Origin of the sequence: Photorhabdus laumondii subsp. laumondii (assembly GCF_003343245.1) — a bacterium.
Taxonomy (GTDB): domain Bacteria; phylum Pseudomonadota; class Gammaproteobacteria; order Enterobacterales; family Enterobacteriaceae; genus Photorhabdus; species Photorhabdus laumondii.
The window spans coordinates 1,038,085-1,499,457 of sequence record NZ_CP024901.1; the positions used below are offsets into that span (position 1 = coordinate 1,038,085).

General features: G+C 44.8%; 360 protein-coding genes, 8 tRNA genes, 3 rRNA genes and 17 pseudogenes (1 of these 388 only partly in view). 214 read left to right on the forward strand and 174 right to left on the reverse strand.

The features are described from left to right. Together hemL and PluTT01m_RS04660 are read right to left on the reverse strand one after the other, a co-directional pair. A protein-coding gene (hemL, locus tag PluTT01m_RS04655; protein ID WP_011145267.1) for a glutamate-1-semialdehyde 2,1-aminomutase crosses the window boundary here: on the reverse strand, positions 1-127 show its 5' end (the start). It extends 1,157 nt beyond the left edge of the window; 127 of the gene's 1,284 nt are visible here — the first part of the coding sequence; the start codon lies at positions 125-127; its stop codon lies off the left edge, out of view. A gap of 50 nt (positions 128-177) precedes the next feature. After that, positions 178-963, reverse strand: a complete 786-nt coding sequence (locus PluTT01m_RS04660) for a DUF1460 domain-containing protein (protein ID WP_011145268.1) — start codon at positions 961-963, stop codon at positions 178-180. A 308-nt stretch (positions 964-1,271) separates the two neighbouring features. On the opposite strand from PluTT01m_RS04660, the gene erpA reads away from it, so the two are divergent. Further along, positions 1,272-1,616: an iron-sulfur cluster insertion protein ErpA gene (gene erpA, locus PluTT01m_RS04665; RefSeq protein WP_041380619.1), complete on the forward strand. Its 345-nt coding sequence runs from the start codon at positions 1,272-1,274 to the stop codon at positions 1,614-1,616. Positions 1,617-1,704: 88 nt separating this feature from the next. Here erpA and btuF read toward each other — a convergent pair whose 3' ends face one another. Further along, complete coding sequence (gene btuF / locus PluTT01m_RS04670) at positions 1,705-2,532, reverse strand: vitamin B12 ABC transporter substrate-binding protein BtuF (RefSeq protein WP_011145270.1); 828 nt, start codon at positions 2,530-2,532, stop codon at positions 1,705-1,707. 205 nt (positions 2,533-2,737) lie between these two features. Next, a complete protein-coding gene (gene mtnN / locus PluTT01m_RS04675; RefSeq protein ID WP_011145271.1) occupies positions 2,738-3,439 on the reverse strand; it encodes a 5'-methylthioadenosine/S-adenosylhomocysteine nucleosidase in 702 nt (233 codons plus the stop codon). Between the two features lie 127 nt (positions 3,440-3,566). Between mtnN and dgt the strand changes: the two genes are divergently transcribed. Continuing rightward, on the forward strand, positions 3,567-5,093 hold the full coding sequence (gene dgt, locus PluTT01m_RS04680; RefSeq protein ID WP_011145272.1) for a dGTPase: 1,527 nt from the start codon (positions 3,567-3,569) through the stop codon (positions 5,091-5,093). A 14-nt stretch (positions 5,094-5,107) separates the two neighbouring features. Here dgt and PluTT01m_RS04685 read toward each other — a convergent pair whose 3' ends face one another. After that, a complete protein-coding gene (locus PluTT01m_RS04685) occupies positions 5,108-7,435 on the reverse strand; it encodes an ATP-binding protein (protein ID WP_011145273.1) in 2,328 nt (775 codons plus the stop codon). A 53-nt stretch (positions 7,436-7,488) separates the two neighbouring features. Here PluTT01m_RS04685 and rlmD point away from each other — a divergent pair, with 53 nt between their 5' ends. The 9 genes from rlmD to PluTT01m_RS04735 all read left to right on the forward strand — a co-directional run bounded on the left by rlmD (position 7,489) and on the right by PluTT01m_RS04735 (position 19,909). Further along, complete coding sequence (rlmD, locus tag PluTT01m_RS04690) at positions 7,489-8,805, forward strand: 23S rRNA (uracil(1939)-C(5))-methyltransferase RlmD (RefSeq protein ID WP_011145274.1); 1,317 nt, start codon at positions 7,489-7,491, stop codon at positions 8,803-8,805. 41 nt (positions 8,806-8,846) lie between these two features. Next, positions 8,847-11,078: a GTP diphosphokinase gene (gene relA, locus PluTT01m_RS04695; RefSeq protein WP_011145275.1), complete on the forward strand. Its 2,232-nt coding sequence runs from the start codon at positions 8,847-8,849 to the stop codon at positions 11,076-11,078. Between the two features lie 67 nt (positions 11,079-11,145). Continuing rightward, a complete protein-coding gene (gene mazG / locus PluTT01m_RS04700) occupies positions 11,146-11,925 on the forward strand; it encodes a nucleoside triphosphate pyrophosphohydrolase (RefSeq protein WP_011145276.1) in 780 nt (259 codons plus the stop codon). 221 nt (positions 11,926-12,146) lie between these two features. After that, positions 12,147-13,784, forward strand: a complete 1,638-nt coding sequence (gene pyrG / locus PluTT01m_RS04705; RefSeq protein ID WP_011145277.1) for a glutamine hydrolyzing CTP synthase — start codon at positions 12,147-12,149, stop codon at positions 13,782-13,784. A 73-nt stretch (positions 13,785-13,857) separates the two neighbouring features. Continuing rightward, positions 13,858-15,159, forward strand: a complete 1,302-nt coding sequence (eno, locus tag PluTT01m_RS04710; RefSeq protein WP_011145278.1) for a phosphopyruvate hydratase — start codon at positions 13,858-13,860, stop codon at positions 15,157-15,159. 682 nt (positions 15,160-15,841) lie between these two features. Beyond that, positions 15,842-16,549, forward strand: coding sequence for a hypothetical protein (locus PluTT01m_RS04720; protein WP_041380620.1), 708 nt, complete (start codon positions 15,842-15,844; stop codon positions 16,547-16,549). A gap of 190 nt (positions 16,550-16,739) precedes the next feature. Next, the gene (locus PluTT01m_RS04725; protein ID WP_011145280.1) at positions 16,740-17,921 is read left to right on the forward strand and encodes a cysteine desulfurase family protein; all 1,182 of its coding nucleotides are present in this window, start codon (positions 16,740-16,742) and stop codon (positions 17,919-17,921) included. 22 nt (positions 17,922-17,943) lie between these two features. After that, positions 17,944-19,137: an MFS transporter gene (locus PluTT01m_RS04730; RefSeq protein WP_011145281.1), complete on the forward strand. Its 1,194-nt coding sequence runs from the start codon at positions 17,944-17,946 to the stop codon at positions 19,135-19,137. 562 nt (positions 19,138-19,699) lie between these two features. Next, a complete protein-coding gene (locus PluTT01m_RS04735; protein WP_125026268.1) occupies positions 19,700-19,909 on the forward strand; it encodes a helix-turn-helix domain-containing protein in 210 nt (69 codons plus the stop codon). 320 nt (positions 19,910-20,229) lie between these two features. Here PluTT01m_RS04735 and PluTT01m_RS04740 read toward each other — a convergent pair whose 3' ends face one another. The 8 genes from PluTT01m_RS04740 to PluTT01m_RS04775 all read right to left on the reverse strand — a co-directional run bounded on the left by PluTT01m_RS04740 (position 20,230) and on the right by PluTT01m_RS04775 (position 27,717). Next, on the reverse strand, positions 20,230-20,952 hold the full coding sequence (locus PluTT01m_RS04740) for a helix-turn-helix transcriptional regulator (protein ID WP_011145283.1): 723 nt from the start codon (positions 20,950-20,952) through the stop codon (positions 20,230-20,232). 160 nt (positions 20,953-21,112) lie between these two features. Beyond that, the gene (locus tag PluTT01m_RS04745) at positions 21,113-21,835 is read right to left on the reverse strand and encodes a helix-turn-helix transcriptional regulator (protein ID WP_011145284.1); all 723 of its coding nucleotides are present in this window, start codon (positions 21,833-21,835) and stop codon (positions 21,113-21,115) included. A 321-nt stretch (positions 21,836-22,156) separates the two neighbouring features. Continuing rightward, on the reverse strand, positions 22,157-22,879 hold the full coding sequence (locus PluTT01m_RS04750; RefSeq protein ID WP_011145285.1) for a helix-turn-helix transcriptional regulator: 723 nt from the start codon (positions 22,877-22,879) through the stop codon (positions 22,157-22,159). Positions 22,880-23,179: 300 nt separating this feature from the next. Next, positions 23,180-23,902, reverse strand: a complete 723-nt coding sequence (locus PluTT01m_RS04755) for a helix-turn-helix transcriptional regulator (RefSeq protein ID WP_011145286.1) — start codon at positions 23,900-23,902, stop codon at positions 23,180-23,182. Between the two features lie 317 nt (positions 23,903-24,219). Further along, a complete protein-coding gene (locus PluTT01m_RS04760; RefSeq protein ID WP_011145287.1) occupies positions 24,220-24,942 on the reverse strand; it encodes a helix-turn-helix transcriptional regulator in 723 nt (240 codons plus the stop codon). A gap of 285 nt (positions 24,943-25,227) precedes the next feature. Next, a complete protein-coding gene (locus PluTT01m_RS04765) occupies positions 25,228-25,950 on the reverse strand; it encodes a helix-turn-helix transcriptional regulator (RefSeq protein WP_011145288.1) in 723 nt (240 codons plus the stop codon). A 161-nt stretch (positions 25,951-26,111) separates the two neighbouring features. Continuing rightward, the gene (locus PluTT01m_RS04770; protein ID WP_011145289.1) at positions 26,112-26,834 is read right to left on the reverse strand and encodes a helix-turn-helix transcriptional regulator; all 723 of its coding nucleotides are present in this window, start codon (positions 26,832-26,834) and stop codon (positions 26,112-26,114) included. A gap of 160 nt (positions 26,835-26,994) precedes the next feature. Then, positions 26,995-27,717: a helix-turn-helix transcriptional regulator gene (locus tag PluTT01m_RS04775; protein WP_011145290.1), complete on the reverse strand. Its 723-nt coding sequence runs from the start codon at positions 27,715-27,717 to the stop codon at positions 26,995-26,997. Between the two features lie 1,155 nt (positions 27,718-28,872). Between PluTT01m_RS04775 and PluTT01m_RS04780 the strand changes: the two genes are divergently transcribed. Next, entirely contained in the window at positions 28,873-30,258 is a 1,386-nt protein-coding gene (locus tag PluTT01m_RS04780; RefSeq protein WP_011145291.1) for an SLC13 family permease, read from the forward strand. A gap of 121 nt (positions 30,259-30,379) precedes the next feature. Here the strand turns inward: PluTT01m_RS04780 and PluTT01m_RS04785 are convergent, their stop codons facing one another. Further along, the gene (locus PluTT01m_RS04785) at positions 30,380-31,552 is read right to left on the reverse strand and encodes an MFS transporter (protein WP_011145292.1); all 1,173 of its coding nucleotides are present in this window, start codon (positions 31,550-31,552) and stop codon (positions 30,380-30,382) included. Between the two features lie 506 nt (positions 31,553-32,058). Here PluTT01m_RS04785 and PluTT01m_RS04790 point away from each other — a divergent pair. Then, complete coding sequence (locus tag PluTT01m_RS04790) at positions 32,059-32,292, forward strand: AbrB/MazE/SpoVT family DNA-binding domain-containing protein (protein ID WP_011145293.1); 234 nt, start codon at positions 32,059-32,061, stop codon at positions 32,290-32,292. Next, a complete protein-coding gene (locus PluTT01m_RS04795; RefSeq protein WP_198408804.1) occupies positions 32,270-32,614 on the forward strand; it encodes a PIN domain-containing protein in 345 nt (114 codons plus the stop codon). Before PluTT01m_RS04790 ends, PluTT01m_RS04795 begins: the two co-directional genes overlap by 23 nt. Positions 32,615-32,736: 122 nt before the next feature. On the opposite strand, the gene PluTT01m_RS04800 is transcribed toward PluTT01m_RS04795, so the two are convergent. Continuing rightward, positions 32,737-33,651, reverse strand: coding sequence for a 2OG-Fe(II) oxygenase family protein (locus PluTT01m_RS04800; protein WP_232507899.1), 915 nt, complete (start codon positions 33,649-33,651; stop codon positions 32,737-32,739). Positions 33,652-35,409: 1,758 nt separating this feature from the next. On the opposite strand from PluTT01m_RS04800, the gene PluTT01m_RS04805 reads away from it, so the two are divergent. The 6 genes from PluTT01m_RS04805 to PluTT01m_RS04830 are packed head-to-tail and all read left to right on the forward strand — an operon-like array spanning position 35,410 to position 41,366. After that, complete coding sequence (locus PluTT01m_RS04805; RefSeq protein WP_011145297.1) at positions 35,410-36,453, forward strand: hypothetical protein; 1,044 nt, start codon at positions 35,410-35,412, stop codon at positions 36,451-36,453. A 17-nt stretch (positions 36,454-36,470) separates the two neighbouring features. Further along, positions 36,471-37,493, forward strand: coding sequence for a hypothetical protein (locus tag PluTT01m_RS04810; RefSeq protein WP_049789740.1), 1,023 nt, complete (start codon positions 36,471-36,473; stop codon positions 37,491-37,493). Continuing rightward, positions 37,490-38,335, forward strand: coding sequence for an inositol monophosphatase family protein (locus PluTT01m_RS04815; RefSeq protein ID WP_011145299.1), 846 nt, complete (start codon positions 37,490-37,492; stop codon positions 38,333-38,335). The genes PluTT01m_RS04810 and PluTT01m_RS04815 overlap by 4 nt, the downstream gene beginning before the upstream one ends. Positions 38,336-38,337: 2 nt before the next feature. Then, the gene (locus PluTT01m_RS04820) at positions 38,338-39,471 is read left to right on the forward strand and encodes a radical SAM protein (protein WP_011145300.1); all 1,134 of its coding nucleotides are present in this window, start codon (positions 38,338-38,340) and stop codon (positions 39,469-39,471) included. Next, on the forward strand, positions 39,464-40,135 hold the full coding sequence (locus PluTT01m_RS04825) for a dTMP kinase (protein WP_041379942.1): 672 nt from the start codon (positions 39,464-39,466) through the stop codon (positions 40,133-40,135). Before PluTT01m_RS04820 ends, PluTT01m_RS04825 begins: the two co-directional genes overlap by 8 nt. Before the next feature lie 49 nt (positions 40,136-40,184). Beyond that, positions 40,185-41,366 carry an MFS transporter gene (locus tag PluTT01m_RS04830; protein WP_011145302.1) on the forward strand — a complete coding sequence of 394 codons (1,182 nt, stop codon included), beginning with the start codon at positions 40,185-40,187 and terminating at the stop codon, positions 41,364-41,366. 207 nt (positions 41,367-41,573) lie between these two features. On the opposite strand, the gene PluTT01m_RS04835 is transcribed toward PluTT01m_RS04830, so the two are convergent. The 3 genes from PluTT01m_RS04835 to gloB form a co-directional block, all read right to left on the reverse strand. Continuing rightward, a complete protein-coding gene (locus tag PluTT01m_RS04835) occupies positions 41,574-42,509 on the reverse strand; it encodes a 2OG-Fe(II) oxygenase family protein (RefSeq protein WP_011145303.1) in 936 nt (311 codons plus the stop codon). A 648-nt stretch (positions 42,510-43,157) separates the two neighbouring features. After that, positions 43,158-44,519, reverse strand: a complete 1,362-nt coding sequence (mltD, locus tag PluTT01m_RS04840) for a murein transglycosylase D (protein WP_011145304.1) — start codon at positions 44,517-44,519, stop codon at positions 43,158-43,160. A 71-nt stretch (positions 44,520-44,590) separates the two neighbouring features. Then, on the reverse strand, positions 44,591-45,343 hold the full coding sequence (gene gloB, locus PluTT01m_RS04845; RefSeq protein WP_011145305.1) for a hydroxyacylglutathione hydrolase: 753 nt from the start codon (positions 45,341-45,343) through the stop codon (positions 44,591-44,593). A gap of 44 nt (positions 45,344-45,387) precedes the next feature. On the opposite strand from gloB, the gene PluTT01m_RS04850 reads away from it, so the two are divergent. Next, positions 45,388-46,101 carry a class I SAM-dependent methyltransferase gene (locus tag PluTT01m_RS04850; RefSeq protein ID WP_011145306.1) on the forward strand — a complete coding sequence of 238 codons (714 nt, stop codon included), beginning with the start codon at positions 45,388-45,390 and terminating at the stop codon, positions 46,099-46,101. Here PluTT01m_RS04850 and rnhA read toward each other — a convergent pair whose 3' ends face one another. Continuing rightward, positions 46,102-46,572, reverse strand: a complete 471-nt coding sequence (gene rnhA / locus PluTT01m_RS04855) for a ribonuclease HI (RefSeq protein WP_011145307.1) — start codon at positions 46,570-46,572, stop codon at positions 46,102-46,104. A 57-nt stretch (positions 46,573-46,629) separates the two neighbouring features. Here rnhA and dnaQ point away from each other — a divergent pair, with 57 nt between their 5' ends. Beyond that, on the forward strand, positions 46,630-47,376 hold the full coding sequence (gene dnaQ, locus PluTT01m_RS04860; RefSeq protein WP_011145308.1) for a DNA polymerase III subunit epsilon: 747 nt from the start codon (positions 46,630-46,632) through the stop codon (positions 47,374-47,376). 129 nt (positions 47,377-47,505) lie between these two features. Continuing rightward, a tRNA-Asp gene (locus PluTT01m_RS04865) sits at positions 47,506-47,582 on the forward strand. 240 nt (positions 47,583-47,822) lie between these two features. Here the strand turns inward: PluTT01m_RS04865 and PluTT01m_RS04870 are convergent. Together PluTT01m_RS04870 and PluTT01m_RS04880 are read right to left on the reverse strand one after the other, a co-directional pair. Next, positions 47,823-48,089, reverse strand: coding sequence for a helix-turn-helix domain-containing protein (locus tag PluTT01m_RS04870; RefSeq protein WP_011145309.1), 267 nt, complete (start codon positions 48,087-48,089; stop codon positions 47,823-47,825). A 572-nt stretch (positions 48,090-48,661) separates the two neighbouring features. Further along, positions 48,662-49,351: a PAS domain-containing protein gene (locus tag PluTT01m_RS04880; protein ID WP_011145310.1), complete on the reverse strand. Its 690-nt coding sequence runs from the start codon at positions 49,349-49,351 to the stop codon at positions 48,662-48,664. A gap of 707 nt (positions 49,352-50,058) precedes the next feature. Between PluTT01m_RS04880 and tkt the strand changes: the two genes are divergently transcribed. Continuing rightward, complete coding sequence (gene tkt, locus PluTT01m_RS04885; protein WP_011145311.1) at positions 50,059-52,053, forward strand: transketolase; 1,995 nt, start codon at positions 50,059-50,061, stop codon at positions 52,051-52,053. 105 nt (positions 52,054-52,158) lie between these two features. Here the strand turns inward: tkt and PluTT01m_RS04890 are convergent, their stop codons facing one another. The 4 genes and pseudogenes from PluTT01m_RS04890 to PluTT01m_RS28035 all read right to left on the reverse strand — a co-directional run. After that, positions 52,159-52,530, reverse strand: coding sequence for an antibiotic biosynthesis monooxygenase family protein (locus PluTT01m_RS04890; RefSeq protein ID WP_011145312.1), 372 nt, complete (start codon positions 52,528-52,530; stop codon positions 52,159-52,161). Between the two features lie 380 nt (positions 52,531-52,910). After that, the gene (locus tag PluTT01m_RS04895; protein ID WP_011145313.1) at positions 52,911-53,384 is read right to left on the reverse strand and encodes a MarR family winged helix-turn-helix transcriptional regulator; all 474 of its coding nucleotides are present in this window, start codon (positions 53,382-53,384) and stop codon (positions 52,911-52,913) included. A gap of 297 nt (positions 53,385-53,681) precedes the next feature. Continuing rightward, entirely contained in the window at positions 53,682-54,056 is a 375-nt protein-coding gene (locus PluTT01m_RS27385; RefSeq protein ID WP_228956747.1) for a TetR family transcriptional regulator C-terminal domain-containing protein, read from the reverse strand. A 66-nt stretch (positions 54,057-54,122) separates the two neighbouring features. Further along, positions 54,123-54,275 (reverse strand): annotated as a pseudogene (locus PluTT01m_RS28035) (TetR family transcriptional regulator); the annotation flags it as partial. A 201-nt stretch (positions 54,276-54,476) separates the two neighbouring features. Here PluTT01m_RS28035 and PluTT01m_RS04905 point away from each other — a divergent pair. The 7 genes from PluTT01m_RS04905 (at position 54,477) to fbaA (ending at position 60,299) form a co-directional block, all read left to right on the forward strand. Then, positions 54,477-55,244, forward strand: coding sequence for an FAD-binding oxidoreductase (locus PluTT01m_RS04905; protein WP_011145315.1), 768 nt, complete (start codon positions 54,477-54,479; stop codon positions 55,242-55,244). Beyond that, complete coding sequence (locus PluTT01m_RS04910) at positions 55,189-55,647, forward strand: DNA-3-methyladenine glycosylase (RefSeq protein ID WP_082303109.1); 459 nt, start codon at positions 55,189-55,191, stop codon at positions 55,645-55,647. Before PluTT01m_RS04905 ends, PluTT01m_RS04910 begins: the two co-directional genes overlap by 56 nt. 14 nt (positions 55,648-55,661) lie before the next feature. Further along, a complete protein-coding gene (locus PluTT01m_RS04915; protein WP_049789741.1) occupies positions 55,662-56,018 on the forward strand; it encodes a cupin domain-containing protein in 357 nt (118 codons plus the stop codon). A 123-nt stretch (positions 56,019-56,141) separates the two neighbouring features. Beyond that, positions 56,142-56,399 (forward strand): SDR family oxidoreductase, encoded by a 258-nt coding sequence (locus PluTT01m_RS04925; protein ID WP_049789742.1) that lies wholly within the window; start codon positions 56,142-56,144, stop codon positions 56,397-56,399. A 494-nt stretch (positions 56,400-56,893) separates the two neighbouring features. Further along, positions 56,894-57,913, forward strand: coding sequence for an erythrose-4-phosphate dehydrogenase (gene epd / locus PluTT01m_RS04930; protein WP_011145318.1), 1,020 nt, complete (start codon positions 56,894-56,896; stop codon positions 57,911-57,913). 83 nt (positions 57,914-57,996) lie between these two features. Next, a complete protein-coding gene (gene pgk, locus PluTT01m_RS04935) occupies positions 57,997-59,160 on the forward strand; it encodes a phosphoglycerate kinase (RefSeq protein WP_011145319.1) in 1,164 nt (387 codons plus the stop codon). Between the two features lie 62 nt (positions 59,161-59,222). After that, complete coding sequence (gene fbaA / locus PluTT01m_RS04940; RefSeq protein ID WP_011145320.1) at positions 59,223-60,299, forward strand: class II fructose-bisphosphate aldolase; 1,077 nt, start codon at positions 59,223-59,225, stop codon at positions 60,297-60,299. A 67-nt stretch (positions 60,300-60,366) separates the two neighbouring features. On the opposite strand, the gene PluTT01m_RS04945 is transcribed toward fbaA, so the two are convergent. From PluTT01m_RS04945 to PluTT01m_RS04965, 5 genes are all read right to left on the reverse strand, one after another. Continuing rightward, entirely contained in the window at positions 60,367-60,879 is a 513-nt protein-coding gene (locus tag PluTT01m_RS04945) for a GNAT family N-acetyltransferase (protein WP_041379944.1), read from the reverse strand. After that, positions 60,857-61,153 (reverse strand): type II toxin-antitoxin system TacA family antitoxin, encoded by a 297-nt coding sequence (locus PluTT01m_RS04950; protein ID WP_011145322.1) that lies wholly within the window; start codon positions 61,151-61,153, stop codon positions 60,857-60,859. Before PluTT01m_RS04950 ends, PluTT01m_RS04945 begins: the two co-directional genes overlap by 23 nt. Before the next feature lie 462 nt (positions 61,154-61,615). Then, on the reverse strand, positions 61,616-64,363 hold the full coding sequence (locus tag PluTT01m_RS04955) for an RHS repeat protein (RefSeq protein WP_011145323.1): 2,748 nt from the start codon (positions 64,361-64,363) through the stop codon (positions 61,616-61,618). Between the two features lie 580 nt (positions 64,364-64,943). Then, on the reverse strand, positions 64,944-69,374 hold the full coding sequence (locus tag PluTT01m_RS04960) for a SpvB/TcaC N-terminal domain-containing protein (protein WP_011145324.1): 4,431 nt from the start codon (positions 69,372-69,374) through the stop codon (positions 64,944-64,946). A gap of 52 nt (positions 69,375-69,426) precedes the next feature. Next, positions 69,427-77,004, reverse strand: coding sequence for a Tc toxin subunit A-related protein (locus PluTT01m_RS04965; protein ID WP_011145325.1), 7,578 nt, complete (start codon positions 77,002-77,004; stop codon positions 69,427-69,429). A gap of 696 nt (positions 77,005-77,700) precedes the next feature. Here PluTT01m_RS04965 and PluTT01m_RS04975 point away from each other — a divergent pair. After that, a complete protein-coding gene (locus PluTT01m_RS04975) occupies positions 77,701-78,612 on the forward strand; it encodes a LysR family transcriptional regulator (protein ID WP_071824086.1) in 912 nt (303 codons plus the stop codon). A gap of 162 nt (positions 78,613-78,774) precedes the next feature. Here the strand turns inward: PluTT01m_RS04975 and PluTT01m_RS04980 are convergent, their stop codons facing one another. Together PluTT01m_RS04980 and PluTT01m_RS04985 are read right to left on the reverse strand one after the other, a co-directional pair. Next, positions 78,775-81,591, reverse strand: a complete 2,817-nt coding sequence (locus tag PluTT01m_RS04980; protein ID WP_011145327.1) for an RHS repeat domain-containing protein — start codon at positions 81,589-81,591, stop codon at positions 78,775-78,777. A 192-nt stretch (positions 81,592-81,783) separates the two neighbouring features. Beyond that, positions 81,784-88,920, reverse strand: coding sequence for a Tc toxin subunit A-related protein (locus PluTT01m_RS04985; protein ID WP_011145328.1), 7,137 nt, complete (start codon positions 88,918-88,920; stop codon positions 81,784-81,786). A 613-nt stretch (positions 88,921-89,533) separates the two neighbouring features. Between PluTT01m_RS04985 and PluTT01m_RS04990 the strand changes: the two genes are divergently transcribed. After that, a complete protein-coding gene (locus PluTT01m_RS04990; protein ID WP_011145329.1) occupies positions 89,534-90,445 on the forward strand; it encodes a LysR family transcriptional regulator in 912 nt (303 codons plus the stop codon). Between the two features lie 109 nt (positions 90,446-90,554). On the opposite strand, the gene PluTT01m_RS04995 is transcribed toward PluTT01m_RS04990, so the two are convergent. From PluTT01m_RS04995 to PluTT01m_RS05015, 5 genes are all read right to left on the reverse strand, one after another. Continuing rightward, a complete protein-coding gene (locus PluTT01m_RS04995) occupies positions 90,555-93,467 on the reverse strand; it encodes an RHS repeat protein (RefSeq protein ID WP_011145330.1) in 2,913 nt (970 codons plus the stop codon). Between the two features lie 148 nt (positions 93,468-93,615). Beyond that, positions 93,616-93,936, reverse strand: coding sequence for a phage holin family protein (locus PluTT01m_RS05000; protein ID WP_011145331.1), 321 nt, complete (start codon positions 93,934-93,936; stop codon positions 93,616-93,618). A 52-nt stretch (positions 93,937-93,988) separates the two neighbouring features. After that, positions 93,989-98,416: a SpvB/TcaC N-terminal domain-containing protein gene (locus tag PluTT01m_RS05005; protein ID WP_011145332.1), complete on the reverse strand. Its 4,428-nt coding sequence runs from the start codon at positions 98,414-98,416 to the stop codon at positions 93,989-93,991. A gap of 56 nt (positions 98,417-98,472) precedes the next feature. Further along, positions 98,473-105,807 (reverse strand): Tc toxin subunit A-related protein, encoded by a 7,335-nt coding sequence (locus PluTT01m_RS05010; protein WP_011145333.1) that lies wholly within the window; start codon positions 105,805-105,807, stop codon positions 98,473-98,475. 472 nt (positions 105,808-106,279) lie between these two features. Continuing rightward, positions 106,280-112,927: a Tc toxin subunit A-related protein gene (locus PluTT01m_RS05015; RefSeq protein WP_011145334.1), complete on the reverse strand. Its 6,648-nt coding sequence runs from the start codon at positions 112,925-112,927 to the stop codon at positions 106,280-106,282. A gap of 807 nt (positions 112,928-113,734) precedes the next feature. On the opposite strand from PluTT01m_RS05015, the gene PluTT01m_RS05020 reads away from it, so the two are divergent. Then, positions 113,735-114,454, forward strand: a complete 720-nt coding sequence (locus tag PluTT01m_RS05020; protein WP_011145335.1) for a class I SAM-dependent methyltransferase — start codon at positions 113,735-113,737, stop codon at positions 114,452-114,454. Between the two features lie 135 nt (positions 114,455-114,589). Here PluTT01m_RS05020 and dtpB read toward each other — a convergent pair whose 3' ends face one another. From dtpB to PluTT01m_RS05115, 20 genes and pseudogenes are all read right to left on the reverse strand, one after another. After that, the gene (gene dtpB, locus PluTT01m_RS05025; RefSeq protein WP_011145336.1) at positions 114,590-116,059 is read right to left on the reverse strand and encodes a dipeptide/tripeptide permease DtpB; all 1,470 of its coding nucleotides are present in this window, start codon (positions 116,057-116,059) and stop codon (positions 114,590-114,592) included. A gap of 469 nt (positions 116,060-116,528) precedes the next feature. After that, positions 116,529-117,047, reverse strand: coding sequence for a 4-hydroxyphenylacetate 3-monooxygenase, reductase component (hpaC, locus tag PluTT01m_RS05030; RefSeq protein ID WP_011145337.1), 519 nt, complete (start codon positions 117,045-117,047; stop codon positions 116,529-116,531). A gap of 19 nt (positions 117,048-117,066) precedes the next feature. Continuing rightward, a complete protein-coding gene (hpaB, locus tag PluTT01m_RS05035; RefSeq protein WP_011145338.1) occupies positions 117,067-118,629 on the reverse strand; it encodes a 4-hydroxyphenylacetate 3-monooxygenase, oxygenase component in 1,563 nt (520 codons plus the stop codon). A gap of 321 nt (positions 118,630-118,950) precedes the next feature. After that, complete coding sequence (locus PluTT01m_RS05040; protein WP_011145339.1) at positions 118,951-121,830, reverse strand: RHS repeat protein; 2,880 nt, start codon at positions 121,828-121,830, stop codon at positions 118,951-118,953. 267 nt (positions 121,831-122,097) lie between these two features. Continuing rightward, the gene (locus PluTT01m_RS05045) at positions 122,098-122,844 is read right to left on the reverse strand and encodes an SDR family oxidoreductase (protein ID WP_011145340.1); all 747 of its coding nucleotides are present in this window, start codon (positions 122,842-122,844) and stop codon (positions 122,098-122,100) included. 724 nt (positions 122,845-123,568) lie between these two features. Beyond that, positions 123,569-123,889 (reverse strand): contact-dependent growth inhibition system immunity protein, encoded by a 321-nt coding sequence (locus PluTT01m_RS05050; RefSeq protein WP_011145341.1) that lies wholly within the window; start codon positions 123,887-123,889, stop codon positions 123,569-123,571. Between the two features lie 4 nt (positions 123,890-123,893). After that, positions 123,894-124,076, reverse strand: coding sequence for an RNase A-like domain-containing protein (locus PluTT01m_RS26820; RefSeq protein ID WP_157852125.1), 183 nt, complete (start codon positions 124,074-124,076; stop codon positions 123,894-123,896). Beyond that, a pseudogene (gene tssD, locus PluTT01m_RS05055) lies at positions 124,064-124,237 on the reverse strand (type VI secretion system tube protein TssD); the annotation flags it as partial. The gene PluTT01m_RS26820 and the pseudogene tssD, both read right to left, overlap by 13 nt. Before the next feature lie 263 nt (positions 124,238-124,500). After that, positions 124,501-124,812 (reverse strand): YjeO family protein, encoded by a 312-nt coding sequence (locus tag PluTT01m_RS05060; RefSeq protein WP_011145342.1) that lies wholly within the window; start codon positions 124,810-124,812, stop codon positions 124,501-124,503. A 437-nt stretch (positions 124,813-125,249) separates the two neighbouring features. Beyond that, positions 125,250-126,140, reverse strand: coding sequence for a 4-hydroxyphenylacetate catabolism regulatory protein HpaA (gene hpaA / locus PluTT01m_RS05065; protein ID WP_011145343.1), 891 nt, complete (start codon positions 126,138-126,140; stop codon positions 125,250-125,252). 25 nt (positions 126,141-126,165) lie between these two features. Further along, the gene (gene hpaX / locus PluTT01m_RS05070) at positions 126,166-127,542 is read right to left on the reverse strand and encodes a 4-hydroxyphenylacetate permease (protein WP_011145344.1); all 1,377 of its coding nucleotides are present in this window, start codon (positions 127,540-127,542) and stop codon (positions 126,166-126,168) included. A gap of 96 nt (positions 127,543-127,638) precedes the next feature. After that, positions 127,639-128,445 (reverse strand): 4-hydroxy-2-oxoheptanedioate aldolase, encoded by an 807-nt coding sequence (gene hpaI / locus PluTT01m_RS05075; protein WP_011145345.1) that lies wholly within the window; start codon positions 128,443-128,445, stop codon positions 127,639-127,641. 11 nt (positions 128,446-128,456) lie between these two features. Further along, positions 128,457-129,260 (reverse strand): 2-oxo-hept-4-ene-1,7-dioate hydratase, encoded by an 804-nt coding sequence (gene hpaH / locus PluTT01m_RS05080; protein ID WP_011145346.1) that lies wholly within the window; start codon positions 129,258-129,260, stop codon positions 128,457-128,459. A 4-nt stretch (positions 129,261-129,264) separates the two neighbouring features. Beyond that, a complete protein-coding gene (locus PluTT01m_RS05085) occupies positions 129,265-130,737 on the reverse strand; it encodes an NAD-dependent succinate-semialdehyde dehydrogenase (RefSeq protein WP_011145347.1) in 1,473 nt (490 codons plus the stop codon). Further along, positions 130,727-131,956, reverse strand: a complete 1,230-nt coding sequence (locus tag PluTT01m_RS05090; protein WP_011145348.1) for a Bcr/CflA family multidrug efflux MFS transporter — start codon at positions 131,954-131,956, stop codon at positions 130,727-130,729. Before PluTT01m_RS05090 ends, PluTT01m_RS05085 begins: the two co-directional genes overlap by 11 nt. 2 nt (positions 131,957-131,958) lie before the next feature. Further along, positions 131,959-132,345: a 5-carboxymethyl-2-hydroxymuconate Delta-isomerase gene (locus PluTT01m_RS05095; protein ID WP_011145349.1), complete on the reverse strand. Its 387-nt coding sequence runs from the start codon at positions 132,343-132,345 to the stop codon at positions 131,959-131,961. 13 nt (positions 132,346-132,358) lie between these two features. Next, positions 132,359-133,237, reverse strand: coding sequence for a 3,4-dihydroxyphenylacetate 2,3-dioxygenase (hpaD, locus tag PluTT01m_RS05100; RefSeq protein ID WP_011145350.1), 879 nt, complete (start codon positions 133,235-133,237; stop codon positions 132,359-132,361). A 64-nt stretch (positions 133,238-133,301) separates the two neighbouring features. Further along, positions 133,302-134,768, reverse strand: coding sequence for a 5-carboxymethyl-2-hydroxymuconate semialdehyde dehydrogenase (gene hpaE / locus PluTT01m_RS05105; RefSeq protein ID WP_011145351.1), 1,467 nt, complete (start codon positions 134,766-134,768; stop codon positions 133,302-133,304). Next, a complete protein-coding gene (locus PluTT01m_RS05110) occupies positions 134,768-135,529 on the reverse strand; it encodes a fumarylacetoacetate hydrolase family protein (RefSeq protein WP_011145352.1) in 762 nt (253 codons plus the stop codon). The genes hpaE and PluTT01m_RS05110 overlap by 1 nt, the downstream gene beginning before the upstream one ends. Continuing rightward, a complete protein-coding gene (locus PluTT01m_RS05115; RefSeq protein WP_011145353.1) occupies positions 135,526-136,158 on the reverse strand; it encodes a fumarylacetoacetate hydrolase family protein in 633 nt (210 codons plus the stop codon). Before PluTT01m_RS05115 ends, PluTT01m_RS05110 begins: the two co-directional genes overlap by 4 nt. Before the next feature lie 386 nt (positions 136,159-136,544). Here PluTT01m_RS05115 and hpaR point away from each other — a divergent pair, with 386 nt between their 5' ends. After that, a complete protein-coding gene (gene hpaR, locus PluTT01m_RS05120) occupies positions 136,545-136,991 on the forward strand; it encodes a homoprotocatechuate degradation operon regulator HpaR (protein ID WP_011145354.1) in 447 nt (148 codons plus the stop codon). 76 nt (positions 136,992-137,067) lie between these two features. On the opposite strand, the gene PluTT01m_RS05125 is transcribed toward hpaR, so the two are convergent. The 6 genes from PluTT01m_RS05125 to PluTT01m_RS05150 all read right to left on the reverse strand — a co-directional run bounded on the left by PluTT01m_RS05125 (position 137,068) and on the right by PluTT01m_RS05150 (position 144,036). Next, positions 137,068-137,811, reverse strand: a complete 744-nt coding sequence (locus PluTT01m_RS05125; protein ID WP_011145355.1) for a 4'-phosphopantetheinyl transferase family protein — start codon at positions 137,809-137,811, stop codon at positions 137,068-137,070. A 45-nt stretch (positions 137,812-137,856) separates the two neighbouring features. Next, a complete protein-coding gene (locus PluTT01m_RS05130) occupies positions 137,857-138,867 on the reverse strand; it encodes a fimbrial protein (protein ID WP_011145356.1) in 1,011 nt (336 codons plus the stop codon). 407 nt (positions 138,868-139,274) lie between these two features. Next, complete coding sequence (locus PluTT01m_RS05135; protein ID WP_011145357.1) at positions 139,275-140,255, reverse strand: fimbrial protein; 981 nt, start codon at positions 140,253-140,255, stop codon at positions 139,275-139,277. Positions 140,256-140,282: 27 nt separating this feature from the next. After that, positions 140,283-142,778 carry a fimbria/pilus outer membrane usher protein gene (locus tag PluTT01m_RS05140; protein ID WP_041379947.1) on the reverse strand — a complete coding sequence of 832 codons (2,496 nt, stop codon included), beginning with the start codon at positions 142,776-142,778 and terminating at the stop codon, positions 140,283-140,285. Between the two features lie 23 nt (positions 142,779-142,801). Further along, complete coding sequence (locus PluTT01m_RS05145) at positions 142,802-143,470, reverse strand: fimbrial biogenesis chaperone (protein ID WP_011145359.1); 669 nt, start codon at positions 143,468-143,470, stop codon at positions 142,802-142,804. A 56-nt stretch (positions 143,471-143,526) separates the two neighbouring features. Continuing rightward, entirely contained in the window at positions 143,527-144,036 is a 510-nt protein-coding gene (locus tag PluTT01m_RS05150) for a fimbrial protein (RefSeq protein WP_011145360.1), read from the reverse strand. Positions 144,037-146,320: 2,284 nt separating this feature from the next. Between PluTT01m_RS05150 and PluTT01m_RS05160 the strand changes: the two genes are divergently transcribed. The 8 genes from PluTT01m_RS05160 (at position 146,321) to PluTT01m_RS27215 (ending at position 154,767) form a co-directional block, all read left to right on the forward strand. Next, positions 146,321-147,415, forward strand: coding sequence for a cupin domain-containing protein (locus PluTT01m_RS05160; protein WP_011145362.1), 1,095 nt, complete (start codon positions 146,321-146,323; stop codon positions 147,413-147,415). A 10-nt stretch (positions 147,416-147,425) separates the two neighbouring features. After that, complete coding sequence (locus tag PluTT01m_RS05165) at positions 147,426-148,634, forward strand: aromatic ring-hydroxylating dioxygenase subunit alpha (protein WP_011145363.1); 1,209 nt, start codon at positions 147,426-147,428, stop codon at positions 148,632-148,634. Further along, the gene (locus tag PluTT01m_RS05170) at positions 148,627-149,112 is read left to right on the forward strand and encodes a nuclear transport factor 2 family protein (protein ID WP_041379948.1); all 486 of its coding nucleotides are present in this window, start codon (positions 148,627-148,629) and stop codon (positions 149,110-149,112) included. The genes PluTT01m_RS05165 and PluTT01m_RS05170 overlap by 8 nt, the downstream gene beginning before the upstream one ends. Before the next feature lie 316 nt (positions 149,113-149,428). Further along, positions 149,429-150,613, forward strand: a complete 1,185-nt coding sequence (locus PluTT01m_RS05175) for a CaiB/BaiF CoA transferase family protein (RefSeq protein ID WP_011145365.1) — start codon at positions 149,429-149,431, stop codon at positions 150,611-150,613. 124 nt (positions 150,614-150,737) lie between these two features. Next, positions 150,738-151,949 (forward strand): MFS transporter, encoded by a 1,212-nt coding sequence (locus PluTT01m_RS05180; protein ID WP_011145366.1) that lies wholly within the window; start codon positions 150,738-150,740, stop codon positions 151,947-151,949. Between the two features lie 34 nt (positions 151,950-151,983). Then, positions 151,984-152,931: a TauD/TfdA dioxygenase family protein gene (locus PluTT01m_RS05185; RefSeq protein ID WP_011145367.1), complete on the forward strand. Its 948-nt coding sequence runs from the start codon at positions 151,984-151,986 to the stop codon at positions 152,929-152,931. Between the two features lie 66 nt (positions 152,932-152,997). Beyond that, on the forward strand, positions 152,998-154,338 hold the full coding sequence (locus tag PluTT01m_RS05190; RefSeq protein ID WP_041379949.1) for an MFS transporter: 1,341 nt from the start codon (positions 152,998-153,000) through the stop codon (positions 154,336-154,338). 333 nt (positions 154,339-154,671) lie between these two features. Further along, a complete protein-coding gene (locus tag PluTT01m_RS27215) occupies positions 154,672-154,767 on the forward strand; it encodes a hypothetical protein (RefSeq protein ID WP_198408806.1) in 96 nt (31 codons plus the stop codon). Positions 154,768-154,929: 162 nt separating this feature from the next. On the opposite strand, the pseudogene PluTT01m_RS27395 reads toward PluTT01m_RS27215, so the two are convergent. Beyond that, a pseudogene (locus tag PluTT01m_RS27395) lies at positions 154,930-155,100 on the reverse strand (ribbon-helix-helix domain-containing protein); the annotation flags it as partial. Between the two features lie 135 nt (positions 155,101-155,235). Between PluTT01m_RS27395 and PluTT01m_RS05205 the strand changes: the two are divergent. The 3 genes from PluTT01m_RS05205 (at position 155,236) to PluTT01m_RS05215 (ending at position 157,146) form a co-directional block, all read left to right on the forward strand. After that, complete coding sequence (locus PluTT01m_RS05205; protein WP_011145370.1) at positions 155,236-155,763, forward strand: hypothetical protein; 528 nt, start codon at positions 155,236-155,238, stop codon at positions 155,761-155,763. Between the two features lie 584 nt (positions 155,764-156,347). After that, on the forward strand, positions 156,348-156,578 hold the full coding sequence (locus PluTT01m_RS05210) for a helix-turn-helix domain-containing protein (protein ID WP_071824087.1): 231 nt from the start codon (positions 156,348-156,350) through the stop codon (positions 156,576-156,578). Positions 156,579-156,831: 253 nt separating this feature from the next. After that, a complete protein-coding gene (locus PluTT01m_RS05215; RefSeq protein WP_192880118.1) occupies positions 156,832-157,146 on the forward strand; it encodes a hypothetical protein in 315 nt (104 codons plus the stop codon). 157 nt (positions 157,147-157,303) lie between these two features. On the opposite strand, the gene PluTT01m_RS25515 is transcribed toward PluTT01m_RS05215, so the two are convergent. From PluTT01m_RS25515 to PluTT01m_RS05225, 3 genes are all read right to left on the reverse strand, one after another. Then, entirely contained in the window at positions 157,304-157,492 is a 189-nt protein-coding gene (locus PluTT01m_RS25515) for a hypothetical protein (RefSeq protein ID WP_125026216.1), read from the reverse strand. 110 nt (positions 157,493-157,602) lie between these two features. Then, positions 157,603-158,433, reverse strand: a complete 831-nt coding sequence (locus tag PluTT01m_RS05220; RefSeq protein ID WP_011145374.1) for a phosphoenolpyruvate hydrolase family protein — start codon at positions 158,431-158,433, stop codon at positions 157,603-157,605. Continuing rightward, complete coding sequence (locus PluTT01m_RS05225) at positions 158,417-159,661, reverse strand: Tm-1-like ATP-binding domain-containing protein (RefSeq protein WP_011145375.1); 1,245 nt, start codon at positions 159,659-159,661, stop codon at positions 158,417-158,419. The genes PluTT01m_RS05220 and PluTT01m_RS05225 overlap by 17 nt, the downstream gene beginning before the upstream one ends. 140 nt (positions 159,662-159,801) lie before the next feature. On the opposite strand from PluTT01m_RS05225, the gene PluTT01m_RS05230 reads away from it, so the two are divergent. Beyond that, on the forward strand, positions 159,802-160,422 hold the full coding sequence (locus tag PluTT01m_RS05230; protein ID WP_011145376.1) for a TetR/AcrR family transcriptional regulator: 621 nt from the start codon (positions 159,802-159,804) through the stop codon (positions 160,420-160,422). 195 nt (positions 160,423-160,617) lie between these two features. Beyond that, positions 160,618-160,802 (forward strand): annotated as a pseudogene (locus PluTT01m_RS27400) (transposase domain-containing protein); the annotation flags it as partial. Positions 160,803-161,253: 451 nt separating this feature from the next. On the opposite strand, the gene PluTT01m_RS05240 reads toward PluTT01m_RS27400, so the two are convergent. After that, entirely contained in the window at positions 161,254-161,553 is a 300-nt protein-coding gene (locus tag PluTT01m_RS05240; protein ID WP_011145377.1) for a helix-turn-helix domain-containing protein, read from the reverse strand. A gap of 598 nt (positions 161,554-162,151) precedes the next feature. Beyond that, complete coding sequence (locus tag PluTT01m_RS05250) at positions 162,152-162,877, reverse strand: Tm-1-like ATP-binding domain-containing protein (RefSeq protein WP_228957032.1); 726 nt, start codon at positions 162,875-162,877, stop codon at positions 162,152-162,154. Positions 162,878-163,017: 140 nt separating this feature from the next. Here PluTT01m_RS05250 and PluTT01m_RS05255 point away from each other — a divergent pair, with 140 nt between their 5' ends. After that, positions 163,018-163,638 carry a TetR/AcrR family transcriptional regulator gene (locus PluTT01m_RS05255; protein WP_011145379.1) on the forward strand — a complete coding sequence of 207 codons (621 nt, stop codon included), beginning with the start codon at positions 163,018-163,020 and terminating at the stop codon, positions 163,636-163,638. Positions 163,639-163,810: 172 nt separating this feature from the next. Here PluTT01m_RS05255 and ltrA (PluTT01m_RS28195) read toward each other — a convergent pair. Then, positions 163,811-165,313, reverse strand: a pseudogene (ltrA, locus tag PluTT01m_RS28195) (group II intron reverse transcriptase/maturase). Between the two features lie 416 nt (positions 165,314-165,729). Between ltrA (PluTT01m_RS28195) and tnpA (PluTT01m_RS05265) the strand changes: the two are divergent. From tnpA (PluTT01m_RS05265) to PluTT01m_RS05290, 5 genes are all read left to right on the forward strand, one after another. Continuing rightward, positions 165,730-165,918, forward strand: a complete 189-nt coding sequence (gene tnpA, locus PluTT01m_RS05265; protein WP_011145380.1) for an IS66 family insertion sequence element accessory protein TnpA — start codon at positions 165,730-165,732, stop codon at positions 165,916-165,918. 54 nt (positions 165,919-165,972) lie between these two features. Continuing rightward, positions 165,973-167,129 (forward strand): IS3 family transposase gene (locus PluTT01m_RS05275; protein WP_369931762.1). Its coding sequence is split into 2 segments (ribosomal slippage): positions 165,973-166,237 and positions 166,237-167,129, totalling 1,158 coding nucleotides; the frame shifts between segments, so codons are not numbered across the junction. Beyond that, on the forward strand, positions 167,065-167,976 hold the full coding sequence (locus PluTT01m_RS05280) for a hypothetical protein (RefSeq protein WP_011145383.1): 912 nt from the start codon (positions 167,065-167,067) through the stop codon (positions 167,974-167,976). Before PluTT01m_RS05275 ends, PluTT01m_RS05280 begins: the two co-directional genes overlap by 65 nt. A gap of 109 nt (positions 167,977-168,085) precedes the next feature. Continuing rightward, on the forward strand, positions 168,086-168,274 hold the full coding sequence (locus PluTT01m_RS05285) for a hypothetical protein (protein ID WP_041379950.1): 189 nt from the start codon (positions 168,086-168,088) through the stop codon (positions 168,272-168,274). Positions 168,275-168,403: 129 nt separating this feature from the next. Then, positions 168,404-169,327 carry a DUF1281 domain-containing protein gene (locus PluTT01m_RS05290; RefSeq protein ID WP_011145385.1) on the forward strand — a complete coding sequence of 308 codons (924 nt, stop codon included), beginning with the start codon at positions 168,404-168,406 and terminating at the stop codon, positions 169,325-169,327. Here the strand turns inward: PluTT01m_RS05290 and PluTT01m_RS26825 are convergent. Then, positions 169,313-169,453 (reverse strand): hypothetical protein, encoded by a 141-nt coding sequence (locus tag PluTT01m_RS26825; RefSeq protein WP_157866896.1) that lies wholly within the window; start codon positions 169,451-169,453, stop codon positions 169,313-169,315. The genes PluTT01m_RS05290 and PluTT01m_RS26825 overlap by 15 nt on opposite strands. Positions 169,454-170,050: 597 nt before the next feature. On the opposite strand from PluTT01m_RS26825, the gene PluTT01m_RS05300 reads away from it, so the two are divergent. The 13 genes from PluTT01m_RS05300 to ssb all read left to right on the forward strand — a co-directional run bounded on the left by PluTT01m_RS05300 (position 170,051) and on the right by ssb (position 184,232). After that, positions 170,051-171,568, forward strand: coding sequence for a conjugal transfer nickase/helicase domain-containing protein (locus PluTT01m_RS05300; RefSeq protein ID WP_041379951.1), 1,518 nt, complete (start codon positions 170,051-170,053; stop codon positions 171,566-171,568). A gap of 77 nt (positions 171,569-171,645) precedes the next feature. Next, positions 171,646-172,647, forward strand: coding sequence for a tyrosine-type recombinase/integrase (locus PluTT01m_RS05305; protein ID WP_011145387.1), 1,002 nt, complete (start codon positions 171,646-171,648; stop codon positions 172,645-172,647). Positions 172,648-173,181: 534 nt separating this feature from the next. Continuing rightward, on the forward strand, positions 173,182-174,066 hold the full coding sequence (locus tag PluTT01m_RS05310) for a ParA family protein (protein WP_011145388.1): 885 nt from the start codon (positions 173,182-173,184) through the stop codon (positions 174,064-174,066). Further along, entirely contained in the window at positions 174,059-175,438 is a 1,380-nt protein-coding gene (gene dnaB-PI, locus PluTT01m_RS05315) for an SPI-7-type island replicative DNA helicase (protein WP_011145389.1), read from the forward strand. The genes PluTT01m_RS05310 and dnaB-PI overlap by 8 nt, the downstream gene beginning before the upstream one ends. Further along, the gene (locus PluTT01m_RS05320) at positions 175,435-177,165 is read left to right on the forward strand and encodes a ParB family protein (protein WP_011145390.1); all 1,731 of its coding nucleotides are present in this window, start codon (positions 175,435-175,437) and stop codon (positions 177,163-177,165) included. Before dnaB-PI ends, PluTT01m_RS05320 begins: the two co-directional genes overlap by 4 nt. Further along, complete coding sequence (locus tag PluTT01m_RS05325; protein WP_011145391.1) at positions 177,158-177,409, forward strand: TraR/DksA C4-type zinc finger protein; 252 nt, start codon at positions 177,158-177,160, stop codon at positions 177,407-177,409. The genes PluTT01m_RS05320 and PluTT01m_RS05325 overlap by 8 nt, the downstream gene beginning before the upstream one ends. 63 nt (positions 177,410-177,472) lie before the next feature. Next, a complete protein-coding gene (locus PluTT01m_RS05330) occupies positions 177,473-178,063 on the forward strand; it encodes a DUF2857 domain-containing protein (protein ID WP_011145392.1) in 591 nt (196 codons plus the stop codon). After that, a complete protein-coding gene (locus tag PluTT01m_RS05335; protein WP_041379952.1) occupies positions 178,060-178,323 on the forward strand; it encodes a ParE family toxin-like protein in 264 nt (87 codons plus the stop codon). Before PluTT01m_RS05330 ends, PluTT01m_RS05335 begins: the two co-directional genes overlap by 4 nt. Continuing rightward, entirely contained in the window at positions 178,292-179,575 is a 1,284-nt protein-coding gene (locus PluTT01m_RS05340; protein WP_011145393.1) for an STY4528 family pathogenicity island replication protein, read from the forward strand. The genes PluTT01m_RS05335 and PluTT01m_RS05340 overlap by 32 nt, the downstream gene beginning before the upstream one ends. Positions 179,576-179,843: 268 nt before the next feature. Further along, a complete protein-coding gene (locus tag PluTT01m_RS05345; RefSeq protein ID WP_011145394.1) occupies positions 179,844-180,542 on the forward strand; it encodes a PFL_4669 family integrating conjugative element protein in 699 nt (232 codons plus the stop codon). Between the two features lie 3 nt (positions 180,543-180,545). Continuing rightward, positions 180,546-182,576, forward strand: coding sequence for a DNA topoisomerase III (locus PluTT01m_RS05350; protein ID WP_011145395.1), 2,031 nt, complete (start codon positions 180,546-180,548; stop codon positions 182,574-182,576). Between the two features lie 659 nt (positions 182,577-183,235). Next, positions 183,236-183,694, forward strand: coding sequence for an STY4534 family ICE replication protein (locus tag PluTT01m_RS05355; protein ID WP_011145396.1), 459 nt, complete (start codon positions 183,236-183,238; stop codon positions 183,692-183,694). 73 nt (positions 183,695-183,767) lie between these two features. After that, a complete protein-coding gene (gene ssb, locus PluTT01m_RS05360; RefSeq protein ID WP_011145397.1) occupies positions 183,768-184,232 on the forward strand; it encodes a single-stranded DNA-binding protein in 465 nt (154 codons plus the stop codon). Between the two features lie 525 nt (positions 184,233-184,757). On the opposite strand, the gene PluTT01m_RS05365 is transcribed toward ssb, so the two are convergent. The 5 genes from PluTT01m_RS05365 to PluTT01m_RS28045 form a co-directional block, all read right to left on the reverse strand. Next, positions 184,758-184,964, reverse strand: a complete 207-nt coding sequence (locus PluTT01m_RS05365; RefSeq protein WP_109791951.1) for an integrase core domain-containing protein — start codon at positions 184,962-184,964, stop codon at positions 184,758-184,760. After that, entirely contained in the window at positions 184,957-185,625 is a 669-nt protein-coding gene (locus tag PluTT01m_RS05370) for a PP2C family protein-serine/threonine phosphatase (protein WP_011145399.1), read from the reverse strand. Before PluTT01m_RS05370 ends, PluTT01m_RS05365 begins: the two co-directional genes overlap by 8 nt. After that, a complete protein-coding gene (locus PluTT01m_RS05375) occupies positions 185,612-186,499 on the reverse strand; it encodes a nucleotidyl transferase AbiEii/AbiGii toxin family protein (RefSeq protein WP_011145400.1) in 888 nt (295 codons plus the stop codon). The genes PluTT01m_RS05370 and PluTT01m_RS05375 overlap by 14 nt, the downstream gene beginning before the upstream one ends. A 12-nt stretch (positions 186,500-186,511) precedes the next feature. Further along, positions 186,512-187,405 carry a type IV toxin-antitoxin system AbiEi family antitoxin domain-containing protein gene (locus tag PluTT01m_RS05380; RefSeq protein WP_011145401.1) on the reverse strand — a complete coding sequence of 298 codons (894 nt, stop codon included), beginning with the start codon at positions 187,403-187,405 and terminating at the stop codon, positions 186,512-186,514. Positions 187,406-188,637: 1,232 nt separating this feature from the next. Continuing rightward, positions 188,638-188,826: an addiction module antidote protein gene (locus PluTT01m_RS28045; protein ID WP_011145404.1), complete on the reverse strand. Its 189-nt coding sequence runs from the start codon at positions 188,824-188,826 to the stop codon at positions 188,638-188,640. A gap of 303 nt (positions 188,827-189,129) precedes the next feature. Here PluTT01m_RS28045 and PluTT01m_RS27420 point away from each other — a divergent pair, with 303 nt between their 5' ends. From PluTT01m_RS27420 to PluTT01m_RS05470, 17 genes are all read left to right on the forward strand, one after another. Beyond that, a complete protein-coding gene (locus PluTT01m_RS27420; RefSeq protein ID WP_011145405.1) occupies positions 189,130-189,459 on the forward strand; it encodes an Abi family protein in 330 nt (109 codons plus the stop codon). A 23-nt stretch (positions 189,460-189,482) separates the two neighbouring features. Then, a complete protein-coding gene (locus PluTT01m_RS27425; protein ID WP_011145406.1) occupies positions 189,483-189,692 on the forward strand; it encodes a hypothetical protein in 210 nt (69 codons plus the stop codon). Between the two features lie 147 nt (positions 189,693-189,839). Next, complete coding sequence (gene pilL2 / locus PluTT01m_RS05400; protein WP_011145407.1) at positions 189,840-190,889, forward strand: PFGI-1 class ICE element type IV pilus protein PilL2; 1,050 nt, start codon at positions 189,840-189,842, stop codon at positions 190,887-190,889. A 6-nt stretch (positions 190,890-190,895) separates the two neighbouring features. Beyond that, entirely contained in the window at positions 190,896-191,333 is a 438-nt protein-coding gene (pilM, locus tag PluTT01m_RS05405; protein WP_011145408.1) for a type IV pilus biogenesis protein PilM, read from the forward strand. Positions 191,334-191,351: 18 nt separating this feature from the next. After that, positions 191,352-193,055 carry a PilN family type IVB pilus formation outer membrane protein gene (gene pilN / locus PluTT01m_RS05410; RefSeq protein WP_011145409.1) on the forward strand — a complete coding sequence of 568 codons (1,704 nt, stop codon included), beginning with the start codon at positions 191,352-191,354 and terminating at the stop codon, positions 193,053-193,055. A 23-nt stretch (positions 193,056-193,078) separates the two neighbouring features. Then, positions 193,079-194,395 (forward strand): type IV pilus inner membrane component PilO, encoded by a 1,317-nt coding sequence (pilO2, locus tag PluTT01m_RS05415; RefSeq protein WP_011145410.1) that lies wholly within the window; start codon positions 193,079-193,081, stop codon positions 194,393-194,395. Continuing rightward, positions 194,382-194,867: a type IV pilus biogenesis protein PilP gene (gene pilP / locus PluTT01m_RS05420; RefSeq protein WP_049789746.1), complete on the forward strand. Its 486-nt coding sequence runs from the start codon at positions 194,382-194,384 to the stop codon at positions 194,865-194,867. Before pilO2 ends, pilP begins: the two co-directional genes overlap by 14 nt. A gap of 13 nt (positions 194,868-194,880) precedes the next feature. Then, the gene (locus PluTT01m_RS05425) at positions 194,881-196,434 is read left to right on the forward strand and encodes a GspE/PulE family protein (RefSeq protein WP_011145412.1); all 1,554 of its coding nucleotides are present in this window, start codon (positions 194,881-194,883) and stop codon (positions 196,432-196,434) included. After that, on the forward strand, positions 196,427-197,512 hold the full coding sequence (locus PluTT01m_RS05430; protein WP_011145413.1) for a type II secretion system F family protein: 1,086 nt from the start codon (positions 196,427-196,429) through the stop codon (positions 197,510-197,512). Before PluTT01m_RS05425 ends, PluTT01m_RS05430 begins: the two co-directional genes overlap by 8 nt. Positions 197,513-197,580: 68 nt before the next feature. Then, positions 197,581-198,183: a type 4 pilus major pilin gene (locus PluTT01m_RS05435; RefSeq protein ID WP_011145414.1), complete on the forward strand. Its 603-nt coding sequence runs from the start codon at positions 197,581-197,583 to the stop codon at positions 198,181-198,183. Beyond that, on the forward strand, positions 198,184-198,849 hold the full coding sequence (locus tag PluTT01m_RS05440; RefSeq protein WP_011145415.1) for a prepilin peptidase: 666 nt from the start codon (positions 198,184-198,186) through the stop codon (positions 198,847-198,849). It abuts the gene before it with no gap. A gap of 62 nt (positions 198,850-198,911) precedes the next feature. Next, positions 198,912-200,093, forward strand: a complete 1,182-nt coding sequence (gene pilV / locus PluTT01m_RS05445; RefSeq protein ID WP_157866897.1) for a shufflon system plasmid conjugative transfer pilus tip adhesin PilV — start codon at positions 198,912-198,914, stop codon at positions 200,091-200,093. A 356-nt stretch (positions 200,094-200,449) separates the two neighbouring features. Beyond that, on the forward strand, positions 200,450-200,752 hold the full coding sequence (gene tnpA / locus PluTT01m_RS05450; protein WP_011144474.1) for an IS66 family insertion sequence element accessory protein TnpA: 303 nt from the start codon (positions 200,450-200,452) through the stop codon (positions 200,750-200,752). Further along, positions 200,746-201,081, forward strand: coding sequence for an IS66 family insertion sequence element accessory protein TnpB (gene tnpB, locus PluTT01m_RS05455; RefSeq protein WP_011144475.1), 336 nt, complete (start codon positions 200,746-200,748; stop codon positions 201,079-201,081). The genes tnpA (PluTT01m_RS05450) and tnpB overlap by 7 nt, the downstream gene beginning before the upstream one ends. Positions 201,082-201,144: 63 nt before the next feature. Further along, entirely contained in the window at positions 201,145-202,650 is a 1,506-nt protein-coding gene (locus tag PluTT01m_RS05460) for an IS66-like element ISPlu20 family transposase (RefSeq protein WP_011145417.1), read from the forward strand. A 32-nt stretch (positions 202,651-202,682) separates the two neighbouring features. After that, entirely contained in the window at positions 202,683-202,910 is a 228-nt protein-coding gene (locus PluTT01m_RS05465) for a hypothetical protein (protein ID WP_011145418.1), read from the forward strand. Between the two features lie 220 nt (positions 202,911-203,130). Next, positions 203,131-203,376, forward strand: coding sequence for a hypothetical protein (locus PluTT01m_RS05470; protein WP_011145419.1), 246 nt, complete (start codon positions 203,131-203,133; stop codon positions 203,374-203,376). Positions 203,377-203,518: 142 nt separating this feature from the next. Here PluTT01m_RS05470 and PluTT01m_RS05475 read toward each other — a convergent pair whose 3' ends face one another. After that, entirely contained in the window at positions 203,519-203,830 is a 312-nt protein-coding gene (locus PluTT01m_RS05475) for an addiction module antidote protein (protein WP_011145420.1), read from the reverse strand. A 2-nt stretch (positions 203,831-203,832) separates the two neighbouring features. After that, complete coding sequence (locus PluTT01m_RS05480) at positions 203,833-204,150, reverse strand: type II toxin-antitoxin system RelE/ParE family toxin (RefSeq protein WP_011145421.1); 318 nt, start codon at positions 204,148-204,150, stop codon at positions 203,833-203,835. An 82-nt stretch (positions 204,151-204,232) separates the two neighbouring features. Here PluTT01m_RS05480 and PluTT01m_RS05485 point away from each other — a divergent pair, with 82 nt between their 5' ends. The 6 genes and pseudogenes from PluTT01m_RS05485 to traD form a co-directional block, all read left to right on the forward strand. Beyond that, a complete protein-coding gene (locus tag PluTT01m_RS05485) occupies positions 204,233-204,418 on the forward strand; it encodes a hypothetical protein (RefSeq protein ID WP_011145422.1) in 186 nt (61 codons plus the stop codon). A gap of 383 nt (positions 204,419-204,801) precedes the next feature. Next, the gene (locus PluTT01m_RS05490) at positions 204,802-205,602 is read left to right on the forward strand and encodes a hypothetical protein (RefSeq protein WP_011145423.1); all 801 of its coding nucleotides are present in this window, start codon (positions 204,802-204,804) and stop codon (positions 205,600-205,602) included. Between the two features lie 2 nt (positions 205,603-205,604). Then, positions 205,605-206,342, forward strand: coding sequence for a TIGR03759 family integrating conjugative element protein (locus PluTT01m_RS05495; RefSeq protein WP_011145424.1), 738 nt, complete (start codon positions 205,605-205,607; stop codon positions 206,340-206,342). Continuing rightward, on the forward strand, positions 206,321-206,944 hold the full coding sequence (locus PluTT01m_RS05500) for a transglycosylase SLT domain-containing protein (RefSeq protein ID WP_082303110.1): 624 nt from the start codon (positions 206,321-206,323) through the stop codon (positions 206,942-206,944). The genes PluTT01m_RS05495 and PluTT01m_RS05500 overlap by 22 nt, the downstream gene beginning before the upstream one ends. Positions 206,945-206,949: 5 nt before the next feature. Further along, positions 206,950-207,486 (forward strand): integrating conjugative element protein, encoded by a 537-nt coding sequence (locus PluTT01m_RS05505; RefSeq protein WP_011145426.1) that lies wholly within the window; start codon positions 206,950-206,952, stop codon positions 207,484-207,486. A 103-nt stretch (positions 207,487-207,589) separates the two neighbouring features. Next, positions 207,590-209,512, forward strand: a pseudogene (traD, locus tag PluTT01m_RS05510) (type IV conjugative transfer system coupling protein TraD); the annotation flags it as partial. Positions 209,513-209,522: 10 nt separating this feature from the next. Here traD and PluTT01m_RS05515 read toward each other — a convergent pair. After that, positions 209,523-210,905, reverse strand: a complete 1,383-nt coding sequence (locus tag PluTT01m_RS05515) for an IS4-like element ISPlu9 family transposase (protein WP_011144727.1) — start codon at positions 210,903-210,905, stop codon at positions 209,523-209,525. Positions 210,906-211,004: 99 nt separating this feature from the next. On the opposite strand from PluTT01m_RS05515, the pseudogene PluTT01m_RS27220 reads away from it, so the two are divergent. Together PluTT01m_RS27220 and PluTT01m_RS05525 are read left to right on the forward strand one after the other, a co-directional pair. Then, positions 211,005-211,244: pseudogene (locus PluTT01m_RS27220) on the forward strand (type IV conjugative transfer system coupling protein TraD); the annotation flags it as partial. Next, on the forward strand, positions 211,225-211,977 hold the full coding sequence (locus PluTT01m_RS05525; RefSeq protein ID WP_011145427.1) for a TIGR03747 family integrating conjugative element membrane protein: 753 nt from the start codon (positions 211,225-211,227) through the stop codon (positions 211,975-211,977). The pseudogene PluTT01m_RS27220 and the gene PluTT01m_RS05525, both read left to right, overlap by 20 nt. A gap of 209 nt (positions 211,978-212,186) precedes the next feature. Here the strand turns inward: PluTT01m_RS05525 and PluTT01m_RS05530 are convergent, their stop codons facing one another. Both PluTT01m_RS05530 and PluTT01m_RS27430 read right to left on the reverse strand, forming a co-directional pair. After that, a complete protein-coding gene (locus PluTT01m_RS05530; protein WP_011145428.1) occupies positions 212,187-213,257 on the reverse strand; it encodes a PDDEXK nuclease domain-containing protein in 1,071 nt (356 codons plus the stop codon). A 2-nt stretch (positions 213,258-213,259) separates the two neighbouring features. Next, positions 213,260-213,352, reverse strand: a complete 93-nt coding sequence (locus PluTT01m_RS27430) for an IclR family transcriptional regulator (RefSeq protein ID WP_071824090.1) — start codon at positions 213,350-213,352, stop codon at positions 213,260-213,262. A gap of 371 nt (positions 213,353-213,723) precedes the next feature. On the opposite strand from PluTT01m_RS27430, the gene PluTT01m_RS05540 reads away from it, so the two are divergent. From PluTT01m_RS05540 to PluTT01m_RS05605, 14 genes are read left to right on the forward strand one after another with little or no spacing between them, the layout of a single operon-like run. Beyond that, entirely contained in the window at positions 213,724-214,050 is a 327-nt protein-coding gene (locus PluTT01m_RS05540) for an integrative conjugative element protein, RAQPRD family (protein ID WP_041379956.1), read from the forward strand. Continuing rightward, complete coding sequence (locus PluTT01m_RS05545) at positions 214,047-214,283, forward strand: TIGR03758 family integrating conjugative element protein (protein WP_011145430.1); 237 nt, start codon at positions 214,047-214,049, stop codon at positions 214,281-214,283. The genes PluTT01m_RS05540 and PluTT01m_RS05545 overlap by 4 nt, the downstream gene beginning before the upstream one ends. Positions 214,284-214,322: 39 nt before the next feature. After that, on the forward strand, positions 214,323-214,709 hold the full coding sequence (locus tag PluTT01m_RS05550; RefSeq protein WP_011145431.1) for a TIGR03745 family integrating conjugative element membrane protein: 387 nt from the start codon (positions 214,323-214,325) through the stop codon (positions 214,707-214,709). An 18-nt stretch (positions 214,710-214,727) separates the two neighbouring features. Further along, complete coding sequence (locus PluTT01m_RS05555; RefSeq protein WP_011145432.1) at positions 214,728-215,105, forward strand: TIGR03750 family conjugal transfer protein; 378 nt, start codon at positions 214,728-214,730, stop codon at positions 215,103-215,105. Continuing rightward, positions 215,102-215,758, forward strand: coding sequence for a PFL_4703 family integrating conjugative element protein (locus PluTT01m_RS05560; RefSeq protein WP_041379957.1), 657 nt, complete (start codon positions 215,102-215,104; stop codon positions 215,756-215,758). Before PluTT01m_RS05555 ends, PluTT01m_RS05560 begins: the two co-directional genes overlap by 4 nt. A gap of 59 nt (positions 215,759-215,817) precedes the next feature. Next, complete coding sequence (locus PluTT01m_RS05565; protein WP_049789822.1) at positions 215,818-216,678, forward strand: TIGR03749 family integrating conjugative element protein; 861 nt, start codon at positions 215,818-215,820, stop codon at positions 216,676-216,678. Beyond that, complete coding sequence (locus PluTT01m_RS05570) at positions 216,668-218,146, forward strand: TIGR03752 family integrating conjugative element protein (RefSeq protein ID WP_011145434.1); 1,479 nt, start codon at positions 216,668-216,670, stop codon at positions 218,144-218,146. Before PluTT01m_RS05565 ends, PluTT01m_RS05570 begins: the two co-directional genes overlap by 11 nt. 10 nt (positions 218,147-218,156) lie before the next feature. Continuing rightward, entirely contained in the window at positions 218,157-218,561 is a 405-nt protein-coding gene (locus PluTT01m_RS05575; protein WP_041380679.1) for a TIGR03751 family conjugal transfer lipoprotein, read from the forward strand. Then, entirely contained in the window at positions 218,561-221,440 is a 2,880-nt protein-coding gene (locus PluTT01m_RS05580; protein ID WP_173362506.1) for a conjugative transfer ATPase, read from the forward strand. Before PluTT01m_RS05575 ends, PluTT01m_RS05580 begins: the two co-directional genes overlap by 1 nt. After that, positions 221,437-221,847 carry a TIGR03757 family integrating conjugative element protein gene (locus PluTT01m_RS05585; RefSeq protein WP_011145437.1) on the forward strand — a complete coding sequence of 137 codons (411 nt, stop codon included), beginning with the start codon at positions 221,437-221,439 and terminating at the stop codon, positions 221,845-221,847. The genes PluTT01m_RS05580 and PluTT01m_RS05585 overlap by 4 nt, the downstream gene beginning before the upstream one ends. 53 nt (positions 221,848-221,900) lie before the next feature. Next, on the forward strand, positions 221,901-222,842 hold the full coding sequence (locus PluTT01m_RS05590) for a TIGR03756 family integrating conjugative element protein (RefSeq protein WP_228956942.1): 942 nt from the start codon (positions 221,901-221,903) through the stop codon (positions 222,840-222,842). Between the two features lie 60 nt (positions 222,843-222,902). Continuing rightward, a complete protein-coding gene (locus PluTT01m_RS05595; RefSeq protein ID WP_228956945.1) occupies positions 222,903-224,285 on the forward strand; it encodes an integrating conjugative element protein in 1,383 nt (460 codons plus the stop codon). Between the two features lie 2 nt (positions 224,286-224,287). Continuing rightward, a complete protein-coding gene (locus tag PluTT01m_RS05600; RefSeq protein WP_049789748.1) occupies positions 224,288-224,659 on the forward strand; it encodes a hypothetical protein in 372 nt (123 codons plus the stop codon). Next, on the forward strand, positions 224,656-226,170 hold the full coding sequence (locus PluTT01m_RS05605; protein ID WP_011145441.1) for a conjugal transfer protein TraG N-terminal domain-containing protein: 1,515 nt from the start codon (positions 224,656-224,658) through the stop codon (positions 226,168-226,170). The genes PluTT01m_RS05600 and PluTT01m_RS05605 overlap by 4 nt, the downstream gene beginning before the upstream one ends. A gap of 49 nt (positions 226,171-226,219) precedes the next feature. Here the strand turns inward: PluTT01m_RS05605 and PluTT01m_RS05610 are convergent, their stop codons facing one another. Continuing rightward, positions 226,220-226,600, reverse strand: coding sequence for a hypothetical protein (locus tag PluTT01m_RS05610; protein ID WP_011145442.1), 381 nt, complete (start codon positions 226,598-226,600; stop codon positions 226,220-226,222). A gap of 385 nt (positions 226,601-226,985) precedes the next feature. On the opposite strand from PluTT01m_RS05610, the gene PluTT01m_RS05615 reads away from it, so the two are divergent. Further along, positions 226,986-227,480, forward strand: coding sequence for a hypothetical protein (locus PluTT01m_RS05615; protein ID WP_011145443.1), 495 nt, complete (start codon positions 226,986-226,988; stop codon positions 227,478-227,480). Continuing rightward, positions 227,455-227,601 (forward strand): hypothetical protein, encoded by a 147-nt coding sequence (locus PluTT01m_RS26830; RefSeq protein WP_157866898.1) that lies wholly within the window; start codon positions 227,455-227,457, stop codon positions 227,599-227,601. Before PluTT01m_RS05615 ends, PluTT01m_RS26830 begins: the two co-directional genes overlap by 26 nt. Before the next feature lie 157 nt (positions 227,602-227,758). Here the strand turns inward: PluTT01m_RS26830 and PluTT01m_RS05620 are convergent, their stop codons facing one another. Next, positions 227,759-228,310: a helix-turn-helix domain-containing protein gene (locus tag PluTT01m_RS05620; RefSeq protein WP_125043740.1), complete on the reverse strand. Its 552-nt coding sequence runs from the start codon at positions 228,308-228,310 to the stop codon at positions 227,759-227,761. Positions 228,311-228,592: 282 nt separating this feature from the next. Between PluTT01m_RS05620 and PluTT01m_RS05625 the strand changes: the two genes are divergently transcribed. Together PluTT01m_RS05625 and PluTT01m_RS05630 are read left to right on the forward strand one after the other, a co-directional pair. Beyond that, positions 228,593-228,847 (forward strand): helix-turn-helix domain-containing protein, encoded by a 255-nt coding sequence (locus PluTT01m_RS05625; protein ID WP_041379958.1) that lies wholly within the window; start codon positions 228,593-228,595, stop codon positions 228,845-228,847. Between the two features lie 231 nt (positions 228,848-229,078). Continuing rightward, positions 229,079-229,441 (forward strand): hypothetical protein, encoded by a 363-nt coding sequence (locus PluTT01m_RS05630; RefSeq protein ID WP_011145448.1) that lies wholly within the window; start codon positions 229,079-229,081, stop codon positions 229,439-229,441. Between the two features lie 456 nt (positions 229,442-229,897). Here the strand turns inward: PluTT01m_RS05630 and PluTT01m_RS05635 are convergent. Together PluTT01m_RS05635 and PluTT01m_RS05640 are read right to left on the reverse strand one after the other, a co-directional pair. Then, a pseudogene (locus PluTT01m_RS05635) lies at positions 229,898-230,017 on the reverse strand (phosphoenolpyruvate hydrolase family protein); the annotation flags it as partial. Further along, positions 230,018-230,379 (reverse strand): annotated as a pseudogene (locus PluTT01m_RS05640) (IS21 family transposase); the annotation flags it as partial. A gap of 561 nt (positions 230,380-230,940) precedes the next feature. On the opposite strand from PluTT01m_RS05640, the gene PluTT01m_RS05650 reads away from it, so the two are divergent. From PluTT01m_RS05650 to PluTT01m_RS05660, 3 genes are all read left to right on the forward strand, one after another. Then, the gene (locus PluTT01m_RS05650; RefSeq protein ID WP_071824160.1) at positions 230,941-231,447 is read left to right on the forward strand and encodes a VOC family protein; all 507 of its coding nucleotides are present in this window, start codon (positions 230,941-230,943) and stop codon (positions 231,445-231,447) included. Positions 231,448-231,468: 21 nt separating this feature from the next. Continuing rightward, positions 231,469-232,761, forward strand: coding sequence for an aminotransferase-like domain-containing protein (locus tag PluTT01m_RS05655; RefSeq protein ID WP_011145451.1), 1,293 nt, complete (start codon positions 231,469-231,471; stop codon positions 232,759-232,761). A 243-nt stretch (positions 232,762-233,004) separates the two neighbouring features. Further along, a complete protein-coding gene (locus PluTT01m_RS05660) occupies positions 233,005-234,153 on the forward strand; it encodes an alpha-hydroxy-acid oxidizing protein (protein WP_011145452.1) in 1,149 nt (382 codons plus the stop codon). 153 nt (positions 234,154-234,306) lie between these two features. Here PluTT01m_RS05660 and PluTT01m_RS05665 read toward each other — a convergent pair. Beyond that, positions 234,307-234,921, reverse strand: a pseudogene (locus tag PluTT01m_RS05665) (transposase); the annotation flags it as partial. A gap of 476 nt (positions 234,922-235,397) precedes the next feature. On the opposite strand from PluTT01m_RS05665, the gene PluTT01m_RS05670 reads away from it, so the two are divergent. The 3 genes from PluTT01m_RS05670 (at position 235,398) to ltrA (PluTT01m_RS05685) (ending at position 238,074) form a co-directional block, all read left to right on the forward strand. Continuing rightward, positions 235,398-235,667: a hypothetical protein gene (locus PluTT01m_RS05670; RefSeq protein ID WP_049789751.1), complete on the forward strand. Its 270-nt coding sequence runs from the start codon at positions 235,398-235,400 to the stop codon at positions 235,665-235,667. 116 nt (positions 235,668-235,783) lie between these two features. After that, positions 235,784-236,287 (forward strand): reverse transcriptase domain-containing protein, encoded by a 504-nt coding sequence (locus PluTT01m_RS05675; protein WP_202926618.1) that lies wholly within the window; start codon positions 235,784-235,786, stop codon positions 236,285-236,287. A 377-nt stretch (positions 236,288-236,664) separates the two neighbouring features. Next, positions 236,665-238,074, forward strand: coding sequence for a group II intron reverse transcriptase/maturase (ltrA, locus tag PluTT01m_RS05685; RefSeq protein WP_011145454.1), 1,410 nt, complete (start codon positions 236,665-236,667; stop codon positions 238,072-238,074). 374 nt (positions 238,075-238,448) lie between these two features. On the opposite strand, the pseudogene PluTT01m_RS05690 reads toward ltrA (PluTT01m_RS05685), so the two are convergent. After that, a pseudogene (locus tag PluTT01m_RS05690) lies at positions 238,449-238,649 on the reverse strand (helix-turn-helix domain-containing protein); the annotation flags it as partial. Positions 238,650-239,196: 547 nt separating this feature from the next. On the opposite strand from PluTT01m_RS05690, the gene PluTT01m_RS05695 reads away from it, so the two are divergent. From PluTT01m_RS05695 to PluTT01m_RS05705, 3 genes and pseudogenes are all read left to right on the forward strand, one after another. Next, the gene (locus PluTT01m_RS05695) at positions 239,197-254,148 is read left to right on the forward strand and encodes a non-ribosomal peptide synthetase (protein WP_049789753.1); all 14,952 of its coding nucleotides are present in this window, start codon (positions 239,197-239,199) and stop codon (positions 254,146-254,148) included. A 10-nt stretch (positions 254,149-254,158) separates the two neighbouring features. Further along, positions 254,159-255,541 carry an IS4-like element ISPlu9 family transposase gene (locus PluTT01m_RS05700; protein ID WP_011144727.1) on the forward strand — a complete coding sequence of 461 codons (1,383 nt, stop codon included), beginning with the start codon at positions 254,159-254,161 and terminating at the stop codon, positions 255,539-255,541. Between the two features lie 12 nt (positions 255,542-255,553). Beyond that, positions 255,554-260,917: pseudogene (locus tag PluTT01m_RS05705) on the forward strand (amino acid adenylation domain-containing protein); the annotation flags it as partial. Between the two features lie 12 nt (positions 260,918-260,929). Here the strand turns inward: PluTT01m_RS05705 and PluTT01m_RS05710 are convergent. Beyond that, positions 260,930-261,814, reverse strand: a complete 885-nt coding sequence (locus tag PluTT01m_RS05710; RefSeq protein WP_011144786.1) for an IS982-like element ISPlu6 family transposase — start codon at positions 261,812-261,814, stop codon at positions 260,930-260,932. 192 nt (positions 261,815-262,006) lie between these two features. On the opposite strand from PluTT01m_RS05710, the gene PluTT01m_RS25520 reads away from it, so the two are divergent. Continuing rightward, positions 262,007-262,195: a hypothetical protein gene (locus tag PluTT01m_RS25520; RefSeq protein WP_125043742.1), complete on the forward strand. Its 189-nt coding sequence runs from the start codon at positions 262,007-262,009 to the stop codon at positions 262,193-262,195. Here the strand turns inward: PluTT01m_RS25520 and PluTT01m_RS28200 are convergent. The 9 genes and pseudogenes from PluTT01m_RS28200 to PluTT01m_RS05765 form a co-directional block, all read right to left on the reverse strand. After that, positions 262,157-262,276, reverse strand: a pseudogene (locus PluTT01m_RS28200) (IS982 family transposase); the annotation flags it as partial. The gene PluTT01m_RS25520 and the pseudogene PluTT01m_RS28200 overlap by 39 nt on opposite strands. Before the next feature lie 26 nt (positions 262,277-262,302). Continuing rightward, positions 262,303-262,506 (reverse strand): annotated as a pseudogene (locus PluTT01m_RS05720) (transposase domain-containing protein); the annotation flags it as partial. A gap of 149 nt (positions 262,507-262,655) precedes the next feature. Then, on the reverse strand, positions 262,656-263,453 hold the full coding sequence (locus PluTT01m_RS05725) for a hypothetical protein (protein ID WP_011145455.1): 798 nt from the start codon (positions 263,451-263,453) through the stop codon (positions 262,656-262,658). Between the two features lie 11 nt (positions 263,454-263,464). Next, positions 263,465-263,809, reverse strand: a complete 345-nt coding sequence (locus PluTT01m_RS05730) for a DUF7957 family protein (RefSeq protein ID WP_011145456.1) — start codon at positions 263,807-263,809, stop codon at positions 263,465-263,467. Positions 263,810-263,817: 8 nt separating this feature from the next. Beyond that, positions 263,818-264,774: a VENN motif pre-toxin domain-containing protein gene (locus PluTT01m_RS05735; protein ID WP_082303113.1), complete on the reverse strand. Its 957-nt coding sequence runs from the start codon at positions 264,772-264,774 to the stop codon at positions 263,818-263,820. A gap of 60 nt (positions 264,775-264,834) precedes the next feature. Continuing rightward, positions 264,835-265,140: a hypothetical protein gene (locus PluTT01m_RS05740; RefSeq protein ID WP_011145458.1), complete on the reverse strand. Its 306-nt coding sequence runs from the start codon at positions 265,138-265,140 to the stop codon at positions 264,835-264,837. Then, positions 265,137-265,991 carry a hypothetical protein gene (locus PluTT01m_RS27225; RefSeq protein ID WP_011145459.1) on the reverse strand — a complete coding sequence of 285 codons (855 nt, stop codon included), beginning with the start codon at positions 265,989-265,991 and terminating at the stop codon, positions 265,137-265,139. Before PluTT01m_RS27225 ends, PluTT01m_RS05740 begins: the two co-directional genes overlap by 4 nt. Positions 265,992-266,843: 852 nt before the next feature. After that, entirely contained in the window at positions 266,844-267,956 is a 1,113-nt protein-coding gene (gene xerC, locus PluTT01m_RS05760; RefSeq protein WP_011145461.1) for a site-specific tyrosine recombinase XerC, read from the reverse strand. Beyond that, positions 267,943-271,257, reverse strand: a complete 3,315-nt coding sequence (locus tag PluTT01m_RS05765) for a CHC2 zinc finger domain-containing protein (RefSeq protein WP_011145462.1) — start codon at positions 271,255-271,257, stop codon at positions 267,943-267,945. Before PluTT01m_RS05765 ends, xerC (PluTT01m_RS05760) begins: the two co-directional genes overlap by 14 nt. A 132-nt stretch (positions 271,258-271,389) precedes the next feature. Here PluTT01m_RS05765 and PluTT01m_RS05770 point away from each other — a divergent pair, with 132 nt between their 5' ends. Next, positions 271,390-271,728, forward strand: coding sequence for a helix-turn-helix domain-containing protein (locus tag PluTT01m_RS05770; protein ID WP_011145463.1), 339 nt, complete (start codon positions 271,390-271,392; stop codon positions 271,726-271,728). A 92-nt stretch (positions 271,729-271,820) separates the two neighbouring features. Further along, entirely contained in the window at positions 271,821-272,063 is a 243-nt protein-coding gene (locus PluTT01m_RS05775) for a SymE family type I addiction module toxin (protein WP_011145464.1), read from the forward strand. Between the two features lie 44 nt (positions 272,064-272,107). Here PluTT01m_RS05775 and PluTT01m_RS05780 read toward each other — a convergent pair whose 3' ends face one another. The 6 genes and pseudogenes from PluTT01m_RS05780 to PluTT01m_RS05810 all read right to left on the reverse strand — a co-directional run bounded on the left by PluTT01m_RS05780 (position 272,108) and on the right by PluTT01m_RS05810 (position 275,432). Next, positions 272,108-272,425 (reverse strand): hypothetical protein, encoded by a 318-nt coding sequence (locus tag PluTT01m_RS05780; protein ID WP_011145465.1) that lies wholly within the window; start codon positions 272,423-272,425, stop codon positions 272,108-272,110. Continuing rightward, positions 272,422-273,333 carry a hypothetical protein gene (locus PluTT01m_RS26570; protein WP_011145466.1) on the reverse strand — a complete coding sequence of 304 codons (912 nt, stop codon included), beginning with the start codon at positions 273,331-273,333 and terminating at the stop codon, positions 272,422-272,424. The genes PluTT01m_RS05780 and PluTT01m_RS26570 overlap by 4 nt, the downstream gene beginning before the upstream one ends. A gap of 223 nt (positions 273,334-273,556) precedes the next feature. Next, positions 273,557-273,793, reverse strand: a complete 237-nt coding sequence (locus PluTT01m_RS05795) for a hypothetical protein (protein WP_040150625.1) — start codon at positions 273,791-273,793, stop codon at positions 273,557-273,559. A gap of 178 nt (positions 273,794-273,971) precedes the next feature. After that, positions 273,972-274,082 (reverse strand): annotated as a pseudogene (locus PluTT01m_RS28205) (Contact-dependent inhibition of growth factor CdiA); the annotation flags it as partial. Between the two features lie 410 nt (positions 274,083-274,492). Further along, positions 274,493-274,756 carry a hypothetical protein gene (locus tag PluTT01m_RS05805; RefSeq protein ID WP_011145468.1) on the reverse strand — a complete coding sequence of 88 codons (264 nt, stop codon included), beginning with the start codon at positions 274,754-274,756 and terminating at the stop codon, positions 274,493-274,495. Continuing rightward, positions 274,746-275,432, reverse strand: a complete 687-nt coding sequence (locus PluTT01m_RS05810) for a hypothetical protein (RefSeq protein WP_011145469.1) — start codon at positions 275,430-275,432, stop codon at positions 274,746-274,748. The genes PluTT01m_RS05805 and PluTT01m_RS05810 overlap by 11 nt, the downstream gene beginning before the upstream one ends. A gap of 352 nt (positions 275,433-275,784) precedes the next feature. Between PluTT01m_RS05810 and PluTT01m_RS26835 the strand changes: the two genes are divergently transcribed. Beyond that, complete coding sequence (locus PluTT01m_RS26835; protein ID WP_157866891.1) at positions 275,785-276,042, forward strand: hypothetical protein; 258 nt, start codon at positions 275,785-275,787, stop codon at positions 276,040-276,042. Between the two features lie 229 nt (positions 276,043-276,271). Here PluTT01m_RS26835 and xerC (PluTT01m_RS05825) read toward each other — a convergent pair whose 3' ends face one another. Together xerC (PluTT01m_RS05825) and PluTT01m_RS05830 are read right to left on the reverse strand one after the other, a co-directional pair. Continuing rightward, the gene (xerC, locus tag PluTT01m_RS05825; protein ID WP_011144925.1) at positions 276,272-277,402 is read right to left on the reverse strand and encodes a site-specific tyrosine recombinase XerC; all 1,131 of its coding nucleotides are present in this window, start codon (positions 277,400-277,402) and stop codon (positions 276,272-276,274) included. Then, the gene (locus PluTT01m_RS05830; protein WP_011144926.1) at positions 277,389-280,703 is read right to left on the reverse strand and encodes a CHC2 zinc finger domain-containing protein; all 3,315 of its coding nucleotides are present in this window, start codon (positions 280,701-280,703) and stop codon (positions 277,389-277,391) included. Before PluTT01m_RS05830 ends, xerC (PluTT01m_RS05825) begins: the two co-directional genes overlap by 14 nt. Positions 280,704-280,854: 151 nt before the next feature. Here PluTT01m_RS05830 and PluTT01m_RS05835 point away from each other — a divergent pair, with 151 nt between their 5' ends. Both PluTT01m_RS05835 and PluTT01m_RS05840 read left to right on the forward strand, forming a co-directional pair. Then, entirely contained in the window at positions 280,855-281,226 is a 372-nt protein-coding gene (locus PluTT01m_RS05835; protein ID WP_041379902.1) for a helix-turn-helix domain-containing protein, read from the forward strand. A 98-nt stretch (positions 281,227-281,324) separates the two neighbouring features. Beyond that, positions 281,325-281,567, forward strand: a complete 243-nt coding sequence (locus tag PluTT01m_RS05840) for a SymE family type I addiction module toxin (RefSeq protein ID WP_011144928.1) — start codon at positions 281,325-281,327, stop codon at positions 281,565-281,567. Between the two features lie 45 nt (positions 281,568-281,612). On the opposite strand, the gene PluTT01m_RS05845 is transcribed toward PluTT01m_RS05840, so the two are convergent. Both PluTT01m_RS05845 and PluTT01m_RS05850 read right to left on the reverse strand, forming a co-directional pair. Then, a complete protein-coding gene (locus PluTT01m_RS05845; RefSeq protein ID WP_011144929.1) occupies positions 281,613-282,032 on the reverse strand; it encodes an SMI1/KNR4 family protein in 420 nt (139 codons plus the stop codon). 8 nt (positions 282,033-282,040) lie between these two features. Continuing rightward, on the reverse strand, positions 282,041-283,096 hold the full coding sequence (locus tag PluTT01m_RS05850) for an HNH/ENDO VII family nuclease (RefSeq protein ID WP_011145471.1): 1,056 nt from the start codon (positions 283,094-283,096) through the stop codon (positions 282,041-282,043). A gap of 352 nt (positions 283,097-283,448) precedes the next feature. Between PluTT01m_RS05850 and PluTT01m_RS26840 the strand changes: the two genes are divergently transcribed. Next, complete coding sequence (locus tag PluTT01m_RS26840; protein WP_157866891.1) at positions 283,449-283,706, forward strand: hypothetical protein; 258 nt, start codon at positions 283,449-283,451, stop codon at positions 283,704-283,706. A 229-nt stretch (positions 283,707-283,935) separates the two neighbouring features. Here the strand turns inward: PluTT01m_RS26840 and xerC (PluTT01m_RS05865) are convergent, their stop codons facing one another. Together xerC (PluTT01m_RS05865) and PluTT01m_RS05870 are read right to left on the reverse strand one after the other, a co-directional pair. Next, entirely contained in the window at positions 283,936-285,066 is a 1,131-nt protein-coding gene (gene xerC, locus PluTT01m_RS05865; protein WP_011144925.1) for a site-specific tyrosine recombinase XerC, read from the reverse strand. Continuing rightward, positions 285,053-288,367, reverse strand: a complete 3,315-nt coding sequence (locus PluTT01m_RS05870; RefSeq protein WP_011144926.1) for a CHC2 zinc finger domain-containing protein — start codon at positions 288,365-288,367, stop codon at positions 285,053-285,055. Before PluTT01m_RS05870 ends, xerC (PluTT01m_RS05865) begins: the two co-directional genes overlap by 14 nt. A gap of 151 nt (positions 288,368-288,518) precedes the next feature. Between PluTT01m_RS05870 and PluTT01m_RS05875 the strand changes: the two genes are divergently transcribed. Both PluTT01m_RS05875 and PluTT01m_RS05880 read left to right on the forward strand, forming a co-directional pair. Then, complete coding sequence (locus PluTT01m_RS05875; protein WP_041379902.1) at positions 288,519-288,890, forward strand: helix-turn-helix domain-containing protein; 372 nt, start codon at positions 288,519-288,521, stop codon at positions 288,888-288,890. A gap of 98 nt (positions 288,891-288,988) precedes the next feature. Further along, positions 288,989-289,231, forward strand: coding sequence for a SymE family type I addiction module toxin (locus PluTT01m_RS05880; protein WP_011144928.1), 243 nt, complete (start codon positions 288,989-288,991; stop codon positions 289,229-289,231). A gap of 45 nt (positions 289,232-289,276) precedes the next feature. Here the strand turns inward: PluTT01m_RS05880 and PluTT01m_RS05885 are convergent, their stop codons facing one another. From PluTT01m_RS05885 to PluTT01m_RS05900, 3 genes are read right to left on the reverse strand one after another with little or no spacing between them, the layout of a single operon-like run. Further along, entirely contained in the window at positions 289,277-289,696 is a 420-nt protein-coding gene (locus PluTT01m_RS05885; protein ID WP_011144929.1) for an SMI1/KNR4 family protein, read from the reverse strand. A gap of 8 nt (positions 289,697-289,704) precedes the next feature. Beyond that, complete coding sequence (locus PluTT01m_RS05895; RefSeq protein WP_011145476.1) at positions 289,705-298,518, reverse strand: hemagglutinin repeat-containing protein; 8,814 nt, start codon at positions 298,516-298,518, stop codon at positions 289,705-289,707. A gap of 48 nt (positions 298,519-298,566) precedes the next feature. Continuing rightward, positions 298,567-300,231 (reverse strand): ShlB/FhaC/HecB family hemolysin secretion/activation protein, encoded by a 1,665-nt coding sequence (locus PluTT01m_RS05900; RefSeq protein WP_011145477.1) that lies wholly within the window; start codon positions 300,229-300,231, stop codon positions 298,567-298,569. 831 nt (positions 300,232-301,062) lie between these two features. Between PluTT01m_RS05900 and PluTT01m_RS25525 the strand changes: the two genes are divergently transcribed. The 15 genes from PluTT01m_RS25525 to PluTT01m_RS05970 all read left to right on the forward strand — a co-directional run bounded on the left by PluTT01m_RS25525 (position 301,063) and on the right by PluTT01m_RS05970 (position 313,346). Then, positions 301,063-301,320, forward strand: coding sequence for a hypothetical protein (locus PluTT01m_RS25525; protein WP_125026217.1), 258 nt, complete (start codon positions 301,063-301,065; stop codon positions 301,318-301,320). Between the two features lie 389 nt (positions 301,321-301,709). Further along, the gene (locus tag PluTT01m_RS05910) at positions 301,710-302,600 is read left to right on the forward strand and encodes an integrase domain-containing protein (RefSeq protein WP_011145479.1); all 891 of its coding nucleotides are present in this window, start codon (positions 301,710-301,712) and stop codon (positions 302,598-302,600) included. A 619-nt stretch (positions 302,601-303,219) separates the two neighbouring features. After that, on the forward strand, positions 303,220-303,441 hold the full coding sequence (locus tag PluTT01m_RS05915) for a hypothetical protein (protein WP_011145481.1): 222 nt from the start codon (positions 303,220-303,222) through the stop codon (positions 303,439-303,441). 12 nt (positions 303,442-303,453) lie between these two features. After that, entirely contained in the window at positions 303,454-303,840 is a 387-nt protein-coding gene (locus PluTT01m_RS05920) for a hypothetical protein (protein ID WP_011145482.1), read from the forward strand. Then, entirely contained in the window at positions 303,840-304,136 is a 297-nt protein-coding gene (locus PluTT01m_RS05925; RefSeq protein WP_011145483.1) for a hypothetical protein, read from the forward strand. Before PluTT01m_RS05920 ends, PluTT01m_RS05925 begins: the two co-directional genes overlap by 1 nt. A 77-nt stretch (positions 304,137-304,213) precedes the next feature. Beyond that, positions 304,214-304,687, forward strand: coding sequence for a hypothetical protein (locus PluTT01m_RS05930; protein WP_011145484.1), 474 nt, complete (start codon positions 304,214-304,216; stop codon positions 304,685-304,687). Positions 304,688-304,757: 70 nt separating this feature from the next. Then, on the forward strand, positions 304,758-306,728 hold the full coding sequence (locus PluTT01m_RS05935; protein ID WP_041379968.1) for a TA system toxin CbtA family protein: 1,971 nt from the start codon (positions 304,758-304,760) through the stop codon (positions 306,726-306,728). A gap of 99 nt (positions 306,729-306,827) precedes the next feature. After that, complete coding sequence (locus PluTT01m_RS05940) at positions 306,828-307,739, forward strand: hypothetical protein (RefSeq protein WP_011145486.1); 912 nt, start codon at positions 306,828-306,830, stop codon at positions 307,737-307,739. A gap of 65 nt (positions 307,740-307,804) precedes the next feature. Continuing rightward, positions 307,805-308,137 (forward strand): DUF3085 domain-containing protein, encoded by a 333-nt coding sequence (locus tag PluTT01m_RS05945; protein WP_011145487.1) that lies wholly within the window; start codon positions 307,805-307,807, stop codon positions 308,135-308,137. Positions 308,138-308,225: 88 nt separating this feature from the next. After that, a complete protein-coding gene (locus PluTT01m_RS05950) occupies positions 308,226-308,414 on the forward strand; it encodes a hypothetical protein (protein WP_011145488.1) in 189 nt (62 codons plus the stop codon). Between the two features lie 129 nt (positions 308,415-308,543). Beyond that, positions 308,544-309,464: a DUF1281 domain-containing protein gene (locus PluTT01m_RS05955; RefSeq protein WP_011145489.1), complete on the forward strand. Its 921-nt coding sequence runs from the start codon at positions 308,544-308,546 to the stop codon at positions 309,462-309,464. A 147-nt stretch (positions 309,465-309,611) separates the two neighbouring features. Beyond that, positions 309,612-310,334, forward strand: a complete 723-nt coding sequence (locus PluTT01m_RS05960) for an N-6 DNA methylase (protein ID WP_011145490.1) — start codon at positions 309,612-309,614, stop codon at positions 310,332-310,334. Positions 310,335-310,467: 133 nt separating this feature from the next. Then, the gene (locus PluTT01m_RS25530; protein WP_011145491.1) at positions 310,468-310,647 is read left to right on the forward strand and encodes a hypothetical protein; all 180 of its coding nucleotides are present in this window, start codon (positions 310,468-310,470) and stop codon (positions 310,645-310,647) included. An 82-nt stretch (positions 310,648-310,729) separates the two neighbouring features. After that, positions 310,730-312,250 carry a conjugal transfer nickase/helicase domain-containing protein gene (locus PluTT01m_RS05965; protein WP_011145492.1) on the forward strand — a complete coding sequence of 507 codons (1,521 nt, stop codon included), beginning with the start codon at positions 310,730-310,732 and terminating at the stop codon, positions 312,248-312,250. 94 nt (positions 312,251-312,344) lie between these two features. Continuing rightward, positions 312,345-313,346, forward strand: a complete 1,002-nt coding sequence (locus PluTT01m_RS05970) for a tyrosine-type recombinase/integrase (RefSeq protein ID WP_011145493.1) — start codon at positions 312,345-312,347, stop codon at positions 313,344-313,346. 386 nt (positions 313,347-313,732) lie between these two features. Here the strand turns inward: PluTT01m_RS05970 and PluTT01m_RS05975 are convergent. The 4 genes from PluTT01m_RS05975 to mutY form a co-directional block, all read right to left on the reverse strand. Beyond that, positions 313,733-313,808: transfer RNA gene (locus tag PluTT01m_RS05975), tRNA-Phe, on the reverse strand. 160 nt (positions 313,809-313,968) lie between these two features. Beyond that, positions 313,969-315,042, reverse strand: a complete 1,074-nt coding sequence (gene mltC, locus PluTT01m_RS05980; RefSeq protein ID WP_011145494.1) for a membrane-bound lytic murein transglycosylase MltC — start codon at positions 315,040-315,042, stop codon at positions 313,969-313,971. Between the two features lie 63 nt (positions 315,043-315,105). Then, the gene (locus PluTT01m_RS05985) at positions 315,106-315,378 is read right to left on the reverse strand and encodes an oxidative damage protection protein (RefSeq protein WP_011145495.1); all 273 of its coding nucleotides are present in this window, start codon (positions 315,376-315,378) and stop codon (positions 315,106-315,108) included. Between the two features lie 30 nt (positions 315,379-315,408). Continuing rightward, positions 315,409-316,449: an A/G-specific adenine glycosylase gene (gene mutY / locus PluTT01m_RS05990; RefSeq protein WP_041379970.1), complete on the reverse strand. Its 1,041-nt coding sequence runs from the start codon at positions 316,447-316,449 to the stop codon at positions 315,409-315,411. Between the two features lie 369 nt (positions 316,450-316,818). Between mutY and trmB the strand changes: the two genes are divergently transcribed. The 5 genes from trmB (at position 316,819) to PluTT01m_RS06015 (ending at position 320,708) form a co-directional block, all read left to right on the forward strand. Next, on the forward strand, positions 316,819-317,538 hold the full coding sequence (trmB, locus tag PluTT01m_RS05995; RefSeq protein WP_011145497.1) for a tRNA (guanosine(46)-N7)-methyltransferase TrmB: 720 nt from the start codon (positions 316,819-316,821) through the stop codon (positions 317,536-317,538). Next, positions 317,538-317,864: a YggL family protein gene (locus tag PluTT01m_RS06000; protein ID WP_011145498.1), complete on the forward strand. Its 327-nt coding sequence runs from the start codon at positions 317,538-317,540 to the stop codon at positions 317,862-317,864. The genes trmB and PluTT01m_RS06000 overlap by 1 nt, the downstream gene beginning before the upstream one ends. 79 nt (positions 317,865-317,943) lie before the next feature. Further along, positions 317,944-318,870, forward strand: a complete 927-nt coding sequence (gene glsB / locus PluTT01m_RS06005) for a glutaminase B (RefSeq protein ID WP_011145499.1) — start codon at positions 317,944-317,946, stop codon at positions 318,868-318,870. A gap of 47 nt (positions 318,871-318,917) precedes the next feature. Beyond that, the gene (locus tag PluTT01m_RS06010; protein ID WP_011145500.1) at positions 318,918-319,640 is read left to right on the forward strand and encodes a YggN family protein; all 723 of its coding nucleotides are present in this window, start codon (positions 318,918-318,920) and stop codon (positions 319,638-319,640) included. A 117-nt stretch (positions 319,641-319,757) separates the two neighbouring features. Further along, positions 319,758-320,708 (forward strand): siderophore ABC transporter substrate-binding protein, encoded by a 951-nt coding sequence (locus tag PluTT01m_RS06015; RefSeq protein ID WP_011145501.1) that lies wholly within the window; start codon positions 319,758-319,760, stop codon positions 320,706-320,708. Between the two features lie 684 nt (positions 320,709-321,392). On the opposite strand, the gene PluTT01m_RS06020 is transcribed toward PluTT01m_RS06015, so the two are convergent. The 6 genes from PluTT01m_RS06020 to PluTT01m_RS06045 form a co-directional block, all read right to left on the reverse strand. Next, positions 321,393-322,055: a hypothetical protein gene (locus PluTT01m_RS06020; RefSeq protein WP_011145502.1), complete on the reverse strand. Its 663-nt coding sequence runs from the start codon at positions 322,053-322,055 to the stop codon at positions 321,393-321,395. A 620-nt stretch (positions 322,056-322,675) separates the two neighbouring features. Further along, entirely contained in the window at positions 322,676-323,806 is a 1,131-nt protein-coding gene (gene hemW / locus PluTT01m_RS06025; RefSeq protein WP_011145503.1) for a radical SAM family heme chaperone HemW, read from the reverse strand. Further along, positions 323,799-324,392 (reverse strand): XTP/dITP diphosphatase, encoded by a 594-nt coding sequence (locus PluTT01m_RS06030; RefSeq protein WP_011145504.1) that lies wholly within the window; start codon positions 324,390-324,392, stop codon positions 323,799-323,801. Before PluTT01m_RS06030 ends, hemW begins: the two co-directional genes overlap by 8 nt. Before the next feature lie 26 nt (positions 324,393-324,418). Next, the gene (locus PluTT01m_RS06035; RefSeq protein ID WP_011145505.1) at positions 324,419-324,967 is read right to left on the reverse strand and encodes a YggT family protein; all 549 of its coding nucleotides are present in this window, start codon (positions 324,965-324,967) and stop codon (positions 324,419-324,421) included. 18 nt (positions 324,968-324,985) lie between these two features. Continuing rightward, the gene (gene proC, locus PluTT01m_RS06040; protein WP_011145506.1) at positions 324,986-325,807 is read right to left on the reverse strand and encodes a pyrroline-5-carboxylate reductase; all 822 of its coding nucleotides are present in this window, start codon (positions 325,805-325,807) and stop codon (positions 324,986-324,988) included. A 25-nt stretch (positions 325,808-325,832) separates the two neighbouring features. Continuing rightward, positions 325,833-326,528, reverse strand: coding sequence for a YggS family pyridoxal phosphate-dependent enzyme (locus tag PluTT01m_RS06045; protein WP_011145507.1), 696 nt, complete (start codon positions 326,526-326,528; stop codon positions 325,833-325,835). A gap of 21 nt (positions 326,529-326,549) precedes the next feature. Here PluTT01m_RS06045 and PluTT01m_RS06050 point away from each other — a divergent pair, with 21 nt between their 5' ends. Next, a complete protein-coding gene (locus tag PluTT01m_RS06050; protein ID WP_011145508.1) occupies positions 326,550-327,587 on the forward strand; it encodes a type IV pilus twitching motility protein PilT in 1,038 nt (345 codons plus the stop codon). A 54-nt stretch (positions 327,588-327,641) separates the two neighbouring features. Here the strand turns inward: PluTT01m_RS06050 and ruvX are convergent, their stop codons facing one another. The 4 genes from ruvX to rsmE all read right to left on the reverse strand — a co-directional run bounded on the left by ruvX (position 327,642) and on the right by rsmE (position 330,426). Next, a complete protein-coding gene (gene ruvX, locus PluTT01m_RS06055) occupies positions 327,642-328,061 on the reverse strand; it encodes a Holliday junction resolvase RuvX (protein ID WP_011145509.1) in 420 nt (139 codons plus the stop codon). Then, a complete protein-coding gene (locus PluTT01m_RS06060) occupies positions 328,062-328,625 on the reverse strand; it encodes a YqgE/AlgH family protein (RefSeq protein WP_011145510.1) in 564 nt (187 codons plus the stop codon). It lies immediately after the preceding gene. Between the two features lie 109 nt (positions 328,626-328,734). Next, positions 328,735-329,685 carry a glutathione synthase gene (gene gshB / locus PluTT01m_RS06065; RefSeq protein WP_011145511.1) on the reverse strand — a complete coding sequence of 317 codons (951 nt, stop codon included), beginning with the start codon at positions 329,683-329,685 and terminating at the stop codon, positions 328,735-328,737. 9 nt (positions 329,686-329,694) lie between these two features. Further along, a complete protein-coding gene (gene rsmE, locus PluTT01m_RS06070) occupies positions 329,695-330,426 on the reverse strand; it encodes a 16S rRNA (uracil(1498)-N(3))-methyltransferase (RefSeq protein ID WP_011145512.1) in 732 nt (243 codons plus the stop codon). Positions 330,427-330,688: 262 nt separating this feature from the next. Here rsmE and PluTT01m_RS06075 point away from each other — a divergent pair, with 262 nt between their 5' ends. Further along, positions 330,689-331,363: a prepilin peptidase gene (locus PluTT01m_RS06075; RefSeq protein ID WP_082302879.1), complete on the forward strand. Its 675-nt coding sequence runs from the start codon at positions 330,689-330,691 to the stop codon at positions 331,361-331,363. Positions 331,364-331,411: 48 nt separating this feature from the next. Here the strand turns inward: PluTT01m_RS06075 and PluTT01m_RS06080 are convergent, their stop codons facing one another. Together PluTT01m_RS06080 and PluTT01m_RS06085 are read right to left on the reverse strand one after the other, a co-directional pair. Next, complete coding sequence (locus PluTT01m_RS06080) at positions 331,412-332,053, reverse strand: DsbA family protein (RefSeq protein ID WP_011145514.1); 642 nt, start codon at positions 332,051-332,053, stop codon at positions 331,412-331,414. A gap of 31 nt (positions 332,054-332,084) precedes the next feature. Beyond that, positions 332,085-332,969 (reverse strand): MBL fold metallo-hydrolase, encoded by an 885-nt coding sequence (locus PluTT01m_RS06085; RefSeq protein ID WP_011145515.1) that lies wholly within the window; start codon positions 332,967-332,969, stop codon positions 332,085-332,087. Between the two features lie 105 nt (positions 332,970-333,074). On the opposite strand from PluTT01m_RS06085, the gene PluTT01m_RS06090 reads away from it, so the two are divergent. Next, on the forward strand, positions 333,075-333,989 hold the full coding sequence (locus tag PluTT01m_RS06090) for a LysR family transcriptional regulator (protein WP_011145516.1): 915 nt from the start codon (positions 333,075-333,077) through the stop codon (positions 333,987-333,989). On the opposite strand, the gene PluTT01m_RS06095 is transcribed toward PluTT01m_RS06090, so the two are convergent. Further along, positions 333,972-334,907 carry a LysR family transcriptional regulator gene (locus tag PluTT01m_RS06095; RefSeq protein ID WP_011145517.1) on the reverse strand — a complete coding sequence of 312 codons (936 nt, stop codon included), beginning with the start codon at positions 334,905-334,907 and terminating at the stop codon, positions 333,972-333,974. The two genes, PluTT01m_RS06090 and PluTT01m_RS06095, sit on opposite strands and share 18 nt — an antisense overlap. Before the next feature lie 128 nt (positions 334,908-335,035). Between PluTT01m_RS06095 and lysA the strand changes: the two genes are divergently transcribed. Then, a complete protein-coding gene (gene lysA / locus PluTT01m_RS06100; RefSeq protein WP_049789755.1) occupies positions 335,036-336,331 on the forward strand; it encodes a diaminopimelate decarboxylase in 1,296 nt (431 codons plus the stop codon). Positions 336,332-336,403: 72 nt separating this feature from the next. Here lysA and fadE read toward each other — a convergent pair whose 3' ends face one another. After that, a complete protein-coding gene (gene fadE, locus PluTT01m_RS06105) occupies positions 336,404-338,839 on the reverse strand; it encodes an acyl-CoA dehydrogenase FadE (RefSeq protein ID WP_011145519.1) in 2,436 nt (811 codons plus the stop codon). 259 nt (positions 338,840-339,098) lie between these two features. On the opposite strand from fadE, the gene lpcA reads away from it, so the two are divergent. Further along, entirely contained in the window at positions 339,099-339,680 is a 582-nt protein-coding gene (gene lpcA, locus PluTT01m_RS06110; protein ID WP_011145520.1) for a D-sedoheptulose 7-phosphate isomerase, read from the forward strand. Positions 339,681-339,829: 149 nt separating this feature from the next. Continuing rightward, entirely contained in the window at positions 339,830-340,597 is a 768-nt protein-coding gene (locus tag PluTT01m_RS06115) for a class II glutamine amidotransferase (RefSeq protein ID WP_011145521.1), read from the forward strand. Here PluTT01m_RS06115 and PluTT01m_RS06120 read toward each other — a convergent pair. Continuing rightward, positions 340,568-341,311 carry a L,D-transpeptidase family protein gene (locus tag PluTT01m_RS06120; RefSeq protein WP_011145522.1) on the reverse strand — a complete coding sequence of 248 codons (744 nt, stop codon included), beginning with the start codon at positions 341,309-341,311 and terminating at the stop codon, positions 340,568-340,570. The two genes, PluTT01m_RS06115 and PluTT01m_RS06120, sit on opposite strands and share 30 nt — an antisense overlap. A 419-nt stretch (positions 341,312-341,730) precedes the next feature. Between PluTT01m_RS06120 and PluTT01m_RS06125 the strand changes: the two genes are divergently transcribed. The 8 genes from PluTT01m_RS06125 (at position 341,731) to nqrM (ending at position 348,925) form a co-directional block, all read left to right on the forward strand. Then, a complete protein-coding gene (locus PluTT01m_RS06125; RefSeq protein ID WP_011145523.1) occupies positions 341,731-343,074 on the forward strand; it encodes a Na(+)-translocating NADH-quinone reductase subunit A in 1,344 nt (447 codons plus the stop codon). 4 nt (positions 343,075-343,078) lie between these two features. Continuing rightward, complete coding sequence (locus PluTT01m_RS06130) at positions 343,079-344,317, forward strand: NADH:ubiquinone reductase (Na(+)-transporting) subunit B (protein WP_011145524.1); 1,239 nt, start codon at positions 343,079-343,081, stop codon at positions 344,315-344,317. After that, a complete protein-coding gene (locus PluTT01m_RS06135; protein ID WP_011145525.1) occupies positions 344,310-345,107 on the forward strand; it encodes a Na(+)-translocating NADH-quinone reductase subunit C in 798 nt (265 codons plus the stop codon). Before PluTT01m_RS06130 ends, PluTT01m_RS06135 begins: the two co-directional genes overlap by 8 nt. Next, the gene (locus PluTT01m_RS06140; RefSeq protein ID WP_011145526.1) at positions 345,100-345,729 is read left to right on the forward strand and encodes an NADH:ubiquinone reductase (Na(+)-transporting) subunit D; all 630 of its coding nucleotides are present in this window, start codon (positions 345,100-345,102) and stop codon (positions 345,727-345,729) included. The genes PluTT01m_RS06135 and PluTT01m_RS06140 overlap by 8 nt, the downstream gene beginning before the upstream one ends. An 8-nt stretch (positions 345,730-345,737) precedes the next feature. Next, positions 345,738-346,334 (forward strand): NADH:ubiquinone reductase (Na(+)-transporting) subunit E, encoded by a 597-nt coding sequence (gene nqrE, locus PluTT01m_RS06145; protein WP_011145527.1) that lies wholly within the window; start codon positions 345,738-345,740, stop codon positions 346,332-346,334. Positions 346,335-346,349: 15 nt separating this feature from the next. Further along, positions 346,350-347,576 (forward strand): NADH:ubiquinone reductase (Na(+)-transporting) subunit F, encoded by a 1,227-nt coding sequence (gene nqrF, locus PluTT01m_RS06150; RefSeq protein ID WP_011145528.1) that lies wholly within the window; start codon positions 346,350-346,352, stop codon positions 347,574-347,576. Positions 347,577-347,655: 79 nt separating this feature from the next. Next, complete coding sequence (locus PluTT01m_RS06155) at positions 347,656-348,684, forward strand: FAD:protein FMN transferase (protein ID WP_011145529.1); 1,029 nt, start codon at positions 347,656-347,658, stop codon at positions 348,682-348,684. Between the two features lie 13 nt (positions 348,685-348,697). Then, complete coding sequence (gene nqrM, locus PluTT01m_RS06160) at positions 348,698-348,925, forward strand: (Na+)-NQR maturation NqrM (protein ID WP_041379971.1); 228 nt, start codon at positions 348,698-348,700, stop codon at positions 348,923-348,925. Between the two features lie 128 nt (positions 348,926-349,053). On the opposite strand, the gene PluTT01m_RS06165 is transcribed toward nqrM, so the two are convergent. The 6 genes from PluTT01m_RS06165 to PluTT01m_RS06190 form a co-directional block, all read right to left on the reverse strand. Further along, on the reverse strand, positions 349,054-349,398 hold the full coding sequence (locus PluTT01m_RS06165; RefSeq protein WP_011145531.1) for a DUF1240 domain-containing protein: 345 nt from the start codon (positions 349,396-349,398) through the stop codon (positions 349,054-349,056). Positions 349,399-349,567: 169 nt separating this feature from the next. Continuing rightward, the gene (locus tag PluTT01m_RS06170; protein ID WP_011145532.1) at positions 349,568-350,422 is read right to left on the reverse strand and encodes a KilA-N domain-containing protein; all 855 of its coding nucleotides are present in this window, start codon (positions 350,420-350,422) and stop codon (positions 349,568-349,570) included. 186 nt (positions 350,423-350,608) lie between these two features. Further along, a complete protein-coding gene (locus PluTT01m_RS06175) occupies positions 350,609-350,989 on the reverse strand; it encodes a DUF1240 domain-containing protein (protein ID WP_011145533.1) in 381 nt (126 codons plus the stop codon). A 57-nt stretch (positions 350,990-351,046) separates the two neighbouring features. Further along, positions 351,047-351,448 (reverse strand): DUF1240 domain-containing protein, encoded by a 402-nt coding sequence (locus PluTT01m_RS06180; RefSeq protein WP_011145534.1) that lies wholly within the window; start codon positions 351,446-351,448, stop codon positions 351,047-351,049. Between the two features lie 37 nt (positions 351,449-351,485). After that, positions 351,486-351,887 carry a DUF1240 domain-containing protein gene (locus PluTT01m_RS06185; protein ID WP_011145535.1) on the reverse strand — a complete coding sequence of 134 codons (402 nt, stop codon included), beginning with the start codon at positions 351,885-351,887 and terminating at the stop codon, positions 351,486-351,488. Continuing rightward, the gene (locus PluTT01m_RS06190) at positions 351,877-352,746 is read right to left on the reverse strand and encodes a hypothetical protein (protein WP_075508939.1); all 870 of its coding nucleotides are present in this window, start codon (positions 352,744-352,746) and stop codon (positions 351,877-351,879) included. Before PluTT01m_RS06190 ends, PluTT01m_RS06185 begins: the two co-directional genes overlap by 11 nt. Positions 352,747-353,969: 1,223 nt before the next feature. Here PluTT01m_RS06190 and PluTT01m_RS06195 point away from each other — a divergent pair. The 13 genes and pseudogenes from PluTT01m_RS06195 to PluTT01m_RS06255 all read left to right on the forward strand — a co-directional run bounded on the left by PluTT01m_RS06195 (position 353,970) and on the right by PluTT01m_RS06255 (position 377,633). Next, complete coding sequence (locus PluTT01m_RS06195) at positions 353,970-354,941, forward strand: TauD/TfdA family dioxygenase (RefSeq protein ID WP_011145537.1); 972 nt, start codon at positions 353,970-353,972, stop codon at positions 354,939-354,941. Continuing rightward, complete coding sequence (locus PluTT01m_RS06200; protein WP_011145538.1) at positions 354,920-356,704, forward strand: non-ribosomal peptide synthetase; 1,785 nt, start codon at positions 354,920-354,922, stop codon at positions 356,702-356,704. Before PluTT01m_RS06195 ends, PluTT01m_RS06200 begins: the two co-directional genes overlap by 22 nt. Further along, entirely contained in the window at positions 356,701-360,504 is a 3,804-nt protein-coding gene (locus tag PluTT01m_RS06205) for a beta-ketoacyl synthase N-terminal-like domain-containing protein (RefSeq protein ID WP_011145539.1), read from the forward strand. Before PluTT01m_RS06200 ends, PluTT01m_RS06205 begins: the two co-directional genes overlap by 4 nt. A 14-nt stretch (positions 360,505-360,518) precedes the next feature. Next, positions 360,519-365,516, forward strand: coding sequence for a non-ribosomal peptide synthetase (locus PluTT01m_RS06210; protein WP_049789756.1), 4,998 nt, complete (start codon positions 360,519-360,521; stop codon positions 365,514-365,516). A gap of 1 nt (position 365,517) precedes the next feature. Continuing rightward, complete coding sequence (locus PluTT01m_RS06215) at positions 365,518-367,272, forward strand: ABC transporter ATP-binding protein (protein ID WP_011145541.1); 1,755 nt, start codon at positions 365,518-365,520, stop codon at positions 367,270-367,272. After that, on the forward strand, positions 367,269-368,915 hold the full coding sequence (locus tag PluTT01m_RS06220) for an ATP-binding cassette domain-containing protein (RefSeq protein ID WP_011145542.1): 1,647 nt from the start codon (positions 367,269-367,271) through the stop codon (positions 368,913-368,915). Before PluTT01m_RS06215 ends, PluTT01m_RS06220 begins: the two co-directional genes overlap by 4 nt. Continuing rightward, on the forward strand, positions 368,912-369,091 hold the full coding sequence (locus PluTT01m_RS06225) for an MbtH family NRPS accessory protein (protein ID WP_011145543.1): 180 nt from the start codon (positions 368,912-368,914) through the stop codon (positions 369,089-369,091). The genes PluTT01m_RS06220 and PluTT01m_RS06225 overlap by 4 nt, the downstream gene beginning before the upstream one ends. Next, positions 369,088-369,852: a thioesterase II family protein gene (locus PluTT01m_RS06230; RefSeq protein ID WP_011145544.1), complete on the forward strand. Its 765-nt coding sequence runs from the start codon at positions 369,088-369,090 to the stop codon at positions 369,850-369,852. The genes PluTT01m_RS06225 and PluTT01m_RS06230 overlap by 4 nt, the downstream gene beginning before the upstream one ends. Next, positions 369,852-371,375, forward strand: coding sequence for an MbtH family NRPS accessory protein (locus PluTT01m_RS06235; RefSeq protein ID WP_011145545.1), 1,524 nt, complete (start codon positions 369,852-369,854; stop codon positions 371,373-371,375). The genes PluTT01m_RS06230 and PluTT01m_RS06235 overlap by 1 nt, the downstream gene beginning before the upstream one ends. Continuing rightward, positions 371,372-372,607 carry a cytochrome P450 gene (locus PluTT01m_RS06240; RefSeq protein WP_011145546.1) on the forward strand — a complete coding sequence of 412 codons (1,236 nt, stop codon included), beginning with the start codon at positions 371,372-371,374 and terminating at the stop codon, positions 372,605-372,607. Before PluTT01m_RS06235 ends, PluTT01m_RS06240 begins: the two co-directional genes overlap by 4 nt. 9 nt (positions 372,608-372,616) lie before the next feature. Then, positions 372,617-375,799 carry a non-ribosomal peptide synthetase gene (locus PluTT01m_RS06245; protein WP_011145547.1) on the forward strand — a complete coding sequence of 1,061 codons (3,183 nt, stop codon included), beginning with the start codon at positions 372,617-372,619 and terminating at the stop codon, positions 375,797-375,799. 142 nt (positions 375,800-375,941) lie between these two features. After that, positions 375,942-376,322: pseudogene (locus PluTT01m_RS06250) on the forward strand (aminotransferase class III-fold pyridoxal phosphate-dependent enzyme); the annotation flags it as partial. A gap of 306 nt (positions 376,323-376,628) precedes the next feature. Beyond that, on the forward strand, positions 376,629-377,633 hold the full coding sequence (locus PluTT01m_RS06255; protein WP_011145548.1) for an IS110-like element ISPlu13 family transposase: 1,005 nt from the start codon (positions 376,629-376,631) through the stop codon (positions 377,631-377,633). 328 nt (positions 377,634-377,961) lie between these two features. On the opposite strand, the gene PluTT01m_RS06260 is transcribed toward PluTT01m_RS06255, so the two are convergent. Both PluTT01m_RS06260 and PluTT01m_RS06265 read right to left on the reverse strand, forming a co-directional pair. Beyond that, positions 377,962-378,300: a helix-turn-helix domain-containing protein gene (locus PluTT01m_RS06260; RefSeq protein ID WP_011145549.1), complete on the reverse strand. Its 339-nt coding sequence runs from the start codon at positions 378,298-378,300 to the stop codon at positions 377,962-377,964. Next, positions 378,281-378,661: a type II toxin-antitoxin system RelE/ParE family toxin gene (locus PluTT01m_RS06265; protein ID WP_011145550.1), complete on the reverse strand. Its 381-nt coding sequence runs from the start codon at positions 378,659-378,661 to the stop codon at positions 378,281-378,283. The genes PluTT01m_RS06260 and PluTT01m_RS06265 overlap by 20 nt, the downstream gene beginning before the upstream one ends. A 284-nt stretch (positions 378,662-378,945) precedes the next feature. On the opposite strand from PluTT01m_RS06265, the gene PluTT01m_RS06270 reads away from it, so the two are divergent. Then, positions 378,946-379,950, forward strand: coding sequence for an IS110-like element ISPlu13 family transposase (locus tag PluTT01m_RS06270; RefSeq protein WP_011145548.1), 1,005 nt, complete (start codon positions 378,946-378,948; stop codon positions 379,948-379,950). A gap of 267 nt (positions 379,951-380,217) precedes the next feature. Here PluTT01m_RS06270 and PluTT01m_RS06275 read toward each other — a convergent pair whose 3' ends face one another. Genes PluTT01m_RS06275 through PluTT01m_RS06305 form a run of 7 tightly spaced genes read right to left on the reverse strand, consistent with a single transcriptional unit; the run spans position 380,218 to position 386,114 of the window. Further along, positions 380,218-381,555: an MSMEG_0569 family flavin-dependent oxidoreductase gene (locus PluTT01m_RS06275; protein ID WP_011145551.1), complete on the reverse strand. Its 1,338-nt coding sequence runs from the start codon at positions 381,553-381,555 to the stop codon at positions 380,218-380,220. Between the two features lie 12 nt (positions 381,556-381,567). Next, a complete protein-coding gene (locus PluTT01m_RS06280; RefSeq protein ID WP_011145552.1) occupies positions 381,568-381,858 on the reverse strand; it encodes an MSMEG_0570 family nitrogen starvation response protein in 291 nt (96 codons plus the stop codon). Next, the gene (locus tag PluTT01m_RS06285) at positions 381,846-382,898 is read right to left on the reverse strand and encodes a sll0787 family AIR synthase-like protein (RefSeq protein ID WP_011145553.1); all 1,053 of its coding nucleotides are present in this window, start codon (positions 382,896-382,898) and stop codon (positions 381,846-381,848) included. Before PluTT01m_RS06285 ends, PluTT01m_RS06280 begins: the two co-directional genes overlap by 13 nt. Further along, positions 382,898-383,461, reverse strand: coding sequence for an MSMEG_0567/Sll0786 family nitrogen starvation N-acetyltransferase (locus PluTT01m_RS06290; RefSeq protein WP_011145554.1), 564 nt, complete (start codon positions 383,459-383,461; stop codon positions 382,898-382,900). The genes PluTT01m_RS06285 and PluTT01m_RS06290 overlap by 1 nt, the downstream gene beginning before the upstream one ends. Positions 383,462-383,473: 12 nt before the next feature. Then, complete coding sequence (locus PluTT01m_RS06295; RefSeq protein WP_011145555.1) at positions 383,474-384,571, reverse strand: MSMEG_0568 family radical SAM protein; 1,098 nt, start codon at positions 384,569-384,571, stop codon at positions 383,474-383,476. 23 nt (positions 384,572-384,594) lie between these two features. Next, entirely contained in the window at positions 384,595-385,602 is a 1,008-nt protein-coding gene (locus PluTT01m_RS06300) for a Nit6803 family nitrilase (protein ID WP_011145556.1), read from the reverse strand. 29 nt (positions 385,603-385,631) lie between these two features. Continuing rightward, positions 385,632-386,114 carry an MSMEG_0572/Sll0783 family nitrogen starvation response protein gene (locus PluTT01m_RS06305; RefSeq protein ID WP_011145557.1) on the reverse strand — a complete coding sequence of 161 codons (483 nt, stop codon included), beginning with the start codon at positions 386,112-386,114 and terminating at the stop codon, positions 385,632-385,634. Positions 386,115-386,391: 277 nt separating this feature from the next. On the opposite strand from PluTT01m_RS06305, the gene PluTT01m_RS06310 reads away from it, so the two are divergent. Then, positions 386,392-388,323 (forward strand): sigma 54-interacting transcriptional regulator, encoded by a 1,932-nt coding sequence (locus PluTT01m_RS06310; RefSeq protein ID WP_011145558.1) that lies wholly within the window; start codon positions 386,392-386,394, stop codon positions 388,321-388,323. A gap of 166 nt (positions 388,324-388,489) precedes the next feature. On the opposite strand, the gene PluTT01m_RS06315 is transcribed toward PluTT01m_RS06310, so the two are convergent. The 5 genes from PluTT01m_RS06315 to PluTT01m_RS06335 form a co-directional block, all read right to left on the reverse strand. Beyond that, on the reverse strand, positions 388,490-389,365 hold the full coding sequence (locus PluTT01m_RS06315) for a glycerophosphodiester phosphodiesterase family protein (protein ID WP_041379974.1): 876 nt from the start codon (positions 389,363-389,365) through the stop codon (positions 388,490-388,492). Positions 389,366-389,467: 102 nt separating this feature from the next. Further along, positions 389,468-389,968, reverse strand: coding sequence for a sigma-70 family RNA polymerase sigma factor (locus PluTT01m_RS06320; protein WP_011145560.1), 501 nt, complete (start codon positions 389,966-389,968; stop codon positions 389,468-389,470). Between the two features lie 568 nt (positions 389,969-390,536). Continuing rightward, entirely contained in the window at positions 390,537-391,175 is a 639-nt protein-coding gene (locus PluTT01m_RS06325; protein ID WP_041379975.1) for a LysE family translocator, read from the reverse strand. Between the two features lies 1 nt (position 391,176). Next, entirely contained in the window at positions 391,177-391,299 is a 123-nt protein-coding gene (locus tag PluTT01m_RS27865; protein WP_257791351.1) for a hypothetical protein, read from the reverse strand. Positions 391,300-391,746: 447 nt separating this feature from the next. After that, entirely contained in the window at positions 391,747-394,047 is a 2,301-nt protein-coding gene (locus PluTT01m_RS06335; protein WP_011145563.1) for a TonB-dependent hemoglobin/transferrin/lactoferrin family receptor, read from the reverse strand. Positions 394,048-394,307: 260 nt separating this feature from the next. Here PluTT01m_RS06335 and dinB point away from each other — a divergent pair, with 260 nt between their 5' ends. Next, positions 394,308-395,363 (forward strand): DNA polymerase IV, encoded by a 1,056-nt coding sequence (gene dinB, locus PluTT01m_RS06340; protein WP_011145564.1) that lies wholly within the window; start codon positions 394,308-394,310, stop codon positions 395,361-395,363. 35 nt (positions 395,364-395,398) lie between these two features. On the opposite strand, the gene pepD is transcribed toward dinB, so the two are convergent. Then, a complete protein-coding gene (pepD, locus tag PluTT01m_RS06345; RefSeq protein ID WP_011145565.1) occupies positions 395,399-396,859 on the reverse strand; it encodes a beta-Ala-His dipeptidase in 1,461 nt (486 codons plus the stop codon). A 224-nt stretch (positions 396,860-397,083) separates the two neighbouring features. Between pepD and gpt the strand changes: the two genes are divergently transcribed. The 17 genes and pseudogenes from gpt (at position 397,084) to luxS (ending at position 414,078) form a co-directional block, all read left to right on the forward strand. Next, a complete protein-coding gene (gene gpt, locus PluTT01m_RS06350) occupies positions 397,084-397,545 on the forward strand; it encodes a xanthine phosphoribosyltransferase (RefSeq protein ID WP_011145566.1) in 462 nt (153 codons plus the stop codon). Between the two features lie 14 nt (positions 397,546-397,559). Then, on the forward strand, positions 397,560-398,807 hold the full coding sequence (gene frsA / locus PluTT01m_RS06355) for an esterase FrsA (RefSeq protein ID WP_011145567.1): 1,248 nt from the start codon (positions 397,560-397,562) through the stop codon (positions 398,805-398,807). A gap of 200 nt (positions 398,808-399,007) precedes the next feature. Beyond that, complete coding sequence (gene proB / locus PluTT01m_RS06360) at positions 399,008-400,111, forward strand: glutamate 5-kinase (RefSeq protein ID WP_041380721.1); 1,104 nt, start codon at positions 399,008-399,010, stop codon at positions 400,109-400,111. Positions 400,112-400,120: 9 nt separating this feature from the next. Beyond that, on the forward strand, positions 400,121-401,374 hold the full coding sequence (gene proA / locus PluTT01m_RS06365) for a glutamate-5-semialdehyde dehydrogenase (protein ID WP_011145569.1): 1,254 nt from the start codon (positions 400,121-400,123) through the stop codon (positions 401,372-401,374). A 300-nt stretch (positions 401,375-401,674) separates the two neighbouring features. Next, positions 401,675-402,199, forward strand: a complete 525-nt coding sequence (gene aroL, locus PluTT01m_RS06370; protein ID WP_011145570.1) for a shikimate kinase AroL — start codon at positions 401,675-401,677, stop codon at positions 402,197-402,199. 99 nt (positions 402,200-402,298) lie between these two features. After that, positions 402,299-404,152 (forward strand): annotated as a pseudogene (gene aas / locus PluTT01m_RS06375) (bifunctional acyl-ACP--phospholipid O-acyltransferase/long-chain-fatty-acid--ACP ligase); the annotation flags it as partial. A 120-nt stretch (positions 404,153-404,272) separates the two neighbouring features. Beyond that, a complete protein-coding gene (gene lplT, locus PluTT01m_RS06380) occupies positions 404,273-405,427 on the forward strand; it encodes a lysophospholipid transporter LplT (protein WP_109791958.1) in 1,155 nt (384 codons plus the stop codon). 25 nt (positions 405,428-405,452) lie between these two features. Then, entirely contained in the window at positions 405,453-405,995 is a 543-nt protein-coding gene (gene pncC, locus PluTT01m_RS06385) for a nicotinamide-nucleotide amidase (RefSeq protein WP_011145573.1), read from the forward strand. Between the two features lie 122 nt (positions 405,996-406,117). Then, positions 406,118-407,185 carry a recombinase RecA gene (recA, locus tag PluTT01m_RS06390; RefSeq protein ID WP_011145574.1) on the forward strand — a complete coding sequence of 356 codons (1,068 nt, stop codon included), beginning with the start codon at positions 406,118-406,120 and terminating at the stop codon, positions 407,183-407,185. A 390-nt stretch (positions 407,186-407,575) separates the two neighbouring features. After that, positions 407,576-410,206: an alanine--tRNA ligase gene (gene alaS, locus PluTT01m_RS06395; protein WP_011145575.1), complete on the forward strand. Its 2,631-nt coding sequence runs from the start codon at positions 407,576-407,578 to the stop codon at positions 410,204-410,206. Between the two features lie 246 nt (positions 410,207-410,452). Continuing rightward, positions 410,453-410,638 carry a carbon storage regulator CsrA gene (gene csrA / locus PluTT01m_RS06400; protein ID WP_002209449.1) on the forward strand — a complete coding sequence of 62 codons (186 nt, stop codon included), beginning with the start codon at positions 410,453-410,455 and terminating at the stop codon, positions 410,636-410,638. Between the two features lie 390 nt (positions 410,639-411,028). Further along, positions 411,029-411,121: transfer RNA gene (locus PluTT01m_RS06405), tRNA-Ser, on the forward strand. Between the two features lie 10 nt (positions 411,122-411,131). After that, a tRNA-Arg gene (locus tag PluTT01m_RS06410) sits at positions 411,132-411,208 on the forward strand. Positions 411,209-411,295: 87 nt separating this feature from the next. Then, positions 411,296-411,372, forward strand: a tRNA-Arg gene (locus PluTT01m_RS06415). Between the two features lie 86 nt (positions 411,373-411,458). Beyond that, positions 411,459-411,535, forward strand: a tRNA-Arg gene (locus PluTT01m_RS06420). Between the two features lie 315 nt (positions 411,536-411,850). After that, positions 411,851-413,410 (forward strand): glutamate--cysteine ligase, encoded by a 1,560-nt coding sequence (gene gshA / locus PluTT01m_RS06425; RefSeq protein ID WP_011145576.1) that lies wholly within the window; start codon positions 411,851-411,853, stop codon positions 413,408-413,410. A gap of 152 nt (positions 413,411-413,562) precedes the next feature. Continuing rightward, positions 413,563-414,078, forward strand: a complete 516-nt coding sequence (luxS, locus tag PluTT01m_RS06430; protein WP_011145577.1) for an S-ribosylhomocysteine lyase — start codon at positions 413,563-413,565, stop codon at positions 414,076-414,078. Between the two features lie 98 nt (positions 414,079-414,176). Here luxS and PluTT01m_RS06435 read toward each other — a convergent pair whose 3' ends face one another. Together PluTT01m_RS06435 and PluTT01m_RS06440 are read right to left on the reverse strand one after the other, a co-directional pair. Beyond that, positions 414,177-415,469, reverse strand: a complete 1,293-nt coding sequence (locus PluTT01m_RS06435; protein ID WP_041379976.1) for an HlyC/CorC family transporter — start codon at positions 415,467-415,469, stop codon at positions 414,177-414,179. Between the two features lie 39 nt (positions 415,470-415,508). Then, the gene (locus PluTT01m_RS06440) at positions 415,509-416,300 is read right to left on the reverse strand and encodes a cytochrome C assembly family protein (protein WP_011145579.1); all 792 of its coding nucleotides are present in this window, start codon (positions 416,298-416,300) and stop codon (positions 415,509-415,511) included. 184 nt (positions 416,301-416,484) lie between these two features. Here PluTT01m_RS06440 and ffh point away from each other — a divergent pair, with 184 nt between their 5' ends. The 8 genes from ffh to tyrA all read left to right on the forward strand — a co-directional run bounded on the left by ffh (position 416,485) and on the right by tyrA (position 424,080). Then, positions 416,485-417,846, forward strand: coding sequence for a signal recognition particle protein (gene ffh, locus PluTT01m_RS06445; RefSeq protein WP_011145580.1), 1,362 nt, complete (start codon positions 416,485-416,487; stop codon positions 417,844-417,846). 136 nt (positions 417,847-417,982) lie between these two features. Beyond that, positions 417,983-418,231: a 30S ribosomal protein S16 gene (rpsP, locus tag PluTT01m_RS06450; RefSeq protein WP_011145581.1), complete on the forward strand. Its 249-nt coding sequence runs from the start codon at positions 417,983-417,985 to the stop codon at positions 418,229-418,231. Between the two features lie 18 nt (positions 418,232-418,249). Then, the gene (gene rimM, locus PluTT01m_RS06455) at positions 418,250-418,798 is read left to right on the forward strand and encodes a ribosome maturation factor RimM (RefSeq protein WP_011145582.1); all 549 of its coding nucleotides are present in this window, start codon (positions 418,250-418,252) and stop codon (positions 418,796-418,798) included. Between the two features lie 39 nt (positions 418,799-418,837). After that, positions 418,838-419,590 (forward strand): tRNA (guanosine(37)-N1)-methyltransferase TrmD, encoded by a 753-nt coding sequence (gene trmD, locus PluTT01m_RS06460; protein ID WP_011145583.1) that lies wholly within the window; start codon positions 418,838-418,840, stop codon positions 419,588-419,590. Between the two features lie 64 nt (positions 419,591-419,654). Next, positions 419,655-420,008: a 50S ribosomal protein L19 gene (gene rplS / locus PluTT01m_RS06465; protein WP_011145584.1), complete on the forward strand. Its 354-nt coding sequence runs from the start codon at positions 419,655-419,657 to the stop codon at positions 420,006-420,008. 503 nt (positions 420,009-420,511) lie between these two features. Next, positions 420,512-421,318, forward strand: a complete 807-nt coding sequence (locus PluTT01m_RS06470; protein WP_011145585.1) for an alpha/beta fold hydrolase — start codon at positions 420,512-420,514, stop codon at positions 421,316-421,318. 540 nt (positions 421,319-421,858) lie between these two features. Continuing rightward, on the forward strand, positions 421,859-422,953 hold the full coding sequence (locus tag PluTT01m_RS06475) for a 3-deoxy-7-phosphoheptulonate synthase (RefSeq protein ID WP_041379978.1): 1,095 nt from the start codon (positions 421,859-421,861) through the stop codon (positions 422,951-422,953). A 5-nt stretch (positions 422,954-422,958) separates the two neighbouring features. Beyond that, the gene (gene tyrA / locus PluTT01m_RS06480) at positions 422,959-424,080 is read left to right on the forward strand and encodes a bifunctional chorismate mutase/prephenate dehydrogenase (protein ID WP_011145587.1); all 1,122 of its coding nucleotides are present in this window, start codon (positions 422,959-422,961) and stop codon (positions 424,078-424,080) included. A gap of 1,900 nt (positions 424,081-425,980) precedes the next feature. Here tyrA and PluTT01m_RS06485 read toward each other — a convergent pair. From PluTT01m_RS06485 to bamD, 4 genes are all read right to left on the reverse strand, one after another. Beyond that, positions 425,981-426,427: an H-NS histone family protein gene (locus tag PluTT01m_RS06485; RefSeq protein WP_011145588.1), complete on the reverse strand. Its 447-nt coding sequence runs from the start codon at positions 426,425-426,427 to the stop codon at positions 425,981-425,983. A 468-nt stretch (positions 426,428-426,895) separates the two neighbouring features. Beyond that, the gene (pheA, locus tag PluTT01m_RS06490) at positions 426,896-428,053 is read right to left on the reverse strand and encodes a bifunctional chorismate mutase/prephenate dehydratase (RefSeq protein ID WP_011145589.1); all 1,158 of its coding nucleotides are present in this window, start codon (positions 428,051-428,053) and stop codon (positions 426,896-426,898) included. A gap of 269 nt (positions 428,054-428,322) precedes the next feature. After that, positions 428,323-428,685, reverse strand: a complete 363-nt coding sequence (gene raiA, locus PluTT01m_RS06495; protein WP_011145590.1) for a ribosome-associated translation inhibitor RaiA — start codon at positions 428,683-428,685, stop codon at positions 428,323-428,325. 287 nt (positions 428,686-428,972) lie between these two features. Then, a complete protein-coding gene (bamD, locus tag PluTT01m_RS06500) occupies positions 428,973-429,704 on the reverse strand; it encodes an outer membrane protein assembly factor BamD (protein ID WP_041380725.1) in 732 nt (243 codons plus the stop codon). A 138-nt stretch (positions 429,705-429,842) separates the two neighbouring features. Here bamD and rluD point away from each other — a divergent pair, with 138 nt between their 5' ends. From rluD to rrf, 8 genes are all read left to right on the forward strand, one after another. After that, a complete protein-coding gene (rluD, locus tag PluTT01m_RS06505) occupies positions 429,843-430,820 on the forward strand; it encodes a 23S rRNA pseudouridine(1911/1915/1917) synthase RluD (RefSeq protein WP_011145592.1) in 978 nt (325 codons plus the stop codon). After that, positions 430,821-431,552, forward strand: a complete 732-nt coding sequence (gene yfiH / locus PluTT01m_RS06510) for a purine nucleoside phosphorylase YfiH (RefSeq protein ID WP_011145593.1) — start codon at positions 430,821-430,823, stop codon at positions 431,550-431,552. It begins immediately after the preceding gene. Positions 431,553-431,685: 133 nt separating this feature from the next. Continuing rightward, entirely contained in the window at positions 431,686-434,259 is a 2,574-nt protein-coding gene (clpB, locus tag PluTT01m_RS06515) for an ATP-dependent chaperone ClpB (RefSeq protein WP_011145594.1), read from the forward strand. A 438-nt stretch (positions 434,260-434,697) separates the two neighbouring features. Next, positions 434,698-436,242: ribosomal RNA gene (locus tag PluTT01m_RS06520) — 16S ribosomal RNA — on the forward strand. Between the two features lie 68 nt (positions 436,243-436,310). Beyond that, a tRNA-Ile gene (locus tag PluTT01m_RS06525) sits at positions 436,311-436,387 on the forward strand. 129 nt (positions 436,388-436,516) lie between these two features. Beyond that, positions 436,517-436,592 (forward strand) — tRNA-Ala (locus PluTT01m_RS06530). A 162-nt stretch (positions 436,593-436,754) separates the two neighbouring features. Further along, a 23S ribosomal RNA gene (locus tag PluTT01m_RS06535) occupies positions 436,755-439,663 on the forward strand. A gap of 119 nt (positions 439,664-439,782) precedes the next feature. Then, a 5S ribosomal RNA gene (gene rrf, locus PluTT01m_RS06540) occupies positions 439,783-439,898 on the forward strand. Together the 16S, 23S and 5S rRNA genes with 2 tRNA genes alongside form the textbook arrangement of a ribosomal RNA operon. 503 nt (positions 439,899-440,401) lie before the next feature. On the opposite strand, the gene pssA is transcribed toward rrf, so the two are convergent. The 3 genes from pssA to PluTT01m_RS26845 all read right to left on the reverse strand — a co-directional run bounded on the left by pssA (position 440,402) and on the right by PluTT01m_RS26845 (position 444,756). Continuing rightward, the gene (gene pssA, locus PluTT01m_RS06545; protein WP_041379979.1) at positions 440,402-441,757 is read right to left on the reverse strand and encodes a CDP-diacylglycerol--serine O-phosphatidyltransferase; all 1,356 of its coding nucleotides are present in this window, start codon (positions 441,755-441,757) and stop codon (positions 440,402-440,404) included. Between the two features lie 163 nt (positions 441,758-441,920). Then, on the reverse strand, positions 441,921-444,563 hold the full coding sequence (locus PluTT01m_RS06550; protein ID WP_011145596.1) for a bifunctional acetate--CoA ligase family protein/GNAT family N-acetyltransferase: 2,643 nt from the start codon (positions 444,561-444,563) through the stop codon (positions 441,921-441,923). Then, on the reverse strand, positions 444,544-444,756 hold the full coding sequence (locus PluTT01m_RS26845) for a hypothetical protein (RefSeq protein ID WP_125043743.1): 213 nt from the start codon (positions 444,754-444,756) through the stop codon (positions 444,544-444,546). The genes PluTT01m_RS06550 and PluTT01m_RS26845 overlap by 20 nt, the downstream gene beginning before the upstream one ends. A gap of 129 nt (positions 444,757-444,885) precedes the next feature. On the opposite strand from PluTT01m_RS26845, the gene PluTT01m_RS06555 reads away from it, so the two are divergent. After that, the gene (locus tag PluTT01m_RS06555) at positions 444,886-445,902 is read left to right on the forward strand and encodes a tRNA/rRNA methyltransferase (RefSeq protein ID WP_011145598.1); all 1,017 of its coding nucleotides are present in this window, start codon (positions 444,886-444,888) and stop codon (positions 445,900-445,902) included. Positions 445,903-445,951: 49 nt separating this feature from the next. On the opposite strand, the gene emrB is transcribed toward PluTT01m_RS06555, so the two are convergent. The 13 genes from emrB to nrdH all read right to left on the reverse strand — a co-directional run bounded on the left by emrB (position 445,952) and on the right by nrdH (position 460,083). Continuing rightward, positions 445,952-447,490, reverse strand: coding sequence for a multidrug efflux MFS transporter permease subunit EmrB (emrB, locus tag PluTT01m_RS06560; RefSeq protein WP_202926142.1), 1,539 nt, complete (start codon positions 447,488-447,490; stop codon positions 445,952-445,954). Positions 447,491-447,507: 17 nt separating this feature from the next. Further along, positions 447,508-448,692 (reverse strand): multidrug efflux MFS transporter periplasmic adaptor subunit EmrA, encoded by a 1,185-nt coding sequence (emrA, locus tag PluTT01m_RS06565; protein ID WP_011145600.1) that lies wholly within the window; start codon positions 448,690-448,692, stop codon positions 447,508-447,510. 233 nt (positions 448,693-448,925) lie between these two features. Continuing rightward, positions 448,926-449,453 (reverse strand): transcriptional repressor MprA, encoded by a 528-nt coding sequence (mprA, locus tag PluTT01m_RS06570; RefSeq protein ID WP_011145601.1) that lies wholly within the window; start codon positions 449,451-449,453, stop codon positions 448,926-448,928. 129 nt (positions 449,454-449,582) lie between these two features. After that, positions 449,583-449,921 (reverse strand): L-valine transporter subunit YgaH, encoded by a 339-nt coding sequence (gene ygaH, locus PluTT01m_RS06575; RefSeq protein ID WP_011145602.1) that lies wholly within the window; start codon positions 449,919-449,921, stop codon positions 449,583-449,585. Further along, on the reverse strand, positions 449,918-450,676 hold the full coding sequence (locus PluTT01m_RS06580; RefSeq protein WP_011145603.1) for an AzlC family ABC transporter permease: 759 nt from the start codon (positions 450,674-450,676) through the stop codon (positions 449,918-449,920). Before PluTT01m_RS06580 ends, ygaH begins: the two co-directional genes overlap by 4 nt. Before the next feature lie 125 nt (positions 450,677-450,801). After that, positions 450,802-451,992, reverse strand: coding sequence for an MFS transporter (locus PluTT01m_RS06585; protein WP_011145604.1), 1,191 nt, complete (start codon positions 451,990-451,992; stop codon positions 450,802-450,804). 375 nt (positions 451,993-452,367) lie between these two features. Then, on the reverse strand, positions 452,368-453,366 hold the full coding sequence (gene proX / locus PluTT01m_RS06590) for a glycine betaine/L-proline ABC transporter substrate-binding protein ProX (protein ID WP_011145605.1): 999 nt from the start codon (positions 453,364-453,366) through the stop codon (positions 452,368-452,370). Positions 453,367-453,435: 69 nt separating this feature from the next. Then, positions 453,436-454,521, reverse strand: a complete 1,086-nt coding sequence (gene proW / locus PluTT01m_RS06595) for a glycine betaine/L-proline ABC transporter permease ProW (protein WP_011145606.1) — start codon at positions 454,519-454,521, stop codon at positions 453,436-453,438. Next, on the reverse strand, positions 454,514-455,713 hold the full coding sequence (gene proV / locus PluTT01m_RS06600; RefSeq protein WP_011145607.1) for a glycine betaine/L-proline ABC transporter ATP-binding protein ProV: 1,200 nt from the start codon (positions 455,711-455,713) through the stop codon (positions 454,514-454,516). Before proV ends, proW begins: the two co-directional genes overlap by 8 nt. Positions 455,714-456,310: 597 nt before the next feature. Further along, positions 456,311-457,270, reverse strand: a complete 960-nt coding sequence (nrdF, locus tag PluTT01m_RS06605; RefSeq protein ID WP_011145608.1) for a class 1b ribonucleoside-diphosphate reductase subunit beta — start codon at positions 457,268-457,270, stop codon at positions 456,311-456,313. A 20-nt stretch (positions 457,271-457,290) separates the two neighbouring features. Beyond that, complete coding sequence (gene nrdE, locus PluTT01m_RS06610) at positions 457,291-459,420, reverse strand: class 1b ribonucleoside-diphosphate reductase subunit alpha (RefSeq protein WP_011145609.1); 2,130 nt, start codon at positions 459,418-459,420, stop codon at positions 457,291-457,293. A gap of 2 nt (positions 459,421-459,422) precedes the next feature. Then, on the reverse strand, positions 459,423-459,839 hold the full coding sequence (gene nrdI / locus PluTT01m_RS06615; RefSeq protein ID WP_041380729.1) for a class Ib ribonucleoside-diphosphate reductase assembly flavoprotein NrdI: 417 nt from the start codon (positions 459,837-459,839) through the stop codon (positions 459,423-459,425). A 13-nt stretch (positions 459,840-459,852) separates the two neighbouring features. Then, entirely contained in the window at positions 459,853-460,083 is a 231-nt protein-coding gene (gene nrdH / locus PluTT01m_RS06620; protein ID WP_011145611.1) for a glutaredoxin-like protein NrdH, read from the reverse strand. A gap of 331 nt (positions 460,084-460,414) precedes the next feature. Here nrdH and PluTT01m_RS06625 point away from each other — a divergent pair, with 331 nt between their 5' ends. After that, a complete protein-coding gene (locus tag PluTT01m_RS06625; RefSeq protein WP_011145612.1) occupies positions 460,415-460,876 on the forward strand; it encodes a methylated-DNA--[protein]-cysteine S-methyltransferase in 462 nt (153 codons plus the stop codon). Positions 460,877-461,094: 218 nt separating this feature from the next. Next, positions 461,095-461,304 carry a transcription antiterminator/RNA stability regulator CspE gene (gene cspE / locus PluTT01m_RS06630; protein WP_041379980.1) on the forward strand — a complete coding sequence of 70 codons (210 nt, stop codon included), beginning with the start codon at positions 461,095-461,097 and terminating at the stop codon, positions 461,302-461,304. Positions 461,305-461,373: the final 69 nt, after the last annotated feature.

A 461,373-nucleotide genomic window follows, 5' to 3' on the forward strand; every position in this document is an offset into this window, starting at 1 on the left:
AAGCGCCATCAGCATGTTTGATAAACAGCGGAGTACCGCCAACACCATTAAATGCACGTACCGGAGAGTTGACGCCGCCGGGAATAAGTTGTTTTGCCTGAGAATAGAGGATGTCGGATTGGCTCATGAAAGGCTCCTGAATCTATTTTTAAGAGGGTTTGTCGTTTGCCCCTCGGATTATAATGCTCTTAGAACGATAATTCCGGGTTTATTCTTTACGTAATCAAGAAATGGTGAATCGACAACTTTTTTATTCGCAGCAAGTGAAGATGCATTCCTTAGCATTGGGCCGTGATCTGTCATAATAAAAATCCCGGTATGTGTGACATCCAATCCGGCAAGATGGGTATATATTCCTATATAATCGCCCGTTTTTAGGTTCTTAATAACCGCATCATTGATCTTATCACCCGGAATATATTTGATATCTCTTTTGGTAACACCTAGTCCGGGGATGTATTCGCTACCATCAGCCTTTTTATTCAGGCTTTTTGTGATTGCAATGTAAGAAGAACTTATTTCATCCGTTACATCTTTGGCATTTAATTTTTCTCTGGTTGACCAGTCTGTAAGGAAATGTTTTCTTTGCAAAAAGCGAATCTTTCCGTCGATATATCTTGTCTGGATGAGATTTTTTACAAAATCACTTTGGTCGTTGGATTTCCTTAGCGATTCGACATAATCAAGGAAAGTAAAGCAGTCTAGTCCGTTGAAGTCGATAACTAATTTTTCAGGTTCAGTAGGGGAGCCAATAAGTTTGTTTGCGGCATAAGGTGTGCCCAGGAATTGATAAGAGACGTCTTTTATTATTTCACCGGGATTCTCTTTGTTTCCCGGTTTTACCTGGTTTTCTATAATTTCATTAATTTTTTTCGAGGTATAGCTGTCAATATCGGCTTGTTTGCTATGAGCGGTACAACCTGTCAAGGTGACAGCAAGCATCAGTGGCAACATTTTTCGCATAGGAACTCCATAATGGTTACTTTGAAAAACATTCAATAAAGTAACTAATCATGATGATAAATCAATATTTTTTCTTTCTTAATTGTTAATTGATTAATGGAGGGTTTAACTACAAGACCCACGTTTGTCACTCAAGGTAGCCGCTATGGTAAACAAATGCGCGATAACTTTTTGGCGGTTCGTGTGTTATTGAAATGACAAAACTTGAACGAACTAATCAGGTATTGGATAATTCGAGTTATTAATGATCGGCAAATTTTTGTTCTCTTCTGAATATTTTTGTCGAGTTCCAGTCTGGAGTAAAAATGATGAGCGATGATATCGTATTACCTTTGCAGTTTACGGATGCCGCGGCTAACAAAGTGAAAATCTTGGTTTCGGATGAAGAAAACCCAAACTTGCGTTTACGGGTTTATATCACCGGTGGCGGATGCAGTGGCTTTCAGTATGGTTTTACCTTTGATGATCAAATAAATGAAGGTGATATGACCATTGAGAAACAGGGTGTGGAGTTGGTTGTTGATCCGATGAGCCTACAATATTTAGTTGGCGGTTGTGTTGATTATACCGAAGGTCTGGAAGGTTCACGTTTTATCGTCACCAACCCTAATGCGAAGACAACCTGTGGTTGTGGTTCTTCTTTCAGTATCTGATTTCAGGCGATTTCCCGCGATAGGTCTGTGAATATCATATGACCTGTTTGCGGGATATTTTTGTCATCCTTTAAATGTTTCTGATTGATCAGGAACCATTATCGTTCAATTGCTGGCATAGCTGTTCGGCTGCCAGAATGATGCGCGGTCCCGCGCGGTGAAACCAATCTTCATGTAATGTAATGACTTTGGCACGCAATTGTGGATGCCAGAAATTTTCAATTAATTTGACCTGTTCTTGCCCACCACTGATAACAATTATTTCAGGTTTCCTGATGAGTACTTGTTCACGACTGACTTGAGGCCAGGGAACAGGGCTGTTGGCAAAAATATTTCTGCCGCCACAGATTGAAAGCACTTCACTTTGCAGTGTCTGTCCTGAAGTAGTGAACAGAGGGTAAGTACCGAATTGTAAAAAGGCCGGTTTGGGGGTTGTAGTGGCATATTGTTGTTGCAAATTGGCAAATCGTTGGCGAAGTTCAGTCGCGGATTTTTTTGCTTGTTCTGGATGAGGACTATATTCAGCGAGTCGTTCTAAATCCTGCGCTATCTGTTCGGTGGTTGTGGGGTCGGAATAAAAGATTTTAATGCCGAAAGCAGCAAGTTGTTCCAGTGGACGTTGGGGATTACCACCACGCCATGCCAGAATCAGCTCAGGTTTAAGGGTAATAATGCGTTCCAGATTGATGCCTTGCCAGTTAGCGACTTGCTCAAGTTTACGGGCTTGAGGGGGATAATCAGAGTAGGCGCTGGCGGCAATCAGATTGTCACCTAGCCCGGCGGCATAGGCTAATTCTGTCGTTGACGGAGATAAACTGATTACCCGTAAGGGAGCAGCATACAGAGAATGGCTGAAACTGCTGAGAAACAGTAAAAGCGATAATCCAATTGAACCCGTGCTTTTTATCCATTTCATAGATGTACGCTCTTTAAAACATGAAATATATCGCCCGTAAACACGCCCGAAAATATTAATTAGGGCGTGTCGGTAATATATACCCTATGGATTTCAAGATGCATCGCGGCGGCAAGGGAGCGAATCCCCGGGAGCATAGAGAACTATGTGACCGGGGTGAGCGAGTGCAGCCAACAAAGAGGCAACTTGAAGGATAACGGGTATATTATTTATCTTTACTCAGCGTTGCCAGCATGGCGTTGACCATTAATGTAGATTGGCGAGCTGCCACGGCAAGAAATTCATCAAAACTGATATGAGATTCTTTATCTGCCACATCAGAGATAGCACGTACCACCACAAATGGCGTGTTATATTGATGGCAGACATGCCCTATTGCTGCGGCTTCCATTTCTACCGCCGTCACTTGTGGGAACGTCGCCCGGATACGCGCCAGAGGTTCTGCGCCGTTAATAAATGCATCACCACTGCAAATCAGCCCACGCACTGCGTTCAGATTCAGTGAATGAATACATTTTTCTGCCAGATCAATTAGCTGGTCATCCGCCACAAAAGCCGCAGGGCATTGCGCCATTTGACCGGGTTCATAACCGAAAGCGGTAACATCAGTGTCGTGATAGCGAACTTCACGGGATACCACGATATCACCGATTTGTAATTTCGGATCAAGGCCACCGGCAGATCCGGTATTAATAATCACATCAGGCTGACAATGTTCAAGCAGTAAAGTTGTACCAATTGCAGCAGAAACTTTACCAATACCAGATTTTAACAGTGCGATCTCCACGCCGTTGAGTTTACCGGTATAGATTTCGCAGCCACCTCGTGACAGTGTTTGGCGATCTTCAATTTGATTGCGCAGTAACGTCACTTCTTGTTCCATAGCACCTATCACGCCTACTTTCATGATGTCATACTCGCTGTTGATTAATTAATCATATAAAATCATTCCATGTTTGAGTTTAACATCTAATACGGAACAATCAGATAATCTGTGGTGTAAAACAGTGCTATCTCACAAGTTGGAGGGATAAATGTCCGGGATAGACTTTAGTCAGAAGCTTAACTATCAGCGTAAATACCGTCAGTATCATGTTGATCCTAATGATGAAGAGCAGGTTATTCGCCAATTTGAAAGCGATCGTGGGCGGATTATGAATTCAGCGGCTATTCGTCGTTTACAGCAAAAAACACAGGTTTTTCCGCTGGAAAATAATGCCGCTGTCCGCAGTCGCTTGACACATTCATTAGAAGTGCAACAGGTTGGGCGCTATATTTCGAAAACGATTATTAATGAATTGAAAACGCGTAATTTGCTGGCCGATTACGGGTTGGATAAACGGCTATTATCATTTGAAAGTTTGATTGAAATGGCTTGTTTAATGCACGATATTGGTAATCCACCATTTGGTCATTTTGGTGAAGCGGCAATTAAAGATTGGTTTGCCAAAAAGCTCGATCTTAATTTTTCCCTGGAAAATATTAAGCGGGAAGATCGATGTGAAATCTCCGCATTGCGTTTATGTGGTGATGTGAAAAAAGATCGCTTTCGTCGCCAGTTGCGTAAAGATTTATGTCAGTTTGAAGGGAATGCTCAGGCTATCCGTATGGTGCATAGCTTATTAAAACTCAATCTGACTTATGCCCAGCTTGGTTGTATTCTAAAATATACTTGCCCTGCTTTTCGTCTTGAAGAAATACCAAATCAATTTAATTATTTGATGAAAAAGCCAGGTTTTTATTGGTCGGAGGAGCATTTTGTTTGCGAATTACGTCGTGAGCTTAAAATGGGTGAGTTCTGTCGCTTCCCACTGACTTATATTATGGAAGCAGCAGATGATATCTCTTATTGCATTGCCGATTTGGATGATGCTGTTGAAAAAGCGATTTTCAGCGTCGATACACTGATGGGATATTTGGAACAGGAGTGGCAAGAAAATGGCGGTCATCGGGCCGGGGATCTATTCGACTTAACGGTCAGGAAGGCGTACAAGGGAACTCACGGTAACGAATTACGTCGAAGCCAGCAGGATCAGTTTTTTATGTATCTGCGGGTTTATATTACCGGCAAACTTGTTCCTTATACGGCTCGTCGTTTTATTGATCATTTGCCGGCTGTTTTTGAGGGCTCATTTAATCAAGCGCTACTTGAAGATAAGAGCGAGGAGCATCGGTTACTTAGGACATTGAAAAACATTGCTTGTAAGAGAGTGTTTAATCATCCAGAGATTGAAAAATTAGAGTTACAGGGGTACAGAATCATCAATGGACTATTGGATTTTTACTACCCATTATTGAAAATGCCCCGTCAGGATTTTGTGGAACTGAATCAGAACAATTTCCACAAAGATTATTTTATGGAAACCCGGCTGCTACACAAACTTTCCACCAAGCATCGTCTGGCTTATGGTGAAGCAGTAGAGAAAATTGTTGCCACTGATCAAGCTGAAAAAGACTTGCTCGAATTCTATTATCGCGCTCGTCTTATTCAGGATTACATCAGTGGCATGACAGATAATTATGTTTATGAGGAGTATCGCAAATTTATTGTGTGCACTTAATGTTCTAGAATGTTCTAGCCGCGACTCAATATCTTTTGGGCGGCGGTAAGGACATGATCAATTTCATCTGTCAGTTCCAACAATTCAGGTTCTATATCGGTTAATTGGACACCTTGTTGTAATTGTTGTTCAATTAATTGGCAGAGAGCTTTAAGTTGTGGCACGCCGCTATAACAGCAGCTACCGTGTAGTTTATGGATCTGCTGCTGGTAATTTTCCACCGTTTCCCCTGACAAAACTTTTTCTGTGATTGTTTTAATGGTTGGCAGTAAATCTACCAACATTTGCAACATATCTATAGCCAACGGTTCTTTTCCGGTGGCCTGTTGTAGTGCTAATGGCCAGTTAATATGTTGTGATTTTGGTGTTTTAACGTAGCGATCTAACACGACTCTCAGACGATGTTCATCGAGAGGTTTGGTCAGGAAATCCTCAAATGGAGAGTGTGTATCGCTCTTTGGTCGGCAGGTATAAGCTGTAACTGCAATGATCGGTGTACTGTAGTGTTGCGGTAGCTGGTGGATGTGGTTGGAAGTACAGATGCCATCCATACCTGGCATATGAATATCCATCAGAATAAGATCAAAATGGTGAGAGGCTGCTGACTGTAAAGCTTCTTCTCCACTGTTACATAGCACGGTTTTTTCCACGATTTCGTCTAGTAATGAACCTATTAGTTTGAGGTTAGCTGGATTATCGTCAACGGCCATGACTGTCATCGGTAAACGTGGGGGATGGATAAGCGTCTTTTGTGGTACAACTGAGCCGGTTAGAATGAAATCGTCTTTTCCTAGCCATAAATCAAAACGGAAAACAGAACCTTTTTTCGGCTCACTGGTAAAGCTGATATTTCCGCCCATTTCTTGGATTAGTTTCCGTGTAATGACCAGACCGAGGCCGGTACCGCCATAATGGCGGGAAATACTGGCATTTGCTTGATGAAAAGCCTGAAATAGATGAGGTTGCTGTTCAGGACTGATACCAATACCTGTATCGCTGACCGTAATCTCTAAATTGATTTTATGGTGTTTCTGTTGTAGCAGATTGATCTTTATCTCCACAGAACCTTGGTCGGTGAATTTAATCGCGTTACCGATAATATTGGTGAATATTTGCTGTAGGCGTGTAGGGTCGCCTACGACCAGATTCGGTATTTGGGGATCAACATGGTGAGTTAGCTGAATATTCTTACTTTTGGCGCTGAGTGTCAGTAATACCATGACCTCATCAATCGTATCTTGTAGAAGGAATGGAACGTTTTCCAATACCAATTTATCCGCTTCAAGCCGCGAAAAATCCAATATATCATTGATAATGTTCAGTAGATGATTAGCAGAGCGCTCGATAATATACAGATATTCAGTTTGCTGTATTGTTAAAGGTGTTTTCAGTGTTTGGCGGGTAAAGCCAATGACGCCATTAAGTGGTGTGCGTAATTCATGAGACATATTTGCCAGAAATTCCGTTTTTATTCTGGCCGCATCCTGCGCACGTTTTTTCGCTATTGCCAGTTCAACGTTCTGAATTTCGAATTGTTCCATTGTTTCCCGCAGATCTGACGTTGCTTGATCAATATCATTTTGCATCTCTTCTTTATAGCTGGAGAGCGATTTTGCCATTGCATTAATGCCATTTTTCAGCATATCTAATTCACCAAAATATTTCCCACTGACACGGCTGTTTAATTGCCCTTGGCGAATTCTATCGACAGTACTGACGATATCGCTGATAGGTTTTGTGATTTTACGAACCAAATGGTAGGCGAACAGCGATGCCCAGCCAAGGCAAATGAGTAAGAGTAATATAAAAATAACGATCTCTTTATATTGCTGTAAGTGAGCTGACCGTAAATCAAGATCAATGGCAATATAGCCAATCGGACGTAAAGATGGGGTGTCAGAATGCGGCTGATTTTGGGACAGATGGTGTTCTGAAATAATGGGCATACGTAAAATAATACTGTTTTTAACCTCCGTTTTTGTCAGGGTGGTTGGCAGAGGCATATCTGGCGAGATCTGTAGTTGCGCTGAATTGTATTTATAGTTTGAGATATCAAATAGCTGATTATCATCGTTAAAAATGGCAATCGCCCGAACTATCTCAGAATTTCTGCGATGAAGCCGGGTGATCAATGAATTGACGCTTTCACGGTTATGCAGGTTGATGCCAATTTCACTGGCGATCGACAGGGGTTCAATAATACTGATCCCGGATCGAACAATTTGGTTCTCCAGTTCACGATAGTGATAACAGAGAAATGAGATACTGAAAAACATGCCAACCAGTAAAATTGGCACTAGGATCAGGCTCATCATGCGGATGCGTAAGCTATATTTGGTCATAATCGTCCATTATGGGAAAATAAGAACTTAATAATTCATAGTCCGTAAGAATCATGGTGCAATTTTATTCCCCCAATCGTCGAACGGTAAATCGACATATCATCACAGTTACCGCTGATAATCTGGATGCCCAGGGGCAGGGCGTAGCTCGCCATCAGGGTAAAACTATTTTTGTCGCCGGGTTATTGCCCGGTGAACAGGCACAGGTACAACTAACGGAAGAGAAGCGACAGTTTGCAAAAGCAAAGTTGGTTAAGCGTTTATCTGACAGTCCATATCGTGTGAATCCCCGTTGTCCTCATTTTGGAGTATGTGGCGGTTGTCAGCAACAACATGTTGCACCGGATTTACAACGTGAAAGTAAAGCCAGCGTTCTCGAACACCTGATTAGGCGAGAAACTGGTGTAACGGTTTCTGCCAAACCGGTGATTCTTGGCCCTGAATATGGTTATCGGCGCCGGGCAAGGCTTGGTTTACATTATCAAATAAAACAGCGCCAACTGGTGATAGGATTTCGTCAAAATCAATCCAATGAATTAGTTGCTATAAAAGAGTGCCCGGTTTTGCGACCTGAATTGGAACAGTTATTACAGCCATTATCTCAGTGTCTGAATAGTTTGAAAGCGGTTAAACGGTTGGGGCATGTGGAGTTGGTGCTAGCAGATAATGGCCCATTGATGATATTGCGCCATCTTGATCCCTTGAAGCGGGAAGATAAAGAGAAACTAGGCACATTTTCCGTGCAACATAATGTCGCTGTCTATCTGGCGGCGGATGAAACTTCACTTGAATCACTGAATGAACTGCCGGAACCTTGGTATCAGGTAGATGGGCTGAAACTGGTTTTCAGTCCAAGAGATTTTATTCAGGTTAACGATCAGGTGAATCAACAAATGGTTGCTCAGGCGATAGAGTGGCTCGATTTGCAACCGAATGATAACGTGCTTGATCTATTCTGTGGAATGGGGAATTTTACCTTACCTATTGGTCGCATAGTGCAATCTGTAGTCGGAGTCGAAGGGGTTGCCACGTTGGTGGCTAATGGGCAATATAATGCCAAAATAAATAATTTGGATAACATATCTTTCTGCCATGAAAACCTGGAAGCTGACATACATCATCAACCTTGGGCTAAACTGGGGTTTAACAAGGTTTTATTAGATCCGGCGCGTGCTGGGGCGGTAGGAGTCATGTCACACATTGTTGAGCTGGTGCCAGAGAAAGTAGTCTACGTCTCTTGTAATCCAACAACATTGGCGCGGGACAGTAAGATTCTGCTTGAGGCTGGCTATCAAATTATCAGTGTGCGGATGCTGGATATGTTTCCGCATACAGGTCATCTGGAGTCAATGGCGCTATTTAGTCGTTAGATCGTGGTTGGGTAGAAGTTATGAAGTAGTCGGGAGAGATTATGGTTGCGGTAAGAAGTGCTCATTTAACCCCTGCGGGAGAGTTTGCAGTAAACAGGTGGATCGCGAGTTTAAATATAGCCAATCTTCAATTGGGTGAGAAATTAGCCGAAACCTGGCGTTATTGTCACGAAAAAGCGCAAAATCATCCTGATTCAGAACTTCTGTTATGGCGTGGTGTAGAGATGGTTGAGATCCTCTCCACGTTAAGTATGGATAGCGACAGTATGCGTGCGGCGTTACTGTTCCCGTTAATGGATGCCAAATTACTCGGTGATGAAACCGTTACCGAGGCGTTTGGCAGCGCGATTACCAATCTGGTGAAAGGTGTTATGGAAATGGATGCCATTCGCCAGTTAAAAGCCACTCATCACGATTCAATCTGCTCTGTACAGGTTGATAATGTTCGCCGGATGCTACTGGCAATGGTGGAAGATTTTCGTTGTGTCATTATCAAATTGGCAGAGCGGATTGCCCATTTGCGGGAAGTTAAAGAGGCGACTGAAGATGAGCGTGTACTGGCTGCGAAAGAGTGTTCCAACATTTATGCGCCGCTCGCTAACCGATTAGGTATTGGTCAACTTAAATGGGAACTTGAGGATTACTGCTTCCGTTATCTCCATCCTGATGAATATAAAAAAATTGCGAAATTACTGCATGAACGCCGAATTGATCGTGAGCAGTACATTGATTACTTTGTCAATACATTACGCAAGCATATGCTCAAGGAGGGCGTCACTACTGAAATATACGGGCGTCCTAAACATATCTACAGCATTTGGCGCAAAATGCAGAAAAAATCACTGGCATTTGATGAACTGTTTGATGTTCGGGCTGTGCGGATTGTGGTTGAACGTTTGCAAGATTGTTATGCGGCTTTGGGGATAGTACATACTCACTATCGTCATTTGCCCGATGAATTCGATGATTATGTTGCTAACCCGAAGCCGAATGGCTATCAATCCATTCATACTGTGGTACTTGGGCCGGGTGGTAAGACATTGGAAATCCAGATCCGTACTCGTCAGATGCATGAAGATGCAGAATTGGGAATAGCTGCCCACTGGAAATATAAAGAGGGGGCTGCGGCGGGTAGTCGTGTCGGATATGAAGGGCGCATTGCATGGCTACGTAAACTGATCGCATGGCAGGAAGAGATGGCTGATTCTGGTGAGATGCTGGATGAAGTTCGCAGTCAGGTGTTTGATGATCGGGTATATGTATTTACACCGAAAGGCGATGTTGTTGATCTCCCTACCGGTTCCACGCCGCTGGATTTTGCTTACCATATTCACAGTGATGTGGGGCATCGTTGTATTGGGGCGAAAATCAGTGGTCGCATTGTGCCATTCAGCTATCAATTGCAAATGGGCGATCAGATTGAAATCATCACACAGAAACACCCGAACCCAAGTCGTGATTGGTTAAATCCAAACTTGGGATATGTCACCACAAGCCGCGGTCGGGCGAAAATCCACAACTGGTTCCGCAAACAGGATCGGGATAAAAACATTATCGCCGGTCGTCAGATGCTGGATAACGAACTGGAGCACTTGGATATCAGCCTAAAAGAGGCGGAAAAGCTGCTGATTGCCCGTTATAACGTCCATACACTTGATGAAGTACTGGCGGGAATTGGGGTTGGTGATATCCGTATTAACCAGTTGGTCAATTTCTTACAAAGCAAACTTAAGAAAACCACCGCAGAGGATGCAGATCGGGAAGCGCTTCGCAATTTAGAGAGTAAATCACATCCACAGCGTAGTTCTGCTAAAGATGATGGGCGGATTGTGGTAGAAGGTGTGGGTAATTTGATGCATCACATTGCCCGTTGCTGCCAGCCCATTCCCGGCGATGAGATTGTCGGCTTTATCACTCGTGGCCGAGGGATCTCTATCCACTGGGTTGATTGTGAACAACTGGCCGAGTTGCAGGCAAATGCGCCGGAAAGGGTGGTGGATGCGGTTTGGGGAGAGAGCTATTCCAGTGGTTACTCACTGATTGTGCGTGTTGTTGCGAATGATCGCAGTGGATTATTGCGTGATATCACCACGATTCTGGCGAATGAGAAGGTGAACGTGCTTGGGGTGAGTAGCCGCAGCGATGTAAAACAGCAGATTGCTACCATCGATATGAATATTGAGATTTATAACCTGCAAGTACTGGGGCGGATTTTGGCGAAAATCAATCAGTTACCGGATGTTATTGAAGCTAAACGTCTTCATGGCAACTGATCGCGGGAAAATTTGGATACTGTGACTGGGGTGAGCGAGTGCAGCCAACAAAGAGGCAACTTGAAAGATGACGGGTATAAAACGGTTACTGGGGATTATGGCACAGTTGCGCCATCCTCAGCAGGGATGTCCTTGGGACAAAGAGCAGACATTCAAAACGATTGCACCTTATACGCTAGAAGAGACTTATGAAGTCATTGATGCCATTGAGCGCGGTGATTTTTCTGATCTGAAAGAAGAGCTGGGTGATCTGTTATTTCAGGTAGTGTTCTATGCTGAAATGGGCAAAGAGCAACAGTTGTTTGATTTTGATGATATCTGTAATGCGATTAGCGATAAGCTGGAACGCCGCCATCCACATATTTTCGGTCAGCAGCAGGATATCAGCAGTGATGTGGCTATCAGTGGTTGGGAAAAACGTAAGGCGCAGGAAAGAGCGCAAAAAGATCTACATTCGGTCCTTGATGACATTCCGGCAAGTCTGCCGGCATTGATGAAAGCGTATAAAATACAGAAACGTTGTGCTGCGGTTGGTTTTGACTGGGATACTTTGGGGCCGGTGTTAGACAAAGTTTATGAAGAGATCGACGAAGTGATGGATGAGGCTCATCAGGCGGTGGTTGATCAACAGCATTTGGAGGAAGAGATTGGTGATTTATTGTTTGCTGTTGTGAACTTATCCCGTCATCTTGGATACAAGCCGGAAATTGCATTGCAAAAAGCATGTAATAAGTTTGAGAACCGATTTAGAGAAATAGAAAAGCTGATTTTGAAGCAAGGTCACACCTTGGAAGCGGCGACATTGGAAGAAATGGAAAAAATGTGGCAACAGGTTAAGAAGCAATAACCGCAAAGCTGAGATTTTCAATTGCTTACAGTAGGGCGATTTTTCTTAAATAAACTAACCTGATGAATTTAAATAATAATTAGGGGAGTTTCTTGGCTAAAGTATGGTGGAAAATACCTTATTTGCGTTCAGATTATTTGTGGCAAATTTAAGGTTCGGGTATACTGCTTTCCCGTCCTAGTTATATCCATCATCTTTAAACCTAAACTTTCAGGTTCAGCATGAAAACTAATTATATTTTTGTGACCGGCGGGGTCGTATCCTCTCTGGGTAAAGGCATTGCCGCAGCCTCTTTGGCGGCTATACTCGAAGCCCGTGGACTCAATGTCACGATTATGAAACTGGACCCGTACATCAATGTCGATCCAGGTACGATGAGCCCAATCCAACATGGGGAGGTCTTCGTTACCGAAGACGGCGCTGAAACTGATCTCGATTTAGGTCACTATGAGCGTTTCATCCGCACTAAAATGACTCGTCGCAATAACTTCACTACGGGGCGAGTTTATTCCGAAGTTTTGCGTAAAGAGCGCCGTGGTGACTATCTGGGGGCGACGGTTCAAGTTATTCCTCACATCACCAATGAAATTAAAGATCGCATCATCAGTGGTGGAGAAGGTCATGACGTGGTGCTGGTGGAAGTCGGTGGTACTGTCGGTGATATCGAATCGCTGCCATTCCTTGAAGCTATTCGTCAAATGGCGGTAGAAGTTGGCCGTGAACACACTTTATATTTGCATTTGACACTGGTGCCTTATCTGGCAGCGGCTGGCGAAGTTAAAACTAAGCCGACTCAGCACTCGGTAAAAGAACTGCTCTCTATCGGTATTCAACCGGATATTCTGATTTGTCGTTCAGATCGCGTTATCCCTGCTAACGAACGTGCAAAAATTGCCCTTTTCTGTAATGTGCCAGAAAAAGCGGTTATCTCCCTAAAAGATGTTGATTCCATTTATAAAATCCCAGGGCTATTGAAATCTCAAGGCTTAGATGATTATATTTGTAAACGATTCAGCCTTGATTGCCCGGAAGCAAATTTATCCGAATGGGAGCAGGTCATTTACGAAGAAGCGAATCCTTCCGGTGAAGTCACTATTGGGATGGTGGGTAAATACGTTGAACTGCCTGATGCGTACAAATCCGTGATTGAGGCATTGAAGCACGGTGGGTTGAAAAATCGCTTGACGGTTAACATCAAACTGCTTGATTCCCAGGATGTTGAAACTCGTGGCGTTGAATTATTGAAGGGACTGGATGCGATTCTGGTTCCTGGTGGTTTCGGTGGCCGCGGTGTGGAAGGCAAAATCATGACAGCCCGTTATGCGCGTGAGAACAACATTCCTTATCTGGGAATCTGTCTCGGCATGCAGGTAGCATTGATTGAGTTTTCTCGTCATGTTGCGGGCTTGGAAAAAGCCAGCTCAACAGAATTTGAACCTGATTGCCGGTTGCCGGTTGTTGGTCTGATCACCGAATGGCGTGATGAAGACGGTAATTTAGAAGTGCGTAGCGAAGAGAGTGATCTTGGTGGAACGATGCGTGTGGGCGGGCAGCCATGCCACCTGACAAAAGATAGCTTGGTGCGCACTTTGTATGGAGCAGATACGATTGTTGAGCGTCATCGGCATCGTTATGAAGTGAATAATTTACTACTGAAACGTATTGAAGATGCGGGTCTGCGGGTAGCGGGTCGTTCAGTAGACAATAAATTAGTCGAAATTATTGAGATCCCTGACCATCCTTGGTTCGTGGCTTGTCAGTTCCACCCAGAATTTACTTCCACTCCTCGTGATGGCCATCCGTTGTTTACTGGTTTTGTTAAAGCCGCCGGTAAATACCAGAAAGGCCAGCTCAAATAAGATGTGCAGTGAGTGACGGTATGAAGTGTTTCCGTCACTCACCTGAAATGTAACTTGTACTGAGGAAAACCTAATGTCCAAAATCGTTAAAGTGATCGGTCGTGAAATCATTGACTCCCGTGGTAACCCAACTGTAGAAGCAGAAGTGCATCTGGAAGGGGGCTTTGTGGGTTTAGCGGCTGCACCCTCTGGTGCATCTACCGGTTCTCGCGAAGCGTTGGAACTGCGTGACGGTGACAAATCCCGTTTTATGGGTAAAGGTGTATTGAAAGCTGTTGATGCAGTAAATGGCCCGATTGCACAGGCAGTTATCGGCCAGGATGCGAAAGATCAGGCTAACATCGACAAAATCATGATCGACCTGGATGGTACTGAAAATAAATCTCAATTCGGTGCTAATGCGATTCTGGCGGTTTCTCTGGCTAATGCGAAAGCCGCAGCAGCAGCGAAAGGTATGCCGTTGTACGAGCACATTGCTGAATTGAATGGCACTCCGGGTAAATTCTCTATGCCGTTGCCGATGATGAACATCATCAATGGTGGTGAGCACGCGGATAACAACGTTGATATCCAGGAATTTATGATTCAACCGATTGGAGCAAAAACGCTGAAAGAGGCGGTTCGTATCGGTTCTGAAGTTTTCCATAACTTGGCTAAAGTTCTGAAAGCAAAAGGCATGAGTACTGCGGTTGGTGACGAAGGTGGTTATGCGCCTAACTTGGAATCTAACGCTGCTGCGCTGGCTGCTATTAAAGAAGCGGTAGAACAAGCAGGCTATGTTCTGGGCAAAGATGTCACTTTGGCTATGGATTGTGCTGCTTCTGAATTCTACAACCCAGAAACCGGTAATTACGAACTGAAAGGTGAAGGTAAAACTTTCACTTCTCAAGAGTTCACTCATTACCTCGAAGATTTGACCAGAAAATATCCGATTGTTTCTATTGAAGATGGCTTGAATGAATCTGACTGGGAAGGCTTCGCTTACCAGACAAAAGTGCTGGGCGAAAAAATCCAGTTGGTTGGTGATGACCTGTTTGTTACCAATACTAAGATCCTGAAAGAAGGTATTGAGAAAGGCATTGCTAACTCCATTTTGATTAAATTCAACCAGATTGGTTCTCTCACTGAAACACTGGCAGCGATTAAAATGGCAAAAGACGCAGGTTACACGGCGGTAATTTCTCATCGTTCTGGTGAAACTGAAGATGCGACTATTGCTGATCTGGCAGTAGGTACCGCGGCAGGTCAAATCAAAACCGGTTCTATGAGTCGCTCTGATCGCGTTGCTAAATACAATCAGTTGATCCGTATTGAAGAAGCTTTGGGTAACCGCGCTCCTTTCTATGGCCTGAAAGAAGTAAAAGGTCAGGCTTAATAGGTAATTAATTAAGTATTAGAATTAAACAGGAGGGGTAAAACCCTCCTTCATACAGGTAATAGCCTGATAACTTCTACAACGTCAATTTTTGAGTTTTCCTGAGGCAGTCGGTCGGTGCAGCCATGCTTTCACATATGAAACTTTTCGCCGATGGCTTAATAGCGAGAATCCCCCCTTTAATGTTGCTGAGAAGATTTACCTTGATATAACGGATTTTAGTTAGCTGTCTCAACAACAGTTCGGACATATCCATACTTGGCAACTAGAGCCTTGTATTGGTGTGACAGAATTACCCGGTAAGCTGAGAGCTAAATGATGTCCGATGGTCGGACTCAGAGCCTCGACTGCAAGGTCAAAAAGAAAAAAACATTTAAACAAGACGAAGATCTATTTTTTAATAGAAAAGACACGCTAACCTTTAGTCAGAACTCAGAACTCAGAACTCAGAACTCAGCTTTTTTATGGCAATTATACTTTTGCTTGATATCAGACATATTTATTTCATAACCGGGGTCGCAAGAGAAAAAGATATTTAACGTACGTGAAATTATAAAGATCGCCTTATTTTCCATTCGTTATATTGGCCACTCTTTATAGAACTTCCCCGATCTAAAAATTAATGGATTTTTGCGGTCATCCTTATACGTACGATCCATCTTGGAAAAGGATATTGATGAAAATGAATCAGCGAGAAACTAACGTAAGCATATTGGCAGGGAATTCACGAGTTTATCTCAATAAGGATAGCGAGATAGTTGTCGAGGCTCAGTTGAAAGCCTTTGAGGCTGCTCTGATGTTCGCCAAACGAAGCCAAGATGAATGTGGTCAATTACCGAGGATATCCGTGGCGTTCGATCATCATGGGATATTCCGCCTCCAGTTCCTGATAAATAATCTCACTAATTCTCAAAAACGGAACCCTCGTCTGAGTCATCTCCACGCCTCGATCAGGAATATCTTCTTGCCCGTAGCAGAAAAATATCAGATTCCGCTCAGTGAGATACGTGTTATTCACGAAGATTCAGCCAGGCAGCACCTTGTCCACATCCTAGCCTCTGGAGAAATACCCGAAATCATCACACGGCGGATGGTGTCCAAAAACCTCGCTGACGGCAAACCACCGACATCAGATGCTGCTTACGAAGAGCCGACTCAGAAACTCACCTGTGCAGCAATTACGAAGGAGTATTTTGAGAAAGCTGCCGGTGATCACAAAGGCTCAGATACTATTCTGGAGGTGTTCTTTGAGGATTGCGCTTGGTCGAGAGCTTTGGCCTATGTGCGTGGGCTGCAACTCAGTCATATGCTCGGTGTTTCAACCGCCATTCGTCTTAATCTTGTTAATGAAGAGGGGGAGGTGAGTCAAGGTGATGTAATTACTGCCTAGCAGATATATACCCGTTATCTTTCAGGTTGCCTCTTTGTTGGCTGCATTCACTCTGGTTACATAGTTCTCTATGCTCCCGGGGATTCGTTTCCTTGCCGCCGCGATGCATCTTGAAATCCATAGGGTATAGATATAGTCAAGATAATAAAAAAATAATTTCATCTTCGTTTGTTAGTGGGGAAAATAAATTATGTACAACTTAACCCGGCCGATATATTTGGATAACAATGCTACAACGCCATTAGATCCCGACGTGCTTCAAACTATGATGCCCTATTTTACCAGCGCTTATGGAAATGCTGCCAGTAATCACCATGCATTTGGGTGGAAAGCTATGGAAGCTGTTGATAATGCAAGAAAATTGATATCAACATCGATAAATGCGACGAGTCATTCCGATATTATATTCACGTCGGGTTCTACCGAATCGAACAATCTTGCAATCGCGGGCCTTCAACATCGGGGCAAAAGGGGGCATGTCATCACATCGACAATTGAGCATAAGGCTGTCCTTGATTGTTGTAGTAGGCTCGAAGCAATGGGAACGGAGGTGACCTATTTACCGCCGCAAAGCGACGGCATCGTATCCCCAGATTTAATATCTCGTGCAATAAGAGATGATACCTATCTCGTTTCGATTATGGCCGCCAACAACGAGATTGGTTCAATACAAAAAATTGAAGAGATAGGCGCGATCTGTAAGGAACATGACATTCCTCTTCATACCGACGCCACGCAAGCGCTCGGCAAAATAAAATTTGATGTACAGCGCATGAATATCAGCCTTGCCTCATTTTCTGCGCACAAAATATATGGACCAAAGGGGGTCGGTGCACTTTATATCGATTCACGTAATAAGAATATAACACTCGCTCCTCTCATCGTTGGTGGGGGACATGAGCGAGGCTTACGCTCTGGAACTCTTAACGTCCCGGGGATAGTAGGCTTCGGGCGGGCCGTCGAACTGTCGGTTAAAAACTTGCCTGATGAGTCGATGAGGTTACGTTATTTACGGGATTTGCTTCGTTCGTATATTATCGAGAATGTGGCTGACGTTCGGATAAACGGTCATCTTACCGAATGCCTTCCCGGTCTGTTAAATGTCTCCTTCAACGGTTTGGATGCTGATTCGCTTTTGCTGGAGCTTTCCGAAGTTGCGTTGTCCTCTGGGTCTGCATGCACATCCGCTAACAGGGCACCGTCACATGTACTGAAGGCAATCGGCGTCAGTGATACACAGGCTCAAGCCAGTGTGCGCTTCGGGTTAGGAAGATTTAATAATGAAGACGAGATACGCTATGTTTGTCTCCGTCTGGAAAAAGCGGTGAATAAACTGAGGTCGATGGTGCCAAAGCCATTCGGCGTCCTGTAATAATTAAGATGGAGTTTGACTTATGCGAACAATGTCGGCACTTTTTCTCCTGTTCGGAACCCTGTTCACTGCGGGGGGATATGGTGCCACCTTTCTTATTTCCGCGTATTTTCGCTCACAAGGGGGGAGTGACATTGACACTGGGACGACCCTTAGCGTGGCCTTGGTCGGCACTTTGATTGGCGTTCCTTTGGTTGGATGGTTTGCCGGGCAACTGGAAGCATCACGCCTTGCAGCCCTCGCGGCGCTGGCGATGTCTTGTGGTTATTTTCTTTTAGGGGGTTTCAGCGGTGAACTGAGTTACATCCCGCGTATCGCAGCATTTTTGATTGGACTCGGTTGGGGAATGTTCTATATCAGTGGGCCTATGGCGTTGTCAGAGCGTGTCACTGATGCTGACAGGGGCCACTGGTTTACCCGTTTCAGCGCGTTTCAAATGGCTGGAATTTGCGGCAGTCCCATCCTCCTCGCCGCCGCGGTTGAACAGGCAGGAGTGCCCATACAAACAACGTTTCTCTTTGTTGGCGTCATTGGCATCCTCGCCTCACTACTTCTGGCGACCTTTGGGATCAGGGAACCGCATGGTCAACGGGAGTTATCACTGAGACCTTGGGTGAGAAAAATAACCAAGATTGCTGCCAGCAGTGCGATCCGTCCTATTGTGATGGTAGGTCTGGGAGGCTGCGTATTCTCTGGAATGATGTCGTTCCAAAGTTCGTTGGTTGAAGGGACTCAAGCAAATGCAAGTACATTCTTTGCTGTACATGCAGCGACTGTGGTTGTGTCGCGGCTTTTGTTAGCCCGGCGTTTATCGATGATGCCCCGTATCCCATTGGTCATCGCGCTGATGTTATTCTTAATCATGGGCATTCTGGCCCTGTTAGGCATACCAGTTAACCCCATGTTCCAGGTTTTGGCGGCCATGTTAACGGGAATAGGCTATGGATTGGTGTATCCCGTTATTCAAACATGGGCAGTAAACGATTCTGCGCTTGAGAATCGTCACGCTGCCCTCACTTGGTTCGTTGTCGCCTACTTTGTGGGGATATTTGGATTTCCTGCAATAGGTGGATGGATATTAGTGGGTGCGGGCAAGACCTTGTTTATCCTCACTCTAGCTGCAATAGCTTCTCTTGAACTTGGGGTGGCGTTATTGGGAGGGAGATGGTTTTGCCGCATTAAGGATAGGTTAACGGCACAGAATGAAGCACGTTAACAGTCATTCAGCCAGTCGATAATTATCGACTGGCTGATTTGCCGTTGCACAAGTCATTTTTCGATGGACATAAAGTATTTAATGGGTGTTATTCCTCGTAATTGAAGCGCTTTTTTAGGGCATTCATTAATGTATTTAATGCAGCTTCCAACATTTCCCAAAATAACTAAACTTTTTAAATATTCGAGTATTCATAAAAGAACATTTATTAACGATTAAAATTCATTTATGACTTTTAATCGTTAGATATAATATTTTCTTATTCGGAGAATATTTGGCTGTACTTAGCGGGATTTAACGTTTTAGTACAGTTATTTTTTAGTATTCCGCACCAGTGCGGACTCAGGGGAAAAGCTGTAACAATATATACCCTATGGATTTCAAGATACATCGCGACGGCAAGGGAGCGAATCCCCGGGAGCATAGATAACTATGTGACCGGGGTGAGCGAGTGCAGCCAACAAAGAGGCAACTTGAAAGATAACGGGTATAAAAATATAAATTTGAAGAAAGTATGAATATAGCACCTTGAATAACCAAACTGAAAGGAGAATAAGGAATGATTGTAAAAAACGACTGGCACCCGGCTGATATTATTGCAGGGCTTAAAAAACGGGGAACGTCGTTAGCTGCTGTTTCAAGGGATGCGGGGCTTGCATCATCCACTTTATCAAATGCTTTGCATCGTCCGTGGCCTAAAGGTGAGAAACTCATTGCTACCGCTCTAAATTGTGAGCCTTTTGAAATATGGCCAAGCAGATATTCAAAATGAAATAAAATAAACTTCTCGAAAAAAAGTCAATGAGAAGAGATTAAGTATCTGAAACTTTTCTAGTGTTTTGTGGAAAGTTTCAGGTATGATTAAAATGGAGTGATTAACTCCTTGCCTTGATGTTTGTCATAATTAATTTTTCTGTATAAATTATTTAATCTTTTGTACTGTGCTGACATTCCTCTCTATATTTCTGTTGATTTCGCGGATCGCCAGATAGGCGTAATATTACAAAAGCGGGTAAACCAAAAATTTTTTTGGAAGTGGGTAGGATTCTGCTTGGCAGAACCCTAATGGAACAGTGACGGAGTGGTTCATTGTTATGCTAGAGTTATATAGGGATTCGGGTTAATAAATCGGGTAGGAGCATAGTTATCATACCCCTTACCTCTGCAATATTCTTTTAACTGGCTTAATGAATTTATCCCTATTTTTTGGTAAATAAATTGTAACCTACTTTGTACCGTTCTATAGGTAATACCTAATTTTCTCGCTATGTCTTTAGCGCTTAGCGATTGCAATGCAAAAAATACTATATCGAACTCTCTGTCGGTAAATAAATCAGTTGGTTTGCCAAAAGTTAATGACTCTGGATGAATGTTATTTTCAAAATGATACATGGAGTAAATTTCAAGTTTTTTGCCGTGTCCAACAATGCCAATGCATTCTCCATCCTTCATTAGCGGTGTAACATTGGTCAGAAATGGTTGGATCATTTTTTGTTTCCCACCATAAGTCAAGGTGTTTAATACTGGAATGGTTTTTTGACTCGTCATTACAACATCACAACTCGCTTGTATAATATTTTCAAACTCAGACCACGGTGCTGGACACTCACCATCAAGCCTCCCTTCTATGCTAAAACCCTTAGGAAGACCGCTGTAATAAAGCATAGTATCATTGGCATAGACGAATCGATGTTCCCTGTCTTTTATAGCCCAAAAATCGTTGCTGTTTTCCATATATGATATAAAGGCGTCAAAGCTTTTTGAATGAACATCCAAATCTTTGTTTACAGAGAAACTCATCGTGTTATCTTTCATAATTTCACCTATCATAATTGAACTGTAAAACTGTGATAACCTCCATGTGAGGTATCCCGTAAAATCACCCTTCGCGCTGCTGAGTGAGTTTTGGCCGGAGCATAAGGTTCTGCTTGGCAGAACCCTAATGGCATAGTGATAATAACGATGTGGTTCATTGTTATGCCAGAGGTATAAAGGGATTAGGGTTAATAAATCGGGTAGGAGCGTAGTTATCATATCCCTTACCCCTGCAATATTCTTTTAACTGGCTTAATGAATTTATCCCTATTTTCTGGTAAATGACATGTAGCCTGCTTTGTACCGTTCTATAGGTAATACTTAATTTTCTGGCAATATCTTTAGCGCTTAATGATTGCAAAGCAAAAAATACTATATCGAATTCTCTATCTGTAAAAATCTCAGTTGGGTTGCCAAATGATAATGATTCAGGATGCCTGTTGTTTTCAAAATGATACATGGAATAAATTTCAAGTTTTCTACCGTGCCCCACAACCCCAATACATTCTCCATCCTTCATTAGTGGTGTAACATCGACCAAAAATGGTTGGATTATTTTTTCTCTCCCGCCGTAAGTGAAGGTGTTTAATACCGGAATGGTCTTTTGAGTCGTCATTACATTGCCATCACTAGCATGTACAATATCTTCAAGCTCAGACCACGGAGCTGGACACTCACTAACAAGCCTCCCTTCTATGCTAAAACCCTTAGGAAGACCGCTGTAATAAAGCATAATATCATTGGCATAGACGAATCGATGTTCGTTGTCTTTTATAGCCCAAAAATCGTTGCTGTTTTCCATATATGATATAAAGGCGTCAAAGCTTTTTGAATGAACATCCAAATCTTTGTTTACAGAGAAACTCATCGTGTTATCTTTCATAATTTCACCTATATGATTAAATGGTAAAACTGGAATAACTTCTATGTAAGGTTATCACTTTTACGACACAATGGATAATTATGTTTATCAGTTTCAAAAGGGGACTCTCTTTGGTGTGGACGATTTTACAAAGGAGCAGTTTCCTGTAATCATCTTCAATATGCTAATATTCTATATTGTGTGAAATTTTTATTAGTAATTATGTTTTTAATGAATAATTGCAATATGAAATATGCTGGATGGAGTGTGAGAGAAACAAGGTGTAAGGTTCTGCCAAGCAGAACCCTAATAGCATAGTGACGATAACGGTGTGGTTCATTGTTATACTAGAGGTATATAGGGATTCGTGTTAATAAATCGGGTAGGAGCGTAGTTATCATACCCCTTACCCCTGCAATATTCTTTTAACTGGCTTAATGAATTTATCCCTATTTTCTGATAAATGATATGTAGCCTGCTTTGTACCGTTCTATAGGTAATACTTAATTTTCTGGCAATATCTTTAGCGCTTAGCGATTGTAATGCAAAAAATACTATATCGAACTCTCTATCAGTAAATAAATCAGTTGGTTTGCCAAAAGTTAATGAGTCAGGCTGAATGTTGTTTTCAAAATGATACATGGAATAAATTTCAAGTTTTTTACCGTGACCAACAACCCCAATGCATTTCCCATCCTTCATTAGGGGGGTAACATTGAGCATAAATGGTTGGATCATTTTTTGTTTCCCACCATAAGTCAAGGTGTTTAATACTGGAATGGTTTTTTGACTCGTCATTACAACATCACAACTAGCTTGTATAATATTTTCAAACTCAGACCACGGTGCTGGACACTCACCATCAAGCCTCCCTTCTATATTAAAACCTTTAGGAAGGCCGCTGTAATAAATCATTGTATCATTGGCATAGATGAATCGATGTTCGTTGTCTTTTATAGCCCAAATATCATTGCTGTTTTCCATATATGATATAAAGGCGTCAAAGCTTTTTGAATGAACATCCAGATCCTTGTTTACAGAGAAACTCATCGTATTATCTTTCATAATTTCACCTATATGATTAAATTGTAAAAACTCCCATGTAAAATTATCACTTTTACAACACAATGGATAATTATATTTATGAGTTTTGGGCACCTATTTGGTGCGGATGATTTTACAGAGGAGCAGTTTCTATAATTACCTTCAATATGCTAATATTCTATATTGTGTAAAATTTTTATTAGTAATTATGTTCTTAATGAATAATTGCAATGTGCTGGATGGAATGTGAGAGAAACAAGGCTTAAGGTTCTGCCAAGCAGAACCCTAATAGCATAGTGATGATAACGGTGTGGTTCATTGTTATGCCAGAGGTATATAGGGATTAGGGTTAATAAATCGGGTAGGAGCGTAGTTATCATATCCCTTACCCCTGCAATATTCTTTTAACTGGCTTAATGAATTTATCCCTATTTTCTGATAAATGATATGTAGCCTGCTTTGTACCGTTCTATAGGTAATACTTAATTTTCTGGCAATATCTTTAGCGCTTAGCGATTGTAATGCAAAAAATACTATATCGAACTCTCTATCAGTAAATAAATCAGTTGGTTTGCCAAAAGTTAATGAATCAGGGTGAATGTTGTTTTCAAAATGGTACATGGAATAAATTTCAAGTTTTTTACCGTGCCCAACAATGCCAATGCATTTCCCATCCTTCATTAGCGGTGTAATATCGACCAGGAATGGTTGGATTATTTTTTCTCTCCCACCATAAATGAAGGTATTTAGTACCGGAATGGTTTTTTGACTCGTCATTACGTTTTTATCATTAGCTTGTATAACATCTACAAAATCAACCCACGGTCCTGGACATTCAATATCAAGTCTTCCTTCTATATTGAACCCCTTTGGGAGACCACTGTAATAAAGTGTAGCATCATTAGCATACACGAATCGAGATTCGCTATCTTTTATGATCCAAAAATCGTTGCTGTTTTCCATATATGATATGAAAGCATCAAAGCTTTTTGAATGAACATCCAGATCTTTATTTACAGAGAAACTCATAGTGTTATCTTTCATAATTTCACCTATATGATTAAACGGTAAAACTGGAATAATCTCCATGTAAGGTTATCACTTTTGCGACACAATGGATAATTATATTTATGAGTTTTTGGGCACCTATTTGGTGCGGATGATTTTACAGAGGAGCAGTTTCCTGTAATCACCTTCAATATGCTAATATTCTATATTGTGTAAAATTTTTATTAGTAATTATGTTTTTAATGAGTAATTGCAATATGAAATATGCTGGATGGAATGTGAGAGAAACAAGGCTTAAGGTTCTGCCAAGCAGAACCCTAATAGCATAGTGATGATAATGGTGTGGTTCATTGTTATGCCAGAGGTATATAGGGATTAGGGTTAATAAATCGGGTAGGAGCATAATTATCGTACCCCTTATCTCTGCAATATTCCTTTAACTGGCTTAATGAATTTATCCCTATTTTTTGATAAATAAATTGTAACCTGCTTTGTACTGTTCTATAGGTAATACTTAATTTTCTCGCTATATCTTTAGCACTGAGTGATTGCAACGCAAAAAATACTATATCGAACTCTCTGTCGGTAAATAAATCAGTTGGTGTGCCAAAAGTTAATGAGTCAGGGTGCCTGTTGTTTTCAAAATGGTACATGGAATAAATTTCAAGTTTTTTACCGTGTCCTACAACGCCAATACATTTTCCATCCTTTATTAGCGGTGTAAGATCAGCTAGAAACGGCTGGATCATTTTTTCTTTCCCTCCATAAATGAAGGTGTTTAGTACCGGGATGGTTTTTTGACTCGTCATTACGTTTTTATCGTTAGCTTGTATAATATCTGCAACCTCAGACCACGGAGCTGGACATTCACTATCAAGCCTCCCTTCTATGTTAAAACCCTTAGGAAGATCGCTGTAATAGAGTGCAACATCATTAGCATAGACGAATCGAGATTCACTATCTTTTATAATCCAAAGATCGTTGCTGTTTTCCATGTATGATATAAAAGCATCAAAGCTTTTTGAATGAACATCCAGATCTTTGTTTACAGAGAAACTCATCGTTTTATCTTTCATAATTTCACCTATCATGATTAAACTGTAAAACTGTGATAACTTCCATGTGAGGTATCCCACATAACTGCTTTTTGCGCTGTTAAGCGCGTTTTGGTTGGAGCATAAGGTTCTGTTAGACAGAACCCTAATGGCATATACCCGTCATCTTTCAAGTTGCTTCTTTGTTGGCTGCACTCCCTCACCCCGGTCACATAGTTATCTATGCTCCCGGGGATTCGCTCCCTTGCCGTCGCGATGCATCTTGAAATCCATAGGGTATAGTGATAATAACGATGTGGTTCATTGTTATGCCAGAGGTATATAGGGATTCGTGTTAATAAATCGGGTAGGAGCATAATTATCGTACCCCTTATCTCTGCAATATTCCTTTAACTGGCTTAATGAATTTATCCCTATTTTTTGATAAATAAATTGTAACTTGCTTTGTACCGTTCTATAGGTAATACTTAATTTTCTCACTATATCTTTAGCACTGAGTGATTGCAACGCAAAAAATACTATATCGAACTCTCTATCTGTAAAAATCTCAGTTGGATTGCCAAATGATAATGATTCAGGAGGTTTATTAATTTCCATATGATACATTGAAAAAATTTCTAGCTTTTTAGCTCTGCCTACTACGCCAATCGACTCTCCATCTTTTATCAAAGGCGTGACGTCCGCCATAAATGGTTGAATAATTTTATCCCTACCGCCATACATAAATGTAATCAAAGTAGGAATGACTTTTTTTTCCTCCATCACTCTACGATCATTAGATTGAATAATATCAGCAATCTCAGACCAATAAACCGGGCATTCACTATCCAGTTTACCTTCAACATTAAACCCTTTGGGTAGTCCGCTATGATGAAGTCCGTAATCATTCATATAGATAAATCTCGATTCCTTATCTTTTATATACCAGAACTCATTACAGTTTTCCATATACGATATGAAGGCATCAAAGCTTTTTGAATGAACATCCAGATCTTTATTTACAGAGAAACTCATCGTGTTATCTTTCATAATTTCACCTATCATGATTGAACTGTAAAACCGTGATAACGTTCATGTGAGGTATCCCACAAAACTGCTTTTCGCTTTGTTAAGCGAGTTTCGGTCGGCGCATAGGATTCTGTTTAGACAGAATCCTAATGGTATAGTAACGACAGCAATGCTGTGCATTGTTATGCCAGAGGTATATAGGGATTAGGGTTAATAAATCGGGTAGGAGCATAGTTATCATACCCCTTACCCCTGCAATATTCTTTTAACTGGCTTAATGAATTTATCCCTATTTTTTGGTAAATAAATTGTAACCTACTTTGTACTGTTCTATAGGTAATACCTAATTTTCTAGCTATGTCTTTAGCGCTTAATGACTGCAAAGCAAAAAATACTATATCGAACTCTCTGTCGGTAAATAAATCAGTTGGTTTGCCAACAGTTAATGACTCGGGATGAATGTTGTTTTCAAAATGATACATGGAATAAATTTGAAGTTTTTTACCGTGCGACACAATCCCAATGCATTCTCCATCCTTCATTAGCGGTGTAACATTGACCAGAAATGGTTGGATTATTTTTTCTTTTCCGACATAAGTGAAGGTGTGTAGTACCGGAATGGTCTTTTGACTCGTCATTACATTGTTATCGTTAGCTTGTATAATATTTTCAAACTCAGACCACGGTGCTGGACATTCACCATCAAGCCTCCCTTCTATGTTAAAATCCTTAGGAAGACCGCTGTAATGAATCATAGTATCATTGGCATAGATGAATCGATGTTCCTTGTCTTTTATTACCCAAACATCATTGCTGTTTTCCATGTATGAGATGAAAGTGTCAAAGCTTTTTGAATAAACATCCAGATCTTTATTTACAGAGAAACTCATAGTGTCATCTTTCATAATTTCACCTATCATGATTGAACTGTAAAACTGTGATAACCTCCATGTGAGGTATCCCGTAAAATCCCCCTTCGCGTTGCTGAGCGAGTTTTGGGCGGAGCATAAGGTTCTGCTTGGCAGAACCCTAATGACATAGTAATGACAGTGATGTTACGCATTGTTATACCAGAGGTATATAGGGATTAGGGTTAATAAATCGGGTAGGAGCGTAGTTATCATATCCCTTACCCCTGCAATATTCTTTTAACTGGCTTAATGAATTTATCCCTATTTTTTGATAAATGATATGTAGCCTGCTTTGTACCGTTCTATAGGTAATACTTAATTTTCTGGCAATATCTTTAGCGCTTAGCGATTGCAACGCAAAAAATACTATATCGAACTCTCTATCAGTAAATAAATCAGTTGGTTTGCCAAAAGTTAATGACTCTGGATGAATGTTATTTTCAAAATGATACATGGAGTAAATTTCAAGTTTTTTGCCGTGTCCAACAATGCCAATGCATGTCCCATCCTTCATTAGCGGTGTAATATCGACCATGAATGGCTGGATTATTTTTTGTCTCCCGCCATAAGTGAAAGTGTTTAGTACCGGAATGGTTTTTTGACTCGTCATTACGTTTTTATCATTAGCTTGTATAACATCTTCAAACTCAGCCCACGGTGCTGGACATTCACTATCAAGCTTGCCTTCTATGTTAAAACCCTTAGGGAGGCCGCTGTAATAAAGCATAATATCATTCGCATAGACGAATCGAGATTCGTTGTCTTTTATGATCCAAAAGTCGTTGCTGTTTTCCATGTATGAAATGAAGGCGTCAAAGCTTTTTGAATGAACATCCAGATCTTTATTTACAGAGAAACTCATAATTTTATCTTTCATAATTTCACCTATCATGATTAAACTGTAAAACTGTAAAACTGTAAAACTGTAAAACTGTAAAACTGTAAAACTGTAAAACTGTAAAACTGTAAAACTGTAAAACTGTAAAACTGTAAAACTGTAAAACTGTAAAACTGTAAAACTGTAAAACTGTAAAACTGTAAAAACTTCGATGTAAGGTTATCACTTTTACGACGCAATGAGTAATTATGTTTTTAATGAAGAATTACAATATGGAATGTGAAAAAATTCGCTGTTCATGTAATTGGTTTAATTAAGTGTGAAAATCTGACGTGTGTATTGATTTTCGCTCTTGTTTATAACCGAGCAGTAAAATAATTTTATAGCTCGTGGTCCTATTCTCTTAGGTTAAATAATGTGGATGATCGCTTTTAGTGCCATTTGAAAGATAACGGGTATAGACAGCATTAATCTAATAACAGAAGTAAAAGCATTTAACAGGGTTAACCCGATTAGCTGCGAAAAAAGGAATAAAAAAGTTTATTTAATTACATTAAAAATGATTAAAGGAATGAGGGGTGTTTTAAAATCATTAGCATACCTGTTACCCTCTTTAGTTTTAAATCTAAAAATATAAGAAGGAAAAACTAAGTGTCAGTTTAATGAAAACGGTTAAATTAAATATTATTCAGGAAACGAAAAAGACCATTGGGCTTTAAAAAGCGGTTAAAACTTTGTACGATTAAAACCAGAAATTTAAATAGTGGCTTTTAATAACAGTTTAAAACCTACCATCATAAAGCTATCAGTGAAAAATGAAAAAAATGGCCTTGTTAATGTTTAAATACCCGTTAAGCCTATAACCTTTCTGGTAAGTTAATTCGCCAGATTTTTAACCATCGTTGATGCTAAAACACCCTCTCGTTTTTTTAACTGCTTTTGTGCCCAAAAAAGCTGCATAAAACGTAATGATTTCCTATAACTATAAAGGTGTAATAATGTGATGTAACAACGAGAATTTGTATAATATACCGTCTTTTATGATTTAATTGATTAGTTATTGCGCTTTAGATCTCAAAATTTAAAGAATGGCATTTGATTCCCAGAGAAGACTCCTTATATTCACACGCCTTGTATTTTTTTAACAATTGTAGCAATGGTGGATCAGATATCACCGGCGCTAATGGAGTCACCATGGATGTTTCTGAATCTTTAACCACAGCTATAAGGCCAAATTTTTCGAATAAAAAAGGCTTAATTATTCTGGCTGCTGATATTGCGCTACTACTTATTCTACTTAATACGTTACCGTTTGGTGAAAAAGCTAATGCAGGTTTAGCACTAATGATATTTGTTGGTGTGCTGTGGCTTACTGAAGCTATTCACGTCACGATTACTGCATTATGTATTCCAATTCTGGCAGTTGGTATGGGGTTAATGAATACGGGAGATGCGCTGAAATCTTTTGCTAATCCCATTATCTTCCTGTTTTTTGGTGGCTTTGCTCTGGCAACGGCCCTTCACATCCAAGGATTGGACAGACTGATAGCTAACCGTCTGTTGATGATTGCCCGTGGACGTTTATCTGTAGCGGTGATGTTGTTGTTTGGTGTGACGGCTGGCCTTTCCATGTGGATCAGTAACACAGCGACTGCCGCGATGATGCTGCCATTAGTATTGGGTATTTTGTCTAATCTGGATGCACGTTCTGAGCGCCATACGTTTGTATTTGTGCTGTTGGGTGTGGCTTATAGTGCAAGTATCGGTGGCTTAGGTACTTTGGTGGGGAGCCCACCAAACGCGATTGCAGCGGCGCAATTGGGTATCGATTTCTTCAATTGGATGAAGTTTGGGGTTCCGTTGGTGGTTATTCTGCTGCCAATGATGGTGGGTGTTATGTATCTGATGCTGCGCCCGAATTTGAATCATAAATTCGACATGAAGCTAGAAAAACTGGATTGGACTGGCAAACGTCTGATGACCATGCTGATCTTCTTATTAACCGTATTTTGCTGGATCTTTAGCACGGTTATCAGCTCTGCCTTAGGAGGTGTGAAAGATCTGGATACTATTATTGCTGTCAGTGCTGCTGTTCTGATTGGTATAACGGGGGTAGCGAGTTGGTCGCAGATTCAAAATAATACCGAGTGGGGGGTGTTGATACTGTTTGGTGGTGGTCTGACTTTAAGCGCTATTTTGAAAAACTCAGGTGCTAGTGAAATCATGGCGAATGGTATGGCCGCGACTTTTGGCGCAAGCCACTGGTTTGTGATTATTGTTGCGGTAGCTGCGTTTATTATCTTCCTGACTGAATTTACCAGTAATACAGCCAGTGCAGCATTGCTAGTACCGATATTCGCAACCGTTGCGGAAGCGTTGGGGATGCCGATAATGACGCTGACACTTATTATCGGATTTGGGGCATCCTGTGCTTTTATGTTGCCGGTTGCCACACCACCTAATGCGATTGTTTTCAGCTCCGGTCATATTAAACAGACTGAAATGGTCAGAGTGGGTATAGTGCTGAATATTGCCTGTATCGCGATCATCTCTCTGTTTGCTTGGTTATTCTGGTTGTAACTGAAAATTTACTCATGTCCCTCTGGACACAATAACTATTCAATATCCCCATCAAATGTACGGTGGGGAAATAAAGCCAGAGGGGGAAGATTCATAGAGAAGGATTTGCCGAGCGCGTCAGCTAGCAATCTAATATTGTCAATGTAAGACCGATGACCAATCCGACGAATAGCACGGCCATTGCTGAGCTTGAACCTCCTGCGACTAACCCGATAGTGGCTAATGGCACTAAGCACAAAATCCCCAGATTATTGAATGTTTCTGCAAAGGCCAGAACCATACCTTTGTTAGGGCCTGCTCGTGTTGCCAAAACGACGGTACTTGCAGGCGCTCCAACGCCCAGCGCGGCACCCCAGAATATTAAACATCCTAGAGAACCTAGGAGCGTAAGCGGAACCAGCATAAAAACTGAGATCACACCAGTCAGTAGCAAACTGACCAAAACTAAAATCACTTCTTCTCGATCGCAAAGCTTACGAAGCCAACCAACGGACAGATTACCTAACCCTAAGCCAACACCAAAGGTTGCAACAGTCAGACCGATTTCAGTGGGGCCAAATCCGTACCGTTGACGTAAGACTTCTCCAGACAAAAGAAAAGCAGAGACGCCGGTGCCATTCCACGCCCCTTTTGCAATGATCGGCCTGACAACCGACCATTGCCGAAACCAGACTAAGCGCTGGTTTGTTGGCTGTAGAGGCGCAGTTTTTGATGGCAGGCAGTAGATCCCGATGATGAATGTAACGACACTGCCAAGTGAGCTAAATAAAAACGGCGCTTGCCAATTTATTAAATCTGTCAATATCCCGGCTAAAGCTGGACCGAATGCAATGCCAAAAGTCATACCGAGCATAACGATACCCATCGCTCCGGCTTGGCGATTATAGGGAATGATATCGGCGATCAAGGCAAATACGGTGGGTATGATTACCGCTGATGCTATACCGCCAAAAATTCGCAGCGTGATTGCGATATTAAGAGTGGGGGCAAGAGTGATAGCGAGGCCATCTGCGGCGAAAAACAGCAGAGAAATCATAAGTAATCTGCTTCTGTTAATACGATCTGAAAAATACCCAAATATAGGTGCTGCCAGAGCGTAAGAAAATGCATAGCTGGATACCAGCCAGGATGCTCCGATCGCCGTTGTCCCGAAGGCGACTGCAAGAGGGGTAAGCATGGATGACAACATGAATTCGGTTGCGCCAACGAAGAATACAGTGACTGAAAGGATAAATAAAAACGTGTATTTTGTGCTTTGTTCCAGAGTGGATGAATATTGTGCTTTTTTGTTCATAAGATCGATTTAACTCCATATGTATACCCTATGGATTTCAAGATGCATCGCGACGGCAAGGGAACGAATCCCCGGGAGCATAGGTAACTATGTGACCGGGGTGAGTAAGTGCAGCCAACAAAGAGGCAACTTGAAAGATGACGGGTATAGATAGATGTTCGTATATTTTTTGCGGTAAAACGTGATGAGTCAGTGACGTAGAAAAGCTATTGTGAAATACATATAAGGGGGCAGGCCAGATTAGGCAGATGTGAAAGTATTAAATATTACAAAGGAAAAAGGGGAAGCGCATTAGTAATATCCGTAATAAAGAAAGCGAGCATAGAATTAATTTATCGGATTAGGTATGCCGGATATAAGAACGGAGTTTATCCCTTATGTACATTCTTTTAGCTACAGGAAACCTGATAAAAGTCTTCCCCACATTCGGGTTAGATGCTTTGGTTAAGCTTGTATTTTGCAAGAGTAGATATACAGTAAAAGTGTATATCCAAGGAGGTAATATCATGCAAGTAGCAAAATGGGGTAACAGCCTTGCCATACGTCTGCCAGCTAGCTTAGTTGAAATTCTGGAATTGCGTGAAGGTGATGATATTGAGATTGTAGTGGATGATCCGCGTACCTTCGCAGTATGCAAGAAGCCTGGATCTGAGGTGTTGTTGGAGCGTCTTCGAACATTCCGCGGTAAGTTGCCGACAGATTTCAAGTTCAGTAGAGATGAAGCGAATGGTAGGGGTTAAGTCTTGCGGTTTCATCGACATCAGTGTGCAGGTACTCAATGAAGTGGCGCACGTGTGTGTGCGTAAACTTAAGATGAGTTGGGAAGAGATAGCGGAGTTCCTCGATATTGTACGTAGTTTTTGCAAAATCGTGCCTCTTACGGTTGAAGTTCATGACCGAGCTAGGCTTATTGCAGAGCGTTATCGCTTGTCATTCTACGATTCTTGTATTGTGGCGGCTGCGGTCATTGCAGGTTGTCGGACGCTCTATAGTGAAGACATGAATCACGGGCAGATGTTGGAGGACAGCTTGGTTATTAAAAATCCATTCTCATATGTTTGACGATTTGGTGAGCCAGAGAGGGATCGGGGTTCACCTGCTGATTTAACCTGACAGACACCGATATAAAGGTATCTGTCAGCTCAAATCTGTGTTATGACCTTGATTTATTGTGCTAAGAATATCTACAAAGCGTTATTATCATCATACGACCGACTAATTTCCTGAACAGCAAATTCTTTAACGGATTGAACTTTGATCGGACCTTTGGGACCATATTTGTAGAGATCACCAGCCAGGCTATTGTCTAAAAACATCGCATAGGACATTCTATCGCGCTGTCCATTACGTTCTGTGCGAACAACGCCATGTATATTGGCCCGAACATTTTTCGTTAAATTTTCTGTCAGCACTTCTATCGAGCTACCAAAGTTAATTATCAGGTGACCAGGAACAGGATCAATAGCCAAAAGCTCATCATCTATATAAGCTAATAGTCCACGTTCAGTTGCTCTTAGGATTGTTATCCATCCTATATCCCGATGAAATTTAGATCCCCGGGTAGCTTTCTCTGATCGGTAGTGATTAAACCCTAGCATCTGATGCCCTCGTCCTTCCGAAAGACCACCTGTGACTAATTCCCAGTCACTACGAGGAATACCAACATGATTTAACACTGAGCGCAATATACATGTACCCATGTGTGCCATATGATGACCCAGTGTCGCGACCTCGGTTGGAATTAAGTTCCAGTGCGCTCGTTCGATATAGAGATTTTCCCATTGATCATGTTTTCTGTCGAAATAACCTTCGAAACCGTTGGAAAAAGTACATGATTTGAATCCCGTATAGGGACGCAGATCACCTTCTGTAACAGGTTCAAAGAAGTGGTATGCAAGTCGATCTCCGTATTCAAAATCTATATGGGGTGGAACTTCCAGGAGAAAAAAACCGTGTCGGATAGCTCGATCAAAGTCATCTTCATCAGTAAAAACAAGTTTGTCTCCTTCCAGGCGGGATCGAACCATGTTTGCCGATTTATAAGTTTCTGCGGCAGTTATTTCAGATGGCATTAATGGTAGTTTAATTGGAGCTCGCATTGTTGATGAGGTTTTCATGATTATGGCCCTTAAATAAAGTAGTAAAAAGACTTTCTATGCTCTCGACTTTTGGATTAAATTCATAAATTATTTCACCAGCTTTCTTTTTTGGAAATTTAGGAATAGCTTTACAGGTGTCAGAGCACCATTTTTGCCATATCGATAGAAATATTGATCCACTCTTGGTCTAATATAGATGCCAAAATTAAATCGACCTTCACTCAATATTAACAGTTTCTTAAAAAAAAGATGATATTATAATTATTTTTCATAGCTATATAAGTGACAATTTCGTCACATATGCATTTACATAATTAATGTCTGTTATCTATATAGTTAATATATGGCATAGAAAGAATTGAAATGCAAATGACTACAATGAAAAATACGATATGTTTTTTATGGAAAAAATGTTATCACAAAAATCTTTAAAATCATTATCTTATATTATGGTAATTTATTGATGAAATGTTTACGGAATTTTTATTTGTTCTGTTGTGATTATTTATTTTGATTAAGATAATAAATGATTTGTTTTATTTAAATTATTGTTTGGTAATATCTATTTTATATTTGTGTATATAAATTGAGCGTTATTTTTTGAATTTAAACTCTGTGGGAGATTAATCTGCTTGTCTATTTTGATAGGAAAATTTATATTATCATTATGTTTTTAGTGTTAATTAATTGAATGTTTTCAGTTTTATGTTTTTTTATCATAATCATCCTGTACAAAATAAATGACGGGTATTTTCATTCTGTTATAAATTGAATTGCTACTGAAATTATTCCCAATTTTATGATGATGAACCTTCATAATCGACCTGTAATGGGCAACTTAAAGAAGGGGGGATAAGAGTATTAATAATATAATTTTGTTAAAAAATTCTTTGAAGCTTATTTCAAGGATTAGAATTTTTTCATGTTTATTAAGAATGGACGTATTGACTGATATCTTTGCCGAATCGACTATTAATGAAAAGTGTGTAGAAAAACCTGTTTACCTTATCCTGTTCTCCCGGTTTTATAGAGAGAAGTTTATTGGAAACAGGTTGTTAGAAAATAAATTTAACATGTCAGGCGCTTTCAATAGAGAAGTGATCGATAAAACATCATTATTATCATCGTATACCCGCTCAAGTTCCTGAGTAGCAAATGCGGTTGTCCCGAAGGCGAGTGCAAGAGGGGTAATCATGGATAACAACATGAATTCGGTTGTGCCAACGAGAATACGGTGACTGAAAGGATAATAAAAACGTGTATTTTGTTCATCAAGAATTCTTTAATAAATGACAGAATTTTACATGATGATCACCGTATTGAATACATGACCGAAAAAATAATAACAATAAATTCAAATGATTATGTCAAATGAATCTATTGGAAAGCATACCAAGTTTGATACAGATTTTATCACAAAAAGCAACAAATAATTTACAGTCTTTTCAATGGGTTATATTTTTAGTTGTGATGGTGCCCACAAATATATTAACTATCACATGGCTAAATTAAAAAAACTGTTATTATTAGGATGCTGAATTAAATTTTAATCCAGTTTATTTGTCAAAAAAATCCTAGAGGAGGATAAAATGAATGTGATAACAGCACAAGCATTTAGGCCACTAACTAATGATGAAACATTGAATTATGATAATGGTTTAATGAATTCATCTCCTAATTAATAGAAAAAGGAATAAAGGTATACCATAACCTTTATTCCTTTATTTGTCCTTTCATTTATAAGATAAAAGGTAAAACATGGACATTATTAACGTAAAAAGGGAAATAACAGTAATAATAAATAAAAGATTTAATGATACTGATCTGTATACTTGCTACTTGTCAGGTTCAGTCATTGAAGGGTTTGCAACACCAAAATCTGATTATGATGTCTATGTTATATTGGAAGGAGATCTGGAAATAGAATGCGAAGAGATATTTATACCATCCGATATAGGAATGTTAGAAGTGACAATAATCTCTTTAAAAGAGATAAAAGAAATCATGAAGATAATCAACAATGGAGGTTCAAATTCCGATTGGTATAAATTACATTTGTCTCATAGGATATTAACAGGGGAATCGATTATAAAGTCAAATAATTTTAACAAATTGAAAGGAGACATAAATAAGACTAAATTATGTGAAATACTTAAGACCAAAGCAAAAAACTTTGGAGAAAAGTGTTTTTCCGATGGGATTGGAAATATTTTAAATAATGACCTAATATCAGCAGCATTCAACTTTGAACGAACAGTTAATTCAGCAATGGATTATATTCTGGCTTCAAGTGGAAACACATCCACTTTAGTAAAGTGGCGCTATCAAAATGCAATGAAGATGTTTGGAAAAGGCCATCCAATAACATCTATATACTTGATGATTTGTTCAAAATTTAATGTAATCAATGATATTTCAACAATTGATTACATAAACTCAGTTGCTAAAATGTGGCAATTAACTTTAGACTATTGTCAAGGAAAAGATATTTTTGGTTACAATGTATCTTTTGCAAAAAAAAGAATAGCTAATACATCCGATATTTTATTATCAGATAAAAATAATAAACCAATAATAAAAAATTTATGGTATAGAGTCCTGTGCAAGGATGGGAAATTAATACTTTTCGCAAAAAAAGCATTATGTGAAATTAATTCAGATGCATATAAAGTTTGGTTAGTAATAGATAATGAAAAAACAGAGTTTGAAGTTGTTTCAGAGTTGGAAAAACTTGGAATAACTAATGAAAATGCTAATTTTTATATATCGGAATTCGAAAGACTAGGGGCATTAACAAAATAATACATATGGGGAATGCAATGGAAAGAATAAAGATTATAAGTAGGCACCACTGCTGGAGAACATTAAAGGGAACTAAAACCAATAATTTTCAAGAATATTTAAACCAAATAAATAATGGATGCCAATTACAAGAAACAATATTTCATCTACGCGATGCAGAAGAAATGTTAATGGACTTAAGTAATTTGTCATCACCTATGTCAAGATTATCAAGCACTGAAATAATACACATTTGGGATGAACTAGTTGATTATTTAAATATAAATAAACTTACCTCTGATATGGGTAACTTAGTAAATGGATATGGCTTAGATCCAGAATTAGCCTTATATGGTACTGAGCTATGCGAGTTAAAAATAAATAGAGAAAAAATCCTATCCGAAATAATAAACAAAGGAATAACAAATAAATTAGAATTAATATATTCAAGAGGGCTTGATAAGTCAGTGAAATTAAAGGATGCTCCACAAAAAACAATTGATTTATATGATGAGTTTCGTTACGAATACAGTAAAAGTATTAATTTATTTTCATTGGAAACTTGCCCCACATTAAACATAGAAAACATTTACCAAGATCATTACCTGTGGGATAAGATTTTTACGATAGCTAAAAACAAACTATTTATTATTTCGGGGGGAATCCCTCTTGCGTTATCTTATCATGCAAAAACACTGGACAAGAATATATACTTTTGCGAAATACATCGTGAAAATGATAGTGGTTTACTGCATAAAAGAAAATTATTTAATGAAATATACCCAAAATTTAAAGGAAAAGAAAACGAAAGTTGGCTGATAATTGATAAATCCTATACAGGAGGCAGTATTCAGTTAGCTTACAAGATGCTTGTAAATTTAGTTGGGTACAAATCGCAAATATATAAAGTATCATTTTCCCCAAAAACGTTAGGAGCATTTTCATCGTCAGATTATGCAATTTATGCAGGCAGATTATTTGATGTAAAAAAGACAATAGCATATTTAACAGCCGAGGATTGGCATAAAAAACTCATCTATTTGGGAGATAATGTCACATGAGGTATGTATTCAGTAATGAAGTTAGCAATTATTTAGAAATACACCTTCACAAACTCAGAGAAGAGATTCGTAGAATATGGCTTGCTAAGCTTTCCACTATTCATATCGGATATGATAACAAATATCATGGCGAAACAGTAGAAATAGATATCATTTTAAATAATATAATTTACGAGCACTTAGATAAATCAGAACTCAAGGTCACTATTATTTCAGAAGACGATTCTGAATCACAATCTGTCAATATTAAAGATAAGGTTTCCTTACTAATTGATCCTATTGATGGTACTCATAACTTGCTTATGGGTTATCCTGCCTATACTACATCAATAGCTGTTTACAAGAATAATAGATATATTATGGGCTGGGTATATGATATTCCAAGAGATATTATATATAAAGCATCATTGGGAGAAGGTTCTTATATACAAAGCATATATACCAGTAAGCGAATATATACAAGCCCCTCATTTCAACTAAACGATTTGAGAGTATCATTTCATAGGGCGAGAAATAATCAGTATACAGAGGTTCAGAATAAAATTATTAATGAAGCAAATAAAGTAAGAATCTCATCTTGTTCAAGTTTAGATATATGCCTGATCGCTAGTGGCGTTCTACATGCATTCTTAGATTTATCACTTATGGGTCACGAACGTTGTGTAGATATAGCAGCAGCTAAACTAATCCTTGAGGAGTCAGGGGGATACATAATGACTCGTGATGGAAATAGTTATAATATCCTATCACCTACAGATTCTTTATTTTTTGAGAAAAAAGCAATCATAGCTGTTTCTTCTAAAAGTGCAGGGGATACAATATTAGAATTAATGAGGGTATAAAAATGAACACTATAGAATTAAAAATTAGAGTATTATGTTCTGGATTAAAGTATGATAAAAATGTGATATATGAATACAGTAAACGAAATTTCATTCCTAAAAGAAGGGCGTATGGAACAAGTGATAGTTCTAAATTAGAAACAACACATTCTGTACCTCAAGAAGTTATTTTAGAAGATGGTACAATTATTGCGTGTAATTATAATGAAAGCTCTGATTATGATTTAATATATAAAAATGGAGATTTTTATATAAAATCCGGTAACATTTTGTTTAAAGTTATATTTCCTATTAAACCTGATATATATGGTATGGAACTTTTAGATGGCAGTAGAGTAGAAGAATACGTCACGGTGTACGGTGATACAACTTTGGGTTTTTTCTCTCCAGGGCATTGTTATTATTTTAATGATGGCCGTCAGTGTAAATTTTGTTCATTAGGTGAAGCTAGAAATAGTTTATCAGATCATAAAAAGTCTATTAGACCGTCAAAAGTCATTGAAGTTATGAATGTAATAGAAGCTAATAACATTAGTAGATATAAAAGAATACTCATCAATGGTGGTACAACTCGTAATTATGATATTGGTTTTGAAATGCACAAACAATTATTAGTTTCTTTAAAACCTTTTTGTAAAAAAAATAATCTTAACAGCCATCTAATATCAATGCCCCCTAGAGACTTAAATAAAATAAAGGGGATTTCTGAGTTTGTTGATAGCTGGGCTATTAGTTTAGAAATATTTAACCCTAAATTATTTGATCAGATATGTCCTGGTAAATCTCAGGACTATGGGAGAAATAATCTATTAGAAGCATACCTGGCTGCTGTTTCAGAGTTAGGTGAAGGCAATGTTTATGTTGGGTTTGTAGCGGGATTAGAACCTTTAAATGATTTAGTAAAAGGAATGGAATTTTTTTCAAAAAATGGCATAGTTCCAGCAGTAGCAGTCTTTCATCCTGATCATGGTTCTGAATATCAAAATCACCCTAGACCTATTTTTGAAGATATTTATAAAACATATGTTGAGATGCATAAATTATATCAAAAATATGGATTCAAACCATTTATTATCGGTAGTGGTAGAAATTCACTTGATACTGAAGCGTACTACGGGGAAAAAAGAAATGATTAAACGCGGTTTATTTATAGCTTTTGAAGGAAATGATGGTGCCGGTAAATCAACAATTTCACGAGAAGTTTATGATATCTTATCTCTAGATTATAATAATATTGTTTTTTTAGATAAGAATTATCCTTTACTGCCATCTGGGTATAGTATGTATCACATGGGAAAAATACGAGATCTCCTTTGGGATTATGACATTTCAGCTCCATTGGGTGAACTTGGTGACCGGCATTGGATTCTATTGATAGCATCATGGTTTGCTGTTTTAGATAGTTTAATTATTCAACCGTGTTTATTACAAGGTAAAATTATTATATGTGATAGTTGGTATTATAAATATTTAGCAAGATTCTTACTTAAATCCACGGAATTAGCAAAATTAAGCAAATCGGCTCTATCTATAAACACAAAACCAGACATGGTGATATATCTTGATGTTCCTCCAAGTATTGCTGAAAAAAGGAAAGAAATATTAAAACCTAGTGAATCTGGAAAATTAGAGATAAATGAAAAATATGATTTCATAGAATACCAAAAACACGTTCTTAATCAATACCAGACGTTTTATGATGACACTTGGAAAATTATTGATGCTGACACATTAACTAAAGATGCAGTAATTAAATCAATAGTAGATGTTATTCAATTGGAAATACTAAAAAGAAGGTAATTATTGCAACCGCTATATTTACTGAGGCTATTTTAGTTGGAGGAAAATAATGGATAAAGAATTTCGCAAATTAATATTAGCCTCTTCAGGGAATTCTTTCACCTTGTATTTGGAGATGATAATATCATTTACGTTAATTACATATCACTGGAACGGTGGAGCAATATACTCATCGTTATATACAATTTCATATGCTGCATCGTTACTATTTCTAACGCCCTATGTTTCGTCATTTGTAGATGAAAATATAAAACCCAAAAAGTACATTATTATCATTTCGTTACTTTGCGGTGTTATTACCATTTTTCAATACAATATTGATGACATGAATATATATATTCTTTATTCTTTTATTAAAAACATCCTGCGTTTATTTTTAGGGCCTTCTAATTTTAAAATATTAAAAAACATATCAACCAATCAATTTGAAAAAAACTTTAGTTATTGGCAGGTTTTATTTCAAATATACAAAATGTTAGCCCCGTTATTTTTAGGTTTTATTCTTATCTATTACTCAACAAAACAGATTCTTATTTTAATATCAATGCTTTATTTTATTTCAGCAGTCTTATATATTTTTGTTTCAGAACCGTTGATCAATGTTAATCGCAAAAAAAACAAGATATCACTAATTAATTACTTTAATATAATGAAAGATAATAAAATATTGTTTTCATTTATTGTTATTTCCACTTTAACTTGTTTTGGCTATCTATCAGATAGCTTAATAGCTCTTAGCTTTATGGCGCAGGGATTGAATGGCAGCCATTATAGTTTTGCCATGTGTCTTTCAGGTATTTCAGGTGTTTTAATTGGTTTAGTATTTGGAAAGTATAAGATTAACATATCTTTAAATACTATGTTATCTTCATTCTTTTTGTGGGGAACGGGGTATCTTCTAATAGGAATAGCAAATCAATTTAACGACTTATTTCCTGATAAAATCAATTTATTTTTTATATTTTTAGCAATGGCAATAATAGGAATGGGATCGTCCATGAATAATATTATTATTACCATTTATATGCAGAAATTCGCAACTAATGATAACTCGGCTAAAATATTTGGCTTAACGTCAATTTCTGTTGGTTTTTCTATGTTTATTGGCCCTTTGATAGGTTCCACAATATCTTATCTTTTTTCCATAAGCATCGTTTTTTTTACAACATTTATAGGTATTTTTTTAACTATAATTGGGGTTATTTTAATAAATCGTAAATTCACGTCATGATACCGTTTTACCCTTTTACTATTGTGGGAACCCAGTGAACAAAAAACACAATTTTAGAAAGTTTAATTCCAGCAATAGCAATTATTATTAAATTCTTTCAAAAAATTTTATCCGAATTAGTTTTGAATCGATATGACAGACACCGATATAAAGGTATCTGTCAGCTCAAATCTTCGTTATTACACCAATTTATCGTGCAGAAAATATCTACAAAGCGTCATTATCATCATCGTATGTTCGACTCGCTTCTTGGATAACAAACTCTTTAACAGATTGAACGTTGATGGGGCCGTTGGGACCATATTTGTAGACATTGCCAGCCAGATCGCTAACTAAAAACATGACATATGACATTCTATCGCGTTGCCTATTTCTTTCTGTGCGAGCAACGCCATGTATATTGGCTCGAACATTCGGGGTTAAATTTTCTGTCAGCACTTCGATCGAACTACCAAAGTTAATTATTAGGTATCCTGGAACAGGCTCAATAGCTAAAAGCTCATCATTTATATAGGCAAGAAGGCCACGTTCAGTTGATCTTAGGACGGTCACCCATCCTGAATCCCGATGAAATTTAGAGCCTCGGATGGCTTTCTCTGATCGGAAGTGGTTAAACGATAACATCTGGTTTCTTAGCCCTTCTGAAATACCATTAGTAATGAGTTCCCAATCACGACGAGGAATACCAACATAAGTTAGCACAGAGCGTAGTACACATATACCGATGTGTGCCATATGGTGACCTAGTGTTGCGACCTCTGATGGCATGAGGTGCCAATTTTCCCGTTCGAGGCGGAAATGTTCCCATTGATCATGTTCTCTGTCGAAATAACCTTCGTAACTATTGGAAAAAGTATATGATTTGAATCCCGTATAGGGGCGAAGGTCACCTTCTGTGGCGGGTTCAAAGAAGTGGTATGCAAATCGATCGCCGTGTTCAAAATCCATATATGATGGTGCTTTCAGGAGGAAAAAACCATCCCGGAGGGCTCGGTTAAAGCCGTCTTTGTCAGTAAAAATAAGATCATCTCCCTCTAGATAGGAGCGTGCCATGTCTGCTGATTTATATGTTTTTGAGGCTTCGCTTTCTGATGGCATTGGTGGTAGCTTGATTGGCGTTCGCATTGTTGATGATGTTGTCATAATGATAGTCCTTAGTTGTGGTAACAGAACTTTTGTTTATTTTTTTGTATCTTTGAAATGTATATTGCCGATATTACATGTGGTGCTTATTCTTATATTGTTTTCTTATAGTGTATTAATCTTTTTTTTCGTTTTATTAGAATTTGGATAATTATATCAACAAGTTTATTGATTAAAATCCTAAGTAACTATTCGGCAAAGTAATTAATATTGGTCACTAACTATCCTAGCTGACTTTTTGAATATTACAAGAATTTGATGGCTTATATATGAAAAATAATGAAAATATAAATAGCGATAATAGAGTCATTTTTTTTAATCGATTGTTAATATGAAAGTTTTATAAATTACTTGATGATGTTTTATTGCTTTTATTATTTGTTATTAAATGTGATAGTTTACCAATGATATTTTTATAACTCTCATTAAGAGCCTATCTCAATAGGCGTAATTGTTGCAGGCAGTTTGAACACGGACAGCGCGGAAAAACCGGAGCGTACACGTAGTACGTGAGGATTTTGAGCACTGCCCAGGTTCAAAATGGCAAATAAAATAGCCCTATTGAGATAGGCAGTTAATAGGGGAAATGGCCCTAAGAGAGGGCCATTTATTATATTTATTTAACAACAAATAGTTGCAGGAAAAGTTTTATGCTTCATCATAATATTCATTGATATAAAGCGTTAGTTCAATTCCTGGCTTGATATCTGTTGTTTTTATACCATCGTTCCAGTTCATTAAATCCTTAATATTGATGCCATGACGTTTAGCTATACTGGCAATTGAATCACCTTGGCGTACACGGTAAATAATAGCATTGTCATTATTTACCCTTAATAATTGTCCGATTTTTAACAATCTGGCGGTTTTCAGATTATTCAAGCGCTGTAATTCACGGGTGGAAATATTAAACCGCTTGGCAATAGCGGATAATGTATCACCTGAACGAACTTTATATTGGCTTTGTTTACTCAGTCGGTGGTTGTTTTTAGCAACTTCTTGGCGAATATTGCTCAAAACTGTTTTATTTGCCAGCGAGTTTTTAAACTGATTAACTTTTGCCTTTGGCAGCATGATGTAATGCGGGCCGTTAGGTGATGTCACTCCTCGCTTATACCCAGGGTTGTAGGCTTTAATCGATGTCAGGGACATGCCAGCCAGTTCTGCGGCTTGAGACAGCGTGATTTGTTGACCAACATCAATTTGAGCAAGTGCCCGCTGGTTATTGGATTTTGGCAGCGTAATGCCATATTTATCGCTATTACGGATGACATCACTGAGCGCCAGAACTTTAGGCACATAGAGCGCAGTCTCCCGTGGTAGTGATAATGACCAGAAATCCGTTGGCTTACCTTTTATCTGGTTTTCTTTTATTGCGCGCATAACACGGCCTTCGCCGCTGTTATAAGCAGCAATAGCCAATAACCAGTCACCATTGAACATTTTATTCAGGCGTTGTAACAGATTCAGGGCGGCAGTGGTTGATGCGGCAACATCCCGACGTGCGTCGTACCATTTATCTTGAGTAAGACCGTAATTGCGACCCGTATCCGGGATAATCTGCCACAGACCAGCGGCCTTAGCATGTGAGGTAGCATGCGGGTTAAAAGCACTCTCCACTATGGGTACCAGTACCAGTTCCATCGGCATATCGCGTTGCTTTATCTGCCTGACTATCCAGTACATATACGGTTCAGCCCGTAAAGTTACATCGTGGAGATAGCTCTTGTTTTTCAGGTAATAATTTCGTTGTTCACGTACCCTGTAGTTATCAGGGATTTTCATCTTCAACTCATCACGGATATATCCCCACAGCTCATGCTGAGCGCCAGAATCACCCTCTCCCCAGTAAGCAGCAAGCTGATTGGTATTATCAGTTGCTATCTTGCCGGTCTTTAGACTCGTTGAAGACGAATTCTGTGCCCGTTGTCCGGCTGTCGTCGACCAATCAGGCCCTGATTGACAGCCAACCAGCAAGACAGATGCGAACAGAATCGCTTTTGTCTTCATAATTAATTTTTATGGTTGCTTAAAAGACGACCAATAATACTTATCTTGGTTTGATATAGCAACTCTCTCAATCAAAATTGATCTTTTTGTCTTCTTAGTTGGTGGAAAACGGCGGAAAGCGGTTGAGAGTTGGGTGTAATGCCAATATTTCTTTGTAAATCAATATCATCACATTTTAAGAAAATATTGATTTTTTTCTCAGTTTGTAATGTGGTTGGTATTGTTGGTTGATTATTTTCCCTCATTCTGATTACTTTTTGCTGGTATTCGCTGATAGTCTGATTAGGTAAAACAGCATGAGCAAACTTCATATTAGAAATAGTATATTCATGGGCACAACAGATGAGTGTGTCATCAGGCAGCTCAGCTATTTTTCCGATAGATGTATACATTTGCTCAGCGGTGCCTTCAAAGAGACGTCCACAGCCACCAGAGAACAAGGTATCCCCACAAAAGAGATAAGGCGCTTGATAAAAAGCAATGTGCCCTAGAGTGTGGCCTGGAACATCGATGATCTGGAAAGAAAAATGACCAAAATTGATGCTATCACCGCCACATACTATGATGGTGGCACCTTTGCTCTGGGTTTCTGCTGGGCCGTATACTAGTAGCTCAGGGAATCGATCAATAATTCCAGGGACGCCACCAACATGATCGTGATGATGATGGGTAAGTAAAATTGCATCGGGTATCCAGCCACGAGATTCCAAGGTATCAAGAACAGGTTGTGATTCTGCCGGATCAACGATGACAACATGTCTATTTTCGTCACAAAGTAACCAAATGTAATTATCCGAAAGGGCAGGAATGCTGATAAGCTCCATTGTATACCTCTTATTTTAATAGCGGGTTATAAGGAAAAGAAGCCATGAAATCTGCACATACAATACAGAATATAAATCCCCCGGCTTCTTGGGCTGATTTACCTTGGGGGGAGTATTACCGTGCCGCTTTGGAGCGCCAATTACAACCCTGGTGGCCAAAAATATTTGGTTTCCATCTGCTGAAAGTCGGTAATTTGAGTGCTGAAATTGACAGTAATGGCTGTCCGATTTTTAATCAGATTAATGTCGGTAGGGAAGGCAAGAATATGCAGGTGATTAGCGATCCTTACCATCTGCCGTTTGAAGAAAAGTCCGTTGATGCTTGCTTACTGAGTCATATGTTGGCTTACAGCGCTGATCCCCATCGTCTTTTACGGGAAGTTGACCGGGTGATGATTGATGATGGCTGGCTCATTATCAGTGGTTTTAATTCATTGAGTCTGCTTGGTTTGGGGAAATTAGTACCGGGATTATGGCGTCATCAACCCTATTGCAGCCGGATGTTTTCCATGATGCGCCAACTTGATTGGTTGAGCTTGCTTAATTATGAAGTGGTGTATCGTGACAGCTTTCAAGTATTGCCCTGGCGAAATGAAACAGGTTTTTCTAATCGGCACTTGTCTGTATTAGGCTGTGTCAGTCTGATTATTGCTCGCAAGCGCACACTGCCATTAACACTAAACCAGAGAAAAGTGACGCGATTAAAACCTAAATTGGGCAATGCCGTTGGCGTAACAAAATGTTACCGGAAGCGGTAATTAATCTCTATTTTCGAGATATCCCGTGTCGGTTTCTGTTGGTGAGTTTGCTGCGGCGCGGGCCAGTTCATCACAACGCTCATTTTCATCATGTCCGGCGTGGCCTTTGACCCATTGCCAATCAATGTTATGGCGGCTAATGGCTTGATCAAGACGCTGCCATAAATCGACATTGCTGACAGGAGATTTATCTGCTTTACGCCAGCCACGTTTTTTCCAGTTATGGATCCATTGTGTAATGCCTTGACGCACATACTGGCTGTCGGTGGTTAAGACAATTTTGCAAGGGCGAGTCAGTGTTTCCAGACCAATAATTGCTGCCATCAGCTCCATTCTGTTGTTGGTTGTATGATAAAAACCTTCGCTAAGGGTTTTTTCGTGTTGTTGATAACGTAATAACACACCGTAGCCCCCAGGCCCCGGATTGCCGAGACAAGATCCGTCGGTGAAAATTTCTACCTGCTTGCCCATATCTGGTAGACTCTTCTTATTCAATTCAAAACCCTAAGTTTGACATAAAAAGATATTATGAGCACGGCAATTACACGACAAGTTGTTCTTGATACCGAAACTACCGGTATGAATAAATTAGGTGTTCACTATGAAGGGCACAAAATTATTGAAATTGGGGCCGTGGAGGTTATTAACCGTCGTTTAACCGGTCGCCATTTTCATGTCTATATTCAGCCGGATAGATTGGTCGACCCTGAAGCATTTGAAGTGCATGGGATCAGCGATGAATTTTTGCAAGATAAGCCGCTGTTTGCTGACATTGCAGATGAGTTTATTGAATTTATTCGCGGCGCTGAATTGATTATCCATAACGCTCCCTTCGATATCGGCTTTATCGATTATGAGTTTGGCAAACTGAATCGTGATATTCCGCCAACTGCGGATTTCTGCAAGATTACTGATAGCTTACAACTTGCAAGAGGGCTATTTCCGGGGAAAAGGAATAACCTTGATGCGTTATGTGATCGTTATGATATAGACAATTCTAAACGAACCTTACATGGGGCGTTACTCGATGCTGAGATATTGTCTGATGTCTATTTGATAATGACCGGCGGGCAGACTTCTCTTGCCTTTTCAATGGAAGGAGAGATTGCTAGCGGTGCGAATGTTTCTGAAATACAGCGTATTACCCGGCCTCAAATGGCATTAAAAGTTATTTATGCAACGGATGAAGAGCTCGCTGCACATGAATCCAGGTTGGATTTAGTGGAGAAGAAAGGCGGGAGCTGTTTATGGCGTATGAATCTTGGACAAAGCTAATATAAAATTGCCGATAAATCACCTTTTTGGGTGAAAAGTTGATCAGGTGCGCCACTTTGTTATAAAAAATATTGACGGAGTGATCTTGGATTCGTAATATTCACCTCGTTCTCAACCAGAACGCTGCGCGGTGCGGTAGTTCAGTCGGTTAGAATACCGGCCTGTCACGCCGGGGGTCGCGGGTTCGAGTCCCGTCCGCACCGCCAAAGATTCCGAAGCCCTGGGTAGTTGCCCGGGGCTTTTTCATTTGTACTTATACCCGTCATCTTTCAAGTTGTCTCTTTGTTGGCTGCACTCACTCACCCCGGTCACATCGTTATCTATGCTCCCGGGGATTCGCTCCCTTGCCGTCGCGATGCATCTTGAAATCCATAGGGTATATATCATTCAATAATCTCTCGATAATAGACAATGGTGAAATTGCATTGAAGTAAGGCATAGAGACGCTACCAGCTTTCTATAGTGCTTGTTTCTGCAATTCTTATTAGGAATTTATTTTCTTTGCCAGGCTTATAGCGTGATGGCCAAATATCCGATGGATGTAAACCCAATTCAGTAGCGATTAATGCCTCTCCCTTTGGCCACGGGCGATGTAATGCATTACTCAATGTCGAGGATGCTAATCCGGCTTTGCGGGAAACGGCTGAAAGATTTGTTCCTTGTTTTCTTAGTGCTGCAATAATATCTGCCGGATGCCAGTCTTGAATATCCATAAATAATCCCCAAATTTTAATTGTGAGAAAAACATTGATAATAGATAAATTATCAATGTCTTGCTGTTTGGTAGTGATTAGGTGCAGATTATCAATGAATATTAATTGAATTGGCTATCGGAGAGAATACTGAATAATGGCATCGATTGTTTTATGGGAAAATATAACCTATATATTGAAGGTGTTTTTTTTGAATGTAAAGAGTATTATTATTTTATTTGAAAAATATTTTTAATTTAATAACTTAAATAAATAATAATTTCTCATGAATACTTTTACGCCGTTTTTTATATAATTTATTAACGGTTTTATATTCACATAATAAATGCAGTGAAATTTCTTATTTTTTTAAACCACGACCCAGAAATTCTATTCCATATATCATTGAGTTGAGTCGTGGTAGAATCAAGTTCCTTATATACCCGTCATCTTTCAAGTTGCCTCTTTGTTGGCTGCACTCGCTCACCCCGGTCACATAGTTATCTATGCTCCCGGGGATTCACTCCCTTGCCGTCGCGATGCATCTTGAAATCCATAGGGTATATATCCTATAGATTTGAGTTAATAGAAATTTACAACTCTTGGCTACCAATAGTGACGAATCTTTCTGGAATATATAGATCAAACTTATTTGCTTTGCAGAAATCTTTTAATTTTATATGCAGTGGTAGATTAAATTTTTGATAAATTGACTGAATATGATTAACGGCATCTTCTGTGCTTATCATTAATTCTTTGCTGATACTCTCTTCATCCGGTGAGCGAAGGGCTAGAAAAAGAACTTCCCATTCAGTTTGGGTGAGTATGTCGTTAGGCGGTGTAAATTCCAAAGCCGCTGGAGGTGATTTTTCATGATAGTAAGCAGTCGAAAAGTTTTGCGCTTTGGACATGTGAAACGTGATACCGATGCAGTTCCCATTTTCATCGCAAAGTGGGTATTTACTACAGCGATAGGTTTGCTTGACTTTATTTCCTCCAAAAAGGTGCGTCTCAAGTGAAGTGACTGTTTTCATGGTTTGCATCACTTTTTGATCCTGACGACAATATTCTTCTGTATATTCTGCAATAGGTGAAGGTAATTCGTCCGTTGAAAGTCCTGAAATATCGAAATCTTCAGGCAAATTGAGCAGTTGGTAAAAAGCAGGATTTGCGTATATAAATTTTGATTGGCGATCTTTAGCGCCCCACGGCTCATTACTTTTTTCCCACATGTAAATTAATTGCGGGGTGATATTATTTGGTCTTTTTCTGATGTTTGACATGAAAGTACCCTGACTGTTAATTAAGTAATTGTCTGTATACCCGTCATCTTTCAAGTTGCTTCTTTGTTGGCTGCACTCCCTCACCCCGGTCACATCGTTATCTATGCTCCCGGGGATTCGCTCCCTTGCCGCCGCGATGCATCTTGAAATCCATTGGGTATATGTCTATTTTATGTGTTCTATTTAAAATAACCTGATTATATAATGGATTGCAATAATTAATTCGCCAAAAAAATAATATTTTTTTATTTTATCTATATCTGTTAATTAAATTACTTATTATTTTAGGTAAAAATATCATCATATTATAAAATATAACCATAAGTATTATTTTATTTTAAATTGTTTATTTGTTTGTTGATATTAAGAGAGTATTGTCCTATTGATTGGGAACAATATAAACAATCAATTTAGTTGCTGAAAATTGCCATAAATTAAGAATGTGTTGCCTCTTAATTGGTTATTTTATCTCTTGATTTGCAACTAATAGCTGTGTTTAATTAATTTCCCCCCTTTGTATGCACAGTGAGTTTGTTTATTACGTTGATGATGCTGAAATTCATTGTAGAACAGTAAGGCAAATCAAAGAATTGCCGTTCAGATGAAATTAAGATAGTTTCCTGATATTTGGCTTTAAAGATTGCGGTTTGCACGCTGTGCTGAGAAAATTATTCCCCTAAACGTTTTTATCCCACTTGGAGTAGAAAATGACCACTCGTAAAACCCTTGCTAATGCTATTCGCTTCCTGAGCATGGATGCTGTGCAGAAAGCAAAATCAGGGCACCCTGGTGCACCTATGGGAATGGCGGATATCGCTGAAGTTTTATGGCGTGATTATTTGAATCATAACCCAACTGATCCACATTGGGTCGATCGTGATCGTTTTGTATTGTCTAACGGTCATGGTTCTATGCTGATTTATAGTCTGTTGCATCTCACCGGTTATGATGTTTCAGTCGATGATCTGAAAAATTTCCGTCAGTTACACTCTAAAACCCCAGGCCATCCTGAGTATGGCTATACTCCAGGCGTAGAAACTACGACAGGTCCTTTAGGGCAGGGGATTGCCAACGCAGTCGGTTTTGCGATTGCTGAACGCACTCTGGCCGCGCAATTTAACCGTCCTGGTCATGAGATCGTTGACCATAATACTTATGTCTTTATGGGTGATGGCTGCATGATGGAGGGCATTTCTCATGAAGTTTGCTCTCTGGCGGGAACGTTAAAGTTAGGCAAGTTGGTTGCTTTCTATGATGACAATGGCATTTCCATTGATGGTCATGTTGAAGGCTGGTTTACGGATGATACGGCAAGCCGTTTTGAGGCGTATGGCTGGCATGTGATTCGCGGTGTTGATGGTCATAATGCAGATTCAGTTAAAGCTGCTATCGAAGAAGCACGTAAAGTGACGGATAAACCTTCTCTGTTAATGTGCAAAACGATTATCGGTTTTGGTGCGCCAACCAAAGCGGGTACCCATGATTCTCATGGCGCGCCATTGGGTGATGCGGAAATTGCTGCGACTCGTGAAGCACTCGGTTGGAATTATCCGGCATTTGAAATTCCAGCGGAAATCTATTCTGAGTGGGATGCCAAAGAAGCTGGCAATGTGAAACAAGCCGCTTGGAATGAAAAATTCGCTGCCTATGAAAAGGCGTATCCTGAATTAGCGGCTGAATTTAAACGTCGTACCAGTGGTGAGTTACCGGCAAACTGGGAAGTTGAATCAAAAGCATTTATCGAACAGTTGCAAAAAAATCCAGCCAATATTGCCAGTCGTAAAGCATCTCAGAATGCCTTGGAAGCTTTTGGTAAGGTGTTGCCTGAATTTATGGGGGGATCTGCTGATTTGGCACCAAGTAACCTCACGATGTGGTCAGGTTCTAATCCGTTGAACGAAGATCAGGCAGGTAATTATATCCATTATGGTGTTCGTGAATTTGGCATGTCAGCCATTATGAATGGTATCGCTCTGCATGGTGGTTTTGTGCCTTATGGTGCAACCTTCCTGATGTTCGTTGAATATGCCCGTAACGCCGTGCGTATGGCGGCATTGATGAAAATTCGCAGCATCTTTGTTTATACCCATGACTCAATTGGTTTGGGTGAAGATGGTCCGACTCACCAGCCAGTAGAACAGCTCGCCAGTTTGCGTGTGACGCCAAATTTGAGCACATGGCGTCCATGTGACCAGGTTGAATCTGCGGTGGCGTGGAAATACGCTATCGATCGTAAAGCAGGTCCATCAGCACTTATTTTCTCTCGTCAGAATCTGGCACAGCAAGAACGTACTGCTGAGCAGTTGGCTAATATCGAGAAAGGGGCTTACATCCTGAAAGATTGTCAGGGGCAACCAGAACTGATTTTGATCGCAACGGGTTCAGAAATTGAATTGGCGGTGAGTGCTTACCACCAATTGACTGAGGAAGGTCGTCAGGTGCGCGTAGTCTCAATGCCGTCTACTGATGCTTTTGATAAGCAAGATGCTGCATACCGAGAAGCGGTTCTGCCTGCTGCGGTTTCTGCACGTGTTGCAGTCGAAGCGGGTATCGCCGATTACTGGTTTAAATATGTCGGTATGAATGGCGCTATCGTTGGTATGGATACATTTGGTGAGTCAGCACCTGCTGATCAGTTGTTTAAAACGTTTGGTTTCACTGTAGAGAATGTGGTCGCTAAGGCTAAAGCTTTGCTGAAATAATCAGTAAATTCATGAATGAGCGCACCTGAGGTAAACATTGAGCGGGTGCGCTCTTTTTCTGCACGATATCGTTATTGACGATGGATTGTGACGATTTTCCTTGGCTTATGCCACGCAAATTCCAGGGACGGCTACTTTTTGGAATACGTGAGGCGAACCGACAATCCCATCAGGATACTTGGCGAGTTTCTCCTTGAATTCAGGGTCCGTGAACGCGGCGCGGAAACGCTCCAGACTCTCCCAAATGGCGTAGTTCATGAATGTGCCGCTGCCAGCGATTCCGCGATGTAATTGTGCGGAAATCAGTCCTACCTTAGACCGGAAATATTCTGCATCTTCCTTCCAGGTTTCTATTAGGGTGTCAGCCATTGAGGGATCAACATGGAATATGTTCACCAGCACGATGGAGCCATCGGTGTTCGAAAATAACTGTTCCCGCAGGGTTACGTGGGTGTCCATTTCTTCTAGCTTGACCATTTCTATCTCCTGAAAATTATGTGTTTATATTTATACCCGTCATCTTTCAAGTTGCCTCTTTGTTGGCTGCGCTCGCTCACCCTGGTCACATAGTTCTCTATGCTCCCGGGGATTCACTCCCTTGCCGTCGCGATGCATCTTGAAATCTATAAGGTATATGCTTGTATTGCTATCCTGCCGAGGCGAGTCGCGTGATTTACGTGGCTTTTAACGGCAACAATGTGTCAACGTAGAGACAAATGTGTTCCACTAATTCATGCTGTTTCCACGTTGTATTTCGTTTAACTGTTTGGTAGCTCTTTGTCGTTATTAACGAACGAATCCGTAGCACTATGTTATGTAGCGCTATGTTATGTAGTGCTATTTTTATAGTGCTATTTTTATATAGTGCTATTTGGTACTGGTGACTCTTCCAGCTTCGTCTCCAGGCTTATCAAGGTGTTTAATGTCACTTTTAGCTCGTTAGGATCCGTGGATTGCACCAGTGATCCGACCCACTCAGCTTCCAGCGATATCGCCGCATCAAAAGTACGCCGACCAAGCTCGGTCAGTTGATAGAGTGGTGAGCGTTCATGCCGAGGGTTCGTGATGGTTTTCACCATCCCTGAGCTCAGCCCGAGATTCAATTGCTTTTGCACTCCTTGGCGTGTGATACCCATTGCGGCGGCAATCTGAGGCGTGGTAAGTGGATGTGGTGCGTGCGCAATCGCACCAAGTACTTGCCATCTCGCACTCGTGATTCCCAACGGGGCAACGAGCTGATCCCCTTTAGAGAGCAGTAGGGCGTTGAGCCGAAATACCGCCAATGTGATCTCAGTGAATACCTCGAACGCCGAAGTTTTCTCGGTTGACACGATTTACTTCCTTTTCCTTAAGTACATCAAAAAACGACAACCAGTTTCCACTTTTCGGGGTTAAATGTCAATATTTCAACAAGTGATGTAGGGAAATTAATGTGTCACATGTGATTTGTGACAGATTTTGCCTTACTGATGAAGACGAGCTTTAGCCTTTATTTGTAGCAAGGCGGTCATTGAGCGGGTGGACTGTTGGTAGCTGACGGTGAAGGTGGCTGTAGTTGCTTACAGGCATCTTTAATATGCTGAGTTTCTATAGCCACGGTTGTGATAAGGAGATAATCGTTATTCGAATCAGTTGCCTGGAATAGCTGCCATTGCGGGTTCAATCAAGCGCCTAAGTCGTTCACGAGGTACGCCGTCACGAGCTTGGAATGAAATAGTTTGGGTCAAACCAAGGAAATACGACGCCAACACATCCACGTTTGTATTGGGTGGGAGATCACCGTCGGTGATTCCTTGCTCCAGGCGAACACGGATCATATCTAGGGTTTTGGTACGTGCATCCCTGAGATAAGCCCATACTTCTTTGTTTTCCGTTAGATTGTTCACAACACCCAAGACAAGCAGGCATCCTCCAGCTTGATGAGAAGAGGCGATATTGATGGTACTCTCCAGCATCGCGCGCAACCCTGAGCGTGCTGTTTTTGCTTCATTGAGTGCTTGCATTGACTGGACACCGATCGTCTTAATGTAGAGGTCGACTGCTTTGCAGAAGGCGTTCTTTTTACTTCCGAAGGCTGCATAAAAACTCGGTGGATTGATGTCCATAGCCGCGGTGAGATCGACTAACTGTGTACCTTCATATCCTTTTGACCAAAATACTTCCATCGCACGTTTGAGTGCGATGTCCCGGTCGAAATTGGGGGGTCTCCCTCGTCGAGACATGCAATTTCCTCATATAAGCTTCTATATTTTGTAGTCAATATAACATAAAGATCTTGATCAATTTTGGCAAGCGCGATAGATTTTTGTAGTAGGTTTTATAAAAATACGCTCAAGCGAGAAGATTCTGACTTTGAAGGTTCCACATCCTTCATCAAGACTAGATCCACAGAGCTGTAAGGTGCTGTTGGGGCCTTTATTACAGTGACAGCATCATCTGTATGCTGGCGGAATGTTAGCCAATTTAGGCAGCGTGACATTCGTGCTGTAATTCGTCCTGGAACGATCGAGGAAGTTCAGGAGATCGTTAGGATCTTTAATCGCTTCAAGACTCATGCTGGACTGCACGCTATTAGCACGGGGCGCAACTGGGGATTGGGATCAGCACAACCGGCAACCGACGGTGTGGTCACGATAGATCTTCAACGTTTAAATGTGCTTCGTGAGATCGATTGCTCATCAGGGTGGGCGGTGATTGAATCCGGCCTCACACAGATAGAACTTGCACGTTTTTTGGTCGGTACTGATCGGATGCTGAATGTTACGGCATCCTCTGGCCACACTAGCGTGGTTGGAAATGCACTTGATCGTGGTGTTGGTCTGCGTCGTCAGCGGATTGATGATCTCGCCGGGCTGGAGGTTGTGTTACCGGATGGTGAAGTAGTCAAAGTGGGGTGGTGGCCGGATGAATCCAGGAAAACTGCCGTCAATCCGTATGGGCTTGGACCTGCTTTATTGCATCTGTTCACACAGTCGAATCTTGGGATTGTGACTGCGGCTGTCATCAAACTGCTCCCACGGCCAGAGAGGCAGTGTATTCTGAGATTGACTTTTCCTCGGGAGAACCTTCAAGCAGCGATTGCAGAATTGCGGCGGTGGGTAGCTCAAGAGCTTGTCTCTGGTGTTCTCAAAATTTATGACACCATTTCCACTGAGTCGTATGGTGGTCGGTGTACCACAAGATCTCAGTAAACGTACTTACTATGGTCGCCCGCAAGAGCAAGACTACCTGCTCGACTTCAACTTAGATGCGAAGACATTACAGCGTCATATCCGGGCAGGATATCGTCATCCTGGAGCGCACTTCTTCCTCCCCGATGGTACCAAGGTGGTTGTTTTGTCTGCAATAGTGCCCCATGGCGTAGATATAGGCGTCCCTAATTTGCCTGGATGTATTGTTCAAACCGCGTCAGGCATTTTCATTGCGACGGCTGATGAGTGGCTGCAATTACTCACAGTTGAAGTGAATGGTGTCGAGAGTCCCGCCGTGCCTAATACTATACCCGAGATTTTCAGACTGGCCCGTCAGATGACTATCAGAGATGAAATAGCGTCCAATACACAAGACCAAATGGCTTGTGTTACCGATTTCTAGCGAGAGAGATGATGATGAGTACGACTGTGGAGAACCAACCATTGCAGGTTGTAGAAGATGTAAGGCACACCTATTTGTCGGCTGGGAGTGGCCCCAAGGTTTGGATGAGTGGCGATGAGTATCACATTTTGCTCGATGCAAAGAGCAGTGGAGGCATGATGACACTGCTGGATGCTCTAGTGCCGCTGACAAGCGGCCCTCCCATACATACCCATAAGGATGTTGATGAGCTGTTTTTCGTACTAGATGGTGAATTGGAAATTATGGCCGATGGTGTGTTGCATCAAGTCACGGCGGGGGGCGCGTATTTGTCAAACGGGGCATCCCACACGCTTTCATCAACCGTACCCGCGACCCTGTGCGCATGTTGATCATCGGCGCTACCTTTGCTGCATTCACTTACTTCACACCCATTCTTAAAGATATTACGGGTTACAGTGATCGGGCAGTAGCGAGTTTATTGTTTATCTATGGGGCCGCTACTGTGATCGGCAATGACAGGTTTGACGAAAGGACTGGCGCGTGATCTTGGCGGAAAGGGTGTCACGGTGAACCAGATTTCTCCAGGCCCTATTGATACGGACATGAACCCTGTCAATGGTTCTAATGCTGATTTCTGGCGCAGACTTACTGTCCCTGGCTGGTATGGCTCAACAACTGATATTGCAGCCGTCGTGAGCTTTTTGGCAAGTAAGGAGGCTGATTTTGTCACTGGTGCGGATATTGCGGTGGATGGTGGAACAAATATTTGATTTCTGGATTGGAATCATAGTACCACCTGTTCATTTTAGGCGGCTATGGGCGTGTAATAGCTTATATACCCTATGGATTTCAAGATGGATCGCGACGGCAAGGGAGCGAACCCCCGGGAGCATAGATAACGATGTGACCGGGGTGAGTGAGTGCAGCCAACAAAGAGGCAACTTGAAAGATAACGGGTATAGCCGTCTTCAATACACTTATGTTTGAGTTGAGCGCCAATCTTTGAATGTTCTTTTTAAATAACCCAGAATAAATAGGTCATTATTTTGTAATCTTTCATTTTATGAGTTGGTCACTTTTTACTATTGCTATCAATTTCCTTTTCCCGTAATCTCATTATTTATAGCTGAATCGTTTCATTTTGTTATCTGACGCGGTTTTCTGCGCGCAGTTTTGGCAATTTTGTGATAAGCAGTCAGTACATCAGTGATTGAGTCGGTTATTCTAAGCGGTTGCGTGGTAATAACTATATTCAGGGAGTAACATGACAATTAAGGTGGCAATAAACGGTTTCGGCAGAATAGGGCGTAGTATTTTACGTGCTCTTTATGAGTCTGGGCGTCGGGCTGAAATTGCGGTTATTGCTGTTAATGAGCTGGCAGATGCCGAAGGAATTGCTCACTTGCTGAAATATGACTCTAGTCACGGCCGTTTTGCTTGGGATGTGCGTCTGAATAATGATGTGTTGCAGGTTGGTGATGATAATATTCGTTTGTTTCATCAATCTGATATATCGATGCTGCCTTGGCAAGAACTGGGGATTGATATTGTTCTTGATTGCAGTGGGATTTATGGCAGCAGAGCCGATGGTGAGGCACATCTTGCCAGTGGTGCCAAAAAAGTGCTGTTTGCTCATCCGGGGGGGAATGATTTAGATGCGACTGTGGTTTATGGTGTGAATCAGCATTTACTGACAGCAGAGGATCGCATTGTGTCCAATGCTTCCTGTACTACTAATTGCATTATTCCCATCATTAAATTATTGGATGATCAATTTGAGATTGAATCGGGTACAGTGACAACCATTCATGCTTCAATGAATGACCAACCGGTGATTGATGCTTATCACAAAGATTTACGGCGTACTCGGGCTGCTAGTCAGTCTATCATTCCGGTGGATACTAAGCTGGCCGCAGGGATAACCCGGATTTTTCCAAAGTTCTGTGACCGTTTTGAAGCTATCTCCGTGCGTGTACCAACGATTAACGTTACAGCTATCGATTTAAGTGTTACGGTAAAATCTTCAGTAACTGTTAATAAAATCAACGAATTAATGCAAAAATCAGCAGCTACTTCATTTCGTGGTATAGTTGACTATACCGAATTGCCGTTAGTTTCAACGGATTTTAACCACGATCCCCACAGCGCGATTGTTGATGGCACACAAACGCGAGTCAGTGGGCAACATCTGATTAAGACATTAGTCTGGTGTGATAATGAGTGGGGATTTGCTAACCGAATGTTGGATACAACGTTAGCAATGGCTGCTATGGGTTTCAAATGATTTGTTGTTGATCGACGGTCCATATATAGATCCGCACACGGCGCAAGATTAAATAATTTAGAGAATCAATGAGAGGATTCACCATGTCTGTAATTAAGATGACCGATTTAGATCTGGCGGGTAAGCGTATTTTGATCCGCGCTGACCTGAACGTTCCGGTAAAAGATGGCAAAGTCACCTCTGATGCGCGTATCCGTGCTTCCTTACCGACCATTGAGGCAGCATTAAAACAGGGCGCTAAAGTGATGATCACTTCTCACCTTGGCCGCCCTACTGAAGGCGAATACAGTGAAGAATTCTCGCTGAAACCAGTAGTAGACTATCTAGAAGAGAAATTATCTTCCCCCGTTCGACTGGAAAAAGAGTATCTGGAAGGCGTGGATGTCGCGGAAGGTGAACTGGTTGTGCTGGAGAATGTTCGCTTTAATAAAGGTGAGAAGAAAGACGACGAAACCTTAGCCAAAAAATATGCTTCCCTGTGTGATATTTATGTCATGGATGCATTCGGTACTGCTCATCGTGCACAAGCTTCTACTCACGGTGTGGCTAAGTTTGCTCCAGTGGCCTGTGCCGGTCCTTTGTTGTCCGCAGAGTTAGAGGCATTGGGTAAAGCGTTAGATAATCCAGCCCGTCCAATGGTGGCTATCGTTGGGGGCTCTAAAGTTTCAACCAAGCTGACCGTTCTGGATACGCTGTCTAAAATTGCTGACCAATTGATTGTCGGTGGTGGTATCGCGAATACCTTTGTTGCTGCGGAAGGCCATAATGTCGGTCGTTCTCTCTATGAAGACGACTTGCTCCCGGAAGCGAAGAAATTGCTGATAAGCTGTGATATTCCGGTGCCAACCGATGTTCGTGTGGCAACAGAATTCTCTGAAACAGCCGAAGCAATCTTGAAATCTACCCACGATATTAAAGATGATGAGCAGATCCTCGATCTGGGGGATGAATCTGCTCAACGGCTGGCGGATATTCTGAAAAACGCCAAAACGATTCTATGGAATGGCCCGGTTGGTGTATTTGAATTCCCTAATTTCCGTCAAGGAACTGAAATTGTCGCGCGCGCCATTGCTGATAGTGATGCCTTCTCTATCGCCGGTGGCGGCGATACGCTGGCAGCGATCGACTTGTTCGGTATTGCTGACAAAATTTCTTATATCTCTACGGGTGGTGGTGCTTTCCTTGAGTTCGTGGAAGGGAAAAAACTGCCTGCGGTTGTGATGTTGGAAGAACGTGCAAAACAGTAATTAAGTCATGACGGGTAGCGGCTGATTGGCTGCCTGCCCGCTCTAAACAGGACCCACGTAACATGTCTAAAATTTTTGATTTCGTAAAACCGGGTGTCATCACTGGTGATGATGTTCAAAAAGTGTTCGCTATAGCCAAAGAAAACAGCTTTGCTTTACCGGCGGTCAACTGTGTAGGTACTGATTCAATCAATGCCGTGTTGGAAGCCGCTGCCAAAGTTCGTTCTCCCGTTATCATTCAGTTCTCTAACGGCGGTGCTGCTTTTATTGCCGGTAAAGGTTTGAAAGCTGAAGGTCAACAAACGGCTATTCTGGGTTCAATTTCTGGTGCTCACCATGTTCATCAGATGGCTGAACATTATGGTGTTCCTGTGATCCTGCATACTGACCACTGCGCACGTAAATTGCTGCCGTGGATTGATGGCCTGTTAGATGCAGGTGAAAAGCATTACGCAGCGACGGGTAAACCCCTATTCTCTTCTCACATGATTGATCTGTCAGAAGAGTCTCTGGAAGAGAATATTGAGATTTGCAGCCAATATCTGGCTCGTATGGCAAAAATCGATATGACGCTGGAAATCGAGTTGGGTTGTACTGGTGGGGAAGAAGATGGGGTTGATAACAGCCATATGGATAGCTCTGCTCTGTACACTCAACCGGAAGATGTTGCTTATGCTTATGAGAAACTGAACGCTATCAGCCCACGTTTCACTATTGCGGCTTCTTTCGGTAACGTTCATGGTGTTTATAAGCCGGGTAACGTTAAACTGACGCCAAAAATTTTGCGTAACTCTCAAGACTATGTTTCTGAGAAATTCAATCTGCCACATAACAGCCTGGATTTTGTTTTCCACGGCGGTTCTGGTTCTACTGCGGAAGAGATCAAAGAAGCGGTCAGCTACGGCGTCGTTAAAATGAATATCGACACTGACACCCAATGGGCGACTTGGGAAGGTATTCTCAACTACTACCAAAAGAACGAAGGCTATCTGCAAGGTCAACTAGGTAATCCAGAAGGCGCAGATAAACCTAATAAGAAATTCTACGATCCACGGGTATGGCTGCGTGCCGGTCAGGTTTCTATGGCTGCCCGTCTGGAACAGGCATTCAAAGAATTGAACGCGATTGATGTATTGTAATTAGTGAAAGCGTTCCCTCTGAATTTTCATTCAGAGGGAACGTTAGCCGCATTCAGTAAATGAGATGTTACATCGCATCTACTCTTTTTATCATTTCCATTGCAACAGCCATAGACATGAACAGTTTGCTCTTTGTCTGAGGAAACTCCTCAAACCCTACGTTCATATACAGTTTTTTGGCTATGTCGTTCTTCGCATCGACGATAATCATCGGGGTAGGAATAGATTTTGACGACTCTATAGCTTTTCGAATTGCATCTATAAGCAATATTTCACCAAACCCTTGGCGTTGAAATGACTTACTTATAGCTAGGCGACCAATAAGTGCGCAATGTAGTGTAGAAGGGGACTTTTTCGATATTTTCTCTGGTAGTTCGTCTAGCTCTACCGTGCATAGTGCTAGGGAATAGTATCCCTTTATTTGAGATCCATTTTGACTACTTGTAAGGACGAATGTTCTTGATAAGTCCTTTTTATCATGTTGTCCCGATACTGCCTTCAAGTAGTTGTTTAGTGCGGGTTCACCACAGTTAAAATTATTTCTATCGTGTTTGTTTTTATCTAGACGTTCTATCTTCATTTTTTATTGTTTCTTTATGTCTACGAGCAGCACGAAGGAAACGTTCGTTTACTTTGATTGGTTTTTCCAATGCATGAACAAATGCCAATGCATCTTCTTGACACAATTGAATACGCATATTTTGTTCAATGAGTCTTTTTGCCTCTGCTACAGCAGCATTGGCAATAAAGCTATTCAAACTTGCATACCCTGATAGTGATAACGCCCTTTCAAGTAGCTCTTTGGTCTCTGAACTCACCCTTGTGGTGATTCTTTCATTTGCTAATGTGGTCATAAGCCTTACTCCTACCGCATTGCGGTTATTAGTTCTTTAGTTCACTATAGATATCCACTACTCGTTTGCATTATTTATTTGGAGCTAGCGGAACATATTGGTTTAGTGAAATGCTAAGTTTGCTTCATTGACTAGTTTAAGATTTTTTTTTAACAAAATTCAACATGTGTGCCAAAATGACGCCATAATTGTGAGACTAAACAAACCATAGTCAGATAGAACAAAAATCATCAAAATTCGGGCGCAAGTGAATCCGAGTATGCAGAGTTGTTAGCAAAAACCGCCGTAAACCCTCTTTACGGCGGGAAGCAGTCACCTGAGTTGTACTAGCTCTAGTCTGAGCTAGTACAGTTAGCTTCTATTTAAAGTTCTATACCCGTCATCTTTCAAGTTGCTTCTTTGTTGGCTGCACTCCCTTGCCGCCGCGATGCATCTTGAAATCCATAGGGTATGTGACCAAATTTATGAAGCTCTCCGCATTCCTAAATTCTTAGCGATAGCCGCAGAGCGAATATTAATAGCCTCTGTTGATATTTTATTGATCTTCTGCCCTTTCAATGATTTTTTAATTGCTTTCATTGCCAGGAATTTACCAACGCCTTTGAAATTATATTCTCTATTTATTGCAATAGCGGGTTCTGTTTCTTGCACCAGCGCTCTCTCTTCATTACTCAATTGCGTATAGGGATGAGCCAGTGCATAGTTGACATGTAATTCTGATTGTTTATTTTTTAAATCATGATAAACCTTAACCTCTATTGCCGCATAAATTTTTCTTTCACCGGAATAATCATTTTTTTCACTTTTATCCATTAAAGCAAAGAAATCTGTTGCTGCATAAAAATCGGGATGATTGCTTCTATACCTATGCCCTTCTGTATATTCTGATATCGTATCTTTTATCGTTTTTGCCATATAACCGGATATTTCAGATCCCAAAGAAAGATTTGTTTTTGATTTTTCTGAAAGGGATCTGTTTTCTTCGAGCCGGCTATATATAATTTGGCTTTTTTCTATGCCTTTTAGTAACTCTTCGTGGCTTAGCAAATAACCCGACGGATCGGAATCACCGACGCGAACCACTTTCAATGATTTATTTTTTGTATAACTACTTTCTTTCTCGTTCCATTTGACAACATGTGAATTTTTGGCTGCCAATTTGAATTTTAATTCATCAAGGAAATTCACCTCTTTAGTATATTTTCCTCTTTCTGGTGCTAATCCATTTTCATCCTGCAAACTTACTGGATTATTTCTCACCATTCGGTATAGATTCAGCCCATCAATGGTTCCTGCCGGATCCGCGCTTAACCATCTGCCCGCCCACGGTTGATAATAGCGGTAACCGTAATAATACAGCCCGGTGGTATCCCGTTCTTTGCCTGAATAGCGAATAGTTTTATAGTTGGCTTCTGTTTGGCTATTGGCTGCCCACATCGCTGTGCCGCCGAATGGATAATACTCTTCCTCACTAATAATCTGCCCTTGGTTGTCCAGTTCAAGCTGGCTGGAGCCGATCAGATTATCGTAGCTGTAACGTAGCTGATTGTTGTTGATACCTTCTGGTTTACCGCTCTCCCAGTGCAGCACCCGCACCTGTGCGCGACCCGCTTCACCTAGTGTGATCACGTGTAACTCTTCTGTTGTTGTGGTGCTGTTCTGGGTTGTGCGTAGTTCCAGCCCCGGCAGATAGATTACCCGCTGCTGCTGCGTAGTATTCTGGGTTGGCTGTTCACTCACTTTCAGTTGTCTCATTCCGTTGCTGCCGTATCGGTACCATTCATTTCCTGAACCGTTATTGACCTGCTTTAACTCTCCTCGTGATGTCCAGACCAGTGTCTGACCGGGTAATAAACTGGTTTGGTGACCACCGGCATCAAATAACGTATCCACTTGATTTGGATCTGTTGTCAGCGTACTGAGAACGCCGCGGTTACTGCGATTCGAGATGGTGATAGCGGTGGTGTAGTTATTTTGGGTAGCCGATGAACTGTGCCGAATTTGCGTCAGATTACCGCTGTGATCATAACTGTAGCGGCGAGTATAGTTAGTGTAGGTATTGTTGTCGGAAGGTAGCGCAGGGGAGGGCAGTTGATTATTTTGCTGACCTATATTGGCCATTTCACGCCCAGTAGCACTGATAAGCTGGTACAGGGAGTCGTAAGTATAGCTATTCTCCGGGACCACTTTCTGATTGCGCCAAAAGCGGGTGGCTTCCGCATCGTTACGGATATTGATCACATTGCCTACCGGATCATATTGATAGCGTAAGTCTTGCAACACCTTGGTATCTGACGGACGGCGGGTAGTGATACCAATAAGCCGTTGGGTTTCTGGTTCATAGCTGTATTCGGTGATAACCCCGTTACCGTGCTCTTCACGTAATTTTTGTCCGGCGGCAGAGTAGGTCAGCGATTTGATAATCACTTGTTCGGCTTGACCTTTGAGTGTTAACCAACAGCCTTTTAGCTGCCCGGCTACATCATAGGCCAGACGCTGGATGTTGCCTTTGGCATCGGTCTGGATAAGTAAAGCCCCGGTGGCATCAGTGCTATTTTGGGTGGTATAGACATCACTGCTCAGTTTTTGCTGCCAGAGGCTTTGATCTTCACCTGTCCAGTCGGCATTTTGATCATCGACGAGCAGTTGTTGAGATTGTGATAGCACGACGCCAGCCAGAGAAAGGCTGTTGAGTTGAGTGAGTCCAGCGGTATCGTAGTGGCGGACACACTGACCAGCAAGGTTGTACTCTTTTTCTTGCGGCGTATTGCCGGCCCAGATAAGGCGCTCGGTCATTTTCTCTTCTGCCTGCACCTGTTCGGTGATAGCAAGTAAGCGACCGGGTAGGATGTTATCTTCGTAGTGATAGTCTTGGCGGACACCGGTTGCATTGATGGTTAATACCGGGCGACCTTCAACATCGTTGAGGATGATAGTTCGACCGGCATCAACCCCTTCTTCACGTAGAACCTGACCCGCGAGATTAAAGACGCGAATGAAATTCGGGCCGCTCTGATTTTTATTCTTACGAGGATCAGTACTTTTTACCTCAAATCCTTGAATATTGAACTCATAGAGTGTGATCAATTCATCACTGTTTTCATCAGCTTGAGTACGTAGATATTCTAAAGTACGTACATTTAACCTCCTGTTATCCAATACACTGATTAATGGTGTTTTTTTGTCAATTTCAGAACGATAACTGCTCATATTTTAACTCCTTAGATGGTGTTAATCTTCAAAATAATTTAAGTTACGGCAACAACTAAACGACCTTATATCACTAAATAAGTTAAGGAAAGTGATTTATCGTGATGTTATTAATGCAAACGCTTTGGTAATTTTTGAGATTGTATTGATGGTAATTAAGGTTTCAGATAACCGGTGTGATCGGCCAACTATTGGGAGAACAAGTGGTTGGCTGATTTGATATGTCAATGATGGTATGCAATTTTCTAATGGTCGGTGGTTAGCTAGTAATATTTCACCAAGTAGACATTCACATGATAATGGTTCATCTATATTTCATGGTCTTGATATGTCATTGGGAAGCGAGGAGAGCTTGGATAGTGAGTATATATATCTGTCATCTTTCAAGTTGCTTCTTTGTTGGCTGCACTCACCCACCCCGGTCACATAGTTCTCTATGCTCCCGATGATAGATTTTTACAGGAATTGGATTTTATTACTTATGAAATAAAAGGTAACAAAATATCCTGTTCCTCTATTTAGAACTCACAATGTAGTTTATATTCGCTCGTTAACATTAAACGAGCGAATATGGGTTCAATTACATAATCACGTCAGCGGCCGTATCATTTTCATCCTCACTCACAGTAAACCACGGGAAATATTGGCTCTGTCGCAGCCAGCCTTTTGCGGTAATAACTCGGATTTCCCGCCCAATCGGATCATAAATATGCGTATCGGCATAGGCCCCTTTTCTGGCGCTGTCATCACTCACATATCGCCAGTCGTTGAGGAAATAGGGCTGATAAGTTCGTATCGTCTGTCCCTTATTGTCATATTCAGTGCGTCCCGTGACCGCCCAGCGCGTTTTGGTATCTTCCATTTTTGTCACCAGAGAACCATCTTGGTTACGTTGCCAAGCTTCGCCTGCCTCATGCCGTACAGATGCTTGCAACAAACGGCCAAAACCATCACTGAATGCGACTTGCTGATGAATTTGCTGCCCAGAATCGCGGTCATAGCGATCCGGGGTCAGCGTAAGGTTATGGGGAGGTAAACCGATGCTGTTAGTTAACAGATTAACCAATGGCGTACTAGCCTGTTGACTTTGCAACCAACGGCGGCGAGCCAGTGCACAAATACGCCAATCTTCCGTGATAATCCGTAAATCACGCAGTGTCGTCTGCTCTTCCTGCGTTAATGTGTTGAAGGTTTCCTGACTGAATAGTGGCATCCAACTGTCCGGTGCATAGACCAGACACTGCGCGACAGGGAGTGGTCCGGTTAGAGCAATGGCAGTATTGATATCGATTGGTGGAGAGAACGGCTTTTCTTCCGGTGAGGAGTAACCTGTTTTCACACCATTTTCGATTCCCCAGAAACGTTGTGTGACAGGGCGTCCTAATGCATCCAAGGTTATGAGATGCACATTATCATTAATATCAGTCAGTTGCACAGGTGTGAGAAAACGCCAGTCATAATTGGCTAAGACAGTCAAACCAGCCGCGTCTTGGGTTTGAGTGATGACACAGTAGTGGGTATCCCATTGCAGCGTCGTTTTCCCGGTTAACAGGGTGTTACGTTGTGCGACAGGACGCCAAAATTGTGCCTCAGTTCCGTAATCGGTATAGCCTTGACGTGCTACCCAGACTTTGTTTTCGCCGGTGCGTGGAAACAGATAAGGCTCTTGTTGATATCCTGCTTGTGTCAGAATGCCGGGTAATTCATCTGGCGTGATACCGCCATCAAATGCGGATAACAGAGATTCTGTTAATACCGCCGTTTCGGTAAAGGCGATTAAAGCTTGTCGTGTCGGTATTTCCAATGGCGCTTGGTTTTTCCCATCGGTATAGAACGTTCTTTGCTGATTAAGGTATTCGCGTGGTTTGTCATCGGCAATCAGACTATTTTCAGCACATAGGGCTTCCAGATTTAAACCATCAACAGGCACCTGTTTGGCATCGTAAGTGAAGGCATCACTGCGTGTACCATCCGGTAATCCCAGCACTCTGAGTTCATTACCGGTTAGATGGTGCCAACTGGATTGCTGGCAGGTTAATCGCAATAGTTGTTGTTGATCGTCATAACTGCTGGCAAATAGCGTATCCGGTAGTGTATCGGGATACGGATTGGTTGTTGGTTGATTGCGGCGGGGATATTGCATTGAAACCTGTTTCAGAGGTTGCCCGAATTGGTCGCTGGACAGCGTAATATCCTGATTGCACTGAGGATCACCGATAATACGTTCATAGTGATAACTACGGTTTTCCACGACCGAGGCCCAAAGCACCGGGGAAGCGGTAGTGCCATCTTGTAATTGGCGCACTTGTGGACGAGATTCAGTCACTGTATAGGGGATATTTTGCTGTTCGCTGTCATCCAGCCCGTAGAGCTCACTACGCAGTAGCTGACCTTTTAGTGCCCGGTTGAACCAGTACAGATTATCATCATTTTCCGGTGTCGCCGGAACATCTTTGCCCTCTTTCCAGCGAGTAAAGCGTGGCGTAAAACCGGTGAACGCTTGTTTATCACCACGCCAATACCCGGCAGATAGCGTATTGTCTACCTCCGGGACTCCGGTGGCATACCAGTTTTTGGTGAGTGCCGGTGGTGTGCGTTCCGGGGCATTGCCTTGAGCGAGTTGATGGCTGTCTGTCTGCTCAACATAACCAAAGCCACGAAATTCCCGTTCACGTCCATCCCAAGCGCCGTGAGCGTAACGTAACGTGGTCACTAATTTATTGCCGCTGATTTCATCCTCGGTCTCTGTTTGCCACAGAGTATGGACCGGGAAGGGCAGGTAACAGACCGGTGTTTGTCCGGTCGCCAAGGCTGCGGCTTTGTCATCCAGCCAGAACTGGGAGGAGCTACGGTAATGCAGGGTGTGATGAGCGCCCATATTGTTGTTCATTTCACTGAGCAACCACGGTTTCGCATTGGTCAGATCGCAGCGCCAATGATGTGGCGCCATATGCGGTACGCTCAGGATCAGGCTGACAGCCCCTAATCCCTGAACATCAGCCACTTGTAGCTGGCAAGTATCATCAAAACGCAGGCCGTCAGGAAAACGGAGTGTGAATGGTTTTGCAAAGCTGTTACCACTTTCATTCTTGAAAATCTCCAGACGGTCAGTATGAACATAAATCAAATCGGCAGGACCACTGCCATCCAGATCGGCCAGATGAACTCGGTCGGGATTAAAGTTGTCGGCAGATTGGCTGAATCCCGGCAATGTAATTGGCTGACCAAAACGGCCATGTCCCAGATTTGGCCAGCAGGTGACTTGAGTTGCACTAACTTCAACCAGATGTGCTTGGCCCGAACCGAGTACGTCACTAAATGCCACTAACTTACGGGCATCGGCACCCGGTAACGGCAGAGTGATATCACCGGATTGCACCACATCCCGCCCTTGGGTAAAACCATCACGGTTATTAGCATACAAGCGTACACTTTTGGGGCCAATCAGTACTAAATCGGACAGCCCGGCCCCCATTAAATCGGCAAGTTGAGCACGGGGATGAGAATATTCTATCGGCAAGGCATCTAATGGTGTAAAGCGTGTCCAGCTACCATCCGGGTGTTGGCTGTGATAGCCCCTTAACCCCGGTCCGGTGATAACCCAGTCCAGTTGCCCGTCACCGTTAATATCCATCAGTGAGGCGTTATCCTGCAAAGCTGGCGTGATAGGAAGGAGTTGCATTTTCCCCCAGGTGACCGCATTCATCTCTTCCCCGGCTTGACGTTGGGCAGATCGATACCACCAGCCATTTCTATCCTGATATAGAACACCGGGTACGCCTTCTCCTTTCAGGTCAAGCAGTTGCCAGCGTTGAATGGCGTTGAAATTTGCCAGTACATCCATTGATTGCCAGCGTGCTTTTTGTTCTGGCTCAAAAGGCTGGTAAGCCAGCTCCAGTGGTGGCAGTGAGATGACGGTATTGTTGTCCTCATGACCTATCCGACGGACAGAAACGAGCGTGCTGATCACCGCGTTTTCATCGTAATCCAGTATCAGACGTGAAACCAACGCGGGTTCATCGTCCCCTTTAGCTTGACCAGACAGGGTTTGTAGACGGTGAAACATCAGGATTTGACGGCATAAGCGCCGGGTGCGCAATTCAAAACCGTATTCATAACGGGAAAAACGGTCTTGGCGGCAAAGCCAGAGACTTGAGGCTTTAAACGGCGGTATTTCAGATAAGCTGTTTTTGCGTTCACCGTAATCAAATACTAAACAGAACAACCAGCCAGATTTGAGTGGGTCATCTCCGTTGAGCGTGGGAAAAACTTCGCTGGCGGTCAGGTTACCGTAATGGACCGCTTGCAGGTAGCGTTGGACGGTTGCGTTCGGATGGGCTGTGAACTCGTCAGTTTCGCAGTTTGTTTCATCTTCGGCTCGATATTGATAATAAATCTGTTCGCCGTGGGATGATACCGAAGCTTCCAACAACCATTGCGCTGTTTGGCTAACATTGAGTGGATTGCTGATACGTGCCTGAGGATTTTTTCCCAGTAAATGGACCTGTCCGTCGGGGCTGTATATCAGCCAGAAATCGGTTGTACCTGTTGTTTTGGGTTGCCAATATTCCAACCAGCTAAAGTGGCTTTCCAAACGGGAACGATAACCGGTAACGGTGAAGATTTCCCCCAAATTGATGCCCTGCAATGAGGATTCACTGCGGATATCAGCTTGACCGTTCTCATTTAATGCTATGACCAACACTTCACCTTCTGGCCCCAGAAAAGTATCGGTTTCATCGTAATTCGGTACGCCAGTACTGGTGCGGCGACGAATTGTCATAACGTTGCAGTCCCAACCGAGACCAAACGGGCTGTTACCGGCTCCACTGCTGTAATTCAAGGTGAGCGATGGGGAGTAACCACGCCCGGCAGAAATGGGTAATGGCAGGGATAAGGCGGCCATACCATCCGGCCCAGTTGGTGTTAATGCTTCACCCATACCGGTAATTGCCCCGCCGCCCTTGGGTAATGACAGCTCGGCAACACTGAATGTCTGTGAATTCTGCATGAAAACTCCTTACAGGCCCCGATTCGGGGCCTGTTTTAGTACGTTTGGACGGTTATTTAATGGTGTAGCGAATATGCAAAATGATATCGTTCAGGGTTTTTAGCATAGTGGCTTGTTTACCTTTCTTCGGCATGGATGCATTTGGGAAACTCAGTGTCAGCGTGCCTTGATCAATGGCGATGCCTTCGAATGGCAGGAATTTGCCATCGTTGAAATCGAGCTGGAATTGGCCGCTGTCATTCATACCGTGAGAAACTGCTAGCGCTTCGCAGCCGTTAGCTAATCCGGTTTTATCACCGTAAGACAATATTGCCTGCACATCCTGATATGGCCCCAGTAGCGCGGGCAGGGTGACACTGATCTGTTTGATACGTCGAATTTTGCCAAGAGATGTCGGGTAATCCTCACGAATTTTCAAATCAGCTAATGAAATGGATGCCTGCAAAGAGGTTTTAGTGTCCGTACCGGCACCAAATGCCAAATTATTATTGTCACTGCCGGCACTGCCTGAGCCTTTACTCACCAGCTTCTCAATTTCCTGAGCCAGGGAGAATGGACCTTTATCTTGTGGCAATCCAGCATAAACTTCGGCTAGCGACACCGTGCGTTCCACTTCTAGTGCACGTTTATCGCGTTTCAGATGGGCATCTTCCATTTGTGTCAGACTTAGCATCAAGGTTTCACCTGCAAGCAGACCGGCATAGGTTCCTTGCCAGGCACCCGGTTTAATGAAACTTGCAGAGGCATCATTGATTTCCCAACGGTAAGCCTGTTCTGCCATTAAACAACGCGCGACAGCCAAATCGTAGAATTGGAAGTAAATCGCCGCCAATCGGCCACGTAGCCAGTTGTACAACGCTTGATTGCTGAACTTACGTTGCAGGAAGGCCAGCTGAGATTGGGTCTGTTCTTGCTGGGTTTTCAGGCTGGTTTTTTGCAATACGGCGGCTTCACGGCGTACTACCAGTGATTTAAGTTGGGAATCGAGTTGTTTCAGTTCTGCTTCGGCATTATTACGTTGGATCTCCCACTCCTGACGGCGACGACGGTAGGTTTCGGATTGGCTAATTTTATCCGCTTCGGTATTCATAACATTAGCGGAGAATTCCATCACATAACCTGTTGCCTCAGCGATAGCTCCCCAGCGACTACCACCGCCGGCGAAGCCGAAGATGTTAGGCACCAAATCAGCCGCTGCGCCAGCCAGACGGGATGCTTGAACTGCCGTGGTGAGCCCGGCTGCGGACGCTCGTAGCATCATAGCTTGGTTTTCACCGGCGTTGATGTTTTCATCATACAACTTGCTATAGCTATCAAAGCGCGATTGGGCTCCCGCTTTGGATTTTTCCAGCACGGTTTTCTCGACATCCAATTCTTCAATGGTTTTGTCCTGAATGCTCAGGTTAGTCAATATCAGCTCCGCGGCCTGATTTTGTAATAACGCATTGAGTGCTTCCGCGTCCTGACGCTCGATAATATTTTGTAACGTGGAGCCGAACTGGATGAGTTGGCTAACCATGCCGCGTGCATTTTCCAGCATGTGCGGGAAGCGCCACAGGGACATAAATGACTCTGGTAGTTTGCCTCCACTTTGAGAAGTGGCAACGGCGGCGCTGAGTAACGCTTTTGGATCTGCCGGTGTGGCATAGATTGGCAGATATAGCGGTTGACCGTCGATAGAGAGGTTATGACGCAGGTTGTATACTCTCTGAGCTAATGTCTGCCAGTAGTTCATCATCACTTCATTAATTTGTGGCAGGAAGAGATCGGTCAGGGTATTGGCGCTGCGCAATGCTAAAGGTGCTGGTGTACTCTGCCGCAGAGCAACTATTGAGCTGGCGTGAGCATTTTGAGTAGTAATATCTGCGGCTCTGTCTAGTCGAGGATTATTCCATGTCGTACTCAGCGGTAGGTAAGGTTTGTCGCCCAATAGATGCAGCGCTTGCATATACCACATCTTCGCTTCGTTAAGCGTATCCCGCTCCAGTTGGCGGTAAGCCTGATCGCCGCGTGCTATCAACAGATCGAGAGTACGCATAAAGGTTGAGACTTTGTAGTGCATTGGATCGTGTTGTGCTACCGCGTCAGGATCGACGGAATCTAAAGGATCACTGTTCCAACTGGTGTCTTCCAGTAACGGGCGAACATTCCACTGGTAGTTCTGAATCTGGCCGTGAACAATATAACCGGATGGACTCCAGACATATTTCAGCCAGCGGTTGGCTTCATCAAAGTTTTGTTCATGCAACAAACGTTGAGCAACCAGCATCGGGGTATAGTAGAACAGTTCCCAGAAATAAAGACTGTTAGCGCCGCTGAAATCCATTGGTTCAGTTTTTTGATTTTCTATGAAAATAGGATCACGGTTTTTTTCATTACCTTTGGGATAATAACCTTGAAAATTCGTACCATTTTTAAACCAAAACTCGCCAATTTTTATTGGATTAGTAGAATATTTTACAAATAAATAAATCCAGCTATCGTTCCCTTTATTATCCACTGGTTTTGTATTGTTACTCCGCTCTTTTATGGATATATAAGTTTCAGAGAGATTAATTAATTGATTTTTATCTGTTAGCTCACCCTGATAAATGACATTTGCTTGATCAGGTTGTTTTTCACTGTTTCCTAACATAATTTTGATATTTTTGCTGTTGCCATGAAGACTTGAGTTGTATATTGGTAATGTTGCAGTAAAATTATCACTCCATAAAACAGGCTCTTGGATATTCTGAGTTTCCATACTCAGAATTGTATCGATTCCGGTGGTGGCTCGTGCAACCAACTGGCGGGCAAATAGGGTATTCAGGCGAGTACGATAGGCTTGCCATTGCATATATTGCGCACCATTTTCATTATGGTGCAGGGTCAGAGCATTATCGGTACTCACCTTGCGAGTAACAGGAATACTGAAACTTTCATAACCCAGTTTACGCCCATCCTCCGCCAATGCAGTAAAGGTGACATCAATACTGGCTAAGTTATTATTAAAATTCAAACCAGTACCCTCTATTTCGAGGGTATTAAATTGATAATACATTTCATCAAAACTAGGTGATGGCTGAACGGAAACATCTTTATCCGCGGTAAAAGTTTTCTCTTTGCTACCGGCTTTTACTGTTACCTGAATTTTTGCCGGGGAAATTGCAGTGTTGATCTCTACTGCGTTATAGACATCAGTAGCAATAATACGGAATCCATTATTTTTGTCCTCCATATAGAGATATTGTTTAAATAAAGGTTCTTGATTAGAAGTGTCTATAATATAGCCATTATTGCTATTGGTAACTTCTGAATATAGGCTTTGTCCCCAATTAGGAAGAAAGACACTTACTTTACCAATTTGGTTATCCCGATAAAACAGTAATCTACCCTGACTATTATTAGTGGTGTTTCCTCTATATTGATAAACCGGGTATATTAACTTTTTATTTGATGTCCATTGTGTATTGACACTCAGATTGGTATAGATAATAAATTTATCACCCAATTTGCCATATTTTTTTATCAGGTTGCACTGATTACGAGTTCGCTCATCAGCTCCTTCATAGGTAATTCTTAACTTAGGTGAGATATGGATTTTTAAATCACTTGATGAGGCTTGGTAACGGATAATTGGGATATCTCCGCCATGCACCATACTGAGGTTATATTCTCCCCTGCCATAACTGTTATTGCTATTTACCGATGAAGGGATTTCATAATTCTCTGCGTAGCGGTTATTCACTCTTCTGACACTATTAGTATCAAATTGTTTATAACTGTTATCCCGATAAACATTGCTCTGTCCTAAGGTCATATCTTTGGATGCCATGTCGGCAAAGATATATAGCCCTTGCATTGCAGCAGTTTTATAACTATCTAGTGTATCTTGTTGGTTATAAAACATCACCAGCAACGTATCTTCACCCTGATAACCGGCACAATAGAGCCCGGGCGCTTTATTTTTTACCAGTTTTAGCTCGGATATTTTTTCATTGACATCAAAGGTGATTGGCGTATTCCAAGTGCCGTCATAACGGATATGCGCCAGTTTCAGTTCATAACGATAATCCGTCTCGGTTTGATAGCCATCTTTACTATTTCCTGTCTGTTTGGTGATCTCCTTTTGTTCCAACCAGAGCAGATACAAGCGGGATTTGTACATCACAGGGCGGATAGTGCTTCGGTAAGGATTAATTGGGCAATCAATTTTGTGCCACTCACTCCAAGCGTTAGCCGCGAATTTACCGTCGCTGAATTTACTGTGATCGACACTACGCCAATAGTATTCACCGGCATCAGTTTCATTAAGTCCGATAAAATAGGTCAGCCCTTGATCGTTATTAATATTATCGTGATATGCACTAATAACTTTAAGATTAGCTACCTGTTCAAACGACGTCAGATAAGACATAAAGGCGTCTTCGACCGTATCGGTATTTAATTGGCTTTGGCTGACGGATTGCAGTAATGCGTCCATCATTTTGGTTTGTCCGATGCGTATGGTCGGATCAATATAGTTTTCCGGGTAGTAAACTAATTGAGAAACACCAGCCCAAGTGCTGTAGCGTTTATTATATTTGTCCCAGTCGATAAAGAATTGGCGGCTGATAACCCCCGAATCGGCATTTTCTTCCACATTTTCCAGCGCCCGATTGACGTACAGTTGAATGCTGGCAATAGCTTCGGCGATTCGGGTGGTTTTGATTGCAGCGGAAACCTGATTATCAATCAGCAAGTATTGATACAGGTCATCACGGCTTTTAATGGCCGCCGCTGGTTTGGCGACTTGACGGATATAGTAGGTGCTTAATGCGGCACTGCGGGATTCATCCAGAAAAGCGTGTAATGTATCCGCTTGTTGTGAATTCAATCCGGCGGTTAATATTCCCGCCGCGTTTTCCCACTGGGTATAGGTTGGGGTTTTTTGCTTAGATTGAATATAATCCAGTCCGACTAAAGCAGAAACGCCCTGTGGGGCGACATTCAATTGTTGTGCAACATTAACCCATTGCAGGATGGTATTGATCGATGTCCAACAGGAGAAAGCATTTTCTTGTGTTACTGGAGGAAGATGTTGATGATTTTGTGCTTGAGTACTGGCTTGCAACAGCAAATTAGCATCAAGATTCATAGCGTCAGCCAGTTGTTCTGCCGTTAAAGTATTAGCTTCTAATGCCGCTAATACGGAGGAGGCTTTTTCGCCTAGCGCGTTAACCCAATCCGCAAAACGCGTCAGCATGATCAATGAAAGCGCATCATGCGTAGGGGCTGCCCCAATAGAAGTGCCAAACATCTCTGGTTTTGTTACAAACAGGCGGAAGGCGTTTTCGTTAATACCGGTGGAATGGTAAACCATTTCCAATTGTGCCAGAGCTTGACAATACTGAACGATATGCTCCCGCATTTCTACTGCTTCCGATAAACCCGGCGTATACTGAGTATTCAACCAGTCCCAGAATTTTTCTGCTGTCATTGCGCCGTCGCCGGGCTTTAACTTGTCTGCCCAAAGCAGCACTGAATGAGCGACATTTTCCGATGATAATTGCAAGGTAGCCGCTATATAGGGTGCCATAACATGTAGTAAATCTGCTTTGTCTTTGTCAAAACCTTGTAAACCGTGGTAAACGGTATCTAGCAGATTCTTAATTTCAGGCGTTAGCGTTTTGTTATAGCTGGTGGAGGTCATAATAAACAACTGGAACACGCTCCACTTCTGTATATGTAACCAGCCGGTAATGGTATTGAGTTTTCTGATCAGAGTAGTTAATTGCTTATCACTGATAGCGGATAAATTAGTTTCTCCTTCACCCACAGCAACCAATAATAAATCCAGCTCATCAATGGTTAATTGATGGATTTCTGCCAGTAATTTTCCAATATATAAATTGGAAAGATCCTTTAGGTTATTTTTAATCTTTCCGTCTTTATTATTATGGTCAGTAATTTTGAGCAGGCGGTAGAGAGAGACATCATCGATATTAAATGCTCTCTTAAGTATGGTTTTGCGAAAATCACCGTTACTACCTGGATTTAAATCGATCTCTTCATCTCCGGTAGAAAAATATTGGCCGTTCAGTAATGGCGTATTAAACAGGCGATCAAACTGGCTAGTTTGATTATTATATGAACGTTGTGAAATAAGCGCATGGCAGAGTATTAGGGCAGTTTCAGCATCAATAGCATAACGCTGCATATAATATTTAGTCAGAAAAACTTTACCTAATACTTCTGTGTTGATATCCAGTTGCTGATTAACACTGCGCACAATACCTTCCAGAATCGTGGGTGACAATTCTGTTGCTCGGGATAGACGAATCGCCTTATTGAGTTTTAGCAGGAAAGAGTATTGGTTATATTCCTCAACGGTAAATTTTGCGGCGGCATAGGCGTAATTAGTATTAGGAAGTACTCGTGTCAGGCCAATTTCAAAAGGTTGACTGATATCAGTGGTACTTAATGTGATATTTGCAGAGTATTCTATGTTGACCTGAGGAGCGCCTTCAGTTCGAATAAGCTCTCTTTTGTCATTTAACTTGATGGATAAATAAGTGGCATTCCAAAAATCTTTGAATTTATAATCTAACCGATAATTTTCACCACCGAAGGGAAACAGTTCCACGTCCACTTGATAGGCATTTGTTGTATATTCGCGGGTAATCCGATATACCTTAACCGTGCCATCACTGCTGTTAACTACTGGAGTAATAAGCTGGTTATGACTATATTCCTGTTGACCAAAATTGCTGGCTTTACCAATAAACTGGCTAAGTTCTTCATCACTTAAATTGTAATAACGTTTAAGATATTCCGGCATAGCCAGTGAGGCCGGTTCGATATTACCAAAATTTTTCTCATAAAGTTCCTCAGCATTACCTTCGGTAATCTCCTCCGTCAGGATATTAAACAACTCAGGTGAGATTGAGGCGTTAATACCCAATAGGGAGGCTTGATGCATTAGCCCGGCAATTGCCGGTGATGCATTTAATTGCTCAAGCCCAGGATCTTGTAGCTGGATAACTTCACGCACATTTTCATAAGCATCGTGATAAGGCGTCGCGCCGGAAGGACGGAAAGTGGAGAGCATTTCCATCACTTTAGTATAGTTATCCAGCTTAGACTCAGTTTTAATACTTTCCAACAATAGCTCATTGGATAACGAGAGCGTGGAAAGTTCGGTATCCATATTTTGTTGGCTGAGCGCCATTGATTTGAGATCTGGGCGGCGGGTATCCAGATAATAAACGGAGTTGCTGGCGTGTAAATTGCGAGCCTCACGATAAAGCTCAGTCAAATAAGCGGCGGGGGAGAACATGGAGGAAACGGTACCCGGTGCGACATATTGACTGGCTCTACCGCTAAATTGGCTGTTATAGCCTATCAGTTCGACATTAGGGGCGATGATGGCAAGATGTACGGCATTTTGTAATTGAGGATTCGCGCGCTTAAGAATACGGGCTTCATATAGCCGATTATCCTTTTGGGCCTGTTGGGCATCATGATATAAGTCGTGTGCTTCGGACCAAGAGAGGTGAGCAGATACTTGTTGGTGAAATTCGTTAAAAGAGCTGTGGCTAATATCTGTCAGGCAATTAAAACCACATTGGTTTTTTAATACATCAGGTATCTCTTTTACAGGCGAATTCATATTTATTCCTTTTAAATCATAAAGTAAATGAAACATCCGTGTTGCCTTTACATCATGGATCAATCAGAGAATGATTCCGTTCCATCGGAAGAAGAGATGATTAAGTACAGGCTTTGAGAAATAGCTGAGATATGCATAGAAATAGTTTGCGAGGTGTAAAGAGGCATATCTTGATCTCTCAGAGAATCACTATCTCACTGTTTTCTTTAAATAGCTGTTGCAAAAAAAGCAGATGCAAAATTTGCAACTGATTTTCTAATCAGAGTTGGCTGGAAATGGCGCTGTGTTGTTCTCATGATGAACTGTACGAGGGAAGCGAAGTTCAGTGATAACTAATATAAATTATTAAGTTTATTTAATCTTAAAATTGCAATCATTACATGTTGAGCATGATAGTGTTTTTCAACTAATTGAAATGTTTAATTAAAGAGCTAATCACGCCTATTTTTCCGTAATGATAATATGTCAAATTTCTTTATAATTATTATTGTAACATAAGGTGGGGGTATATTTATTTTGCAACAATAATAAAAATTGTTTGATAACTGCTAAGAATAAAGATGATAAAACTCAATCTCAGTTAATGCATACTTTGATGTTAAATAATGCAAAGAAGAAAAGTCGTTGTAATGTTTTCTTGTTAATATTCCATTCTATTTAGGATGGAATGATTAGTTAAAATAAGAAGGATATATGATGCTATTTTGTTCAAAGAACTTGAAGTATTTTATGGAGTCAGCGAAAAGAGAGTCATTCACTTTAGCAGCGGATACGCTTTGTATTACTCCCTCTCCCTTAAGTAGGATCATATATCAACTGGAACAACGTGTAGGTTGCCAATTATTTGAAAGATTACCGGGAAGGACTAAACTGACTGAGGAAGGGATGGCCTTATATCAGGAGCTATTGCCGTGCTATGAGAGGATGCAGCGTGTTGAGGATAACTGGCATTATCGGAGAAGCGAGAGATTAACGAACGCCGGCAAACTTATTATTGGGACCAGTGGAGAATATATTAATAAAATTTCGGCAGTGATAAAAAGAGCGGTGCAACGTTATCATTATCGTGATATTTACATAAAAAACAATTTTCTGGTTGATGATTCAGCAAGAAAAGAGGCAATATTTTCTTCTTTAATGAAAGAAGATATAACCGTCTATGTGACGACTGAACATTATCCTGATAACGATAATATTATAAGAATAGATGGAACTTATCAGGTGCTGCGTCTTGCTATCGCTAATGATATTTTGGGATCGGAAAGTCATGCTGATGATATTATATCCACATTGCCTTTGGCTCAGCATAATAGTGCTTTCTTGAAACAATGTGACGGCTTTATTCCACTGAATTGTCTACCTGAGTACCAAAATTTAACTTTGCTAACTGTTCCTGATTTCTCTAATCGGTTGGATTTAGTGAGATCAGGTATCGCGATAAGTTTAATGACACCTAATGAAGCGATCTGTTCTGCTGATCTTCATAAAGGTATTACCTTTTTGAATTTTAAATCGTATCCAACACCATCAGTGAAATATTGTGCTTATACTCTTAGACACAAATATAAAGAACCATTGAATTTATTGATTTCCGATTTAATTGTCTAGGATTGATCTGAGATATTTATCATTGCATTAATTAAACCATTTGTCTGGATTAATGAAATATTATCGTGATTGAATGAAACTTTCTTGAAATTTTAATGATTGGTTGTGAAATCCCCTGAATTAAAGTTCAGGGGATCTTTTATTAATTACTATTTTATCAATTTAATTTGTACTGGATGATCTAAAGCTGCCGGTATAAGTATCACGTACATTCCTATGAGTAATCGCTGATGGTTTAATATCTTGTAATAATACATAGGTATCTCTACCTTGATGTCTCATTGAAACAACTTCGAACGGTGTTTCTCTGGGGAATAGTATTTCTGCTTGCCCCGCTTCTGGTCCATTGGCTCTTATTTTCAATTTTTCAACAAAGCTTTTCCACGAATCATCTAAATCCATCTTAAATATTTTCTCCGCATTTTCGTTATTATACTTAGATTTTGCTGCCACATTGACACCTGTATTGGTTAAAAATGCCATTTTGACATATCGAGTTTCACTGGTTTCTTTTTTATGCACAAAATTCAGAAAACCACGATGGGCCGATGTTGATAAATAAGCATTATCTGAAACGATATCACCAACGTTGATGCTATTTCCTTCCTGTGGAGAGTGCCAGGGGGAGGGCTTGGAATTATCTATATAGGTCATCACTCGATAAGTTACCCGTATTTGTCTATCTTGCAGGGCAGATAATGAGGAATCTAAATCTTTCACTATCGATGTAATACGGTTTTCTCTTATTGCAGTATTAATTTGCGAGCTATCCGTGGTGTAATCTTTAATTGGGCTAGTATCTACACCGGGATTGTTGGTCAATAATTGATGGGCTTCTTGCTCTGTTTGGGTAGCGATAGCTCTTTGGCGTTTGAAAGTTTGAGGTTTCGCCATTTTTTTATAAACGGCTTCTTCCATTCCTGTAAAGGAACCCTGTTTTATTATCGCTTCTTCTGTTCTGTTAGCCGGAGATAATCCCTGAACATCAAATTGTGTCACCGGATTATTTCTCACCATGCGATATAAATTCAGCCCATCAATGGTTCCGGCCGGGTCCGCACTTAACCATCTGCCCACCCACGGTTGGTAATAACGGTAGCCGTAATAATACAGCCCGGTAGCATCCCGCTCTTTACCTGAATAACGAATGGTTTTATAGCTGGCTTCGGTTTGATTCCTTGCTGCCCACAGAGCTGTACCGCCAAATGGATAATATTCTTCCTCACTGATAATTTGTCCTTCGCTATCTAATTCAAGTTGGCTGGAACCGATAAGATTATCGTAGCTGTAACGAAGTTGATTGTTGTTGATATCTTCGGGTTTTCCGCTCTCCCAATGTAATACCCGGACTTGCGCACGACCAGCTTTACCGAGTGTGATAACTTGCAAATATTCCGTGGTAGTACTGCCATGTTGGGTTGTGCGTAGTTCTAGCCCCGGCAGATAAGTGACTCTTTGCTGTTGCGCGATATTCTGAGTTTGTTGTTCATTCACTTTTAGCTGTCGTGTGCCGTTGCTATCGTAGTGATACCACTCATTTCCTGCGCTACTGTTGACTTGTTTCAATTCGCCTCGCGGTGTCCATATTAGAACTTGACCGGATAATAAGTTGGTTTGATGGCCTCCCGAATCAAATAAGGCATCAACTTGGGTTGGATCTTCGGTCAGTGTACTTAATACGGCACGGTTGCTGTAATTAGAAACCGTTATATTCGTCGTGTAGTTATTTTGCGTGGCAGGTGAACTATGCTGAATTTTCATCAAATTGCCGCCACGGTCATAACTATAGGTGCGGGTGTAGTTAGTGTAGGTGTTGTTATCAGCAGGTAGCGCAGGGGAGGGGAGTGGGTTATTTGGCTGACCTATATTGGCCATTTCACGTCCGGTGGCACTGATAAGCTGATACAGAGAATCGTAGGTATAGCTATTCTCCGGGATGACTTTTTGATTGCGCCAAAAGCGGGTGGCTTCCGCATCGTTACGGATATTGATCACATTGCCTACCGGGTCATATTGATAGCGTAGGTCTTGCAACACCTTGGCGTCTGATGGACGGCGAGTGGTAATGCCGATAAGCCGCTGAGTTTCCGGTTCATAGCTGTATTCGGTAATAATGCCGTTACCGTGCTCTTCGCGTAATTTTTGTCCGGCGGCGGAGTAGGTCAGCGATTTGATAATCACTTGTTCGGTCTGACCTTTTAATGTTAGCCAGCTCCCTTTTAGCTGACCGGCCACATCATAGGCTTGCCGCTGAATGTTGCCTTTAGCATCGGTCTGGGTAAGTAAAACCCCGGTGGCATCGGTTTTATTTTGGGTGGTATAGACATCACTACTCAGTTTTTGCTGCCAGAGGCTCTGGTCTTCACCTGTCCAGTCGGCATCTTGGTTATCGACGAGCGGTTGTTGAGATTGTGATAAAACGGCGCCGGTCAGGGCAAGGCTGTTGAGTTGAGCGAGTCCGGCGGTATCGTAATGACGGGTACACTGACCAACAAGGTTGTACTCTTTTTCCTGCGGCGTATTGCCGGCCCAGATAAGACGCTCGGTTGTTTTCTCTTCTGTCTGTGCTTGTTCGGTGATTGCGAGTAGGCGACCGGGTAGGGTGTTATCTTCATAAAGGTGATTTTGGCGGACACCGGTTGCGCTGATGGTCAATACCGGGCGACCTTCAATATCGTTGAGGGTAATTGTTCGGCCAGCATCGACGCTCTCTGTTCGCAGGATATTGCCGGTCAAATTATGCTGCCAGATAAAATTCGGTTGTACGGCGTTGTTAGTCTGCTTAGCATCATACAGGCGAGGATCAATGCTTTGGTTCAAATATCCGCCGGCATTATATTGATGGCGAGTAATACGCGGATCGGTATTTGCTTCTGCGGTAGCGCGGTGAAAACTAATATTACGGATAGCGAGTCCACGGTTATCGTGAACACTGACGGTCGGCGTATGGTGATAAAGTTTAGGGTCAATGTTTTTCATCGTCATTTACTTCCTTTGTTATGTTGAATAATTTGTGCAATTGTTATTTTGTCTGCATTACAGTGAACCAATGTTAAATTCAATCCTGCTATATAATAGGGATAATTTTTCTATTCAGGTAATTGAAATAACAGTGGCATGTAAGATGATTTTTAATAACAGGCCCTGATTAGGGCCTGTGGCAGGTGATGGTTATTCGAGGATAGTGTAACGAATGTGCAGAATAATGTCGGTCAGCATCTGTAATATGGTTTTTTGTTTACTGGTGGCATTGGGGAAACTTAGCGTTAATGTCCCCTTGTCATTAATATCGATTCCTTCAAACGGCAGGAATTTGCCATCGTTGAAATCGAGTTGGAATTGACCATTGTCATTCAGGCCGTGGGAGACCGCCAAGGCTTTACAACCTTTAGCTAAGCCGGTGGCGTCACCACCATAAGACAGAACCGCTTGAACATCTTGATAGGGTCCCAATAGTGACGGTAAGGAGACACTAATTTGTTTAATGCGGCGTGTTTTGCCTAACTGCATCTCTTCCGGGTAATCATCTTTGAGTTTCAGGTCTTGCAGGGTTAGCGTCGCGGATAGCGTATTGTTGGTTAATTTCAATTGATTACCGTTATTACCGACGGAAGTCTCTTTATCTTCTTGTAGCAACGCTTCAATTTTATCTTTCAATGTAAAGCTTTTTCCCTCTAAGGATTGGTACACCTGCGCCAGAGAAACCGTGCGTTCCACTTCCAGCGCACGTTGTTCTTGTTTCAGGTGCGCATCTTCCATTTGGGCCAGATTCAACATTAAGGTTTCTCCGGCAAGCAGACCGGCATAGGTTCCTTGCCAGGCTCCCGGTTTAATAAAGCGTGCAGAGGTATCATTGGTTTCCCAACGGTAAGCTTGTTCTGCCATCAGACAACGGGCGACGACTAAATCGTAAAATTGGAAGTAAATGGCAGCTAACCGACCACGTAACCAGTTGTACAGCGCTTGATTGCTGAATTTTCGTTGCAGGAAAGCCAGTTGAGCTTGAGTTTGTTCCTGTTGGGTTTTCAGGCTGGTTTTTTGTAATACCGCCGCTTCACGGCGCACTGTTAGTGATTGAAGTTGAGCATCGATCTGTTTCATCTCTGCTTCGGCATTATTACGCTGGATTTCCCACTCCTGACGACGACGGCGCCATATTTCAGATTGCGAGACTTTCTCCGCTTCAATTAACAAACCTTCTGCGGCGATCCCGCCACCAATAGCAATGGCATTGGCAATTGCCCCAAAGCGTGTTCCCCCGACCGCAAAGCCGTAGATATTGGGTACCATCTCCAGCGCGGCGGCAGCCATGTGCAAGCCTTTCAATCCGCTGGTAATACTTTGGGAAGCTATTCGCATATCCAGAGCTTGACGTTCACCGGCATTGACATCTTCATCGTATAATTTGCTGTAGTTATCAAAGCGCGATTGTGCCCCGGCTTTGGATTTTTCCAGTACGGTTTTTTCAGCATCTATTTCTTCAATGGTTTTGTCCTGAATGCTTAGCGTCGTTAATATCAGCTCTTTGGCTTGATTTTGCAGCAGAGCATTTAGGGCCTCAGCATCTTGGCGTTCAATAATATTTTGCAACGTGGAGCCGAACTGTGTGAGTTGAGCGACCATGCTGCGGGCATTTTCTAACATATGCGGGAAGTGCCACAGGGACATAAATGGTTGTGGAAGAGAGCCTCCTCCCTGAGACGTAGCAACGGCGGCGCTGAGTAACGCTTTCGGATCGGCCGGTGTGGCATACATCGGCAGATAGAGCGGTTGACCATCAATAGAGAGATTATGACGCAAGTTATACAGGCGCAGTTCCAGTTTGTTCCAGTAGCTCAACATAACGTCGTTGATTTGTGGCAGGAAAAGATCGGTCAGGGTATTAGCGGAGCGCAATAATAATGCTGGTGTTTGCGTGCCTTGTCGTAGGGTGGTTATTGCGTAGGAATATGCTTTTTGTATGGTCGTGTCTGCGGCATTGTCCAGACGTGGATTATTCCATGCAGAACTCAACGGCAGATAGGGTTTATCGCCCAACAGGTGCAGTGCCTGCATATACCACATTTTGGCTTCGTTCAGCGTATCCCGCTCCAGTTGGCGATAGGCGTGATCGCCACGAGCCATCAGCAGATCGAGAGTGCGCATAAAGGTGGCTACTTTGTAGTGCATTGGATCGTGCTGTGCCACCGCATCGGGATCAACGGAATCCAGAGGATCACTGTTCCAACTGGTATTTTCTAGGAACGGGCGTACATTCCAGCGATAGTTTTTAATTTGACCACGAACAATATAACCGGATGGGCTCCAGACATATTTCAGCCAACGGTTAGTTTCATCGAAATTTTGTTCGTGTAGCAAACGCTGAGCAACCAGCATCGGGGTATAGTAGAACAGTTCCCAGAAATAGAGGCTGTTAGCGCCGCTGAAATCCATTGGTTCCGAGAAAGTTTGTATTACTCTGGCTGATGCAAGCCCTGGGAAGGTCCCATTATTATAGGTAGTGTCGAATGTAGCGGGTTTATTATTATCCTCTTTAACGAATCGAATGAAATGTGTTTCTGCTTTTTGATAGGCAGCGTAAACATAGAGATTGTTTTTATTCCCATAAGCGTTATCAACACGAGGTAAGAATAATTTTACTGTCGTTTGTGTAATATCGCTTAATGTTCCCTGATAAATAGGAAAATGATCACCTGCTTTAAAAATATCACCATACATAATCTTAAATGATTTATTAGTGCCGTGGATATCAGTATTATATTTATCCATAACGATTTCTATATAAGCCCCTATCCCCATCATCGGTTCCTGAATATTCTGTGTTTCCATACTTAGAATCGTATCAATACCCGTAGTGGCGCGTTCAACTAATTGGCGAGCAAATAGGGTATTAAGACGAACGCGATAGGCTCCCCATTGCATATATTGAGCGCCATTCTTGTCATGAAAAAGCGTTAGAGCATTATCGGTTTTAACCTTTTGAATAACAGGGATATTGAAAATTTCATAACCCAGTTTGCGTCCATCATCTGCCAGTGCGATAAAGGTGACATCAATACTGGCTGAATTGTTAGTAAAATTCAGACTAGAGCCATCTATTTCGAGAGCATTAAATTGGTAACACATTTCTTCAAAGCTAGGTGATGGTTGAACGGAGACATCTTTATTCGCTGTAAGAGAGTATTCTTTGCCAGCGTTGATTATGATTTGAACCTTTTCAGAAGAGATTCCCGTGTTGATATCTGTTGCTCCACTAATATCGGTGGCAATCTGGCCTTCTTTATCTTCCATATAGAAATATGCTTTAAATAGATCTATATTATTAATCGTATCGATAATACAATCTTGGTTACTACTTGTAGTCGCGGTTATTTCTTCTTTAGTTGTTGGGAACCAAGCCCTTATAGTACCAGTTGTGTTGCTCCTATAAAACAGCAAACATCCTTTGTCATTATTGCGGTATTGATAAACAGGATAGATAAGTTTTTCATTTTTAGAGTGATTTGGGTTTTTATTTATATTTGTATAAATAATAAATTTATCTCCCAGTTTGCCATATTTCTTCATTAGATCACATTGAATACGTTCTCGTCCTTCTTTTCCCTCATGAATTATTCTTAATTTCGGTGAAATCTTGATTTTTAAATCACTTGATGCAACTTCATAGTTGATAACTATATTACCGCCATATACTTGGCTCAGATTATATTCCCCCCAATCATGGCTGTTGCTATGATTGATCAATGAAGGGATTTCATAATCCTCTGCATATCGGTTATTTATTCTTATGACGCTATTAGTATCAGAATTAGTATCGAAATGTGTATAACCGTTATCTCGATAAGAGTTGCATTGCTCATTGGTCATCTCTTTGGAGGACATATCGGAGAAAATATAAAATCCTTGCATTGGAGCAGTTTTATAATCGTCCAATTTCTCTTTTTTTCTATAAAACATGACCAGTAGTGTATCTTCCCCTTGATAACCTGCGCAATAGAGTCCGGGAGCTTGAGATTTTGCCAGTTCTAATGCTGATATTTTGCTATTCACATCAAAGGCTATTGGTGTATTCCAGGTACCATCATAACGAATATGAGCCAATTTTAATTCATAGTAATAGTCAGTAATGACTTTATTATCTTTATCTTGTTTAGCTATTTCCTTTTGTTCCAACCAAATCAGATATAAGCGGGATTTATAGATAACTGGGCGAATGGTGCTTTGGTAGGGATTAATTGCGCAGTCAATTTTGTGCCATTCACTCCAGGCATTAGCAGCGAATTTACCATCGTTGAATTTACTGTGATCGACACTGCGCCAGTAATATTGATTAATTTCTGTTTTGCTGTGTCCAATAAAGTAGGTCAGCCCTTGGTCATTATTAACATTGTCATGATAAGCACTAATGACTTCCAAATTAGCGACTTGCTCAAACGAGGTCAGGTAAGATTTAAATGCATCTTCTACCGTATCGGCATTTAATTGGCTCTGGCTGACGGATTGCAATAGCGTATCCATCATTTTCGTTTGTCCGATACGCATTGTCGGGTCGATATAATTTTCGGGATAGTAAGCTAATTGTGAAACGCCAGCCCAAGTGCTGTAACGTTTATTATATTTATCCCAATCGATAAAAAATTGACGAGTAATAACATCAGAAATGGCATGGGTTTCTATATTTTCCAGCGCCCGGTTGACGTACAATTGAATACTGGCAATGGCTTCGGCAATGCGTGTAGTTTTTATTGCAGCAGAAACTTGGTTATCAATGAGTAAATATTGGTATAAATCGTCACGGCTTTTAATTGCTGCTGCCCGGTTAGCAATCTTGCTAATATAATAGTTGCTTAATGCAGTACTGCGAGATTCGTCCAGAAATGCGTGTAGAGTATTCATTTGTTGAGTATCTAACCCGGCAGTTAATACCATAGCTGCGTTTTCCCATTGGGAATAGGTCGGTGTTTTTTGAGACGGTTGTATATAATCCAATGCTATCAGGGATGAAATACCCTGCGGGGAGATATTAAAATCATTTGCTACATTGGTCCATTGCAGAATAATATCGATGGATTGCCAATTGGAGAATGTATTTTCTTTAGTAACCTGCTTATAATTTTGCGCCTGAATACTGGCTTGTTCTAATAAATTAGCATCAAGGTTCATGGCATTAGCCAGTTGTTCTGCGGTTAAAATTTTATTTTCAAAAGCGGTTAGAATAGGAGAGGCTTTTTCACCTAGTGTGTTAACCCAATTAGCAAAGCGGGTTAGGATGATTAATGTTGGTGCATTATGGGCTGGTGTCGCTTTATCAGGTTCATCAGAAATGCCAAAAATGGTTGGTTGTTCTATGAACAGGCGGAAAGCGTTTTCATTAATACCGGAAGAACGATAAATCATTGTTAATTGTGCCAGACAGTGACAGTACTGAATAATTTGTTCCTGCATTTCTGGCGGTTTTGATAATTCTAAAATTCCCCTATTTTGTAACCAGTCCCAGAATTTTTCTGTTGTTATTTTCTTTTCGCTTGGTTTTATTTTATCAGCCCAGAGAAGAATAGAATGTGCGACATTTTCAGACGGTAATTGTAGCGTTGCGGCAATATAAGGCGATATGGTAGTCAAAAGATCTTTTTTATTTTCATCAAAGTTTTGTAAACCATTGTAGACCGTATTGAGTAAGTTTTGAATTTCAGGCGTTAGCGTTTTGTCATAGTTGGTGGTGGTCATCAAAAATAACTGATAGACACTCCACTTTTGTGTACGCAGCCAATTGCTTAGGCTATCGAGTCTGTTTATGAGTTTCTCCAGTTCTTTATCATCAATGGTATATAAATCTCTCTTATCTTCACCGATAGTCATCAGGAGTAAATACAGTTCATCAATCGTTAATTGGTGAATATCTGCCAGTAGTTTAGTCATATAGAGATTGGAAAGATTTTTTATATTATTAGCAATTTTACCATCTTTATTTTCATGATTAGCAATATGGAGCAATCGATAAAGAGAAATATCATCGACATTAAAAGCACGTTTAAGTACTGTTTTGTGCCAGTTATCGGTATCGGTACTGTTCAGATTTAAGTCAATATTGGTGTCTTCGGTAACGAAACATTGCCCGTTGAGTGGTGGGGTATTAAATAGGCGATCAAATTGGCTAGGTTGATTACGATAGGAATATTGTGAAATGGAATTATTACATAGTATTAAGGCAGTTTCAGTATCAATGTTGTATTTCTGCATATAGTATTTAACTAGAAAGATTTTTCCTAATACCGATGGATTAATACTCTGTTCTGGAATGATTTCATCTAATTTTACAAATGGCAGGTTTACAGATCGTGATAATAAAATAATTTTATTGATTTTTAATAAATGTATTTTCTGAGTATTTAGTTCATTGTTTGGATATTTTCGAATAAATTGGCTGAGCTCTTCATCACTAAGATTATAATAACTTTTCAGATATTCTGGCATTGCCAGCCAGGTAGGATCAATATCGCCAAAATTCTTTTTGTAAACATCCTCTGCATTAGCCTCGGTAATTTCTTCGGTCAGAATATTAAATAACTCTGGCGAGATAGAGTTATTAATTCCTAACAATGAAGCTTGATGCATTAATCCAGCAACCGCCGGTGATTGCTGAAATTGCTTAAGTTGAGGATCTTGTAATTGGATAGCTTTACGCACATTTTCATAAGCATCGTGATAAGGTATTGTGCCGGAAGGACGGAAAGTGGATAACATTGCCATCACTTTAGTATCGTTGTCCAGATTAGGCTGATTAGCTTTAACTCCTTCCAACAAAATTTCATTAGACAGAGAAAGAGTGGAAAGCTCGGTATCCATATTTTGCTGATTGAGCGTCATTGATTGGAGGTCTGGGCGGCGTTGATCCAGATGATAAACGGAGTCACTGGCATGTAAATTACGTGCTTCACGATAGAGTTCAGTTAAATAAGCCGCGGGGGAGAACATAGAGGAAACCGAACCCGGTGCCACATATTGGCTGGCTCGGCCACCAAATTCATTATTATAGCCTTGCAATTCAGCATGAGGGAGGGTAATTCCGAGGTGTACTGCATTTTGCAATTGTGGGTTAGCGCGTTTGAGAATACTTGCTTCATATAATTGATTCTCTTTTTGTTCCTGTTGTGCATCACGATATAAGCGGTTGGTCTCTGACCAGGAGAGATGATCAGAAACTTGCTGACGGAATTCATTAAAAGAATAGTGACAAATATCGGTCAGACAATTAATACCACATTGGCTTTGTAATACATCAGGTATCTCTTTCACGTATGAGTTCATGTTTATTCCTTTTAAATCATAAGGTAAATAAAACATCCGTGTGATTTCTGTACCATCGATACAAATCGATACAATAAGAGAAGAGAGTGATTCCGTTCTATAGGAAATGAGGATCATCACTATGTCACTGTTTTCTTTAAATAGCTGTTGCAAAAAAAGCAGCCGCAAAATTTGCAATTGTTTTTTGATCAAATCTGGAGGGAATAAGCTGTTATTGTTTACATCATGATTGATGAGCAATGAAAGAATAATGAAATTCAGTTATGATGAGTGTAAATTATATAGTTTATTTAATGTTATATTGAAATTCATTTAATGGGAATATTGCCGATAATTTTGCAACTAATTGAAATGTAAAATATGAATGATAATGAGATATTTATGTGCAATAACAGAATATTAATTTTAATTAAAATAATTATGCTAATATAGTGGTAAGTTATATTTATTTTATAATCATTATGCAAGTGTTAAATAAATTTTCATAATTTAGGTGGTGAAATCCAATATCAATTAATGCATCTCCTAATGTAAAAGAATGCAAAGTAGAAACATCGTTGTCATGTTCTATGGTTAATATTCTATTTCTGGAATAAAAACAAGAGGGTGTGTGATGATATTTTGTTCAAAGCAACTAAAGTATTTTATGGAATCAGCGAAGAAAGAGTCATTCACGTTAGCAGCGGATACACTTTGTATTACCCCCTCTCCACTTAGCAGGCTCGTATATCAACTGGAACAACGTGTGGGGTGCCAATTATTCGAGCGACTACCGGGAAAAACCAAGCTCACAGAAGAGGGCAGGGCGTTATATCAAGAGTTGTTGCCATGTTATGAAAGAATTCAGAAAGTTGAGGATAACTGGAATTGTCGTAGAAATTGCAAATCATCAAGCAGAGATAAACTGGTTATTGGCACCAGTGGAGAATATGTTAATAAGATATCTACGGTCGTAAAAAGAGCGGTGCAACGTTATCATTACCGCGATATTTGTATAATCAACAATTTCCTCATTGATGATTTAATAAGACAAGATGCAGTATTTTCTTCCTTAATGAAAGAGGATATAACGGTTTATGTGACCACTGAATGTTATCCAGATAATGATGATATCATCAGGATAGATGGTGCTTATCAAAAGTTGTCTCTTGCTGTATCCAATGATATTTTAGAACCAGAGAGTCATGTTGATGAAATAATATATAGTTTTCCTTTGGTTCAGCATAATAGTGCCTTTTTAAAACAATGCGATAATTTTATGCCATTGAATTATCCACCTGAATACCAAAATTTAGCGTTATTAACGATCCCTGATTTTACTAATAGATTGGAACTGATAAAAGCAGGGGTCGCGATAAGTTTAATGACCCCCAATGAAATGCGCTATTCTGCCCATATTGATAAAGGTATAACATTTCTGAATTTTGAATCATATCCAGAACCATCGGTAAGATATTGTGCTTATGCTCTCAGAAATAAATATAAAGAACCATTAAATTCATTAATTTCTGATTTGATATTTTAGGATGAGAGATAAGGTATTGTTATTTTAATGGGTTAGATATTGTTTTAATTATTTTATATTAAAAGTCATCAAGCCATGAGATAAATATTTCCTCATGGCTTGTCCCTAATTATTTCTGGATAAAGTTTATTGTACTGTCGTATTTTTTTCTATAGGCGTGACGAATTTCAGAGAAAGTTATTGCTTCGGCATATTCATTCGGACCTTCTTTCCTTCTTTTTCCTGTTTTCCAGGGTTGTTCTGATTTTAATTGCTCGATAGTCAATTTTTCCCCGTTATATCCAGCCATAACAAATCTGAAATCAGGTGATGCTAGTTGTTTTATAAACCAATCCATACCTAATTTACTTGTTTGTCTAAAGAATGCCGTTGCAATAGTATTTTTTAGCCATGATTGGTCTGCTGCTGATAAGGTGCTTTCAAGTTCTCCTGTATTTCCTGCGGAAGCAAATTTCGTTAATATATCTCTCTGCCTTTGAATAGTGAAATCGCTACCATCACTATTTTTTAAAATAAATGCATCTAATTTTTGGAATCGTTTTTGGCCGGATAACCCACTGAAAAGACTTTTTGAGGGGAGAAGATTTTTTACTTTACTTTGAATATCTAATTTTCCTTTATTTTCTACCATATGAAAACTCCATGACGCAGTGTAAGCATATTGTTGTTCATAGGCTTCCTGTTTGATTTTATCAGTAGCTGAACTTTCCTCTATACCCATTGCTACCAGATATTTACTTGAGTTAGTTCTTATATTTTCCTCATTCAATTTAGGTGGACTGTCTTCTTTAAGATTTTGAGAAATTCTAAAATAATCAGACAGACTTAATTCACCCATGATACCAAGCCCAGCATTATATTCATCGATGGTAACAGGATTCTTATTAGCCGCGAATGCCTTCCCCATTTCTGATCCGCGGTGATGACTGAAACCATATATCACCGTGTGTTCGACATCTTTAATTTCAGGGGCTCTACCATCAGTATCATGATATTTAATTGGATTATTCCTCACCATTCGATATAAATTCAGCCCATCGATTGTTCCTGCGGGATCGGCGCTTAACCATCGTCCTACCCAAGGCTGATAATATCGGTAACCGTAATAATATAGCCCGGTGGCATCCCGCTCTTTGCCTGAATAACGGATGGTTTTATAACTGGCTTCTGTTTTGTTCCTTGCCGCCCATAATGCCGTGCCACCATAGGGATAGTACTCTTCTTCACTAATAATTTCTCCTTTGCTATCTAATTCAAGCTGACTGGAACCGATAAGATTATCGTAACTATAACGCAACTGATTATTGTCGATATCTTCCGGTTTACCGCTCTCCCAATGTAATACGCGTACCTGTGCCCGGCCCGCTTCTCCTACGGTGATAACTTGCAAATCTTCGGTTGTGGTCGTATTGTCTTGCGTTAGACGGAGTTCCAGACTCGGCAAATAAGTTATTCGTTGTATTTGAGCGTTGTTGCTGGTCCGTTGTTCGTTGACTTTTAATATCCTTCTCCCGTCACCACTATAACGATACCATTCCCGATCATCATTGGCGCTCTTGTCCCGTTTCACCAATGTCACTTGTTGTAGTTCACCGCGTGGATTCCAGTTCAGGTTTTGTCCTGCTATCAACGTGTTCTGGTGCCCGCCTGCGTCAAATAAAGCATCTACTTGTGTCGGATCTTCGGTCAGTGTGCTGAGTACTGCGCGATTGCTCTGGTGAGAAACCGTGATGTTTGTGGTGTAGTTGTTTTGCGTCGCCGGTGAACTGTGCTGGATTTTAGTCAGATTGCCGCCTCGGTCATAAGTATAAGTACGGGTATAGTTGGTGTAGGTGTTGTTATCAGAAGGTAGAGCCGGGGAGGGAAATGGGTGACTTTGTTGACCTATATTCGCCATCTCGCGCCCGGTGGCGCTGATAAGCTGATACAGGGAGTCGTAGATATAAGTACTTTCCGGCACCACTTTTTGGTTGTGCCAAAAGCGGGTGGCTTCCGCATCGTTACGGATACTGATGACATTGCCTACCGGGTCATACTCATAGCGTAAGTCTTGCAACACTTTGGTGTCTGACGGATTGGTGTCTAACGAACGGCGGGTTTTGATACCGATAAGCCGTTGGGTTTCCTGCTCATAACTGTATTCGGTGATAACACCATTGCCGTGTTCCTCGCGTAATTTTTGTCCGGCAGCAGAATAGGTCAGGGATTTGATAATTACTTGTTCCGTCTGACCTTTTAGTGTTAACCCGCTCCCGTTTAGCTGCCCGGCCACATCATAGGCTAGCCTCTGAATGTTGCCTTTCGCATCGGTCTGAGTCAGTAAAGCGCCGGTGGCATCGAAGGTGCTCAGGATGGTGTAGATGTCAGCAGCCAGCATGTTTTGCCAGCCGGTTTCGTTATCACCTGTCCAGTTAGCTGCTTGAGTGTCGAGCAAGAGTTGGCTGGATTGCGATAAAACAGTACCGGTCAGTGACGAACTCTCCAATCGGGTAACTCCCGCCGTGTCATAGTGGCGCACGCACTGGCCGGCAAGGTTATGGTCTTTCTCTGCTTCGGTATTGCCGGCCCAAATCAGGCGCTCGGTGGTACGGGATGTTTTTTCCTCTGGTGTTTGTTCGGTAACAGATAACAGACGGCCGGGCAGGGAAGAAGTTTCATATTGCCGGGTTTGTATGACACCTGTTGCCGTCACCGTCAGCAGCGGACGGCCTTCAATATCATTCAAGGTGACAGTGCGACCTGCATCAATGCTCTCTGTACGTAGGGGATTGCCGGTCAGATCATACTGCCAGAGAAAATTGGGTTTGATCGTACTACTGGTTTTCTTGGCCTCATATAGGCGTGGATCGATGCTTTGACTTAGGTGTCCGTGAGTATTGTATTGATGGCAGGTAATACGGGTATCGGTATCACCGTTTGCAGTGGTACGGTGAAAATCGATGTTACGGATTGTCAGACCCCGGTTGTCTTGGACATTGACGACGGGAGTCTTTTGATAAAGTTTGGGATCAATGTTTTTCATGAGTTACCTCGTTGTTGGGTTGTTGTGTGTAATCCTTTCTGCAATCGCAATTGTTGTCTGTATGTTAGTTTTCTTACGATAGTCGATAGTGTAGTCGATAATTTTGCAGGTTAACTAGAGACTGATGGTTTATTGTGGCAGTGGGGCCTTATTGCTTCCTTCCATGATCATGATGATACGTAATGAGGCGGCGCCAGAGCCAGTTCAGTCCGGTACTTCCTGTTGTGCCGAATAAACCTGCAATTGCAAAAGTCATATAGATACTGCCGCCACTTTCAAAACTCAGCAATCCTCCTAGTACACCGGTAAAGCAGGAGATGATGAGTTGACAGAATACGTTGATCCAACTCCATTTATATTGTTTGTTTTGCATATCAATGAGGTACCTTACGAGGCCGCCCCAGGCCGCAATAAAACCAATGATCAACCAGATGATAAGTTGAGTATCTGACGGTATTATGAGCAACACCTTTCACCTCCATCTCTGTTTCCCGCCTGTTAGGCAGGCGGGATTGATCAAGTTACATATTCACCTCATTCACCTCAGCAGCCGTGTCATTTTCATCCTCATTGACAGTAAACCAAGGAGTGAACAAGGTTCGGCGTAACCAACCTTTTGCGGTGATAACCTTGATTTCTCGACCAACGGGATCATAGACATGGGTATCTGCATAAGCTTCTTTTTCCTGCCGGGCACTGTCATTGCTAACGTATCGCCAGTCATTGAGGAAATAGGGCTGATAGGTGCGTATCGGCTGTCCCTTATTGTCATATTCCGTTCGTCCAGTCACTGCCCAACGATTCTCAGTATGCTTGACACTTATCATCAGAGAACCCTCTTTATTGCGTTGCCAAGCCATACCTGCTTCATGTCGGGCAGCGGCTTGCAGTAAGCGACCAAAGCCATCACTGAATACTACCTGTTGACGGATCTGTTGCTCAGGATCGTGATCATAACGATCCGTAGTCAATGTGAGGCTGTGAGGGGGTAAATGGGGGCCGTTGTTTAACAGGCTAGTGAGTTGAGGGGTTGCCTTTTGACTTTGTGACCAGTGGCGATAGGCCAGTGTACATATGCGCCCGTCTTCGGTGATGATTCGGGTATTGTATAACTTTTGCCGATCTTGCTCTGCCAGCCTATTGAGGGCTTTCTGACTTAATACTGGCATCCAGCTTTCTGGTGCGTAAACTTGACACTGTGCTACAGGGAGCGGTTTTTTTAACTCAATAGCGGAGTTCACATCGGACGGTGGAGAAAACGGTGCTTTTTCCGGTGAAGAGTAACCGGTCATCTTGCCGTTTTCAGTTCCCCAAAAGCGCAGTGTGATTGGCCGGCCCAGTGCATCCAGCATGATAAGGTGCTGATTGTCATTGATATCTGTGAGTTGCACAGGGGTCAGAAAACGCCAGTCATATTTGGCTGAGGTTGTCAGCCCAGCAGCATCTCGGGTTTGTGTGACAACGCAATAGGTTGCATCCCAAGTGAGTGTAATTTTGCCCGTGAGTTGGGTGTTGCTCTGTTTTTGCGGGCGCCAGAACTGTGCGGCTGTACCGTAATCGGTATAACCATGATGAGCTACCCAGATTTTATCTTCTCCGGTGCGAGGAAATAGATAATTTGTTTGTTGGTATCCGGCTTGTTCCAGCGTCGTTGACAATTGAGCAGATGGGATGCTCCCATCAAACGCTGATAGTGTGGATTGACTAAATACCGTTGTCTCGGTAAAGGCAACTAGCGCTTGTCGCGTTGGCGTTTGCAATGGCGCTGCATTTTTCCCATTGGTATAAATGGTTTTTTTCTGGCCGAGATATTCACGCGGTTTATTATCCGCAATCAGGCTATCTTTAATACTCAGTAGTTCCAGATTTAAACCACCAGCAGGTACATTTTTAGCTTCATAAGTGAAGATATCACTGCGGGTACTATCCGGTAATCCTAACACCCGAACGGTATTGTCAGTCAGATGATGCCAACTGGATTGTTGATAGGTGAGCCGTAATTGGCGTTGCTGTTCATCATAGCTGTTGGCTAACAATTCATCAGGCAGCGTATCAGGATACGGACTGATTGCTGGTTGCTTTCGGCGTGGATACTGTACCGAAACCTGTTTTAGCGGTTGGCCAAATAGATCACTGGATAGCGTAATATCTTGGCTGCATTGTGGGTCGCTGGCGATACGCTCGTAATGATAGCTGCGGCTTTCAACTACAGATGACCAAAGTACCGGGTATTGGTTATCTGCCTGCTGTAATCGACGTACCTGTGGACGAAATTCAGTGACAGTATAGGGAACGTGTTTATTTGTACTGTCGTCCAATCCGTACAGCTCACTACGTAGCAGTTGACCTTTCAGTGCCCGGTTTAGCCAATACTGGCTGTTATCATCTTCCGGTGTTAACAGAATATCTTTGCCATCTTGCCAAGTCGTAAAGCGTGGTGAAAAACCGGCAAAAGCCTGATTATCACCACGCCAATACTCTGTTGATAATGTGTTATCTATTACCGGTAGCCCGGTGGCATACCAGTTTTTGGTCATCGCGGGTGGGGTGCGTTCTGACGCGTTGCCTTGGGCCAGTTGATGGCTGTCTGTCTGCTCAACATAACCAAATCCGCGAAATTCCCGTTCACGCCCATCCCAAGCGCCACGAGCATAACGCAGTGTTGTGACTAATTTGTTGCCGCTGATTTCATCCGCTGTTTCCGTTTGCCATAGGGTGTGTACCGGGAAGGGGAGATAACAAACCGGTGTTTGTCCGGCAACCAGTGCCGCGGCTTTTTCATCCAGCCAGAACTGGGAGGAACTGCGGTAACGCAAGGTGTGGTGGGCTCCCATATTGTTGTTCATTTCGCTGAGTAACCACGGTTTTGCGCTGGTTAGATCACAACGCCAGTGATGGGGGGTCATATGTGGCACGCTCAGTATCAGGCTGGCGACACCTAACCCTTGTATATCGGCCACTTGTAACTGACAGGTATGGTCAAAACGCAAGCCTTCTGGGAAGCGCAATGTCATCGGTGCGGCAAAACCGTTGCCACTTTTATTCAGGAAGATGTCCAGACGGTTGGTGTGAACATAAATCAGATCCGTTGGGCCGCTGCCATCCAGATCGGCCAGATAAACTTGAGCCGGGTTAAATATAGCCTCTGGCTGGCTGAATCCCGGCAGGGTAATGGGTTGACCAAAACGTCCATGCCCCAGATTAGGCCAGCAGGTGACTTTAGTTGCGCTCACTTCAACCAGATGTGCCTGACCGGAACCCAATACATCACTAAACGCCACCAGCTTACGCGGATCGGCACCCGGTACTGGCAGCGTGACATCACCGGATTGCACCACATCTTTTCCTTTGGCGAAGCCGTCACGAGTATTGGCATATAAACGCACACTATTAGGGCCGATCAGCACTAAATCAGAGAGCCCGGCTCCCATTAAATCGGCGAGTTGCGCACGTGGATGAGTATATTCCACCGGCAGAGCATTGAGTGGGGTAAAACGTGTCCAACTGCCATCTGGACGTTGACTATGATATCCCCGTAATCCCGGTCCGGTGATAACCCAATCAAGTTGGCCGTCTCCGTTGATATCCACCAGCGAGGCGTTGCTTTGCAAGGAAGGGATAACAGACAAAGGCTGTATTTTTTCCCAAGTGACGGTATCTGAGCCAATTTCACCCAGACGCTGTGCGGAACGGTACCACCAAGCGTTTTTATCCTGATATAGCAGGCCGGGTAATCCTTCGCCTTTTAGATCGACTAGCTGCCAGCGCTGAATGGCATTGAAGTTTGCCAGCACATCCATCGGTTGCCAGTCAGTGTTATGTTGCGGTGAAAAATCTTGATACGCCAATTCTAATGGTGGCAGGGTGACGGCAGTACCGTCTTGCTCATGTCCTACTCGACGAACGAATACCAGCGTGCTGGCGATTGCGCTTTCGTCATAATTGAGTATCAGGCGTGAAACCAGCGTTGGTCCGTTGTGTTCTTTTATCTTATTATCCAGCGCTTGCAGGCAGTGATACATCAGTATCTGACGGCATAAACGGCGAGTACGTAATGCAAAGCCATATTCATAACGGGAAAAACGGTCCTGACGACAAAGCCAGTTACCCGTTGCTGTAAATGCTGGTGGCATTTTCAGGTTGTTACTGCGTTCGCCGTAATCAAATACCAGGTAGAACAACCAGTCTGCTTGTGATGGGGCGCGACCATTCAGACCGGGTAACGTTTCGCTGGCTGTCCGGTTGCCGTAATACACTATATGTAAATAACGTTGTGCTGTGGCCTGTGGATGGAGCGTAATTTCATTAGTTTCACAATCTAAGTTATCTTCGGCCCGGTACTGATAATAAATTTGCTCACCATGTGGTGATACAGAAGCTTCCAGCAACCATTGTGCTGTTTGTGTCGTTTGGGATGGGTTGCTGATCCGTGCTTGCGGTGATTTACCCAATAAATGTACCTGCCCATCTGGGCTATATATCAGCCAAAAATCTGTTTTGCCTGTTGTCTTGGGCTGCCAATATTCCAATCGGCTGAAATGACTTTCCAGACGGGAACGGTATCCGGTAACGGTGAAGGTAGCGCCTAGGTTGATACCCTGTAATGTCGATTCATCACGCGGTTGATCCGCGACTACCAGTACTTCGCCTTCCGGCCCAAGGAAAGTATCGGTTTCGTTATAATGGGGGACACCAAAATGGGTGCGGCGGCGGATGGTCATAACGTTGCAATCCCAACCCAGACCAAATGGAGTGTTACCGGCACCGCTGTTGTAGTTTAAGGCGAGTGACGGGGCATAACCGCGCCCGGCAGAAATAGGTAATGGTAGAGATAGCGCGGCCATACCATCCGGTCCGGCGGGGGTTAACGCTTCCCCCATTCCCGTGATAGCGCCTCCTCCTTTGGGCAATGATAGTTCTGTAATACTAAAATCTTGTGAATTTTGCATGAAAGACTCCTTGCAGGCCCCATTTAGGGGCCTGTTTTAGCACTTAATTGAAATCGTTATTGGCGAATGGTGTAGCGAATATGCAGAATGATGTCGCTTAGACTCTCCAGCATGGTTTTTTGTTTGCCTTCTTTGCTTCCTTCACCAATTGCATTTGGGAAGCTCAATGTCAGCGTACCTTTATCAATGTCGATTCCTTCAAATGGCAGGAATTTGCCATCGTTGAAATCCAGTTGGAACTGGCCGCTGTCATTCATCCCATGAGAAACCGCCAACGATTTGCAACTTTCAGCCAATCCAGTGACATCTCCGCTGTAAGACAGAATCGCCTGCACATCCTGATAGGGACCTAACAGTGCTGGCAGGGTGACACTGATCTGTTTAATCCGGCGAACGTTACCGACTCCACTGTTTTCTGGGTAATCGTGACGAATTTGTAAGTCAGCTAACGAAATGGATGCTTGCAGAGACGTTTGGGCATTTCCGGTACCAAACTTCAGGGTGTTATTTCCGCTACCGGCAGTGACTAATTTATTCTTCATCAGTTCTGCAATTTTCTCAGTCAGGGAAAATTGACCTTTCTCTTTATAGATATTTGCCAGTGAAACGGTACGTTCTACTTCCAGTACGCGTTGCTCCTGTTTCAGATGCGCGTCTTCCATTTGTGCCAGATTCAGCATTAAGGTTTCTCCTGCCAGCAAACCGGCATGGGTTCCCTGCCAGGCACCGGGCTTGATAAAGCGTGCTGCGGCATCGTTAGTCTCCCAGCGATAGGCCATTTCAGCCATCAAACAGCGAGCTACTGTTAAATCATAGAACTGGAAGTAAATGGCGGACAGCCGACCACGCAGCCAGTTGTACAAAGCTTGATTGCTGAACTTATGTTGTAGGAAGGTCAGTTGTGCATGAGTCTGTTCCTGTTGCGTTTTCAGGCTGGTTTTCTGCAACACGGCGGCTTCACGGCGCACTACCAGCGAACCAAGTTGAGCATCGATTTGTTTCAGCTCTGTCTCGGCGTTATTACGCTGAATTTCCCACTCCTGACGACGCCGACGGTAGGCTTCAGACTGGCTAATTTTATCCGCTTCGGTGTTCATGACACTGGCGGAAAACTCCATGACATTACCTGTGGCTTGGGCGATTGCCCCCCAATGGCTACCACCATCAGCGAAGCCAAAGATGTTGGGGGCCAGATCAAGTGCAGCGCCTGCCAGATGTGATGCTTGAAGGGCCGTAGAGATGCCAGCGACGGAGGCTCGCAACGCCATTGCCTGTTTTTCACCTGCGTTGATGTCTTCATTGTAGAATTTGCTGTAGCTATCAAAACGTGATTGGGCCCCGGCGCGGGTTTTTTCTAGCACAGTTTTTTCAACATCCAGCTCTTCAATGGTTTTGTCCTGTATGCTGAGATTGGTCAATACCAGTTCCGCCGCCTGATTCTGCAACAGCGTGTTTAATGCCTCCGCATCCTGACGTTCGATAATATTTTGTAACGTGGAGCCGAATTGGGTGAGTTGACTGACCATACTGCGGGCGTTTTCCAGCATGTGTGGGAAACGCCAAACTGATATAAACGCTGACGGAAGATTATTTCCACCTTGTGAACTGGCGACAGCGGCGCTGAGCAGCGCTTTTGGATCGGCTGGTGTTGCGAAAATAGGCAAATGTAAAGGTTGACCATCAATAGAGAGGTTATGGCGCAGGTTATACAGCCGTTGTTCCAGTTTCTGCCAATAGCTCAGCATCACTTCATTGACCTGTGGCAGGAAAAGATCTGTGTTGCTTCCACCTGTAGACTGGCCTTGTCGTAAATCTGCTACTGCTTTGGCATGTGTCTTTTGTTTCTCAAGATCTGCGGCCTCTTCTAGTTCTGGATCATTCCATGTTGAACTGAGTGATAAATGAGGTTTATCACCCAAGAGATGCAATGCTTGCATATACCACATTTTGGCTTCGGCGAGTGTGTCCCGCTCCAATTGGCGATAGGCGTAATCTCCCTGTTCGATCAACAGATCAAGGGTGCGCATAAAGGAAGCGACTTTGTAGTGCATTGGATCATATTGCGCTATGGCATCGGGATCAAATGAACCCAACGGATCATCGTTCCAACTCGTGTCCTCTTGTAATGGGCGAACATTCCAAGTGTGGGGATACTGCTTTTGACCATTGGCAATATGGCCTGATGGGTTCCAGACATATTTCAGCCAACGGTTAGCTTCATCGAAGTTTTGTTCGTGCAGCAAACGCTGAGCAATCAACATCGGGGTATAGTAGAACAGTTCCCAGAAATAAAGACTGTTCGCGCCGTTGAAGTCCATTGGTTCGCTACTCACATTATTTAGGACATTGACACTTTCAAAATGGGTCAAAATGGAGCTGGAGTTTATTGTTATTATTCCTTTATTATCTCTAATAAAGTGAGGACCCGACCAGCTACCATCTGATGGCGATTGCTTGAAGGTCATATAGACCTTGGCGTGGAAATCTTGATTCAATGGAATATCATCAAGAGGAATAAATAATGTGATGCTTATATTTGTATCTTTTAGCTGGCCTGAATAGATAATATGTGAGTTATTATCAGAGACATGTTTGATATATAGCTTAAACCAACGTTCATCACCATGAGTTGATGGGTTATAGGGAGGTATTACGAATGTAGCATAGAAACCTTTGCCTAATTGTAGCTCCTGAATATTTTGAGTTTCCATGCTCAAAATAGTGTCGATCCCCGCGTTGGCGCGGCTAATTAATTTACGGGCAAACAGCGTATTAAGGCGAGTACGATAGGCTCCCCATTGCATATATTGTGCCCCGCTTGAATTACTGTGAAGGGATAGGACATTATTAGTCTCCGATTTTTTGATAATACGAATACTAAAATGTTCTTCGCCTAGGTTACGTTCTTTCTGACCACTTTCAAATGCATCAGCAAATGCTGTAAAGGTGATATCAATACTTGCTTCATTATTTTTAAATACTAGTTTGGAGACGTCTATTTCTTTGAGACCATTAAACTGGTAACACATTTCTTCGAAGTTGAGTGGTGGTTTAACTGAAACTTTGTCGTTCGCTGTATATGGCTCACTAGTTAATTTTCCATCCTCCTTCACTGTTTTCACTGTGATTTTAACGTTTGAAGGCTGAATATTTGTATTAATAAACATTGGCCCCGAAACATCAGTGTCAATACCGCCGTGGTCATCCATGTAGAAATATTCTTTGAATGGATTGTTGTTACTATGTTTATTATCAATATAACCATAATTACCACTAATGTTACCGCCGGTGGTTATGGACATTTCTTGAGAGCCAGAGGGAAGGTTAGGGAGCCAGGCTCTTACAAAATTAGTGGCACTATCCCGATAAAATAGAAGTCTTCCTTGACTAAGCTGGCTGGCATTTCCTTCATATTGATAAACAGGGTAGATGAATTTTTTATTTGACAAATTATTTTGGTTAATGCCTAGCGTGGTATAAATAATAAATTTATCTTTTGGTTTGCCATATTTTTTCATCAGATTGCACTGATTACGTTGTCGACCTTCATATCCATTATGAATAATTCTTAACTTTGGTGAGATTTGGATTTTTGAATTATCGCTTTGGTTGCGGGTAATTAGAATACTCCCGCCGTATACCATACTCAGATAGCCTTCTCCCCAATCATAACCATTATTATTGTTTACCGATGAAGGGATTTCGTAGCTTTCTGCATAGCGGTTATTGACTCTTATAACACTATTGGTTGCAGTATGGGTATCAAGCTGTTTATGAATATTAAGTTTATAATCATTAGGATTCATCTCTTCTTGTGACATATTGGAAGAGATATATAACCCTTGCATGGGAGCATTTATATAACTCGCCTGTTCAGGACCTTTTTGGTAAAACATCACCAATAACTTATCTTTGCCTTGATAACTCGCACAATAGAGCCCTAACACTTTATTCGCTTCTAGATTGAGATCAGATATTTTTTTATCTACATCAAAGGTAATTGGTGTATTCCAGGTAGCGTCATAACGAATATGTGCCAATTTTAGTTCATAATAATAGCTTGTGGTGGTTTTGCTTCCTTGTTTGTCAGTTTTTATTTCTGATAGAGCTTCTACTTTTGGTAGAGTTTCTCCTTCTGATCGATGAGTTACCTTCTTTTGTTCCAGCCAGGTAATATACAGGCGGGATTGGAAAATTACCGGGCGGATAGTATCTTCGTAGGGATTAATTGGGCAGTCAATTTTGTGCCACTCACTCCAGGCATTAGCGGGGAATTTACCTTCGCTGAATTTATTGTGATCTACACTGCGCCAATAATATTGATTCACTTCTGTTTTACTGCGTCCGATAAAATAGGTTAATCCTTGGTCATTATTAATGTTGTCATGATAGGCGCTGATGACTTCTAAATTAGCCACCTGTTCGAATGACGTTAGATAAGATTTAAAGGCATCTTCTACGGTATCGGTATTCAATTGACTCTGGCTAATGGATTGCAGTAGCGCATCCATCATTTTTGTCTGGCCGATCCGCAATGTTGGCTCAATGTAATTTTCCGGGTAGTAAAGGAGCTTAGCAATGCTGGCCCAGGTGCTGTAGCGTTTGTTGTATTTATCCCAGTTGGTGAAGAATGAACGGCTGGTGACACTTGTGTCGGTATCTTCCTCCATATTTTTCAATGCGCGGTTAATATACAGTTGGATACTGGCGATAGCTTCCGCAATCTCCGTGGTTTTGATAGCTGAGGAAACTTGGTTATCGATTAGTAGGTATTGATATAGATCATCACGGTCTTTAATTACCGTATGTTTTCTTTCTTCTCGATCTTTTTGGTTATGAGAATAAATAGAGTATGTACTTAACGCAGCACTGCGAGACTCATCTAGAAATGCATGTAGGGTATTGGCTTTTTGGGTGTTCAGCCCGGAGGTTAATATCGCAGCGACGTTTTCCCATTGGGTATAGTCAGAGGAGGATTCTGTATTTAATATTTGCGTTAGTGCTGAAACACCTTGTGGAGAGATGTTCAATTGATGTGAGATGTTAATCCACTGTAATAGGCTGTCGATAGATGACCAGTTGGATAAATCAGTTTCTGCCTGGGTCTTAGCTTGTGACAGCAGCTTTTCATCGAGATTCATGGCCTTAGCCAATAGCTCTGTTGTTAATGTTTTCTTTTCAAATTCGGTCAGTACAGAAGAGGCGTTTTTACCGAGTGAGTTAACCCAGTCAGCAAAACGCGTTAGTGACATGAGTGTTGATACATCATGTGCTGGTATTGTCTCGGTTGTTTCAGTTGCCTCAATTGTTTCGGTTTTTTTGGTTTTAATAACAAAGTGTTGTGGCTTTGTCACAAACAGACGTAAGGTATTTTCGTTAAGGCCGATGGAACGGTAAATCAGCGCTAGTTGTGCTAGACACTGGCAATACTGGACCACGAGTTCAGCTTGTTTTTGGAATTCTGGTTGAGCGGTAACGGGATTTATTCGCAACCAGTTCCATAATTTTTCCGCTGTCATGTTTCCTGTACCGGGTTCTAGTTTATCTGCCCAGGTGAGTATGAAATATGCCGCATGTTCAGATGGTAATTGTAAAGCAGCGGCGATATAAGGAGATATGGCTTTTAATAGCTCTTCTTTGGTTTTTGCCTTTTTCTTGTCAAAGTTTTGCAGACCGTTATATACAGTATCCAGTAAGTTTTGGATTTCTGGTGTCAGGGTTTTGTCATAGTTGGTGGTGGTCATCACAAATAACTGATAGACACTCCACTTCTGTGTACGTAGCCAGCGAGTGACGGCATAGAGTTTATCAATCAGGGTGACCAGATCAGTATTATTGATGGTAGATAAGTTGGTTTTTTCTTCACCTATGGTAATTAGTAGTAAACTTAACTCATCAATAGTTAACTGATGGATATCTGCCAGTAATTTTGTCCGATAGAGATGAGAAAGATTCTCTATATCATTAGTTATCATTTCGGTAGTATTGACCGGATTGGTAACCTTTAGTAGTCGATTTAATGAAATATCATCGAGGTTAAAAGCAAGTTTAAGTACAGTTTTGTTTCTGTCATTGGTATTGCTGAGGTTTAAATTAATCTCTGGAGTGCCATTGGTGGAAAAACCCTGACCATTTAGTTTTGGGGAATTAAATAAACGATCAAACTGGCTTGGATGACCGTCATTGCTATGTTGTGAAATGGTTGCTTTGCACAGTATTAATGCAGTTTCAGCATCAATACCGTAGCGTTGCATATAGTATTTAATACAGAAGATTTTTTTTAACACTTCTTCATTGATGTTGAATTCTGGACTGATACTGCGGAGGATTCCACTTAATACCGTTGGTGATAAGTTTATAGCTTTGAATAGATAAATAAATTTATTAATTTTCAACAGAGCACGATAATCAGTCTTTTCGATAGTTTGTTGTGTATTAGTAGTATGCGATGCAGGCTCAGTAATTGTTATTTCTTCTTCTGGGAGAAGTATAGTTCTTATTTTAAGGAAGTCGCTAAACTCTTCATCACTCAGATTGTAATAACTTTTCAGATATTCCAGTTTTTTTGTCAGAGAAGGTTTAATATCACCAAAATTATTATTATAAAGAGTTTCAGTAGTAGACCCGGTAATCTCTTTTGTCAGAATAGTAAATAACTCTGGTGAAACGGAAGCATTAATATCCAACAGGGAAGCTTGATACTTCAATTGAGAGAGTGTTGTTTCTGGGAATACACTTAATTGCTCAAATACTGGAGCCTGTAATTGAATAATCTTACGTACACTTTCATAAGCATCGTGATATGGCATTGAGCCAGAAGGGCGGAAGGTTGATAACTTTTCCATCACTTCAGCGTGGCTGTCCAAATTAGTCTGAGTCTTAATACTGTTCAGTAACATGTTATTAGACAGAGAAAGTGTGGAAATCTCCGTATCCATATTTTTCTGGCTGAGTACCAATGATTTTAGATCTGGGCGACGTGTATCCAGATGATAAATGGAACCTTCAGCATGTAAATTTCGTGCCTGACGATAAAGTTCAGTCAGATAAGCCGCAGGAGAAAACATGGAGGAAATTGCGCCAGGGGCTGCATACTGACTGGCGCGGTTGCCAAATCGGCTATTGTAACCTTGCTGGTCGGCATGAGGAGTTGTCAGGGCAAGATGTACCGCACTTTGTAATTGAGGGTTTGCGCGTTTCAGAATACGGGCTTCATGCAGCAGGTTATCCTTTTGCATCTGCTGTGCTTCAAGATATAAGCTCTGGGTCTGTGACCATGAGAGTTTGTCCTTCACTTTTTTGCGAAGTTCGTCAAAAGAGAGATGGCAAATATCGGTTAGATTAAAATCTGCTCCTAACGCTTGTTGATATTCGGGCTTGAGTGTGTTCATGCTTATTCCTTTTAAATATTGAGTCAATAAAACATTTATGCTGGCTTGCATCTCGTGGAGATAAATAAGGTTATTTATCTCCATCCAAATAAAGGCAACACAGGTAACGTTTGATAGCGGTCTGAAATTAGGTTGAAAATAATGGTCAAATAAAAACACCATTTAACTATCAACTATTTCGTAACGTTATTATTTATTTAAATGGCTGTTGTGATGCAATAACAAAAATTATAATTACATCATAAGTAATATAATTAGTTAACAATAACCAAATGAAATAGTTGCATTTGTTACATATTGCATGCTACGAAAAAGAAGAGGGTTGATATTTTATAGTAGGTAATCGGACTCACGAGAAAAGGAAATATCTCTGTTATAACGAGCGCTAGACAGGTAAGAAAGCAGATGGTGAATGTGGTGAAAGGTTCAGGCCCCCGTTTAGGGGCCTGTTTTTAGTGTTTGATTGAGATGGTTACTGGCGGATGGTGTAGCGAATATGCAGAATAATATCGCTCAATGCCTGCAACATGGCTTGCTGTTTGCTAGTCGCATTCGGGAAATTGAGTGTTAATGTGCCAGTATCGTTAATCGCTATCCCTTCAAATGGCAGCAACTTACCATTGTTAAAATCCAACTGGAATTGACCACTATCATTAATTCCATGAGAAATCGCCAGTGATTTACAGCTTTCAGCTAATCCGGTTTCACTTCCTCCGTAGGACAAAATGGCTTGTACATCTTGGTATGGTCCTAACAGGGCTGGCAGGGTGACACTGATCTGTTTAATACGTCGAATGTTGCCTACGCCGTTGCCTTCTGGGTAGTCACTATGCAGTGACAGATCTGACAGTGAGATTTTGGCACTGAGTTGGTCGTTTTCTAATGTAACAGGGGGATGGTCAACGGGGTCAGTTGTACCACCTGCTAGCAGGGCAGAAATACGTGTTGCCAAATTAAACGATTTTTCTGGCAGTGCTCCATAGAATTGCGTCAGTGAAATGGTCCGTTCTACTTCCAGAGCGCGTTGATCCCACCTCAAATAGGCATCTTCCATTTGTGCCAGATTCAGCATCAAGGTTTCACCAGCGAGTAGACCAGCATGTGTCCCTTGCCAGGCACCGGGTTTGATAAAGTTTGCGGCGGTATCATTAGTTTCCCAACGATAAGCCATTTCGGCCATTAGACAACGAGCTACGGCCAAATCGTAAAATTGGAAATAAATAGCCGCTAGCCGACCACGTAGCCAGTGGTACAACGTTTGATTACTGAATTTACGTTGCAGGAAAGTCAATTGTGCCTGAGTTTGTTCCTGCTGGGTTTTTAGGCTGGTTTTCTGCAACACTGCCGCTTCACGGCGTATTGCCAGCGATTGAAGTTGGGCGTCGATTTGTTTTATCTCTGCTTCGGCATTGTTACGCTGGATTTCCCACTCCTGATGGCGGCGGCGATAGGCTTCGGACTGGCTGATTTTATCCGCTTCGGTGTTCATCACACTGGCAGAGAATTCCATGACATTACCTGTCGCTTCGGCAATAGCCCCCCAACGGCTGCCGCCATCAGCGAAACCAAAAATGTTGGGTGCCAGATCAAGGGCAGCACCGGCCAGACGCGATGCTTGCAGGGCGGTGCTGAGGCCAGCAATGGAGGCATGCAATGCCATCACTCGGTTTTCACCCGCATTGATATTTTCATCGTATAGCTTTTTGTAGCTGTCAAAGCGTGATTGCGCCCCGGCTTTGGATTTTTCCAATACGATTTTTTCCGCATCCAACTCTTCGATGGTTTTGTCTTGTATGCTGAGATTGGTCAATATCAGTTCTGCGGCTTGATTCTGCAATAGCGTGTTTAAGGCTTCCGCATCCTGACGTTCGATAATATTTTGTAGCGTGGAACCGAACTGTGTTAGCTGACTCACCATACCGCGCGCGTTTTCCAGCATCTGTGGGAAACGCCACAGAGACATAAATGGTGTCGGTAACTTGTTTCCGCCTTGTGCGCTGGCAACAGTAGCGCTAAGCAACGCTTTTGGATCTGCTGGAGTAGCATAAATAGAAAGATGTAGCGGTTGACCGTCGATAGAGAGGTTGTTGCGCAGGTTATACAGCCGTTGTTCCAGTTTCTGCCAATAGTTTTGCATCACTTCGTTGACCTGTGGCAAGAAAAGATCTGTCGGGTTGCTGTGACGGCTAATATCACCTTGTCGCAAGGCGGTCATTGCCTGGGCGTGTTCCTCCTGTTTTTCCGTTCTGGCAGCATCACCTAAACTCGGTTTACACCACTCTGAACTGAACGATAGATGAGGTTTATCGCCTAACAGATGCAGTGCTTGCATATACCACATCTTGGCTTCGTTGAGTGTGTCCCGCTCTAACTGACGATAGGCGTAATCTCCACGATCCAGCAACAGATCAAGGGTGCGCATAAAAGTAACGACTTTATAGTGCATTGGATCGTATTGCGCGATAGCATCAGGATCGACGGAATTCAGTGGATCGTCGTTCCAACGGGTATCTTCTAATAATGGGCGGACATTCCAGCGGTAGTGCTGAATTTGACCATGTTCAATATAACCGGATGGGTTCCAGACATATTTCAGCCAACGGTTGGCTTCATCGAAGTTTTGCTCGTGTAGTAAACGTTGAGCAATCAGCATCGGGGCATAGTAGAATAGTTCCCAAAAATAGAGGCTATTAGCTCCGTTGAAATCCATTGGTTCCGTGTGCTCGGATAGAACAGAAACATTAGAAAAGCCTTGGTATTTTTTGACTGGTGATCGTTCGCCTCCATGCGTCATAGCTGAGTCATGAGCAGTATCATTAATGAGTACAAATTTTTGCTGAGTTTCGTTGAAATAGAAGAAAGCTGGTTCCCACCAATCTTGATAAAATTTTTGCTTGTATTGCACACCTATTCTGACGCCTTCCATAGTATAGAGGTCTTTTTTATAGGGGACAAATAGGGTAATGCTGGTTTCATTATCCGTTAGTGTTCCTTGGTAATATAACCTCATTGAATTATCGCCATTAATATTACCTATGTGAATTTTAAACCAGCGTTCATTGCCGTGTATGTTTTGGTCGTATTTAGGAAGAGTAAAATTAGCGAAAAACCCTGCCTTTAATTGGGGTTCGGATAGTTTCTGAGTTTCCATACTTAAAATAGTATCGATCCCAGACATGGCGCGACTGACTAATTTACGGGCAAACAGGGTATTAAGGCGGATACGATAGGCTCCCCACTGCATATACTGCGCTCCGTTTGTGTCGTGGTAAAGGGTCAGGATATTATGGTCACTTATCTCTATTGATGAAGAGACTTCATATCGGTTATTCACCTTAATAATACCGTTGACGCCAATATCGGTATCAAACTGGTTACGAATGTTAGGTATGTAATCTCCGAGATTGATATCTTCGGGTAATATATTTGAGGAGATATATAGCCCTTTTATGGGCGCATCTGTTGTGTATTTATCCAGTGCATCCTGTTTTTGATAAAATATGACTAACAACTTATTGTCTTGGTGATTTGCACAGTAGAACCCTGGTTGTTTTCTTATTAGCTCTGATTCTAATCGATCCAACTCCTTCTGAATATCCTGTTGGTTCAATTCCAGCTGTTTTTCCCTTACGCTTATCTCTGTCGTTGATTGTCCCTGTTCATTCAACTCTCTCTCCCATTGCGCCAGTTGTTTTTTCCGTTGTTCTATTAGCGGTGGCAATAGTTGTAATGATTTTAGTGGCGCTATAGGTTGTGGTGGACTTACTGGATTTAGTGGTGCGATTGGTTTTAGTCGCTCTACTTCTTCCTGCTGTTCTTTCAGTTTATCTTCTAATTGCTTTTGGTACTCTTGCAATTGGTCCAATAAATCTGATGTTTTCAAAACAGCGGATATTTTGTCATGTACTTCTAAGGTTATTGGTGTATTCCAGGTCCAGTCATAACGGATATGTGCTAGTTTTAGTTCATAATAATAACATTCGATGGTTTGATTATTATCTGTCTGTTTAGCAATTTTCTTTTGTTCCAGCCAGATCAGATACAGGCGAGATTGGAAAATTACCGGGCGGATAGTGTCTTTATAGGGATTTATTGGACAGTCAATTTTGTACCACTCACTCCAGGCGTTAGCAGGAAACTTACCGTCATTGAATTTATTGTGATCCACGCTACGCCAATAATATTGATTCACTTCTGTTTTATTGTGTCCGATAAAGTAGGTTAATCCCTGATTGCTATTGATGTCGTCATGATAGGCACTGACAATTTCCAGATTAGCCACCTGTTCGAACGACGTCAGATAAGACATAAAGGCGTCTTCTACCGTATCGGTATTTAATTGACTCTGGCTGATGGATTGCAGCAACGTATCCATCATTTTTGTTCGCCCGATACATATTGTCGGATCGATGTAATTCTCAGGGTAGTAAATGAGCTTAGCAATGCTGGCCCAAGTGCTGTAGCGTTTATTGTATTTATCCCAATCGGTAAAGAATGGTCGGTTGGCAACCTGCGAAACTGCGTTTCCCTCCATGTTTTTCAGTGCCCGGCTAATATACAGTTGGATGCTGGCGATAGCTTCCGCAATTGGGGTGGTTTTGATGGCGGCGGAAACTTGATTATCAATCAATAAATACTGGTACAGATCATCACGGTTTTTAATTTTTGCCTCTGCGTTAGCGACCTTATGAATGTAGTACTCGCTTAATGCAGTACTGCGAGATTCATCCAGAAAGGTGTGCAGGGTGTTGGCCTGTTGGGTATCGAGCCCGGCGGTTAATATGGCCGCTATTTTTTCCCATTGGCTATAGTCAGTGGAAGGTTCTATGTCTAATACTTGCGCCAATGTAGAAACATCTTGTGGAGAGATATTTAATTGACGCGCGATATTCACCCATTGTTGGATGGTGTCGAGAGATGCCCAGTTGGAGAAATTAACTTGTACATGAGTACTGGCTTGTTCCAGTAGATTTTTATCAAGACTCATGGCATCAGCCAACTGTTTGGTCTCTAATGTTCCCTTTTCAAATTCGGTCAGAACAGAAGAGGCTTTTTCACCCAGAGAGTTAACCCAGTCAGCAAAACGCGTCAGTTTTATCAGTGATAATGCATTGTGTGTTGACGTTGCTCCTGCGGTAAGACCAAAGTGTTGTGGTTTTGTGACAAACAGACGTAAGGTACTTTCGCTAAGGCCGATGGAATGATAAATCAGCGCTAGTTGTGCCAGGCATTGACAATATTGGACGGCTTGTTCTTCTGTCTCAGTAGTTGATTGTTCTGGGGTGTGTTGAGATTGCAACCATTTCCAGAATTTTTTTGCTGTCATTGCACCAGAGCCGGGTTTTAATTGATCTGCCCAAGTGAGCATATAGTAAGCGCTATTTTCAGATGGTAATTGCAGAGCGGCGGCGATATAGGGAGAGATCTTCAACAGAAGATTTGCCTCGTTTTCGCTGTTAAGGTCTTGCAAACCATTGTAGACAGCATCTAGCAGATTTTGGATTTCTGGCGTCAGGGTTTTGTTATAGTCGGTGGTGGTCATCATAAACAACAGGCACTTATTCCATTTCTGTGCATGCAACCACTGGGTAACGTTATAAAGTTTGTCAATCAGAACAGACAGATTATCATCACTGATCCCAGATAAACTGGTTGATCCTTCACCTATGGCAATTAGCAGTAAATTCAGCTCGTTAACAGTTAATTGATGGACATCTGCTAGTAATTTGGTCAGATAGAGATAAGAAATATTAGTTAAGTTATTGATTATTTTTCCATTTCCATTGTCACGATGAGTCATCTTGAGTAATTGATAAAGTGATATATCATCGACATTAAAAGCACGTTTAAGTACCTCTTTTTGCCGGCTATCAGCACTGTTTTGGCTTAAATCAATCTCTTCATCTGAAGCGTAGAAATCCCGGCTATTTAATGGTGGGGTATTAAATAAACGATTAAATTGATTGGGGCTAGGGCTATAGTAGTCTTCTGAAATTGGTGCATTGCACAGTATCAATGCAGTTTCAGCATCAATATTGTAACGTTGCATATAGTATTTAACGCGAAATATTTTCTTTAATATCTCTGTATTGATGTCTGGTATGTCATTCAGCTCATCGTATATAGTAGGGTTATATTCTAGGATGACTTCCATAGGTTGGGATATTGCGTGATAAGTTCTACTAGAGGCAATTTTTTTAAGGATTTCTGGTGCCATGTCTGTGGCTCGTGACACAAGAATAATCTTATTAAGCTTGAGGAGATAATATTGAGCGGGTTGTTGGCTGCCATATTTTGAATTCATTTCATTATGTATTCGTTCAATATTTCGTTGATTAATAGACTGATTAATTTCTTCATCAGTTAAGTTATAATAGATTTTTAGATATTCTAACGTTGCCATTAAAGAGGGCTGAATATCGTCAAAGTTTTTTTTATAGAGTCTTTTAATTTCCTCTTCGTCATCTGTAATTTTATCCGTTAGGATATTAAATAGTTCTGGAGAGATGGAAATATTAATCCCCAATAGGGAAGTTTGGTATTTCAGTTTAGCGATGGTTGTTTCTGGGGAAGTATTGAATTGCTCAAATACCGGAGCCTGTAACTGAATAACCTTACGTACATTTTCGTAAGCATCGTGATATGGCAGAGAGCCCGAAGAGTGAAAGGTTGATAGCGCTTTCATCACATGAGTATGGCCTTGCTGTCCGGCCTGCGTCTGAATCCCTTCCAGCAACACTTTATTGGACAGAGAAAGTGTAGAAATTTCATCATCCATATTTTGCTGACTGAGTATCAGTGATTTTAGATCCGGGCGGCGTTTATCCAGATGATAAATGGAGCTTTCTGCGTGTAAATCCCGTGCCTGACGGTAAAGTTCAGTCAGATAAGCAGCGGGAGAGAACATGGAAGCAACTGCGTCGGGGGCGACATACTGGCTGGCACGGCCACCAAATTTACTGTTATAACCTTGTTGATCGGCATGAGGTGTGGTTAAAGCAAGATGTACCGCATTTTGTAATTGAGGATTAGCACGTTTGAGGATACTCGCTTCATGCAGTTGGTTAGCTTTTTGTTCCTGTTGTGTCATTTCAGGGCGTTCTGGCGTGACTGTGCTCATGTTTATTCCTTTTAAATGTTAAATAAGGTAGTGATGCTGCCTTGCGTATCATGGATACAATAAAAAAGTTATTGATATTCATTAAAATAAGGCAGCAAATATGACATCTGATAACGGGTTGAAATAGGCTGAAAGTAACGGGTAGATAAAACGGTATCATTCGGTCATTAACTATTTCATAACGTTATTATCTATTGTTTCTCTAAATGCCTGTGACAATGCAATAACAAAATTTATAATCACGTAAATAATAATTAAGTTTATTGATGATAAACTTATGAAATAATTGCTATTGTTTTGAATGGTGTTTTATGGAAAGTAAAGTGATTAATATTTTGTGATGAGCGAAGGGGATAATTAGAAAAGATATTTTTTCTTTTTGGTTATTATTTTAATAATTATCGCGACTATATATTAGTCTGTATAAGGTAGTGATTTTTAATGAATATAGTTATTATTTTTTTAAACTATTTTTAGCATGATAATATATCCAATTAATTTGAAAGTGCAGGATTCGAGTGGATTAGGTATATATACAAGAAACCTCCGAAAAAAAAGGAATATTGTGATTTGGCTCAATATATAGATAATACTCATATACACATAGTTGTATTTATGTCATGTTGATATTGAATTTTTTTCACAATGGGGTTTTGGAGGAGCGTGATCAATTTAAAGAAAAAGCAATATTGCTAAATATGATTTAGCTATTGCAAAAACCAATGCGACCGGGGTGAGTGAGTGCAGCCAACAAAGAAGCAACTTGAAAGATAACGGGTATACACACATATGAATATGAGATAACAAATGAATACTAACTGGATGAATGAAGAGGCTTCAAATTTATTCGATCAATATGATGATTATTTGGAGGACAGACTTGGGTACACGCCGTTGATTGAGAACCTTAAGGAGAGCTTGGGGCAAAACGTATCGGTTCTTGATTACGGTTGTGGTGGTGGGAAAGTGTCACGTCGGCTAATTGCTGGCGGCATAAAGACGGTAACGGGAGTAGATATTTCACAAACCATGGTGGACAAAGCCGCCAGCAATATCAATCGTGGCAATAGTTCTTATCATCAAATTACAACTGATGTCCTTAACTTCAATGATAATACTTTCGACGCAGCTATATGCTGTTACGTGTTCGTCACTAACAGTGAAAAGTCTGATCTTTTGAAAATCGCTAAGGAAGTTCACAGGACATTAAAACCTGGTGGTATTTTTTATGTATTGGATACTAATCCAGATTCTTGTGGGATTAAATTCAAATCTTTTATGAGTGGCGATCTAAATAAAAAATACAATGATGGAGAAATCAAGCCAGTGTATTTAGAGCTGTCAAATGGAACTATTTTTAAGATTTCAGATACGCATTGGCATAAAGATACATATTACCAAATCTTGAACGAGGCCGGGTTCAAAACTATTGAGCTTTTTGAACACAATGACGCGGATGCTTTAGAGGATACTGGAGATCTACGATGTTACCCACCTTTTGCCATGTTCAAAGCGACTAAATTCTAGATGCTCTATACCCTATGGATTTCAAGATGCATCGCGACGGCAAGGGAGCGAATCCCCGGGAGCATAGATAACTATGTGACCGGGGTGAGCGAGCGGTATTTTCTCCTTTGGCGAGGTTTTTTATTTTAGCTCAAGTCATATTTTTTGTTTTTCATTCATCATACTGTTTAGCCACGGCACGGTGACCGCCATGATGATCGCGACAATGAAGGTAGCAATCCCAATTTTGCCGAATACGCTGGTATAGATTGGCAATGTTTGCAATGGGTCAGTAATCCCTTTCGGTGCGGCGGTAAGGGCTGCGACATAGCCGCCGAGTAAGGAGGAAGTTGCTTGAGTTAAATACCACATTCCCAGAATAAAACCCATCAGGTACTGAGGAACAAGGGCTGCAATCATTGCCAGGCCCAATGCACTGATCATCAATTCACCGACACCTTGGAACAGATAAACCAGAACAATAAACCAAGGGGAGGTCAAACCTTGTTCATCTGCAAACCACAAACCGGCAGCGGCGGCAGTGAGGAAACCTAAAGAGCACAGGAACATACCAACAGCAAACTTAGCTGGCATTGTGAGGTCTTTACCTTTAGCGCCCCAGTGAGTGTATAAGGCGGCGAGTATCGGGCTGGCAACGACGATCCAGAATGGGTTAAGCGCTTGGAAACTGACCGGGTTAATGTCAAAACCAAGCAACTGGTGGTGAACGTTATGGATGGCAAAGAAATTGAGAGAAGTTGGCATCTGTGCATACAGGATGAAGAACACAATAGCTTGAAGCATCAAAATGAAAGCCACAAACATTTTGTTACGGCTAGCTTTATCCTGTTTTAATGCTTCACGGAAGAAGATAAACACCACGATAGCAGATAGGGTAATCAGCACAATATTGGCTATTTTCACGTTGTGCATCAGCCATGCACAGACGTAAACCATCACAACACTTCCTGCTAATACCAGGAATAGGTTTTTATAGTTGATTGGTTGATGGTCGGGTTCAGAACCAATATTACGTACTGTATTGCGACATAAAATATAGACTAACAAAGCAATAATCAGCCCAATACCACAAATATTGTAGGTAACGGCATAACTAAATTTTTCCGCAATAACAGGCGCGAGAGCGAGTGAGAACAGCGAGCCGAGGTTGATTGACATGTAAAACAGCGTAAAAGCCCCATCCAGACGAGGATCTTTGGGGGGATAGCATTTAGACAGCAGGCTGGCCGGGTTGGCTTTGAACAGGCCGTTACCAACGGCGATCGTTCCCAATGCGTAGAAAATTAAATCAGGGTGTAGGATAGAAAGTCCAGTCATAAAATAGCCAATTGCCAGGACAATGGCACCCAACACAATGGTTCGTTTAGTTCCTAGTAAGTGGTCACCTACATAACCGCCAATCGAGATCAAACCATAAACCAGCGCGGCAAATGCACCGAAGGTAATAAACGCTTGTTCTTGGGAAAATCCCAATTTCTGTACAAAATAGACAGCAAGAACGCCTTGTACACCGTAGTAGCCGAATCGCTCCCAAAGCTCGACGAAGAAAATCATAAAGAACGGCTTGGGTTGTTGTAATAAACCGATGGATGCGGGTTTATTCATAGTTGATTGCCTCTGATGAGTCATTATTTATATGTTGGAATACATACGAAAATGCCTGATAGTTGACATTTTTATAACATGATGTATCGCTAACGTGGTGTTTTTTTGAACTTTGTCCAAATTATCATGAACTCGGTAGGTTATTATATGGTTAAAATGTGTTCTTGGTGGTTGATCACACTAATATAAAAATTAATATCAAATTTAGAACTATATTCATAAAGTGAATATTAAAAATGATCAGGAAAAAAGTTGAATATACCCTATGGATTTCAAGATGGATCGCGACGGCAAGGGAGTGAATCCCCGGGAGCATAGCAAACTATGTGACCGAGGTGAGCGAGTGCAGCCAACAAAGAGGCAACTTGAAAGATGACGGGTATAGATATATGCGTTGACAACAGAACACTATTCAGGCCCTGAATGGCCTGAATAGTGGAAGAACAATCACTGCCAGATGGAGAAGCAGTTAAACTGTAGCGGTTTCAATTTCCAACATAACTGGACGGAAATTCCGCTTAAAATAGATGAGGCCGTGGCCTTGTTCGCTCACCGTGATATGTTTAATCTGAACCAGATACACGTTATGCGTTCCCACTTCTTGAACCTGTTCAATTTCACCTTCAAGGCTGGCGAGGGTGCCGGTTAACACCGGTTGACCTAATATTCCTTTCTGCCAGATATTCCAGCGAAAGCGCTCTTCCATGCTGACTCCGGTCATACCGGCAAAGTGACGTGCCATCAATTCTTGTTCGTGGTTTAAAATATTGACACACAGGCGGCCATTTTCCTGAAAAACGGTATTCATAGCACTGCTACGGTTAATGCATACCATCAGCGTGGGTGGCGTATCGGTGATTGAGCATACTGCGGTGGCCGTGATGCCGCAGCATCCGCCATGACCATCGGTGGTGACGATATTCACCGCTGCTGACAGACTCGCCATCGCATCTCTGAAACGCAGGCGATGTTCATTTTCTAAGGACATATTGGCCTCCTGCTACCGATTATTTCAGCAGCTTATCTAACTGGTTAATATCGTTATTGTTGTATAAATGTGGCCTCCGCCAGCCATGCTGATCATAATCAGCAAGGCAGCGATCAACCATATCCATCATTTTTTTCATATTGCCAGAGCCATGAGCATGACGCAGACATTGCATACGAATTTCATCCTGACTTCCGGCGTAGTTGATTTCGTACAACTCGTGACGGCCACCGAATTCACTACCAATGGCATCCCACATCAGTTTTAAAATCTTAATGCGCTCAACGTGATCGATTCCGTTGGAACCCCGAACATACCGGGCCAGATATTTATCAATTTCTGGATTATTCATATCACGTACACTAGATGGTAGATAAATTAGGCCGCTGGTGACGTTACTTTCAATAATATTCTTAATTTTAGTGTAAGCCGTTGGTGCCATAACGCGATAAGTTTGTATTGCTTGGGTATCCGGCATATAAGCGCCGCCTTTCCACGGTTTGGCTTCTGCCCACATCGCATCACTCAGTGACCAAAACAGGTTACGCCAGGCAACCACTTCACCCAGGTCAGCCTGAACACCACGGAATTCTATCACGCCGGTACATTCCAGGCTCCTTTGTAGCAGGGCAGTAATAAAATCCAGTTTCACTGCTAGTCGTACACAAGCCTGTAATGGGAACAGATTGGCGAAACCTGCTTGAACTGCCCAGTTGCGTGAGCGGTCAAAATCACGGTAAATCAGGACATTTTCCCAAGGAATAAGGACCTTATCCATCACCAGAATCGCATCGTTTTCATCGAAACGGCTGGATAAGGGATAATCGAATGGGGAACCTGTTACACCTGCTACCAATTCATAGGAGCCGCGGGAGATCAGTTTCATGCCTTCCGCATCCATTGGCGTGACAAACATCAAAGCGAAATCAGGGTTATCTCCCATTATTTGTGCGGAGCCAAAACCAATAAAGTTATAGTGAGTCAGTGCTGAGTTAGTTGCTACCACTTTTGCGCCGCTGACGATGATACCGGCATCAGTCTCTTTTTCTAGCTTAATATAGACATCGCGTGTCTGATCGATGGGTTTATGGCGATCGATGGGGGGATTGATAATGGCATGGTTAAAGTAAACGCCTGTTTCCTGAATACGTTTGTACCAGACACGGGCGTTATCAGCGAACTGGCCATAATATTCAGGGAATGCGCCGAGTGCGTTACCGAAGGCCGCTTTATAGTCAGGTGTACGGCCCATCCAGCCATAGGTTTGACGTGACCACTCAGCAATCGCATCACGTTGTTGGCGCAGATCATCCGCACTGGTAGCAAAGCGGAAGAATTTGTGAGTATACCCGCCACTGCCGGTATCGGTATTCCAGCACAGGGTATCATGGGTTTCCGGGGCGTGCAGGGCATCGTACAACTGACCAATTGAAGCAGCAGAATTGCGGAATGCGGGATGTGTAGTGACATCTTTTACGCGTTCGCCATAAATGTAAATTTCGCGGCCATCCTGAAGGCTTTTCAAGTACTCTTCACCGGTGAAAGGACGTTTTTTGTCGGCGCGAAAATCTTCTGGTTTCATATCTACCTCACAGTCGTCATAAAAAGCGCCTGTCTTGATATAATATAATCAATATTGGCACGGAAATGTTAATTTAGTGTTTGTTTTGTGTTTCTTAATTGAATCCTCAGAACGGCTTTTCTTGAATAGATTTTTGGAAGGTTCGCTGGTACTTTTCGTTGGGAAATGGTGATTTGTGACTAAAGTGTGATCTAGGCGATGTTTTTGTGGCTAAGAGGCATCTATTTCTTATCGAGTTTGGTGACCGTTTGGACGGTCACCATTAGTGAGATGAGAATAATTGAACGGGATTATGTTCAGACTCAAAAGCTTTTATATTATTTAGTTACGTAGGTTGTTTCTATATTTAGCAATACTATTACGAACATCTTCACGATATTTTTTATATTCAGATTTATTTGAAATATAATCCATTTCGTATGGTGATAATCCTTCACTTTCTAAATGTCCTATTAATAACGGTGATGCTTTTTTCTGTAATTCATCCCATTCTCCTCTGGCTTGATTTAAAAAACTATTCTCGTTGTAAGTCTCTGTTATTAATACAGGTTTTGGTGTGGTTTTAACTTTTACTCCATCAATCTTTTTCATAACCGTTGTCCGCGATTTTATTAACTTCCACGTATCATCAGGAGTATTTTTTTCTTTCAAGCTCTTATATTCAGAATATTCAGGTTCTGTAGTTTTTTCAGCCTGATATTCAGCGATAATTTGTGATTTATCAACTTTTCCGTAAACAAGTCCCTCCTGAGATCCTTTAGCAAAGTTAATTGCTGGGTGTTTATTAGGATCAAGATTTATTTCGCTATGAGATGAAGTAGCTTGTTCCTGAAGCATTCTAATCTGATCGCTTTTATTTGTTAGATCAAAAGATCGGTTATTTTTCTTTATTCGGAATTTAACAACTCTACCGCTACCACTTGAGGCTGCCCAGCTTGCTGCAACTTTCAAAGAACGACTATAGGAGATCCAACTGGATTTGACCTTTGCACTTGTCCCTGCTCTAACATGAGCATAAGCAGAAATATTTAGATTTGCTCCTTCTGGAGGACGAAGGCCATGTATAGAGGGATGCTCATCAGATCTCAAGGCACGATAACCAATGCTACTGTCTTCGCTTTCTGATTCCCCCTCTGAATCAGGATGACGGGGTCTCACTCGTGGAGGCGCCAAACCATCATTATCATATAAAGTAATTGGATTATTTCTCACCATCCGGTACAGATTCAGACCATCCACAGTTCCCGCCGGATCGGCGCTTAACCACCTGCCTACCCACGGCTGATAATAGCGATAGCCGTAGTAGTAGAGTCCGGTAGCATCTCGCTCTTTGCTTGAGTAATGAAGGGTTTTATAGCTGGCTTCTGTTTGGTTTCTTGCCGCCCACAGCGCTGTACCGCCAAATGGATAATACTCTTCCTGACTGATAATTTGTCCTTCGTTATCCAGTTCAAGTTGACTGGAACCAATCAAATTATCATAGCTATAACGGAGCTGATTATTGCTGATACCGGCTGGTGGTGTAGTTGCCCAGTGCAGAACCCGTACTTGGGCGTGACCGGCGGCACCTACGGTAATAACATGCAGATCTTCTGATGTAGTTGTGCCATTTTGCGTTGTACGTAGTTCTAATCCGGGAAGATAAGTCACTCGTTGTTGCTGTGTGCTGTTACCGGTCTGCTGTTCATTGACTTTTAACTGTCTCATGCCGTCGTTGCCGTAGCGATACCATTCTCGATCACTGGTATTCTCCCGGTTTACCGGCGTTACTTGTTGCAGTTCCCCCCGTGCATTCCAGCTCAGATCTTGTCCCGGTAGTAGTTTTTTCTGATGGCCGCCAGCATCGAACAATGTATCTACCTGTGTCGGATCAGTCGTCAGTGAATTCAGCACTGCGTGGTTACTGCGATTCGAGACTGTGATATCCGTGGTGTAGTTATTTTGGCTAGCGGGTGAACTGTGCCGAATTTGAGCCAGATTGCCACCACGGTCGTAATCATAAGTGCGGGTATAGTTGGTATATGTGTTGTTATCAGTAGGAAGAGGGATCGGAGAAGGACGCTGGTTGCTTTGCTGGCCGATATTAGCCATCTCTCGTCCTGTTGCACTAATAAGCTGATACAGGGAATCGTAAGTATAGACATTCTCCGGCACCACTTTCTGATTGCGCCAGAAGCGAGTGGCTTCTGCATCATTACGAATACTGATGATGTTCCCGACCGGATCATGTTCATAGCGTAGATCTTGTAACACCTTGTTATCTGATTGACGGCGAGTGGTGGTACCGATCAATCGTAGGGTTTCCGGTTCATAGCGGTATTCAGTGATAGCGCCATTACCGTGTTCTTCACGCAGTTTCTGGCCTGCGGCGGAATAGGTCAGGGATTTGATAATGACTTGCTCACTTTGGTTTTTCAATGTCAGCCAGCTACCTTTTAACTGACCTGCTACATTGTAAGCCAGACGCTGTATGTTGCTTTTTGCATCGGTTTGGGTTAGCAAAGCGCCGGTAGCATCAAAGGTGCTTTGTGTTGTATAAATTTCGCTGCTGAGTTTGGTCTGCCAGAGGGGGTCATTGTTACCTGTCCAGTCTGCTTGCTGACCATCGGCCAATAACTGACGAGATTGAGATAAGATATTTTCTGTCAATGACAGGCTTTTCAGTTGCGTCACTCCTGCTGTGTCGTAGTGGCGTACGTACTGGCCGGCAAGGTTATGATCTTTCTCCGTTTGTGTATTACCTGCCCAAATAAAATGCTCAGTAACGAGGGGTATCTTTTCTCCGGCAGCTTGTTCACTTACGGACAATAGACGGCCGGGCAGGGTGTTAGCTTCATATTGTCGGGTCTGAATGGCATTGGTTGCGGTTACAATTAATACTTGACGGCCTTCAATATCATTAAGGGCGACGGTACGGCCGGCATCGGCACTTTCTGTTCGCAAAGTATCGCCGGTGAGATTGTGTTGCCAGAGAAAATTGGGATTTATTGAGTTGTCGAGCTGTTTGGCGTCATATAGACGTGGGTCAATGCTTTGACTCAAGTGTCCTCGGACATCATATTGGTGGCGGGTAATACGAGTATCCGTATCCCCTCCCGCGACAGAGCGGTGAAAGTCGATGTTACGAATGGTCAGGCCACGGTTATCGTAGACGCTAATCGTGGGCGTATGTTGATAAAGTTTTGGATCAATGTTTTTCATGATTTACCTCTTGGTTGTATTGAGGATTTTGGTTGTTGCAGTTTGGCCTGCGTTCAACCGAATGGGCACTTGGGCATATTCTTTATCCAGAAAATAGCGATGAGTCCTGTTATCAATATGCCAGCCCATACTAATTAATAATACATCCTGAATATTGATCTAAAGTCAATTGAAAATATGGGGCATCTTTCATTTTCTGGTTTCTTTTTCATGTATCCAAATATTGGTTATTGGTAAATTCAGCTCAATATTTACTTGTTTTAAATGTTATTTCCCTCCGGCGAGGTCAATAAAATTTCCGGTTACATATGAGGCTTCATCCGACAGCAACCAGACGATAGCCTGTGCCACTTCTTTCGGTTGTCCACCGCGTTTCATTGGTAAGGAATTTTTCACCCGATCAACTCGATTTGGTTCGCCGCCATCAGCGTGCATATCGGTATAGATGAATCCAGGACGAACGGCATTGACCCGAATTCCCTGATCTGCCACTTCCAGAGACAGGCCAATAGTCAAAGTATCGATCGCTCCTTTTGATGCGGCATAATCTATATATTCGTGCGGTGATCCCAGTCGAGATGCTGCGGATGAAACATTGACAATTGATCCACCGTGACCACCATGCCGGAAGGACATTCTTTTAACCGCTTCCCGTGCACAGAGAAAACTGCCTATGACATTGGTGGCAAAAATATCATGCAAGCGATGAGCGGTTAATTGTTCAATCGATGCTTGTGGTTTAAGTATTCCGGCGTTATTTACCAAACCTGTGATGCATCCGAGTTCGGTATCAATTCTTTGGAAGAGTTCTACAACTTGTTTTTCATCAGCGACATCGACCTGAATGGCGATAGCTTTACCGCCGATATTATGGATGATTTCTATGACTTCCTGAGCTTGCTCTTGATTGGTGTGGTAGCCAATGCAAATGTGGTGTCCTTTCTTTGCCAGATAAAAAGCTGTTGCGCGACCAATGCCACGTGATCCGCCGGTAATTAATGTAATTTTTTGCATAATATTCTCATTTAAAGTTTTACATTAAGAAATCAAATATCAAACTAACCAGTATTATTAAAGAAAAACTGAATGAAAAGCAAATTTTTGCATATGGCATGGGGATATTTGTAATGTTTTCATTGTTATTTTTATAATTATTTTTAGTCAGAGGTTAAAATATCTTTAATAACATCATATTTTTTTGTTTTCATTGAGGGTGAAATGAATTTTTTTGTGTGTTATTAATGTTTTTGAAGTTTGGTTAATAAATGACTCCTTTAAAGTATAATATATAATTAATTACATTCAAAAGCGTTTTTTATTTGAATATTTTATGGATTAAAGGTTGATTTATTTATCCTTTTTATGGTGTTTGTTTATATATACCCTATGGATTTCAAGATGCATCGCGGCGGCAAGGGAGCGAATCCCCGGGAGCATAGATAACTATGTGACCGGGGTGAGTGAGTGCAGCCAACAAAGAAGCAACTTGAAAGATGACGGGTATAACTTTGCATTATTTTTGATGACTGATTCAGATGTTCTAATACGGCGGAAATAGTTTCCAATAACATTGGCGGTGCAATATTAATATAATTTCCTTGCAGCTCATTGAATATTTTTTGAAATGATTCAAAATCATTCCTATCAATAGCATTTGTCAGCTTATCTATGTACTGCAATTGTTCTCTTATTTCCATTATATTTAACCTCTTTATTTCTTCATTTAAGAATAATTTAATTACTCATCTTGTTCAGTATGCTCGTTTAAATAATCTTGTGACTTGTTTGACACATGCGTTAAAAACTCAAGTGCTGTCATACCCCACCCTTCGGGGAGAACGTCAGCATCATGGTAATGATAATCAAATGTGCTCTCTACATCTTCAGAAGAGTCAATAAGGTCGTTGATTTCTTCTATTAACCCTTTTCTCATTCCCTGAGATGCGTCATTAAGAAAATCATTGATAACATCATCAAGCTCGGGACCTGATATTATATCGAAGTCCTGATTAAAGTAAGCATGCATTAAAATATCTAGAAATGGATATTGTCCGGTCATTAAATTAGCCCTTTGGAAATGCTGTTAATATATAAAATGGTTTACCATTGTATTCAGAATACCTTAGAACAACCCTGACTTTATATAACTTTTCTACATATTTAGATCCTTTAGTAACACCAAAACCAATAGAGGTACTTGAAATGTATTCAATAGGTGCAGTGGTTCCTTCTCCGGATGATGGGATACGTGTTGTTCCCTTGTCATTAAATGTTGAAGCGAGTAAATAAAAATTTCATTCTCATGACCGTGCTGGTAATTATTTCCTATGGAGTTTAAGGAGCCGCAGCCAGCGGAGATTAGCCCCTGTTTTTTGCCTTTCAATGTTAAGTAAATGATATTTGCCATACTGGTTGTTCCTCTAATGTGCTTTTTTTATCCTGCTGTAGGGTGTGTGCAAAAAGCAATCAAAAATTTATAAATTTAAGATAATTTACATTTGTAAGAGGAATAATTTGATAAAACCAAAATGCTTAGAAATAGGGTATCAAAGTATTAAGAGCAACGTAAAAATCTGAACTGTTAAGGTATCGTATTAGTAATAATCGCATAGCGTGAGTTGACATTCAGGTAACACCCAGTGGCCGCTACCCGAATAATTTGAAACTATCCTAAACGCATACGATTAATCTGATAAAAAATCGCCACATCCAGTATCCTAGCAAAGCAAATGTAATGACATTAAGAGAAAGTGATTTGAATCTTTTCTTCACGGTTGCATAAATTAAGGGGGACATAATCAGTAAACATGTTGGAGCAAATACATCACGATTATCATCTATCAGCTCTCTGTAAACAGTACAGAGATTATCTATATCCTGACCACCGATATAATGCTCTTCTTCTAAGTATGACATCATATATATAAATAACGCACAAAAGATAGCATAAGTGATATTTAAAACTATAGCTGATTTGCTCATTCTGAAATTCTCATGATTATATGAAGTCTATGACATCAAAAGGTGGGAACCCGAATTTACCTGCCATATAGTAAGGATTTTGCATATGCTGTGTTTCCTTTTCTTAAATAAATTTATACCCGTTATCCTTCAAGTTGCCTCTTTGTTGGCTGCACTTGCTCACCCCGGTCACATAGTTATCTATGCTCCCGGGGATTCACTCCCTTGCCGCCGCGATGCATCTTGAAATCCATAGGGTATATTTTTATCGGCACTCCGGTTGCCATCATTTATCCTTCAAAAGTTCCAGTGAGTTACAGAGTCTCAGTATATTCAGAATTTTAATTCTTGGAAGAGATTTTGTAATAAAACTGAGTCAGTTTAGCACGAATTAATAGCACGAGGTTTGCTGAACAGGCAGAATAAAATGCCGGGCTTGGTATAATTAGCAGGGATATTTATTTTTCGTGAATATTTCTTTCTCGCCAATAACTAGGTGAGCAGCCAACTAATCGATTAAAGAAGCGGGCAAAATAGGCGGGATCTTTAAATCCAAGCTGATAAGCAACTTCAAATACTGGGCAATCACTGAATAATAATAGCCGTTTGGCTTCACGCAGTTGACGATCGAAGATGAGTCGTTTTGGTGGACGATTGGTAAACCGACGGCACATATCTTTTAACCGCGATTCTGTAATATCTAACTTATGAGCATATTCCGGTACGGAAAGATGATGATGATAATGATTGTCTATTAATTGATTAAAGCGCTGAAACAATTTAATTTCTCCTCGCACGCCATTAACCGGGTGATCATCAAGAGGAATATTGCGCAATAACTGGGTAAATATGGCTTGTGCTAAAAATGTCAGCGATTGCTCTCGACCAATAAAGTTATTCGATGATTCGCGGGCGATTAACGCCCAATAGTGATTAAAAGCGGCCAATTCTTCCGGTTTATCGACGACGGATAAGCAAATAGCCGGAATATCAAGAATATCTTTATTAGCTGGATAGAGTGATTCCAATAACGGTAATATCAGATCTTGCCGTACGGTAAGGACATATCCGTCACTGTCATCTTGAGTGAAAAAAGCGTGAGGAACGGAGGGCGGTGTCAGGATAAACAGCGGTGCCTGTACAGAATAGTGTTGAGCATCTAACTGTAATTCAATATGGCCGGTGATCAAAAAATGAAGTTGGAAGAAACCATCGTGACGATGAGCTTGCATATTACGACCAAAAAATGCTGCCATCCGACCAAAGGTTTGATAGTGCACATCATCAGTGCCTTGGGTTTCATCATAATCCTTGCTGATATCAATATTGGCAATGATAGGCTCAGTCATGATGGTTTTTCCTTTTTATTGAAAATTACGGCGCTGTTCTCTGTCTGGCGTGTTTCATTGGGATCAACCAGATAATGGCTGCGCCAACGACCAGCAATCCGGCAACGAAATAGAGCCCGGTATTAAAGCTTCCTGTCTGATCTTTCAGCCAGCCGATTAATAACGGGCTGAGTGCTGAACCTATGTTGCCTGTAGCGCTAATAACCGCAATGCCGATCGCTCTTGCACGTAAACTGATAGCTTGATCCGGCGTTGTCCAGAAGACCGCCATTGCGGTAAATGAACCGGTTGAAGCCATAATAATCCCAATGAGCTGAATGACACTGTGGTTGGTCAATGAGGTCAATATCCAGCCCACGGCGGCGAACAGATAGGGTAGAGCTGTATGCATTTTACGTTCTTGTAACCGGTCTGAACGGCGACTCCAGTAAATCATGCCGATGATGGTACAAAACTGAGGAATAGCGGTCAGGATACCGATCATGATGTTACTGCTGCCCTGATTGAAGCTTTGCACAATCTGTGGCGTCCAGATATTAATCGCACTCAAGGTATTGGTTAAACAGAAGTAAGCCAGGGTATACATCAGCATGATCGGCGCGAAAATTTCACGCCATATACTGGGTTTTTGCATTGCCTGATGAGTTGATGAGCTTGCTGGTTGAACCAGAGCGGGCTGGTCGTTATCCATCATCTCTTGTAAGCATTTTTTGTCCTCATCTGTCAGCCAGTTAGCGCGTTTGGGTGAATCATCAAGATAGAACCAAACGACAATTCCCAGTAGTACCGAAGGAAAACCTTCCAGCAGGAATAACCATTGCCAGCCGTGAAGGTTCATGAGGCCATCCATTTCCAGAATATAACCGGAAGCCAGAGAACCAAACGCCATCGTCACCGGCATTGCCACCATAAACAGTGCGTTGGCACGGGCGCGATAGTAAGCCGGGAACCAATAAGTCAGATATAACAGGATGCCCGGCACGAAACCTGCTTCGGCGATACCGACCAGCATCCGCAAGATATACAGACTGGTTGGTCCGGTAGCGAACATGGTGGCAGTGGAGGAGATCCCCCAGAGCACCATAATCGTGGCTATCCAGCGTCGCGCTCCGACAATGCTTAGCATAATGTTGCTAGGAATACCGAAAATGACATAAGTGACATAGAACAGCGTTGCCGCCAGACCGAACATGGTTGCGTTCAGTCCAAGATCTTTACCCATTGTCAGGCCGGCAAACCCGATATTAATTCGATCCAGAAACGAAAATACAAATAAGACGAACAGGAAAATAATCAGGCGACGGAATAGCTTATTAATGACGGATTGCTGTTGTGCCGTCAGCGGTTTATGTTGACCAACCGGAAGATCCGGCTGTTGCACAACAGTTGATGAATCGCTCATTATCATTTTCCTTACTTACTGTTTTATGTGTATTACGTTGTCTAGGAAATTAAATGCTTGTTGAGTAAATCAATTATTAAATTGTGGTTGCTGAGATTAATAAACACCGGATAAAGGTGCTACCGGCGGCTCTTTATCCGCGATAAATCGTGCTGCCAGCGCTTCCGCTGTCCGAGCCAATAAAGTTGTATCAATACCCACAGCAACGAATAGAGCACCGAGTTTCAGGTAGTGCTCGGCAACATTGGGTGCGGACATCAGAATGCCCGGCGCTTTACCCGCCGCTTTGATTTGAGCGATGGCTTGCTCAATTGCGTCTTTCACTTCAGGATGTTGCGGATTATTGGTAAAGCCCATATCGGAACTGAGATCCGCCGGACCGATAAAGGCACCATCCACACCGTCTACTTTGAGGATCTCCGGCAGGTTACGGAGTGCTTCACGGGTTTCTACCTGAACCAGAACGCAGATTTCATCGTTGGCACGATGCAGATAATCAGGAATTCTGTTCCAGTGGGAAGCTCTTGCCAGAGCGCTACCCACACCACGGATACCCGCCGGTGGATAACGGGTTGCCCGAACCGCTTCGTAAGCCTGTTCGGCGTTTTGTATCATGGGGATTAATAACGTTTGGGCACCGATATCCAGTAGTTGTTTAATGATGACCAGATCATTCCAGGGCGGACGCACAATGGGATGACTTGGATAAGGGGCGATAGCTTGCAACTGGCTTAGAATCGTCTGAATATCGTTCGGTGCATGTTCGCCATCAATAAGTAGCCAGTCGAAACCGGCTCCGGCCACTAATTCAGCACTGTAGGGGTTACAAAGCCCCAACCATAGACCGATTTGTGGCTGGCCTGCTTTTAATGCCTGTTTAAATTTATTGGTTAACCGATCCATATTTTTCCTCGTTAAACAAAACGGCAACTGATAGCACCGAGGGGGCCATAATCCACATGGAAGGTATCCCCTTTATTGGCTGGAACCGGGCGGGTAAAAGAGCCGCTGAGAATGATTTGTCCTGCCTCAAGCTGAACACCATGTGGGGCCAGTTTGTTTGCCAACCATGCGACACCGTTAGCTGGATGATTAAGTACCGCCGCCGCGACACCGGATTCTTCAATCACGCCATTGCGATAGAGCAGGGCGCTGATCCAGCGCAGATCAAACTGATCGGGCTTAATCGGACGGCCGCCCATAATGACGCCGCCGTTGGCGGCATTGTCAGAAATCGTATCGAACACTTTGCGTGGGCGCTTAGTTTCCGGATCGATGTTATGGCAACGGGCGTCGATCAATTCCAACGCTGGAATGATGTAATCGGTCGCGTTGTAAACATCAAACAGTGTGCAGTTCGGGCCACACAAAGGTTTTGCCAGAATGAATGCTAGCTCGACCTCAATACGGGGCACAATAAAGCGATCACATGGAATATCACTGCCATCAGGGAAAAACATATCGTCCAGCAAAGCGCCATAATCTGGCTCACTGATTTGTGAGCTGGCTTGCATGGCTTTTGAGGTCAGGCCAATTTTATGGCCTTTGAGTACCCGACCTTCGGCAATTTTCAACTCCACCCAGTGACGCTGAATAGCATAAGCATCATCGATGGTGATTTCAGGGTAATCCAATGAGATCTGGCGTATTTGTTCACGGCTTTTTTCTGCCTGATGCAGACGATGTGCAACCTGTGATACGACTTCTTTCTGTAACATGCGGTTAAACTCCTGTGTCTTCTATGCCACCAAAGCAGAGATATTTCACTTCCAGATAATCTTCGATACCGTAACGAGAACCTTCACGTCCCAGGCCCGATTGTTTAATGCCGCCGAATGGGGCGGCTTCATTAGAGATTAAACCTTCATTGATCCCGACCATACCGCTTTCCAGCGCTTCTGCCACACGGTAGATCCGGCCGATATCGCGGGAATAAAAATAAGCGGCTAGACCAAATTCAGTCTCATTTGCCAGATGGATGGCTTCTGCTTCATCACGGAATTTGAACAGGGGAGCAATAGGGCCGAATGTTTCTTCTTGGGAGATAAGCATGGATTTATTGACATCAGCCAGTACGGTAGGTTCGAAGAACAGACCGCCCAGAGCGTGTGGTTTACCCCCGGCCAATATGCGTGCACCGTGGGAAATGGCGTCACTGATGTGTTCCTCGACTTTATCGACGGCGGCTTGATTGATCAGGGGGCCTTGTTGTGATTTAGCGTCGCTAGCCGGGCCAACCTGCAACTGATTAACGGCTTGTGCCAGACGTTCGGCGAAGGTGTCATAAATGGTTTCCTGTACCAAAATTCGGTTAGCGCAAACACAGGTTTGACCGCTGTTGCGGAATTTAGCTATCAATGCTCCCTGTACAGCGGCATCAATATTAGCATCATCAAAAACGATAAATGGCGCATTGCCACCCAATTCCAATGATAGCTTTTTCACGGTGTCGGCACTTTGTGCCATCAAGAGCTTACCGACACGGGTTGAGCCAGTAAAAGAGAGTTTGCGAACAATCGGGCTTTGGGTCATAGCTCCGCCGATGGCTTTCGCATCGATGCCGGTCACCACATTGAATACGCCAGCGGGAATACCGGCTTGTTCCGCTAGCGCAGCCAGAGCCAGAGCGGAAAGTGGGGTTTCCGAGGCGGGTTTTAGGATCACCGTGCAGCCTGCTGCCAGAGCAGGGCCAACCTTGCGGGTGATCATGGCATTGGGGAAGTTCCACGGTGTGATGGCCGCCACAACGCCAATAGGTTGTTTGATCGTGACAATCCGGCGACCAGGCAATGGGCTTGGAATGGTTTCACCGTAGGTGCGTTTACCCTCTTCCGCAAACCACTCGATGAAGCTGGCACCATAAGCGATTTCGCCCATCGCTTCTGTCTGTGACTTCCCTTGCTCCCGGCTCAACAATTCAGCCAGTGCCGGTTGATTTGCCATCATTAACTGAAACCAACGTTGCAGAATCTGGCTGCGTTGTTTGGCTGTCATGGTTCTCCAGGCTGGTAGGGCTTGTTGAGCGGCTGCAATTGCGCGTTCTGTTTCGGCCGCACCCATATTACTGACGTGGGCAATCACTTCACCATTTGCTGGGTTAGTCACCTTAAAAGTTGCTTGATTGTCGGCATCAACCCACTGCCCGTTGATATAAGCTTGTTGACGCAGTAATTCGGTATTTACATTATTTGTCATGATTTTTTTCTCCTAAAGACACTTGTGTGAGGGGTTTTCGCCGGTAGAAAGTGGCTAGCTGCTGGCATAACCAACTCAATCCAGCACAAACAGTCATTACAAGGGCCATAGCAAAAGGGGTTTCATCTTGTAGTAAAGAGACGGCAACACTGGCGAATGCCGCCATAGCAAATTGTGCGGAAATAGCGAGCGCACTGGCGCTGCCGGCAAGTTGACCGCGATGTTGAAGTAATAAAGAGAGGCTGTTAGTACCAATGGCATTAACCAGCGAGATAAACAGTACGACCAAAATGACGATCACCGTCAGACTTTGCTGATAAAAGATAACCAATAAGATGCCGAACAGTAATTGAGCACTGGTTTGGATAAATAACAGACGGGAAACATCGTAGACTTTTAGTAAACGGACATTGAGCAGCACTACTGCCATCATGCCTAGCGCATTACAGGCGAACAGTAAGCCGTAGTAATTCGCCGGAACCTGAAAATAGTTGATATAGACGAAAGGGGAACCACTGATAAATGCGAACATGGCGGCACAAGTGAATGCCAATGTGCCGATAGTTGCCATAGCTTCACCGTCAGTCAGTAACTTGCCGTAATTTTTAAACGCAGTGATAAGTTTTCCGCCGTTATGCTGGGCGGGTAGCGTTTCTGGCAAGAAAAATAGTAATAATATTCCACTGATACAACCGAACAGGCCCAATAGCGTAAATATGGCCTGCCAATTGAAATAAGTTAACAGTAAGCCACCCAGTAATGGCGCGATAAGCGGCGCTATCATGGTCACCAAAGTCATGAGTGATAGCACGCGTGGTAATTCCTGCGGGCCGTAGATATCACGGGCGATCGCTCGGCCCATGACCACCGCGGCACCGCTGCCAAATGCCTGTAATGCGCGCAGTAAAATCAGTTGTTCAACTTGTGTCACCAAGGTACACAACGCACTGGCAACGACGAATAATGCGATACCGCTGAGCAGCAGTTTTCTGCGCCCTAAATGGTCGCTCAGTGGGCCGTATAACAGCATGCCAATACAGAAACCGGCGAAAAATGCGCCTAAAGTATGTTGCATCTGCCCTTGTGTTGCCTGTAATTGCCTTGCCATTTCCGGCAAGGCTGGCAGGTACATATCAATCGACAGCGGCCCGAAGGCCACTAGCGCACCTAATAAAGGGATTAACCAACGAGGAGGATGCTGATGAAAGGGCTTCGGCATCACTACTCCTTACGAAACAAGGCGTGGACGTTGTTTTGTTTGTAGTTCAATACCGGGTCTAATTCTTCCATCGTAAAAGAGAGGGCAAGGTAACGTTGTGCCATCAGCGAGGCAAAATGTTGTTTGATCAGAGGAAACAGTATCTCACCAACCTGTTGACGGCTTTCAAGGCTGCGTCCTGCACCGATTTTTAGTGTCATATGGACGAAGGCGTAATCATGTTGACCATCGGCCATTTGCCAAGTATCCAGCCAGATGGCACGGCTGCGTATGCCGCCTAATGGAAAAATGCCGGTATCTGCCAGCGCCTGATGCACTTTGGCAAACAACTCCGGCAAATTGGCTTGTTCGCGGATATTTTCCGTACATTCAGCATAAAAATGTGGCATAGGTTGCTCCTCATCAGGGGATCGCGGGTTTATCGGTGATGTAATCAGGTAGTGGAAATACGGCGTTGACTTGTCCGGTGCCGGAACTGGCAAACAGTTCAGTCAGAAATTCCACTTTACCGTCATATTTATCCCAACCGAGTAGACCTAATAACATCACCGTGTCGTGCATATTGCCTTCGCCATAACAATAATCTGCATATTCCGGCAGCATCTTGCAGAACTCTTTGAATTTGCCCTCTTTCCAAAGTTGAACCACCCGATGATCCATCTGTTCATCAAATTCTCGGGTGTAGCTATTCATGCCCTCTTCGGCGCGTTGATCATCAATAAAACGGTGAGAAAGGGAACCGCTGGCGAATACCGCAACGGTGCCATCATATTTCTCAATCGCTGTCAGAATTGCCTCTCCAAGACGACGGCTATCTTCAAAAGCATGGACAGTGCAGAATGCGGAGACTGAGATAACTTTAAAATGTCGGTCACTGTTCATGTAACGCATCGGTACCAGCGTGCCGTACTCCAGTTTCAGGCTTGGGATTTCATGCGCCTGAGCACGCACGCCGACATTGCGTGCCTCTTCTGCGATCATTTGTCCCAATTCAGGGTTACCGTCATATTCATAACTCATATCCCGGATGAAGTGGGGTAATTCATTACTGGTGTAAATGCCGGAGAAATGGTCGGCACAATTGATGTGATAGGCACTATTCACCAGCCAGTGCGTATCAAACACAATAATGGTATCGACACCCATTTCGCGACAACGGCGACTGATCTCTTTGTGACCATCAATAGCTCCCTGACGGCAACCGTGATGCTTCCCCGGTAGTTCAGACAGATACATGGATGGCACATGTGTAATTTTGGCTGCTAACGCTAACTTACCCATAAAATCCTCATTTGATATCAGGACGGCGAACCGGAATTCGCCGTGGTTAACGCTGACGGAACGGTTATACCCCCCAACGTGGGATTGGATGATCCCCCATCGAGATACAGACGTTTTTCATCTCAGCAAACACTTCAAAACTGTATTCACCGCCTTCACGGCCGGTGCCGGAGGCTTTCACGCCGCCGAATGGTTGACGCAGGTCACGGACGTTCTGGGTGTTGACAAATACCATGCCGGCTTCAATATTGCGGGCCAGCCGCAAGACTTTGCTGACATCCTGCGTCCAGAGGTAAGAAGCCAGACCGTACTCCACGTCATTTGCCAGGCGCAGACCTTCTGCTTCATCTTTGAATGGCAGCAGGCAGGCGACAGGGCCGAAGATCTCCTCCTGAGCAACCCGCATACGGTTATCAACATCCGCCAGCACCGTTGGGCGCAGGAAATGGCCGTCTTTTAGGTGTGCCGGTAAATCAATCGGTTTGTCTGGTCCACCTGCCAGCAGCGTTGCACCTTCCTCTATTCCCAGACGGATGTAACCGGAGACTTTCTCCCAATGCGGCTTGCTGATAAGTGCACCGATCTGGGTAGTTGGATCTTGTGGATCACCCACCCGCAAACGATTAGCGCGTTCAGCAAAACGCTTAATAAACTCAGGGTAGATACTTTGCTGAATGAAAATGCGTGAACCGGCGGTACAACGTTCACCATTGATAGAGAAAATGGTGAACAGCGCGGCATCCAGTGCGCGCTCAATATCCGCATCTTCGAAGATCAGAACCGGAGATTTACCCCCTAGCTCCATTGAATATTTTTTCAGGCCGGCATTTTTCATAATCTGACGACCGGTTGCTGTGCCGCCGGTAAACGAAACCGCGCGTACATCGTGATGTTTCACCAGCGCGTCACCCGCGGTAGCACCATATCCCTGAACCACATTCAGCACACCCGCAGGGATACCCGCTTCTAGTGCCAATTCGCCTAAACGGTTGGCGGTTAATGGGGAGAGCTCTGACATTTTCAGCACTGCGGTGTTACCTAGTGCTAAACAGGGGGCAACTTTCCAGGTGGCGGTCATAAATGGCACGTTCCACGGAGAAATCAGTGCACAAACACCGACGGGTTGCACCAAGGTGTAGTTGAGCATCTTGTCATCAACGGGATAGGTACGGCCGTTCATTTGCTGACAAATCTCAGCAAAGAAGTTGAAATTGTGAGAAGCGCGAGGGATCAAGACATTTTGTGTCTGATGAATGGGCAGACCGGTATCTTTGGTTTCCATTGCCGCGATTTCAGGCACATTCTCATCGATCAATTCACCCAAACGGCGCATCAAGCGTGCACGCTCTTTCATCGGCAGATCAGCCCATTTGGGAAAGGCTGCCTTTGCGGCGGCAACGGCTTGATCAACCTCTTCTTGACCGCCGGAAGCGACTTCGGCCAGCACTTCGCCGGTAGCCGGGTTTGTGGTTTCAAAATAGGTTTTACTGCTGATGTTTTTGCCGTTGATCCAATGGCTAATGACGGTCATTACAGACTCTCCTCATACTCTTGCTGGCTGACAATACGGTTAACCAGACGCCCAACACCTTCAACTTCAACAATAACTTCATCTCCCGGTACCACATCGGATAATCCTTTTGGCGTGCCGGTGGCGATCATGTCTCCCGGTTGCAGCGTCATGAAGTCGCTTAGATAAGCGATCAAAAATGGAATATTGAAGATCAGATCAGCGGTTGTACCGCGTTGACGCAATTCACCGTTAACCCAAGTGCTTAATGTCAGATTATGCGGATCGGGGACATCTTCTTTATCGACGAACCACGGACCGATGGGGGTCAGTGTATCGCGGCTTTTTACCCGGAGATTAGGACGATAGTAGTTTTCCAGATAGTCACGGATTGCGTAATCGTTACAGACGGTGTACCCGGCAACGTAATCCATCGCGTGTTCTTGAGTCACTTTGTGGGCGGTTTTGCCGATGATAACCACCAGCTCGGCTTCATAATGCATATATTCCACATGATCAGGGCGAACGGAAACCTGACGATGACCGGTTAGCGTATTGGCGGCCTTGATAAAAACCAGAGGTTCTTCGGGGGGCTTAAATTCCAGCTCAGTGGCGTGATCAGCATAATTTAAACCGAGGGCAAACAGGGTACCGTTTGCGGGTGGCAGCCATTGAACGGATTCGCTGTTGATTTTACTGCCATCAGGCAGGCAGACATTTTCCTGTTCATCGACAGTAACAATCAAATCGCGACCTTGATAGTGAACTCTTGCGTGTTTCATGCTTTTTCTCCCACTTGCACAACCTGATTTTCCAGTGATGGAAAACCTGCTGCCCGAATAACAACTTTGTCGCCCGGTTTGATAGCCACGCGTTGGTGTGGCGTTCCAAGCAGGATCACGTCCCCCTCTTTGAGGGTTGCGAAATCACTCAATGCTGCAACTAATTCCGTGGCTGAACGCACCAGATCGGCTGTTGACCAGCGATCGACTTCCTGACCATTGATTTCGGTAATGATATCTAACGCATCAATGGATTCAGGATGAGTCATCTGGCCTATGGGGCAAAAACCATCGCGACACTTAGCTTTTATTGCCGGACGATAGAAAGCGGTTTCAGGCAGGCTGACTTCATTAGCTAATGCATAACCTGCGATATATTCGGCCGCATTTTCAATGGCAACTTTGCGGGCGGTTTTACCTATTATTAATGCCAGCGTTGCACCGCTTTGAACCTCTTCACCTACCGGGTGGGGAATTGCTTCACCGGAGGTGATAACGGTATTGCGGGGTTTAATGAACCATACTGGTGTTTTAGGCAGAGTGTTATAAGGTGTTTGCTGAAATGAGCCATGCCAGAAATCTACCTGGCTCTGGTGGTTGAGGGCTACGGCGAAGACAGTGCCTTTCATTAACGATTCCTCATAAACTTAAACGGGCGGTTTTAAGATGCATTTATTAATATATTAATAAGCTACGGGGCGCGTTGTTGCAATATGTTAATGTGTTTGTTAATTTTAATTGTGATCTCAGTAACAATATCTCCACTAAATTTGTTTTTTATCATTATTAATCAAGATATTAATCTTTTTTCGGATAAAGGCGTTACTCTTGCATTAACTTTTTATTAACTTTATTTTTAGGGTTAATTTTTGTTTACTTATTAATATTTTTATGATTTTTTCTTTGTGGTTGACTGAGGGACGTGCTAGTCTTTTTTATTGTGGTTATAGAGTGAGATAGTACTTTCAACAGAGAGTAAATCAGTGATTAACTAAAATAAGAGCCTTCATTACCCATGCATGAATCTCTGACAATTGCATTACTTCAAGCGCGAGAAACCGCGATGGGTTTTTTTCGCCCAATCCTTAAACGTCATAATTTGACTGAACAGCAGTGGCGTATTATCCGTGTACTGTCTGATAATCGGTCGATTGATTTTTATGATTTATCCTGCCAGACCTGTATTCTTCGTCCAAGTCTGACCGGGATATTGACTCGCATGGAACGTGATGGCTTGATCTTTCGTCTTAAACCGATGAATGACCAGCGCAAACTTTATGTTTCTTTGACGCAGGATGGTCAGAAACTTTATGAAAAGGCGAAAGAGCAGGTGGAACAGGGATATCAGGCGATTGAAAAAGCCTTTTCGCCGGAGAAGATGGTTCAGCTTTCAGTATTGTTGGAGGAATTAATTGCTGTTGGTAAGAACTCACTGATAAATACAGGAAAGGATATTAAATAAATAGCATTTTTATTGAAAACGATGGTAATGAATAATCGTGAAATTGCTGAGCAGAATCAGCAATTATCGATTTTGGTTATTGAATAATTAGCGTTAATATTTCCTGTGGGTAGATAATAAATTGCCCACGAAATAGTGTACCTGCCGGATAATGAGGGGTGAGTGTTTCCCGCAGCGCTAATGTTATTTCATTATTTTCCAGGGATAGGGCAATAATTTCAGCCGCTTCAAAGCCAAAGAACCGTTTTACTTGTGGATAGAGTGCTTTATACAAACTCTCTTTTACAGAAAAGGCAAGGGTAAATGCTTGTTCAAGTGGTAAATGGCAATGTTTCAGAAGTTGAATTTCCTTGTCATTCACAATCATTTTTGTGATTTCATCTATATTTTGACGATCGACGATAGCTTCTATATCAACACCAATTAATCGGTTATGAGTTTGCGGTGCAGCCAGCACAATTGCACAATGAGATGAATGAGAAACAGAACCACAAATATTCTGCGGCCAGATTGGCGCGCGATCATGACCAGAGATCAAATTAAATGCTGGTTGTCCTAATTGTGCTAAAAGTTGTCTGGCACAATAACGTGCTGCCAGATATTCAGCCCGCCGTTTCTTGACGGCTTTAGTTAAGGTAGCAGGGAAGGGGAGATTTAACTGTTCGAAGAGTTCATCGTGATAATAAGAAAGATCAAAGCGGGCATGCCAGAAATGTACTTGAGGGTGTTTAACAACCGTTCCATACTCGATTTGAGTGATAAATCCGTTGTCATATTCTGGCAGTGATGCTTGATTGGTGTGTATAACTGTCTGTTCCATGTTAATTATCCAGATAAGGAAATGCTGCCCAGTTTATACTGAATATCACTCATATTGAACGGTAAAATGTGCTATTGCGTTAGCTTTTCCACCTGTTATTCTATCATCGGTTTGATAATAACGGGCGGTGAAAGGTAAATTATAACGAGAATTCCTGTCAGAATAGCCTACAGCAAATGGTTTCCCAATAGGAACGGGCGTTCCCATATATAAAATTTGCACACCAACCCCTTTGGCTGTATTTGTTGCATTAGTTCTGTTTAATTGAATAATACTCTCTGGGGCATCACTGATTGTTCTTGCGGAAAATGTAATTGTAGGTTTGATTCTTTCTGTACATTCAATGTTGATATTAAAATCAGCATGGCCGGCAGTTGTTCCTTTTCCTTTAAACGAAGAGCTGTAAACATCATGAAATCTAACGGTTTGATCGCCAGATAGCGCCATGCAACCTTGAGCAGTAACATGATATCTTGTTTTGTTTCTTATTGTTATTAGACGGATGCCGTTCGATGTTTGTAATAGGGAAATTATTCCAGCGTGTAATGATTTTCCTGATTTAATTTCACCCTCTTTATAGAGATAAACATCAATATCACCGATATCTTTCCAGGTAATTTTTTTCTTTTCTGGCGGGTAATAGATATAACTTCTACCATCAATTGTGGGATATTTCATATTATTTAGATTTCCAGTAGCAGCAACAAAATATAAATAGAGGTTATCTATACCTGTTGTTAACTTTCCTGTCCCATGCTCCGTGTTACCGGCCATGCTGGGATAAACACTTTCACCAAAAACCAAATATCCGTTGTCATCACATGAAAAAATAGGATCATTTATATTGAGCCCCATGCTGCTAGCTAATTGTTCAGCACTGAATCTGACAACATGAATACTTTTAGTATTTGATGTGTTTAAGTTTAATTTAAGTGAATTTAAATCAAAATATACAGTGCCGTTACCCGTTGTGGATTCTGAAATACAAGCAGCATGTATTTTATTGATATTGAAAAGTAAAACAGCAGAAATTAATAACCGTAAATAATATTTCATATCTATGCCTATTGAGATTTATTCTTAATTGCTGACAACATGAATTATTAATAACATCACTTATTAATAACACTATTTATACCCGTCATCTTTCAAGTTGCTTCTTTGTTGGCTGCACTCACTCACCCCGGTCACATAGTTATCTATGCTCCCGGGGATTCGCTCCCTTGCCGCCGCGATGCATCTTGAAATCCATAGGGTATATTAATAAAGTAATGAAGTGAGAGTGGCGCGGCACCACTATCTTTTCGGTATAAGTTATCAGTGGAATTAATATGGCAGATCTATTTATCGTCTAAGTCAGGTTTTAATTCTGCTGTATTATTAACACCACTGAGGAAAATTTCTCTTTTTTCTCATGTTATCGTGATGTTAGTAATTTAAGTCAAATTGGATGGTTTGTAAAGCTATTTGTATTTAATTGTAAATTGCACTAATGCATTAGCGGTTCCACCTGTTATGGTATCATCAGTTTGATAGTAATGAGCGAAAAGGGGAATAGAATAAACCCCGATCCTACCGGAAGGCGTGACTGTAATCGGTTTTTGCATAGCAACAGGTATTCCTTTATGGATCATTTGAACACCAACGCCTTTAGCTTCTTTTCCTGAACCGTATTTGTTTAATCTAATAACACTATCCTTATCTTTGTCAGGTACTTCTGCAATGGTTTCTCCTGAAAAAACTATGGTAGGAAGAATATTACCTTTGCATTCAATCGATATATTAAAGGGAGACGATTTACGTGCTGCTTGCCATTTCCCATTAAAATCAGAAATTTTATGGCTGCCTAAAACCAGTTTCCGGTATGGTGTTGATGTCATACAACCGGTATTTTTAATGACATTTTCTTTTTTATATTTGATTCTTATTAACTCTTTATCATCATATGTAGATAAAGATGAAATTAATCCTTTTTTTAATTTATCTTTTGGTGTTAAATCTCCATGTTGGTAAAGGTACACCTGTACTTCACCTATATCTTTTAAACTTAATTTCTTATTTTTAGGATTACTTTTTCCACTTCCAAGGTATTTTACGTAAAAAGATATATTATTCGCACTTGTTTTTATCAAGCCGCTATTGTTAGGATTATTAGCAGGTGCTATTTTATTTGGTGCTGTTTTAAAGAGAACTGTTGCATTACTATCGCAATTAGCAATAGCTGCATCGGCTTTAATACCTATTTTGCTAGCTAGTTCCATTGGTCCATATTGCGCGATAAGAATATGTGCTTTATGGTTATTAGGTGAATTGATAATTTCATTTATCTCAACATTTAAATCAATTGATTTAAAATTCTTGCTTAATTTACATGTGGCAATTGATTTTGTAATATTGAGTAATGTTAGTAATAACGTTGCTAAAATAATTAATTTATTTCTCATGCTTTTCCTAGGTAAATATTAATTTAATTACTGACAGCGTAATGAAGTCAGAATAATACCATTAATTTTTTGATATAATTTACTATCGAATTTAATATGACAACTTTGTTTCTCGCCTAAATCAGCGGTTAATTTTGCTGTGTCGCTCACACCACTGAGGAAAACTTCGCCTTTTTCATTCACCATGCCATTGACATTATCTGGGCCTGTAATTATCGTGCCGAATGGGAGTTTCTTACCGTGATGTTGTAAAGTTAAAAATACTCGATGACCAACACGAATAGAATAATCCGCTAAGACCAAAGCTCCTTTGGTTGGAATGACCTTAGTGGTTGGGTTATCAATATCTACGTCATCACCGAATGTATTGGTATCAAGGGATAACATATTTTCCCGATATTGCGATATATAAGGCACAATGGTATATCCCCGCCAATCTGTACTGATAGAGGTATTATTCAGTACCTTGGCATTGGTTGCCCCGGGGGCACGAATTAAGGCGCTGGCACCGCTTTCGCTAATATTTTGTGCCAGAGTAACGCCATAGGGATGGGCAATAATAGCTCCCTCTAATCCATAATTAACTCGCTGATTTTTTCTATGATCGGTGGTATAACCTACATTAATTGAACCATATGAGCCTCGGTAATATAGACTGGCGGCATTACCTGATTGTTTTTCTTTCTCTGATTTTTCGTAGCTGTAATCCTGAGAAATCATATAGTTCAGATTTTGTTGTTCCAGTAACGAGCCGGATAATGTCATTGAATGCTGGCTGCTACCGTTGGTGTTATAAGCGGTATCATAATCTACCGATGCGCTGTGATTATCTGATGGCAGCCATTTATCCAGAGGAATACTGATATTGAATGAAAAAACTTGATCATTATTAATACTTGAGCGATTACGATGATAATTGTAGCTTAATGATAAAGAGATATCATGAATATTAGTGTTATAGGACATAGAATATGACTGATTCTTACGGGTTTTATCTTGCCAATAATCTTGCTGCCAGGCCGATAATGAAAGATTACCATATTGTCCTAAATTTTGGCCCATCGTTATTTGCATCCGGTTTTTAGGCGCACTATTTCTGCTATGATCAGCAAATGGGTCGTTATTATTGGAATAGTTATTATTGGCATCGCTAAAGCTGTAATAACCATTGGTATTGTAGCGATAACCGGCTAATGTCACCGTTGTATTAGTTTCAGTAAAACCTTTACTGTAGCGTATCTGATAAGATTGCCCGCTTTTCTTTTCTCCGTTTGGGAAATGGGTTGCTGCATTGGTGACATCGATTGATACCGCACCAATTTTTCCCAGATTATGCCCTAAACCTAATGCATGGCTTTGATAGTCAGAGGAAATAATCACTCCACCATAAATGGTGGTGCTATCCCATAACCCATAAATAGCTTCTGTTTGAATAAATCTTTTTTTACTGGCCTGTTTACCACCGCTGAATTTACCGATATTAGCAAAATATTTCATTTGGCCGGCACGGATCATTAATGGTGAGGCAGCAAAGGGCTGAGTAAATTTTCTGATATTGCCATTTTCTTCATAAATAGATATTTCCAGATCACCATTCAGGTTACTGGGGTAAATATCAGTAATTTCAAACGCGCCTGGTGGAACAAAAGTCTGATAAATAATATTATCTTTTTGGTGCACTTCTACTCTTGCGTGAGTCATAGCAATACCGCGGACAACAGGCGCAAACCCTTGCTGGCTATCTGGCAACATTTGGCTATCCGACATCAATTTAATGCCATTAAAAGTGAAACTATCGAATACCATGCTATCGGTGGATGTTTCACCCAATACCAGACGAGATCTTAATGGGCGAATATCCCGTTCAGCATAGGCTTTAAGCGATTGCCATTCAGATGTTGTACCCGTATGGTTGTAGTAACTATTATGACGAATTCGCCACGGACCTAAATTAAAGCCACTACGTAAATTCAGATATTGATTCTGTTCACTTTGATTTTTATTCCAAGATTGCATTCCTGTTAAATGATAATTGGTGAAAAACATCGGCAAACCATCATCCCACTGCTCAGGAGAGATATCGCCCCTGATTTGCGATTGCATGGCAGCTTGCGGAAAATTTAGCATCAGCGTCAGAGCACTTAGATCCAGCTCTGCTGACGCTTGTTTAATATATTTCTCAGGTTGAGAAATGATCTCTTGTTCAGCAAGGGATGCTAATTCTGGGAAGCTTGCTATTTTTACCCCGATTTCTTTCAGTAAACGGATAGATAATTCAGGACAAAGTTTCTCACCACAGTCAATAAAGGACAGGCTTTTAATGCCAATATCCCTTTTATTGACGATAACGTTAACTTTATAGATACCTGGAATATGGGCGTCCGTTTTTGCCAGACTCTCCAGATTAATATTTTCTCTGTCTTCGTCTGATAATTGTAATGCATTGATATCGAAATACAGCTCTGCATATGCTGGCAACGATAAACAACAAATCATTAAAGCAAAGCTAATTATTTTTTTCACAATACACTCATCAGACAATATTATCAGAAATTAAACTGGCGCTCTTCTGTTGTGCCACCGTAATCGTTGATAGCAGTCAGAGTTACGCTTTTTATGTCATTTTTGGTTGAAAATACCTTATGACTAAAAGGGGGAATAAATCCGGGTTTAGGTATTAATGTTCCGTTAATTTTCATCTCATTAAGATTAACGTAATAAGCTGTGGGGTTAGTTAATTGAACACCATGGGCATTACGTGATGCTGCCAAACGATTAATGGCATCATTAGCCTCGTTATCAGATAACCCGGATGGACGATAAATCAATTTGATAATATTTTTTATCGTGATGATCATCTTGCTATTGTCATTTTTTTCAACGGCCGGGATCGCATTGACATTAAGTAAAAATATCGATTCCCGATCCACAGGCAGATGATTGCCGATATATGAAGCACGGATCTGGTGTTCGCTCTCTTTCGACATCTTAAACAATGGTGGAGTAATAACGAACGGTACTTTATTTTGATTGTTATCGATATTATCTACCCACGACTGTACAAGATAAGGTCTTTCTGTATCCGAGTTGGTAATAGAAATCGTGGCTTCTTTTTGTGAGCCATTATAGATCAGGCGAGTTCCGCCTAAAGTAATCCCTGCTTGTACTTGTCCCATAAAAAAGACAAGCAAAAAGGGAGTAATAAAGCGAAGCATTTTTACTCCTTTGGTTATAAAAATGTTTAATTATATTAAAGATGTTTATTCGATGATTATGGATATATGATTGTGAAATTGAAAGTTTTATCTATAGAGCCAATCGAAACATTATTTTTTGTTGAAATTAGTCCTGCTCTGAAATTCATAGTGGCGGTGTTACTTGCAATTGTTGCAATCCCAGGGACATTTGTTCCTGGTGCTATGTTGTTTCCATCACTTCCTTTGAGTATTTGAATACCTACGCCGGCAAGTCCTGAACTGTAAACATTTTTATTATCAGCGTCAGGTCCGCCGTCAAATGAGATACCTAGAGCTCCTGTCACATCACAGGATGTTAAGGAGATAGAAAAATCTTTACTTATACCAACTATATTTGCCTTTCCTCCAAATGCGTTTTTTGACAACTTACCGAAGTCTACTGCAACATCTTTGGTAGTTATCGTACACCCTTCATTAATAATCGTACCTCGGAATTTAATTGTTCCATCATAAGATAACGCACTGAAACTACTGAAAACTGCTAATACCGTCACTAAAGAAGCCAAAATAAAATTCTTTTTCATTTAAAAATACCTTACCTTAATAAATATGTTTTTTAGTCTTGTCTATACAATAAAGATATATATCTGACCATTAGGATAGTTTAATGGTTGATAATATCATTGAAGTCATTTTTATCATGGTATATACCCGTCATCTTTCAAGCTGCCTCTTTGTTGGCTGCACTCACTCACCCCGGTCACATCGTTATCTATGCTCCCGGGGATTCGTTCCCTTGCCGTCGCGATGCAACTTGAAATCCATAGGGTATAGAATGCAATCGCATATTTAACCATTTTTTTCATATATCTTTAGTTTATCCTAATTTAGTCATTGTTTCTCACCATGTTATAGTCTGTGTATTTATATTCATATTGTTGATAATAAATTTCTGATATTGATTTTTGATATAGAAAAGAATGGTTTTTTCTCTGAGATATCATCTATTATTGTAAGCTTATTCGTGTTGTTAATAATGATTCTTATTTCTATTTAAATGCTTGTAATGCTATAGCATGATAAGTACCATATTGATAGCAAAATTCTTGTAAAGTACTGCTAATAACAGTGAAAAACTCTTATAGGTAAAGTGTATATCACATATGGATAAACTTATCTTCACTATTTTTATTGAAATGGAGATTCAATAACGATATTAACAATAGTAATCTATAGCTACTCAACACACTAGTATCTTACTCAAAGAAAGTGAATATTCTGATTGGGCAAATCGTAATATATAATGCCATCGTATTAACGATATTAATACGATCGGGTAAATTGCCATCTTAACCGCGATTAAGATAACGAAAATTTCTTCTTATTTTTCTTCGGATTTTAAGTTGAATTCCAATTCAGAGTTTCGTTTTTGCTTTAGTTTTATTCTCACTCGACGGAAAATAGTATTAACTAAAATATGATCTTTTTCAACAACTTCAACAAAAAAATTGTATTTTTTTTACAATTAATAAAAATTTCTTTTTATTTCATTGTGTTATAAGATTAAATTAATCGATTGATTGAGTTAATTCAATCAAGAAATAATAATGATGTGTATTTAATGTCTTATTTTTCATCATTATATAAATTAGACAAATTGATTCATTTTTGTCTTATTATTAATTCGGATATTCTGTTGCTATCGATGTGTCTGTATATTTCATCATCAAAATTATTAATCACAGTTTTAGTCAGAGAAGAAATTAATCGGGCTGGAACAACTGTGTTAACAGATGTCAACCCCTGTTATCTGATGTGGACATTTAGTGTGCTAATATCGAAATAGTAGTAAGTCACGTAATGAAAAATTAAGTCATGGAAGGTATTGAGGTTAATAAGGCTAATTTTCCAGATACCTGAGTTGTAGTGATGGGACATAAAGGTGTTCTATCAGGTAGAGGTAACACAATTCTGTTTTGGTTATATTGCTGACAATGGACATATTTTTTGTTAGCTTCTTTCAGCGGCAATGTTGTTATTTCAACAGATATTATTTTTTCACTACACGATGATTATCCTAATTGCTGAAATATCATCAGGGGCCTGTTTGTTATCCATAGGAAATGATGATAGCGATTACATAACGCCATTTCCCACAGTCAAATCTGGTGGAGTATGGGGGAAGTATTTACGCTGTTTTCCTCCGAGTAGCTATTTTGCTTTGCCTTATTTGCTGAAAAGCAAAGGATGTATTGTCAATAATGCGCCTGTGTCGGGACTAGGCGCTGATTGGGAAGGCCTACACTATTCCCCAGTCATATAGTTATCTATGCTCCCGGGGATTCTCTCCCTTGCCGTCGCGATCCATCTTGAAATCCATTGGATATAAATATTCATTAAATTTCAAAAATAAATTAATGAAATTATTTTATTTTTTTATTAATTTATAAAATAAATTACGTAAACTATAATTCAAAGTTAATAGTAAGAAACATAAAAAATAGTGGTGAAAATAGTATTGTGAAAAACAAGTGATTAATTTTCATTTGATGACAAATGTGACTAGTGTCAAAAAAATAAATATTTTTTACCATAAAATGGTTAACAATTAAAATTTATTTAACTACTCTTAATTTGGGCGTTAAAAATATAAAAAACTGTTATTGCAAGGTGGGGGAATTATCACCTAACTTATAGTAAAGTATAATTATAATTAAGCAGTGTAGATATAATGATCATTTATTTTTTTGAAATGACATTTTATTCTGAGCTATTTTTAAACTAAGTTTTTTATAAAAATGTGAACCTAATTTTTGGATAATAAACAAGCATTCATGCTCTCGCCTTGACAATTATCGAGAATGAAAAATGAAAAAACTATCTAAAGTCACATTAGTAAAACGAGATCATATTCCATCGATTCGCACTATTGAAGTGAATGGTGTGGAACATTGGTTAGGACACGTAAAAGATTTCATGAAAAACAACCAATTGAGCGATTTTTTACCAGATGATAACCGTATATCCATGGCATGGGTTCGTCTTGAAGCTGGTGAAGAATTAGTACCACATATTCATCCAGTAGAATCAATGATTTTGCTCTGTGAAGGTTCTGCTGAATCAACAGGGGATATACAAACAGCTATGGAAGCAGGTGATGCGCTTTTAGTTCCACCTGGTCATCTCCACGGTTTCAAAGGTGGTTATCCCGATGGTTTCTGGGGATTATCCATTCAATTCGATTCTCGTGGCCTTTACGAGGATTTTACTGACCCTTGGGCAACTTTCCTTCCTGAGCAAGTTAATAAAAATTTAGCTACTACAATTGCGGAACAATTATTTTCTCGTAATGAGATTTATATGGAACGTTTCGATAAACATAAACTTTTTGCCTTAGTAAATCGTGGACTATTAAAAAAAACACAAGCAAAGAAAAGATTTCTCGATTGTTTCCAAGTTTGGTCTGACCATTTTCAGAAAATGGTGTTAACTCGTGCTGCAACATTACACAACGCTGTTTTTGAAGAGATTACAATGTCCCATCTAGAAGAAGAACTCGGACATAATCGTGCTCTCAAAAATAACCGTGTAGATTTTGAACCTGTATTTGATCCAGTTCTTGAAGCCGCAAGTTCATGGTTTGCTTATAAAATGACAACAGCAACTGAATTAGAAAAAGTTGTTTTAGTCCATTTAGTAGTTGAAGCCTCAGCTATTTTCTTCTACAAACATATTAAACCTGTAATGGATGATACGACTCCTAAAGCTCACTTTGACGTTCATAGTATTCTAGATGATGAACATGTACGTATGGGCTATGAATTTATATCTAACTACAATATTGCAGATGGAAAACCTTTATTTGAGATCCAAAATAAAGGCTGGGCTATGTTAATGACTGTAATGTCACGTATCGCTGATTTAACAGTATACGAAAGTAGTGCAATAGGAAATGAATCCTAGGAGTTGGTTAATGAACCTTCAATGGGCTAAAGAAGGCACCCGAAGGGTGCCCTCCAAAATTTATATCTGTAACCAGATATATGAACAAGAAATTAAAAATATTTTTCTGGGAAACACATGGAATTATGTTGGGCTTTCTTCAGAAGTTGAAAATTTTGGTGACTATATACAAACATTTGTGGGAAATATTCCTGTCATTTTAATCCGTGATAGAAAAGGAATATTGCGCGTATTTGTAAACCGTTGTCCCCATAGAGGAGCAAAGATCTGCCATAACCCTCAGGGTAATACTAAGTTACTTGTATGTCCTTATCATGAGTGGGCATTTAGTTTAGAGGGTAACTTAGCTGGGATGCCTTTTAGAAAAGGGATTAATGGAAAAGGTGGAATGTCTGAATTTTTTCATCCTGAAGAACATGGTTTGCAAGCTCTTAATGTGACTGAGAGACATGGTGTTGTATTTGCGAGTTTTTCATATGATATTGAACCATTTGAAACATATTTAGACCCTGTCATGCTTTCATACTTTGATCGTGTTTGTGATGGTAGGAAACTAAAAGTTATTGGGAAAATGCAGCATAGAGTTAATTGTAATTGGAAACTTCAAATTGAAAATGTAAAAGATCCATTTCATGCAGCACTTCTGCATTCATTTTTTAAAAACTTCGGTATTTGGCGTTCAGATCAAAAAACTAGTGTAAAAGTTTGTTCTTCTGGCAAAAGCAGTGTATTAGTGTCAACAGCATCTTTCACCAAAGCTGAAATTAAAAAAAATGCAGAGACAAAAACAGAGTTATCACTTTTAGATCCGAGAATTATCGACCATCAGCGTGAATATGACCATGGTACAGGCGCAATTATGACTGTTTTTCCAAATCTTATCCTGCTGCAACAACTCAATTGCTTAGCTATGCGTCATGTTATTCCTGATGGTACAGATAGTTGTATTAAAATTTGGACTTTTTTTGGCTATGAAAATGAATCTGAGGCGTTGACGAAACGGAGATTATTTCAAGCAAACCTACTCGGTCCTTCAGGATTGGTTACCATAGATGATAATGAGATTTTGGCTGTAACCCAAGAAGGGGCTAAAAGCATGCCAGACTCCGAAATCATTTTAGAAGCTAGTGTTGGTGAGTCGAGTGAAGACCACATGATGACAGAAGCGGCTATCCGTGGATTTTATAAATATTACCGAGGAGTTATGAATCTTGGATGATTATAAAATTTGGTTTACTATCAATAGGTTGTATAGCTTATACAACAAAAATTTAGACTCAAAAATATTAGATAATTGGGCATCATATTTTACAGATGATTGTATATACCGAATTACTTCAAAACAGAATATAGATAATGGATGGGATCTATGCTTTGTTTTTTGTGAAGGAAAGAAAATGCTCATAGACCGTGCATCCGCGTTATCTGGGTCAATTTACTTTAGAGACAGAGTACAACAAAGGATAACATCTAATATATTATTGACAAAACTCGAACACTGTGGAGAGAAAATATTAGCCAATACAGAAACAATATTTACAATTCATGAAAGCATATGTGGTCAAGAAAATAAGTTGCTAATAAGTGGTATAACTAAGGATATTATCGAATACAAAAGTGGTACTGCTTTATTTAAAGAGCGTCTCTGTATTTGCACAGCAGATATTATTACAGATTCAATTGTGTATCCGATCTAAGTTGCATTCTATATAATTAAATGAGAATGAATTTTTTATCCTACATTTTGCATCAATTTTGGGAATTCTTTCTCCGAAAGATGTAGACATGAGCAAGACCATTTTTGGTTTTTGGGTTTCTTTGAGAAGTGAGGTTTTTTTTGATAAAAAATATTCACACCATCAAAGAAATAGGTATTATTTCTATAGTGAAAATTTGTTGTGATCCTGGAAAGGGAAATATCAGATTAACAGTTGGTATTGACTATAAAGCACATTGAAATTACTAAATTTAATTACATTGATTGTGATTTAAATCACAATAATGAGGTGCGAAATGACGGCCTTACCATTATCAGGAATTGTTGTTGTTGATTTAACGCGGCATAGGGCGGGCCCAGTCACATCACGACTACTGGGTGACTGGGGAGCCGAAATTATCAAGATTGAGGAACCTACCGATAAAGGTGACAGTATGGGGGGCGCTCGTGAAAGTTTTGATTACCAAAACCTTCATAGAAATAAAAAAAGCTTATCAGTTAATTTGAAAACAAAGCAAGGACAGGAGATTCTCCAGCGTTTGGTTTGTAAGGCTGATATCGTGCTTGAAAATTTTAGGCCCGAAGTTAAGTTTCGTTTAGGTGTCGATTATGAATCTTTGAAAAAAATTAATCCTCGTATTATATGTGGCAGCATTAGTGGCTTTGGGCAAAATGGCCCTTATAGTTCTCGACCAGCTGTTGATCAAATAGTACAAGGCATGTCAGGACTTATGTCTGTGACAGGTACTCAAGAAAGCGGTGCACTCAGGACTGGTGTTGCTATCGCTGATATTAGCTCAGGCATGAATCTAGCTCAGGCAGTTTTACTGGCACTATATCATCGAGAAAAAACAGGTGAAGGGCAGTGGGTATATACTTCACTTCTTGAATCAACTTTAGCTATCATGGATTTCCAAGTCGCTCGATGGCTTGCAGATGGCAAAACACCTGAGCTTATGGGAAATGACCACCCGACATTAATGCCTACTGGTGTCGTAAGAACTAAGGATGGTGAAATAAATATTGCGGCAGCAGAAGATGAAAAATTCCGAAAGTTATGTCATCTACTTGATATAGAGGAAGTTTATTTGAATCCTCAATATTCAGATATTTATAATCGTTCAAAAAACAGAAAGCAGCTTATGGATGAAATTCAAGCTGTAACACGGAAATTCGAGAGTAAACAGCTAATACAAATTCTAAACGAGAATGGGATACCAAGTGGTTACATCTATGATATAGCACAAGCTATGTCCGATCCGCAAATTCAGTATTTGAAGATGAAATGTTCTATTAAGCACCCATTATTAGGCGATTTGACTCTGGTAGGTCAACCCATGCATCTAAGCGCTTTCTCTGACTTTGATACAGTACGTAATCCTGCTCCAGAGCATGGGCAACACACAGAAAATTTATTAAAAAATTTCCTTGGTTTTGATAGTGATGAAATTGCATTGTTTCGCAAAATAGAAGTTATTTAGAAGCAATAAGATAATATACCCAATGGATTTCAAGATGGATCACGGCGGCAAGGGAGCGCAGCCAACAAAGAAGCAACTTGAAAGATGACGGGTATAAATATATTTAATTAATAGGGATAAGACAATGAATGCACCGTACACTGAAATATATAATTTTTGGTCAATAAAATCTTTTATAAGGCTATTTTTATTATGGCTAGCTGGTGCAGGAACGCGTTTGACAATATTGGCTACCCCACCCATCATTTCTGACATTCATCATGATCTAAATTTAACTGAAACTCAAGTTGGGATTATTTCTGGCTTGCCAGCAGTATTATTTGCAGGTACCGCAATTCTAGGCTCTCTATTAATTGCAAGAACGAGCGCAATAAAGACTCTTATCCTTGGTTTGCTGATTACCAGTTTAGGTTCTGCATTCCGTGGAGCCGCCGATGATATAATTATCATGTATATGGCGACAATGATAACAGGGTTGGGAGTTGCTTTTATGCAACCTGCATTACCTTCTATTGTGAAGGATTGGTTTCCAAAACATATTGTGATTGCGACGGCTATTTATGTTAATGGCCTTCTTCTTGGAGGAGAAGTTATTCCTGTTGCAGTGACAAAATCTATTTTATTACCTATGTTGGGATCTTGGCGACTTACATATGTTTTTTGGGCTGCGATAACATTAATAATTGCAGTTTTTATATACAAATTAGCACCTAAAAATAAACATGAAATAATATCGATAAATAAAAATATAAAGTGGGTGCCAGAATGGAATAACATTATATTATGGAAGTTAGGATTAATGATGGGATGTGTAAATGCAACATATTTTGCAACCAATTTTTTTATTCCACGTTACTTACATGAAACTAATTTTGAGGATTTAACATCTATTTCTTTGGTTGCTTTAAATTTAGGACAAATCCCTGCTTCTATTATTCTTATGATGACAAGCGCCACTGTAGCAAAACTACGATATCCATATTTGATATCAGGAATAGGATTAATTGCATCTTTTAGCAGCATTATGTACTTTGGTACTGAATATATAGTTATTAGTTCAGCATTCATCGGTTTTTTTTCTGCTATTGTTTTAATACTAATGTTAGGACTACCTAGTATGATTAGCGAGCCACACGAGGTACATAGATCTACTTCACTAATGTTGACAGTTGGTTATACTTGTGCAGTTATAACACCAGTAATTAGTGGTTTATCATGGGATATTTCAGGAAATCCAAGTTATGTATTTCTTCCTATGATGATATGTTCAGTCATCCTGCTTATTTCAGCAATAAAAAAACCAATAGTAAACAAAGTCATAAAAAATAAAATTTAAAATCTGTCGGTGATAATTTTGGAGAGAAAACAAAATGAGTGATAAAATTGAATATACCATACGTAAACTAACTCCATACTTTTGTGCAGAAATACGTGATATCAAACTAAATCAGCCATTAAATAAAGATATAATAAAAACCATTGAATCAGATCTTGAAGAGCATGAAGTATTGGTATTTCCAGATCAAGATATCACATCAGAAGATTTAATGCGTATAGGGAGATATTTTGGCCAGTTAACTGTACATCCTTTTGCAGAGAACAGTGAAAAAAATCCAGAGTTAATAGTATTTGATTATAAGAGTGGTAATCCACCTGTATTAACCGATCGCTGGCATTCGGATGAAACATATAAACTTTGCCCCCCTATGGCTACAATGCTCTATTCAAGAATTGTTCCTGAAATAGGTGGTGATACTTGTTTTAGCAGTATGACAACTGCTTATGATTTTCTTTCAATAAAAACTCAAGATTTCATTCGAGGATTGGAAGCTATACATGACTTTTCATCGTATAAATATCTTTTTCCAGACACAGAAGAAGGTAAAAAATTATTGCAAAAGAAAGAGTTGGAATATCCTCCAATCGCCCATCCAGTTGTTCGAATTCATCCAAAAACGAGAAAGAAAACCCTATTTGTTAACCCAAATTACACTCGTTATATAAAAAATATGGATCAACGAGATAGTGATGCACTACTGGCACAATTATTTAATACAACATCAGTACTTGAATATCAATATAGGCACCATTGGAAACCAAACATGTTAGTAATGTGGGATAATCGCTCTGTACAGCATGCTGCTGTTCATGATTACTATCCAAATCGCCGATATATGGAGCGGGTGACTATTGGAGGTGATCAACCAATTAGTGAGTCGGAACCTGCAAGCCCTGAACAATTGCGTAAATTTAAAGTACCAGCATATAACCATGACGATTCACGCCGTGCTAAACGTCAATTCGAGATTGAAAGTTAGTGCTAACTTAACAAAGGGACGCTTAAAGTCCCTTTTTGCTTTTCACCTGATGCATTGGTTAATAAAATGAATTCTACAATAAAGTTGAGTGTCCAAGACACAATTAGATTTGCAAAGATATCATCTTTGCATATCAAAATATTATTTTTATGTTTGAGCATTCTTATTTTAGATGGTTTCGATACTGCTCTGATCGGCTATATTGCTCCTGCTATTGTTGATAGTTGGGGGATTTCAAAAACAGACCTTGGAATTGCTATGAGTTCAGCATTGGTTGGTTTATCTGTGGGAGCTGTAACATCAGGTCCTATATCAGACAAACTAGGACGTAAACCTGTTATTGTAATTTCTGTTTTCATGTTTGGAATTTGTAGTATTGCAACGATATTTTCTACAACTGTTTACCAATTATCATTCTGGCGTTTATTAACCGGAATAGGTATTGGAGCTGCTATGTCTAATGCCTTGACATTGATTTCTGAATATGCACCAGAAAATAGAAAGTCACTTATGGTGAACTCTGTATTTTGTGGATTTCCCTTCGGAGCAGCTATGGGCGGTATTCTTGGCTCCTTCATGATTCCCAAGTTTGGTTGGGAGAGTATGCTAGTTATTGGCGGAATTATCCCTATACTTTTAGTTGTCCCACTTATTTTCATTCTTCCAGAATCAGTTTTATTCTTGATTAATAAAAACAAATCAGAAGATAAAATAAAGAGAATTTGCAAGAAAATAGTTGGTGAAAATTATAATAAAATAGATTTTTCAAGATTAAAATTTATCGAAAAGCAAAAAATTAAACCTATTAATGAAATTTTATCCCATGGACACTTATCATCAACTTTGCTTCTTTGGAACGCATATTTTATGGGATTATTAATATTCTATGTTGTCACAAATTGGATGCCTATACTTATCAAAGACTCTGGTTTTGAATTAAGTTATGCAACTATTTTAACTGCTTTATTTCCTTTAGGTGGTGGAATTGGGACGATAATATCAGGAATTATCATGGATAAGCTATCTCCTCATAAGATAGTATCATTTAACTATCTCATAACGGGTATTTTGCTCTTCTCTATAGGGTATGTTGATAATATAATCAGTTTAGGAATATTAATTCTCTTAGCCGGAACGACAATGAACAGTGCACAAGCATCTATGGGAACAATAGCTACACTTCATTACCCTACAACCTCCAGAGCTACAGGTGTATCGTGGATGCTTGGTATTGGTCGTGCAGGAGGGATATTAGGTGCGATGTTTGGAGCATGGCTAGTGCAATTAGGATTAGGCTATCGAGGGGTACTTATGACTTTATTCATTCCATCGGCTATTGCATCTATTTCATTACTTAGTTTACTCATGGTATTAAATAATAAAAAAATTAAAACATTTTCATCATAAATTATATTTCATTTATATAGATTAAACTTGATGAAATATGGTGTTTTAAAAAAGTCTAACTTGATAATATCATGTTATATTATCAATTTTATTATTTTACTCGATTGAGGAGGTTTTCTATAAATCAACATATTATCCACTATACCCTAAAGATTTCAATACTGGCATTGGTATATCACTTCTCCTGTTCCCGAGTTCCTGAAATATCATCGTGGACGTTGTTTGATGACAGGCGGATTATTTTGGGAAAATTCTAAGCTAGTGACCAATTTTTATTGACTACAACACTTTGCCAACTAGGGGGAATTTACTACTGGTGATTATGAGGAAATTATGAATAAGGCTAGCGCTTTCAGCCTAGTGTCTAACGTCATACGGTACTGGAATACCTATAAAATCAGCAATATTGTGGATGAGTTGAGAAAATAGGGAGAGAGCGTGATCGACGATACCTTGGTGCATATCTCTGCTGCCTTACAAACACGTACTGCTAAACGGGACCTATTTTGTTGAGGGGGAGTGCTGGAAAGAATTAATTTACGGTTCAGGTTGTTTCTATCAGTGCGAAACCGTCAAATGCCCCGCTGATCCAAGTTGATTGTGCCGCCAGCTTTCCACAGTACGATCCCGCGCCATCAGTGCCCATAACCCATCACGAATCACCTCGCTTTCGTTCGCGTATTCACTAGTGCGTACTTTAGACTTGACCACGTCCGCCATGTTGTTGGGGAGGGTAATACTCATTTGCTGAGTAGTTCTCACGATTGGTTCCTCTTATACCAATAGGATTCAATCCTACTCCTCTAATTTTTAATGAGCCGCATTGATTGTGTTGCATTTGCAAGTGATGTTTTAATGTCCGTAACTATTTTTTCGATATAAATTAGGAGAATATGAATGAGTAAGCTGATTCTTCCCTCTGATATGTTGTTGAAAGAGGGACAAACTGTTTCGTTGACCCAGGTAGATCTAACTAAAGAAGATTCATCTCTGCTGGAGTTACTACAACAGCAAATTGAAGCCGAGGACAGTCTCGCGCAACTAGCCGGACCACGTTGGTATCGCTCTGGTTTAGGTCCTAAACCAACTCAAGGCGGGGTGTATGTTTCTGGTACAACCCTGGCTCCCGGACAGACGCCTCCAGTAGGAATTGTGAGCACCATTCTGTGTAACTATGACCGACTCAATTGGGCTGGCTGGCAAAATCAAATCACGTTGCGTCTTCTCATCACCACCCCGAATAATTCTGCTGCATGGGAAGCATTTCTGGATGTAGCCAGCGACTCGGCCACTGTCAATGCGGCTGGATCGAATGTTCCAGCAGATTGCAGGATTACCTTGCAAATGAAAGTCGGAAATATCACGGGCGGGTTGTATCAGCCGCCGTACATTTCGTCCTATGACTGCTGGGTAAACTACAACTAATACGAACTGTTAAGGACACGCCTTTGGTTATGTGCCAAAGGCGCGTTTCTAAAAATCAGGTCGCTTCAGAGAACGGAATTTAAAGCACTATAAGGGCTTCCCATAGTCAGCACCGGTTTGTTTTTTCATCATTGAAGTCAAGGGATAAGACCGCGGTACTATAAACGGTTATGATGAATCTGTTTTTGCTGTGTACATCCTGACTGAGTATTACCACGATGGAGATGTGAATGGGTGGAACGCGGTTTATTACCTGAAAACGAAAAGGTTTTCTCTGTTGATAGTGATGAATGGACGCCTGAACGACGATTTTGTTTTAACCTGTTTTTAAAGGTTTCTTTTCCTTCTTCAAGGAAAGAATCCTCGTGAGTCTTATTGTTTATATCTTCCTTTTTACGAAATCTTCTATTTAAAGATCATAAATATCTACAGCAGTGAATGATCCTTGAAGGATTATCTGCACTGACATCTTTTTAGGGTAATTGAAATATAGATTGAAGTGAAACATACCATTAGCAGAGCTTCAAGCAGCGAAGTTACTTGCTGTTTTACAACGTTATTAAATAGTTATACCTGATTGGAGAATTATTGTGGAGAAAAAAGATTGGCATTCGGCAGATATTATCGCTGCGTTAAAAAAGAAAGGAATGTCATTGGCGGCTGTTTCTAGAGAAGCAGGGCTGGCATCGTCAACGTTATCTAATGCCTTGCAAAGACCCTGGTGTAAAGGTGAAACAATTATTGCAAACACACTGGGACAGAAGCCTGATGAAATCTGGCCTTCCCGTTACCAGAAAAGGAGGAAGAGATATTGATCTCCAGGCGAAAGAATATGGTGACAGTTATAGGAACCATAAAAGCAACGCTCTGAAAGTGCTGCAACACAATCAGAGCGTCTAACCACAACATTACAGGAACTAATGTATGGCTAATGTGAATAGTAACATATCCTCATACTCAAAGCGTTATACATTTGCGCAATCTAATGTAGAAACCGAAGCACATACCGTGCTTACAGGCTTTTCTTTGGTTTTAATTTTTTGTAAACCAATTGGGAAGCAATATGATGTGAATATCCTATGGTCTGGCATGTCGGATGCGATTGCATCACTGGATCTCTCATGTGTTAGTGATACTGTACTGTGTCAGCTAATTGAATCATCCAAAGAAAATACTATGGGCATTTGTCATGGAATAACTTTTCTTGGTGACTCAATGTTGTCGTTTGCCAGTAATAATATCCATGAATTTACTCCAGAGAGTTTGTGTCGGCTCGGGCATAGCCTATCAGCGCTGAGTTCTCTATTACCGATGCTGTTTACCATGCATGAAAAAGCGAGTGGTGAATATCGTCGTAGAACTTCGAAAAACGAGATAAAATAGCTTTGTCAAATGAAACCGGAAAATTTTTGGATGGTTTTCCGGTTTAAAGGCATAAACTATCGCCGACAGGGTGTTCGATACTCATCAGAGCTGATTTTTCCCTTTCCCGAGGTCTGAACTGGCACCGAGATGTCGTCACCGTGCACTTTGCCCGGCATCAGCACGCACTAGACGTAGAATATTGAGGGCTGTTTTTGCCTCGATCAGCACGTTCAAAAAAGTATTGAATGCCATCTGGTGTAGGGGCTTCTGTCCAGCCAGTTGCCCGCCATTTTTTCATTAACATCGCTGAGTAAGCCCCCGGAGACAAGCGAGACTGAGTTGTTGCGGACCGGTAGGATGACATATTGGGCATCTTCCCGTATTTTTGAGGAAAAGAAAACAATGCGTCGTCATACCGTAACAGATATTACGGTTGCAGTACTAAGTTTCCACATAGCTTAAGTATAATTCTCATTAACTCCGATTAATTTCTTTAAATTTCTGGATAGTGTGTTTGATGGCTTGTTCTGTTGGCAAACGCTCCATTGAACTCGCTCCATAGAACCCATGACAATTGGGACAATGAGCCAAAATATAAGCGACATCTTCCGGTTCCGAAATTGGGCCACCGTGACACAAAGTAATAATGTCATTTCGGATAGTTTTAGCTGCCGAAGCACAAGCGTTAATGATTGGTATACAAGATTTCAGATCATATGATGTATTAGCACTAATATCACCGCCAGTGGTTAGCCCAAGATGTACGACGATGATATCAGCACCTGCTTGTGCCATAGCCTCAGCCTCTTTTTCATTGAAAACATAAGGCGTGGTCATCATTCCTTTTTCATGCGCCAGGCGGATTAGCTTCACCTCCAGTGCATAGCCCATGCCTGTTTCTTCCAGGTTTTTTCTGAACTTTCCATCAATAAGTCCTACCGTTGGGAAGTTCTGAATACCAGCAAAACCTTGTGCCTTCAGTTCATCCAGGAAAAGAGATAAATTACAGAATGGATCAGTACCACAGACACCCGCCAATACAGGTGTTTCCTTAACTATCGGTAATATTTCATTACCCATTTCTCTGACAATTTCATTTGCATTACCGTATGGCATTAATCCGGCCAATGATCCTCTGCCAGCCATTCTGAAGCGTCCAGAATTATATACGATAATGAGGTCTGCCCCTCCGGCTTCCTCGCAACGCGCCGAAAGACCACTACCTGCACTCGCCCCAATAATAGTTTCGTTACGTTCGACTTTTTGTTTTAGAGTTTCAATAATCTGATTATATTTTTTCTTCATGAGGAATTCCCTGGAGTCCTATAATTTCCTTGAATTGTTGTATTACAAGAGCACAAAATTGTGGTGAATTGATGTGAAAAGGTGTTTTTATAACTTTTCGCAATTCTGTTTGTTTTATTGTTTTTTTTAATCCATGACAGAAAGCCTGTGTTGATGCAGGTAAATAAAAAGGTTGTTCAGGGCAATCTAGCGCAGAGAATCCGCCTTCCGGAATAATGAATCGAATAGGTCCATCACACTTATTAAGTTTATTCCCTATCCAGATACCAAGCTGATAGTTTTCTTCAGGTGTGGTTCGCATCAATGTCACCTGAGAATTATGCTCAATAAACAGCCTGTTGCTGTAGCGTTCTGGAACTGTGTCCTTTGCACCAAAGTTAACCATGTCCAAAGCACCAGCACTGCCGATCCACGGAATATTTTTTTTTGCAATGACGTCTAACCGTGTGTCAGGACAACCCAAAACACCCCCAAATAACAGATCGGCAATTTCTGTTAATGTAATATCTAAAACACAAACCAATTCGCCGTCCTTAGCTAATTTCTCCATGCTTGTTCCACCATTGCCGGTAGCATGAAAAGCGAGGCAATCGTATTGAGTATTTAACTCAGTAGTGAGTTGATTAATGCACGGCGTCGTCATACCAAACATCGTTAACCCTAAAGCGGGTTTATGAATATCAGCCAATGGCGTAAAATAATTGACAGAGCCCGCCATCATATTTGCAGCATTAGACAAGACTGAACGGGAAATACGGTTGAGTCCGTTGAGATCGGTTACCGTATAAAGCATGGCAATATCGCTGTCCCTGACGTAGGCTGAGACATTCCCCGATGCCATCGTTGATACCATGATTTTAGGCAACCCGATCGGCAGGCTTTGCATAGCCGGAGTAATCAGTGCTGTTCCGCCTGAGCCTCCGATACCAATCACTCCCGCGATATCGTCGATTGAACTGTTCAGGAAATTCGTGAGGGCGACAGACATTGCTGTTATCGCCTTATTCCGTACGCCACAAAAAACGGGATCAGCACCAGCGGGATGATACTCAGCCACCTGAAGTGAATGAATATCTATCTTTTTATTCTGATGATTTTTCTCAGGAATTGATGTAGACACATCAATGATAATTGAATTAACTCCTGCGAGGTGTAAACAACATTTCAACCAGACCAGCTCGTCCAGTTTTGTGTCTGCTGTGCCAACGACAACTACAAATCGCGTCATAGTGTTCACCCCATGTGGCATACTTAGTTCAAAGGCTAATGTAAACCTATTGTAATATTTTACAACATGCAAGTTATTTTTTATCATTAGTGATATTTATTACTGTTAATGCTATACGGTTAAAATTTTAAGGGGATTAAATGATTCTGTTTGATGAAGAAAATCTGTCGCCAGTCCGGCGTCGTACCCTGGAACGTATCACTCATTCAGCTCTGAAGTTATATCGTGAAAAAAAATTTCCGTCTCCTGAAGAGATTGCTAATGAAGCTGAATATGCGAAGGCCACGTTGCGCAGCTACTTTTCAACCCACAGTGATTTTGTCGAATATGTTGTAAAACAAGTCATTGGATCATTCGTTATCCCCCCTATGGGCGATGATGCAGAGGAAAATATCGAGAAATTATTAAGATGGGGTTATGAAGAAATAGAAGCCAATGAGGCACTGATGAGGGATGCTTTACGCATTTCTCAGTTACGCTGGCAGGAATCTTTATCCGGTGAAGATAACCACAAACGACCTGTTTTGAAGAAAAAAAGTAACCGCAAAGAGACACTTTCTACGGCGTTAGCGCCGCTAAAAGGTCAGCTCAAAGATGACACAATACATAAGATTATTATGTTGATTTCAGTTTTATATGGTACAGAGGCTATGACTATTCTGAAAGACACTTTTGGTTTAGAAAATGATGACATCATCAACTTAACGAGTTGGGCCGCAAAGTTGATTATCCGGCAGGCCATTAATGAGGAACTAAAATAATCAGAAGACCATTTTTAACACAAAAAGAGTAAAGAAACCGGGCATGAGGCCCGGTAAAAGTTTCTTTTGGTGCCGATAATTTCTGTTACCAATCCTCTGATTAGATATAATCTGAGTTCTGGATAAAAAAATTGAACTCAATGCCTGTTCGAAAAACAGAGTTTTCGACCAAGAAAATTAAAGTGATGATATAAAGGTCATACCATCTGGCTCTTCGCCGGCGCTGACAAAGATGGAGAACGAGCGGCCCTTCTGTACATCTTATCGGTACCTGTCGGCTAAAGAAAGTGGATCCCGAGGTCTGGTTACGCCATGTCATTAGTCATATTGCGGACTGGCCTGCAAACCGGATGCATGAACGGGTCGATCTCACTTCTTAGCCACCGTCAATATGGTTTGAATGTGCTGCTTACATAGGGGAGCGGGAGTATTTGAATATTCATCACTATCAATAAATCAGAGTTATTACCAAAGAAAGCGCTACCGACCTTGATTAAGAGATATAAATAAAGGTTCAAAGGTAGCGCTTAAATTATATTTACAACTTTCTCATGTAAATTTTTAAAAGAGTTTTAACCAACCCTGGATTATTAATAACATTAGCATCTCTTTCCTCATTATATGCGACAAGAGTACGATAAACTTCTTGATTTATATCACACGCCAGTGTAATAAGACCCGATAAGGGTTATGAACATTCTTTAGTTATTTTTTCAAGGATCACCTCATATAAAGAAGTTGCCAGATCTGATATATGCATAGCTTGATCTAATGAAACCTATTTTTTTATAGTACCCCCTCTGAATACACAAAAATCATGGTGAATTTAAATTAGAATTGGATAGCATATCGACTATTATCATTAGTGCTGTTATTCAAATAATTTCGAAAATTTAACTTAATGGGATCCCCATTCTTGTTAAAATATCGACTGGGCCAAATTTCTGAAGGATGTACTCCTAGTCTGTCCGCAATAATCCTCTCCCCTTTAGGCCACCGGCGTATTAATGCATTAGATAGTGTCGATGGACTCAGTCCCGATTCCCTTGATAATGCGGCAAGTGTGGTGCCGCGTTTACGCAATGCAGCAATAATATCTGCCGGATGCCAGTCATTTTGAGTCGTTATCATCTCTGTTTACTTCCCCTAATTGATTTATGGTGGCTATTCAAATAGGATGCATGAATCAGTGTTCATTTCCGGCGAGTAAAACCAAAACCTCTCCCACCAGAACCGCCATGAAAAGGCTAATAACAGACATATCGGCAAAAAATTTCTTACCAATGTCCATGAACACAGGACCATGATTCCTAGTTATTTATCAAATTACTATTACTAAAAAACGTCCTTGTTCATTCATGACCATTACTGTTGCAAGTAATGTTTTGCGTTATTACCCTGCCAAAATAATTTTCATTTTGATTCCAAAAAATTTTTCACTTTATTATGAGATAAGCTGGGATTATTGGTGAATTTTAAGGACAAGACTAAAGCTGAGCATTCTTGTTCAAAGTGAACAATGTCTTTATGCCCTGGAGTACATGAACATCTGATCCCAAAGATATCAGCTAATTCCGATGGTTTCATCAATGGCTCTAGCCTGAGCCGTTTTAAAATTTCTTTCTGATTATCTGACATATTAAATCATTAAAACCCTTATTCTTGAATGGATATTTTTATTTCCATTTTAATTAAAAAAAATCGTAAATTTCATTAAAGGGAATTCATATTAAAAAGTGCGTTCAGCTTGTTTCCACACTTTATTTCTTATTAATTTAGGTTCAACAATCAAACTTAACTCACAGGCAATAATCCAAACAACAGCCAAATAATCTTTAATGTTAATCTGATTAATGCACGGAGTCGTCATACCAAACATCGTCAACCCTAAAGCGGGTTTATGAATATCAGCCAATGGCGTAAAATAATTGACAGAGCCCGCTATCATATTTGCAGCATTAGACAAGACTGAACGGGAAATACGGTTGAGTCCGTTGAGATCGGTTACCGTATAAAGCATGGCAATATCGCTGGCCCTGACGTAGGCCGAGACATTCCCTGACGCCATCGTTGATACCATGATTTTAGGCAACCCGATCGGCAGGCTTTGCATAGCCGGCATAATCAGCGCTGTTCCGCCTGAACCGCCGATACCAATCATCCCCGCGATATCGTCGATTGAACTGTTCAGGAAATTCGTGAGGGCGACAGACATCGCGGTTATCGCTTTATTTTGCACGCCACAAAAAACGGTGTCAGCGCCGGCGGGATGATACTCAGCCACCTGAAGTGAATGAATATCTATCTTTTTATTCTGATGATTTTTCCCAGGAATTGATGTAGACACATCAATGATGATTGAATCAACTCCTGCGAGGTGTAAACAACATTTCAACCAGACCCGCTCGTCCAGTTTTGTGTCTGCTGTGCCAACGACAACCACAAATCGCGTCATAGTGTTCACCCTATGTGGTATACCTAGTTCAAAGACGAATGTAAACCTATTGTAATATTTTACAACATGCAAGTTATTTTTTATCATTAGTGATATTTTTTATTATGAATGCTATACGGTTAAAACTTTAAGGGGATTAAATGATTCTGTTTGATGAAGAAAATCTGTCGCCAGTCCGGCGTCGTACCCTGGAACGTATCACTCATTCAGCTCTGAAGTTATATCGTGAAAAAAAATTTCCGTCTCCTGAAGAGATTGCTAATGAAGCTGAATATGCGAAGGTCACGTTGCGCAGCTACTTTTCAACCCACAGTGATTTTGTCGAATATGTTGTAAAACAAGTCATTGGATCATTCGTTATCCCCCCTATGGGCGATGATGCAGAGGAAAATATCGAGAAATTATTAAGATGGGGTTATGAAGAAATAGAAGCCAATGAGGCACTGATGAGGGATGCTTTACGTATTTCTCAGTTACGCTGGCAGGAATCTTTATCCGGTGAAGATAACCACAAACGACCTGTTTTGAAGAAAAAAAGTAACCGCAAAGAGACACTTTCTACGGCGTTAGCGCCGCTAAAAGGTCAGCTTAAAGATGACACAATACATAAGATTATTATGTTGATTTCAGTTTTATATGGTACAGAGGCTATGACTATTCTGAAAGACACTTTTGGTTTAGAAAACGACGGAATCATCAACTTAACGAGTTGGGCTGCCAAGTTGATTGTTCGGCAGGCCATTAATGAGGAGTTAAGATAATCAGAAGACCATTTTTTAACATAAAGGGTAAACCGGGCATGAGGCCCGGTAAAAGTTTCTTTTGGTGTATGGGCCTGGGTATTTTGTGAGTGGTTATGGTCGCGGTAGGAATAGCCGTTACCGGCTACCCCCCCGCACAGATCCGGACGTGCGCTACTAACGCATTCGGCTCCTACCTCGGGTGTTTGGCGTAAAAGCGCTGCAAAGGATAAGGATGCACAGTTCGGGGGGACGGTATCCATTTTCACCCGCTGACTGTAACGAGCCCACGTCATTTTGTGCCGCTGGCTTCGCCGTCTCAGTGACTTCAGCCACATCAGCTTCACTTCTTCCACAAATTGACACAATGCTCTACTGTTGAAGGGGACGCCATAGTAATTGATGTGTCCTTCTACCACTCGTTTCAGCCACCGGCCCGTTTCTTCCGGGCGGTTTGCAGCCGTTGCCGCAGCCCCTGTTTTATTCGCTTCAGTTGTATTTGACGCCGTTTTCGTTGGGTTTTGCGCATCACCGCATCCTTGCCCGTGTGTAATCGTCCTATATAATGCGTAAATCCCAGAAAATCGAACGTCCCCGGCTTGCCCCTCTCCGGTCGCTCCTCATATTGCTTTAACGCAAAGCGGCCAAATCGTACCAGCCGGGTTTTCGCTGGGTGTACCTTCAGCCCAAACTGCATCAGACGTCGTTGTAGCAGGGATTGGCACGCCCGAGCATCCTGATGTTTCTGGAAGCCCAGGACTGCATCATCGGCGTATCGGATCATCACCACCTCTCCTTGCACCCGCTTTCGCCATGCGTTGAGCCAGAGATCAAAGCTGTAGTGCAAATAGATATTCGCCAGCAGTGGCGATATGACAGCACCTTGCGGCGTGCCGCAATGCGACTTCTGTCGGTGACCGTGTTCATCAACTATCCCCACCGTAACCCACTGCCTGATTAATCGCACCATCCGACCGTCCCTTATCCTGTGCTGAATAAACCGGATGAGCCAGTCATGTTCCACGGTATCGAAGAACCGACTGATGTCCAGATCCAGCACCCAATTGACTTTCCTCTCCATAACGGCCACATTCAGCGCGTCCAGAGCATCGTGCTGCCCTCTGCCCGGTCTGAACCCATACGAGAAGCCGAGAAAATCGGTCTCGTAGATTTGATTTAAGACCGTGACAGCCGCCTGCTGCACGATTTTGTCCTCCAGACACAGGATACTCAATGGCCTTTCTGTCCCGTCTTCTTTCAGGATCATCACCTGCCTTGCCGGCTGGGGCCTGTATTGCCCCCGATGAAGTCTGCCGTGGAGCGCATGGAGGTTGTTTTGCAGATTTTCTGCCTAGTTTTCCCATGTGATACCCTCGCAGCCCGGGGCAGACTGACGTTTAAGTTGCTGAAAACTCTGACATAAAAGTTCTTCACTGATGTGATGAAAAAGGTGAGTAAACTGTTGTTTCCTATCCCTCTTTGCTGCTTTTCGCACAGCCAGCAGGCGTAACGTCGTATTTCCCCGGCTCTGTGTCCGGATACGGGCGCACTGTTGGCTGTTCCCCTTGGTCGGGAGCCTTCCCTCCATCAATTCCGCCACATTGTTTTCTGTTTTGTTCACTGATTTCTCCGGTACTATACTCCCGTCCGACTTCCTGAACTCCCTAAGGCTTCTGCTTTGACACTTAGACCTTATCGTCCCAACTGCTCACGATGGGAAACCGTTCAGGATCTCCCAGGTTCCGCGCGACGAACTTCCTCACATGCACAGGGTCTCCGACCCCGGGAGGTATGGTCAGGTTTCGCCAATACAACCTGACCATTGTGGGTTTCTGCTTACCTTAACTGCATCACCACCTCCGATTTACCGATTTCGTGGCTCAATACCTGGCCTGTGAGTGCCTTCGCTAACACTTCACGACAGGAGTTACCCACAGTCGCGCATAGCTAAAGGGCCAGGTGAGTGGCTAGCTCTTACCCGGAAGGGACTTTCACCCTCTGTTCTATCGCCAGCTTGCCTGGCGTACTAAACGTTCGGTTACCTCACCTTGTTCTCCCCCTCTGGCCCATGCACGCTACTGCTTCCTTATTTTCTATTTGGAGACTAACACCATGAGCCGTAGCCGATATACCCCGGAGCAAAAACAGCAACATGTGACCCAATGGCGCCACAGTGACCTGACCCGAAAACAGTATTGCGAACAGCATCAGCTGAGTTTTTCCTCTTTCCGTGACTGGATTGCCGACAATAACAAAATGCACCAACCTCTCAGCCAGACACTGCCTGATGTGGCACAGTAATTTTGGTCACCGTAATAAAGGTGATATTTTTACTTCAACAATCAAACAGGTGACATGATGAAAAGAAGTTTTAGCCCTGAATTCAAACTGGAATCCGCCCAGTTAGTCCTTGATCAAAATTACAGTGTTATGGAAGCCGCTAAAGCGATGAATGTCAGCAAATCAGCCTTAGGGAGCTGGGTTCGTCAGTTGAGACAGGAGCGGCAAGGTAAATCTTCTAAAGCCATGCCCATCACGCCGGAGCAAATTGAAATACGTGAGCTGAAAAAGAAACTGCAACGTATTGAAATGGAAAATGAAGTATTAAAAAAAGCTTCTGCACTCTTGATGTCGGACTACTTGAACAGTTCTCGTTAATTGAGCAATTCAGAGTGCATTATCCAGTGGCTTTCCTTTGCCAACTGTTCGGGGTTTATCGTAGCAGCTATCAGGCCTGGCACCATCGAGTGAAAAAGCCCGATACTGAGCGCATCAGGTTAAAAAGTTTAGTCCGGGAAGCGTTTAATGAGGGCAAGGGCTCAGCTGGCGCACGAACGATTGCCGCCATGGTGACCGCCAAAGGCATACCATTAGGCCGATGGCGGGCAGGAAAATTAATGGCTGAACTGGGGCTGGTCAGTCGTCAGCAGCCAAAACACCGCTATTCACATCAGGAACAAGAACATCTTGATATTCCTAACGATCTTGACCGTCAGTTCACGGTCACCGAGCCCAATCAAGTTTGGTGTGGTGATGTGACCTATATCTGGACAGGTAAATGTTGGGCCTATCTGGCCGTCGTGCTTGACCTGTTTGCTCGTAAGCCCATTGGTTGGGCGATGTCTTTCTCTGCCGACTCTGAGTTGACAAAGAGAGCGTTGGAAATGGCGTTTGAATCAAGGAGGAAGCCACAAGGTGTCATGTTTCACCGTGATCAAGGTAGCCACTATACCCGCAAAGCGTTCAGACGGTTATTGTGGCGTTATGGTATCAAACAAAGCCTGAGCCGCCGAGGTAATTGCTGGGATAATAGCCCAATGGAGCGCTTTTTCAGGAGCTTAAAAAGTGAATGGGTTCCTGAAGAAGGATATTCAGATTTTAGAAAAGCCTTTCGCTCAATCACGAATTATATACAGGGGGAACCCCGTCAATCACGAGATTTCCCTTATGTCTTTATTACGTTTTTATATCCGGCATCAATTCGCAGAGCGAATGGGGCTGGCGCTGGATGACGACGCGATTTTCTATCTGTTTCATGAGAGCCAGGGAGATTACGTCAATACCCATATAAAGTTTACCAAAGAGTTACTTTTGCCCATCATGACTCATCTTTTGGACAGTTTGTCTGAGGATCCGGCAAACCGGGCCAGATGCAGAAATAGTGAGCGTATCCTGACGTTATGGATACGGGGAATGGAGGCGATATCTCATGTTTATCAGGATCCGATGCTGATGCCTTATACCCATCCGGAAAGCAGTGGTCGTGTGGATACCCTTATCCGGCCGGATACCGCCGTGTTACTGAATCTGACGGCAGAGCAGTTTTTGCGTCTGACGGCGCAGGACAGCCTGCCGGAAGATGAGCAAATTGGGCTGGAACAGTTCAGCAAAACACAACAATACTGGACACGTTTTATGGACTATTTGGATAAGCAGTTGACAGAAACGTGTCGGTATTGTTTTGAACGTTTGGGTCAATTTCTTCGTTACTTACAGGTTGAACCCCGTTTAATACGGCGTTTTTCCTTCGCTATCGGTTACATCGATGTCTTAATGGGGCCACAGGATTTGCACAATATTGAGGCAGAGGAATTTGAGTCAGGGTATCTCGAAGACTATATCGATGCGGTCTCCGATGGATTGATGACACCCGTCCAGTTTCGGGTTGATGTGGTATACAAAAATGATCGTGTGATAGCGAGTTTTCGATCAGATGTAGACATTGAAGATGTTAACAACCCAACAGTCAGAGATTATCGGGATGTGGTGGATGAGGCAATCACCTGGGTAGATGAGCAGTTTGTGCGGAAAACCCACCGGGAGAGCACTATTACCCCCATACGAAAGTTAGCGGCTTGATTGAGAGTTAACCCTGATTTGCGGGTAAGTCGGTGGTTGTTTTTTTACCCTGACGGGCGTTATTTCCCGTCAGGGGATAACGCCCGTTTTTATTTTCGGAGCGTTACCGATGAAAAAGATTAAGACCAAAACATTCCCAAAAACTGTCCGCAAGAACAAAGCTGCCCATCGTCACGGCAGGCGTTTCCGGCCTGATTTGTACCGGGTGATGACGGGCAGGATTATCGCGGCGTTTGGAAAGAGAAAGCGCTCTGATGTGCAGGCCACAAAATTGTGGAGACCGGCTGTCCGGTTATAAATAACTTGAATGGGTCTATCCGAAAGCCGGATAGCCTTTTTTCACATTTCTGAACTTATCACTTGCCTGTGGGGACATTGCCTTCACAAGGTGTGCCCTTTTTCAGGTAAAAAAAGAGGATTTTTTACTATGTCGAAGTGGTACGCTAATCGTTTGCATATCACTGGCCAACCTGACCAACTGGATGCCCTGCGACAATGGGGATTGGGAGACAAAATTCCCTATTACGGGCAGGCGATCCATCAAAGTATTAAGCTGTTTGTCGCGGGCTGTGCTGGTCTTCTGCAACCGACTGAAACAATAGATTACCCACTTTATCCAGCGCTGGTAGCGGGTGGAGTGGGTGAAATGTCACCGGAAAATTGGGCATTTGAGCAATGGCTGGCCTTGTTAAAAGAGAATGTTGCGCTTGATGAAGTCACTAGCCAACAGATTGACAGGCTATACCAACAAAGTGGTCTGGCCGAGCGAAAATGGGAGACGTTGCTCCCGACAGCGCAGAAAACCATCATGGCTTTATTTAACCAAAAGTCCTGTGACTGGTTCGGTTTGGTTGATTGGAACGGAGAACGTGACACGGAAATGCTATGGTCTCATCTTGATGACAGGCTGACAGAGACGGTTCCTTGTGACTTGTTTCTGCTGATACCGACCCGTCTTGCGAGTGAAATCAATGGATTTTACGGTGGATTGTTAAAGGATCACGAGACGACTCATGAGTTGTATTTCCGATTATACGGTATGACACGGCCGCGAGGTTATGATATAGCCTGGAAGCACCATGATGATGGCAGTCTGACCGGGCATTTTGACAAAACACTCAGGGAGCCGTGGTATGAAAAAATCATAGTTCCTTTATCCAGGCAATATCACTGCCGTATCACCCATTATTTTAAGGAGGTCTGTGGCTGTTGTGGTTACGACAAATACCTGAATGGGCAGTGGGAAGCGGGTATTATTGATGAACTGGAATTTGGTGAGGAAGATGAGGACGGTACCCGTAAAGTGGTCGGACCGGACTACATTCTCGGCAATATTTCACATGACGGTTAGTGCACTGACAATGTTATCCCGCAGGGCAATTTCTTGTGGTGAATTGACATAAAAAAACAGGTTCAGGTTTACCTGAGCGTCTGATAACGCTATTGCCGGCGGATATGACGCCGGCGATTTACCCATTGGGGAATATTTCCTCTGAGGGGGCGTGTTCCCCCCTTTTCTCAGGAACACGTTTTGTCTGTATTGATTAATCATAAAGGCGATCCCCGGCGAGCTGGTGATAGGTAATGCGCTGACAAATGAACGTCATCGGGTCATGTATACTCCGGTACACTGGCTGGGGAACTGGTCGTGTCGTCTCAGGAAAAATCGTCAGCAGCATGAAGTTCAAACGGTTTGAGACACTGGATTAAGCCAATTCCGGCTCTTGGGCCGGAGTTTTATCCAACAGGACGGAGATGAAAAATAAATCGATTGAAGTTGTTTTGTTTATCCCTGACACGTTTTGGTCTGAATCGGTAGTGCTTCCCAGAGGCACTGGACACATTCTATTTCCCTTAATCCTTTCTTACATGAGCCGCCATGTGCCTTTTGTACTTATCATGACTGATTCAACGAAATGACCGGATACACGCTGCGTTTACCCGTGACGGAATTGGAAACGTTTGAATCATTGCGTGTGGTTTTCATCGATTAATTTTTATTCCCGGAAAAGAGTTTTGCTTTGTCCCTGCCAGAGGATGTATTAGGGTTTTGGGAAAAAAGAGGAGATTAATCGTGTTGAAAAAAATTAAAATCCTGCTGGCGGGAACCGCCGCAGGAAAAAAGTCACTTCCACAACCCACCGCCATCCCAAAAACGGTCAAAGCAGGCTACTTTTTGCCGTCTGAGTCCAGGCTATTGCTGGATATTTCCCGGCGACGGCAGTGTTTACAGTGTCTGTGGGACAACAGTGCATTACCTAAAACACACTATCAGGCATTGTGGCTGGCTCCGTTACATGAGTGTGTTGCATTGATGCAACAACTTCCGGCAGCACCGCAGGGGCCTTATGCCCACCCAGGCGGCTTGATAGATGTGACTCTGCAATGTACTGCCTCTGCCGTACGTCTGGCGAAAGGACAGATGTTACCGCCGGGGGTGGCCCCTGAAACGCAGGCAGAACAAAGTGTGATATGGAACACGGTGGTGTTTTACGCTGCGTTATTTCATTTTTTACCTGTTTTGGCCCAGTTTGACGGGGAACTGGATGAAGGCCAACCCTGGTACCCGGGATGGGTTGTGCCGCAGGGGCCGTATCGTTTCCGGTTCAAAACTCCTCCCGTGGAGACGAGGGTTGCCTGTCATTTCGGGGGGGTACTCGCCGGGCGGTTGTTGCCGGCTAAGGCGTTGACCTGGCTGGCGTCAGTACCTCATGCCTTGCCTGCGCTGTTCTGTATTTTATCCGGTGACATGAAGGAAGATGACGCAATCAATCAGATAATTATAGAAGCTTTGAATAAAGCGGGTGCACCGACAATATCAGAAATATTCTCTGTCACGGCAGCATCCCCGCAAATGATTGTTTCAGGCAATCCCGATGTTTCTGCTACGCCTTTATCAACCGCAATGGACAGTGTTCTGCCTTCTCAGAGACGACAGGAAGATAACCCGATGACTGAAATTGTTTCATCAGCCGTGAGGCCGGTTGATGAGATTTCTTCTGCCGTCATGACAGTCGCACCGGAGAAAGGGGGACAGTCGGATGGGAGCACGCAACAGCTATTGTCATTAATGGGGATGAATGTCGCGGGCACAGTGACAGAACAGATTATGGCGAGTGAAGCGGAAATCGTACCGCCATACACATCAATGCCTTCACAACACGCGGTTCAGGCAACATGGCAGAACGAAAATGCGATTGAGACACCCTGTATTGGAGAGCAATTCTGGGACTGGCTGTCCGCTGGATTAAGGCATGGGGTAATGACCATTAATACGCCGGAAGCCCGGATACATCTGGTCAGTGGTTTTGTGTTTGTGAGTGCGCTGGCCATTTTCTTCCAGTTTCTCAGTGAGAAGAAGCAGGTGGATGGCAAGGAGGTTAGCGAAAAATGGAAACGGGTACAAACCGCATTTGAGCGGTTGGGACGACATCGAGTCAGTGGTGGAAAGTATTTTTGTTGTTGTCATCTTTATGATTCGGCTGATCGGACTGGCTCCTATCAACGTATTCATGGCTACTTAATCAAAAACACGTTGCTTTATCGTGACCGTTCTGTACCAGAGGATAGCCCTTTTCTCATGATTTCCTGAAAAGCATCTTTAATAACAATATGTTATTTTCTGCGCCCGGCAATGGGTTTTTAAATTGATGAAGTGAGGAAGTAGAGATGGACAGTATGACCTGGGATAACCTGCTGGATGAGTATTTTTTTGCTAGAATTTTGCGGCCGGATACGGAGTCGAGTTATCGCAAGGTGGTGAATACATTTAAGGTGTTTGCAGGTGTCAGCAATCGGCCGGCTCAAGTGACCCGACAACAGGTCCTGGCGTGGCGCAGATATGTGTTGCATCAGTCTGGCCTGAAAGGTGTGACCTGGAACAGTAAGATTGCGCATATGCGGTCAGTGTTTAATTTGGCGATAGAAGAAAAAATACTGCCCCAAACGGAAAACCCATTTATTGGTGTAGAGGTTAATGAGAACAAAAATAAAAAGAAAACATTGACCAAAAAACAACTGACAACCTTGTATCTCACGATGGGGCAATTTGAAGAGCGGGAACGACGGACAGGGGATAATCATCGTGCCCGCTGTGCATTATATCCGACCTGGTACTGGCTGACGGTATTGGATACGTTGCGTTATACCGGGATGCGGCAAAATCAGTTATTACATATCCGGCTCGGGGATATTGACCTGGATGTGCGCCGGATTATTCTTTGCTCTGAGGGGAGTAAGAACCATTATGAACACCAGGTGCCGGTGGTGAAATGGTTGTATCCGCGGCTGGAGATTTTGCTGGAACGTGCGCAAGCCGCTGGGGCAAAACCCAGTGATCCCCTGTTCTGTGTGAACTATTTTACCGCCAAAACAGACAGAGGAAGTGAAACTGATCAATTACAGACGATAAAGTCATTCTTTCGTCGTTTGTCAAAGGAGTGTGGATTTGATGTGGGCCCCCACCGTTTCCGGCATACTTTGGCAACTGAACTGATGAAAGCGCCTGATCGTAATTTGCAAATGGTGCGCGGATTACTGGGCCATCGCAGTATTGCCACAACGATGGAATATATTGATATCAATCTGGATATTGCCGGGCGCGCGCTGGAGCGTGAGTTGATGCTGTATATTGATGTTGAGCCAGAAAGAGGCGAAATGCTAATCGGATAAAACAGAATATTCTCGCTGTTGTCTGAATTTGCCTTTTTCTACATAAATAATTCCCTGTTGCAAGATGGGGAATTTTTTTGAACTGATGCAGTCTCCCAGAATTAACCTTCTTCTAACCAATCAGGAAATCTGAAGAACCGATATACAACATCGTGTTAATTAATTCATTGATTTTAGTTTGGATGGCTTGACAGTTGCAATAGAACTTGTAAGTATTGCGCTCAGACGGAAAAAGGACATCTGATTTCTCAGATATCCTAATCCTAGAACCTTTATATTTATATCCAAGTGGCGCAAAACTGATCAATCTACAATTATGCATTCCAGGTTCTGATATCGAACGCCCGTCGAGCTTTCATCTCTCAATCAACGCGCTTTGAATGGTGCCCGGAGGCGGAATCGAACCACCGACACGAGGATTTTCAATCCTCGTGCTGAGATGTTAGTATTTTGTAATCAATGCGAGAATTTTGTAATTAAGATACTGGGTTAGTACTTTTCATATTTCGAATTACTTAAATTCGAGTGTGCAAAATGAAGATACTTCCCGTAATTTCTCCTAAAGGTGGCGAAGGTAAATCCACACATGCCGCCAATGTAGCCGGTTTTCTTGCAGATGCCGGATTCACAACTCTCCTTCTTGACGCTGATTATTCTCAACCCACTTCAAGCAGTATTTTTGCACTTGAGTATGAAGCCCCAGCTGGTTTGTATGAACTTCTTATGCAGACTGCTGACCTGGGTCAGAAAGACCAGATTATTTCCCGTTCTGTTATAAATAATCTGGATGTCATCATTTCCAATGATCCTGATGAACTCCTGCCTACGGCCATGCTTCATGCGCCTGACGGACGTTTGCGTCTGAGGAATATATTGCAGCACCCTCTGTTCAGTCAGTATGACGCTATCATCATTGATTCAAAGGGCGCTACTGGTGTGATGGCCGAGCTGGTTGTGCTGACGGCCACTGAATTTGTATTGGGTGTGATTAAGCCTATTTTGCCAGATGTTCGTGAGTTTCTGCGGGGATCGTTGCGTATGTTGACGCGACTGCAATCGTTTGAGAATTATGGTATTCGATTACCTTTAATTCAGATATTGGCGAATGGTATTGAAGGCACTAATCTTGACCGCGATACGTTGAATGAACTGGCCCATATTATCGAGCATAAACGTTACGATACGTCCTCTTTTGGTGGGCGAAGAGTATACCAACTGCTGAAAACCCGCATCGACCTGCTGGATATTTATAAGTTGGGGCATGTGCGTGCCCAACCCGTTCACCGTCTTGAATACAAAACCTCCCGTAAAAGCCCCGCTGCCGCGCAAACAATGCACTGTCTGTCCTGTGAGTTGTTCCCTGAATGGCATGAACAGTTTGATGCACTGATGGCGAATAAGGGGGTGAAGAATGCGTAACCCTTTTTCTTTACCGGATGGTATTGAACAACCGTATTCTTGCGATGCTGAACAAGCCGTTCTTGGTGGGTTGATGCTGGATAATGATCGATGGGATGAAATCGTACCACTGATACATGCTGATGATTTTTTCCTGCCCGCTCATCGACGGATTTATGGCGCTGTCGCAACCATGTTTGCGGCCAATTTGCCTGTTGACGTACTAACGTTGTCTGAAATTTTAGAGCAAAAGGAGCAGCTAAAACAGGTTGGGGGATTTGCCTATTTAGCTGAACTTGGCAAAAACACCCCGAGTACGGCAAACATTGTTGCTTATGCGGAAATTGTTCAGGCGAAAAGTCGCTTGCGTCAGTTGATAATGCTGGGAAATGAGATGAGCGATCAGGCTGGCCATCCTCGTGCTGATTTTACTGACATTACCGAAATGGCGGAGCAGCGTTTATATACGCTGTCTGAGCAGAAAGCTGTGCGCCAAGATATTAGCTTGAAAGAAGGGCTGGGTTTGCTGATTGAAAAATTAGAGCAGGCCAATGGAGGTAATGGGATAACGGGTACGCCGACAGGCTTTAGGGAACTGGATACAAAAACCTGTGGTCTTCAGCCGGGCGACCTTATCCTGCTGGCCGGTCGGCCTTCTATGGGGAAAACCGCACTGGCACTGGCTTTCTGTCTGAGCGCACTGGAGAGTGCTCCTGATGCTGTTGCTCAGATTTTTAGTCTGGAAATGCCGATGGATCAATTATTGATGCGTATGGTGTCCATGTTGGAACGTATTCCGCTTGAACGCCTGCGTAGTGGATTAATGGATGATGAAGATTGGGCACGGGTTAGTAGAGCAATGGAGACGCTAATTCAATGGGAAAATCGGCTGATAATTGATGACAACAGTTATCAGACTCCGGCTTTATTACGCGCCCGTGCCCGCAGAAATGTGCGCAAGTATGGTCGACCTTCATTGATTATGGTGGATTATCTGCAACTTATCCGAAGCCCGGAGCAGGAAAACCGAACCCAGGAAATTGCAGAAATTTCCCGTAGCTTGAAAGCTCTGGGTAAAGAATTGGGTTGCCCAGTACTGGCGCTTTCACAACTTAATCGTCAACTAGAGCAGCGTACAGATAAACGTCCTAATAACGGTGACTTACGGGAATCGGGGGCGCTAGAGCAAGATGCTGATCTGATCTTGTTTGTTTACCGGGATGAAGTGTATGACGCCAATACATCGGATATTGGGATAGCCGAAATCATTATTGGTAAACATCGTCAAGGATCGATTGGAACAGTCAAGATCCAGTTTGATGGTGCCTGTACCCGGTTTAGTGATCTTACAGAGAGGTATTATGATCTTGGTGCTAAAAGGGGAAATATATGAGTAAGCATAAAACCTCTCTAAGCGATGCAATACTTCAACGTGGCAAAACACCACAATCACCAATCAGTACTGTTGTTTTGCCTATGGCAGAAATGCCAATGGTATTAACGTTGGATGAGTTACAGCCAAACCCGGATAATCCTCGCCTCAGCCGTAATCCCCGTTTTGACGATATTAAAGCTTCTGTTCGTGCCAGAGGACTGGATTCTGTACCGAAAGTGACGCGAGATCCGGAAGACAGTGGAAATGTTTACATTTTCAGTGATGGAGGCAATACCCGTTACCAAATCCTATGTGAATTATGGAAAGAAACGGGTGAGGAACGTTTTTTCCGAATCCCTTGTTTGTTTAAACCCTGGCCTGGTCGGTTGCAGTGTGTCATTGGGCATCTGGCAGAAAATGATGTTCGGGGGGATTTAACGTTTATAGAGAAAGCGCTTGGTGTTTTTAACGCAAGTTCTATGCATGAGAAATGTTTGGGAAGACCGATCTCACAACGAGAATTGACAGATTTATTAAAACAAGAAGGGTTTCCAATATCACAAACCAGCATCAGTCAGATGCATAACACGGTGCAATATTTATATCCTCATATGCCTAATTTGTTGATATCGGGTATGGGGCGTCCGCAAGCAGTAAACATATTGTCTTTACGAGTTGATGCTCAAAAAACCTGGAATAGTTTTTCTTCAGAGGCATCGTGTGGGAAGGACTTCGATTCAGTTTTTGGTGAGGTATGTCAGCGCTTTGATAATCCTGAACTCTATTCTTTTGACATGCTACGGGATGAACTGATTGGGGAATTAATAAAAGCTTTGCCACATCCTGCCCTTAATTATGATCGCTGGTTATTGGAGCTCGATCCTAAAGAGCGAAACCGTCGTCAGTTGTTTGGTGAGCCCCCTCCTATTGCTGAACATTTGCGCGATGCGGATAGACAAGCCGCTGAAGTGCCTGAAAAGTCGGTACCTCTTGTGACTAAAAGCGCTGCCTGCGTTTCGGCAGTGGAACCTGAGTCGCATGGGGATGTTATCGAATGTCAGGAAGATAAAAAGACCGAGGAATATGAAGTTTGTCCGCCCAAAGTTGAAGTTCAGCCTGATGTGTATGAAACTCGGCCAACTTTATCCAGTGAGTTGTCGACAATACAGGATAAGGAAGATATTGCGCCTTTAGTATCAGCACCTTTATCGCAGATAGTTCCCTCTACTTTAAGTGAATTTAATCACTGTCTTCCAACACCACCACAAACTTCATTATTAACAGAGCCTACGCCATCTGATGGATTGAGTTTTGCACAAACTGGTCTGGAGCCAGTTAGTGATATCTGGTCTATCTCACCGGTACGAGATGATATTGAGCATTTACAAGATATGGCGTTTCGTTTGGCATTCGAGTTAGCCGAAGAAATGGGAGGAGCGGATGAGCTTGAGGAAGCTAAAGATACGGCCTGTGAAATGGGTTATCGATTAGCTTATTCCCATACGGCATCACGTTTTGTACAGGTGCTGTTGTCGTTGACGGGGGAGAGTGACCATAACGGTGAATTGGCAGATACAGGTATAGGCATGTTGGGAACCTGGTTTGTCGGGTCTGACAAGGATACTCCAGTATTGCCTGATGTCGCAGTAGTGAAATTTATGCGTCTTATTCGGGTGTTGCGCCGGTTACGTGAACTGCAACGTGAGTTGTCGGTAGTCTCAGCAGAAGGGAATGGCAATGTCTGATGATATTGATGACACGAGGGCTCAGGCTGTTACCGCGATGTGGCTGGAAGAGCAGATCGCTGTTGTACGGCGTGAGATGCATACCGGTAGGGTGTCACTGAAATATTGTGAAGGATGTGGTGATCGGATTGATGAGCAACGTCGGCAGATTTTGCCGGGGGTCCAGTTGTGTGTTGGATGTCAGGAAGTTGCTGAGCATTGGGAACAGGTCAGATGTATTACCGGAGGTCATCGTGGTGGGTAAGTTCAGATCTTATGTGTTCCAATTTTGTTCAGACGTATCGTATTGCATTGAGAGAGGTGCCTTATGAGCCAGATATCCCAGGTAACCAATGCCTTGTTAACTCAACTGGTCATGGAGTTGAAATCGGGTTATCTCCGCCGCTGTGAAGCACTGGGTTTGATGGACGAAGAAATGCGGATGTTACACAGTTTGACTGTGGAAGACTTGCATTATCTGATGAATAGCCCGGTGTCAGTCCTTACGCTGCGTATCCATCATGAAAATTTTGCGTTAATGCTGCAACAAGCCCGACGTGAGCAAAAACGTCTGCAACGTCTTGATCGGGCACTGATGTTAGGCGGCTCAATTGAATTGATGCAACACTACTTTGGGTTGACTTCTGTTGAGGTGAGTTCCCGTCGTCGTATGTTAGGGATTGAAGCTCGCCAGGGTCGATGTCTGATGCTGACAGATAAAGACAGTGCTGAGGTCTGGCGACTGTGGAAAGCGAATGTCACTGATCTGGATAGTGCGGATGGGCTGGATGTGATGATGCAGGCCGCTGAACAGCTGGTCGTGTCACTGACGGCAGTCTGGAATGCTGTACGTGGCTGGATTGAAGACGAAAAGAACACAGTAAAACCTGAAGTTGGTCAGGGACGGCAAGACAGGTGAAAAAGACAGAGATCACTCAGGGGTTGTTGGCCCCCTGTTCTGTACCACTCGTCTATAGAAAGAAAGCGGTAGAACAATTGAAACGTTATCGACAGGGTAGCAAAAATTACACTCGGATCAGGGCGAAAGGCAAAGGTAAAGTTTCTCATCGTTGCCTAAAAATTGATATTGGCATGTTTTGGCGGTTGTTAAGTCGTAACGGAGGACGAGATTGGGAAATGATGACACATGAGCGGTACAACAATGAAATCTGGAAATAACACACGGAAGGCTCCTTTGTCATCTGATAGCCTCATTGCTTTTACGTTGGAGCAAATGAATGCCCGACTGGCAGCTCAAGCTGAAGGTGATGAAAAAAAACAGTTGCGCAGTGGGCTGTTGTATCTGGGGAACGTGCATGATGCTATTCCCCGTCAGTTAATTCTGGATACCCGATTATCTCCGCTCGATAAGATGGCCTGGATAATGATACGGCTGTATGCACAACAAAATGCGGGAGCGGTCTTCCCTACCTATGATGAACTGCAATTGCAACTGGCCTCTCCGCACAGCGGTAAAGCCTCCCGGGAAACCGTCAGCCGGGTATTGCTGATGTTGCGAATAACCGGCTGGCTAAGTTTGTGCAAACGCGTCAGGGATGAAAAAGGGCGCGTGAAAGGAAACATCTACGCCCAGCATGATGAGCCTCTGACATTTCATGATGCTGAAGCGCTTGATCCCAACTGGCTGGACACGGTGGGGGAGGCGTGTCGCCACAAAAACCGGGTGATTAGTCAGACTGCTTGGTCAGTATTGATGGAAGTTAAAGATGATCCGATGATGCGGCATCGCCGTTCCCGAATTGCTTTACTGGAAAATCGGTTAGGTCAGGTACAAACGCCGCAGCAAATGGCGGCGTTGCAAGCAATAAGTCAGCCAAGTTCGGTAACCGAACTTAATCCCAAAGGCCAGAACAGACTAAGTTCGGAAACCGAATTCAATACAAAAACAGGGGATAGTAATCCGAGTTCGGCAACCGAACTTAGTCTAAAATCAACGAGTTATGACAGAGTTCGGCAATCGAACGGTTACGTACGTCATTTCACACACAGTGTGAATAAAAATACGTACGTAGCCCCATCGGATGGCGACAACCCGATTGTTGAGCATTTGTTGCCTGTAGCGTTACGAAATCAGCTTTCTGATGACGACATCAGAATGCTGACGGAACAACTCCAGGCACTTCCGTCTGATCAGAGGCATTTGGTGTTGGATAGCCTGCGAGTTCCATTGGAAAATGGCTCGTTAAAAAATCCGGTGGGTTACCTACTGACACTGATGAAACGTGCCAGACAGGGAGAGTTGAGAAGCCCCGGTACAGCAAATCAGGGGGAAAACCCCGGCATGAAAAAGCCTGTTCCTGCCAGCCGTCAGAAAGACAGACCTGTTTTGCCAGAGGTGCAAAGAAAGGCCAATCCTGCCGTAATGAAAAAAGTGATTGCTGAAATCCGGCAGAATTTGATGAAAAGATAAATAGGGTCACTTTGGATGAGTCTTAAAGGGGTTATAGAGTCAGGCATTCCGAGGTATATGGGTATTTTTAAATGTCATCAAATAGATAAAAACGGTGATTAGAGTCTAATCATGGGCCAAAAGACATACAGTGATTAGAGTCTAATCATTATGGTTATGGGATGTTAATCAGGTTTTTGGGGGGAGCAAAAAAGAGTTTTGAATTGTGGTCACAGCCTGATAACGCAACTATCTCAGCGATATCCTTATGTCACAGAGAGAATGTACCATGACTGAAACTAAAGAGACACATGCTGTTCGCTCAGGCGCACTGCATTCCTCACTTACCATTGAGTTGCATACTCATTACGCTATCAGCCTGTGGAATGGCCGCCGGGATGAAAGTAGCAAAAAGAATAAACCGGTGATTATTAGCATGCCGCGATTTTTCTCACTAGCCGGTCGGATCAGCCAGGATTCCCTGATAGATAATCCGTATGCCGATATGGCGATGTTGGCACTGGAAACTAAGCTTGCTTCTGCTCATGACCAGATGCAGGCGGCGTTAGCGGAACTGGCGGCTACACTCTCGGGGGTACCTGCTCAAATCCATTTATCTGAGATTGCCTCTGTCGCTCCGCTCAATATTGGTGTTTACAGTCGCACTCCTTTGGGTTACCGCTGTGTTTGGTTATTAGTGGGTTACGATCAACTGGTGATGAAAGCCTTGCAGGCGCACCATTATGCGCTGATTTCCCGTCAACAATGTGACGGGTTTTTAAAAAAAGGGGGACACTGGGTACGCCAAATCTACGGTGCTGTCCAGCCGTACCGTAGTTTTGCTGTTACTCGTGACGATATCCTTTCCCAAACCCCTGCCGGCAGGGAAGCTATTACCCGTTTGGGGCTACCGGATGAGGCCGTTATGCGGGGCGAAAAACGTTCTGTTTTTTCTCCTGAATTAAAAAGTACGGTAAAGCAGAAATAAGCGATGAAACTGTTTCTGTGTGAAAAACCGTCTCAGGGGCGGGATATTGCGGTGGTATTAGGTGCAACAAAGCGTGGGCAGGGGTATTTAACTGGGCCGGGGGTGACGGTGACTTGGGCAGTTGGGCATTTATTGGAAACTGCCAGTCCAGAAGTTTACGGTGAACAATATGGTGCTCCCTGGCGGGCGTCAGTGTTGCCGATATTGCCGGCCTCCTGGCAAATGGTGGTCAAAAAGGAGACGGCTGACCAGTTTACTGTTATCTGTCGTCTGCTGAAACAGGCAGACGAAGTGGTGATTGCCACTGATGCTGACAGGGAGGGAGAAGTGATTGCCCGGGAATTACTGGATTATTGCCAGTTTCAGGGGAAAATATCCCGTTTGTGGTTGTCTGCTCTGGATGAGGTGAGTATTCGGGCGGCGCTTGCTAATATTTTGCCCGGTGAACAAACGGCATCGTTGTATTTGGCGGGACTGGGACGAGCCAGAGCTGATTGGCTCATTGGCATGAATTTTACCCGACTCTATACCGTGAAAGCCCGTGAATGCGGATATAGTGACATTTTGTCTATTGGGCGTGTTCAGACGCCCTCTTTGGCACTGGTTGTCTTTCGAGATCGGGAGATTATCGCCTTTACGGCTAAACCTTATTGGCAGGTGGTGGCTGACCTTCAGTTTGACGGACGAATTTTCCGGGCGGATTGGGTACCCGCTGCGACCTATTGTGATGAAGAAAAACGCTGTATTCATCAGAATGTGGCACAGACAGTGGTTAAGTTATGCCAACAAACTGGTACGGCTACTGTCCTGGAAATCAATACTAAACGGGAAAAGCATGCGGCTCCGTTGGCATTTGATCTTGGTAGTTTGCAACAGTTGTGCTCGAAGAAATGGAGCATGGGGGCTCAGCAGGTACTGAATATTGCCCAGAATTTGTATGAGACGCATAAAGCTACGACCTATCCTCGTACAGATTGTGGTTATCTGCCTACGGCCATGCAGGCGGAAATTCCGCAAGTATTGGATGCTGTGGTTAAAAGTGATCCGGCTATGCGGATTGTGGTAGATAGTCTGGACCGGACGTTGATTTCGCGTATCTGGAATGACAAAAAAATTACGGCGCACCACGGTATCATTCCGACAAAACAGCCCTGTGATATGAATAAGATGACGGATGATGAGCGTAAAGTGTATCAGCTTATCCGTCAGCATTATTTGCTACAGTTCCTTCCTCTGCATGAAATGGATATAACTGAAGCGACTTTTGATATCGGTGGGCAATTGTTTCGTACCCGGGGCAATGTAGTGATTGTTCCTGGCTGGAAGGTATTGTTTTCAGCGGGTAAAGATGAATCGGCATCCATCGGGAAAGACGATTCTTTGGGAGAAAGTTTGCCGTCGATGGTCAAAGGCAATCAATGTCAGGTTAATGAGGCTACTTTACGAATGTTGCAAACTCAGCCATCCGCTCACTTCACGGAGGGCACACTGATTGCGGCGATGAAAAATGCCGCTGCTTTTGTCAGTGACCCGCAACTTAAGAAGGTATTGAAGGACAATGCCGGGCTGGGAACGGAGGCTACCCGGGCAGGGGTACTGGATACGTTGTTTAAACGGGGTTATCTGACAAAAAAGGGCAAGTATATCCACGCTACGCAGATTGCCAGCGAGTTGATAGCCGCGTTGCCTACCGCGTTGACCAACCCTGGATTGACTGCATTGTGGGAACAGGCGTTGGATGATATTGCTCAGGGGCAAGCGGAATTGCCGGATTTTATGGCTCGTCAGGTCCAATGGACCCAATACTTGGTGGAGCAGGTTCAGGCGCAGAAAGTCGTGATCACGCCGCCGCCTTCATTGCCTTGTCCGGTGTGTGGAGGCGTAACGCGTCAACGCCAGGGAAAAAACGGTGTTTTCTGGGGATGTATAAAATACCCGGAATGCAGTGGGGTAGTCAGCACCGTCGATGGAAAAAGAAAAACCAGATCTGCCCGGCATAAGAACATACCGAAAAAACCGGCAATGACAGGGTGAGCTGATTTTTTGTTGTGTACCTAAGCTGGAGATCTGGGAAGGTAAACTGGCTTTGGTACATTGCACCCCACGACTGCGGTTTGACAGGCAAGTCGTGCATAGATTTTCTCTGTTGTCAGTCCGGTAAACGGCTTCCTTTGAAGGGTTGGTAAATAGCCGCGCCGGGATAGTTGAATGTCCCTGGAGTTTGTTGAGACTACTTAGCTTCCAACCTTGTACCATATGCCAGTGCAGATTCCTTGCCGTCCTTTGGGCGGCGCTATTTTTTACCGCTTCCCAAAAATCATTTTCCTCGTTGACAGTCTGGCCCCCTGATTCAAAAATGCGTGGGATAACTTGTTGTCTTCGGACAATCGCCAATATTCCCGCAGTCTGAGAGGAATGCCTTTGGGTGACTGCTCTCAATGTCAGAAAGGTCTGAGACTGACGCTTTCGTGTGACCTGTCACAAAGCCATTGTAGCCTGAGAGGTGGTGCCTGCGGGCGGTAAACCCGTTTATCCTTTGGAAACGGGTATCACTGATAACAGTGATGAAGGTGTATTTTTAACTTATCAGATAGCCTGTGTTTGACACTGGCTTCCCGGCGGGAAACATCACTTCCCGCCCTGGGTGATGTGTTCTCCGTCGTTTCTTTTTTTCACTTCATAGAGAGAACATCATGTCTGCAATTACCACTGAAAATAAATATTTCAACCTGAATATCAATGGATTGGGGTATCTCAGCAATGTCCGCAAGGTGAATGGTCCGAATGGCAGTTTTTTCAGCGCGGTCATCAATGCATTGAGTGGACCAACAGAGAATCCGTCTTATGTTCGCTTTGATGTCACTGTTGCCGGTAAGGAAAACAGTGACTTAATCAGCCGCTGTCAGAAAGCGGTTGATGAGGACAAAAAAGTCTTACTGGGTTTCACATTAAGTCAGCCGTCTACCGGGATTTTTACGTTGAACAAGGGTGAGCATGCCGGTGAACAGCGTGTCAGTTTAAGAGCGCGGTTGATTAAAATTGACTGGATCAAAATCGGGCAGGAGATGGTTTATAAAGCTGAAAAACCTGAATCCGTGCCGCCTGTACAGAATAAGTCTTCGCAAAAGCATTATGCAGAGAATTCATTTTGACTGCCCCTGAAGTCTCTCCGGAGTGCATTTTTTCGGGGAATTTTTTTCATCTACATTTTGAAAGGGAAGTTACATGGCTTCACGCGGCGTGAATAAAGTGATACTTATTGGACGATTGGGACAAGAACCAGAGGTGCGTTATCGGCCAGAGGGTGATACAGTGGCGGTATTGTCACTGGCAACATCGGAAACCTGGCGGGACAGACAAACGGGTGAGCAGAAAGAGCGTACCGAATGGCATCGGGTGGTCATTTTCGGCAAACTGGCCGAAATTGCTGGTGAATATTTGAAAAAAGGCAGCCAGGTATATATTGAAGGTCAGTTGCGTACCCGTAAATGGTTTGACAAGGCGAGTGGGCAAGATCGGTATAGCACGGAGGTCGTGCTCAATCAGCAGGGTACGATGCAGATGTTAGGGGGGCGTAGTCAAAGTGAGCCTTCCCGTTCAAGTGGTCGGGAACAATCGCAATCCTCTTCGTCAGTGCCGCCCCGAGGAAGTGAACCACCAATCGATTTTGACGAGTTGATCCCTTTTTAGAGTTCACCTAAGAGTTAAAAGGTAAGTTTTTTTCTGTAATGCCCCGATTATACGGGGCTTTTTTGTTTTTTATAGTTGTGTAAAAAGTAAAAGTATCTTGCAGGCGAAAGTCTTGCCGCAGTAATTGGTATGTTTGATTGTGTGGCTATGGCGTACGTATGGGAGGGTGACTGAAGCACGGGAGCAACGTTGGATAAATGTGTCCCTAGACCTAGACAGTGGGAGCACGCAAGTATGCAGCAAGTGAACCTGAACGAGCTTCGTAAATTTCAGCCACACAGTGATACTGGGAAAGTGTGGTGTAGGGTGGTTCCGTCGAGTCTGTAGAACGGGGGCGAAGATCAGCGAATCATGACGGATTAACAACCAAATGAAGTCATGGCAGGGATCCGGGGTATTGAGGATGGGATGCATATATAGCACTGAATGGAACGAACGAGACCTCTACCTGTCATGGTCTAACCTATCGCGTAATCAACGATATAAGGTAACCGCTGAAATTCTGAGAGATGCAGGATAGAGGAGTCAGAGATCTTTCAATATCATTGAATTAAGACATTTGTCACGAAAATGGCTATTAAAACTCTCAATAAATTTGTTTTGTGTGAGCTTACCCAGCTGAGTGATTCTCAGTTCAGCACTGTTATGATAAGCCCATTGTTCGGGTGTACGGCAAGGTAAAATCAGGCCCCTTGGTCGGTCCTTATCACAACCGATACGGGTGTCACAGATCTCGGAGCAGGACTACGGAGACATTATCTTCAGGTACTGTCTTTTTGTTTATCATCCCACTGAACGCGTTGTGGAGAGAGGCTTCGGTCTGTATTTCGTGGATAAACCTATCATCGAAATGGGACCAGAAGCCATCAGTACACATAATGATGGCATCATGATATGTGCGTTCCCGTTCTGACCAGGTGAGTGTATGTTTGCTGTCAGCACCGGCAAACTGAGTGAGCTGGTTACGCAGCGGGTGGTCACGAAGTTTTTCTGCTGGGCAGTTTCCTCGGTCAATACAGCGCTGGGCCAGTGAATGGTCGGTGGTTCTGAAGCTGTGTGAGGGCCAGTAAATCCGTGTATCACCCAGAGTGGCATAGCGGTATTTTTCTTGATCAGACACGATAACCGCAATACTAGCCTTTCCCGGATAACAGTCATTACAGCTCAGGATCCGGAGGACTTCTCCGCACAGCTCGTTGCAGCAACTTCCGGTATTTTCCAGTGCATAAAGTTGTTCACCCAGCCAGTCAACATAATGCGGACTGGCATGGCAGTGGCTGAATCCATCTGCCATCACGGAGACCGAACATACACCAGTGTTGATAAAGAAAAATCTATCCAGCTGCTCGTCTCGTTGCCCCTGATGACACAGATACAGGCTATTTTGCAACATTCTGCCAACCTGTTACTAAGTCCCAAGGCAGGGATTTATAGAAATCCACAATACGTGTATAGGCGGTATCAAAGTCCATAAGTTCCCCTTCGACCTCGTCTTTCAGGAGTTCATATTCCCGTGAGGATCGTTCACGTATATCCACTCTGCCCAGGGTTTCGGGGTTGACCATTCCGTCTTCCAAGCGACCGGTGGATTTTTCCAGTAGTGTGGTCAGTATAGCCAATTTGTCCTTGTTTTCAGGTTGGATGCTGTCTAAAAGCAGATTGAGGTCGTAGATGTCCTGACGACGTGAACGGTTACGGACAATCTGCTGGATCACTGAACGAATTTTCTCGGCCACAAGATCCGTGAAGCTGTAAGCTTGGATATCGTTGTCATCTGTTAGGGTGATGTGATCAACATTCAGGCTGTGTTCATTCAGACTGTAATCAATCTTGACGGTATGGGGAGATTGTCCCTGTCGCAGACGTCTCATTTCACCGTCATTGTTGTTCCTGGCATATCCTATTTTCAGTCTGAAGGACGGAAAGGTTGCCTCTTCGGTATTCCTTGGCTGAATGGAAAGACTTTGAACGGCACAGGTCACTTGATAAGGCAATTCTGCGGAAGAAATGGCTAGGGCATCGTCGAGCTCTTCATGGAAAGTCTGCTGATCTATATCGGCAAGTCGCATATTCGTTGAGAAATCAATATCTTCAGTAAATCTTGAACTCTGATATCTCAGGCCAAGCAGGATCCCGCCTTTCATTATCATTTTTGGTTTCAGGTATTCATTGGAGGCAATGGCCTGTAGAACTATATGTACGGCCTGGCGGAAGGTGATGCGGTCCTGTGGCGCATCGGCGATCCAGTCTTCTATAGAGTATTCCATATAGAGTATTTATCAGTTGTTGATGGATATACACCATACTTCGGAGTATGTCTTTTTGTAAGGGTTTGATGCTATTAATTTACGGCTTCCTCCACGCTGAACAGTCTTCTTCCATGTTTCAATCGTGCGGTGGGTTAGTCCACAGACTTCTTCCAGAAGGTAACCTACCCTGGCTTTATCTATACCTTTTCCATTTTTATCAACTGTTTTGACGATTACAGGCAGGTATTCACCAGCATATTCACGGAACACATCCTGTACATGCGAGAAACCGCCACACAGATCCGGCTCCCTGAGCATATCCAGAAAGGTTTCACCTATGTTACTTACCCGAATCCCACCGGAGTCATGGAGTTCCTGCTTTTTTCTGTAGTTTCTATGGGTATGGAAAATCAGCTCCTTGCCATCGATTTTTTCGTATGGAGTGAACCCGCGGATCATCAGAGGTTGCATGTTGCTTATAGCGGGGAAATCCTTCAGTAAATGTTCCTGATAAAGGCTCCGGGCAGTATTAAGAGGTGCTTGGATCAGGTGCACAATATGTGGAATACGATCGGTGATGCCATGCCATTCCATTGCGGACAGATAGGCAAGATGGGAGTAAGGTGTGAGACAGCAGGCAATCTGCTGAGCACTCGCTTGGTTTTTGTTACTGATTTGCCAGATAAAACTAGGAATAATGGGTGACAGAATTCCCTGATTAACCATGTCTTCCAGAGCATCATCCATGATTCGTTTGTCCGGTTCAGTTGCCTGGATTTTGCCAATGCGGATACCATCAAACATCCTGTCACGGTAGAGCATGTAGATATACATATTGAGTTCATGAAGAGCAATTATCGGTTTAGGATGATAGTTAAGAATTATGAGCCTTAGTGCATCTCGCAGTGAAGTTGTTTTCTTCATATTTAATATGATACCTGTCAATGTATAAGTCCTAAGGACTTATACATTGACAGATGTTTAATGTCAAGTTTTAAGACTTCGAAATGAGACTGTAACTGCATGAATTAAAGGGAAACAAAAAAACAGCTTGACAACATGTTACTATTACAACAACAATGTCCTAAGGACATTGTTGTTGTAATAGCTGATAGGGGTTGTAGCGTTGTCAGTCAGCTAAAGTGGTTTATTGTGGTTACTATAGCGCTCTTGCAACAACCAAGAGCTGAAATGGTTTTGATATTACTGTTTCGGCAGGAAAAAATGACCATTAAAAAATCATTACACCGGTGGAATTTATCCAACTTTACCAGAAAGACGAAGCTCTCTGATTGAGCTTGGTATTAAATTTGGGGAAGGGGCCAATTTACTCGCACTGAAATAATTTTCAGGGAATGGTGTCATCTATTATCATGATGTTGGGGGGCAGTTTATTCACTATTGTTGGTTACTGACCATCAACCCATCAACCAGAACTTGTAAGTTTTGTTTAGAAAATTCACTTTAAATTGACAAAATAATTTACGTTTCAAGATCTTTCATTAACCTAATGAAAATATTAGTACTTTTTGATTTTAGATATCCATTAGTATTCATAGCCGTTCTGAATGGACTGAAAAACTGTTTGATATCTTGCAGGTAATAGTCCTGTCGCCGTAGTTGGTTAGTTTAACGATGTAGCTATGTCATATGTGTAGATGGTGATTGAAGCATGGAAATAATGCCGAACAAGTTCCCTCCTACCACAGATTGTCAGGGCGGGCAAACTGTAACGAAAGTGAACCTGAATAAACCGTAAATCTTAACCACACAGCAAGGCTGTGTGTAGAGTAATCGGAAGCACGGTTTGATGAGAAACCGCTGGGGAGGTGACTTCAAACCAGAGGCTTACTCTATGTTCTTGTCTTAAGGGATTGATTGTTGTTATTACGATAAGTTCAAAAAGATTCCCTATTTTGCAACAGGGAATTTGTGTAGATAGAAACAGGCTTTATGTCCGTCTTTTCCACCTATTCTACTTCGATCGAAAATTAGTCCAATATGTTGGAGAAAAACAAGGTTTGATCCTATTGAGTGTGCGTTGCCGGTGTTCTAATGGGTTGCATAATAAAATGTAGCCCCAAGGCGTTAGCAACCTTTGTGATTATTGTGAATGTAGGGTTTCCCTTGCCAGAAAGGGCCTTGTAAAGCCCTTCTCAGTTCATTCCAACATTTCTTGCTAGTTGGCTGATGTTACGGGCTCGTACTATGTCACTCAAAGCAGCTGCAATAAGGGAAGGATCACCATCTTCTATCACAGCTTCCAGATACGCCGCAGTATCTTCTTCTGTTTGGAGATAATCGGCAGTATCGTAGTGGCTGAATTTTACTTCTTGGCTTTTCATCGGTTACTCCTTCCATTGCGTGGCAATGGTTTTTGCCAATTCAATAGCGTGGGATTGGTTGCCTTTATCTTCACCACACTATGTTGCAGTTTAATATTCTAGGGCAATTCAAAAGCCTGGTTACTCACAGATACCGAGAATAACCCTATGCGAATCTGACAAAAGTGTCAAAATGCGTTGACAAAATCTACGTCAGGCGTAGTATTAGCTTTAACAACGCTCGCAATGTTCCCTTAGGGGATGTTAGTGGGCTTTTTTTTGGCCTCTTTTTTCCCCTTCAGGGATGACTGCTAATCATGCCTTATGCCTTCTATCCAAAGCCGTATCGCTCACTGGGGGGATCTTGTTGCCGATTTACAGGCTAAGTATCTTCAGTTTCAGAATACTGCCGATGCAGAACAAATTCTTAGCCAGATAAGCTATCACCACTTCAAAATTTACCTGCATCTGTTCCTCGATCCGGCTAGCCCCGGTGGCAAGCATTACCGTCCGACAGCGTTCTTTGAGCATGGCGTTCAGATTTACCGGTTTGATGAAGAGCTCCGAGCTTACCTTTTTAAGGTCATCGTCGGACTGGAAGTTAAATTACGCAGCCGTCTCGATCACACACTTGCCGCGCACAGTAATTTATAAAGCTAAATATTTCAACGGGACGTATGCATCTTCTTACCGTTGCGCCGCTACAGACGAATCGCCTTTATAATGTTCTGGTAGTCATGAATCAGATGATAAAAACACTCGGTATTACCAGCCTGAACTTTTTTGACACGATTGATGATCTGATACAGCGATATCCGGCGATTCAGCCTTATCTGCGTAGCTCTGGGTTTGCTCATAACTGGCAGGCAGATCTGTTCTGGCATTAACTTTTCACTCTGACGAATTGACTCATCTGACGCACTGACTTCGATTGGTGCGTTTTTTTTGATTTTGTAAAAAGAGTTCTGCATTGAGCACAGTCCCGGATCCCCGCACAGTAAGCCGCATTTAGGATCACCTGCATGGGAATGCGCATGAAAAACCCTGTTTTTTTCTCACTCAGTTGGGTGCTCGTCATGGTATTAGCTGGGTGTGCCGGACAAACTCAGGAGGCTACCGCATCCGGTGTAAGTTTTCACCGTTCTCATCAGGCAAGTCCCGCTGTATCCGATATCTATTCTCTGACACCAGAAGTTACACGCTATGATCGCTATACCTTGGTGAGTGTAGGCAGCCAGGCTGTGCAGCGTGAACCCCTCAATCAAATCATCAATATCACCATGCCAGTACCATTGGTACAACGCATTGGTGATGGATTGCACTATCTGCTTTTTGGAACAGGTTATTCGCTGTGTGATACCACCGCAACCCATTTCGTTAAATTGATAGGCAGACCATTACCGGCTATTCAACGCAAAATGGGGCCGATACGGCTCAGTGAAGCGTTACAGATTGTTGTCGGGCCAGCATGGCGTATCCGGGTAGATGAGGTGAATCGTGAAGTGTGTTTTGTTTTACGTGATGAATATCGTCAGTTTTCCGAGACAACGGTTGGCCGGATAACACAGCCCAAAATGCGGGTACCGTTGCAAATAGCTTCTTCACCGGCGTTATCGGCATCTACATTGTCCAATAGCACATTAGCCACGCCGTTACCGGTGAAGCCCCTGATAGCTGAAAGACCGAAAACAGATACCCTTCAATCTTCTGTGACAGGAGGGAAATCCACAACCATTTCTTCAGTATCACCTACTCAGCCCATTAAATCCCTGCTGAGCGGCAGTACACCAGTGGCAACGGTACCGATAGGCAACATCTGGCGTGCGGAAACAGGAACCACTTTGCGTGGAACGTTGGAGCGGTGGGCTAATACAACGGATTGCCCGGTAGGGGGACACTGGGTAGTGGTGTGGTCGTCACCGACGGATTACCGCATTGATGCGCCGTTGATGTTCAAAGGCAACTTTGAGTCCTTGTTGGTACAAGTGTTTGATCTTTATCGACAGGCTGAGAAGCCATTGTTTGCCGAAGTCAGCCGCCTTCAGTGCCTGATTTCAGTCAGTGATAAACCGGTGACCCGGTAAGCCGTCATGGGGTACGTCATTAGTGCGTTTGCCTTGGTTTTTCTGTTGATTGCAGGGGGTATACAGCTGCGACAGGCAGAACAACTGCATATCGATCGTGACAACGCAAGGGCTCGAATACTGGCAGATCAAATGTTGCTGTTAGCCAGTGCCATTAATCACTGGCGTGGCGGCTATGCATCTAAAAATGGCACGGTGGATCTCCGTAAGCTCATTCTGCCTTTTCAGCCTGATGCCCGTATCCGGCATGTTATCAGTCAAGGCCGGCTCTGGGTGTGGATGCCGGAAATACCCGGTCTTGTCACCGCTCTGCGCGAACGCACTAAGGGGTCCATGTTGATTGGTGAAGTCCGACAGGGACGGTTGTATGGCTTATCCGGCCAGGCAATAGGATTCACTCTTCCTGACGGGATTAGCGATGGTGATGTGGTGTATTTCAACTGAAAAAACGGACAGGATGTGATGAAAAATAAATGGTGTTCACTCAGGCTTTGTACTTGCCTTGCTCCACTGGCGGCGGTAACAGGCATGGCGCTGATGTCCGGTTGTACCTTGCCGGCAGTGGATAATATGGCGCGTGAGGCCAGTGTGCAAAGTCGGGTAGCACAACAGCATTTGCATCAACAGCATAGCCTGAAACAACCGGGGGTAACCTGGGTAGATAAACCCTGGGTGAATCTGAAACCGGTAGTTCAGCCTGTCGCGTCGGTAAAGTTACCATCCTGTCAGATAACGATTATTAACAGTAAAGTCGGGCTGACATTACCGGAACTAGGACAACGCATTACCCAACTTTGTGGTATTCGGGTCACGGTAGCGCCCGATGTTTTATCACGAGTATCAACCACGGCGGGTGGGTTGACGCGCCAGATGAATAGGGCATTACCGACAGCTGATGATAAAGGACGTATGCCATTGGATTGGCTGGATGATCGAGATATACACTCAATTAACGCTGATGAGCGTCGAGAGCCAGAAGTCCTCACGGGTCTCAATTGGCAAGGGGAGCTGACGGGGCTTTTAGACAATATTGCCAGCCGGTTAGGGATTGCATGGAAGAGGGATAACAGGGCAGTCGTGTTTTATCGGTTTGAAACCCGGACATTTCAGTTGAATGTTCTCAACACCCGTACCAGTAGTAATGCCAGTGTTGCCTCAGGGTCAACCAGTAGTATGGGGACATCAGGGGGCAGTGGTAATGTCAACAATTCTGTCTCTGGGGAGGCCAGCTCTTCACAGAAAACCACGGTTGATCTGAACAGTGATTTATACGAAGACATCCGTAAGACAGTCGAGAATATGTTGACGCCCGAGCGTGGTCGGTTCTGGTTGTCAAGCTCCAGTGGAACGCTGATGGTAACAGACACGCCGGCGGTACTGGATTCGGTATCCCGTTATGTGGAAGAACAAAATACTGTTCTCAACCGTCAGGTTTTGTTGAATGTTCAGGTGCTGAGTGTCAGCACTAGCCGTAAAGAGCAAATGGGACTGGACTGGGGATTAGTTTATAACTCATTGCATAATTTGGGGGCTACGCTGTCTGGCAGTTTTAGCGGTATGGGCAGTGGGACAACGTCTGCGGGTGTCAGTATTTTGGAAAGTGCCACAGGGAAAGCGGCAAAACTCTCCGGTTCCAGCCTGCTGATAAAGGCGTTGAGCGAGCAAGGTAATGTCAGTGTGGTGACCTCTCAAGGAAGTGCGACCACTAATTTGACCCCCATTCCGATACAGATGGCTGATCAGACGGTGTACGTGGCTCAAAGCAGTACAACGACGGCTACGGATGTGGGAGCCACCACAGCTCTGACGCCCGGGATGATCACTACCGGGTTTAATATGACTTTGTTGCCGTTGATACAGCGTAATGGGGATGTTCAGTTACAAGTGGCTTTTAACCTGTCTGATCCGCCGACTATCCGTTCATTCACATCTAAAGAAGGCAATTCTTATATCGAGATGCCGTATACCCGGTTACGTTCACTGAGTCAGAAAGTGAATCTACGTGCCGGGCAGGCGCTGGTACTCACCGGATTTGAACAGGCTGATACTCGGGTGACTAAGACGGGAACCTTTACACCAGGTAATTTCCTGCTTGGGGGAGGACAGTCCGGAGAGAATCAGCGCAGCACGTTGGTTATTTTGATCACCCCCGTATTACTGGATTGAGGAATGAAAGGCTGCATGAATCAATGAAAAGCATCGATTTAGAAATATCCGGTGAGATACCCGAAGTCACGGTTGTAAAGGCCGATCGCCATTGTTGGATCGGTGGCCTGCGTTGGTCACCGTACGTGAAAGTAAAACGGGGACCCCGCAGAAGGCAACGTGTTCGTCCGGTAGCCAGTCGATCTCAATACATCGATGTACATCTGGTCGTGGGCAATCGTTCGGGGAGACGTCAGCAGACTGCTCGTATGATGGGGACGGGAATAATCAGGAAATTGTATTGCCGTCACACACCGTATTCTTTAGCCATCGCTTTTTTATCGCATTCCGGCCCAAACGGGTACGGGATCTATGATTTGGGCGAAGGGCAATGGTTATTTTTGGCAACGCAGAAGGGTTTGCCGTCCGTGATGGCCGATATTGTCGGAACCCGCGAGAATGTCAATGCAGCACTGTCCCGTTTTTTAACGTTTAACCCGGCTCCAGATAAAAGCTGGCGGGTGGTATCTGACCCTGATAATCCGGCGCATTGGCGCTCAATAATTTCTGCTTTGTCGGCTCATCAGTATCGGATGTGTCGCCTGCAACGGCGGTGGCGGTCACCATTATTGTTGATGGCTGTATTCATCTCTTTGTTGATTGTCGTATGGGTGTTATTGCAGTCAGGAAAATCTCCCGATGAGAGATTACCGATGACTGAAACCGTTCAAGTCAGGGCAGCACGATTGTTTGAAGAAACGCCAAAACCGGTTGACTTACCTCATCCGTGGGCCGATAAGCCGTTGTTACCCGCGTTTTTGGCACGTTGTGTCATGACCAGTCGGACGATCCCGGTGTTATTGGCGGGTTGGCGCTTGACGGCAGGTTCATGCCGAAAAGATGGCGTCCGCCTTCACTACGAGATTATGCCTGGCGGTACAGCAGCGCATTTTGTTCAGCGTGTACAGAGTGTATTTAAGCAGTCACCGGTTTTTGACCTGGTTCAGGGCGCAAAAGAAGGCCGGGTATTCCTGCCGTGGAAACCTTTGCCGGTTCGCAATGAAACGGTGCCTGCTGTTTCAGTACAGTTGATGAAGATGGTTTCGAATTTCCAGCAATGGCAGATCCCTCTGACGTTAAATGAACTTACTCCCGCATCGGCATTACCGGGCGACGGGCAATCTATACCTTCCCAGGATTGGCGAGAATACCTGTTCAGCTTCAGTAGTCGGGTGATGCCAGCATGGCTATTTGCTGAACTGGATGATACAGGGCTGCGAATGAACAGCCTCACGTTTACCCTGACCTCACAGGGACAGTTAACCTATCAGACTGAGGGATACATTTATGCCCGGAAATAATACTGCCTTGTGGATCAGTGTGTTAAGTGGGCTAATTTTTATCAGTTCACCCGTATGGGCAACAGAAGATAGCGCTCTTTCGGTAACAGGGATGACAGAGGCATCTGCGGGTGTGACTGTGGGACAGTTAGAGCATTTACACGCGAAAAATCTGCTGCTGGAAGCAGAATTGCAGCGGGCTAAATTACAACGCCAACTGACAGAAAGTCAGCCTTTGGGGTTGACGGGCAATAATAATATCGATCTGCCGGTGACCGTATCGCCTGTGATGACAGCGGGACAACCTGTGACCCGTCCGGTGGTTCAGGAGATTTATGGTCGGGGGCATGCATTGCGGGCGAGCGTAAGCCTGCCGGGCCGCGGTGTGATGGAGTTAGCTGTCGGTGACGCAGTGCCTGGCACTCAGTTCAAAGTTAAGGTGATCACGCTTTCTGCGGTCACACTAAGTGATGGTTCGGTACTCACGTTCTGAGAGAAGACAGGGAATGAAAGAAAACATCCAGGTTAATGATGCCGTGTTGCTGTTATGTGAAGAACAACAGGCTACGGTATTAATTGACAACAATCGTCGGGGCGATCCCCAGGTCCAGACCCGGGTCATGCAATTACTTGAAGCCACGCCAGAAGCAGAAATTCGCTTTGTCAATTTGTCAGAATTGCAGGCGAACCGCCAGAAACAGAATCAGCGGACGAATGAACAGGGCGTGTGTCTGTCGGACCTAACTGATGTGAGTGAACGCCAGAAGCAGGTACTGACCTGTTTTGAACTGGCAAAAAAACTGAATGCGTCAGATATTCACCTGACCATCAGTCCAGGACTGACCCGAATTGAAATGCGTATTCACGGTGAACTGGAAGTCGTCAATGAACTGTCGGAAGAGGAGGGAATGGCACTGGCATCCACGATCATCCTGTCAATGTGTGATGTCACTGAAACGCAATTTTTTCCAGGCCGTCAGCAGGACGGGAGGATTAAAGCGGATTTTCTGCGTCGGGTACATTTGTATGGCGCCCGGTACAGCCATACACCAACCGCAGATGGGTTGTATGTTGTGATGCGCGTGATTGCTGATGATGGTGACAAAGTGCCTACACTGACACAATTAGGTTTTTTGCCACAGCAAATTAAACGGGTTTCCCGTATCTTGCGATTGCCGGAGGGCTTGATTGTGTTATCGGGGCCAACCGGTTCTGGGAAGTCCACGACATTACGCACTTTTTGTCGCCAGTATCTTGACCGGACTGGCGGTAAAAAGCGGTTATTGACCGTTGAAGACCCTCCGGAGGGGAGGATTGCCGGTGCGATTCAAACGCCCATCGTGTGTGACAAAAGTGATGAAGAGGCGGTCAGGCTTGCCTGGCACCGGGCGCTCACCTCTGCGCTGCGTCTTGATCCTGATGCCGTTATGCCAGGCGAAATGCGAGACCTGACTTCCATGCTAACGGCAATTTATGCTGCGCAAACGGGACATAGTGTCATGACGACGCTGCATACCAATAGCGCAGTCGGTATTCCTGAACGCATGATAACCATGGGGGTGAATGCGGGGCTGATCGCCGACGCACAGCTTTTGATTGCGTTGATTAGTCAGCGTTTGGTGCAGACATTATGCCCACACTGTCGGGTACCTTGGGCACAGAAACAGGCGGTACTGGATGAGGAACAACGGGCTTATCTGATGCGTTATTGCCATGCTCCCGGTACCTGTTGCGTAGAGAATTTATATTTTCGCCACCCTGAAGGATGTGAACATTGTTGCCAGACGATTACCCTGAGCGGACGGATTGTTAGCCGGGGAGTGACCGGTCGTAGCGTGGTGGCAGAAGTCATTAGGCCCGATGCGCGATTTTTTACCTTGTTGATGACTGAGGGCAAAGAGGCCGCGAGACAACACTGGGTATCGAACTTAGGCGGGATTACGCGTCGCCAGCATCTACTGCATAAGCTGAATGCCGGGCTGATTGATCCATTGGAAGCCGACTTAGTTTGTCCGCTGGATGAAGATGATTATTTGCTGATGGAGCCGTGTGATGCGTGAAATGTCATGGGGCAGGCGTCTGCGCTATGTGTTAGTTCGCCACACTTTCTTACCCAGTTATCGCATCATTTTTTATGAGGCGTTGCGTTTTTTACTTGAAAACAAGATACCGTTATTGAAAGCGTTGCGGCAGATACGTGATGTGTATACGCATTTCGATACCCATTGGCATCCGTTTGCTGAACTCATTGACGATTGCATCTCGGCGCTCACTGATAACAGTCAAACGAATACCTTGGAACATGTGCTGGCTGTTTGGGGACCGGTAGAAGAGGCGGCGTTAATTAGTGCGGGTATGCGCAGCGGTCATTTGCCTGAAGCGCTGAGTCAGGCCATGACACTGATAGGTTGCCGTCAGCGTATTCTGATGGTGTCGCTCAGAATGATGATTTATCCCTTGCTGTTGGTGCTACTGATGGCGGGATTACTGGTGATCACCGCAACAGAATTGGTACCAACGCTAAGAAATATTGCAGATCCGGAAAACTGGCAGGGGGTGCTGGCATGGCTGAACGGAATGGCGACGTTCTTTGAGCATGCTTTTCTGTGGTGTGGTGTCTTACTGATCTCTTTTATTGTGGGCGTGGCGTATTCGCTACCGCGGTGGGTCAACCGTCTGCGCCGCATAGCGGATCATTTTATCCCCTGGTCGGTCTATAGCGATATTCAGGGCGCCATTTTTTTACTGAACATGGCTTCCCTTTTGCGTGCCCAGGTTCAGACGCTGGATGCGTTAATTATCCTGCAACGCTTTGCATCTCCCTGGTTACAGATTCGTCTGGAGTCTATTGCTGATTGTGTCCGCGAAGGGGATCACTTTGGCCGGGCATTGCATCACTGTGGCTATGACTTTCCGTCAAAGGAAGCGGTGAATTTTCTGTCATTACTGACGGAAGGTGATGGTACTTCTGAGATGATTGGACGCTATGGTGAGCGGTGGCTGGATCAAACCATCGTTCGGGTGAACAGGCGAGCTAATTTGGTCATGTTGTGTTCACTGTTGCTGGTTGTCGGGGCATTTATGTTGATCCTGTTGGCCGTCATGGAAATACAGAGCATGGCTAATATCCTGCCGTAATCCCCTTAAATTAAACCTCCTTTTAACGACTTTCTCCGTAAAGAACCCTTTATATAAGGAATAAATCAATGCAGTACATGATGATACAGAAACAAGACCGAATGGCCCGTCCCCCTGAACGGGGTTGGGCTATTTTGGAAAATGGTGCGGTGGCTCTGGTTGTGATTGCCGTGATTACTGTAGTTTTGGGGGGCATTTATATGTTGTATGACCGCAAGGATGCGGTTGTAGAAACAACGAATCTGCAAACTATCATCTCCAGTACTCAGGGGTTAATGAAAGGCAGTGGTGGATATGAATTTAGTCACGCAGACAAGATGACCGGCGTCCTGATTCAGTTGGGTGGCGTACCGAAGAGTATGACGGTTCGCGGCGATACGACTGTCGGTAATGCCACGCTGTGGAACACTTGGGGTGGTCAGGTTAAGGTCGGACCGAGCAGCACAGGGGGATTTAATAATGGGTTCACGGTAACTTACGAGAGAGTCCCGCAGTCTGCCTGTGTTTCATTAGCGACTGGGATGAGCCGGGGAGGAAGTGCATCAGAGATTACTATTAATAATACTCATCACGCTGATGGCAAGGTGACACTGGAAAGCGCCAGTACAGCATGCACAAGGAACAACGGTCGTACCGGGACCAATAAACTGATCTTTACGATTAATGGTTAAATGAAGACACTGATTGCGGTTAGCTTTCCTACAGAATATACCCCTCTGGTTATGATGACGTTATTTGTCATCGGATGCGTGCTGCTTAGTCCGGTGAGTAAATTTTTGCAGGAATACGGTCTGTTGATGTGTTCAGTGCATCCGGTACCAAGAATAGCTATCTGTTTGTACGTGATGTCGGGCACATTGATGTTGTTATCACCAGCGCCGCTGATGGAACGGATAGCCGCACTGTTGCTGCTGAGTTTTTTGCTGCAATTATCGGTTATGGATGTTTTGAGTGGCTGGCTTCCTCGTCAGTTTACATTGGCTTGCCTGGTGTCCGGTGTCTTGGTCAATATTTCGTTGCCGTCAGTATCAATAACTCTTTTGGCTACGGTGCTTATGCTTGCTGGGATGGGAGTGTTACGCGAGCTGATGAACCGGCACTCTCAATGTGAAGTGCTGGGGATGGGGGATGTCTGGCTGATGGGAGCACTGAGTGCCTGGCTGACAGGCTTACCGGCACTGATAGGTTGCTTGATGGGTCTGTCCGGTTTCGTGTTGTGGCATTTGGCACAATTACCTCATCAAGGTACGAAAGGCGGGCCACTGGGGCCTTGGCTTAGTTTGGGGAGTGTGGTCATGTTGTTGGAACGATTATATCAGCCAATATGGGTAATCTAATAGTGACAGAAAGAAAGGGGTGTTGTGGCAGCAGCAGGGGGCCAGGGCCGGATAGGGGATATATGATGCTGGGCACCGCTGCCGGACTCATGATATTGCTGGTACTGTCGGCGTTGGGAACCCGCATTTACAACGATTATCTGACAGAGAAGTCCTGGCAGGTCATGGCGGCGCAAAGCAGTCGTTTCAGTGCAGCATCGAAAGCTTATATTGGCCGTTATTATGATAGGTTGCGGAATTCAGCAACGACAACCCAACCGGTGATGATCACCCCGGATATGTTGAGAAAAACCGGACTGTTGCCATCCGGATTCAAAGACACCAACAGTTCAGGACAGCGCTATCAGACCGCTGTAGTGCGCAATACCCAGGATCCGGCACTATTGCAGGCAATGGTGGTGACACAAGAAGGGAGTCCATTACCTTATAAAGCCCTGCGCCTGATATCGATGGATATCTCTACCGGATTGGGAGGATATATTCGGGATGGCAAGACCGCTACCGGCGCAATGAGCACATGGACAGTGCCTTTAAAGGATTTTGGGATAAACAGTGGTGAAGGTCACCTGGCCGTGTTATTGAGCGCAGATGAGTTATCTACTGCTCGTGAGGAGAGAGATCGATTGTACCGTTTTGCTGTCCCCGGTCGTCCGGAGCTGAACAAAATGCATACTGACATTAACATGGGAGGCAACAACCTGAACAATACGGCTACCGTGAATGCACAGGCTGGTCATTTCAGTGGCGATATCCGGGCGAATGCCGGCCAGTTTCAGGGGGATATTCGTAGCCACGATGGCTGGGTTGTGACGACAAAGAATAAAGGCTGGTTAAATGAAACCTATGGTGGTGGTTGGGTGATGTCGGACAGCAACTGGCTTCGCAGTGTCAATAATAAAAGCGTTTATACTGAGGGGCAAATCAAAAGCGGTACCCTCCGGGCTGATGGGCGTTTGTCGATAGGAGAGTTTTTACAACTTGATAAAGTAGCAGTGGCGGGTACGGCCTGTTTACCCAATGGATTGGTTAGCCGCGACAGCAAAGGCGCCATATTGTCCTGCCAGTCTGGTCTGTGGACAAAAGGAGAGGCCACCTTGCAGCAGAATCAATGTTATCGGGATGGAAACTGGGGCGGACGTGATTTCGCTGAACACCGATGTAAGCCTGGATATTATGCGGCGGGACTTAAATTTGTGGGTCACCAACGCAGCGAATCAGCCTATGTCATCACCTGTTGTAAATAGCTTTAAAACGTAACGTGTTAATATATTTGATTTTTATTTTAGGGGTTTTGTGTTGTCCTTGCTTTGCACTAGTGAGCGGATTAACGCCCTGGCGGGGATTTATCTGTTCGGGTTTTCGACACAGGAAAAAACGGTATTACGTCATTCATTTGTCCCCGACTGACAGAGTAGGGCGTCTGACACGGAGCCGAACCCGGTGTTTTCATGCGGCATTTGTTCGCGAACTTGAGGGGGCACTTTTGCGGGCAGACAGGGATATTCTGTTTCGTTCGTAAACGTCCGGTCATCTCACCTTGTTCTTCCTCTCCGGCCCATGCACGCTACCGCTTCCTTATCTTCACCTGGAGACTGACACCATGAGCCGTAGCCGATATACCCCGGAACAAAAACAACACCATGTGACCCAATGGCGCCACAGTGACCTGACCCGAAAACAGTATTGCGAACAGCATCAGCTGAGTTTTTCCGCTTTCCGCGACTGGATTGCCGACAGTAACAACATCCCCCAACCTCTCAGCCAGACACTGCCCGCCCTCTTACCGGTTTCACTCCAGCCTGACGACGCGCGCACCGTCACCCTGCATACCCCAGACGGCTATGCCATCGCCTGTCCATTGACGCTGTTGCCTGACGTGATGCGGGTACTGACCCGATGCTGAAACCGCAACAGCTCTTTCTGGTGCGAGAGCCCGTCGACATGCGCCGGGGCATTGATGCCCTGACCCAGCACCTGGAGGGGCTGAATTTGCGCTGGCAGGACGAAGCCGCTTTTATTTTCTGCAACAAGGCCCGCTCCCGTCTCAAGGTGTTGCGCTGGGACCGACACGGCGTCTGGCTGTGTACCCGCCGTCTGCACCGGGCCCATTTTGTCTGGCCGAAGCAGGGCGAGCGCAGCTGGGTGATGACGCCCGCCCAGTTTGACTGGCTCATCCGCGGCATTCACTGGCAACAGGTCGAGGGAGATGACCTGTCCGGCTGGCGAAACTAATTCCGCTACCCCGGTCACACTTTTACCGGATAACGACGGGGAATTATCCGGTACACTGTCGGCATGACGCTCAATGACTTAATCGCGCTGGATGACCCCGGCCAGTTCCGCCTGCGGGCACTGGCGCTGCTTCAGCAACAAGGTGATTATATTCGCCAGCTGGAAGAGGCCCTGAAACAGGCGCAACGCTGGCGTTTTGGCGCGCACAGCGAAACCCTGCCTGCCGGTCCCAAACGCAGTCAGTTTGAGGAAGATGCCGATACCGATATCGCGGTGCTGGAAACCCGGCTGTCACGCCTGCATATCAAGGAAAACGCGACCCCGGCCCAGCCTAAACGTCAGCCTTTGCCGGCGACTTTACCCCGTGAAGATATCCGGCTGGCGCCGGAGACGGAGAGCTGCCCGGATTGCGGTCATGCCCTGCGCTTTTTGCGTGATGAAATCAGTGAGCGACTGGAATACCGTCCGGCCACGTTTATCGTCCGGCGCTATATCAGCCCGCAGTACAGCTGCGCGCGCTGTCAGTGTGTGCATGCTAAAGCCCAGCCCGCCCATCTTATTGAAAAGGGCCTTCCAGAGCCGGGGTTGCTGGCTCAGGTGGTGGTCGCTAAATATCGTGACCACCTGCCGCTCTACCGTCAGCAGCAAATCTATGCCCGCAGCGGTGTCACCCTGGCCCGCAGCACCCTGTCGGACTGGGTGGGGCAGGTGGCGGTGGCGTTGCAACCGTTAGCCGATGCCCTGAAGCAGACGCTGCTGACGTCCCCGGTGCTGCATGCCGATGAGACCCCGTTGCCGATACTGGCCCCGGGAAAAGGCCAGACCCAGCGAGCTTACCTGTGGACGTCTGTCACCGGCCCCGATACCTCGCCGGCAGTGGTATACTATGAGCTGCATCCCGGCCGCAGCGGCCGTTATGCCCAGAGCCTGCTGAAAGACTGGTCGGGCGGCACGTTGGTGACGGATGACTATGCCGGTTACAACGCACTGCATGCCCGGGCGGATATCACCGAAGCGGGTTGCTGGGCTCACGCCCGCCGCAAATTCTTTGACCAATACAAAGCGAGCCAAAGTCCGGTGGCGAAACAGGCGCTGGATGGCATTCGTGACCTGTACAAGCTGGAGCGAAAAATCAAACACCGGCCGCCGGATAAACGGCGTCAGTGGCGGCAGCGTTATGCCCGGCCGTGGCTGAATGAGTTCCGGTCCTGGTTGCAAACGATGCAGACCCAAACGGCCCCCAACTCGGGGTTACGCAAAGCGATAGATTACACGCTGAAGCGCTGGTCGGCGCTGGTGTGTTATCTGGATGACGGGGGGGTGCCGATAGACAACAACCGGGCGGAGAATGCGGTCCGGGGTGTGGCGCTCGGCCGAAAGAACTGGCTTTTTGCGGGTTCACTGGCCGCGGGGCAACGGGCGGCCATGATAATGAGCCTGCTGGAAACGGCCAAAGCCAACGGACATGAGCCCTGGGTCTGGTTACGTGATGTCCTCAGCCGGCTGCCTGTCTGGCCGAACAATCGGTTGAATGAGCTGTTGCCCTGGCCTGAGAATCCCTTCCGTTAACATCCCATTTTGTGGTTATCTGACCACGCAAGGTGAGTTCACCGGAACATTACTTTCGTTCTCATTTGATGCGTCCTGCTCAGATACAGCTGGCCTGCTCGGTTCTGGCGCATTACCCAACATGGCGTTACCGAATGGTTAACGTGGTAATCCCTCGCTGGGAACGAGCAGGAATTACATTACAAAACTTACTGTATGAATGGCGTTATGTTTCAACGGCTGCCCGTGGTGTTATGGTGGTGGTGAAGCAGGAAAAATAACATCTTATATTAGGGGATAATTTTTATTTTTTCATATTGAGTTTTTTATCGTCATCCTTTCTGGTTTTGTACAGTATTCTCCTCTGTATCGGGTAATCATATGATTAGACTCTAATCACTACTGAATAAGTCGCATTTCTGTGTCCGTTGTTTTGTCAAGTAATTCGATAATACTAAAAGTATGCCAGGCACAGTGCTAAATAAACAAGGATGTTGTGGTATGACAATTGAAGTACCTCCTCTGTCGCCGACGTCTGAGGCTGAAATTGACAGCTTGCGGCAGGCGGTTTCTCAAAAGACCCAACCCAGATTGTTGTCGTTAAAAAAATGTCTGAGGTATCTGTCAATATTGCTTGTTATTGTCAGCATAGCGTTGCTGGCATTCGTGGTACGGCAGCAACATCATCAAGTTAGTGGAATTTCAGTCATTGATGCGAAATGGATCATTCCAGCATTTGCCGGATGAGGTGCAAAATCTGCACGAACGGCTTGATAAAGCGGATACCGGCTTTGTCTCCCGTCAGGACTGGCAAATGTAAAAATAAGGCTGATGTGGGTTGAAAACCGTCGTTAATCACAGGCTTGACGGTTATAATTATCTGGCAGAATTAAGCTATTAATGCGATATGAGAGAATTGAAATCCTGTTGCTGCAACGACGTTACGCAAAGTTTTCAAAGTCGGATTGCCTTTAGGCGACAGCGTTCGGTACAGAGTCTCGCGTGAAACACCTGCCTTATCTGCAATCTGTGCCATTCCTCCTCGTGCTTCTACAACATGGCGTAATGCCATAAGAAATGCTTCCTGCCCGCCTTCTTCATCCATATCAACAAATGCCTGATGCAGATAATGCTGAGCAAACTCAGGATCTTCACGGAGAAGCTGCACCATTGCATCATCATGTAAACGTGCTTTGGCCATAATTACCTCTTCAAATAGTCCTTCAGACATTCAATCGCCTGATCTATATCGGCATCTTGGGTTCGTTTATCGCCCCCAACTAACAATAACACCACTTCACGACCAACTAAGCTGTAATACACTCTGTAGCCAGGCCCCTGATCTATGCGAAGCTCCCAGACACCCTCTCGACAAGGTTTATTATCACCAAAATTTCCGGTAGCCATTCGGTTAACCCGTGACGAGATTTTCGATTTCGCTATAGGGTCACGAATACCTTTCAGGAACTCCATATACAAGTCCCGGTTATCGGAGGTGAGATAATGTTTGATCGTGTTCATATAAATTATTGTATCTTTAAAGCTACGAATCTGTCAATGTAGCATCTTTCGGTACGAATAATGGGGTTATCGGGTTACTCATATGCCTACAGGCACTGCATTTGAATTTGATGCTTGGGGTAACTCAATTTTGCATGTTGAAGGTGATAGCCATCACTCGACAACCGGAGATATGGAAAATCACTCCAACGGTAATATCATAAATGACGCAGGCAATAATTTAACTGAAACAGTTGAGAGCGTAAAAAACCGTGGGGCAATCATTTAAATGCTCCTCTCGGACGGCAGTTCTGAATGGCGAGCTAAAGGCACAATTTGAACGTTGGTATCCCAGCATCAAAATTAATGAGCTAGTCGGAATATGGTTGATGGTTTTACATTAGCTATAGCGGCATAAACGCCAATGTAGTACCCCACAGATTTTATGCTCTATATTGGAGTGTAATTTTCATTTTTTCATGTTGAATTTTTTATCGTCATCCTCTCTGGTTTTGCACAGTATGCTTCCCTGTGTCGGGTAATCATATGATTAGACTCTAATCACTACTGAATAAGTTGCATTCCTGTGTCCATTGTTTTTTGAGGCAACCCGATAATACTGAAAAGTACGCCAGACACAGTGCCAAATGAAATAAACAAGGATACTGTGGTATGACAACTGAAATACCTTCTCTGTCGCCGTCGCTGACGTCTGAAGCTGAAATTGACAGCTTGCGGCAGGCGGTTTCTCAAAAGACCCAACCCAGATTGTTGTCGTTAAAAAAATGTCTGAGGTATCTGTCAATATTGCTTGTTATTGTCAGCATAGTGTTGCTGGCATTCGTGGTACGGCAGCAACATCATCAGTTAGTGGAATTTCAGTCATTGATGCGAAATGGATCATTCCAGCATTTGCCTGATGAGGTGCAAAAGTTGCACGAACGGCTTGATAAGGCAGATACCGGCTTTGTCTCCCGTCAGGACTGGCAAATGCAAAATGACCGGTTTCATCAGGCATTGATAGCGCAACAGGGAGCCATTAACGACCAACAAAAACAGCTCGCACAGTCAGTTACTGATTTAAGCCGTGCTCATCAGGATCTTACCGAAGCAGTAAGTGTATTGAAAAATATCGGGAAACAGCAGGAAATACGCGTTGACGCATTAATCGCGTGGAAATCTCAGCAGGAAAAGCATGCGGGTAAAAAAGCGGGCACACCTGATCGGGAAGTTCTTCGAACGAAGAAACGGATAGTGGCTCCTTTCATACTTTCTGGTATTGAACGTCGGGGAGAACAAGTTTATGCCGTTATTATTCCACGAGACACAGATCCTCGTTCCCAAATATCTCAGATGCGTTTACTGACTCCGGGTGAAAGCGCATTTGAGTGGACGTTGGTCAGTATCTCCGATCATCAGGCTGTGTTCCAGGCACAAGGGCACCGTCAAACCCTGTCAGTCAATGGAGGGTAATGATGAGAAAAGATTTTTTCAGCCAGAGGAAGGGAGTGGTGCTGATTGGCGTTGTTATGTCTCTGTCAGCTTCGGCGGCACAGGTTGCTATCTCTGAACAGACAGAGACGGGAATGAAAGCGACTCAGCAACAGGTCACGCAGGCTGAAAACCACCGTATTCAGGCGCAAATGTGGGGACTGACAGAAGCAGAGTTTCAGCGTTATCAGCAATTGATGCAGGGGCAACGGGGCATTCAGTCTCCTGGGCTCGATCCGTTGAGTGCATTGGGTATTGAGGCCGAAACAGTACAAGCGCGTCAACGTTATGCCGAACTGTGGGTTAGGCAGGAATATGTTCGTACTGAAAAGGAACTGGCGTTCCAGCGGGCGGTGGATGCGGCCTGGAAGCGTCTGGCGCCGAATATTTTGCCGGTTAATTTAGGGAAGGGGGACGGAATCGCACAGGGTAATCAAGGGCGGCTGGTGTTATTTGTGAAAGAGGATTGCGCGGCTTGTGATGCCCGGCTGGCTGCTGTCTTGTCAGCTGACCGTGAGGTGGATATTTACCTGGTAGATAGCGAAGGCAACGATGATGTTTTACGTACCTGGGCAGGTAAACATCATATTCCCTCAGAAAAAGTCCGTAGCCGAAAAATCACGCTTAATCATGACAAAGGGCGCTGGCGACAATTTGGTCAGGGGAAAATGCCGGTCGTACTACAACATGAGAATGACGGATGGCGTGTGGTGGCATTTTGAGTCTCGCTGTGGCGGGAAGTCTCTTTTGGGTGACAGAAGGTATGGCCGCGGCGGTAAAACAGGTTGTTCCGCCTGGGTACCAGCAGATTGCGCGGGTGCATGGCGTACCCGTTGAAATGCTTTATGCGTTGGCACTGGCTGAATCGGCAAAACGTTTGCCACAGGAGAAACATGAACGCCCCTGGCCGTGGACGCTCAATGTGGCTGGAAAAAGTTATCGTTATGCAACCCGACAGGCGGTCTGGCAGGCGTTGCAGGGATTTATGCGCAGCGTACCCCTCAAACGTATTGATGTGGGGATTACTCAAGTGAATTTAGGCTGGAACGGCCATTATTTTCGTTCTTATTGGGATGCCTTGGACCCCTATACTAATCTTCATGTGGCAGCTCGTATTCTGAAAACCTGTTATCAATCCAATCCGGGTAGTTGGTTGAATGCGGCAGGCTGTTATCACCATCCCGCTGGCGGTCAACCCGCGAGTAAGTATCGGAAAATCGTCGCACGTAAACTGAGTACGCTAGAGACCCGATATCCTGTTTTGTCCACCAATATTGCTGTAGTTAATACGACACAGACCTGGATTGAACCGAAGGAAAAATAAAGAAGATGTTAATCCATAACTTAATCCGTTATCGCTGCCGTTTATTTTTAATGATGATGATATTGACGCCCTGTTCTCAGGCTGCACTGACTATTGTGGCTGATTTAGGTGGACAATCTACAGCAGCGTATTTTGATGCCATTAACGCTCAGGACAATGAACCGACGACTTCTTCAAATACGGAGGCGACCCCGCCAGATTTGACCGAAGGGGGCATTTTACCGGTGGAAACGCCGGAATTGTCTCCCGGACCTGTTGACGCTCGTCCGTTGCAATTGCCAGGAATGGGAGCGTTGTTCATGATTGGGGATGATGCCCGGTCAAAACAGTGGTTGAAGGAAAATTTGGTTGGCCTTCGGAAAAAGCAGGCGGTGGGGTTGCTGGTCAGTGTGCGGGATAAAGCACAACTGGATGAACTGCGTCAGCTTGCAGAGGGATTAGTATTAGCCCCCGCTTCCGGCAGTGATTTGGCCCGGCGGTTGAATTTGCGGCATTACCCAGTGTTGATAACCGATATCGGTTTAACTCAGCAGGTGCGTTGATGTGGCCCCGTCACCCTATACTATCCGAACTGATGTTGCCATACAGTTTCCCGGTGCTTTTGTTGGGATTGTTGTTGGCAATTGTGGTGTTATGGCGGGCTAGATGAGCGATCGTTATGTGATTGAAGCACGGTTACGTCCGGCTGTTGAGTTGAATACCGCTGTTGTTTCGGCGGTTGCCGCCGGTGTCTGTATCGTAGCGCCGTGGGCTGTGGCATTGTCACCATCGGTCAGTGATGTCATGGCGGCAGGTTTTGGCATGTTATCAGGTCTCCGATTCCGGCAGGGGTTACATATACTGAACTACCGGCGCAATATCCGGCGATTGCCCCGTTATGTGATGGCCAGCCACCAGGTACCCGTCAGTCATCAGAGATTGTTTCTGGGGAAAGGGTTTCTTTGGCAACAAAAACATACACAACGATTTCTGGATACCCTGCGCCCGGAAGTCGAACGTTATGTTCAACCTTCCCGGTATTATCAATTAGCGAGGGCATTTGAGCAGCGGTTTGAGTACCCATTGCCCTCTTTATGTCGTCTGACGCAACGTGATTCTCCGTGGAACCCGGTGAGGCCACTGCCGCCAGTAGGAGGCAATCCAGCATTGCATGGCATTGAACCAGATGAAGTCAATGTGTCAATGGATTTGCGTGAGCGGGTCGGGCACATGTTGGTCCTCGGTACAACCCGTGTTGGTAAGACCCGGCTGGCAGAGTTACTCATCACGCAGGATATCCGGCGGGGTAATATCACGATTGTGTTTGATCCGAAAGGGGATGCAGACCTGCTCAAACGCATGTGGGCGGAAGCGCATCGTGTCGGGCGGGAAGATGAGTTCCATGTGTTTCATCTGGGCTGGCCGGATATTAGTGCTCGCTACAATGCTGTTGGGCGTTTTGGTCGGGTTTCAGAAGTCGCTTCTCGTATAGCAGGACAATTGAGTGGGGCGGGTAACAGTGCCGCTTTTCGTGAGTTTGCCTGGCGTTTTGTCAATATCGTTACTCGTGCTTTGGTGGCTCTGGGGCAGCGACCAGATTACACCCTGATATTACGTTATGTCACCAATATTGGCGAACTGTATGAAACTTATGCTGAAAAAATTATCAGGCAATGCCTGCCTGTGTTATGGGAGCAGGTAGAGAAAAGTCTGGGTCTGCTGACGGAAGACGATTTGCCACGCAATATGCAGGGGCAGACGAATGCAGTGAAAATCTGGGCGATTGAAATGGCACTAAGCTCAGAAGCGGGGAAAAAACTCTACGATCCGATACTGGACGGGTTGCGCAGTGCGGTTCGTTATGATCGCACCTATTTTGACAAAATTGTGGCGTCCCTGTTGCCATTATTGGAAAAGCTGACCACGGGGAAAATAGCTGCTCTGTTGGCTCCAGATTACACGGATATGAATGATCCGCGTCCCATCTTTGACTGGCAACAGGTCATACGTAAGAAAGGTATTGTCTATGTAGGACTGGATGCTTTGTCGGATGCAGAAGTCGCTTCGGCAGTGGGTAATTCCATGTTCGCGGACTTAGTTTCTGTTGCGGGTCACATTTACAAATTTGGTCTGGATGACGGTTTACCAGAAGGTAAAACGAGAAAACTCCCCATTAGCTTACATTGTGATGAATTCAATGAGCTGATGGGCGATGAATTTATCCCGCTGATTAACAAGGGTGGTGGTGCCGGGATAGAGGTAACCGCTTACACCCAGACTTTGTCTGATATTGAAGCACGTATTGGCAGCAGTGCTAAAGCGGCGCAGGTAACAGGAAATTTTAATACTCTGGTTATGCTGCGGGTCAGGGAAAATAACACCGCCGAGCTGCTAACCCGTCAATTGCCAGAGGTGGAAGTGTACACTAAAACTTTGGTCTCCGGGATTACCGATATTTCCAGTCCAGAGCAGGGCGGTCATTTTACCTCTAATACTCAGGATCGGGTTAGCACGATCAGAACGCCGTTAATTACGCCTGCCGAAGTGATTAACTTGCCGAAAGGTCAGGCATTTGCTCTGCTTGAAGGCTGTCTCTTGATCAGATCTCCAAATCAACTGATTTAGCCAGCAAATAGCCGTCTATCAGGGTTTGCAGCCGAAACCAGCCTTCCCAAAGTCGTTCCCATCCGACTCGACCCGTGCGTTTGGAATCGTACCAGCCGGCCAGTTTTCCCAGATTGATGAAGGCCCAATGCAAACTCGGGGCTTTTTTCGGCACACGGCGTTTTTCTTGTTTTGACCACAGTAATTTCCACGCCAGGGGGCTTAATACTGTCTCACAGCTCTCTTTCTCTGCCTCTTCTTTGTTCAGACCCATAAAACGCAGCTGGTGTATTCGTACCGCAATAAAGGCCAGCAGCACTATCATGCGCTCCAGATTATCTTTGCTTTGCATACGCAGCGCTTCTACCTGCGTGCCGCCCGTTTTCCACGCTTTGTGAAATTCTTCTATCAGCCAGCGGCGCTCGTAATAACTGAATATTTTATGGGCGTCTTCCTGACTGTTGACGGGTTCGGAGGTCAGAAGATGCCAGCAAAGCCCATCCTCCGGACCTTTTTCGTAGCAACCGACATAAAATATCCGCACCGCCTCACCGCTTTTTCCTTCGGGGATTTTCAACGTCACTTCGGCATAACTGATATCACAATGCGCGACACGCGCCTGACGCCCGCCTTTCTGTCTGACCTGAACTAATCGTTCTCCAGCACTCTGTAACCGGCTAATAAAGTCATAAAGTTTATCCTGACTTTCCTCTATACGCCGGTTTTGCATCGAACGGATGACGAAACGTTGTTTTTGGCTCGTTTTATAACGCAGATATTCGATGATATCGGCTTCACGGTCACAGACAGAAATCACGTTGGCCATCTGCTCCCCTAACCGGCTGTCGACGGCTTGTGAGGCCCGTTCCCACTTATAACTCTCTTTCCCTTCATAAGGGCGTGTATCGCGTTGTCGGCTTTTGCCATAATCACTGACATCTCGACACCAGCGCTGTTGCTCTATCAACCCCACGACCTGTTGTTCTTCAGGCGCAAATAACAACACCGAGTGTGCCTGCATGCCCCGGGATTTTTCCTTTGAGGTGGTATAGCCGAGTTCATCGGCGACCGACGCATGGGAAAATGACAGGGTTGTCGTGTCTTCCAGCGCTAACAGGCAATGATAACGTTGAGCGTGAGCGACGGTGGCGGTAAATCCGGCTTCGGCGATGGCCTGAGGCGCAATGGCGGAATTTCGGGTCAGTCGGTAGGCCGCTTCAACATCGGCAGGAGAGTCAAGAGATTGCACGAGCGATTGTCCTATATGGTTAGCCAACGAACAGGCCACTTTCACCAGGCGGTTGGTACGGCGTTTATCACCTAATTCCGCATGTTGAAACGTGTCATTTGCCCATTGTTCGGCGCTGGTTGAAAACATAAAGATTACCTCAAGTCGTGTTTTTTATTGAGATCAATCTATGAGGGAAAAGTTCAATAACGCGGGGGCGGGTTAAAATATTTGTGTAGGAAAGACAGGCTTGAAGGGGGGCGGTTATGGAAGATCCGCATGCCGTTGCCAGCAGCCGATGATGATGACCTGATGCCGATAAGTCTGCAAAAAATCGCTGATGATATGCGTAAACATTACCGTACCAGTGAATCCTGGTGGTCTGCGGGATCAATGCCAAGTGACAGTCAGATTGATTTCAATGTGATGTTAAATCCAGCGTTGCTGACGCCTGATGGGGAAGCTGACGATGACGCAACAGAACACTAAATCGCAGCAGATGCCAGCGAAAAAATCAGGTCCGTTAAAAACGGTCCTGTGGGATATGCCATGGATGCTTATTGGCTTCCTGCTGGTATCGTTGTTTTTTAGTTTGGTGATTGAATACCTTGGGATAGCCTTTTTCTGGCCGGAACAGGGAGAGAGACACAGCCAGCAAGTGATGATCACGGAAAGCGGTTGGTTGTCTAAAGAATTTACCCGCAGCTTACTGTTATCAGAGCCCGCTACTACGCTCAGTATCGGGTTAAAATGGAGTTATCAGTGGGTGTTTGTAGACAGTGGTGCACTGGACTGGATTAACCAACAGCATACAGTACAAGCTCGGAGCCACTATGAGATGGTGAGAGAGTTGAGCGATTGGAGTGTATTACTGGCGGAAAGTTTGCGGAAGTACTTGCTGGCAACGGTATATGTGACCGTAACCTTTATTATCCGGCTCACTATTCTGGTGTTGTCTTTGCCATTGTTTGTGATGGTTATAGGCGTTGCTGTCGTTGAAGGACTAAACCGACGTGACCTGCGGCGTTATGGTGCCGCTTATGAGTCGAGTTTTGTTTATCATCATGCCAAACGGTTTGTGAAACCGGCGTTTTGTGTACCCTGTCTGTTATATCTCTCCTGGCCATCGGCTGTGTATCCCAATTTATTATTGTTACCCGCAGCTATCCTATTAGGGGTCGCTATTACCGTGATGATGAGTACTTTTAAGAAATATCTTTGAGATAAAAGCAGTATGATGTGGATTGGTTGGTAAAACGTCTCAAGTACCTCTTTAATAATAGTAAGAATGATTTTATGCTTTTATGTCGCTGAGAGAGATGGCCTCCAATATGAGGCCAACGGTTATAACATTTCCTTAGCAGTACATTGGTTACTCTTCATAATGACACGGAAGATGGATACAGTAACCAAATTGAGGGGAAATCCCTTTCATTTGCTAGGGGTGTTTTCATCATTATGGCTGAGTTCTGCTTCCAATTCCTCAATGCTTGGCAAGCTGGATTTTAAGTCCTCTGGCAATGTACGGGTTAACTCATAATCCGAAACGCCAATTGGTTTTTGAATACCGCGCAAGGCATATTCGGCCAGTATCCGGTCTTTGGTCTGGCACAAAATCAAACCTATGGTGGGCTGATCAGTGGAATGCCGTAGCTTTTCATCGACCACAGAGCAATAGAAATTCATCTTACCGGCATGTTCAGGCTTGAACTCTCCTCGTTTCAGCTCGATCACAACGAAAGCCCTCAAAGTCAGATGATAAAAAAGCAGGTCAAGGTAATAATCTTGTTCGCTTACGGTAATTCGATATTGTCGCCCCACAAAAGCAAATCCCTCGCCGAGTTCAAGTAGGAATTTTTCAAGGTGTTTGAGAAGCTCCGTTTCCAGCTCACGTTCTTTGAAGGGTTCCGATAGGGTGAGGAAATCGAAAACATAGGGATCCTTCAGGGTCTGCTGTACCAGCTCCGATTGAGATACGGGTAACCGGTTCTTGAAGTTGCTGACAACCGAGCCCTGCCGGGCATAGGCATTGCTTTTGATCATATGAAGCAGGGAGTCTCGGCTCCATCCCTGTATCTGAGTCTGTTCTGCATACCAGAATCGCTCGGTTTGATCCTTTATCCTCTCGATCAGCAGAATGTTGTGACCCCACGGCAATTGTGCCACAGGCTGTGGCACAATTGTCGACACGGGCTTTCCGGAACCTTGTTGCTCCATTCGTGGCAAGGCGTACTCCCGGTAGAAACGTAACATGCGCTTCAGGTTCCTTTCTGAGAAGCCTTTGACCTCTGGCAATTCATTAACAATATCCCGTGCCAGCTTCGGGATGATCCCCGCTCCCCACCCCTGTTGCTCCTGACGCTCATGGAGCATGTGACCGATGTCCCAGTACATCTGGATTAGTTCAGCATTGACGGACTGAGCGGCTCTGAACTGACCCCCACGGATCCGTTCCTTTACATCGGTGAGTAACGAAGTGTAAATCTGTAGTTCTGATGTCATGATTATCTTGTTTCTTTCAGTATCTTGTAGACGGTGAAGCGGTTAATATCCAGTTGCCTGGCAATCTCAGAAGCCCCAAATCCCTCATCTTTCATTATCAAAACCTGTTGTCGGTTTATAGACGGAACCTGACGCCCTTGGCTTCGATTCGCCCTTCGTTGGTTTGTTCCAGTCTCCGTTGCCGTTCGGTCTGAGCCACTGTTGACCGGATAGTGCTCCTGTCGTCCAAGAACCAGACGGTTACATTCATCTCAAGCAGGTAATAGTTGTGTTCAGTAGTGATATGAGAAAATATCAATTATCAACCCGCTTATTTTAAGTGAGCCAGGATGTTTATAGCTCTGTTTCAACCTTAAATTCAAGTATCCAAAATTTTTAAAATCAGATAAACAATTATTCACTGTAATCGTTACCCTTTTTCGTCACTCTGTTGATGTATATATCTACGCAGATTTAGGGTAATGCTATGGTTTATTTCCGTTTATTTTCCCATAGTCTTTTTGTCCTGACGATACTAATGAGTTGGCCTGTGCTGGCTGGGGAAAAAGATGAGCTGGCCACCACACTCAAACAGCTTGATCAGGTGCAGGCCAGTTTGGAACGTGCCCGGGTTTTGGCCATTCAGGAGGGTCAGGCAGACCGTTTTTATTTTGATTATCTACGTGCTAACCGGGACCTCAATATTGTCCGTGAAGGCATTAACCGCTATCTGACCCCCTCCCGTGCCCAGCCCGGGATTTCTGCGGCTGCGCTGGATGTGACCGGTCAGTATCGTCAGGAGCGAATACGGTGAACGAGGTTCAACGCAATGCATTCAGGGCGGCTTCCGGCAATCTCGATCCTCATGTGATGCAATTTCTCTGTATCGGTTTACTGATAGCGGTGCTATTTCTCTGGGCCGCATGGGGAATGGTAGACGTCTGGCAGGGCTGGGCCAATGAAAAGGTCCGTGAAGCGGCGATGAACCGTTTTGTCATTCGTGTGGCGTTGTTGCTGGTGATGGCTATCTGGATGTTTGCCAGCTAATCGGTTTTTTAACCTGTAATGGAAAAAAGGGAAAAGGAAATGGATCTGTTAAACCGGGGATGTCAGTCACTGTTCCGCCTGTTTGCCCGTATCAATACCTGTGCAGTGTCACTCAGTGTGCTGGCTTATCTGGTTTGTCAACCCGTGACAGCGGCATTGCCAACGGTTGAACCGCCTTCCAGCGGGAGTGGCGGTGGTATTTTTAATACCGTCAAAGGTTACTTGCAGGACGGCATCGTGATAGGCGGGCTGGTCGTTGCCGCGATCGCGTTTATCAATGTGGCGACCGCGGCAATCCATACTTTTTCTGAAGTTCGCAGTGACAGAGCCTCCTGGACTAAATTTGGCGCGATTGTGGTGGTTGGCGTGGTGCTGTTAGTGGCGGTTATCTGGCTGCTGGGAAAATCGACGTCCATTCTCTTTTAACCCCAGGAAAGCGTCAGTATGGTTCAGACTATTCGTTTTTTACCTGACCGTCTTAACGCCGAACCTGTCGTGTTCCGGGGATTTACTACCCCAGAACTGGGCTGGACGGCATTAACGGGATTGATAGCTGGCGCGGTCATTGGCTTGTTACTGGCATCGGTAACGGGGTGGGTGATGATACCGACGGCGGCACTGATTGCGCCGTTGTTATTGATTGCCTTTGGCGGCAAATACCTGGCCCGGATGAAACGCGGTAAACCGGCGCATTATCTCTATCGACGGCTGGAGGTTAAAAAGCGGTGCTGGGGTCTGGGTGACCCGTTACTGATTATCACCTCACAACGCTGGTCATTGCGCCGCCGTCACCGGGTAATGACCCGAATGGGGCGGTTATGAGCCGTTTTCGTCATGCAATTCAAGATCGGGACCAGCATATCCTGACGTTACGTGCGGCCTGTGGTGTGCTGGTTTTGTTGTTGTTACTGAGTCTGAGTGGCTGGCTGATGGCACCGAGAGCGTTAACCATTTATACGCCGCCGGATGTCCGCAGTGGCAGTACCCGCCCGTGGTGGCAAGTGCCTGTCTCCCAGGTCTATGCCTTTGGCTTTTATATTTTTCAGCAACTGAATGCCTGGCCGAAAGACGGGGAAGTCGATTATCCAGCGAAAATAGCGGCGCTTTCTCCTTATCTGACCCCCTCCTGTCAGGTATTTCTGGAACAGGATGCTCAAAACCGGTCGCAAGTGGGTGAGCTAAAAGATCGCGTGCGGGTGGTGTATGAAATTCCGGAACGGGGCTTTCGTGACAGCAATGTGATGGTAAAAGACCGGGATAACTGGGTTATTCGGTTAGATTTAGTGGCCGATGAATATTTTCACGCTGAGCCGGTCAAACGGGCACTGGTACGTTACCCGCTTAAAGTCACCCGTTGGGAAGGGGATGCAGAGCGTAACCCGTTTGGCCTGGCACTGGATTGTTATGACAGCACACCGCAACGGCTGGAAGCAGCATCGCAGCCGGCACCGGCGAAAAAGGGGATATTCCAGTGAACAAACAGGTACTCGTCGAGTTATTGGCATTGACCGCATTATTATTCGCCGGGCTGGTGATGGTTTCACCCGTTGAGGCCGTGGAGTTGATGAAGTGGGAGCGTATCCCGCTGCCGGTTGCCTTGCATGTTGGGCAGGAGCGGGTGGTTTTTGTAGATAAAAATGTCCGAGTCGGTTTTCCGGGTGCGCTGGATGGCAAATTGCGGATACAAAGCACCGGTGGTGCAGTGTATCTGTATCCGAGTGAAACGTTTACCCAGACCCGACTGCAACTTCAGGATGTGGAAAGTGGGGAAGTGATTTTACTGGATGTGACAGCTACAAATGGAAAAGATCCCCTTGAGCCGGTTCGGGTGGTGTACCACGGGGACGTGATTACGTTGACGGATGACCATCAGATTCATCATGGTGCCAAAGGGGATAACACGTCAGCAACGTCTCCCTCTCTTGCCGGTGAACGTCAGGCCGCCCGGCGTCAAAAACCGTCCTATACGGCTCCGCTGCCGGTGGTCCTGACCCGTTATGCTGCGCAGAGTCTGTATGCGCCGTTGCGTACAGTAGAAGCTGTTCCCGGCATTCACCCGGTATCATTGGCATTGTCGCCCCGATTGACCACATTGTATCCCTCTGCGCCGGTAATAGTTTCCCCGTTAGGGGGCTGGGGGGTGGATAACCTCACTGTGGTGGCGCTGAAAGTGCGTAATACCCACCGTGAGAACGTAGTGCTTGATCCACGCAGGTTGCAGGGGCAATTCATAGCAGCGACCTTTCAGCATCGTTGGTTGGGGCCGTCGGGTACGCCGGAAGACACGACTACCGTCTATTTGGTGGTGAAAGGTCGGCCTGACCGTGCCTTTCTGCCTGAACCGGTGAGGTCAAAAACGCCTATGAAGCGACAAGGAAATCCCCATGCAAATTAAGTCAAATGGTCTGGTGAAGTGGGTCGTGCCTGCTTTTGTTATTGCGGGGCTGGTCGTGGGGATCAAGAGTTGTCGGCAATCAGAGACGCCTGTCAGCCAGACAGTGAGTCATCAGGCTTTGGCGGAACTGTCTTCCGGGGAGCTGCGGGCATTGGGGATTGAGGGGGATACCCCGGAAGACACGTTGCGCACCTTGATTGGAGCTTTGCGCAGTATCCGTGTTCAGCAGGCGGCGCTGGAAAAACAAAACGCACAATTACTGGCGGACAATGAGAAATGGCGAAACGGCAGTCAGAGCATGACTGACCAGATTAACCGGGTGGTAGCGGGTACCCGTGAGGAAACAGAAAAGCAACAGCAGCTATTGAAAGCGGAGCAGCAAACGCTGTTCAGCCGACTTGACCAGTTGACCCGTCAGTTAGGCAATAAGGGCATGAATATAAACAACTCTCTGGTTGAGCGTGATATTCCGCTGGGATTAGGGTTGGACAATACCGGCCAAAATACGACCTCTGGCGGGGACCGGTTGGTCTGGATTACCCCACAGGATACGTTACCGGTTGATTCACAGGTTGCAATGAGCGGTCAGCCAGCGTCCCCCCGTTTTCCCGTGTCATTTCTGGAGGACAATGCATTGAGCCGTCAGAAAGTGGAATATGACGGTATAACTAAAAATCAGCGAGCCATTACCGAGGATCATACAAACGAGATTATCCGGCCCGTTTATACCCTGCCCGAGAATACGACGCTGGTCGGCAGCCAGGCGATGACTGCATTATTAGGCCGGGTGCCAGTAAATGACAAAGTCACTGACCCGTATCCTTTTAAGGTACTGATTGGTAAAGATAACCTGACTGCCAACGGCATTGAATTGCCGGATGTCGAAGGGGCGATTGTTTCTGGTATGGCTACCGGTGACTGGACCTTGTCTTGCGTGCGCGGCAATGTCACATCTTTAACTTTTGTCTTTGCAGACGGTACCGTCAGAACTGTGCCGAAATCGGATAATCGCACCAATGGCAGCCATCACGTTCAGGATAATAGCAGCGGTGGTATCGGCTGGCTATCTGACAACAACGGTATTCCGTGTATCAGCGGTGAACGTAAATCCAATGCATCCAGTTATTTACCAACCTTATTTGCTCTTTCTGGTGGCACAGCTGCGGGCGATGTGTTGTCACAGAGTCAGCTTACCACCCAGACTAACGGTTATGGCGGTGCGACGTCATCACTGACCGGGGATGCCGGTAAAGCGGTTTTGGGGCAAGCCGCTGCCGGAGGATTTAAGGCCGTATCCGAATGGGTCAAAGCTCGTTATGGCCAAACTTTTGATGCCGTTTACGTACCGCCGGGTGCCAGAGTAGCCGTGCACATTACCCAGCAAATACCGATTGATTATGAAGAGCGGGGACGCAGGGTGAAATATAACTTAGGTCTTGGACAGGAGGTCCGTGATGGTCTGGACTGAGAAAACGAGCATGAATAAAGCGCGAAAAATAGTGATGTTGGTGGTGATAACGATCCTGACCGGTTGCAGCACGTCTAAAGAAGAGATGCTTCCGCCGGGAGACAGCACAATGCTAGCTCTGTGGCAGGGAAAAGCCTCGTCGTCACAGACTACAATGAAGGTCCGTAAAACACTGCGCCGGGAGCTGAGCGAACGGGAACAGCAGGCTACTCTGAATTACACTGAAAGTTATAGCCGTACACAGGAAAATGAAATCAGTCAGACTTTCCCTCGGTTGCCCAATCCAGACATGGTGATGTACCTCTTTCCTCATTTAGTTGCGGGAAACACGCCAGTACCGGGATACAGCACGGTGTTTTCGTTCTACAACCAGGTGCAATATGCTTTGCTGGGTGAACGGACGGAGGCATTGTGATGTGGTCGCTGTTGAATAAAGTCCGCTTGCGTAAATGGGATAATCTATCGGAAGTTTTGGGTGAAACTGAGGTCATACTACCGTCGTCTTCTACCGTTGTTGGGCGTGAACCTTTGAGGCGTCCCGGCAAAATGACCAGCACGGATGAAGCTGCGTTGTATGACACTTGGCCGTCTATCATTGATTACCTGCCTTGGGTCGAATATTTGGACGATGAGAAGTGTTTGTTGCTGGATGATGGTCTTTCAGTCGGCGCTATTTATGCTGTTTCCCCGGTATCGACAGAAGGACGCACTACTGCCCGTCTGGAAGATATTCGTGACCAGGTAGAAGATGCGTTGCAAGACAGTCTGGAAGACGATGACGTATCTCCCTGGGTAGTGCAGTTTTTTTGTCAGGATGAGGATGATCCCGCGTTATATCTGACACAACTTCGTCAGTATATTAAACCTTGGGCGCAGGGTTCAGCCTTCACTGAAGCTTGGTTGGCTGAAACCGAACGTCATCTGAAGGGGATAGCCCGACCAGAAGGGCTGTTTAACGATTCATTGGTGACTGGTCAGTCCTGGCGGGGACAGCAACGTCGTACCCGGATGGTCATTTATCGTTGGGCCCCTGTCGGACAGAAAGAAAGCTTGCTACCCATTGTGTTGCTTAATCAGGTGTGTGACCGACTGACAGCTTCGCTGGCTAGTACAGGTATTTTGTGCCAACGACAAAATGGTGAACAGGTTCATCACTGGTTACTGCGATTATTCAATCCTGATCCAGATTGGATAGACAAAGCGACGTTGTATCAGGCAGCTAGTTATGCTACCCCACAGGCTGGTGAGAGGAAGCCAGATAATGATTTCACGGAAACCTTGTGGTTTACCCCGCCACGTTCTGACGTGAAAAACGGTGTATGGTGGTTTGATAATATTGCTCACCGAGCGGTACCGGTTGAACGGCTGCGTCGTCCACCAGAGCCGGGAACGCTGACCGGTGAAATGGTCAGAGGGGAGAATATCAATGCACTGATGGACTTATTACCCTCAGGAACTATTGTTTCGCTGACTGTGGTCGCACAAGCACAAGACACGCTAGAACAGGATTTCGACCGGTTGTCAAAAAATGCCGTGGGAGAAAATACTGAATCAGGGAGAGTACGTTCAGACGTAAAAGAAGCTAAGGCACATCTGGGGCTGAGACATAAACTGTGCCGTTCTGCACTGACCTTTCTGTTACAGGGGGCTGATGTTGACGATTTGAACCGTCGGCATCAGCAACTGGCCGCAACCCTGTTGGTATCGGGGTTGCAGCCGGTCAAACCCGAATGCGACGTCGCGCCGTTAAACGGTTATCTGCGTGCCTTACCGATGTGTTTTAACCCGCAACGAGACAAACATCACTGGTATACCCGGTTGACTTGGATGCAGCATGTGGCTGGGTTGTTGCCGGTGACAGGGCGGGCGACCGGCACAGGCAACCCGGGTCTTAGCTTTTTTAACCGGGGCGGTGATGTGCTGACATTTGATCCGCAAAATAAACATGACCGTACCCAGAATGCGCATCTGTTGCTGTTCGGGCCGACCGGTGCGGGGAAGTCGGCTACGCTCTGTGCGAGTTTATCGCAGTTGATGGCGGTGCACTGTCCCCGATTATTTGTGGCGGAAGCGGGCAACAGTTTTGGGCTGTTTGCCGATTACTGTCAACGCCTGGGGCTGAGTGTCAACAAAATCAGCATTAAACCAGGTTGTGGTGTCAGTCTGGCGCTGTTTGCCGATGCCCACCAATTGCTTCAAGTGGCATCTTCTCAGTTGGATTTGGCGGGTGAAAGGTCGGCAGAGGAAACCGCAGATGACGAGGCCGATGAGCAGCGCGATATCCTGGGAGAAATAGAACTTGCGGCGCGCATGATGATCACCGGTGGGGAGAAGAAAGAGGAAGAACGTCTGACGCGGGCGGATCGGGGCATGATACGTGAAGCCATCATGATAGCGGCGAGAGCCAGCTTTGATGACGGCCGACAGATGATTGCGGAAGATTTGCAAAATGCATTGTCTGTGATTGCCCGGGACAGCCGGCGGGATGAACAGGGGAGAGCATTGTGTACCGAACAGCGTCGGGCCCGTGCTGAAGAGATGGCGGGGGCGATGTCAATGTTCACCAGTGGTTTTGAGGGGGAATTGTTTAATCGTCCGGGAACACCTTGGCCAGAAGCCGATGTAACGCTAATTGATCTCGGTACGCTGGCGCGTGAAGGATATAGTGCGCAGATGGCCTTGGCGATGGTGTCTCTGGTCAATACCATCAACAATATGGCGGAACGTGATCAATTTGATGTAAGGGAAATTAATTTTGTTGTGGATGAGGCGCATGTTCTGACCACTAATCCGTTATTGTCACCTTATATGACCAAAGTGGTCAAGATGTGGCGAAAATTAGGGGCCTGGTTGTGGCTGGCTACTCAGAATTTGGCGGACTATCCGGATACGGCTGAGAAAATGCTCAATATGGCGGAGTGGTGGTTGTGTTTGACAATGCCGCCGGATGAAGTCGAACAGATAGCGCGTTTTAAAAAGCTGTCTGAAGAACAAAAATCGGTGTTGCTATCAGCCAGCAAACTCCCGGGTTGTTACACCGAAGGCGTGGTGTTGTCGAAAAAAGTGGAGGCGTTATTTCGGGTGGTGCCGCCCAGTGTGTATCTGGCGCTGGGCATGACGGAGAAAGAGGAAAAGGCAGAGCGCAGGGCGATTATGAAAACGCTTCATTGCAGCGAATTAGATGCTGCCTTTGTTGTGGCGCGAAGGCTGGACCGTGCCCGTGGTCTGATATCTGGGGAAGTGGCGGATGGGCGTGATGAGGATCTCTTATCCATGCAGGAGTGCAGGCTATGAATATCAGGGTATTCTGGGCGCTTTTCCCGTTGTTAATACCGGTATCCGTGTTTGCCAGCACAGTGATATATACCGACACAAGCCATCCACCGCTCAATGCTGATCAAAACGTGCAAGTTGTGTACCTAGATAAGCCAGAGCAGTTGCAATCACAGTTATTCAGTAAGCTGTCTGCTGATCCTCAACAGGCAGTCAAACAGGCCCGTCAGATTTTGCAGTCTCCATCGTGGCATCAACAGGAGCGATATATCAGTCAGGCTTATCAGGGGTTACTGAATGCTTGGACTCTGGGCCTTAAGAAGTTCCCGGCAGTGGTTTTTGATGATGATTATGTTGTGTATGGTACGACAGACGTTAGACAGGCCCGGTTACTTTGGGATACCTATCAGCAGGAAAACCAGCCATGAAGTCTCTAGATTTACCGTCATTAACATGGCATTCCCGGCTGAAAAAGTTCGGTATGGTCCTGATACTAACGGTTGTTTTGGCGCCAGTGGCCGTTGCTAGTGTGAATACGGCTCAGATTGTGTCCAGTGCCGCGTCGGTATCGTGCATCAGTTGGCGGATAAAAGGTCTCTGTTACTGGCTGCTGTGTTCTCCCTGGGGGTGTAAAGTGCGTACCTCGATAAAAGTTGCGCATTTTATTCCTCAGGCCGTGGTCTCCGTCTATAACGCGCCTGGCGGTAATCCCTGGAGAGAAATGTCTCTGGTCAGCCAGACTGTTGACGGCGTGGAAAATGCCGTAACGAGAGCACTTTCCGGGATAGCCGTGGGGGGCGGTAATCATCAGCTGAAAATCCCAGGCAACCGAAAAAACAATCTGCATTTTAAATATGCCGATGCGATTGGGCATCCGGCAACTGCCATGATGGGCGGAAAAATTTCGGGGTATGCGTGTAAAAGTGCCGCCACGCCTTTTATGCCTTACTTTTTGAGTACGCTGGACAGCCTGGTTTGGCGGACCGGTGTGCCAGAGTCGTTTTATCCCGAAGCGCTTATTCCAGGCAAACGTGAACTGGGTAATTCGTTTCGGGGCAATATGTGGGGCAATGTTTATCCGCGAAGCGGGTTTGTGACACAACAGGATGATAATAAAGCGGCTGCGGTGGTAGCGCAACGGGTAGCAGACATTATCACCCGTACTGGACAGGGGCATGTTTATCAATCCTTGCAAGGGAACCACAAACAGGGTTACTGGCCACCGGGCGAAGTCGTTGAGAATACGGTTAACCAAAATCATCAATGGCAACGTATAGCGCCGAAAATGAGCACCTCTTGTGCTGTTTTTCCGGATAACAGCGGGGAAGCGGCCAAGGACGGGAATTATGTCTTTGCATTGTGGCAACCCTACAGTTGTTGTCAGCGGCGTGGACAGACTTTTCTTTACAGTACCGATTTTTGAGACTGGGATCATGGGATGAGACAACGATTATTTTTGCCTGTATTGATAGCACTGGCGTTTATGACTGTTCCTGTTGTTCGGGCGGCAGGTTTTGCCATTGCGGACAGCCCGATAGGTTACGGGAAAAGCCTGAATGGGGCGGTATCGGATAAGTTGTTTTACAACATAGGTGGCGGATCAGTGATATCGCAGCCGGCGACCCGCAGTCATCTGCAACATCTGGGCGGATTAAACCTCGGTTGGAGCAGTGACCTGATGTGCGGTAACTTTGATTTGAAAACGACGGTAGGGAATCAGCTTAATGGCCTGACTTCGGGGTTTAAAAACCTGATGGGGGAAGTGATACAAGGGGCTACTGGGGCCGTAGCTAGTTTACCCGCAATGGTTATCCAGCGTGCTAATCCGGGATTATATGAAATGCTGACCAACGGGGTGTTACAGGCAGGTATTGCGTTCGACAAATCACAACTGAGTTGCCAGAACATGTCACAGCGTATGATGGATTTCTCGGATAGCAGTAAATGGACTAAAGCGGCGTTGATGGAGGAATATAAAACGTTGGTGAATACCGGTAATGGTGATGCGGTTGGCACGACACAAAAAATGGAGGTTGCGGACGGTACACAAGGTTCAAATTGGATTGGGGGTGAAAAACGGGGAGGAAAAGGGCAGAAAGCGATTCAGCCCATCCGGGATCTGGCAAAAGCCGGCTTCAATATGATGAACAACCTGCCGGCGAATAGCCATGCCAATGTCAACCGCACACAATGTAATGGCGCTGCTTGCCAGAAATTCAAGAACAGTGAAGAAGCCGCAGACGCGGTCGTCAAGGTGTTAGGTGATCGTTCGGTTCGTACCTGTACTGACAGTCGTCAGTGTACCAGTGGGGATACCAAAGACCAGCCGGGTGCAAGTGTCGCTGGGACGGGGTTTGCACCGATGCTGGAAGAGGCTACCAGGACCAACATTGAGCAATTGATGAAACTGGTCAGCGGGGAAAATGCGCCTACCATAGTCAATCTGGCAAAACTCAAAACAGGTAGCTTGATGGTGACTCGCGGGGTTATCCAGGCTCTGAAACGTGATCCGGACAGTGGGGCTTTGGTGAGTCGGTTGGCCAGTGAGTTGGCGATGGCCGACACCGTTGAGACTGCGCTCACTATGCGACGAATGTTGATGACCGGCCAGGCAGAACCGAATGCCGCCGCTCAGGCGCAGGCGATGGCAGAGAGTGATCGTCGCATTGCGACACTGGACAGAGAAATTACTGCCCTGAAGAATGAAATGGAGTTGCGCCGGGCGATTGCACAAAATACCGCCCTGACCACGCTTGAGCGCGAACAAAATCGAGTTGAAATGAATCTGCAACGGCAATCCACCGATAATACCGACAGTCGTATTCACACCTTGTCCGTGCCGCCGAAAGGGCGTGAAGGGCAATAATGATGTCTGAGCAAAGTAAAATCCGGGTACCTACTGGCACTAAACAGAGGTTGATAATGGGACTGAAACGGCATTTCAGGCGGGGGTTAATCGTCACGTTGATGATGGGGGGCATGTTACTTGTTGCCGCAGTTGGCTTGGCGTATCCGTCTCAGTTCAATGCCTTACAACATTGGATGTACACGACCCGTTACGGCTGGCTGGCTTGGCGATTGGCCATGTACAGTGTTATTGCCTGTTTCATGTGGCAGCTTTGGCGATCCCCATTGCCGTTAACACAGAAAGCGGCTCTGAAACGGATTGCACTCATTTCGCTGGGATTTGTGGGGTTTTGTGAGTATGCCATGTTCTTCGTCTCCGGAGATCAGTCATGACAACTTACAGCTATCTGGAATATTTTCTGACCCTGCTGGGCTGGATAGTGAATAACGGCTTGTGGAATGTGCTGCTGGCCACCGGGTTATTTGTGCTGCCGTTGACATTCAAAATGATAGGTATCTGGCTGAAAGTCCGGGAAGAAGGGGAGGATGAAGGGAATAAGGGCATGCTCTCAGTAACCCGGATTGAAAACACTTTGTATGGCGCTTTTCTGGTCATGATTGCTTGCTGTGTGCCGTTGGTCAATGTGAGTCTGAGTACCATTACGTATGATGACTCGCGGGCAAAAAGTTGTGGTACTTGGACACCGAAACCGGCTGAAACGGGTTATGCGTCCGTGATATCGTCGCTTGACGGTAAAACGGCGGCGGCTCCGGTTTGGTGGATACTGGTTCATCAGATTTCCAAAGGGGTCACTCAGGCTGCAATAGCTTCTCTTCCCTGCAGTCCCGACTTGAGGCAACTGCGTTTTGAGGTCCAGCATACGCGGATTAATAATCCGGCACTGGCTCAGATATTACAGGATTTCACCCATGGCTGTTATGCGCTGGCATTGTATCAGTGGAAACGCCGGGACGAGGGAAGAACCCTGGATGAAGTGGTATTACGGGATATTGAATGGTTAGGGTCAAAAACGTTTCTGAATAGTGCGGGTTATTATGATGTACTTCAGTCAAAAACGCCTCGTTCGGATTTTCCCTGGAAACCGCACCGTGATGATGGTTTTGCTAATACGGGACAGGGGGGATATCCGACCTGCAAAGAATGGTGGTCAGACAGTCAAGTAGGATTGGAAAAACGGATCATGGCGCAGGTTGAACCAAGCATGTGGTTTCGGCTATCTGCGGCATTGAAACTGATGGGCAAAGAGACGTCAGAATACAAAGAAGCGGTGATACGGCGTCTGGTGAGCCCGGAAAGCTTGACCGCATCTCAAGGGGGACATGTCTATGCCGGTTACGGCGGTAACGCGGATTTTACCCTGATGAATTCGGTGGGCCGGATAGCCTCATTGGGCGGGGTGTCGTTGGGGAGTCTGGCGGCATTTCCGGCGTTTGATGCAATGCGCCAGGCATTACCAATGGTACAGGCTGTTATACTGATGGCGGTGACTATCATATTGCCCCTGATTATCGTATTTGCTGTCTACGAATATAAAACGGTCGTTACGCTGACTTTTATTGTGTTTGCGCTGAATTTTTTGACCTTCTGGTGGGAATTGGCACGCTGGTTGGACAGCTGGTTACTGGAGGCATTGTATGGTTCGGATACGCACAGCCGCTGGAATATGGCTGGTTTTCAGAATAGCACAGACGATATCATTATGAGTTTTGTGATGGGAGCGATGTTTATTGTGCTGCCGGCATTGTGGATGGGAGCGTTGTCGTGGGCGGGTATCAGAGTTGGTGGTGCATTAGAAAACACAGCGTTGCGACATGGGACTTCTGAAGCTCAATCTAGTGGTGCCAGAATGGGAGAGTCGGTGTCAAACAAAATCATGAAATAGTTTATATGATTATATTAAACAGTGGCATAGATAATTTATTTCACTGTTTTTAATCATCTAGTTTGCTGCCGTTGGAGTAAAAACCATAACCTTCTGAACCATTTCGATACTTAGCTTTTAGAGATTCACTGTAGGTAGTATCTTGCTTGTTATCTTTAGCTAGTGAAAATCCCAGTAGTAGTCCAAAGATCAGCACAATAACTCCTATTGCCATTAGTACTCCTGCCAGCAAAGTGACTACTATACTGCTAACAAGTAAATAAATGGGCATATGTCCCATCCAGCTAGGGAGATTGTATTTGTGGGCTTTGGCAACACAATGTTCATCCCAAGTACGTAAACGCTGGCGTAAATTACGATAAATCCTGGCAGCTTTTGCTCCCCGAATCTGAGCGCGCATTGTACGTTGTATGTCATTATGGTTAGTCATTGGGTAGTCTCTTGTTGAAACAATGTTCAGATAAATAATATGATTATTTTCTGGTTAGGTTAGCTAAAAGTCTGAGCGGCGTCTATGGTGTGAATTGTAAAACGAGTTGTGTGTTATGCACATTTGCACGGCTGATAGAGCTCATTCACCTGACCCCACAAAGGGTCGGGTGAATGAAAGCGGTTGGTGAGCTGGGGAGGCGAACCAATATCAGCGGTGTAACTGTGTATAACGCTTATTAAACGAAAAGTTAGTAGTTGTATTTTTAACCTGTCGATATTTTTAGTTTGCTATTCAGCTTCATGTTTATTATGAGCTTTTGTTAATACGTATAGATTGCTGTAAGATAACAATATTCATTTCTTCGTCTACCTATAATAAGCTAATGCCAACTTTTCATCAGACAGGATTTATTGAGGCTACTGTTGGAGAAATCCAGTATCACCGGTTTGATTTTTCTGTAGAAGATCATGATTTTGTGATGATTTTTTCCGCTGTTGAAATATCTGATGTTGAATACCTCCAGATGCGCTCGGAAGAGGTCGGTTTTTCCATCCCTGAGCGTTGCTATGATGTTAAGTTTGACCGTCTAGAGAATTTTGACAGTGGTGATTTCTACGCACCTCCACCACCAGATGCTATTTTCAGTAAGCTTGGGTATCAGGGCTTGATGAGGTTGGGTAAAGCATTTAGCGAGATTATCGGTCTGCACTATCAATTTTATGATGCTAAGGCATATTTTGCTATGGCGGAAACGCGAAAGCTTAAGAGTTTTTATGACCGAATTTTACAGCAGCCTAATGTTGGTGTACCATATGAAATTATCATCAATTTAGGTGAGATGGGGAGAGGTTATGCAATCAAAACGCCAAGTTTCTGAACTTAAGCAAATGTCCATAAGAGAGCGCAAAATCGAGGGCATGCGCCGTGCCAAAGCTGCTTTCGAGCTGGCTGAGCGTTCTGGTACGTTAACAAAGCGCCCTGTTGTTATTGAGTGCTGATTTCTCTGTTATATCGATAGTGCTCCATCCAATCACTCCCTTTATTGAGTAGTGATAGGTTTTGGGGCCAAGTAATTTAATCTGTTCAGTTGTTTCAGTATCCACATCCACTCTAGCTCTTCTCTTTGTTCCAATATGCCTCGTTTTTAGATTGTATTTAATTTTTGTTTGTTTCTTGACTTACAAGTGTAGTGATACAGCGTAAAATTTCTTTATCTGTTGATTCATCCCCAGCAAGAGCCATTTTGATTGCTTGTTTCAAGCTTGATCTAATATGAAGCTTATCAATGACATCCTTGATATCTTGCTTTTCATGAGCCATTGTTAATAGCCCTTCAATACCTTTACGATGAATTAATTTTATAAGCTTATCTACTTCGCATAGATTTAAGGAGTTAAAAACCAAGTTCCAGGAATGTCGTAACTCAATATCATTATAGTGTGCATCTGGTGTTTCAAATTTGAAATTTTTATCCCCATTAGCAAGCCAATCTAAGCTTACATTTTCCTTATTAGCAACAATTTGCATATATTTTAATGATGGGCTTGTTCCTTTGTTGATGTAGTTATTGAGAGTTGAGTAAGGCAAGCCCCAATCTTTGGCGGCAGTCCTAATGTTTCTTTGCCCTACAAGTTGTAATAACCTACTGATAAAACCTTCTTTTTCTTCATCACTAAAAGAAGCGTCTGATGCTTTTTTGTTTTTCATTTTCTCAATTTTCATTCAATTGGTTGATTTTTAATAAAAATTATTCCCTAAAGATAATATTTTTAAATCAGGGAATTTTTGGTCCTAATTTGCTTTACAATTTTCAAATTTGGATCAATACTTGTGTTCCAGCGAATAATTTCCCAAAGATTATTTGCACTGACAATTGGTTAGAGTAATTGAAATATAGATTGAAGTAAAACGTACTACTAACAGAGTTTAAAGCAAAGAATGTTACTCGTCGTTTTACAGTATTATTAGATAGTTATACCCGATTGGAGAATTATTGTGGAGAAAAAAGATTGGCACCCAGCAGATATTATCGCTGCTTTAAGAAAAAAGGGAACATCATTGGCAGCTATTTCTAGAGAAGCAGGGCTGGCATCGTCAACGTTATCTAATGCCTTGCAAAGACCTTGGTGTAAAGGTGAAACAATTATTGCAAATGCATTGGGACAGAAGCCTGATGAAATTTGGCCTTCCCGTTACCAGAAAAGAAGGAAGAGATATTTATCTCCAAGAGAAAGAATATTGTGACAGTTATAGGAACCATAAAAACAACGCTCTGAAAGTGCTGTAACACAATCAGAGCGCCTAACCACAACATTATAAGAGCTAATGCTATGGCTAATATGAATAGTAACATATCCTCATACTCAAAGCGTTATACATTTAACGCGCAATCTAATGTAGAAACCGAAGCACATACCTTGCTTACAGACTTTTCTTTGGTTTTAATTTTTTCTAAATCAATTGGGAAGCAATATTATGCACAGTAGCGTCCCTGATACTCCCGACGACGGTGATATATCTGATGTGAATATCCTATGGTCTGGCATGTCGGATGCGATTGCATCACTGGATTTTTCATGTATTAGCGATACTGTACTGTGTCAGTTAATTGAATCATCCAAAGAAAATACTATGGGCATGTGTCATGGTGTAACTTTTCTTGGTGACTCAATGTTGTCGTTTGCCAGTAATAACATCCATGAATTTACGCCAGAGAGTTTGTGTCAGCTCGGGCATAGCCTAGAGGCGTTGAGTTCTCTATTACCGATGTTGTTTACTCTGCATGAAAAAGCGAGTGGTGAATATCGTCGTAGAACTTCGAAAAACGAGATAAAATAGCTTTGTCAAATGAAACCGGAAAATTTTTGGATGGTTTTCCGGTTTAAAGGCATAAATTATCACCGACAGGGTATTCGATATTGTCGATACTCATCGGGTCGATTTTTCCCCTTCCCAGGGCCTGATGTGGTACCGGGATGTCGTCACCGTGCACTTTGCCCGGCATCAGCACTCACTGACGTAGAATATTGAGGGTTGCTTTTGCCTCGATCAGCACGCTCAAGAAAGTATTGAATGCCATCTGGGGGCTTCTGTCCAGCCAGTTGCCAACCATTTTTTCATTAACATCGTTGAGTAAGCCCCGGAGACAAGTGAGACTGAGTTGTTGCGGACTGCTAGGATGGCATATTGGGCACCTTCCCGTATTTTGAGGAAAAGAAAACAATGCGTCATCATAACGTAACAGATATTACGGCTGTAGTACTAAGTTTCCACATAGCTTAAGTATAACTCTCACTAACCCCGATTAATTTCTTTAAATTTCTGGATAGTGTGTTTGATGGCTTGTTCTGTTGGCAAACGCTCCATTGAACTGGCACCATAGAACCCATGACAATTGGGACAGTGAGCCATAATCGGGAGGGGTTTCAGTGCTGGCTTATCGATCTGGATGAAGAGTTCGGCACGTGAGTAGCCCATTTTTTTCATCACCTTATTGTTCAATCTTTCCAGTAATTCTCTGATACGTTGATTCAGTGAAGCAAGACTGTAGAAGGTCTCATGCCGGATACGTGCCATGATTCAGCGTTCAACGACCTGAACCTCCACTTCTGCTCAACAAAGAGTTTTTTACCTGCTTTATGAACCTGACGCATTGATGGTGAGGTTGTTTTCAGCCAATCACGGTAAAGGCGGCAGTAATGGTTATAACTGTAAAATCCGCCAGGGTTACGCTCACCATATTCTTCCCAGAGCAGTTGCAGCGTTACGCACTTATTAGTCGAATCTACCATCTATAAGTATTTCTTGTGGAGTAGTTGGCAAAAAAGAGACAGAGTTAGGGAAAAATAACCATTGTTTGGTGTAGTGTATATTTCAGTTTTTCAGGTGCGGTATAAGCTAATTTTGGAAAGGTATTTATGCTCAATTCAGGGGTACTTTGGCCAGTGTACTTATCTGATGCTGTGATATTCATATTAATAAGCTTACTTATCGGTTTCTGACAAAAAGCTGGGATAAAGAACAGAATATTACGTTCGATGAACTAGCAAGATGCTCCCTAGCGATTGCTAGTATATTGCAGAAAAAACAACAGCTAATACATGAACGATTGCTTGTAGCAACTGAATCCGGTATTCCGTTTCTCGTGGTGTTAATGGCCTGTTTTTTCACGGGAGTTGTGGCAATTTGCTGTACAACTTGAAACATTGCTATCAGATGTTGATGCGTTTGATCCTCCTAGTAGTTAAGAGGGGATGCTCGGCGTTTTAAATTGGATGTTCCCAGAGATACTAAGCATGGGAATAGATTACTTTAACTTTAACTTTCTGATAAAGATTATGACCGAAAATCACATTTCCCTCACAGGGATAGCGAAGAAATATAAAAAGATTGACCACCTGGCTATTGCAGTTGTGTCACTGGATAAAGCGTTGAGCATGTATGTGGAGATGCTTGGTTTTACCCTTGTGGAACGTCGAGTAACAAAGGGTGTAACCACCGCGATGGAATCCGCAATTTTACAAGGAAATGGCTATACGTTGGTGCTATTACAGGGCACAGAATCGCAGTCTCAGGTGACACAGTACGTTGAACAGTATGGGCCTGGTGTTCAGCATGTTGCTTTTGAGGTGGAGAACTTGGAAGAAGTCGTAGCCGAATTAGAGGAAAACGGCATTGAATTTTCCACGCAGATTATTAGGGGGGGTAACTTGAAACAGATTTTCACCAAACGTGACAGTGAGTCAGGAATGATGTTTGAGTTTCTTGAGAGGCATGGTGAAGGATTTGAAGAAGAGAATATAAACAACTTGTTCCGGCAGTTGGAAAAGACACAACAAATTTAATAACAGTAACAGGAGACACTTATGCCTCTGGCAATAGAAGCAAGCGACTTGGCTTTTCAGGAGCACGCTGACCTGAACACGATGTGTTTTCTCAATGAAGTCATAGAGCGATATCCTAATGCGATTTCGTTTGCCTCTGGTCGTCCCTCAGAGATTAATGCTCGGCCGGAAAAATGGTCGCAGTATATTGCGCTGTTTTCCCACTATCTGGCCGGAGCGCGTAATAAAAGCCATCAAGAGATTGGTAACTTGCTTGGACAGTATGGCGATACGCGCGGCATTATTAATCCATTGATCGCTAAGCAGCTATATCTTGATGAGGGAATTACGCTGGAGCCGGAAGAGATTTTGGTCACTAATGGTGCTCAGGAAGGGATGGTTATCTGCCTTGATACGCTGTTCTCTCCAGCGCATGATGTATTACTGGTGACAGATCCAGCTTATATTGGTATTACCGGTGCGGCCAGAATCAAAGGCATTGACGTGGTGTATGTTGAGTGCGATAGCGAGGGACCGATTATCTCTGCATTGGAGTACAGCATCAATAGCATCGCTGCATCAGGAAAGCGTGCACGTGCCATCTACACTATTCCTGATTTTTCTAATCCTTGTGGCAGAACCATGTCTTTGGCACGGAGAAAAGAATTACTGGTTTTTTGTTATGCACGAGAATTGTTTATTTTAGAAGATAGCCCTTACCGTCTGTTTGATTATACGCATCATCAACAACCGACGCTGCTTGCCTTGGATAACGAAGCAGTGGTTATTCATATCGGTACTTTTGCCAAAACATTATGTCCAGCGGTGCGTATTGGTTATTTGATTTGCCGGGCTCACGTAAAACGGGGGGAGCTGGCTGTACCACTGATTAATGATATGACCCGAGTGAAAAGCTTTATTTCCGTAAATACCGGGCAAATCACTCAGGCTATTGTGGGAGGATTTCTGCTGGAAAATAATTGTTCATTAAAGCAAATCACGCAGAATATCAGTGAACACTATCGAGCAAAGCGGGATCGATTACTACACAGCCTAACGTGTTTCTTTGCTGAAAAAGACTCCACTATCTCATGGAATATGCCTAATGGCGGCTTTTTTCTCAACTTGAGTCTACCTTTCAACCTGACTATGCAGGATATTGAGCGTTGTGCTGCTGAGTTTGGCGTGATTGTAGTTCCAACGGCGATATTTTCCAATTCAGATCGTTACAACAATGTACTCAGACTTTCTTTCAGCTATGTTGAATCTGACCTGATTGAAGAGGGGGTGCGTCGATTGTCCTGCTTTATTGCCGATCGGAGGAAAAACTCATGAGATGAGAAGAGCTGTTTCTTGTCCGTAGCATTATTAACCCAGAGGGAATAAATGAATGAAGGTAAGCCAGCCAGTATTGTCACTGATAAAGAAGGGCATATCGTTTCAATTTGATCCATAAATTGCTGGGTGGGGGAACCTGAACCGCCCACTTTGACGCAGCTTAAACAGCATAAAGTGAATCTTTTAATACATGGCAGCGGGTTGAACAGACTGAACATGACTACCTTGCACAGAAATCAGATGAGCAACAAATTACTTAACGTGGCGGATTACCGCACTTTGGCGAAGAAAAAATTACCAAAGATAATTTTTGACTACCTAGAGGGCGGTGCGGAGGATGAAAAAGGGCTACGCTATAATCAGCAGATTTTTGATCGCTGGCGTTTTATACCCCATCGATTAATTGACGTCAGTAAAAGGGATATTTCATGTACTTTGTTTAATAAGGTATGGTCAGCACCTTTTGCTATTGCTCCTACTGGGCTTAATGCCACTTTTCGGCCAAATGGCGATTTGATTCTTGCCCGGGTGGCAGCGAAAGAGAACATTCCTTTTATACTCTCCAGTGCGGCGAACATGACAATTGAAGATGTGGCTAGACAGTGTGACGGAGAAAAATGGTTCCAGCTTTATGTAGTATGTCCCGAACTGGCAGAACAAATGGTGAAGCGGGCGTTGGCCTCTGATTACACCACTTTGGTAATTACCGTTGATGTTGCGGTTAATGGCTATCGGGAACGGGATATACGTAACCAGTTCTGTCTGCCTTTGCGCTATCGTCCCGCCGTGCTGCTTGACGGCTGCCTTCATCCAAGCTGGTTGCTGCGCTTTTTATGTAACGGAATGCCTCAATTGGCGAATTTCGTCATGACGGAGAACATAGGCGTAGATGTTCAGGTCGCAGTAATGAGTCGACAAATGGATGCTAGCTTTAACTGGCAAAGCTTGGAACAGTTGCGAGCTTTATGGCCACATAAGCTCTTGGTGAAAGGGCTTGTCCGACCAGAGGAAGCTAAAAAATGTATTGAACTGGGAGCTGATGGTGTGATCCTGTCCAATCACGGTGGGAGACAGCTTGATGGCACACTTTCCCCAATGGAAACGTTAAGTGCCACGGTACAGGCGATGTATCAACCTGTCTTGATCGATAGTGGCTTCCGTCGAGGATCTGATATCGTTAAAGCGTTGGCTCTGGGAGCAAATATGGTGTTGCTGGGAAGGGCGGTATTGTATGGCCTTGCAGCGACTGGTGAACAAGGCGTCAGTGAGGTGATCCGTTTACTAAAAGAAGATATAGAACGTACATTGGTGCATATAGGCTCCCCTTCAATCAGGGGGTTGACTCCCGATTTTGTTCACAATTGTTGGCAGTTTGCAACGGTCAAATAAAACTGGACACCGTTATAAATGATGAGAAGATAAAATCTTCTCATCCAGACCGCTGACAAACCTCGTTATTTTTAACGAGGTTTGTTCCTTTCATTATGAATCATAATGCCATCCATTTTCCTCATTAACCCGGTTTAATCCTCCGCCAGGGCGCTATTTTCGCTTCTCCTGCAATAAAATACTCGCTCTCCAGAGATAAAAACAACACAGCATTGCGACCAGCAAAGCTATCTTCTTGATATTTTGGGCTGTTGCCGCCAGGAGACACTGTATTTGCACTTTCTGCAACCCACGAAAACGGGCATAGCGGTGCCCGTGATGCTGCTTCGCATCCGCAAAACTACGCTCTATCGTCTCCTTTCTTCGCTTATAGAGCTTCTTCCCCCACGGGGTTAATCGGTTTTCTCTGGCCTGCTCTTTACTGGCCTCCCAGACATGGCGGGTTAGCATTTTTCCGCCTTTCGCGTGAGTGCAGGCATCACGCTGCGGACAGCTCTGGCAGAGAGTCGCCGGCGCTTGATAATGCCGGTATCCCTGACGGTCGGTTGTGGTATAAATCAGGTTTTTGCTCTGCGGGCAGACATAGCAATCTTGCTGCCTGTCATAGGTGAAGTGTTTCTTCTGAAAGGTGTTCGGTCCCTTGTTTGGGCGGCGATAACCGATAATGGGCGTCATGCCTAACTGTTCCGTCAGATAACAAACCGGGGCCGTAAAATAGCCCGCATCCAACCCAACCGCAAGGGGATTGAGAGCAAAACGCTCTAACCTGAGAATCCTTTCCGTTAACATCCCATTTTGTGGTTATCTGACAACACAAGGTGAGTTCAACGGAACATTAGTACGCCAGACAAGCTGGCGATAGAACAGAGGGTGAAAGTCCTTTCCGGGTAAGAGCTAGCCACTCGCTCGGTCCTTTAGCTATGCGCGACTGTGGGTAACTCCTGTCGTGAAGTGTTAGCGAAGGCACTCACAGGCCAGGTATTGAGCCACGAAATCGGTAAATCGGAGGTGGTGATGCAGTTAAGGTAAGCAGAAACCCACAATGGTCAGGTTGTATTGGCGAAACCTGATCATACCTCCCGGAGTCGGAGACCCTGTGCATGTGAGGAAGTTCGTCGCACGGAACCTGGGAGATCCTGAACGGTTTCCCATCGTGAGCAGTTGGGACGATAAGGTCTAAGTGTCAAAGCAGAAGCCTTAGGGAGTTCAGGAAGTCGGACGGGAGTATAGTACCGGAGAAATCAGTGAACAAAACAGAGAACAATGTGGCGGAATTGATGGAGGGAAGGCTCCCGACCAAGGGGAACAGCCAACAGTGCGCCCGTATCCGGACACAGAGCCGGGGAAATACGACGTTACGCCTGCTGGCTGTGCGAAAAGCAGCAAAGAGGGATAGGAAACAACAGTTTACTCACCTTTTTCATCACATCAGTGAAGAACTTTTATGTCAGAGTTTTCAGCAACTTAAACGTCAGTCTGCCCCGGGCTGCGAGGGTATCACATGGGAAAACTAGGCAGAAAATCTGCAAAACAACCTCCATGCGCTCCACGGCAGACTTCATCGGGGGCAATACAGGCCCCAGCCGGCAAGGCAGGTGATGATCCTGAAAGAAGACGGGACAGAAAGGCCATGAGTATCCTGTGTCTGGAGGACAAAATCGTGCAGCAAGCGGCTGTCACGGTCTTAAATCAAATCTACGAGACCGATTTTCTCGGCTTCTCGTATGGGTTCAGACCGGGCAGAGGGCAGCACGATGCTCTGGACGCGTTGAATGTGGCCGTTATGGAGAGGAAAGTCAATTGGGTGCTGGATCTGGACATCAGTCGGTTCTTCGATACCGTGGAACATGACTGGCTCATCCGGTTTATTCAGCTCAGGATAAGGGACGGTTGGATGGTGCGATTAATCAGGCAGTGGGTTACGGTGGGGATAGTTGATGAACACGGTCACCGACAGAAGTCGCATTGTGGCACGCCGCAAGGTGCTGTCATATCGCCACTGCTGGCGAATATCTATCTGCACTACAGCTTTGATCTCTGGCTCAACGCATGGCGAAAGCGGGTGCAAGGAGAGGTGGTGATGATCCGATACGCCGATGATGGTGTGCCACGAAGGCATGCACCGGGGACGTAAGTCCCCGTGCAGCTATGCAACACAAGAGATGAGGGCAGGCCCCTCGAAGCCGTTTTACAGGAAATGGCTTCAAACCCCCCACTGCTGCTGCGTTTAAGAGACGTGGTGGTGAGCGAGATGGGAAAAGGTCGGGCATGATCCGATCAGGTAGGGATCGAAGAGACGAACGAAAGTGAACCGTTGATGATGTGTCGAAAGCGTATAGATGATGTCAAAACCATGGTGGAGTCGTTCCTGTGGGATAAGCGCAGGAGGCGACCTGTTTACTGCCTGCGCGGCATCCGGCATAAAGGCGGCGTGAAGTCGATTCAGGCTCTTGTGGGGAACGTGGGAACCTGTCACCCCGATGAGAAGGGAGAAACGCAAGTGGAGGTCCCATGAGCGCCAGAGTACCAATGCGGGGTACAGGGGCGGAGCAAGCCGTAGTAGCGTTGAAGGACCGTAATGGGTCTGGAGCAAAGGGCTTGCCCCATTGTGCTGATGGCACGACAGCAACCACGGGCGATAAAGCCGGTGGGAGGACTGCTGTAAAATCGGCAAAGCCATTTCCTGTGAGTAAGCGACAGGTGTGGGATGCGTATAAACGAGTGAAAGCTAACCGTGGTGCGGCAGGTATTGACGGACAGACACTGGCCGGGTTTGACGAGAATGTTGCAGACAATCTCTACAAGCTATGGAACAGACTGGCTTCGGGCAGTTATATGCCGCAGGCGGTAAGGCGTGTGGAGATCCCCAAAGCTGATGGTGGTGTGCGTCCGCTCGGTATTCCTGCCGTGTCGGACAGAATCGCCCAGATGGTCGTTAAACAGGTACTTGAGCCTGTACTGGAACCTCTGTTCCATGCCGACTCGTATGGCTACCGGCCGGGGAAATCTGCTCACCAGGCGATTGCGCAGGCGAGAACACGCTGCTGGCAGTTTGACTGGGTTGTGGAAATCGATATCAAAGGGTTCTTTGATAATATTGATCATGCCCTGTTACTGAAAGCAGTGCGGCATCACACACAGGAACGCTGGTTGGTGATGTATATCGAACGCTGGCTGAAGGCGCCGGTGCAAATGCCGGATGGAAGGGTGCAGGTACGGAACAGGGGGACGCCGCAGGGCGGCGTGATTTCACCTCTGATCTCGAATCTGTTCCTGCATTATGCCTTTGATATGTGGATGAAACGTCAGTTTCCCGGCGTCCCCTTTGAAAGGTATGCCGATGATGTTGTATGCCACTGTCACAGTCAGTCGCAGGCCGAAGCACTGATAAGTAAAGCAGGCCAGCGGTTCGCGCAATGTGGGCTGGAGTTGCATCCGCAGAAGACCCGGATGGTTTACTGTAAAGATGCCGATCGACGGGGGAATTACGCAGAGACGCGCTTCGACTTTCTGGGCTATACATTCCGGCCCCGTTTGTCGAAGAATCGCTGGGGTAAGACCTTCGTTAACTTCAGTCCGGGGATGAGTGCCAGAGCAGGGAAAGCAATCCGTCAGGAGGTGAGGAGTTGGGGTCTGCAAAATCGCAGTGACAAGTCCTTGTACGATCTGGCGCATATGTTCAATGCGAAAATCAGAGGCTGGATAAATTATTACGGTGCTTTTTATAAATCGGCCCTGTATCCAACGCTGAGGCAAATCGATCGCAAACTCGTGTTATGGCTGACCCGTAAACATAAGCGACTTCGGGGCCACCGGCGACGGGCCAGTCACTGGCTGGCGCGTGTTGCGCGGAGTGAAACGAGGTTATTTGCCCACTGGCCGCTACTATGGGGGCAGGCTTCAATGGGAAGAGCCGGATGAGCGGAGACGTTCACGTCCGGTTCCGTGAGCGCCTTGGGGGGAGGTTCCCCGGGGCGACTCGACCAGTCCTGGGCTTCCAGAAACATCAGGATGCTCTGGCGTGCCAATCCCTGCTACAACGACGACTGATGCAGTTTGGGCTGAAGGTACACCCAGCGAAAACCCGGCTGGTACGGTTTGGTCGCTTTGCGTTAAAGCAATATGAGGAGCGACCGGAGAGGGGCAAGCCGGGGACGTTTGATTTTCTGGGATTGACGCATTATATAGGACGACTACACACGGGCAAGGATGCGGTGATGCGCAAAACCCAACGAAAACGATGTCAAACACAACTGAAGCGAATAAAGCAGGGGCTGCGGCAACGGCTATTCCTACCGCGACCGATTGAGGTAATCACCGATATGGCGGTCAACGGTGGTCTGATGGAGTCGCAATGCTTGGGCTATCATCACAGAACTCCACCCTTCAGAAGTCAGAAGGATAGCTTTTATTCTGTCTCGTACTTGACCATCACGAGTTGTGTCGTGAAGACGCTCAAGTTTGATTTTTTGTTCTGATGTAATAAATATTTTCATAGCGAGGATAATGATCTCCATTTCGGATAAAATCAAGCATCTTCAATGATTACGGGTATATACACAATCAAGCGAAACAGAAAGATAACAGGTTTTAAAAAAATTGGTTTTTCATAACCACTTATAGATACTATATCTTTTCTGAATTATTTTGTTGCTTATAAATCGTTATGAAAAACAAGTTATGAGTTTTTTCTGTATCTGTTTTTGTGATTTTTATTATTTTATATTAACTGGTTGTTTTTATGTGTTATTTTAGTGTGGTTCATGTTTATTGTTTGAAAGTTCATGGTGATTTTTAAATGTAAAATAATATTTGTTCTTGGGTTCACATATTAATAGTAAACGTCATGATGTTTGTATTTTTCAATGAAGGGCTGTGTGGTTTTTAAAGCTGACAGGAAATGTTGTCATAAATATTTTATGAATACTTGATTAATTAATGATATTATCCTCAGCTCAATGAAATAGAAAGTAATAATAAATAGTTATGATAACTATAGGATTAACACACTTAAAATAACCAATAAATTTATTGAGGTAATAAATGAAAGATAACATTGCTACAGAGGGAAATATGTTTAAAAGCGAAGTACTTTCTCAGAAGTTAGATGAAAATACCCCACATCATACAGATGAGACACCGATTCCATCACGAAAATGCGTTGTAGTCGGGGGGACATCCCTTGCGGTGTCCTGTGCTGAACAAATTCAATCCGCTGGACATATTATACAAGCAGTGTTATCTACAGATAGTGTTTTGCAAACATGGGCTGAGCAGCAGGGGATTGATTGGGTTAATTCGGTGGAAGAATTACAAGAACACATCCAGTTACAGCCTGTTGACTGGCTTTTCTCCATTGTCAATCCTCTCATTTTGCCTGCCTCATTAATTAAACAAATCCGCGGAGGCGCTTTTAATTATCATGACAGTCCCTTGCCGCGTTATGCAGGTAGCCATGCAACGTCCTGGGCGCTGTTAGCGAGGGAAATAGCGTATGCCATTTCCTGGCACTGTATTGAAGGCGCTGTGAATGGCGGAAACATTGCTGTGCAATGGCCGGTCTCGATTGAAGAACAGGATACGGCTTTTTTATTGAATCTGAAATGTTATCAGGCGGCTCAGAAAGGATTTAATGAACTCTTAACAGCGCTGAGTCACGACACATTAATAACCTACCCGCAAAATCTTTCGCAACGGCGTTTTTATGCGCTGTCGCATCGCCCGGAGGCGGGTGGGTACTTATGTTGGAAACAGCCGGGCGAGGTATTGTCTGCGTTAGTGCGCGCATTAGACTTTGGCGAGAATGACGCCAATCCATTAGGTTACCCAAAACTGTTATTAAAACAGGATACGGTACGAATTTCCTGGCTTCAGCGGTTGGGTACCTGTTCTGGGGAAAAACCGGGGACGTTGATTCGTGTGGAGGAGGAGGGCTGGCAGGTGTCGACGGGCAGTGAGGATGTCCGGATCGGGGGATTTTCCACATTGGAAGGCCAGTTATTGTCTGTCCGTGAGCTGACAGAAATATCAGAACTGCAACCCGGTGAACAATTGCCTTTGATTTCGCCCCAACAGGCACAGAATATCAAGAATACACTTCAAAAGTTCGCCCCTGATGAACCTTTCTGGTGTCAGCGTCTTACCGGCTGGCAACCCAGCCATTTACCTTTCGATATCTCCCATAAGACAGCAGAACCCCGCTGGGCAATAAGTCCCTGGCAATCTGCGTTTTCCCAAAAAAGTCAGGAAGCGACATGGAAAACGTTATTACAGGCATTCGTTATCTATCTGACGCGGTTGACCCAGCAAACGGTATGTCAGGTTGGTTGGTATGTGGGAGCAAACGAGGAGTTATCAAATATGGCATCGATGGTGCCCATGACCGTTGAAGCCGAATTTAATAAACCGTGGAGTGAGGTTGTTGTCGCTGTTGATAATGAACTGGCCCTGCTGGCACAACATGGCACATACAGTCGTGACCTTTTTTCGCGTTTTCCTGCACTGTCCGTTATCCCAGAATTAAGAACGTGCTATCCATGGCCGATAGCTGTCTCTGTCGTGCCGGATAGCCGGTTAGGTGATCAGGAAAGGTCTAGCGAATTACTGACATTTCAGATAAATACACAGGGTGGTTTCCGTTGGATTTATGATGAAAATCGTCTGGATACGGCAGTGATCCTGCGGATGAGTGAACATTTGCAGCAGTTATTGTCATTAGAAAAGACAAATGAAGCCATCCCCATCGGGCAGCTTAATTTGCTTTCTGAAACTGAACGGATGTTGCTCTTGAAAACCTGGAATGCGACAGCAATGCCGTATCCTGAAGATTTGTATATTCATCAGTTATTTGAACAACAGGTGGCGAAAACCCCGGAAGCGACGGCTTTGGTGTATGAAAATCAGTCCCTGAGTTATGCCGAATTAAATACTCGTGCTAATCGGTTGGCCCATCAACTTATTGCGTTGGGCGTAGAGCCGGATCAGCGGGTAGCGATTTGTGTCTCACGTTCACCGGCCATGGTGGTGGGATTATTGGCGGTATTAAAAGCTGGCGGTGCTTACGTCTCGCTCGATCCAAGTTATCCTGTTGAACGATTGGCGTATATGCTCAACGATGCCGCACCGGTGGTTTTGCTGACCCAGAGCGTGCTCGCTGACAGTTCGAAGCATGCATTCTCTGCGGCTGACTACACAATTGTACTGCTGGATGCCCCTGACGCTGCACAGGTTGAACAACCTGACCATAATCCGGAACCCCAAACTTTGGGGCTGACATCACGCCATCCGGCCTACATTATCTACACCTCCGGTTCCACCGGTTTACCTAAGGGGGTGGAGATGCCGCAGGCGGGTCTGTTAAACCTGCTACAATGGCACCGTCAATCCCCGTCACAACCCGCCGGAAACGGTAAAACTCTCCAGTTTGCCGCACTGGGATTTGATGTCGCTTTTCAGGAAATCTTCACCACCTTGTGTGAAGGCGGCTGTCTGGTGCTGATTAATGAGTCCCTGCGCCGGCAGCCGGAACAGCTTCTCCGCCTGATCTCGCAACAACGGATTGACCGAATTTTCCTTCCCTATATTGCACTCCAGCACCTTGCGGAAGCAGCCAGCCACAGCGGGGAAGATTTTTCCTGTCTGGCCCATATCGTCACCGCGGGCGAACAACTGCGTATAACACCGGCCATTCAGCGTTTTCTGCAACGTGCAGAAGGTTGCCGCTTACACAATCACTATGGCCCGACTGAAAGCCATGTGACAACGGCATACATTCTGGATCAGGATCCGAACCGGTGGCCCACTTTGCCTCCCATCGGTCGCCCGATTGCCAATAACCGTATCTATATTCTTGACACGTGCGGTCAGCCTGTTCCGCTGGGGGGACTTGGGGAGATTTATATTGCGGGTCAAGGCGTCGCACGGGGTTATCTGAACCGGCCTGAACTGACGGCAGAACGTTTCCTGGCCGACCCGTTCAGCGATAAACCGGATGCCCGCATGTACCGCACCGGGGATTTGGCGCGTTATTTGCCGGACGGCAATCTGGAATTTTTGGGTCGTACTGACCAGCAGGTGAAAATCCGCGGTTTCCGCATTGAACCGGGGGAAATTGAAGCGCGGCTGGCCGAACACCCGGCGGTGCGTGAAGCTGTGGTGCTGGCACGGGGGGAAGGGCTGGACAAACGGCTGGTGGCGTATGTGGCGGCGGACGTGGAAGAAGAGCTGGTGAATAACTTACGTGAGCGCCTGAGTCAAGTTTTGCCGGAGTATATGGTGCCGGCGGCGGTGGTGCGTCTGGACCGCTTCCCGCTAACCCCGAACGGCAAACTGGACCGCCGGGCGCTGCCGGTGCCCGGGGAGGACGCCTTTGCCCGCCAGCGTTATGCAGCCCCGCAGGGCGCCACCGAAACTGCCCTGGCGGCGATCTGGCGAGAGTTACTGGGTATCGAAAAAATCAGCCGGCATGACAATTTCTTTGCCCTGGGCGGGCATTCTTTGCTGGCGGTACGGGTGATGAACCGGATAATGACCGTACTGGGTGTGGAGCTCCCGCTGGCGGCGCTGTTTCATTCGCCTTCGCTGGCGGCCTTAGCGCAGGCGGCACAGAAACAAGACCGGCCCGCCTTGCCCGCCATACTGCCGGTCTCCCGGACGGAAACTTTGCCGTTATCCTTGGCCCAGCAGCGTTTATGGTTCCTGGCCCAGCTCGATGGGGTCAGTGAAACGTATCATATCCCCCTGGCGCTGCATTTACGCGGCCGGCTGGATATCGCCGCCTGGCAGCAGGCCCTGAATGCCGTCTTTGCCCGCCATGAAGCATTGCGCACGGTTTTTGTTTCCGTTGACGGTCAGCCTCAGATTCATCTGTTGGCGGCAGACGACGGGTTGCCGCTGGTACAGCATGATTTGCGCGGGCATCCGGATGCTGACACGGAATTAGAACGCCTGTGTGCTGGAGAAATGTCTGCACCGTTTGACCTCAGCCGGGGACCGCTTATCCGGGCGGAACTTATCCGACTGACGGAAGAGGATTATCGTTTTTTGCTGACCCAGCATCATATTGTGTCCGATGGCTGGTCAGTCAATGTGCTGATAAATGAACTGAACGCACTCTACGCCGCCTTTCTGGCCGGTCAGCCGGACCCGCTGCCCCCATTGGCCATTCAGTACCCGGATTACGCCGCCTGGCAGCATCAGTGGTTTTCCGCCGAACGTACCCAGGTGCAGTCGGACTACTGGCGCACAACACTGGCCGATGCCCCGGTGCTGCTGGCGTTGCCCACAGACCGTCCCCGCCCGCCAGAGCCGTCGTTTGCCGGTCAGATATTACCGGTTCACTTGGGACCCGAATTAACCACCGCCCTGAAACAGTTAAGCCAGCAGCACGGGGTTACCCTGTTTATGACCGTGTTGTCGGCCTGGGGCGTGGTCTTATCGCGGCTGTCCGGTCAGGAGGATATTATTATCGGCACCCCGAGTGCCGGCCGCAGCCGGCAGGAAGTAGAATCGTTGATGGGGTTCTTCGTGAATACGCTGGCCTTGCGTATGCACTTCTCGGGTGCATTAACGGTCGCCGAATTGCTGACCCAAGTCCGGCAAACCGCGTTAGCGGCCCAGGCCCATCAGGATCTGCCGTTTGAGCAGGTGGTGGAAATTGTCCAACCGCCGCGCCGGCTGGCGCATACGCCGCTGTTCCAGGTCATGTTTGCCTGGCAGAGCAATGAACACACGGACTGGGCATTGCCGGGCCTGATGGCGTCACCGATTGACCAAACTTTAGATACTGTCAAATTTGATCTCGAACTGGATATGTTTGAGGATAATGGCGCGATTTCAGGTAATTTACGTTATGCCACCGCCCTGTTTGATCAGACAACTATGGAACGACACATTGGCTACCTGCGGACTGTGTTGCAGGTGATGGTCGCTAACCACCAACAGCGGATCGGGGAAATTGATATCCTGACATCGGCAGAGCGCCGGTTATTGCTGGAAACGTGGAATGCCACGGAAACGCCGTATCCTGAAGACTTATGTATTCATCAGTTATTTGAACGGCAGGCAGCGACAACCCCGGACGCCATTGCCCTGGTGTATGAAAATCAGTCGCTCAGTTACGCGGAACTCAACGCCCGGGCGAACCGGCTGGCACATCAATTAATTACGCTGGGGGTCGTGCCCGACCAGTTAGTGGCGATTTGTGTCTCACGCTCACCGGCCATGGTGGTCGGGATATTGGCCATCCTGAAAGCCGGTGGGGCGTATGTGCCGTTGGATCCGGCTTATCCCGGTGAGCGTCTGGCGCATATGCTCACCGATGCTGCCCCGGCTATTATTCTGGCGGATGAGACAGGACGGACAGCTTTGGGAGAGAAGGCGCTGGCTGGACGGAAGGTGCTTGATCCGAATAGCCTGCCTGAGCAACCGGACAGTAATCCACAGATAGCGGCATTGATCCCCTGTCATCTGGCCTATGTCATTTACACCTCCGGTTCGACCGGTGCGCCTAAAGGGGTAATGGTAGAACATCAGGCAATTTATCAACGCTATCTGGGCCTTAATGAGACTTATGCGGTTACGGCGCAAGACCGGATACTGCAATTTTCATCGTTTGCATTTGATGCGTCAGTCGAGGAATTTTTCTCGTCATTATGCCATGGTGCCACGCTGGTGATGCGCGATGATAACTGGTTGTCTTCTATACAAGCGTTTATTTCTTTAACTCAGCAAAACCGTATCACGGTGATGTCTCTGCCGACCCTATTTTGGTCTGAACTGGCGGGTAGAGACAAGGCATTACGACTACCGGATTGTCTCAGATTAATCATTATTGGTGGTGAGGAGATGAAAACGCGGGCTATTCAGAATTGGTTTGCACAGGAAACTCATCACCCACGGTTATTGAATACTTATGGTCCGACTGAAAATACCGTGATTGCGACTTGTCAGGCGATATTATCCTCGGAGGATGATGGCTCAATTGGCCGGCCGGTAAGCAATACTTGTATTTATTTGTTAGATAGATACGGTCAGCCGGTACCATTAGGTTGCATTGGAGAACTGTATATCGGCGGCGTGGGTGTGGCCCGGGGTTACCTGAACCAGCCTGAATTAACGGCAGAACGTTTTCTGGCTGACCCGTTCAGTGGTAAACCCCATGCCCGGATGTACCGCACCGGAGATTTGGCCCGCTACTTGCCGGACGGCAATCTGGAATTTTTGGGCCGCACTGACCAGCAGGTGAAAATCCGTGGCTTCCGCATTGAACCGGGGGAGATTGAAGCCCGGCTGACCGAACACCCGGCGGTACGTGACTCTGTAGTCGTGGCTCAGGGGGAAGGGCAGGATAAACGGCTGGTGGCGTATGTGGTGGCAGAAGCTCATGTGGAGCTAGCGAATAGCCTGCGTGCTTATCTACAAGCTGTTTTGCCAGACTATATGGTGCCGGCGGCGTTTGTGCGTCTGGAGGCGCTGCCATTAACCCTGAACGGCAAGCTGGACCGTCGGGCATTGCCGGTACCGGATGATGACTCGTTTGCCCGGCAGGCTTATGCGCCGCTGCGGGGGGAAACGGAAAACGCCCTGGCGGTGATTTGGGGTGACCTGCTGGGCATTGAGCAAGTCAGCCGGCATGACAATTTCTTTGCGCTGGGCGGGCATTCGCTGCTGGCGGTGCGGATGGTGGAACGCCTGCGCCAGCTGGGGCTGACACTGGCGGTGCGCGACCTGTTTCAGTCACCAGTGTTATCAGACCTGGCGCAAACGCTGGGACAGCATCAGACCCTGGAAATCCCACCGAATATGATTACCCCCACGACACGGCAACTGACGCCGGCAATGTTACCACTGGTGGATTTGACGCAGGCGGATATTGACCACATTGTCAGACAAGTGCCGGGTGGGATGGCAAATATCCAGGATATCTATGCCCTGTCGCCCCTGCAGGACGGGATTTTATTCCACCATTTACTGGCAAATGAGGGTGATCCGTATTTGTTGACCAGCCAGATGGTGTTTGCGGACCGGGCCCTGCTGGAGCGCTATTTAATGGCGGTGCAGCAGGTGGTGGATCGCCACGATATCTTGCGGACCGCCTTTATCTGGCAGGGGGTATCGGTTCCGGCGCAAGTGGTCTGGCGTCAGGCCACCGTGTCGGTGACAGAGCTGACGCTGGATGCGGCAGATAGCCCGGTCGGTGAGCAGTTAAACCGGCGTTTTGACCCGTGCCACTGTCGTCTCGAGTTGAGCCAGGCACCGCTGCTGCAGTTTGTCATTGCCCGGGAAGAAAGCGGCCACTGGCTCTTACAGGAATTGCACCACCATCTGATTGGTGACCATACGACGCTGGAGGTGATGCACCGTGAAGTGCAGGCTTATCTGGCAGGGCGGGAAGAAAATCTGTCTGCACCGGTGCCATTCCGTCATCTGGTGGCGCAGGCCCGGCTGGGCGTGAGTCAGGCCGCCCACACCCGTTTCTTTATCGATATGCTGGCAGACGTGGCGGAGCCGACGTTGCCGTTTGGGTTGACGGAAGTGCATCGTGATGGTTCGCAGGTAACGGAGTTCCACCGGTTGCTGGCCCCTGAATTGAATGACCGCTTGCGCCATCAGGCCCGGCAGTTAGGCGTCAGCTTGGCGGCGTTGTGTCATCTGGCCTGGGCCCAGGTGCTGTCACGTACCAGCGGGCAGGAAAAGGTGGTGTTCGGCACCGTGCTGGTCGGGCGTATGGCGGCGGGAGAAGGGGCAGACAGTGGGATGGGGCTGTTTATTAATACCTTGCCGCTGCGACTGGATATCGATAACACACCGGTGCGGGAGAGTGTGCGGCAGGCCCAGTCCCGGCTGGCCGGATTACTGGCGCATGAGCATGCCTCACTGGCACTAGCTCAACGTTGCAGTGGGGTTGCCAGTGGTACTCCGTTGTTCAATACACTGTTGAACTACCGACATAATGCGCCACTGGCGGCTACCGATAACATGATGGAAGGTGTCGAATTCCTTGGTGGGCAGGAACGTACTAATTACCCGTTTGCCCTGTCGGTGGAGGATTTTGGGGATGCCCTGGGGCTGACGGCGCAAGTGATACGACCGTTTAACCCTGAGCAAATATGTGGTTACATGCAGCAGGCATTGGAAAGCTTGGCGGAAGCGCTGGAACACACGCCGGACAGGCCGGTTAGGGCATTGGAAATTCTGCCGGAAGCGGAACGTACGCTGTTGTTAAAAACCTGGAACGCGACAGAAACCGTCTATCCAGACCAGTTATGTATTCATCAGTTGTTTGAACAACAGGTGGGGAGAACGTCTGATGCCACAGCACTCATATATGAAGAGCAAACACTCAGCTATGCCGAACTGAATGCCCGTGCTAACCGATTGGCTCATGAATTGATCGTTTTAGGTGTCGTACCAGACCAGCGGGTCGCAATTTGTGTGGCCCGTTCACCGGCAATGATAGTGAGCATATTGGCCGTGTTGAAAGCCGGTGGGGCTTATGTACCGCTAGATCCGTCCTATCCGGGAGCGCGTTTGGCGCATATCTTGGATGATATAGCGCCGTTAGTAGTCCTGGCTGATAAGGCAGGGTATGCAGCACTGGATGAAAAAGCGTTAGACGGAGTGATTGTCCTCGATCCAAATACATCAGTAAACCAACTGGACAGCAACCCGACGGTGCCAACACTGACCTCACGGCATCTGGCCTATGTGATTTATACATCAGGTTCGACAGGCACACCAAAGGGCGTGATGGTTGAGCATCGCGGGCTGGTTAACCTGATTCAAGAGAAAATTACTCAGTTCAGTATCAACCCTGAAAGTCGAGTGTTGCAGTTTGCCTCCTTGGGGTTCGACGCCAGCATTTGGGAAATCATGATTGCGTTAGGAGGTGGTGCCAGTCTGGTTATCGCTGCCGACACAGTTCGTTATGACCCACATCGCCTCTGGCATTATCTGGAACAACAAGCGGTAACACATATCACTCTGCCTCCGGCTTTGCTTCAGAATGGAGCCAATTTACCGTCGTTAACAATAAGACCAACAGTGATACTGTGTGGTGAAGCGCCCAATGCGGTATTGCTTCAGGAGCTATGTGACAGGGTAATTTTGTTTAATGCTTATGGCCCGACAGAAAGCACGGTTTGTGCCACGATCTGGCGTTGCCCGTCAGGCTATACAGACGCGTTAGTCCCTATCGGATATCCAACAGCCAACAGCCAGGTTTATCTGTTGGATGCTGACGGCCAGCCGGTGCCACTGGGGGCGGTGGGGGAGCTATACATTGGTGGTGTGGGTGTGGCGCGGGGTTATCTGAACCGGCCTGAACTGACGGCAGAGCGTTTCTTGCCCGATCCGTTCAGTGATAAACCGGATACGCGAATGTACCGCACCGGGGATTTGGCGCGTTATTTGCCGGACGGCAATCTGGAATTTTTGGGCCGCAATGACCAGCAGGTAAAAATCCGCGGTTTCCGCATTGAACCGGGGGAAATCGAAGCGCGGCTGGCCGAACACCCGGCGGTGCGTGAAGCCGTGGTACTGGCACGGGGGAAAGGGACGGACAAACGGCTGGTGGCGTATGTGGCGGCCGATGCGAAAGCGGGGCTGGTCAACCGCCTGCGGGCGCGCCTGAGTGCCCAATTGCCGGACTATATGGTGCCGGCGGCGTTGGTGCGCCTGGATCGCTTCCCGTTAACCCCGAACGGCAAACTGGACCGCCGGGCGCTGCCAGTACCCGGGAAGGACGACTTTGCCCGTCAGCTTTATGCAGCCCCGCAGGGCACCACTGAAACCGCCCTAGCGGCGGTCTGGCGTGAGTTGCTGGGCCTTGAACAAGTCAGTCGGCATGACAATTTCTTTGCCCTGGGCGGGCATTCCCTGCTGGCCGTACGGCTGATTGAACGTCTGCGTCAGCTGGGGTTGACATTGCTGGTGCGCGACTTGTTTCAAACACCAGTACTGTCAGATCTAGCCCAGACACTGGGGCAGCATCAGACCGAAAGCGTGGCGGTGCCTGCCAATGTGATTACTCCGGATACCACCACGCTCACGCCAGCCATGTTGCCGCTGATAGATCTGACGCAGACAGATATTAACCGTATCGTTGAGCAGGTACCGGGCGGCCTCAGCAACCTTCAGGACATTTATGCCCTGTCACCGCTGCAGGACGGGATCTTATTCCACCATTTGCTGGCAAGTGAGGGCGATCCGTACCTGTCGACCGGTCAGATGGTGTTTGCGGACCGAGCTGTGCTGGACCGCTACCTGTCGGCGGTCCAGCAGGTGATCAACCGCCATGATATTCTGCGCACCGCCTTTATCTGGCAGAGGCTGTCAGAGCCGGCGCAGGTGGTCTGGCACCAGGCCCCGTTATCCGTCACCGAATTGACATTAGATCCGGCAGACGGGCCGGTCAGTGAGCAGTTAAGCCGGCGTTTTGACCCGCGCCATTATCGTCTGAACTTAAATGAAGCCCCATTATTGCAGTTCGTCGTAGCCCGGGACACGGAAGGGCGTTGGTGCTTACTGGAATTACAGCATCACCTGATTGGTGACCATACCACGTTAGAAGTCCTGCACCGTGAAATCCGGGCGTTTCTGACGGGGCTGGCGGAAACGCTGCCGGCCCCGGTGCCGTTCCGCAATCTGGTGGCCCAGGCCCGGTTAGGCCTGAGTCAGGAAGAACACACCCGTTTCTTCACCGACATGCTGTCGGAGGTGGCAGAGCCGACCCTGCTGTTCGGCGTGGCGGAGGTCCACCGTGACGGCTCACAGGTGACGGAATTCCACCGGATGTTGCCGGCGGAACTGAATGACCGTCTGCGTCAGCAGGCGCAGCAATTGGGCGTCAGTCTGGCAACGTTGTGCCATCTGGCCTGGGCGCAGGTGTTGTCACGCACCAGCGGGCAGGAAAAGGTGGTGTTCGGCACAGTGCTGTTCGGGCGCATGGCAGCGGGAGCAGGGATGGATAACGGGCTAGGGCTGTTTCTTAATACCCTGCCACTACGGCTGGATATCGATAACACACCGGTGCGGGAGAGTGTGCAGCAGGCCCAGTCCCGGCTGGCCGGATTACTGGCGCATGAGCATGCGTCACTGGTGCTGGCGCAACAGTGCAGTGGTATCGACAACACAGGCCCGCTCTTCAGTGCCCTGCTGAACTACCGGCATAATGCGGTATCAGCCCTGTCTGATGAGGAGCTAAACGGGGTTGAGTTTATGGGCGGGCAGGAGCGGACGAACTACCCGTTTACGCTGTCGGTGGAGGATTTTGGTGATGCGCTGGGGCTGACGGCTCAGGTTGTCGAGCCGTTTGACCCGGCACGGATATGCGGTTATATGCAGCAAGCGCTGGAAAGTCTGGCAGAGGCGTTGGCGCACACCCCGGACAGGCCGGTTGGGGCGTTAGATATTCTGCCGGCCGCGGAACGTACCTTGTTGCTAAAAATCTGGAATGCCACGGAAACGCTGTATCCTGAAGATTTGTATATTCATCAGTTATTTGAACAACAGGTGGCGAAAACCCCGGAAGCGACGGCTTTGGTGTATGAAAATCAGTTCCTGAGTTATGCCGAATTAAATACTCGTGCTAATCGGTTGGCCCATCAACTTATTGCGTTGGGCGTAGAGCCGGATCAGCGGGTAGCGATTTGTGTCTCACGTTCACCGGCCATGGTGGTGGGATTATTGGCGGTATTAAAAGCTGGCGGTGCTTATGTCTCGCTCGATCCAAATTATCCTGTTGAACGATTGGCGTATATGCTCAACGATGCCGCACCGGTGGTTTTGCTGACCCAGAGCGTGCTCGCTGACAGTTCGAAGCATGCATTCTCTGCGGCTGACTACACAATCGTACTGCTGGATGCCCCTGACGCTGCACAGGTTGAACAACCTGACCATAATCCGGAACCCCAAACTTTGGGGCTGACATCACGCCATCCGGCCTACATTATCTACACCTCCGGTTCCACCGGTTTACCTAAGGGGGTGGAGATGCCGCAGGCGGGTCTGTTAAACCTGCTACAATGGCACCGTCAATCCCCGTCACAACCCGCCGGAAACGGTAAAACTCTCCAGTTTGCCGCACTGGGATTTGATGTCGCTTTTCAGGAAATCTTCACCACCTTGTGTGAAGGCGGCTGTCTGGTGCTGATTAATGAGTCCCTGCGCCGGCAGCCGGAACAGCTTCTCCGCCTGATCTCGCAACAACGGATTGACCGAATTTTCCTTCCCTATATTGCACTCCAGCACCTTGCGGAAGCAGCCAGCCACAGCGGGGAAGATTTTTCCTGTCTGGCCCATATCGTCACCGCGGGCGAACAACTGCGTATAACACCGGCCATTCAGCGTTTTCTGCAACGTGCAGAAGGTTGCCGCTTACACAATCACTATGGCCCGACTGAAAGCCATGTGACAACGGCATACATTCTGGATCAGGATCCGAACCGGTGGCCCACTTTGCCTCCCATCGGTCGCCCGATTGCCAATAACCGTATCTATATTCTTGACACGTGCGGTCAGCCTGTTCCGCTGGGGGGACTTGGGGAGATTTATATTGCGGGTCAAGGCGTCGCACGGGGTTATCTGAACCGGCCTGAGCTGACGGCGGAACGTTTCCTGGCTGACCCGTTCAGCGATAAACCGGATGCCCGCATGTACCGCACCGGGGATTTGGCCCGTTACTTGCCGGACGGCAATCTGGAATTTTTGGGCCGCACTGACCAGCAGGTGAAAATCCGCGGTTTCCGCATTGAACCGGGGGAAATTGAAGCGCGGCTGGCCGAACACCCGGCGGTGCGTGAAGCCGTGGTGCTGGCACAGGGGGAAGGGCTGGACAAACGGCTGGTGGCGTATGTGGCGGCGGACGTGGAAGAAGAGCTGGTGAATAACTTACGTGAGCGCCTGAGTCAAGTTTTGCCGGAGTATATGGTGCCGGCGGCGGTGGTGCGTCTGGACCGCTTCCCGCTAACCCCGAACGGTAAACTGGACCGCCGGGCGCTGCCGGTGCCCGGGGAGGACGCCTTTGCCCGCCAGCGTTATGCAGCCCCGCAGGGCGCCACCGAAACTGCCCTGGCGGCGATCTGGCGAGAGTTACTGGGTATCGAAAAAATCAGCCGGCATGACAATTTCTTTGCTCTGGGTGGGCATTCTTTGCTGGCGGTACGGGTGATGAACCGGATAATGACCGTACTGGGTGTGGAGCTCCCGCTGGCGGCGCTGTTTCCTTCGCCTTCGCTGGCGGCCTTAGCGCAGGCGGTACAGAAACAAGACCGGCCCGCCTTGCCCGCCATACTGCCGGTCTCCCGGACGGAAACTTTGCCGTTATCCTTGGCCCAGCAGCGTTTATGGTTCCTGGCCCAGCTCGACGGGGTCAGTGAAACGTATCATATCCCCCTGGCGCTGCATTTACGCGGCCGGCTGGATATCACCGCCTGGCAGCAGGCCCTGAATGCCGTCTTTGCCCGCCATGAAGCATTGCGCACGGTTTTTGTTTCGGTTGACGGTCAGCCTCAGATTCATCTGTTGGCGGCAGACGACGGGGTGCCGCTGGTACAGCATGATTTGCGCGGGCATCCGGATGCTGATACGGAATTAGAACGCCTGTGTGCTGGAGAAATGTCTGCACCGTTTGACCTCAGCCGGGGACCGCTTATCCGGGCGGAACTTATCCGACTGACGGAAGAGGATTATCGTTTTTTGCTGACCCAGCATCATATTGTGTCCGATGGCTGGTCAGTCAATGTGCTGATAAATGAACTGAACGCACTCTACGCCGCCTTTCTGGCCGGTCAGCCGGATCCGCTGCCCCCATTGGCCATTCAGTACCCGGATTACGCCGCCTGGCAGCATCAGTGGTTTTCCGCCGAACGTACCCAGGCGCAGGCGGACTACTGGCGCACAACACTGGCCGATGCCCCGGTGCTGCTGGCGTTGCCGACAGACCGTCCCCGCCCGCCAGAGCCGTCGTTTGCCGGTCAGGTATTACCGGTTCACTTGGGACCCGAATTAACCACCGCCCTGAAACAGTTAAGCCAGCAGCACGGGGTTACCCTGTTTATGACCGTGTTGTCGGCCTGGGGCGTGGTCTTATCGCGGCTGTCCGGTCAGGAGGATATTATTATCGGCACCCCGAGTGCCGGCCGCAGCCGGCAGGAAGTGGAATCGTTGATGGGGTTCTTCGTGAATACGCTGGCCTTGCGTATGCACTTCTCGGGTGCATTAACGGTCGCCGAATTGCTGACCCAAGTCCGGCAAACCGCGTTAGCGGCCCAGGCCCATCAGGATCTGCCGTTTGAGCAGGTGGTGGAAATTGTCCAACCGCCGCGCCGGCTGGCGCATACGCCGCTGTTCCAGGTCATGTTTGCCTGGCAGAACAATGAACACACGGACTGGGCATTGCCGGGCCTGATGGCGTCACCGATTGACCAAATTTTAGATACTGTCAAATTTGATCTCGAACTGGATATGTTTGAGGATAATGGCGCGATTTCAGGTAATTTACGTTATGCCACCGCCCTGTTTGATCAGACAACTATGGAACGACACATTGGCTACCTGCGGACTGTGTTGCAGGTGATGGTCGCTAACCACCAACAGCGGATCGGGGAAATTGATATCCTGACATCGGCAGAGCGCCGGTTATTGCTGGAAACGTGGAATGCCACGGAAACGCCGTATCCTGAAGACTTATGTATTCATCAGTTATTTGAACGGCAGGCAGCGACAACCCCGGGCGCTATTGCCCTGGTGCATGAAAATCAGTCGCTCAGCTATGCGGAACTCAATGCCCGGGCGAACCGACTGGCTCGTCAACTCATTGCACTGGGAGTTCGTCCCGGCGGACATATAGCGCTGTTGTTTGAACGCTCAATAGCACTGGTGGTCGCCCAGCTGGCGGTGCTTAAAGCCTGTCTTTCCTACACAAATATTTTAACCCGCCCCCGCGTTATTGAACTTTTCCCTCATAGATTGATCTCAATAAAAAACACGACTTGAGGTAATCTTTATGTTTTCAACCAGCGCCGAACAATGGGCAAATGACACGTTTCAACATGCGGAATTAGGTGATAAACGCCGTACCAACCGCCTGGTGAAAGTGGCCTGTTCGTTGGCTAACCATATAGGACAATCGCTCGTGCAATCTCTTGACTCTCCTGCCGATGTTGAAGCGGCCTACCGACTGACCCGAAATTCCGCCATTGCGCCTCAGGCCATCGCCGAAGCCGGATTTACCGCCACCGTCGCTCACGCTCAACGTTATCATTGCCTGTTAGCGCTGGAAGACACGACAACCCTGTCATTTTCCCATGCGTCGGTCGCCGATGAACTCGGCTATACCACCTCAAAGGAAAAATCCCGGGGCATGCAGGCACACTCGGTGTTGTTATTTGCGCCTGAAGAACAACAGGTCGTGGGGTTGATAGAGCAACAGCGCTGGTGTCGAGATGTCAGTGATTATGGCAAAAGCCGACAACGCGATACACGCCCTTATGAAGGGAAAGAGAGTTATAAGTGGGAACGGGCCTCACAAGCCGTCGACAGCCGGTTAGGGGAGCAGATGGCCAACGTGATTTCTGTCTGTGACCGTGAAGCCGATATCATCGAATATCTGCGTTATAAAACGAGCCAAAAACAACGTTTCGTCATCCGTTCGATGCAAAACCGGCGTATAGAGGAAAGTCAGGATAAACTTTATGACTTTATTAGCCGGTTACAGAGTGCTGGAGAACGATTAGTTCAGGTCAGACAGAAAGGCGGGCGTCAGGCGCGTGTCGCGCATTGTGATATCAGTTATGCCGAAGTGACGTTGAAAATCCCCGAAGGAAAAAGCGGTGAGGCGGTGCGGATATTTTATGTCGGTTGCTACGAAAAAGGTCCGGAGGATGGGCTTTGCTGGCATCTTCTGACCTCCGAACCCGTCAACAGTCAGGAAGACGCCCATAAAATATTCAGTTATTACGAGCGCCGCTGGCTGATAGAAGAATTTCACAAAGCGTGGAAAACGGGCGGCACGCAGGTAGAAGCGCTGCGTATGCAAAGCAAAGATAATCTGGAGCGCATGATAGTGCTGCTGGCCTTTATTGCGGTACGAATACACCAGCTGCGTTTTATGGGTCTGAACAAAGAAGAGGCAGAGAAAGAGAGCTGTGAGACAGTATTAAGCCCCCTGGCGTGGAAATTACTGTGGTCAAAACAAGAAAAACGCCGTGTGCCGAAAAAAGCCCCGAGTTTGCATTGGGCCTTCATCAATCTGGGAAAACTGGCCGGCTGGTACGATTCCAAACGCACGGGTCGAGTCGGATGGGAACGACTTTGGGAAGGCTGGTTTCGGCTGCAAACCCTGATAGACGGCTATTTGCTGGCTAAATCAGTTGATTTGGAGATCTGATCAAGAGACAGGCTTAAAGCGGGGGCGGTTTATGTACCGATTGATCCGGATACCCCGGATGAGCGCAAACTCTGGGTCATACAGGATTGTGCGGCTCAGTTGCTGCTGACGGATAATCACATGGCGATCCCGAACAATCTGGCGGTGCCGTTATTGCGAATGAGGGAGGAAACAGATCCCGGCCGGGAAGATGACGAACGGGATCTTAACTTAACCCGTCGGGGTTCAGATGCCGTTTATGTGATGTATACCTCCGGTTCGACGGGGGTACCGAAAGGGGTTATTGTGTCGCATCGTGCGGTCATCCGGCTGGTTATCAATAATGGCTATGCGGAAATTGAACCGGATGACCGGGTGGCCTTTACCGCGAATCCCGCCTTTGATGCCGGCACCTTTGAAGTCTGGGCTCCGCTGCTCAACGGCGGGGCGCTGGTGGTTATCGACCGCAGTACATTATTAACTCCATGGCAGTTAGTCCGGGCATTACAGAGCCACTGTATCACAGTTCTGTCACTGGTTGTCGGCCTGTTTAACCGGCTGGCGGGGGAGTTATCCCCGGTTTTACCACAGATAAAAATTCTGATTGTTGGGGGGGATGTCCTTGACCCTAATGTTATTGACCAGGTGCTGACTGGCAATCCGCCACAGCAATTATTACAGGCTTATGGCCCGAGTGAAGGTACCACGTTTACGACCACCTACCGTATTACGGCATTAGCACAGGGCATAACCAGCATCCCGATTGGCCGCCCCATTGCCAATACGCGGGTTTATGTATTGAATGCCAAAGGATTACCGGTGCCGTTAGGCGCTGTCGGTGAAATGTATATTGGTGGTGATGGGGTCGCCAGGGGCTATCTGAACCGGCCTGAACTGACGGCAGAACGTTTCCTGGCCGACCCGTTCAGCGATAAACCGGATGCCCGGATGTACCGCACCGGGGATTTGGCGCGCTACTTGCCGGACGGCAATCTGGAATTTTTGGGCCGCACTGACCAGCAGGTGAAAATCCGCGGTTTCCGCATTGAACCGGGGGAAATTGAAGCGCGGCTGGCCGAACACCCGGCGGTGCGTGAAGCCGTGGTGCTGGCTCACGGGAAAGGGCTGGACAAACGGCTGGTGGCGTATGTGGCGGCGGACGTGGAAGAAGGGCTGGTAAATAACTTACGTGAGCGCCTGAGTCAAGTTTTGCCGGAGTATATGGTGCCGGCGGCGGTGGTGCGTCTGGACCGCTTCCCGCTAACCCCGAACGGCAAACTGGACCGCCGGGCGCTGCCGGTGCCCGGGGAGGACGCCTTTGCCCGCCAGCGTTATGCAGCCCCGCAGGGCGCCACCGAAACTGCCCTGGCGGCGGTCTGGCGAGAGTTACTGGGTATTGAAAAAATCAGCCGGCATGACAATTTCTTTGCCCTGGGCGGGCATTCTTTGCTGGCGGTGCGGGTGATAGAACATTTGCGTCAGCAGGGGCTGACACTGGCGGTACGCGACCTGTTTCAGACCCCGGTGTTAGCCAATCTGGCACAAAAGCTGGCGCAGTACGCGGCCGTGCCCGTGCCTGCCAATGTGATTACCCCGGATACCTGTACGCTCACGCCGGCTATGCTGCCGTTGATAAATCTGACGCCGGCGGATATTGACCGTATCGTTGGGCAGGTGCCGGGCGGCCTCAGCAACCTTCAGGACATTTATGCCCTGTCCCCGCTGCAGGACGGGATCTTATTCCACCATTTGCTGGCAAGTGAGGGCGATCCATACTTGTTGACCGGTCAGATGGTATTTGCGGCTCGGGAGGTGCTGGACCGCTATCTGGCCGCGGTGCAGCAGGTGGTCAACCGCCACGATATTCTGCGCACCGCCTTTATCTGGCAGGGGCTGTCAGAGCCGGCGCAGGTGGTCTGGCGCCAGGCCCCGTTATCCGTCACCGAATTGACATTAGATCCGGCAGACGGGCCGGTCAGTGAGCAGTTAAGCCGGCGTTTTGACCCGCGCCATTATCGTCTGAACTTAAGTGAAGCCCCGTTATTGCAGTTTGTTGTTGCCCGGGACACGGAGGGGCGTTGGTGCTTACTGGAATTACAGCATCACCTGATTGGTGACCATACCACGTTAGAAGTCCTGCATCGTGAAATCCGGGCGTTTCTGACGGAGCAGGCGGAAACGCTGCCGGCCCCGGTGCCGTTCCGCAATCTGGTGGCCCGGGCCCGGTTAGGCCGGAGTCAGGAAGAACACACCCGTTTCTTCACCGACATGCTGTCGGAGGTAACAGAGCCGACCCTGCCGTTCGGCGTGGCGGAGGTCCACCGTGACGGCTCACAGGTGACGGAATTCCACCGGATGTTGCCGGCGGAACTGAATGATCGTCTGCGCCGGCAGGCGCAGCAGTTGGGCGTCAGTCTGGCAACGTTGTGCCATCTGGCCTGGGCGCAGGTGTTGTCACGCACCAGCGGGCAGGAAAAGGTGGTGTTCGGCACGGTGCTGTTCGGGCGCATGGCGGCGGGAGCAGGGGCCGGCACAGGGATGGGACTGTTTATTAATACCCTGCCGCTGCGACTGGATATCGATAACACACCGGTGCGGGAGAGTGTGCGGCAGGCCCAGTCCCGGCTGGCCGGATTACTGGCGCATGAGCATGCGTCACTGGCGCTGGCTCAGCGGTGCAGCAGCATTGACAATGCGGGGCCTCTTTTCAGTGCCTTGCTGAACTACCGACACAATGATGTATCAGCCCTGTCCGATGAGGGACTAAGCGGCATTGAATTTATGGGCGGACAGGAGCGGACTAACTACCCGTTTGCGCTGTCGGTGGAGGATTTTGGGACGGCGCTGGGGCTGACCGCTCAGGTTGTCGAGCCGTTTGGGCCGGAGCGGGTCTGTGACTATATGCAGCAGGCACTGGACAGTCTGGCGGAAGCGCTGGCGCACACCCCGGACAGGCCGGTGCGTGCCCTGGATATCCTGCCGGCCGCGGAACGGACCTTGTTACTCACCACCTGGAATGCCACGGAAACGCCGTATCCTGAAGACTTATGTATCCATCAGTTATTTGAACGGCAGGCAGCGACAACCCCGGACGCCATTGCCCTGGTGTATGAAAATCAGTCGCTCAGTTACGCGGAACTCAACGCCCGGGCGAACCGGCTGGCACATCAATTAATTACGCTGGGGGTCGTGCCCGACCAGTTAGTGGCGATTTGTGTCTCACGCTCACTGGTCATGGTGGTCGGGATATTGGCCATCCTGAAAGCCGGTGGGGCGTATATGCCGCTCGACCCTGCTTATCCAGATGAAAGATTGGCCTATATGTTCGAAGACGCAGCTCCCGTTGCAGTACTGACTCAAACCGAGTGGGTTGACCGGCTAGCCAGCACTGTGCCTACTGTCGTACTTGATGCCCAAACTCAACTTTGGATGTCATATTCCACCGATAATCCAGATCCTCAGGTGTTGGGACTGACATCACACCATCTGGCCTATGTAATTTACACCTCAGGCTCTACGGGACAGCCTAAAGGAGTTATGAATAGTCACCAGGCTTTATGTAACCGCCTACTATGGTTCGTCCGGAATATCGCAACGACACCATTGGTCGGGGCACTAAAAACCAGCATCAGCTTTGTTGATTCTGTCACTGAAATGCTAGGCGTGTTGTTGGCTGGAGGTAAACTGGTTGTATTCAATGATCATGAAGTGAAAGATTTCGATCGTTTCAGTGATGGTTTACGTCGTTTTGGCGTCAATTATCTGGTGGTGGTGCCTTCGCTGTTAAAACACTTAATTCAAGGTTATAGCGATAAATTGAAATCCATTAGGACGTTAGTTTGCAGCGGAGAACGGCTGGCTCCTGAACTGGCTCGGCAAGTTGTGACGGATTACCCTTGGCTCCGTCTGTTAAATTTCTATGGTTCATCCGAAATTAATGGTGATGCCACCTGGTATGAATACCCTACTCAGACAGAAATACCGGAAGTATCGGTGATAGGCCGTCCCATCGCCAATACCCAGATCTATCTTCTCGATCCTATTGGGCAACCTGTCCCGCTTGGTGTAGTCGGCGAAATTTATATCGCCGGTGCTGGCGTGGCTCATGGTTATCTCAATCGTCCCGAATTAACGGCTGAACATTTCCTTCATGACCTATATAGTGATAAACCGGATGCACGTATGTACCGTACTGGAGATTTGGCGCGTTATCGTCCGGACGGCAATCTGGAGTTCCTCGGTCGTAATGATCAGCAGGTGAAAATTCGCGGTTTCCGTATTGAACCGGAGGAGATTGAGGCCCAGTTGATGGAACATCCAGCAGTGCGTGGTTCCGTCGTGTTGGCACTGGATGACGGGTCGGATAAACGGTTGGTGGCTTATGTGATGGCGGACGCTGAGGAGGGACTGGTTAACAGCTTACGTATCCACCTGAATTCGGTTCTGCCGGATTATATGGTACCGGCGGCATTTGTGCGACTAGAGAGCTTCCCGTTAACCGCTAACGGAAAACTGGACAAACAGGCATTGCCAGCACCGGATAGCGATGCGTTTGCCCGTCAACACTATGAGGCACCACAAGGAGCAACCGAAATCTTGTTGGCGACGATTTGGCATAAACTGCTGGGCATTGAACAAATTAGCCGGCACGACAATTTCTTTGCCCTGGGAGGACATTCACTATTAGCTGTAAGAATGATGAATCTTGCTGCTGGGCAGGGCTTGAATTTCACGTTAAATACCCTGTTTCAGTTCCCTGTGTTGGTCGAACTGGCGGTAAAAATAACCTTAGACCCTCTGCTTCAAAGACAAAATAGCGCCATATCAGTACGGCCTGGTGGAACAGGGTTACCGCTATTTTTAATTCCCACTGGTACGGGAGACTATTCGTATGCCTTCGGGCTGTCCCAGTATATCTCATCGGGTTACCCGATTTATGCATTACCTTGGCCTTCCATCAATGAAGAACCGATGTCAACGATGGAAGAGTTAGCTGCCAAAATGGTTACCCTGATGAAAGCTGTTCAATCCACAGGGCCATACAGGATAGGAGGCTATTCTTCCGGAGGTATATTAGCTTATGCGATTGCTCAGCAACTTTTGAATGCCGGTGAGCAGGTTAATTTCTTGGGGATGATTGATACACTAGCGCCTCATTATTTAAGAGAAGATCCTCTGCAACCGAAATATCGTTTCCTTGTTGGACTCACTCAACGGTTAGAAGGAGAGCATCTAGAAGAGATATCGGTGTTGCACCAGAACATTGAAGCGTTGAATTTAGTTCAGTTGATTGAGGCCGCACAAGAACTGGAATTATATCCGGCAACTCTACGTGCCGATGTGGTCGCAAAATATTGGGAGCAAATTGCACGTTATGCACAATTAATTGCTAATTAACCCGAATTCTGCTTAATCCGTCATTGAAAAATCGTCTTCTGAGTAGAAAACTTTCAGTGATGGCTTCTTCAATTTAAGGCAGTAAGCAATCAATCCACCTAAAACGCACAACAGAAAGCCTTTTATACTTCGGTGGCGGGAATGCTCTATTTGAGAAAGAGTTTTTAATTGCCCATTAATCGTTTCAATGATAAAACGCTTTTTTAACATTATCTTATCCCACTCAGCTTGCATACTCGCTTTCATGTTACGCCGTTTTTTCGTGATGAAAGTGACATCGGTTTTAGCTAAATCGTCCGCCAATTCCTGGCTGAGGTAACCTTTGTCACCGTAAAGAGAACCCGTTAATTCTTTTGATAATTCACGAACAGGTTCCCGATCATCCACATTACCCGGAGTCACTTTAAGCGCGAGAATTTCACCCTGATGATTGACAACCAGGTGTAATTTGAAACCGTAAAACCAGCCCATTGAATTTTTTCCGCGCTTTGCTATCCCCGCAAAGACCTTATGTCGAGGGATGCGAATGTTATGGCAGACACTCAAACGGGTGGAATCAATAAAAGCAATGCCTGTGGGTTTCCCTTTTAATTGAGTCAGATAGCTGCATAATGGCACCAAAACGGAAGGAGCCACACTGACAAAACGAGGATAGCTAAGCAAGGTTGGAAAATCCTTATGGTGATATTTCCAAATATGTTCTAGATAAAAATGTTTAAAATCACGGTAATGCGACATATGAAAAAGGATCAAAATGGTCATGATTTCACTGGGATACATATGACCTTGTCGGCGGCGTAAACGATGCCCGCTATCGAGACAAAATTGTTCCCATTGAGGGATGAAAAAACGGCAAAAATCATCGACATCACAGAAAATTTCAACTAAGTTGTCCATAGCCTGTTCCCCCCTCGGAGCTGTTTTTGGTGCACACCAAAACTTTGCTCCTGGAACAGGCTTCTCGTCAATTTCTTATCCAGAATTCGGGTTAATTATGAACCACCAACGTTGGCAGTAACTTTGCATCAGTTCTATGCAATAGAATTTTCTCCTGATGCCTTTTTTGTGACAAATGAGGGGGCCGAATTTGTGAACATAGAGCAATCGTTAGGTTGGGAGCGAATAATGCCTGATACACTACTACAGTTGATTGCTATTCCGGGTAATCATTCAAGTATGATGGGGGAGAATGAGAATAAAATCACGCTAGCTGAAGCTATGAATAGAACGTTATTAACCTCAGCTTCGTTTAAAAATAGCGATATCACAATCCCGTAAATTCAAGCTCGGTTTTTTAGGTTGGAATGTATAAGCAATTAAGCCAGCGACGATTTCCAATAAAAAACCGAGCTGACTGCGTTGTCAGATAACAACAAAATGGGATGTTAACTGAAGGGATTCTCAGGCCAGGGCAATAGCTCATTCAACCGACTGTTCGGCCAGACAGGCAGTCGGCTGAGAACATCACGTAACCAGACCCAGGGCTCATGTCCGTTGGCTCTGGCGGTTTCCAGCAGCCTCATTATCATGGCTGCCCGTTGCCCCGCCGGCAGGGAACCCGCAAAAAGCCAGTTCTTTCGCCCGAGTGCCGGTCGCGGTAGGAATTGCCGGTAACGGCTATTCCTACCGCGACCGTTACAGTCAGCGGGTGAATAAATGGATACCGCCCCCCCGAATTGTGCATCCTTATCCTTTGCAGCGCTTTTACGCCAAACACCCGAGGTAGGAGCCGGATGCGTTAGTAGCGCACGTCCGGATCTGTGCGGGGGGGGGGATAGCCGGTAACGACTATTCCTACCGCGACCGATTGAACTCTTGTCTTCACGCCATTTTCAAACGTATAGTACCCACCATTGTGACTATAAATTGTGTTTCCTGATGCGTCTATTTTTCCAGTGTTATTATAAACACCATTTTTTGGCCTGGTAACTGAATTTCCTTTTGGGGTATAGCCCGCAGGTAATGTTGTCCCTTTTCCTGTCTGAGTAGTTCCCTTTCCGACTATATTCACAGAAGTTCTATTAGCTTTTGCCCCAATAGCCCCGACCGCGGTCTCCAGCAACACCAGATTCCGTTGCTCTTCCTTCACATACTGCGCCGCATCGGCTTTAGATAACCCGGCGTTTTCCAGCTCTTTTTGGCGCAGTTCCGTGTTAAAGAACCCAGAAAGTGGTCCACTACCGCCATTTAACCAGCTGCTCTGCTCTGAACGGCCTAGCTTGTCATTGGCACGGTATCCCGATACCGCCAGTTCTTTACCCACCTCATGGTTGATAAAGGCCAGCTCTTCGCGGCTCAACTCACCATTCAACGCCATTTGTTTCAAGGTATTGATGGTGGCATCACTGGCCTGCCGGTACGCTGTCCAGACCCCTTTACGGCAACTGTCATCCTGACACGATGCCAGTTTACCGCGCATGTCTTCAACCGACGGCAGACCTTTATCCAGAATGCGCTGGCTTAATTCTTTGGCCTTACCGCACGGCTTCCGGTGACAGCGTGCGGCAATCGCCCAGATTTCGGGAGGCCAGCGCATTATTCTCAACCTTATTTTACAACATCTCGTGATAAGAATAGGCCAGTATGAGGATCGAAAAATATTCTTCTTCCATAAAAATCAACAACAAAATATTGCCCTTCAACAACGTTCAATCCTTCATATGGGTAACTGATTTGACCTTCTTTTTGTAAATCTGAAGGCTCTATTTGCCAAAGAAATTCTCCATTATTTGTGTAAGAAAATAGATTATTTAGTCCGTCATCTCCTATAGGAATATCAGTTAAGACAAGAACAGAACCATTATCGATTTCTATCGCCTTAATAATCTTTTGATTAAATATAATTAAGTGCCCATTAATATTAATCTTGTTATCGTTTACTAAGATAGCCATTTTATATCCTATTTTTTCTGAATAGCCTGTTCATTAGTGAATGTACCTGTTCTTTGCCCCATAAGATCAAACTGGGTTCCTCCACCTTTATAGCCAAACAGACTATTTGCAGAACCTACTCTCATCTTAGTACCTGCTTTAATTTCAACATCCGCAACGTATTTTGGCTCATATGGCAAAGCAAATTTTTCTTGAATTTGTTTACTACTTAATCCTTTTATATCTTCGGCTTTCATCATCCATCCCCCTCTCATTTGTGAATGAGTACCATCATAAACCCTAACAAATTGCGTGTTAGCTGCTAATTCAAATTCCTTTACTGTAGTTCCTGGAGTATATGGAGGTTGTTCATATCCCTGACTTTTCCACCAATTATTTACTTCTGTTGCTGTTACTTCTTTAATGGGCTTTTCAGGGAGTCGTCCAGAAGTACCTTTGCCCTCATTTATAGATGAAATCGTCGTCTTATTTCCAGTAATACTTTTATCAGCCAGAGAACCTCCTTTCCCCTCAACCACTTCTGTTGACCGATACTTACTTAAAGACAGATATGCTTTCGCGGCTGCAAACTGTATCAGCTTCGCTTCACTGGTAGGTATCCCTCCAGCAACAATTTCCGCCGCTTTCTGTGGCGTCATCTGCTCATTTGATAACACGACATCTAACGGAACACCAAAGAAGTTCCCCCACGCAATAATCAGACCTTTTGCCGGGTCTTGACCCTCAGGGACTTGTCCTTTGAGGTAGTGAGTTAAGGCTGCGTTGATTTCTTCGGGTGTTGCCCCGGATTGAGTCATCTTTTGAGCCAGTGACCCTGCGCCTTCAAAATGTTTAGCGCTTTCGGAACCAAACAAACTTCCCATGCTAAGGGCATTATTATCCACCGAATTCTTCCCGGCCTGCGCCCCGGTGAGGGCGCTGGCGGTGGAGTCACCGGCAATACCGCCTGCTAGCGTGGAGCTGATTAAATATTACCCCGGTGGACTCATGCTGCCCTCTTAGCTTTGTAAAGGCTGGATCGTTGTTTAAAAGCCACTTAATACTACTTGCCCTTCTGTATAACTTTTAAGAATCCTACTGCTTATTTCAAATATACACTTAGTAAAATCGCTTATTGTTAGATTATATCCCTCATCTGTGATATTAATTTTTCCCAGAAAACGCAATGCTATTTCATTAGAAAATATTATGTTAAAGCTCTCACTGGTTTCCTCAATTTTCTCAATAATATATTGATTATCAAAGGGTCTACCATAAGGGCCATCAGGGAGAAAGAAGTAAAGTGATTTTTTCTCTTTTACCCAATTTTCAACTATTTCTTTTGTGTTCATTTCTTAATTATCCAGTTATTGTCTAGTGATGGTAAAAATATTTGCGTACCACCACCATGTAACGTTGGTTGAGTCCCTTTAGTTCCAATTTGTGCTGCCGCTGGCCCTTCATAATACTTAGTACCTTTGGGGATCTTTATAATGGCTTGGTTTTTAAAAGTATTACCCCATTCAGGTAAAACAGCACTATCCAGTTGAGATTGTAGAGGTCCTTTTGATGGCTGAGGAGTCCAAAAGCGACCATCAACTTTAGCAGAGCCGCCATAATCTCTGAAAAAATATATATCTGTTTCTGCGACTTTTTCAGTATAACTTCCACTTCTGAACGTTGAAGCAGGAGCTCGCAAATCATTGGGGTTTCCTAATGGGCCAATTTCATGCGGGCCATAAGATTTTATAGTTTTTGATACTCCTTGTTCTAAGTTCTTCGAGACATTCTTCACCACATTAGCCGCTACAGCTTCGGATTTTGCTGCCACTGCCTCTGCCGCAGTTTTACCCACACCTATTACGCCGGCTGCGCCCACACCACCCGGCGTTAATGCTTCTGCGACCTGAATACCTGCATTATTTAGACAAATTGTTGGCGCAGCTTTACATCCTTCCAGTGCAGCTCGTGCCATTGCTGCAATTTCAGGTGTGGCGGCCACAATCTGGGCACCACCGGCTACTGCCATTCCTCCCACAGAGACAATTAGATTTCCATTAGCTATACCTTTAGCAATATTACTTTTGCAAGCCGTATCACAGTCCGGTGTTTTAGCCAACCAAAATCCCAAGTCTGACCCGGCTGCTGCACCTAGGGCATTATTATCCGCAACAACCCATTCCATTGCGAAGTTGACCGCCAAACACCGATTTTCCCAATGCCCTCAGCCAGTTACCACCCGTTTTTTCCAATGGGCGTTCACCGCCGGCCCCAAAACCCCCTGACGCGCTTTTCGCCTCCAAAGGCCGGTTTTTCCCGCCGTGCCATTGTCAGTGTAGCGCCTTTTTCGGCAACGGGCGAACGTCGCCCAACTCGCTTGGGCGGCGGATGCCCGTTCTGCGGGCGCGGGCGGCATAGAGCCCGCAAGCGGCGCCCCTGCGACGCTCGGGGGCACCGGGGTTTCGGGTTGCGCATGACCTTGCATGACCACGCGATTTTGTTCAGGGAAGCCCCCGGGGGCTGCACGGGGCGGCGATGGCGAGCACGGGAATGAGCAAGGAGCCTGCGACTGCGAACCGGGCGCAGCCAGTGCAGCGGGGTTGGGGCGGGGGGAAGTCAATGAGCGGAGGCCGCAGGCCGACCTGCCTTTAGGGGGGTTGGCCCAACGGTTGCAGGGCAGCTAAAGAAGAACTCAGAGTTGCCGATGTCCGGCTCAGTCGGTTAGAGCATAAGGCGCAGCCTTGTGCGCCACTCCCCGCAATGCCGACCCGCGGGGGCGCAAGACATAATGCCAATTATACGCATTAAGCCGCTCATCAATGCTCAGGCGGTTGCCCGGGCTCACCGGCGCAGTGCGTATAATTCCCCCGCATTATGTTCAATAGGCGTTGGGCGGCCTGGACCGGCTTAACGGGGACGCTCGTGGTTGAGCCGCCTGACGACTATTTACCCCCGCGTGCGCCGAGGCTGACGGGCAGTCCGGCCACGGTCTGCCCCCACACCGAACCCGCCCAACGTAACGGGGACGGGCGGACGCTCAGCGGCTATCGGAGGTTCAGGTCAGCTCTGGGCTGTCCGGCGGCGTGTCGGCATCGGCGTTATCGTCGGCGTACAGGTCGGCCAGTAAACCCACTTCATCGGCGTCGCGGACTTTTTCGTCGGCCATTTGCTCCGCCGGATGCGTACTGGCGTGCACCGCCTGCAAGGCCCGGATAGAGACCTGCGTATACACCTGGGTGGATTCCACGCTGGCATGGCCTAACATGGCCTGTATCCAGCGCAGGTCCGCGCCGTTCTCCAGCATCTGCGTTGCCATCGCATGCCGGAACAGGTGGCAGGCACCTTTTTTCTCGATACCCACCGCGTTGATATAAGCTGTCACCAGATTGCTGATACCGTTAGCCTGTAAGCCGTCCAGCCCATCCATTGCGACGAATAATGCCTTGACGTCTGGATTGACGATAAGTTGTGGCCGCACCTGTTGCTGATAGCGCTGTAGCCAGCTTAAGGCCCGTTCACCGAGGGGCAACACCCGGTCTTTATTCCCCTTGCCCTGCCGGATGGTCACCGTTTTGCGTTTTCCGTCAACGCTGTACACATCCAGCCGGGTTAATTCGCCCCGACGCATCCCGGTTGACCAGAGCAACTCCATCAACGCCCGGTCACGTATCCCCTGCAACGTCGTCAGGTCAGGCTGCGCCAGTATCTGTTCGGTTTCATCGATGGTCAGGATATAGCGCGGCAGGTGCTTTTCCAGTCTGGGGAGTTCAATGTCCGCCGCCGGGTTCGCCAGTATCAGATTCTGTTTGGTCAGCCATTTGAACCAGACTTTCAATGGCTCCAGTTGGGTACGTTGCGTCCGGGTGCTTAACGGTTCACCGTTGGTCTTGCGGTACTGATACAGATAACGCTGGTAACGCTCCAGTATCGGCCGGGTGATATCCGCTGCGTAGTATAAGCCGCGCTCGGTTGCCCACAGGATAAAGTGGTAAGTATGGTGCGTCTGTACTTTCAGCGTACTTTCTGACCAGTTCCGTTCCTGTCGCCACACTACAAAGCGCAGCAACAACGCATACAGGCTCTTCGGGTCATGCGCCGGCCCCACAGGCTGACGGTAGACGTCATTAACGGTCAGAAGGCTCCCCTTGCGGGGTTTACGGTTTGCCATGATTGACCTCCGGTTGAGATTGAGGGGCGGGCGCAGACAAGGGGCGCGTTTTCTTTTTTCCTTTTATCACGGTGTCTTCCGTTACCCCGACTTGCGGTACGCTGAACCCGTGCTCTGCCTGCCCGGATGGGGATTTTTTCACCCCAGACTTAGCCCGGACCTGGCCCAGACTTGAGGCAGACGGGTGTTCATTTAAGTCAGACTTGCTCTCATGACCTGTCGGGACGGCTGCCGGCGTTTTATCCCTGTCGGGTACGGGCAATGCGCCTCTGTGATTATTTTCCTTAATAACTGCGTTTTCATCTGCCCGGACTTGTGCCCCTGCCGGCCCTTGTTCTGTCCGGGCTGACGCGGGTTTTTCTTCCCCAGACTCAGGCCAGACTTGCCCCGGACTTGGGGAAGACTTACGACCTTCCGGGTCAGACTTGCGTTCACTGCCGGCGGTTTCTGAGTCCGCTTCTCCGACATCCAGCAGGCCGCACAGGTGGGCTGCGCCGTTGTCTTCTCCGTCCCACAGCAGTTCATAATGCAGCAGGTGCCCCCGGCTGCCGCCATGCAACAGCAGGTATTCCATTTCCGTCAGCCGTTGACAGTGGTTTTTGAGCTGGCTGTCGCTCCAGTGGGTAAAGGCGCGGATATCCCGCCGGGTAAAGCGCACTTCATTTGGCTGGCAGTGCTGGATTTGCGCCTGTTCGTTCACCATCTCTTGTATCAGCAGTAACAGTTTGCGTGTTTGCGGCGGCATTTCATCCAGCGTGCGCCCCAGCACCTCATGCGCCAGCCGGTTGGCGAGGGCAATATCGTCTTGGGTGACTTCGATATATTCGATGACCTGCCCGCGGTGGGTCGTTTTCTTCACTTCACGTTGATACTGGTGCAGCAGGGCAATGGCCTGTATCAGCGTCAGGTATTTCATGTGGTCGCGCCGCATCCGGGTTTTGTCTGACAGGAACGTCAGTTGGTGGGCGTAAGGATTGACCACTTTCAGCGGCCTTAACAGGCGCTGGGCGTTCTGGTGTAACTGCGTCAGATAGCCTTTCTCCGAGTCAGCCAGCAACCCGGCCAGCGTCTGGCGGTGTCGCTGCATGGCGTGGATAGCCTGCGTCTGCTCGCGCGATTCGTTGACCGTCAGCACCAGACAGCGGTTCAGCAGCTCTTCATCCACATCAATGGCCGTCGTCGTTAACATCAGCATCACCGGTCCCTGTACCTTGTATTCCCGCGTCACCAGTTCGCCGCTCTGCTCGTTCTTGCCGGTGCTGGCGATTTTCAGCTCGCCGTCGGACTGCAACAGTTTCAGGGCATAAGCCGCCTGCCGCACGCCTTCCTCTTCGGCTATCGCCAGTATTTTGTGTTGCAGGCTGGTTTCGCCGAGGTAATACAGGCTCTGTCCGGTCATTGCCGAGTACTGGATACGCTCCTCTTCCGGCATCAGGTTCAGCACGGCATCCATCAGGCTGCTCTTGCCTGCCGCGCTGCTGCTCTGGATTAACACGGCCAGCGGTTTATCGAGTTTGCGCGAGACTGCCGCCAGATACCCGGTCAGCAGATTGGTCGATTCGCCGACCACCCCGCAGGCGGCCATGTCGTTGATAATCTGTTCTGTTAAGTTCGGTGATGTCAGCAATGCCAGCGCGGCGGCTTCGTCTTCCGCGCTGACCGTGACCGCCGTTGTCCCTGAGGCTTCGGCGTCGGCTTGCTGTTGCGCGTCCTGTTGCTGCTCCAGCATCAGCAATACCCGCCCGGCTTCGCGTTTGATGACCGACAGCTCGCATTCCAGCTCTTGCGCCGCCGTGCTGATGTAGTTCTGACGATGCCGCGCGTGATACATGTCCAGCGTATCCACATGGAACAGGCCGGACGTTTCATCACGGACCTGCACATTGACTTTCATCACATCGGGCACCGGCGATTTTTTCATCCCTCGTATCCGCCAGACCCGGGGGCCGCTTTTCATCAACAACTCACCGGACGCCGTACGCTCACAGGGCACGGGGGCAACGGTCAGCGCCGGCGGGGCGGCTAAAGCAGCCGGTTTAGCCACATCAGCATTGTGAGGCTTTTCCGTCACACCCGGCGAGACGGGCCGCTCATGGCTGAACACCGCGCCCGGTGCCGTTCCCTGTCCCAGCCAGACCGCCTGTTGCAACGCCAGCCCCAGTGCATGTTCGGCGTTGCCGCTTTTGACGGCATAGTCATTGGCATCCATGCCCGGCGGGAACTGCACCCGCCATGCCTCGATACCGGCTTCCAGTAAGTCAGCCGCCACATTAGCCGCGCCACGGTCTCCGGCCTCGTCCCGGTCAAAGGCAATCAGCACCCGTTTCACGCCGTGATACTGCAAGGCTTCGAGGTGCTCACGGTTAAACCCGTTCACCCCGAACGCGGCAATCACGTTACGGAACCCGGCACACCAGAAGGTCATGGCATCGATCAGCGCTTCGCACAGGATAATTTCCGCAGCGGCTTTCATCGCTGCCTCATTCCAGACCCCGGCCAGGGGTGAGGACAGGTACAGATGCTTTGGGCTGTCTTTCAGCACTTTGTAATCCGGCTGGGTTCGGCGGCCATACAGTTGCAGCACCCGCCCGCGGCTGGCCACACTGGCCGATTCGGCCCAGCCGATTATCGGCACCACGACACAGCCCCGGAAGTGGTCCTGCCGGGTGGTGGTACGCAACACGCCCAGCCCCGACAGCTTGCCGCGCAACTGCTGGCCTTCCTGACTGTCTTTGGACGGCAACAATCCCGCGGAACCGCTGATACCGTGATGACCCGCATAACCGAGCCGGAAGTGGCTGACCAGTTCAGGATGATTCAGCCCGCGTCGTGCCAGCCAGGCTTTGGCTTCCGGTGACGCCAGTAAGTGCTGATGATAAAAATCAATCACCTGATGCAACAGCGCCTGCCCGTCATCGTCCAGGTCGGCCAGTTTCGGGCGCGGCAGGGGTGCCGCCTGTGACTCCGGCGGGGCGGCTAAAGAAGAAGCGGCCACAACTGCATTGTCCATATCCGGCAACCCGGCCAGCTCCCGCAGCCGGCGGATAGCGATTTTCAGCGTCACCCCTTCCGTTTGTATCACCCAGTCCAGCACCGACCCCGCTGCGCCACAGCCAAAGCAGTGATACAGGTTCTTAGCAGGCGATATCACCATTGAGGGCGTTTTCTCGTTATGGAACGGACAGCGCAGCACATAATCCTCACCGCGTTTTTTCATCGGACGGCCTTGCTTACGCGCCAGCCCCAGTAACGAGACGGTTTGCTTTAAGCGGGCTAAATCGGTATCGGGAACGCGGGTCATTGCCTCTACTCCTGTAAAATGCGTCAAGATTCATATTGATAATATATATAGTCCCTGATATGATACTTTTAGTCAAGCGATAAAAACGGGAGGGGTATAGTGACGTCAGTTACAGCAACTTTGGAATTTCCTATGAGCTTTTCTGATAAATTGGCGGCTTCCCGTAAAGAGCTTGGTTTCACGCAACAACAGATGGCTGACAAGATTGGTATGCACGTTTCACAATACAAGCGCTATGAAGCCGGGACATCCCAGCCGACGATTGATGTGTTTCGGCGGATTGCATTAGCGTTGAATGTCAGTGCCGATATGCTTCTTTTTGATCCCAATGAGCGCGGACCCGATGACCGGCTAAAACTCCAGTTCGAAGCAGTCTCACAGTTGGATGAGAAAGAGCGGGAAGCGATTGAGACAGTGATTAGCAGTATGTTGCATATGCATGATGCTAAACGTTGGACGGTAAAACGTTAGCCGCTCAAGAAGAGACAATACTTACGCGGTGTTGAGATGCTGAGAACATCCCAGCACCGCTAACCACAACCCACTATCAGAGGTAGTTAGCTATGGCTGAACGCGATTGTAATGTAAATTCAGGCAGTTCGAAAGCGCAACGCCGCTATAAGGTCGGCTATATCAGCCGATGTCACGCCGACCGCCACACTGGCATGACCCGCTATTACAGCCAGCATCCCAGCTTGCATCTTAAAGGTAATTGGCTGGAAGAAGCGGGCTTTGTGACCGGGCAGCCAGTGCAGGTCAGTGTTGAGCACGGACAGTTGATTATCCGGCTCGTTGAGAACAGTTGACGGTTAAAAGCAGGAAGCTCCCGGCCACTGACCGGGACGCCTAATTAACAAAAATCCTGTTCTATATTACCTTCTGCCTTTAGGATTGCCAAAAAGCGTTGATAAGCAGTTTCATCTAACTCAAGTAGATCATCCAGCAACTGTTCTTCTATTAATGCCCAATGATGAACACTTTTAGCATCATCATTTGAGAAAAAAACAGTTTTAAAATCTATCGTTGTATCGATAACTGAGACTTCATGAGACTTATATGCCTGTAAACCTCCATAATTTGGTGGTAACCCATAAAAATATGTTTCATCACCAAACCAATATATGGCAAAAACATCAACAATAGAGCCATCTGATTCTTGTATTTTCATTTAACATTATCCTTTATTGAATCTATTACCTTTTTAGGATCCTGTTGGATTCTCTGAGGAGTAGTAATTTTCATGTCATAGGCTTTACCAGTATTTGAGTTGTACTGGTAATGGATAGTTATTGTTTGTCCATTAGGGAGCCTATGTTTTGCTTCCATTTTCTGAAAACCAGCCGCTGTAGGAAAACGGGGATCTTTATTCATACCTAACAATTTACTTCCTTGTGACGGATTTGATTCAACCTGTTTCCAGAAAGTTTGCTCATTCAGATCCCTTGGCGCAGCAACTTGTTGTCCTGGTTTCGCAGTAGATATCTTTTCAGCATTTTTGATAAGCTGTTGATGATAAACAGTATTATCCGATTTATCACCCAGATTCGTTGTGCCTTGACTGTTTTTCCCAATCTTTTCCAGCGCCGTTTTCTCTGTATTAACAGCCGCGCCTGTGCTTCCCTTTGTTGTTGGCGATGACTTCGGCCCTTTAGCCCCCTCCATCACAATTGGCAATGTCATCGCCATCGCAGCGGCCGTTTCCTTGCTCATGCCCATCGCCTCAAAGCGTTTTGTCCAGCCGAGTTCGCCTACCTTGCCTGTGGCCGCCTGACCTAACGTATTCACCGCCGACAGGTAATTTCTGAACTCAACCGGCAATGTGCCATCCCGGTCCATATTTTTGAGGGTACGTTCAAACACCGGCCACTGATCAACCAGATAACCATACTTCTGTGCACACTGGGTCGGGTTGCTGTTGCAGAAATCCATCATTTCCTGCTGATTGCGGATATTAGTGTCTACCATATCCTTGATCACTTGTTTGCAGCTTTCGCCTTCACAGGTGCGGGCTTGATGCGCAAAACTGTCCAGCTCATTCACGCTCAGATAGTTATTCTCAATAACAACCCATTCCATTGCGAAGTTGACCGCCGGACACCAATTACTCCAATGTACTCAATCGGTTACAAACGATTTTTCCCGGGGTAGTTCGATGTCCGGCTCATAATGCCCCGACGCGACTTTTACCACCGATTAGTTGGTCTCGGTCATCGCGGATGGAGGAACCAATCATCTAGATGAGGCCCCCTCTAAACCGATAATTAAAAGTAAAATCCCAACTTAAAAACCGAGATTTTAATCATGTAATGAGATCTACTTTTGTATTCATCAACACATTTATAAACTCGTCTAACGGGAATTTCATTTCTATTGGTTTTTCCAAAATCCTACTATCTGAAAAAAATTCAATCTCAATAGAATCAATTCCCTTGTCTTTGTTAAGTTGACAAAGTATTTGCCCCCTATACGAAATTTCTGCTGTCAGCTCTTCGTATCTGGAGTCACTAAAAAAATCCACTTCAAAATTATTAGCCATTTTTTTACCTTTTAGGATCTAAAAAACCTGAGAAAGAACCATCTGAGTTGTAGCGGACACCTCTACCATCAGGTAGACGGTATTCTATACCACCCTTGGATAAATCGGTTCGGACAGTATTCTTATTATTCAACACTTCATTTACGAACCGGCTAGCTGCTTCATTTTTCTGAGTAACATTTCCTTTTAACGGCTCAAATATTCCTCCTGGTCTTCCTGCGTGTTTTTCCCAAGCACGAGCCCCAGCAGATAATCCTTGATTATTAATAGGCTTATTAGCAGAAGATACTAAATCACTCTTTTTAAACTTATCATCAAAATTTTTGGAATCAGATTGCTGAGTTCTCGCATTCTCCTCATCCTGTGGTTCCCAACCACTAGGTGATCCAGAACCAACTCCACCATACTGAGACTTTTCTTCATTTGTCAGATTCTTCCCTACATTTGGTTGGCTTTCATTATCGACATAATCTGACGAACATACCCGGCCAAAAGAACATTGGGTGGCTTTATCTATAGACTCTCCCATTTCCTTCAATTTTTTGTCCAAAGCTGAAGCTATTGTCTGGTTTGCTTCATTCACGGCTTCACCCGTGTTTGAACCGGCTATCGGTGGTGGTGGCATTGGTATAGCTAGGGCATTATTATCCGCAACAAGCTGTATCCAGACTTGCGATTATATTGGCCGGAATTAAGTAGCTAAGGATCTGAAGAGGATTTTCTTTTGCGAATTTCTTCTATCTTCGCCAATACCCAAATTCCAATTCCAACAGGCAATCCTGCACCAACTCCTACTCTCGCAGTGTAAATAAAATCATTCCAATGATAATTAAAATAACCATTTTCAAAATAATAAAATGCAGGTACAGCTAACCCTGCAATAAAGGCCAAAAGAAAAATAAACGATGTCCAGTAAGCTGTAAGTAGGATAAAAGCTTTTAATCCTATTCGTTTATTTTCCATTTTTAGCTCCATTTTCTTTTATCTGGTTTTCAATACCAGTGCCTATTACTGTACCTACAACAGTACCTCCGATAGCACCACCTATTTCTGACGCTACAGGACTGATAACGACAGGAGCCAGTTTATCTGTAATTATTTTTCCACCTTTAGCACCTGCTACAGTACCAACAGCCGCACCTATAACAGCTCCAGTTGCATCTTCACCTTTAAGCTTGCTACCCAGCCAGGCTCCACCAATATTTACCCCTTCTGTATATATCAAACCTTTACCTTGGGTTAATGCTCCCACTCCGGCAGCTATAAGGGTGTCGGTATAGCTGTAACTCTCGTTTGGTTTCATAGTGATAAGCTGTTTTCCGGTATCGGATATTGCACCAAGTAAAGCTCCACCCACTACGGCTGCGGTCCCAGCAACAGGCGCAATTATAGTACCTCCCACAGCAGAAGCACCTGCCCCCCAAGCGACTAATAATCCTCTTGCCGGATCTTGTCCTTCCGGGTGATCGCCTTTGGCATGTTTTGACAATGCCGCTGAAATCTCTTGAGGGGATTTACCTTCATTTAACATAGCGGTAGCCAGACTTGATGCTGACCGACCATAATCCGCCATGCCTTTGGGTAAGCTCAGGGCATTATTATCCGCAACAACCCATTCCATTGCGACGTTGACCGCCAAACACCGATTTTCCCAATGCCCTCAGCCAGTTACCACCCGTTTTTTCCAATGGGCGTTCACCGCCGGCCCCAAAACCCCCTGACGCGCTTTTCGCCCCCGAAGGCCGGTTTTTCCCGCCGCGCTCTGGTCAGTGTAGCGCCTTTTTCGGCAACGGGCGAACGTCGCCCAACTCGCTTGGGCGGCGGGTGCCCGTTCTGCGGGCGCGGGCGGCACAGAGCCCGCAAGCGGCGCCCCTGCGACGCTCTGAGGCACTGTGGCTTCGGTTTGCGTATGACCTTGCATGACCACGCGGTTTTGTTTTGTTCAGGGAAGCCCCCGGGGGCTGCACGGGGCGGCGATGGCGAGCACGGGAATGAGCAAGGAGCCTGCGACTGCGAACCGGGCGCAGCCAGTGCAGCGGGGTTGGGGCGGGGGGAAGTCAATGAGCGGAGGCCGCAGGCCGATCTGCCTTCAGGGTTGTTGGCCGGACGTTGGCACGGCAGCTAAAGAAGAACTCAGAGTTGCCGATGTCCGGCTCAGTCGGTTAGAGCATAAGGCGCAGCCTTGTGCGCCACACCCGCCAATGCTGACCCGCGGGGGCGCAAGACATAATGCCAATTATACGCATTAAGCCGCTCATCAATGCTCAGGCGGTTGCCCGGGCTCACCGGCGCAGTGCGTATAATTCCCCCGCATTATGTTCAATAGGCGTTGGGCGGCCTGGACCGGCTTAACGGGGACGCTCGTGGTTGAGCCGCCTGACGACTATTTACCCCCGCGTGCGCCGATGCCGACGGGCAGTCCGGCCACGGTCTGCCCCCACACCGAACCCGCCCAACTCAACGGGGGCGTGCGGACGCTCAGCGGCTATCGGCGGTTGAGGTCGGCTCTGAACTGTCCGGCGGCGTGTCCGTGTCGGCGTTATCGTCGGCGTACAGGTCGGCCAGTAAACCCACCTCATCGGCGTCGCGGACTTTTTCGTCGGCCATTTGCTCCGCCGGATGGGTGCTGGCGTGCACCGCCTGCAAGGCCCGGATAGAGACCTGCGTATACACCTGGGTTGACTCCACGCTGGCATGGCCTAACATGGCCTGTATCCAGCGCAGGTCCGCGCCGTTCTCCAGCATCTGCGTTGCCATCGCATGCCGGAACAGGTGGCAGGCACCTTTTTTCTCAATGCCGGCGGCCCGGATATAACCGCTTACGGCATTCGTGATACCGTTCGGCTGCAACCCGTCGAGACCGTCCATTGCCACGAACAGTGATTGGATGTCCGGGGTGACCAGCAGTTGCGGGCGAATCTGTTGCTGATAGAACTGGAGCCAGTTTAAGGCCCGTTCGCCGAGGGGCAATACCCGGTCTTTATTCCCCTTGCCCTGCCGGATGGTCACCGTTTTGCGTGACCCGTCTATGCTGTAGATATCGAGCCGGGCCGCTTCACTGCGTCGTATCCCGGTTGACCAGAGCAGCTCCATCAGGGCCCGGTCGCGCGCGCCCTGCAACGTATTCGGGTCAGGCAGCGACAGGATATGCTCGATTTCATCAATGCTCAGGATATACCGCGGCAGGCGTTTTTCTTCCCGCGGCAACTCAATGTCCGCTGCCGGGTTCGCCAGTATCAGGTTCTGTTTCGTCAGCCATTTGAACCATACCTGTAACGGCTGCAACTGCGTGCGTTGGGTGCGGATGCTCAGCGGCTCTCCGTTGGTCTTGCGGTACTGGTACAGGTAGCGCTGGTAACGCTCCAGTATTGGCCGCGTGATGTCCGCGGCATAGTACAGGCCCCGGTCCGTGGCCCACAGGATAAAGTGATAGGTGTGATGGGTCTGCACTTTCAGCGTGGTTTCCGACCAGTTCCGTTCCTGCCGCCAGGCCACGAAGCGCAGCAGCAGCGCATACAGGCTTTTTGGGTCATGTGCCGGACCGACAGGCTGACGGTAGACGTCATCGACGGTCAGGAGACTTCCCTTGCGGGGTTTACGGTTTGCCATGATTGACCTCCGGTTGAGATTGAGGGGCGGGCGCAGACAAGGGGCGTGTTTTCTTTTTTCCTTTTATCACGGTGTCTTCCGTTACCCCGACTTGCGGTACGCTGAACCCGTGTTCTGCCTGCCCTGATGGGGATTTTTTTACCCCAGACTTAGCCCGGACCTGGCCCAGACTTGAGGCAGACTGGCGTTCATTTAAGTCAGACTTGCTCTCATGACCTGTCGGGACGGCTGCCGGCGTTTTATCCCTGTCGGGTACGGGCAATGCGCCTCTGTGATTATTTTCCTTAATAACTGCGTTTTCATCTGCCCGGACTTGTGCCCCTGCCGGCCCTTGTTCTGTCTGGGCTGACGCGGGTTTTTCTTCCCCAGACTCAGGCCAGACTTGCCCCGGACTTGGGGAAGACTTACGACCTTCCGGGTCAGACTTGCGTTCACTGCCGGCGGTTTCTGAGTCCGCTTCTCCGACATCCAGCAGGCCGCACAGGTGGGCTGCGCCGTTGTCTTCTCCGTCCCACAGCAGTTCATAATGCAGCAGGTGCCCCCGGCTGCCGCCATGCAACAGCAGGTATTCCATTTCCGTCAGCCGTTGACAGTGGTTTTTGAGCTGGCTGTCGCTCCAGTGGGTAAAGGCGCGGATATCCCGCCGGGTAAAGCGGACTTCATTTGGCTGGCAGTGCTGGATTTGCGCCTGTGCGTTCACCATCTCTTGTATCAGCAGTAACAGCTTGCGCGTCTGCGGCGGCATTTCATCCAGCGTGCGCCCCAGCACCTCATGCGCCAGCCGGTTAGCCAGGGCAATGTCGTCCTGGGTGACTTCGATATATTCGATGACCTGCCCGCGGTGGGTGGTTTTCTTCACTTCACGTTGATACTGGTGCAGCAGGGCAATGGCCTGTATCAGCGTCAGGTATTTCATGTGGTCGCGCCGCATCCGGGTTTTGTCTGACAGGAACGTCAGTTGATGGGCGTAAGGATTGACCACTTTCAGCGGCCTTAACAGGCGCTGGGCGTTCTGGTGTAACTGCGTCAGATAGCCTTTCTCCGAGTCAGCCAGCAACCCGGCCAGCGTCTGGCGGTGCCGCTGCATGGCGTGGATAGCCTGCGTCTGCTCACGCGATTCGTTGACCGTCAGCACCAGACAGCGGTTCAGCAGCTCTTCATCCACATCAATGGCCGTCGTCGTTAACATCAGCATCACCGGTCCCTGTACCCTGTATTCCCGCGTCACCAGTTCGCCGCTCTGCTCGTTCTTGCCGGTGCTGGCGATTTTCAGCTCGCCGTCGGACTGCAACAGTTTCAGGGCATAGGCCGCCTGCCGCACCCCTTCTTCTTCGGCTATCGCCAGTATTTTGTGTTGCAGGCTGGTTTCGCCGAGGTAATACAGGCTCTGTCCGGTCATCGCCGAGTACTGGATACGCTCCTCTTCCGGCATCAGGTTCAGCACGGCATCCATCAGGCTGCTCTTGCCTGCCGCGCTGCTGCTCTGGATTAACACGGCCAGCGGTTTATCGAGTTTGCGCGAGACTGCCGCCAGATACCCGGTCAGCAGATTGGTGGATTCGCCGACCACCCCACAGGCGGCCATGTCGTTGATAATCTGTTCTGTCAGGTTCGGCGATGTTAGCAACGCCAGCGCGGCGGCTTCGTCTTCCGCGCTGACCGTCACCGCCGTTGTCCCTGAGGCTTCGGCGTCGGCTTGCTGTTGCGCGTCCTGTTGCTGCTCCAGCATCAGCAAGACCCGCCCGGCTTCGCGTTTGATGACCGACAGCTCGCATTCCAGCTCTTGCGCCGCCGTGCTGATGTAGTGCTGACGATGCCGCGCGTGATACATGTCCAGCGTATCCACATGGAACAGGCCGGACGTTTCATCCCGCACCTGCACATTGACTTTCATCACGTCCGGTACCGGGGATTTTTTCATCCCCCGTATCCGCCAGACCCGGGGGCCGCTTTTCATCAACAACTCACCGGACGCCGTGCGCTCACAGGGCACGGGGGCAACGGTCAGCGCCGGCGGGGCGGCTAAAGAAGAAGATTTAGCCACCCCGGCACTTTGGGGCTTTTCCGTCACCGTCGGCAAGACGGGCCGCTCATGGCTGAACACCGCGCCCGGCGCTGTTCCCTGTCCCAGCCAGACCGCCTGTTGCAAGGCCAGCCCCAGCGCATGTTCGGCATTGCCGCTTTTCAGCGCATAGTCATTGGCATCCATGCCCGGCGGGAACTGCACCCGCCATGCCTCGATACCGGCTTCCAGTAAGTCAGCCGCCACATTAGCCGCGCCACGGTCTCCGGCCTCGTCCCGGTCAAAGGCAATCAGCACCCGCTTCACGCCGTGATACTGCAAGGCTTCGAGATGCTCACGGTTAAACCCGTTCACCCCGAACGCGGCGATCACGTTGCGGAACCCGGCACACCAGAAGGTCATAGCATCGATCAGCGCTTCGCACAGGATAATTTCCGCAGCGGCTTTCATCGCTGCCTCATTCCAGACCCCGGCCAGTGGTGAGGACAGGTACAGATGCTTTGGGCTGTCTTTCAGCACTTTGTAATCCGGCTGGGTTCGGCGGCCATACAGTTGCAGCACCCGCCCGCGGCTGGCCACACTGGCCGATTCGGCCCAGCCAATTATCGGCACCACGACACAGCCCCGGAAGTGGTCCTGCCGGGTGGTGGTACGCAACACGCCCAGCCCCGACAGCTTGCCGCGCAACTGCTGACCTTCCTGACTGTCTTTGGACGGCAACAACCCCGCGGAACCGCTGATACCGTGATGGCCCGCATACCCCAGTTTAAAGTGGCTGACCAGTTCAGGATGGTTCAGCCCGCGCCGCTCCAGCCAGGCTTTGGCTTCCGGTGACGCCAGTAAGTGCTGATGATAAAAATCAATCACCTGATGCAACAGCGCCTGCCCGTCATCGTCCAGGTCGGCCAGTTTCGGGCGCGGCAGAGGTGCCGCCTGTGATCCCGGCGGGGCGGCTAAAGAAGAAGCGGCCACAACCGCATTGTCCATATCCGGCAACCCGGCCAGCTCCCGCAGCCGGCGGATAGCGATTTTCAGCGTCACCCCTTCCGTTTGTATCACCCAGTCCAGCACCGATCCCGCTGCGCCACAGCCAAAGCAGTGATACAGGTTCTTAGCAGGCGATATCACCATTGAGGGCGTTTTCTCGTTATGGAACGGACAGCGCAGCACATAATCCTCACCGCGTTTTTTCATCGGACGGCCTTGCTTACGCGCCAGCCCCAGTAACGAGACGGTTTGCTTTAAGCGGGCTAAATCGGTATCGGGAACGCGGGTCATCAGTGACCTCCTGTAAAAACCTGTCAATAGGGTTTGGATAAAAATAACTCGACAATCATATACTACAGCTGGTAGTATTTACAACAGTAAGATGTAAAACATGTTGTAGATTAGGGTCATTCAGTCACTTTTTACATCGGTAACAACGACTATGGCCGCCTCCATCAGTAGTGAAGAACAGGTATTTATGATGACGTTAGGTCAGCGGATTTCTGCCCTGCGTAAACACGCCGGACTTACACAAGCGCAACTGGCTCAGGCACTGAACGTTTCTCAGCAAGCGGTTCAGTCATGGGAAGCGGGCAGAAGACGGATCCAGATCTCTGTTCTGCCTGAGATAGCAAAGTTACTTTCCGTCTCGCTCGAAGAACTGTTCGGCGAAGAGAGCGACACGATCCCCCGTAAACGGGGACCGGCTTCACGGCTTGAGCAACAGATACAGATTATCAGCCAGTTGCCCCGCGCTAAGCAGAAGCTGGTTTCAGAGATGCTGGATGCGGTAATTGCACAGGCACAACAGTAAAAGACAGACAGCTAAGAGAAAGGATTTTTTTACGCGGATGGAGCAGGCGGCAACCTGCCACAACCGCTAACCACAACCAACTAAGCAGGAGTTGATTTATGGCTAACCGCGATTGTAATGCAGATTTAGCGATTTCAAAAGCCCGGCGCAGCTATAAGGTGGGGTATGCCCGCACCCGCCACGAAGACCGCAGCACCGGTATGACCCGCTATTACAGCCAGCACCCCAGTTTGCATCTTAAAGGCAACTGGCTGGAAGAAGCGGGCTTTGCCACCGGACAGCCAGTACAGGTCAGTGTTGAGCACGGGCAGTTGATTATCCGGCTCGTTGAGTACAACTGACGGCTCAAAAAAGATCCCAGCCAAGCGCTGGGATCTTTAGCATGACTAATTACCTTCTATCCATACTTGCTTTATCCAGCTAGCAAGATCAGGCCAACTTTCCTCGTTATAACCATCAAGCGTCCAGTACTTAATTTTTCCGTCATAATCAATACAATAATAACTGCCATTATCTTCACAGATCGGGAGCAAATTTTCAGGTAGCCCTTGCTCTCTTGCATCGCTTAACGCTTGTGACAGTTCTCCATAATATTTTTTATCACGGGTAACAGATAACAAATCTATAGTTCCGTAGAATATATTACTTATTTTTTTCAAAACCTCTTTATAATCATTTGAAAATTCGAAACCAATTTCTTTTTCATACTGAGAAATTAATTCATCATCTGGCAAATCAACATCATTTCTTTGACCATCTGATAAGCGTTCGATTTCTTCAATAACATCATTAAGTTTAGTATTCATACGTAACCCTATTTAAAATCGTTAGCTCGTTGTTTCCAATAATCAGAACGCCACTTATTAAACTCCGAGCGGTTAATACCTGAGGGGATACTGTTATCATTTATATGTATGACCTTATGATTATCCTTATGAAAACTCTGCGTTACCTCAGCTATAGGTCCATCCTGCTTTTGTAACATATGATGTAAATTGACAGGTTTTCCATCATTACCGATAGGTGCTCTACCAGCTCTCATAAGCTCTACGTTTGTCTTACCTGATTTAGGATCAATACGGCTTGGATCAAACAAGTCATTTCGTTGATAAACCTTATTTCCCTTAAAGGGAACTGGCTCAGCCGACCAATATTTTCTGTCCTGGCCAAAGTATTTTGCGACATCTGTCTGTGTTGTTGTACTTGATTTATTAGCCGTTTGGTTAGGCTGTACTTGAGTAGCTTCCGCCGGAACGCTTTTATCAACATTATTTTTTGATGATACAGATGATGGCTTCGCCTGTATCTTATTACTGGCTGCTCCCCCAATAGCCCCGACCGCAGTCTCCAGCAACAACAGGTTGCGCTGCTCTTCCTTCACGTACTGCGCCGCATCCGCTTTGGACAAGCCCGATTTTTCCAGCTCTTTTTGACGCAGTTCCGTGTTAAAAAACCCGGAGAGGGGTCCGCTGCCGCCATTTAACCAGCTGCTCTGCTCTGAACGCCCTATCTTGTCATTGGCACGGTAACCTGAGACGGCCAGCTCCTTGCCCAGTTCATGGTTGATGAATGCCAGTTCTTCACGACTCAACTCACCATTCAACGCCATCTGTTTCAGGCTGTTGATGGTCGCATCACTGGCCTGCCGGTACTCTGTCCAGACTCCTTTACGGCAGCTGTCATCCTGACATGATGCCAGTTTACCGCGCATGTCCTCCACTGACGGCAAGCCTTTATCCAGAATGCGCTGGCTCAGCTCCTTAGCCTTGCCGCACGCTTCCGGTGACAGCGTGCGGCAATCACCCAGATTTCGCGAGGCCAGCGCATTATTCTCCACAACAACCCATTCCATTGCGACGTTGACCGCCAAACACCGATTTTCCCAATGCCCTCAGCCAGTTACCACCCGTTTTTTCCAATGGGCGTTCACCGCCGGCCCCAAAACCCCCTGACGCGCTTTTCGCCCCCGAAGGCCGGTTTTTCCCGCCGCGCTCTGGTCAGTGTAGCGCCTTTTTCGGCAACGGGCGAACGTCGCCCAACTCGCTTGGGCGGCGGGTGCCCGTTCTGCGGGCGCGGGCGGCACAGAGCCCGCAAGCGGCGCCCCTGCGACGCTCTGAGGCACTGTGGCTTCGGTTTGCGTATGACCTTGCATGACCACGCGGTTTTGTTTTGTTCAGGGAAGCCCCCGGGGGCTGCACGGGGCGGCGATGGCGAGCACGGGAATGAGCAAGGAGCCTGCGACTGCGAACCGGGCGCAGCCAGTGCAGCGGGGTTGGGGCGGGGGGAAGTCAATGAGCGGAGGCCGCAGGCCGATCTGCCTTCAGGGTTGTTGGCCGGACGTTGGCACGGCAGCTAAAGAAGAACTCAGAGTTGCCGATGTCCGGCTCAGTCGGTTAGAGCATAAGGCGCAGCCTTGTGCGCCACACCCGCCAATGCTGACCCGCGGGGGCGCAAGACATAATGCCAATTATACGCATTAAGCCGCTCATCAATGCTCAGGCGGTTGCCCGGGCTCACCGGCGCAGTGCGTATAATTCCCCCGCATTATGTTCAATAGGCGTTGGGCGGCCTGGACCGGCTTAACGGGGACGCTCGTGGTTGAGCCGCCTGACGACTATTTACCCCCGCGTGCGCCGATGCCGACGGGCAGTCCGGCCACGGTCTGCCCCCACACCGAACCCGCCCAACTCAACGGGGGCGTGCGGACGCTCAGCGGCTATCGGCGGTTGAGGTCGGCTCTGAACTGTCCGGCGGCGTGTCCGTGTCGGCGTTATCGTCGGCGTACAGGTCGGCCAGTAAACCCACCTCATCGGCGTCGCGGACTTTTTCGTCGGCCATTTGCTCCGCCGGATGGGTGCTGGCGTGCACCGCCTGCAAGGCCCGGATAGAGACCTGCGTATACACCTGGGTTGACTCCACGCTGGCATGGCCTAACATGGCCTGTATCCAGCGCAGGTCCGCGCCGTTCTCCAGCATCTGCGTTGCCATCGCATGCCGGAACAGGTGGCAGGCACCTTTTTTCTCAATGCCGGCGGCCCGGATATAACCGCTTACGGCATTCGTGATACCGTTCGGCTGCAACCCGTCGAGACCGTCCATTGCCACGAACAGTGATTGGATGTCCGGGGTGACCAGCAGTTGCGGGCGAATCTGTTGCTGATAGAACTGGAGCCAGTTTAAGGCCCGTTCGCCGAGGGGCAATACCCGGTCTTTATTCCCCTTGCCCTGCCGGATGGTCACCGTTTTGCGTGACCCGTCTATGCTGTAGATATCGAGCCGGGCCGCTTCACTGCGTCGTATCCCGGTTGACCAGAGCAGCTCCATCAGGGCCCGGTCGCGCGCGCCCTGCAACGTATTCGGGTCAGGCAGCGACAGGATATGCTCGATTTCATCAATGCTCAGGATATACCGCGGCAGGCGTTTTTCTTCCCGCGGCAACTCAATGTCCGCTGCCGGGTTCGCCAGTATCAGGTTCTGTTTCGTCAGCCATTTGAACCATACCTGTAACGGCTGCAACTGCGTGCGTTGGGTGCGGATGCTCAGCGGCTCTCCGTTGGTCTTGCGGTACTGGTACAGGTAGCGCTGGTAACGCTCCAGTATTGGCCGCGTGATGTCCGCGGCATAGTACAGGCCCCGGTCCGTGGCCCACAGGATAAAGTGATAGGTGTGATGGGTCTGCACTTTCAGCGTGGTTTCCGACCAGTTCCGTTCCTGCCGCCAGGCCACGAAGCGCAGCAGCAGCGCATACAGGCTTTTTGGGTCATGTGCCGGACCGACAGGCTGACGGTAGACGTCATCGACGGTCAGGAGACTTCCCTTGCGGGGTTTACGGTTTGCCATGATTGACCTCCGGTTGAGATTGAGGGGCGGGCGCAGACAAGGGGCGTGTTTTCTTTTTTCCTTTTATCACGGTGTCTTCCGTTACCCCGACTTGCGGTACGCTGAACCCGTGTTCTGCCTGCCCTGATGGGGATTTTTTTACCCCAGACTTAGCCCGGACCTGGCCCAGACTTGAGGCAGACTGGCGTTCATTTAAGTCAGACTTGCTCTCATGACCTGTCGGGACGGCTGCCGGCGTTTTATCCCTGTCGGGTACGGGCAATGCGCCTCTGTGATTATTTTCCTTAATAACTGCGTTTTCATCTGCCCGGACTTGTGCCCCTGCCGGCCCTTGTTCTGTCTGGGCTGACGCGGGTTTTTCTTCCCCAGACTCAGGCCAGACTTGCCCCGGACTTGGGGAAGACTTACGACCTTCCGGGTCAGACTTGCGTTCACTGCCGGCGGTTTCTGAGTCCGCTTCTCCGACATCCAGCAGGCCGCACAGGTGGGCTGCGCCGTTGTCTTCTCCGTCCCACAGCAGTTCATAATGCAGCAGGTGCCCCCGGCTGCCGCCATGCAACAGCAGGTATTCCATTTCCGTCAGCCGTTGACAGTGGTTTTTGAGCTGGCTGTCGCTCCAGTGGGTAAAGGCGCGGATATCCCGCCGGGTAAAGCGGACTTCATTTGGCTGGCAGTGCTGGATTTGCGCCTGTGCGTTCACCATCTCTTGTATCAGCAGTAACAGCTTGCGCGTCTGCGGCGGCATTTCATCCAGCGTGCGCCCCAGCACCTCATGCGCCAGCCGGTTAGCCAGGGCAATGTCGTCCTGGGTGACTTCGATATATTCGATGACCTGCCCGCGGTGGGTGGTTTTCTTCACTTCACGTTGATACTGGTGCAGCAGGGCAATGGCCTGTATCAGCGTCAGGTATTTCATGTGGTCGCGCCGCATCCGGGTTTTGTCTGACAGGAACGTCAGTTGATGGGCGTAAGGATTGACCACTTTCAGCGGCCTTAACAGGCGCTGGGCGTTCTGGTGTAACTGCGTCAGATAGCCTTTCTCCGAGTCAGCCAGCAACCCGGCCAGCGTCTGGCGGTGCCGCTGCATGGCGTGGATAGCCTGCGTCTGCTCACGCGATTCGTTGACCGTCAGCACCAGACAGCGGTTCAGCAGCTCTTCATCCACATCAATGGCCGTCGTCGTTAACATCAGCATCACCGGTCCCTGTACCCTGTATTCCCGCGTCACCAGTTCGCCGCTCTGCTCGTTCTTGCCGGTGCTGGCGATTTTCAGCTCGCCGTCGGACTGCAACAGTTTCAGGGCATAGGCCGCCTGCCGCACCCCTTCTTCTTCGGCTATCGCCAGTATTTTGTGTTGCAGGCTGGTTTCGCCGAGGTAATACAGGCTCTGTCCGGTCATCGCCGAGTACTGGATACGCTCCTCTTCCGGCATCAGGTTCAGCACGGCATCCATCAGGCTGCTCTTGCCTGCCGCGCTGCTGCTCTGGATTAACACGGCCAGCGGTTTATCGAGTTTGCGCGAGACTGCCGCCAGATACCCGGTCAGCAGATTGGTGGATTCGCCGACCACCCCACAGGCGGCCATGTCGTTGATAATCTGTTCTGTCAGGTTCGGCGATGTTAGCAACGCCAGCGCGGCGGCTTCGTCTTCCGCGCTGACCGTCACCGCCGTTGTCCCTGAGGCTTCGGCGTCGGCTTGCTGTTGCGCGTCCTGTTGCTGCTCCAGCATCAGCAAGACCCGCCCGGCTTCGCGTTTGATGACCGACAGCTCGCATTCCAGCTCTTGCGCCGCCGTGCTGATGTAGTGCTGACGATGCCGCGCGTGATACATGTCCAGCGTATCCACATGGAACAGGCCGGACGTTTCATCCCGCACCTGCACATTGACTTTCATCACGTCCGGTACCGGGGATTTTTTCATCCCCCGTATCCGCCAGACCCGGGGGCCGCTTTTCATCAACAACTCACCGGACGCCGTGCGCTCACAGGGCACGGGGGCAACGGTCAGCGCCGGCGGGGCGGCTAAAGAAGAAGATTTAGCCACCCCGGCACTTTGGGGCTTTTCCGTCACCGTCGGCAAGACGGGCCGCTCATGGCTGAACACCGCGCCCGGCGCTGTTCCCTGTCCCAGCCAGACCGCCTGTTGCAAGGCCAGCCCCAGCGCATGTTCGGCATTGCCGCTTTTCAGCGCATAGTCATTGGCATCCATGCCCGGCGGGAACTGCACCCGCCATGCCTCGATACCGGCTTCCAGTAAGTCAGCCGCCACATTAGCCGCGCCACGGTCTCCGGCCTCGTCCCGGTCAAAGGCAATCAGCACCCGCTTCACGCCGTGATACTGCAAGGCTTCGAGATGCTCACGGTTAAACCCGTTCACCCCGAACGCGGCGATCACGTTGCGGAACCCGGCACACCAGAAGGTCATAGCATCGATCAGCGCTTCGCACAGGATAATTTCCGCAGCGGCTTTCATCGCTGCCTCATTCCAGACCCCGGCCAGTGGTGAGGACAGGTACAGATGCTTTGGGCTGTCTTTCAGCACTTTGTAATCCGGCTGGGTTCGGCGGCCATACAGTTGCAGCACCCGCCCGCGGCTGGCCACACTGGCCGATTCGGCCCAGCCAATTATCGGCACCACGACACAGCCCCGGAAGTGGTCCTGCCGGGTGGTGGTACGCAACACGCCCAGCCCCGACAGCTTGCCGCGCAACTGCTGACCTTCCTGACTGTCTTTGGACGGCAACAACCCCGCGGAACCGCTGATACCGTGATGGCCCGCATACCCCAGTTTAAAGTGGCTGACCAGTTCAGGATGGTTCAGCCCGCGCCGCTCCAGCCAGGCTTTGGCTTCCGGTGACGCCAGTAAGTGCTGATGATAAAAATCAATCACCTGATGCAACAGCGCCTGCCCGTCATCGTCCAGGTCGGCCAGTTTCGGGCGCGGCAGAGGTGCCGCCTGTGATCCCGGCGGGGCGGCTAAAGAAGAAGCGGCCACAACCGCATTGTCCATATCCGGCAACCCGGCCAGCTCCCGCAGCCGGCGGATAGCGATTTTCAGCGTCACCCCTTCCGTTTGTATCACCCAGTCCAGCACCGATCCCGCTGCGCCACAGCCAAAGCAGTGATACAGGTTCTTAGCAGGCGATATCACCATTGAGGGCGTTTTCTCGTTATGGAACGGACAGCGCAGCACATAATCCTCACCGCGTTTTTTCATCGGACGGCCTTGCTTACGCGCCAGCCCCAGTAACGAGACGGTTTGCTTTAAGCGGGCTAAATCGGTATCGGGAACGCGGGTCATCAGTGACCTCCTGTAAAAACCTGTCAATAGGGTTTGGATAAAAATAACTCGACAATCATATACTACAGCTGGTAGTATTTACAACAGTAAGATGTAAAACATGTTGTAGATTAGGGTCATTCAGTCACTTTTTACATCGGTAACAACGACTATGGCCGCCTCCATCAGTAGTGAAGAACAGGTATTTATGATGACGTTAGGTCAGCGGATTTCTGCCCTGCGTAAACACGCCGGACTTACACAAGCGCAACTGGCTCAGGCACTGAACGTTTCTCAGCAAGCGGTTCAGTCATGGGAAGCGGGCAGAAGACGGATCCAGATCTCTGTTCTGCCTGAGATAGCAAAGTTACTTTCCGTCTCGCTCGAAGAACTGTTCGGCGAAGAGAGCGACACGATCCCCCGTAAACGGGGACCGGCTTCACGGCTTGAGCAACAGATACAGATTATCAGCCAGTTGCCCCGCGCTAAGCAGAAGCTGGTTTCAGAGATGCTGGATGCGGTAATTGCACAGGCACAACAGTAAAAGACAGACAGCTAAGAGAAAGGATTTTTTTACGCGGATGGAGCAGGCGGCAACCTGCCACAACCGCTAACCACAACCAACTAAGCAGGAGTTGATTTATGGCTAACCGCGATTGTAATGCAGATTTAGCGATTTCAAAAGCCCGGCGCAGCTATAAGGTGGGGTATGCCCGCACCCGCCACGAAGACCGCAGCACCGGTATGACCCGCTATTACAGCCAGCACCCCAGTTTGCATCTTAAAGGCAACTGGCTGGAAGAAGCGGGCTTTGCCACCGGACAGCCAGTACAGGTCAGTGTTGAGCACGGGCAGTTGATTATCCGGCTCGTTGAGTACAACTGACGGCTCAAAAAAGATCCCAGCCAAGCGCTGGGATCTTTAGCATGACTAATTACCTTCTATCCATACTTGCTTTATCCAGCTAGCAAGATCAGGCCAACTTTCCTCGTTATAACCATCAAGCGTCCAGTACTTAATTTTTCCGTCATAATCAATACAATAATAACTGCCATTATCTTCACAGATCGGGAGCAAATTTTCAGGTAGCCCTTGCTCTCTTGCATCGCTTAACGCTTGTGACAGTTCTCCATAATATTTTTTATCACGGGTAACAGATAACAAATCTATAGTTCCGTAGAATATATTACTTATTTTTTTCAAAACCTCTTTATAATCATTTGAAAATTCGAAACCAATTTCTTTTTCATACTGAGAAATTAATTCATCATCTGGCAAATCAACATCATTTCTTTGACCATCTGATAAGCGTTCGATTTCTTCAATAACATCATTAAGTTTAGTATTCATACGTAACCCTATTTAAAATCGTTAGCTCGTTGTTTCCAATAATCAGAACGCCACTTATTAAACTCCGAGCGGTTAATACCTGAGGGGATACTGTTATCATTTATATGTATGACCTTATGATTATCCTTATGAAAACTCTGCGTTACCTCAGCTATAGGTCCATCCTGCTTTTGTAACATATGATGTAAATTGACAGGTTTTCCATCATTACCGATAGGTGCTCTACCAGCTCTCATAAGCTCTACGTTTGTCTTACCTGATTTAGGATCAATACGGCTTGGATCAAACAAGTCATTTCGTTGATAAACCTTATTTCCCTTAAAGGGAACTGGCTCAGCCGACCAATATTTTCTGTCCTGGCCAAAGTATTTTGCGACATCTGTCTGTGTTGTTGTACTTGATTTATTAGCCGTTTGGTTAGGCTGTACTTGAGTAGCTTCCGCCGGAACGCTTTTATCAACATTATTTTTTGATGATACAGATGATGGCTTCGCCTGTATCTTATTACTGGCTGCTCCCCCAATAGCCCCGACCGCAGTCTCCAGCAACAACAGGTTGCGCTGCTCTTCCTTCACGTACTGCGCCGCATCCGCTTTGGACAAGCCCGATTTTTCCAGCTCTTTTTGACGCAGTTCCGTGTTAAAAAACCCGGAGAGGGGTCCGCTGCCGCCATTTAACCAGCTGCTCTGCTCTGAACGCCCTATCTTGTCATTGGCACGGTAACCTGAGACGGCCAGCTCCTTGCCCAGTTCATGGTTGATGAATGCCAGTTCTTCACGACTCAACTCACCATTCAACGCCATCTGTTTCAGGCTGTTGATGGTCGCATCACTGGCCTGCCGGTACTCTGTCCAGACTCCTTTACGGCAGCTGTCATCCTGACATGATGCCAGTTTACCGCGCATGTCCTCCACTGACGGCAAGCCTTTATCCAGAATGCGCTGGCTCAGCTCCTTAGCCTTGCCGCACGCTTCCGGTGACAGCGTGCGGCAATCACCCAGATTTCGCGAGGCCAGCGCATTATTCTCCACCGCATTCTTCCCGGCCTGCGCCCCAGTGAGGGCACTGGCGGTGGAGTCACCGGCAATGCCGCCTGCCAATCCTGCTGCCAGGGTGGAAAGGGTGCTGATAGTTTGCTTCTGCTCCTCCGTTAATTCACTGACTTTGGTGCCGTCGCCGTAAAGTTGCTTTATCAGAACTTGAGCGGCCAGTTCACCCGATGCGGCACCGGCTGCGCCTGACAAGGCATTATTGCCACTGACCTCTGCCGTTACCGCGCCTAAAATCGCATGGGCCAGCGTATTGGTGGCAATATCCACTTTATGAGTTTGTGGATCTGTCGTCAGCGCTTTTATCACACCGGCCAGATACGGTGAAGCGCCCCCGGCCAGCGCCTGACCGAGGTTGTTCCCTGCCAAGCCCTGAATGGCTGCCGTGGCTGCCTGTAACGCTTTCTGATAGGTTCCGCCAGTCCCAAAGCCCGAGTCATTCAGCGCCTGTGTGTAAGCGGTGTCATAAACTTGCTTATTAATATCCGCCGCAGTCGGGTGTGGATTGCCACTGTCGACCAATTTTTTTCTGGCTGCCGCTTTGTCCGGCTCACTGATATGGTCCAGCTTCGCTTTCGCCGCTTTGGTGGCGATAATTTTCCCTTCCGTACGGGCTATCTCGGTCATCTGGGCGCTGAGTTCGCCAATCAGTTGCGCCTGTTTCAGCCGTTGCTGTTCTTTTTCCTTATCAAATATCGGACTCAGGACATTCGCGGCATTATCGGTATCGCGACTTAAGTTCGCGACATCCTGAGTCTGGTGCGCTTTATCCCGGATAATCAGGTTGCCGTCACTGACGGCAGCGTGCGTGGTGGTGCTGTCATGGCCCTGGTTATTGGAACCACTCAGCCCATTGACCGCCAGATTATTCAGGACCTGACCGGCGGTCGGTTGGCCCAGGCTGACGCCCGCACTTTGCTGCTCAACAGTAAAATCCGCTTGATTTTTAATATCTTTAAAGCCCAGCGTCCCGGTGTTCAGGGTGTTTTTGGTTTTGTCAGCGTGACTCGCTATCACCGCGCCGTCCAATTGGGTGTGGTCACCGACGTTAACCTGATAGCCGCCTTTGCCAGCAAACAGCCCGGTCTGCTCCTGCACGCTGTCATAGTTGCTGTGCAGTTTATTGCGGCTGGCATTGAGGCTTGCGGTACCGTTAGTGAGGGGACCCACGGTGGCACTGACGCCCGCGCTGGCATTCTGTTGTTGGCTGTCATAGCGCTGGCTGTCCTGCTCGCTGCTGAGGATCAAATGACGTTTCACGTCGGCGGTAATCTGTTCGCCGCTGACCTGAGCGCCTTTCAGCGTCGTGTCCCGGCCACTGTTCAGCCCGACGCTCTGTCCCGCCTGTAATGTGGTGTTAGTATGACTGACGCCGTTGCCGTTTTCGCGACCGTTGCCCCGACTGACATTGGCCGAGACATTCAGACCGGTGCCTCCCGGTCCCACGGTCAGGCCCATGCCCAGCGAGCGGCCGTGGCTGCTGTTTTTGCCGGTCGTCTGCTCGGTGTTCTGGCTGGATGAGAGCTGAATATCCCGATTCGCATTGAGTTGCAGGTCTTTACCCGCCTGTAACTGGCTGCCCTGAATACGGATATCGCCATTCTGGCCTGATGCGCCTTTGCCATCCCCTTTGGCGGTTATGGTGAGGTTATCCCCGGCGGTGAGGTGGCTGCCCTGTTGGGTGGTTTGGCGGTGCTGCTGTTCTGAACGGGAAGACTGGCGGCCATAAGACAGGCTCACCCCGGCCAGATTATTATTGCCTTTGTCGTCACTGCCCTGAGCCTCCGCCAGTCGGCCAGCCTGCGCCGCTTGCACTCCGCTGAGGGCGGCTTTAGTGTTTTGCAGGGCTTTTACTCGCGGGTCACTTTCAGTGCGGGCGGCTCTGGCTGTTTGCACCGCGCTGTTGACGGCCCCGCCTGCGGCGCCACTCAGCGCCACGGTTAAGCCGCTCTGTTTTTGTTCGGTTTTTGTCGTGGTGTGATGGCGATTTTCCGCGCTGGTGATATCAACCTGTTGACCGGTCAGCGTCAGGTCTTTACCGGCAATCACCTCACTGCCGTGAACCCGGAGCTGTTCTCCCGCGTTAAGGGTGACATTGCCCTGGCTGCTGCCGACCGTGCTGCCTTTGCTCAGCTGGCTGTCACTGTCGGTGGTGACTTTCTGGCTGGCTTTGCCAACGGTGAAACCCATGCCGCTGGTCCCCATCAGGCCGGATTTTTTCTCCTGTCGCAAATGGGTTTCATCGTGCGCTTCGGCTGCGGTGGTGACGGTGAGCTGATGACCGGCGTTCAGGCTGACATCCTGCGTACCGGCGACATTGCTGCCGCGGATATTGAGGTCTTTACCGGCCTGTAGAGTCACTTTATCGCCACTGAATGTGGTACTGAGCGCCTGCCGGTCATGCACTTCATCGTGGGTTTCCACTGACGATTTCGACAGCCAGCCTTTGCTGGTTTGCTTGCTGTGCTCCACTAAGTCGGATGAGGCCGTCCCGGTGGTCAGCGTCAGATTATTTCCGGCCTGCGCCGTCAGTTGTTGACCGGCGTTGACGTGGGCGGCGGTGGCGTTCAAATCCTGCCCGGCTTGCAGGGTCACCTCACCGGCGCCGGTTATCTGGCTGCCGATATCTTGTTGTTGGGTCAGACGGCGGGTGTTATCTTTCCCCCAGTCGCCTTGCTCTGTGCGGCGCGTGCTTAAGGCGTCCAGCGTCAGGTTATGGCCTGCCGTTATCTCGGTGTGACCGTCTTTACCCGCATTCTTGACGTCACTGGCGGTTAATTGGACATTGTTAATGGCGCTCAGCGATAAGGTGCCCTTATCGTTCTGCACATAGATGCCTGCCGGACGGTCCAGCCAGCGGTTAGCTTCATCCCCGCGCACGGTCGATGCGCTGGTGATATCCCGGCCTTTCAGAGTCACCCGATCATCCCCCTGAATCTGGCCGCCCCGGTTAGTGAGCGTCTGTTGGGCCGCTAAATCCACTTTGCCGCCGCGAATAAAGCCGCTGTTGGTCAAATTGTTGGCCGTCAGTTGAGTGACGTCACGCCCGCTCATCGTGCCGCTGTTGGTGATATCGCCCTGACTGTTGAGCGCCACGGTATTCCCGGCCAGCAAGGCGCCATCACTGCTCAGGTCGCCCTGACGGACGCGCGCGTAAACCTGCGGCACAGTCACCACCTCGGTAGTGCCATCCGGCAGGGTCACGGTTTGGTTAGTCAGCCAGATAATATCTGAGGTCAGCAGCGCCATCTGTGCCGGACTCAGCGCCACACCCGGCGTTAACTGTTGCTGTTTGCCAAAGGCGACACCGGCATCCATCAGCGCTTTAAACTGCGCTTCGTCGTTGTTGTAGCCCGGCAGATAGCGCTGACCGGTCAGTTGGGTGATTTGGTCGCGCACCAGCCGCTGTTCGTAGAACCCATCGCCCAGGCGTTTGTGAACCAGCGCCGGGTCGTGCGTTAACTGTTGCCGCATATAGTCCGAGCCCAGCCACTGTTTGTACTGGGTGAATTTCGGGTCGGTCTCCACCAGATAGTGGCTGTCGCTGCCCGGTTGCACGGTATACAGGCTGTTATTCGGCAAACGCGTATCGGGTGTCACCACGCGTATCACCGGATCGACTGTTTGCCCTTTGACGGTCTCCGGGGGCAATACCAGTGGCTGATTTTTGATACCGTTCACCGGCGTAACCGCCGTGGGGGCAGAATGTATCTGACCGGTCTGTCGGTCTGTAATCGTGATATCGGTGCCCTGTGGACGGGTATTCTCCTGCCAGGCCAGCGTTTTCAGGTCGATGGTTTCTATTACGGGGGCCGGGTCATAATTGCTGCGGCTTTTCCCCTGCGAGGTTTTGGTGCCACCGAACCCGAACTTTTTGTGTTTGGTCTTTTTGGCGTACCAGTGAGTTTGGCGACCTTTATCGGTGGTAATCCGTTCGCCCTGAGTGGCAATATTGTGCAGTTCGCCGATTTCTCCATCCAGCGCCCCGCTGGCGACAATCTGGCTGTCGTGATTAGTGACCTGCGCACTGTTGAGCGTGATATTACCCCCGGCCAGAATTTTACCGGGGTCACTCTGTTTAACCTGAGTTTCCTTGACGGTCCGGGTGTACTGATATTCGTAAAAGTCATTACTGCGGCTGCCATCCGGCATGATGGCATCGTGCACTTTGTATTTATTGCGGTGGGAAGTGTCCACCTGTGACCAGTCGTAACGGGTGGTCTGGCCGCTGAGTACTGCATCGTGATGCTGAGACTTTTCCGTTTCGACGACCTGAGTGACCAACCCGGCGTTGGTGTTGTTAATCTGGTCGGCATTAATCTTCAAGTGGCGCCCGGCTTCAATCGTCGCTGCGTGGTTATTGAGCTCATGGGCTTGACCGGAGGCCGTCAGGGTATTATCCAACTGGCCGCCGATGCGCATGTCGCCCACGCTGTAAATCTGCGCATGATGCTGGTTATTGAGCGTTGCGGTGCCGATGTCCAGCCGGTCCCGTGCCGCAATGACCGCGGCTTTGCCGTCCTGAGCGGTGTTATTCAATGTGCCCGTCTGGAGGGCCAGCTGGTCCCCGTAAATGCGCCCGGTGCCGGTATTGTTCAGGGTGTTGGCCGTGAGATGAGTCAAACCGCCGTCAATCAGTCCGGTGTTGCTCAGGGTATCGTGAGCCTGGATTTGCGTTTGCCCGGCGCTGATTTCACCGGAGGCGCTATTGGTGAGATTGTGAGTGTCAAGATGCAGCGCCCGACCGGCTTTTATCTGGCGGTCGTTGAGGAGATTGCCGGTTGTTTTCAGGGTCAGATTGCCATTGGCCGCGGTGTTGCCGGTATGATGAAAATCCTCGGTTAAAGTGACCGCCATATCGCCCTGCGATAACAGTTGGCCGTCACCGCTCAGAGCATGGGCGTTAATCGTGGCGTGCTCCCCGGCAATCAGCGTGCCTTGCCGGTTATTAATCGCCAGATGCGGTTGCCGGGCCTCGCTTTTGAGAATGAGCTGTTTGCCCGCAGAGACCAGCCCCTGAGTATTATTTAAGGTCTGGCTGATGTTCGCTTTCAGATGGTTGGCTGCCCGTAAAGCGCCCTGAGTATTGTCCACCTGTTGAGCGTTGACCGTCAGGTTTTGCGCTTCCAGCCCGTTATCCGTCTGCTTCGTTTCCCGGTTAATCAAATGAGCGGTGTTCAGGGTCAATTGCTGACCGCCACGGATAAGGCCGCCGGTGTTATCGGTTTGAGTGTCAACATTGAGCGTGGTGTCGCCCACCGCCTGCACCTGCCCGTGACGATTGTCGAGCTGATGAGTATTCAGGGTTAAGGTGTCCGTGGATAACAATTTGCCGTCCCGGTTATCCAGCGCGGCGTGTCGGGTATCGATAGCCAACTGTCCGCCTTGAAGATGACCGTGGCGATTGTCCAGCGGGCCACTGGTGATGGTCGTCTTGCCCTCACCGAGAATATGGCCCTGCTGGTTATCCAGTAACTGCCCGTCGGTATCCAGAGTCAGGGCGTCGGCGGATTGTAAGGTCCCCTCGCGGTTTATCAGTTGTTGACTGTGAATGTCCAGCCCGCCATTGCCGGCAATCTGGCCCTGAGTATTAGTGAGCTCGGCGCTGGTCAGCGTGGTTTTACCGTCCGCGGCGATTATCCCGCCGGTGTTATCAACATCGCCGGTGCGCAGGGTTAACTGCCCGCCGCTTAACACCCGGCCCGACTGATTGTCCAGCGTGTCTTTGACCGCCAGTGTCAGCGAGCCTTTTTCGGCGGCCACGATGTTGCCGTGACGATTATCGACGGTCGTTGCTTTAAGGTTCAGGTTGCCGTTGCCCGCAAGGGTACCGCGCTGGTTATCCAGCTTCCGGGTGGTGAGGGACAGGGTATCTTTGCCCTGTTGTTGCATCACGCCGCCTTGATGACTCAGGGTGTCGGCGTTGACGGTTATCTGCCCGGCCTGAGTTTCAGCCTGGTTGAGTTGCAGTTCACCGGCCTGTATCGTCAGGGCGCCATTGGTGAGCAGCTTGCCCTTATCACCCAGCCACCGTTGCGTGTTGAGCGATAATCGACCCTGACCGGCCAATTGCACCGTCCCCTGGTTGTTATCGGCCTGATGCGCGGTCAGATGCAGGTCCTCGCCCTGACTGGCAATAGTGCCCTGACGGTTGTTAAGCCGGTCAGTAGTGAGGGTCAATTTCCCCTGATTGAACACTGTCCCCTCACGGTTATTCAGGGTGCGTGTATGGAGCGTCAGTTCACCGGTCCCGGTCTGGTTAATTTTCCCCTGCTGGTTGGATAAATCCGGGGTCGTCAGGTGGATTTCCTTCGCCACTAACTGGCCGCCGTCGTTGTTAAACTGGCCCGGCGTTTTCGCCGTCAAACGGTCGGCGTTGACGGTAGCGCGAGCGGTACTGATCCCCGCTTGACTGGCGGTGAGTTGAATCTGGCTGGCTGCGGTCTGGCTGTCGCTCAGGTCAATCCGCTGACTGTGGACAGCCAGCGTATCGGCGGCCAGATTTTTCCCCTTCGCCTGAACGTGCTGCGCGGTCAGAGTCAGTGAGCCGGGACGGGTAGTGTTGCCGTTATCATCCAGTCCCGCGGCCCACACACTGTCATGGCTGCTGTGTATTGTGCCTGCGTTGACCGTGGTATCGCCGCGAGCTTCCACCCGGCCCTGATTGCGCAGTGCTCCTTTGGTCTGTAAATTCACCGCCGATTGTGACAGCAATTTGCCGGTGTTAGTGACATCGGCAGACGAGGTTAATTGCAACGTATCCCGGCTGCTGAGGGTGCCGCGGTTCTCTACCCAGCCATCGGCGGTGATATGGACCTCCCCGGCAGACGCGCCGATATTACCGGCATTATGCACGCCCACCCCCGTTTCGGTGCCTATCAGCCTGATTTTATGGGCATACATGCCGCCCAGCGCCGCCACATCCAACGCAAACGCCGGGTGCTTTTCATCGTCAATCGATTTTTTCTCTATCTGCTGATGCGCCGTATCCACAATATTGCGCCCGGTGGTCACTTTCAGGTCTTGCGCGTGTAATTTGGCGTTGATGGCGACGGAGCGGGCGATAATATCGGTGTAACTTTGCTGTGTGCTGTCCATGCCGTGCCCGTCAATCCGCACTTCCCCCTGATTGACATCAAACCCTTTCAGCCGGCCTCGCTCCATCAGAGCTTGCCCGGTAGTGAGCGTGGTGCGATGTGAGTTAATGAACCCGCAACCGTTACAGGTGATACCCGCCGGGTTGGCAATAATCACCTCGGCTTTATGCCCGGCGACTTCAATCCAGCCATTGAGTTGACTGGGGTAACGACTGTTGACTTCGTTAAGAATAACGCTGGCGTCCCCTTTGGCTAACCACGGATTGCCCGCGACCATACCCCCCAGTTGCGTCTGCGTGGCTTGATGGCTGTTATTGAGGATAACTCCCTGTTTATCCACGTCAAACTGACGGTAGGTATTGTGGGAAACGCCATCGGCGCCCGGCGTCTGGATATTGACCTGCGGCGTGCCGTTGGCGCTGCGAATGATGGTCGGTTGCTGGCGCCCCGGCGCCTGTCCGTCGGCCACAATCGCCGCCTGCGCGGTGAGCGAAATCCCGCCAAAGGCTAACAACAATCCAAACCGTAGCGCAGTGAGTCGGCAACGATGCTGTGGTGAAGAGGGGCACCGATATCGGCGCCCGGTTCGTCCCCGTCCGGCCCGCGCTATCTCGGCCACTACCATCCACATCTGGCGGGATTGATTAAAGATAATACGATACAACTGCTTGTTCATGATTTTTACTCCACACAACACTACCCACCGGCAGTTTTGTTATTTGAATTAATACTGCCAATACAGGTTGAATCCGGCCGTGACGGGAGAGGTTTGGAAACCGGCGGGTTTGGACAGCGGGACGCCGACAAACAGGTCGTAGCTCACCCCTTTCAGACTGCCGCGCCAGCCTAGGGCGCTCCCCGCCAGGTGTTTTCCGAGCAGCGCGTCGCTGCCCCGGCCGCCCACTTCGCCATAATCCATTGCCAGATACAGCGACTGCCCTTTCAGCGGGGTTTGCCAGTCCAGTTCGTTGCGGCTGTACCAGCCCCGATCAGCGGATAAAGTCAGCTCGCCATCAAAGCCGCGCACCGTCCAGCGACCGCCAATCGAGAAGCGATCCTGGGGCGTCAATGGGCTGGCGCTTATCTGACGCAAATACTGGGTTTGATAAGAAAAAGGCTGAGAAAACAAGGTTAACGGCCCGGCAAGCGTCGCCGAGAATTGGGTGATTTTAGGTAAGGCGGTCCCTTCATTGCGGTACTCTTCCGGCGCCGGTTGTGCGCCAAACCAGCGCATGCCCTGCTGGTAAGTCACCCTAGTATCCAGCGTCGCGCTGCCGATAAAGTGATGATGGGACAGCCCCAGCTTCCAGCCCGCGGTTTCCCGGCGCTGAACATCAACTTCGGTCTTATCAATAAAATTGCGCGACGTCCGGCGATAAATTTCACCATTAAGCAGGGTTTTCTGGTCGGCGTTACGGTGCAGAACACGGCTAAGCTGAACCGCCAGGTTTTGGCTTTTGCCCCGGTATTGGATCGCCTGATTCAGCCCGGCTATCGTCTGGGTATAATCGTAATGACTGGCCGTCACGCTCGCCATCCAGTAGCCGAACGGCAGGGAGTAATAGAGCGTGTCGTTTTGGCTGCCCTTCCCGGCAGATGAATGAATATCGCGTCCACCGGAGAGATAAAACAGATCACTCAACGCCAGCGGGTTGTCCAGAAAGAAGGTGAGTCCGCCCTGATAACGCCCGGTGCTTTTGGAGCCGGTATCATCCAGATACGTGGCGATTCGCCAATGCCGGGACTGACGCCAGTCCAGCACAATATCGCTCTCCCCCGGCTGCTCTGCCGGGACAATGTTCATATCCGCCTGCACGGTCGGGAAGCGTTGCAAGTTTTCCAGTCCCTGCTCAATGTCCCGTAAATCCAGTAGCTTGCCTTCACGCGCGGGAAAGGGGGTTATCCGCTGGATATATTTCCCGCTGTCAGGGGTATAGCGGATATGCCGGATTTTGCCCGGTATCATCACCAGTTTTAGCGTTTGGGTACGCAGATCCTGGGGAGGAACCAGAACCCGGCTGGTGACATAGCCGTGATTAATGAGCTGATCTTGCAATTGGGTTATCAGCCGGCTAATGCCTTTATCGCCCAGGCAATGGTTTTCGCCCTGTTGGGCGACACGCCGGAACGGTAACCAGTGCGGGAAATTTTCGGTACCTGCCAATGCTACATGTGTGATAGGAAAACAGGGGGTTTCCACCGGGAAGGCGGATGATTCCCCGGTTTCCGGTACCGACAGGTGAACCTCCGCAGGCGGCGGGGCTAATTGCGCCTCCAGGGCTTGCTGACGGGCCTGTTGATGAATGAGTTGTTGATCTGCGATGTCGGCGGCTTGACTGCCTGAGACTACGCTACAAAAAACCGTTAAGACTAAAATACTGCTTTTCATTGACTTTCTATTCCACAATGTCGAAACAGTATTAACCACGAATTTAACTTAGCGATCAATATTTAGGGTTGATTATCAACCGGGCAACTAAAATAGGGGGTTGGTTAAGATAGCAGCAAAAACAAGAGGTTATATGACAAAGCAAAAATCAGGCCAATGTGATTATTTTGTAACAGAATTGTATAAAAAATGGATTAATATTAATCATTTAATAATCAACATTAATAATTTCAAATTAATTTTATTGTTTTATTTTTATTATGTGATATGCGTCACATTTATAATGATTGATTTCAGTATTGAATCACTTGAAATATGACGGTTTTCGTTAATTTTTGATAAGAAATGATCTTTTATGATTAGATGATGACTTTTAGCTCAGTCAATTGGCAGAACTGACGCTAGGCTATTGCGGATTGGGAGACAATCATCAGAAGCAGGTGTTCGTCATTAATTCACAGAGTGGAAAAAATCATGAATCCTAGGGACAAAGATCGCCAGTGCGGATTTATCTATGCCTGTTTTGCTTTTTGTTAACGGTTCGGCCTGTCATTTTGCTCGTTTTTTGAAAAGAGTAAATGATTATTCTATGCGGTATGAAAAGCTTTCTTGACGTTGAAATAGACCTTGATTAATTTAAGGCAGTATTCGTTATCGCGTAAGCGATCGTTAATGTTCCCGTAGTCTGAGAGGAACGCCTTCGGGTGACTGATCTCAATGCCATCATAGCCTGAGAGATGGCGTCTTCGGACGGCAAATCCGTTTATCCTTTGAAAACGGGTATCACTAACAATAGTGATGAAGGTGCAATTTCACAGGCAATTTTCTGACTTGCCAGTATCCTCAAACAATAACCTGCGGGTTGATTTTGCTTTCTACGATTGGCTTGCCTGGGTGGTTTCGTTCAGTAGTCTGGATGACTGTTGTCAGATTCGACAGGTTATTGGATATTTTGCGGACAACGCATTGGGTCCAGAAGAAATGGGCGGCGTCACTTGTTGGCGTGATAACGAAAACCAAGTGACGCTGCCAGCGTACAACATCCTAAACCACGTAATACAAGCTTTCCCTGTATCTTCTACCTTCTGACCAATACGTAGTACCCCGGTCGGAGGGTTTGAAGATCGCAATCCACCTTAACGTCTTGAGTGAAAAACAATCATGTTGACGTTTTATATTCAGAAGAAGGAGAACAATCGATTCGATATTGATGGCGACGTCAGTGAAAACTGGCGTTGGAGGTAGTCTGACAACGGTCAGGACGGTGTAAACCGCGAACAGCTCAGAGAGCTGGGGTGCCTCGTAAGAACTCAACCTTTCGCCACCCCGATGCACAGATATCAGTCGAGCCGCAGGAAGCGCAAATCAAACCGTGCCGTTGGGGTTGAGAGATGACATTCAGAATACCGTTTTGTATTGCCTGCCTCCGTCAGGTTACAAGCGGTGGTGTCGTGTGGGTTAAAAAGGAAATCGTTTGCATGTCAAAGTTGAGTAAACAGTTAGTCACATTGGCCCGTCAGGCTGGCGGCAGTTTTAAAACCGTTTCAGACAGAATGAAAATAGCCAAACGTCTGGCGGAAAGCATGGCGATATTAAATATTCAAATCCGTGATATTAAGAATATGAAAATTAATCATATTGAAAAATATATCGATAGCCGAAAGTCAGAGAATATTTCAAAGCGCACGTTACAAAATGAGATGGCGGCCGTTCGGGCGATATTCGCTATGGCGGGAAGATCTCAATTAGCTAACCCTCATCACGAACGGTTAAGTAATCATGCGCTCGGATTATCCGGCACCAGCCGGGAGGGGACTAAGATGGCGATTTCGGATGAGCGTTATCACACGACGCTTGTTTTGGCCCGGGGGAAAGATGAAGGGGTCGCTGCGGCTATGCAACTTTCTCGTTATCTGGGACTGCGAACAGAAGAAGCGGTTCAGGCGGCAAAGTCATTAAGAACGTGGGAAAAAGCCTTATTGCGTGGGGATGAAAGAGTGAGGGTAGTGTTTGGTACAAAAGGAGGACGTCCCCGTGACACGACGGTGGTTGAGCGGGATAAAGTGATCCAGGCCGTCAGGACGGCAATAAAGTATGCCAATAAAAATCAGGGTCGTTTGATTGATAAACCGAATTTACATTCGGCCATTGATCGTTACCGGAATATCGTCAGGGAAGCGGGGTTAACCGGAAAGTCTTCGCCACACAGTTTGCGTTATGCTTATGCTGTTGAGGCCATAAATTATCATCTGTCGAAAGGATTAAGTCGAAAAGAAGCGGAAGCGATGGTTTCAATGGATTTAGGGCATGGGGATGGACGAGGACATTATGTTGCCCGTGTCTACAATAAACAGTGCAGTGATGATTAATTGGCTTTTGAATTTAGCTTGAATCGAAACAGCCCTGGGCTTAATATCAATGTGTTAACTTGTTGTTTTCGGACAACGGCCAATGTCAGACGAGTCTGAGACTGACGCCTTTGGGTGACTCGTCATAAAACCATTGTAACCTGAGAGATGGTGCCTTTGGGCGGTACACCCGTTTATCCTTTGAAAACGGGTATCACTGATTACAGTGATGAAGGTGCATTTTTAGTAACACACGGTGGCAGGCTTGCCATTTGGTGATCTCACCTCCGAGGGACAGAGTTAGTTCTCTGTTGTCTCTCTCATATCAACCACTTCCTGATGGGGAATGCCTTTCCCTGAGGGATGAGGTTATTCCTCATTTTTTACATTTGAGGAAATATTATGCAAACTTTATCGTGATTAACTGAAATATTGATGAAATCTGTCCGGTCTGAAGCACTGATTGGGCGCAAAGTTAAGTCGGGGAGATTGCCTCGGCTGGCGATACTTATCAGGCATCCTGACAGGGATTGACCTGACGGATTTATTTACTTTGTATGATGTTCGTGATGAACATCTTCCTTACATTTCCCGGGGCTTGTCCCCGTCAAGGGCAGGCTCCCGGTAACAGGAGTGGTTAATGCCTGCTTTTCATCCCCCCACTGATACGACAACCTTGTCGGTTTCAGAGATGTTAACGCCGAAACAACGCTCACTTATCCGCGATTTGATCCGTGATGAGTGTGATTATCGGGATCGTGACGCACTCCTTAAACTTTTGGGCATGATAACGCTGTTCAAAGTTGCGGGGATCCTGACGTTAGGTGTGCTGTTGCTGGTTTTCCAGTTGTTATGGGGATAAAGGAGACGAACGATGTTAATGATCTTTGCGACAGTACTTTGGGGCGTTATTCGTTGGATTTCTCTGTCGTTTTACCATGTGATGTCCTGGTTGTTACGCCGAAGACAGGTGAGACTACCGGTGACTCATATGACCCAGGCTCGGAGACAAACGGTGTATGCGGGTAAATGGCAACTTTCTGATGACGCGAAGTCATGCGGGAGACCGGTTGTGGTCAGAGATAGACACAGCTACAAACCGGGTGTGGAGTTGCTGTATTTCGGTGAGGAGAGTCCAGAGCCGTTTTATGGCGAGCGGTACCTTATCGACGAAACGGAAGCGGTGGATTCGGCACAACAGATGCTAACGCGCCTGTTGAGACAGCGTAGTTTATCGCATGCTTATGATGAGGCCGCATAATGGTCAATGAGACGTTGACTGCCGTTACCCGGTGGGTGATGCCGGCTGTAGCGATTGAAGAGCCAGTCTGGTTGCGAATGGTGAGTTATCCGTCTGCGCCGGAATATGAAACAGAACGGTTTCATCAACTGATTTACCAGGCATTCAAAGCCTGGTCAGCAGCAAAGCCGGGAACGTGTGAGGTGACGTTTGGTTTTTTCTGTTTGCCGTATGACGGCGACATGAAGGCCCCCTTATGGCAAGCGCTGCGGCTTAAACATGAATCTGATCGGTTGCTGATTGCGTTGGACGCCTAATTTTATTGATTACCCTGACGGGGAAACCCGTGAGGGTTAACTCCGTCAGTCATTTTTTTACGAAAGGAGTTAACCCTATGAGTACAATGACGACTAAAGAACACATTCGGTCACCGTCCCAGTCCCTGTCCGTGCAGGCGCTGGCTGAGCCGGAAATATTCAAAAAAACCCGTAGCCGGTTTAATCAGTGGTTGCAGGCGCAATTCGACAATCACTATCACACCCTGAGAAATCACGGTTACCGTTGTTTTCTTGCTCGTCATCATCCGACCGAGCTTGAGCGTTACGATGAGGCATGTGAAGCCTTACGGCGTGAGGAATTTCACCGGTTCAGTGAGTTGCAGACGCTGGGGCTGTTCCTGTATCAACAGGTTCAGCTAAAGGAGAAGAAACTCAGGCAGCGTCGTCGTTGGCTGTTGACCGGGATAGCATTGACGTCGCTGGTGACGGGAGTATATTTGATTCTTCATGCTTATGAGGTTGATTTGTCAGCAGTTTATCACGAGCTGACTGCGTTACCGGCCAGAATAGCTCATTATTTCATGCGCTAATTATTTATCTCCAGGGGAGAGACGACTCCCTGTGGAATGGTCTCTTCCTTAATTTTAGACAGGAAAGATGATGACCATTTCTTACCTACCGGACGATATCTGCCGGTTAATAACCCGACGTCTTACAGACAGCCTGGAAAGTGGAGGGGTGCTCTGGCAGCAGCCTTGGCAAGCGGCCAGTGAGTACGGTTTGCCGCAGCATGCGCTGACCGGACAACCGTTTAGCGGTATCAATGTGCTGTTGCTCTGGCAAACTATGTTGCAGCGGCAGCTGATATCTAATCGCTGGTTAACCGGTGATGATTTAAGAGCGTTAGGCGGATGGGTGGTCAAAGGTGAAAAACCGACAACCATCGTCCGTTACCGGCCTTCAATGTCGCTGATGCGTGTGATTAATCTGGAACAATGTGAAGGACTGCCGGCAGAGCTCCAACCAGGTTGCCCTTTACCCCCCCGTCCGGCTCCCGGTTTTGCCGCTGTTCAGCAACTGGTGACGGCCAGTGGGATCCCGGTGGTTCATCGGTCAGGCATTGTGCCCGTTTACCGGTCGTTGCATGACCGTATTGAACTGCCTGGCTGTCAGGACTATGCCGAAAGTACACAATACTGGCATGATTTATTGCATCAACTGGTTCATGCCTCTGGCCATCCGTCCCGGTTAAACCGTTTTGGCCTGACAGCCCGAAGTGAGTGGGATGAAAGTCGGGAACAATGGGTGACAGCACTAGGCACCGCGTTTTTGGCTGCATTGACGGGTGTCCGGGGTAACCTGGTATATCCTGATAATACGATACTACGGGAACATGCTTTGGGCTCAGATCCGTGGTGGTTATTTCAGGCTGCTAATGATGCCCGCCGTGCAATGGATTATTTGCAAGACCGGCGACAGCAGTTACCAAGCCAGGTGGAATTGTGGCAGCAGATGGCTGCCGTATTGCTCAGTGAGCACTATGGTCTGCCGCTGAATGACACCATGCTGGAATATGATGAGGTGGTTCAGCGCCATATTGATGAGGGCATCACACCGCTGATGGCTGTCAGTGCTTTAGCCCGAATATATCACTGGGAACGGCGTGACCAGCCAGAAGGCAGGTTGTTTCCGGAAGAATTGGGGCAGGCCAGTGAGGCATTGGCGTTATTCTCCAGCCAGCCATCGTGTCTGAACTATTCTCGGATCCCGGCGACAGAACCGGCTGATACTTGTGAACCGGACAGATCATCACAATCTGAACGGTTGCTGTTACCGCCGGTGGCGTCTGATCGTAGCTGTGAAGATGAAGATAATGATCCGTCTGACGATAATGTTGTGGAACTGCCGTTGGCGGCCACTTACCGGGAACCGAATCCACATAAACAGGCTTTTATCAGACTGTTTAACCAGATTGCGCCGCATGAAAATCGCTGGCAGGTGTTCTGTGATTTTGTGCATATGGCAGCCTGTTCACTGTACAACGCGTTGTTGCAAAATGATGAATTTGAAGCGGACTATATGCAGCGGGTTAAACGTTATTCCCGTGAAGATGCATTCCGGCTGAGTCGTTTGCTGAGTGAAGTTATTATGGGGCTGGAGTATGAAGCCGGTGATTTTCTGGGAGCTGTTTTCATGGCGCTGGAATTAGGTAATGACCAGGTTGGCCAGTATTTTACGCCGTTTCCGGTCAGTCATATGATGGCCAGAATGAAGCTCGCTGAGGGCTTGGCGAGGCTGGGATCCGGAGAGCATGAATATATCACAGTGTCTGATCCGGATTGTGGCGCCGGCGGGATGATTATTGCGATGTATCAGACCATGCTGGAAGCGGGGTTTAATCCTCAGCAACAGATGTTGGCGTTTTGTGTCGATATTGACCCGGTTGCCGCGATGATGACTTATATCCAACTGTCGTTGCTGGGTGTCCCGGCCGTGGTCACGGTGGGCAATTCACTCACTCATGTCATGTCTCAGAAAATGGTGACGCCAATGTACCATTTAGGATTCTGGCAATTTAAACGTCAGCGTCAGGAAGCTGAAGATGAAATAGCGATGCGCAAGGCCAGCTGACACATATCTTTAATTCAAGTCACTATTGTGTGGCATCACATTAACCCGATAGGGGATATCCCCTACAGGGGGAACCCCGTCAATCACGAGATTTCCCTTATGTCTTTATTACGTTTTTATATCCGGCATCAATTCGTAGAACGAATGGGGCTGGAGCTGGATGACGACGCTATTTTCTGTCTGTTTAATGAAAGCCAGGGAGACTACGTCAATACCCATATAAAGTTTACCAAAGAGTTACTTTTGCCTGTCATGACTCATCTTTTGGACAGCTTATCTGAGGATCCGGCAAACCGGGCTAGATGCAGAAATAGTGAACGTATCCTGACGTTATGGATACGGGGGATGGATGCGATATCTCATGTTTATCAGGATCCGTTGCTGATGCCTTATACCCATCCGGAAAGCAGTGGTCGTGTGGATACCCTTATCCGGCCGGATACAGCCGTGTTACTGAATCTAACGGCAGAGGAATTTTTGCGTCTGACGGCGCAGGATAATCTACCGGAAGATGAACAAATTGGGCTGGAACAGTTCAGCAAAACACAAAAGTACTGGACACGTTTTATGGACTATTTGGATAAGCAGTTGACAGAAACGTGTCTGTATTGTTTTGAACGTCTGGGCCAATTTCTTCGTCACTTACAGGTTGAACCCCGTTTGATACGGCGTTTTTCCTTCTCTGTCGGTTACATTGATGTCTTCATGGGGCCACAGGATTTACACAATATTGACGCAGAGGAATTTGAGTCAGGGTATCTCGAAGACTATATCGATGAGGTCTCTGATGGACTCATGACGCCAGTCCAGTTCCAGGTTGATGTGGTATACAAAAATGGTTGTGTAATAGAGAGTTTTCGATCAGATGTAGACATTGAAAATGTTAATAACCCGACACTCAAGGATTATCGGGATGTGGTGGATGAGGCAATCACATGGGTAGATGAGCAGTTTGGGCTGAAAACCCGTTCAGTGAGCCTGTCTTCGCCAGTACAGAGGCTGGCGGCATAACTAAACTTTAACCCATTGGGGGACATGTTCCCTCAATGGGAACGTTTCTCCTCAGGAGAATGACGATGTTACTTTTTAAGGCTAAAGATCTGAAACCTGTGTTGCGGGAAGCGATAGCCCATCAGTGTGACGTGTTGCTGGTCAAGGATCAGGGCATTTATATCATGTCTGATATCGGTTCGATGCAAAACGGCAAATATCTTGTCGCTTATGCTTGCGGTTATCATCCGGAGAAGGACGAAGGCTGGTATGAACGTGCCCGGGAGGAAGCGGGCGGCGATGATTTTGCGGAAAAGCTGGGTTTCTCCATATCTACACTCAACCGGTTACTGAATGACAAATGTGATCTGAAGGTGACGCTGACAGCCACACAAATTATCACACAATTTTACCCCTGATTGCCGGGCTGCCGGCAGTTGTTTTCACCCTGACGGGCGTTATTTCCCCTCAGGGGATAATGCCCGTTTTTATTTCGGAGCGTTACTGATGAAAAAGATTAAGACCAAAACAGCCCCAAAAATTGTCCGCAAGAACAAAGTCGCCCGTCGTCATGGCAGGCGTTTCCGGCCTGATTTGTACCGGGTGATGACGGGCAGGATTATCGCGGCGTTTGGAAAAAGAAGGCGCCCTGATGTACAGGCCATAAAATTGTGGAGACCGGCTGTCCGGCTATAAATAATTCGGATAGGGCTATCCGAAAGCGGGATAGCCTTTTTTCACATCGCTGAACTTATCACTGGCCTGTGGGGGCATTACCTCCACAGGGTATGCCCTGTTTCAGGTAAAAAAAGAGGATTTTTTACTATGCCGAAGTGGTACGCTAATCGTTTGCATATCACGGGTCAACCTGACCAACTGGATGCCCTGCGACAATGGGGATTGGGAGACAGAATTCCCTATTACGGACAGGCTATCCATCAAAGTATTAAGCTGTTTGTCGCGGGCTGTGTCGGTCTCCTACAACCGACTGAAACGACAGATTTCCTGCTTTATCCGGCGCTGGTAGCGAAAGGAACAGGGGGAGACTCACCGGAAAACCGGGCGTTTGAGCAATGGCTGGCCTTGTTAAAAGAGAATGTTGCGCTTGATGAAGTCACCAGCCAACAGATTGACAGGCTATACCAACAAAGTGGTCTGGCCGAGCGAAAATGGGAGACGTTGCTCCCGACAGCGCAGAAAACCATCATGGCTTTATTTAACCAAAAGTCCTGTGACTGGTTCGGTTTGGTTGATTGGAACGGAGAACGTGACACGGAAATGCTGTGGTCTCATCTTGATGATCGGCTGACAGAGACGGTGCCTTGTGACTTGTTTCTGCTGATACCGACCCATCTTGCGAGTGAAATCAATGGATTTTGCGGCGGATTGTTAAGGGATCACGAGACAACTCATGAGTTGTATATCCGATTGTACGGTATGGCGCAGCCGCGAGGTTATGACATAGCCTGGAAGCACAATGATGATGGCAGTCTGACCGGGCATTTTGACAAAACACCCAGGGAGCCGTGGTATGAAAAAATCATAGCGCCTTTATCCAGGCAATATCACTGCCATATCACCCATTATTTTAAAGGTGCCCGTAGTTTTTGTGGTTACGATACATATCGGAATGGGCAGAGGGAAGAGGTTAGCATTGATGAACTGGAATTTGGTGAGGAAGACGGTGTCCGTAAGGTGATAGGACCGGCCTACATTCTCGGCAATATTTCACATGACGGATGTTAGTGCACTGACAGTGTTATTCCGTAGGGAAATTCCTTGGGGTGAATTGACATAAAAAACTCAGGTTTGCCTGAGTGTCTGATAACGCTACTGCCGGCGGATATTACGCCGGCGATTTACCCACAAGGGGAATATATCCCTTAGTGGGACATGTTCCCCGTTTTCCAGGAGCATGTTTTGTCTGTTTTTATTGATCATAAAAAAGCGTTTATTACCTTGTTTAATGAAACTGCCCGTTATTATTATCGTAACCGAGTATTCGATGATTTTGTACAATGTGCGGCAATTAGTCTGCATAATGCAGTCTGCCCGGACAGTAAGCTGGAGCAAGGATATCTGCAAATCATCAAACACTATAAGCCGGAAGATGCTAGCCGGTTTTCTCAACTGCTTGAACATGTCATGATGGGATTGGAATTTGAACCTCATGATTTTCTTGGCGGTGTTTTTATGCAATTGAATCTCGGCAACAAACATCTGAAGCAATTCTTTACTCCCTGGCCCATCAGCTTGGTAATGGCGAAAATGCAGTTGAGCGACGTCGAGCAACGCTTAACGAAGCAGCCCTTTTTCACCTTATATGAGCCAGCTTGTGGTGCGGGTTGTATGGTTATTGCGGCAGCGGAAGTGTTGAAAATGTCAGGTTATAATCCTGCTCAGCATATGTGGGTATCCTGTGTGGATATTGATGTCGTGGCGGCTTCGATGGCCTATATCCAGCTTTCTCTATTGGGGATACCTGGGGAGGTGGTGATAGGTGATGCCCTGACGAATGAACGTCATCGGGTCATGTATACTCCGGTACATTGGCTGGGAAACTGGCCTTGTCGTCTCAGGAAAAATCGTCAGCAGTATGAGGTTCAAACGGTTTGAGACACTTGATTAAGCCAATTCCGGCTCTTGGGCCGGAGTTTTTATCCAACAGGACGGAGAGGCAAAATAAACCAACTGAGGTTATTGGGTTCATCCCTGACGTGTTTTAGTCGGAATCGATAGTGCTTCCCAGATGCACTGGACACATTCTATTTTCCTCTTTAATCCTTTCTTGCATGATCCATCATTGAATAAAGTTCTTGCCTTTTGTACTTATCGTAGCGAATTCAACGAAATAACCGGATACACGCTTCGTTTACCCGTGACTGAATTGGAAACGTTTGAATCATTGCGTGCTGTTTTCATCGATTAATTTTTATTCCCGGAAAAAGAGTTTTGCCTTGTCCCTGTCAGAGGATGTATTAGGGTTTTAGGAAAAATAGGGGAGATTAATCGTGTTGAAAAAAATTAAAATCCTGCTGGCAGGAGCATCCACAGGAAAAAAGCCACTTCCACAATCCGCCGCCATCCCACAAACGGTCAAAGCAGGCTACTTTTTGCCGTCTGAGTCCAGGCTATTGCTGGATACTTCCCGGCGACGACAATATTTACAGTGTCTGTGGGACAATAGCACATTATCCAAAACACGCTATCAGACGCTGTGGCTGGCCCCATTACATGAGTGTGTGGCATTGATGCAACAACTTCCGGCGGCACCGCAGGGACCTTATGCCCGTTTGGGCGGATTAATTGATGTGACGTTGCAATGTACTGCATTTGCCGTACGTCTGGCGAAAGGGCAGATGTTACCGCCGGGTGTGGCACCTGAGACGCAGGCAGCACAAAGTGTGATATGGAACACGGTGGTGTTTTACGCTGCGTTATTTCATTTTTTACCTGTTTTGGCAAAGTTTGAGGGCGAACTGGATGAAGGCCAACCTTGGTACCCAGGGCTGGCTGTGCCGCAGGGGGCGTATCGTTTCCGGTTCAAAACTTCCTCAGTGGAGACGATGGTTGCCTGTCATTTTGGGGTGTTACTTGCCGGGCGATTGCTGCCGGCTAAGGCATTGACCTGGCTGGCGTCGGTACCTGATGCCTTGCCTTCGCTGTTTTGTATTCTATCCGGTGAGATGAAGAAAGATAACGCAATAAATCAGATAATGACAGAAGCTTTGAATAAAGCCGGTGCACCGACAATATCAGAAGTATTATCTGTCATGGCTGCATCACCGCAAGTTATTGTTTCAGGAAATCCCGATGTTTCTGCTACGCCTTTATCAACCGCAATGGAAAATGTTCTGCCCTCTCAGATACGGCAGGAAGATAACACGATGACTAAAATTGTTTCATCAGCCGTGAAGTCTGTTGATGAGCCTCTCTTTACTGCTATGACAGTCACGCCGGAGAAGGGGAGGCAACCGGATGGAAGCACGCAGCAGCTATTGTCATTAATGGGGATGAATGTTGTCACCACAGTCACAGAACAAGTTATGGTGAGTGAAGCGGAAATCGCACCGCCATACACGTCAATACCTTCACAACACGCTGTTCAGACAACATGGCAGAATCATGAAAATGCTATTGAGACATCCTGTATTGGAGAGCAGTTCTGGGACTGGTTGTCCGTTGGCTTAATGCATGGGGGTATGAGTATTAATACGCCGAAAGCCCGGATACATTTGGTTGGCGGCTTTGTGTTTGTGAGTGCGCCGGCTATTTTCTTTCAGTTTCTTAGTGAGAAAAAACAGGCTGATGGCAAAGAGGTTAGCCAAAAATGGAAACGGGTACAAACCGCATTTGAGCGGCTGGGACGACATCGAATAAGTAGTGGAAAGTGTTTTTGTTGTTGTCATCTTTATGATTCTGCCGATCGGATTGGCTCCTATCAACGTGTTCATGGCTACTTAATCAAAAGTACTTTGCTTTACCGTGGTAGTCCTGTACCCGAGGATAGCCCTTTTCTAATGATTTCCTGAGAAAGTATCTTTAATAACAATGTGTTATAATAACCATGCGTTATTTTTCGCGCCCCGCAATGGGTTTTTAAATTGATGAAGTGAGGAAGTAGAGATGGACAGTATGACCTGGGATAACCTGCTGGATGAATATTTTTTTGCCAAAATCTTGCGACCGGCTACTGAGTCGAGTTATCGCAAGGTGGTGAATACATTCCAGGTGTTTGCAGGTGCCGACAATCGGCCTGCTCAGGTAACCCGACAGCAGGTCCTGGCGTGGCGCAGATATGTATTGCATCAGCGCGGACTGAAAGGCGTGACCTGGAACAGTAAGATTGCGCATATGCGGTCAGTGTTTAATTTGGCGATAGAAGAAAAAATACTGCCCCAAACGGAAAACCCATTTATTGGTGTAGAGGTTAATGAGAACAAAAATAAAAAGAAAACATTGACCAAAAAACAACTGACAACCTTGTATCTCACGATGGGGCAATTTGAAGAGCGGGAACGACGGACAGGGGATAATCATCGTGCCCGCTGTGCATTATATCCGACCTGGTACTGGCTGACGGTATTGGATACGTTGCGTTATACCGGGATGCGGCAAAATCAGTTATTACATATCCGGCTCGGGGATATTGACCTGGATGAGCGCCGGATTATTCTTTGCTCTGAGGGGAGTAAGAACCATTATGAACACCAGGTGCCGGTGGTGAAATGGTTGTATCCGCGGCTGGAGATTTTGCTGGAACGTGCGCAAGCCGCTGGGGCAAAACCCAGTGATCCCCTGTTCTGTGTGAACTATTTTACCGCCAAAACAGACAGAGGAAGTGAAACTGATCAATTACAGACGATAAAGTCATTCTTTCGTCGTTTGTCAAAGGAGTGTGGATTTGATGTGGGCCCCCACCGTTTCCGGCATACTTTGGCAACTGAACTGATGAAAGCGCCTGATCGTAATTTGCAAATGGTGCGCGGATTACTGGGCCATCGCAGTATTGCCACGACGATGGAATATATTGATATCAATCTGGATATTGCCGGGCGTGCGCTGGAGCGTGAATTAATGCTTTATATCGATGTTGAACCAGAGAGAGGCGAAGTATTAATCAGATAAAACAGAATATTCCCGCTGTTGCCTGAGTCTGTCTTTTTCTACATAAATCATTCCCTGTCGCAAGATAGGGAATTTTTTTGAGCTGATACAATCACTCATAATTAAATTTCTTCTGATCAATGAGGAAAGTTGAGTAACCAACATACAACATCGTGTTAATTAATTCATTGATTTTGGTTTGGATGGCTTGACAGCTGCAATAGAACTTGTAAGTATTGCATTAAAGCACGAAAAGGACACCTAAGTTCTTAGGCATCCTAGCTTGGTAACCCTTATGTTCAGTTCAATATCGAAATACTGAAAAGCTAAACTAGCCAAAGTCATACATTCGGGTTCTTGTATTGGTCGCCCGTTAAGTTTTTATCTCCCAACAAGCGCACTTTGAATGGTGCCCGGAGGCGGAATCGAACCACCGACACGAGGATTTTCAATCCTCTGCTCTACCGACTGAGCTATCCGGGCAACGGGGCGCATTAAACCGTATTCGGTAGAGCCCGTCAATAGATTTCTTTGGAAATAGTGATTTATGCTTTGAAATTATTCGATTAGCTAGAAATATAAGCAAAATAATAACGGAGAGTAGAAAAGTTGCTCTCCGTTATTTTCTTAATATTTTAATGTCTTAATGATGATAGCCTTTCTGGGCAGTATTGACTTTCATCAGATAACGACGTGATTCTGCCGATGGATGTTTGGTTGTCAGGGTTTCATAAACATCACCCGGAGCCATTTTATTAATAATTTGAGCCGCTTTTTTCTTATCGCTGGAAAATACCCGTAATACACTACCTGCACCACCGTTGTAAGCCGTTATTACTGCGTAGCGGCGAGATGTTGCATTAGTGATGTCAACCAGATAACTGTTTTGTAATATCGATAAATATGCAGTGCCGGCATCGATGTTATTTTCTGGATCAAATAGATAACTACGGCTCGGTTGCCCTGATTTACCTTTCATTTTAAAAACATCACGGCCAGCAGTATGTTGTACAACTTGCATCAATCCAAGTGCATCAGAACGGCTGACTGCATAGGGGTTGAAGCTGGATTCTATTTGCATAATGGCCAAAATCAGGGATTCGTCTATGCCATATTTAATGGAAGCTTGACGAATCAGTGGCAGATATTTATGAGCACGTTTGTCCAAATGGTTTGGTACCAGTTGTATAGTGACAGACCAAATGACATGTAAACCGGATTGGCGTTTTTGTAATTTATTGGCAATCAGATAATCTGCAAAGTGTGTTGCTCGCCATTCCCAACGAATCGGTTGGCCATTATTGTCCATAACTTGTCCATAAAGGAAAGGTTCTTTACTGATCTGAATATCGTTAGTATCAGAATAAAGATCAACTGAACCTGGATCATCACCCATTAATAAGGTCGTGATAATGGCCTTGCGTAAATAGGTTGTAGGGTCAATTGGAGAAATTGTTTCAATTGTGATCGTTCCAGCTTCAAAATTGATATGGCTGCGGGTCCGGTATTGATCGGTATATTTAACGTAATCCTTCGGGCCTGCAATTAATACTTCATGCAACCCCCAAATGTTCTCAATGTTATGAGCAAACTGGCCCATCAAAATATCAAAACCATTGGTATCTTTTATATATTCTTCGCGGTATTCACTATTTTTGTTGCTGGTACAGGAAATAAGAATTGGGGCAATAACAAACAACGCTAACAGTTTTTTCATCTTACATTGCCATCTGGTGTTGAATACAACATCAGAGCCACGGGCTCTGATGAAAGCTAAATATTATTTTTCTGGTGGGGTATATCCATCAATTTGAATATCATGACCTTCGAACAGGAATTTAGTCATTTCCTGTTCAAGCAATTTACGATCTTCCGGGTTCATGGTGCTGAGTTTTTTCTCATTGATCAGCATGGTTTGTTTGCTCATCCATTGTCTCCACGCTTCTTTGGAAATTTCATTGAAAATGCGTTTGCCCAATTCGCCCGGATAAAGCTGAAAATCCAGCCCTTCGGCTTCGCGTTGTAAGAAAGTACAAAAAACAGTTCTGTTCATAATAAATCCTCAAAATAGTGGGTAGGGGATTCAGCCCAGTTGTTGTAATAGATATTCAACTGGTGCTGCCAGCCCAACAGTTGCGGGTTGCTGTAAGTTATACCAAAGTCCTTTATTTTCATCCATGCAGGTAGTGAAAGATAAAATATTTATTTTTATCGGCACAATATCTAGATGAAAATGGCTAAATGTGTGGCGGAATGCGGTGAGTTGTTCGTGTTTACTGTGAGAAATGCCTGATTGTTCTAACCAGCCATTTAGTAAATCCATGCTCTCAAACTGAGGAAACGCAAACAAACCACCCCAGATCCCCGTTGGTGGGCGCTGTTCTAGCCAGACAGAATCATTATTTTGCATCAGCAAGAAATAAGCTGTTTTTTCAGGAATGCTCTGTTTAGGTTTTTTACCGGGATATTTTGTCCAGCTATGGTTAGCGTAAGCGATACATCCTTGATTTAATGGGCAGATTTCACATTTCGGCTTGCTGCGAGTGCAAACCATTGCGCCTAAGTCCATCATCGCCTGATTAAAATATTCTACCTCTTGCGCTGGCGTTACATTGGTGCTGATTTGCCAGAGGCAGCTTTCAACCTCTTTTTTACCCGGCCAACCTTCCACGGCATAACAGCGGGCCAATACCCGTTTAACGTTGCCATCAAGAATTGGGAAATGTTTACCTTGAGAAAGTGAAAGGATTGCACCTGCTGTCGAACGACCAACGCCAGGTAGGGCGACAACATCTTCAAAAGTTGTCGGGAATTTACCTTGGTGCCGCTCCACAACCTGCTGTGCTGCTTTATGTAAATTACGAGCGCGAGCGTAGTAACCAAGGCCGGTCCATAAATGAAGGACTTCATCAAGGGGGGCTGCGGCAAGTGAAGTTATATCGGGAAAACGTGAAATAAAGCGCTGAAAATAGGGAATGACCGTCGCAACCTGAGTTTGTTGCAACATCACTTCTGAAAGCCAGACGTGGTAAGAGGTCTTTTCCAATTGCCAAGGCAGGGTTTTACGACCGTAACGATGGTACCAATCCAGTACCACTGTGGAGAATTGCTTTGCTTCCATCATTTGGATAATTGTCTTTAGGGAAAATCAGTGTTTCGTGAATAGGATTGCAACATAGTGTAACCTCGCTGTAAACCGGAACTTTGTTTTCGCAGTGCTACGCAATTTAGTATTAAAATTGTACTTATCACTATCGGACTTGCTAAAATCGCCCATCTTTGGATAATGCGCTCTCTTTTATACCCTATGGATTTCAAGATGCATTGCGACGGCAAGGGAACGAACCCCCGGGAGCATGGATAACGATGTGACCGGGGTGAGTGAATGCAGCCAACAAAAATAGGCAACTTGAAAGATGACGGGGATAGGTGGTTTGCTGGTAAAGCAGCCATGAACGGCTGAATAAATGCCTTTAAAACTGACAGAAATACCATGATAAATAACGTAATTTCGCCGGAATTTGATGAAAATGGCAGGGCGTTGCGCCGTGTTAGGAGTTTTGTTCGTCGTCAGGGCCGGTTAACTAATCGTCAGCAACAAGCGCTTGATAATCTCTGGCCAAAAATAGGTGTTGAGTATCAGGCAGAAAAACTGGAGCTGGGAGCACTTTTTGGGCGAGAAGCCCCTGTGGTGCTGGAAATTGGCTTTGGTATGGGGGCATCACTTGTCACAATGGCAAGTCAGAATCCAGAAAAAGACTTTCTTGGAATTGAAGTTCATGTGCCTGGTGTCGGTGCTTGTCTGGCTTCCGCTGAAGATGAAAATATCGGTAACTTGCGGGTGATGTGCCATGATGCGATTGAAGTGCTGGAAAACATGATCCCGGATAATCGTTTGGAAATGGTCCAGCTTTTCTTTCCGGATCCGTGGCATAAAGTACGTCATAATAAACGCAGGATTGTACAGCCACCATTTGCGGAACTGATAAAAAGCAAGTTGAAAGTAGGGGGCGTATTCCATATGGCGACTGACTGGCAGCCATATGCTGAGCATATGTTGGAAGTGATGAATGGCGTAGATAATTACCTTAATTTGTCCGAAAATGGTGATTATGTGCCGCGTCCATCTTCACGCCCGATAACGAAATTTGAATTGCGCGGTCAGCGGTTGGGGCATGGCGTATGGGACATCATGTTTAAGAGGATTAAGTAATGGCTAAAAACCGCAGTCGTCGTTTGCGTAAAAAGATGCATATTGATGAATTTAAAGAGTTGGGTTTTTCTGTTAAGTGGAATTTCCCGTCTAATACACCGATAGATGTTATCGATAGCACTGTTGATGCATTTATTGATGAGCTGATTGAATCCAATGGCTTAGCATTGGATGCCAGCGGTTATCTGGATTGGGAAGGCTTAATCTGTTTGCAAAAAATTGGTATGTGTACAGAAGAACACCGCCAATTGGTTGAAAAATGGCTGAAAGATCGCGGTATGGAAGATGTCATGACCTCTGAATTGTTTGATGTTTGGTGGGATTGATTAATCTATAAAATATCTTGCATGAATCACAACAGGGGTAGCTGGTGATTAATTAGTGCCCCTGTCTGGAGTAAAATCAGTGAGTACAACGTTCTCTAATACGTTATTGTCGGATATTTTGCGACAAGTTCGTCCCCTGATTGGCCAAGGGAAAGTGGCAAATTATATTCCTGCACTGGCGGAGGTTCCTGCTGATAACTTGGCAATAGCTATCTGTACTATTGATGGGCAGATATTTCATGCAGGAGATGCTGAGAAGCGTTTTTCGATTCAATCTATTTCTAAAATATTAAGTCTGACTTTAGCCATGACACGTTATCAGGAACAAGAGATCTGGCAGCGGGTCGGGCAGGAACCTTCTGGTCAGCCATTTAACTCATTAGTTCAGTTGGAACTGGAAAAAGGCAAACCCCGTAACCCTTTTGTTAACGCGGGTGCATTAATTGTCTGTGACATGTTGCAGTCGCGATTGAGTGCACCTAAACAGCGTATGCTGGAAGTGGTGCGCAAACTTGCTGGTTGTCCTGATATTTGTTACGACAGCAAAGTTGCCCGTTCTGAAATGGAACATTCTCACCGCAATGCAGCGATTGCCTATCTGATGAAATCCTTCGGTAATTTCGATAACGATGTGCTCGCGGTACTGCAAACTTATTTTCATTATTGCGCTTTGAAAATGAACTGTATTGAGCTTGCTAAATGTTTCATTTATTTGGCGAATCAAGGGAGTACGATAGGTTCTGAGCAGCAAATCCTTAGTCCTCGTCAGGCCCGGCAGATTAATGCACTGATGATGACCTGTGGTATGTATGATGGTTCCGGTGAATTTGCATTCAGGATTGGTATGCCAGGAAAATCGGGCGTTGGTGGTGGGATCGTGTGTGTCGTGCCGGGAGAGTTTACTGTTACTGTTTGGTCACCGGAATTGGATCGATCGGGGAACTCTTTGGCCGGTTGTGCTGCCCTAGAATTGTTAGCTGATCGTGTTGGGCGATCCGTTTTTTAACTCTCAATCCATTTTTTAATTCTCAGGTGATTTTCTTAGGAGAAAACATGTTACGCAAAATTATCATTGCTGCATCTTTGCTATTTGTTGCTCAGACTCAAGCTGGTTATGAATGCCAGGTAAATCCACAGAATGACATTATTATTACTTCTCAATCAGTTCAAGTTGTGGGGGCAAGTGGCAATCTCCAGATTTCACCTGATGGTTCAGTAATTCGTGATGGTAAGAACTTAAGTTTAAATACAGAACAGCGTCAGAAAGCACAGCGATATCAGCGGGCTTTGCGGCAGGATTTGCCTTGGATTAAACAAGAAACCGGAAAACATCTGATAACGGCGCGTAAATCCTTGGATAAAGTAGTAGTAGAGACTATCGGCAAGGATAGCAATGTGCGTCATCGGTTGTCCGATCTTGAGTCAGGGCTTAATCAGCAAATAAACCGAATTATTGAAACTCGTTCTGATGGTATGGCATTCCACCATCAAGCGATTAAGCTGGTTGAAAAAGATAGCCGTAGCTTAATTGAGCAAAGTCTTGGTGGAGTATTACAGGACAGTATTAATGAGATTGGCAATAAACAATTTAGCCTGAATGGTGATAATAATCAGGCACTACAATCTTTGCTTGGTAGTTTGGGGGGATTGCAGAATAATTTGAAAGCTGAATGGCGGACTCAGGAGGAAGATTTCCAGCGTTTTGGCAAAGAGGTTTGCGGTAAGGTCAGTGGCCTTGAGCAACAACGAATTGAATTACTGAATTCTATTAAATAGTTGCTAATAATCACAAATAAGAATCAATTTGAAATTGATTCTTATTTAGATTGACATATTTTTTTCGCTACCTAGAATGCAAATGCTTACTAAATATTCTTTCTTGGAGTGCAATATATGAAAAAGATCATCCCTGTCGTTCTGGTATCGTTATTTGCTGTTGCAAGCCATTCCGCATTTAGTCAGAAATCTGCTGTATTTACACCAAATGTTGTTACAGCTCAGGCTGATGATAAGGTTATAGTTAAGCACCTTTCCGGTGAAACTGAGGTCAAAAAAAATCCTCAGAAAGTTGTTTCATTTGATTTCGGCACTTATGATTCATTAGTTAAATTAGGTTTATCAGATAGGGTTGTGGCATTACCTACAGGTAATACGCCTGAATATCTCCGTAATAGCTTACCTAAAGAGGTAGAAAATGCAGGAGGAATGAAAGAGCCTAATCTGGAAAAACTGGCGCAGCTTAAACCTGATTTGATCGTTATTACCGGCCGTCAAGGTTCTTTCTATGAAAATCTGTCAAAAATAGCACCGACAATTAATTTGGGAACTGATAGCAAAAATTATCTGGTTTCGGTTGAAAGTAACATAACATTATTAGGTGAATTATTTAGTAAACAGAGTGAAGTGAAAGACCAAATTGTTGAGTTGGAGAAAACCATTGTTAAAGCTCAGGATAAAGCTAAATCTGCTGATGCAAAAGTTTTAGTATTGTTACATAACGCAGATAAACTAATGCTGAATAACCAGAGTGTCGTGTATGACGTGGTTAAGGCACAGAAAGCGGAATTAGCTATTCCTGCTGGTGAAGATAAAACCAAACGCGTTGTAGTGACTTCTGACATGATTGCTCAAGCTAATCCAGATGTAATTTTAATTATTGACCGCAGTGAAGCAATTGGTGCTGGTAAGCTAGATAAAGCGAAGTTTGAAGATGATAAAGTGAAATCTACTTCAGCGTACAAGAATGGCAAAATTACTTATCTGAAGTCTGATCTGTGGTATTTGTCTGGCGGTGGTTTGGAGAGCCTGTCAGCACAAGTTAATGCTGTAGCTGATGCCCTTTAATCAGGTCATGCGCCATTTTGAATTTGAATAGTTGTTGAAGTTTCACAATGGATTGTTTTAGATTTGGTCTGACAGTTATCGGTTATTTTATGCTGGTGGCTGTCAGGTTTGGTCTGAGCTATACCCTATGGATTTCAAGATGGATCGCGACGACAAGGGAGCGAATCCCCGGGAGCATAGGGTAACTATGTGACCTAGGTGAGTGAGTGCAGCCAACAAAGAGGCAACTTGAAAGATAACGGGTATATGAATAATTAGCTTATTATGCGTATTTCCAGCGAAAATATAGATAATTTTTATATTCGAAATAATGCTTTATTTATTCATAAAATATAATGTTAATGTGTCATGATATATAGTGTGAAAACTAATATTGTTATTAATAAATATATTTATTTCATATGTAAGTAAGCTATAAAATTATTTAAATTGGTCATTTTTAAATAACAGGAATTGATCTAAATATTTTTTCGGATGGTAATTTTCTTTCTGTGAAAAAATAATTATTTAAAAATATTAATAGTAATTTATATATTGGTTTTACAAGGTGAAATTATTATTTATTTTACATTTTAGCGTCTGATTTATTCGAGTTTATAATATGGGTAATGATACTTATATTGAAAGGAACTTATAATAAATAATAAGTTCCTTGATAATTAAATGAGATTACAGATAAAGGTTTTATGAACAAGTATTAGCCGCGTCTACAGAGTCAAGGGCTAATCTGGCTATAGCAGGACCCGCCAGTGCTATTTCTGCAATAAATGCAGCTCCACCTGTAGCAAACCATATGGTTAATTGTGCGATTGCAGTTATTCCAGTAATCATCCAATTGTACCAATGCATTGTCTCTTTTAAGCAATCAGTTATTCCAGAAATACCTAAAATACTTTCAACTGCGGAAATTAATGACCAGGTATGCTTTGATTTATCAGTAATAGAATTCGAATTCTTAAGGTTATGAACTATAGTAAGTAGCTCATGTATAGCATCATGACCTAATTTTTTCAATAATATCTGTGTGGCTGATTCTCTTTCAGGTTTATGTATGCCCATGAATTTAAATGCAAGTTTAAAAGCATCTGCGACAACTATACCAATTGCATGAATGCATGGAGATTCACCTGCGTACTCTATTAATTTTAATCTTCCATCAGTGTCAGTTGGCTCTGAGTTATTAAAATGTAATCTCTTGTAAGCATCATTTACAACCATGTCAAAGCTAATATTTTCCTTTTGATGATCGGAAAGTTGATCATAAAAATCTTGATAATACGGAGTTAGTTCTGTGGCGAGGTCTTCTTTGGACAAGGTATATAACATTTCTTTATTTTCAATATTCATTTTTTACTCCAAGCAAAGTGAAATTAAAAATTTTTTTTAAATGTTCGTGCTTGTTAATATAAATATAACCAAACACAAATTAAATATAGTCGTATTTGAGATAATTTAAATGATATTATTGTGTCGTAATTCACATATGTTAAAATTAATATTGTGTAGAACGTGTTTTTATTAAATTATTAATTAATACACTTATTAATGATCGACATTAACTATTATCTACATGGTAAGTATATTTACAGGAGAGATTTGTGAATTTTTCATTTGTTTTTACACTATTATTTGTTGATTTTCTTTTATAAATATTGATTTTCTGTTATTGAAAATTAAAATATGGATTATTATTTTAATATTAATACCTTGGTTAATTTGTAATTTGTAATTTGTAATTTGTAATTTGTAATTTGTAATTTATATTTTATTTAAATTGGGAGGGATAATCAGCCCTCCGAAAAGAGAAGGAATTCAACACTGGACAATCAGTTGCTATTGTCTAATGAGTACCCCCACTGAAGTTCAGTAGGGGGAATGATTATGAATAGCACCAAAACCAATGGCGGTATCAATTTTATGTAAAGATAACCGTTGTGAAACTGAATTTTCCAAAAGCAATTTTTGTGCTAGAGAAATAGTTCCAATAATGAATTTAGGAACAGTTTGCCTTTCTGCGTAATTTGCCAGTGTGTTGCTGTTTCAGAGAGATAACCTGCGGCTAAGGCTTGTTTAATTTGAGTACGAATTGAGGTTTCAGATAACCCGGTGAAATCACTGAAATCTTGTTTTGGCATTGCTTCTAGTAAACGGAATCGGTTCATAAAAAATTCAAATGGCCGATCTTCATTTTCTACCTGATGCTGTTTATCCAGATAGCGCCCCTGCATATATCCACGGGGATGTTTGGTTTTCACTGTACGCAGAATACGGCCATCTTCAAATGTGATTTTTCCATGAGCACCGCAGCCAATACCAAGGTAATCGCCAAAGCGCCAGTAGTTGAGATTATGCTGGCATTGGTAACCTGGTTTGGCATAAGCAGAAGTTTCGTATTGCTGATAACCCGCTGCTGTCAGCAATTGGTGACCTTGTGAAAAAATATCCCACAACGCATCATCGTCGGGCAGAACCGGAGGGCGGGAACCAAAGCTGGTATTAGGTTCAATAGTCAACTGATACCATGAAAGATGCGGTGGTGATAACTCGATTGCCTGACGTAAATCATCTAGCGCTTCATCAAGGCTTTGGTTCGGCAAACCATGCATCAAATCCAGATTAAAACTGCGTAGCCCCAGACTAGCGGCTAAATGTGCTGCCCGTTTGGCTTCATCCGGTCCGTGAATACGGCCAAGGCGTACCAGTTTATCTGGACTGAAACTTTGCACGCCAATGGATATTCGGTTAATACCCGCTTGCTGATAACCACTAAAGCGGTCGGCTTCCACAGTACCCGGATTGGCTTCCATAGTAATTTCAGCTTGTGGCGATACCGGCAGGAGGGCACGGACACCATCCAGCAATTGTTGCATTGCTTGTGAGCTAAGCAGGCTAGGGGTTCCACCACCAATAAAGATAGTGGTAACTTCCCGACCATTGACCATTGGCAGATCCGTTTTCAGATCTGCCAATAAATGGTCAACATACTCTTGGTGTGGAACATCACCTTTCAAGGCATGAGAGTTGAAATCACAGTAAGGGCACTTTTGTACACACCACGGAATATGGATATAAAGACTTAGTGGTGGGAGCTTAAGCATTACGTAGTGTATCCAACATCATCTTTAGTGCCTGACCACGATGTGAAACAGCATTTTTTTGTTCACCAGTTAATTCAGCCGCAGTACAGCCTAATTCCGGTATGTAAAAGATGGGATCATAACCGAACCCACCATTACCGGCAGATTTATGTGCGATGAACCCCGGCCAGCGGCCATGAAATACCAGAGGTGTTGGATCTTCTGCATGGCGTATATAAACCAGCACACAGTTAAACTGAGCTTGACGTTGATCGTCAGGAATATCTTTCATCGTATCCAGCAATTTTTCCAAATTTTGCTGGTCAGTGGCATTTTCTCCTGCATAGCGAGCTGAATAGATACCCGGAGCTCCACCAAGGATGTCTACGGATAGGCCAGAATCATCAGCAATTGCGGGCAGGCCGGTAACTTGTGCGGCGTGGCGAGCTTTAAGAATGGCATTTTCAATAAATGTCAGCCCGGTCTCTTCGGCTGAATCTACGCCTAACTCAGTTTGAGCAACAATATCCAGACCAAAATCAGCCAGTAATTGTGCCAGTTCACGAACTTTTCCGGGGTTGCCGGTTGCCAGAACGACTTTTTGCATTATTTTGAACCCAATTTAATTCTTATTTACTGTATCAGCCATGAGAGAACATCAGCGCGAAGATAGTTCAATGCGTAGAGGATCAAAATGACGATCATTGCTGAAAAATCAAGGCCGCCCATTGTTGGGATAATACGGCGGATAGGTGCCATCAATGGCTCTGTTAGTTGCATCAGAACATAGTCAATCGGATTGCGCCCTTGGCTTATCCAGCTTAGTAGAGCGCGTGCCAGCACTAACCAAAATACCAGTTTACCTGTTGCTGTTAGCAATTCGATTAACCCGATAGGGATGAAAAGTGTGAGGAAAGCAACCGTACCGGTACTGAACCAAAGTTGCATGATTAATTTAAACAATACCAGAACGTAAGCGATAACAATGGAGGCAGTATCGAGCGAACCAATAGATGGTATCACTCGGCGCAATGGCCGAATGATCGGTTGGGTCATTTTCACAATAAATTGGGCAAATGGGTTATAAAAATCACAACGGGCCCATTGCATCCATACACGAAGTAATAAAACAGCGATGTATAAATCCAGAACTGTGAACAGAATAAAGGTTAAAAATTGCATTTAGCAGCCTTGATAAAATTAAAATTGTTTTTCCATTTCCTGTGCCCGGCGAATAGCCGCCTGCATCGCGTTGGATATGGTTTCCGGTAATTTGCCTTCATAAAAAATACGTAATGCTTCCGCAGTAGTACCGCCTTTAGATGTTACCTGTTCACGCAGGGTTGCAAAAGGGAGATCTACATTTGATGCGGCCAGTGCCGCAGAACCTATTGCCGTTTGCAAAATAATTTCACGGGCTGTTTGGTTATCAAAACCTAAACGTTCTGCTTCCTGTTGCATTGATTCCATAAATAGGAAGAAATAAGCGGGCGCACTGCCTGCTGCGGCGATAACGTCATTGATGCCGTTTTCATCTTTTACCCAGTAAGTTTTACCAACACTGTTCATTAATGCTTGAGTGAAATCACGGTCAGACTGACTGACTTGCTCAGATGCGAATAATCCACTCACCCCTTGACCAATTAATGCCGGCGTGTTTGGCATGATACGAACAATATTGAGTTTGTCTTGTAATAAAGCATCAAAACGTGCAACGGAAATACCTGAGGCAATAGACAGAACCAGCTTGTTACTGAAATCTACATTTTCTTTCAGAGGCTGGCAGACATCTACCATCACTTGCGGTTTTACCGCCAGAACAACAACGTCCGCTTCCTGTGCGTAGCGAATATTGTCACTACCGCTGTTAACGCCATACTCTGTTGCGAGTGCATCACGGCGAGTATGACTTGGTGCGCAGACATTAATCAGCTCAGCAGGGTACCCTCCTTTTACTAATCCAGCTATGATGGCGTGAGCCATATTACCTGCACCAATCAAGGTAATTTTACGTCTCTCCATTGAATACCTCGTAGCATTGAAATGGTTAATTGTGATACTGACGTGCACCGAAAATTGCTGTTCCAATTCGTACTAATGTGGAACCACAATTAATAGCGGCAGCCATATCATCAGTCATCCCCATTGAAAGAGTATCTATTTGGGGATATTTCGTTTTCAGGTTAAGGAAGGCTTGTTCCATTCTCCTGAAAACCGCTAATTGATGTGCATAGTCAGGTTCTGGTGCCGGGATTGCCATTAAACCACGGAGCCTTACATTCGGCAGTTTGTTCATTTCGGCTGCCAGCGTTGATAGTTCATCAAGTTGAATACCTGATTTGCTCCGTTCATCACTGATATTTATTTGAATAAGAATATTCAGCGGTTCCATTCCCTCCGGGCGTTGTTCGTTCAGGCGTTGTGCTATTTTTAAGCGGTCTATGGTATGGCACCAGTTAAAATTTTCTGCCACCAAACGGCTTTTATTAGACTGTAACGGACCGATAAAGTGCCATATCAAATCATTACAATTTGCAAAATAAGCAATTTTTTCTACACCTTCCTGCACATAATTTTCACCAAACTGGCGTTGCCCGGCAGCGATTGCTTTTTCGATATCTTCCACAGGTTTGGTTTTACTGACTGCAAGCAAGGTAATTTCTTCTGGAGCGCGTTCGCATTTCTGTGCGGCAATGGCTATGTGGGTCCTGACATCTTGTAAATTTTGTTCAATATTGTTCATGGTGACTCAGGAGATTAAAAAATGAATATGGATAAGCTAGTGGCCCTTAGTGTAAAGCATAATGCTTCAGATCTGCATCTTTGTATTGGGCAAGTTCCTGTATTACGTATAAATGGAGTGCTTTGTCCGCAAACTCAACTGCAATCTGTAAATAATCTATTGCTGGAAGAGTGGAGTAGGCAGTTTTTATCAGAAAATCAGCGACAACAGCTATTAACTAGTGGACATGTGGATTTTGCGTTGGAAACAGAAAATGGCCAACGATTGAGAGGCAACATCTTTCGTCAGCACTCCGGGTTGTCAGCCGTTTTGCGTTTAATTCACTCTCAGTGTTCAACTCTGGAACAGCTAAAAGCACCTGAAATTATCCGTGAAATGGCTTTGCGGGAAGAGAGTGGGTTGATCTTGGTAACCGGCGCTACAGGCAGCGGAAAGTCGACAACGTTAACTGCCATTGTGGATATGCTGAACAGCCACTGTTGTCAGCACATTATTACATTGGAAGATCCTGTGGAATTTATCCACCATAGTCGCAATTGTTTGATACAACAACGGCAAATTGGGTTGGATTCTCCCAGTTATCAGGCTGCGTTAAAAGGGGCTCTCCGGCAAGATCCTGATGTATTGTTGTTGGGTGAGCTGCGGGATAAAGAGACAATACGCTTGGCGTTAACCGCGGCAGAGACTGGGCATTTGGTATTGTCGACTTTGCATACCCGAGGTGCTGTACAGGCAATTGACCGGCTGGTGGATATTTTTTCCGCTGAAGAAAAAGGGTGGGTACGTAGCCAGCTAGCAGGCAGCCTGAAAGCTGTGATAGCACAGCAATTAGTCTCTGCCCAGGGAGGGGGACGAGTTGCTATATATGAAGTATTGGTAGTTAATCAGGCAGTGAGTCATCTGATACGAGAAGGAAAAAATCATCAAATAACAACGCTTATGCAGACGGGCGCTGCCAGTGGGATGCAAACCTATGAACAAGGCTGGCAGCAGCGTAAATTGCAGGGATTACTGGCAGAGCAAACGGAAAGGAAGATTAAAGAAAATGCTATCAGTTAATCGCGGTTATATGGTTGCTGTTAATTGATTGCTGTTACTGTTGGTTGATTGCTATTAATAGCGCTGTTCAAACCAGCTTTCCAGAATAATAACAGCGGAAGTAGCATCTACTTTTCCTTTATTTAAAGCCTTATAACCACCTCGGTCAAACAGATGAGCACGGGCTTCAACCGTTGTCAGGCGTTCATCTTGGAGTTGCACTTGTACGCCAAACCGGCCATGTAGCCGGTTTGCAAATTTACGTGCTTGCACTGTGACGAATTGCTCAGTGCCATCCATATTGAGGGGAAGACCAACGATAACCAGATCGGGTTGCCATTCTTTAAGTAATTTTTCGATTTGCCCCCAATTGGGGATACCATCTGTGGCTTTAAACGAGGTTAATGCTCTGGCGGTGCCCGTGATTTCTTGTCCAATAGCTGCGCCGATGCTGCGGGTGCCAAAATCGAAGGCCATTATTGTACGATTATTCATCTATGCATGTCCCGCCTGTGGCGCAATATTATAGATATTGATTCCGAGCAAAGATGCGGCTTCACGCCAGCGGTCCGCAATAGGTGAGTTGAAAATAATGTGTGGATCAGCGTTTGTTGTTAGCCAACTATTCTCCATTATCTCTTTTTCAAGTTGGCCTTTTTCCCAACTGGTATACCCCAACGTGACCAATATCTGTTTTGGTTGGCGTGGTGTACCCAAGGTTTCAAGGACATCTTTGGAGGTGGTGATCATTGTGTCATCGGAAATTTTGATACTTGAACTGAAACCGGGTTTTGGTGTGTGCAATATAAAACCATGATCTTCAGCAAGTGGGCCACCAGTCATGACAGGCTTGTTTAGATTGACACTTTCATCCCGATCTTCTGGTGATATTTTCAGCTTTTGTAAAACTTTCCGAACGGAGATTTGCTCAATAGGTTTATTTATCACCAATCCCATTGCCCCATTTGCATTGTGTTCACATATGTAAACAACTGAGCGTTTGAAATAGGGATCAGATAATGAAGGCATGGCGATAAGAAAATGGTGCTGTAGATTCATTTTTTTTCTAGTAATTAACCTGGCTATGTAAGGATTATTTAGCCCAACAGTATGTGGGCTAAAAGTATAAATGACAAACCTTGACAGGCAAATTCGTAAAAAGAATTTTTTATTTCTCTAATCGTTCTTCAATTGCATTCATTAACATGCCAGTAATTGAAATATCAGGGAAAGCGGCTTCTATCTCGCGTGCACAGGTTGGACTGGTGACATTAATTTCAGTCAGTTTGTCACCAATGATGTCCAGGCCAACAAAGATTAACCCTTTTTCTTGCAACGTTGGAGCAACAGCTCTGGCGATAGCCCAGTCACTTTCTGAAAGCGGGCGAGCTTCACCACGGCCACCCGCAGCAAGATTACCACGGGTTTCACCTTGGGCTGGGATACGAGCCAGGCAATAAGGAACGGGTTCGCCATCGACAATTAATACCCGCTTATCACCTTCTTTGATGGCCGGTAAGAAATTCTGTGCCATGCAGAAGCGATTGCCATGTTCCGTCAGGGTTTCAATAATAACCCCGACGTTTGGGTCATCTTTTTTCAGGCGGAATATCGATGCACCGCCCATACCATCTAGTGGTTTAAAGATGACATCACCATGTTTCTGGTGAAATTCACGTAAGTGAGCGGCATTGCGAGTCACTAATGTATCTGGTGTTAATTCAGGGAACCAGGCTGTGAAGAGTTTTTCGTTACAATCGCGTAGGCTTTGTGGTTTATTGACAATGAGAGTGCCTTTCTCTTCCGCGCGTTCTAAAATATAAGTGGCGTAAATGTATTCGGTATCAAATGGTGGATCTTTACGCATCAGGATGACATCCAATGTTTCCAGTGCCAGATCTTGTTCTCTATCGAATTGATACCATTGTTGTGGATGGTTTTCTACCTGCAATAAGCGGGTACGTGCGCGGGCTTCCCCTTGGTGCAGATAAAGATCACTCATCTCCATATAATGGAGTTCCCAGCTGCGACGTTGTGCTTCTAATAGCATGGCAAAACTGGTGTCTTTCTTGATGTTGATGGATGAAATGGGGTCCATCACGATGCCGAGTTTGATCATTCTTTCTCCTTAACCCAAATCGCCGAAACGCACTTGTAATGCAGTAATTGCGGTGAGCGCTGTCGTTTCTGTTCTCAGTACCCGTGGTCCTAATAGGATATCAGTAAATTGGTAATTAGCTGTCATAGCAATTTCATCTATCGATAATCCCCCTTCCGGGCCGATCAGTAAACGCACTTTTTCTACAGGTAAAGGCAGGGTATTGATGCTTTGGCTGGCTCGTGGATGTAGATTTAATTTTAAACTGCCATCATTTTCTGCACACCAGTGCTCAAGTTGCATCACTGGGCGAATTTCAGGGACACGGTTACGACAGCATTGCTCACAGGCAGCAATAGCAATTTTCTGCCACTGTTGAAGCTTTTTAGCCAGCCGTTCTCCATCCAGCTTTACACCACAGCGTTCAGAAATTAAAGGCGTAATAACATTTACCCCTAATTCTACAGATTTTTGAATGGTGAATTCCATTTTCTCACCGCGGGATATGACTTGCCCCAGATGGAGATTAAGTGGTGATTCATTATCGGCAAGTTCGCTATTGCTGATATGTACTTTGACAGATTTTTTGCTAGCTTCGGTAATCTGAGCGTTGAAAATCTGATTGCTGCCATCAAACAGTTGCAACTGCTGACCGTGGCTCATTCTGAGTACCCGCCCAACATGGTTAGCCGCCTCATCACTCAGATAAATTTCAGTATTCGATGAGAGTAATTCCGGGTGATATACGCGGGGTATACGCATGTTTTTCTTTCCTTCCTGCGGGTATACATAAAGCAATAAATAATGGTGGGTATGATAAAGGAGGCTTAATCCAATTATCAAGCTATCTCGATGCAGATTGTTATCTCTGAATAAATGTTGCGAGTCTGCTCGCATATTTATATCTTATTTGACTATTTTATATTTATTTTGTTGTTTTAATGTAGTGGTGTTTATTATTATCTTTTTATGCCAAAAACATAATGAATATTTGTTTTTTTATTTATTGGAGATGTTTTATTAAATGGATTTTAATATTAAGGTTATTGTTTTAGCTATTTGTATTGGAATAGTATCAGGAATGATTTTGAATAAAGTGATAGCCGTATTTATTAAAATTATTTATGGCTATGAAAAAATAGTTTTTGGTTATTTTCAGGTTGAATTAGTGACACTGTTTATAACAGCTTTCTTTATGATTTATTTTTCATTAAATTTCCATTTATATGTTGTTTTGATATTTGTTTGGGTGTTAATTATATTGTCTTTTATTGATATAAAAATTAAGTTATTGCCAGACATAATAAATTATCCACTGTTATGGTTAGGATTATTATTGAATTTGAATCAAACTTTTGTGCCTATTGAACAAGCTGTGACAGGTGCGATTGTGGGTTATTTGATTTTATGGTCGCTCTATTGGTTATTTAGAATAATTTGTCATAAAGAAGGGTTAGGATATGGTGATTTTAAGTTAATGGCGGCGGTTAGTGCTTGGTTGGGGATTGGTGCAATTCCTTTATTAATGCTCTTATCCTCACTGTTTGGTCTTATTGGGTGCTTATGGATGTGGAGAATACGAGAAAATTGCCAAGAGCCTGTTGCTTTTGGCCCATATATAGCCATTTCTGCGGTCATAATGATCTATTTGAATTTATTGGGAATGGATGGGATATCGTGGATGGTGCCCGATAGCTGAAAACGTATGGGCACCAGTAGTTAAAATTGTGGTATTAGAACTGTGGGATTAAAATTGATAATGAATCAGCGCATCTTGCCAACGTTTAGGTTGTCCCAAGTATTTATCAAGAGAAATAATAGATAGCTCATTTCTGTCATTTTCTAAAATAAATGTAGGGAAACCTGAGCCGCCAACTTTTGCCAATAATTCACGGCTTTTCCTAATATGTTGGAGACTTTCTGATTCATTATTCAATATCAGCTCCTGCTGGAACTGTTCTGAATCAAGCTGTAGTTCATTTGCTAAATTCAATAATGTTTCAGTTTCGCTGATTTTTAATCCACGAACATAATGCGCTTTTTGTACTGCTAGTAACATTTCGACACCTTTACCAGCCAATTTTTCTGCTGCAAGAATGGCTGATATTGGTGGTAATGAATCCATAATCAGTGATTTATCATTTAACAGTGCGACATATTGCTCACTGAAAATTTGCCCGGTAAGGCTTGCGATCCGTTTATCCTGACTAAGGACATAATCACGCCATGTGTTGTCTATTTGACGTCTATTATCACCTGTCAGCATTCCGCCGCCATGCAATTCAATTTTCACATTTGCGACCTCTTTTGCGGCTTGTATCAGAGAGGAAACGCCATAACACCAGCCACATAGTGGATCATAGATATAATGCAGAGTCATTCCGGGCATATTACTTATTCCTGAAAAAGAGTTAATTTACTTATTGGGGCCACTTCATTTCGCCTTTCAGCACCTTAGCACTTAATTCGAGACTGGATTTGTCTCCAAGTTTTGGATAGTGTTTTTCCATTGCGGCGATTAGCGCTTTTGAATCTTTCGCTTTTGCCAGCTCTTTCTCAAAAATGGTCAGATATTTTTGCGTGAAATGAACGGATTCCAACGTCATTGGTGTGTTACCAATGAAATGCCCCGGAACCACAATTGTCGGTTTCAGCTCTTTTATACGATCTAGTGTCTGCATCCAGTTTTTACGCGACTCTTTAGTCTGTGTATCCGCCATCCAGACATGAATGTTGCTTGAAACGGTGACGCCACCTACTACCGATTTTAGTTTTGGTATCCAAACAAAAGTACGATCAGCCGCTGGGCCATCAAGACCTTCGACGATCAGTTTTTCACCATCAACTGTAAAAGAGTGACCTTCCAGTGGTTGCGGCACGATGACTTTTTTGGGTGCCTGTTCTTTCAGGACACCTCCCCAATAAGCCAGTTTGCCATCTTTGGTCTTGTTGATTTCTTTAATTGTTTCTGGTGATGCAATGACTTTGGCATCAGGGAATGCTTTGGTCAGTACTTCAAGGCCGAAATAGAAATCAGGATCGGACTGACTGATATAAATGGTTGTCAGCTTTTTGCCGGTATCTTTAATTCTTTTGACCAGTGCTTCAGCATCATTTTTTTGAAACTGAGCATCGATCAGGACAACTTCTTTATCTCCACTGATGATTTCAGAAGAGACGGGAAATAGGCTTTTCTCACCCGGATTATAAACATCCAGTTTGAGATCAGCGGCTTGTGCCAGAGAAATGGTACCCAAGGAAAGGATACCTGCCAGCGCAATATTGAGTGTTGTTTTGCGAGTCATGATTGAATTCCTGATGTTGTGTGAACGAGGTTCATAATAAGTTGCGTTTTTCGATGGAAAAACCGCATAATGGGTAATTATTTGTTGCATAAATCGAGCTAATTGATGGATAGAATCACTGCTGCGCAAGTGTTCACTATAATTGTAGAACAAGGCAGCATGATTGCTGCATCGGAACGGTTAGATATGTCGCGGGCAATGGTATCCCGTTATTTGGCTGAAATGGAAAAATGGGCGGGGGTACGTCTGTTACATCGTACAACGAGAAAGATCAGCCTGACATCAGCAGGAGAGATCGCCTATCAGCGCAGTCGTAAGTTATTGCAATTGTCGGAAGAGATACCAGTTCATCAACCAGTAGAAGCGCAGGAGCTGAGTGGTCTTTTGCGGATAAGCAGTTCTCAATCTCTGGCAGTAAGCGCGTTGTCTGTGGCGATTCCTGAGTTTATGCAGATTTATCCTCAGATAGCGATTGATATGCAAATAAGCAATAAGGCAATAAATTTGGTCGAGGAGCGGATAGATTTAGCGTTACGCATCACGAATAATCTGGAACCCAATTTGATCGCCAGACCGTTATCGACATGTCATTCTGTGGTTTGTGCCGCCCCTTGTTATCTGGCGGGAAAAATGCTCCCGCAAAAGCCTGCGGATTTAGCCTTGCATAACTGTATGACTTATAACTTTTTTGGTAAAAGTCTTTGGTTATTTGAACATCGAGGGGAAAAATATTCTGTTCCTGTTAGCGGTACTTTGAGTGCCAATGAATCGATGGTGTTAATGGAAGCAACATTGCAAGGTGCGGGAATCGCTATGCAACCTTATTATTCTGTTGCTTCGCATTTGGCGTCAGGAAAATTGATTCAGTTGTTGCCAGAATATCGACCTCAAGCGATGGGAATTTATGGTATTTATGCCAGCCGTCAAAATATGCCAGCAACGCTGAGGGCATTACTGGATTTTCTGGTTCAATGGTTTGCTTCTTCTCCGTACTGGCAAGCCCTAATGCTGAAAAGCTGACTTTAGTTTCTGAGGAAACAGAGCAATTTGTGCTTTTAGGTGTTCAATAAAAGTATCAACTGGGGCAGAAGAAGGGCGGTGAATGGGTTTTATCAGGCTGACAGTAAAAGGAATGTTAATACTAAATGGGCGAGCGCATATTTCAGATTTGCCGTGACTCTCTAGATAATCGAGTACGGTCAGTGGGTTGACAATCGAAATACCAATGCCTTCGCGCACCATTGCACATACTGATGCAGCACTGTGAGTTTCCATAATCATGCGACGGCGAATATGGTGTTCTGCGAATATTCCATCAATGAGCTGACGGTAGCTATCCGTTATTGAAAGGCTGATGAAATTTTGTTCGCTGAAATCTTCTGGAGTCAATAGCGGCTTATGACTGAGAGGGTGAGCAGCGGGCAATACGCAAATTTCATTCAGCGTGATCAGTGTTTCTCTCTGTGTACCCGGTGGTGTCTGCAAATGTTCTGTCAAACCCAGATCATGGCGTTGAGCTGAAAGCCACTCTTCCAGTAGCGGTGATTCCTGTGGAATGATTGTTAAATTAGTCTCAGGATATTGACGGATGAAGTGATGGCAAACTTTCGGTAATAGTGATTGAGAAAATACTGGCAGGCAGGCAATGGAAAGCTGAGCATGTTGAAATTTACGTATATTGTCAGCCGCATTCATTATTCTTTCGAGTCCATAATAAGAGCGCTGAACTTCTTCAAAAAGGCGTAATCCTTGTGCTGTCGGATGCAGGCGGCCTTTTACTCGGTCAAATAGTTTGAATTTTATTAGATGCTCGAATCGTGCTAATTCACGACTGACGGTTGGTTGTGATGTTTGTAATAAAATAGCCGCTTCTGTCAGATTTTTTGTCGTCATTACTGCATGGAAGATTTCAATATGGCGCCATGAACAAGAAGGCATAAATTGTTTGTTCCTTCAAAGGATAATTCTATATCACAGATGAATAGACTATAACGAAATGGATATTTTTATTCCTGTTTTTTACTGCCAATAATGGGTTATCTGCTGACTTTGTGAGAGAAACCCTGATGAGTACTACTTTTACTCCCAATTTTACCCGTAATAATTGTCCTAATCTGATACCGGAGAGTTTGGGTCGTCTGCCAGAAACGTATGGTACTCCATTATGGGTTTACGATAGTGAAACAATTATCCAAAAAATCAATTTGTTATGTCAATTTGATGTGGTCAGGTTTGCTCAGAAAGCGTGTTCTAATACTCACATTTTACGCCTGATGCGTGAGTATGGTGTGAAAGTTGATGCCGTTTCGCTAGGGGAAATTGAACGTGCTTTACGGGCCGGGTTTTGTCCAGGGCAAGAAGTGTCAGATATCATTTTCACTGCTGATTTAATCGATGTGTCGACGCTGCAAAGAGTAACCGAATTGGATATTCCGGTTAATGCGGGTTCTATCGATATGTTGGAACAGATTGGTCAATATAAAAAAGGGCATCCGGTGTGGTTGCGGATTAATCCTGGGTTTGGTCATGGTCATAGCCAGAAGACGAATACCGGGGGTGAAAACAGTAAACATGGTATTTGGTACCAGAATCTTCCTCAGGCAATTGAAAAAATCCGCCACTATGGATTGAAATTGCTTGGTTTACATATGCATATTGGCTCTGGTGTTGATTATCATCACCTTGCCAGTGTATGTAATGCGATGGTTGAACAGGTTATTCTTTGTGGTGAAGATATTCAGGCAATTTCAGCCGGTGGAGGTTTATCGACTCCTTATCATCAGGGAGATGAACGAATCAATATCGCTCATTATTTTGGGTTGTGGGATGATGCTCGTAAAAGAATTGAGCAGCATTTGGGTCATAAAATTGAGTTGGAAATTGAACCGGGGCGTTTTTTGGTTGCGGAATCTGGCGTTTTGATGACAGAAGTTCGGGCGGTTAAGCAGATGGGGAACCGTAATTATGTTCTGGTGGATGCGGGGTTCAATGACTTAATGCGTCCAGTAATGTATGGCAGTTATCACCATATCTCGGTTTTGCCTGCTGATGGACGTAAGATTGAGCAATTGCCATTGCGGGAAACGTTAGTTGCGGGGCCGTTATGTGAATCCGGTGATATCTTTACGCAGGTTGAGGGCGGTGGAATTGCGCCAAGAGCATTGCCACCTGTTCAAGTTGGCGACTATTTAGTTTTTCATGACACTGGTGCCTATGGTGCGTCAATGTCTTCCAATTACAATAGCCGTCCGCTTATCTCTGAAGTGTTGTTTGTTAATGGTAAGCCTCAATTAATTCGTCGCCGTCAAACGATTGAAGAGTTGTTAGCATTGGAAGAAGTATCTTGTGCCTCTACGTCATAAAATATGGGGCGATATTTGTTAAGATATCGCCCCGTGATTAATTTAGTGCTTAACTCTCTTTAGTCGTCAGTTTCAGGCGGCTTCTGTTCTCAGTTTTTCAACGCGGGCAGGAACAGCCAGCGCTTCTGGTTCAAACTCATCGACATTAATAGAACGCAGACGGCTTGCTTCCGCACGTTTTAGAATTGCGGCCTCGTCTGGCGTGATCTTACGTTCTGCGAGTGCCTGTTCTGCCAGTTTATCCAGGCGAGTAAAGCCAAGACGCTTACCTGCTTCGCGACTCAAACGGGCGTGGATCGGTTCTGCGGCAATAATATCGTGCAGCGCTTCTTCCAATAATCCGTGAGGATTGTGCTCGTTTGGTGTCAGATATTGACCTCGGCCAATGCGATCACGGGTAGCCGAAGGTTGCTGTAAGATCTGGGCCAGTTTGTGATCCAGATGGTCAGATGGTGCTGAGTGTACACGCCCTAGAGGGAAGACAATAACACGCATCAGACCGGCAACCAGACGATTCGGGAAGTTACTCAGTAAGTTATCTATCGCCTGTTCTGCCTGATACAAACTATCTTGAACGGCCCACTGAACTAGCGGCAAATCTTCTTTTTGACGACCTTCATCTTCATAGCGTTTTAATGTCGCGGAAGCCAGATAGGTTTGACTCAAAACATCTCCAAGACGGGCGGAGACACGTTCACGGCGTTTCAGGCTACCACCTAATACCCCCATTGCCACATCTGATAATAGCGCAAGGTTGGTGCTCAGGCGGTTTAATTGCTGATAGTAACGGCGTGTTGCATCATTGACCGGTGTGCTGCTGGTGCGGCCATTGGTTAAGCCAAGCCAGAAGCTGCGTAACGTGTTACTAGCAACGTGACCAAGGTGGCTAAACAGTGCCTTATCAAAATCTTTAATACGGTTATTTTCAACCGCGGCCATTTCGTCAAGTACATAAGGATGGCAGCGGATAGCTCCCTGACCGTAGATAATCATGTTACGGGTCAGAATATTGGCACCTTCAACGGTAATGGCGATAGGTGCACCTTGATAAGCGCGAGCAAGGAAGTTGGATGGACCAAGGCAGATACCTTTACCACCGGCAATATCCATTGCGTCAATAATTGAGCGTTGGCCTCGGTGAGTACAGTGATATTTCACGATAGCGGATAACACAGAGGGTTTTTCACCTAGCATGATACCGGTTGTTGCAAGTGTTGAAGCGGCATCCATCAAATAGGTGTTACCGGCAATGCGTGCTAGTGGTTCTTCAATCCCTTCCATTTTACCAATTGGCATTTTAAATTGGCGGCGGATATAAGAGTATGCACCAATTGCCATCGCAACGCTTTTCAAACCGCCGGTTGCATTTGATGGCAGAGTGATACCGCGGCCAACAGACAGACACTCAACCAGCATACGCCAGCCTTGTCCGGCCATTTTTGGCCCGCCAATAATATAGTCGATCGGAACAAAGATATCTTTACCGCGAGTCGGGCCATTCTGGAATGGAATATTCAGTGGGAAATGGCGATGACCAATTTCTACTCCTGGTACATTGGTCGGGATCAATGCACAGGTAATGCCCAATTCTTCTGTATCACCCAATAAATGGTCAGGGTCGGACAGTTTGAAAGCCAGACCGAGTACGGTGGCGATAGGTGCAAGTGTGATATAACGTTTGTTCCAGGTCAGGCGCATACCGAGAATTTGTTCACCTTGCCATTCTCCCATACAGACTACGCCTGTATCTGGGATTGATCCGGCATCAGAGCCAGCTTCCGGGCTGGTCAGTGCGAAACATGGGATCTCTTCACCACGGGCAAGCCCGGGTAGATAGCGGTTTTTCTGCTCTTCGGTGCCATAATGCTGTAACAATTCACCTGGGCCGAGAGAGTTAGGTACACCTACGGTGATTGCCAAAATGCCGGATGCCCCCGCCAATTTTTGCAGGACTCGTGCCTGTGCATAGGCTGAGAATTCCAGACCGCCATACTCTTTTTTAATGATCATGGCAAAGAAGCGGTGTTCTTTCAGGTAACGCCATAACTCAGGTGGTAAATCAGCAAGTTCATGGCTTATCTGGAAATCATTGGTCATGCGGCAAGCTTCTTCTACCGGGCCATCCAGAAATGCTTGTTCTTCAGCGGTTAGCTGAGGCCTTGGATAGTCATGCAATTTTTTCCAGTCGGGTTTACCGCGGAACAGCTCGCCTTCCCACCAGGTAGTTCCTGCATCAAGAGCTTCTTTTTCCGTGCGAGATAGACTTGGCATTACTTTACGGAAGGCTTTTAAGGCCGGAACAGTCAGTAAGGAGTGGCGCATTGGCGCAAAATTCAGCGGGAACAGAATAATGGCCATTGGTAACAACATCCAGTAGCTCCATGCATCAATAGCGCCCATCAGGACGGTATAGACAAGGAGCAGTAGGCTGCTGAGACTGAGATTGACTTTGTGATAGCAAAGTATCCCAATCAAGACTAAGAATAGAATAATACTCAATGTGGTCATAATAAAAGCTCCTGGTTAATCTCAGGGTCAGGTAAGTCATCAGAGGTCGGACCTGTTGTGGTGTTCTTCTCTTTTTAGACCAGGAAATTGCTTTTAGCAATATCTTTACATCTTAATTACAATGTAGCTCACAAACTCGCAGTGATCAGGAACGGATTAATTCTCCAGAAATGTGATGTTGTCTTCTTTCAATTCTCTTGATCCGGTAAACTGCCATCCGGCACAACATTAAAGATTACCTGACCGAAGTGAGGAGCCTATGTATCAAGACTTGATCCGTAGTGAATTGAACGAAGCCGCGGATACGCTGGCAAAGTTTTTAAGTGACGATGCAAATATTGAAGCAATTCAAAAAGCAGCAGTATTGCTGGCTGATTCATTTAAAGTGGGTGGCAAGGTACTGTCCTGCGGTAATGGGGGTTCGCATTGTGATGCGATGCATTTTGCCGAAGAATTAACAGGTCGTTACCGCGAGAATCGTCCTGGCTATCCAGCGATTGCGATTTCTGATGTCAGTCATCTTTCCTGCGTCAGTAATGATTTCGGGTATGAATTTGTTTTTTCTCGTTATATAGAAGCGGTAGGGAAAGAGGGCGATGTATTACTGGGTATCTCTACTTCCGGTAATTCCGGTAATATTATCAAAGCAGTTGAAGCTGCCCGCTTAAAAGGCATGAAAGTCATTACGTTGACAGGCAAGGATGGCGGTAAAATGGCAGGAACCGCTGATGTGGAAATTCGTGTCCCGCATTTTGGTTATGCAGATCGTATTCAGGAAATTCATATCAAAGTTATTCATATCCTGATTCAACTTATTGAAAAAGAGATGGTTAAAGCTTGATTTTATACCCTATGGATTTCAAGATGGATCGCGACGGCAAGGGAGCGAATCCCCGGGAGCATAGGTAACGATGTGACCGGGGTGAGTGAGTGCAGCCAACAAAGAGGCAACTTGAAAGATGACGGGTATACAGGCTACAGAGGTGGGCAATGTGTGAGTTACTTGGCATGAGTGCAAATGTGCCAACAGATATCTGCTTTAGTTTAGGTGGCTTGATTCAGCGAGGTGGTCATACTGGGCCCCATAAAGATGGTTGGGGGATCACTTTTTATGAGGGGCGGGGCTGTCGCACATTTAAAGATCATCAACCAAGTTACAATTCACCCGTTGCCCGCTTTGTACAAGAGTATCCGATTAAATCTAGAGTGGTGGTTTCTCATATCCGGCAGGCTAATCGCGGTAATGTTACGTTGGAAAATACTCATCCTTTCATCCGTGAGATGTGGGGGCGCAACTGGACTTATGCCCATAATGGGCAGCTTCGGGGCTATCGGCAGCTTGAAACGGGTCAGTATCGTCCCGTTGGGCAAACTGATAGCGAACATGCTTTTTGCTGGATTTTGCAGCAACTTTCACAAAAATACCCAAGAACCCCCTCCAATTGGCCTAAGGTTTTTCGTTTTATCGCTTCACTAGCAGATGAGCTCAGCAAAAAAGGCGTATTTAATATGTTGTTGTCAGATGGGCGTTTTATGATGGCATATTGTTCAACCAACCTTTATTGGATTACCCGTCGGGCGCCGTTTGGAAAAGCGAAACTTCTGGATCAAGATATTGAAATTGATTTTCAACAACATACACAGCCGGATGATGTTGTTTCTGTCATTGTTACTCAACCTTTAACGGGTAATGAAGCTTGGAATCGTATTGAGCCGGGTCGCTATGCACTATTTCATCTTGGTGAACGCATATTGTGATTGATGCTGCAAAAGTGGTGATTTTTCAGGTGTAGCATTAACCACATATTGGCCGTTAATGATGCTGACCGTTGCTGGCTGGTGATTTTTTGCAAAATATTCATAAGCCGGCTGTAATTGTAACCAAAACATATAGTGGGAGGATGAACGATGGCGTAGCATATTCTGTGGTGTCATTCTGAATGGATAAATACTGATATTAATTTCATATTGCCCGCGCAATAATGCACTTTCTACATAATGGTAGATCTCATCCATATAACCATTAGTCATCGCATAGCAACCGACAGATTTACACTCTCCGTGGATCATTAAATAGTTGCCGGAATAGCCTCTGAATTTATCGTATTCATTTGGAAAGCCGAGATTAATAGATCGGTAATACCGACTATTTGGATTAAGTTGATGGGTTTTTACACGATAGAAGCCTTCCGGGCTTTTCAGATCACCTTCTGTGGTTTTGGGACCAAGGCCGCCAGAGTAATTACAGATGGGGTAGCTTTTAGACAGTTGGTAGCTTCCATGACTATTTTTAGTATAAAGCTCCAATATCCGCTCTTCTTTGAATATTTGGATAAAGACAGGAGAGCCAGGCTGCACAGGGAAATTTTGCTGCAATTGCACTAAAGTATCCTGAGTATAGACAGGAGTAAATGAACTAAATAACAACAATATTATTGTAATTATTGCAGGAAAAGCCGCAATTTTTTTCATGTGACTACCGTAATAGCGATGTCGCGAACTAACTAAAAATTTAGCTTAAGATTGCCATGAGTCATCGACTTTGTGAATAGAAAATGATGACGGTAACTTTATCACTACAAAGTGATTGTTAGGTTAAAATACAATCAGTTGTCGGTAAAGGTGATATAATCATTCGTTTTTTGCGATCGGTTAATCGTTCAATGCCAAAATTATTCCTGTTTGCTTGAACTAAATCACTTGATTAGTCAGACAGTCTAAGAAGGGAGATGTTAAAATTGCCGCCCGGAGATTAACAGAAAATCGTAACAATTATCGGAGAATTATAACCTGGGCACGATTCGTGACTTAAGGGGTTTTTTATAGAGTGGCTATATTACCACCAGGTAATCTGTAGCATATGATTTAATTGATAAACTTGTGCAAATCTTATGATTAAAATTAAAAAAGGACTCGACCTCCCGATTGCAGGAGCGCCTGCTCAAGTAATAGAAGACGGTCCGACGATTCGCCATGTAGCACTGTTGGGTGAAGAGTATGTTGGAATGCGTCCTTCTATGTTGGTGAAGGAAGGTGAGCATGTTAAGAAGGGCCAGATTCTTTTTGAAGATAAAAAGAATCCAGGTGTGGTTTTCACCAGCCCAGCCTGTGGGCAGGTTGTAGCGATTAATCGTGGTGAACAACGTATTTTGCAGTCAATTGTGATTGAGATAACGGGAGACGAACAGGTTAATTTTGACCGTTATGATCGTGCCCAATTTACTCAATTATCCCGAGAACAAGTGGAAAAGAATCTGATTGATTCCGGGTTATGGACTGCACTACGTACCCGTCCTTACAGCCGAAGTCCTGCTCCCGGCTCCTCGCCAAAAGCAATTTTTGTAACCGCGATGGATACTCAGCCTCTGGCTGCAAATTCACAGGTGATTATTGCTACCGATAAAGAGGCTTTTGTTGATGGTCTGAATGTACTGACTAAACTGACCGAAGGTAAAGTCCATGTTTGCCATAGTGCAGGAAGCTTGCCGAATGTCGGTAATAATGCACAAATCACTTATAATCAGTTCTCTGGTCCGCACCCTGCGGGATTAGCTGGAACTCATATTCACTTTATTGAACCCGTCAGTGCGACTAAAACGGTATGGCACCTGGGATATCAGGATGTGATTGCGATCGGTAAATTATTCACTACCGGTACACTTTATACTGATCGTGTCATTGCATTGGCCGGTCCACAGGTTGAGAAACCCCGTCTCATACGTACTTGCTTAGGGGCCGATCTGCTTGAGTTAACTCAGGGTCAGCTTAAACAGGGTGAAAACCGTATTATTTCAGGTTCCGTATTGTGCGGTACTCAGTCAGATGAGGTTCATCACTATCTTGGTCGTTTCCACACTTTGGTTTCCGTTTTGCGTGAAGGTCGCGAAAAAGAGCTATTTGGTTGGATCATGCCGGGCATCGATAAATTTTCTATCACCCGCACCACCATTGGTCATTTCCTGAAAAATAAGCGCTTTGCTTTTTCAACCACAATGAATGGTGGTGAACGTTCTATGGTACCAATTGGTAACTATGAGCGTGTTATGCCTTTGGATATTATGGCAACGCATTTGCTGCGGGATCTGCTGGCGGGTGATACCGATAGTGCTCAGGCACTGGGTTGTCTGGAGTTAGATGAGGAAGACTTAGCGCTTTGTACCTATGTCTGTCCTGGCAAATATGAATATGGTCCGGTACTGCGTGAAGTGCTGACTAAGATTGAGCAGGAAGGATGATTTCATGGGCCTGAAAAACTATTTTGAAAAAATTGAGCACCACTTTGAGCTCGGGGGCAAATTAGAAAAATATTATCCGTTGTATGAAGCGGTAACGACGATTTTCTATACACCAGGTACAGTAACTTCTGGCGGTGCCCATGTCCGTGATGCTATCGATCTAAAGCGTATGATGATCATGGTATGGCTGGCCGTATTCCCGGCAATGTTCTGGGGAATGTATAACGTTGGTCAGCAGGCGATCCCTGCGTTGTATCATTTATACAGTGGCGCAGAATTACAACAACTTTTGGTATCTGACTGGCACTATTGCGTTGCTCAGTTTTTGGGGGCATCACTGACACCGGATGCGGGTTGGGGCAGTAAAATGTTGCTTGGTGCAACTTACTTTTTGCCTGTTTACATCGTTGTATTTGTGGTGGGTGGCTTCTGGGAAGTGCTGTTTGCCCTTATCCGTAAGCATGAAATTAACGAAGGATTTTTCGTTACTTCTATTTTATTTGCGTTGATTGTTCCACCAACGATTCCTCTGTGGCAGGCGGCGCTGGGTATTACATTCGGTGTTGTCATTGCGAAAGAAGTCTTCGGTGGTACAGGTCGTAACTTCCTGAACCCGGCACTGGCTGGCCGTGCTTTTCTATTCTTTGCTTACCCTGCACAGATTTCAGGTGATTTGGTATGGACTGCGGCTGATGGTTTCTCTGGTGCGACCCCGTTATCTCAATGGGCGGCTGGTGGTAGTCAGGGATTAGTGAATACCGTTACCGGTCAGCCTGTTACCTGGATGGATGCTTTCATTGGTAATATTCCTGGTTCTATCGGAGAAGTATCTACGCTGATGATTTTCATCGGTGGGGCAATTATCCTGTTTACCCGCATTGCTTCATGGCGCATTGTCGCCGGGGTGATGTTGGGTATGGTTGCAACTTCCTACCTATTTAATGCTATCGGTTCAGAGACTAACCCGTTGTTTGCTATGCCGTGGTATTGGCATATGGTTCTGGGTGGTTTTGCTTTTGGTATGATTTTTATGGCGACCGATCCAGTGTCTGCTTCATTTACCGATAAAGGTAAATGGTGGTACGGCGTTCTGATTGGTGTAATGTGCGTTCTGATCAGGGTTGTTAACCCGGCATACCCGGAAGGTATGATGCTGGCGATTCTGTTCGCAAACCTGTTTGCGCCATTGTTTGATTATCTGGTAGTGCAGGCCAATATTAAGCGGAGAAAAGCCCGTGGCTAATGATAAACCAAAAAATAATGACAGCATCGGCAGAACATTTATCGTTGTTTTTGTGCTATGTCTCGTTTGCTCAATTGTGGTAGCAGGTTCTGCGGTAGGGCTGAAATCTCAGCAACAGGAACAAAAATTGCTGGATAAACAGCGTAATATCCTCGATGTTGCGGGGTTACTTAATCCACAGATGAGTGCCGATGAGGTTAAAGAAGCGTTCAAAAGACGCATTAAAACTGAGTTATTGAATCTGGAGACGGCAACGCTTGAAAGCAGTCAGGGCAAGTTTAACCTGAACGATGCGTTGCGCAGTGATGATACCAGTATTGCATTACCACCTGAAAAGGATCTGGCGAAAATTCGCCGTCGCGCCAATATGGCCGAGGTCTATCTGGTGAAGAATGAACAGGGTAAAACTCGTGAAATCGTTCTGCCTATCTATGGTTCTGGCTTGTGGTCTGTTATGTATGCTTTTATCTCCGTTGATGTGGACGGCAAAACGGCTCGCGGTATCACTTATTATTCGCATGGCGAAACGCCGGGGTTGGGGGGAGAAGTGGATAACCCGCAGTGGCGTAAAAAGTGGATAGGTAAAAAACTGTATAACGATGAAGGCAACCCGGCGATTAAAATTGTTCGTGGCGGTGCCGCTGCCGATGACTCTTATGGTGTTGATGGTTTGTCTGGTGCGACTCTCACCTCTGCCGGTGTCCAGAATATGTTTAATTTCTGGTTAGGGGATAACGGTTTTGGTCCGTTCCTGAAAAAAGTACGCGAAGGAGCGTTGAAAGATGGCTGATAGTAAAGAAATAAAACGAGTCCTTCTTGGGCCACTCTTGGATAATAACCCGATTGCATTGCAGGTTTTGGGGATTTGCTCAGCGCTGGCGGTAACAACCAAGCTGGAAACGGCGTTGGTCATGACAATAGCGGTAACATTGGTGACTGCCTTTTCCAGCTTTTTTATCTCGTTGATTCGTCATTACATCCCCGGCAGTGTGCGGATCATTGTCCAGATGGCTATTATTGCATCACTGGTTATCGTGGTAGATCAGATTTTACAGGCTTATGCTTATGAGATTTCCAAGCAGTTGTCGGTATTTGTTGGTCTTATCATTACTAACTGTATCGTGATGGGACGTGCGGAAGCCTATGCGATGAAGTCTCCACCCATTGAGAGCTTTATGGATGGTATCGGTAATGGTTTAGGTTACGGGGTTATTCTGGTATTGGTTGGTTTCCTGCGTGAGTTGTTTGGTTCCGGCAAACTGTTTGGGATTACCGTGATGGAATCGGTACAGAATGGTGGCTGGTATCAACCTAATGGTTTGTTCCTGTTAGCCCCAAGCGCGTTTTTCATTATTGGTATGCTGATTTGGGGTCTGAGGACGTTGAAACCGGCGCAGGTTGAGAAGGAGTAACTGACAACATGGAACATTTTATAAGCCTGTTTGTCCGCGCTGTCTTTATTGAGAACATGGCGTTGGCTTTCTTCCTCGGTATGTGCACCTTTTTGGCCGTATCGAAAAATGTCACAACAGCGTTTGGTCTGGGTATTGCCGTCACGGTGGTTTTAGGGATCTCGGTTCCTGCTAATAACCTGGTGTATAACTTGGTATTGCGTGACGGTGCATTGGTTGAAGGGGTTGATCTCAGCTTTCTGAACTTTATTACATTTATTGGCGTGATTGCTGCATTAGTGCAGATTCTTGAAATGATCCTTGATCGTTATTTCCCTTCACTCTATAACGCGCTTGGCATTTTTTTACCACTGATTACGGTTAACTGTGCGATTTTTGGTGGTGTCTCTTTCATGGCGCAGCGTGACTATAACTTTTCTGAATCCATCGTGTATGGTTTTGGCTCAGGTATAGGTTGGATGTTGGCAATTGTTCTGCTGGCTTCTATCCGTGAAAAAATGAAATATGCTGATGTTCCAGCGGGTCTGAAAGGATTGGGGATCACCTTTGTCACTACGGGTTTGATGGCATTGGGTTTTATGTCCTTCTCTGGTGTCCAGTTATAAAGGCGAGAAGCGTTCATGGATATAATAATTTTAGGCGTAGTGATGTTTACCCTAATTGTGTTGGTACTGACGGCGCTGATTTTGTTCGCAAAATCAAAGTTAGTTAACACTGGAAATATTAGGGTTGAAGTTAATGGTGATCCGGAAAAGAGCTTTACCGCTCCTGCCGGTGATAAATTGCTAAATATGTTGTCAAGCCAGGGGATTTTTGTCTCTTCTGCTTGTGGTGGTGGTGGCTCTTGTGGTCAGTGCCGCGTAAAGATTAAAGATGGTGGTGGTGACATTCTGCCAACAGAGCTTTCTCACATTAGTAAGCGTGAAGCAAAAGAGGGGTGTCGTCTGGCTTGTCAGGTCAATGTAAAACAGAACCTGAAAATTAAGTTACCGGAAGAGATATTCGGTGTTAAGAAATGGGAATGTGAAGTTATCTCCAACGATAACAAAGCAACTTTCATTAAAGAGCTAAAATTGAAGATCCCTGATGGGGACGTTGTACCTTTCCGCGCAGGTGGCTATATTCAGATTGAAGCTCAGCCACATATTGCTCGTTACGAGGATTATGATGTGCCGAAAGAATACCGTGAGGACTGGGATAAATTTAATTTGTTCCGTTTTGTCTCTGAGGTGAAAGAGCCAACAGTTCGTGCTTACTCAATGGCAAACTATCCAGAAGAACACGGAATTATCATGCTTAACGTTCGTATTGCGACGCCGCCGCCAAAAAATTCGGAAGCACCTCCGGGAATTATGTCTTCTTATATTTGGTCACTAAAACCCGGTGATAAAGTGACTATTTCGGGTCCGTTCGGTGAATTTTTCGCAAAAGATACTGATGCGGAAATGATCTTCATCGGTGGTGGCGCAGGTATGGCACCAATGCGTTCTCATATCTTTGATCAGCTTAATCGATTGAATTCCAAACGTAAGATTAGCTTCTGGTATGGTGCTCGTTCTAAACGTGAAATGTTCTATACAGAGGATTTCGATCAGCTAGCGGCTGAAAATGAAAACTTTACCTGGAACGTAGCCCTATCAGATGCACTGCCTGAAGACAACTGGGATGGTTACACTGGTTTTATCCATAATGTTCTGTATGAGAATTATTTGAGGGATCATCCGGCTCCTGAAGATTGTGAGTTTTACATGTGTGGGCCTCCGGTTATGAATGCCGCGGTGATCAAAATGTTGAAAGATCTCGGTGTTGAGGATGAAAACATCATGTTAGATGATTTTGGCGGCTGATACACCATAAATAGTTTGATTTTAATGACCGGCGCCCACAAATTTGTGGGCGCTAACAATTCGGAAAGAGTAATTAACTGTGCGTAAAAAGATAAGTAGCTGGATAGCGTTAATATTTGCAGTATTGCTGCTGGCGGCATGCGATGGTCTGGAGCAGAAAAATATTCATGGGCAAACAATGGGGACTTACTATTCCATTAAATTTGTCACGGGTTCATCGGCTCCTTCGCCAGAAGCTCTGCAAAAAGAGATTGATCGCTTGCTGGAGGAGGTTAACGGTCAGATGTCGACATATCGCCCTGATTCTGAATTAAGTCGTTTTAATCAAAGTCGCCAAATTGATCGGCCATTCCCGGTATCACCTGCGACAGCCAAAGTGGTTAAAGAAGCGATCTACATTAATAAATTGACCGATGGCGCATTGGATGTGACGGTTGGCCCATTGGTTAATTTATGGGGGTTTGGTCCCGAAGGGCACGTGACGAAAGCACCTTCTGCGAGTGAACTGGAAAAACGCCGTGAATGGACTGGGATTGATAAACTGGTGGTAGAAGGTAATAACCTGATTAAAACCGTTCCAGAGCTGTATATCGATTTATCATCTATCGCTAAAGGTTATGGCGTAGATGTTGTTGCTGAATATCTGGAATCACAGAATATCAAAGACTATATGGTTGACATTGGCGGTGAAGTTCGTACATCAGGTCATAATGGTAAAGATCTGCTGTGGCGGATTGCGATTGAAAAGCCATCTGACACTGGCATGGCACAAAATGCTCAGGAAGTGATAATGCCTGGGAATATGTCGATAGCGACTTCGGGTGATTACCGTAATTACTTTGAACAAAATGGCGTGCGCTATTCACATACCATTGATCCAAAAACGGGGAACCCTATTTCTCATAATTTAGTCTCTATTACGGTGATTGCTCCAGTTTGTATGAGTGCTGATGGGCTTTCTACTGGATTGAATGTTTTAGGGCCGGAAAAAGGAATGGAAGTTGCGGAAAATTTGAATATCCCGGTTTTTATGATTATAAAAACGAAAAATGGTTTTGAAGAGCGTTACAGTAAAGCCTTTGAGCCATACCTACAGAAAAATCAATGAGAAGCGGAAGGAAATGCTGAAAGTATTTATTGCTGCCTTCGTCTTTTTCCTGCTGGCTTTTGCGGGAATGTCGTTAGGCTATATGATTAAACGTAAGAGCATACAAGGGAGCTGCGGTGGTTTAAGCAGTATTGGGGTGGAAAAAGTATGTGATTGCCCAGAACCTTGTGATGCCCGTAAAAAACGTATGGCGCGTGAAGCTGCGCGGCAGGTTCAATTAGAGAAACATCGGATTATCTGAGTTTAACAAATCGGCGGAATTCTCCTTCCTGAATGCTAATTGAGAGCAAAGCGAGCTTTTAGTATTAGGGGGGAGATGGATAGCAAACAGCCCAAAGAGTTATCAGGTTGTCGTCATTGATTTTAGTATCAGGCCATATTTCGTAAACCGGACCGATTAAAATAGTGTAAAGTAAGTTTAATTTGGTGTGTGCAGGTTATTCTTTTACATACTAAATAATTCTCGCTTTTTAATTTATAATCCACATAAAAAGATAGAGTAAAGCTTAAAATAAATGAAGAAAAAGCTATCACGGCTGAATATTTAACAAAGGTATCATGATGCTTAGGATAATGACCAGTTATATTAACAAGAATAGATAAAATCATATGATATGAGATCAAAGGGAAAGAAAAAAATATTATAAAAACAGGATCTGAGAATGTTATTTTATCTTCTATTTTAATTAAAGAAATTAAATTTTCTCTTGCCAAAAAGAAAGTTCATGGCGATAAAATAAAAATAGCAAGAGCATAGATTATTGGGGCAGATCCAATAGTCTTGTCATCAGCTGTCACTTAGTGAATATGGATCAGAATTGTGTTCACACCTATTTCCAGACTCAACGGGCAGTTGCCCGTTTTCTTTCAGGTTTCAATCTCTTTACTGTGTCGATGAGGGATCAGGTAATTGTTGTGAACCCTTTCCCAACTGTTTGACATCTGACAGACCAACTAGAGAGCGCATCTGAGTAATGGCGATCGTATTCAACTGACCCAGACGTTCCGGTGCGGGTAGTTCCTGATGAATTAGAACCGCATTGATGCTCTCCAGATTGGACAACACAACCAGTTGCTCAAGTGTTGCATGGTCACGCATGTTACCGGATTGATTGCCGTTGTTTTGTCGCCATTGAGCCGCTGTCTGACCGAATAAAGCCACGTTGAGCAAATCAGCTTCGCTGGCATAAATAATGGCAGTTTGCGTTTTGGTCAGTTGCGGAGGGATCAGTCTTTCTTTGATGGCATCCGTGTGAATGCGGTAATTTACCTTGGCTAGGGTGCGTTGGAAATTCCATTCTAATGAGTTAACCCGGGCTTCTTCTTCCTTGAGCCGCTGGAACTCACGGATCAGGTACAGCTTGAATTCTGCACTCAGCCAGGAACCAAACTCGAAAGCGATATCGCGGTGGGCATAAGTGCCGCCACCCCGGCCTGATTTGGCGTACAGGCCAATGGCACCGGTAGCATCGATCCATTTTTTGGGTGATAGTGAAAAACTGTTCAAACCTGCCTGGCTTTTAAACCTCTCGAATTCGAGAGGTTTAAAATTGGCTGGGTTGTAGAGCTGCTCCCATATTCCCAGAAACTCGATAGTATTGCGGTTACGCAGCCAGTTATAGAGGATACTCTCGTCCCCAAAGCTCCTGACCATATCGGTCAATGAGATGTAGTCCTGATCATGACGGGTGGTAATGGTCACAATAGAGCCATGCACAGTGATGTTGCGGTTCTTCATTCAGTTGCCCCAAGGTAGTCGGTAAACAAGTGTTTTTCGACACGGGCAAAAATGGTCTGGATGTCCCGTGTGTACATCGCCTAAAAACATGCGGAAAACTCTGTCGTTATGGTATAGCATACGGAAATTCAACACGAGGGGTTTTTCATAATTATCCCAGTTATGAAGAAATTAAATACAATAATGTTAATCACATAGTTTAATATCTTTTACATAGGTATTCGGTGACATCCAGGATATTCTTTCACATACTAAATAATTCTCACTTTTTAATTTATAATCTACATAAAAAGATAGGGGGAAACTTAAAAAGAATGAAACAATGGCTATCACCCTAAAACAGTTAATAAAACTATCGTGATGTTTTGGCCAGCGATTTTTTATATTAAGGAAAATAACAGAAACTATAAAGTATGAAAGAAAAGGAAAAGAAAAAAATATTATAAAAACAGGGCCTGAGAATGTTATTTTCTCTTCCATTTTAATTAAGGAAATTAGATTTTCCCCAGTCAAAAATAAACCTGATAGTGCTAAAATAAAAATAGCAAAAGCGCCGATGATATGCATAATATTTTTTTATTTATCATAACCCCTCCAGTTATAAAGAAATTAAATCCGATAATATTAATCACATAGCTTAATGTTTTTCACATAGGTATTAGGCGACCTCCAGGATATTTTTTCACATATTAAATAATTTTCACTTTTTAATTTATAATCCACATAAAAAGATAGGGGAAAACTTAAAAAGAATGAAACAATGGCAATCACCCCAAAACAGTTAATAAAACTATCGTGATGTTTTGGCCAGCGATTTTTTATATTAAGGAAAATAACAGAAACTATAAAGTATGAAAGGAAAGGAAAAGCAAAAAATAGCATAAAAACAGGACCTGAGAATATTATTTTATCTTCCATTTTAACTAAGGAAATTAAATTTTCTCCGCTAGAAAAAAAAGTAAATAACGTTAGAATAATAAAAGAAAAAGCTCCTATAATATGCATAATCTTTTTTTTATTTATCATAACCCCTCCAGTTATAAAGAAATTAAATACAATAGTATTAATCACATAGCTTAATATCTTTTACATAGGTATTAGGTGATGCCCAGGATATTCTTTTACATACAAAATAATTCTCACTTTTTAATTTATAATCCACATAAAAAGATAAAGGAAAACTTAAAATAAATGAAGAAAAAGCTATTGCGGCTGAATATTTAACATAGGTATCATGATGCTTAGGATAACTACCAGTTATATAAACAATAATAACTAAAACCATATGATATGAAATCAAAGGAAAAGAGAAAAATATTATAAAAACAGGACCTGAGAATATTATTTTCTCTTCCATTTTAATTAAAGAAATTAAGTTTCCCCCAGATAAAAATAAACCTGATAGTGCTAAAATAAAAATAGCAATGGCACAGATTATTGGTAAGATATTTTTCTTATTTACCATAATTCCCCCAGTTATGAAGAAATTGATTGAAATTAGCTTCTGGTGTTTTTGGTTTTCTTTCTAATTCTTTTTTGATCAAATTAATTATAGTTTCACTAATTTTAAAATTTTTATCTATAGAATCAAGTATAGATGTCGTTGCAATACCAATAGCAAGCATAATACCAGCCACAACAATTACGCTAGCACCAGTAGCAAATGCAGTTGCTGCAAAAGTTCCAATAACCCAAGAAGCAAAAGCCGCTACTGCTGCTTTAGCCAGATCTACTGAAATATTGCCTAAGAAATCAGCTAGTGTGTATTCATCCTTAAAGATGTATTCAACCGCTCGATAAGCTGAGGAAAATAGTATATTGAATTTAACTCCCTTAACTATGCTACTATTTATTCCCTGTTGCCCTATCCCCATAGAGATCATCTTCATGTTAGAAGCACTGTATCTTGAAGCATTGATGATTTTTCTAAGCCCCGCATGACCTGAGATTTTAATATATCTTTGCCCATTTTTACCAACATACTCTGTGGCTTTAATTCCTAATTTTTTAAATTCTCCTACTACATTTGCAAAGTCAAAAGCATCACGTATATTACCTGCATAGGGTGATATAGGATCGGTAATCGAAAACACTTTCTTTATAAATGGACTTTTTGGTTTTGGCGAATCAATATCCTCTAAAACATCTTTCGCTTCCTCTAAGGATAGCAACGCAATATACGTTGTATTCTCGTTTAACTGTTTCTCAAGACCAATAGCATCAAAGGACTGATATTGAGGTTTCAAATGATTAATCCCAGAGTTACCTCTTAGAAAATCGCCCATATAGCTTTCCCAAGAGGGGCTGTATCTTTTATGTGTCATCGTGAAGTTTCCTTTAATATTCTTAAAATCAAAAGTCGTCACATCGGTATTTAATGGACGAAGTTTACGATTTGAGTATAACATCGTTGTGTAAAAAAAAGCCACATCGGGTGCATAATAGCAAAAAGTTGGATAAGCGCAACGCATCAGCCATTATATTCCTGCATCATAATGGATAAAATCATCTCTGATGGGATAGCACCATAGACTTAAGCCCTTTAAAGGCTCGGATTTTTATAATGATTAAAACTGAGTAATAGAACAAAGCCCTACACCCAAATGTGATTTAACCTGACAAGATGGGAATGAATATAAGTATGAAAATGATAAAACAAATGCTTTAAATTCTATTATCCCAACCATCTCTAATAAACGAAACTATTAACTCAAACAGATAAAAAAAGCTTCTATGTTTTAGGAAAGAAATTCGGTATTAAAACCATTCACCTTTTTATTTACCCTTTTTTAGGGCAGAAACGCCTATTTTTTTAAGTTTAATTATCATGGTTTTCTTCGTAAAATAACAGCGAGAAAACGCTTTAATATGAACTGGAGTACACTCATGGTTTTCAAGTATGATAAATTTATAAAACGACCATTATTAGGCATATCAAATATTATCTAAAATATGAAAAATAAGTCTGATAATAATGTCAGTAATAGTTTTTCAATCTATCAAATCATACAGCTTATTAACTATTTAACTGAATATATTTACTCTTATAAAAAAGTTAAAGATAAAGCATTTGAGACAAACGGCAATTTTATTCATCTCAATTATGTGGGAGTATTGAGTCTTTCTGATTTATGTAATAAGATATTCATAATAGCAATAGATCGATTTACTAAATGTAATTTTACCAGAGTGTTAGCGTTCACTAGCATTTGGGATTACTAACCGTTTACAAATTCTAAAACCTATACCCTATGGATTTCGAGATGCATCGCGACAGCAAGGGAGCGAATCCCCGGGAGCATAGATAACGATGTGACCGGGGTGAGTGAGTGCAGCCAACAAAGAGGCAACTTGAAAGATAACGGGTATACATATCCAAGTTACTTGGATATACGGTTTAAATCTATTTTAAGAGTATCGAAATAGTGCCAGATATTTCGAATTCGTGCTGCTCTTTTTAGTTTTGGTAATTTACTCAATTAATAACTTTGGAAAATGAATGACGTAGGCAGTTTAGCTAATCCATTTTAAATAGGATTAATATGATATGCTACCTTACACGATTTGCTCTCCAAATAGTGAGATCACACTGTATTCCTGGTTTAGTAATAACTGGAACGAGTGTAAAAAAAAGCTTAATGATCATGGTGCCTTACTTTTTCGTGGATTCAACATTGAAGATGTTATTGCATTCAGAGAAGCAGTATTAAGTGCAACTCCTGAAATATTGGATTATGAAGAACCATCAACACCACGTACTAAAGTCAATGATCGGGTGTTCACTTCTACAGAGTACCCTGCTGATCAACGAATACCTTTGCATAATGAAATGTCTTACCGGCGTACTTGGCCAAAATATTTATGGCTGTGGTCACAAAAAGCTGCTGATTCTGGTGGTCAGACAACATTGGCAGACTATAGAAAAGTGCTCCAACGTCTCTCGAATGAAACCCGTGAAGAATTTAAAAGTAAAGGTGTTTTATATGAACGACGTTATAACACTGGGTTTGACTTAACTTGGCAGCAAGTATTTCAGACTGAGGAAAGGAGAATAGTTGAAGAGAAACTCAGATCTGAAGGTGTTGACTTTGAGTGGTTAGATGAAGAGCAGTTAATCACACGACAGGTTGTACAAGGTGTTGTGACTCATCCTTACACTGGGGAAGAAAGCTGGTTTAATCAAGCGAATCTGTTCCATCCTTCCAGTTTGCCTGAAGAAGTTCAGCTTGCTTTGGAAGCTGCACTCGGTGTGGGGATATTTCCACGAATGGCGAAATATGGCGACGGTACTCTTATCAGCGCATCCACATTAATTGAAATTCGAGCCGCTATTGATGCGGAGACAGTGTACCCGGATTGGAAGAACGGTGATGTGGCGGTTGTTGACAACCTTGCTGTTGCCCATGGCAGGGAACCGTTTAGTGGAGCACGCAAAGTCTATGTGATCATGGCTTCACCAATGCATTGCAATTTTTTCCTGCCAAATGAGGACATGAGATGCAAACATGGGACACTTTGACAGAATCAAGAACTTGTGCAGATCTTTTTGCCAATTCAGTAACCACTTCAGATTCATTATATGCTGTACGCCATGACAACATTGCACTTACTTATAAAGAATTGGCAGGGAAGGCTGGTGCCATTGCTCAATTACTCATTTCACAAGGAGTGGTAAATGGTGATGTTGTGGCAATTTTTATGGAAAGATCTGCTACAAGTCTTGTAGCTGCATTGGCTATCTGGGCCGTTGGCGCTGCATATATTCAGTTAGAGGTCAGCGAACCCGACAGTAGAATTAATGAATTAATAGAGCGTGCAGGCGGGGTTACAGTATTAACTGATGATTTGAACTGCCGACGTATTGAACACCATTCTTACATTAATCTTGATAGACAAATATTAGATCCACAGGAATATATTCCGGTATCAGGTCGCAAAGCCGGTGATTTGGCTTATTTGGTATCAACTTCCGGTTCAACAGGAATTCCCAAACTTGTTGCAATTGAACACAGCAGTATCATGAATTACGTCTCGGCATTTGTTGAGCGTGTATCACCAATACCCTCCAGTTTGGCGAGTACAACAACTTTTGCTTCGGATCTTGGTAATACGTCTATTTTCGTTGCTCTGCTAACAGGTCGTACTCTTGAGCTTATCAATCGAGAAATGATGCTGGACTCAATCGCGCTTGCTAAGCATATCAGTAAATTTTCAATTGAAATGTTGAAATGCACGCCTTCGCAATTAGAGATGTTATCCAGAGAAGGTAACCTTTCGGAATTATTACCTGAAAAAGTACTTATTATTGGTGGGGAAGAACTAACTTCGGCACTTGCTAAAACTTTATTTGCAGCAAACCCCAATCTGAGAATATTTAATCACTATGGCCCTTCGGAAACGACTATTGGTGTATTAATGCATCAGCTAAATGGAACACGCCTAGGCAATGACTCAATTCCAATCGGTAAGCCCTTAAATGGTGTTGAAATAGCTGTATTGGACGACGCCAGGCGACCAGTTTCCCCCGGGGAAGTGGGGCAATTATATATAGGAGGGCGTGCGCTGGCCAGAGGCTATCATGGGGATCAAGATCTGACAGAAACTCACTTTGTTGATATCTTTGGACGTAGGTTTTATGCCAGTGGTGATTTGGTTAAACAAAACGAGCAAGGCAACTATTTATTTATCGGGCGCGTGGATCGCCAGCTCAAAATCCGTGGATATCGAATCCAGCCTAAAGAGATTGAGAATGCCTTGCTTGCTGAACCTGGGATTAAGCAGGTTGTTGTTACCAGTGTAAAATCTGAGTTTCACCAGATTGATGAACTGGTTGCTTATGTTGTGGGTACTGCGAGAGAGAATGAACTACTTTCAAACTTAGCTACCCGATTACCGGCCAGTCATATTCCATCCAGAATCTACAACATTGATGAAATCCTTGTTAATGCTAATGGAAAGCTTGATATAGCGCGTTTGCAGGCTTCTGTTAATACTGTTGAATCGATTTCTTCTGATGTTACCGTTCCTTGTAATGACATAGAAAAGCTTATCTTAGATATTTGGCGTGAAGTGCTTAAGCGTGATGATATTGATATGCAGGCTAAATTCCTGGAGTCGGGAGGTGACTCATTCAAGTCGTTAGTGGTTTTTGGGCGATTACGTCGTCATTTTCCAAATCTCACTGTTGCCCAACTATTTAAATATCCATCCATTGAGTCCTTAGCCAAAGTGCTCGGTGGCGAGAGTACAGCTCCCAATAAAACTAAGGTGGTACAGTTGTGACGACACTATATTCAGATGATGCGGTCGCCATAATTGGCGTCTCTTTTCGGTTACCACAATGCTCAAATTGGCGTGAATTGATTGATATTTTGGCTGACGGTCGGGACTGCATTCGCCCAATACCTGAAAGTCGGGTGGCTAATACGGGGCAAATTCTTACAGGCAATGAGAAAGAGGGGGGATGGCTTGATGAAATTACCGGGTTCGATCACCGTTATTTTGGTATTGCACTAAGTGAAGCCGAATATATCGATCCCAGACAACGTATAGGGCTTCAACTGGCTACAGAAGCGATTGTCAATGCGGGATACACTCTGAAAGAGTTATCTGATGCGCGTACAGCAGTACTTGTTGCTGCGCACGGCGGGCCGCATCCAGATCTTTTTCAGTCGTTATCGGTACAGGGAAAAGCCAATCCGTTCGCTTTCATCGGCAGCTTGCATGCTTTTTCGGCGGGTCGCATTGCGTATCTGCTTGATCTGCGTGGCCCAGTTTATGCCATAGATACGGGATGTTCATCATTTTTGGTCGCACTTCACGAAGCACGGAACAAGATTCTGACAGGGGAGGCTGATTTTGCTCTGGTAGGAGGCTGTGAACTTGTTTTAGGTACCTTGCCTCAGAGTAGTAAGAACTCAAGTGGGTTAGGGGTTGAGTCAATGACAGATCGATGCCGTCCTTTCGATGCAATGGCTGATGGTGCTGGATTTGGGGAAGGAGGCGGTTTTGTTCTGCTTAAACGGTTGAGTCGTGCACATCAAGATCATGATGTTATCCATGCTGTCATACGAGGGAGTGCGATTAATCATGACGGTGGCCGTAGCAATGGTATCACTGCACCTAGCAGCATCGCACAAACCGAGGTGATTACGGCAGCATGGCATCAAGCAGGGGTCACAGCTACTGATATTGGTTACATAGAAGCTCATGGTACGGGCACTAAAATTGGTGATCCGATAGAAGTACAAGGTTTAGTCGATACATTTGCCGCTTATGACGTGCAACAGGAGTCTTGTGTCATCTCTTCTGTAAAAAGTAATTTTGGACATTTAAGTGGTATGGCTGGGTTGGCGGGGCTTGTTCGTATTATAGCTCAATTCCGCACTGGTCAGATTTTCCCTACGGCTCACTTCCAACAGTTGAATCCATTGTGTAGATCTACAGAAGAGCTGCCGATACGTGTCTCTTCTTCTTGTGAGCCGTGGCCACGTCAAGGTCAGCGTCCTTACTGCGCGGGAATCAGTGGGTTTGGGCTAAGTGGTACTAATGTGCATTTAGTCGTTGAAGAGGCCCCCTCAACTTTAAGGCACAAAAAATACGAGATAAATGAGAGATTGGTGCTGATATCGGCACAGACGACACAAGATCTCAGCACTTACCTAAGTGCTATAACTAATGCGTTATCTTCAACCGAAGCATCAATTGACGAGATTGCCGATATATTAATGTTGGGACGGGAGCATTTCCCATATCGTTGGAGCTGTGTGGCTTCATCTGTTTCGCATTTAGTGCAGCAACTCACGAACCACGGTTCAATCTCGCTATCTTCATCTTCACCATCATCTTCGTTATCTGTTGGTCTTATTTTTGATGAATGCTCTCCAATAGATATTCAACTATTGATGAAACGAGGAGAAACATTTCCAGCTTTTCATCGTGTAATAAAACAAGCAGAGAACTTATGTTCAGGGAAAACTTGGACGCTTCGGCAGCGCTGGATTATTTGGTTGTTGGGACATCACGCGGTATTGACAGCGTTTGGGGTGACAATTGACTTATTACTGGCCTACGGTGTGGGGAAATTGGCCGCACAGGTCGTCGATGGTGGTCTTGAATTTGTTGATGCATTGCGTCTTGCTGATGAACCGGTCACTGATTCAACATTTGATCACCAGCGTTTGCAAACCTTGTTGCAAGAACAGGCTGAACTATGCTTGGTGAGATTCAGTCGTTGTGGTGAGCTTGCAACAGCCATTAACACGTTGGGTTATCAGTCATACGATAGTGAAAGATCTCTGTTGACATTGCTTGGAGATTGGTTTGTCAATGGCACCAATCTGGATTGGCAGCAAGGGTGTGAACGCAAGATAAATCGTCGTCTTGAACTGCCATTTGCTCCTTTTGTTGCCACCTATTGCTGGCCAGAGACTATTGAGAACTCTGCTATGGTTTCTGATGTTGTACCGCACACTTCGATATCAAATTCAGGAGAAAATGTTGAAGAGATATTGTTGACTCAGGTCAGAGAAGTGCTGAAAGAGCCGAAATTAACACTTGATGATGATTTTTTTGCGGCTGGAGGTAATTCACTTAATGGTGAGCAGCTTGTGGTTCGGCTGAACGAGGTATTAGGTACGGATCTGAAATTGATGGATTTGTTGGATTGCCTGGATCTGAATGAGTTTTATCAATTGGTGAAAGACAGTGTTCAATTATCCTCCGTATCTACAACACCGGAGATAGAAACAAGGAACAATAAACATGTACTTTCTGGTCAGCAATTAGCAATTTGGGCGGCAACGGAAATTGCTGGTGAGTCTGGCGCTTATAATGTTCCCGCTGCTCTGCTTATCAATGCGGAGGCGGATGTTGCCTGGCTGGAGAAAACGCTAACTGAACTTGTCTTACAACAGTTGATGCTGCGTTGTAGTCTGGAATACAACGAACAAGGCGTTAACCCGGTAATCCATCCTCCGATGCAGGTCAAACTGGTTCATAGTGAAGTCGATTTAACAAAATACACTATTGCAACGGGCATACCCGTTCTGACTCAGCGTCTACAGCAGATGGTTGAAACGCCGCTCTCACCTTATGGTATTCCTCCCACACGATTCGAACTGTTGCAAGTGAATTTTAGCGATGGAGTACGTCAAGCACTATTGCTGAATTTTCATCACCTGTTTTTTGATGGCTGGTCATGGCGATTGGTATTGGCAGCTCTTAGTGGTGGCAAGATATCTCCGCCTGTGAACGACTATTTAAATTACGCGATGGAGCAATATACCTTACTTGAAAGTGAACAGGGTCGAAAACTGGAGGCTTTCTGGTATGGATATTTGGCAAACATCCCAATTCTGCTGCTGCCTTGTGATGGTGAGGGCGGGACAGCATCTAACCTCCAGGGTGCTAATTTACCTGTGATGATATCGAAGGATGTTACCGAGAGGTTGAGGCAGATGGCGATGAATTCTCGCGTAACGGTACAAATGATAATGTTGACAACTTGGGTGGCATTACAATGGCAGATAAGTGCGCAGCATGATATTTGTGTTGCTATGCCGGTGGCTAACCGGCAACTGAAAGATGAAAACACCATTGGTTGTTATGTTAATACCGTGATTGTGCGTGCACGGCTTGATCCACACCAGCCATTTCACGTAGTGCTGAATGCGGTTAGGCAGGCATCACTCAGCGCGATTTCACATAGTGCATTTCCTTCTGATCGAATCCAGAAACTGATGGCAAATACCTCCTATCATCTCACCATGTTTGATTTTCAGAATGATGTTGATCCTATTAGGGTATTAGGGGGAAATGGAGCCGTTGTCGAATTGCTGGATGTCGATCCTAATGGCGCAAAATATCCGCTCAATCTTACCTGTATTGAATATGGTGATGAGCTTCAAGCGCGATTGGAATATTCCGCTGCCCTTTTCTCACAAGACACGGTTTCTCGCTGGTTGAATATTTATATAGAGGCACTGACACGGCTGATGACATTAGGCGAAGAAACCACTCTTTTCGCCTTGTTTGATGGTCAAGACGATGTTCTTAGCGATATTCCAGATTTTCAGTTCTAGATGTGGATAAAAAAATGACAACTATGAAGCTGATTGATCGTGAATACTGGCTGATGCGGGTTGGTGATTTAACTAAGGCCGCTGCCACAACCGCAGATATTTTTCCTCACCATGAGGGATCTCTGGTAAGTGCGCAATGTCCGCTTTTCCCCACCGTTACTGACCGGCTAAAACAAGTAGCGGGCAACTCTGAATTGCTGACATGGGCAATTTTGGCGGCAGTGACTAGTATCGTGTTGCGCCGTATTGGGGGCGTATCCTCTGTTGTGTTGCATATTAACACCGAACAAGGCAAGCGTTTGCCTGTCTTATTGACGGTACCTCCTGCCGTGACTTTTCGTGAATGGTTAAGCCATGTTCGCATGGCCGCTGTTGAGGCTATTAATCATGGATCGATAGACAAGGCGCTGTTGATGCCGTTTTTGGAGCATTTCATGCCTATTGTCGTTAATTGCGCTCAGACGGAAACTGGGATAGCTATCGAGCTTATTGATGGTGTAGTGAGTGTGAGTGGAATTGTTGCTGCGACTCAGACGCTTCATCACTTAGCGGCAGGTATCGCGACACTGTTAAACAAGGGGCTTTTCGATCTCGACATCTGTCTAAATAATATGGCTATCGTCGATGACGCGATGCAAACAAAATTGCTAGCCAGATTCAATTCCCAACCTGATTATAGCTCAGGAAAATCATTTTATCGGCTAGTGTTGGAGCAAGCGGAAAGTAACCCCCATGCGATAGCTCTCCGTGATAAAACAGAATCGCTTACCTATCGGGAACTATTTCAGTTGGCGTTATCGGTAGCATTGAAGTTAAAAAATGCTGGCATTAGTGCCGATGATATTGTGGCGCTTTCAGCACCACGCAGCGCTCGATTTATTGCTGTTGCTACCGGTATTTTCTTCTCGGGTGGTGCTTACTTACCTATTGATCCAACTTTACCGAAAGCCCGGCAACAGCACATGCTAAAACATGCGAAGGCATTGATTGCAGATCATGTTGTGGATATGCCGCAGATAGTTTGGTTCTCATTCAGTGAACTTAGTTTTCAAAGCCCGGTTTTAGTGGATGGTGATGAGATAAAGTTACTTAATCAGCAGGTAACTGAGCCATCACCAAGCGAATTAGCTTATGTAATCTTTACTTCAGGCTCGACAGGTCTTCCTAAAGGTGTAGGAATTGAACATCGTTCTTTCCTTAATTTACTGGTATTTCAGGTCCAAAACTGTGAATTGAAACTAGGGGTGACATTGCCGCAAACAGCACCCATTTCGTTTGATATCTCAGTTTGGCAAATGTTTACTGGATTGACCGTAGGTGCGACGGTTTCCATTGTCTCTGATGATGTTGTAAAAGATCCTCAAGAGTTAATTCAATACATTATTGAGCAGAAATTTGAATATATTGAACTAGTTCCTTCGCTCATTGCAGTTATCCTGGATATCCTTGAACAATCGATTTCATTGAAGATGCGGGTTCAGCGGCAGTTACGTGGGATGATCTCAACTGGAGAAGTGTTAAGTACGGATCTAGCACGTCGCTGGCATCAGTGTATGCCAATGGTGACACTGCTAAATGCTTATGGTCCCGCTGAGTGTACCGATGATGTGACTCAAGGAAAGGTCGAAGAGCAATCTGATGGGCTATATTGTCCAGTGGGTACGCCTTTGCCAAACGTGACAATTTATGTATTAGATAAAGATTTTCAACTTGTTCCTCCAATGGTCGGTGGTGAAATTTTCGTTGGTGGGCCGAATGTCGGGCGAGGATACATCGGCAGTAATCGCTTCACGGCGGCGGCTTTTTTGCCGGACCCATTTCTGCCTGTCCCGGGTGCCCGTATGTATCGGACGGGTGATCGTGGTCGTTGGCGAGAGGATGGCATATTGGAGTGCCTTGGCCGGGCCGACAACCAGGTGAAGATTCGTGGTCGCCGCGTCGAACTTGGAGAAATTGAAGCGGTGCTGGCAAACCATCCGGATGTAGCGATGTGTGCGGTTGAACTTGTTGATATGAGTGGCTTTGAGCAATTAAGTGCTTTCGTGACGCAGACGAGTGATACCGTTGTGGATGCCAGATCATTGAGTAAATTTTTGGCTGAGCAATTGCCGGATTATATGGTGCCGAGCAAGTTTTATTTTCTTGATGCACTGTTATGTAATGCTAATGGTAAAGTCGATCGTAAGCAATTAAAGGCACTGGCAAAACAACAACCTGAATCTGCTTCTTATGTTGCACCACGCAGCAAGTTGGAACAACAGCTTTGTGATTTATGGTGTAAATACCTCAAGCTAGCCAAAGTGGGCATCACGGATGATTTTTTCGCTTTGGGTGGGGATTCCATTATTGGTATCCGTCTGATACATGAGGCGGGCTCTTTGGGGATCAATTTGCGTCCTCGTCATGTGCTTGAACATCCAACTATCGCTTCACTTGCAAAACTGGCGAGTACCAAAGGTGAAATGGCAGCAAATTCAACTCCGCGTATAGAAAAAGCACCATTGACATCAATCCAACAATGGTTTTTCGAGCAGCGATTTTCTGAACAGCACCATTGGAATCAGTCACATGTGATCAGTACAACGGAGCCGTTAAATGCAGAAGCATTATCCTTGGCGATACAGTCATTAGTTGAGCACCATGAACAATTGCGAGTTTGTTTTCCCAAAGAGAAGGGAAAGCATTATCAAGCCTTGCGCTCGCCTTATGACAACTTACTTTGGTTCGCTGAATCAGATTGTTCGGAAGAAACCATCGCCAATGAGGCTCATGCATCATTATCAATCGAGGAAGGACCGTTACTACGAATTGTAATGTTGGATGATTTTCGAGTTTTGCTGACATTACATCACTTAATTGTGGATCAAGTTTCCTGGCAAATCTTGCTGGAAGATCTTGAAACTGCGTATCAGGCTATTATTCAAAAAGAAATGCCGAGGTTTCCGAGGAAAAGCACGCAATATCTCTATTGGTCTCAGCAACAAGCAGCAATATCTCCCCAAATACTTCCTCCGATCCAGTTAACTGCACCAATTGATGTGGTACAGGTGAATAGTCATGTAAGTAACCTTTATGGCAAACGTTCGGTTGCTGAGGTCAAGTTATCTGAGTCAGAAACACAATATATTCAGGAAATTTCGGCATTAGTGCCTAACGGAGGAATACCTGCGGTTCTTTTGACGGGACTTGCAAATACCATTGCTGTTGAACAGGGTAACGGTCAACTCTTGATTGAGTTGGAAGGTTATGGCAGGCAAGAGGAAAACAAGTCTATTGACGTAATGCGAACTGTGGGGTGGTTTACAACAATAGGCCCCTTTGTGCTACCGGTCAATGCTATGGTTACGGTAGTCGAAGTTGCGACTGCAATGGTTGAAGCTAGTCCCTATATCAAGACCCATTTACAACAAACTTATGTTATGGAGCAGAATCCAAATATTGGATTCAACTATTTAGGGCGCTTCAATACGAAGCAGCAGAATGATGGCTTTTTCAGTGTAGAAGAAGATATTGGAATGCGGCGGGCAGCAACGGGGCACCGTCCACTGGAATGGGAAATCAATGCGGCCATCGTTGATGGGAAACTGATTATTACCCTTGAGTACATCCCCTCCCGTCATAATGAAGCTGCAATTAATGTGTTGTTAGCCAAGTGGAAGAGTGCACTAACCAAAGTCAGATATGCACCGAATGAATTAAGTGATCTGGCCCCTTTGACACCAGCTCAGCATGCCTTTTTTGAGCGTGATAATCCAAATGAAAATCATTGTAATCATGGTGTGTTGTTTACACTGAGTCGCACTTTGTCATTGGAGACTGTTGAACAGGCAGCAGCAGCGCTATTGGCCCGATTCCCTATTTTGGGAGCCAGCTTTATGGTTACTACATTGGGGAGGTGGCAAGGAATTAACCCGCAAGCCCGTATCGCAATTGAACAATTTGAATTGCAGCAGATAGCCCTAAATAGCTTATCGCAGAAAATTACTGAGTTAGCGAATATAGGTCATAAGTCGTTAGATCTGCTGAATGGGCCAATCTGCCGCATACAACTTTATCGAACTGCTCATAATTTGCCGGACAAGTTGTTGATTATAGTTCACCACTTGGTAGTCGATCCTTATTCCTGGGATTTACTTACAGAGGATTTAGCGGCGTTGCTTGGCGGAGCTGAAGCCCATGAATTAGATATTCCGACAACTTCGTATCTCGCTTGGGCCAGGCGTTTACACCGATTGGTGCAGGATGATCCAGCGTTGTTTGGTGTTCATTATTGGCTTTCACAACCTTATGAACAGGCACAGCAGTTAGTAAGTACGGATGCTATTGGCATTGAGGCGAATAGGGTTGAGCAAACAACAGTATTTGATGAAGTACAGACTCAGCAGTTTTTAAAACCATCTGAGCACAGTCAACTTCCCGTACTTGCCCGATTACTGACTCTGCTTGCGCGGTCTTTAGAAAGCCATTTTCTTTCCAGTGCCAACAATATCCTTGTTGAGTTGGGAGGACATGGTCGAGAAGACCTATTCGACGAAGTTGATTTAGGACGCACTATCGGCTGGTTTACATGTGGTTTTCCGTTCCTGTTGCCCTTTTCGATGGGACGCAGTTTTGATGAACATGCAACTGATGTGGCGCGGTTGTTACGTGAGGTACCTGTTCGAGGGTTTGGCTTTGAAGCACTTCGCTATCTTTCTGTTAATCCTAAAATCACCGAAAAATTAAAGGCAATTCCTCGACCACAATTAAGACTGGATTTTGAAGGAGAGCTTTTATTTCTGAATACACCTGATGAGGAGAAAGTTAATCCGATCTTTATTGATATCACCACAGAGGGAACGGGTTACTGGAAGCCTCAGGTAACACCGATGGATTATTTGCTTTGCTTTAACATCAGTGTGAATGATGGGCAGATGGAAATTCGTGCTCAATTTGCAGGTGATGTCATGCCAAAAGAGCAAATAAAAACGGTCCTATCTGAATTTAATGAACGGATAACTCATAAAAATTAATATGAAAATACAAACGAATATGCAAGGTATGAATTCTCCTAACCCATTAACAGGTTTTAAGTTGCTTTGGCAGAGCGCCCGGACAATGAAAAAAGCCATTATTGGCACCTTTCTGGCATTAGTTGTCACACTGGTTTGTGATTTAGCGGGGCCATTTGTGATCCGTCATTACATTGATAAAGCGACCGCAGGTACTTTTGTTTATGAACTTGTCCTCTTGGCTTTAGGATACGCAATCATCTCTTTTGCCGGTGTTATCGCTGGTCTGGTTACCAGTTATTGCAGTACCAGTGCAGGTTGGGGTATTGCCGATGCGTTTAGGCGTCAGCTATTTCATCATGTTGTGCACAATCGGTCTATCCTGCAAATTGAAAGTGAAGCTCAGGGTAAGCTCCTTGAAAAGATTGAGGGGAATGCGGACATTATTGGAAAAACTATTGCGGAATCCGGATTCCGAATTATAGGCAATATCGCATTAGCATTAGGTACTTTGGTGATTTTGTTTTCTATTATCCCAGAAGTAGGTATCGCAATTACCGTGTTAGTTCTCGTTGTGGCTTATGTTCTGGTGAAACTTACTAACCTTGCAGTAGTGCGATGGAAAAAAGCCCGTGAAGAGAAAGCCCACATATTTGGTTTTATCGGCGATGCTCTTGCTGCGAAAGATGATTTGCATTCATTGGGAAGACGCCGTTGGCCTGCTTTGCAACTACAGAAGATGCTTTCTGGCTTATTAAAAATGGAACGTAAAGCCTATGTCAGCGGACGCATATTTTGGCCGATTACCCAGCTATTTTTTGCCTTGAGTTTTGGCCTGGGTTTTGGATTTGGGCTGCAATTACTCGGTCATAACAGTATCAGTATTGGTACGTTAACCATGATTTATCTTTATGTTGACCGACTCAGAGAGCCAATGGAAGAGATGTCTTCGGAGGTAGATCAGGTACAACAATTGATGGCGACCTTATCACTGGTAGTCAAGATGTTGCGAGATGAGGAGAAAGTCAATCACAACAGTGTAGAGAATCAGCTACCTGAAGGCCCCCTGTCAGTTCAATTTGATCAGGTTGACTTTCGCTATGAAAGTCAGGGTAAGCAAGTCTTACATAACGTGAGCTTCAGTGTGGACGCTGGAAGCAAAGTAGGCATTGTTGGGCGCACGGGGGCAGGTAAAAGCACATTACTCAATCTCATGTGTGGGTTGGCTCAGCCTGATAGCGGACGGGTTACTCTTGCTGGTGTTGAGGTCACTTCCATTCATCCTGATGAATTTGCCAATCGTGTGGCAGTGTTAAGCCAAAAAGCGTATCTCTTTTCAGCAACACTACGCGAAAATTTAACTCTGTTCGATAACAGCATTTCAGATGATGCAATTTGGTGCGCGCTCGAAGAGTTAGAGATCCATAAATGGGCGAAGACATTACCAGAGGGGCTGGATACTTTGGTGGGGGTTGGGGGGCGTTCATTGTCGGAAGGGGAAGTCCAAATGATTGCCGGGGTAAGAACCATGCTTCAAGACGCACAATTAATCATTATCGATGAAGGCACCTCGCTATTAGATCCTCGCACTGAGCAGAGTTGGATGAGATTACTGGAAAAAATTAGCGCTAATCGTACCGTGATCATCGTTGCCCATCGCCTGCACACATTATCCACTGCTGACCAAGTCATTATCATGAATGAAGGCCGTGTCGAGGAACTCCTTCATGGCGCAGGGATCAAAACGTTAACAAAACATAGGGAACTTATATCATGACGGGGTTAACCCACTTTTTCCCATCAAAAATGTTGCCTTCTTTACTGAGTTTAGTGCGCAGATTTTCCTTTCTTTACTTCATCAGCATGGTTATATGGACGCTGATCCACGGCTTACCTTTGGTCGTTGGTTTTGCCATCAGCCAGCTTCTTGATAGTGCTGTTATCGATCCCGTAGGCTCAGCGGTTTGGTGGCTATTGGCATTGGCGGTAGGCTCAATGGTATTACGCTCAGTGATACTGATTTTTGGCTTACAGATTGATTTTACCCTTATTTTTAAGGTCAGCGCATATCTTAAACAACGCATTCTGGAGGGAATAAATTGCAGCCACTCTGGCGCGGATCTGGGTCTTTCTCAAGGGGATATGCTCAACCGTATTCGTAATGACAGTGATGAAGTAGCCTCTTTTCTCGGTTGGACAGCGGATTTCTTCTACCGAGCGGTACTATTGTTGATAGCACTTGTGGTGTTGCTGAGTACTGACATTGTGACGACATTGGCGCTTTTACCGATGGCTGGTGGTTTGTGGCTGGGCATAGCTCTCAAACATAAGGTCGGAGCATTACAGGAGGAGAAACGTCAATATCAAGGCCAAATTGCGGGTCGTATCACCGACATATTGGCAGGAATCCGTGACCTTCGCCTTGGTGGAAAGTTGGATCTGCATATTGAGCGACTTTCGGCAAGTTTTGAACGTCGTCGGGCGGTGCAGGCAAAGCATCAAATGTTCACTGATCTGCTGTCGGGGCTATTTCGTAACATCGTGATGCTAGGTACATCTATTGTTTTGATTATTGTCAGTACCCGAATTGTCAGTGGCGATTTCACTATTGGTAAATTGGCTCTGTTTTTGACTTATATCGGTTGGGTCAGTGAGCAGATCTTCTTTTTCGGTCGCGCCTTGGCTAACTATAAAAATGCCGATGTCTGCTACGAGCGAATTCAGCCACTGTTACAGACAGAGCAGCCTGCCAGCGAAGCCCCTATTGCTGATGACATCCTGAAATCACTGACAGTGAGGGGGCTTTGTTGCAATAGCGATACGCAACCTATTTCGTTTACAGCCACACCCAATCAACTGATTGTCGTTAATGGAGAAGTGGGTTCCGGTAAAAGTCGTATGCTTCGCGGTCTGCTCGCGCTGGAACGACACTTATCAGGAAGTGTGCTTTGGAATAACAAAGAAGTTTGTGGAGACGTCGATTGGTGGCAAAGCCCTAAAGTTACTTATGCCCGTCAAGGTGCTGGCTTTGTTGGCGGTACTGTTCGAGATAACTTGGCACTGGGTAACGACGCTGTCAGTGATGAAACTATGGAGCGGGCGTTAACGGCAGTATATCTGAAACCGGGTTCATCTGATCTTCCTGAAGGGCTTGATACTGTGCTGGGGTCCGGTAGTGTCAAACAGTTATCAGGAGGCCAGCGCCAACGTTTGACATTGGCCCGTATGCTATGTCATTCAGCCGAAGTTTATGTCGTCGATGATTGCGATTCATCTCTGGATACTGATACCGCCCGAGCCATATGGTCAGCACTGCCTAAAAAGTGGTCGGGGATCTGGATTGTAGCCTCGCAAAATATTGACCTGCTTGCTCAGGCGGATCAAGTGGTGACTATCAAACGGCGGAGCGAAACATCATGAATTACAGGGTGGTATGTAACAAAGAGGGTAAGCACTCCATTTGGCCTGAAGGGCGGATATTACCGTTAGGGTGGCAAAATGTGGGTTTTTCGGGATCAGAACAAGAATGCCTGGATTGGATAGCTACATATTGGAGTGATCCTAAATTGAAAGTTTCCGCAGAGACGTTGGAATGAAACGTGTTCAACTGACGCCAGGATTATGGAATTACTGCGATCGACAGCAGACGACAATGACTGTTGTGATTGCGCCTTTTGGCGGCGGCAGTGCTTATTCTATGACCGACTGGGTTCAGCAACTGTTGACTGATAGTTATCGAGTGCTGGTGCTTCAGTATCCGGGACGAGGTTCTCGAAGTATTGAACCACTCCCTTTATGTATAAGAGATTTGGTGGCTACCGCGGCAAAAGATGTATTGCTGCATACACAGGGGCCTCTTCTTCTTATTGGTCATAGTATGGGCGCTTTGTTATGTCATGAACTGGCATTACTTTTAGAACAAGCTAACCGAACCGTTGAATATTTGGTCTTATCAGCAGCACGTCCACCACATTTGAATAGTATGGTGCCAGAAGAGATACTCCGTATGAGCCGGGAAGCTTGGATTGAAGAGCTAAAAACCAATATAGGAAATGAAGATAAGAAACTGCTTCATGCGGATGTGCTTGATCTCATGTTGCCTGTATTGCGTGCTGATTATTTGTTAGTGGCTGAGCACAAACAAGCCAGTGGCAAGGTACATTGCCCTATTTTAGCCATTGGCGGTGATCGTGACCCGTGGGTGAGCCCATATCATTTACAAGAGTGGCAATCGCTGACACATGATTCTTGCCAATTAGTCATGTTCCCTGGAGATCACTTCTATTATCGAGATCAGCTTTACGACATTTATTTGTATATCCGTCAAACTTGCTTAAAAGAAGGAAGTCTGCGCTAATGAGTGATGAAAATACCCAAACACAAATGAAGTATTCATCCCGTTTTGAAGGTTTGACGGATGAATATTTGGTTGTAATAAATGATGAAGAGCAATATGCCTGTGTTCATTCTGAATGGCCTGTCGCTACCGGATGGCGAGCGACCGGTTTTAGTGGGACGCAAGAAGCATGTAAAAAATGGATTGAAGAAGTTTGGACCGATATGCGCCCGGCTTCTCTGCGTAATGGCCCACAATCCTTTGATAATCAACCTCTGATAGTGATTTATGATGAAGGCGCAGCCCTTCCCAAAGATATTGTCACTGAATTGAATGGGGTTGCACCACTTGTACTTGTTATCAATTCAAACGAACACACAAGAGAGCGCATATCCTACTTTTCACGATTTGGTCACGTAGTTGATGGTTCTGATATTGCAAGGGCGGTATCAGAACTTGCTCACCTTAATCCTGCGGGGATTGTGACATTTAGTGAGCGTGCCTTACGTCTTACAGCTACGCTGGCAAAACACTTGAATTTGCCTTTTCACAATCTCGAAACGGTCTATCGGCTTACTGACAAATATAAGCAGCGAGTGGCTTTACAAGAGGCTGGCATTGAGTCGATAAGATTCTACCTCATTAACACTGTGTCAGATTGGGAGCAAGCTGTTGAACAGGTTTGTCTTCCCGCAGTGTTAAAACCAGCCTATGGTGGTGGCAGCATCGATACTTATCTTATTGAAGATCCGCAAACAGGAAAGAGCCTTGTAGAAAAACTGCTTTCAAATAAACAGGTTGGATTTGATGGTGGTCGTTCACTGGTATTGGAAGAGTTCCTCCAGGGGCGGCCATCGTTGCCTTTTGGTGACTATGTCTCGGTTGAGAGCTTGGTGGTTAACGGAGAGATTAAGCATATAAATGTGACCGGCAAGATGCCACTTAGTCCCCCTTTTCGTGAATATGGTCATATCTGGCCATCAGTTTTAAGTGATAGTGAACAAAACCAAATCTATGCATTAACGTCAAGTGCCATCAACGTGTTAGGGGTTAATCGGGGGATCACCCATACCGAGCTGAAGTTGACCGAGCAGGGACCCAGGATCATTGAAGTAAATGGCCGAGTGGGCGGGGGTATCAACGAGATGGCCAAAATCAGCCTCAATATTAGTCTGCTTGAAATGGCTGCACGATTAGCGCTGGGAAAAATGATTGATCTCCCTGTGTTCAATCCTGAGCACGTCTATTTCAATATCTGCCATATTGCGCCAACACGTCCATGTGAAATTCTCCGAATTAATGGGGAAGATGAACTTCTCTCTCTTGAGGGTGTATCGTCATATCGCCCATATGTATGGGCAGGAGCTACTTTGCCGGGAGGCTCACAAACCAATGAAATTAACATGGTGTTGGGCAAAGTGGATAACCATAAGGCATTTCTGGATATTTATCAGCGTATGGGGCAGTGCTTGCGTTTTCATGTTCGATTTATGGACAGTGAAGCCGTTCAAATTCTTGATGCGCATGAATTGGGGGCGATATGAATCTTATTTCAAACGTAGCTAAAGTGCCGGATAACATAAATCTCACTGACCCCCTGACTCATTTACGTCCTGATATAGATAACATCTGGCGGCAATTACGTAATGAGTCACCTGTCGCTTGGCATCCTGCGGTCAATGGTCAATCAGGATTTTGGGTTGTCAGCACCCATGAGTTAGCTATGCGGGTTTACCGTGATAGTCAAACCTTTACCTCTGTTCGTGGAAATGTCATGGCTACACTGTTACATGATGGAGACACAGCGGGTGGTCGCATGCTTGCAGTGTCTGATGGAGATAGACACCGTCAAATCCGTAAAGAGTTGTTAAAGTCTTTCAGCCCTAAGAACCTGATGTCGGTACAGAAAAGAATCAAAAATGCGATGCATGAGCTTGTACGTAATGCAGTAACATCCGGGCAATGTGACTTTGCCACTGATGTAGCACCACATATTCCGTTAGCGGCCATATGTGACATTTTAAAAGTTCCAGAATCGGATCGAGCAAAACTATTTGTCAATGCAAGTGCAGCACTGGCTTCGAACTCTTTGTCAGTTGATAAAGTAGATACCCGCCTCGCCAGAAATGAAGTGTTGATGTATTTCTATAAATGTATTCAGACTCGCAAAATCGCGCCATTGGAAGATGATCTTATAAGTAACCTGATAGCAATGACTCAAAACTCCCTGGCATTAACAGAAGAAGAACTCGTCTTCAATTGTTATAGCGTGTTACTGGGTGGCGATGAAACAACTCGGTTGGCATTGATAGGGATCATAAAAGCATTTGCCGAATATCCAGAATGCTGGGCTCAATTGCGACGTGGTGAAGCAGAAATTAGTAAGGCAGTAGAGGAGTTGTTGCGATGGACCACGCCGGCTTTACATGGTGGTCGGACCGCAACGGTAGATGTTGAATTAGGCGGTCAGCAGATTAGGGCTGGTGATATTGTCATTGTTTGGAATCGGTCTGCTAACTTTGATGAAACCGTCTTTACTAAACCCAATCAGCTTGATCTGAATCGGAGTGATAATCGGCATATTTCTTTTTCATATGGGGCTCATTTTTGCCTTGGTGCCGCTCTTGCCAGAATAGAAATTATTGCACTGCTGGAGGCGCTTGTGGAGCTCGTTGATCAGATCTCTTTGAGTGGAGAACCCAGCCCTATCTATTCGACTTTTCTATCTGGTTACCATCGCTTGCCAGTCAAATTGACTGCTGCACATTATTCATAGGAATAAATAATGAAAGAACGCATAGTGTTGCATGAACGAATAGTGTTGCATGAACAATTTGATGCGATGGTTGAGAATGCTCCTCACAAGATCGCCATTAGTGCACATCATGTAGAAATGACATACCAAAATGTGCAAGACCGTGCTACCCAACTTGCCTATCGACTAATGGACTTAGATATCGGGGCTGAAGATGTGGTTGGAATCCATATTGAGCGCTCTTCTGACATGATCATAGCGATGTTGGCTGCGCTTAAAGTTGGTGCTGCTTATTTAGCACTCCCACCCGATTATCCGACTGAGCGACTTCGTTATATGATAACGGACTCGCGTACAAGGTTGGTGTTAACTCGAACTATGATGAAAGATTCAACGGTCATTGAAAATGTTGCCACTGTTTATATCGATGAAATCCAATCTGTAGTGCCAAAAATCCTGCCACAAGTTACCAGTCAACAGCTAGCTTACGTTATCTATACCTCGGGAAGTACAGGACGCCCCAAAGGAGTGGGAGTGACTCATCATGGCGTTACCAACTTCGTTAGCCAGAAACAGCAGTACGTTCATTTCGGACCTAATGAAAAAATATTGCAGTTAGCACCTGCGGCTTTTGATGCTTCTGCCTTTGAAATATGGGGAGCATTGACTAATGGCGCGGCATTGGTATTGGCTTCTCCTTCATATCAAGCCATTGATGAGCTACCGAAATGCCTTGTTGAACATGGAATTACGATATTGCTACTGACACCTGCCTTATTTCACGTATTGGTAGATTATCGCGAAGAGGCTCTGGATAGCGTACCTCAATTGCTTGTTGGTGGCGATGCAATGTCAGTCACTCATGCGTTTAAGTATTTGTCCAGGAAGCAGAAATTAGGCAAACACTTTTTATTTAATAACGTATATGGCCCGACTGAAGGAACGACCTTGGTGAGTAGTTACTCTATGTCATCATTAAGTATTGATGCGATAAAATCTCCCTTAGGTAAACCTATCGTCAATGCGGAAATGTACTTATTGGATGAGATGTTAAGACCGGTCAGGCCAGGTGAGCGTGGTGAAATCTATATTGGGGGACAGTCTGTCGCACGGGGGTATTTATATCAACCTGGGCTAACTAGCCTGCGTTTTTTACCTGATCCTTTCTCCACCCAACCAGGAGCCAGAATGTTTGCTACTGGTGATGAAGGCGTATTGTCGAATGATGGACTGATTGAGTTTGTGGGCAGGCTTGATGATCAGGTCAAAGTGCGGGGTCATCGAGTTGAGCTGGCAGAAGTAGAGCATGCAATAAAAAGCTGTCAGGATGTGAGTGCTGTTTGTGTTGTGCTGAACATTGACAGTGATCGCCATGTTGAACAACTGGTCGCCCATTATACAACTCACATTGATCATACAACTCATAAAAACACTGATGTTGAGCAAGCTATCATCACTCGTGTTCAAACATTGTTACCCAGCTATATGTGGCCTAGTCAGTTTATTCAGCATGAACAGCTACCTTTAACAAGCAGTGGTAAAGTGGATCGTCGATTTTTGATGGGTTGGAAAGAGGCTGAGAGATTAGAAGAGGTGGTATCCGGTGAACTCTCCATGACAGAAGCACTGGTGGCAGAGATCTGGCAACAAATTCTAGGGCCATTTGATGTTGTGCCTGATGCTGATTTTTTTGCGTTGGGAGGCGATTCGTTATTGGCTATTCAGGTTATCGCGGAAGCTGAAAAACGAGGACTCAATCTGACACTCTCTACCTTATTTCGTACCTCGACGCTTAGGGCGATGTGTAAAGATTTGGTGCTCCCAGAACAAACAGATAATGGACTAACTCGCAATCCGGCATTGCGTGGGGTTTGCCGCGGTTTGGCACAAACAGAAGAAGCTCTCAGTCAGCAGAATGAGAACCCACTGATAAATGAAACGGATAAGCAAAGGTTGCCTGTTAATATCGAAACTGCTTATCCGGCGACGAGATTGCAGCTAGGGATGCTGTTTGAGGGATTATACAGTGGTAAAGCAATCTACCTTGATGTTATTGCTCGGGATGTCAACTTGCCACTGGATGAAAAAATACTTCACGACACGCTTCAGTCAATAGCCAAAAGGCACCCGGTTCTCAGAACAAAATTTGATTTGGCCTCTTTTAGTGAAGTGATGCAATTGGTTGAATCACTACCATCATTGCCACTTATAGTGGAAAACTACACAAATCTTGATGATGAACAGTTGGCTGCACGTCACGAAAAAGTAATGGTTGAGTTAAGCCAACCATTTGATCCTGAAGAGGCTCCTTTAATGAGGGTACATGCGGCGGCATTGAATGAAGGACAATTTCGGTTAGCTTATGCCTTTCATCATGCGATCCTTGATGGTTGGAGTGAGTCTGTTTTTATCCTTGAGCTTTTGAGATTGTATCAAGCCAATTTAGTTAGCGAGTCTGTTTTATTGGAGCAACCGGCACCATTGTCAGAGTTTGTCAGACTTGAGCGAGAAGCGCTCGATAACGACAAGGCGAAACAGTTTTTTAGTCAATATTCAGCTAAAGAAAAAACGGATAGATATCAAGATACTGATTATAGGAAAGCAGTACTGGTCTTGCCGGAAAGAACAGTGGAGCAATTGTTAAAAAATGTATCAGATTGGGGCATTCCGTTAAAAAGTATGTTTTTTGCTGGTTTCTATCTGACAACAGCTCATCAGTTACAAGATATTGACTTTGTTGCAGGGATGTCTGTTAACGGTAGGCCTGAGATGGAAGGTGCGGATTTAACTCTTGGACTGTTCCTTAATCATATTCCGATAAAGTTGAATCTTGACTCTGCTAATAACTGGCAGGCACTGGCAAGACAGTCTTTCGATGCTGAAAAAGAAATATTGCCCTTTAGACGCTTTCCATATTCAGAAATACAAACCATGTTAGGAGGGCCACCCTTCGAGGCTGCATTTAGCTACGTTCATTTTCATTCTCGCAATGAGTTATTAGAGCAAGGGTTGGTGAATAGTGATGAAGATGTGCGTGACCATACCAGCTTACCGATTAGGGTTGAGTTGATAAATGATTTGAAAGGCGAAGGTATTTTAATAAATGTGACAGCAGATGAAAAACGTTATGGCACGGGATTCGCTTTAGCGTTGGCCGAACGACTTAGTGAAAAGATAGAAGACATAGCATTTGTATCCGAGCAGATTATTTAATTATCGTCGGATAGTTAATTTTTTGGTATTTGATTTCACAGTTTTTAGTTGCTGTAAACGCAGAAATCTAATCTACGAGGCTGACTTACATTAGCCTCATTCAGAAAACATTTGGAGGAGAACTTAAACAGATGGCTCGCCATATCTTGATTTTCTCAGTTGTGCAGGGGCGTTGAATTATGGGCATAACCATTACGCACTAAAACTGGCTGTATCTCAGTACATCAATGAAGATGGTATTCAAGGTGCATTGGATTTGCACACTAAAGCGAAAAAAGACTTTATCACCGCTTTTCAAGAAAACATTCTGGTACCCAGAGGGTTGACCTATAAACTACAGTTTACTTCACCGACTGGTAGCAGTGTTGTTGAATCGGCGATTAAGCTTGCACGTAAAGTAACCCAACGCTGTCGAGTCGTTGCTTTTACCAATGGTTTTCACGGTATGACAGGAACCTCATTAAGTTTGACAGGTAATAAGGATCATCGTCAGCCTGTGATGGATGCTTATGTGGAGCGTTGATGAAGTCTTAGCTAAAGTAATAGATATTTTAGATCCTCGATTAAATTGATCGTCAAATTTGGGGGTTCTTCCACAGGAGAGCGTAAAAATGAGAGCATAAAAAAGTCTGGGGCACTTGAGTTATTTAGCGGTAAAGTGGGCGATTCAACCGGACTATTACCCATTATCGGCCCATGAATACTTATACGTTAAAGTGGCTTCTTTAGCTGCTTTACCACATAAATGCCCCAAGGTAATGAGATGGTTCCCCTCACTCTAACGGCAGTATATTAGCAGAGTGATTATCTTTGATAAGAGGCTACCATCATGAACACTATCGCACTGATTGGCATCGATCTCGGCAAACATTCTTTTCATGTCCATTGTCAGGAGCCATCGGGAAAAGCTCTGCTACGTAAAAAATTCACCCGAACTAAATTGATGGAATTCTTAGCCGATTGCTCTCCGGCAACGGTTGTGATGGAAGCCTGTGCTGGCGCGCATTTCATGGCAAGGCGGATCGCTGATTTGGGGCATGAGGCTAAGCTGATTTCACCGCAGTTTGTCCGTCCTTTTGTCAAAAGTAACAAGAATGATTTTATTGACGCGGAAGCCATCTGTGAAGCCGCCTCACGACCTTCAATGCGTTTTGTTCAGCCCAGAACGGAAGCCCAACAAGCCATGCGAGCGTTGCATCGTGTCCGGGAATCACTGGTCCGGGATAAAGTCAAAACCACCAATCAGATGCAAGCTTTCCTGCTTGAGTTTGGCATCAGTATGCCCAAGGGGATTGCCGTGATAAAACGACTCTCCACTGTTTTGGCCGAACATCCTCTTCCACCTTATTTGGCGCAAATATTACTACGGTTACAGGCGCATTATCACTATCTGGTTGGGCAAATCACCGAGATTGAGACCGCACTGTCACAGGAAATCATTCAGGATGATACCGGACAACGGCTGATGACGATCCCCGGTATTGGTCCCATCACGGCGAGTGTGCTTTCCTCACAACTGGGTGATGGAAAACAATATTCTCGCAGCCGGGATTTTGCGGCCTCGACGGGTTTGGTTCCCCGCCAGTACAGCACCGGGGGAAGGACGACCTTATTGGGTATCAGTAAACGGGGTAATAAGACGCTCCGGCAACTGTTGGTACTCTGCGCCCGGTCATTCATGCAACAGATTGAACACCGGCAGGGAAAACTGGCTGACTGGGTTAAGCAGCAGCTTGAACGAAAGCACTCTAATATCGTGGCCTGTGCATTGGCTAATAAACTCGCCCGGATAGCGTGGGCCATTACGACACAACACACGGTATTTGTCGCCTAAAGCTGGCGTCATTGTGAACCTATTTAAATGTTACCCCACTGGTTTTGCGAAGACTGATTATTGATGACATGAACGGCCTACCGGCCTGATGAGAAACCTAACATAAAAAATGGCTCTTTCAAGCCGACAAGGTTTTAAGGTTCATCAGGCGCGGAACTCATCGAGGCGCAGGCTCCTTGCCTACAGTGACGCCGGATAGATTTAAGCAAGCCAAAAATTCATCAAAATGAGTGTTGCAAAAACGAGGGGAACCATAGATTTTTATGTTCTATAACTTTCAATGTGTTTGGTCTTTACCCACCGCTAATCAGAGATGGGCAAATTTACCTTACCCGCTATGTGCCAAAATTAAATGCCCGGTTTGGGCAGTAGTCGGCTTGACAGTGATCTCGATGTCACACCCCAGCCGATTCAGACACTCCATCATCTTACGTTCTGACAGGTTGGAAAAATCGCCCCGGAACAGGTGGGATACTTTTGCCTGGCTGATCCCAATACGTTCGCCAGCAGTAGTTTGTGTCAGCCCCAGACGCTTGATAGATTTGATGATCTCAAAGGCCAAGCCGGATTTAATTTTGTGCTTTTCGGCATCACGGAAACCCAGATCGGCAAACACGTTGCCGGAGCTGATTTCAACCGCTACGCCATTAATGGTTTTCTCTTTCATTTTTCATCTCCTGGGCCATCACAGCGGCCACTTTCAGTCGATTACGGATGATGTCCATATCTTCTTTCGGCGTCGCTATGCCGTGCTTACTCTTCTTCTGAAAGGCATGTAGCACAAAGACCGCTTCGTCAAATTTCACCGTATACACCGCTCGGTAGGTACCACCTATGTCGTCCTCCAACACTTCCAGAACGCCGGCACCACCAAACCCTTTCATCACCTTCACAGCATCATGCTTTTCGCCACGCTGCGCGAAGTCTAGGGCAAAGCCAAAGAAGCGCTGCACGTCCTTCGGCAAGTTCAGCAAGTCCTTCTTGCTGCTGCCTATCCACACTAGCAGCTTTTCACTTTGTTGCTCCATCCTGTTTATACCTTTTCTGGTATTGTGTGAATTCAGTATACCAGAAATGGTATACTCAGCAACTAGGGGAGAGCATAAAAAAGTCTGGGGCACTTGAGTTATTTAGCGGTAAAGTGGGCAATTCAACCGGACTATTACCCATTATCGGCCCATGAATACTTATACGTTAAAGTGGCTTCTTTAGCTGCTTTACCACATAAATGCCCCAAGGTAATGAGATGGTTCCCCTCACTCTAACGGCAGTATATTAGCAGAGTGATTATCTTTGATAAGAGGCTACCATCATGAACACTATCGCACTGATTGGCATCGATCTCGGCAAACATTCTTTTCATGTCCATTGTCAGGAGCCATCGGGAAAAGCTCTGCTACGTAAAAAATTCACCCGAACTAAATTGATGGAATTCTTAGCCGATTGCTCTCCGGCAACGGTTGTGATGGAAGCCTGTGCTGGCGCGCATTTCATGGCAAGGCGGATCGCTGATTTGGGGCATGAGGCTAAGCTGATTTCACCGCAGTTTGTCCGTCCTTTTGTCAAAAGTAACAAGAATGATTTTATTGACGCGGAAGCCATCTGTGAAGCCGCCTCACGACCTTCAATGCGTTTTGTTCAGCCCAGAACGGAAGCCCAACAAGCCATGCGAGCGTTGCATCGTGTCCGGGAATCACTGGTCCGGGATAAAGTCAAAACCACCAATCAGATGCAAGCTTTCCTGCTTGAGTTTGGCATCAGTATGCCCAAGGGGATTGCCGTGATAAAACGACTCTCCACTGTTTTGGCCGAACATCCTCTTCCACCTTATTTGGCGCAAATATTACTACGGTTACAGGCGCATTATCACTATCTGGTTGGGCAAATCACCGAGATTGAGACCGCACTGTCACAGGAAATCATTCAGGATGATACCGGACAACGGCTGATGACGATCCCCGGTATTGGTCCCATCACGGCGAGTGTGCTTTCCTCACAACTGGGTGATGGAAAACAATATTCTCGCAGCCGGGATTTTGCGGCCTCGACGGGTTTGGTTCCCCGCCAGTACAGCACCGGGGGAAGGACGACCTTATTGGGTATCAGTAAACGGGGTAATAAGACGCTCCGGCAACTGTTGGTACTCTGCGCCCGGTCATTCATGCAACAGATTGAACACCGGCAGGGAAAACTGGCTGACTGGGTTAAGCAGCAGCTTGAACGAAAGCACTCTAATATCGTGGCCTGTGCATTGGCTAATAAACTCGCCCGGATAGCGTGGGCCATTACGACACAACACACGGTATTTGTCGCCTAAAGCTGGCGTCATTGTGAACCTATTTAAATGTTACCCCACTGGTTTTGCGAAGACTGATTATTGATGACATGAACGGCCTACCGGCCTGATGAGAAACCTAACATAAAAAATGGCTCTTTCAAGCCGACAAGGTTTTAAGGTTCATCAGGCGCGGAACTCATCGAGGCGCAGGCTCCTTGCCTACAGTGACGCCGGATAGATTTAAGCAAGCCAAAAATTCATCAAAATGAGTGTTTAAAAATATTCTGTCAGGTGAAGTTAGGAATTTCACATTTGAGATATTCTTTTATCTTTGATTTTAGATTTAGCACCTTTAATTAGAGTAGGTGGCATATGTATATTTTGCTGACTTATTTGTTGCTCAATATGTTGCACCACATAGGCGGCATCCTGATCGATCCCCAGAAAACGTCCAGAACCCCATGTATATAACCACGGCAAACCAATAAATGTGACATTCGGATCGATAGTAATACCACGGTCATGTTTGGGATAACCATTGGTTTGAAAAATATCTAAATCAAGCCATGAATAGTCTGGTTTAAAACCAATACACCAAATCACGGAAGTCATATTTTCTTTTGCTAAATCAATGTGTGTGATTTCCTGCTCAGGCTGCCAAACCGGTTGATATACCGATGCAGGTTCATCGGTTGCAATATTGTTTTTCTCTAAATACTCATCAATCGAGGCATTAATACGATTATAAGTAGCATCGGCAAGGTCCAGGTTTTCTGATAAATTTGGTTTAAACCAGAATTGACCCTCTTTAAAGTCATCAAAATGTCCGAACAGTTGCATACCTTCTAAGGCAAATTTACGCAGGTCAATATCACGCCCGCCGTCACGCCCTGTGACATAGTGGTTAGTACTGTTACGTACCTCTTCACTATAACGATGATGTTTGACAGTCGTTTCGTAATACCCCATATCAAACAGCCATTTCACCACATCTTTGCCGCGATAGAAGCGAGCACAACGTGGTGCATTGCCTGTCGATAAATAGACTTTTTTGCCTGCCAGATGTAAATCTTCGGCAATCTGTGCACCGGATTGTCCTGACCCGACCACCAGCACCGCACCTTTAGGCAGTTGCTCTACATTTAAATACTCTTCCGAATGCATCACTTTCACATGGTTAGGCAAGGTATCACTTAATTTTGGATAAATCGGGGTGTGATACCCGCCTGCTGCAACGACAAGCTGTTTGGCTGTGGTTGTACCGTGATTGGTTTCAATGACAAACTCATGCGCTGCCACTTTTTTCACATGTTCTACCTGAATATTTAAAATGGCGGGAGGATTAGTTTTTTCAATAAATTCGTCAAGATATGCCACAATTTCGTGCTTTTTCATAAAGCCGTCAGGGTCGTTCCCCTGATAAGGGTGTTCAGGCAATAGACACTGCCAGTTTGGTGTCACCAAAGTGAAATTATTCCAACGTTTATGGCACCAGCTATGGGTCAACTCGGATTCTTTTTCCAATACCACATGGTCAATACCCGCTTTTTGCAAATAGTGACTGATACATAGACCAGCCTGACCGCCACCAATAATCACCACATCATAATTTGGCTGTAACATTTGATTTTGGATACTTAACATGGAATATCCCTCTCATTGATTCGTCATTTCGATAATTTCAATTTGATCTTCCGGACTTAACCCGAAGAATTTGGCTTGGCGTTTGATTATCGCCAGATTGTCCACGGCTGAACTACAGAAAAAGCCATAACGTGCCCGTACCCTTTCCGATGCGGCATGCAGACCATTTTCAACTTGATGCAAGAACTGCATACTTGGGTAATGCTGACCAATGGACAGATATTCATAAATCACCGTTGAGGGTGAGTAATATTGAATCAGCTCCCCATTAGGCCATTTCACAGTAAAATTCACACTGGGCATAACATCGACTCCTGCTGACTTTTAGGTTTAATCTGTACGGATTTAGCCTGTAACTTTTTTAACGCATCGGCATAACAAAAACCGGTAAACATTTGGTGGTTAAAATCCCAAAATATTCCGTATTGCTGCTGTTGCTGCACGGCAACCACACCACTGGCATTGGTTTCACCAATCACCGCGCAGGCAATACCCTGACGGTGAAACAGCTTAATAATTTCTTCACATTCATTTGTATCGGCCGTCAGTAAAAAACCAAAACTGGGGAAGATTTGGAGCCATTTAAACCAGTCCACATTCTCAGGTTTAGGAATGGTATCTAAATTGATATGTGCCCCCGATGCTGTGGCTTCGAGCAGCATCAATAAACTGCCTAAGATACCGGCGTTGCTAATATCGCGGGCGGCATGAACCAGATTTGCCTCCGCCAATTGCGGCAACAAGGCAATTTGTGACTGTAAAATGCGGTCAGACACTCGCTCAAAGCATTTCCAATAAGGGGTATTGGGGTGGAATTGTCCTTTCAGATTTAAAGCAATCAGAATTTTTTGTTGTGGTTTGACATGCAACACCGAGAGTAGTTTTCGTGCTATGCCTTGAATCGCAACGGATAAAGTAGGCTGATAAACCACCCCAATATTGGTATGTCCACCGACCAATAGCACACCATAAGCACGACAAGCATCCTGCATACCTTGCATTAACAACTGGGCATGTTCGCTACTGGTATGCCAAAAACTGTTCACCACCGACAATGCCCGACCACCCATTGCGGCAATATCACTAATATTCGCCATGACTGCTGACCATCCGGCAAAGTAAGGATGATTGGTCACAAAGCTTGGTAACATGCCTTCACAGGCGTGCAATACATATTGACCATTTAGCGACACTGCCGCCGTGTCATCTCCGGGATAGGCATATAAGCTATCCAATGAATCCATATGGCAAGTTGTGTCAATTGAAACATTGTGAGCAATCGCCTGCTTGGACTGCATTGCAGGTGTATGTTTTAACATTTCGAGTAATTGATTGAGTTTCATCACTGCGTCTCCTTTTGCATATAGGCTTGCATTGGGACATGCGGTAATGGATAGTTTTCAATCTGTGCCTGCATCAGCACATGTGGAATGTTGGCAATGGTTAACTGACGCAAACTATCCCAACACAACCTTTGGAAATAGTGTTCATTTTGACTTTGCACGGTGGCTAAAAAAGTACGGCATCCTAAGTGCTTGGCGGTCGATACCGCGGTATTGATTAACGCTTTACCAATGATATGGCGACGTCGATATAAAGGTTCTACGCATAAACGCCCGCCATACCATGTCTGTTCGCCATCCGGGAAAATCCGTACTGCGCCAATCACTCGATCATGCGCACCCAACATTTTCTCAATGGCAACAATGCCTAATGCTTTAACATCGTATTCGTCACGATCTTCTTGCAAGATTTTCTGTTCATCGCGAAAGGTCATTTCACGCAAACGATAATATTGGCGACGCTCCCAATCTTCCGACACAATTTTGATGGCAATGTCATCGCTAACAAATTGTTTCCGCCCTTCATTTGGCTCAAGCAGCCAAGGATAGTGAGAAAGTTTCATATCACATTCTCCTTATTCATACGCTTTTAGCGAAGAGCAAGCGCCACATTTGGCACAGCCGGCTTGAGTATTTTCCGAGTTCAAACCATGTTGTTTGAGTTGTTGTCCGATTTTCGGATAGAGCGACTGCATAAAAGCTTGATCAGGTTTAGGGTGATGCTCTAATGGTGTACCTCGAATCGGCACAAACGGTACCACAAATGGATACACCCCCATTTCAGTCAGTTTGGCGCTCATCTCCACGATTTCCAGTTCGGTATCGCCCAAACCGGCCAAAATGTAGGTACTGACCTGTCCTCGGCCGAACACCGCAACGGCTGCCTCAAACGCCGCAAAATATTTTTCCAACGAGACTTCGGCTTTACCCGGCATCATTTTCTGCCGTACACGTTCGCTTACCGCCTCAAGGTGCATGCCAATCGACACCGCTCCTGCATCTTTTAAACGTTGGAACCAGGCAAAATCATCAGGTGGTTCGCACTGTACCTGTATTGGCAAATCGACTTGCGCCTTAATCGCTTTAACTGAGTCATATAAAATCTTGGCACCACGATCTCCTGTGTTTGGCGTACCTGTGGTGATCACCATTTGCTTAACGCCATCCAGCTCAACGGCGGCTTTCGCGACCTCAGCCAATTGTTCCGGGCGTTTACGGATCAAGGTTCGACCCTCTTTTAAAGACTGATCAATCGAGCAAAATTGGCAGGCAGTTGCTTTGTCCTTCATACGAATGCAATGCTGTAACACCGTTGTCGCCAGCACATCACGGCTATGTAAGGTGGCAATTTGTTGGTAGGCAATGCCTTCGGCGGTTTTTAAATCATAAAAACGGGGTCGTGCAGGTGCAGTTAAGGTCGCCACAGGAATCCGGTTTTTAAAGACAATCACCTTGTCAGAGTGCGGTTCAGGCTTGGCGGTGTAGGGAGAATCTTGTACTGCAAGGTTCAGCACAGGAATCATCATGGTCTGCCCGTCAAGGCTCAGCGCTTTATGATCGCTTGGCCCTGCGCCACCTTTACGAGACAAGCCAAAATTGCCTTCCCATTTCAGACCATTACATTGTAAATCGGTTAATAGTTGCAAATCGGTTAATCGTTGTATTGCAGACATCTTTAACCCCCTATCGATTGGGTTTACATCAATATGGTTTCGACATGTTCTTCATTAAATGTTGAGAGCTTTTCGGGATGACTTTGAACTGATGTTTCGACTTTCAGTTCGTGTAATACGTGTGTTGGACGGCGATCAATCATTAAGCTGAGTAATTCAGGTCGGCTGTAATGTCCAATCGAATCCATCATGCGTTTGCGTTTATCAATCAGGCTAAAGTCCAGATCGGCAATACAATAACCTTCACCTTGTGTGATCGGTTCAGCCAGGAGCTTGCCTTCGGGAGAAACGATGGCGGCAAAACATCCGCCTGAAATTGGACCGATATCACAGCCAGTATCCTGCATAATCTGCCGTTGCTGTTCGGGATGCAGCCATGCGGTGGCGTTGATCACAAAGCAGCCAGACTCTAAAGCATGGTGTTGAATGGTTGCGCGGATTTGATCGGCAAAGACTTGCCCTACCAATGAACCGGGAAACATGGCGGCATGAATTTGCTCACCATCTGCCATTAAGGCAAAACGTGCCAACGGGTTGTAATGTTCCCAACAGGCCAGCGAACCAATACGCCCTACCGCAGAATTAATGGCACGTAAACCACTGCCATCACCTTGTCCCCACACCATGCGTTCATGGTAAGTTGGGGTAATTTTGCGGCGATGCTGAATGATTGAACCGTCGGCATTAAATAACAGTTGCGCGTTATAAATCGTACTGCCCGCACGTTCATTAGTGCCAATCGATACCACCATGTTGGCTTCAAGACAGGCTTGACCAATCGCTAAAGTTGCTTCGGAAGGTACAACCACCGATTCATTTAATAGCTTTAAATGCTCTTTACCCATAGCAAATGGCGGTTGTACAAAGGAGAAATAAGGGTAATAAGGCACGACGGTTTCAGGAAAGACTGCGAATTGCACTCCCTGTTTTCCAAGCTCTAAAATAATGCCACAGATTTTTTTTACTGTTGCGGCTTGACTATAAAGCACTGGGCTACATTGTACTGCGGCGGCTTTAATGATTCGGTTCATAACCTTATCCCCTCGTGGTTTATGTTTACTTAGGCAGTCCAGGTATCAATGACTAAGGCATTGTCGCGACGCATCAGCAGTCTTAAATCCATCACATCCAATGGATTAATTGGCCGAATTCCCGGAATAAGCGCTTTTTCGGTTTGACCATAAAATGCTTGTAATGCAAAACGGCAGGCATAGACTTCGCCACCTTCTTCCATAAAGGCTTTCAACTGATTGTTGACGGCTAAATGACCTGGAAAAGCTTCTGCCCCTAAAGTTGGAAAACCCCGTTGTACACCCAACTGCACGCCTGGGCCGTAAAGCAAAATTTTGGTTTCAAAGCCTTTGCGCAACAGACGTTTTGCCTGTAACACATTGACCAAGCCGGCTGATCCTTCAAATGCAACGGTATGGAAAGTCACCAATGCTTTTTCACCTGGCAGGGCTTTGACGTCCTCAAACACTTTTTCTTCGTAATCAACAAGAAAATCGCCGTCTTTATATTGCTCGATATCAATCTTTGGCATGACCAACTCCTCGTTCAATGTTATTTGGGAATGAACCAACATGTAGTCTGTCTGTACTATTGCGAGAAATTATTGCGAGAACTGTGCCAAGTTGTATTTTGGAGTGGAAGTTAATTTTTATCACATTGAAAAATATCATTTAATTTTTATAAAAATAGTTTCCATGGAGATAAATTGAACGACTAGGGAATTAGGATTTTTCGTAGTATTATGAAATTTAATCGCTTAAATTATGAAATTTCATATACCCTATGGATTTTAAGAGGCAACTTGAAAGATGACAGGTATAGTAACTGACTTTATCTCGGACTGGGTAGTTTACGAAGACTCGATTCGCCCGCTGGTATTTGAACACACGTCACAGGCATTAATTGTGCTAGATCCACATCAAAACCAGTTTATTGATGTGAATATTAGCGCCACCCAATTATTACAATATGAACGTCATGAAATTATTCAAAAAACGGTGACTTCCATTTTTGGTCATTTCAGACAACTGCCATATCTTATGGCATTTACCGAAGAAGCTTTGGTAAAAGGTCGGGCCTGGAACAATGAGTTGTATATCTTTGATAGAAACGGTGAAAAAATCCAATTGGATATTACTGCTGTTTCATTGTCTTATAAAAATAAAACCTTGCTGATATGGTCGCTGGTGGATGTCAAAGATTTAGCATTGCGCCAACTCAATAAAAATGCCGATAAAGCCATTCGTATAGGTTTAAAAGAATCGCAAGCCTTACAAGAGCTGTTTATTGACTCTGACACAGGCAAGCATTTATTACTGAGTTCAGTCGGTGACGGTATTTACAGTATTAACAAACAAGGCTTGTGTACCTTTATTAACCCTGTCGGGGCTAAAATGTTGGGGCTGCAACCTGAAGATGTATTGAGTGACAATATCCATAACGTTCATCACCATACCCATGAAAATGGCGAACCCTATCCTGAAGAAGAGTGCCCGATTTACGCGGCGGTACATGACGGTATTGTGCACGAAGGGGTGCAGGAAATTTTTTGGCGTCGTGACGGTAGTTGCTTTCCGGTGGAATTTACCAGTACCCCAGTGATTCGTGACAGTGAAATTATTGGCGCGGTAGTGGTGTTCCGTGATATTACCGATCGGCTGAATACCGAAAAACAACTGACCCATGCCCTTGAAGAACTACAAGATTTAAAAAGTCGACTGGAACAGCAAAATGAATATCTGCAAGAAGAAATTTTACATGAAAATCAATATGATGAAATTATTGGCAGAAGTGCATCCATTTTACAGATTATTGAGAAAATCAAGGTGGTCGCTCCAACCGATGCCAATGTGATGATTTATGGTGAATCAGGTACAGGCAAGGAGCTGATTGCTCGTGCTATTCACCAATCCAGTCACCGTAAACAGCAACCACTTATTCGAGTCAATTGTGCCGCCATTCCTTCGGAACTGTTTGAAAGTGAATTTTTCGGACATGTTAAAGGTGCATTTACCGGGGCTGTGCGTGACCGTGCCGGACGTTTTGAATTGGCAGACCAAGGCACACTGTTTTTAGATGAAATTGGTGAAATTCCTATCGAGCTACAAAGTAAATTGCTGCGTGTATTGCAGGAAGGAACCTTTGAGCGAGTCGGCGAAGAAAAAACGCGACATGTGGATGTGCGGATTATTGCCGCCACCAACCGCAATTTAAAAGAAGAAGTTAAACACAAACGTTTTCGTGAAGACCTCTATTTCCGTTTAAATGTATTCCCGATTTATTCACCGGCTTTACGTGACCGTAAAGAAGATATTCCACTTTTAGTTACGCATTTTACTAAGTTGATTTGTGACAAGCGTAAAATTAATTATCTCCCATTTTCACAAAGGCATATTTTAGAATTACAGCAATATGATTGGCCTGGTAATATTCGTGAATTACAAAATGTCATTGAACGCGCACTCATTATAGCGAAACAAGGCACGGTTTCGTTTAAATATTTGCTAGAACAAGATCAACAGCAAAATGAAACGACGCATCAGAATATTCACAATAAACTTCAACACATTGAAGTTGTGCTGACCATGCAGCAACTGAAGGACTTGGAAATTAAAAATTTCTCTCTTGCCGTTAAACAATGCAAAGGTAAAATTTTTGGTGATGATGGCGCAGCAAAATTGTTGGGAATGAACCCAACGACATTGATCTCACGCTTAAAGAAATTAGGAGTTGATTATTAAAAATCTCATCTTGAGTTTGGAAAATGCGCCTTATTTACCAATGGAAAAACCCGCAAAAAACTGCGGGTTCTGCCTTGTTTTGTCTATATAAGATTTTGTCTGTATGGGGTAAAGCGTTCCTTAAAAATAGTTACTGGGGGAGTTTCTTTCTGGGAACCTCAAATTCTTATTTTGTTTTAAAGGTACTGAACAGCTTGGGAGAATCCACCAGTACACCATCGGCACCAAGCTCTTTAGCTTGTTTGAAATCTTCCTCAGTTTTAATGCCAAAGAGAATGATGTTAGCGCCACCATTAGCACGGAAACACGCCATCGCTTCCTTATCCCATGATAATACTGATTTGGAACGTGCCTCACCAAGAGTATATTTCTCAACAACTTCTACGTTACGGCGCATTTCCAAACCATACCAGCGAGTGGTGTCGGTATTTGCAGGGATATCACATTGATGAGCCATTGTGATATTTGCCAGCATGGTGCGGGTTTTATCCCGGCTTTCAAAACGCTGAATTGTTGCGGGTAATGCGTTAAGGTAAGTTTCGTTAGTGGAATAGAAACGGGTACGGGCAAGCGATTTTTGTTTGGTCAGTACTTTTTCTAGTGCTTTGGCTTGTTGTGCTGGATCCGCATCCGGTGATTTCAGATCAATATAGAAAAAAGTATCTGGGTATTTTTTTAAGACTTGTTCTAATGTTGGAATACCTAACCCTTTATTACGGAATGGATGATGACCATCAGAGCCAAATTTGTAACCAGCATCAAATTTAGCCAACTGACTTGCTTTATAAGCAGAAACGAGTCCACTTTTATTGGTCAAGCTATTTAGGTCTGTTGGACGATAGAGTACGGGAATACCATCCTTTGAAAGCTGGACAGTGATCCAAATAGCATCTGCTTTATTCTCTAAGGAGTTAGAAATTGCGTACTCAGTATTTTCAGGTGCATCACCTGTACCGGCACGATGAGCGATAATTTGTGGTGGTGTTGCGAAAGTGCTGGCAGAGCAACAAAGTAGGATTGCAGCGGTAATTCCGTGTCGCATCGTTTTCTCCATAATATCCAATTATAACTAAGTTAAAATAATCAACTTTATTAATGATTTCTTCATGAAATCAATTTTGAATGTAACACGGTTTTTTGAATTTTAAGTGAGAATTTGAATTTTTTTACATTTGTTATGTGCTCGTTGCAAATACTGTTTTACTGAGCTGGAAGAAACCTGAAGTTGATCAGCTATTTCGCTATAACGTAGTCCTTGTAGCTGTGCCAGTAAAAAAGCGCTTTTTACTTGAACTGGCAATTTATCAAGAGTGATCTCAAGTTTTTCAAGCTGTTCAAATGTAGCGATTCTGCTTTCAGCAGAGGGCATGGTCATTTCTGGTGTCGAGTTTATATATTCCAAATAGCTCTCCTCGTTCTTTTTTCGACGGTAATAGTTGGCAACCAGGCAACGGGCCACGGTTGCTAGAAAAGACCGTGGCTGGCGGATGTCTGACAAATTTGAATTTGATAGAACGTTCAGGAAAGTATCCTGCGTGAGATCCTCCGCATGGCAAGGGCAAGGGACTTTACGGCGTAGCCAGTTATATAACCAGTCATGATGTTCAAAGTAAAATTGTTGCGCAGAACTATTAATTTTAGGCATGTCTTTGGTGTTGGTATTATGATTTCCAACAATTTTTATAAATGAAAATGATTATTATTTTCATATGATCATCGTCTGTCAAGCTGTTGGCTTTAAGTGAATTCCCTTATGGCATTTTGCTGCAACCGGAAGGGTTTTTAAAATCGAGAAAAAGTGCAAGTGTGTCATGAAAAAACAGATAAAACTTTAATCATTAAAGGTAAAAGGCTGTGATTAGGTTTTTTCAAAGCGGGTAGAAAATTCAACATCATACCGACATTGAACGAGAAAACATTAGGAAGGATGGGTTTTAAATTGATTAATAAGGTAGCAAAATGACTGGGCTAACTAAATATACCCGTTATCTTTCAAGTTGCTTCTTTGTTGGCTGCACTCGCTCACCCCAGTTACATAGCTTGCTATGCTCCTGGGGATTCACTCCTTTGCCGTCGCGATGCATCTTGAAATCCATAGGGTATATATCTTTTTATACGTTTTCATGCTGATGACAGTAATCATTTCGTCTATTACCGAACAAGTTGTATATCAGTATTGAGACGTTCGTTGCCAATCCCTATTTTGGAGAAATTCAAACAGACATAAATAATAACCGAACAGCAAATCCGATCAGCACCAGTCCCATCACCCGCTCGAACCAATACCCTTTCCGTATAAATTTATTACGAATCAATGTATTAGAAAAAATAACACTGACCAATACAAACCATACCGCATTGACCACACACATCCAAACCCCATAAAACATTTGTATCAGGATAGGTGTATTGCTACTCACCACAGTCGTGAAAACGGCCAAAAAGAACAACGTCGCCTTAGGATTAAGGGCGTTTGTCATAAACCCCATCAGAAATGCTTTCCATCTACTCTGTGAAGCTTGAACAATTCCCTCATTCTCTAAGACAGCCAAATCGGTAGGCTTACTCCTGATAAATTTGATACCGAGCCATATGATGTAAGTTCCGCCAACAAGTTTTGCTAATTCCATTAACCACGGAGTGGTATGCATTAATGCACTAACCCCCACTAGTGTATAGATGACATGTACTGATATTCCCGCTCCGATACCCACTGCCGTACACATCCCAGCCCAGCGACCAAACCTCACACTTTGTCGTATGGTAACCGCGAAATCTGGCCCCGGTGCTACTACTGCCAGAAAATGAATCACCGCCAGTCCTAGAAATTCCCCCCAATAGTTATACAACATATTAACTCCAGAATGACAGCGGATAAGGTGAACAGCGTTGCCGCAAATCATTGATGTTTTTAAACACACTTTCAAAATAATCAGCTACACGAGGTGGCTCATTTTCTGCTTCATAAAATGCCATTCCAATCCGTCCTATGCTCGGGGCGTTCAAATATTTATCAAATCCATGTCCCAGTATTTTTTTACCCAGTTGCATCGCTAAAACACTAGGAACAAATTGCTTTACTCGAATGGCCAAAATAAATAAGTTTGTTAAAAGGATAATTAAATCATGTGACGCAAAAAAACTAAATAAGATGAACCATACGATAAAATAACAAGAGTCTTAATTTAACAGGTGTCCATTCTGACGACAATATACCTTCTTTAATAAAGAAATGACTAATTTATCAATCAAGGTAATTATGATTATTAAATAAAAATAATAATTAATTCAGCTAAATAAGTGTGATTTTTCAGAAGAGCAATCAGTTGCGATATTTCAACGTCAGGGTGAGAAAGAAACTTGGAGAGTTGAATGGTCAGCAGTCTGAGTTCCCTCAAATAGAGGGAACTATCAGGTGAGAAATCAAAACTTCTGGGAAATACTGAATTTAATGTTACGTCCAACCCCGGAAACCGATTCACCGAGGTATGGGCGATAATCACGATTAAACAAGTTATTTACCGTGACACGTGCTTCAAGACCTTGCCAGAAATTGGGTTGCCAACTGGCGAATACGCCATGCAGTGCATAACCTTTGCTTTTGGGTATTGACCAGAGTGTTGCCATGGGATCTCCATCTTTCGGCGATCTGTCCTGTTTACGGATAAAATCTCCGGTCCAGCCTATTGCCATCTGCCATTGAGGGATTTTTACCCCTAACATGGCGCGGGCGGAGGTGGGTGGAATTTCCGCAATCCAGGTTTTATTACCCCAAGGATCGCGAGGTGAAGCATCTCTCTGACCACGGATAGTCGAATAAGAAAGTTTGCCGAACAAGGAATTGCTGTCGTAGAAAGTCTCGATTTCCAATCCTTGAATGGTATATCCCGGTAAATTACGGTAGTTGGATAAAGGTTTTCCGCAATCCGGTGATTTACATACTATTCCGCGACGGGTAAATATTTCATCCTTGCCTCTATTACGGAATAAAGTTGTACGGATTTGCAAATTATCTTGGTCTGCCAGTAGGTTATTGAAATTCAGAATCGCACCGAAGCGTAAACCCGTTATTCTTTCTACATCCAAGTTACGGCTGGTGGCAGTAACACTTGCCCGGGCATATTGCATTTCATACTGTTCATCCACCAACGGAGCGCGCCATGTCCGGCTGATATCTGAAAATAGTGACAGGTTTTGTGTTGCTTTCCACATGATACCAAAATGAGGAGACCAGCCAGTATAAGTAACACTGCGGTAATCGTGCCCTATATTTGGTGAATTATTATTGTAGATTGCCGCGATATTGGGTTTGCCAATATTGGTGATATGGTCATAGCGAACACCGGGTGTCAAAGTAACATCGCCGATAACCATTGCATCCTGCAAATAGAAACTATTCGTTTTTTGCTCGCCTGAAGGCATATAGGTTGGCTGAAAATAGCCATAATTATATTCAGGTTTTTTGTCTTTACTTTTATCATGGATAAGGGTATTCCGTTGATTTTTATGCCAACGAACTCCAACTAATAATGTGTGCTCTATTGGTCCGGTTATAAAAGCACTTTTGTTATTTATATCTGCTAAGTTATCTACATAGTCGATCCAGCTTTCATTTCCTAATGAACCAAGAAAACCGCTGTGGGCTTTTTCAGAGCGTTTATCATGCTGTTCTGTTTTCGAATAGGCATAGGTTGCTGTCAGGTTAAGTAACGGATTGTCTTCTGGTGCAATATTCCATTTAGCTGTGTAATTTTGGTCTGTTTGATCACGATAAACTAACTTCCGGCGCCAGGCTTCATTCCAACCATATTTTTCAATGTCGGCTTCTGACGGAACAGCTATCTCATCACGTTTTGCTGCCCACGGCTGCCAGCCATCAGAATCAGAGCGGATAGCGGAAAGTGTCAATGTATTAGCATCGTTCAGGTAAAAATTCGTTTTCAGTAAATAGGATGCCTGATCACTTTTAGAGAACGCAAAACGGGTGCCATCCGGTCGTTTAATATTGCCGCCATCTCGTTTGCTCATATATAGCAGACCGTCAGCAAAGCCCTCTATTGTTCGGCCATAGACTGCGCTGCTATAAATATTTTGGCGATCATTGGTGTGATAACTGTATTTCAGCAATCCGCCAAAATCTTCTCCGGGCCGTAATAAATCACTGGCATCTTTGGTCACAACTTTAACCGTTCCGCCAAATCCGCCATTACCATCAAGTAGATTATGTGGGCCTTTATCGACATCGACTCGCTTGATTAATTCGGGTTCAATAAAGATAGAGCCTTGGAGATATTTCTCGAAGCCTTTCGGTGCATCATCTAAGGTGACTTTAACGTCTTCGGTATCACCCATTCCCCAGATATTCAGAGTTTGGCCGCCTGGACGAGGCGATCCTGACATGGAAACGCCGGGAAGTTGATCAAGCAGTTCGGCAATATTATCTGCCTGGGTACGTTCAATATCCTCTTTTTTCAATACCGAGCTTCCGGCACTGACGCTGTTATTCAATCCACCAATAACAGAAAGTGTAGAAAGTGTAATGACTTTCTCTGATTTTTCCGGTTTTTCTTTTGATTTTTGCTCTCTATTTTCCTGTGCAGCCAGATAACCTGGCAGGCCCGTACTCAGCATAATTATGCTTGATAAAGCATAATGAAGAGTGCGATTAATTGGCTGTGTAGTCGCTGTAGCTGAGGTTTTTTGTGGTTTCCCGCTATTTTTCATTGTTATTAGTATCCTTGGAATGTCGTTAAATAGAAAAGTTGCACTTACAGGATAGGTCACTTAACGCAAGGAATCGGGCAGGGAAAAGTTAATAACGGTATTAATTAATTATTTTATTGGTCAAGATATTTTCAAATTTGAGCTAAAAGTGTCTTTTAACCGTCGCTCTGATGGTGTTACTAGCCGATATTGTTACTAGATTGCTCTTGAGTCTATTTTTATGTATGTTTATACAGTTGTTGTTGATAGGCTAAAGCAGAATGCGAAAGATTATTCATATTGATATGGACTGTTTCTACGCAGCGATTGAAATGCGTGATGATCCGTCACTTCGTCATATTCCCATTGCTGTGGGCGGCAATGCAGACAGGCGAGGTGTTATTAGTACCGCTAATTATCCTGCCCGTCGTTTTGGAGTACGTAGTGCAATGTCTACTGCAATGGCGCTGAAACTCTGCCCTCAGCTTAAAGTTCTTCCGGGGCGTATGGCACTGTATAGGGAGGTTTCCCGGCATATCCATCAGATATTGTCTCGTTATACTGAGTGGATAGAGCCTCTGTCATTGGATGAAGCTTATTTGAATGTTACTGATAGCCATCATTGTTATGGATCTGCCACGCTTATCGCACAGGAGATCCGTCAATCCATTTTTGATGAATTACAATTGACGGCATCAGCCGGTATTGCACCGGTGAAATTTTTGGCAAAAATCGCTTCTGATATTAATAAACCGAATGGGCAGTATGTCATTCCTCCTGATCGAGTGGCTGATTTTATTAAGGTTTTACCTTTGCGAAAAATTCCGGGGGTTGGCAAAGTCATGGTGCAACGGCTGGCTAATATGGGGCTGGAAACCTGTTCTGATGTACAAAAATATGACGTCATTGTTTTGGTGAAACAGTTGGGGAAATTTGGTCAGGTACTTTGGGATCGTTGTCACGGTATTGATGAACGGTTGGTGAATCCAGATCGTTTGCGAAAATCAATTGGTGTGGAGCGGACACTTGCGAGAGATATTCATCAATGGGAACAGTGCACTGAACTGATAGAAAGTTTATATCTGGAATTAGAAAAACGGTTGAGTAACGTTAAACCTGATCTGCGGATTGCCCGTCAGGGGATTAAACTGAAATTTGATGATTTTCAACTCACCACTCAGGAGCATGTTCATCCATTATTGGATAAGCAGGATTTACTGCAATTGGCCCAGAAAACATGGACATCTCGCCGGGAAGGGCGTGGCGTTCGTTTGGTTGGTTTGCACGTGACGTTGCAGGACCCAGAAATTGAGCGGCAACTCTTGCTTGAATGGTAATTCCCCTGCCATCACATAGGGCAGGGGAGAACTGATTAAGCCTTTTCAGGAATGGCTTTCAAAATTGCAGTCAGCAGTTGCCAATATTGCCCGACACTTTTGATGTGCACTTGTTCGTCAGGAGAGTGAGCGCCCGTAATGGTTGGCCCGATAGATACCATATCCATATCAGGATAAGGTTTCTTGAATAGGCCACATTCCAGCCCTGCATGGATTACCATAATATTAGGTGTCTTATCGAATAACTGTTGATAAGTTTCACTTACTAAGTGCATTACAGGAGAACTTGCATCTGGCTGCCAGCCGGGGTAATCACCTTTAGCGGAAATCTCGGCATTTGACAGTTTAGCGAGCGAAGAGAGCATACCGATGATATAGGACTTGCCGCTGTCGATAAGCGAACGGATTAAGCAAATGATATTCACTTTATCTTGTTCCATTGCAACAACGCCCACGTTTAGCGAGGTTTCTACTACACCTTTGATGACATCACTCATACGGATAACACCATTGGGGGTACTGTTTAGCAGTGAGATAAAACGGTTTTGGCAATCATCAGTTAATGCCTGAATATCGGTTTCAACCTCTTCCAGTAATACAGTCAGGTTTTTCTCAACGATGGCATACTCATTTTTCAGTATATCCAAGTAGTTATCTTTCAGTTGGGTAAGCTGTGCTGCTTTATCGGCAGGAATAGCAACAATAACATGGCCTTCACGAGGAATGGCATTACGCAGCGTACCGCCTTGGAAGTCGAGCAGTTTTAGCCCCAATTCCTGAGTATGGGCGACAAGGAAGCGAGCCAATAGTTTGTTGGCATTACCCAGTCCTAAATGAATATCACAACCGGAATGCCCGCCTTTTAGACCTTTAATGACCAGTTTTAGTGTTTTATAGTGAGCCGGCACAGCTTCACGGGTCAATGCTAAAGTGGTGGTAAAATCGATACCTCCAGCACAACCCATGTAGATTTCCCCTTCTTCTTCTGAATCGGTATTGATCAAGATATCAGCTTGAAGCCAGCCCGGTTGCAGGCCAAAAGCGCCATCCATTCCGGCTTCTTCCGTCATGGTCAATAAAACTTCTAGCGGGCCATGTTTTACATTGTCATCAGCCAGTACCGCCAATGCTGATGCCAGGCCAATACCATTATCGGCCCCCAGTGTTGTACCTTGGGCAGTAACCCATTCACCATCAACATAAGGGCTGATCGGATCTTTAGTGAAATCGTGCACTGTATCGTTGTTTTTTTGCGGCACCATATCAAGATGTGCTTGCAAAACAACCGCTTTACGATTTTCCAACCCTTTACTGGCTGGCTTTCTGATCAGAATATTGCCGACTTGATCACGTTCAACGTGCAACTCTTTTTCTTGCGCCCATTGAACAATGTGGGTTGCCAGCGCTTCTTCATGGTAAGAAGGGTGAGGAATAGAGCAGATTTTGGCAAAGATGTCCCATAGAGGTTGAGGGGATAATTGTGATAGTTCTGACACGACGAATCTCCTATGACTGCATCTCAATTAAGTTTCTATATGATGAGCGCTTAACGCCATGATGTTATTGGGCTCAGAATACCACTTTACTTTTGTTAAGAATAATACGATTCATTGATTCCCTGTTTCCGCTAGTTTTTACAGACCTAAGTCACTATAATTCGCGCAACTTTTTTTGCGAGATGCTTTTCTAAAGTATTTTTAAGTTGTCGGGATCAATTCTTATGAGCGAAAAATATGTCGTAACTTGGGATATGTTGCAAATACATGCCCGTAAATTGGCACAACGTTTACTTCCTGTCGAACAGTGGAAAGGCATCATTGCCGTGAGTCGCGGTGGTCTTGTCCCTGGGGCGCTTTTGGCGCGTGAATTGGGTATTCGTCATGTAGATACAGTCTGTATTTCCAGCTATGACCATAATAATCAACGTGAGCTGAAAGTTCTGAAAAAAGCAGAAGGCGATGGTGAAGGTTTCATCGTTGTGGATGATCTGGTTGATACTGGAGGCACTGCTCAGGCCATCCGTGAAATATATCCCAAAGCCCATTTTGTGACTATTTTTGCAAAGCCGGCAGGCCAACCGTTGGTTGATGATTATATTGTTGATATTCCTCAAGATACTTGGATCGAGCAACCTTGGGATATGGGTGTAGTATTCGTTCCACCCATTTGTGAAGGTAGATAAAATCAGCATTAGTTATGGCAAATCGGAACCTTTCAGAATCACTTTTTAAGCCAAGACAAAAACATCAGGAAACTTCCACGTTGGTAAAGCACCGCGATCCTCGGTTAATTGCGGGTAATTACAGTACGTTAGATGGTAATAGTCATGGTAGCTGGTATCGTATGATTAACCGGCTGATGTGGATTTGGCGAGAAATTGATCCGTTTGAAATAGAAGAAGTGTTGTGCCGGATTGCCATGACAAACGCACAGCGCAGTGATGATAATTTACTGGATACTGTGATTGGGTATCGTAAAGGTAACTGGGTTTTTGAGTGGTCACATCAGGCGATGTTGTGGCAACAGAGAGCGTTGCAGGCAGAGCAGATCCCAGAAGCGAGCAATTTCTGGTTGAAAGCGGCTAATTTGTATAGCATCGCTGGTTATCCCCATCTTAAGGGGGATGAGTTGTCTCAGCAGGCTGTCATTTTAGCCAATAAAGCTTATGAAAATGCGGCTCGTTGTTCTGGCTATCAGTTGAGGAAAATAGAGTTCAAACTCAAGGAAGGGGGTTGTGTGACCGGTTTCCTTCATCTGCCTCAGCAACTGCAAAGACCTTCTCCAACTATTTTGGTTTGTGGCAGTTTGGATAATTTGCAAAGCGATTATTATCGGCTGTTCCGTGATTATCTGGCACCACTTGGATTTGCGATGTTAACTGTGGATATGCCCTCGATTGGTTACTCTTCACGTCTGAGGATGACACAGGATACCTGTATTCTCCATCAACAAATCATCCATCAACTGGATGAAATTCCCTGGATTGACCACACCAGGATTGGTCTATTTGGTTTTCGCTTTGGTGCCAATATTGCCGTCCGGTTGGCCTATTTGGAATCTAAACGTATTAAGGGCGTTGCGACTCTTGGCGCTATCGTTCATGAGTGGCTCAGCAGTGTTGAACGTCAACAAAATTCACCTTCGATGTATCTTGATATGTTTGCTAGCAGACTGGGTATTTATAATGTGGATGAAAAGGCGTTTCGTCTCGAACTCGGTTGTTACTCCCTTAAAAAACAAGGTTTGTTAGGTCGGCGTTGTTCCGTTCCTATGTTAGCGGGTTATTGGCAGAATGATATTTTCAGCCCGAAAGAGGAATCTAAGCTGATAGCAATGTCATCAATGGATAGTCAATTACTGGCTATTCCGACAACACCTGTTTATAACAGTTTCAATAAGGCGTTACGGGAGATTAGTCAATGGTTGAGAAATAAAGTCTGTTGATGAAATTTACGTTACTTGTTGATTATTAACTGCTTTATTTTATAAAGATTTCATGCGCTTTCGGGTGAAGTGAACAATGTTGATTTGTTCTAAGCGCCTATATTTTTCAATTTAGCATTATGATGCCTGTTGGCATAACGCTTCTCTCCTGTTAAAACTGAGCACTGTTTTTTTAATTTAAATTTAATGGCAAAAATATGATGAATAGCAGCCAAACATTGGTTGTGAAACTGGGGACGAGTGTACTGACAGGCGGCTCTCGTCGCCTGAATCGAGCTCATATTGTAGAACTGGTAAGGCAATGTGCTCAGCAACATGAAAAAGGTCATCGCATTATTATTGTGACTTCCGGTGCTATTGCGGCAGGGAGGGAACATTTGGGCTATCCGGATCTACCTGCAACAATTGCATCCAAGCAATTGCTGGCGGCGGTCGGCCAAAGTCGGTTGATTCAGTTATGGGAGCAGTTTTTTTCTATTTATGGTATCCATGTTGGGCAAATGTTATTGACCCGGGCGGATTTAGAAGATCGCGAACGTTTTTTAAATGCCAGAGATACTTTACAGGCTTTGCTTGATAATCGCATTGTGCCTGTCATTAATGAGAATGATGCGGTTGCGACGGCGGAAATAAAAGTGGGTGATAATGATAATTTATCTGCACTAGCGGCAATTCTGGGGGGCGCCGATAAATTGCTATTGCTGACGGATATTGAAGGGCTGTATACCGCTGATCCGCGTAACAATCCAGACGCAAAACTTATCCCGGAAGTTTATGACATCAGCGATGAATTACGTATGGTTGCCGGTGATAGCATTTCGGGTTTAGGGACGGGAGGCATGGCAACTAAACTTCAGGCGGCGGGGATTGCTGGTCGCGCGGGGATTGATGTCATTATTGCCGCGGGTAATAAACCCGATGTCATCTCTGATGTCATTGAAGGTAATCCGGTAGGTACTCGTTTTCATGGGTTGGAAAGCCCGATGGAAAATCGCAAGCGTTGGATTTTTGGCGCACCTCCGGCGGGTGAAATTATTGTAGATCATGGCGCTGAAACAGCAATCTGCGAAAAAGGCAGCTCTTTATTACCGAAAGGGATTAAAAATATTAAAGGTGATTTCTCCCGTGGAGAGGTTATCTGTATTCGTAGTCTGTCTGGTAAAGATTTGGCGCATGGTGTTTGCCGTTATAACAGTGATGCTCTACGTTTAATTGCAGGCCACCATTCACAACAGATAAGCCAAATCCTCGGTTATGAATATGGTGCTGTTGCGGTTCATCGTGATGACATGATCGTGAGTTAAGGATTCATAATGTTAGAACAAATGGGAAAGGCTGCCAGGGAAGCTGCATGGCAACTGGCACAGCTAAGTACAAAACAGAAAAATCAGGCATTAATTCGCATTGCAGATTTACTGGAGCAGGAAAGTGCAATCATTCTTGAAGCTAATCAGCTTGATATGATTCAGGCCCGTGAACAGGGCATGAGCGAAGCATTGTTGGATCGTCTATTATTGACGCCGGAACGTTTGACCGCGATAGCTCACGATGTTCGTCAGGTATGCGGTTTATCTGACCCGGTAGGGGAAGTCATTGATGGCAGTTTGCTTGACAGTGGCTTGAGGTTGGAGCGTCGCCGTGTACCGCTGGGTGTGGTCGGGGTGATTTATGAAGCACGCCCTAATGTCACCATCGATGTTGCATCTCTGTGTTTGAAAACCGGTAATGCGGTTATTTTGCGTGGGGGTAAAGAGACTCACAACACTAATCAAGCGACAGTGAAAGTCATTCAGCAGGCACTTGAACAGAGTGGATTACCGGCCGCCGCCGTGCAGGCGATAGATAAACCGGACCGTGAGTTAGTTATTCAGCTACTGAAATTGGATCGCTATGTGGATATGTTGATTCCACGTGGTGGTGCAGGGTTGCATAAGTTGTGCCGTGAGCAATCGACCATTCCAGTGATTACCGGCGGAATTGGCGTCTGTCATACCTTTGTCGATGAAAGTGCTGATTTTGATAAGGCATTAACTGTCATCACTAACGCTAAAGTGCAACGCCCAAGTGCCTGTAATGCTTTGGAAACATTGCTGGTACATCAGAAGATTGCGGCTGATTTTCTGCCTGCACTGAGCAAGTACATGGAAGAGCAAGGCGTTACTCTGCATGCGAGTAAATCAGCAATGGTGTTTTTGAAAGATGGAGCTGCTAAGGTCGTGGATGTTACAGAAGCAGATTACCGTGATGAGTGGTTATCTCTGGATATGAATGTGGAAATTGTCAGTGATATGGAGCAGGCAATTGATCATATTCGTACCTATGGTACGTCCCATTCTGATGCTATTTTGACTCAATCTTTGCACAATGCTGACTATTTTGTTCGTCAGGTTGATTCTGCTGCGGTTTATGTGAATGCTAGCACTCGCTTTACTGATGGTGGCCAGTTTGGCTTGGGAGCGGAAGTTGCTGTTAGCACGCAAAAGCTGCATTCTCGTGGTCCAATGGGATTAGATGCGTTGACTACGTATAAATGGATTGGTTATGGAGAGGATTTAGTCCGTAAGTAATGTGCTATACCCTATGGATTTCAAGATGCATCGCGACGGCAAGGGAGCGAATCCCCGGGAGCATAGATAACTATGTGACCGGGGTGAGTGAGCGCGGCCAACAAAGAGGCAACTTGAAAGATAACGGGTATATTGTTACCCCAGAAGCGAGCCTGATTATATTGAAGTTTCGGTAAGGTCATGCTTTTGGGGTGGTTTTTACCGTATATATTAACTTTTAATTTTACGTTGATGTAAATTTCTGGTTACTATAGGCGTTAATATATTTTTAACGATGAAATTTATCAAGGATATCAGGCAGTGAACCAAATATTGTTTATTGTAGGTGCACGTGGGGCAGGAAAAACGACGGTTGGAAAATTATTAGCCAATGAATTATCGTACACATTTATTGACACTGATCACCATATCCAACAAACCAGTAATATGACCATTGCGGATATTGTTAACCAGCAAGGATGGCAACAATTTCGGCAATTAGAAAGCCAAGCTTTACAACAAGTTACTCAAATTAATCGCGTTATTTCTACTGGAGGAGGTATCATTCTTTCCGCTGAAAATCGCCAATATATGCGACAAAATGGCACGGTGATTTATCTTCAAGCTTCAGCGAGCATTTTGGCTGAGCGATTAATGCAGCAACCAGAAAGTACCCAACGTCCTAGTTTGACGGGAAAATCTATTGTTGAAGAAATGGAAGAAGTGCTTGCCGCCAGAGAAAATCTCTATTGTGAATGTGCGAACCATATTATTAATGCGCACCTTTCACCGGAAAAAATTACAACTTATGTGAAAGAGATTATGTTCTCTGGAATAGTTTCCTGACACTATTTTGGTATTTTTTATAGAGAAATAAGAATATTACAGTGTCGAATAATAAATAGTATCTTCTATTTATTTTTTCAAATGGGTTGAGATACGAATATGTTGTTTAAATTTCTAAGGCTTGTTTTTCGTTTGATGTTTCGTTTAACAGTAGAAGGAGATATTAAACAATTTAACCACCCAAAATGCCTTATCACGCCTAATCATGTCTCTTTTCTTGATGGTGTTTTGCTAACACTTTTTTTGCCGGTTAAGCCAGTATTTGCTGTCTATTCCAACATTGCAAATCGTGGCTTTATGAAACTGGTAAGTCGCTATGTTGAAATAGTTCCCTTAGACCCAATAAATCCAATGGCTGTCAGGATACTGGTTAAGGAAATAGAAAAAGGGCGGCCAATAGTTGTTTTTCCTGAGGGAAGAATTACTGTGACTGGTTCTTTGATGAAAATCTATGATGGGGCAGCTTTTATTGCGGCGATATCTGAAGCCGTTGTGGTTCCTGTTCGTTTTGAAGGGTTAGAAAGAACCCTATTCAGCCGATTAAAGGGTATTTTCAAACTTCACCTTTTTCCGAAGGTGACAATGAAAATCCTGCCTGCGACACAATTGCTGATGCCGAATGCGTCTAGTTCGGAGCAACGACGTCGTTTAGCCGGTGAGCGTTTGCATGAAATAATGATGAATGCCCGAATGGCGACCCGACCGCAAGAAACAATATTTGAATCTTTACTGGTTGCACGAAAACAATTTGGTCGTTTTAAGCCCTGTATTGAAGATGTTTCTTTTAAAGAAGACAGTTATAACAGTCTGCTTAAAAAAGTACTGGCGGCCAGTCGTATTTTGCAGCGTTTTACCTGCCAGGGGGAACGGATTGGTTTTCTTTTACCTAATGCCACTATTATGGTAGCTGCGATATTCGGGGCATCTTTGAGAGGAAGAATACCGGCTTTACTAAACTATACAACCGACAGTCATGGATTGAAGAATGCGCTAGCGGTTGCCAGTATTAAAACTATCGTGACTTCCCGGCAATTTCTGAAAAAGGAGCGATTAACACATTTATCCGAGCAGGTTACCGAGGTTAACTGGGTTTATCTTGAGGATTTGGAAAGTACAGTGACTTTGCTGGATAAATTATGGATCTTGTGGCACCTCTTTTTTCCGAAGCAAGCGATGGTGGCACAAAAACCCGATGATGATGCTTTGGTGCTATTTACGTCCGGTTCAGATGCTGTATCAAAAGGTGTCGTTCACAGTCACGCTAGTTTGTTAGCCAATGTGGAACAGATAAAAACCATTACTGATTTCAATCCACTTGACCGTTTTATGTCTTCTCTACCGCTATTTCATGCATTTGGGTTGACTGTTGGCTTATTCACTCCATTGTTGTCTGGTAGCCGAATATTCCTCTACCCAAATCCATTGCATTATCGGGTAGTACCAGAACTGGTATATGAATGTAACTGTACCGTATTATTGGGTACATCCAGTTTCCTGGAGAATTATGCCTATTCTGCTCATCCGTATGATTTTGCACGTCTTCGTTGTGTTATAGCCGGTATTGAAAAGCTCGCTGAAAATACTAAACAGATTTGGCAAGACAAATTCGGTATTCGCATTTTAGAAGGATATGGCATGACAGAATGTGCGCCTGTCATTGCATTGAATGTGCCGATGATGGCTAAGGTCGGTACGGTTGGGCGGATTTTGCCGGCAATGGAATTCCGTTTGATTCCGATAGCAGGAATTAAGCAGGGGGGACGTTTGCAGCTACGTGGCCCGAATATGATGAAAGGATATCTGAGAATGGAAGATCCAAATCATTTGGAACCACCAGCGGTAAAAGATGAACATGGGAATATTCAGTTTGATTGGCTCGATACTGGTGACATTGTTTCAATTGATGAACAGGGATTCTGTACTATTCTCGGTCGGGGGAAACGTTTTGCTAAACAGGGAGAACTTGACGGTGGTAAAGCCGATTTTGTTACTTTGTGTAAAATAGCGGAAGCTGAATAGGAACAATATATTGTGAATGCATCCTCCGTTGTTCAACCGCTATTGACCCGTGGCATGAAAGCCGTATTGGTGTCGCAGTTTTTTTCGGCTTTTGCCGATAATGCACTGTTGTTTGCGATCTTGGCACAGTTGAAAGCCCAGTTTTATCCTGACTGGAGCCAGCCAATATTACAGATAGTGTTTGTCTTGGCATATATCCTATTGGCACCTTTTGTGGGGCAAATTGCCGATCGTTTCCCGAAAGATCGTGTGATGTTGTTTGCTAATAGCTTCAAGTTGTTGGGCGCGTTTACTATTTGCCTGGGATATGATCCATTTCTGGGTTATGCCTTGGTGGGCGTGGGAGCAGCATCATATTCACCGGCTAAATATGGCATTTTGGTTGAACTGACCGATGGTGATCGTTTAGTAAAGGCGAATGGTTTGATGGAGGCTTCAACAATAATTGCCATTCTTACGGGCTCTGTCGTTGGTGGTTTTTTGTCTGATTGGAACTTGGCAATCGCACTGCTGGTTTGTGCGTTGATGTACGGTATTGCTGTTGTCGCTAATTTCTTTATCCCCCGATTATCGGCGGTGCGTCGGGATAAGGGCTGGAATCTGAAAAAGATGCTGACAGACTTTGCTTCAGCTTGTTGCATTCTTTGGCATAACAAAGGCGCTCGATTTTCTTTAATTGGTACGAGTTTGTTCTGGGGAGCGGGTATAACACTGAGATTCCTATTGGTCTTATGGGTACCTGTTGTTCTGGGAATTTCTGACAATAGCACGCCGACAATACTTAATGTGATGGTTGCTGTCGGCATTATTATCGGTGCGGGTGCTGCTGCCCGTTTTATCACCCTTAAAACAGTTCACCGTTGTATGCCTGCCGGTGTTTTAATCGGCGTGATGGTGGTCATTTTCGCTGTCCAGCACAGTATTTGGGCTTCCTACGTCTTATTAATCATTCTCGGTATTTTTGGCGGTTTGTTTATTGTCCCGCTGAATGCATTATTGCAGGAAAGCGGCAGGCAAACGATTGGGGTCGGTTATGCAATCGCAGTACAGAATTTGGGTGAGAATATCGCCATGTTATTGATGCTTGGCCTCTACTCATTGGTTATTAAAATAGGCGTCCCGGTTGTTACAACAGGGATAGGCTTTGGTACTCTGTTGGCGTTGACAATCACGAGTTTGTGGATTTGGAACCGGTTTCAAAGAAATTGATCTTTTATCGGATAAAGAGAGTGTTATGAGTGAAAAAATTCTGACTCAGCTTAGTATTGAGCTAGGAGAGAAACTGAGACAGCAAACACTGTCGGTGACCTGTGCCGAATCTTGCACCGGTGGCTGGTTGGCGAAAACAATTTCAGATATTGCCGGTAGCTCTGCTTATTTTGACCGAAGCTTTGTGACATACAGTAATAAAGCTAAGCATCAGATGCTCGGTGTGTCAGAGGCCGTTTTACAGCAATATGGGGCTGTCAGTGAACAGGTTGTGAGAGAAATGGCGACAGGAGCACTGAAAGCCGCACAGGCAGATCTGGCGGTTTCGGTTAGTGGCATTGCCGGGCCTGATGGTGGCAGCGAAGAAAAACCTGTTGGCACAGTGTGGTTTGGGTTTGCCTATCTAACGGTAAATGGGGTAGAAGTTGTGTCCCGCCGTTGTTGTTTTAACGGTGATCGAAATGAAGTACGCCTTCAAGCTGTCATTTATTCTCTGAAAACACTGTTATCAGAGATTATATACCTTATTGGATTTCAAGATGCTTCAAAGAGGCAACTTGAAAGATAACGGGTATAAAAAATTAACTTGATGCTGTATGATTATACAGTATAATTGTAGGCAACATTTCAGTATTAAAAATTATTCATCGGCAGTGAGAGAGCCCTTTCATTGCTTACGAGGGAGTAAAAATGGCTATTGATGAAAATAAACAAAAAGCACTAGCAGCGGCACTCGGCCAAATTGAAAAACAGTTTGGTAAAGGTTCCATCATGCGTTTGGGCGAAGACCGTTCAATGGACGTTGAAACTATCTCCACGGGTTCATTATCACTGGATATTGCATTAGGTGCTGGTGGTCTGCCGATGGGGCGTATTGTTGAAATCTATGGCCCGGAATCTTCGGGTAAGACAACGCTGACATTACAGGTTATTGCTGCGGCACAACGTGAAGGTAAAACCTGTGCGTTTATTGATGCTGAACACGCTCTTGATCCCATCTATGCTAAGAAGTTGGGTGTTGATATTGATAACTTGTTGTGTTCTCAACCCGATACGGGGGAACAGGCTCTTGAGATCTGTGATGCGTTGACTCGCTCCGGCGCTGTTGATGTCATTATCGTAGACTCCGTTGCCGCTTTAACGCCAAAAGCCGAAATAGAAGGAGAAATTGGTGATTCTCATATGGGGCTGGCCGCTCGAATGATGAGTCAGGCAATGCGTAAACTGGCCGGTAACTTGAAAAGTTCTAATACGTTGTTGATCTTTATCAACCAGATTCGTATGAAAATTGGTGTCATGTTTGGTAACCCTGAAACTACCACCGGTGGTAACGCGCTGAAATTCTATGCTTCTGTTCGTCTGGATATTCGCCGCATTGGTTCTGTGAAAAATGGTGAAGAGGTCGTTGGTAGCGAGACCCGTGTTAAGGTGGTAAAAAACAAAGTGGCAGCGCCATTTAAGCAAGCAGAATTCCAGATTATGTATGGTGAAGGCATTAACACTTATGGTGAATTAATCGATTTAGGTGTGAAGCATAAACTGGTGGAAAAAGCAGGCGCATGGTACAGCTATAATGGCGATAAAATTGGTCAAGGCAAAGCGAATGCTACCATCTATCTGAAAGAGCATCCTGAAGTTGCTACTGAGCTGGATAAAAAATTACGTGAAATGCTGTTGCACAATGCCGGCGAATTCAATAGTGCTGCTTCTGATTATGAAGACAATGAAAATGAAGAGATGAATAACGAAGAATTCTAATCTAATAATATCGGTAATCTCTATTCTTGTATTCAAAGCTGTAAAAGTTTTGTCATCAAACTAATACCGCGTTAATAATGACGCGGTTTCCTCTCTCAGAAAGCGAGTATTATCCATATTATGCGATCATGCTTTCAGAAAATATCCAGACGATTTACAATGCTGCCAGCGAATGGATGTATTTGGGATTTTATACCCTATGGATTTCAAGATGCTTCGCGACGGCAAGGCCAACAAAGAGGCAACTTGGAAAGATGACGGGTATACTTCTAATAGAAGAGCTTTTATCTTATCCCCACTTTGTTTATTCGTGAGTTGAAAATAGGTGATGGAATATCCCACCTAACCAATTCATAAATCTGTTTTTTCCAGCTTGATTTTGGGACAATTATGAGCAAAAGCACTGCTGAGATCCGTCAAGCGTTTCTCGACTTTTTTCATACTAAAGGGCATCAAGTCGTACCAAGTAGTTCTTTGGTGCCAAATAATGACCCAACACTGCTGTTTACCAACGCAGGGATGAACCAGTTTAAGGATGTCTTTCTTGGACAGGACAAAAGATCTTACTCCCGAGCAACAACTGCTCAGCGCTGTGTTCGTGCTGGTGGTAAACATAATGATTTAGAAAATGTAGGTTACACCGCACGTCATCATACTTTCTTTGAGATGCTAGGTAATTTTAGTTTTGGTGACTATTTCAAACATGATGCTATTAGTTATGCTTGGGAACTTCTGACTGGCAAAGATTGGTTTAATTTGCCTAAAGAAAAATTATGGGTGACTGTCTATCAGACAGATGATGAAGCCTATGATATTTGGAAGAACGACGTCGGAATACCAGCAGAAAGAATTATCCGCATTGGTGATAACAAAGGTGCACCTTATGCATCGGATAACTTCTGGCAAATGGGTGATACCGGTCCTTGTGGCCCTTGCACTGAAATTTTTTATGATCATGGTGAGCATATCTGGGGTGGGCCGCCAGGAAGCCCGGAGGAAGATGGTGACAGATATATTGAAATCTGGAATATCGTCTTTATGCAGTTCAATCGTCATGCCGATGGCACGATGGAGCCGTTGCCAAAACCATCCGTAGATACGGGGATGGGGCTGGAGCGTATCACTGCTGTATTGCAGCACGTCAATTCTAATTATGAGATTGATCTGTTCCGTGATTTGATTACAGTTGTTGCTAATGTCACTGGTGCTACAGATGATCTGAGTAATAAATCTCTGCGGGTTATTGCTGATCACATTCGTTCATGTGCATTTTTGATTTGTGATGGTGTTGTTCCTTCTAATGAAAACCGTGGTTATGTTCTGCGTCGTATTATCCGCCGAGCTATCCGTCACGGTAACATGTTGGGGGCTAAAGATACCTTCTTCTATAAACTGGTTGCGCCATTGCTAGAAGTGATGGGCGCGGCGGGAGAAGAGCTTAAACGCCAGCAAGCAGTTGTTGAGCAGATCTTGAAAACAGAAGAAGAGCAGTTTGCTCGTACGCTGGAACGTGGTCTTCAATTATTAGACGATGAACTCGCAAAACTGTCCGGTGATATTCTGGATGGCGAAACGGCTTTCCGTTTGTATGATACCTATGGTTTCCCTGTGGATTTAACCGCTGATGTTTGCCGTGAGCGTAATATTAGCGTTGATGAAGCGGGATTTGCAGTGGCAATGGAAAATCAGCGTCGTCGAGCCCGTGAATCAAGTGGTTTCGGTACCGATTATAATGAATTGATCAAAGTTGATGAACGCAGCGATTTCTCTGGTTACGATCATAACGAACAGCAGGCAACAGTGACTGCTATCTTCCGTGATGGTGAATCAGTCAATCAAATTCAGGCGGGCGAAGAAGCGATTGTTATACTGGATAAGACCGCTTTTTATGCTGAATCTGGTGGACAAGTTGGTGACTCGGGTATTCTGAGTAATACCAATTGTGCTTTTTGTGTTATTGATACACAAAAATATGGTCAGGCTATTGGTCATATTGGTAAGCTTGAGAAAGGTACCTTAAGTGTAAACCATAACATCAATGCGGTTATTGATATTGAACGTCGTGATGCAATTCGTTTGAATCACTCAGCAACCCATCTGTTACATGCTGCGTTACGTCAAATTTTGGGTGAGCACGTATCACAGAAAGGCTCTCTGGTTAACGATAAATACCTTCGCTTTGATTTTTCTCACTTTGAAGCGATGAAACCAGAACAGATCCGTCTGGTTGAGGATTTGGTTAATGCCGAAGTTCGTCAAAATTCACCTGTTGTTACTGAATTGATGGATCTGGAGACAGCAAAAGTCAAAGGTGCGATGGCACTGTTTGGTGAAAAATACGAAGAGCAAGTTCGTGTACTATCAATGGGGGATTTTTCCACTGAATTATGTGGAGGAACTCATGCAAATCGTACTGGTGATATTGGCTTGTTTCGTATTATTGCTGAATCTGGAACGGCTGCGGGTATCCGTAGGATCGAAGCAATTACAGGTAAAAAAGCGGTGGAATCTGTACATCAACAGGTTGATTTACTTCAAGATATTGCTCAATTAGTGAAAAGTGATATCCATAGCTTGAGTGAAAAAGTACGGATGACGCTGGATAGAGCCAAAGCGTTGGAAAAAGAGCTTCAACAGCTTAAAGATCAACAGGCTGCACAAGAGAGCTCTTCTTTAGCAAGTAAAGCGAAAGAAGTGAAGGGTGTGAAGTTGCTGGTCAGTCAGTTAAGCAATACAGAGCCTAAGATGTTGAGAACGATGGTTGATGATCTTAAAAATCAACTAGGTTCAGCAATTATTGTGCTTTCCACTATAAGTGATGATAAAGTCAGCTTAATTGTTGGTGTCACAAAGGATCTGACTGCTAAAATAAGAGCAGGTGAGTTAATTTCTTCTGTAGCTCAGCAAATCGGTGGTAAAGGCGGTGGTCGCTCTGATATGGCCCAAGCAGGTGGTTCTGATATTGAAGCGTTGCCTTCTGCTTTGGATAGCGTGGAAGAGTGGGTAGCATCGCGGCTATAAGCGGTATTACCTGAGTTTAGAGGGCACCATAGCGTTGTTTTTATGGTGCCTTGAAATCTTGTTGTGAAATTGTTAAAAGGTTGAGCGCATATTTATTTATTTTGGCTAAACTATATAGGTAGGAAATGCGCTTAAAATTGCTTATACTTTAAGCATATACCATTGTTTTACGTTTTCACGGTGTTTGATGGATAATAGCGGGGAAACCGAAAGACCCGACTCTTTTAAATTTTCAAGGAGCAAAGAATGCTTATTCTGACTCGTCGAGTTGGTGAAACGCTCATGATAGGCGATGAGGTAACAGTTACAGTACTAGGGGTTAAAGGTAACCAAGTTCGTATTGGTGTAAATGCTCCTAAAGAAGTTTCTGTTCACCGTGAAGAAATTTATCAGCGGATTCAGGCCGAAAAATCTCAGCCAACAACTTATTGACTCTAAGTTGGCGTCCTATCTCTGTCAGAACCGGGCGCCATTTTTGAGGGATCTCACCTCTGTTGGTATTTTTTGTCTTGCTAGTTTCTTAACTTCTTGTCTATTTTCCTCTCTTTTTTGTTTTTCTATCGTAAGAACAGAGTATTCCTATCATGTTATTGTGGCGAATAATGATTTGCATGCACTTTCTTTAATTGAAGGTGTAATAGTTTGCTGCTGACAAAGTACACTTTTTGGTGTCAAACTACACATCTTGTGTGTGAAGTGTTCAAACAAACACAGGTTTAGAAAAATTGTTTGACTTATAAGTCTGGGAAAGTAATATGTGCGCCACGCAGTGACGAGGAGCTTAAACAAAAGTTCTGAGTCGCGATTCGAAAGAAAGCGTACGGTGAGATGGCCGAGAGGCTGAAGGCGCTCCCCTGCTAAGGGAGTATGCGGTCAAAAGCTGCATCGAGGGTTCGAATCCCTCTCTCACCGCCATTTAAACCACGCATCCATAGCTCAGCTGGATAGAGTACTCGGCTACGAACCGAGCGGTCGGAGGTTCGAATCCTTCTGGATGCGCCATATTTAACCTTGAGATGAAGTCATCTGAGGTGCCATTTAGGTAATCGAAGCAACTACTGCCTTTTACCAGAGTGAAAAACTGAACACGCATCCATAGCTCAGCTGGATAGAGTACTCGGCTACGAACCGAGCGGTCGGAGGTTCGAATCCTTCTGGATGCGCCAATTTAACCTTGAGATGAAACCATCCGAGGTACCATTCAGGTAATCGAAGCAACTACTGCCTTTTACCAGAGTAAAAAACTGAACATGCATCCATAGCTCAGCTGGATAGAGTACTCGGCTACGAACCGAGCGGTCGGAGGTTCGAATCCTTCTGGATGCGCCATATCAAGCCCTGCTTAAACAGCAGGGCTTTTTCTTTTTTAGTGGTTTGTGTTGCCATAACCAACCCATTCCTCGTTCTCTGTATGACGCTGACATATTTTCGCTGCCATACCCAATGGATTTCAAGATGCATCGCGACGGCAAAGGAGCGAATCCCCAGGAGCATAGATAACTATGTGATCGGGGTGAGTGAGTGCAGCCAATAAAGAGGCAATTTGAAAGATGACGGGTATATATCTAATCAGCGACAATTTGGCTTGTTTAAGATAAAGTAACCCCTTATAAAAATTCTTCTAAAACACTACGGGAGGTCGAATTGATCCCGGACGTATCAAGGGCTTTATCATGGCTAGAGGCGCATCCGACAATTTTAAAGGGAATTCGTCGCGGTGTTGAACGTGAAACATTACGTATTACTTCAGATGGTAGTTTAGCCATAACAGAACATCCTAAAACACTTGGTGCAGCGCTTACGCATAAATGGATTACTACTGACTTTGCTGAGTCATTGTTGGAATTCATAACACCAGCTGGTGATGATATAAAATATACGATTTCTTTTCTTAGCGATATTCATCGTCACACGGCGCGTGTGCTGGACAAAGAAAAAATGTGGCCATTAAGTATGCCATGCTTTATTGATGCGGAAGAGAACATTACTCTGGCTCAATATGGTGCATCGAATGTTGGTCGCTATAAGACTTTATACCGCGAAGGGTTGAAAAATCGTTATGGCGCGTTGATGCAGACCATATCCGGGGTTCATTATAATTTTTCATTGCCAATTGAGTTTTGGCGTGCTTGGGTTGGTGTTGAAGATGCAGAGAGTGGTAAAGAACAGATCTCTAATGGCTATTTCCGTTTGATCCGTAACTATTATCGCTTTGGATGGGTGATCCCATACTTGTTTGGTGCTTCTCCGGCAATTTGTTCCTCGTTCTTACGTGGAAGAGAGACTTCTTTTCTTTTTGAACGGACAGAAGATGGAACTTGTTATCTGCCTTATGCGACTTCACTAAGAATGAGTAACTTGGGGTACACCAATAAATCACAGAGCGATCTGAATATTACGTTTAATAACTTACATACCTATATTGACGGGCTGAAAAAAGCGATTCACAAGCCATCTGACGAGTTTGCTAAATTGGGCACTAAGCAAGGTGATAAACATATTCAGCTCAATACCAACGTCTTACAAATTGAAAATGAGTTGTATGCGCCAATCCGACCTAAGCGTGTCACTAGAGGGAATGAATCGCCTTCTGACGCTTTGTTGCGTGGGGGAGTGGAATATATCGAAGTTCGTTCATTAGATATTAATCCATTTGCCGCGATTGGTGTCAATGAAACACAAATTCGTTTTCTTGACCTATTCTTAATATGGTGTGTGCTTGCCGAAGCGCCGGAAATGGGCAGTGATGAATTAGATTGTTGCCGTAAGAACTGGAATAGAGTGATCCTTGAAGGGCGTAAACCTGGGCAAATGATTGGTCTTGGTTGTGGAAGTGTGGAAGAGCCGTTAGCAAAAGTTGGCAAAAAGTTATTTAGTGACTTGAAACGGGTTGCTGCAATATTGGATAGTTGTTCTGGCACGCAGTATCAAAAGGTTTGCGAAGAATTAATTGCTACGTTTGATGATTCATCACTGACTTTATCAGCTCGCGTGCTGGAAAAAATGAAGAGTCAGGGCATTGGTGGCTTTGGACTGGAACTAGCAGATGAATACCATCAGCAACTGATCAGTGAAAAATATGAGGTTATTAGCGACGAACAGTTTGCTATAGAACGCAGGGCCTCTGTAGAGCGACAAGACGCGTTGGAACGTGAGGATACGATGAGTTTTGATGAGTATCTGAAACAACAGACAGGATGCTAGAAAAGAAAATGACCACAAGTAAAAGTGGCCAAAGAGGGTTTTCTAGAGAATAGGGATAATAGTGACGCGTGTTTCATTCTTTATGACCGGTGGCAGATGAAAAAGTTTCATTTGCTTGAAGAAAAATCTGAATTTTTTGTGGAGATGAAGAAATGCCTTTACTGGATAGTTTTACTGTTGACCATACTCGAATGAATGCGCCAGCCGTAAGAGTTGCTAAGACTATGAAAACGCCTCATGGCGACACCATCACAGTTTTCGACTTACGTTTCTGCATACCCAATAAACAGGTTATGCCTGAAAAGGGTATTCATACACTTGAACATTTGTTTGCTGGTTTTATGCGCAATCACCTCAATGGTGAGGGCGTTGAAATTATTGATATATCGCCAATGGGATGTCGAACAGGTTTTTATATGAGCTTGATTGGCGAACCGGCAGAAGTACGTGTTGCAGACGCATGGAAAGCGGCTATGGCTGATGTCTTGAAAGTGAAAGATCAGAGCCAGATCCCGGAACTAAATATTTATCAATGCGGTACTTATCACATGCATTCACTGACAGAGGCTCAGGATATTGCACATCATATTCTTGATTCAGACGTCCTCGTTAATAAGAATGATGAGTTAGCATTGCCAGAAGAAAAACTGACCGAATTGAAAGTGTAGTTCCATAGTAGTGATAATATTTCGGGTTCCTGAGATTATTAACAGGAATTTGCCGTTGGAGGTGCGCGCCTCCAACGGTGTCAATTTTCCGCAGCGATTTAAATGACTTGTGCTTTTTGATCAGAAAATAGGCTGATGGGAGTGACGCGAACTTGTTTAATGACATTATCGTTCACTGAAAGTACTTCAAAATTATATTTGCCGATTTGCACTTGTACATTAAGTGCGGGTATTTCTCCCAACTCTTCAAGCACCATACCATTAACCGTTCGTGGTCCATCAACAGGCAATGCCCAGTTGAAGGCTTTATTTAATTCGCGGATATTGGCTGTCCCGTCAACCAAAATAGTCCCATCGCTTTGTGGTGAAACTTCTTCTGCCAGAGAAGGAGACATTGATGTTGTAAAATCACCGACAATCTCTTCGAGGATATCTTCAACAGTGACCAGACCTTGAATATCACCATATTCATCAACGATGAGCCCGGCCTTCTCCTTATTACGTTGGAAATTCACTAACTGGATATTAAGTGGCGTGCTGACGGGGACATAGTAGATTTTATCTGCTGCTTTGATCAGGTTTCTTTTGGTGAACTCTTTTTTTTCTGTCATCAATCGGTAAGCTTCACGCACACGAAGCATACCAATGGCATCATCAAGTGAATCACGGTAAAGCACGATCCGGCCATGAGGAGAATGAGTTAATTGCCGAATGATGGATTTCCAGTCATCATTAATATCAATGCCAACAATTTCATTACGGGGAACCATAATGTCGCCGATTGTGACTTTTTCCAGATCTAAAATTGAAATCAGCATATCCTGATGTTGCTGTGATAGCTTGGCATTTGATTCATGCACAATAGTGCGAAGTTCATCTTTACTCATTGCGTGACTGGAGCCAGTAGGTTGTTTGATACCAAGGCAACGCATTAACAATAAAGTAATTTTATTTAGCACCCAGACTAACGGCAGCATGATTTTCTGTAACGGGCGGAGCAAAAAACTACTCGGAAAAGCGACTTTTTCAGGATAGAGGGCGGCTATCGTTTTTGGCATAACTTCAGAAAATATCAGCACAATAAAGGTCAGAATACCGGTTGCGATAGCAACTCCGGCATCGCCATAAAGACGCATACCAATAATAGTCGCGAGTGCTGAGGCAAGAATATTAACCAGATTGTTACCGATAAGAATCAGGCTGATGAGCTGCTCAGGATGACGAAGTAATGCTTCAACTCTGCGGGCAGAGTGATTCCCTTGCTTTGCCAGATGACGTAAGCGATAACGATTCATTGTCATCATACCTGTCTCGGAAGCGGAGAAATAAGCTGAGACAATGACCATGATGATTAAAATAATCAGTAATGTGCTTGTTGAGACATGCTCCAAAGCAGAATTCCTTCCAAGTATTGATTGAACATCATACTGCTAGTAAACCATGATTTCCTGTAATAATCGATTACCGAAATAGGCGAGTGTCAGGGTAAATGCGCCGATCAGATTAAACCAGATAACGCGTTTACCGCGCCATCCATCATGGTAGTGGCCCCATAGTAAAACAATGTAAACAAACCATGCGATAATAGACAAAATTGCTTTATGGATGTTTTCGCTACTGAAAATATTATCCATATAGAGGATGCCGGTGCAGAGCGTCAGCGTTAGCAATATTACGCCAAGCTGGGTGATATGAAACATTTTGCGTTCAATGAACATTAAGGGAGGCATATCTGGCGTAAAAGTGAGCTTTTTATTTTTAAGCTGATGATCCAACCACCCAAGCTGTAATGCATATAATGCAGCGATAAGTAAAGTTGCATAACCAAGAAGTGCCAACCCAATATGGATAGATAATTCAAAGCTGGTCTCCAGATGGGTGATAAATTCACCGGGCATAAGACTCGCTAAGACCAAATTTATCATGGAAAAACTGTAAACAATGGGTAGCAGGAACCAGGCACGGCCGTGAGAAGCAACAATTGTCATTATGATACAAGTCAGTAAACTGACAATAGAACCTAGGTTTAGAAGAGTGAGGTTTTGCCCGCTGCTGACGTGGAATATCTGGTGTTTAAGTGCAATCGCATGGCAAATTAAAGCGACAATCGCGGAAAGTAGTGCCAGCCTGCGGTATCCTTTCGGTTTCCGCAGCAAGCCGGGAATAATCAGTACCAGGCTGAATAAATAAGCGAATGAAGAAATTATAGAAAATACTGGCATAGCATTAGTCGTTTTAGCGATAGTCTTAGGTTGAATTAAAGCTTAAGTATACCGCCAGCAAGGATAGCCTCCAACCGTTGTTAATCATCGATGTGAATCTCTGTGCAGAGATCCCTTTCCATCGTGTTATAATTTGCGGAATACGCCTTACAGGTAGCCCATTTTTAAAAATTGAGCAGAGACAATGTTTGATAATTTAACCGACAGACTATCGCGCACATTGCGCAATATCAGTGGCCGTGGGCGACTGACCGAAGATAATATTAAAGAGACACTGCGTGAAGTTCGCATGGCTTTACTTGAAGCTGACGTCGCATTGCCTGTAGTGCGTGATTTTATTTCATGTGTTAAAGAGAGCGCGGTAGGCCACGAGGTTAATAAAAGCCTGACTCCCGGCCAAGAGTTTGTCAAAATTGTTCAGAATGAACTCGTTAAGGCGATGGGTGAAGTTAACAGTGAACTGAATCTTTCTACTCAGCCGCCTGCTGTCGTATTAATGGCAGGTCTACAAGGTGCAGGTAAAACGACCAGCGTTGCCAAGCTAGGCAGCTTTCTGAAAGGAAAACAGAAGAAAAAAGTTTTGGTGGTATCTGCTGACGTCTATCGTCCAGCGGCTATCAAACAGCTTGAAACCTTGGCGCAGGCAGTTGGTATTGATTTCTACCCTTCTGATGCTCAGGAAAAACCCGTTGATATCGTGACTCAAGCGGTACAGCACGCCAAATTGAAATTCTATGATGTGCTTTTGGTGGATACGGCGGGTCGTCTGCATGTTGACGAAGCTATGATGGATGAAATCAAGCAGGTTCATAAAGCCATCAATCCAGTAGAAACCCTATTTGTTGTTGATGCAATGACGGGGCAGGATGCGGCTAATACCGCGAAAGCTTTCAATGAAGCATTGCCACTGACGGGTGTCGTGTTAACGAAAGTCGATGGTGATGCCCGTGGCGGTGCTGCGCTATCCATCCGTCATATTACCGGTAAGCCGATTAAATTTCTGGGTGTTGGTGAAAAAACGGATGCACTGGAGCCATTCCATCCGGATCGTATTGCCTCTCGCATCCTTGGAATGGGTGATGTTCTCTCCCTGATTGAAGAGATTGAAAGTAAAGTCGATCGCACTCAGGCCGAAAAATTGGCTTCTAAATTAAAAAAAGGTGACGGCTTCGATTTAAATGATTTTCTAGATCAGCTAAAGCAGATGCGTAACATGGGGGGAATGGCCAGCATGTTAAGCAAAATGCCGGGGATGTCTCAAGTGCCAGATGCAGTGAAATCCCAGATGGATGATAAAATTCTGGTGAAAATGGAAGCGATTATCAATTCCATGACGCGTAAAGAGCGACAAAAACCAGAAATAATCAAAGGTTCTCGTAAACGTCGTATTGCCAGTGGTTCGGGCACTCAGGTTCAGGATGTTAACCGCTTGCTTAAACAATTCGATGAAATGCAGCGCATGATGAAAAAGATGAAAAAAGGCGGTCTGGCAAAAATGATGCGTGGTATGAAAGGCATGATGCCACCCGGATTTATGGGCCGTTAATCGATAAAGTCTCGAAGAATATCCACTTTGGATTGCTTTTTGCGCCAAAGTGAGTAAACTTTTCGGGCTTTTTATCTGACAACCGGACTTCGTTCCTCGATGAAGTCTGGTTGTTTTGTTAACTAATGAGGATGTTATGGTAACAATTCGTTTAGCTCGTGGCGGCGCCAAAAAGCGTCCGTTTTACCAAGTAGTCGTGACCGATAGCCGCAGCCCGCGTGATGGTCGCTTTATCGAGCGTGTTGGCTTCTTCAACCCTATTGCAACAGGGAAAGCAGAAGCATTACGTTTAGATCTGGACCGTATTGAACATTGGATTGGTCTGGGTGCAACTGTGTCTGATCGTGTTTCTACACTGATCAAAGACGCCAAAAAAGTAGCTTAATCTGTCGCGGTGGTAACTATGAGCAAGCAAACCTGTATTGAACTTCCTGTAAACCCAATTGTATTGGGAAAACTGGGTTCAACGTATGGTATTCGTGGTTGGCTCAGAGTTTTTTCTTCCACCGAACATGCCGAAGACATTTTTGCGTATCAACCGTGGTTTATTCAACGAGCGGGTCGGTGGCAACACATCGAACTGGAAGCCTGGAAACACCACAATCAGGATATGATCATCAAAATTAAAGGTATTGATGATCTGGATGCTGCGAATTCACTGACTAATTGCGAAATTATTGTAGATTCAGAACAACTGCCAGAGCTGGATACGGGTGATTACTACTGGAAAGACTTAATAGGCTGCCAGGTAATCAGCACCGCAGGTTATAACTTGGGGACTGTCAATGACATGATGGAAACCGGTTCTAACGACGTAATGGTAGTTAAAGCAAACCTGAAAGATGCATTCGGTGTCAAGGAACGGCTAATTCCGTTTCTTGATGGGCAGGTTATCAAGAAAGTCGATCTCGCTACTAAAACTATTGAAGTAGATTGGGATCCTGGTTTTTAAACTCCGGTTATAAGCGGTTGAAATGAGTGGGACGCGATAATGTGGATTGGGGTTATTAGCCTGTTTCCTGAAATGTTCCGCGCAATAACCGATTATGGGGTAACTGGCCGGGCAGTGAAAAATGGCCTGTTAAGTATTGAATGCTGGAATCCACGGGATTTTACCTATGACCGGCATCGTACCGTTGACGATCGGCCTTATGGCGGTGGTCCAGGCATGTTGATGATGGTTCAGCCTTTACGGGAAGCCATTCATGCAGCAAAAACTGCGGCAGGCGAAGGTGCAAAAGTGATTTATCTTTCACCTCAGGGGCGCAAACTCAACCAACAAGGGGTTTGTGAGCTGGCAACAAATGAAAAACTGATTTTGATTTGTGGCCGCTATGAAGGGATAGATGAGCGGGTGATCCAAACCGAGATTGACGAAGAGTGGTCTATCGGTGATTACGTGCTCAGCGGTGGTGAAATCCCTGCAATGACGATGATTGACTCAGTTTCTCGGTTCATTCCGGGCGTTCTGGGGCATCAGGCATCAGCGGAGGAGGACTCTTTTGCTGATGGATTGCTGGATTGTCCGCACTATACTCGCCCGGAGGTATTAGATGGTATGGAAGTTCCACCCGTATTGCTGTCTGGAAATCATGCTGAAATTAATCGCTGGCGGATGAAACAATCGCTTGGCCGGACCTGGCTTAGAAGACCTGAACTTCTGGAAAACCTAGCTCTGACTGACGAGCAAAGGATATTGCTAACAGAGTTCCAACGGGAACATCTAACTGAAGCAACTAATTAATCCAGACATATCCCCGAAGGGAATGTCTCTGATATATCAGTTTACCTAGGGTAAGAGAATTATTATGAGCAACATTATTAAACAACTAGAACAAGAGCAGATGAAGCAAGACGTACCTTCATTCCGTCCGGGTGATTCCGTGGAAGTTAAGGTATGGGTCGTAGAAGGTGCTAAGAAACGTCTGCAGGCATTCGAGGGCGTGGTTATCGCTATCCGTAACCGCGGTCTGCACTCTGCATTCACTGTTCGCAAAGTTTCTAACGGCGAAGGTGTTGAGCGTGTATTCCAGACTCACTCCCCAGTCGTAGACAGCATTAACGTTAAACGTCGTGGTGCTGTTCGTAGAGCTAAATTGTACTATCTGCGTGAGCGTTCTGGTAAAGCTGCTCGTATTAAAGAGCGTCTGAACAGTAAATAATACGCTTTCGTTACATCCGAAAGTTATCATTAAAGAGGTCAGCAATTGTGCTGGCCTCTTTTTTTACGCTCAATTTAAAACTGCGTTTTGTCAATTTAAACTGTATTTTGCGGGCGTGGTCATCAATTTGGTTTTGGCTCTGCTATATTTTTAATGACTGTAGTGAAGAATCAGGTTGAATGCGGGTGGGTTTTGGGAGGGTTTTTTATTACGCTCTTCAGGAACGAAATCAATGTTGCCTTTTATGAAGAAGGATATTTACTCATCGATAAATTATTCGGCAATACATTATTATCAGATCGTAATAATCTTAAAGACAATTATTTTGAGAGTCTTATACCCTATGGATTTCAAGATGCATCGCGGCGGCAAGGGAACGAATCCCCGGGAGCATAGATAACTATGTGACCGGGGTGAGTGAGTGCAGCCAACAAAGAAGCAACTTGAAAGATGACGGGTATAGAATAATTTCAGACGTGATTAACTGACTATAAGGATTTGCTTTGAAAACTTTTCAAATACATAACAAAAAAATGGCTTACCGAGATGAAGGTGAAGGTTTCCCGTTATTATTGGGACATAGCTATTTGTTTGATTCTACTATGTGGGCACCTCAGATCGAGGCGTTAAGTAAACAATACCGGGTGATTGCTCCTGATCTCTGGGGGCATGGAAACTCGGAAGAGTTACCGGAACAACATAGCACTTTGGCTGATTTAGCTCGGGATTACCTGGCGTTGATGGATCAACTTGGCATTGAAGAATTCGCTATCATTGGCTTATCTGCTGGTGGTATGTGGGGAATTGAGTTGGTCGATATGGCACCGGACAGAGTTAAAGCACTGGTTTTGATGGATACCTTTGTCGGATTAGAACCTGAAGTGACTTATACAAAATACGTTGCCATGTTGGATGCGATAGAGCAGGTTGGTGCAATTCCTCAATCTATTTTGCAACAGCAGATAGTGCCAGCCTTCTTTAGCCAGCAACCGGCTCAGCATTTGGTTGATGAATTAACTCAGCGTCTGGTCGCCATTCCTGCGGAAATATTGCGCAATAGTATTGTTCCGTTAGGTAGAATAATATTTGGGCGTGAAGATAGAACTCATTTGTTGGAAAAATTAGATATTCCGTCACTTGTTATTACTGGTGAACAAGATACGCCTCGCCCGCCTCTGGAGGGTTATTTGATGGCTGAAATATTGCACTGTGATCATATTATTATCCAGGATGCAGGGCATATTTCTACATTGGAGCAACCCTATAAAGTTAATCAGGAATTAATTGCTTTTTTACAGCAAGCTTTGTAACAATTACTTTAATCTGTGTAACAGGTATTTTAATAAAGAGGCCGGATTTTCCGGCCCTAGTGTATTAAATTTAAAAGAGTGATATAAATTTTTTCATCACAATATAATTTTCATAATATTTTATGGGCACTATTCAGTAACTTTATGTGAAATATAAAATAAGATTATTGATATTATCTATTTTTAGTAATGAAAATGAGGTAAATATATTTTTACCTGATGATTTTAAATGGGAAATAAAGGGTTAATAATCATAAAATATTGCCTAAAATATTTCTCTCTTGTGTTTTGATATTGATTTTATTTTAAGATAACCATTTATAATATTTTTCTATATGAAATAATTTTAATCTTATTAATTAGTTATAGAATAGATTTATCACTAAATTGACTCTTTTTTTATTTTTTGTAAACAATAATTTACAGTGTTTTGGATTTGTTTACACTTTTGGATTGTATTCTTTACGACGCGTGATATGTTATTGGTCAAATGCATAAAAACAAATGAGTACAGAATGATAATTTGAGGAGAAAATCGACATGTTCATGCAAAGAGATGCACTTAATAACGTTCACATCAGTGGTGAGCAAATTCTTATCACCCCAAAAGAATTAAAGCAACAATACCCACTGAGTGATGATGATCTGCATGTTATTGCAAATGCACGTAAAACAATTGCGGATATTATTCAGCGCCGTGATCCCCGTTTGCTGGTAGTGTGTGGTCCTTGCTCTATTCATGACGTGGATGCGGCGCTGGATTATGCTCACCGTTTGGCCGCTCTTTCTGCTGAATTGAGTGATAGCTTGTACATTGTCATGCGTGTCTATTTTGAAAAGCCTCGAACAACAGTGGGTTGGAAAGGTCTTATTAATGATCCATACATGGATGGTTCATTTGATGTGGAAGCTGGCCTGCATATTGCCCGCCGCTTACTACTTAGTTTAGTGAAAATGGGATTGCCTCTTGCAACAGAAGCTTTAGATCCGAATAGCCCACAATATTTGGGGGATTTATTCAGTTGGTCTGCAATTGGTGCGAGAACCACAGAATCCCAGACACACCGGGAAATGGCTTCAGGTTTATCTATGCCGGTTGGTTTCAAAAATGGGACTGACGGTAGCTTGAACACGGCAATTAATGCGATGTGTGCAGCCGCTATGCCACATCGTTTTGTGGGAATAAACCAGTCGGGGCAGGTGTGTTTATTACAAACGCAAGGAAACCCGAATGGACATATTATCTTGCGTGGTGGTAAGACCCCTAATTACAGTGTTCAACATGTAATGGAATGTGAACAGCAAATGATGCAGGCTGGATTATTGCCATCCTTGATGATTGATTGTAGTCATGGTAACTCTAATAAGGATTTTCGTCGCCAAAGTTTGGTTGTAGATTCTGTTGCGGATCAGATCATTTCAGGTAATCAATCTATTACTGGCATTATGTTGGAGAGCCATATTAATGAAGGTAACCAATCTTCTGAGCAACCGCGTAGTGAAATGAAATATGGTGTATCAGTCACTGACGCGTGTATTAGTTGGCAGACGACAGAAGCAGTTCTAAGAAAATTACATCAGCAAATTAGCATGCAATTGTCGCAAAGAATGGCAGTATTGAAAAAAGCGGGATAATAAATATGGCGGCTGAATTATCTCAATTGCGGGATAAGATTGATGAAGTGGATAAAGCTTTGCTGGGCTTGCTGGCAAAGCGTCTGGAATTGGTTGCAGAGATTGGTGAGGTAAAAAGTCAGAATGGGCTGTCAATTTATGCACCTGACAGAGAAATGGCGATGCTTGCTTCACGTCGGCAGGAGGCCGAAGAGTTTGGTGTTCCACCGGATTTAATTGAGGATATTCTGCGCCGCATTATGCGGGAGTCTTATACCAGTGAGAATAACAAAGGGTTTAAAACGCTTTGCCCTCAATTGGGGCCGATAGTCATTGTTGGTGGCTTGGGCAAAATGGGGAAACTATTTGGCCGTTTGTTAACTTTGTCTGGTTATGAAGTCAGAAATCTGGAACCACAAGATTGGCCTAACGCGGAACAAATTCTGGCGGGAGTGGGGATGGTGATTATCAGTGTACCTATTCATTTGACAGAAGAAGTTATTCGCCGTTTACCGCCATTACCTGACCATTGCATTTTGGTGGACTTAGCGTCCGTTAAACAGCAGCCATTACAGGCTATGCTTGATGTGCATAAAGGTCCAGTGTTGGGATTACATCCTATGTTTGGGCCGGATGTCGGTAGTTTGGTAAAACAAGTTGTTGTTTACTGTGACGGACGTCAAGAGGAAGCTTATCAATGGTTTTTAGAACAGTTGTTAATTTGGGGGGCTTGCTTGCATCAAATGAGCCCTGAACAGCATGATAAAAACATGAGCTTTATTCAGGCGTTGCGCCATTTCACGACATTTGCTTATGGGCAACATCTCGCACAGGAAGGGGCGGATTTACAACAACTGTTATCAATATCTTCACCTATTTACCGTTTGGAATTGATCATGGTCGGGCGCTTATTTGCGCAAGATCCCCAGCTCTACGCGGATATTATTATGTCATCACCAGAGAATATTGATCTTATACGCCGTTATCATCAAAGTTTTGGACAAGCGTTAGAGATATTGGAAAGCCAGGACAAACGGGCTTTTGTCAGCAGTTTTGAAGATGTTAGTGAATGGTTTGGTGATTATGCACCTCGTTTTATGAGGGAAAGCAGGGTATTGCTTCAACAAGCGAATGATAGTCGCCAATAATTAAAAATAACTGGATATGACAATATCCGGTTCTTTTTGTTGACTAATAACCCCGAAAGTAACTGAGTTATTATTTGGTTAAATTATTTATTTGCGGATTTTGTTACATCGATTATTTAACTGGTTTAGGGGGATTTATTCTCCGGTTGAAAACGTTATTAAAGACGGCTTCTTTTTGGAGATATATTTTCTGGTAAACGGATAAACCTATTCATATTTTCATTTGTCTTTTTTCGAGGTATGTAAGCATTGATAAAGTCAGTTTTTATTTCTTATTTATCGCTGATAGTTTTATGATCGGCAGTTTTTAAATTATTATTAAACGTCATGGTGTTAACTTATGGGTTTAATCGGCATACGATTTTAATCGTGTTTTAACCCCCCCTTTTAACAGTTGTTTTTCCCTCTTTTAATGCCCTTTTTTACTAAGTTTAACCATCATGGTATGTCGGTGTTTTACGCTCAATGAATATTAATCATATTCGTTTTAAGCATTAAAAAAACCGGTTTTTATTTCTTATTTTTTACTGATGGTTTTACGATGGGCAGTTTTTAAATTATTATTAAACGTCATGGTGTTAACTTCTGGGTTTAATCGGCATACGGTTTTAATTGTGTTTTAACCCCCTTTTTAACAGTTGTTTTTCCCTCTTTTAATGCCTTTTTTATTAAAGTTTAACCATCATGGTATGTTGGTGTTTTACGCTCAATGAATATTAATCATATTCGTTTTAAGCATTAACAAAATCGGTTTTTATTTCTTATTTTTTACTGATGGTTTTACGATGGGCAGTTTTTTAATTATTATTAAACGTCATGGTGTTAACTTCTGGGTTTAATCGGCATACGATTTTAATTGTGTTTTAACCCCCCCTTTTTTAACAGTTGTTTTTCCCTCTTTTAATGTCTTTTTTATTAAAGTTTAACCATCATGGTATGTTGGTGTTTTACGCTCAATGAATATTAATCATATTCGTTTTAAGCATTAACAAAACCGGTTTTTATTTCTTATTTTTTACTGATGGTTTTACGATCGGCAGTTTTTAAATTATTATTAAACGTCATGGTGTTAACTTCTGGGTTTAATCGGCATACGATTTTAATCGTGTTTTAACCCCCCCTTTTAACAGTTGTTTTTCCCTCTTTTAATGCCTTTTTTATTAAAGTTTAACCATCATGGTATGTTGGTATTTTACGCTCAATGAATATTAATCATATTCGTTTTAAGCATTAACAAAACCGGTTTTTATTTCTTATTTCTTATTTCTTATTTTTTACTGATGGTTTTACGATCGGCAGTTTTTAAATTATTATTAAACGTCATGGTGTTAACTTCTGGGTTTAATCGGCATACGGTTTTAATCGTGTTTTAACCCCCTTTTAACAGTTGTTTTTCCCTCTTTTAATGCCCTTTTTTATTAAGTTTAACCATCATGGTATGTCGGTGTTTTACGCTCAATGAATATTAATCATATTCGTTTTAAGCATTAACAAAATCGGTTTTTATTTCTTATTTTTTACTGATGGTTTTACGATCGGCAGTTTTTAAATTATTATTAAACGTCATGGTGTTAACTTCTGGATTTAATCGGTATACGGGTTTAACCATGTTTTACCCTTTTTTATTGCGTTATTTTTATAACTTGCTTCGTAAAATAATTGGGATATAGCATCGCTGATGAATAAATTAAATATGGCGGGAATAGGCTTTATTTAGATGCCCCTTACTTTTTAAAAATTTGGCATTAATGGATATCTGTTTTTTTAACACTTTTTTGATTAATAACCGAGTTAATCACCGATAAAAAGGCGCTTGCGAACGCCCCAAAAAGCGAATGCAAGCAAAAAAGGAAAGTAAATAAGATTAAAACTTGTGAGGTTATTCTCATTCTGAGGTTTTTTATTTTTTAATTAAAAATTCATTTAATGAATGACCTTCATTGAGTAGTTTTTGTAAACCTGATGGTTTTTTTCCGTTTCCTGACCAGTATTTAACTTCTCCATTCTCGTTAAACTGATACTTAGGTTTTCTCGTCTTTCCTTTTCCTGCATTTGATTTTTTAGGTTTAAAATCAGAGAGGGTAATAGGTATGTTAATGGTTTTAAGATTAAGGCCGGTTTCTTCAATCAGCCTTAATATTTCTAAACGTTTTTGTTCTTTTTGTTCCGCTTCTAAACTCATTAATCTGAAGGTTTCTTTGCTGTCTTGAACGACTATCTCTAATGCTTTGTAAACATCTTCTAACCATTCAACATCTTTTGTTTGAGCAAATCTTCTTAACACGGACATTCTTGATAAATGTTTTGATACAATCTCATATTCTTGTTCTATGGTTAATGTTGTCATTTTGTCACCTTGTTAATAAGTTTAAAACTTGTCTTTTCTGATGTTTTCTCTTCCGGTGTCAGTATAACACCGGATTTTTTACTTGCTTTAAAAAAACTTTAATCATTTCTGTTTTACCTTTAATGATTAAAGTTTTTGCCTTCTTTTTCACGATATGCTTGCCGTTTTTTCCCAGGTTTTAAAACCGTGGTGATAGATAAAACGTGGTTTTTATTAACACCGGTTTTATCACATTCAGATAAAACGTATTTATCCTACGTGAATAAGTGGGAGTTTTTTAATTCCTTATTTTTAGATGGCACGAAAAACGATAACCTATATTATTTAGCCTGAGAAAGTCGGGGTTTACGAAATAAATAAAAAGCCTTTAAACCGAAGGTTAAAGGCAGTAAAAGTTTTCTCATTGATAATCAAAATATTAAAAGCCAATAATCTGAACCGGATATTTTAATACCCGGTTCTTTTTAATCAGGAGGGGTTAACCGGTACCACGCTTTCTGTAGGGTAACATCCCAATACCTTTAATGAATGAGTGATTTTCGCCAATGCTTTCAGAACGTGTTGCATATTAATTGAACGAATATTAGCTTGGACATCAATATAAAACATCTCTTCCCACGGATTTCCGTTGATCGGGCGGGATTCCAGTTTACTCATAATAATATTATGTTTTTTCAGCACCATTAGCGCATCTACCAGTGCTCCTGCCTGCTGTCCGGTTGCCATAATAAATGTCGTTTTGGCCGGTACTTGTTCTGCAACTTCGATAGGCTGACGGGCAACAATAATAAAACGAGTAATATTATGTGATTGATTTGCGAGATTCTGTTCCAGAACCTGTAACTGATAAAGTGCACCGCCCGCTTCACTCCCTAACGCTGCAATTTCTGGTGAATTCTGTTCGGCGACTTTTTGCATCGCTGCGGCAGTGCTTTCGCAATATTTAATTTTCCAATGCGGGAATTGATTAATATATTGGCTACATTGTTGGAATGGTTGAGGGTGACTGTAAACCGTTTTGATCTCCGATAGCGTTGTGTCTGTTGCAACGAGTAGGCAATGGTTAATAGGAATGGTTATTTCTCCCACAATTGACAAATTGGTATGTTGCAATAAGTCATAAACATCATTGATGGAACCCGAGCTGGTATTTTCAATGGGTAACATTCCGTAATCCGCTTGGCCTGTTTCAACCAAGGAGAAGATATCCTGGAACTTATGGCAGCTACATTCAATTAATTGATTGAAATGGCGGGCGGCATATTGGCGGGCTGCGATATGAGAGTAGGAACCTCTAGGACCGAGGAATGCAATACGTGCTGAATCTTGGGGTGTTTGATTTAGGTGTTGCTGCAATAATGCTTGTTGAGTGAGGACGGAATCTTCAATGATCATCTGAAAGAGACGAGAAATATAAAAGCCATCAAGCCCGTAGCTTTTTCCTTTTTTAATCAGAACATCTAGTAGTTCTCGTTCGCGATCCTTGTCTCTGATAGGGCGATTATCCTGTAACTTAGTTTGGGCAATATCAAAAGCTAATTGGCGACGCTCTGCTAATAAAATCAGTAACTTTAAATCAAGTTCGCTGACTTTTTCCCGTATTTTCAGCAAATTATTTTGATCCATAAATGGGTTCCTTACATTCTGATAATAATTAGGTTTGCAATGGACAGAAAAAAGCCTCCCGATGGGGAGGCGCTGTATTCATCATATTCTCATATTCATAGTTTGTGTGACTGCTCTTTGCTCAATCGGGCGAAGCTTCCCATGTTATCGGCAGCCGTCCGCACTGGATAAGGGTTTACGGTGGTTTTTGTTAATTAACCTTATGTTGTTGTTTCTGTCAACAAAAAACGCGTCCAAGTTGGACGCGTTAGAGGCAAGTCATTGTTATTTTATTGTGATATTTCTGGTTCTGTTTCTAGTGGTGTTTCTAGATTAAGGTTTGATTCTTTAACACTGTTGTCAGTACGGCGTGCTTCTCCCTTATGCTGTACTTTATTCAATTGGCGCTCCAGTTTTGTTAATAATTCATTGATAGCAATATACATATCTTCATGCTTTGCACCGGCAACTAACATACCATTTGGTGTACTTATGGTTGCATCAGCCCTAAAAATTTGAGGCCCTTTTGATAGAATAATATGAGGATTTATTAGATTTACTCGCCATTTATTTAGTTTGTTTAACCGTTTTTCGACGTGGTTGCGAATTGCCGGGGTAATCTCCATTTGTTTGCTGGTAATATTCACTATCATATAGTTACCTCTCATTATTGATTATCCACCTTCAATAATTTCAGCATACATTTCTTTTTCATGAAAAAGGTGATCTAAATCACTATTTGATCAGGTATGAGACAACTAGTTGAAGTAATTGTGATTAGTGGTAAAAATACGGAGAATATCTATTGCAGGATTGAAGCTAATGAGACACTATTGACAAGTTGAGTCTTTTATTCATCCTAATTGATAAGCGGTCTTTTTGGGATTTGATAAGTAAAAATAAAACAGCGGCACCAACCGCTGTTTTATTGTCTGCTTTTTTATACCGGATTAGCAGCAATGAGTTTTGCTACTTTATCTGCCTGAGCGATTAAACCTAAATGTGTATAAGCGCTTTTCATGTAAGGCAGCGCTTCGAGAGTTGACTGTGTATCAGGGTAATCACGTAACATTTGTTCAATTCGATTTACCACCGCGACATAGGCACCACGTTTGTTATAATATTCCACAACAGAAAGTTCATATTTTGCCAGGCGCTCTTTGATAAACATTAAACGCTTAATAGCATCGGCAGTATACAGGCTGTTAGGATGATAGCGTACTAATTGACTAAAATCCTTGAATGCTACCCTGGCGTGTTCAGGATCACGATCTGAGTGGTCAATGCCGAAGAAACTTTGCAATGGACTGTTATCCAATGCTTGTGAAGTTAATCCACGCATATACAGAACATAATCGATGTTGGGGTGAGTTGGATTCAGGCGTATGAAACGGTCAATAGAAGCGAGAGCCATTGGCAGGTCAGAGGATTTATAATAAGCATAAATCAGATCGAGTTGTACTTGCTGCGAATAGGGGCCAAATGGATAGCGATTATCGAGGGTTTCCAATTGCTTGATCGCATCGGGATAGCTACCTTTTTGCAGCTTTTCCTGACCCTTAGAGTAAATTTCCGCAGGTGGGCTGTCGGGGACAGCATTCTTATTACCAGCGCACCCGGAAAGTGCCAGGCTCAATGTGGCTGCCGCCACCAGATATTTTATGCGTATCATCACGTGTTGATTATCCTCTGAGTGTTTTTCTGGGAGACTATCCATGAAGCTCCCGGCAAAAGATCGAGTTACAATAGCACACTATATTAAATTAAACGGCTCTGCCGTCAAAACTCAACGTAAGTGTAGAAACAATATATGGCACAACAAATACGACTTAATACAACAGTCGCCGAATCTCAGCTCGGTCAACGTTTAGATCAGGCTTTGGCTGAATTGTTCCCTGATTATTCAAGATCACGCATAAAAGATTGGATCTTGGATGACAGAGTTCAGGTTAATGGCAAATTAATCAATAAGCCAAAAGAAAAAGTGTTGGGAGGTGAAGAAATTGCCATTGATGCCATCATTGAAGAAGATGCGCGTTGGGAACCTCAGAATATTGCGTTAAATATTGTCTATGAAGATGATGACATTCTAGTCATAAATAAATCGCGTGATTTGGTTGTCCATCCGGGAGCAGGAAACCCAGATGGTACGGTATTGAATGCACTGTTATATCATTATCCTGAAATCGCCGATGTCCCTCGGGCAGGCATTGTTCACCGTCTTGATAAAGATACGACAGGGCTGATGGTTATTGCTAAAACGGTTCCCGCTCAAACGCGTTTAGTCGAATCACTCCAACTACGCGAAATTACCCGTGAATATGAAGCGGTGGCGACAGGTCGTATGACAGCGGGTGGAATGGTTGAAGAGCCAATTTCTCGTCATCCAACAAAACGAACACATATGGCAGTGCATCCAATGGGCAAACCGGCTATTACCCATTATCGGGTAATGGAACATTTTAGGGCACATACTCGTCTGCGGCTGAGACTGGAAACCGGTAGAACGCACCAGATACGTGTTCACATGGCCCATATTAGTCACCCGTTGGTGGGCGATCCTTTATATGGTGGTCGTCCTCGTCCTTTGAAAGGGGCTTCTGATGAGTTTCGCGAGGTAATGCGTAACTTTGATCGTCAGGCATTGCACGCCACGATGCTGCGTCTTTATCATCCGATAACCGGCATTGAAATGGAATGGCATGCGGAATTACCTGACGATATGGTGATGCTGATTAAGGCATTAAAAGCAGATGCAGAAGCATTTAAAGACGAAATGGATTGGTAAATGACTTCGCTTATTTTTCCAAACTGGCCACAACCGACGACAATAAAAGCCTGTAGTTCTACCCGCTTAGGGGGAATAAGTTTATCACCTTACGATAGCCTGAATCTGGGTAAGCATGTGGGTGATAAACCGGATGTTGTTGAACAAAACAGGCATATTCTAGCGAAAATGGCGGAACTGCCTCAGCAACCCGTCTGGCTAGAACAAGTTCATGGTACGCGTGTTGTGAGACTCAATGGTCAGCCACTGGAAGATAATAGAGCTGATGCTGTTTATACCCATATTCCTGGGCAGGTTTGTGCTGTGATGACAGCAGATTGCCTGCCTGTACTATTTTGCAGTTCGGCTGGTGATGAGGTTGCGGCTGCCCATGCGGGGTGGCGAGGTTTATGCGCCGGCGTACTGGAAAACACGATTGCTCAATTTAACGCTAAACCTCATCAGATCCAAGCTTGGTTAGGGCCGGCAATTGGTGCGGAAAAATTTGAAGTGGGCAATGAAGTTTTGCACGCGTTCACTATCCAGCATGCTGATTTGAGTCGAGCTTTTATACCTTTTGGCGAAAAGTATTTAGCGGATATCTATTTGTTGGCAAAGTTAAAATTGCAATCTGTTGGTGTGAAAGCGATTTTTGGCGGGGATGAATGTACTGTCAGTAATAAAGAGAAATTTTTCTCTTATCGTCGTGATGGGATCACCGGACGTATGGCAACTTTAATCTGGCTGATATAACCTATCCCGTAGGGCGATCCGTTGGCGCATGAGAGAATATCTCACAATTTGCTTTTCAGAATAACCTTGAATATTTGAGGAATGGCCTCATTTAATCTCCAGTAGCAAAATTCTGAATAGTATTGGAGGTGTTATGCGTCTGGATCGTCTTACTAATAAATTCCAGCTTGCTCTCGCTGACGCCCAGTCCTTTGCACTTGGGCATGATAATCAGTTCATCGAACCAATTCACTTAATGAGTTCACTGTTAAAACAAGAGGGTGGCTCTATTCGCCCATTATTAACGTCAATTGGAATCGATGCGGGCCGTTTCAGCAATCAGCTTGAGCTGGCTTTAGAACGCTTGCCGCGGGTACAGGGTATTGGTGGTGATGTACAACCATCCAATGACTTAGTTCGTCATTTAAATCTGTGTGACAAACTGGCACAAAAAGCCGGGGATAATTTTATCTCCTCTGAATTATTTGTTCTGGCAGCATTGGAAGAACGTGGCACATTAAGTGACATATTGAAAGCTGTTGGCGCAACAAAAGAAAAAATCACTAAGGCAATAGAACAAATGCGTGGTGGTGAAAAAGTTGATGATCAGGGAGCGGAAGATCAACGCCAAGCCCTGAAAAAATACACTATTGATCTCACTGAACGTGCTGAACAAGGCAAACTTGATCCGGTGATTGGCCGTGATGAAGAAATTCGCCGCACCATTCAGGTATTACAACGCCGTACCAAAAATAACCCGGTTTTAATTGGTGAACCCGGGGTTGGTAAAACTGCCATTGTGGAAGGGCTTGCTCAACGAATCATTAATGGTGAAGTTCCTGAGGGGTTGAAAAATAAGCGAGTCCTTTCCTTGGATATGGGCGCGCTGTTAGCAGGGGCTAAATATCGTGGTGAATTCGAAGAGCGTTTGAAAGGTGTGTTGAATGACCTTGCTAAACAGGAAGGCAATGTCATTCTGTTTATTGACGAATTGCATACTATGGTTGGTGCCGGTAAGGCTGATGGGGCAATGGATGCTGGTAACATGTTAAAACCCGCCTTGGCCCGTGGTGAACTTCACTGTGTTGGTGCAACAACACTGGATGAATATCGTCAATATATTGAAAAAGATGCAGCGCTGGAACGCCGTTTCCAAAAAGTCTATGTTGCAGAACCTTCCGTAGAGGACACTATCGCTATTTTGCGCGGTCTGAAAGAGCGTTATGAGTTACATCATCATGTACAAATTACCGACCCTGCAATTGTCGCGGCAGCAACATTATCTCATCGTTATATCTCGGACCGTATGTTGCCGGATAAAGCTATCGACTTGATCGATGAAGCGGGTGCCAGTTTACGTATGCAAATGGATTCAAAACCGGAAGCGCTGGACCGTTTGGAACGCCGGGTTATCCAATTGAAGTTGGAACAGCAGGCGCTGAAAAAAGAGTCTGATGATGCCAGTAAAAAACGGCTTGAAATGCTTAATGAAGAGCTGCTCGTAAAAGAACGCGAATACTCTGAACTAGAAGAAGAGTGGAAAGCTGAAAAAGCAGCACTTACGGGTACTCAGCACATAAAAGCGGAATTGGAAAATGCCCGTATCAGTTTAGAACAGGCACGCCGCAGTGGTGATTTAGCGAAGATGTCTGAAATTCAGTATGGAAAAATACCTGGATTGGAAAAACAACTTGCCGCAGCCACACAAGCTGAAAGTAAGCATATGAAACTGCTTCGTAACAAAGTTACCGATGCGGAAATTGCAGACATTCTTGCTCGTTGGACGGGTATTCCTGTTGCCAGAATGCTTGAGAGTGAAAAAGATAAACTGTTGCGCATGGAGCAAGAGCTGCATAAACGTGTCATTGGTCAGGATGAGGCAGTCAATGCAATATCTAATGCGATTCGCCGTAGCCGTGCTGGATTGGCTGATCCAAACCGGCCGATTGGCTCATTCCTGTTCCTTGGTCCAACCGGTGTTGGTAAAACTGAGTTGTGTAAGGCGTTAGCGAATTTCCTGTTTGACAGCGATGATGCAATGGTGCGTATCGATATGTCTGAATTTATGGAAAAACATGCCGTATCACGGTTGGTAGGAGCACCGCCGGGATATGTTGGTTATGAAGAAGGTGGTTATCTAACAGAAGCGGTTCGTCGTCGACCTTATTCCGTTATTTTGCTTGATGAAGTGGAAAAAGCGCACTCGGATGTATTCAATATCTTATTACAGGTGCTGGATGATGGTCGATTGACTGATGGGCAAGGTCGTACTGTCGATTTCCGTAACACGGTTGTCATCATGACTTCTAATCTCGGGTCGGACATGATCCAAGAGCGTTTTGGTAGTCTAAATTATGATGAAATGAAAGATATAGTGATGGGAATTGTTAGCCATAATTTCAGACCTGAATTTATTAACCGTATTGATGAAGCTGTTGTATTCCATCCATTAGGGCGTCGGCATTTGTCAGCGATTGCAGATATCCAATTGCAACGTTTATACAAGCGACTGGAAGAACGTGGTTATCAGGTTACGATTACTCAGCAAGCGTTGGAAATATTGGCAGAAGCCGGGTTCGATCCTGTTTACGGAGCACGGCCATTGAAGCGAGCTATCCAGCAGGAAATCGAAAACCCACTAGCTCAAAAGATACTTTCCGGCCAACTATTGCCAGGAAAACCAGTTACTCTGGATGTGGAAAATAGCCATATCGTAGCAAAGCAATAACGTTATATTTAACGAGAGATAAGGGGCAGGAAACTGCCTCTTTTTTTATCATATTGCGCATTAAATCGCAATCTAGCCTTGTTTTTGCTTAATTGATGTTCGAATGGATTCTTTTTGTAATTAAATGCTTGCCAGCGTCAAAGAACGCCCTATAATGCGCCACCACTGACCGACACAACGCTGATAAACATTGTGAGGTCGGGCAGAGAAAGCGATAATCAGTGCTTGACTCTGCGGGCGAACAGCGTAGTATACGCAGCCCGGCTGAACGAGAATATTATTTTTTATGTCAGCCTGCTCTTTAACAATTAATCAGACAATCTGTGTGGGCACTCACAAGACCGTATCACAAAAAAATACGTTTTAAAGTCTTGAAGAGTGAACAACAGTTAATTCATTACGAAATAATTAGTCAGAATTCTTTGAGCATCAAACTTTAAATTGAAGAGTTTGATCATGGCTCAGATTGAACGCTGGCGGCAGGCCTAACACATGCAAGTCGAGCGGTAACAGGAAAGCGCTTGCGCTTTTGCTGACGAGCGGCGGACGGGTGAGTAATGTCTGGGGATCTGCCCGAGGGCGGGGGATAACCACTGGAAACGGTGGCTAATACCGCATAATGTCGCGAGACCAAAGTGGGGGACCTGAAAGGGCCTCACGCCGTCGGATGAACCCAGATGGGATTAGCTGGTAGGTAGGGTAATGGCCTACCTAGGCGACGATCTCTAGCTGGTCTGAGAGGATGACCAGCCACACTGGGACTGAGACACGGCCCAGACTCCTACGGGAGGCAGCAGTGGGGAATATTGCACAATGGGCGCAAGCCTGATGCAGCCATGCCGCGTGTATGAAGAAGGCCTTCGGGTTGTAAAGTACTTTCAGCGGGGAGGAAGGGTTTAGCCTGAAGAGGGCTGGACTTTGACGTTACCCGCAGAAGAAGCACCGGCTAACTCCGTGCCAGCAGCCGCGGTAATACGGAGGGTGCAAGCGTTAATCGGAATGACTGGGCGTAAAGCGCACGCAGGCGGTCAATTAAGTTAGATGTGAAATCCCCGGGCTCAACCTGGGAATGGCATCTAAGACTGGTTGACTGGAGTCTCGTAGAGGGGGGTAGAATTCCATGTGTAGCGGTGAAATGCGTAGAGATGTGGAGGAATACCGGTGGCGAAGGCGGCCCCCTGGACGAAGACTGACGCTCAGGTGCGAAAGCGTGGGGAGCAAACAGGATTAGATACCCTGGTAGTCCACGCTGTAAACGATGTCGATTTGGAGGTTGCGGTCTTGAACGGTGGCTTCCGAAGCTAACGCGTTAAATCGACCGCCTGGGGAGTACGGCCGCAAGGTTAAAACTCAAATGAATTGACGGGGGCCCGCACAAGCGGTGGAGCATGTGGTTTAATTCGATGCAACGCGAAGAACCTTACCTACTCTTGACATCCTCAGAATTTGCTGGAGACAGCGAAGTGCCTTAGGGAACTGAGAGACAGGTGCTGCATGGCTGTCGTCAGCTCGTGTTGTGAAATGTTGGGTTAAGTCCCGCAACGAGCGCAACCCTTATCCTTTGTTGCCAGCACGTGAAGGTGGGAACTCAAAGGAGACTGCCGGTGATAAACCGGAGGAAGGTGGGGATGACGTCAAGTCATCATGGCCCTTACGAGTAGGGCTACACACGTGCTACAATGGCGGATACAAAGTGAAGCGACCTCGCGAGAGCAAGCGGAACACACAAAGTCTGTCGTAGTCCGGATTGGAGTCTGCAACTCGACTCCATGAAGTCGGAATCGCTAGTAATCGTAGATCAGCATGCTACGGTGAATACGTTCCCGGGCCTTGTACACACCGCCCGTCACACCATGGGAGTGGGTTGCAAAAGAAGTCGGTAGCTTAACCGAAAGGGGGGCGCTGACCACTTTGTGGCTCATGACTGGGGTGAAGTCGTAACAAGGTAACCGTAGGGGAACCTGCGGTTGGATCACCTCCTTACCTGAGAGAGGTTGAGTGCAGTGCTCACACAGATTGTCTGATGAAAGAAGAGAAAACGTTATCGCGATAGGCTTGTAGCTCAGGTGGTTAGAGCGCACCCCTGATAAGGGTGAGGTCGGTGGTTCAAGTCCACTCAGGCCTACCAACTCTACTTATCCCTGGGTCTTCCAGACGCTGCGTGACTCATGTGCTCGCGCACACTGCGTTACTCGCGTTGAAATCCCCGGAGGTTAAGCGAGTTGACTGAACAGGCGATGACGGTCTATTTCTGTATGGGGCTATAGCTCAGCTGGGAGAGCGCCTGCCTTGCACGCAGGAGGTCAGCGGTTCGATCCCGCTTAGCTCCACCATATTCAACCTAATTCAGAGTATATTGGCGACAGTATGCTGCGAATTATTTTGCTCTTTAACAATCTGGAACAAGCTGAAAAATTGAAATACTCAATAATACCCCCGAGGTATTGTTGAGGTGTCTCTCAAGCTGAACAGTCCGAGACAGTTTCGGGTTGTGAGGTTAAGCGACTAAGCGTACACGGTGGATGCCTAGGCAGTCAGAGGCGATGAAGGACGTGCTAATCTGCGAAAAGCGTCGGTGAGCTGATATGAAGCGACAGAGCCGGCGATGTCCGAATGGGGAAACCCAGTGCAATGCGTTGCACTATCATTAACTGAATTCATAGGTTAATGAGGCGAACCGGGGGAACTGAAACATCTCAGTACCCCGAGGAAAAGAAATCAACCGAGATTCCCCCAGTAGCGGCGAGCGAACGGGGAGGAGCCCAGAACCTGCATCAGCGATAGCATCAGAGGAACGGTCTGGAAAGGCCGGCGAGAGAGGGTGACAGCCCCGTACTCGAAGATGGTATGGCTGTGAGTTCGATGAGTAAGGCGGGACACGAGAAATCCTGTCTGAAGATGGGGGGACCATCCTCCAAGGCTAAATACTCCTGACTGACCGATAGTGAACCAGTACCGTGAGGGAAAGGCGAAAAGAACCCCGGCGAGGGGAGTGAAAGAGAACCTGAAACCGTGTACGTACAAGCAGTGGGAGCCGTGATTAATCAGGGTGACTGCGTACCTTTTGTATAATGGGTCAGCGACTTATATTCTGTAGCAAGGTTAACCGGATAGGGGAGCCGCAGGGAAACCGAGTCTTAACTGGGCGAAAGAGTTGCAGGGTATAGACCCGAAACCCGGTGAGCTAGCCATGGGCAGGTTGAAGGTTGGGTAACACTAACTGGAGGACCGAACCGACTAATGTTGAAAAATTAGCGGATGACCTGTGGCTGGGGGTGAAAGGCCAATCAAACCGGGAGATAGCTGGTTCTCCCCGAAAGCTATTTAGGTAGCGCCTCGTGAATTCATCTTCGGGGGTAGAGCACTGTTTCGGCTAGGGGGCCATCCCGGCTTACCAACCCGATGCAAACTGCGAATACCGAAGAATGGTATCACGGGAGACACACGGCGGGTGCTAACGTCCGTCGTGAAGAGGGAAACAACCCAGACCGCCAGCTAAGGTCCCGAAGTCATGGTTAAGTGGGAAACGATGTGGGAAGGCCCAGACAGCCAGGATGTTGGCTTAGAAGCAGCCATCATTGAAAGAAAGCGTAATAGCTCACTGGTCGAGTCGGCCTGCGCGGAAGATGTAACGGGGCTAAACCATGCACCGAAGCTGCGGCAGTGACACGCAAGTGTTATTGGGTAGGGGAGCGTTCTGTAAGCCGGAGAAGGTGGCGCTGTGAGGCCTGCTGGAGGTATCAGAAGTGCGAATGCTGACATAAGTAACGATAAAGCGGGTGAAAAACCCGCTCGCCGGAAGACCAAGGGTTCCTGTCCAACGTTAATCGGGGCAGGGTGAGTCGACCCCTAAGGTGAGGCCGAGAGGCGTAGCTGATGGGAAACAGGTTAATATTCCTGTACTGAATGTGACTGCGAAGGGGGGACGGAGAAGGCTAGGCCATCCGGGCGACGGTTGTCCCGGTTTAAGCGTGTAGGTGGGAGGAGCAGGCAAATCCGCTCTTCTGTGAACACTGAGGCGTGATGACGAGCTGCTACGGCGGTGAAGTGGTTGATGCCCGGCTTCCAGGAAAAGCCTCTAAGCACCAGGTCATATTGAATCGTACCCCAAACCGACACAGGTGGTCAGGTAGAGAATACTCAGGCGCTTGAGAGAACTCGGGTGAAGGAACTAGGCAAAATGGTGCCGTAACTTCGGGAGAAGGCACGCTGGCGGTAGGTGAAGGAGTTTGCCTCCGGAGCTGAAGCCAGTCGCAGAGACCAGCTGGCTGCAACTGTTTATTAAAAACACAGCACTGTGCAAACACGTAAGTGGACGTATACGGTGTGACGCCTGCCCGGTGCTGGAAGGTTAATTGATGGGGTTAGCCGCAAGGCGAGGCTCTTGACAGAAGCCCCAGTAAACGGCGGCCGTAACTATAACGGTCCTAAGGTAGCGAAATTCCTTGTCGGGTAAGTTCCGACCTGCACGAATGGCGTAATGATGGCCAGGCTGTCTCCACCCGAGACTCAGTGAAATTGAACTCGCTGTGAAGATGCAGTGTCCCCGCGGCAAGACGGAAAGACCCCGTGAACCTTTACTATAGCTTGACACTGAACATGGAGCCTTGATGTGTAGGATAGGTGGGAGGCTGAGAAGTGCGGACGCCAGTCTGCATGGAGCCATCCTTGAAATACCACCCTTGAATGTTCGATGTTCTCACCTGGGCCCGTAAACCGGGCCGGGGACAGTGTCTGGCGGGTAGTTTGACTGGGGCGGTCTCCTCCCAAAGGGTAACGGAGGAGCACGAAGGTTGGCTAATCACGGTCGGACATCGTGAGGTTAGTGCAAAGGCATAAGCCAGCTTAACTGCGAGAGTGACGGTTCGAGCAGGTACGAAAGTAGGTCTTAGTGATCCGGTGGTTCTGAATGGAAGGGCCATCGCTCAACGGATAAAAGGTACTCCGGGGATAACAGGCTGATACCGCCCAAGAGTTCATATCGACGGCGGTGTTTGGCACCTCGATGTCGGCTCATCACATCCTGGGGCTGAAGTAGGTCCCAAGGGTATGGCTGTTCGCCATTTAAAGTGGTACGCGAGCTGGGTTTAGAACGTCGTGAGACAGTTCGGTCCCTATCTGCCGTGGGCGCAGGAAGATTGAAAGGGGCTGCTCCTAGTACGAGAGGACCGGAGTGGACGCACCGCTGGTGTACGGGTTGTCATGCCAATGGCATAGCCCGGTAGCTAAGTGCGGGAGAGATAACCGCTGAAAGCATCTAAGCGGGAAACTTGCCTTGAGATGAGTCTTCCCCTGACTGAGGTCACGGAAGGAACGTTTAAGACGAAGACGTGGATAGGCTGGGTGTGTAAGTGCAGCGATGCATTGAGCTGACCAGTACTAATGAACCGAGAGGCTTAACCTTACAACACCGAAGGTGTTTTGGTGTCGGAAGACAGCAGAGAGAGATTTTTCGCTTGTTCAGAGATTGATTCGGGTGGTTGTGGCAGAAGAGCGACAACGGCCGGAAGAAAACCGAATATGCCTGGCGGCGATAGCGCGGTGGTCCCACCTGACCCCATGCCGAACTCAGCAGTGAAACGCCGTAGCGCCGATGGTAGTGTGGGGTCTCCCCATGTGAGAGTAGGACACTGCCAGGCTTTAAATACCGTAGAAACCCTCAGCGAAAGCTGGGGGTTTTTGCGTTTTAAGGTATTATTTATTTACTTATTCCCTTTAAGAAACAGATAGTTTGTTTATCAGTCTTGAATAATTAAAATATATTATAGTAATAGCAGGCATAAAAAATAATTTAAATAACTTTTTGAACTGATGGGAAAGAAAATGAGTCATGTTATCCTAAGCTTAGCCGAGCATGACAAAAATTTCTCTCTATACCCTAATTTCAAGATGCATTGCGACAGCAAGGGAGCGAATCCCCGGGAGCATAGATAACGATGTGACCGGGGTGAGAGCGCGCAGCCAACAAAGAGGCAACTTGAAAGATAACGGGTATAAATCTAGATTTACGTACTTTTGAATATTACTCTTATTTAAGAAAATTTGAGATTTATCAAATTAAAGTTCGATGGTAAAAATCTCCCGAAATTATTCAATATCAGGAGATTTTATTTAGAAAAGATAATTCGCTTTATCGATTCAATTACAGAATACGACTAATCAGTTTGTCTACCCGGATGCGACGTAAACGGCGGATAAGTTTACGTACTTTGACTGGGTAAAGCTGGATGCTGTCCAATTCCTGATAATCACTGACAACCGTAGTATGAGTACGGATACAGTGCAGTTCTTTTGTACGTTGCTCCTGCATTTCTTTATGAGGATCGTGAATAAGAATGGCATTTTCTAAATCCAGTCCCCAGGCACGAGGATTAAGATTATTTCCTGTAATCAATTGCCATTGATTGTCCACCCACACACCTTTTAGGTGGTAGCTATTATCACCATCTTTCCATAACCTGATAGTCAGTTGATTGTTGTCAACATAACGCTGTAGTCTACTGATGAAACGGCGCAGATTAATTTCATATAAATAGGGTAATGCACCGATAATTTTAAAGGGTTCTTCCGGTGGAATATAAAAATCGTTGGCAGTTTTATCACCAACAATAATTTCCACATGTTTACCTTTACGAAGTAGATGAACGATCCGCCGGACAATGATGGCTGGAAGATTAAAATACGGAGTGCAAATAATCAGCTTTTGTTCTGTGCTGGCGATCAGATGACTAATGGTTTTATTTAGTAGATTTTTCTTTCCCAGACCGGCAAGTGGAGTGACAGATAGTTCATCATTCGTTGCCTGATTGTTTATTTTATAGGTAGTGTGCCGCAGAGAAAAACGTAATTGACGGATCAAATTTTTAATTTCAGGAATACGAGGACGGTTTTTACAATCCAGTTTCTGCACGGCTCCTGTAGCGATAATGTGATTATCAATAAAGTGTTTCATTGCTTCTGCAAGTTCTGCATTGTGAAGCAAGTGGTAGCGATCATAGCGATATTTATCATGTTGGTGGAGATAAACATCATTAATGCTTGCTCCGCTATAAACTACAGTATCGTCAAAGATAAAACCTTTTAAATGTAAAACACCCAGTGCTTCGCGGGTATTTACAGGTACACCTAGTACTGGAATTTTCACATCAGGATAAGCTTCTGCCATAGAACAATACCAATCGGCATTCGTTACTATTGCAGCAGCACCAATTCGTCCACGTTGTGCTCGATGCCAGTCAACGAGCACTTTAATGTCCAAGTCTGGGCGTTGTTGTTTAGCTGTATAAAGTGCATTAAGGATATCTTTCCCTGCGTCATCATTTTCCAGATAGAGGGAGATGATATAAATATGTTTTTCAGCGTTAGCAATTTTTTCCAGCAGGGTGCTGCGGAACACTTCAGGTTGATAAAGTGTTTTAACATCAGCAACTGACTGAGGTAGCTTAGGCAGTTGTGCAAGGTGTTGTTGATGTTTAGCTTGTTTGAATTTAGACAACATCACAGTGCGCTTTTTCTCTTATGTTAGATGGCTAAAGGACTACTATGTAAAGCAATGCATCAAATGATCTGGCGATAATACCATTAGTCTGGCTAATTGTGAGCATGATTTAACGCTCTAATGCCTAATGATTCAAGTCTGTGCGGTCCATCACGTAGTTGATTTAGAGTTCGAGGGATAAGTTTACAATGCTATCCTCAAATTGAACATCTATGGTAAATCCCAGTTTTTTAGCCAGTTTTATCATCGTACGGTTTTCTGGCATGGTGATAGCGTTGAGGCGGCTTATGCCATGTTCCCGTGTATAGTTAATCAGTTTTATCATAAGTTGATATCCAAGGGTGATCCCTTTTAAGTCAGAACGCACTAGCACAGCGAATTCTGCTTCGACATTATCTGGGTCAGCTATGGCACGAGTCACCCCGATAATTTCTGGGGTCGTTTTAGGATGTCGTACGGCAACAAATGCCATTTCACGGTCGTAATCAATCTGCGTCATATTGGCCAGATCGTCGTGTGTGAATTCGCTGATTTCACTAAAGTAGCGGTAATAGAGATCTTCTTTCGTAACCTGGCCGATGAAATCTTTCAGCAGCGGTTCATCTTCTGGCAGAATCGGACGTAGCAGGCATTCTGCACCTCCTTTGAGTTTTATAGATTCTTCTAGTTCGCTTGGATATGGACGGATAGCTAATCTAGTTCGTGGATCACCGTCTATCGAAGATAATTCCATTGAAACATCTAATAATGTGAATTCATCGCCAGAAGCCAGTAATGGATGAATATCCAGTCGTACAATTTGCGGGCAATCAAGTAACAGATTCGATACTTGAACTAACAGTCGGCTGAGTGCTAGTACGTCTAATGATTGAGGAGCTCCCCTGAGCTTAATTTTTCTACTTTTAATCGCCTGAATAACCAGATATCGCGCTAACGCCATATTAAGAGGTGGCAGCGCAACGGCTGCTTGTGTTTCCTGTGACCATTCAATACCGCCTTCACCTAACATAATCAGTGGGCCAAATACTTCATCTTGCTCGACTGCAATTCGTAGCTCTTGTGCACCAGCGCGGTTTGCCATGCTTTGAACTAACAATCCTTGAATTCTTGCGTGTGGGAAATTCTGATTGACGCGTTCGATAATCGCTTGAGCAGAAGCCTTGACCTCATTTGCATTTCGCAAATAGAGCATGACTCCCTGAACTTCTGATTTATGCGGGATATCTGGCGAGCGTAATTTCAACGCAACAGGATAACCGATCTGTTGGGCAATATTGACTGCTTCATCACTGTTATGAGCAATCCATGTTGGCAATGTATTGAGACCATAAGCTTCCAGAATAGGTTGAACTTCATGGGTATCCAGCCGAGAATTTCCCTGTTCCAGAGCCTGTTGTATGCACTGATGGGCACGTGCTGTGTTAGCTGTGATGTTTGCTGGTAGTGCGGGGGTTTCTGTTAATTGTTTCTGATTGCGGCGATATTCAACCATGTGCATGAAAGCAGTAATCGCGCCTTCAGGGGTGCGATAAGTTGGAATACCTGCTTCACTGAACAGACGGCGGGCTTCTTGTGAAGAGTATTCTCCGCACCAATTGGTAAAGATAGTTAGCCATTTTCCCCGTGGGTGTTTACGGATTGTTTCAATGACTTTGGTTGCAGTTTGAATACAGGGAGCAATTGCGCTAGGAGAGTGAATAAGTAACAGAGCATCATGGTCGTGGCTATCTAGTAACGGTTTTAACGCAGCGATATAACGTTCCACCGTGGAGTCATCTTTTAAATCTAGCGGGTTATGCAGAGAGATAGTTTCTGGGAGTTGTATTTTTAATGCTTTCGTTGTCTCTTCACCTAATATTGCGAGCTTGCCGTTACGGCGGAATAACGCATCCAGCGCCATTGCGGCTGGAGAAGCACCATTGCTAACGATAAATAGCCGTTCTCCCCGTAAAGGTGACATATGGCTTAACGTTTCTACAGCAGAAAACATTTCATGTGTATCTTGTACGCGTAATAACCCTGCTCGCTGAATTGCTGCATCATAAGCCGCATCCAAATTTTGTTGTTCACCAAGTAATTTCTGTGCTCGCTTAGTACGGCCGCTTTTAACCACCAAAATAGGTTTATTGCGGGAAGCACTTCTAGATGCTGAAAGAAAGCGACGGGCATCATGAATATGCTCTAAATAGAGCAGGATAGCGCTGGTTTTACTGTCACGAGCCAGAAAATCAAGCAGATGATCGATATCGATATCTACACTGTCACCTAATGCTATAAAGTAGGAAAATCCGACTCCCCGGTGTTTTGCCCAATCAAGAATCGTATTTGAGACTGCCGCCGATTGAGAAATAAAGGCCAATTTCCCTTTGAGTATTGGAACCGGAGAAAAGCTGGCATTCAGCCCTTGCCAGGGGGCTAATACACCTAAACTGTTTGGCCCAAGTAGTCGGATACTATAGTGCTGGCAGCACTGCTTTAGTTCAGCGAATTGGGACGTTGGTGAAGAAAGGATAATCACCGTTTTGCAACCCAACTGCCCCAGTTGTTCTAAACATTGCAAATTACGGCGGTGATGAGTACAAATAACAGCCAAGTCTGGTGTAATCGGTAATTTATCTATTGAAGGGTAAGCTAAAACCCCTTGAACAGAACGGCTATTGGGTGTAATCGGTAGTATTGGTCCGGCAAAGCCTCCTGCAAGCAAGTTACGCATCATAACTGAACCCGCTCGTTCTGGTTTTTCTGAGGCACCAATTACCGCAATGGATTTAGGGCGTAATAAAGCTTCAAGTCCGCGCTGGCTCATCAGGAGGCTCCTTATTCGTGGGGTTAGTCGATAACTGTAGCGGATTTCGCAAATTGTTGCTGTGATTTACGCTATCGGATGCAGTTGCTGAGAAGTAATTAAATTGCCAGTTTGTTGCAAAATAGTACCAAGCTGTAGCTTGAATATCTTCGGTGGGGGCTGTTTCAACAGGTAGCCAGACTGTGCCCTCCATAGCAAGTACGGCATGTCTCGCCGAAAGCAGGAAAATTAAGGGCGCATTTTAATGGATTATAGTTGTCAGAGGTAGCTTAAGATGCGCACATCAGGTAATCTTCGCGCCATAAAGCAGTTGGAGAAACGAATGAACGATTCATACAGTGGTAAAAATGGCAAAGTCAAAGTGATGTATGTCCGCAGTGAGGGCGGTAATGACAGCCGTAATAATAACAAACGTCCATCTGGTAAGGGACGTGATCAGGGTCAGCGTCGTCGGGACAATGAGCGAACATCCCGTTCTCCGCGTGCCAATGAGCGTGAAAGATCGCCTTGGAAAACAGTGTCACGCCCTGAGAGTGATTCTGTAACGCCAATGCATGGTGGTATCAGTGGGAAAAGCCAGATTGATCCTGAACAGCTCCGTCGTCAGCGAATGGAAGAAACTCGGATTTATGGCGAAAATGCTTGTCAGGCGATGTTTAAAAACCGTTCTGAAGCGATAGTTCGTGCATGGTTCGTTGAGTCAGTGACACCACGTTTCCGCAATGCGCTGAAATGGATGGCTGCTAATCGTAAAGCCTATCATGTTGTGGATGAGGCTGAACTGACAAAAGTGTCAGGTACTGAACATCATGGTGGTGTTTGTTTTCTGATTAAGAAACGCAACGGTTTGGATGCAGAGACCTACTTGAAAGATGCTCCAGTAAAAGATTGTGTTTTGGCTCTTGAAGATGTGGGTAATCCTCATAACCTTGGCGGGATTATGCGAAGTTGTGCACATTTCGGTGTGCAAGGGGTGATTTTGCAGGATGTGGCCTTGCTGGAGTCGGGCGCGGCTATTCGTACAGCAGAAGGTGGTGCTGAGCATATTAAAGGTATTGATGCTGATAGCTTGGTCACTACGCTGAATAACTTTCGTAAAGCGGGTTACACCATTGTTACGACATCCAGCCATAAAGGTAGTACCGCTTTAGCTAAAGCTGAATTACCGGAAAAAATGGTTCTGGTACTTGGTCAAGAACGCGATGGTTTGAGTGACAGTGCTTGGGAACATGGTGATATGAGTTTGTTCGTCGGTGGGTCGGGTTTGGTTGAAAGCCTGAACGTTTCTGTTGCAACGGGCATTATGCTGGCTGAATGGTGGCGACAGAATAAAGCTTGATTAGGAAAAGCGGGAGCTGGAGTGTGCTCCCGGTTTTGCTATTTAAGATTTAGTGGGCTGCGCTCATGCCTTCTTTACTTCCTTGGGTAAATGGTGGCCTGGCTAGCCAGACGAGCATAATCAAAATCAGGAATACTCCGGCGGAAAGCCAAAAAATTTCATTCGCTGAGATTATGAGCCCTTGATGGGTAACTTCTTTTGCTAGATAAGCAGAAATTTGCTGGTTATTCATGCCTAATTCCGATAATTGTTGATAGATCCGTTGAGTATCGGGACTATAAGGATTGATATGTTCAGTAAAATGGGAATGATGCATTGACTCGCGTTGGGTCCACATGGTTGTCGTTAGTGATGTTCCTATTGAACCCGCCAGTGTTCGAATAAAATTCGATAAACTGGATGCAGATGCCACCCGCTCTGCTGGCAAGCCGGAAAGGGTAATGGTTGTGAGTGGCATAAAGAAACAGGCAATAGCAAACCCTTGGATAAACTGAGGCCATGCGACCGCGGCAAAATCCATGCCTGGTTCGAATGTATATGCACGCCAGTAATAACAGATGGCATAGACAACAAAACTGAATGTCACTATGTAGCGCATATCTGCTTTATTGCCAAATTTACCAATCAGTGGCGAAATTATTAGTGGCAACAATCCTACTGGTGCTGATGCAAGACCTGACCAGGTTGCTGTATAACCGAACACTTCCTGTAATAACTGAGGTAATAACACAATGGTGCCGAAATAGAGCATATAAGCTAAGCTCAAACAGAAGCAACCAATGGTAAAATTGCGCTCTTTGAACAGTGATAGGTCAATAATCGGGTTATTATCGGTCAGTTCCCATACCACCAGAAATGTTAATGAGATGATTGCAATAACTGTCAAGACGATAATTTCTGTAGAATTAAACCAGTCCAGCTCTTTCCCCTGATCTAGCATGATTTGTAAACAACCAACGCCGACCACTAATAACATGAGTCCTATTGTGTCGATAGGCTTGATCTCTGTCTGGGTTTCACGCCCTTTCAGCGTTTGCATAGCAATCAAAATAATCGCTATACCAACAGGAACGTTGATAAAGAAAATCCATCCCCAATGGTAGTTATCACTGATGTAGCCACCCAGAATAGGGCCGAAAATTGGCGCGATGATAATCGTGATTGACCATAATGCCAGCGCCATATTTCCTTTGGCTGGTGGATAATTGTTCAGGAGTAGACTTTGTGAAAGGGGAATAAGAGGACCTGCAACTAATCCTTGAATAACTCGGAAGAAGATTAGCATACCAAGACTGTTGGAAATACCGCATAACCAAGAAGCGATGGAAAATAGCGCGGTTGACCAGATGAATAACTTAACCTCGCCGATGCGTTTCGCCAGCCATCCAGTAATTGGGATAGAAATCGCATTGGCAACCCCGAAAGAGGTAATTACCCAGATCCCTTGAGAACTTGATGATCCTAAGTTACCTGAAATCGTGGGTATCGCTACGTTAGCAATGGTAGAATCTAACACTTGCATGAACGTTGCTAAGGATAGCGCTATGGTCATCCATGCAAGTTTGGCACCTGTAAGCGGCTGTCTCATCACCTTGGCCTCCGATATTATTTTCCAGCATTACTATTAGTAATGTTGTTAACTATTTTATTGGCAGGCGACATATCTATTGTCAGAGCAGTGGTGTGATAAGCTGATTTAGTGCGTGTTTTATCAGACAGAACGGGCCCATCAGGGCTCGTAGTATCTACTCTGACTTTAGTCGAGAGACCGATGCGTAATGGGTATTTTTCTAGTTGTCCAGGATTAAGCTCAATACGGACGGGTAAACGTTGTACAACCTTAATCCAATTACCACTGGCGTTCTGAGCAGGTAATAAAGAGAAGGCGCTGCCGGTACCCATATCAAGGCCAGTGATTTTGCCGCTAAATACTTTGCTTCCACCATAGAAATCGCTGGTGATTTCCACTGGTTGACCAATACGCATACCAGAAATTTGTGTCTCCTTGAAGTTAGCTTCGATCCACATATCGTTTGCCGAAACTATCGCCATCAGTGGAGTATTTTTATTGATTTGTGCACCAACTTGTACACTACGGCGTGAGACATAACCATCGATTGGGCTGACTATTTTCGTGCGTTGTAATGCCAGCCAGGCATTACGGACTTCCGTTGCAGCTTGTTCAATGGCAGGTTGTTTCTCTAGGGGTGTATCCAAGACAATTGCTTGATTAGCGTTGTATTGTTCAATTGCAATATCTAGAGCAGCTCGGGCACTGGCGACAGCTTCCTGTGCATGTTGTAACTCTTCTTTACCAATGACTTTTTGAACGCTAAGTATTTCACGACGGCTAAGATCATTTTGAACTTTAGTTAATTCGGATCTGCGTAGAGCGATGTTAGCCTGATATTGTTTGCTGTTAACTATCTGTTGATGAGTCTGGCGAACGCTGTTGGCTAATGTTGTTTTTGCTTTTTCTAATGCTAATTCTGCATCACGGGGATCGAGTTGCACCAATATACTGCCGCTTTTCACAAAGTCAGTATTATCAAAGTTAACTGTAATTACGCTGCCAGCAACTTGTGACATGATCTGAACTTGATTACCTGTAACGTAGGCGTTATCTGTTTCTTGATGGTGGCGTAAAATGAGAAACCAATAGAAAAAGTAGGCAACACCGAGCAGGGTAAAGATAAGGGTTAGTAGCACTAAGGCACGACTGCGTTGCCTTTTTTTACTACTGGTTGGATCTTGTGCCGCTTGTACTTCTATTGCCTCATTTTCGCTCATAGTAAATCCCCATGCTTGTTGTTTTATCTTCTAGTAAGACTATTTTTGAGATCACTTCCCAGTAGTGGTATAGCATCACTACTGGAAAGGTGAATGACATAGGATCCAATGTTATCGAAGAATAATAGTTAGCTTTTTGCAGAAAATATCATCTTGGCTAACAGGAAAATTTTTTCGAACAATTTAACCAAGAAAGTATTGTTTGGGTGAAAATTGATCGATTAAACAACAAGCTATTTTTTGATACAATCGCCCATTGTATCAAGTCTGACCAGTAATTTTCTCATTAACTTTTCTAACTGTTTTTGTTCCTCCTGGTCAAGACATGACCAAAGTCTTCTCAGGCACTCATGTTGAGGTGGAAGCAAACTATTTAAAAATTTTGTACCTTGTTCTGTCAGATGAAGATGAAGGCAACGGCGATCGTTATGACTTTCCTTTCTCTCAATCCACTCCTGCTTTTCTAATTCATCAGCAATACGCGTGGCGTTAGTACGGGAAGAACCTAATGCGGCACTTAATTCTGATGGTTGGATGCTGTGGCTTTCTTTAGTATCAAGGATCATCAGGGCCATGAACAAAGTTTCATTGATACCTTGAGCTTTCAGCATATTGTTACGGTTTTCAAGCAATTTACTTTGGACGTGCATTGATAACCTAGTCAACAGGATCTCTTGATAAGGGATATCTTTATTTAATTTGGCTTGCTGTGCTGCACGAATATTCAGTAATTCTTCGGTAGGCGTAAACGAACTTTCCATTATTTAGATACCTTATTAGTTTCAACTGGTAAGATAACTTTTGTTATCAAACATCCAAATGGTATATTAAAAGATAAATTTAGCAATTGTAGTTATTTGTTATCATCATATTTCTTTTGATATTGATACCTAATTCATAAATATTTTGAATGTTAGTCCAAAAAGCAGTGCGCCAAATAGTGTTGCGAGTATAATTTGCTTTGTTTTGTAAAAGACTAAACAGATGGTCAGACAACCTATGAGGGTAGGAAGTAGTTTTTGACTTTCTCTCATCACATCAGGTACACCTGATACGATGAGTAAAGAACAAATGGATGCAATACCAATACTGTCAAGGATAATGCTTGTTTTTCCAGCTTTTCTGCCGGCAGATTGGCGTGCTTTCCCAAATCGTAGTGGCAGATAGCGAAATGAAAAGTTAGCTAACCCAACAAATAGTCCAATCAGCAAAATCTTGCTATCAATCATGGTGTTTCCTTTTGTTCTGAAGAGTCATTGCAATTGTTTTGCGGTTGTAACAGTGCCGCGATACAACCACCGACAATACCTGCCAGAATAGCAACTGGAATTGAGAAAAATGTAATCCCTAAAAGTGCTCCGGTTAGTGCGGTTGCAACACAATAACTATTTTGTTTTCTACAAGAAGCAAGAAGAAAACTGAGAAATAGTGCTGGTAACATGAAAATCATGGCAGCTTCTATAGCGGGATAGGATTCCAAATAACCGTTACCAAGAAATGCACCGGCTGCGGTACCTGCGCCCCAGGCCAGCCAAGAACAGATTGCAATAGCAACCATCCAGTTTTCACTCCAGCTCCGGTGGTTTTTAATGAGTTTTGCAGTCGCGGCGGCAAAAACTTCATCTGTCAGGCCGAAAGCCCAGATAACGGTTTTTTTCTCCGTTAGCTTATCTTTGATACGGTGCCTTAAAGATGGACCATAAAGAATATGGCGGACATCCATTGCCATAATTGTTAGGGCAGAAATCCATAATGATGTCCCCGCACTCAGTAAAGCTGTGATGACGAACTGGCTTGCACCGGCGTAGATGATGCATGAAAAGAAAATGGCTTCCATTGGGTTGAAGCCAAGTTTGACGGCATTGAGACCAAAAGCAAAGGCGACGGGAATATAACCGATAACAATGGGTAAACTATCTATTATTCCTTCAGTAAAAGAAGATTTTTTACTCGTTAAGGGGGATGATGTATCAGAAACAGGCATAGAATCTATCTGGTTATGTGAATGTTATGTAACATTAACAAAATGAAACCAAATAGAGAATATCATCCTTAACAAATGTTTCATAAATGTTTTTATTTAAGCATTCTTTTACTATGACCTGTTTCTTACAACGTCTTTGGTTCGTACTTTTTGCCTAAAAACCACACGATTAGGCTGATTATACAGATAGCTATACCCGCGGTGGCAACGCCATACCAACCTGAGTGTTTGTAAGCATAGCCTGAAACCAGAGAGCCAAGAGCTCCACCGATAAAATAGCTAGTCATGTAAGCGGCGGTGAGTCGGTTTCTGGCTTCTGGCATGATGCGGTATATTGTACTTTGATTTGTAACGTGAACTCCTTGAATCGCAATATCAAGGAGAAAAACACCAATTATAAAGCCAATTAGTGATTCTTTGACTAAACCGATCGGTATCCATGAAAGAAGTAATAGCACCAGAGAAATGCTGGTGGTCAGAGGGCCTTTTCCTTTATCAACGAGTCGCCCGGTTTGGGTTGCCATCAATGCACCGGCAGCACCGACTAATCCAAATAAGCCGATGACTCCTTCAGAATAGTTAAAAGGAGGTGCTGAAAGCAGGAATGCCATTGATGTCCATAGCAGGCTGAAGTTGGCAAATGTCAGTGCACCCAGTATGGCGCGTACTCTTAGAAGCGGGCTTGTAGTGATAAGGTTTACAATAGAGCCAAGTAATTGGAAATAACTGAGATTGGTTACTTGTTTGTAACGGGGCAGGTAGCGCCACAACGTCAGAGAAAGAATCACCAATAAGACACTGGCAACCCAAAAAACAGTTCGCCAGCCACCAAGAGTTGCCATTGTTCCTGAGATGGTTCTTGCTAGTAATATTCCAAGCAGTAAACCGCTCATAATTGTACCGACAGCTTTTCCTCGTTGATGGGGAAGAGCAAGTGTTGCGGCCAGCGGGACCAGTATTTGAGCGACCACCGAAAATAAGCCCGTCATTGCCGTTCCCAGTAACATTTGCCAGATGTTCTGTGACGTGGCGGTAATCAGTAATCCAATAGTGGCTAATATTGTCATTGAGACAATTAAACTGCGTCGTTCGAACATATCACCTAATGGCACAAGGAATGTTAGGCCAACGGCATAGCTCAATTGAGCTGTGGTTACAATAAACCCGGCTTCGTTGACGGTCAGATTAAATTGTAACGCAATAGTATCGAGTAGCGGCTGTGCATAATAGTTGCTGGCGACAACCAGACCTGTGGCAATGGCGATTAGTGCAATCAACGCTGGGCTTAATGGCGTACGGGAAATATTTTCTTCCATATAATGTATTTTCTTATATTTAAACGGTAGGTTAGGGTGAGTGGACAGCTCGTTAACGGTCTGTCGTCACGAGCTAAATTTTTTGCATTGTAATGAATTTTTATTCAGGTTCAATGGTAAAGCCGAGAGAATGGTTGTTAAAGAAACTCCATGAGTATTCATTGTTTTAGGTAGTTTAACCTTGTGATTTAACTACCAAATTGAACTGAGAATGAAATGTGAAAACGATATTAATTCTTATTATTTCTCTATAATACAGCGATAATGACTATAAAATTGTTGAAATATAAATTTTAATAAGAATTTTGAGTCAGAAAAAATAACAGTAAAAAACAGTGAATTGTTTTATACCAATTCACTGTAATGTTCTAAGTATTAATTTTTTCCGGCGGCTTCAACAGCAGTTTTAACCCAACTATCAAATAATTTCTGATGAGCCTTAATCCAACCGTTGGCGTGACGTTCAATATTCGCTGGTGATGCCTCACCATTATGCATCCGCAAGTTTTGGGCATTGATATCCGCAAGGGGCATTCTCATGATAGAAAATAACTTAGCGGCGGTTGGGTTGTCTTCTGCCCATTTTTTATTGGCAGCAATATGCATAATACTTGGTGGAAAACCATAATTAGCGCCATTTGGTAATTTCGTCTCTATTTTCTCATCATTAGGCATAGCGGAGAAAGGAACTTGCAGCCAGACAACATCTTTACCTGGTTTCAGCACGTCACTAACCCAATAAGGCGTCCATGTGTAATATAAGATGGGTTTGCCTTCTTTATAGCGGGTAATAGTATCTGCCATCATGGCTGCATAGTTACCTTGATTGTGTTCAACGCTATTGTTTAAACCATAGGCTTTAAGGTGATGATTAATGGCGATTTCACAGCCCCAACCGGGATTACAGCCAGTTAAATCAGCTTTGCCGTTACCGTTGGTATCAAATAATTTGGCTATTTTCGGATCTTTTAATTGAGCAATATTAGTAATGTTGTATTTTTCCGCTGTTTTTTTATCGATCAAGTAGCCTTGTGCTGCATTTTCTACGTAGTTACCAACACGGTAAAATTTGGCATTACCACCTGCTGCCTGATATTGGGTGTTGTGCAGTGGTTCCCAACTTACGGCCATAAAGGTTGCGTCACCAGAAGCAATAGAGGAATAGGCGACGTTGTAGTCCACTTCTTTGATGGGTTTGATATCATAACCAAGTTTTTCCAATGCTTTACTGACGATCAGCGTCTGGAATGTTTCTTCGCTAAGGGTGCTTTGTATGGGTTGTACACTGATACCTTTACCCGGTAATTCGACAGCGAATAATTGAGAACTTATCAGTGATGACAGGGATATAGCCCAGATAACTATTTTGCGCATGGTTTTTCCTCCTGTTGCAGTCATCATGTGTTTACCAAACAATTGTGGTTTGATAGGTGTTTTGGAAGGTTATGCTTTTTGGCTAAATAAACGGGTAACTAATCCAATTGGGCCAGTGGCATACCAGCGATTTACGCCTTTAGCCCGGTTGCTGTAGCCAAAAGACTGTGTTAGGCGGTCAAGGAGAATCGCAAGAATAACAATCCCGACCCCACCTACTGTAGCAAGCCCCATATCGAGACGCCCAATACCTCGCAAAACCATTTGGCCTAAACCACCAACGGCAATCATTGATGCAATAACGACCATTGATAGGGCCAGCATCAGGGTTTGGTTGACACCGGCCATAATGGTTGGCATAGCCAGTGGTAATTGAACTTTAAACAGCATCTGACGAGGGCTGGCGCCGAAAGATTCGGCTGCTTCTATCAGATCTGCTGGAACCTGTTTGATGCCTAAAATTGTCAGACGGACAATTGGGGGTAGAGCAAAGATAATGGTGACGATAACTCCAGGCACGTTACCGATGCCAAACAGCATGACAATCGGAACCAGATAGACGAATGCTGGTGTGGTTTGCATGGCATCAAGCAGAGGTTGGATAATTTTCGCGGCTCTCTTGCTGTGTGCCAGCCATATACCGAGTGGTAACCCAACGATAATGCAGAACAATAGCGATGTCAGAGCCAGTGATAAAGTGACCATCGATTCGTGCCACGCACCAATTTCACCAATAATTACCAGAGAAATTAGAGCAGTAATACCCATACCAATGCCTGATAACTGCCAGGCAATCAGGGCAAAAAATAGGATGGCAATGGGAGCAGGTATTGACGTCAGACATTGTTCAAAGCCACTGAGAACAAAATCAATGGGGACGCGGATTCCCTGAAATGCAGGACGAAAATTTAGCACAATCCAATCAATAGCCTGGGTTACCCATGAGTCTAAAGGGATAAGTGGGTGCTGGAATGGGTCCATGATATTAAAATGTTCAGGCTGTACCGCAGTTGCGGGGGCATCCAGCCAGTCAGAACCCGTTGCATTGTCAGCACTGGTTCCACTGCTCCAGGGGTCGGTATTATCGGCAGCGATGGACGGGGTATCCTCTGAATTCTGTACAGGCTGAGTTTGATGTTCGTTTTGATTACTCATTTGGTGTCTCCTTATCTAATGCCTGCAATAGCATCCCTTTGGAAATAACGCCGATATATTTGTCATTATTTCCAACCACCGGAACTGCACAAGGTGATTGTGCTACAACAGCAATCAGCTCATTGAGGGGCATATCTGCGGCAACGGAGGTTGGTTCCGCCAATATGGCGTGTTCGATAGGTTTTTTTTCCCGTAATGCTTTTTCCAATGAATTTACGGAAACGATACCGGCGAATTTTTGTCCACGTTCGATCAGGTAACCATAGTTTCTGTTTTCGTCATCAAGGACTTTCAATGCAGAAAGAGGACCAAAACCGGGTGCAATATGAAGCAGAGAGTCAGGACGGCGACGGGCAATGTCTTTAGCACTGAATACATGGCTGATATCCACGCCACGAAAGAAAGTTTTCACATAGTTATTCGCTGGATTATTCAAGATTTCATCAGGTGTCCCGACCTGCACAACAACACCGTCTTGCATAATGGCAATCCGGTCTCCGATACGCATTGCCTCATCCAAATCATGAGAGATAAAGACGATAGTCCGTGGCTGATTGCCTTGCAGGCTTAGCAGTTCATCTTGCATTTCTGTACGAATTAATGGATCAAGGGCAGAAAATGCTTCGTCCATTAGCAAAATATCTGGGTTATTAGCTAATGCTCTGGCAAGCCCTACACGTTGGCGCATCCCGCCTGAGAGCTCATCTGGATAAGATTGTGCATAATTTTCCAGGTTTACCTGTTTCAGTGCATCCAATGCTTTTTTATTGCGTTCTTGTTTGGTGATTCCGGCAAGTTCCATACCAAAGGCGCTGTTTTCCAGTATGTTTAAATGTGGCATCAGTGCAAATGATTGGAAAACCATACTGATTTTGTTACGGCGAATTTCTCTTAACGCTGCTGTTGAAATCTCAGAAATATCTTCACCATCAATTAATACTTGGCCGCGAGTCGGTTTTATCAGACGATTGAGAAGGCGTACCATTGTGGATTTGCCGGAGCCAGATAATCCCATGATGACAAATATTTCGCCTTCTTCAATAGTCAGATTGGCATTTTGTATACCAACAACCATACCTGTCTTTTCAAATATCTGATCTTTGCTCAAACCCGAATTCAGTAACTTGAAAGCATATTCTGAATGGTCGCCAAATATCTTATAGAGGTTTTTAACTTCAAGTTTAATTGCCATGAAATAGTTACTTTCCTTTCAATGGTTATTTAATGGTGTTATGCATTATTCATCTCTGCATGATTCTTTGAATATATATACCCTAACATACTGAGAGAGCCTGACAACCCTATGTTAATGATAATTAATGTAAAAAATAGTGATATTGAATGACTTAAATTAGATATATTTGTAGTTATTTCATGGTTATTAGTCATTCATTTTACCCAAATCCATGCGGTCATTGTAAGGGTTAATTGTATCTATGTTGTTGTTATTAATGAATTTTAAATTTGATCGACAAATGAATTATTCACTATGTTGTAAATAGAATCGCTTATTAGTTTATCATGTTGATTATGTCTTATTAGAATGAAATTTAATTTAAAATTAATTAGCTATATTAATGTTTTTTGTCGTTTCGGATGATATAAGAGGCGGAGATGGCAAAAAATATCCATAGAAATGGCAATAGTCATGAAAAAATGCCATAAAAATATAAGGATTTTATGGCGTTTTATCGTTTAAAAAACAGGATCAATAATATTGGTTTTTAAAGTATTAGAGTATTATGGTTATTTTGAAGTATTCCTTCTATATAAAATAAAATCATTCTCTTTAAAAATTCCAATCCTCATCCTCAGTATTCACTGCTTTACCGATAACATATGATGAACCTGAACCAGAAAAGAAATCATGATTTTCATTGGCATTCGGTGATAATGCAGAGAGGATTGTAGGGCTGACATTTGTTATTTCTGGCGGAAATAAGGTTTCATATCCAAGATTCATTAATGCTTTATTGGCATTATAATGCAAGAATTTTTTAATATCTTCAGTCCAGCCAACAATATCATAAAGTTCTTCTGTATATTTGATTTCATTTTCGTATAATTCTAATAATAATGAAAAAGTGAATTCTTTAATCTCTTTTTGCTCTAGTGTTGAATGTTTTTTTAATGATTGTTGAAATTTATATCCAATATAATAACCGTGAATGGCTTCATCTCGGATAATAAGTCGGATTAAATCGGCTGTATTTGTTAATATTCCTCGACTTGACCAATACATAGGTAAATAGAAACCTGAATAGAATAAAAATGATTCTAGAAAAACACTGGCGATTTTTTTCTTTAATGGATGATGATAACTATAATAATTTAGTATAATTTTGGCTTTATTCTGTAATGAAAAACTCTTTTCACTCCAGCGATAGGCGTCATCTACATCAGTTGTTAGGCATAATGTTGAAAAAATGGAGCTATAAGAACGTGCATGAACAGCTTCCATGAAACTAATGTTGGACATAACTGCTTCTTCGTGGGGTGTCAGGGCATCTTCCATTAACGCTGGAGCACCAACAGTGTTCTGAATTGTGTCCAGTAGTGTCAGCCCGGTGAATACCCGGATAGTCAGCTTTTTTTCTTCTGTCGTCAGTGTATTCCATGAAGTAATATCATTGGATAATGGAATTTTTTCCGGTAACCAAAAATTAGTTGTCAGTCGGTTCCAAACTTCTAGATCTTTGTCATCTTCAATTCGGTTCCAGTTAATTGCACATATAGGATTACTGATCATAATACATTTCCAGAATCATTTTATAGTGAGCATGAAACACAATCTTGTACTTCAGTGCCTTCCAGAGCCGTTTGTTTCAGACGGATGTAATAAAGTGTTTTAATTCTTTTACGCCAGGCATAAATTTGCGCTTTGTTAATATCACGGGTAGTGGCATCGTCTTTGAAGAAAAGTGTCAGGGATAATCCTTGGTCGACGTGTTGAGTGGCTATAGCATAAGTATCAATAATCTTTTCCGGTCCTATTTCGTAAGCATCTTGGTAATATTCAAGATTATTATTCGTCATAAATGGCGCTGGATAATATACCCGACCTGTTTTACCATCTTTACGGATCTCAATACGGGATACAATCGGGTGAATGCTTGAGGTTGAATTGTTGATATATGAAATAGAACCTGTAGGAGCAATAGCTTGGAGATTTTGATTGTAAATACCATGAGCCATAATTGAGGCTTTTAATTCAAGCCAGTCTTGTTGATTAGGAATTTTTATTCCTGCTTGTTCAAACAATTGAGAAACTTTTTTTGTCTGAGGTTGCCATGTTATTTCTGTATATTTATTGAAAAATTCACCATTGGCATAACGAGAATCTTTAAAGCCTTTAAAGTAGCTATTACGTTCAATGGCGATCTGATTGGAAGTACGCAGAGCGTGATAAGTAACGATATAGAAATAGATATTGGTGAAATCTATTCCCTCTTCAGAACCATAATGAATTTTTTCCCTTGCCAGATAGCCGTGAAGATTCATTTGCCCTAAACCAATAGCATGAGAATCCTGATTTCCTTTTTCGATAGAAGGAACTGAACGGATATGGCTCATATCTGATACCGCGGTTAAAGCGCGGACAGCCGTTTCAATAGAGAGGGTAAAATCAGGTGAATCCATTGTATGAGCAATATTCATTGATCCCAGATTACAACTAATATCTTTCCCAATATGGTGGTAACTTAAATCCTCTTCATATTCGCTGGCGCTGTTAACCTGTAAAATTTCGGAACATAAATTACTCATATTAATCCGACCTTTAATCGGGTTAGCATTATTCACTGTGTCTTCATACATAATATAAGGATAACCAGATTCAAATTGGAGCTCAGCTAATGCCATGAAAAATTCACGAGCATTGATTTTTGATTTCCGAATTTGTTGGTTATTTACCATTTCAGCATATTTTTCTGTCATGCTAATTTCGGACATTGGCACACCATAAACCCGCTGAATATCATATGGGGAGAATAGATACATATCTTCATTATGTTTAGCCAGCTTAAAAGTGATATCAGGAATAACAACGCCAATAGAGAGCGTTTTTATACGGATTTTTTCGTCGGCATTTTCCCGTTTTGTATCCAGAAAACGAAGAATATCGGGGTGATGAGCATGGAGATAAACGGCACCTGCACCTTGGCGTGCACCGAGTTGATTAGCGTATGAAAACGCATCTTCCAGCATTTTCATCACTGGGATAACACCTGATGATTGATTTTGAATCATTTTTATCGGTGCACCCGTTTCCCGTAGATTACTGAGTAAGAATGCGACCCCACCGCCACGTTTTGAAAGCTGTAAGGCTGAATTAACTGAACGTCCGATGGATTCCATATTATCTTCAATGCGTAGCAGGAAACAGGAAACCAATTCTCCTCGCTGTTTCTTACCGCAATTAAGAAAAGTTGGCGTTGCTGGTTGAAAACGGCCACTGATCATCTCATCCACTAGACGACAAGCCAGCATCTGATCGCCTTGGGCTAGGGTCAGTGCTACCATGCATACCCGATCTTCATAGCGTTCTAGATAACGTTTATTATCGAAGGTTTTCAGAGTATAACTGGTGTAATATTTGAATGCGCCCAGAAAGGTTTGAAAGCGGAATTTTTTGCTATAGGCTTGCTGAAAGAGCTTTTTAATAACAGTAAAATCGTATTGCTCTAGCACGTTTATTTCGTAATATCCCTCTTGTTGGAGGAAATCCAGTTTCTCTTTTAGGCTATGGAAAAATAGTGTGTTTGGATTTACATGCTGGCGAAAATAACAATGAATAGCCAGCTTGTCTTTGTCAAATTGAATATTCCCTTCACTATCGTACAGATTGAGCAAGGCATTTAAAGCATGATAATCTTGTTGTGCATTAATTTGAAAAGTCATAATTACATATTCTCTAATGAGTCATGTTGCCAGAATCTTTGAATACCTTGGCGTACCCGTTGTACATCTTCTTCAGTACCCAACAGTTCAAAACGGTATAGGAGCGGTATCCGGCATTTCTCTGAAATTATCCGCCCAGCGATGCCGTAAGCTTCGCCAAAGTTGGTATTCCCGGCCGCGATGACTCCCCGGATGAATGCCCGGTTTTCGGCGATATTGAGAAATCGGATCACTTGTGGTGGAACAGCGCCTTTAGTACTGCCGCCACCGTAACTGGGGGTCAGTAAAATGTAAGGAGAAGTTATATTTAATGGGCTGTCTGATTGATTTATTGGAATACGAAAGGCTGGTATCTCCAGTTTCTGAACAAATCTATGACTATTACTCGATGAACTGGAGAAATAGATCAGCGGATTTATATTCATAATAAACCTATACATTCTCGATTAATGCGTTGATTTTATCTGGACGAAATCCTGACCAATGCTGTGTACCTGCAACAACCACAGGAATTTGCTGATAGCCCATAGCACGGATAGTCGCTAAAGCCTGCGGGTTTTCGGTTAAATCGATAATCTGATAAGGAATATTTCTTCGGCTTAGCACCTGATAGGTTGCGCTGCATTGTACGCAGTCCGGTTTGCTATAAATGGTAATGCTCATTAACGACTCCTTTGTCAGTTTGTGGGCATGTAATGGCAAAATTTGGTTCATGAGTGATAATTTACCTGGAGGCCAGAACTTGAATTATACTATATGTAGTGAAATTTTATTTCAACCGCACTATATATGGTGTTTATTTTACATCGAGTGACTATCATTAAAATTACAATGTTGGTTATTCCCTGTTTGTTGGTAGACTTTTCGCCTTCAGACAAGTTTAAGTTTTCTAGTCGGTGGTAAGGGAGCAACTGAATTCATCATTGCAATTTGTCGAAAAGACGATTTACTCTAATCCCTATAATGATTGATATTTTTTTCAATGGAGGTGGTTATGTATCATCACTATTTTGATACACCCAAAGGATTTCCTAAACCGTATATTCATATCACTGCGGATGATAAGGGAGTGACCAGTCTATATTTTGTTGATGAAAAAACAGCGCCTGAAGTGAAAAATGATATTACTAAGCAGTGCGTGAAAGAGTTACGGGGATATTTTGCGGGTAAGCGTACTGAGTTTTCTGTTCCACTCAACCCGGCAGGAACTGAATTCCAGCAGCGTGTATGGTTACAGTTATGTAAGATCCCATTTGGAGAAGTGTGGAGTTATAAGCAACTTTCATTAGCATTAGGTTCAGTTAATTATTGTCGTGCGGTAGGAATGGCTAATTCTCGTAATCCGATCTCATTAATTGTGCCTTGTCATCGTGTTATTGGACATGATGGTAAATTGGTGGGATATACCGGCGGCCTGAATATTAAAAGCTGGCTATTAGAACATGAAAAAACCTAGTCATTTGTTTGTTAGATAACTTGTGTGATAAAAGACCAGGGAAGGTTATAGATATTTATATATGTGTATTATTTAGTAGTAAAACTAAATAAAGATAACATCTATCGTATTTTATTATGCTTTTCGTGATCTTGGTTGTAGACAGTGAGCCAACTTATTTGTTGTACTGTATGCGACGCAGATTTTGTGTCTTAATTTTCACGTTAAAGGTAAGTTTGATGTCAAAAATTAAAGGTAACGTTAAGTGGTTTAATGAATCTAAAGGATTCGGGTTTATCACTCCAGAAGATGGTAGCAAAGACGTATTCGTGCATTTCTCTGCTATTCAGATTACCGGATTTAAAACTTTGGCAGAAGGTCAAAAAGTAGAGTTTGAAATCACTGACGGCGCTAAAGGTCCATCTGCTGTAAACGTTGTCGCTATCTGATTTTAACTCCGTATTTCGAAAACCCGTTATTTCAACGGGTTTTTTTTGTCTTGTATGATATGTAAGTAA

What these genes read in the sequence shown, in the direction of transcription:
- PluTT01m_RS04660 (WP_011145268.1), bottom strand. Translation starts at nt 963, where the DNA reads ATGCGAAAAATGTTGCCACTGATGCTTGCTGTCACCTTGACAGGTTGT.
- erpA (WP_041380619.1), top strand. Translation starts at nt 1,272, where the DNA reads ATGAGCGATGATATCGTATTACCTTTGCAGTTTACGGATGCCGCGGCT.
- btuF (WP_011145270.1), bottom strand. Translation starts at nt 2,532, where the DNA reads ATGAAATGGATAAAAAGCACGGGTTCAATTGGATTATCGCTTTTACTG.
- mtnN (WP_011145271.1), bottom strand. Translation starts at nt 3,439, where the DNA reads ATGAAAGTAGGCGTGATAGGTGCTATGGAACAAGAAGTGACGTTACTG.
- dgt (WP_011145272.1), top strand. Translation starts at nt 3,567, where the DNA reads ATGTCCGGGATAGACTTTAGTCAGAAGCTTAACTATCAGCGTAAATAC.
- PluTT01m_RS04685 (WP_011145273.1), bottom strand. Translation starts at nt 7,435, where the DNA reads ATGACCAAATATAGCTTACGCATCCGCATGATGAGCCTGATCCTAGTG.
- rlmD (WP_011145274.1), top strand. Translation starts at nt 7,489, where the DNA reads ATGGTGCAATTTTATTCCCCCAATCGTCGAACGGTAAATCGACATATC.
- relA (WP_011145275.1), top strand. Translation starts at nt 8,847, where the DNA reads ATGGTTGCGGTAAGAAGTGCTCATTTAACCCCTGCGGGAGAGTTTGCA.
- mazG (WP_011145276.1), top strand. Translation starts at nt 11,146, where the DNA reads ATGACGGGTATAAAACGGTTACTGGGGATTATGGCACAGTTGCGCCAT.
- pyrG (WP_011145277.1), top strand. Translation starts at nt 12,147, where the DNA reads ATGAAAACTAATTATATTTTTGTGACCGGCGGGGTCGTATCCTCTCTG.
- eno (WP_011145278.1), top strand. Translation starts at nt 13,858, where the DNA reads ATGTCCAAAATCGTTAAAGTGATCGGTCGTGAAATCATTGACTCCCGT.
- PluTT01m_RS04720 (WP_041380620.1), top strand. Translation starts at nt 15,842, where the DNA reads ATGAATCAGCGAGAAACTAACGTAAGCATATTGGCAGGGAATTCACGA.
- PluTT01m_RS04725 (WP_011145280.1), top strand. Translation starts at nt 16,740, where the DNA reads ATGTACAACTTAACCCGGCCGATATATTTGGATAACAATGCTACAACG.
- PluTT01m_RS04730 (WP_011145281.1), top strand. Translation starts at nt 17,944, where the DNA reads ATGCGAACAATGTCGGCACTTTTTCTCCTGTTCGGAACCCTGTTCACT.
- PluTT01m_RS04740 (WP_011145283.1), bottom strand. Translation starts at nt 20,952, where the DNA reads ATGAAAGATAACACGATGAGTTTCTCTGTAAACAAAGATTTGGATGTT.
- PluTT01m_RS04745 (WP_011145284.1), bottom strand. Translation starts at nt 21,835, where the DNA reads ATGAAAGATAACACGATGAGTTTCTCTGTAAACAAAGATTTGGATGTT.
- PluTT01m_RS04750 (WP_011145285.1), bottom strand. Translation starts at nt 22,879, where the DNA reads ATGAAAGATAATACGATGAGTTTCTCTGTAAACAAGGATCTGGATGTT.
- PluTT01m_RS04755 (WP_011145286.1), bottom strand. Translation starts at nt 23,902, where the DNA reads ATGAAAGATAACACTATGAGTTTCTCTGTAAATAAAGATCTGGATGTT.
- PluTT01m_RS04760 (WP_011145287.1), bottom strand. Translation starts at nt 24,942, where the DNA reads ATGAAAGATAAAACGATGAGTTTCTCTGTAAACAAAGATCTGGATGTT.
- PluTT01m_RS04765 (WP_011145288.1), bottom strand. Translation starts at nt 25,950, where the DNA reads ATGAAAGATAACACGATGAGTTTCTCTGTAAATAAAGATCTGGATGTT.
- PluTT01m_RS04770 (WP_011145289.1), bottom strand. Translation starts at nt 26,834, where the DNA reads ATGAAAGATGACACTATGAGTTTCTCTGTAAATAAAGATCTGGATGTT.
- PluTT01m_RS04775 (WP_011145290.1), bottom strand. Translation starts at nt 27,717, where the DNA reads ATGAAAGATAAAATTATGAGTTTCTCTGTAAATAAAGATCTGGATGTT.
- PluTT01m_RS04780 (WP_011145291.1), top strand. Translation starts at nt 28,873, where the DNA reads ATGGATGTTTCTGAATCTTTAACCACAGCTATAAGGCCAAATTTTTCG.
- PluTT01m_RS04785 (WP_011145292.1), bottom strand. Translation starts at nt 31,552, where the DNA reads ATGAACAAAAAAGCACAATATTCATCCACTCTGGAACAAAGCACAAAA.
- PluTT01m_RS04790 (WP_011145293.1), top strand. Translation starts at nt 32,059, where the DNA reads ATGCAAGTAGCAAAATGGGGTAACAGCCTTGCCATACGTCTGCCAGCT.
- PluTT01m_RS04795 (WP_198408804.1), top strand. Translation starts at nt 32,270, where the DNA reads ATGAAGCGAATGGTAGGGGTTAAGTCTTGCGGTTTCATCGACATCAGT.
- PluTT01m_RS04800 (WP_232507899.1), bottom strand. Translation starts at nt 33,651, where the DNA reads ATGCGAGCTCCAATTAAACTACCATTAATGCCATCTGAAATAACTGCC.
- PluTT01m_RS04805 (WP_011145297.1), top strand. Translation starts at nt 35,410, where the DNA reads ATGGACATTATTAACGTAAAAAGGGAAATAACAGTAATAATAAATAAA.
- PluTT01m_RS04810 (WP_049789740.1), top strand. Translation starts at nt 36,471, where the DNA reads ATGGAAAGAATAAAGATTATAAGTAGGCACCACTGCTGGAGAACATTA.
- PluTT01m_RS04815 (WP_011145299.1), top strand. Translation starts at nt 37,490, where the DNA reads ATGAGGTATGTATTCAGTAATGAAGTTAGCAATTATTTAGAAATACAC.
- PluTT01m_RS04820 (WP_011145300.1), top strand. Translation starts at nt 38,338, where the DNA reads ATGAACACTATAGAATTAAAAATTAGAGTATTATGTTCTGGATTAAAG.
- PluTT01m_RS04825 (WP_041379942.1), top strand. Translation starts at nt 39,464, where the DNA reads ATGATTAAACGCGGTTTATTTATAGCTTTTGAAGGAAATGATGGTGCC.
- PluTT01m_RS04830 (WP_011145302.1), top strand. Translation starts at nt 40,185, where the DNA reads ATGGATAAAGAATTTCGCAAATTAATATTAGCCTCTTCAGGGAATTCT.
- PluTT01m_RS04835 (WP_011145303.1), bottom strand. Translation starts at nt 42,509, where the DNA reads ATGACAACATCATCAACAATGCGAACGCCAATCAAGCTACCACCAATG.
- mltD (WP_011145304.1), bottom strand. Translation starts at nt 44,519, where the DNA reads ATGAAGACAAAAGCGATTCTGTTCGCATCTGTCTTGCTGGTTGGCTGT.
- gloB (WP_011145305.1), bottom strand. Translation starts at nt 45,343, where the DNA reads ATGGAGCTTATCAGCATTCCTGCCCTTTCGGATAATTACATTTGGTTA.
- PluTT01m_RS04850 (WP_011145306.1), top strand. Translation starts at nt 45,388, where the DNA reads ATGAAATCTGCACATACAATACAGAATATAAATCCCCCGGCTTCTTGG.
- rnhA (WP_011145307.1), bottom strand. Translation starts at nt 46,572, where the DNA reads ATGGGCAAGCAGGTAGAAATTTTCACCGACGGATCTTGTCTCGGCAAT.
- dnaQ (WP_011145308.1), top strand. Translation starts at nt 46,630, where the DNA reads ATGAGCACGGCAATTACACGACAAGTTGTTCTTGATACCGAAACTACC.
- PluTT01m_RS04870 (WP_011145309.1), bottom strand. Translation starts at nt 48,089, where the DNA reads ATGGATATTCAAGACTGGCATCCGGCAGATATTATTGCAGCACTAAGA.
- PluTT01m_RS04880 (WP_011145310.1), bottom strand. Translation starts at nt 49,351, where the DNA reads ATGTCAAACATCAGAAAAAGACCAAATAATATCACCCCGCAATTAATT.
- tkt (WP_011145311.1), top strand. Translation starts at nt 50,059, where the DNA reads ATGACCACTCGTAAAACCCTTGCTAATGCTATTCGCTTCCTGAGCATG.
- PluTT01m_RS04890 (WP_011145312.1), bottom strand. Translation starts at nt 52,530, where the DNA reads ATGGTCAAGCTAGAAGAAATGGACACCCACGTAACCCTGCGGGAACAG.
- PluTT01m_RS27385 (WP_228956747.1), bottom strand. Translation starts at nt 54,056, where the DNA reads ATGCAAGCACTCAATGAAGCAAAAACAGCACGCTCAGGGTTGCGCGCG.
- PluTT01m_RS04910 (WP_082303109.1), top strand. Translation starts at nt 55,189, where the DNA reads ATGACACCATTTCCACTGAGTCGTATGGTGGTCGGTGTACCACAAGAT.
- PluTT01m_RS04915 (WP_049789741.1), top strand. Translation starts at nt 55,662, where the DNA reads ATGAGTACGACTGTGGAGAACCAACCATTGCAGGTTGTAGAAGATGTA.
- PluTT01m_RS04925 (WP_049789742.1), top strand. Translation starts at nt 56,142, where the DNA reads ATGACAGGTTTGACGAAAGGACTGGCGCGTGATCTTGGCGGAAAGGGT.
- epd (WP_011145318.1), top strand. Translation starts at nt 56,894, where the DNA reads ATGACAATTAAGGTGGCAATAAACGGTTTCGGCAGAATAGGGCGTAGT.
- pgk (WP_011145319.1), top strand. Translation starts at nt 57,997, where the DNA reads ATGTCTGTAATTAAGATGACCGATTTAGATCTGGCGGGTAAGCGTATT.
- fbaA (WP_011145320.1), top strand. Translation starts at nt 59,223, where the DNA reads ATGTCTAAAATTTTTGATTTCGTAAAACCGGGTGTCATCACTGGTGAT.
- PluTT01m_RS04945 (WP_041379944.1), bottom strand. Translation starts at nt 60,879, where the DNA reads ATGAAGATAGAACGTCTAGATAAAAACAAACACGATAGAAATAATTTT.
- PluTT01m_RS04950 (WP_011145322.1), bottom strand. Translation starts at nt 61,153, where the DNA reads ATGACCACATTAGCAAATGAAAGAATCACCACAAGGGTGAGTTCAGAG.
- PluTT01m_RS04955 (WP_011145323.1), bottom strand. Translation starts at nt 64,363, where the DNA reads ATGAGCAGTTATCGTTCTGAAATTGACAAAAAAACACCATTAATCAGT.
- PluTT01m_RS04960 (WP_011145324.1), bottom strand. Translation starts at nt 69,374, where the DNA reads ATGCAGAATTCACAGACATTCAGTGTTGCCGAGCTGTCATTACCCAAG.
- PluTT01m_RS04965 (WP_011145325.1), bottom strand. Translation starts at nt 77,004, where the DNA reads ATGAATTCGCCTGTAAAAGAGATACCTGATGTATTAAAAAACCAATGT.
- PluTT01m_RS04975 (WP_071824086.1), top strand. Translation starts at nt 77,701, where the DNA reads ATGCTATTTTGTTCAAAGAACTTGAAGTATTTTATGGAGTCAGCGAAA.
- PluTT01m_RS04980 (WP_011145327.1), bottom strand. Translation starts at nt 81,591, where the DNA reads ATGAAAAACATTGACCCTAAACTTTATCACCATACGCCGACCGTCAGT.
- PluTT01m_RS04985 (WP_011145328.1), bottom strand. Translation starts at nt 88,920, where the DNA reads ATGAACTCATACGTGAAAGAGATACCTGATGTATTACAAAGCCAATGT.
- PluTT01m_RS04990 (WP_011145329.1), top strand. Translation starts at nt 89,534, where the DNA reads ATGATATTTTGTTCAAAGCAACTAAAGTATTTTATGGAATCAGCGAAG.
- PluTT01m_RS04995 (WP_011145330.1), bottom strand. Translation starts at nt 93,467, where the DNA reads ATGAAAAACATTGATCCCAAACTTTATCAAAAGACTCCCGTCGTCAAT.
- PluTT01m_RS05005 (WP_011145332.1), bottom strand. Translation starts at nt 98,416, where the DNA reads ATGCAAAATTCACAAGATTTTAGTATTACAGAACTATCATTGCCCAAA.
- PluTT01m_RS05010 (WP_011145333.1), bottom strand. Translation starts at nt 105,807, where the DNA reads ATGAACACACTCAAGCCCGAATATCAACAAGCGTTAGGAGCAGATTTT.
- PluTT01m_RS05015 (WP_011145334.1), bottom strand. Translation starts at nt 112,927, where the DNA reads ATGAGCACAGTCACGCCAGAACGCCCTGAAATGACACAACAGGAACAA.
- PluTT01m_RS05020 (WP_011145335.1), top strand. Translation starts at nt 113,735, where the DNA reads ATGAATACTAACTGGATGAATGAAGAGGCTTCAAATTTATTCGATCAA.
- dtpB (WP_011145336.1), bottom strand. Translation starts at nt 116,059, where the DNA reads ATGAATAAACCCGCATCCATCGGTTTATTACAACAACCCAAGCCGTTC.
- hpaC (WP_011145337.1), bottom strand. Translation starts at nt 117,047, where the DNA reads ATGTCCTTAGAAAATGAACATCGCCTGCGTTTCAGAGATGCGATGGCG.
- hpaB (WP_011145338.1), bottom strand. Translation starts at nt 118,629, where the DNA reads ATGAAACCAGAAGATTTTCGCGCCGACAAAAAACGTCCTTTCACCGGT.
- PluTT01m_RS05040 (WP_011145339.1), bottom strand. Translation starts at nt 121,830, where the DNA reads ATGAAAAACATTGATCCAAAACTTTATCAACATACGCCCACGATTAGC.
- PluTT01m_RS05045 (WP_011145340.1), bottom strand. Translation starts at nt 122,844, where the DNA reads ATGCAAAAAATTACATTAATTACCGGCGGATCACGTGGCATTGGTCGC.
- PluTT01m_RS05050 (WP_011145341.1), bottom strand. Translation starts at nt 123,889, where the DNA reads ATGACCGGACAATATCCATTTCTAGATATTTTAATGCATGCTTACTTT.
- PluTT01m_RS05060 (WP_011145342.1), bottom strand. Translation starts at nt 124,812, where the DNA reads ATGAGCAAATCAGCTATAGTTTTAAATATCACTTATGCTATCTTTTGT.
- hpaA (WP_011145343.1), bottom strand. Translation starts at nt 126,140, where the DNA reads ATGACTGAGCCTATCATTGCCAATATTGATATCAGCAAGGATTATGAT.
- hpaX (WP_011145344.1), bottom strand. Translation starts at nt 127,542, where the DNA reads ATGAGCGATTCATCAACTGTTGTGCAACAGCCGGATCTTCCGGTTGGT.
- hpaI (WP_011145345.1), bottom strand. Translation starts at nt 128,445, where the DNA reads ATGGATCGGTTAACCAATAAATTTAAACAGGCATTAAAAGCAGGCCAG.
- hpaH (WP_011145346.1), bottom strand. Translation starts at nt 129,260, where the DNA reads ATGTTACAGAAAGAAGTCGTATCACAGGTTGCACATCGTCTGCATCAG.
- PluTT01m_RS05085 (WP_011145347.1), bottom strand. Translation starts at nt 130,737, where the DNA reads ATGACAAATAATGTAAATACCGAATTACTGCGTCAACAAGCTTATATC.
- PluTT01m_RS05090 (WP_011145348.1), bottom strand. Translation starts at nt 131,956, where the DNA reads ATGCCGAAGCCCTTTCATCAGCATCCTCCTCGTTGGTTAATCCCTTTA.
- PluTT01m_RS05095 (WP_011145349.1), bottom strand. Translation starts at nt 132,345, where the DNA reads ATGCCACATTTTTATGCTGAATGTACGGAAAATATCCGCGAACAAGCC.
- hpaD (WP_011145350.1), bottom strand. Translation starts at nt 133,237, where the DNA reads ATGGGTAAGTTAGCGTTAGCAGCCAAAATTACACATGTGCCATCCATG.
- hpaE (WP_011145351.1), bottom strand. Translation starts at nt 134,768, where the DNA reads ATGACCGTCATTAGCCATTGGATCAACGGCAAAAACATCAGCAGTAAA.
- PluTT01m_RS05110 (WP_011145352.1), bottom strand. Translation starts at nt 135,529, where the DNA reads ATGAAACACGCAAGAGTTCACTATCAAGGTCGCGATTTGATTGTTACT.
- PluTT01m_RS05115 (WP_011145353.1), bottom strand. Translation starts at nt 136,158, where the DNA reads ATGAAAGGCACTGTCTTCGCCGTAGCCCTCAACCACCAGAGCCAGGTA.
- hpaR (WP_011145354.1), top strand. Translation starts at nt 136,545, where the DNA reads ATGCATGAATCTCTGACAATTGCATTACTTCAAGCGCGAGAAACCGCG.
- PluTT01m_RS05125 (WP_011145355.1), bottom strand. Translation starts at nt 137,811, where the DNA reads ATGGAACAGACAGTTATACACACCAATCAAGCATCACTGCCAGAATAT.
- PluTT01m_RS05130 (WP_011145356.1), bottom strand. Translation starts at nt 138,867, where the DNA reads ATGAAATATTATTTACGGTTATTAATTTCTGCTGTTTTACTTTTCAAT.
- PluTT01m_RS05135 (WP_011145357.1), bottom strand. Translation starts at nt 140,255, where the DNA reads ATGAGAAATAAATTAATTATTTTAGCAACGTTATTACTAACATTACTC.
- PluTT01m_RS05145 (WP_011145359.1), bottom strand. Translation starts at nt 143,470, where the DNA reads ATGCTTCGCTTTATTACTCCCTTTTTGCTTGTCTTTTTTATGGGACAA.
- PluTT01m_RS05150 (WP_011145360.1), bottom strand. Translation starts at nt 144,036, where the DNA reads ATGAAAAAGAATTTTATTTTGGCTTCTTTAGTGACGGTATTAGCAGTT.
- PluTT01m_RS05160 (WP_011145362.1), top strand. Translation starts at nt 146,321, where the DNA reads ATGAAAAAACTATCTAAAGTCACATTAGTAAAACGAGATCATATTCCA.
- PluTT01m_RS05165 (WP_011145363.1), top strand. Translation starts at nt 147,426, where the DNA reads ATGAACCTTCAATGGGCTAAAGAAGGCACCCGAAGGGTGCCCTCCAAA.
- PluTT01m_RS05175 (WP_011145365.1), top strand. Translation starts at nt 149,429, where the DNA reads ATGACGGCCTTACCATTATCAGGAATTGTTGTTGTTGATTTAACGCGG.
- PluTT01m_RS05180 (WP_011145366.1), top strand. Translation starts at nt 150,738, where the DNA reads ATGAATGCACCGTACACTGAAATATATAATTTTTGGTCAATAAAATCT.
- PluTT01m_RS05185 (WP_011145367.1), top strand. Translation starts at nt 151,984, where the DNA reads ATGAGTGATAAAATTGAATATACCATACGTAAACTAACTCCATACTTT.
- PluTT01m_RS05190 (WP_041379949.1), top strand. Translation starts at nt 152,998, where the DNA reads ATGAATTCTACAATAAAGTTGAGTGTCCAAGACACAATTAGATTTGCA.
- PluTT01m_RS27215 (WP_198408806.1), top strand. Translation starts at nt 154,672, where the DNA reads ATGAATAAGGCTAGCGCTTTCAGCCTAGTGTCTAACGTCATACGGTAC.
- PluTT01m_RS05205 (WP_011145370.1), top strand. Translation starts at nt 155,236, where the DNA reads ATGAGTAAGCTGATTCTTCCCTCTGATATGTTGTTGAAAGAGGGACAA.
- PluTT01m_RS25515 (WP_125026216.1), bottom strand. Translation starts at nt 157,492, where the DNA reads ATGTCATCCTACCGGTCCGCAACAACTCAGTCTCGCTTGTCTCCGGGG.
- PluTT01m_RS05220 (WP_011145374.1), bottom strand. Translation starts at nt 158,433, where the DNA reads ATGAAGAAAAAATATAATCAGATTATTGAAACTCTAAAACAAAAAGTC.
- PluTT01m_RS05225 (WP_011145375.1), bottom strand. Translation starts at nt 159,661, where the DNA reads ATGACGCGATTTGTAGTTGTCGTTGGCACAGCAGACACAAAACTGGAC.
- PluTT01m_RS05230 (WP_011145376.1), top strand. Translation starts at nt 159,802, where the DNA reads ATGATTCTGTTTGATGAAGAAAATCTGTCGCCAGTCCGGCGTCGTACC.
- PluTT01m_RS05240 (WP_011145377.1), bottom strand. Translation starts at nt 161,553, where the DNA reads ATGATAACGACTCAAAATGACTGGCATCCGGCAGATATTATTGCTGCA.
- PluTT01m_RS05250 (WP_228957032.1), bottom strand. Translation starts at nt 162,877, where the DNA reads ATGACGCGATTTGTGGTTGTCGTTGGCACAGCAGACACAAAACTGGAC.
- PluTT01m_RS05255 (WP_011145379.1), top strand. Translation starts at nt 163,018, where the DNA reads ATGATTCTGTTTGATGAAGAAAATCTGTCGCCAGTCCGGCGTCGTACC.
- tnpA (WP_011145380.1), top strand. Translation starts at nt 165,730, where the DNA reads ATGAGCCGTAGCCGATATACCCCGGAGCAAAAACAGCAACATGTGACC.
- PluTT01m_RS05280 (WP_011145383.1), top strand. Translation starts at nt 167,065, where the DNA reads ATGTCTTTATTACGTTTTTATATCCGGCATCAATTCGCAGAGCGAATG.
- PluTT01m_RS05285 (WP_041379950.1), top strand. Translation starts at nt 168,086, where the DNA reads ATGAAAAAGATTAAGACCAAAACATTCCCAAAAACTGTCCGCAAGAAC.
- PluTT01m_RS05290 (WP_011145385.1), top strand. Translation starts at nt 168,404, where the DNA reads ATGTCGAAGTGGTACGCTAATCGTTTGCATATCACTGGCCAACCTGAC.
- PluTT01m_RS26825 (WP_157866896.1), bottom strand. Translation starts at nt 169,453, where the DNA reads ATGGGTAAATCGCCGGCGTCATATCCGCCGGCAATAGCGTTATCAGAC.
- PluTT01m_RS05305 (WP_011145387.1), top strand. Translation starts at nt 171,646, where the DNA reads ATGGACAGTATGACCTGGGATAACCTGCTGGATGAGTATTTTTTTGCT.
- PluTT01m_RS05310 (WP_011145388.1), top strand. Translation starts at nt 173,182, where the DNA reads ATGAAGATACTTCCCGTAATTTCTCCTAAAGGTGGCGAAGGTAAATCC.
- dnaB-PI (WP_011145389.1), top strand. Translation starts at nt 174,059, where the DNA reads ATGCGTAACCCTTTTTCTTTACCGGATGGTATTGAACAACCGTATTCT.
- PluTT01m_RS05320 (WP_011145390.1), top strand. Translation starts at nt 175,435, where the DNA reads ATGAGTAAGCATAAAACCTCTCTAAGCGATGCAATACTTCAACGTGGC.
- PluTT01m_RS05325 (WP_011145391.1), top strand. Translation starts at nt 177,158, where the DNA reads ATGTCTGATGATATTGATGACACGAGGGCTCAGGCTGTTACCGCGATG.
- PluTT01m_RS05330 (WP_011145392.1), top strand. Translation starts at nt 177,473, where the DNA reads ATGAGCCAGATATCCCAGGTAACCAATGCCTTGTTAACTCAACTGGTC.
- PluTT01m_RS05340 (WP_011145393.1), top strand. Translation starts at nt 178,292, where the DNA reads ATGAGCGGTACAACAATGAAATCTGGAAATAACACACGGAAGGCTCCT.
- PluTT01m_RS05345 (WP_011145394.1), top strand. Translation starts at nt 179,844, where the DNA reads ATGACTGAAACTAAAGAGACACATGCTGTTCGCTCAGGCGCACTGCAT.
- PluTT01m_RS05350 (WP_011145395.1), top strand. Translation starts at nt 180,546, where the DNA reads ATGAAACTGTTTCTGTGTGAAAAACCGTCTCAGGGGCGGGATATTGCG.
- PluTT01m_RS05355 (WP_011145396.1), top strand. Translation starts at nt 183,236, where the DNA reads ATGTCTGCAATTACCACTGAAAATAAATATTTCAACCTGAATATCAAT.
- ssb (WP_011145397.1), top strand. Translation starts at nt 183,768, where the DNA reads ATGGCTTCACGCGGCGTGAATAAAGTGATACTTATTGGACGATTGGGA.
- PluTT01m_RS05370 (WP_011145399.1), bottom strand. Translation starts at nt 185,625, where the DNA reads ATGTTGCAAAATAGCCTGTATCTGTGTCATCAGGGGCAACGAGACGAG.
- PluTT01m_RS05375 (WP_011145400.1), bottom strand. Translation starts at nt 186,499, where the DNA reads ATGGAATACTCTATAGAAGACTGGATCGCCGATGCGCCACAGGACCGC.
- PluTT01m_RS05380 (WP_011145401.1), bottom strand. Translation starts at nt 187,405, where the DNA reads ATGAAGAAAACAACTTCACTGCGAGATGCACTAAGGCTCATAATTCTT.
- PluTT01m_RS28045 (WP_011145404.1), bottom strand. Translation starts at nt 188,826, where the DNA reads ATGAAAAGCCAAGAAGTAAAATTCAGCCACTACGATACTGCCGATTAT.
- PluTT01m_RS27420 (WP_011145405.1), top strand. Translation starts at nt 189,130, where the DNA reads ATGCCTTCTATCCAAAGCCGTATCGCTCACTGGGGGGATCTTGTTGCC.
- PluTT01m_RS27425 (WP_011145406.1), top strand. Translation starts at nt 189,483, where the DNA reads ATGCATCTTCTTACCGTTGCGCCGCTACAGACGAATCGCCTTTATAAT.
- pilL2 (WP_011145407.1), top strand. Translation starts at nt 189,840, where the DNA reads ATGAAAAACCCTGTTTTTTTCTCACTCAGTTGGGTGCTCGTCATGGTA.
- pilM (WP_011145408.1), top strand. Translation starts at nt 190,896, where the DNA reads ATGGGGTACGTCATTAGTGCGTTTGCCTTGGTTTTTCTGTTGATTGCA.
- pilN (WP_011145409.1), top strand. Translation starts at nt 191,352, where the DNA reads ATGAAAAATAAATGGTGTTCACTCAGGCTTTGTACTTGCCTTGCTCCA.
- pilO2 (WP_011145410.1), top strand. Translation starts at nt 193,079, where the DNA reads ATGAAAAGCATCGATTTAGAAATATCCGGTGAGATACCCGAAGTCACG.
- pilP (WP_049789746.1), top strand. Translation starts at nt 194,382, where the DNA reads ATGCCCGGAAATAATACTGCCTTGTGGATCAGTGTGTTAAGTGGGCTA.
- PluTT01m_RS05425 (WP_011145412.1), top strand. Translation starts at nt 194,881, where the DNA reads ATGAAAGAAAACATCCAGGTTAATGATGCCGTGTTGCTGTTATGTGAA.
- PluTT01m_RS05430 (WP_011145413.1), top strand. Translation starts at nt 196,427, where the DNA reads ATGCGTGAAATGTCATGGGGCAGGCGTCTGCGCTATGTGTTAGTTCGC.
- PluTT01m_RS05435 (WP_011145414.1), top strand. Translation starts at nt 197,581, where the DNA reads ATGCAGTACATGATGATACAGAAACAAGACCGAATGGCCCGTCCCCCT.
- PluTT01m_RS05440 (WP_011145415.1), top strand. Translation starts at nt 198,184, where the DNA reads ATGAAGACACTGATTGCGGTTAGCTTTCCTACAGAATATACCCCTCTG.
- pilV (WP_157866897.1), top strand. Translation starts at nt 198,912, where the DNA reads ATGATGCTGGGCACCGCTGCCGGACTCATGATATTGCTGGTACTGTCG.
- tnpA (WP_011144474.1), top strand. Translation starts at nt 200,450, where the DNA reads ATGAGCCGTAGCCGATATACCCCGGAACAAAAACAACACCATGTGACC.
- tnpB (WP_011144475.1), top strand. Translation starts at nt 200,746, where the DNA reads ATGCTGAAACCGCAACAGCTCTTTCTGGTGCGAGAGCCCGTCGACATG.
- PluTT01m_RS05460 (WP_011145417.1), top strand. Translation starts at nt 201,145, where the DNA reads ATGACGCTCAATGACTTAATCGCGCTGGATGACCCCGGCCAGTTCCGC.
- PluTT01m_RS05470 (WP_011145419.1), top strand. Translation starts at nt 203,131, where the DNA reads ATGACAATTGAAGTACCTCCTCTGTCGCCGACGTCTGAGGCTGAAATT.
- PluTT01m_RS05475 (WP_011145420.1), bottom strand. Translation starts at nt 203,830, where the DNA reads ATGGCCAAAGCACGTTTACATGATGATGCAATGGTGCAGCTTCTCCGT.
- PluTT01m_RS05480 (WP_011145421.1), bottom strand. Translation starts at nt 204,150, where the DNA reads ATGAACACGATCAAACATTATCTCACCTCCGATAACCGGGACTTGTAT.
- PluTT01m_RS05485 (WP_011145422.1), top strand. Translation starts at nt 204,233, where the DNA reads ATGCCTACAGGCACTGCATTTGAATTTGATGCTTGGGGTAACTCAATT.
- PluTT01m_RS05490 (WP_011145423.1), top strand. Translation starts at nt 204,802, where the DNA reads ATGACAACTGAAATACCTTCTCTGTCGCCGTCGCTGACGTCTGAAGCT.
- PluTT01m_RS05495 (WP_011145424.1), top strand. Translation starts at nt 205,605, where the DNA reads ATGAGAAAAGATTTTTTCAGCCAGAGGAAGGGAGTGGTGCTGATTGGC.
- PluTT01m_RS05500 (WP_082303110.1), top strand. Translation starts at nt 206,321, where the DNA reads ATGGCGTGTGGTGGCATTTTGAGTCTCGCTGTGGCGGGAAGTCTCTTT.
- PluTT01m_RS05505 (WP_011145426.1), top strand. Translation starts at nt 206,950, where the DNA reads ATGTTAATCCATAACTTAATCCGTTATCGCTGCCGTTTATTTTTAATG.
- PluTT01m_RS05515 (WP_011144727.1), bottom strand. Translation starts at nt 210,905, where the DNA reads ATGTTTTCAACCAGCGCCGAACAATGGGCAAATGACACGTTTCAACAT.
- PluTT01m_RS05525 (WP_011145427.1), top strand. Translation starts at nt 211,225, where the DNA reads ATGACGCAACAGAACACTAAATCGCAGCAGATGCCAGCGAAAAAATCA.
- PluTT01m_RS05530 (WP_011145428.1), bottom strand. Translation starts at nt 213,257, where the DNA reads ATGACATCAGAACTACAGATTTACACTTCGTTACTCACCGATGTAAAG.
- PluTT01m_RS27430 (WP_071824090.1), bottom strand. Translation starts at nt 213,352, where the DNA reads ATGAAAGATGAGGGATTTGGGGCTTCTGAGATTGCCAGGCAACTGGAT.
- PluTT01m_RS05540 (WP_041379956.1), top strand. Translation starts at nt 213,724, where the DNA reads ATGGTTTATTTCCGTTTATTTTCCCATAGTCTTTTTGTCCTGACGATA.
- PluTT01m_RS05550 (WP_011145431.1), top strand. Translation starts at nt 214,323, where the DNA reads ATGGATCTGTTAAACCGGGGATGTCAGTCACTGTTCCGCCTGTTTGCC.
- PluTT01m_RS05555 (WP_011145432.1), top strand. Translation starts at nt 214,728, where the DNA reads ATGGTTCAGACTATTCGTTTTTTACCTGACCGTCTTAACGCCGAACCT.
- PluTT01m_RS05560 (WP_041379957.1), top strand. Translation starts at nt 215,102, where the DNA reads ATGAGCCGTTTTCGTCATGCAATTCAAGATCGGGACCAGCATATCCTG.
- PluTT01m_RS05565 (WP_049789822.1), top strand. Translation starts at nt 215,818, where the DNA reads ATGGTTTCACCCGTTGAGGCCGTGGAGTTGATGAAGTGGGAGCGTATC.
- PluTT01m_RS05570 (WP_011145434.1), top strand. Translation starts at nt 216,668, where the DNA reads ATGCAAATTAAGTCAAATGGTCTGGTGAAGTGGGTCGTGCCTGCTTTT.
- PluTT01m_RS05575 (WP_041380679.1), top strand. Translation starts at nt 218,157, where the DNA reads ATGAATAAAGCGCGAAAAATAGTGATGTTGGTGGTGATAACGATCCTG.
- PluTT01m_RS05580 (WP_173362506.1), top strand. Translation starts at nt 218,561, where the DNA reads ATGTGGTCGCTGTTGAATAAAGTCCGCTTGCGTAAATGGGATAATCTA.
- PluTT01m_RS05585 (WP_011145437.1), top strand. Translation starts at nt 221,437, where the DNA reads ATGAATATCAGGGTATTCTGGGCGCTTTTCCCGTTGTTAATACCGGTA.
- PluTT01m_RS05590 (WP_228956942.1), top strand. Translation starts at nt 221,901, where the DNA reads ATGGTCCTGATACTAACGGTTGTTTTGGCGCCAGTGGCCGTTGCTAGT.
- PluTT01m_RS05595 (WP_228956945.1), top strand. Translation starts at nt 222,903, where the DNA reads ATGACTGTTCCTGTTGTTCGGGCGGCAGGTTTTGCCATTGCGGACAGC.
- PluTT01m_RS05600 (WP_049789748.1), top strand. Translation starts at nt 224,288, where the DNA reads ATGTCTGAGCAAAGTAAAATCCGGGTACCTACTGGCACTAAACAGAGG.
- PluTT01m_RS05605 (WP_011145441.1), top strand. Translation starts at nt 224,656, where the DNA reads ATGACAACTTACAGCTATCTGGAATATTTTCTGACCCTGCTGGGCTGG.
- PluTT01m_RS05610 (WP_011145442.1), bottom strand. Translation starts at nt 226,600, where the DNA reads ATGACTAACCATAATGACATACAACGTACAATGCGCGCTCAGATTCGG.
- PluTT01m_RS05615 (WP_011145443.1), top strand. Translation starts at nt 226,986, where the DNA reads ATGCCAACTTTTCATCAGACAGGATTTATTGAGGCTACTGTTGGAGAA.
- PluTT01m_RS26830 (WP_157866898.1), top strand. Translation starts at nt 227,455, where the DNA reads ATGCAATCAAAACGCCAAGTTTCTGAACTTAAGCAAATGTCCATAAGA.
- PluTT01m_RS05620 (WP_125043740.1), bottom strand. Translation starts at nt 228,310, where the DNA reads ATGAAAAACAAAAAAGCATCAGACGCTTCTTTTAGTGATGAAGAAAAA.
- PluTT01m_RS05630 (WP_011145448.1), top strand. Translation starts at nt 229,079, where the DNA reads ATGCACAGTAGCGTCCCTGATACTCCCGACGACGGTGATATATCTGAT.
- PluTT01m_RS05650 (WP_071824160.1), top strand. Translation starts at nt 230,941, where the DNA reads ATGACCGAAAATCACATTTCCCTCACAGGGATAGCGAAGAAATATAAA.
- PluTT01m_RS05655 (WP_011145451.1), top strand. Translation starts at nt 231,469, where the DNA reads ATGCCTCTGGCAATAGAAGCAAGCGACTTGGCTTTTCAGGAGCACGCT.
- PluTT01m_RS05660 (WP_011145452.1), top strand. Translation starts at nt 233,005, where the DNA reads ATGAGCAACAAATTACTTAACGTGGCGGATTACCGCACTTTGGCGAAG.
- PluTT01m_RS05675 (WP_202926618.1), top strand. Translation starts at nt 235,784, where the DNA reads ATGAGTATCCTGTGTCTGGAGGACAAAATCGTGCAGCAAGCGGCTGTC.
- ltrA (WP_011145454.1), top strand. Translation starts at nt 236,665, where the DNA reads ATGAGCGCCAGAGTACCAATGCGGGGTACAGGGGCGGAGCAAGCCGTA.
- PluTT01m_RS05695 (WP_049789753.1), top strand. Translation starts at nt 239,197, where the DNA reads ATGAAAGATAACATTGCTACAGAGGGAAATATGTTTAAAAGCGAAGTA.
- PluTT01m_RS05700 (WP_011144727.1), top strand. Translation starts at nt 254,159, where the DNA reads ATGTTTTCAACCAGCGCCGAACAATGGGCAAATGACACGTTTCAACAT.
- PluTT01m_RS05710 (WP_011144786.1), bottom strand. Translation starts at nt 261,814, where the DNA reads ATGGACAACTTAGTTGAAATTTTCTGTGATGTCGATGATTTTTGCCGT.
- PluTT01m_RS05725 (WP_011145455.1), bottom strand. Translation starts at nt 263,453, where the DNA reads ATGCGCTGGCCTCCCGAAATCTGGGCGATTGCCGCACGCTGTCACCGG.
- PluTT01m_RS05730 (WP_011145456.1), bottom strand. Translation starts at nt 263,809, where the DNA reads ATGGCTATCTTAGTAAACGATAACAAGATTAATATTAATGGGCACTTA.
- PluTT01m_RS05740 (WP_011145458.1), bottom strand. Translation starts at nt 265,140, where the DNA reads ATGAACACAAAAGAAATAGTTGAAAATTGGGTAAAAGAGAAAAAATCA.
- xerC (WP_011145461.1), bottom strand. Translation starts at nt 267,956, where the DNA reads ATGGCAAACCGTAAACCCCGCAAGGGGAGCCTTCTGACCGTTAATGAC.
- PluTT01m_RS05765 (WP_011145462.1), bottom strand. Translation starts at nt 271,257, where the DNA reads ATGACCCGCGTTCCCGATACCGATTTAGCCCGCTTAAAGCAAACCGTC.
- PluTT01m_RS05770 (WP_011145463.1), top strand. Translation starts at nt 271,390, where the DNA reads ATGAGCTTTTCTGATAAATTGGCGGCTTCCCGTAAAGAGCTTGGTTTC.
- PluTT01m_RS05775 (WP_011145464.1), top strand. Translation starts at nt 271,821, where the DNA reads ATGGCTGAACGCGATTGTAATGTAAATTCAGGCAGTTCGAAAGCGCAA.
- PluTT01m_RS05780 (WP_011145465.1), bottom strand. Translation starts at nt 272,425, where the DNA reads ATGAAAATACAAGAATCAGATGGCTCTATTGTTGATGTTTTTGCCATA.
- PluTT01m_RS26570 (WP_011145466.1), bottom strand. Translation starts at nt 273,333, where the DNA reads ATGGAATGGGTTGTTATTGAGAATAACTATCTGAGCGTGAATGAGCTG.
- PluTT01m_RS05795 (WP_040150625.1), bottom strand. Translation starts at nt 273,793, where the DNA reads ATGGCTAATAATTTTGAAGTGGATTTTTTTAGTGACTCCAGATACGAA.
- PluTT01m_RS05805 (WP_011145468.1), bottom strand. Translation starts at nt 274,756, where the DNA reads ATGGAAAATAAACGAATAGGATTAAAAGCTTTTATCCTACTTACAGCT.
- PluTT01m_RS26835 (WP_157866891.1), top strand. Translation starts at nt 275,785, where the DNA reads ATGAGCAAGGAGCCTGCGACTGCGAACCGGGCGCAGCCAGTGCAGCGG.
- xerC (WP_011144925.1), bottom strand. Translation starts at nt 277,402, where the DNA reads ATGGCAAACCGTAAACCCCGCAAGGGAAGTCTCCTGACCGTCGATGAC.
- PluTT01m_RS05830 (WP_011144926.1), bottom strand. Translation starts at nt 280,703, where the DNA reads ATGACCCGCGTTCCCGATACCGATTTAGCCCGCTTAAAGCAAACCGTC.
- PluTT01m_RS05835 (WP_041379902.1), top strand. Translation starts at nt 280,855, where the DNA reads ATGGCCGCCTCCATCAGTAGTGAAGAACAGGTATTTATGATGACGTTA.
- PluTT01m_RS05840 (WP_011144928.1), top strand. Translation starts at nt 281,325, where the DNA reads ATGGCTAACCGCGATTGTAATGCAGATTTAGCGATTTCAAAAGCCCGG.
- PluTT01m_RS05845 (WP_011144929.1), bottom strand. Translation starts at nt 282,032, where the DNA reads ATGAATACTAAACTTAATGATGTTATTGAAGAAATCGAACGCTTATCA.
- PluTT01m_RS26840 (WP_157866891.1), top strand. Translation starts at nt 283,449, where the DNA reads ATGAGCAAGGAGCCTGCGACTGCGAACCGGGCGCAGCCAGTGCAGCGG.
- xerC (WP_011144925.1), bottom strand. Translation starts at nt 285,066, where the DNA reads ATGGCAAACCGTAAACCCCGCAAGGGAAGTCTCCTGACCGTCGATGAC.
- PluTT01m_RS05870 (WP_011144926.1), bottom strand. Translation starts at nt 288,367, where the DNA reads ATGACCCGCGTTCCCGATACCGATTTAGCCCGCTTAAAGCAAACCGTC.
- PluTT01m_RS05875 (WP_041379902.1), top strand. Translation starts at nt 288,519, where the DNA reads ATGGCCGCCTCCATCAGTAGTGAAGAACAGGTATTTATGATGACGTTA.
- PluTT01m_RS05880 (WP_011144928.1), top strand. Translation starts at nt 288,989, where the DNA reads ATGGCTAACCGCGATTGTAATGCAGATTTAGCGATTTCAAAAGCCCGG.
- PluTT01m_RS05885 (WP_011144929.1), bottom strand. Translation starts at nt 289,696, where the DNA reads ATGAATACTAAACTTAATGATGTTATTGAAGAAATCGAACGCTTATCA.
- PluTT01m_RS05895 (WP_011145476.1), bottom strand. Translation starts at nt 298,518, where the DNA reads ATGAACAAGCAGTTGTATCGTATTATCTTTAATCAATCCCGCCAGATG.
- PluTT01m_RS05900 (WP_011145477.1), bottom strand. Translation starts at nt 300,231, where the DNA reads ATGAAAAGCAGTATTTTAGTCTTAACGGTTTTTTGTAGCGTAGTCTCA.
- PluTT01m_RS05910 (WP_011145479.1), top strand. Translation starts at nt 301,710, where the DNA reads ATGTCAAAGTTGAGTAAACAGTTAGTCACATTGGCCCGTCAGGCTGGC.
- PluTT01m_RS05915 (WP_011145481.1), top strand. Translation starts at nt 303,220, where the DNA reads ATGCCTGCTTTTCATCCCCCCACTGATACGACAACCTTGTCGGTTTCA.
- PluTT01m_RS05920 (WP_011145482.1), top strand. Translation starts at nt 303,454, where the DNA reads ATGTTAATGATCTTTGCGACAGTACTTTGGGGCGTTATTCGTTGGATT.
- PluTT01m_RS05925 (WP_011145483.1), top strand. Translation starts at nt 303,840, where the DNA reads ATGGTCAATGAGACGTTGACTGCCGTTACCCGGTGGGTGATGCCGGCT.
- PluTT01m_RS05930 (WP_011145484.1), top strand. Translation starts at nt 304,214, where the DNA reads ATGAGTACAATGACGACTAAAGAACACATTCGGTCACCGTCCCAGTCC.
- PluTT01m_RS05935 (WP_041379968.1), top strand. Translation starts at nt 304,758, where the DNA reads ATGACCATTTCTTACCTACCGGACGATATCTGCCGGTTAATAACCCGA.
- PluTT01m_RS05940 (WP_011145486.1), top strand. Translation starts at nt 306,828, where the DNA reads ATGTCTTTATTACGTTTTTATATCCGGCATCAATTCGTAGAACGAATG.
- PluTT01m_RS05945 (WP_011145487.1), top strand. Translation starts at nt 307,805, where the DNA reads ATGTTACTTTTTAAGGCTAAAGATCTGAAACCTGTGTTGCGGGAAGCG.
- PluTT01m_RS05950 (WP_011145488.1), top strand. Translation starts at nt 308,226, where the DNA reads ATGAAAAAGATTAAGACCAAAACAGCCCCAAAAATTGTCCGCAAGAAC.
- PluTT01m_RS05955 (WP_011145489.1), top strand. Translation starts at nt 308,544, where the DNA reads ATGCCGAAGTGGTACGCTAATCGTTTGCATATCACGGGTCAACCTGAC.
- PluTT01m_RS05960 (WP_011145490.1), top strand. Translation starts at nt 309,612, where the DNA reads ATGTTCCCCGTTTTCCAGGAGCATGTTTTGTCTGTTTTTATTGATCAT.
- PluTT01m_RS25530 (WP_011145491.1), top strand. Translation starts at nt 310,468, where the DNA reads ATGCACTGGACACATTCTATTTTCCTCTTTAATCCTTTCTTGCATGAT.
- PluTT01m_RS05970 (WP_011145493.1), top strand. Translation starts at nt 312,345, where the DNA reads ATGGACAGTATGACCTGGGATAACCTGCTGGATGAATATTTTTTTGCC.
- mltC (WP_011145494.1), bottom strand. Translation starts at nt 315,042, where the DNA reads ATGAAAAAACTGTTAGCGTTGTTTGTTATTGCCCCAATTCTTATTTCC.
- PluTT01m_RS05985 (WP_011145495.1), bottom strand. Translation starts at nt 315,378, where the DNA reads ATGAACAGAACTGTTTTTTGTACTTTCTTACAACGCGAAGCCGAAGGG.
- mutY (WP_041379970.1), bottom strand. Translation starts at nt 316,449, where the DNA reads ATGATGGAAGCAAAGCAATTCTCCACAGTGGTACTGGATTGGTACCAT.
- trmB (WP_011145497.1), top strand. Translation starts at nt 316,819, where the DNA reads ATGATAAATAACGTAATTTCGCCGGAATTTGATGAAAATGGCAGGGCG.
- PluTT01m_RS06000 (WP_011145498.1), top strand. Translation starts at nt 317,538, where the DNA reads ATGGCTAAAAACCGCAGTCGTCGTTTGCGTAAAAAGATGCATATTGAT.
- PluTT01m_RS06010 (WP_011145500.1), top strand. Translation starts at nt 318,918, where the DNA reads ATGTTACGCAAAATTATCATTGCTGCATCTTTGCTATTTGTTGCTCAG.
- PluTT01m_RS06015 (WP_011145501.1), top strand. Translation starts at nt 319,758, where the DNA reads ATGAAAAAGATCATCCCTGTCGTTCTGGTATCGTTATTTGCTGTTGCA.
- PluTT01m_RS06020 (WP_011145502.1), bottom strand. Translation starts at nt 322,055, where the DNA reads ATGAATATTGAAAATAAAGAAATGTTATATACCTTGTCCAAAGAAGAC.
- hemW (WP_011145503.1), bottom strand. Translation starts at nt 323,806, where the DNA reads ATGCTTAAGCTCCCACCACTAAGTCTTTATATCCATATTCCGTGGTGT.
- PluTT01m_RS06030 (WP_011145504.1), bottom strand. Translation starts at nt 324,392, where the DNA reads ATGCAAAAAGTCGTTCTGGCAACCGGCAACCCCGGAAAAGTTCGTGAA.
- PluTT01m_RS06035 (WP_011145505.1), bottom strand. Translation starts at nt 324,967, where the DNA reads ATGCAATTTTTAACCTTTATTCTGTTCACAGTTCTGGATTTATACATC.
- proC (WP_011145506.1), bottom strand. Translation starts at nt 325,807, where the DNA reads ATGGAGAGACGTAAAATTACCTTGATTGGTGCAGGTAATATGGCTCAC.
- PluTT01m_RS06045 (WP_011145507.1), bottom strand. Translation starts at nt 326,528, where the DNA reads ATGAACAATATTGAACAAAATTTACAAGATGTCAGGACCCACATAGCC.
- PluTT01m_RS06050 (WP_011145508.1), top strand. Translation starts at nt 326,550, where the DNA reads ATGAATATGGATAAGCTAGTGGCCCTTAGTGTAAAGCATAATGCTTCA.
- ruvX (WP_011145509.1), bottom strand. Translation starts at nt 328,061, where the DNA reads ATGAATAATCGTACAATAATGGCCTTCGATTTTGGCACCCGCAGCATC.
- PluTT01m_RS06060 (WP_011145510.1), bottom strand. Translation starts at nt 328,625, where the DNA reads ATGAATCTACAGCACCATTTTCTTATCGCCATGCCTTCATTATCTGAT.
- gshB (WP_011145511.1), bottom strand. Translation starts at nt 329,685, where the DNA reads ATGATCAAACTCGGCATCGTGATGGACCCCATTTCATCCATCAACATC.
- rsmE (WP_011145512.1), bottom strand. Translation starts at nt 330,426, where the DNA reads ATGCGTATACCCCGCGTATATCACCCGGAATTACTCTCATCGAATACT.
- PluTT01m_RS06075 (WP_082302879.1), top strand. Translation starts at nt 330,689, where the DNA reads ATGGATTTTAATATTAAGGTTATTGTTTTAGCTATTTGTATTGGAATA.
- PluTT01m_RS06080 (WP_011145514.1), bottom strand. Translation starts at nt 332,053, where the DNA reads ATGCCCGGAATGACTCTGCATTATATCTATGATCCACTATGTGGCTGG.
- PluTT01m_RS06085 (WP_011145515.1), bottom strand. Translation starts at nt 332,969, where the DNA reads ATGACTCGCAAAACAACACTCAATATTGCGCTGGCAGGTATCCTTTCC.
- PluTT01m_RS06090 (WP_011145516.1), top strand. Translation starts at nt 333,075, where the DNA reads ATGGATAGAATCACTGCTGCGCAAGTGTTCACTATAATTGTAGAACAA.
- PluTT01m_RS06095 (WP_011145517.1), bottom strand. Translation starts at nt 334,907, where the DNA reads ATGCCTTCTTGTTCATGGCGCCATATTGAAATCTTCCATGCAGTAATG.
- lysA (WP_049789755.1), top strand. Translation starts at nt 335,036, where the DNA reads ATGAGTACTACTTTTACTCCCAATTTTACCCGTAATAATTGTCCTAAT.
- fadE (WP_011145519.1), bottom strand. Translation starts at nt 338,839, where the DNA reads ATGACCACATTGAGTATTATTCTATTCTTAGTCTTGATTGGGATACTT.
- lpcA (WP_011145520.1), top strand. Translation starts at nt 339,099, where the DNA reads ATGTATCAAGACTTGATCCGTAGTGAATTGAACGAAGCCGCGGATACG.
- PluTT01m_RS06115 (WP_011145521.1), top strand. Translation starts at nt 339,830, where the DNA reads ATGTGTGAGTTACTTGGCATGAGTGCAAATGTGCCAACAGATATCTGC.
- PluTT01m_RS06120 (WP_011145522.1), bottom strand. Translation starts at nt 341,311, where the DNA reads ATGAAAAAAATTGCGGCTTTTCCTGCAATAATTACAATAATATTGTTG.
- PluTT01m_RS06125 (WP_011145523.1), top strand. Translation starts at nt 341,731, where the DNA reads ATGATTAAAATTAAAAAAGGACTCGACCTCCCGATTGCAGGAGCGCCT.
- PluTT01m_RS06130 (WP_011145524.1), top strand. Translation starts at nt 343,079, where the DNA reads ATGGGCCTGAAAAACTATTTTGAAAAAATTGAGCACCACTTTGAGCTC.
- PluTT01m_RS06140 (WP_011145526.1), top strand. Translation starts at nt 345,100, where the DNA reads ATGGCTGATAGTAAAGAAATAAAACGAGTCCTTCTTGGGCCACTCTTG.
- nqrE (WP_011145527.1), top strand. Translation starts at nt 345,738, where the DNA reads ATGGAACATTTTATAAGCCTGTTTGTCCGCGCTGTCTTTATTGAGAAC.
- nqrF (WP_011145528.1), top strand. Translation starts at nt 346,350, where the DNA reads ATGGATATAATAATTTTAGGCGTAGTGATGTTTACCCTAATTGTGTTG.
- nqrM (WP_041379971.1), top strand. Translation starts at nt 348,698, where the DNA reads ATGCTGAAAGTATTTATTGCTGCCTTCGTCTTTTTCCTGCTGGCTTTT.
- PluTT01m_RS06170 (WP_011145532.1), bottom strand. Translation starts at nt 350,422, where the DNA reads ATGAAGAACCGCAACATCACTGTGCATGGCTCTATTGTGACCATTACC.
- PluTT01m_RS06175 (WP_011145533.1), bottom strand. Translation starts at nt 350,989, where the DNA reads ATGCATATCATCGGCGCTTTTGCTATTTTTATTTTAGCACTATCAGGT.
- PluTT01m_RS06180 (WP_011145534.1), bottom strand. Translation starts at nt 351,448, where the DNA reads ATGATAAATAAAAAAAAGATTATGCATATTATAGGAGCTTTTTCTTTT.
- PluTT01m_RS06185 (WP_011145535.1), bottom strand. Translation starts at nt 351,887, where the DNA reads ATGGTAAATAAGAAAAATATCTTACCAATAATCTGTGCCATTGCTATT.
- PluTT01m_RS06190 (WP_075508939.1), bottom strand. Translation starts at nt 352,746, where the DNA reads ATGACACATAAAAGATACAGCCCCTCTTGGGAAAGCTATATGGGCGAT.
- PluTT01m_RS06195 (WP_011145537.1), top strand. Translation starts at nt 353,970, where the DNA reads ATGCTACCTTACACGATTTGCTCTCCAAATAGTGAGATCACACTGTAT.
- PluTT01m_RS06200 (WP_011145538.1), top strand. Translation starts at nt 354,920, where the DNA reads ATGCAAACATGGGACACTTTGACAGAATCAAGAACTTGTGCAGATCTT.
- PluTT01m_RS06210 (WP_049789756.1), top strand. Translation starts at nt 360,519, where the DNA reads ATGACAACTATGAAGCTGATTGATCGTGAATACTGGCTGATGCGGGTT.
- PluTT01m_RS06215 (WP_011145541.1), top strand. Translation starts at nt 365,518, where the DNA reads ATGAAAATACAAACGAATATGCAAGGTATGAATTCTCCTAACCCATTA.
- PluTT01m_RS06220 (WP_011145542.1), top strand. Translation starts at nt 367,269, where the DNA reads ATGACGGGGTTAACCCACTTTTTCCCATCAAAAATGTTGCCTTCTTTA.
- PluTT01m_RS06225 (WP_011145543.1), top strand. Translation starts at nt 368,912, where the DNA reads ATGAATTACAGGGTGGTATGTAACAAAGAGGGTAAGCACTCCATTTGG.
- PluTT01m_RS06230 (WP_011145544.1), top strand. Translation starts at nt 369,088, where the DNA reads ATGAAACGTGTTCAACTGACGCCAGGATTATGGAATTACTGCGATCGA.
- PluTT01m_RS06235 (WP_011145545.1), top strand. Translation starts at nt 369,852, where the DNA reads ATGAGTGATGAAAATACCCAAACACAAATGAAGTATTCATCCCGTTTT.
- PluTT01m_RS06240 (WP_011145546.1), top strand. Translation starts at nt 371,372, where the DNA reads ATGAATCTTATTTCAAACGTAGCTAAAGTGCCGGATAACATAAATCTC.
- PluTT01m_RS06245 (WP_011145547.1), top strand. Translation starts at nt 372,617, where the DNA reads ATGAAAGAACGCATAGTGTTGCATGAACGAATAGTGTTGCATGAACAA.
- PluTT01m_RS06255 (WP_011145548.1), top strand. Translation starts at nt 376,629, where the DNA reads ATGAACACTATCGCACTGATTGGCATCGATCTCGGCAAACATTCTTTT.
- PluTT01m_RS06260 (WP_011145549.1), bottom strand. Translation starts at nt 378,300, where the DNA reads ATGAAAGAGAAAACCATTAATGGCGTAGCGGTTGAAATCAGCTCCGGC.
- PluTT01m_RS06265 (WP_011145550.1), bottom strand. Translation starts at nt 378,661, where the DNA reads ATGGAGCAACAAAGTGAAAAGCTGCTAGTGTGGATAGGCAGCAGCAAG.
- PluTT01m_RS06270 (WP_011145548.1), top strand. Translation starts at nt 378,946, where the DNA reads ATGAACACTATCGCACTGATTGGCATCGATCTCGGCAAACATTCTTTT.
- PluTT01m_RS06275 (WP_011145551.1), bottom strand. Translation starts at nt 381,555, where the DNA reads ATGTTAAGTATCCAAAATCAAATGTTACAGCCAAATTATGATGTGGTG.
- PluTT01m_RS06280 (WP_011145552.1), bottom strand. Translation starts at nt 381,858, where the DNA reads ATGCCCAGTGTGAATTTTACTGTGAAATGGCCTAATGGGGAGCTGATT.
- PluTT01m_RS06285 (WP_011145553.1), bottom strand. Translation starts at nt 382,898, where the DNA reads ATGAAACTCAATCAATTACTCGAAATGTTAAAACATACACCTGCAATG.
- PluTT01m_RS06290 (WP_011145554.1), bottom strand. Translation starts at nt 383,461, where the DNA reads ATGAAACTTTCTCACTATCCTTGGCTGCTTGAGCCAAATGAAGGGCGG.
- PluTT01m_RS06295 (WP_011145555.1), bottom strand. Translation starts at nt 384,571, where the DNA reads ATGTCTGCAATACAACGATTAACCGATTTGCAACTATTAACCGATTTA.
- PluTT01m_RS06300 (WP_011145556.1), bottom strand. Translation starts at nt 385,602, where the DNA reads ATGAACCGAATCATTAAAGCCGCCGCAGTACAATGTAGCCCAGTGCTT.
- PluTT01m_RS06305 (WP_011145557.1), bottom strand. Translation starts at nt 386,114, where the DNA reads ATGCCAAAGATTGATATCGAGCAATATAAAGACGGCGATTTTCTTGTT.
- PluTT01m_RS06310 (WP_011145558.1), top strand. Translation starts at nt 386,392, where the DNA reads ATGACAGGTATAGTAACTGACTTTATCTCGGACTGGGTAGTTTACGAA.
- PluTT01m_RS06315 (WP_041379974.1), bottom strand. Translation starts at nt 389,365, where the DNA reads ATGCGACACGGAATTACCGCTGCAATCCTACTTTGTTGCTCTGCCAGC.
- PluTT01m_RS06320 (WP_011145560.1), bottom strand. Translation starts at nt 389,968, where the DNA reads ATGCCTAAAATTAATAGTTCTGCGCAACAATTTTACTTTGAACATCAT.
- PluTT01m_RS06325 (WP_041379975.1), bottom strand. Translation starts at nt 391,175, where the DNA reads ATGTTGTATAACTATTGGGGGGAATTTCTAGGACTGGCGGTGATTCAT.
- PluTT01m_RS27865 (WP_257791351.1), bottom strand. Translation starts at nt 391,299, where the DNA reads ATGGCATTTTATGAAGCAGAAAATGAGCCACCTCGTGTAGCTGATTAT.
- PluTT01m_RS06335 (WP_011145563.1), bottom strand. Translation starts at nt 394,047, where the DNA reads ATGAAAAATAGCGGGAAACCACAAAAAACCTCAGCTACAGCGACTACA.
- dinB (WP_011145564.1), top strand. Translation starts at nt 394,308, where the DNA reads ATGCGAAAGATTATTCATATTGATATGGACTGTTTCTACGCAGCGATT.
- gpt (WP_011145566.1), top strand. Translation starts at nt 397,084, where the DNA reads ATGAGCGAAAAATATGTCGTAACTTGGGATATGTTGCAAATACATGCC.
- frsA (WP_011145567.1), top strand. Translation starts at nt 397,560, where the DNA reads ATGGCAAATCGGAACCTTTCAGAATCACTTTTTAAGCCAAGACAAAAA.
- proB (WP_041380721.1), top strand. Translation starts at nt 399,008, where the DNA reads ATGAATAGCAGCCAAACATTGGTTGTGAAACTGGGGACGAGTGTACTG.
- proA (WP_011145569.1), top strand. Translation starts at nt 400,121, where the DNA reads ATGTTAGAACAAATGGGAAAGGCTGCCAGGGAAGCTGCATGGCAACTG.
- lplT (WP_109791958.1), top strand. Translation starts at nt 404,273, where the DNA reads ATGAAAGCCGTATTGGTGTCGCAGTTTTTTTCGGCTTTTGCCGATAAT.
- pncC (WP_011145573.1), top strand. Translation starts at nt 405,453, where the DNA reads ATGAGTGAAAAAATTCTGACTCAGCTTAGTATTGAGCTAGGAGAGAAA.
- recA (WP_011145574.1), top strand. Translation starts at nt 406,118, where the DNA reads ATGGCTATTGATGAAAATAAACAAAAAGCACTAGCAGCGGCACTCGGC.
- alaS (WP_011145575.1), top strand. Translation starts at nt 407,576, where the DNA reads ATGAGCAAAAGCACTGCTGAGATCCGTCAAGCGTTTCTCGACTTTTTT.
- csrA (WP_002209449.1), top strand. Translation starts at nt 410,453, where the DNA reads ATGCTTATTCTGACTCGTCGAGTTGGTGAAACGCTCATGATAGGCGAT.
- luxS (WP_011145577.1), top strand. Translation starts at nt 413,563, where the DNA reads ATGCCTTTACTGGATAGTTTTACTGTTGACCATACTCGAATGAATGCG.
- PluTT01m_RS06440 (WP_011145579.1), bottom strand. Translation starts at nt 416,300, where the DNA reads ATGCCAGTATTTTCTATAATTTCTTCATTCGCTTATTTATTCAGCCTG.
- ffh (WP_011145580.1), top strand. Translation starts at nt 416,485, where the DNA reads ATGTTTGATAATTTAACCGACAGACTATCGCGCACATTGCGCAATATC.
- rpsP (WP_011145581.1), top strand. Translation starts at nt 417,983, where the DNA reads ATGGTAACAATTCGTTTAGCTCGTGGCGGCGCCAAAAAGCGTCCGTTT.
- rimM (WP_011145582.1), top strand. Translation starts at nt 418,250, where the DNA reads ATGAGCAAGCAAACCTGTATTGAACTTCCTGTAAACCCAATTGTATTG.
- trmD (WP_011145583.1), top strand. Translation starts at nt 418,838, where the DNA reads ATGTGGATTGGGGTTATTAGCCTGTTTCCTGAAATGTTCCGCGCAATA.
- rplS (WP_011145584.1), top strand. Translation starts at nt 419,655, where the DNA reads ATGAGCAACATTATTAAACAACTAGAACAAGAGCAGATGAAGCAAGAC.
- PluTT01m_RS06475 (WP_041379978.1), top strand. Translation starts at nt 421,859, where the DNA reads ATGTTCATGCAAAGAGATGCACTTAATAACGTTCACATCAGTGGTGAG.
- tyrA (WP_011145587.1), top strand. Translation starts at nt 422,959, where the DNA reads ATGGCGGCTGAATTATCTCAATTGCGGGATAAGATTGATGAAGTGGAT.
- PluTT01m_RS06485 (WP_011145588.1), bottom strand. Translation starts at nt 426,427, where the DNA reads ATGACAACATTAACCATAGAACAAGAATATGAGATTGTATCAAAACAT.
- pheA (WP_011145589.1), bottom strand. Translation starts at nt 428,053, where the DNA reads ATGGATCAAAATAATTTGCTGAAAATACGGGAAAAAGTCAGCGAACTT.
- raiA (WP_011145590.1), bottom strand. Translation starts at nt 428,685, where the DNA reads ATGATAGTGAATATTACCAGCAAACAAATGGAGATTACCCCGGCAATT.
- bamD (WP_041380725.1), bottom strand. Translation starts at nt 429,704, where the DNA reads ATGATACGCATAAAATATCTGGTGGCGGCAGCCACATTGAGCCTGGCA.
- rluD (WP_011145592.1), top strand. Translation starts at nt 429,843, where the DNA reads ATGGCACAACAAATACGACTTAATACAACAGTCGCCGAATCTCAGCTC.
- yfiH (WP_011145593.1), top strand. Translation starts at nt 430,821, where the DNA reads ATGACTTCGCTTATTTTTCCAAACTGGCCACAACCGACGACAATAAAA.
- clpB (WP_011145594.1), top strand. Translation starts at nt 431,686, where the DNA reads ATGCGTCTGGATCGTCTTACTAATAAATTCCAGCTTGCTCTCGCTGAC.
- pssA (WP_041379979.1), bottom strand. Translation starts at nt 441,757, where the DNA reads ATGTTGTCTAAATTCAAACAAGCTAAACATCAACAACACCTTGCACAA.
- PluTT01m_RS06550 (WP_011145596.1), bottom strand. Translation starts at nt 444,563, where the DNA reads ATGAGCCAGCGCGGACTTGAAGCTTTATTACGCCCTAAATCCATTGCG.
- PluTT01m_RS26845 (WP_125043743.1), bottom strand. Translation starts at nt 444,756, where the DNA reads ATGGAGGGCACAGTCTGGCTACCTGTTGAAACAGCCCCCACCGAAGAT.
- PluTT01m_RS06555 (WP_011145598.1), top strand. Translation starts at nt 444,886, where the DNA reads ATGAACGATTCATACAGTGGTAAAAATGGCAAAGTCAAAGTGATGTAT.
- emrB (WP_202926142.1), bottom strand. Translation starts at nt 447,490, where the DNA reads ATGAGACAGCCGCTTACAGGTGCCAAACTTGCATGGATGACCATAGCG.
- emrA (WP_011145600.1), bottom strand. Translation starts at nt 448,692, where the DNA reads ATGAGCGAAAATGAGGCAATAGAAGTACAAGCGGCACAAGATCCAACC.
- mprA (WP_011145601.1), bottom strand. Translation starts at nt 449,453, where the DNA reads ATGGAAAGTTCGTTTACGCCTACCGAAGAATTACTGAATATTCGTGCA.
- ygaH (WP_011145602.1), bottom strand. Translation starts at nt 449,921, where the DNA reads ATGATTGATAGCAAGATTTTGCTGATTGGACTATTTGTTGGGTTAGCT.
- PluTT01m_RS06580 (WP_011145603.1), bottom strand. Translation starts at nt 450,676, where the DNA reads ATGCCTGTTTCTGATACATCATCCCCCTTAACGAGTAAAAAATCTTCT.
- PluTT01m_RS06585 (WP_011145604.1), bottom strand. Translation starts at nt 451,992, where the DNA reads ATGGAAGAAAATATTTCCCGTACGCCATTAAGCCCAGCGTTGATTGCA.
- proX (WP_011145605.1), bottom strand. Translation starts at nt 453,366, where the DNA reads ATGCGCAAAATAGTTATCTGGGCTATATCCCTGTCATCACTGATAAGT.
- proW (WP_011145606.1), bottom strand. Translation starts at nt 454,521, where the DNA reads ATGAGTAATCAAAACGAACATCAAACTCAGCCTGTACAGAATTCAGAG.
- proV (WP_011145607.1), bottom strand. Translation starts at nt 455,713, where the DNA reads ATGGCAATTAAACTTGAAGTTAAAAACCTCTATAAGATATTTGGCGAC.
- nrdF (WP_011145608.1), bottom strand. Translation starts at nt 457,270, where the DNA reads ATGATCAGTAATCCTATATGTGCAATTAACTGGAACCGAATTGAAGAT.
- nrdE (WP_011145609.1), bottom strand. Translation starts at nt 459,420, where the DNA reads ATGACTTTTCAAATTAATGCACAACAAGATTATCATGCTTTAAATGCC.
- nrdH (WP_011145611.1), bottom strand. Translation starts at nt 460,083, where the DNA reads ATGAGCATTACCATTTATAGCAAACCGGACTGCGTACAATGCAGCGCA.
- PluTT01m_RS06625 (WP_011145612.1), top strand. Translation starts at nt 460,415, where the DNA reads ATGTATCATCACTATTTTGATACACCCAAAGGATTTCCTAAACCGTAT.
- cspE (WP_041379980.1), top strand. Translation starts at nt 461,095, where the DNA reads ATGTCAAAAATTAAAGGTAACGTTAAGTGGTTTAATGAATCTAAAGGA.